The sequence below is a fragment of the Pseudomonas sp. R84 genome, from assembly GCF_009834515.1.
GTDB lineage: Bacteria > Pseudomonadota > Gammaproteobacteria > Pseudomonadales > Pseudomonadaceae > Aquipseudomonas.
The window spans coordinates 5,907,501-6,362,395 of the sequence record NZ_CP019426.1 but is presented as its reverse complement, the minus strand read 5'-3'; the positions used below and the strand labels follow the sequence as shown (position 1 = coordinate 6,362,395).

The window sequence follows — 454,895 nt, the reverse complement described above, 5'->3', positions numbered from 1 at the left end:
GATCACCCAGGTATTGGATTTCCAATCCGTGCTCGCGATCAATGTTGAATCCGGGCAACCGAAGGTGATTCAAATTGGCGAGTTCAAGCCCTTTCTCGGAGACAAGATCAAGGGGCCGTATGCCGATTATGACTTGGAAGATATCGGTGCCGAGGAATGGGCCATTGCACAGAAACGCTATGCCGTCATAGTACCTCTTCTGGGCATCGACGGTCAGTCGCGTAGCGTGGTCGAGCAACGTGCGAAAGATGCAGGTGTTGATGCTGTTACGGTTTACCGATGGCTGCGCCGTTACAAAGAGCAAGGCGAAGTGACTGCACTCATCCCGCTCAAGCGTGGGTGGGGCAAAGGTCGCTCCAGGATCTCTGAAGGCGTCGAGAAGGTTATTGCCGAGACGATCGACGATTTTTACCTGACCGAGCAACGCCCGGATGTTGCCTCGACGGTTTATGAGGTCCGAAAGCGTTGCAAGGCGTTGAAGCTGTCTCCTCCGACGGTGTCAACGGTGCAGGCGCGCATCAAGAACATTCCTGATCGAACGCGTTTGCGAAGACGCGGCGATAAAGAGCTCGCGGGCAATAAATATGACCCGCGTCCGGGCGGACTCAATACTGAGTACCCGCTCCAGATCGTACAGATCGACCACACGCCGGCGGACATGATCATTGTCGACGACGTTCACCGGCGTCCCATCGGTCGTCCTTGGTTGACGCTGGCAATCTGTGTGTACTCGCGGATGGTGACCGGCTACTACTTGTCGATGGATGCCCCCTCTGCGGTCTCGGTGGCAATGTGTGTTGTCCATTCCATCTTACCCAAGGAAAAGTGGCTGGCGCTTCATGGGGTGGACGCTGAATGGCCGGTATGGGGAAAAATGGGCACCCTGCACAGTGATAACGGTGCTGACTTTAAAACCAACAGCCTTGTGCAGTCCTGTGTGAACCACAATATCCGTCGTGACTTCAGGCCAAAGAAAAACCCGCAATGGGGCGGACACATTGAGCGCTGGATGGGCACGTTCGCCGGCATCAACAAAAAAGACCGGGGTGCCACCTTCAGCAATCCTGCTGAGCGTCGTGAATACGACTCTGAGAAGCAGTCGATCTACACGTTTGCAGAGTATGAGCGGCGGTTGGTCAAAAACCTCATCAAGTACAACAACCAGTTCCATGAAGAGATCGACATGGCGCCGATCAGAAAATGGAATCTGGCGTTCTTCGGAGACAAAGAGCACGACCCTATTATGCCATTACCGCCCAGGGTCGCGGATCCTTGGGGTTTCCAACTCGACTTTCTGCCTTCGACGCTGCGAACCATCCATCCCTACGGTGTAGAAATGGACGCGCTGTATTTCGCTGAAGCACTTCGGCCCTGGATAGGCGAAACCGATCCAAAAACAGGCAAGGCTCGAAAATTCCTATTTCGGCGTGACCCTCGGGATATCAACCGAATCTGGTTCTACGATCCAGCTTTGAAAGAACACTTCGAGGTGCCGATCGTTCGCGGTCGATATGCCGGCGTTACGGTCGGTGAGTACGTCAACGCCAAGAAAAAAGCGAGGAAAGCAGGACGCGACGCGGTCAACCACGACGTCATCGAACGGATGTTGGATGAGAACAAGCAGCAAGAGATTGAGGCGGCCTTGCGCACCAAGCAGGCCCGCAAAAGTGCTCAGAAGCGTACGAACAACACCAAGCAAACTACACCAGCACGGCCCACGCCACACGTCGAGCCGAAGTTTCCACCTACTGGTTTACCTGATTCGCCGCAGCTGTTGTCGGTTGATGAAGTGGACACCTTCGGAGAAGTCTGGTGACTGATTACGCTCATATCACGCCCCAGTTCAGAGACGTGATGCAAAAGTCCGATCTTGATCGGCTCGCATTTCTGGATGAGCCGCGCTGGGTTGATTACCAGGCCGCTAAGAAGCTTATGGATATCCTCAACGGCCTGTTACGAAAGCCCGAGCGTCCTCGCATGCCAAACCTCATGCTCGTCGGTGAATCCAACACGGGCAAAACCACGGTGGTTACGCGGTTCAAGGAACTATCAGGCCAGCCCTACATCAGCGACGATGCGGTGAGCGTGCGGCCTGTGATCTGCGCGGAAGTCCACAAACCCGATGAGCGAGAGTTATATAACGCCATCCTTAGAGAGTTCTGGGCACCACACAACCCTGTCGCGCCGCTGGAAAAGCTTCGACACCAGGCCATCCATCTCTTACGTGATGCGCGCACCCGCATGCTCATCCTTGATGAAGTGCATACGATCAATAACGGATCGGCTGCCAAGCGTATGGATGTCATGAACGAGTTGAAGATGCTCTCGAACATTCTCCACATTCCATTGGTGTTGGTAGGGACACGAACGGCACTTCAGCTACTGGTGCTGGATTCGCAATACTCAAGTCGGTTCGAGGTCGTTTCGCTGCCCAACTGGTCAGTCAATGTGGATTTCCAGCGCTTCCTTAAAAGCTTTGAGTCAGTTCTCCCGCTCAAATTCGCTTCAAAACTTTACTCGCCGGAGCTCACCCCGCTCATTCACGCGATCTCCAATGGCAACACGGGCAACATCGAATACCTTTTACGTGAGTGCGCACGAGAGGCGATCCGAAACGGTTCGGAAGTGATTGACCGTCGATTGCTTGAGAAAAACCAATGGATGCGTCCTACCAGTGCAGATGGGGTGCGGGAGCGAGTCCTGTAAATCCCGTATGGCCGTTGGTGCCATCTCTTCTGCCAGACGAGGTCATCTCGTCCTGGTTGATGCGATGTGCTTTGGCACAGGGATGCGATGCAACGACGCTCACCGGTGAGGTCTGGCCAAGGCTGAGGTTCTGGTGCGGCGATCCGGACAGGGAGTTATCGATTGAACAGACGCTGCATTTAAATCGACTTTCGGGTATTCCAGCGGCTGCGCTTCATGCGGCCACTCTGCAACCGCTGCATCAGATGATGACGGGGAGTACGAATTTTCCAAGGGGGATAGCCCCTTGGTTTCTCTGTTTAGGATGTCGAAATCGACGCCGATGCGGCGGCCTACAATACTGCCCCACATGCTTCAGAGAACACCTCCCTCATTACTTGATACAGGATCGCCTGTCTTGGCACAGCGCGTGTCCGATTCACCAGGCGATCCTGCTGGATCGCTGTCAAAGCTGCCAGGCACCGCTGTGTCCCCAACTGCTTACACCTCCTGTAGAAACGTTAGGCCGGTGTCATCGGTGCGGATATGAGCTGTGCTTCGCCGCAACTGTGCCGGCACCGGACAAAGTTCTGCGTTTTCAGCATGCAACCGATGGGCTGTTTTCCCGGCCAGCGGTGAGCTATGGGGGGCACCATTTGCCGCTGGCTGAATGGCTTGCTCTATCGCGCTGGATGATTGGTATATTGCGCACCGCAGCGCGTGCACCTAGCCCCTGCACGGAGACGTTTTTTCGTGAGCTCGGTGTCAACCTGGGCGAGCTTAGGCCACCGCCTATAGGATTGCCGTTCGAGTACTTATCTCCTTTAGACCGCGCAAGCCTTCTTGCTAACGTTTGGAGCATGCTGGAAATCAATCCCGAGCGATTGATGGAAGTGGCTGAACGTGAACAAATTCGGCCATCGCTGCTGCTCCCGCGTTCGGGAAAGTTACCGTCTTCACTTGTCGGGCTTGCCGCAGTGCTGAAAAGCAGGCGATGCCGCAAAAACAGCCTGTCTCCAATCGACAATCCGCGCTCTGTGAAAAGCGTGTTGATGAGATGGCAACGATTGCTCAGGAAGTTTCAACGATGACGCCCCCAGAATTGCCGCTGCAATGCGATGAGTGCCAGTGCATCGCTACGAAGATTCACCGTCTCCACAAAGGGCGGCGATTCTGCAACACCTGCTATGCCCGACTGTTCAAACGCAGGTTGTGTTCGGGCTGCGGAAATTTTGGCCGGCTGCCTATATTTGAAAAGGATGCCAGGTGCATCCGCTGCGAGTCGAAAGCCCCCTGTGTGCGGTGCAATAAGACCGGGAAGCCGGTTGGACTGATGACGCTTTACGGCCCGGCATGTACCAGTTGTGCTCATCACTTTTCCGAGCCTGAACCGTGCGAGCGGTGCGGCAAACTGTCGACGAAACTAACCCGCGTTCTGGCGATCGATCCGGATGTGCGCTGCTGTCCTCAATGCGCAAGAGAAGGCGCGGCAACATGCCCGGATTGTCGCCATCACCGTTTCTTGGTCGAGGGCGATGATGGTCGGAAGCGGTGTAAGTTGTGCGCTGCGAAGGGCAAGGTTCGGTGTGCAACTTGCGCTCAGATGATGCCGGCGGGACGTAGGAACGAATGTGAAAATTGTGCTTGGGGAAAGAGCTTTGATCGGCGCGCGCGCATCCATGTTGAGACTTTCGACAATGCCAGCACGCGTCAGCGTTTCGATGAGTTCTGTCAGTGGCTAAAAAACGAGATGGGCGCTCACAAAGCTGCGCTGAAGCTCAAACACTACGTGCCTTTTTTCAGCTTTCTGGACGGACATCCCGTTGGGCTGCCTTCGTACGCTTGCTTGCTGGAGCACTTCAGCGCCGAAGGACTTCGCCGGATGCAGACCCCGATGCTATGGCTCAATACTCGGTATGGCGTCGCGGCCGATGAACAACTGCGCAAAGAACATTCTGAAAAGCGCAGGATTCGAGAAATGTTCGACTCGACGCCCGCGGGTGTCGGCCTTGATGCGTTACTGGGGTACTGGGCATACCTGCGGACTAAGCACGCTGATGGGGACACGTCGATAGGTTCTATTCGGCTCTCCCTGCGCGCCGCAAAAAATTTGTTGGTATCGGCTTCCCAGCTGTTCGATACGCTGCCCACGCAGAAGACGGTCACGGCCTACCTCACTCAGACGCCGGGACAGCGTGCGGCTGCTCAGGGCTTTATTGGTTACCTGAACCGCACCCATAACCTTAGTTTGAGGACAGAGCTGAGCGCGCGCGCGGTAGCGCGGGCGAAAAACCAGAAGTTGGAAGCGAAACTTTACGGCCTGTACTTCGCTGGTGGCGAAGGGGAGGCCTTCGAACGTACCTGGATCAAGACCGCCCTAATGCTTTTGCACAAAGTTAAAAACGTGAACAAGAAGACGCTGAATTACGAGGCGATGACCATGCAGGACGTGGCTGGCTTCAACGTGGTGCTCAACGCAAAAGTCTATTGGGTACCAGGCCCAACGTCGGCTCCCGCCTTTGCGTGCGAGACCGTACAGCGGTCAGCTGACGATGCTCATACGTAATGATGTCGTGGATCATCGGAAAATAACGCCCAAGTGGTAGAAGGCGTAAAATAACGTTGTACCGACGTCCGGGTGGTGGCGGAAGATATTACTCCGATGCTTAGAGCGTGTTTTCAAGGCTCGAAAGTTACCGTTGGTAAATCGGATTTCGGAGCAGATTCTTGAGATCTCGACCAAGGCTTCGGCCTCATCATTGATTTCTACCAGTAGCCCTGAAATCTTTTCCTCTCCGTACACGGTTCCTTTTCGAACCTTCTTGCGCTGCAATTCAAATAGATAGAAGGAGCGGCGACCAACCACGGCGCGTACGACCAATATGCCACGTCGGCGGATGACATTTTCTCTGTACGCCAGCCAAGTTCGATTTATATCTTTAGGGGCTTCGGATTGGGCAAAGGGCGCGAGTGCCAGCAATCTAAAATCCGCACTCTCTACGAAGCCTTGGCGCTCTGACAGCCAAGCCACGCTTGATAAACTGTTTCGCTCTTTCAAGCCTTGAAGCTCGTCCCATACCTCTTGGACTGCACCTCCATCCCCCAGCACGCGCTTCGCGACCGCAGTGATTTTGCTGACGTCTTTGTTGTAACCCTGTGGGTCTCCAGTGGAGAGCATTTTGGCTGCTTGCGACGGGATCAGGGTGACGTTTTTCTTAACTAGCGAACGCTCTTCAAATGATACGGTGTTGGGGCATTCTTGACCTAGGATTTGAAACACCGGGTCTGGCTTTGACCAGCGAGCAGATCCTTGATCCGGCTCAAGAAGGTCGGTGATCGCAAAAGGATCTATTGGCTTTGATGCGTCAACCTTGACCCTGATCGTGTCGATCAGGTTTTCATCCTGCTCGGTGTCTTCCTTGGAGTATTTGACCCGTCTTATCTCGTAGGGATGATCCTGCGGCTGACTCATGCCGGTGATTTCGTAGCAAAGAAATGTATTGCCGTTGTTGATCCAGCGACCACGCACTTTCAGTTTCGCGGGGCCTTGGAACCAGGGTTTGACTCGCAGGCTCGTCTCTTTCATGCGCTTGCCGTGTGCATGGTCCAGCTCTGCGTAAATTCGTTTTGCAGCATTTGCTGCGTATTCGTCGTACAGAACGTATGCCAGAAATAACCCATCGTCGTTGGGAACATCGGGCTTTGGCTGCACAAGCCAAGTGTGGGGATCTTTCGTGGTGTCGGCGTAGAGAAGATCAAGCACCTTTGGCCATGGGTACGTTGTCAGTATCCTGGCCATGTCGGAGGTGCTGCCATAACAGCGGTACAAAAATTCGATGCAGGGAACCAGCAGGTTTTTGTCGTTCGATAAGGGGAAGCTGAGAAACTCGGTCAGAACCTTGTCCGTCGGCTGGCTTCGAAGCGTATAGTCGATCTTGAAATATGGGACGGGTTGGTGATTGCCCTGGATACTGATGTAAGACCAGGTGCCGGCGGTGAAATCTACGGAAAACACAAGGTCTTCGCCCAGGTCGGTTTCAGCAATGCATTTTCCTCCTTGCCAAATCGTCCCCAAACGAAAGCTTCCCAGACGACTAACGCCGATTCGTGCCTCTGTAACGCCTGCGGGCTCACCATTGCGATCTAGAAACCGAAAGATGACGTCTACGTACGGAATGCTTTCGGCATTGAAGTTTTTTCTGATGCGCTCGTAAGACCAAACCACCACCGTGCCGTTGTGGATGTGCTTGATAGCTTCGCCGTCATTAGTCGTGCATAGATTGTTGCGGGGCGGGACTCGCTTAATTCGTTGAAACAATTCGCAACTCCGAATATGCAGGGGCTCAACCTCGTCGCTGGTTGACCCCTTCATCGCGATCAATAGGGGTATTTAGCACCTGTGGAGCACTGAGTTTTTAATGCGGCATGACCTGGTCTTTTCGCCAGATGGTTCCGGCTACTGCGTTGGGTTTGAAGTTAGTAATTCCCGCTGAGCCCAGCGGTGAGGTGGCTTGCAGAGGTGGGTCGAGAGTGATCGTCTGTCCGGTACTGCTGAGCTGCAGCTGGGTGAAGTACACGTCGTGCGAGTCATTGACCTTATTGATTTGACGCCCGAACAGCCGGCTGCCTCTGGGAATGGCCACGTTCTCGTAGTCGTCATAGACATTCTCGTAAAGCATCGCCGATACATAGTCCGGATCGACACGCTCCAAAGTGAGGTTGAGAAAGGTGCCTTGGGCCACTTCATAAGGCTCACTTTGGGATCTTTGAGTCATTACCGCCGGCTGTTGGGCCTGCGCAACGCCCGAAAATATCATGACTTGGACGAACGCGATGGCCCAAATTAGTTTTTTATTTTCCATCAATCTTTCCTGTCTCACACCAATGTAATGTCGCAGCGCGCACAACGAGGAATCGGCGACATATGACTTCCTTGTTCATGCACTTGGCCGCTGAAGAAGATGGTCGACCAAAACGCAAATCTGGATGGTGGCGTTATGGTATCTCCGCCAGTTTAGGAAGGCTACGACGTTGCTATCGCCACAGGAGCCATGAGCTCAAAGAGTCATACCCTCCGTGCCCTGAGCGAGCAACTCTTCTACTCGACGCGTTCCGGGAGTGGTTGAAAGCATTTCAAAAGGGGGGGTGCCTGAAAACTGCGATTTTGGTTTGGATAGCCAGCGCTTGGCTTTCTCCAGATCCCCAAAAAAAACTTCAGCGAGCGAGATCACGTGAGCAACCTTAAAGAGATAGTCGTTCTCGCTGATGCTCAAGCCTTGGCCACAGGACAGCCTGGTTTGCACATCCACGTTGAGAATGCGGAGCTCTAGGAGAGCTTCAGCATCGTTTGCTGTGAATCCCGATTCGATGGTTTCGTGAATCTGTTGATCCGTGGCATCTACAGGAATGTGGAGCAGGTATTCCAGGCAACTGCGGTAGGAGAGAAAGCCGACTTCGCGAGCACCTCGTGGGCTAATCACTTGGCTAGGAGCTGAATCACCAATACTTGTCAGTACGATTGAGCCTTCTACGACCTCAATTTTCAACCGGTCTCCGATCTCCAAAGCCATCTGCTGCAACAACTTATTTGGCAGATTGATGATCAGATCGCCGCTGCCATCCTGGGGATCCAGGCAGCTTGCTGTCCATTTCTCAGTGTTATCCATCATCGGCAACCTCCAATGTGCAAGTGCGATGCCTACATGTGTTGATGGTCACTTCCCTATGAGCGCGTGGAGATCTTCAACGGTGATCAGCTGTCGCTTTCCATCGCCGAGCAGCACGTACACGGTGTTCTTGGTCAGGAAGAAACCTGGTGCTTCATAGCGGGTTTGAAAGGAGGTGCGTACCCAATCTCCTCGCTGGTAACGTCCACGGCTATCCAGAACAACGCACAGAGCATAGACAACCACCGGCTCTAGGCCGCGTAAGTGCAGCGCATTGAGCTGCTCAATATCCACCTCAAGATCTAGAATCGTCCATTGGCTCACCAGACAAAATGGTTGCGATGAAAACTTTTCTTGTGCGGTGATTGCAGCCTCGTGGGCAGACAAATGACAGCCGCCTTGTGGCGTGTGTTGCCCATCAATGAGCGCAGCCAGTTGAGTAAGGTTCATCAGCAACCTCTTGCGAGTCGACAGTGCTATGAACGCATTCTGCGCCTTCTCTCAAAGCGTAACGTAACCGTTGGTCAAAGCCTGACTGCCCAGCATAAGAGAAGTCGGAGCGCGATCGACTTGAGGACTCGCAGAGCCAAGTCGCCAGCTTCCAAGGATTGCCAGAGGCGTGCCAAGACCTTCCTTAGCGAGTCCGAGAACTCAGGGTATGCATAGCTGTGTTTCCAGAACTCGCTTGGGATCGATCAGAATTGACCGACTGAGCGAGCAATGCAAACTTTGGCAGAGATCTGTCCAGCCAGATGATTCTTATTTCTCTCACTTCCACCCAGTGTCCATTTTCTGGCATTAAAAGATTCATTTCAGCGGCATATGGGATGGCGCGGTTCACAGAGCTGAAGGGTAAAAAATGACTGAAGCGGAAAAACGCGGTTCGATTTTCATCTCGTATGCATGGGGTGGCGGTTTAGAAAATAAAGAATGGGTGCGCCAGCGCATCGTCGATAGGATCAACTGGAATAACGACGTTTTTTGGGATCGGGACAGCATTCACTACGGGGAATCGATAGATGGGGTGATAGCCCAGGAGTTGTCGAAACGCCCAATCTTGATTCTGTGCTTGTGTGATCACGATTACGTGAAGTCTGCCCAGAAAAAGGGATTGGGCCTTTACCGTGAGCTGGAAATGTTGAAGGAAATTTCCTCCGAACCAGGCGTTCGCATCGTCCCGCTCATTCTTGAATCTGGTTGTGTTGATGAGCTGCCCGAACCTCTCGTTGGACGCCTTTACCTAAACCTGCAGCCTTTGCAAGAGCTCAATCTCGATATTGGAATGGCGGTGCTGGGTGTTGCAGAGGGAGTAAAACCGGCGCAGATACAAAGAGAAATCAACGCTAGGTTGGCCGCGCACAAACTGCAGCAGCGCGCACTCAAATACCTTCAGAACAGTGAAGTGGTCGTTTGGGGGAACGGTCGCAATCATGAAGTTACGGTTTATCGCGAGCGTTCTGGCCCTGATCTGCTGCTACCGCCCCAGTGGATGTGGGAGAGCAGCTATTGGAACTACATGCTTGACGACGATAGCCCTACGTTCTGTCCCTCCAAAGGGCGCTGGCATTGGGAATCGTCCTATTCATCCATCGACATGAGGCCGCTAGCGACGGCTGTACTGTCGACTTTCTTCGATAAGCTGAATGGGGAGGAAGTAGAGCAAGCGCTAAATCAAGGCGGAATAGTCTTGGCGAATACGTTCTTCAGAACTGTCTTGATTACCGAGCCATTTCGGTTCGATGCAAAAGACATTGTGGGATTCCTCATGCGCCGGGACGAGGGCTGCGAAGCGCTGGAGCAGCTCCTTGACGCTGTTGATCAAATGGCCGAACAGCTCTAAAAGCCAGCTCGGTGGGAGAGTCAGGCACATCATCGGAGCAACGCAATGAGTCGCTTGTGAATGGAGTTTTTGGTGAAAAAGCGCGCGGATATCACGATTGCTTGCTTTGCTCGCCGTAGCACTTCGGTGGCCATTCCGGTGAATGGTGCTTCGGCAAAAAAAGTACCGTGAAGCTGCTTATCTGTTCGTCCTGGTGCAACTGATGCCGACAGGCCGCGAGCCCGTCCGAAGCTGTAGGCGGCCGTTGGGCTAGTGGCATTAGCGCCCGTCTGCGTCTGGTGTAATTCCATGCGAAGATGATGAGTGCGCAGTTGCATCGTGCGCGCCATATATGCAAACCTCGCTGAGGTAGCTGTCAAATGGCCAGTGCGTTCGTCGTCATCATTGATGATGGAGCTGCGCTCCTGCGGGCAATAGCAAGGACTGCTTCATGAGCTTTCATGTTCCCGAAAAAAACTCCTCGCTATTCTCGGAGGTGCAGCAGCGGTTTCGGATGCTTCTCAAAAAGAGAATCATCACAGGAATCGATGAGGAAACTCTGGACTGCTGGCTGGCAAACTTCAAAACCGAGGAAGAGCGCTATTTTGCCGCCTGCGTGCTGGGCAGGCTCATTTTCAGATCCAAAAACATGATCGATAGCTCTATCGACCAGCTGCTCAACTGCATGCTGCCAACGTACTTGCGTCAGAAAGGGCTATATCCCTACGACGATATCGACAGCTTTTTGAGTTCCATTCGCCAAGATGATCCTTCGCACTTCATTCGGTTCGTTGGTGTAGACGGCAGCAAGCAGAACGACACGGGCAAAAGCGGTGTTGTGGTGATCCGCCATTACAAGCGCCGGGCGAAGATTCCCAAGAGTGTCACGATAAGACCAGATGCACTGAATGAACTCCCCGAGCATGTGAAGTGCATTGTTTTCCTTGACGACATGCTGGGCACTGGTAAGCAATTCGAAACCTTTGCCAAGACGCATGCGCTGGCCGAGAAGTCGGGCTTGCAGATCGTTTACTGCCCTTTGGTCGCATTTCAGGATGGCTTGGACAAGCTTGGCAAAAGTTGCCCCTGGCTCACCGTTCTTCCCATCGAAACCCTCAACGAGCGGCACCAGTTCTTCTGTGAGTCCGCGCAGACGCCAGGTGTCTGGGCCGTCGACGGAGTCAATACGGTTTTGGATACGCGGGGATTTTATGACCGACTCGCCACCAAGCGCGGTATTCCTAAAACCACCAGGCACGGATTGGATTTGCTGCTGGGGTTTGAAGACTCAACACCCAACAACTCACTTTCGGTTCTCTGGGCCAGCTCAGATGACTGGGCCAACCTGCTGATGAGATAACGTCGATGCCAGCTATTGCAGACGCTTTTCTGAAAAACCGCGCGGACAATTTGCCGCCGGACGTTTCCCAGGAATTCATTGTTCCGCCATTTTTTCAGCAAATCAGCATCTTCAAGGACAGCAAGTCTGTGCGCGTATTGGGTGGTCGTGGATGTGGTAAGACCATGTTCCTACGATATTTTTGCCATGGTTCGACCTTCAGCTCTCACAGGCCACAGATCGCCGATGATGAGTTTTCCCACATTGGCCTCTACTTTCGACCCGATACGGGCTTTTGCTCATTGATCACGCCGGAATGGTTGGGAAATCAACAGGATGGCGTGGCGTTTTCTCACTACCTGACGCTGTGTTTGCTTGCAGAGGTTTCCCAGGCGCTTGTAAACATCAACAACGCCGATAATTTGGCTGGCGGCCCTCTGTCTCTGAGCGACATCAAGCTTGGCCCCAAGTTGGTGAAGTTGTTGCAGCTAACAGAGCCAACCGTCGAGTCATTGGCTGCAGTGGTGGATGAACGGCTGGCGGAGCTCGATTTGTGGGTACGCAACCCGGGGCGTTGTGATACCCCAATGTTCGTGCACTTCACGACCATCATTACTGCACTGGCCGATGATCTGGCGAAACACGCTCCTCGGCTAAAGTCGGTTGCCTTCAGGGTGTTCATTGACGAATTCGAAAACTTGCTCCCGAGGCATCGCGAGATCGTTTGCGATGCAATCAAGCATCCAAGCCCTAGGCTGGCGGTGCATATCGCGCACAAGCGTGAGGCGGTCACCGATTTCAAGACCAGCGGGGAGGAGCGAATTGTTGAGGTGCACGACATTCGCACCATCGATATCGAAGGGTTGTTGGTGAACGACAATGACTTTGAGGTAATGGCGGCCGAGCTGTTTCTGTTCCGCCTGCGCCAAGCTGACGTCACTGTTCCTTGTCCTGCTTTCAAGCCAGAACTGCTACATGACGTCGCTCATTTACCATACCGAAGTACGCCGTCATATCGGCAGGATGTTGTTGCGTGCACGAAACAGATCTTTCCGGAAATGCGAGCGCCGGAAATCGCCCGAGTTGCGCTGGAGGATCCTGCGCTACGTCGGCGCGTAGTGGAAATGATTAAGAAGGGCCTGGAGTTTCAGGGGCTGGACGGTGTTTTCAATGCTGAAGAGTTGATAAGTGAAAGCGTTCCGGAGGCGAGCGTTGTGCTGGGTGCAATCCTTAATCGAAAAAGCCAGTCGGGCAAGGAAGCTGTGAGGCTTTTTCAGGAAGTGGTCGATAAGGGCAGATCCAAGAATGATGCATTCTACAAAACCGGTGGTTGGGTTGATAACAACCTTTATGGGTGTCTGTTTCACCTTTATGCAGGACTGACTAGGCGTCCCAACATCCTCTACGCCGGCTTTTCTCGATTCTGCAAGATCGCAGCTCCCAATTTGCGGTTCTTTCAAGAGCTCTGTCACAACGCTCTGTTGCAAGCGTACCAGCGCCGTTCGGCTGACGAGATCGATGGGGCGCTGTGTATCGACCTGAATACTCAAGCAGCCGCAGCAGTCCATGTTTCAGATGCCATGTTTGAAGACGTTGTTCAATTAGGCCCGCATGGCGACCGGTTGCTCGACTTCGCAAGGCGCTTGGGCGGGCTCTTCGAAAAATACAACAAGCGTCGTAGTCAGAGCGAGCCAGAGATCAACCATTTTTCAATCAACCGTGCGGACACGGCTCAGTTGTCTGATGCCGCCCAAGTGATCCTACGAGAAGCCAAAATCTGGTCGGTATTGGCGGAATCGAAAGGCACGAAGGACAAGGCGGAATATGACGTAACCCAATACGAGTTGGTGCTCAACCCGATCTACGCACCGCATTTCAGAATCAGCTACCGGAAGCGGCGGAAGATTACGCTCACCGCCTCTCAGTTGGACATCATGCTTACCCACACCGATAGCCAGTTCGATTCGCTTGTGCGACAGCTAGTGGATTCGCAAGATGATGAAGAAACCGCTAAAAAAACCGGCTCTTTGTTCTGAGGTCATCGTGCGATTTATTAGACAAGACTTGATCACCGAACAAGAGCTAACGCAGCTCCCGCTGATGGATATAGCGTTCACCGGTGCTGATGACCTGGACGACAGGAGTGCCTATTCGGTCGAGCGTACAACTCGTTTGGGTGAGAAAAGCTTTCGTGTGTGCTACCACCCTGAGTCATTCTGTCTGGAGGTGGGCGACAAGAAGTACCGGGCGAACGGCGGTGAGCTTGAGGATCTATCCCGAGATTTTGCCGCCGGCTCCATCGTGATTGATGCAACCACGCTCGATTTCTCAGAAATCGCGCTGTTGATCTACGCCTACTCCTTTTGTCAGAAAAACCCAAGAATCGGCTTTCTTTATGTTGAGCCTGTAGAGTACGTGCGACGTAGCCATGAAGACTCTGCAGTGAATGGAATGGCATTCGATCTGAGCAGCGGTTTTGTGCAGCATTCCATCCCGCCGTTCGTGGGCATGCTTGGCAATAAAGACAGTGTTCACTTAGTCGCCTTCCTTGGCTTCGAGGGTGGGCGACTCACCCGCGTGCTAAATGCGGACGACGGCCAGTTCATTCGCAAGGTTACGATCGTTTTTGGAATTCCGCCTTTCCAGGCTTCCTGGGACTTGGAGGCGCTGATGGCCAATAGTCGTTTGCTAGAAACGTCTGAAGTCGGCGTTAAATTCTGCGGGGCGAACAACCCCAAAGCAGCCTACGAGTTACTCGAAAAGGCTCATGCCGCGCTGTCCGGCAGTAGTGAATGTAACCGGCTGACCGTTTCCCCATTTGGCACCAAGCCTATGGCAATCGGCGCTGCGCTTTTCTGCGCGATGCAGAAGCGGCCTCGCGTCGTGTTTGATCATCCTCGGCGAAAGAAAGGACGTACAACTGGAGTTCACTGCGTCCACTGGTATGAGGTGGACATCAACTAAGTGGTGTCCGCGTTCTTCACTGCGGAGATGATTTTCCGGGTTTCGGGAATCTGATTTTGCGCTGTCTTGCAATGGTGTCTGGCGGAGGTCTGTGTGAGTCCCTCAGCGCTTGTGATTTGAAACTCTCTCGTTCCGGGATGGGGAAATGGGTTGGATAGCTCGCTATTCGCTTCTCGATTTCTTCTGCCGTCCGCAGATAGCACGCTGTCCATGTAGATTCGGTAATCGGGACGATTTCGACATTGAGTGAGCGAAGCAGTGAGGTCACAGGTGTCTCGGATGGGTGGTTGCCTGCGGACAGGTGGTAGAAAAACACCCTGCCTGTTTGATGGCGCCGGCGCCTCTTGTGCAATAACAGCCACCACAGATCAATCTCGGTAAAGTCCATGCCGAGGCCGACAATGTGGATGTGGTCTCTAAGGAAGTAATCCACCCACGAGTAGATAGTGCGGTGAGTGGTGAAATCCAGAATTCCATTTTTCACCGGTGAGGACACTTTGAAACGAGCTTTTTTGACGTCTATCCCATCGGTTACGTAGTTACGGATCTTTTGAAGTGTGCCGGCGTAGTGGTCGAACCCAAGTACCATGGAACTCGGCCTGGCCACGTCACCATGGACATGCCAGATGTCTACACCTGCCGCTGTATGGCGGCGAAACAAGCTGTACTTGGATTCGGGAGCCAGGAAAGTTGATTGATACAGTGGACCCGCCAGCGCCTCCTCAATCGTGAAGTCGTAGTTGGTCGTCATGATGACGTTGAAAAGGCTGCATATTCGCTCGTGAGCCGGGATTGGAGATATCTGTTCCAGTAATCCGGCGAACGCGACTTTGACGGAATGCTCGGTGCTGGCAAATACCCCTTCCGATCGCGCGCACAGCTCCTCGATAAACATGGATAGCGGTTTTTTATCAAGGTGGAGTGTCAGGTCTTCTGCGTTGAATTGCCGAGAAAGTTCGCGAAGGATTTGCGTCCAATCCTTTTGCAGTGCCGCGCGATTAATGCCATTTCCGAGCAGTAGGCAATGCATGATTCCCTTTCATCCTAAAAAGGTGACCGGCTCAGGAGGTTCTGGTGCTGCACATGGGAGCAGCCGCGGCGGTCAGAGTGGAACAGGCATGCTCAGCAGTGTTGATACAGTCAGGTGCTTCGCACATGCCCCTCGTGCCGCCGCGCGACGCCAAGCCGAGCACTCCGAGCTGGTGATCCAGCGTACGACTCTCTCTTGGTGTTTCGCCGGCATGCGGACACGGAATACTGATTCGGAATAGGGTGCCTGCCCACTCACGACTACCGCCTTGTGCTCCAGGCAACGCGTGCCCACCCTTGGCAACAAGATATCGCCGACTGTCGCCTGCTGGAAGTCGGGAGAAGGGGCTGTTTCAAACGAAACCTCCATTCCGGATCGAGGGAAGTCGGAGGTGTGGAAGTGCGCGACGCCAAGCTGGGAGAACTGTGAGCGCGTACGACTGCCTCGAATGATCGACACTTCCAGATCCTTCATGGTTAGCCCTTGGCTGGACTGGCGTAATGCAGCATCGATTTCGGCGAACTCATGGCTGCTCAGATCCATGCTCGAAATAGCTTGAGCGGGGCTCACGCGGCGCAATGCCGTTATCTGGAATTGGTCGTTTAAGCGCCCGAGTGAAACGTGGCGAGCTCGGCTCTTCCCGTAGCGGGCGATCAGAGCATACGCCTGAACCTCTACATAGCCACCAAATGCACTCTGCGGAAGTTCGTAGCACTCAATCTCAGATGCTTTATCCAGAAGCATTTTGCGGAACCGTTGGCTTTGCGTGCCGCAAGGAATATCCGCACCCACGATGAAGGCTGCAGAGCCTGAGGGTTTGAGCCTGGCGAGAGATTCGAGTACGAAGTAAAGGTCGATCGGCGCCCAGTTGCCCTGAACTTCCAGATCAGGGCATAGCTTTTGAAGTCGAGCAGCTGCCTCGGCGGAGAACCCGTGAATACCGTAGGGGGGATTGCCAATCACGTGATCGAACTGTTTCAGCTCCAGAGTGCGTGCGAGCTCATCAACCGCTAACACGTCCTGCTGTACAAAGCTGAATCCGGGTAGCGAAGGGCTCAACGCAATAATGGAAGGCTCAACTTCGACTCCCAGATAACTCGCAGGAGTTGCGCCGGAGCTGACGGCTTCAGCCAGGCGCCCGGATCCAGAGCCGAGCTCAAGCCAATTTCCACCCTGCGCTCCCATCAAGCACACCACTGCGCTCGCCAAGGGCGGAGGCGTCATGACCTGGCCTAAGCGGGCACGTGTGTTTTCCACTAGCCGATAGCGCTTGCCCGCATCATTTTTCTTCATCTCTCTTCCACCTCCCAGTGAGTGAGAGCTTGTTGGGATTTCGCATAGTTGCTATCGTACCAACCTATGCCAAGAATCGCAACGAAACAGTCAGTCGAACTCATTGCTGCACGCCATGAGCTACGGCGCCATATCTCCGGGCTTGGAATCTCTGTAAATGAGTATTCCAGGCGTTCTGGTGTGCCTCAGTATACACTGTCGAAATTCCTAAACGGCCACATAAAAACCATTACGCCTGCGGTGGAACAAGCTTTGACTTATGCCAATATTGGCATAATTAGAGATATTGTTGAGCTCACGGAAAATCCGGCGATTCGTCGTGCGCTTGGCCATGCGTGGGATGGGACCGAGCAAGGCGCTCAAGCACTCGCCTTGATGATCGATGCAATGGCCCCGGTCATTCGCTCGGCCCAGCTTGGGGCGATGCAGTAATCGGGGGGCCTGAATAAGCTGCCGGAGTACGCGGCCCTTTTTCGTCACATCTACCATCGACCAGTGCCGGCCCTGAGGCCGAACTGGGTGCCTTCTGGTTCGTGATGACACGGTGCGCGGAAGCTGCGCCGACAATGGCGCACGTTTGGGCAATTGCCGTGGCTCGGCCTGTGACGAAGCGGGAAGAGGCTGTTTCAGCTCGGCTTCGATCGCTTTAAGGTCTGTATTGACCAGGTCATCCAGCAAGCTGCCTTGCGCCGGGCTGATTTGCTCGCTGCGCTTGGCGAACTTGTGGCGTTTGAGCAGGATGATTTCGGATTTGAACTGCTCGATGAGGATTTGATCGTTCAGGATCTTCCTGCTCGTCGACTCGGTCTGGGACTGCAGCTACAACGCCTGTGCCGCCAAGGCACGAGGCTGTTCCGGGGTCATCTGGTCGAGGTTGGGCGATAAAGTCATGTCGCCGATTGTGCCAGAGCAGGCGCGGAACGATGACAAGCAGACCGGTCAAAAGGCCGGCGTTTACAGCATGTTGATCACACCGCCTGCGCCGACTCGTTGCCACGGCAGGCCCAGTACCAACGCCTGGAGTTGTTCGTTGTCGAGTTCGACCTCGTCGCCGTGCCGAATACCGGGCCAATGGAGTTTGCCTTGGTTCAGTCGTCTAGTTGCGAGCCAGACGCTCACGCCGTCGTGCACCAGCACGTCCACCAGCTGTCTCCAGCCTCAGAGAACCAGCCATCGCCATTCACCAGGCATCGCCCTCGGTCAAAGGCGCACTGAAGCCCGAGCTTGTCGCTCATGGCGGCAACCTAGCGTGCCCGGTGCAGTGCTGTGACAGTTTGCGAGGGTGGTGTTATTAGAGTGACGTGTTAAAAATTTCATCAAAGCGAGCGTTTACAGCTTGATAGCAAAACGCTAGCTTACGCATCATTGTGATTGCATTCGCATTTCGTACGTCTATCAGTTGGCCCAGTGAGGCGTTTATTTAAACTGTTATCATCGTGTTCTGAGTTGATGCCGTTGCATTGCGTCACACATGACCTAACCTGCTCGAATGAGCCTAAGCAGGCGAACCAACACGCAACAGGAAGCGTCATACGGGTTGGCGATTATCGCCAGGTGGTGAGAAGCACCACCCACATGGTCCACCGCAGCACATGCGCGGTTGAACGGAATCGGGACAAGAAGGTACGTAGAGGCTAAATGTCTAAATTGGAATCGAGGCTTGCCAAGCACATCCATCTCTCCGGAGGTCGGAACGCTATTGATCGCCTGCTTTTCGGATTTGAGTGGGAAGCAGGGTTGGATCAGAGCGTCATGGCCAACCTGTCAACCATAGTTCGCGATATCGCCGAGCTCCCCCGGTGCATCGAAATTAGATCCGCTGAGAAAGAGATTGATAATCCTCAGTCTGATTTTGCTGCATTCAAAAAGTCTACAGATTTGACTCAAATCATTGCGGACGATGGGGAAGGTGCTGATGCAGTCGATACGGCAAAAACCGTCGAGCTCAATGTTCGTGAAAACGGATTCATGTTTCTGCTAAACGACGTAGCGCATTCCGACTGGGAAATTAGTCGTAATCGTGCGCTTGATACTTCTAAGGCAGCAGTTACTGAACTATTGAATACGGTTGCGCCGGAGTCAATAGGGCTTAAGGTTGTAACAAGTTTTAAATTCGATCGCGAGCTTCGCTTTGATGAGATATTGAATAATCAGAGTGATTGGATACCGATGTCGATATTTAAGGGTGCTTCATATTGGCGGTTTGAGCATTCATTTTATGAGCCGTTTGCTAATGGTACGGCGATTAAAACAACCTTTAACTTGTTACACTCTCCAGTGAATAACGATAAAGATAAGCTTGTGATTAGCTGTTTGCATCGTTTGATTTTTGGTGATCCTTCACCGATAGCTGCTGAGCTACTTCGCAAGTCATATGATGATTTGCATGAGAAGAATAAAATGATAGTTGCCTCTCTCCTGAGCGAAGATGCTAGGGAGTTTTTCGGCTTAGTGCCAGAAGGTGACAATTATGCATCCTAGCACTCAGGATTTTGTTGTTAATCAAGCTCTCCTTGTCCGATTGGCCAAAGAGGACAACATTGAGCGTGATTGTTTTTACAACCATTCGGAATTGGAGCTGGTTTCAGCTTTTAAAGGACGAGCTCCCAACACTCGATTTTTTCCATCTTTTCCGTGCGCTGGAGGTAGCGGTTTTTTTGGCGCAGTCCCGTCGGAAGCCGTGGCATTTTTGACTAAGGCAAGAAGTTTTTTGGACGACTGGCCATCTTTTCCGACAGAAGAGCCAAGTGTTCAAGTAATGTTGAAGATGGCTCGATACAGCCATGAATCTGTAGTATCCAAAATTTCGGCTTTGCTTATTGATGCTCAGATAGTTGGGGCTCGCAACTATCCTGACTATGATAATGCTTTCGTACGTCTGGATGATTTTGAAAATGAAGAGTCTGATTGGGACGGAATGGGTGGTCAGCCTGCTGATGCCTGTACTGTACAAGCTGTTAGACTTTTATTGAATCAGGTTCGTGGGCTTTCTATTTCAAGGCCAAGTTTGACTTTGAGTAATAACGGCGCGGTTTCTGTGATATGGAAAGATGAATCGCGATTTGCTACTTTGAAATTCAAAGGGAGCGATCAATACTCAGCTATTATCTTGGTGAATCGTAAACCGATTCTCACCATGAACTGCTTTGTAAGGCAGTTACCCCAAGAACTACAAAATTTTCTGACTGAGAGTTTCAGGGAAGATGTCACAGCTCATTTGTCCGAATTGCCAAGCGGTCTTCGCTAGTTCACTGGGAAGCCAAGCGGCAGCCGCTAAGCTTTCTAAGGTACTGACATGCACAGAGTGCAATGCAGAGACACATTCGACTACCACTCATTCGCCAGGCGTAGTCCTTAACGATGAGATGGTAGCATCCTGCGCTTGTCATCCTTATCACTTGCTTGAAGACGGTACCCTCTCTCCCGACACCGTCGCTCATGCATACGCACAAGGGATGTCAGTTACTCGGTTGAGTAAGGTTGAGTCCGGGGAAGCTCACGTCATGAAGTTTTGTGCGGCCAGCTTTACTGGTCGGGGCAAAGGTGCGCGCGGCAAGAAAAAAGCGGCGGGCATTGCGATTGTCAGGACTGGCGATGCGCGAGAAGTATTCTATGACTGTGGTAGTCAAGCCTTTAAGGTGTATGACACAGCGAGCGAAGCCATGGATTTTCATGCCGATATCTTCGCGACAGACTTCTTTGGTAATTCAGAAGAACTCTCGCTTGAAGATCAGGCAGCACGGTTGGCTGCTCAAATGGCTTTGATCGATAGGATGGAGCTGAAGCTCCTGCCTACCTAAAAGGGACGTTCCAAGCGTTTGGCACTTGCTACCTACCGCGCTAACCAGCAAGCACCCCGCCTCGGCAATACTGCTTACACCACTTCATCGGTGTGCGCCTTGGCATCCATCGAGCGATAGCTCAAACGATCAGAAAAAATGCGATGATCAGTTGATGGCGAATGGTCAGCAGCGGCCAGTAAGTCATGTGCCGCCCCAGGTTTTCAGCTAAGGTTACGGCAGCAAGTTGAGTATGACTTCGATCCAGCCAACAGGATGTTCATAATATGATGCAAACAAATATTGAGTGGCTTGAATCTCTTGAAACTGAGGAGCTAAAAGAAATCATTGAGAAACTGAATTATAATGGTCGAGTTACAGACCAGTGTGGTGTGGGTATCAGTTCCACCATCATAGAAGAGTGGAGCTGTGACGATACGAACTTTTTAAGGAAGCATGGCTACACTGGCGGGAGCTTAACAAAAACGACAGAAGTATCAGACGGTGTCAGGGTCTACGTTCTCCAATAGCAGCCTTAGCGAGTAGGCTACCTCGTATAAATCAAGATGTTTTGCAACCCAAAACGACGCCACGGCATCAACAATCAGCTATTACCAGTAGAATTTGAAAAGGGCTAAGCAGCGAGCCTGGAGAGTGTCGAGAAAATCCGGCGCGATTCATGCCTCGTAAACGGCGTATCTATTCGTTTCATTCCTCACCACCCTAGCGTAAGCGGGATGGTTTCCTATTTGTGCCACGTAGCTGATCTGTTTCGGCCGAAACCTTTCCGCCGCTGCCGTCAGCTCTTCTCCAATGTCGCCTGCTGTGCCGCATGCGGTCGTGTCATCGGTAGGCCTACCTGGAAACTCTCGCCGCCATACTGTATCGACGTCGCTAAACTTTTCCCACCCAAGCTCTAGAAGGTGTTTGTAGAAATCATTGCGCTCTGGCTCAGCTTGAGACAAATCGAGAGTCAGCATTACGTGCAGCATAAGTCGCTCCTTTTGATCATTGGATGTTGAAAATTGGTAACGGAAGGCTCGTGCGTAGAGATTGAATCCTTTGTCAGTCCCCTTGACCTTCTTCATATCAAAAATGCATGCAAGCATCAACGCTGACAAGTAGAAACTTGCTCAAAGCTCACAAATTTTTAAGCCATTGCGCGCTCTTCCGAACAGCTAGATTGCCTCTGTTATTTGGACACCCGCTTCCCTAAGTAAGTTATACAGGGTTGCAATTTTTGTACGATCTCCGCGAGTGGCGCAGTATGTGAAAACCACACGCTGCTTAGCACGGGTGAACGCGACGAAAAAACCAGCGGTAGCTTCGATTTCATCGTTAGAAAAGCTCCACCAGGCACCATCATCAAGGCCAATGAAGATGACAGTGTGATACTCGAGTCCTTTGCTTTTGTGAATGGTCATCAGAGGAATAGCATTGACGCCTTCGTAAGTATCAAGTGTTGAGATCCAATCTCCGCATTGAATGGATGAGGTGTATAAATGGGTCGCCGCTGAATCAATGACTTTTTCGAGCCATTCTCCCTGCGCGTAAGTTTGGTGGCGACTCTTGAGGTGTTCAAGCCCAATGAAGTTCAGAATCTCATCAAGGAGCGCTCGCGCAGCTTGCGTTGTTGTTGGAGGTATTGATCGGTTTTCGCCAAGCCATATCGCATACGCGTCCAATTCGCGTGAGAGTTTGGCGTGTCCGATTTCGTCGTCGGATGCGACACCTCTAAGCGCTGCCATCTCGCTTTGGCATTCGCTCCAATAGCGTCCTGCCCGAGGTGTCATGGCCAAGCGCAGTAACGAAACCATAAGTATCGAAACGTCTTCGACAAGTAACTCCTGCAGCATTATTGTACCGATCACCCCAGCCTCGTTTCGTAAGCTCAGTCCTTGGGCACCAAAAGCTGGCTGTAAAAGCTCGGCATAATCTCCTGCTTTTTGGCGAACAAGGAGAACGAAATCTCGTGGTGTAAGCTTGCCCGCAGCGATATTTGATGCGATAGATGCAGCTAGACCGCGTGCTTCTTTTTGCGGGCTCGGAAAGTCGAAGATAGAGCAGCTTTCTCCGATTATCGTGCCCACTGTCTGAGAAATGGGTGCGACAGCTTTCGCATCCAATGCCTGAGCTAACACGTGCTGAATTCTTACCAGATCGGGAGAGGAACGGTAGTTGTTATAGAGAGATGTCCGCTCGGCGTCGAAATCTGCGTCGAATTCGGAGAATGGGTCATCCATTGCCATCGCCCAGCGCATGATTTGCTGTTTGTTGTCGCCGACAGCGGTAATTACAGTGCTCGTCCCGCGGAAAATTGTGCTCACAAGATCGTATTGAACCTGTGTTGTGTCTTGAAACTCGTCCATGAACAAGTGCGAATAGGTAAGTCGGAGCGCTTCCTGCGCCATGGGATTCAGGCGCAACAGAAACTCCGCGAGCCTGCCTATCATCGGGAAGGACAGAACGCTTTTGGCCCCTCCGTGCAATGATGACTGCCAGAACCGATCCGCAGCCCACTGGCCTACGGAAGGGCATGACCATGTGTTTATTGGCAGCAGTTGACCGAGCAGGTACACGCGCTCAAAAGTTTTTGGCCCAATTGCACGTAGGTCAGCTCTTGTGCCAATTCCCGCAGGTGGTAAGCCCACCTCCTGGTAAAGAAAGTCCTTATAGTCACGCTCGTAGTAGCTAGTCATTTCGTAATCGGGGCGCGGTCGCCAATATTCGGGCAGTGACTGGCCAAAACGGTCGACCAAACTCTTAGCAAACGCGTCAAACGTCATTGAGTCCAGGCGGCTCGCATGGTCAGGATGGCAGCGTTTTCGCACGCGAGTCGCGAGATTAGAGGCTGCATCGCGTTTGAAACTTATCGCGAGAATACGTCTTGGCGAAGATGACGCCCCGGTTTGCAATAAGTAGGCGGCGCGCTGTGCGAGCAACTCCGTTTTACCCGCGCCAGGACCTGCAATCACGGAACGGTTTTCGTGTGAGCGCACGACCTCCAATGCGTTTGCCTCGAGTGACCTTACTCCTACAGGTTGCCAATCCTCCGGACGGATTCTGCGCGATGATAAGGTCATGTTCAGTCTCGTCTCAAAGATGCTGAAATATGCTTAAGCACTGAGCTGAGTACTGCTGGCATCTTCTCCACAAGTTGTGATTTTTCGAGTTTCGTCAGAGCTGCAAGATGAGTAGCCGGCTTGCTGTTGGTCAGAAAGTGATAGCGGTAGCTTGGGAACAGCGGGAGATAGTTTTCAAAAGGGCTGATATACGATTTCACGCCGGAGCCTGCAGTGCCCAGTACTACCTCGGCCGCTTTGTCGGGTGCCATGCGTGGGCCGCCACCTGCAGGAATGATGGCTGAATAAGCGGCGGGAAATGCCTCTAACATCGCTAAATCTAAGTCCAGAGGTGAGGAAAAATACACTCCCTGAGGCCTCAAGTTACCGTTGATCCATGCCAAAAGGTTGCCGTGATTTTGCGTGTCTGACCACGTGTGCATCTCGGCTAGCTCTGCATCGGACAAAATGCCTTGTCCTATTTTCAGCACCTGAGCTTTCGGTGCGCCAAACTGGAGTAGTTTTTCGATCGCTGTCTTGACTCGACCAAACCCACCACCTTCGCGCCCCAAATCAAGGTCGAGCAACGTGGCATGAGGGATATCCAAGTGCTTAAGCAAACGCCAAAAATGCTGAACGTGACGTCCGCCCAATGGGACAATGGCGACGAAAGCAGGGTCAATCAGCAAATCCATAGCCTCGGCAAGCTGGGGCAGAACGATTCTTTCCGAGTCTCCCTCAACGAGCAAAACAAATCGGGCAAAATAAAGTTCTGGATAGGCCAACATCGCACCCCGAACGAATTTACTAGCCTCAGCATCATTGATCGGAAGCTCTATCCGCTTGACTGAAGATACGCGCGTATGTGGGTCGCAGCGGCAGTATCGAACTTCCATCGGGTCGACGCGGCTTAGCACGGCCGGAGAGTGGCTGGTAACGATAGCTTGCGCACTGCCATCGTTTGTTAGTGATCGAACCTGACGAATGATACGTGCGAGGAAGTAAGGTGATAGGTGATTCTCTGGTTCCTCCAATGCGAATATCGTGAGCGCCGGTATTCGCAGAGCGTCGCACCTAAAGCCTTCAATCGATCCCTTTACGGCTTCTCTTTCCAAATCGAAGACCGCTGCAGCCAGGGCGAAGTAGAACAGCGATTGCTGACCATCGCTGAGCGCCTCGATGCCACGCTCTTGGCCGTCCGGCCCCTGTTCGAACATAACCGCGATCTTGTTGACGACCTCTTCAAACCTGCGACTTACCAGGCTGAGTCGTGGATTGGTATCTACAACTTCATCATGAAGTGCCGACCATCGCGTTTGCAGTGCTCCGGTGATTGCTGCAATTGCCGACTCTCCTTCGAAAGCGGATGCGAGATTTTGCGTGGCATCTTGAACAGCGTTTTCGGTAGACGGCGACCACTCGATCGCTCGTAACAGGCGAGCTGCTAACGCTCCCGCAGTAGCACGTGTCTGAGCTGCGGCGTCACGACTAGCTGGCGTGTAATAGAGTTGGATTAACCCTCTATCTGCAACAGAGACGGGATGGCATTTGTCGTCTTTCGGTTCTGCGTCAAGTGAGTCAATCCATTGCAGGGTCTGAGAGACCTCGCCTTCGACAGTGCCATCGTCCTCCCACTGGGCATCAAGTCGCAGACGGCAGACGGGGGCACCAGCGGTACGCTCGATCAGCATATGCCGGAAAGACGGCGCGATGGTTTCTGGCGTGGCCGAGCCATCCGTTAGTTCGGGTAGGGCGATCAGTACCTCGATATAGAGGTTCTTAATTTCAAGGTCGGTAGGGTCGTCGTCCGGCCCTAGATGAAAGTCCGAGCGACGCACCGTGCGTTGTGCCCGCGTCACACCGAACATTTTTGACAGAGCGTGCAATAGAGCGGTTTTTCCCGCCGCGTTGGGCCCGACAATAGTCGTTATTTTTGGAGAGATCGTTACGCAGATGGGGTCGCGACCAAAGCAACGGAAGCCAGACACGACTACAGATTCGATTAGCACAGGATTCCTTCCTCTATGCCGCAACATACACGTGTTCGTCGCGCGCCCACTCAGCGTAGGCAGGGGGATGGATTCTTGCCATGACCGCAGGCACTTCTTATGTAACCGCATAAGAAAACTATAATTAGCAATTGCCCCCGCTCTTGACGTGGCGTCACATGCACAAAGTTCATCTCTGCCTTCATGCCATCACGCTCGGGATCAACGACTTCGTCCGTTCTGCTATGACGATCTGACTCAATCATCTGAATTTATTGAGCCTGTTCACATCAGGACTGCTTTTTCTGCAGTTTTTGAAGCTCTTGCAACAACTGGAGACTGATCTTTTGTGAGGCGTCCAATTGTTTTTGGTACTGCTCAAATAGTGGTGCCATCAGGTTGTAAGCATCAAGGGCTCCCGCATTTCTTACTGCTTGCGCGCCAACTTGTTGAGCCAAGAGCATGTTGCTGTTTCCCAGCATCCAGAATCCGTCCCAAACATGGTTCGTGAGCGAACAATACTTCTGTACCTCATAAAGCTTGGTCGAGGAGATGATCGCTAGCGGGTTCTCCTGGCCTTCGACGAGACGCGTTTGGAGTGCTGAATAAACTTCGGTGAAATTAATACTCGTCGGTGCCGCCTCGAACGAGCGAAAGATCGACATGATGATGGGGGGGGGCGGAACCCGCAATTTCATGGAGAGCAGATCGTCTGGACTGGTGATCTGTTTGGTACTGGTTGTGATGACTCGATAGCCGCTATCCCAGATGTGATCGAACGTGAACAGCGTTTGGCTTTTCTCGATTTCCCTTCACACATGAGCGCCTAAATCGCCATCCCAGTGGTTGCCGCCTCGAACCCTCTGCGCAGCCTCAAAGGCGATGCGCAGGCTCTTACGGATCTACTTTACGGGTTGAAGAGCCCGGCAGTGTTTGTAGGTCACTCTTATGGTGGCGCTGTTATCAGCCAAGCCTCATACAATCAGGTCAACGTAAAAGCATTGTTTTACGTCGCCGCCTTTGCCCCGGATGTGGGTGAAAGTGCCGTCGCGCTGAGTGGTAAGTTTCCCGGCAGCACGTTAGGCTCAACTTTGGCGGCACCTGTCGCGCTCAAAAGCGGCGGAAACGATCTTTATATTCAGCAAGACAAATTTCATGACCAGTTTGCTGCCGATGTATCCAGCGCCAACGCTAAATTGATGGCGGCTGCTCAGCGGCCAGTCACTGATATCGCACTCAACGAGGTCGCTAGCCAAGCGGCCTGGAAATCCATTCCATCCTGGTGGGTCTATGGCGACGCTGACAAGAACATCCCACCACACGCGATGGCGTTCATGGCCGAGCGTGCAAAGGCCCGAGAGACGGTAGTTCTCAAGGGCGGTTCGCACGTGGTGATGATCTCCAACCCTAAAGCCGTTGCTCGGCTCATTGAAACGGCAGCAAAGTCGCAGTGACATCGGACTAAACGTCCAGCGTTTCAAGCGTGATAGATGTACCTGTCGCCACCGGGTTTAAGCACCATACCCTGCACTGCTACGAACACATCGGTCTGTCGGTTCGTTTTGCCCGCGCAGCAGGACCGTGGACTCAATGCTTGCGAGGATGTTTAGAGCTTGCGGGAGATGCGGCAGGGTTGTTTCTACTGTTCCAAACGTCTGCTTCTGACCGATTGCTGCCTGCAAAGGCTTAATTAGGATTGCCGTATCCGCATAATCGCATCTGTGATCGCTTTTGCATTTGTGTCTAAGGTCTCCATGGCCATCACAGCGTTTTCTGCAACCACTGCCACGCTATTCGCTGAAAGCCAAACGGCGACCTCCTCGATTGCCGCCGCCAGTGCATGCTGGTTGTGCAGGAGCAATGTCAGGGCGTCAGCAGTGGCGATATTAGAAGCTGAGTTATTTGGCATGCGATCCATCCTGGCAACGAGGGGTCCGCAAAGCCTAGCTCATGCGGCCGCAGCAGAGTTGCTTAGATATCGCATGCTTAAAAATTGCCACGCCGCGCAGATGATTTGAGACTTTAGCCAAACATTTGGGGGGGAGGCGGGCTACTACATCCAATCCATCATCGGAGCCAGCCTGTGGCCGCTTTCGGCCAGTAGCGGCCGTTCGCTTATCCGACTCACGAGGGGCTGAACAACCGTGTAGTAGGCTCAGTTCAATTCCCTATGGCTATAAACCAAGCCTACGCCGACACCCCGTTGGGTCGCTGAGCAGGACAAGGAGATCGGCGTCGATGGCACTTTGTGGGGACTGGCGCGAAATTCAGTCGCCACTCCAGACGTCGTTCCAGTTGCATCTATTTTCGTGTAGTTGCATTTATTTTCAATTGTCACAACTGCCACCGACCAGTGCCGGCCCGGATGCGGAGTGGTGCGGTTGACGGAATGGGCGCTGCGGCCAATGGGTCAGCGGTGCGCCACTGGCGACTGACTGGATCGCCGCCACCTCCAGTGCTTCACTCTCGGCCAGCGGCGGCAACAGCCCCGGCAGGCGACTCGCCAACAATGTCTTACCCGTCCCAGGCGGCCCGCTGAACAGCAAGTTATGGGCGCCCGCAGCAGCAATCAGCAACGCCCGTTTCGCCGCCACTTGCCCCTGCACTTCATTCAAGTCGGGATAAGGCTTGCTGGCATGCATCAGCCCGTCGGAGACATAAGGTTCAACCGGCGTATGCCCATTGAAATGCGCCACCGCCTCCAGCAAATGATCCACCGCAAACACCTTCAACCCCGAGGCCAGACACGCCTCCTCGGCATTCGCCCGCGGCACCACCAACGCACGACCCGCCTTGCGCGCCGCCAACGCTGCCGGCAACACGCCACGCACCGCTCGTACTGCGCCGGACAACGCCAACTCACCCAGACATTCCACATCATCCAGCGTCAGACACGGCACCTGCACACTCGCCGACAGAATCCCCAGGGCAATCGCCAGATCAAACCGCCCGCCATCCTTGGGCAAATCTGCCGGCGCCAGATTCAAGGTGATCCGCCGCGCCGGAAACTGCAGCCCGGAGTTGATGATCGCACTGCGCACCCGATCCTTGCTCTCCTTCACCGCCGCCTCGGGCAGGCCGACCATGGTCAGCGACGGCAGACCGTTGGCCAGATGGACTTCGACGGTGACAGCGGGGGCTTCCACGCCTATCTGGGCGCGACTGTGGACGATGGAGAGGGACATGGTCGTTCCTTGAGCTGAATCGGGGAGCCGCTTCCTGCGGGTTTTTGAAGGGTAGTTGGGAGAGCGAATCCAGGCGACACGGATGCGAGGGCAAACCTTCACTGGATGTTGCCAAGGTGCCCTTCCACGTTCAGTAGAGGCGCCACATTAGTTTTCTTCTTCGAGATTTCTTACTTGGCTTCCTCCCCCGGCCAGCCAACCATTCGGTTCGAGTTCTTTACCGTACTTGGCCGCTACCTCAATAAAATGACGCTGATTGGCTGAAATACCTCCGGCTAACCGAAGTGCTTCAGCGTGATATCCAACAATCTCTTCTAGCTTTGCCCTTCTCTTTTTGTCTTTCATTGAGGCCTCGTTTTTTGGGTGACAGATGCTTTGTTGGCCACCGTAGTACAAGGAGGAAAAGTCGCGTAATCAGGCGCAGACGCTGATGTTTGTAGGGCCATGCCCTAATAGGTGTAGGACGCCGGCGAAAGGGGTATGAAGGTCTTGTATCCAGGAGTCGGATGTTCCAGTTTGGCCACTCAATGCAGCCTCTGGAGGCGAAAAATGCACCGCAATGGTATGCGCCCGATTCATCCGGGCGAGGTTCTGAATAAGGAATTCATGGAGCCGTTGGGCATGACTGTCATGGAGCTGGCCATGCCCACGAAATGGCGCGAGAGTGAGTTCGAAAAGCTTGTGAATTGCCAGCTCAGGATCTGCGCCGATCTGGCAATCAGCCTTGCCACTCATCTCGACACTACGCCTGAGTTCTGGATGAATCTCCAATCGACTTACGATTTGCGCAGGGCCCAGCTCCGGCATGCGGGTTTATAGCGATTGCAGCATCCGCGAAGCTCTTTTCCACCATGGCCCCGTCATTGGGCGTTTGGTCTGTTCCCGTTCCACCACCATCAACGGCACATCCTGCAGCCGTATCCACGGCTGATTATTCCAGTGCAACAAACTCAACGTCATGTCCGGCCAACTGAGCAGGCTCAGGTGTGGGCGTTCGCTTGTGCTGGGATGTTGGGCGTCGCGCAGGGTAGGGATGACCTGGTGGGTGATCCATTCGCGTAGCGCTCGGTATTCGGGGCAGTAGTGGTAGACGAGGAGGGCGTAGATGCCGGATTCGCTGATCAGCAGGGTGTTTTCGATCTGGTTGTGGATCAGGGTTTTGCGGGTTTGGTATTGGTCGGGGTCGAGTTTTCGCAGCATGCGTTCGTTGAGGTAGATGTGCAGCAGGCGGCTCAGGTCTCGGGCGCAGAACCAGGGTTGGTTCTGGATGAGAAGGGCGTGGAGGGGGAGTTTGTGGCGGGTGAAGATGTGCGGGCTTAGATAAGTCTCTTCTTGATTCATGGAGCAGTTCCTCTTGCTTAAGGGGCTGCCCTCAATCGTCGCCAAACGATTGGGTGGCAGTTGTACGCGGGTTGGCGAACCGGAGCAAAAGGAACCCGGCAGACCCGAAGGTCTCCCACGCACAACCGCCATGAAACGATGTGGCGGTAAATGTAGCCGCCATCATGGTTGTCGTGCGCCTTAAGCTGTTCGGGTCGCCAAACCCGGTGCTGAACATTCAGCATCGGGTGAGCTTAGAAACCTGGGCTTTTCGGCGCAATCGGACGGCGGTGGTGCAGGTTGTAGGACGTTGCCGGGATGGTTGAAGGGCTGGAGATCAAAAGATCGCAGCCTTCGGCAGCTCCTACAGGGGGCGCGGATTATTCAGCGGGCGGCGTCAGCTTCGCTTCCATCTCGGCGACTTTGGCTTCGAGGCTTTCAAGTCGAGCGCGAGTACGCGCCAACACAACCATCTGGCTATCAAACTCTTCACGGCTGACCAGGTCGAGTTTGCTGAACGCACTCTGCAGCAGCATCTTGAACTGGCTTTCGATTTCGGCTTTCGGCAGCGGGGTGTCGCCGCTGAAGAGGCGGGAGGCGGTGCCGCTCAGGGCGTCGAGGAAGTCTTTGGGCGCGAGCATGGTGGATGTCCTGGAAACAATGGCCGGCAGTGTATCACGCAGTGTCTATAGTCAATCTCGTGGTCAGGGATGCACGCTTTTCGCGCAGGCGGACGGATGGCGACGCACCGTTGTTGTGCGTATCCGGATGGGGTTTTGCACGGGATGGCGTGCGACAGAGGCCAAGGGATTGAAATCAGAGGTTTTTGGCGAGATGGCAAGGTTTCTGCTTAGTCACCTTCGACCCATGCACTGATGCAGTCGCTGTGACGAATGCAGTGCGGCAGACGGAGCGGGGAGTTTCGTCGGCAGCGGTTAGCTGGCGTCAGTCGGGCAGGTACGGCCGACGATGCGTTACAAAGCCAGGCACTGCGCTTAGACTTGAGTCGGGTTTGTTTTCCTGGGGCAAGTCCACCAATTCGGGAGAGAGTTTTCATGAAGCTAGTCACTGCCATCATCAAGCCGTTCAAGTTGGACGACGTGCGCGAGTCGCTGTCCGAAATCGGCGTGCAGGGCATTACCGTTACTGAAGTCAAAGGCTTCGGCCGGCAGAAGGGTCACACCGAGCTGTATCGCGGCGCGGAATATGTGGTCGATTTTCTGCCCAAGGTGAAAATCGACGTGGCCATCGACGACAAGGATCTGGATCGGGTTATCGAAGCGATAACCAAAGCGGCCAACACCGGCAAGATCGGTGACGGCAAGATCTTCGTGGTCAATCTGGAACAGGCGATTCGCATCCGTACCGGCGAAACCGATACCGACGCGATCTAAGCGCCGCCACAAACCCCAACGCCCCAGGAGAAAACAATATGACTCTGCGTAAATTCGCAGGGCTAGGAGCCCTGTTGTCTATCGTAATGCCCGGCCTTGCTATGGCGGCAGACGAAGTGGCGGCCCCGGTCCTCAATTCCGGCGATACCGCCTGGATGCTCACCTCAACAGCCCTCGTGCTGTTCATGACCATCCCCGGCCTGGCGCTGTTTTACGGCGGCATGGTTCGCTCGAAAAACATTCTTTCCGTGATGATGCAGTGCTTCGCCATTACCGGTCTGATCAGCATCCTGTGGGTCATTTATGGCTACAGCATTGCGTTCGACACCACCGGTATGGAGCAGGGCGTCGTCAATTTCAACTCGTTCTTCGGCGGCATGGGCAAGGCGTTCCTCGCCGGTGTCACGCCTTCGAGCCTGACCGGCCCTGCGGCGCTGTTCCCTGAGGCGGTGTTCATCACCTTTCAGATGACCTTCGCGATCATCACCCCGGCGCTGATCGTCGGTGCGTTCGCCGAGCGGATGAAGTTCTCCGCGATGCTGATCTTCATGGGCATCTGGTTCACCCTGGTTTATGCACCGATCGCGCACATGGTCTGGTCCGGCAACGGCGGCCTGATGTGGGACTGGGGCGTACTCGACTTCGCCGGCGGCACCGTGGTGCACATCAACGCCGGTGTGGCCGGTCTGATTGCCTGCCTGGTATTGGGCAAGCGCAAAGGCTTCCCGACCACCCCGATGGCTCCGCACAATCTGGGTTACACCCTGATGGGCGCGGCGATGCTGTGGGTCGGCTGGTTCGGCTTCAACGCCGGTTCCGCTGCGGCGGCCAACGGCACCGCCGGCATGGCGATGCTGGTCACTCAGATCGCTACCGCTGCCGCCGCACTGGGCTGGATGTTTGCCGAGTGGGTCACCCACGGCAAGCCAAGTGCACTGGGTATCGCATCGGGTGTAGTTGCCGGTCTGGTAGCGATCACTCCAGCAGCTGGCACCGTGGGCCCGATGGGCGCACTGGTCATCGGTCTGGCCGCAGGTGTGGTGTGCTTCTTCTGCGCCACCACCCTGAAACGCAAGCTCGGTTATGACGACTCCCTGGACGCCTTCGGCGTACACGGTATCGGCGGTATTCTCGGCGCGATCCTCACCGGTGTATTCGCAGCTCCTGCTCTGGGTGGCTTCGGCACCGTCACCGACATCGGTGCGCAAGTGTGGATTCAGGTCAAAGGCGTGGGCTTCACGGTGATCTACACCGCGATCGTCACCTTCATCATCCTCAAGGTCCTCGACGCCGTCATGGGTCTGCGTGTGACCGAGGAAGAAGAGTCGGTTGGCCTCGATCTGGCACAACACAACGAACGCGGCTACAACCTGTAAGTACGCGCACTGAAAAAATTGCCCGGTTCGCCGGGCATTTTTTTGTCCGGGATTTGTCATTAAGCGACAGGCTGAAAGGATTTTTCGTACGCCTTTAGTCGTGTTTACGACGGCGGTTTTTCACCGGCCAATGGCTTACATCATTGAGCGAATATTAGGGCCTTTGTTTTTTCCCAGAGCGCGCTAGAATGCGCCCCGAACGTGCGGAGAACTGTATGTGGCAACAGACTCTGATAACCCTGCGGGCACGGCCCCGGGGCTTTCATCTGGTAACGGACGAGTTACTCGCTGGCCTGCCTGAACTCAGGCAGTGCCGGGTCGGTCTGTTGCATTTGTGGCTGCAGCATACCTCGGCGTCGTTGACCATCAACGAGAACGCCGATCCGGCGGTACGTCGCGACTTCGAACGATTTTTCAATCGTCTGATCCCACAAGGAACAGACGGCTATGAGCATAACGACGAAGGCCTGGACGACCTCCCGGCGCACTTCAAGGCCAGCGTGCTTGGCTGCCAGATCAGTCTGCCGGTTTCGGCAGGTCGTCTGGCACTGGGAACCTGGCAAGGCGTTTATCTGGGCGAGCACCGTGATCATGGCGGTGCCCGAAAAGTCCTCGCCACCTTGCACGGTGAAGGGGCATAAACCGTTGGTCACCAATGGTTACTGATTTTTTAACGGCGACTTTCGACAGTTGCCAAAGCTGGTCTATAACTAATCTGCTTTTCGCAAGTCATGAGGTAGAACATGAGCGACGATGATCTGGAAAACGACGACCTCGAAGTAGGCGACGAAGACGAGGCCGAGGAAGGTCTGGAAGCAGCAGCGGAAGACGTTGCTGACGACGATGGTGGCGACGATACGCCGGCCCCGGCTGCCAAAGGCAAAGCCAAGGCTGCGGTGTCGGTAGACGAGTTGCCGAGCATTGAAGCCAAGAACAAGGAACGCGACGCCCTGGCCAAGGCCATGGAAGAGTTCCTGTCGCGTGGCGGCAAGGTTCAGGAAGTGGAGGCCAACGTGGTCGCCGATCCGCCGAAGAAGCCAGACAACAAGTACGGCAGCCGCCCTATCTGAGGCGTGCCGCTTGCTTGCTGAAAGAGCCCGCCGTCGCTGCGGGCTTTTTCATGCCTGGAATTCCGCAATTGAAGTGAACGCAATTCCCTTGTGGGAGCGAACCTGCTCGCGAAAGCGGCGGGTCAGTCAACATCAATATTGGATGACAGATTGCCTTCGCGAGCAGGCTCGCTCCCACAGGGGGGTGGTAGATCAGTTCGAGGAGGCATTCCAGCGCGCGAGTACGGCTGGCAAATCGCTCAGGCTGCGAATCTCGGCATCCGGCAGGCGATCCGCTTCCCAGACCTTACCCGCCGGGTTAAACCAGATCGCCCGCAACCCCGCCTGCTGCGCGCCGGCAATGTCATCGCCCGGATGATCGCCGATATGTACGGCGGTTTCGGCCGTGGCGCCACCGCGCTGCAAGGCTTCGTGGAACAACCGGGCATCCGGTTTGGCGATGCCGATATCTTCCGCACACAACGCAAACTTGAAGTAGTCCGCCAGCCCCAACCGGCGCACATCGGCATTGCCATTGGTGACTACGCCAAGCGCGTAGTGATTGGCGAGGATCTCCAGCACCGGCTCGACTTCAGGGAACACTTCGATCTGATGCCGCGCATGCAGAAACACTTCAAAACCCTTGTCTGCCAGGTCGGTAGCTTCGCCATGGGCATATCCAGCGTCTTCCATCGCATGAAACAACACCCGCCGACGTAGCGCGCTGATCCGATGCTTGAGCCCCGGTTCGTTAGCCAATACACGCTCACGAATCGCCCACAAATGCTCGACCGGCACCGCGCCCAGGTTCGGCGCATGTTCGCTCAGCCATTCGCGCAATATCGCTTCGGCGCTGACGATCACTGGCGCGGTGTCCCACAGGGTGTCGTCGAGGTCGAAGGTGATCAACTGGATGCTCATGAATCATCGCCTTTCATGCGTTTGGCCCGTGGGTGGGCACTGTCGTAGACCGTTGCAAGGTGCTGGAAGTCCAAGTGGGTGTAGATCTGGGTGGTCGTGATATTCGAATGGCCTAGCAGTTCCTGCACCCCTCGCAGATCTTGGGAAGACTCCAGCAAATGGCTTGCGAAGGAGTGTCGCAACATGTGCGGGTGTAGGTTTTGTCCCAGTTCCCGCGCTCCTGCCGCTTTGACTCTTAGCTGGATCGAACGAGGACCTAGGCGCCGACCTTGCTGGCTGATAAATACCGCATCGTCTACCGGGTTGGCCATGGCGCGGAAGGGCAGCCATAGCTCTAGGGCTTCACGCGCCTTTCTCCCCACTGGAAGCAGGCGAGTCTTGCTGCCTTTGCCGAGCACCTGAACCATCCCATCGGCGAGGTCGAGTTGTTCAAGGTTAAGCCCTGTCAGCTCTGATAAGCGCAAACCCGAGGAGTAGAAAAGCTCAAGAATCGCCTGATCCCGTCGGGCTAGGAAATCGTCCTCCACTGCACCTTCAAACAATTGCAGGGCGCGGTCAGTGTCGATGACTTTCGGCAACCGACGTTTGTCCTTGGGTGTCGACAAGCCGTTCGCAGGATCGTGTTCGCACAAACCTTCGCGGTTCAGGTACCGATAGAGCCCACGCACCGCCGACAATAGCCGGGCCAGGCTGCTGGAGGATTGGCCTTTGCCATGCAGTTGAATGATCAAGCCCCGCATCCGCTGTGTGTCCAGCGCGGCCCAACTACCAATGTTCTGTTTGACGCACCAGCCCAACACTTTGTCGAGGTCGCGTCGGTAATGGTAGATCGTGTGCGGCGACACCTGCCGCTCACTGCGCAGGTGTTCGCAGTAAGCGTCCAGTTGTCGTTCCATGTTCAGCGTACCGAGCGCAGGGAGCTGTTGACCCGTGGCAGCACGCGGCCCATGACTTCGGCGATGTAGCTCAAGAACAGCGTGCCGACCGAACTCTTGTAGTGCTGCGGATCACGGCTGGCGATCGCGAGAATGCCGTGGATGCCTTGATGACTGACCGCGACCACGGCGGTGGAGCCGATCTGCTTGCGCTGTTCTTCGCCGAAGAGGAAGTCCAGTTCATGCTCACGCAGGCTGCCGCTGACGCTTTTGCCTTCGGTAAGCAAGCCGCCGATGGCGACTTGGGCGTCAGCGTGAGTGACCCAGCGACCGACCGGTGCCGGGTTGTCACCGAGCAGGATCAGGCTGACAAAAGGCACCTGGAAATCCTGGCGCAGACTGTCTTCGACGCTGATCACCACGTCTTCCAGGCTGGCGGCGTCCATTAGAGAAAGAATCAGGCGGCGGGTCTTGTCGAACAGGCGATCGTTGTCGCGGGCGACGTCCATCAAATGCGAGAGGCGGTGACGCATCTCGATGTTGCGGTCGCGCAGAATGGTCATCTGCCGCTCGACCAGCGAAACGGTATCACCGCGCTGGTGAGGAATGCGCAGGGCGGGCAGCAGTTCTTCGTGCTCGACGAAGAAGTCCGGATGCGCCTCAAGGTACGCAGCAACCGCTGCCGCCTCCAGGCTTTCGGACGCTGATTCGTCGGACTGTCGGGCGGGTACCTGAGGCTTATCGGTCATGGTTTCTGCTCACTCAAAGACGTACTTGTCCTTCGTATACACGCACTGCCGGACCGGTCATCAGCACCGGTTGGCCAGGGCCCGCCCATTCAATGGACAGACGCCCGCCGGGCAGGTCGATCAATAGCGGCGAATCCATCCACCCCTGGCTGATCGCAGCGACAGCTGCTGCACACGCGCCGGTACCGCAGGCTTGGGTTTCCCCGGCGCCGCGTTCCCACACGCGCAACTGCGCACGGTTACGGTCGATGACTTGGAGGAAACCGACATTCACTCGCGCCGGGAAGCGCGGATGGTGTTCGATTTTTGCCCCCAGTTCATGCACCGGTGCGCTGTTGATGTCCTGCACGCGCAATACCGCATGCGGGTTGCCCATCGACACGGCAGCCAGTTCGACCGTGGTGCCGTCGACTTCCAGCTGATAGCTGATGGCCTGCGCCGGCGCTTCGAACGGAATGTCCGCCGGCACCAGACGCGGGGCGCCCATGTTCACACCGATCTGGCCGTCGTTACGCACGTCCAGTTCGATGATGCCGCCCTTGGTCTCGACGCGAATCTGTCGTTTCGCGGTCAGACGCTTGTCGAGCACGAAGCGCGCAAAGCAGCGCGCACCGTTGCCGCACTGCTCGACTTCCGAGCCATCGGAATTGAAGATCCGGTAACGGAAATCCACGTCCGGGTTGCTCGGTGCCTCGACGATCAGCAGCTGGTCGAAACCGATGCCGGTATGGCGGTCGCCCCATTGCTTGGCGTGCTTCGGCTGAATATGCGCGTGCTGGCTGACCAGGTCGAGAACCATGAAGTCATTGCCCAAGCCGTGCATTTTAGTAAAACGCAGCAGCATGGCTTACTCCGGCAGCAGGCTTTCGCCGGCAAACAGCTCGGCCACGGTCTCGCGGCGACGCACTTCAAAAACCTGATCACCGTCTACCAACACTTCAGCGGCACGGCCACGGGTGTTGTAGTTGGAGCTCATCACAAAACCGTAGGCGCCGGCCGAATGCACGGCCAGCAGATCGCCTTCGGCCAGGGCCAATTCGCGATCCTTGGCGAGGAAGTCACCGGTTTCGCAGATCGGGCCGACGATGTCGTATTTGCGCGCAGCGGTGTCACGCGGTTTGACCGCCGTGACGTCCATCCACGCCTGATACAGCGCCGGGCGAATCAGGTCGTTCATCGCCGCGTCGACGATGGCGAAATCCTTGTGTTCGGTGTGCTTGAGGTACTCGACCTGAGTCAGCAGCACGCCGGCGTTGGCAACGATGAAACGGCCCGGCTCGAACACCAGCGCCAGATCACGACCGTTCAGACGCTCGCGTACGGCTTTGATGTAGTCGGCAGCCAATGGCGGCTCTTCATCGCGATAACGCACGCCCAAACCACCACCGAGATCGATGTGGCGCAGGTGAATGCCGCAATCGCCGAGACGATCGACCAGATCCAGAAGGCGGTCGAGGGCATCAAGGAACGGTGGCAGCGTGGTCAGTTGCGAACCGATGTGGCAGTCGACGCCAACCACTTCCAGGTTCGGCAGATGCGCGGCGCGTACGTACACGTCTTCGGCGTCGGCAATGGCGATACCGAACTTGTTCTCTTTGAGACCGGTGGAAATGTACGGGTGGGTGCCGGCATCGACGTCCGGGTTCACCCGCAGCGATACCGGGGCGCGAACGCCCAGCTCGGCGGCGACCACTTGCAGGCGTTCCAACTCGTCGGTGGATTCGACGTTGAAGCAGTGCACGCCGACTTCCAGTGCGCGACGCATGTCGTCACGGGTCTTGCCGACACCGGAGAAGACGATCTTGTCAGCACTGCCGCCAGCGGCGAGTACACGCTCCAGTTCACCACGGGAAACGATGTCGAAACCGGCACCGAGACGGGCCAGGACATTCAGTACGCCGAGGTTGGAGTTGGCCTTGACCGCAAAGCAGACGAGGTGCGGCATGCCGGCCAAGGCATCGGCGTAAGCCAGATACTGAGCTTCGATATGCGCGCGCGAGTACACATAAGTAGGCGTACCGAAACGATCGGCGATGGCGGACAGCGCCACACCTTCCGCGAACAGTTCCCCGCCACGGTAGTTAAAAGCGTCCATGGCGATCCCTTATTGGTAAACGTCGTGCTTGTGTGCTTTGGACGGTTGCTTCTGCGAAGACTGGGCTTGCTCGGCCGGGTCCTGATCGTCATCCGGCAGGTACAGCGGGCCTTTTTGACCACAGGCCGAAACGAGGCAGGCAACCGCGACGAGCGCAGCAAGGGAAGAGATCAGGCGCTTCATGGCGAAATCCTTGAAAATGCGTTAATTGCGCCGGAGTATACCGGCCACCCGGCAGCTTGCCTATGCGAGGGGGTTCCCGTCCGGCGGGGCTCGCCCAAAGCTGCCCGAACCGCCGCAATCTCCTGTAGGAGTGAGCCTGCTCGCGATAGCGGAGTGTCAGCTAGCGATAATGTTGGATGTGCCGGCCATTCGCGAGCAGGCTCGCTCCCACAGGGTTCGGTGTTACTGGGCCGGCAGGTGCTTGGTCGTTAATCTTTGCAATCGGCCGGCAGCGTCCGTATCTTTCGGCGCTTGAGCCTGATCAGACATTTTTTGAGGTTGCCGCAATGAGTTTGTCCGAAGCCCGTTTTCACGATCTGGTCGATGAAACCCAGGAAAAACTGGAAGACATCTTTGACGAAAGTGATCTGGATATCGACATGGAGAACTCGGCCGGTGTGCTCACCGTCAAGTTCGAAAACGGCTCGCAGCTGATCTTCAGCCGCCAGGAGCCGCTGCGTCAGCTGTGGCTGGCGGCGGTGTCCGGTGGTTTCCACTTCGACTACGACGAAGAAAGCGAGCGCTGGATGTGCGACAAGAGCGAAGAGCAATTGGGCGAAATGCTCGAGCGCATCGTCCAGCAGCAGGCTGGCGCTGAATTCGACTTCGAAGGTCTGTGATTCCGTGACCGACACCGCTCCTGTTCGTCCACCGAAGCCGCTTTACAGCAACATCAGCCCGGCCGTGCCTTCGCCATGCAGCGGCGTGTGCCGGCTGGACGAACAAAAGGTCTGCCTCGGCTGCTTCCGTCATGTCGAGGACATTCGCGAATGGCGTTCGGCGGACGACGAGCGGCGACGGGTAATTTGCGCGCAGGCGTCGCAGCGCAAGCAGTGCGGCGGGGCGTGACTTGTATATTTTTTGAGCTGTGATAGTGTCCGAACACGCCTCAACCCATCGAGGCCTGGTGAAAACCCCGTCTTTTTTGGCGGGGTTTTGCTTTTTTTGTGTGCAGAAGAAAGGAGTCTGCCCGGATCATGACCGCACCTTCCATCACCCTTACCCGTCTGGACGTGCAACGTCTGGAGCGCTTGATCGACAACCTGAACGAGAAAGACCAGGCTGCGCCGGGCGTGATTGCGCTGCAAACCGAGCTGGACCGCGCCGATACCGTGGTCGGCCACGATGAAGTGCCCGCCGATGTCGTGACGATGAATTCCCGTGTGCATTGCCGCGAAGAAGGCAGTGGCAAGGACTATCACCTGACGCTGGTCTATCCAAAGGATGCCAACGCCGATGAAGGCAAGATCTCGATTCTGGCCCCGGTCGGCAGCGCGTTGCTGGGCCTGAAGGTCGGTCAGCACATTGACTGGCCGGCACCCGGTGGCAAGACCCTCAAACTGACTTTGCTGGAAGTCGAATCGCAACCGGCCAACGGTGGCGCGTTTCCCGAGTAATCCGCCTCAGACCTGTTCGAGTGCCTCGTTCAGAGCGCGCTCCAGGTCAGCCTTGTAGCGCAGATACAGATTGCTTGAACTCTGCCCGTCACCGAGCAGGCCCGAGAGGTCCAGGTCGGTGATGTAGCAGCGATAGCGTTCGCTGTCGCGGCGCTGCTCGACGATCTCCCGGGCGACCACGCTGAACAGCTGGTCGCCATGTTCCAGCTCGCTGAATTCCCGTTGATTGCAGTACAGAGTGACCTGCACTTCGCCCGGTGCGGCTTTGCCGACGATCGCCTGCACGTCGTAGAACGGCTTGTTCACCGGCGTCTGCGGTGCCGGCCGCGCTTCGACCCGTCGTGCGCGTCCCGGCCCCGAAGGCAATAACTGGTAATACAACGTTTCGAGACGGGCACCCGGGCCGGCATCCATCGGCAACACGGCTTCGCGACGGAACAGGATCGATTGCAGGAAGCGCTGCAGCGGCACCAGCAGACTCTGCTCGTCGTGGTACGGCAAATGCTGCTGCCACAGCGCATTGAATTCATCCAATACGTACAGCTCGGCTTGCTGTTCGGTAATGCGGTAGAACACCTGAATGCACTCCGGCTGGCCCATTGGCAGGATCAGCGCGAGGTCGTGTTCCTCCAGCGCCATCGGGTCCAGGTGCAGCGGGCTGTAGCGCGGCTGTTCCTCGCCGAGGTAATCGACCAGCGCCGGCAGGGTGGCGAGGGCGACGTGGTTGACCTGGCCCGGCACTAATTCCAGTACGTGATAATGCTGCTGCACCTGAATCAGATAGCGGTGATTCAACTCGCTGAGCAGCAGGTTCTGCGCGGTGTCGATGATTTCTTCAACCCGGCGGGCAATGAACTGCGCGCGGTTGTGGCAGAAGCAGCGCACCTTCAGCGACGGCTGCGATGGCCCGCGTGGCAAATTGTTGAGGTAATCGCGCAGGCAGTCGAGCAGGGCATGCGGGCCGTCGAAGCGGTTGACCAGTACTTCGTTCCAGCTGTTGAGCGTGACCTGATCCAGCGTCAGCACGAGGTTTTCGCGCACGCCGGCGTAACTCAATGAGTCGGTGCGCTCGGTGGTCATCAGGATATTGAGGTCGCGGTGATGTTTGAGCGGATCAATCCCGACGTTTACCAGAATCAACACTTCGCTCGGCACCGCGGCGCGCAGCAGCGGTTCTTCCGCGACGGTGGCCAAGGGCAGGGCGATGCACTGCTGCAGGCTGCCGAGCAGGTTGAACAGCTCGAACTCGCTCAGGTCGCTGGTGCCGGGATGCAAAGCGAGGCGCGTGCTGCTGTCGATCACACCGTTGCGGTGGCACCAGGTCAACAGCTCCAGTAACTCGCGGCTGCGCTTGATTGGCGCGAAGTGTTCCCACTCCAATGCGGTCAGGCTGCCGTTGTACAGGCCCCACTGGGTTTGTCCCGGCTCCTTCTTGTTGCGCGACTGCACCAGGGTCAGGGTGTCTTCGGCCAGATCCGGGGCGATGCCGGGGTTGATGAACTCGACCTTGTCGGCCTTGCGCTCGAAGGCGGCATAGAGCCTGCGACCGAGCACATTGAGGTCGCGCTTGTTGATCAGGCTGACGGTCTGCTCGGTGCGAGCGAACTGGGTCAGGAAGCGATAGCTGTAGTTCAGCTCATTGACCAGCGCGCGGCGTTCGGCGCTGACCTGGCGGACTTTCCACTGACTGCGGCTGTCGAGCAGGGTCAGTTGTCGCTGATCCCAATGCCACTCGCTGGCCAGCCGTTCCAGCAACGTGCGTTGCCAGCTCTGGGTGCGGCTGTTGCCGGTGAGCTTGCGGTTGACCTTCAGGTACAGCGCGCGGCGCACCAGTTCCAGCCGCTCCGGCTCGTTACGCGCGGTGAGGTATTCCTCGATACGCCGGTACACGACCATGTACGGGTCCAGTTCATCCAGATCCAGTTGGTTGGCGAACACGGCTTTTTTGAAGCGCAGGCTCAGGCACTGCACCTGCGGGTGTTCGCTGGCGTAGACCTCGGTCAGCAGCAGTTTGAGCACCGATTTGTACGGTGACTCGATGCCTTTGAACAACTGCCACAACCCGGCGCCGATGAACTCGCCTGGCGGGATTCTCGCCAGGTGGCCAAGGTCGAGGGTTTCGTCGGCGCGGATGAAACGCTTGGACAGCAGGGTGTGGGTGTAGAGGTCGTAGGCGGTTTCTTCGTAAACCGGCACCAGCCACCAGATCGGCGTGCGCCCGGCCAGCCAGATTGCGGTGCGGTAAAACTCGTCCAGCAACAGATAGTGCTGAGTGCTGCCGCAGTTTTCCGAGCTGAGCTGGGTGTCGCGTTCGCCTTTGACGAAGCGCTCCGGGTCGATCAGGAAAAAATGCGCTTCGGCGCCCTGGCTCGCAGCCCAGGTTTCGAGCAACTGACATTTCTTGCTCAGCTCACTGAGTTCACTTTCGCTCAAGTCAGGCGCGTGGCAGACCCACACGTCCATGTCGCTCTGATCGGCCTGTGCCAGCGTGCCAAGGCTGCCCATCAGGAACAGGCCGTGGATCGGTCGTGGCGGGTTGCTGCCGTGACGCGGCTTGTAGGAGAACGAACGGGTCAGGCGTTGCGCTTCGGCGAGCGTATTGGTGTCCGGCTCGTAATTCGACAGACCGGCCGGCGTACTGCCCGAGACATAACCCGGCAGCAGCGGATGGTTGACGTGGAAGAACAGCGGCAACAGCGTCAACACGCTCTGTTGGCGCGTCGACAAACCTTCCAGGGCGCGGCCGAGGCGGCCTTCATTGAGTTTGAGAAAACGCGCGCGCAGCTGGCTGAGGACCTTGCGGTCAATGCCTTCGTCCAGGTCGGGGCGGATTTCGTGGGTGCGCGTCATGTCAGCTCAAACCGGCTCGCAGGCTCGGACGTAGAGGGTCTCGGAATGTCAGGCAGTTTAGCCTTAGCGCAGCGGGACTTTTAAGCTGAATTTGTTTTTTGACGTCAGATTTATATCGCGGGAGGCCGGGCAGGCCCGCGGAAATCCCGTGGCAGGAGTTCCCGTGGGCAAAGTCGGGAAGGATCAGGCGGTTTCCTGCTCTCTCAGAATGGTCAGCACGGTTTGCACATTTTGTGCGGCATCGCGACCGAGGCTGGTCAGATACCCGCCATCGGGCTGATCCGTCAGGTCTTTTTCAAAGAGGCGTTTGGCGGCAGAAATATGTTTCGGGGCAGCGGTCTGATGAATTTTCAAACCTTCCTGGGAACTGTCCAGGGGAAAGAGTGCGAGGACTTCCAGTTCGGCAACCAACTCAGGGGTAAGCGACATAAGGACTCCAGACTTTCTAGGAATTGGACGACAGCGTCCCTAAGGTGAACCCGCTTTTGCGGCATGTCCAGTGCTCAGATCAGGGATTTTGTCTTGAGGCGGATTCCAGTGTAGTCGGGGCCGGAGAGTTGGCTGGATGGATGGGTGACAAATTGTGTGGGAGCGAGCCTGCTCGCGAAAGCGGTGTGTCATTCAGCAAATAAGTTGACTGATAAAACGCCTTCGCGAGCAAGTCGAATCGTCGCACCGTCGCTCCCACAGGGGGGAATGTGTTGTTACTGCTTTTCGGGTGGCAACTCTGGCAGTGCGCGCAGCGCCGCTTCGTACCATTCGGTATTGAACGCACGGTCTTCATCGAGCATCGCGTCAATCTCGCAGGCCAGCACGTGCGCCATCAGGTTGAGGATCTCTTCGCGCTCCACACCCACCAAGGTCAGCTTGTTGAACGTCGCTTTGGCCGCTGGCGGGTTGTCGCTTTCGATCTGGTTCTCGATGGCTTCGATCAACGTAGCCTCGGTGAACTCTTCGTCGTCGTTGTCGATGTCTGTCGGCTCGCTCATGGCAGGCTCCTCATGGAAAGGCGCCAGTTTACCCGCATTCCGCGGGGTGATGCTGCTGGCGCGATTCGCCTGTGCGATCTATAAACAGGCCCTGCCCACCCCGCACGGCCTGGAGGCTATGTGATGTTCAAGCTCTACGGATTCTCAGTCAGCAACTACTACAACATGGTCAAGCTGGCGCTGCTGGAAAAAGGCCTGCCGTTCGAAGAGGTCACGTTCTACCCGACGTCGACCCCTGAATCACTGGCCATCAGCCCGCGCGGCAAAGTGCCGGTGCTCGGTGTAGACGCCGGTTTTATCAACGAAACCGCGATCATCCTTGAATACCTCGAGCAGACCCAGAAAGGCACACCGCTGCTGCCAAGCGATCCATTCGAGCGCGCGCAGGTGTTGGCGATTGCCAAGGAAATCGAGCTGTACATCGAGTTGCCTGGGCGTGCCTGCTATGGCGAGGCGTTCTTCGGCATGACCTTGCCGGACGCGATCAAGGAAAAGACCAAGACTGAATTGCTACTGGGTTTTGCTGCGCTGGGCCGTCACGGCAAATTCGCCCCGTACGTGGCGGGCGACAGTCTGAGCATTGCCGATTTGTATTTCTTCTACAGCGTGCCGCTGGCCTGTGCGGTCGGGCAGAAGCTGTTCGGGATCGATTTGCTGGCGGAGATGCCGCAGGCGAAGGCGTTGCTGGAACGGCTGGAGCAGAATCCGCATGTGCAGAAGATTGCGGCGGACAAGGAAGCGGCGATGCCGGCGTTTTTGGCGATGATCGCTGCCAAGAAGTGATTTTTTTGCTGTTCTGAAGATCGCATTCGCGAGCAGGCTCGCTCCCACAGAGTTATGTGCTGAAACACGATTACGTGTTCGACGCAGAATCTGTGGGAGCGAGCCTGCTCGCGAAGCTTTTGGCTTTTAGCGGCTGGCGATCAGCGCCTGACCGCGAACCACAGCAGCCTTGACCTGCGCCGGCGCAGTGCCGCCGATATGGTCACGGGCATTCACCGAGCCTTCCAGGGTCAGCACGGCGAACACGTCCTGCTCGATCTGATCGCTGAACTGGCGCAGTTCTTCCAGGCTCATCTCGGCCAGATCCTTGCCAGTGTCCACGCCGTATTTCACGGCGTGACCAACGATCTCGTGGCAATCACGGAACGGCAGACCACGACGCACCAGATAATCCGCCAGATCGGTCGCGGTGGAGAAGCCACGCAGCGCCGCTTCACGCATGATCGCGTGCTTGGGTTTGATCGCCGGGATCATGTCGGCAAAGGCCCGCAGCGAGTCACGCAGGGTGTCGGCGGCGTCGAACAGCGGCTCTTTGTCTTCCTGGTTGTCTTTGTTGTAAGCCAGCGGTTGGCCCTTCATCAAGGTCAGCAGGCCCATCAGTGCGCCGAACACGCGGCCGGTCTTGCCCCGCACCAGCTCTGGCACATCGGGGTTTTTCTTTTGCGGCATGATCGAGCTGCCGGTGCAGAAACGGTCCGGCAGATCGATGAACTGGAATTGCGCGCTGGTCCACAGCACCAGCTCTTCGGAGAAACGCGACAAGTGCATCATCGCGATGCTCGCGGCCGAGCAGAATTCGATGGCGAAGTCGCGATCGGAGACGTTGTCCAGCGAGTTGCCGCCGACGGCGTCGAAGCCCAGCAGTTGCGCGGTGTATTCACGGTCGATCGGGTAGGTGGTGCCAGCCAGCGCGGCGCTGCCCAGTGGCATGCGGTTGGTGCGCTTGCGGCAGTCGACCAGACGCTCGTAGTCGCGGCTGAGCATTTCGAACCAGGCCAGCATGTGGTGCCCGAAAGTCACCGGCTGCGCCGTCTGCAGGTGGGTGAAGCCCGGCATGATGCTCGCGGCTTCGCGCTCGGCTTGCTCCAGCAGGCCTTTTTGCAGGCGGGTAATTTCGGCGAGGATCAGATCAATCTCGTCACGCAGCCACAGGCGGATGTCGGTGGCGACCTGGTCGTTGCGGCTACGCCCGGTGTGCAGCTTTTTACCGGTGACGCCGATGCGGTCGGTCAGGCGTGCTTCGATGTTCATGTGCACGTCTTCGAGATCGATGCGCCAGTCGAACTGGCCGGCCTCGATTTCGCCCTGAATGGTCTTCAGGCCATCGATGATGCTGTCGCGCTCGGCATCGGTCAGCACGCCGACCTTGGCCAGCATGGTGGCGTGGGCGATCGAGCCCATGATGTCGTGGCGATACAGGCGCTGGTCGAAAGTGACGGAGGCGGTGAAGCGGGCGACGAAGGCGTCGACGGGTTCACTGAAGCGGCCGCCCCAGGACTGATTGGTCTTGTCAGTGCTCATGAATTCGCTCGTATCGGCTTGAAGAAAGAAGGCGTGGAACGCTGGCGCGGATAATAACAGGGTTGCCAATCCTGTCGCTGACACTGGTCGATACGTTTTTTTCTCATTGTGTGCGCCATAGTCGCCGCTGGCCCCGGAGGTTTTGCGCAAGGATATTTTTCGATTGAGCAATATCGGCCCGGCGAGCGTCTACAGTTGGACATAAGGGTCGACGCGGCTCTGGATCGCGCAAAGGTCTGGCCGCCGACTATAAGAAGAGGGGGTGGGTGTTTTGTCCTTCGGCAAACCCCGTGAGAAACGCAGGAAACAGCGGGCTTTGAGCAGTACGACCCGGACACTGGCAAATATTGCTGGCCGACGTACGGCACTTTTTGGCGCTCGGGCTAGTCTTAGCGTGGATCGCGGTGACGGACGTCACTTCACCTGTCTACGCTATCCTTGTGCGAGACTCACGCAGGAATCCAGCGCAATATGAATGTCCTGATCGTTGATGACGAACCACTGGCTCGCGAGCGCCTCAGCCGAATGGTGAGCGAGCTCGAGGGTTATACAGTTCTGGAGCCCAGCGCCACGAATGGCGAAGAGGCGTTGGCACTGATCGACAGCCACAAGCCGGATATCGTGCTGCTCGATATCCGTATGCCAGGCCTTGATGGCCTGCAGGTCGCTGCCCGTCTGTGCGAACGCGAAACGCCGCCGGCCGTGGTGTTTTGCACCAGCCCCGATGAATTTGCCGTGGAAGCCCTGCAGGCCAGCGCCGTGGGCTATGTGGTGAAACCCGTGCGAACTGAACATCTGCATGACGCCCTGAAACGGGCTGAACGTCCCAACCGGGCGCAACTCTCGGCCCTGACCCGTCCCGCTGCCGAAAGTGGCACCGGCCCGCGCAGCCACATCAGTGCGCGCACCCGCAAAGGCATCGAACTGATCCCTCTGGATCAGGTGGTCTATTTCATTGCCGATCATAAATACGTGACTTTGCGCCACGAGGCCGGCGAAGTGCTGCTCGACGAGCCACTCAAGGCTCTCGAAGACGAATTCGGCGAGCGCTTCGTGCGTATCCACCGCAACGCCTTGGTTGCCCGCGACCGTATCGAACGTCTGCAACGTACGCCGCTGGGGCATTTCCAGCTGTTCCTCAAAGGTCTCAATGGTGATGCGCTGATTGTCAGCCGTCGGCATGTGGCCGGTGTGCGCAAAATGATGCAGGGCCTGTAACCCGGTCATTCCGGACGGCTCCAGCTCCTTTTAACCGGGCATTGCAGGCCAGGGAGGCCGCGCCGACTCTGATTCAGGTCAAAGTGGATTTGGCTGAGCTGTTATTATCCGCCGTATCTATTCAGTACGGATTGATCCATGTCCTCTCGCGAAATCCGCATCGCCACCCGTAAAAGTGCGCTGGCCCTCTGGCAGGCCGAATACGTCAAAGCCCGTCTGGAAGCGGCCCATCCGGGTCTGCTGGTGACGCTGGTGCCCATGGTCAGTCGCGGCGACAAGCTGCTCGATTCGCCCCTGTCGAAAATCGGCGGCAAGGGTCTGTTCGTCAAAGAACTGGAAACCGCGTTGCTGGAAAACGAAGCCGACATCGCCGTCCACTCGATGAAAGACGTGCCGATGGACTTCCCGGAAGGCCTCGGTCTGTTCTGCATCTGCGAGCGCGAAGACCCGCGTGATGCCTTCGTTTCCAATACCTACGCCAGCCTCGATGCGTTGCCTGCCGGCGCCATTGTCGGCACCTCCAGCCTGCGTCGTCAGGCGCAATTGCTGACCCGTCGCCCGGATCTGCAAATTCGCTTCCTGCGCGGCAACGTCAACACCCGCCTGGCCAAGCTTGACGCCGGCGAGTACGACGCAATTATTCTCGCGGCAGCCGGTTTGATCCGCCTCGGTTTTGAAGACCGCATCACTTCGGCGATCAGTGTCGATGACAGCCTGCCGGCCGGTGGCCAGGGTGCAGTCGGTATCGAATGCCGCAGCGCTGACACTGCAATCCACGCCTTGCTCGCACCGCTGCATCACGCCGACACCTCGTCGCGCGTCACTGCCGAACGTGCCCTCAACAAACATCTGAATGGCGGCTGCCAAGTGCCGATCGCCTGCTACGCCGTGCTGGAAGGCGAGCAGTTGTGGTTGCGCGGTCTGGTCGGTGAACCGAGCGGTGGCAAGCTGCTTAGCGCCGAAGCTCGTGCGCCACGTGCCGATGCCGAAGGATTGGGCGTGAAGGTGGCCGAAGATCTGCTCAGCCAGGGCGCCGACGATATTCTCAAAGCGGTCTATGGCGAGGCGGGTCACGAGTGACTGGCTGGCGCCTGCTGCTGACCCGCCCTGCGGATGACTGCACGGCGCTGGCGCAGACGTTGGCAGTGCAGGGTTTTTTCAGTAGTTGTTTGCCGCTTCTGGACATTGTTGCGCTGCCGGTCTCTGACAATATTCGTCAGGCGATTGCGCGGTTACCGCGTTGCGACGCGGTGATCGTGGTCAGCAAGCCGGCGGCACGCATTGCGCTGGATCTGCTCGGCAACTCGTCTTCGCTGACAATGCCGTGGTTCAGCGTCGGCGCGGCGACCGCACAGATTCTGCGCGAGCATGGCCTCGACGTCAGCTTCCCGGCCGATGGCGATGACAGTGAAGCCTTGCTGCAATTGCCGCGTCTGCGTGCAGCGGTCGGTCAGCCCGGGGCGCAGGTATTGATCCTGCGTGGAGAGGGTGGGCGTGAACTGCTCGCCGAGCGTTTGCGTGAGCTAGGTGCTAGTGTCGAGTATCTGGAATTGTATCGACGCGACCTGCCAGCCTATGCCCCGGATGAACTGCCACGGCGGATCGAAGCGGAACGCTTGAACGGGCTGGTGGTCAGCAGTGGACAGGGTTTCGAGCACCTGCGTCAGATGGCCGGCGATGCCTGGCCAACAATTGCGCAATTGCCGTTGTTTGTTCCAAGCCCAAGAGTCGCCGAGCTGGCACTTGCCGCCGGGGCTCAAACAGTTGTGGATTGCCGCGGCGCGAGTGCCGCGGCTTTGCTGACGGCGTTACGGGAGCATCCCGTACCCGTTTTCTAATGCAAAGGATGGATACGTGAGCGAAACAGCCTTGCCAAAAGATGACGTCCAGCCTGTGATTGAACCCCAGGTTGAAGCTCCACCGCCGGCCACAGAGCCGCGCCGAGGCAATGGATTGGCCATCGTCGCCTTGTTGCTCGGCGCCGCCGGTGTCGCGATCGGCGGCTGGGGTGTCTGGCAGGTCCGTCACCTGCAGACCAACACTCAGCAGCAGTCCGGTGAAGTGCAGGCGTTGAACGATCAGGCGCAGAGCCTGAAGCTCAATGAACAGCGCCTGACCGAGCGCCTCGCGCAGTTGCCAGGGGCCGACGAACTTGCCGAGCGCCAGCGTCTGGTGACGCAACTCCAGGGCGACCAACAGCGCCTCAATCAACGTCTTGAAACGGTGCTGGGCGCCAGCCGCAAGGACTGGCGCCTGGCCGAGGCCGAGCATCTGCTGCGTCTGGCCAGCCTGCGTCTTTCGGCGCTGCAGGACATCAGCAGCGCTCAAGCGCTGGTGCAGGGCGCTGACGAAATCCTCCGTGAGCAAAACGATCCCGGTTCCTTCGCCGCTCGCGAGCAAGTGGCGAAAACCCTCGTGGCGCTGCGCAGCACTGCACAACCGGATCGTACCGGTTTGTTCCTGCGTCTCGGCGCGCTGCGTGATCAAGTCATCGACCTCACCGAGCTGGCGCCGGAGTACAAGGATCGCGGTGAATCGCTGCTGGGCCTGACTGCCGACGGTGATGGCGCCAGTCGTTGGGCGCAGTGGTGGGATAAGGTCTCGCGCTACATCCGTATCGATTTCAATGCCGACAAGAATGTGCGGCCGCTGCTGGCCGGGCAGAGCCTGAGTCAAGTGCGTCTGGCCCTGAGCCTGGCGCTGGAGCAGGCGCAGTGGGCCGCGCTCAACGGTCAGGCGCCGGTCTACACCCAGGCGCTGGCTGAGGCGCGTGATGTCCTCAAGGGCAATTTCAACCCGGACAATCCGCAAAGCAAAGTGATGCTCGAACAGGTTGCCGAGCTAAGCAAGGAACCGGTCACGGTCACGACGCCGGACTTGGCCGGCACGCTGAGTGCGGTGCAAGCCTATCTTGAGCGGCGCAACGTCAATGCCGAAGAATCGGTGAAACCTTTCGCCAAACCTGCCGCCAGCACCGCGCAGGAGGCTACGCCATGAAACGCCTGTATGTGATTGTGTTTCTGGTGATAGCGGCGACGGCGGCACTGGGTCTGGCTATTGCCGAGCATTCCGGTTACGTGCTGGTGGCCTACAAGAGCTTCCGCTACGAGTCGAGCCTGTGGGCGACACTGGCGGTGATCGCAGTGTTGTGGCTGCTGATCTGGGGCATCAAGGCGTTGGTCGAGCTGGTCATGACCTCCACGGGCGTGGTCAATCCCTGGTCGCGCCGTAACCGCAGTCGGCGCGTGCAGGTAGCGATCGAGCACGGTCAACTGGATCTGGCCGAAGGTCGCTGGGCCAGTGCTCAGCGTCATCTTTATCGAGCAGCTGAAGCCGAGCGTCAGCCATTGCTGTACTACCTCGGCGCTGCCCGCGCAGCCAATGAGCAAGGCAATTACGAAGAGTGCGATCGTTTGCTGGAGCGCGCACTGGAGCGTCAGCCTCAAGCAGAACTGGCTATTGCTCTGAGTCATGCGCAGTTGCAGACCGACCGTGGCGATACCGACGGTGCCTTGGTCACCCTGCAAGCGATGCACGATCGCCATCCGCGCAATGCACAGACGCTGCGTCAGTTGCAGCGCTTGTATCAGCAGCGCGGCGAATGGTCGGCGGTGATTCGTTTGCTGCCGGAGTTGCGCAAGGACAAAGTCCTGCCACCCGCCGAACTGGCTGAACTGGAACGCCGCGCCTGGGGTGAAAACCTGTCGCTGGCAGCGCAGCGTGAAGAGGACGGGACCGTTGGCTTGCAGTCGCTCACGCGCGCTTGGGAGCAACTCACCTCAGCTCAACGTCAGGAGCCACCCTTGGTGTTGGCGTACGCCGAACAACTGCGTCAGTTGGGCGCTCAGGTCGAAGCGGAAGAAGTGCTGCGCAATGCCCTCAAGCGCAAGTACGACAGCCATCTGACCCGTCTCTACGGTCTGGTGCGCGGTAGCGATCCAGCGCGTCAGTTGCAAACCGCCGAAGGCTGGCTGAAGGATCATCCGAACGATCCGAGCTTGCTGTTGACCCTCGGCCGACTGTGCCTGCAAACCAGTCTGTGGGGCAAGGCACGGGATTACCTGGAAAGCAGTCTGCGTGTGCAGCGCAATCCCGAGGCCTGTGCGGAGCTGGCGCGCCTGCTCGCCCAGTTGGGCGATACCGAGCGCAGCAATCAGTTGTTCCAGGAAGGCCTTGGTCTGCTGGACGAGCGCCTGCTGGCCGCGCCGTTGCCGGTTCCGGCCCATGTCTGAAGTGGCGAGGGAGTTCGCTCCCTCGCTTACCTTTTGTGGCTGAATTTTCCACTTCGTTGAGCGCCTGAGGCAAATTCCTACAACGGGCTACACCGATTCCTATCGAACCTGTCGGGTTTTCCCTACACCTCTGGTGAACTGTCGGCAGGGCCTTGCCTTGAAAGGCTGACACGCTTTCCTCTACCGTAACCGTCTGTCTCTACTGTTACGGAAAAGCCATGTCGTTGGCCTGCTCACGCTCCTTGTTCTTCATGGCTTTCACTGCGGGGGCCTTTGCTCTGGGAGCTTCCTATTATCTTGAATATGCTGTCGGCCTGACGCCGTGCAGCCTGTGCCTGGTGCAGCGTCTGTTCCTTACGCTACTGTGCGTGTCCAGTGGTGTGGCAGCGGTGCACGGCCCCAGGCGTGTTGGTCTGTGGTTGTACTGGCTGTTGACCTTGGGCGCGAGCATGGGAGGCACCACGGCGGCCTGGCGGCAGGTATTGATACAGAGCGATCCGCTGCTGCACCTGCTCAATTGCTCGCCAGCTCCCGAGGCCTTATTCAGCGGTCTGCCATGGATTTGTGCCTTGCAAACATTGTTTAGCGGCGGTGCCGATTGTGCGGAAATTTCCTGGACCCTGTTCGACCTGAGCATCCCGGAGTGGAGCCTGTTGTTCTTTGTCGCCGTCTCGATTCTGGCGGTGTATCAATTGTTGCGGCTGGTCTGGAGTGCTCTGCAACGCCCGCTCAGCGGCGAAGCGTCGCACTCGGTGCTGCTGCGGGATTAAACACTTGTATGAACTTTATCTCCTGCGTACCTTGAAGCCATAGGCGCGCGGGCATAATCTGGCCCGCACGTGTCATTGGATTTATGTTGCTCGATGACGCTCTGCCCGGCCGTTCCCCAAGGCAAAATCAAAAGAGGGGCGCGGGTGTAGAGCAGCATGACCCACAAGGGAAGAGAGATCGCCATGCTCGAAAGTTGTCAGAATGCTCAGGAACGTTGGGGTGGAGTTCATCTGCTGATCGACCGCTGGTTGCAAGAGCGTGAAGATCTGATCGGTGCCTACGACAAACTCGGTGCACAGCCTGAGTCGCTGTCCGAGAGCCGCAAGCCTCTGCAGGAATTCTGCGGTGTGCTGGTCGATTACGTCTCGGCCGGGCACTTCGAAATCTACGAACAGCTGACTGGCGAAGCCAAGGCGTTCAACGACAAGCGTGGTCTGGAACTCGCCGAGACGATCTATCCGCGCATCGACGTCATCACCGAGAAGCTGCTCGCCTTCAACGATCTGTGCGATGAAGGCAAATGCGTAGCCGAGAAGTTCAAGGAACTCGGCGGCCTGCTGCACGAGCGCTTCGAGCTGGAAGACTGCCTGATTGAAGTGCTGCACACAGCACACAAGGAAGAAGATCCGGTTCAGGCCTGATCCCGAATCCTGATCAAAAAAAACGGTGCGCCCGAAAGCGCACCGTTTTTTATTGCCCGATCAACTCGTCGCGCCACGCAATTCCACTTCAAATACCAGCGGTGTGAACGGTGCAATCAGGTCGCCGGCACCGTCGGCGCCATAGGCCTGATCCGACGGAATCACCAGTCGCCATTTTGCTCCCACCGGCATGTTCTGCAGCGCGGTGCGCCAACCCGCGATCACGCTGTCGAGGTTGAACCATTGCGGCTGAGTGTTTTGATCGAACACCGTGCCATCCGGCAGTCGACCGACATACAGCACCTGCACTTTTCCGTCAGGCCCGGCCTTGGTGCCATTGCCAGGTGTCAGCTCGGTGAGCAGGATGCCGTCGGCCAGTTCTTTTACGCCCGGTCTGGCTTTTTCAGCGGTCAGAAAACGTTGCTCGTTTTCCATCGCCGCGTCGCTCGAAGGCTGCGCAGAATGTTCGGCATGTTGCGCTTCATGATCGGCCAGAATCTGTTCGATGCGTGCTTCGCTCAGTGCCAGCGGCTTGCCTTGATAGGCTTGCTGCAAGCCATCGATCAGCGCCTGAATCTGCAATTGCGGGACTTCCTGGCGCAGCCGTTCACCGAGGCTGGCACCGAGGCTGTAGGCCAGATCGTGAGCATCGTTCGCGGTGGTTTTTTCGTCCGCGTGAGCGGCCGAAAAAATCATCCAGAGGGATAAAAAAAAGTAGCGCGACATGGGCACTCTCCGTCCTGAGATGCGGTGGATTATGCCAGCGCGAACGTCTGCAACGGTGAACTGCTTTTGACTTCGCGCAGAACATTTTCGATTCGGTGCAACGCAACGCAATCGATACTGTCAAGATGCCCTAGCGGCGGTAACTGCAGAGGTCTAGTATGAGCCGCACCCACGTCAGCCAGGAGGTAAACCATGTCGGCCACCAAGAAGCCTGTAAATACTCCGTTGCACTTACTCCAACAACTCTCGGGCAGCTTGCTCGAGCATCTGGAAAACGCTTGCTCCCAAGCCTTGGCTGATGCTGAAAAACTGCTCGCCAAACTGGAAAAGCAACGCGGCAAGGCGCAGGAAAAACTTCATAAATCCCGCACCAAATTGCAGGACGCAGCTGCCGCCGGCAAAGCCAAGGCACAGACCAAAGCCAAGGGCGCAGTGAAAGAACTGGAAGACCTTCTCGATGCCTTGAAGGATCGTCAGTCCGACACCCGCAGCTACATTCTGCAACTCAAGCGCGATGCCCAGGAAAGCCTGAAACTGGCCCAAGGTGTTGGTCGCGTTCAAGAAGCCGTGGGCAAAGTGTTGTCCTCGCGTGCAGCCAAACCGGCAGCGGCACCGGCGAAGAAAGCAGCTGCCAAACCTGCTGCTGCAAAAGCTCCAGCGAAAACCGCGGCGGCCAAGCCTGCTGCAAAAGCTGCTGCTAAAACCGCTGCCAAGCCAGCTGCAAAAACACCGGTGAAAGCCGCTGCAAAACCAGCTGCCAAAGCGGCCGCAAAACCTGCAGCGAAGAAACCTGCTGCGGCGAGCGCTGCAAAACCAGCGGCTAAAAGCACGGCGGCAAAACCTGCTGCGCGTACTGCCGCTGCCAAGCCGGCTACCCGTGCCGCCGCTGCTAAACCAGCCGCCAAACCAGCTGCAGCAAAAGCTGCTCCAGCGAAAACCGCCGCAGCTAAACCTGCTGCTGCAAAACCAGCTGCCAAGACTGCCGCTAAACCAGCTGCCGCCAAACCTGCTGCAAAAGCGCCAGCAAAAGCTGCTGCCAAACCAGCCGTGAATGCCGCCGCCAAACCGGCAGCCAAGCCAGCCGCTAAACCGGCCGCTGCTGCCAAGCCTGTTGCTGCAAAACCAGCCGCCAAGCCAGCTGCAAAACCTGCCGCAAAACCAGCCGTTAAAAAGCCAGCCGCTGCCAAACCAGCTGCTGCTAAACCGGCTACCGCGCCTGCTGCTAAGCCAGCCGCACCGGCAGCGTCGGCTGCGCCATCGGCACCTGCTCCAGCCGCTACTACCTCGACGCCATCGACTACGCCATCGCCAGCCGCTGCGTCGAGCGTCAGCAACAACCCGACCAGCGCTTCCTAAGTGCCGGTTGCCGCGACGCGCAGCACTTGCAGCGCGTCGCGGTTCGGGCTGGCCGCTGTGCCGGCCAATTCTTCCAGCCAGGTTGCCGAGCCTGCGTCGTTTTGCATCCACTCCTGCGCCACACCCTCAAGCCGTGACAGCAACGCTCGCTCAGCTTCCAGCTCGAGTGATTTGATCTGCTCGCGCATGCCTTTCAAAACCGCGTCATCCACCGCCCGCGCTTTCCATTGCATGCGCAGGGTTCGCAGCGGCTGCACCACCTCGATATCCCACGGTCCGGTCAACGCATGAAGCTGCCTTACGCGTTGTTCGTCGCAGGTTGCGCCACGTTGTTCCAGCCATAAACCGCACAGCAGAAGGCACACATTGGCCCCCGCCGTTTGCAGTTGCAGGCAGGCGTCTTCCACGCCCGGTCGGGCGTAGGTGGCAAGGGAAAAGCTCCACAGGTCAGAGGACATCGTGCTACTCGCGCCAGTTGTGAGCGAAGCTGGTAGACTCCGCCGCCATTATGATCCGACTTCAGAACCTGACTTTACAGCGTGGCCCGCAACGTCTGCTAGAAGACGCCGAGCTGACCCTGCACGCCGGCCACAAAGCCGGCCTCATCGGTGCCAACGGCGCCGGCAAATCGAGCCTTTTCGCTTTGATCCGGGGTGAACTGCACCCGGATTCGGGTGACTGCTTCTTGCCGGCCGACTGGCGCATCGCCCACATGCGCCAGGAAATCGAGACGCTCGAGCGGCTTGCCGTCGACTATGTGCTCGATGGCGACCTGCGTCTACGCGAGGTGCAACGTGACCTCGCCGCCGCCGAAGCCGCGCACGACGGTGCCGCTCAGGCCCGCCTGCACTCGGAACTCGACAGCGCCGACGGTTACACCGCCGACGCACGAGCGCGCAAGTTGCTCGCCGGTCTGGGTTTCACCAACGAGCAGATGGATCGTCAGGTCGGTGATTTCTCCGGTGGCTGGCGGATGCGTCTGAATCTGGCGCAGGCCTTGATGTGCCCGTCGGACTTGTTGCTGCTCGACGAACCGACCAACCACTTGGATCTCGACGCGATCATCTGGCTCGAAGAGTGGCTGAAAAGCTACCCGGGCACCTTGCTGCTGATTTCCCACGACCGCGATTTCCTCGACGAAGTCGTCGACCACGTGGCGCATGTCGATCAGCGCAAGATCACTTTGTATCGCGGCGGCTATACCGCATTCGAACGCGCCCGTGCCGAGCGTCTGGCCCAGCAGCAACAGGCCTACGAGAAGCAGCAGGCGCAACGTGCGCACATGGAAAGCTACATCGCCCGCTTCAAGGCGCAAGCGACCAAGGCCCGTCAGGCGCAGAGCCGGATCAAAGCCCTGGAGCGGATGGAAGAGCTGTCGGCGGCCCACGTCGATTCGCCGTTCGATTTCGTTTTCCGCGAGTCGAGCAAGATCTCCAGCCCGCTGATCGATCTGTCTGATGCGAGCCTCGGTTACGGCGACAAAACCATCCTCGAGAAGGTCAAGCTGCAACTGACCCCGGGTGCGCGGATCGGCCTGCTCGGGCCGAACGGCGCGGGTAAATCGACCCTGATCAAGAACCTTGCCGGCGAGCTGTCTCCGATCGCCGGGCGCCTGACCCGTGGCGAGAACACCGTGGTCGGCTACTTCGCTCAGCATCAGCTCGACTCGCTGGATTCCAAGGCCAGTCCGTTGCTGCACATGCAGCGTCTGGCGCCGAGCGAACGCGAGCAGACTCTGCGCGACTTCCTCGGCGGCTTCGATTTCCGTGGCGCACGCATCGATGAGCCAGTGCTGAATTTCTCCGGTGGTGAAAAGGCGCGTCTGGCCTTGGCGCTGATCGCCTGGGAACGACCAAACCTGCTGCTGCTCGACGAACCGACCAACCACCTCGACCTGGAAATGCGCCTGGCGCTGACCATGGCGCTGCAGGAATTCAGCGGTGCGGTGTTGGTGGTGTCTCACGATCGGCACTTGCTCAAGAGCACCACCGATAACTTCTACCTGGTCGCAGACGGCAAGGTCGAAGAGTTCGATGGCGACCTCGAAGACTATGCGCGCTGGCTGGTGGAATACCGCCAGCGCAACGCGCCAGTCAGCAATACGCCGGTGAACCCGGACAAGACCGACAAGAAGGCTCAGCGTCAGGCCGCAGCTGCGTTGCGTCAGCAATTGGCCCCGCACAAGCGTGAAGCCGACAAGCTCGAAGCCGAGTTGGGCAAGCTTCACGAGAAGCTCGCCAAGGTCGACGCCAGCCTCGGCGACAGCGACATCTACGAGCCGGCACGCAAGAACGAATTGCGTGATCTGCTCGCCGAACAGGCCAAGCTGAAGGTTCGTGAAGGCGAGCTGGAAGAGGCGTGGATGGAAGCCCTCGAGGTATTGGAAAGCATGCAAGCGGAGCTGGAGGCGCTGTCCTGATGGATGCGTTCAAGCTGCCGCTGCCGGCGGAGTGGGTCGAGCCGATCTGGTTTGTCGTGCAGATTCTGCTGATCCTGCTGGCCGGTTACCTCACCCAGCGCTTCGTCGCCAAAGGCCTGACCCGGTTGGGTGAGCGCTATCCGTTCCCGCCGCAGTTGCTGATGCCGCTGCGTGGTGTGCTGCGCTGGCTGATCATGGGCAGTGCGCTGATCTTCGTGTTGGAACGCCTTGGCGTTTCTGCCACGGTGTTGTGGACGGCTCTGTCGGGTTTCGTCGCGGTGGCGGCGGTCGCGTTCTTTGCGATGTGGAGTGTGCTGTCGAACCTGCTTTGCGCGATTTTGATCTTCACTGTCGGACCGTTTCGGTTGGGCGATATCGTTGAGCTGGTGGACACCACCGACAAGCCTGGCGTCAAAGGCCGGGTGGTGGCGATCAATCTGCTTTACACCACGTTGATCGAGGCGGAGGAGCTGGGGACCGGCAGCGCCATGGTGCAGGTGCCGAACAGCTTGTTTTTCCAGCGCTCGGTGCGACGTTGGCGCGGGACGGATGTGTTTCCGTCGAGTGGTTTCGAAAAGTGATTTCTGCGGCGTCTGATCTGGCACCTTCGCGAGCAGGCTCGCTCCCACAGTAGACCGCGATCAAATGTGGGGGCGAGCTTGCTCGCGAAGGGGCCCTCAGCAGCACCTGCAACATTCAGCAAAAATTGGTAGTCATCCATTCAAACCCGCATTAGCTTAGGCATTTGTCACGAGCATGAGTCGAGGTGTGCGATGGAGCTTCAAACATGGCTGGCGTTTTTTGCCGCCTGCTGGGTGATCAGTCTGTCCCCGGGTGCTGGCGCCATTGCGTCGATGTCCAGCGGTCTGCAATACGGTTTCTGGCGTGGTTACTGGAACGCCCTTGGCCTGCAAATCGGTCTGGCGGTGCAGATTGCGATTGTCGGCGCCGGTGTTGGCGCGATCCTGACCGCTTCGGCCACGGCCTTCCACGCGATCAAATGGTTTGGTGTGGCTTACCTCGTGTATCTGGCCATCAAGCAATGGCGCGCGCTGCCCATGGACATGAGTGATGACGCGGCTGTACGGCCGATCGGCAAACCGCTGGCGCTAATATTCCGTGGCTTTCTGGTGAACATCAGCAACCCCAAGGCTTTGGTCTTCATGCTGGCGGTGCTGCCGCAGTTCATCAACCCGCATGCGCCGTTGCTGATTCAGTATCTGGTGATTGGCGTGACCATGGTCTGCGTCGACCTGATCGTGATGGCGGGCTACACCGGTCTGGCGTCGAAGGTGCTGCGTCTGTTGCGCACCCCGCAGCAGCAGAAGCGCATGAACCGCACGTTTGCCGGGCTGTTCATCGGTGCAGCGGCGTTTATGGCGACGTTGCGTAAAGCGGCGGCGTAAACATCGCGGGCACAAAAAAGGCGACCTTTGCGGGTCGCCTTTTTTTTGGCTGGGACGCAGAGCGTCCCGGGATGCATTCCCACGCGGAGCATGGGAATGATCAGGGGCCAGTCATCAGCGCAGAATCACTGGCGCAGTATCGCGCGGCAGATTGTTGCGCTGCGGCGCTTCGCGCGGCTGCTCGTAACCACCGCCACCGAGCTGCATGCTCAGTTGCCCGGCCACGTCTTCACCCAGCGCCTTCGACACGTCACGCACCACTCGTGGGCGGTTCAGCGAGATCTTGATGTCGCGATGGTTCACCAGTTTGGTGTCCTGCGCTTCACCCATCGCCGTGAAGGCCGAAGTGATTTCGAAGGTCTTGGTGTTGATCAGGCTGAAATCCGCCACCAACGTCAGGCCCAGTACCGCCGAATAGCTGTCGGTGTGCGCCAGCTCGTTGACGTCCTGAGTGAAGTCGATGTCCGACACCGTACCAAACAGCACATAGTCGGCGCCTTTGAAGTTGCCGGCCTTGATCCGCTTGATCACGTCGTAGACGTCACCCTTGGACGACGCGGTGTACGGCGTGCCTTGCACCAGTTGGAACATGCCGGTACGCAGGATTTCACCCTTGATGTCGCCAGTGAATTTGCGCAGCTCGCCTTGCTCGATGTAGCTGGTGCTCGCTTCGATCTCGTTGTAGCTCGACGAGCCGCTGGAGCTGTAGTAACCCTCGCGATGATTGCTCTGAGCGGAAACGATGTGGATGTATTGCTCCACACGTTCCTGATACGCCAGATCCGTCACCGCGACTTTCGGGGCCGCTTGCACGCTGAACGCGCAAGCCAGGGCCATCATGCCAATCCATGCGCGCATCAATTAACGCTCCGTGGTTTTGCGGATCTCTTTTTCGTCCATCCACTCGGCCAGACCGCTTTCAACGTCGATCAGTTGCAGGCTGAATTTATAGAAGACGTCCTTGTAGTCGCTGCTGCGCTTGACGATCGAGCTGATCGAGCCTTCGATGCGGTACTTGGCGGCAACCATGTTGCCGGTCTTGGCCACGGTGCTCTTCTTGTACAGGCCGCTCTGGTTTTGCAGCTTGAGCTGGTCAACCTGGCTTTGCATGGCGTTGTTGTCGCTGGCGAAACGCGCAACACCGGTTTTCATCAGCTGAGTCTTGATGCTGGTGGTGATTTCGCGGGTATCGATGTACTCGCTGGTCTTGTTCTTCACGTCGTAGACCTGAACGACCGGACGACCCTGCAGAATGCCGGACTGGGCCAGCGAGCGGGTCATCGACTCGGCGATCATTTGCAGGTCGGTCGAACCGAATTCGTTGGTCACGGTTTCAACCGCTTTGGTGTCGCCGTAGCTGATGTTCTTGCTGCCCAGGGTCGGCGAAGTGTTGGCGCAACCGGAGGCCAGCAGGGCGATAACGGCGATGCAGGAAAAGCGTGCAAACATGGGAGTGCTCTCTAAAACAGGAATAGGGTGGCAGGCTTACGGCGTCTTGATTTCCAGACGGAAGTCCACGGCTTTCGGGGTCGGGGCGATGCCTTGAATGAAGCTGGTCTGGGCGCCGTACATCATTTGGCTTTTCCAGACTTCTTCTTCGGCAATCGGGAAGCCTTCCGCGCCGAGCCAGGCGAAGCGGTAGTAGAAAATCTTGTTGCTGTTGAGGGTGTTGCTCAACTGCACATTGACCGTCATGAAGCCGTTTTCGCGGGCGACGCGCATGGCGCCGACGACGATGTGTTTCTGCGGACCCATGGCCACGACTTTGCTCGCGGCGCTGCCCGGCTCTGGCGGTGGCGGGGTGGCGCAGCCGCTCGCCAGCAAGGCGAGGGCGGCGACGGCGATGAGTTTGAAACGCATGCAAAGACTCCGTTCTTAAGGTTGTTTGAGGCTGGCGACGTTGGTCGCGCCGGCGCTCGGGATGACGTGTGCGGCGAGGCCGCCGGCGAACACCTGGTTGCCCACGGCGCGCAAAGTGATCACTTGATAACGCTGATCGACAGTGACCTTGACCACCGAACCGCCCACGGCGCTTGGCAGGGTAACCTGATGCTCACCCTTTTTCAGACGCAGACGCACCACTTGGGTGTAGTCCGGCAGGGTGCGCCACGTACGGGTATCGGCACCTTCGAGCACAGCTGAAGAGATACCGACGGCCAGACCGGCCAGCGGGTTGGTTTCGTTGATCTGCTTCTGCGCCACGCCTTTGGTGATCGCCCGCACGGTGGTGCGCAGGATGATCCCCGGCATGTCGTCACGCAGGGCGCGGCGGGACATGGCGGTGGTGCTGTTGAGCGCGGTCAGATCGACCTGCTGACCGTCGACGCCGATTTGCGCGAACGTCGCCGTAGAGGTGTCAGGTTTGATGATCGGGAACGACAGCGGTGTGATCACCACGTTGTTGGAGATCGGCAATGGCAGTGGCACACGGATCGAATCACGGGCCGGCGCCAGACCGCTTTGCACCACGATCAGAATGTCGCTGTCGTCGGACTTGCTCGGCTTGTCGAGATTGACCAGCGCCTGCTCCAGCAGCGGCGTGTTCGGGCGCAGTTCGGCAGCCTTGCGGTAGCCCGGTGCAGCCAGGCCTTTTTCGCCCAGCGCTTCATAGACGAAGCCGGACAGATAATGGCTGAAGGCACTCTGGTAGCTGTTCTTCAGACCCACCACTTCCGGTGCGTCGAGGCTGGCGACCGGATAACCCTGCAAGTCCTTGTACTGCGTCTTGATGCCTTCTTTTTCGGCCTCTTCTTCGCTCTTGAGGTATTCCTTGTCGCGCAGGTCGGCGATCACTGCTTCACGTTCGTGAGTTTTCTTGATCGCAGTACGTGCGCCGTCGAAGTCATTGACCGCCAGCAGGTTCAGGGCCATCTGCGTGGTCAGCATGACTTTTTCGTAGTCGTAGCCTTCGTAGCGACGCACTTTGTCGTTGACGATGAAGCTGCCGAACTGAGCCAGGTACTTACCGGTGTCGAGCTTGACCGAGTCCTCCCACTGACCCACCACCCCATCGGCGCTGGTCCAGGCATTCTGGCTGCCCGAAAGGTCGCCCTTGGCGCGCAGCAACTCACCTTTCTCGAAGTAATAGAGCAGGTCTTTGTCGGGGCCGGTGTTGTTCTTTTCCAGCAAAGTCAGCGCGGCGTCGACGTTGCCGGTGGCCAGTTGCTGGTTGGTCTGTGCCAGTTCCGAGTCGTAGTTGCGAAACGCCGAACAGCCGGACAGCAACGTGACGGCGCTGAGCGCGATCAGAGTGGGGGCGCGGAATGCCATGGGGGTACTTCTTCCCTGGAGTAATACAGCCGCGGATGCTGGTCGGGCTGGTGTGACCCATCGGCAGTGGCGCTGGCCTCCTGCCAATTCCTCATAACCTGAGGAGCTTTAATGCCCGAGCGCAATAACGCGGGCGCGGCATTATAAGCAGGCGGTGATGGCTATGTAATAGCTTTTTAATCTCACTTGTTAGTTTGGTGCCATTGCTTATTTCAGGTTGGATACCACGCTCCTTGCCGACGCCCCGTCCGACTGGAATGCGCTGCCATTGGCAAACACCCGATCACCCAAGGCACGCAAGTTGATGACCTGGCGGTTCTGGTCGATGCGGATTTTCAGTGGCGCAGCCCCGGGCGCGTTGGGCAGGCTGATCAGGTGCTCACCTTTTTTCAGGCGCAGGCGCACAACTTGGGTGAGGTTGGGCAGGGTTCGCCAGGTACGGGTGTCGGCTTGCTCGAAGCCATCCCAGTGAGTGACGTAGGAGGCTTTGCTCGGATCGCGTCGATTGTCCGTTGCCTGAACATCGGCCGCCAGAAATGCCCGATAGGTTGTGCGCTGGATAATGCCCGGCATGTCGTCACGCAGCGTACGCAAGGACATGTCGGTAATGCTGTTGACGGCGATCAGCTTTTTCTGACGACCGTCGATGCTCACTTGATTGAACGCCGGGGTCGAAGTGTCAGGGACCATCACGGGAAACGATACATTGGCAACGATGACTTGCCCGTCCGCCAACTTCACCGGGTAGGGCACGCGCACGGAACTGCGAGCCGGCGCCAGGCCGCTCTGCACGATGATCAGCACATCGCTTTCGTCTACCTTCAGTCCAGGGCTGTCGAGGTCGCGCAATGCCTGCTGGAAAAACGCCATGTCCGGACGCAGTTCTATTGCCTGACGATAGCCGGGCGCTGCCAGATCTTTCTCGCCCAGCGCTTCATAGGTGAAGCCGGCAAGATAGTGACTGAACGCGCTCTGATAGCCGTTCTTCAAGGCGATGACGGCGGAAGATTCCAGCATGACCACCGGGTAGCCTTGCAGATCCTTGTAATGGACGCGGGCGCCGCTGGCCTTGGCCGCTTCTTCGACACGCTCGTATTCCAGCTCCCGCTGGCGGGCGATCAGCGCTTCGCGCTCGTGGGTTTTCTTGATGTCGGCACGGGCGCCGTCAAAATCATTCATGGCCAGTTGGTTGAGGGCCATTTGTGTGGTCAGCATGACTTTTTCGTAGTCGTAACCATCGTAGCGGCGCAGCTTGTCATTGATGATGCTGCCCCAGTGATCGCCCATGGCGGCGAGCAACTTGTCGCCGGTGGTTTCAATGGTGTCCTGGCGCTCGATGATCATCTGCTCGGCGCTGCGCCAGGTGGTCTGGCTCTGCGCAAACTCGCCGCCGGCACTCAGTACGGCGCCCTTTTCGAAATAGTAGAGCAGGTCTTTTTCCGGGGCCGGATTGTTCGCTTCGATCACGGACAGGGCGCTGTCGATGTTGCCGGCCTTGAACTGGTCGGTGGTCTGTTGCAGTTCCATATCGTAATTGCGATACGCACCGCAGCCGCTCAGTTGCACAACGGCGGCGATCAACAGGGGCAAGTGCAAGCGATGGCGCATGAAAGGGGTTCATCCTTGAGCGGGAAATGCGACAGTTAGCTCAGTATAGGGTGCAATAGTGGCTAAGTGATGTGTCGTTTTTTTCTCCGATAGCTCGCGTCATGTCTGACGCGGCATCGACAAAGCTTGAGGGAAATGCGTTCGAAGTGAACAATATGTAACTTCGCATTTCCATTTGAGAATTCTTCATGACTGCCTCGTCCCGTTTCCTGGCCTGGCTGGTGTTCCCGCTGTTTGCCCTGAGCAGCTTCAATCTGCTGGCCGATACCGCGGAAGGCGCACCGCAAGCGCTGCACCTGCTCGACTACATCAGCGCCGACTACCCGCCGACGGTAGCCGCAGGCAAGGTGGTCGATGACTCCGAATATCGCGAGCAACTGGAGTTCACCCAAGCGCTGCAAGGCTTGATCGCCGGCATGCCGGCCAAGCCTGAAAAAGCTGCGTTGGAGCAAGGTGTCAGCGCATTGAAGGCAGCGATCACCGCGAAGCAGGACGGCGCCGAAGTGGCTCGTCAGGCGCGGCAACTGGGCGCGCAACTGGCGGTAGCCTATGAAGTCAGCCAGGCACCGATCATCACTCCGGATCCGACTCGCGGCGCACCGCTCTATGCGCAGAATTGCTCGGTGTGCCACGGTGACAGCGGCGCCGGTGACGGCCCGGCGGGACTCGGCATGACCCCGGCACCCGCCAATCTGCGTGATGCGGCGCGGTTGGATCACCTGAGCCTGTACGCGATCTACAACACCCTCGGCCAAGGCGTCGAAGGCACCGACATGCCGGCGTTTGCCGATCAGCTTGACGATCGTCAGCGCTGGGATCTGGCGACTTACATCGCCGGCTTCAGCGCCGATCCGGCGGCGGCCAAGTCGGAGAAGAGCTACAACATCGCCGATCTGGCCCGCCAGACCCCGGCCGAAGTGCAGGCTGCCGAAGGCCCGCAAGCGGCGGCGACATTTCGTGCGCAACGCGCGCAGCCGCCGCAGGTCAAGCGTGGTCCGGCGCAGTTGCTCGACTACACCGCCGCAACGCTGGACAAGAGCTTGGCGGCGTATCGCTCCGGTGATCACGATCAGGCTTATGACCTGTCGGTCGCGGCCTATCTGGAAGGCTTCGAGCTGGTCGAGAGCTCGCTGGATAACGTCGACGCCAACGTGCGCAAGGACACCGAAAAATCGCTGATGGCGTACCGGCAATCGTTGCAGGACGGCTTGCCGGTCGAGCAGGCCGAGCAGCGCCTGAACGTGGCCAAGGCCAAGCTAAAAGAGTCTGCCGGCCTGCTTGGCAGCGATGGTCTGAGCTGGTCGCTGAGCTACATCTCCGGTTTACTGATTCTGCTGCGCGAAGGTCTGGAAGCGATTCTGGTGCTGGCGGCGATCCTCGCCTTCCTGCGTAACACCGGCCAGCAATCGGCGGTGCGCAGCGTCAACGTCGGTTGGGGGCTGGCGCTGCTGGCCGGCCTCGGCACCTGGGCGCTGGCAGCGTATGTGATCGATGTCAGTGGCTCGCAGCGTGAACTGCTCGAAGGCGCAACAGCGCTGTTCGCCAGTGTCATGGTCTTGTGGCTCGGCGTGTGGATGCATGACCGTCGCCACGCAGCGGCCTGGCAGGATTACATCAAGAGCAGCCTGGTTGGTGGCGGCGGACGTTTCGGTTTCGCGATCCTCGCGTTCTTCTCGGTGTACCGCGAGTTGTTCGAAGTGATCCTGTTCTACGAAACCCTGTGGTTGCAGGCCGGTCCTGCCGGGCATGACGCGGTGCTTGCGGGCGGGGCGACGGCGCTGGTGCTGCTGGTGGGTCTGGCGTGGGTGATTCTGCGCGGTTCGGCGAAACTGCCGCTGACGCTGTTCTTCAGCATCAACGCGGCGCTGCTGTGTGCGCTGTCGGTGGTGTTTGCCGGGCACGGTGTGAAGGCCTTGCAGGAAGCCGGGATCTTCGGCACGCGGCCGGTGGCGTTCTTTGAATTCGATTGGCTGGGCATTCATGCCGATGCGTATTCGTTAACGGCGCAGGCGGTGGCGATTCTGGCGATTGGTGTGTTGTATGGGCGTAGTTGGGTGGCGGAGAAGCGGCGGGTTTCGGCTGCTTGATTGAGTGCTCCCTTAAAAGATCGCAGCCTTCGGCAGCTCCTACAGGGGCGTAGCATGTCGCAATATTGCGGCACGACGCGCACTCTGTGAGCTGCCGCAGGCTGCGATCTTTTGCTTTTAGAGGTAAAGAAAATGCGTGTATGGATCGATGCCGACGCCTGCCCACGGGCGGCGAAGGATCTGGTGGTGAAGTTCGCCCTCAAGCGTCAGTTTGAAGTGGTGCTGGTGGCCGGGCAGCCGCAGATCAAACCGGGGCTGGCCATCGTCAAACTGATCGTGGTGCCGAGCGGCCCGGATGCGGCAGACGATTATCTGGTCGAGCACGCGGTGCCTGGTGAACTGGTGATCTGCAGCGATATCCCGCTGGCCGACCGGCTGGTGAAGAAGGGCGTCGCGGCGCTGGATCCGCGCGGTAAGGAGTTCGATGCGCAGAACATGGGCGAGCGCCTGGCCGTGCGCAACCTGTTCACCGATCTGCGCGAGCAGGGCCAGATGAGCGGCGGGCCGGCGCCGTTTGGCGATCGCGAGAAGCAGGCGTTCGCCAATGCACTGGACCGGATTCTCACCCGACTGACGCGAAAACCTTAAGCCCTACACAAATCCCCTGTGGGAGCGAGCCTGCTCGCGAAGGCGTTGTATCAGACAACATCGAGTTGAATGACACACCGCATTCGCGAGCAGGCTCGCTCCCACAGTTGTCGTGTGTGCTGCGGGGGATCAGGCGTCGTTTTCGTGGGTCAGTTCGAGCACACGGTCGACCAGCTTGTTGATCCCCGAAGCCGCCTCACTGATGTTCTGCGCCAGCATGTAAGCCGGGGTCGTCACCAGTTTACGCGCCTTGTCTTCGATGATTTCCGTTACCGCACAATCCTCATGGGTGGCGCCCATCTTGTTCATCGCCGTGGCGGTGTCGGTGTCGTTACCGATGGTGCAGGTCACGCCCGGGCCGTAGATCTTCGCCGCGAGTGCCGGCGAGATGCACATCAGGCCGACGGGTTTGCCCGCTTCGGCAAATGCCTCGGCCAGCGCCAGCACTTCCGGCTGCACGCTGCAGCCAGCGCCTTCGACGGCGAAGTTCGAAAGATTCTTCGCCGCACCAAAACCGCCCGGCACGATCAGCGCATCGAAATCATCGACGTCAGCATCGCGGATGTCCTTGATGTTGCCGCGGGCAATGCGCGCGGATTCCACCAGGACGTTGCGCGACTCGGGCATTTCTTCGCCGGTCAGGTGGTTGATCACGTGCAATTGCGCGATGTTCGGGGCGAAGCACTGTACCTGCGCGCCACGTTGGTCGAGGCGCAGCAGGGTGATCACGCTTTCATGGATTTCGGCGCCGTCGTACACGCCACTGCCGGACAGGATCACTGCAACTTTTTTGCTCATGGGTTTCTCTCCAGATTCATGGCGCTAAATGTCCACTAAATTATCGCGCGTTGCCATAGGCTCAAGTGGTGGCTGCACCTGCATGGAACGCTTTCTACATGGATCGCAACAACGCCGGGGTGTTCATTATTTGCGGTTGCCTGCTACGTAACGAGCGAGAGATTTTTGGCGTGAGAACGCCGCTGGCGAACGTGAATGCGCCAGAGCAGCGAGGTTAAAAGTGACGTATCTGACTGAGAGGGGCGGCCAGCCCGCTCAGTGCCGGCGGGCTTGCAGCAAGTCGCCAACGAGTTACTCGGCTGGCGTCTTCGGTTCGGCGGGCTTGGACTCTTCGGCTTGATTCAGCAGTGCAGCTTTCGCGGCTTGCTCGTCGGCGTAGACCTGTTTGGCCAGCCGCGCATTCTTGAAGCGGCGGCGCAGCCACAGGCCAACGCCAAGAATCAGCAGCGCGCCGAGTACCCACAGCTCGTACTTCTTGATGCTGCCGAGCATGCCTTCAAGCACCGCGCCGAAGTGGTAAGCCGCCGCCGCCAGCGCGGTCGCCCAGATCGCCGCACCGATGCCGTTGAGCAGCAGATAACGGCCCGGCGGATAACCCGACAGACCGATCGCCACCGGCATCACCGTGCGCAGACCGTAAACGAAACGGAAACTCAGCACCCATATGTCCGGATGCTTGCGAATGTGCTCCAGCGCGCGGTCGCCCATCAGCTGCCAGCGCGGTTTGCGCGCGAGTAATTTGCGCCCGTGCTTGCGCCCCAGGAAGTACCACAGCTGATCGCCGGCATAGCTGCCGCAGAACGCCACAACCACCACCAGGTTGATGTCCATGTATCCACGGAACGCGAGGAAGCCCGCGAGCACCAGAATGGTTTCGCCTTCGAAAAACGTGCCGAGGAACAAGGCAAAGTAGCCAAAGTCATGCAGAAATTGTTGGAGCATTGTCTGGGTGCTGGCGAAATGAACGCGCAGCCTAACCCTTCGGACACATTCATGAAAGTGTCCAAATGTGTCTCGACGTGAACAATTCCTACACTGAGAATGGAATGCGGCTACGTGACACAGGTCTCACACAACTGTCATCTGTTGGTCATAATGGCCGTCTATAACTGTCACGCTCGCCCGTTTGCGCGGGCTCAGGAGTCCGCCGTGAGCTTTACCCCCGCCAACCGTCTGTTCCCTGCCACGCGCCTGCGCCGCAATCGTCGTGATGATTTTTCGCGTCGGCTGGTGCGGGAAAATGTGCTGACGGTCGATGACCTGATCCTGCCGGTGTTCGTGCTAGACGGTGAAAACCGTCGCGAAGCCGTGGCCTCGATGCCCGGGGTAGAGCGGTTGACTATCGATTTGCTGCTAGAAGAAGCGGCGAAGTGGGTCGAGCTGGGTATCCCGGCGCTGGCGCTATTCCCGGTTACCCCTCCTGAACTGAAATCCCTCGACGCCGGCGAAGCCTGGAACCCGGAAGGCATTGCCCAGCGCGCCACCCGCGCCCTGCGTGAGCGTTTCCCGGAGCTGGGGGTGATCACCGACGTTGCGCTTGATCCGTTCACCACCCACGGCCAGGACGGCATTCTCGACGAAGAAGGCTACGTGCAGAACGACATCACCGTCGACGCACTGGTTCGTCAGGCGCTGTCCCATGCCGAAGCCGGCGCGCAGGTTGTCGCACCGTCGGACATGATGGACGGTCGCATTCAGGCGATTCGCGAAGCGCTGGAGATTGCCGGTCACGTCAATGTGCGAATCATGGCTTATTCCGCCAAGTACGCCAGCGCCTATTACGGCCCGTTCCGCGATGCGGTCGGTTCGGCGTCGAACCTCGGCAAGGCCAACAAGGCCTCCTATCAGATGGACCCGGCCAACAGCGACGAAGCGCTGCACGAAGTCGGTGCGGACTTGTCTGAAGGCGCGGACATGGTCATGGTCAAACCGGGCATGCCCTACCTGGACATTCTTTTCCGGGTAAAAGATGCCTTCAAAGTGCCGACCTTCGTCTATCAGGTTAGCGGCGAATACGCCATGCACATGGCGGCGATCCAGAATGGCTGGTTGAGCGAGGCGGTGATTGTCGAATCACTGACCGCCTTTAAACGTGCCGGCGCTGATGGCATCCTGACTTACTTTGCTGTCCGCGCCGCTCAATTGTTACGAGAGCAGAAATAGCCCTCCCAGGAACATTCAATGAATACCGAAGGACTCACGGAAGTTGCAGTAAAAGAAGCTCAGCCGGTGGTCGAGCAAATCACCGAGACCCCGCCGGAACTGGAGCCTGCGCCACCCGCGCCAGTCACCGAACCTGTCGCGGCGGCGCCAGTGATTGCGATACCGGGCCTGGATGACAGCAGCCTGTACATCCACCGCGAGCTCTCGCAACTGCAATTCAACATCCGCGTGCTGGAGCAGGCGCTGGACGAGTCCTATCCGTTACTGGAACGCTTGAAGTTCCTGCTGATCTTTTCCAGCAACCTCGACGAATTCTTTGAAATCCGCGTCGCCGGCCTGAAGAAGCAGATCACCTTCGCTCGTGAACAGGCCGGTGCCGACGGCCTGCAACCGCATCAAGCGCTGGCGCGGATCAGCGAGCTGGTGCACGGTCACGTTGATCGTCAGTACGCGATCCTCAACGACATCCTGTTGCCGGAGCTGGAAAAGCACCAAGTGCGCTTCATCCGGCGCCGCAACTGGACGGTCAAGCTGAAGACCTGGGTGCGCCGCTACTTCCGCGACGAGATCGCGCCGATCATCACCCCGATCGGCCTCGACCCGACGCACCCGTTCCCGTTGCTGGTGAACAAGAGCCTGAACTTTATCGTCGAGCTCGAAGGTATCGACGCCTTTGGTCGCGACTCCGGTCTGGCGATCATCCCGGCGCCGCGCTTGCTGCCACGGATCATCAAGGTGCCGGAAGAAGTCGGTGGCCCGGGCGACAACTATGTGTTCCTGTCGTCGATGATCCACGCTCACGCCGATGACCTGTTCCAAGGCATGAAGGTAAAAGGCTGCTACCAGTTCCGTCTGACCCGAAACGCCGACCTGGCGCTCGACTCCGAAGACGTCGAAGACCTGGCCCGCGCCCTGCGTGGCGAGTTGTTCTCACGTCGTTACGGCGATGCGGTGCGTCTGGAAGTCGCTGATACCTGCCCAAAACACCTCTCGGATTACCTGCTCAAGCAGTTCAACCTGAGCGAGAGCGAGTTGTATCAGGTCAACGGCCCGGTCAACCTGACACGCCTGTTCAGCATCACCGGCCTGGACAGTCATCCGGAGCTGCAATACACGCCGTTCACCCCGCAGATCCCGAAACTGCTGCAGAACAGCGAAAACATCTTCAGCGTGGTCAGCAAGCAGGACATTCTCTTGCTGCACCCGTTCGAGTCGTTCACCCCGGTGGTCGACCTGCTGCGTCAGGCCGCCAAAGACCCGCACGTTCTCGCTGTGCGTCAGACCCTGTACCGCTCCGGCGCCAACTCCGAGATCGTCGATGCGCTGGTGGATGCCGCGCGTAACGGCAAGGAAGTGACAGCGGTCATCGAGCTGCGTGCGCGGTTTGACGAAGAATCCAACCTGCAACTGGCCAGCCGTCTGCAAGCGGCCGGTGCGGTGGTGATCTACGGCGTGGTCGGCTTCAAGACTCACGCCAAGATGATGCTGATCCTGCGTCGCGAGGCGGGCGAGATCGTCCGTTACGCGCACCTCGGCACCGGTAACTACCACGCCGGCAACGCCAAGCTGTACACCGACTACAGCTTGCTGACTTCCGACGACGCTTTGTGCGAAGACGTCGGCAAACTGTTCAGCCAGTTGATCGGCATGGGTAAAACCCTGCGCATGAAGAAGCTGCTGCATGCGCCGTTCACCCTGAAGAAGGGCATGCTCGACATGATCACCCGCGAGACGCAATTTGCGCTCGACGGCAAACCCGCGCACATCATCGCCAAGTTCAACTCGCTGACCGATCCGAAGATCATCCGCGCGTTGTACAAGGCCAGCCAGTCCGGTGTGCGCATCGATCTGGTGGTGCGCGGTATGTGCTGCCTGCGTCCGGGGATTGCCGGGGTTTCGCACAATATCCATGTGCGCTCGATCATCGGCCGCTTCCTCGAACATACCCGCGTGTTCTACTTCCTCAATGGCGGCGACGAGCAGATGTTCCTCTCCAGCGCCGACTGGATGGAGCGCAACCTCGACAAGCGCGTTGAGACTTGCTTCCCGGTCGAAGGCAAAAAACTGCTGACCCGGGTGAAGAAAGAGCTGGAACTGTATCTGACCGACAACACCCACAGCTGGAGCTTGCAGTCGGATGGTCGTTACATTCGCAACACGCCTACCGGCAACCAGAACCCGCGCAGTGCGCAGGCGACGTTGCTGGAGCGGTTGGGTAGCCCGATTTTGCCGGTGAGCAGCTAAAGCCAAGAGCCAGAGCCCCTCACCCTAACCCTCTCCCGGAGGGAGAGGGGACTGACCGGGGTGATCAGGGTTACGTCGACTTGCAATACCGAGTCGAACTCAGGCTTCGAAGCCAACGGAGATCGGCTCCCTCTCCCTCGGGAGAGGGCTGGGGTGAGGGGCATCGATCTCACGCACACCACTAAATCCCAGCCGAACACCCAATAAAAAAGGCGATCCAGAAGGATCGCCTTTTTTATGCCCAATCGAGGCTCAGTGGACCGTGAGCACAATCCCCACCCGCGTCAGCCAATCTGCCTCAAGGCCGAAATCCGCCTGAGTCAGCTGATTTTCATCCAGCCAGTTCTCCGGGAACTCCACATCCAGGGTGTTGCCCTTCGCGTGCAACACCACCTGCGGCATCGTCTGCGTGCCACGAATGTGGTGGAACAGGATCGCAAAGCGCAGCAGCACACACAGGCGAATCAGCTTGTCACCGTCGTCACCGAAGTCGGCAAACTTGTCTTTCGGAATATTGCGGCGATGGCCACGCACCAGCAACGCGAGCATCTGCTGGTCTTCGCGGGAAAAGCCGGCGAGGTCCGAATGCTCGATCAAGTAGGCGCCGTGCTTGTGGTAGTGATAGTGCGCAATATCGAGGCCGACTTCGTGCACTTTCGCCGCCCAGCCGAGGAGTTCGCGCCATATACCGTCATCCAGCTCCCAGTCCACAGCCACTTGATCGAACGCGTGCAAGGCTTTGCGCTCAACTCGCGCCGCTTGTTCGAGGTCGACGTGATAACGCTCCATCAGCGAGGTCAGGGTGCGCTCGCGCACGTCCTCATGGTGATGACGGCCGAGCAGGTCGTAGAGCACGCCTTCACGCAGCGCACCGTCACAGTGATCCATGCGTTGCAGTTCGAGGGCGTCGAAAATCGCTTCGAGAATCGCCAGACCTGCCGGGAAAATAGTCCGGCGATCCGGCTTGATGCCTTCAAAATCGATCTTGTCGACGTCACCGAGCTTGAACAGGCGACGCTTGAGCCAGGCCAGACCTTCGGCATTCACCTCGCCGGTGCCATGGCCGCCGGCTTTCAGCGCCAGACCGATGGCGCGGATGGTGCCCGAGGAGCCAATGGCTTCATCCCAGGTCAGGCGGTGCAGAGCGTGTTCGATGCTCATGATCTCCAGCCGCGCCGCCGTGTACGCCTGGGCGTAGCGGGCCGGGGTGATCTTGCCGTCCTTGAAGTAGCGCTGGGTGAAGCTGACGCAGCCCATTTGCAGGCTTTCGCGCAACAATGGCTCGAAGCGTTGCCCAATGATGAATTCGGTACTGCCGCCGCCGATGTCGGCGACCAAGCGTTTGCCGGGGGTGTCGGCAAGGGTGTGCGACACGCCGAGGTAGATCAGACGCGCCTCTTCACGGCCAGAGATGACTTCCACCGGGTGGCCGAGGATTTCTTCGGCGCGGTGGATGAATTCGAGGCGGTTGCGCGCTTCACGCAGGGCGTTGGTGCCGACGATGCGTACGGCGCCCAGCGGCATACCGTTGATCAGTTGGGCAAAGCGTTTGAGGCAATCGAGGCCGCGCTGCATCGATTCTTCGTTGAGCTTGCGCTCATCGTCGATGCCGGCGGCGAGCTGAACCTTTTCGCCTAGACGTTCGAGAATGCGGATTTCGCCGTTCTGGGCCTTGGCCACGACCATGTGAAAGCTGTTGGAGCCCAGGTCGATTGCGGCGATCAGGGACAGATTCTTGGCTTGGGATTGCGGCATGATCAGGGGGTCTCGGTCGATAACCCCGACATCGTGCCACGATCAAAGGCTGGCGCCAACGCGCATGGTTCAAACCGTTGATTCAGCGCAGAAAGTCTGGAGATCGCGGCGCGGCCATTCGCGAGCAGGCTCGCTCCCATAGGTGACCGCATTCCAATGTGGGAGCGAGCTTGCTCGCGAAGAGGGCATCACTGCTTCAGAAGATCTTCAGGCTGTCGCTTCCACCGTACCAATAAAGTTCGCCAGTTCCGCCGTCTGCGGATTGGCAAACAACACCTTCGGATCCCCCACCTCATGCACCTTGCCATGGTGCATGAACACCAGTTTGTCGCCGACCTCGCGGGCGAAGCGCATTTCGTGGGTGACCATGATCAGCGTCATGCCGTCCTTGGCCAGCTGCCGCACGACGCTGAGCACTTCATTGACCAGTTCCGGGTCGAGCGCCGAGGTGATCTCGTCGCACAGCAAAACCTTCGGCGACATCGCTAATGCCCGGGCAATCGCCACACGCTGCTGCTGACCGCCGGACAACCGATCGGGGAAGGCATCGAATTTTTCCCCAAGACCCACGCGCTCAAGCATCTCCCGCGCCAACTCCGCCGCTTTGGCCTTTGGCACTTTCTGCACCACTTGCGGCGCGAGCATGACGTTTTCGCCCACGGTCAGGTGCGGGAACAGATTGAACTGCTGAAAGACCATGCCGACCTTCTGCCGCAGGCTGCGCAGATCGGCGCGGGCGGCGTCGAGGTATTCGCCGTCGACTTCGATCACGCCGTCGTTGATCGACTCCAGACCATTGAGCGTACGCAGCAAGGTGGATTTGCCCGAGCCGCTGCGGCCGATGATCGCGACCACCTGACCTTCCTCGACGCTGAGGTCGATGCCTTTGAGCACGTGGTGATCGCCGTAGTATTTATGCAGGGCGGAAATTCTAAGCAGAGGCATGCAGTCTCCTTTCCAGGTAGCGCGCACTGAGGGACAAGGGGTAGCAGAGCAGGAAGTAGCCGAGGGCGACGAGGCCGTAGACCATGAACGGTTCAAACGTGGCGTTGGCAAGCATGCCGCCAGTCTTGGTCAGCTCGGTGAAACCGATAATCGAGGTCACCGCGGTGCCCTTGACCACTTGCACAGAGAAGCCCACGGTCGGCGCCACAGCAATGCGCAGCGCCTGCGGCAGGATCACGTAGCGCAGCTGTTCCAGTGGATTGAGCGCCAGACTCGCCGAGGCTTCCCACTGACCGTTGGCGATCGACTCGACGCAGCCACGCCAGATCTCTGCCAGATAGGCGCTGGTGAACAAGGTCAGAGCAATCGCTGCGGCCATCCACGGCGAGATTTCGATCCCGGCCAGCGCCACGCCGAAGAACACCAGAAACAGCTGCATCAACAGTGGCGTGCCCTGGAACAGCTCAATCCAGGTGCGGGCGATGCTGCTCGACACAGGGTTTTTCGAAATGCGCATGATCAATATCAGCAGGCCGACGATCCCGCCGCCAATGAACGCCACCAGCGACAGCGCCAGCGTCCATTGCAGGCCGACGAGCAGGTTGCGCAGGATGTCCCAGAAAGTGAAATCGCTCATGCGCGGCTCCTGCTGATGTAGCGGCGACCGATCCAATTGAGCAACTGGCGAATCAGCAGCGCCATGCACAGGTAGATCAGCGTGGTCAGCGCGTAGGTTTCAAAGGCGCGGAAGTTGCGCGATTGAATGAAGTTGGCGACGAAGCTCAGCTCTTCCGTGGCGATCTGCGAACACACCGCCGAGCCGAGCATGACGATGATGATCTGGCTGCTCAGCGCCGGCCAGACTTTGCCCAGCGCTGGCAGCAAAACTACATGACGGAACGCCTCGAAACGCGTCATCGCCAGCGCCGCTGCGGCTTCCAGTTGCCCGCGAGGAATCGCCTGAATGCCGGCGCGAATGATCTCGGTCGAATAGGCGCCGAGGTTGATCACCATCGCCAGCACCGCCGCTTGCCATTCGGAAATCTGCACGCCAAGCGACGGCAAACCGAAGAAGATGAAGAACAACTGCACCAGAAACGGCGTGTTGCGGATCAACTCGACGTAGACGCCGAAGATTGCCGAGAACGGGCGGATGTTCCACGCCCGCACCAACGCCCCGACAATTCCGACGCCGACCCCGAGCAACGCACCGATGGCGGTCAGCTCAAGGGTGAACAGCGCCCCGCGCAGCAACAGGTCGGTGTTTTCCACCACCGGCATGAAATCGAACTGATAAGCCATGAAGGTCTCCCGCGCAGTCGATCAGAGATCGGCCGGCAGTGGCTCTTTCAGCCAGGTCTGCGAATTCTTTTCCAGTGCGCCGTCAGCCTTGGCGGTGGTCAGGATGTCGTTGACCTTGGCCAGCAGCGCCGCTTCGTTCTTGTTCACGCCGACGTAGACCGGCGAATCCTTGAGCTTCACTTTCAGGGCTGGAACGCGTTTCGGGTTCTTTTCGCTGATTGCGACCATCACCACGTTGCCGCTGGCGATTAGGTCAACTTGCCCTGCGAGGTAAGCGGCGATGGTCGAGTTGTTGTCTTCGAAGCGCTTGATGGTCACGCCTTCGGGGGCGACCTTGGTCAGTTCGATGTCTTCGATGGCGCCGCGGGTGACGCTGATGGTCTTGCCCTTGAGGTCGTCGAGGCTGGCGATCGCAGAGTCTGGCGGGCCGAACACGGCGAGATAGAACGGAGCATAGGCGCGGGAGAAGTCGATGACTTTCTCGCGCTCGGGGTTTTTGCCGAGGCTGGAAATCACCAGATCGACTTTGCCAGTGGTGAGGAACGGGATGCGGTTGGTGCTGTTGACCGGGGTCAGTTCGAGTTTGACCTTGAGTTGATCGGCCAGCAGTTTCGCCGTGTCGATGTCCAGACCGCGCGGCTTCATGTCCGGGCCGACCGAGCCGAACGGCGGGAAGTCCTGAGGCACGGCGACTTTCAGCGTGCCGCGCTTGACCACGTCGTCGAGACCATCGGCGTGAGCGGGAGCCTGGCTGAGCAACAGAGAGGAAAACAGAGCGGCGAGGAGGGCGCTGTAACGCTTGGTCATGAACAATCTCCGGATCGGCGGGAAGTGATTTCTGCGTTCGGACAGAGCATGGGCCGTGCCAATACGTGGCTTTCGTCGTGGCAGGCCGCGGTTTCAGCGGGTTTGTTCGGTCTTACTGGTCTGAACAGTCAGGTTGTTTTTCGCACCGCTATCGCGCATCGCTCCGCAGTATCGAACCCCGCTGGGGCACGACTTGCCGGACTCGGCGAATAGCTTTACAACTAGCCGCACATTGGCCTGGCGCGTCTGAAAAACCATGAATTCGATTTCCCGTGCAGTACCCGAAGTGGCGCTGCAAGCGATCCGCAAACTGATCACCGAGCAGGGTTTCGGCGCGGGCGATGCCTTGCCGTCGCAACGGGATCTGGCGCTGCAACTGGGCGTCAGCCGGGCGTCGTTGCGCGAGGCACTGTCATCGTTAAGTGCGCTGGGCGTGGTCAGTATTCAGCCGGGCAAAGGCGTGTTCGTGCAGTCGCCGGTGGAGCTGTCGCGCGGCGAAAATGCACCGGGTTGGTCGTTTGCAGCGCAGGCGTCGCCGCTGGATATCTTTCAGTTGCGCTATGCGCTGGAAGGTTTTGCGGCGGGACTGGCGGCGGTGACCTTGAGCACGTTCGATCTGGATGCGCTGGAAGACAATGTTGCGGCCATGCGTGACCAGTTGAAGGCCGGCGACTTCGACGCCGCCGCGAAACTCGACTTCGAATTCCACCGGCGCATACTGTTGGCCAGCGGCAATCAGGCGATGCTGAACATCCTCACGGCCAGCGCCGAGATGTTCCTGGAAAGCCAGAAACTACCGTTCATCCGCGCCGAGCGCGCCATGGAGACCTGGCAGGAACACCGCAAGATTCTGCGGGCCCTCGCACGCCGGGCGTCCGCTGCGGCGCAAAAAGCCATGCAGGAACACGTGCGCAACGCCGCACTGCGCACCGGAATTTCCTTCATCGCCCCCGCCACGGCGTGACTTGAGCTATACCCAAACTCATCGAGTGCCATAGCAAGACTCAATCAACTGCGGCTTCCTGAACAGGGGAAGGGCGGCTATGATGGGCCACGTTTTTTTGCTTACAACCTGGAGAATTCCATGAGCAGCGATCTTATCAAACACGTTAGCGACGCTAGCTTCGAAGCCGACGTACTCAAGGCCGAAGGCGCTGTCCTGGTCGATTACTGGGCTGAATGGTGCGGTCCTTGCAAAATGATCGCTCCGGTTCTGGACGAGATTGCCGAGACTTACAAAGGCAAGCTGACCGTTGCCAAACTGAACATCGACGAAAACCAGGAAACCCCGGCCAAGCACGGCGTGCGTGGTATCCCGACGCTGATGCTGTTCAAGAACGGCAACGTTGAAGCGACCAAAGTCGGCGCCCTGTCGAAGTCGCAACTGGCGGCTTTCCTCGACGCCAACATCTAAGCGTCGCTGTAAAGTGCCTGAAAAAAAGCCCCGCAATTAGCGGGGCTTTTTGCGTATTCAGGGCTAGACGCTCCGAAACTCAGGTGGTACATTCGGCCCCGCACTGGTTTCTCCATTGCCCCCTGCTAGCCGTCGCCGACGCACTCCTTTTCGAATTAGTTCGCGATCCTGTCGCCTTCTCTGCGGCGCGGCCTCATTAAGCCAAAAGCTTAATTTCCCCCCCTCCATAAATGATTACGTCATTCCTATATGAATCTGACTGAACTCAAGCAAAAGCCGATTACCGAACTGCTCGAATTGGCCGAACAGATGGGCATAGAAAATATGGCCCGTTCGCGCAAGCAGGACGTGATTTTCTCCCTGCTGAAAAAGCACGCGAAAAGCGGCGAGGAAATCTCCGGTGATGGCGTGCTGGAGATTCTCCAGGACGGCTTCGGCTTCCTGCGCTCCGCTGACGCTTCCTATCTGGCCGGCCCGGACGATATCTACGTCTCGCCAAGCCAGATCCGCCGCTTCAACTTGCGCACCGGTGACACCATCGTTGGCAAGATCCGCCCTCCGAAGGAAGGCGAGCGGTATTTCGCTCTGCTCAAGGTCGACACGATCAACTTCGATCGCCCGGAGAACGCGAAAAACAAGATTCTCTTCGAGAACCTGACCCCGCTGTTCCCGACCGTGCGCATGAAGATGGAAGCCGGTAACGGTTCCACTGAAGACTTGACCGGTCGTGTGATCGACCTGTGCGCTCCGATCGGCAAAGGCCAGCGTGGTCTGATCGTCGCACCGCCGAAAGCCGGTAAAACGATCATGCTGCAAAACATCGCAGCGAACATCGCTCGTAACAACCCTGAAGTTCACCTGATCGTGCTGCTGATCGACGAGCGTCCGGAAGAAGTAACCGAAATGCAGCGCACCGTGCGCGGTGAAGTGGTTGCGTCGACCTTCGACGAGCCGCCGACCCGTCACGTACAGGTAGCTGAAATGGTGATCGAGAAGGCCAAGCGCCTGGTCGAACACAAGAAAGACGTGGTGATCCTGCTCGACTCCATCACCCGTCTGGCCCGTGCCTACAACACCGTGATCCCGAGCTCCGGCAAGGTATTGACCGGTGGTGTCGATGCCCACGCCCTCGAGAAGCCAAAGCGTTTCTTCGGTGCTGCGCGTAACATCGAAGAAGGCGGCTCGCTGACCATTATCGCCACCGCGCTGGTTGAAACCGGCTCGAAGATGGACGAAGTGATCTACGAAGAGTTCAAGGGTACCGGCAACATGGAACTGCCTCTGGATCGCAAGATCGCCGAGAAGCGTGTGTTCCCTGCGATCAACATCAACCGTTCCGGCACCCGCCGCGAAGAGTTGCTGACCGCCGACGACGAACTGCAGCGTATGTGGATCCTGCGCAAGCTGCTGCACCCGATGGACGAAGTGGCTGCCATCGAGTTCCTGGTCGACAAGCTGAAGACGACCAAGACCAACGACGAGTTCTTCTTGTCGATGAAGCGCAAGTAATACGAAACACGTTTGAAAAGGAGCGCCCGAAAGGGCGCTTTTTTTTGCCTTGGATTATTTGTATCTGGATTGAAGTTTGCGCGGCTGATAACTTCGCGCCTTCAAGGGATTTTGTATCCAGAACAGGTAAGGTTTTTTCATGCACACGTTTGGCAATCGCCGTGATATCGACGGATTACGGGCACTGGCGGTTATTCCCGTCGTACTGTTTCATTTCGGATTCACTACATTCAGCGGCGGTTTTGTCGGCGTTGATGTGTTCTTCGTCATTTCCGGCTTTCTGATCACCTCGATTCTGTTCCGCGAAATCAGCGCACAGCGTTTCAGTTTTCTGGATTTCTGGGGCCGTCGTGCCCGGCGTATCCTGCCGGCATTGACCGTCGTGGTTATCGTGACGCTGGCATTGGGCTGGCTGCTGCTGACGGCCAAGGACCTTGCCGAACTGGGGCGAACGATTCGTTACCAGTCGCTGTTCATTTCCAACATCCTGTTCATGCGTGAAGACGGCTACTTTGCGCCGGCGTCGGAGCTCAAACCACTGCTGCATACCTGGTCGCTGGCGGTGGAAGAGCAGTACTACATCTTCTTCCCGTTGATGATGGTGTTGCTGATGCGCTATGTCCGCCATTGGCGCTGGATGTTGTTTGCCGTGCTGCTGGTGTCGTTCGGCTTGAACATCATCTACATCGAGCGCCGTCCGGAGTTTGCCTTTTTCTCGTTGCCGACCCGCGCGTGGGAGCTGCTGTGCGGGGCCATGCTGGCGGTGATGCCCGTGCCCAAGCATGTCGCGCGGCCGTGGCTGCGTCAGTGTGTTGGCCTGGCCGGCCTGGCGGCGGTGCTGGTGGCGGTGTTCACATTCGACAAGTCCACGGTGTTCCCGGGCTGGGCAGCATTGCTGCCGGTATTGGGCACGACGGCGCTGATCTGGTCTGGCGCACAGGGCCCAACGTGGGCGGGCCGGTTGTTGAGTGTCCGCGTTCTGGTTTGGATCGGCCTGCTGTCCTACTCGCTGTACCTGTGGCACTGGCCGGTTTACGTGTACGCCAATGCGATCTCCATCGATGGCATCCAACCGCTGGAGGCGCTCGGCTGGATGGCACTTGCGTTGGCGCTGGCCTGGCTGAGCCTGCGTTACATCGAGCTGCCGTTTCGTGAGAAACGTGTATTCGCCAGTCGTAACTCGGTGTTGGTCGGCGGTCTGGTGTCGATCACCGTGCTGGCGATCACCGGCTCGGCGATTCGCTCGGCAGACGGCGTTCCGCAGCGTCTGACCGGCAAGGCGCTGGAATATGCGCAATCGCGCGAGTGGAACGCCGGGCAGTCGAAGTGCATGCACTTGAGCACGGACAAGGCACTGACCAAGACCTGCCTTGTGGGCGGTGATCAACATATTACGGCGACCAAAATGTTCTGGGGCGACAGTCACGCCGCAGCGTTGTTGCCAGCCATCGAAGGCAATGCCGGACGCAACGTGCAGCCGGTGTGGCTGTACAGTTTGACCGGGTGCCCGCCGATCATCGATGACCACTTGCGCCCGCAGTGCAAGGACTTCAACCAGCGCAACATGGACCGCGTCACGAGTCTGGGGATCAAGGACGTGGTGCTGGCGGCGAACTGGAGCCTGTACGTTTATGGTCGTGAAGACGGCGATGGCGATCTACAGTTCCTGCTTGATCGCAAGGACAACCCACGCCAGGCAGAGCAGCGCATGGCCGCCGCCCTCAAGGCGCAAGTGGCCGAGCTGCGTGAAGCGGGAGTGCAAGTCTGGCTGTTCAAGGAAGTGCCGCTGCAACACAAGAGCTTCATCGACCGTCTGACCAGTCTGGCGCGCATCGGCCGTTCGGCAGAAGGTCTCGGTCGCCCGCTCAACGAACACTTGGCTCGCCAGCAGTTTTTCACGTCGTTGTTCGGCTCGATGAGCGCCGCTGATTCCGGCATTCATGTCATCGATCCGACGCCGTTGATGTGCAAGGACGGCTTGTGCGCTATCGATGTCGACGGCCACTCGCAGTACAAGGATGCCGATCATCTTTCGGACGTTGGCAGCGCCAGACTGAGCCCGTTGTTTGCGCCATTGATGCTGGGCACCAGCGACAATTGAATGATGCCAGGCTCTGACGGGCTGCTGTTTGCCCGTCAGAGCAGGTAGGATGTACGCCTATTTTGAGGGTGCCATCGTCAATGAAATTCAAGGATCTTCGGGATTTCGTGCAGCAGCTTGAGCAGCGCGGAGAGTTGAAACGCATCCAGATTCCCGTCTCGCCGGTGCTGGAAATGACCGAGGTGTGCGACCGCACGCTGCGGGCCAAGGGCCCGGCGTTGCTGTTCGAAAAGCCCACCGGCTACGACATCCCGGTACTCGGCAACCTGTTCGGCACCCCAGAGCGGGTGGCCATGGGCATGGGCGCCGAGTCGGTCAGCGAGCTGCGCGAAATCGGCAAACTGCTGGCCTTCCTCAAGGAACCCGAGCCGCCGAAGGGCTTGAAGGACGCGTGGTCGAAGCTGCCGATCTTCCGCAAGATCATCTCGATGGCGCCGAAAGTCGTCAAAGACGCGGTGTGCCAGGAAGTGGTCATCGAAGGCGACGATGTCGATCTGGCGATGCTGCCGGTGCAGACCTGCTGGCCCGGCGACGTCGGCCCGCTGATCACCTGGGGCCTGACCGTCACCAAAGGCCCGAACAAGGAACGCCAGAACCTCGGTATCTACCGTCAGCAAGTGATCGGCCGCAACAAGGTGATCATGCGCTGGCTCAGCCATCGTGGCGGCGCTCTCGACTTCCGCGAGTGGTGCGAGAAGCATCCGGGCCAGCCGTTCCCGGTGTCCGTTGCATTGGGCGCGGACCCGGCGACCATCCTCGGCGCGGTGACGCCAGTACCGGACAGCCTGTCCGAATACGCTTTCGCAGGGCTCTTGCGCGGCAATCGCACCGAGCTGGTCAAGTGCCGTGGTAACGACCTGCAAGTGCCGGCCACTGCCGAGATCATCCTCGAAGGCGTGATCCATCCGGGCGAAATGGCCGATGAAGGCCCGTACGGCGATCACACCGGTTACTACAACGAAGTCGACAGCTTCCCTGTGTTCACCGTCGAGCGCATCACCCACCGGATCAAACCGATCTACCACAGCACCTACACCGGCCGTCCGCCTGATGAGCCGGCGATCCTTGGCGTGGCGCTGAACGAAGTGTTTGTGCCGATCCTGCAGAAGCAGTTCCCGGAAATCACCGACTTCTACCTGCCGCCCGAAGGCTGCTCTTATCGCATGGCCATCGTGACCATGAAGAAGTCGTATCCGGGGCATGCCAAGCGCGTGATGCTCGGTGTATGGTCGTTTTTGCGACAGTTCATGTACACCAAGTTCGTTATCGTTACCGACGACGATATCAACGCCCGCGACTGGAACGACGTGATCTGGGCCATCACCACGCGCATGGACCCCAAGCGCGACACGGTGATGATCGATAACACGCCGATCGACTACCTCGACTTCGCCTCGCCGATCTCCGGCCTGGGTTCGAAAATGGGCCTCGATGCCACCCACAAGTGGCCGGGCGAAACCACTCGCGAGTGGGGCCGCGTGATCGTCAAGGACGACGCCGTCACCCAACGGATCGATGCCATCTGGAATCAGTTAGGAATAGATTGATGCGTGTAACCCTGCAGCCCTCCGGAGCAGTGCTTGAGATACAGCCCGGTGAGCGGATTCTCGACGGCGCGCGGCGTCTGGGCTACGAATGCCCGCAAAGCTGCCGCAACGGTAATTGTCATGTGTGTGCGGCGTTGCTGGTTGAAGGCCGCGTCGCCCAGGAGGGCAAGGTCCACGACCACGGCGAGTTCTACACTTGCATAGCCGAGCCGCTGGAAGACTGCATCCTGCTGTGGGATGGCGTGCTCGCGCCGGGAGAACTGCCGGTGCGCAGCCTGTCGTGTCAGGTCATCGAGTGCCGCGACGTGGGTGGTGACACCTGGCGTGTGCGTTTGCGCGCGCCGGCCGGCAAGCCGCCGCGCTATCACGCCGGGCAGTATTTGATGATCGAGCGCGAGAACGGTGAGAAATCAGCATTCTCCATGGCCTCGGCGCCGCACGGCGGACGTGATCTGGAAATCCATGTGCTGGCGCGCGAAGCCAGTGCATTGAGCCTGATCGAACAGCTGCAACGCAACGCTATGGTGCGCGTCGAGCTGCCGTTCGGTGATACGCATCTGGCTGAATTGCCCGACGGGCCGCTGGTGCTGGTCGCCGCCGGTACCGGCATGGGCCAGATTCACGCGCTGATCGAGCATTGCCGCGCCAACGGCTTCAAACATCCGGTGCATCTGTACTGGGGCGTGCGCCGTCCGGAAGATTTCTATCAGATCGAACATTGGGACGAATGGCTGAAATTGCCCAACCTGTTCCTGCACAAAGTCGTCAGCGATCAATGCGGTTGGGAAGGGCGCTGCGGCATGCTGCATGAGGCGGTCTGTGAAGACTTTCCCGACCTGAAACCTTTGCACGTCTACGCCAGTGGCTCGCCAGCCATGGTCTACGGCACGCTGGACGCGTTGGTTGAAGCGGGGATGGACGCTCATCAAATGCGCGCAGACGTGTTCGCTTACGCCCCTCGCTCCTGAATCCGTTATAACTCTCTATATAGCCGATCGGTATTTATCTAATTGCATAAATACCGCTAGGTTATATATCAATCAGGCAATCAATTAAGAACTGTGCCATGGCACTCAAATTGCCTTAAAACATATGTGCCTTATTGTTACAGCGGTGCGTTCTATTAAGTAATTCTTCACCCGCGGGGAGCTGAACGCTATTCGCCATGAGCGCCATTGAAAACGCTTTTCTGAATCTGAATTACCCTCCGCGGCTCGATCTTGGGCCGCAGCTGACGCACGAACAACTTCTCGCTTCCATGCAATCGACCATGGCGCGCCACAAGGGCGGGCCGGTGTGGCTGTTCGCTTACGGTTCGCTGATCTGGCGGCCGGAATGCTCGGCGGTGGAGCGGGTTCGCGGGCGCGTACATGGCTACCATCGCGGTTTGTATCTGTGGTCGCACGAGCACCGCGGTACGCCGGAAATGCCCGGTCTGGTATTTGGTCTGGATCGCGGCGGTTCGTGCAGCGGCTTTGCCTATCGCTTGCCGGAAGACAATCTGGATGCGGCGCTGTATGCGCTATGGAAACGCGAGATGCCGGTGCCATCCTATCGGCCACACTGGCTCAACTGCCGTCTTGCCGACGGTAGCCAGGTGCAGGCCTTGGGATTTGTATTGGAGCGACACCTGCCCAGCTATGCCGGCAACTTGCCGGATCACGTGCTGAGCCAGGTGTTCGAAAGCGCCAGCGGGCGTTACGGCACCACTCGCGATTATGTCGAGCAGACCGCCCACGCCCTGCGCAGCCACGCCATGCCAGACCGCAATCTGGAGGCGCGGCTCAAGCGCTGTCAATCACAGTCCGATCAGGCGACGGCTTCGCGACTCTGACTGGCGACTTGCTTGTGCCATAGCGTCGGGGCCAGGAAGGCCATCGCCAGCAGGCAAGCACCCACCAGCAGCACGAAACCACCGTCCCAGCCGAAATGGTCAACGGTGTAGCCCATCGCGGCACTGGCCGCGACCGAACCGCCCAGATAACCGAACAGACCAGTGAAGCCCGCCGCAGTGCCAGCGGCTTTCTTCGGTGCCAGCTCCAGCGCCTGCAGGCCGATCAGCATCACCGGGCCGTAGATCAGGAAGCCGATCGAGAACAGCGCGATCATGTCGACGGTCGGGTTGCCGGCCGGGTTCAGCCAGTAAACCAGCGTTGCGACAGTCACCAGTGCCATGAACACCATGCCGGTCAGGCCACGGTTGCCACGGAAGATCTTGTCCGACATCCAGCCGCACAGCAGCGTGCCCGGGATACCCGCCCACTCGTAGAAGAAATAGGCCCACGAGGTTTTATCCACGGTGAAACCCTTGGCTTCCTTCAGGTAGGTCGGTGCCCAGTCCAGCACGCCATAACGCAGCAAGTAGACGAAGACGTTGGCCATGGCGATGTACCAGAGCATTTTGTTGCGCAGCACGTATTTGACGAAGATCTCTTTCGCGCTGAATTCGTCTTCGTGGCTGGCGTCGTAGCCTTCCGGGTAATCGTTCTTGTACTTCTCGATCGGCGGCAGGCCGACCGATTGCGGGGTGTCGCGCATGGTGATGAACGCGAACACGGCCACGCCCAGCGCCACGGCTGCCGGTACGTAGAACGCCGCGTGCCAGTCGTTGAACAGGCCCATGCCGAGCAGGAACAACGGGCCGATCAGGCCGCCGCCAACGTTATGCGCCACGTTCCACACGGAAACCACGCCGCCGCGTTCCTTTTGCGACCACCAATGCACCATGGTCCGGCCACTTGGCGGCCAACCCATGCCCTGGGCCCAACCATTGATGAACAGCAGAATGAACATCATGGTCACGCTGGACGTTGCCCACGGCGCGAAACCGAAAATGAACATCACCCCAGCCGACACCAGCAGGCCGAACGGCAGGAAGTAACGCGGGTTGGAACGGTCGGACACCAGGCCCATGAGGAATTTCGACAAGCCATAAGCAATGGCGATCGCCGACATCGCCAGACCCAGGTCGCCGCGGCTGTAGCCTTCGTCGATCAGGTACGGCATGGCCAGCGAGAAGTTTTTGCGCAGCAGGTAATAACCCGCGTAGCCGAAGAAAATACCGGCGAAGATCTGCCAGCGCAGGCGTCGGTACGTGCTGTCTATTTTTTCTTCAGGCAATGGAGCCTGATGTGCGGCAGGACGAAAGAAAGCAAACATTCAAGAGCTCCAGATTTCTTGTTTTGACTGCGGATGCGAATGTTACAGTTTCGTTACCGAAAATAGCACCGGTTCGCATCGAGCAAATAGCGGAAAATGTTGGAAGTCGCATGTTCTTTTACGAACCTGTCGCTCAGCTGTAAGAACAGGGCGTTTTTGTGGCGGTCGAGACGTTGTGACTTAGACTCGCGATCAATCGACCGACTGATCGCAGAGAAAAATGATGGCCGTGAAAGTTCGCATGTTGCTGCCCAGATTGCTGGTTGCGGTAGCGCTCACTGTTGCAGTGCTGGCGCTGAGTTATGCGCAGGATTCTGCGGCGCCAGGTTTACGCAATGTCACTGTGCTGATCATTCGCCATGCGGAAAAGCCTGAGGTGGGTCGTGAACTCAATGCCCGGGGCGAACAGCGCGCCGCTGCCTACGCCGACTATTTCACCTCGCTGCAGCTGGACGACCAGATACTCACGCCCCACCGTCTGATCGCGACCGCTGACAGCGCGCAAAGCATCCGCCCCCGGCAGACCCTGATTCCGCTGTCGCAGCGCCTGCAACTGCCGATTGAACAGCCGTTTGCCAATAACGACGTCGACAAACTGGTCAGCTCTCTGCGCAAGAGCAATCAGGCGAAAACCGTGCTGATTGCCTGGCACCACAGCCATATCAACAAACTGATTGCCGCCTTAGGCGGTGATGGCCCGATGCTGATCGGCCAACCGAAATGGCCGGTGGATGTTTACGACTGGCTGATTGTTCTGCGCTTCGATGACAAGGGGCATTTGATCCAGTCGCGAAGCGAGAAGGTTCAGGAACAACTGATGCCCGGCGATGTTGCAGGCTGAAGCGGTAAGAGGATCCGTCAGAAAAGTTACCTTTGAGCATTCGCGTGGCGTGATCGCCCGATTTACCGTCGTGCGTTGGGAAATGTCCTGCACCCAACGCAGAAGTTGTGCCATTCAGTTAAGCGTCATTGCTCCGTAACCTTTGTGCTGTTGCCGGGATTGGCATTCGAGCGCTAGGGGGCGGAACATGCGGTGGATTGTGGCGTTGCTTTTGTTGTCGGTCAGCGGTGTGGTGCAAGCGGCGGGAGCGCTGTTGATTCCCGAAGACAACCCACGACCCATTTATCCATTGGCATTGTTCCGGGCGGGGGTTACGGGAGAGGTGAAAGCCCGTTTCGTCGTCAGGGCGGACGGCTCTGTCAGCGAAATCAGCATTCTGAAAAGTGACCACCCCGATCTGGCTGAAGCGGTCAGAGTTGCGCTGGCGCAGTGGCGTTTCAAGCCTTGGGCCGTTGAGGAGGACAAACCCGAAAAGCAGGAAGTCGTCGCGCCGATGGTCTTTCGGCTCGATCTGGATCAGCCCATTCATGTCAATCAGCAACTGAAAGTTTTGCGATGCCGTTCGGTTAACGAGAATCTGGCGAATATTGCTGAGTATTCATGGATCGATTCGGCGGCGTTCGTACAAACCCGAGCCTATCTTACGAACGTCTTCCACAAGACTCAGCTGCCGGATGAACAGCGTCTGGCGATGATTGCGAAGATGAACAAGCGAGTTTCGATGATTGTGAGGAGTTGTCGAGAGAGTCCAACGCGCAAATTTGTGAGTCTGCTGCCTGTGGAAATTCGTGAGTTGCTTTGATTCTTAGCTAGACAGCGCCACAGAGTGTGGCGCTATTTTTTATTACTCTGGTTTAAAGCCAGGTTTGCCGTTTGCTAGGCGCCATTCTTTGATTTCTTCGAGCGCTCCTTCTGGGCTATCTTCGCGTCCTATTGGACGAGTTAAAACCAGCCGTTTCCTTGGATGTTCTGTTACTTTTTCAAAATGCCGCATCCGCCTGGAGGAATACTCACTATAGGCATCGCCCGAAAGACCACTGTCATTCTCGAAGAAGCCTCTTAAAAAAGTTAAGAATTCTACCTCTGTGTAATCCTCTAACTTATCTTTGAAATTCATTGTGGAGTACCTTTTTTATGCAATTCTACGTGCGCTTTTGGAGTTAGGATGCTTAGGTTTTCCAGACCGTATACTTCTCCGCCATCAGCAATTCGGTGCTTGTGGTGTATTTCAATTTTTTCTCTGCCGCCGACGGTGTCCAAAGGCTCCGCATAAGGTGCTGCGCCGTTGGCCATTTGCTCCAAATCAACTTTACCGAACTGTCGCCTTAGTGACCCATCCGTTGCAACCGCTTTCCAGAAGCTTTCCCTGAATCTATCAAAATTCCTGAACTCCTGACCACGCAACTGATCGGCAATCTGTGCAGGAACCGGCGAGCCACTTGCTTGTGCCGCGCTACCCAACCAATTGTTGCCAACCACCTGCATTTGCTCTTGCCTGGTTACTGTTTTGCTCAAGGGTTTTTTATGTATCAAGTAGGTTAATGCTGTTTGTTGGTGGGTAAGTGCTTCGACAGGCGTAATGCCGTGCACACCACCCAAGTTAGCAGTGATTGTAATGATCTCGGATTGAAGAGTGGCAGCAAGCTGACTGGATTTTATCTGGTGATCATTAGCGATAGTTGCCTTGCTGGCTTCGATTTTTTGAATCGTTTGCGAAATGATGATGGCTTCATTGATGTCGGCGATGTCTTGGTGAGATAACTGGCTGAATAAGTCTGAGCCGGTTCGGCTTCTATTTCTCGTTCGCCCAGTGCGGTCGTATCCCCCGCCCGCATTCGGTGAGTAAGTTGGCGTTTTGTAAGGGTTGATTTCTGTTAGGCCTAAAGGTAAGGGCTGGCCCGGTTGCCAGTTTTGATCACTCATACAGTTACTCCTTGTGTCTGTATGTGATCAAACTACTGTGATCTGCTGTAACGACTGCGGTATATAGTTACTACCGGTTATTAGTTATTAGTGGTAACGAAAGTTTTAAAAAAAACGGCCGGATAAACCCGGCCTTACTGGTGAGAGTCCTTCAGCGCACCTGCACCACCACCTTGCCCACCGCCTTGCGCTGGCCAAGGTCATTGATCGCCTGCGCCGCATTGCTCAACGGGTACACCTGCGACACCAGCGGTTTCAACTTGCCCTCGGCGAACCAGCCGAACAACTGCTGAAAGTTCGCCGCGTTATCCTGCGGCTGGCGCTGGGCGAAGGAGCCCCAGAACACGCCGAGCACTGCCGCGCCTTTGAGCAGGGCGAGGTTTACCGGCAGTTCCGGAATGCGCCCGCTGGCGAAGCCCACCACCAGCAGGCGACCATTCCAGGCGATGGCGCGGATAGCTTGATCGAACAGATCGCCGCCGACTGGGTCGTAGATCACATCGGCGCCTTGGCCGTCGGTAAGGCGTTTGATTTCATCCTTGAGGCTGGTTTCGCTGTAATTGATCAGCTCATCAGCGCCGGCAGCTTTGGCCACCGCGAGTTTCTCGGCACTGCTGGCGGCAGCAATCACCCGGGCGCCCATGGCTTTGCCGATTTCCACGGCAGCCAGGCCGACACCGCCGGAGGCACCGAGCACCAGCAGGGTTTCGCCCGGTTGCAGGTTGGCGCGCTGCTTGAGCGCGTGCATCGAAGTGCCGTAGGTCATGCTGAAGGCCGCGGCGATGTTGAAATCCATCGATGGCGGAATCGGCAGCACGTTATAGCCCGGCACCGCGACCTGTTCGGCGAAACTGCCCCAACCGGTCAGGGCCATGACCCGGTCACCGACCTTGAGGTGGCTGACTTTTTCGCCGACTTCGCGAACCACGCCTGCCGCTTCGCCACCCGGCGAGAACGGGAAGGGTGGCTTGAACTGGTACTTGCCCTCGATGATCAGCGTGTCCGGGAAGTTGACCCCGGCGGCGTGCACGTCCAGCAGGATTTCATTCTTCTTCGGGGCGGGGCTGGCGACCTCTTCCAGCGCCAGCGATTCGGCAGGGCCGAAGGCTTTGCACAGCACGGCTTTCATCAGGGCTATTCCTTTGGGAGTGATGGCCGATAAGTGTAGGTGTGTCAGTCAACGGGTCAACGAGCATACCCGGCCCTGATAGTCAGCCATAAGCTTGTGCTTGCGCGGCGGGTCGTTATGCTAGGCCGCAAACCGGATAAGGAGCGAATTGTGAAAGCGTGGATCATGTTGTTGCTGGCCCTGTCTCTGCCTGTGGCAGCGCTGGCCGAAGAAGCCAAAGAAGGCGAGGCGCCGAAGGTAAGCTACATCACCCTGAGCCCGCCGTTTGTGGGTAACTACGGGCTGGATGGCACACCGAAGCTCAAGGTCTACAAGGCTGACGTGGCGCTGCGTGTGACGGGCGAAGAGTCGGCGAAACTGGTCAAGGCCAACGAACCGTTGATCCGCAATCAACTGGTGGCGCTGTTTACGCAGCAGACCACCGAGGCGATGGGCAGCATCGAAGGTAAAGAGAAGCTGCGTCAGGAAGCGTTGAAGCAGACTCAGCAAGTGATGAATGACGAGACCGGCAAGCCGGTGGTTGAGGACCTGTTGTTCAACAACCTGATCATTCAGTAAGACTTCTGCTGTCCGGGCGAGCCTCTTCGCGAGCAGGCTCGCTCCCACAGGTTCTTCGGTGGATGCAAAAATGTGCATCATCACAAATCCACTGTGGGAGCGAGCTTGCTCGCGAAGGCAATCTCTAAGGCGAAGGATGATTCAAGGTTTCAACGCCATCACTGCAGCCCATTGCTCCGCCGTCACCGGCATCACCGACAATCGTGAGCCCTTCTGCACCAACGGCATCTCCGCCAGTGCCGTCTGCTGCTTCAGATAATCCAGCTTCAACACCCGCGCAAACGTCTCGACGTGTTCAACGTCAATCGCACTCCAGGCATTCTTCTCCGGCGTCGCCTTCGGGTCGAAGTAATGACTCTCCGGCTCCAGTGCGGTGGGGTCCGGGTACGCCGCCTTGATTATCTTGCCAATCCCGGCAATCCCCGGCTCCGGGCAGCTGGAATGGTAGAAAAAGAACTCGTCGCCCACCGCCATCGCGCGCAGAAAGTTACGCGCCTGATAGTTTCGAACCCCGTCCCAGCGTGCCTTGCCGAGTTTTTCCAGACCTTTGATCGAGAGTTCGTCGGGCTCGGACTTCATCAGCCAATAGGCCATGGTTTTTTGCTCCTGAAACGGTCATTGGGCAGGTTGTCGGGCAATTTTATGACAAACCGACAGTCGGTTGACGTCAGCGTTTGCGCGCAGGTTCACGTTGTCGCAAAATGCCGGCCTTTAAAGCTTGACGCTGCTGCACGGCCTACAAACGGAAACCGCTGCTGTCATCGTGATGATGTGCCTTGAGGGGGGCAATCGATGAAACGCAAACCGGATTTACTATGGACTTTGGTAATTTTGTTTGGCCTGGGTGTCGTGACCACCGGTTACGCGCAGAGCCTGTGGTCGAACAAGGCCGATGCGCCGATAGAAGTTGCACAGCAAGTACAACAGTCGACAGCCTTCAAACGCTGAAACTGCTTTCCCGACGCCGCTGATCTGCGCGGCGTCCTATCCTGCGAAATACCACGCCTTGTCGCTGACCGTGCCTTGTAACGGTACATCCCAGCTCGCCTGCGCCAATCGCTCGACCTTCTGACACTCATGGGCCAGCCCCAGCAACGTCGGCTTGCGCCAGTTTTTACGGCGGGCCAGATAGGCCAGACTGCGATCATAGAAACCGCCGCCCATCCCCAGGCGTCCGCCGACATCGTCAAACCCGACCAACGGCAATAACACCAGATCCAGCGCCCAGACCTTGCGTTGCCGAGCCAGATTGGCTTGCGGTTCGAGAATGCGGAAGCGATTGGGTTTTAGTTTTTCTCCCGGGCGAATGCGCTGGAAAACCATTTTGGTCCGCGGCCAGGCGCTGAGTACCGGCAGATAGGTAGCTTTGCCCCGACGTTGAGCCTCACGCAGCAGCAGGCGCGGATCGATTTCACCGTCGGTGGGCAGATACAGAGAGATGTGTTTGGCCCGGCGAAAGTGCGGGTCTTGCGCCAATTGCCGGTACAGGCCTTTGGCGGCCTCGCGTTGTTCGCTTTTGCTCAGCGAACGGCGCGCCTTGCGCAGCAGGCGGCGGAGTTGCGGGCGGGGCAGCAGCGCGGGTTCGGTCATGGTTCGGCTTCGGCAGGTTGGACGAAAACGTACGCATAAAAAATCCGATGGCGGTTTTCACCGACATCGGATTCGAATCAGGCTCCCCGGATGAACCGCTGTCAACTTAGCCCTTGAACCCGAAAGTTCAAGGTGGAAGATGCAGTAGACTTTAAGGCTTTCCGTCTAGCGGACATGCACACCAGCCCAACGTGCAACTTCCAGGGTAGTGCGAATCGGCTCAGGGACATCGTCAACTGGCAAGCACCCCAGGGAGTGCCGCGAGTATACCGCAAGCAGCCAGTCGAATCAGCCCTTGGTGGTGTTCTGATCGTCGGCCAGCACCAGATCGACACGATCGAGCAAGTCACGCACCTGTTCACGGGTCGAACCGCTGGCCTGGATATCCGGGCGCTCTTCTTTGTGCAAGAGGTCATGGGTGATGTTCAGCGCGGCCATCACAGCAATGCGATCGGCACCGATGACTTTGCCGCTGCTGCGGATTTCGCGCATCTTGCCATCCAGGTAGCGCGCGGCGCTGACCAGATTGCTGCGTTCTTCCTGCGGGCAGATGATCGAATACTCTTTGTCGAGGATCTGCACGGTAACGCTATTGCTTGAACTCATGAGTCTTGCTCCAAGGCCTTGAGGCGCGAAATCATCGATTCGACTTTACGCCGGGCGATTTCGTTTTTTTCAATGAGGTGAGCGCGTTCCTCGCGCCAGGTCTTTTCCTGAGCTAGTAAGAGTGCATTTTGACTCTTTAGTTGCTCGACTCGGCCAATCAGCAGTTCGAGTCTGGCCATCAGCGCTTGCAGGTCGGTGTCTTCCATTGTGTCCACGTGTTCGTCTGATGGGTGGTAGCTGGCGGACAGCCTTTAATAGTCTTGGCGAGTCTGTCGATGTAGGATACAAGGCCTTCATTCTAGACATAGCGCCGTCTGGCGCCTAGCTGCCCATGACCATTGCGAATTCCCCGTACCAAGCCTTTGCCACCCTGCTGACTGCCAGCGGCCATAACGTCTCGCCTGCCGAACTGCACGGCGTGCTGCTCGGGCGCAGTTGCGCCGGTGCCGGCTTCGATAACGAAGGCTGGCTGATCGACGCCGCCGAACTGCTCGAAGGCGACATCCAGGACAACGTCCGCAACGCCCTGATCGGCCTGCAAGAGATGGTCAAAGGCGAGCTGACCGGCGACGACGTCACTGTCGTTCTGCTGCTGCCGACCGATGACGCACCGCTGGCCGACCGCGCCGCTGCACTGGGCGAGTGGTGCCAGGGCTTCCTCAGCGGGTTTGGCCTGAACTGCCGCGACAGCAGCATGCTCAGCACTGAGGCCACCGAGGTGCTGCAGGATCTGGCTGCCATTTCCCAAGTGCAAGACGCCCTGGAAGAATCCGAAGACGGCGAAACCGACTACATGGAAGTCATGGAATACCTGCGCGTTGCGCCGCTGCTGCTGTTCTCGGAAACCAAGAAAGCCGACGTGACGCCAGCCGCCAAGCCGTCGCTGCATTAATCGCGTGCCAGGGAACGCCATCTGCCCATGACCCATATCCCGAAAGCGGAATACAGCCGTCGCCGCAAGGCCCTGATGGCGCAGATGGAGCCCAACAGCATTGCGATTTTGCCCGCCGCCGCGGTGGCGATTCGCAACCGCGACGTCGAGCACGTCTACCGCCAGGACAGCGACTTCCAGTACCTCAGTGGCTTTCCCGAGCCGCAAGCCGTCATCGTCTTGATGCCCGGCCGCGAGCATGGCGAGTACGTGCTGTTCTGCCGTGAACGCAACGCCGAACGCGAACTGTGGGACGGCTTGCGCGCCGGGCAAGAGGGCGCGATCCGCGACTTCGGTGCCGACGACGCTTTCCCGATCACCGACATCGACGACATCCTCCCCGGCCTGATCGAAGGCCGTGACCGGGTGTATTCAGCGATGGGCAGCAACCCTGAATTCGATCGCCACCTGATGGACTGGATCAACGTCATCCGCTCCAAGGCGCACCTCGGCGCCCAGCCACCGAACGAATTCGTTGCCCTGGATCATCTGCTGCACGACATGCGCCTGTATAAATCGGCGGCAGAAGTGAAGGTGATGCGCGAAGCCGCACGGATCTCGGCGCAGGCGCATATCCGCGCGATGCAGGCCAGTCGGGCCGGGCTCTACGAGTACAGCCTCGAAGCCGAGCTCGATTACGAATTCCGCAAGGGCGGAGCGAAAATGCCGGCTTACGGTTCGATCGTCGCCGCCGGGCGCAACAGCTGCATCCTGCATTACCAGCAGAATGATGCGCTGCTCAAGGACGGTGATCTGGTGCTGATCGACGCTGGCTGCGAGATCGATTGCTACGCCAGTGACATCACCCGCACCTGGCCGGTCAACGGCAAGTTTTCGCCGGAGCAGAAAGCGATCTACGAATTGGTATTGGCCTCGCAGGAAGCCGCATTCGCCGAAATCGCCCCGAACAAGCACTGGAATCAGGCGCATGAAGCCACAGTGCGAGTGATTACCACAGGGCTGGTGAAACTCGGTTTGCTGCAAGGCGAGGTCGACGAATTGATCGCCAGCGAAGCCTATAAAGCCTTTTACATGCACCGCGCCGGCCACTGGCTGGGTATGGATGTGCATGACGTCGGCGAGTACAAGGTCGGCGGCGAATGGCGCGTGCTGGAAGTCGGCATGGCGCTGACCGTGGAGCCGGGCATCTACATCGCTCCGGACAATCAGAACGTTGCGAAGAAATGGCGCGGCATTGGCGTGCGCATCGAGGACGACGTGGTGGTGACCAAAACGGGCTGTGAAATCCTCACCAGCGGCGTACCGAAAACCGTCGCAGAAATCGAAGCGCTGATGGCACAAGCAAGGACACACGCGGCATGAGTCGAGTCAATCTGGCAATCATCGGTGGCGGTCTGGTCGGCGCCAGTCTGGCGTTGGCCTTGCAGGCCGGGGCCAAGGCGCGTGGCTGGAAGATCGTGCTGATCGAACCGTTCGCTCCCGGCGACAGCTGGCAGCCGAGCTACGACGCACGCTCGTCGGCGTTGTCCTTCGGTTCGCGGCAGATTTATCAACGCTTGGGCGTGTGGCAGGAAATCTCCCGCCGCGCCGAGCCGATCAAACAGATTCACGTCTCCGACCGTGGTCGTTTCTCCACCGCGCGCTTGTCGGCGATGGAAGAGGGTGTGCCGGCGCTGGGTTACGTGGTGGAAAACGCCTGGCTCGGCCAATGCCTGTGGCAGCACGTCGACAAAGACGTGATCAGCTGGCGTTGCCCGGCGGAAGTCACACGCATGGAGCCGCTGCCCGATGGCTATCGCCTGACCCTCAATGATGAAACCACCCTTGAGTGCGACCTCGCGGTGCTCGCCGATGGCGGTCGCTCCGGTCTGCGCGAGCAGTTGGGCATCAACGTGCGCCAGCGTCCGTACAACCAGAGCGCGCTGATCGCCAACATCACCCCGAGCGAAGCGCACAACGGCATGGCCTTCGAGCGCTTTACTGACGAAGGGCCGATGGCGCTGCTGCCACTGCCGGAAAACCGCTGCGCTCTGGTCTGGACCCGTTTGGGCATGGACGCGCAGCGCTTGGCCGATCTGAGCGAGCGCGATTTCCTCAGCGAATTGCAGGGCGTGTTCGGTTACCGCCTCGGCACGTTGAAACAGGTTGGCGCACGACATCTTTATCCGCTGACGTTGGTCGAAGCCGAAGAACAAGTGCGCTCGCATCTGGCTGTACTCGGCAACGCGGCGCACAGCCTGCACCCGATTGCCGGGCAGGGTTTCAACCTGTCGCTGCGCGATGCCGATGCCTTGGCCGCTGCATTGCTGGCGAGTGACAAACCTTTGGGCGACTTCGCCACATTGCAGGCTTATCGCGAGCGTCAGCGTCTCGATCAGGATCTCACCGTCGGTTTCTCCGATCAGGTCACGCGCCTGTTCGGCAGTACGCAGCCGCTGGTTTCGCTGGGCCGTAATATCGGCCTGCTCGGCCTCGATCTGCTGCCACCGGCCAAGCGCTGGTTTGCGCGTCAGGCCATGGGCTTGGGAACGCGTCCGGATGCTTAAGTGGCTGACCGCTAAATTCGGCAAAGCGCGATTGATGCGCTGGGTGATGACGTTCTACCCGCCGTACCTCGGCGCCGGTGTGCGGGTTCGGCACATCAGCGATGACTTTCGCGATGTGCAGGTGTCGATGGGCCTCGGCTGGTACAACCGCAATTACGTCGGTACCCAGTTCGGCGGCAGCCTGTATTCGATGGTCGATCCGTTTTTCATGCTGATGCTCATGGAGAACCTTGGCTCGCGCTACATCGTTTGGGACAAGGCAGCCGACATCGATTTCATCGCGCCGGGCAAAGGCCCGGTGTTCGCCCGGTTCAGCATCGACGAGACACTGCTCGCCGAGATTCGCCGGCAAACCGCCAATGGCGAGAAATACCTGCCACAGTTGCAGGTCGACATTCATGACGGCGCCGGCAATCTGGTGGCGCGGGTCGGTAAAACCCTTTACGTGCGGCTCAAGCCGCAAGCGAGACAGGCTTAAAGCATGGAAATGCGCGCAGATCTGCTGATTGTCGGAGCCGGAATGGTCGGCAGCGCTTTGGCGTTGGCGTTGCAGGACAGCGGACTCGAAGTCCTGCTGCTCGACGGCAGCCCGCTGAGCGTCAAACCCTTCGACGCCGAAGCCGCGTTTGAACCGCGAGTGAGTGCCTTGTCGGCAGCCAGCCAGCGCATTCTTGAACGCCTCGGCGTCTGGGAAGGCATCGCCAAACGCCGCAGCAGCCCGTACACCGACATGCATGTCTGGGACGGCAGCGGCACCGGGCAGATCCATTTCTCGGCGAGCAGTGTGCACGCCGAGGTGCTTGGCCATATCGTCGAAAACCGTGTGGTGCAGGATGCCTTGCTCGATCGCTTGCACGATTGTGATCTGGGCATGCTGGCCAATGCGCGGCTGGAACAGATGCGTCGCTCGGGTGATGACTGGCTGCTGACGCTGGCTGACGGTCGTCAGTTACGTGCGCCGTTGGTGATTGCCGCTGACGGTGCCAACTCGGCAGTGCGACGTCTGACCGGTGTGGCGACGCGTGAGTGGGATTATCTGCATCACGCCATCGTTACCAGCGTGCGCAGCAGCAAACCGCACCAGATGACCGCGTGGCAGCGCTTTACCGATCACGGGCCGTTGGCGTTTCTGCCGCTGGAACGTGACGGGCAGCAGGATTGGTGTTCGATCGTCTGGTCGACCACGCCGAGTGAGGCCGAGCGATTGATGGCGCTGGATGAAGCGGATTTCTGTCGTGAGTTGGAGCGCGCCTTTGAGGGGCGACTCGGCGAAGTGATCAGTGCCGATCCGCGACTGTGCGTGCCGCTGCGTCAGCGCCATGCCAAGCGTTATGTGGCTGAAGGCCTGGCGTTGATCGGCGACGCGGCGCACACCATTCACCCGTTGGCGGGGCAGGGTGTGAACCTGGGCTTCCTTGATGCGGCGGTGCTGGCGGAAGTGCTGTTGCAGGCGGCGGAGCGCGGTGAGCGTTTGGCCGATGTGAAAGTGCTGAGTCGTTACGAGCGTCGGCGCATGCCACACAACCTCGCGCTGATGGCGGCGATGGAAGGGTTTGAGCGGTTGTTTCAGGCCGATCCGTTGCCGGTGCGTTGGTTAAGGAATGCCGGGTTGAAGCTGGTGGAGCAGATGCCGGAGGCGAAAGCGCTGTTTGTGCGTGAAGCCCTCGGGTTGACCGGGGATCTTCCGGCCCTCGCCAAACCCTGACATCTCCATTGAGGCTGATGGCCTCTTCGCGAGCAGGCTCGCTCCCACAGTTGAAATGCATTCCAGTGTAGGCGCGAGCCTGCTCGCGAAGCGTCAGTCCAGTCACCGCAACATTCAGCCTGTGCAACATCTGGTAACTCCTTCAAAAAGAGTTCGATTGAGGTGGTAAATGTGAGTCCTTATCATTTGGCCCACATTTCCCGACCGAGAGACCGCTCCCATGTTGGCACCCAAGCGTCTTCTGACCGCACTGGCCCTGACCCTGATCGGTAGCACCACGGCCCAGGCCGCTGATGAGGTGGTGGTTTACTCGTCGCGCATCGATGAACTGATCAAACCGGTCTTCGATGCCTACACCGCCAAGACCGGGGTGAGGATCAAGTTCATCACCGACAAGGAAGCGCCGCTGATGCAGCGCATCAAGGCCGAGGGTGAAAATGCTACCGCCGACCTGCTGCTGACCGTCGATGCCGGCAACCTCTGGCAAGCCGAGCAGATGGGCATCCTGCAGCCGTTCACTTCGAAAACCATCGACGCCAACATCCCGCTGCAATATCGCTCGTCCAGCCATGCCTGGACTGGCCTGAGCCTGCGTGCGCGGACCATCGCCTACTCCACCGAACGGGTGAAACCGGGCGAACTGACCACCTACGAAGCACTGGCTGACAAGAATTGGGAAGGGCGCCTGTGTCTGCGTACGGCGAAGAAGGTCTACAACCAGTCGCTGACCGCGACCATGATCGAAGTCCATGGTGCCGAGAAGACCGAGAAGATCCTCAAGGGCTGGGTGAACAACCTGTCCACTGACGTATTCTCTGACGACGTTGCGGTGCTCGAAGCGATCAACGCCGGTCAGTGCGACGTCGGCATCGTCAACACTTACTACTACGGTCGCCTGCACAAGCAGAAGCCGGAGCTGCCGGTGAAATTGTTCTGGCCGAACCAGGCCGATCGTGGCGTGCACGTGAACCTGTCGGGCATTGGCCTGACCAAGCATGCGCCGCACCCGGAAGCGGCCAAGGCTTTGGTCGAGTGGATGACCACGCCTGAGGCGCAGAAGATCTTTGCTGACGTGAACCAAGAGTTCCCGGCCAACCCGGCGGTGGCACCTTCGGAAGAAGTGGCGGCGTGGGGCAAGTTCATTGCCGATACTTTGCCGGTGGAAGTGGCGGGCAAGCGTCAGGCTGAGGCGATCCGGATGATGGATCGGGCGGGTTGGAATTGAGGCTTTTTCGATAAATTTGTCTGCTTCAAGATCCAGCCCCTCACCCCAGCCCTCTCCCGGAGGGAGAGGGAGCCGATCTGAGTTGGATTCAAATCCTGAGTTCGACTCGATGTTTCAGGTCGATGTAGCTTGCATAAGCACCTCGGTCAGTCCCCTCTCCCTCTGGGAGAGGGCTAGGGTGAGGGCAACAATCTCAACCTGAAACACCCAAACCAAGAACACCCCAATCCCCCAGAGACCCAAAAGTGGCCCACCCCGCCCAACGCCGCTGGTACCCCATCGTCTTCGCTATCGCCGCGCTGGTGCTGTTGCCCCTGAGCGTTCTGCTGCTCTCCTGGCAGACCATCGATCAGCAAATCTGGTCGCACCTGTGGGAAACCCAGATGCCACGCCTGCTCGGTAACACTCTGACGCTGGTCGTCGGCGTTGGTGTCGGCGTGACCCTGCTCGGTGTCAGCCTGGCTTGGCTCACCAGCCTCTGCGAATTCCCCGGTCGACGCTGGCTCGACTGGGCGCTGATGCTGCCGTTCGCCATCCCCGCGTACGTACTGGCCTTCGTCTTCGTCGGCCTGCTCGACTTCGCCGGTCCTGTGCAAACACTGCTGCGTGAATGGTTCGGCACAGGCCTGCGCCTGCCACGCGTGCGCTCCACCGGCGGGGTGATCATCGTGCTGGTGCTGGTCTTCTATCCCTACGTTTACCTGCTGGCGCGCACCGCGTTTCTCGCGCAGGGCAAAGGCCTGATGGAAGCCGCGCGAGTACTCGGTCAGTCGCCGTGGCAAGCTTTCTGGCGAGTGGCGCTGCCAATGGCGCGTCCTGCGATTGGCGCCGGCGTAGCGCTGGCGCTGATGGAAACCCTCGCTGATTTCGGCGCAGTGTCGGTGTTCAACTTCGACACCTTCACCACGGCCATCTACAAGACCTGGTACGGCTTTTTCAGCCTGCCGAGCGCGGCACAACTGGCGAGTCTGTTGCTGCTGGTGGTGATGCTGGTGCTGTATGGCGAGCGTCGTGCGCGTGGCGCCAATCGGGCGAGCAACGAGCGGCCACGGGTGAAGGCGCTGTATCACTTGCGAGGGTTAAAGGCCTTCGCGGCGATGAGCTGGTGTGGCCTGGTGTTCGCCTGCGCCTTCGTCATTCCGATGCTGCAACTGATCGTCTGGTTCTGGCAGCGCGGGCGTTTCGATCTTGATGAACGCTACGCCGGGTTGATTCTGCACACCCTCTATTTAGGTGGCATGGCGGCGCTGATCACCGTCAGCGTTGCGTTGTTACTGGCCTTCGCCCGCCGGTTAGCACCGACACCGGCGATCAACTCCGGGGTCGGTCTGGCTAATCTCGGTTACGCCTTGCCGGGTTCGGTGCTGGCGGTGTCGATCATGCTCGCGTTCAGTTATCTGGATCGCGAACTGGTCATTCCGCTCTCCGGTTGGCTCGGCGGCGCGGGCAAACCGTTGCTGCTCGGCAGTCTCGCAGCATTGTTGACGGCGTATCTGGTGCGCTTTATCGCGGTCGCCTACGGCCCGCTGGAAAACAGTCTGGCGCGTATACGGCCGTCTTTGCCCGAAGCGGCACGTAGCCTCGGTGTCAGTGGGCCGCGACTGTTTTTCAAAGTGTATCTGCCGCTGTTGCTGCCCGGCACGCTGAGCGCGGCGTTGCTGGTGTTCGTCGATGTGCTCAAGGAAATGCCCGCGACCCTGCTGATGCGCCCGTTTGGCTGGGACACGCTGGCTGTACGCATCTTTGAAATGACCAGCGAAGGCGAATGGGCGCGGGCTTCTTTGCCGGCGCTGACCCTGGTTCTGGTTGGATTGTTACCGGTCATCGGCCTGATTCGCCGCTCCGCCCATCGAAACACTTAGTAGTGAGTCCTGAATCATGCGGCTACAATGCGCGGCATTCGGTGCGGTTCGTCTGACAGATCTTTTCGCTGAAATTGGCTGAAAGCCTTCTATTACAAGGCTTTCACGCTGTGCAGCGACTGTCCGCACCTTCGCCACGCCCGGAAGGAGAAACCCATGGGACAGCGTACGCCTCTGTATGACCTGCATCTCGCCCTCGGCGCGAAGATGGTCGATTTTGGCGGTTGGGACATGCCACTGCATTACGGCTCGCAGGTCGAGGAGCACCACGAAGTGCGCCGCGATTGCGGGGTGTTCGATGTATCCCACATGACCGTGATCGATGTCACCGGCCCCCAGGCCAAGGCCTGGCTGCAGCATTTGCTGGCCAATGACGTCGATCGCCTGCACCGCCCCGGCCGTGCCTTGTACAGCACCATGCTCAACGAGCGTGGCGGCATCGTCGATGACATGATTGTCTATCGTCTCGATGACTGTTATCGCCTGGTGTTCAACGCCTCTACCCGCGATCAGGATCTGGCCTGGATGAACGCGCAGCTCGGCAAGTACGACGTGCAACTGCACGAGCGCTCCGAACTGGCGATGCTCGCCATTCAAGGCCCGCAGGCCCGGCACAAGATTGCCGAACTCGTCACCCAGTCCCGCGCCACGCTGATCCAGCACCTCAAACCCTTTGAAGGCTATACCGACGGTGACTGGTTCATCGCCCGTACCGGTTATACCGGTGAGGATGGCCTGGAAATCTGCCTGCCGGCCAGTCAGGCGCCGGGTTTTTTCAACGATCTGGTTGGTGCCGGCATTTCCCCGATCGGCCTCGGTGCCCGCGACACCCTGCGTGTCGAAGCCGGTATGAACCTCTACGGTCAGGACATTCATCAGGACGTTTCGCCATTGGCTTCGAACATGGCCTGGAGCATTGCCTGGGAACCCGCCACGCGCCAGTTCATTGGCCGCGCCGCTCTGGAGGCGGAAAAAGCCGCTGGTGTTGCGCACAAACTGGTCGGTCTGGTGCTGGAAGAGCGCGGTGTTTTGCGTGCCCATCAGGTGGTTCGCATCGCCGATGTTGGCGAAGGGGAGATCACCAGTGGTAGTTTCTCTCCTACGCTGAGCAAATCGATTGCCCTGGCGCGTGTTCCGATGGCAACCGCCGACCGCGCCGAAGTGGAAATCCGCGGCAAGTGGTACCCGGTACGGGTGGTCAAACCGACCTTCGTACGCCATGGCAAAACTTTGATCTAACCTTTTCCGGCGGGCAGACCGCTGACAATTTCTCGAGGACACCGAAGATGAGCGATATCCCTGCCGAACTGCGTTTTGCCGAAAGTCACGAATGGGCACGTCTGGAAGCCGATGGAACCGTCACCGTGGGCATCAGCGATCACGCGCAGGAAGCGCTGGGCGATGTGGTGTTCGTCGAGCTGACCGAATTGGGCAAGGTGTTCGCTGCGCAAGATCAGGCCGGTGTGGTCGAGTCGGTGAAAGCCGCTTCCGACATCTATTCGCCGGTCAGCGGTGAAGTCATCGCGATCAATGAAGAGCTGGGCGGTTCGCCAGAGCTGTTGAACTCCGACCCGTACGGTGCGTGGATCTTCAAGCTCAAGCCAAGCGACAAGGCCGAGCTGGACAAGCTGCTGGATGCTGCCGCTTATAGGGCTGCCATTGGCGAGTAAGCGCTAAGCAATACCCAAAGCCCCGACCCGTCGGGGCTTTTTTGTGGGCGATGATTTCCCCTTGTGGGAGCGAGCCTGCTCGCGAATGCGGTTTGTCAGAAACATTTGAATTGACTGACACACCGCCTTCGCGAGCAGGCTCGCTCCCACAAGGGGAAAGGGGGGGCTCTGAAAATTGGTGGCGATGTGGGCTGCTATGCTGGTTTGACCGTGTTGCATTGACGCCGAGCGCCAGCCAAGAGAGAGCCCGTCATGTCCCAGTTGCCGTCCCTGAGCCAGTTACGCGACCCCGATGCCTTCCTGCGCCGCCACCTCGGTCCCGACGCCGCCGAACAGCAGGCGATGCTCGACAGCCTCGGCCTCGGTAGTCGAATCGAACTGATCGAGCAAACGGTGCCGCCAGGCATTCGCTTCAATCGCGCGCTCGACCTGCCAGCGGCGCTGGATGAACAAGCCGCGCTGGCCAAACTGCGCAGTTACGCCGAGCAGAATCAGGTCTGGACCAGCCTGATCGGCATGGGCTATCACGGCACGCTCACGCCGACCGTCATCCTGCGCAACGTCCTGGAAAATCCCGGCTGGTACACCGCGTACACGCCGTATCAACCGGAGATCGCTCAAGGTCGGCTCGAAGCACTGCTAAACTTCCAGCAACTGACTATCGATCTCACCGGTCTGGAGCTCGCCAACGCGTCTCTGCTCGATGAGGCTACTGCGGCTGCCGAGGCCATGGCTTTGGCCAAACGGGTCGCCAAGTCGAAGAGCAATCTGTTTTTCGTCGATGAGAATTGCCATCCACAGACTATTTCCGTTGTGGAAACCCGCGCTGAAGGCTTTGGCTTCGAGCTGATAATCGACGCTGTGGATAACTTGAATCAGCACCAGGTGTTTGGCGCGCTGCTGCAGTATCCGGACACCCATGGCGAGGTTCGCGATCTGCGTCCGCTGATCGATCACTTGCATGCGCAGCAGGCGCTGGCCTGTGTCGCTACCGATTTGTTGAGTTTGCTGTTGCTGACGCCACCGGGTGAACTGGGTGCCGATGTGGTGTTCGGCTCGTCCCAGCGCTTCGGCGTGCCGATGGGTTACGGCGGCCCGCATGCCGCATTTTTTGCCAGTCGCGAGGAATACAAACGGGCGATTCCGGGGCGGATCATCGGTGTGTCGAAAGATGCCCGGGGCAACGTCGCGCTGCGCATGGCCCTGCAAACCCGCGAACAACATATCCGCCGTGAGAAGGCCAATTCGAACATCTGCACCGCGCAGGTACTGTTGGCCAACATCGCCAGTTTCTACGCGGTGTATCACGGCCCGGAAGGTTTGAAACGCATCGCCCAGCGCACGCATCGGTTGACCTGCATTCTGGCGGCCGGGCTTGAGCGCAAAGGCATCAGTCGGGTCAATGCGCAGTTCTTCGACACGCTGACGCTGGACGTCGGCGGTGCGCAAACCGCGATTATCGAAAGCGCTCAGGCTGCGCAGATCAACCTGCGAATTCTTGGTCGCGGCCGTGTGGGACTGAGTCTTGATGAGACAACCAATGAAAGCACGGTGGCCAAGCTGTTCGATGTATTGCTGGGTGCCGATCATGGGTTGAACGTCGATGAACTTGACGCTGAAGCCCTGAGTTCGGGCATCCCCGACAACCTTCAGCGCAAAACCCCGTACCTGCGCCACCCGGTGTTCAACGCTCACCACAGCGAAACCGAGATGCTGCGTTATCTCAAACAACTGGAGAACAAGGATCTGGCGCTCAACCAATCGATGATCCCGCTGGGCTCCTGCACTATGAAACTCAACGCCACCAGCGAAATGATCCCGATCACCTGGCCGCAATTCGCCAACCTGCATCCGTTCGTGCCCCGCGAGCAGGCGGTCGGTTACACCTTGATGATCGAAGAACTGGAACGCTGGCTGTGCGCAATCACCGGGTTTGATGCGATCTGCATGCAGCCCAACTCCGGCGCCCAGGGCGAATACGCCGGGCTGCTGGCGATCCGTAAGTATCACAAGAGCCGGCAGCAGGGTGCGCGGGAAATCTGCCTGATTCCCTCCTCGGCCCATGGCACCAACCCGGCGTCGGCGCAGATGGCTGGAATGCGCGTGGTGATCGTCGAATGCGACGAGGCGGGCAACGTCGATCTGGAAGATTTGAAGTCGAAAGCCGCCGAGGCTGGGGATAAATTGTCGTGCCTGATGGCAACCTATCCGTCGACTCACGGTGTGTACGAAGAGGGCATCAGCGAGATCTGCGAAGTTATCCACAAACACGGCGGCCAGGTGTACATGGACGGCGCCAACCTCAATGCGCAGGTCGGGTTGGCGCGGCCGGCCGACATCGGCGCCGATGTGTCGCACATGAATTTGCACAAGACCTTCTGCATCCCCCACGGCGGTGGCGGCCCGGGCATGGGGCCGATCGGTATTCGCGCGCATCTGGCACCGTTTGTCGCTAATCACCCGGTAGTGCCGATTGACGGGCCGCTGGCGCAGAACGGCGCCGTCAGCGCGGCGCCATGGGGCAGCGCGAGCATTTTGCCGATCAGCTGGATGTACATCGCCATGATGGGGCCGCAGTTGGCCGATGCCAGTGAAGTGGCGATCCTGACGGCGAATTACCTGGCGCAGCATTTATCTGGCGCGTTCCCGGTGCTGTACACCGGGCGCAACGGGCGCGTAGCCCACGAATGCATTCTCGATCTGCGACCGTTGAAGGCGCAGACCGGCATCAGTGAGGAAGACGTCGCCAAGCGCCTGATGGATTACGGCTTTCACGCGCCGACCATGTCGTTCCCCGTGCCCGGCACCTTGATGGTCGAGCCGACCGAGAGTGAGTCCAAGGCTGAACTGGATCGGTTTATCGGTGCAATGTTGAGCATTCGCGCAGAAATTACCGAAGTGCAGAACGGCAACTGGCCGGCCGAGGACAACCCGCTGAAACGGGCGCCGCATACCCTGGCGGATGTCACCGGGATTTGGGAGCGGCCGTACAGCATCGAGCAAGGAATTACCCCGGATGCGCACACCAAGGCGCACAAGTATTGGCCGGCGGTGAACCGGGTCGACAATGTTTACGGCGATCGAAACCTGTTCTGCGCCTGTGTCCCGGTGGATGATTACCGCTGATTTCCCGGCAAGCACACCTTCCCCTGTGGGAGCGAGCCTGCTCGCGAAAGCGGTGAATCAGTCACCTGAGAATTTGCCTGACACACCGCTATCGCGAGCAGGCTCACTCCTACAAGGGATTGTGGTGATCCTGAAATCCAGGCAAAAAAACGCCGCTCATATGAGCGGCATTTCTGTTAGCGAACGGCTTACTCGGAAGCCACGGCGTTCTTCGCCAGAATCGCATTCGCCAGTTCCATGTCTGTCGCCTGCAGGCCCGGATTGTCGGCGCGGACTTTTTGCATCGCGGCTTCCAGATACGGACCACGAATGCCGCCGTCACTGGCAACGAAACTGCCGGCATCGTCCTGAGCGGCGATGATCAGCTTGTGATCCTTGAAGGTCAGGTAGGTCGAACCGGTGGTGGCACCGGACGAGATGACGTTACGCCAAAAGCTGTCCGCCATGGCCGAACCAACGGGAAGGGACAGCAAGGCCAGTGTGGCAACAGCAAGTTTGAGACGCATGATGAGATGACTCCTGGGGGTTAACTACGGCGTTGGATCGCCATTTCCCCGATCCGGTTCCGTGGCGGCTTATTTCTGCTCGCTCTGCGGCGTAACCCGCAGCACTTCCTCAACCGTCGTCAGTCCTGCGGCGACTTTCTGCGCTCCGGACAAACGCAAACTGCGCATGCCTTCCTTGAACGCCTGCCGCCGAATGGCGGTGAGATCGGTATCCGGGGTGATGAAGGCTTTGAGGCTGTCGCTCAGTTGCATGATTTCGTAAACCCCGGCGCGTCCGCGATAGCCGGTGTCGCGGCATTCCACGCAACCAATGGCGCGTTGCGCGTTGCTCGGCAACGGCGCCTGCCACGGGCGTGTCAGGGTTTGCCAGTCTTCTTCTTCGAGCGTCAGCGGCGCCTTGCAATGCGGACACAATGTGCGCACCAAACGCTGGGCCATGACCCCGAGCACGGTGGCTTTGATCAGGTAGTGCGGCACGCCGAGTTCGAGCAGACGACTGATCGCGCTGGGTGCGTCGTTGGTGTGCAGGGTCGATAACACCAGGTGCCCGGTGAGCGCCGCCTGAATCGCCATTTCAGCGGTTTCCAGGTCACGGATCTCGCCGATCATGATGATGTCCGGGTCTTGCCGCATCAGTGCGCGCACCCCGGCGGCGAAGCTCAGGTCGATGTTGTGCTGCACCTGCATCTGGTTGAACGCCGGCTCGACCATTTCGATCGGGTCTTCGATGGTGCAGAGGTTCACTTCCGGCGTCGCCAGTTTTTTCAGCGTGGTGTACAGCGTGGTGGTCTTGCCTGAACCGGTCGGCCCGGTGACCAGAATGATGCCGTTGGGCTGGCGGGTCATGTCCTGCCAACGGCGCAGGTCATCGGCGCTGAAACCCAACTGGTCGAAATCCTTGAGCAGCACTTCCGGGTCGAAAATCCGCATGACCATTTTTTCGCCGAACGCTGTAGGCAGGGTCGAAAGGCGCAGCTCGACTTCACCGCCGTCCGGGGTCTTGGTCTTGACCCGGCCGTCCTGGGGTTTGCGCTTTTCGGCGACGTTCATCCGCCCGAGGCTCTTCAGGCGACTGACAATCGCCATGGTCACCTGCGGTGGGAATTGATAAACATTGTGCAGCACGCCATCGATGCGAAAACGCACTGTGCCTTGTTCACGCCGTGGCTCGATGTGGATATCACTGGCGCGTTGCTGGAAGGCGTACTGGAACAGCCAGTCGACGATGTTGACGATGTGCGCGTCGTTGGCGTCCGGCTCCTGATCGCTGGCGCCGAGGTTGAGCAGTTGTTCGAAATTGCCGAGGTTGCCGCTCTGGGTGTCGGCATTGCTGGCGCCGCTGACCGATTTCGCCAAGCGGAAAAACTCGACACTGAAGCGCTGGATGTCCGCCGGGTTGGCTACTACGCGTTTGATCGGCAGCTTGAGTACGTGAGTCAGGTCAGCTTCCCAACCGGTGACGTAGGGCTGAGCGCTGGCCACGGTGACGGTATCGCGGTCGACCGCCACGGCGAGAATCTTGTGCCGTTGTGCGAAGGCGTAGGACATCAAGGGCGTGATCGCGGCGACATTGATTTTCAGCGGGTCGATGCGCAAATACGGCTGGCCGGCCTGCTGCGCCAGCCACAGGGTCAGGCTTTCCAGGTCGAGGTGTTTACCTGGACGGCTAAGGTCGTCGAGCTGCTGACTGGCGATGAACTCCAGCGGATGCATCTGGCCGTGGGCGGCGTGGCGGCGGCGGGCATTCAGTGCCTGCTCCGCCGAGTCCTGGCAAATAAAGCCTTGGGCGACCAGTTCACGCAGCACCTCGTTGAGTTCCAGCCAGCGGTCCTGAGTGGCAAGTTGAACGGACATGCGGGCTTCCTTTTGAGCGACAGTGCGCAAAAGAATAGTCGTGACCCTGCAGACCGTTGGGCCACTACCCGACGAAGCCGTTGCCGGATTTGTCAGCCGGCTGCTTGTGCCGGCGCATCCCAAACGCTATCGGCGTTTTGCAGATTCACCGAGCAGACGCTGATCAGGTTGCGAAGTTTTTCCGCGATCACTTGCGCGCGATGCCAACTGAAACCGCCCATGACGATGTCGATCGACATCAAGTCATCCATTCGCTGCACGTTGACCTGCTCGGGTGTGAGGAATTGCAGGGCGAACAGGTTGAGCACCCGCACCAGCAAATCCGGCTCGGCCTCGGCGAGGATTTGATATTGCGCCAGGCAATGGGCGTTGCTGACGTTCCAGACATCGGCGCGGGTTGGCGCGGTGGTTACTGCTTCGAGGTGCGGCATGGCGAGTCTCCAAAATTTCTGGAGGAATTTTTACATTCGTCGCGGGGTATTTCTTGGCTATGATCGGCGTTATTGGCGGTCGATCGAATTGATCAATTCGCAAGATTTTCGATTGGAGGTTTTTCTATGCACAGCGAGCTGGACAGCTACGACCGCAAGATTCTCGCCCTGCTGCAAGAGGACGCTTCACTGTCGAGCGCGCAGATCGCCGAGCAGGTCGGCCTGTCGCAATCGCCGTGCTGGCGGCGGATTCAGCGGATGAAGGAGGAGGGCATCATTCGCGGCCAAGTGACCTTGCTCGATCGCAAGAAGATCGGCCTGAACACGCAGATCTTTGCCGAGATCAAACTTAACGCCCACGGGCGTTCGAACTTCACTGAGTTTACCGAGGCGATTCGTGGCTTTCCGGAAGTGCTGGAGTGTTATGTGCTGATGGGCTCGGTGGATTTTTTGCTGCGGATTGTCGCGGCGGACATTGAGGCGTATGAGCGGTTCTTCTTCGAGAAGCTGTCGCTGGTTCCGGGGATACAGGAAGTGAATTCGATTGTGGCGTTGTCGGAGATCAAGTCCACCACCAGTTTGCCTGTCTTGCGATAAAGCAAAAGATCGCAGCCTTCGGCAGCTACTACAGGGGAAATGCATTCCAAAGGTAGGAGCTGCCGAAGGCTGCGATCTTTTAGCGGTGTTACATGCGCAGGAGCATTTTCCACGCGCGATTCTGGTAAACCGCAATCGCCTGTTGCTTGCGTGCGTCGAGCAGTTCGTCAGTGATCGTAGGTTCGTTGGCCAGTTGCGCCAGCTTGTTCAGCTCGCCGTACAGACGATCCATTTCCGCGATGTCCAGCACGTTACGGGCGTGGTGCAGCCATACCTGAATGCGCTCGATACGCGGCAGTTGCTCAGCCAGATCTTCCGGCTGCTGTTGATAACGCTGCAATTGCAGGGCCGTGGCTTCTTCGCCCAAGGTACGCGGCAGCCAGCTGTGCAACTGCGCGCCGCCCTGACGATTGCCACGCACATTGCGCTCGGCGGTCCAGGTGCGGGCCAGCAACCAACGCGAAGTGTTCAGCGAGAACAGGCCCCAGCGCGGGTCTTCGAGTTCTTCGAGGAACTGCTCCGGTGCGGCTTTGCGCACGTCTTCGTCTTCGATACCGGCCTGCACCAGCGGGCGCCAGTCTTCCAGCAAGGCATCCAGGGCAACGCGCAGATCATGGGTCGACTGACGCGGTGCGGCCTGGCCGAGGCTGCTGAGCAGGGCGCGCATTTCTGCAAGGTTTTCGACCCAATCGAGCAACAGGCGCCAGTGGCCGTTGAAGCGATATTGTTCAGCCAGACGCTGGCTGCTGCCGAGCAAATGCCAGCTCAGCGCGGCGAAGGCGTCGTCGAGTTGGGTTTCCGCGGTCAGCTCCGGTGCCGGCAGGCTTAGCGAGTAGCTGTTGGCGTCGTACAAGCGGTAGCCGCGTTCAGCCTTGCTGATGTCGCACGGCATCAGCGCCAGGGTTTCCGCCAGTTCAGCGGCCAGTTCCAGCAGCGCGGCAGGCTCGCCTTCGCGCAGTTCCAGTTCCAGCTCGCAGATTTCTTCTTTCTGCTTGCCGACTACCACGTGACCGAGGTCCAGCGCGGCTTCGATAACCACTTTGGATTTGCCACGGCCCCAGGCGATTTCGGCGCGCTCGCGGACGAAATCGGTGGTGAAGATCGGCTTGAGGGTTTTCTTGTCCAGCTCGGCCAGCGACTCGGGCCAGCATTCGCCGTCGAGTTTCTTCACGTCGAGCTTGGCTTTCGGCAACTTCCAGTCGTATTCATTACGCTCGGACAGACCGGCGACGCTCTGGCCACGGGTCTTGAGGGTCTGAATCACTTCGTCACCGTCCTTGCGCAGGCGCAGGGCGACTTTGGCCTGCGCCAGATCGCGCTCGGGGGTGTCGAAGTACTGGTTCATCAACTCACGGCGTTCCCAGCCATTTTTGTTGCGTTTTTTCAGTAGCGGATGCTCGCGCAGAGCGGCGAGGGTTTCGCGGCTGACGCGGAGTTTGATTTCGGTTTCTTTCTGCATGGCCGGAAAATCCAGGATCGGGAGCGCAGCCGGGGGAATGTGTGGCTGCCAAGGCCGTGCAGTGTACAGGACTCAAACTTCCTACGCCCTGCGACGGTTTATTCCGAGCGCCGGATGGTTCTATGATGGACCTCAATTCGGGAGTTGGAGTCAGCGATGCCTTTGCCATCCATGCAAGACCAGTTCGCGGCGCTGATCGCCGCGCCGTCGGTCAGCTGTACCCAACCGAACCTCGATCAGTCCAATCGCGCGGTGATCGATTTGCTCGCCGGGTGGCTGGGTGACCTGGGTTTCAGCTGCGATATCCAGCAGGTCAGCCCCGGCAAATTCAACCTGCTTGCCAGTTTCGGCAGCGGCCCCGGCGGGCTGGTGCTGGCCGGGCACAGCGACACGGTGCCGTACGACGATGCGTTGTGGCAGACCGATCCGCTGAAGCTCACCGAAGTCGATGGCCGCTGGGTCGGGCTGGGTAGTTGCGACATGAAGGGCTTTTTCGCGCTGATCATCGAAGCCGTGCTGCCGCTGCTCGATCAGCCGTTCAAGCAGCCGTTGCTGATCCTCGCCACCTGCGACGAAGAAAGCTCAATGTCCGGCGCCCGCGCACTGGCCGAAGCCGGGCGTCCGTTAGGCCGCGCGGCGGTGATCGGCGAGCCGACCGGCCTCAAGCCTATCCGCATGCACAAAGGCATCATGATGGAGCGCATCGACATCCTCGGGCAGAGCGGCCATTCGTCGGATCCGCGTCTGGGGCACAGCGCCCTCGAAGCCATGCACGATGCGATCGGCGAACTGCGCGGCCTGCGTCTGTTGTGGCAGCGTGAATTCAATAATCCGCAGTTCAGCGTGCCGCAGCCGACGATGAACTTCGGTTGCATCCATGGCGGCGACAATCCCAACCGTATCTGCGGCCAGTGTTCGCTGGAGTTTGACCTGCGACCGCTGCCCGGCATGGACCCGAAAGTCCTGCGCGCGGAGATTCTGCGCAAGCTCAACCCGGTCGCCGAGCGGCATCAGGTGAAGATCGATTACAAACCGTTGTTCCCGGAAGTGCCACCGTTTGAGCAGTCGGAAGACGCCGAACTGGTGCGCATCGCCGAAAAGCTCACCGGTCACAGCGCCGAAGCAGTAGCGTTCGGCACCGAAGCGCCTTATCTTCAGCGCCTTGGCTGCGAAACCATCGTGCTCGGCCCCGGCGACATCGCCTGCGCACATCAGCCCGGCGAGTACCTTGAAATGTCACGTTTGCAGCCTACCGTGCATCTATTACGGCAACTGATTGAACATTACTGCCTGAAGAATTGAACGCATCCCTTGTAGGAGCTGCCGAAGGCTGCGATCTTTTGCTTTTGTTTCAGAAGATCAAAAGATCGCAGCCTGCGGCAGCTCCTACAGGGGCAAGTCGTTAAATTAGTAGGAATCCAACCCGTATTCATGAGGAGAGCGCGCGTGTCGCCAAGCCTGTTCCGACGATAACCATCAGCCCGCTGTGCGTTTTCCGTTTCGCCCCTTTTTAGGCTGCTATTTATTACAGGCCCAGGTTCATGCCCGAATACGTTAACTGGCTTCGTCACGCGTCCCCTTACATCAATGCCCACCGCGACTGCACCTTCGTCGTCATGCTGCCCGGCGATGGCGTCGAGCATCCGAATTTTGGCAATATCGTCCACGACATCGTCTTGCTGCACAGCCTCGGCGTGCGCTTGGTGCTGGTGCACGGTTCGCGCCCGCAGATCGAAACCCGCCTCGCTGCGCGCGGCCTGACCCCGCATTACCACCACGGCATGCGTATCACCGATGCGGCAACGCTGGAATGTGTAATCGACGCGGTCGGCCAATTGCGCATTGCCATCGAAGCGCGTTTGTCGATGGACATGGCTTCGTCGCCAATGCAGGGCTCGCGTCTGCGCGTGGCCAGCGGCAACCTCGTCACCGCGCGGCCGATCGGCGTGCTCGAAGGCGTCGACTATCACCACACCGGCGAAGTGCGCCGGGTCGACCGCAAGGGCATCAATCGTCTGCTCGATGAGCGTTCGATCGTGCTGTTGTCGCCGCTGGGCTATTCGCCGACCGGTGAAATTTTCAACCTCGCCTGTGAAGACGTCGCCACCCGCGCTGCCATCGATCTGGGCGCAGATAAATTGCTATTGTTTGGCGCCGACCTCGGTCTTATCGACGAGAACGGCAAACTGGTGCGTGAGCTGCGTCCACAGCAAGTGCCGGCGCATTTGCAGCGTCTGGGCAGCAACTATCAGGCAGAACTGCTCGATGCCGCTGCCGAAGCCTGTCGTGGCGGCGTGGCGCGCAGCCATATCGTCAGTTACGCCGAAGATGGCGCGCTGCTGACAGAGCTGTTCACTCGTGACGGTGGCGGTACGCTGGTCGCTCAAGAGCAGTTCGAACTGGTCCGCGAGGCGGCGATTGAAGATGTCGGCGGCTTGCTCGACTTGATCAGTCCGCTGGAAGAGCAGGGGATTCTGGTGCGTCGCTCGCGCGAAGTGCTGGAGCGCGAGATCGAGCAGTTCAGCGTGGTCGAGCGTGAGGGCATGATCATCGCCTGTGCGGCGCTGTATCAGATTGCCGATTCCGATGCCGGTGAACTGGCGTGTCTGGCAGTGAACCCGGAGTACCGCCATGGCGGTCGCGGTGATGAATTGCTGGAGCGCATCGAAACCCGAGCACGGGCGCAGGGTTTGAAGACCTTGTTCGTCCTCACCACGCGCACCGCGCACTGGTTCCGTGAGCGTGGGTTCGAGCCGAGCAGCGTCGAGCGCCTGCCGGCGGCGCGGGCTTCGCTGTACAACTTTCAGCGTAATTCGAAAATCTTCGAAAAGACTCTGTAACTGAGGCGCTCCATTCGCGAGCAGGCTCGCTCCCACATTTGTTCAATGAACCCCTGTGGGAGCGAGCCTGCTCGCGAAGCTTTTATTGCGCCACAAACTTCGCGCTGACATACGGCGAATAATCCGGCAGCACCGTTTCAACCTTGCCCTGTTCCTTCAAAAACTTCGCCGTCTCGCCAATCGCTTTCGCCGTGCCGCCGTCCAGCAGCGCCGTGGTTTGCTGCGCCTTAGCGTCCGGGAACGCCGACCCTGCGAGCAATTCCGGCACATCAGCGGCATTGGCACCGGTCAGTTTGGCGATTTTCTGTACCGGCACCGAGTCAGCCGTCCAGCTGTCTTTATGCGCCGCGTAATCGGCAAATGAATCCAGCGTAACCTTGGCGAACTTCGCGACAACGTCAGGATGCTTCTCGGCAAAATCCTTGCGCGCGACCCAAACCTCGAAGGTTGGCGCACCCCACTGGCCGACCTGCGCAGCATCGGTCAGGGTCTTGCCGGTCTTGCGAATTTCCCCCAGCGCAGGCGACCAGACAAATGCGCCATCGATATCGCCACGCTTCCACGCCGCTGCGATCTCTGCTGGTTGCAGGTTCACCACTTTGACTTTCGAGGCGTCCAGGCCCCAGTGCTTGAGGGCGCCGAGCAGGCTGTAGTGTGAGGTCGAAACGAAAGGTGTGGCGATGGTTTTGCCGACCAGGTCCTGGGGGGTGTTGATGCCGCTGCCATTGCGCACCACCAACGCTTCGGCGGCATTGATCTGCGCCGAAACGATGAACGCCACAATCGGCAGATTACGCGAAGCGGCAGCGGCAAATGGGCTGGAACCGAGGTTGCCGATCTGCACGTCACCCGAAGCAATGGCTGTCACAACTTCCGGGCCACTGTTGAAGCGGCGCCAGTCGATTTTCTCGCCGATGGTTTTCTCGTAGACGCCGTCGGCCTGGGGGACTTTGCTCGGGTCGATACCGGTCTGATAACCCACGGTGAGGTTGGCGGCATGGGCCGAAAAAGAAATCAGCGCTGACACACAAACTGTAACAAATTGACTAGATAGTGCGCGTTTGGCCATCATGGCGTCGCCTTTTCGATAGGGTTTGACGATTCGGGGTTACGCCAAAGCTAATCGATATAAAAAAAGGCTAACAAATACCATTTAGGAATGAGCTTAGTCGCCGATACGCTGTTTCCCGGCGGAGGTGGCAAGATACTGGCCATATTCCGAAATGATATGAAAAAGAATGAATAAATTCTTTTTGGGTTTATCAGGAAATCTTTACTCTGCACGGACCAAATCACTGCGATTAGACCTTGGTCGTAGACACACAAGGTTACGATTGACTTGTCAGTCACGGTCTGGCGCTAATCGCGCATCTTAGGACCCGGGGCATCAGACCCAGGGCCAGGAACACAAGAATTAGAAACGAGAGGAGCTTTACATGAACAAGTCCACCTTGGCCCTGGCTGTGGCCGTAGGGGTTATGGCGCAGCAGGCAGGCGCCGCCGGTTTCATCGAAGACAGCAAAGCTACTTTGGGGCTGCGTAACTTCTACATCAACACCGATAACCGTGACGGCGCTGGCGCCAACAAGAACGAAGAGTGGGGCCAAGGCTTCGATCTGCGTTTCATCTCCGGTTACACCCAAGGCACCGTTGGTTTCGGTATCGATGCCATCGGCCTGCTGGGCGTACGTCTGGATTCGGGCGGCGGTACTAACGGCAACAGCGGTACCGCTTACGGCGGCACTGTGTTCCCGAGCGAGTCCAACGGCAAAGCGGTGGACAACTTCTCCAGCCTGGGCCTGACTGCCAAAGCCAAGATCTCCCAGACTGAACTGAAGCTGGGTACTCTGCAGCCGAAGAATCCGGTCATCGTGACCAACGACGGTCGTCTGCTGCCACAAACCTGGCAGGGTGGCCAGATCACTTCCGGCGAAATCAAGGACCTGACCCTGGTCGGTGGTCAGATCGAAGCCGTGAAAGGTCGTAACTCCAGCAACAACGAAAACCTGTCGATCGGTGGCGCCAACACCCGTGGTACTGCGTTCCGTGACAGCAACAAGTTCATCTACGCCGGTGGTGACTACAAGATCACCAAAGACCTGACTGCCCAGTACTACTACGGCAACCTGGAAGACTTCTACAAACAGCACTTCCTGGGTCTGGTTCACAACTGGGCAATCGGCCCGGGCGTATTGAAGTCCGACTTCCGTTACTTCAACAGCTCCGACGACGGCAAGAACGGCACTGATTCGGCTTACTACAGCAGCGGCAACTACACCGGTTTCCGTAACGGTCGTGGTGAAGTTGATAACAACCTGTACAGCGGCCTGTTCCTGTACACCGTTGAAGGTCACACCTTCGGTGGCGGCTACCAGGTTTCCAATGGCAGCAGCGACTTCCCTTGGCTGAACCAGGGCGACGGCTCGTCGAACTACACCATCACCGACATGCAGATCCAGAAGTTCGGTCGTGCCGGCGAGAAAACCTGGCAGGCTCGCTACTCGTATGACTTCGCTAAAGTTGGTGTACCTGGCCTGACCGCTGGTGTGGTTTACCTGAAAGGCGATTCGATCGACACCGTGGGTGCCAATGGTCGCGAAAGCGCGTCGAACCGTTCCGAGTGGGAACGCGATTTCACCATCGGCTACGTAGTGCCGGAAGGCCCGTTCAAAAACGTCGGCCTGATGTGGAAAAACGCTGTATGGCGCACCGACCTGCCGAACACCCGTTCGCAGGACGAAAACCGCCTGATCGTCAGCTACTCGATCCCGCTGCTGTAATAGCGAGTTCCTGCACCTGATGTAAAAAAAGCCCCGTCCGGCATCGCGCCGGACGGGGCTTTTGCGTTTTCGAGTCAGGCCCACCCCCGTAAGCCCTCCCCGAATTTCCCTCTTTACAGCAACTCAAGGCCTTCTCGAACCTTGCGACCGATGTTCGTCGGGATGCCTGTCAGCGTCCAGTGAACAGATGTTTAATATTCTCTAATGATCTAGATATCTATTTATTTATTCTTTTTAACGATGGCAAATCCCGGGCTACAGTTGAGGTCTCCAACAACTCATCAGGAGCAGCACCATGAGCCTCAGACTCGGCGACATCGCCCCCGATTTCGAACAGGATTCCAGCGCCGGCAAGATTCGTTTCCACGAATGGCTGGGCGATAGCTGGGGCGTGCTGTTCTCCCACCCGGCGGACTTCACCCCCGTGTGCACCACCGAGCTGGGCTTCACCGCCAAGCTCAAGGATGAGTTCAGCAAGCGCGGCGTCAAGGCCATCGCGCTGTCGGTCGATCCGGTGGACTCGCACCACAAGTGGATCGAAGACATCAACGAGACCCAGAACACTGTCGTCAACTTCCCGATCCTGGCTGATGCCGATCGCAAGGTCTCCGATCTCTATGATCTGATCCACCCGAATGCCAACGACACGCTGACCGTGCGTTCGCTGTTCGTGATCGACCCGAACAAGAAGATTCGTCTGACCATCACTTACCCGGCGAGCACCGGGCGCAACTTCCACGAGATTCTGCGGGTGATCGATTCGCTGCAGCTCACCGACAACTACAAGGTGGCCACCCCGGCCAACTGGCAGGACGGTGAAGAGGTGGTGATCGTGCCTTCGCTCAAGGATGAAGATGAGATCAAAAAGCGCTTTCCGAAGGGCTATCGCGCGGTGAAACCGTACATGCGCCTGACGCCACAGCCGAATAAGTGAGATTTGCGGTGTAGCCACCACCGCTTTCGTCGGAACGCCGCCCGGAGCAGGCTCGCTCCCACAGGTGATCGCATTCCAAATGTGGGAGCGAGCCTGCTCGCGAAGGCGTTAGTCCAGTTACCACGGAACTACTAAGCAGGGGATTTCAGGCCGTTTCGACGGCCTTTTTTTTCGCCTGAAACAAAGCGAATCTCATATCTCCAAAAAGCATAACCAAATGAATAAATATGATTTATGGATATATAAATCAGCTGGTAAGGTCACTCCCATCGAAGCGAAATCGCAACCCGCGAATCGCCTGTAACGCTTAAGGAATCGTCTCAATGCTGGTCGTCTCACTCGGTGGCAGTCCCAGCCTGCGCTCCCGTTCCGGGGTGCTGCTGGAACGCTCGCAACGCTGGTTGCAGGCGCAAGGGGTGGAAGTGGTGAGTTATCAGGTGCGGGACTTCCCGGCCGAGGATTTGCTCCACGCCCGCTTCGACAGCCCGAAGGTGCTCGACCTGCTGCAACAGATTGAAAACGCCGACGGTCTGCTGATCGCCACACCGGTTTACAAAGCGTCGTTTTCCGGCGCCCTGAAGACCCTGCTGGATCTGCTGCCCGAGCGCGCCCTGAACCACAAGATTGTCTTGCCGATGGCCACGGGCGGCAGCATTGCCCACATGCTGGTGGTCGACTACGCCCTCAAGCCTGTTTTGTCGGCGCTGAAAGCCCAGGAAATGCTCCAGGGGATTTTCGCCGAGGACAGCCAGATCGCTTACGGCGAAGGCAGTGCTGCGGCGCAACTGGCTCCAGCGCTGGAGCAGCGACTGCACGAAGCGCTGGATCAGTTTGTCGGCGCCATGGCCCGTCGGCCGAAACCGCTGGAACCGGGTCTGTTGAACGAACGTTTGTTGAGTGCTCGCTGGAGCATTTAAGCCTCATCGAAATTTGAAGTACTCGCCTTACTCGCCCGCTAACGGGCAAGCAGGTGCAGCCAAAACCCAACAGCAAAAAGGAGAGCGCTATGCGCACTGTATTTTTGCGTCGTGGTCTGGTCGCTCTGTTTGCTGCGGCTGTCACCTTCGGCGCCATCACTCAAGCTCAAGCCGAGACATTGCGGATCGGTTATCAGAAGTACGGCACGCTGGTGCTGCTCAAAGCCAAGGGCACTCTGGAAAAACGTCTGGCCGCCCAAGGCGTCGACGTGCAATGGACTGAATTTCCCGGTGGCCCGCAACTGCTCGAAGGCCTGAACGTCGGCTCGATCGACTTCGGTGTCACTGGCGAAACTCCACCGGTGTTCGCTCAGGCGGCCGGCGCCGATCTGCTTTACGTCGCTTATGAACCGCCAGCGCCGAACAGCGAAGCGATCCTTGTGCCGAAAGACTCGCCGATCAAATCGGTGGCCGATCTCAAGGGCAAGAAAGTCGCCCTGAACAAAGGCTCCAACGTTCACTACCTGCTGGTGCGTGCACTGGAAGACGCCGGTCTGAAATACAGCGACATCCAGACCGTATTCCTGCCGCCGGCCGATGCTCGCGCTGCGTTCGAACGTGGCAGCGTCGACGCCTGGGTCATCTGGGATCCGTACCAGGCTGCCGCCGAGAAACAACTGCAAGCGCACACCCTGCGCGACGGCAAAGGCATTGTCGATAACCACCAGTTCTATCTCGCGACCAAGCCTTACGCACAGAAAAATCCCGAGGTGATCAAGACCCTCGTGGAAGAAGTGCGCGCGGTCGGCGAGTGGTCGAAAGCCAATCCTGAAGACGTGACCCAACAAGTCGCGCCACTGCTCGGTCTGCCGGCGGATATCACCCTGACTTCGGTGCAACGCCAGGGCTACGGCGCGCTGTTCCTGACCCCGGAAGTGGTCGCCGCGCAGCAGAAAATCGCTGACACGTTCTTCCAGCTCAAGCTGATTCCCAAGCCGCTGAGCATCAAGGATGTGATCTGGACACCACCGGCCGCTGTGGCTAAAGCGCAGTAATTCGAATCCCCAAGGAGACCACTCCATGAGCCTCAATATCTTCTGGTTCCTGCCTACCCACGGCGACGGCCATTACCTTGGCACCGCCGAAGGCGCTCGCGCCGTCGACCACGGTTATCTGCAACAGGTTGCGCAAGCGGCTGATCGTCTGGGTTTCGGCGGTGTGCTGATTCCCACCGGCCGCTCCTGCGAAGACTCGTGGCTGGTGGCGGCGTCGCTGATCCCGGTGACCCAGCGTCTGAAGTTTCTCGTTGCCCTGCGCCCCGGGATCATTTCCCCGACGGTCGCGGCGCGGCAGGCAGCCACCCTTGATCGCCTGTCCGGCGGCCGTGCGCTGTTCAATCTGGTGACTGGCGGTGACCCGGAAGAATTGGCTGGCGACGGTCTGTTTCTCAGCCACGAAGAACGCTATCAAGCCTCGGTGGAATTCACCCGCATCTGGCGTCGTGTGCTCGAAGGCGAAACCGTCGATTACGACGGTCAGCACATCAGCGTGAAGGGTGCGAAGTTGCTCTATCCGCCGATCCAGCAACCGCGTCCGCCGCTGTACTTCGGCGGCTCCTCGGAAGCGGCGCAGGACCTGGCTGCTGAACAAGTGGAAATGGTCCTGACCTGGGGTGAGCCGCCAGCAGCAGTGGCCGAGAAGATTGCCCAAGTCCGAGCCAAAGCCGCCAAGCTCGGCCGCACCGTACGCTTCGGTATTCGTCTGCATGTGATCGTCCGTGAAACCAACGCTGAAGCGTGGCAAGCGGCAGATCGGCTGATCTCGCACCTGGACGACGACACCATCGCTCGCGCTCAGGCTTCGCTTGCGCGTTTCGATTCGGTTGGCCAGCAACGCATGGCCGCGCTGCACGGCGGCAGCCGCGACAACCTCGAAGTCAGCCCGAACCTCTGGGCCGGCGTTGGCCTCGTGCGCGGTGGTGCCGGTACGGCGCTGGTCGGCGATGGCCCGACCGTGGCCGCACGTGTGAAGGAATACGCGGATCTGGGCATCGACACCTTCATCTTCTCCGGTTATCCACACCTCGAAGAGTCTTATCGCGTCGCTGAACTGCTCTTCCCGCACCTCGACATCGAGCGTCCGGAACTGCCGAAAAGCGCCGGTTATGTCAGCCCGTTCGGCGAGATGGTCGCCAACGACATTCTTCCCAAAGCCGCGTCGCAGAGCTGAGGCGCGCCATGAAGAAAATCATCCACAGCCTCGCGCCCTGGGCGTTGCCGGTGTTGTTGCTGGCGGTGTGGCAGCTGTCGGTGTCGGCCGGTTGGTTGTCGACACGGATTTTGCCGGCACCGGTGGCGGTGATCGAAGCCGGCGTGAGCCTGGTGCGCAGCGGTGAAATCTGGACGCATCTGGCGATCAGCGGCTGGCGTGCGGCCCTCGGTTTCACCATCGGTGGCAGCATCGGTCTGGTCTTGGGTTTCATCACCGGCCTGTCGAAGTGGGGCGAACGCCTGCTCGACAGCTCGGTGCAGATGATCCGCAACGTGCCGCACCTGGCGCTGATTCCGCTGGTGATCCTCTGGTTCGGCATCGACGAGTCGGCGAAGATCTTTCTGGTGGCGTTGGGCACGTTGTTCCCGATCTACCTCAACACTTATCACGGCATCCGCAACGTCGATCCGGCGCTGGTGGAGATGGCGCGCAGCTATGGCTTGAGCGGTTTCAGCCTGTTCTGGCAGGTGATCCTGCCGGGCGCGCTACCTTCGATTCTGGTCGGTGTGCGTTTCGCCCTGGGCTTTATGTGGCTGACGTTGATTGTGGCGGAAACCATCTCGGCCAGCTCCGGCATCGGCTACCTGGCGATGAACGCCCGCGAGTTTTTGCAGACCGACGTGGTGGTGCTGGCGATCCTGCTTTACGCGGTGCTGGGCAAACTCGCCGACCTCGCGGCCCGAGGACTTGAGCGTGTGTGGTTGCGCTGGCACCCGGCTTATCAGGTTGCCAAAGGAGGTGCGGCATGACTGCTCAACAACCTCCACGCCTGCTGCGCGGGATTCCGCTGGCGGTGCGCAACCTGCAGAAAACCTTCGGCGCGCGGCAGGTGCTGCGTGACATCGATCTGCACATTCCGGCGGGGCAATTCGTCGCCGTGGTCGGGCGCAGTGGCTGCGGCAAAAGTACCTTGCTGCGCTTGCTCGCCGGCCTCGATAAACCGACTGGCGGCGACTTGCTCGCCGGTTCTGCGCCACTCAGCGATGCGCGGGAAGACACCCGATTGATGTTCCAGGAAGCACGCCTGCTGCCGTGGAAAAAGATCATCGACAACGTTGGCCTCGGCCTTAAGGGCAACTGGCGCCCGCAAGCGCTGGATGCACTGGAAGCGGTGGGTCTGGCGGATCGTGCCAATGAGTGGCCGGCGGCGCTGTCTGGCGGACAGAAGCAGCGCGTTGCGCTGGCGCGGGCGCTGATCCATCAACCGCGCCTGCTGTTGCTCGACGAACCGCTCGGCGCGCTGGATGCGCTGACCCGAATTGAAATGCAGCAACTGATCGAACGTCTCTGGCAGCAACACGGCTTCACCGTGCTGCTGGTGACCCACGACGTCAGTGAAGCGGTGGCGATTGCCGACCGGGTGATTCTGATCGAGGACGGCGAAGTCGGCCTCGATCTGCATGTCGAACTGCTGCGGCCGCGAGTGCGTGGTTCGCACAGACTCGCAGCGCTGGAAACCGAAGTGCTTAACCGTGTTCTCTCCCTGCCCGGCGAACCGCCGGCGCCGGAACCTGTTTCACCACTGCCTACGCAACTGCGTTGGGCTCAATAACTCAAGCAAACGACAGGAATCATTGCCATGACTATCAAAGCCATCAACGTCCGTAACCAGTTCAAAGGCTCGATCAAGGAAATCGTCCTCGGTGACGTGCTGTCGGAAATCGACGTGCAGACCGCTTCCGGCATCGTCACTTCGGTGATCACCACCCGCTCGGTCAAAGAGCTGGAACTGGTGGTCGGCAGCGAAGTGATCGCCTTTGTGAAATCCACCGAGGTGTCGATCGCCAAGTTGTAAGCCGGTGAGTAAAAAACAACCCCGGAGGGCGTGAGCCCTTCGGGGTTTTTTGTGCCTGGCTTGAAATCGGCGGCGCGGCCTTCGCGAGCAGGCTCGCTCCCACAGGGGATCGCATTCCAAATGTGGGAGCGAGCCTGCTCGCGAAGAGGCCAGTCAGACCACTAGAGATCTTTTGGGCAGATAAGGTGGCAGATACAGCCCGATATAGGCATCAAACACGCGCATCCCTTCCTCGGCCATGCGCGGGGTGATCTGCCCATGCTGCTGCACCGAGCGCGCATACACCCGGTCGCCCAACTCCATCGCCAAGGCAAACACATCGACATCTGCCGGCAACCTCGGCAATTCGAAGTGATGATCGAACAGCTTGTGCATCAGATCGCCCAGTTCTATGTCGTGCTGACGATCTGCCTGAGTCACTTCGGTCAGACCATGTTGCGCGAGGATCAACTGCCGTGCGGCGGCGTCTTCGTCGTAGATCTCCAGCATTCGCTGCTCGACCAGCCGCGACAGATCACGCCAGTCACGCAGGGCTTCGTGATCGATCGGTGCTTGCAGGCAGGCGCGGAACGCAGCGTGGACATCCGCCGTCAGCGCTTCGAGCAATGCCGGGACGCTGGCGAAAAAGTGGTACACGGAGGAGGGCGGAATCTGCGCGCGCTCGGCGACGCTGTAGATCGACAGACTCGCCACACCCTCGGCCGCCAGCAATGTGCGCGCGGCGTCGAGTATCGAATCGATGCGCGCCTGGCTGCGGGCACGGGGTTTGCGGACGGGGGCGGGTCGCGTCATGGAAGTCTCCTGCGGGGCAGCGGGCATTGTACGAGCCGGCTTGTGCGTTGTCTTGTCGGCCGCTTCGCGAGCAGGCTCGCTCCCACATTTGATCTCCAGTGAGCTTGAGTATTTGTACACACAGCCCCCTGTGGGAGCGAGCCTGCTCGCGAACCGCCGCAGGCGGCCATTCACTCCCATCCCAAGGATTTGTGTTCGGCCATAAAAAAACGCCGTTGGCTGAATCAGCCAACGGCGTTTTTCCTGAAGCTGCAATCCGCTTAAACGGTATGCAGATACCAGTTGTACTCAAGGTCAGAGATGGAGTGTTCAAACTCCTCCAGCTCGCTTTCCTTGCAGGCGACGAAGATATCGATGTACTTCGGATCGATGTACTTGGCCATCACCTCGCTGTCGTCCAGCTCACGCAGGGCATCGCGCAAGTTGTTCGGCAGGCTTTGCTCGTTCTGCTCGTAGCTGTTGCCTTCGACTGGCGCGCCCGGCTCGATCTTGTTGGTCAGACCGTGGTGCACGCCGGCCAGTACCGAAGCCATCAGCAGGTACGGGTTGGCGTCGGCACCGGCGACGCGGTGTTCGATACGCACGGCATCGGACGAGCCGGTCGGTACGCGAATCGCCACGGTGCGGTTGTCCAGACCCCAGCACGGCGAGTTCGGTACATAGAACTGCGCGCCGAAACGACGGTAGGAGTTGACGTTCGGGCAGAGGAAAGCCATCTGCGCGGGCAGGGTCTCGAGCACACCGCCGATCGCGTGACGCAGCGCGGCGTTCTGCTCGGGATCCTCGCTGGCAAAAATGTTTTTGCCTTCTTTATCCAGAATCGAAATGTGTACGTGCAGACCATTGCCTGCCTGGCCCGGATACGGTTTGGCCATGAAGGTGGTGTCCATTTCATGGTCGTAGGCGATGTTCTTGATCAGACGCTTGAGCAGTACCGCGTAGTCGCATGCCTTGATCGGGTCGGCGACGTGGTGCAGGTTCACTTCGAACTGCGCCGGGGCACTTTCCTTGACGATGGCGTCGGCCGGGATGCCTTGCTCTTTGGCACCTTCCAGAATGTCCTGGAGGCAATCGACGTATTCGTCGAGGTCGTCGATCAGATAGACCTGCGTCGAGTGCGGACGTTTGCCGGAGATCGGCGAGCGTGGTGGCTGAGGACGTCCGTTCACGTTTTCCTGGTCGATCAGGTAAAACTCGAGTTCGAATGCCGCGCAGATGGTCAGGCCCAGCTCGTCAAACTTTGCAACAACTTGACGGAGCACTTCGCGCGGATCGGCGAAGAATGGGTCGCCTTCGAGTTCGTGCATGGTCATCAACAGTTGCGCGGTCGGGCGCTTCTGCCATGGCTCATTGCACAGGGTGTCGGGGATTGGATAGCAGATACGATCGGCGTCGCCGATGTCCAGGCCCAGGCCGGTGCTTTCCACCGTCGAACCATTGATATCCAGAGCAAATAGAGAGGCCGGCAGGTTGATGCCTTTCTCGTAAACCTTGTGGAGACTGGTGCGTTCAATGCGCTTGCCGCGCACCACACCATTCATATCCGCAATCAGAAGGTCAACGTACAGAACCTCAGGATGTTCCTTAAGGAACGCGTTCGCTTCGTTAAGCTGAACGGCACGCGGGGGTACCGACATGATGCAACACCTTTGTTGTTAAAAATATCAATCATTGATCTTTTCTGGTTTCAGTCAACCCGAACGGCCTGCCGAAGTCAAGCGAGGCCTTTTTTGCCCTAAAAAAGCGCTGCGAGGGCATTTATGGGGCACTTTCGGGCGATTTTTGGCCCTTGGGACACTGCGCACCCGCAGGCTTGAGCAGGCCGTGTTGTATTTTTTACGGGGGTGTTGTGTAAAAAAATGAACAAGGCTAAGCTCCGATCAAACCCATAACAGCAATAATACCGGGGTGCTTCATGTCTCGCCTGCCGTTAATCGGCATCACCGATTGCTCGCAACAGTCCGGTCTGCATGCTCATCACATCAGTGGCGACAAATCCGTCCTTAGCGCAGCCAGCATGGCTCGCCCGTTAGCGACGATGTTCCCGTCCATGGCCGTTCAAGCGTCAGCGTCCGATATTCTGGACGTACGGGAAAGCATCCTGTTTATGGCGTCCCCTTCCAATATAGATCGCTTTCACCCTCAAAGCCTGTGCCGCTTGCCCAGCCGTGCTCATGATTCTGCACGCCTGGACTGTGCACAGGAAATGCAACGCCAGCGTAAAGGGCAGGTAAGCTCCTCTTTCATTGTCTATGCGCGGTGCCAGGCATAAGCCGGCACTGCGCGAGCAAGCCCCCTTTAACGCGACGCCCATAGCGTCAAACTTTGCCTGACATCATGTCAGGAGACTCAGCCCAGAGGCATTTATGAGTAACAACCTCGACCAGCTCACCGATTGGTTGAAAGACCACAAGATCACAGAAGTCGAATGCATGATCGCCGACTTGACCGGTATCACCCGGGGCAAGATTTCGCCGACCAACAAGTTCATTGCCGAAAAAGGCATGCGTCTGCCGGAAAGCGTGCTGTTGCAGACCGTGACCGGCGACTACGTCGAAGACGACATCTATTACGAACTGCTCGACCCAGCCGACATCGACATGATCTGCCGCCCCGACCAGAACGCCGTGTACCTGGTGCCGTGGGCCATCGAGCCCACTGCGCAGGTGATCCACGACACCTACGACAAGCAAGGCAACCCGATCGAGCTGTCGCCGCGCAACGTCCTCAAGAAGGTCCTCAAACTCTATGCCGACAAAGGCTGGCAGCCGATTGTGGCGCCGGAAATGGAGTTCTACCTGACCAAGCGCAGTGACGACCCTGACTATCCGTTGCAGCCGCCAATCGGCCGTTCGGGCCGTCCGGAAATCGGTCGCCAGTCGTTCTCCATCGAAGCGGCGAACGAATTCGACCCGCTGTTCGAAGACGTCTACGACTGGTGCGAACTGCAGGAACTGGACCTCGACACGCTGATCCACGAAGACGGCACGGCGCAGATGGAAATCAACTTCCGTCACGGCGACGCGCTGTCGCTGGCCGACCAGATTCTGGTGTTCAAGCGCACCATGCGCGAAGCCGCACTCAAGCACGACGTGGCTGCGACTTTCATGGCCAAGCCAATGACCGGTGAGCCGGGCAGTGCGATGCACTTGCACCAGAGCATCATCGACATCGAGACCGGCAAGAACGTCTTCTCCAATGAAGACGGAACCATGAGCCAGTTGTTCCTGCACCACATCGGTGGCTTGCAGAAGCTGATTCCGGAATTGCTGCCGCTGTTCGCCCCCAACGTCAACTCGTTCCGCCGCTTCCTGCCGGACACCTCGGCACCGGTGAACGTCGAGTGGGGCGAAGAGAACCGCACCGTGGGCCTGCGGGTACCGGATGCCGGCCCGCAGAACCGCCGTGTGGAAAACCGTCTGCCGGGCGCCGACGCCAACCCGTACCTGGCGATCGCCGCGAGCCTGCTCTGCGGTTACATCGGCATGGTCGAAGGCCTCAACCCGAGCGCACCAGTGGTGGGCCGTGGTTACGAGCGCCGCAACCTGCGCCTGCCGCTGACCATCGAAGACGCGCTGGAGCGTATGGAAAACAGCGCCACCATCGAGAAGTACCTGGGCAAAACCTTCATCACTGGCTACGTCGCGGTAAAACGGGCCGAGCATGAAAACTTCAAGCGCGTGATCAGTTCCTGGGAGCGTGAATACCTGCTCTTCGCCGTCTGATACGCCGGGCGCGGTCCTCAGCGGCCGCGTCTTCACCGATAACAAGGAGAATTGGCATGACCAGCAACAACCCGCAAACCCGCGAGTGGCAAGCACTTAGCAATGATCACCACCTGGCCCCGTTCAGCGACTTCAAGCAGCTGAAAGAGAAGGGTCCGCGGATCATCACCAACGCCAAGGGCGTTTACCTGTGGGACAGCGAAGGCAACAAGATTCTCGACGGCATGGCCGGTCTGTGGTGCGTGGCCATCGGTTATGGTCGCGATGAGCTGGCCGACGCAGCCGCCAAACAGATGCGCGAACTGCCGTACTACAACCTGTTCTTCCAGACCGCGCACCCGCCGGCGCTGGAACTGGCCAAGGCCATTGCCGACGTGGCACCGGAAGGCATGAACCATGTGTTCTTCACCGGTTCCGGCTCCGAAGGCAACGACACCATGCTGCGCATGGTCCGCCACTATTGGGCGATCAAGGGTCAGCCGAACAAAAAAGTCATCATCAGCCGCAAGAACGGTTATCACGGTTCGACCGTGGCCGGCGCGAGCCTCGGTGGCATGACTTATATGCACGAACAAGGCGACTTGCCGATCCCGGGCATCGTCCACATCGCCCAGCCGTACTGGTTCGCCGAGGGTGGCGAGATGTCGCCGGAAGAGTTCGGTATCTGGGCGGCCAATCAGCTGGAAGAGAAGATTCTCGAAGTCGGCGTCGACAACGTCGGTGCCTTTATTGCCGAGCCGATTCAGGGCGCCGGCGGTGTGATCATTCCGCCCGACAGCTACTGGCCGCGCATCAAGGAAATCCTCGCCAAGTACGACATCCTCTTCGTCGCGGACGAAGTGATTTGCGGTTTCGGCCGTACCGGTGAGTGGTTCGGTAGCGATTTCTACGATCTCAAGCCTGACATGATGACCATCGCCAAAGGCCTGACTTCCGGCTACATCCCGATGGGTGGCCTGATCGTCCGTGACTCCGTTGTTGCGGTGCTCAACGAAGGTGGCGATTTCAACCACGGCTTCACTTACTCCGGTCACCCGGTGGCGGCAGCGGTGGGCCTGGAAAACATCCGTATCCTGCGCGATGAGAAAATTATCGAGAACGCGCACAACGAAACGGCACCGTATTTGCAGAAACGTCTGCGGGAACTGAACGATCACCCGTTGGTGGGTGAAGTTCGCGGAGTCGGTCTGTTGGGCGCGATCGAGCTGGTGCAGGACAAGGCCACGCGCAAGCGTTACGAAGGCAAGGGCGTCGGCATGATCTGCCGCCAGTTCTGCTTCGACAACGGCCTGATCATGCGCGCTGTGGGCGACACCATGATCATCGCGCCGCCGCTGGTGATCAGCAAAGCCGAGATCGATGAACTGGTTACAAAGGCACGTAAATGCCTGGACCTGACCCTCAGTGCGTTGCAGGGCTAAGTGCTAGGCTTTGAGCGGGGGAGCTGCGGCGCGCTCGCTCAAAGCTGTCAGAAAGGCTGGTCTTTTCTTGAAAGACCGCCTCGGATCTTGCCAGACTAGCCGCGGTTCCAGTTGTCCGGGTTCGGCCGCTGAACAAAGTGGTTCAAAAAAGAAAAATTTGGAGCATTAACGCATGAAGGCATTAGGCAAAAAGCTCGCTGGCAAGACTCTGCTCGCCATGTCCCTGATGGGAGTCATGGCGACTGCGGCTCAGGCGGACGACAAGGTGTTGCACGTCTACAACTGGTCCGACTACATCGCCCCGGACACTGTGGCCAACTTCGAAAAAGCCACCGGGATCAAAGTCGTCTATGACGTCTTCGACAGCAACGAAACCCTCGAAGCCAAGCTGCTGGCCGGCAAGTCCGGTTACGACATTGTGGTGCCTTCCAATAACTTCCTCGCCAAGCAGATCAAGGCCGGTGTTTACCAGGAGCTGGACAAGTCCAAGCTGCCGAACTGGAAGAACCTCGACGAAGACCTGCTCAAGGCTGTTGGTGATGCCAGCGACCAAGGCAACAAGCACGCGTTCCCGTACATGTGGGGCTCGATCGGCATCGGCTACAACCCGGCCAAGGTCAAGGCTGCGCTGGGCATCGACAAGATCGATTCCTGGGACGTGGTGTTCAAGCCTGAAAACATCGAGAAGCTCAAAAGCTGCGGCGTAAGCTTCCTCGACGCCCCGACCGAAATGATTCCGGCGGCGTTGCACTATCTGGGCAAGCCGACCAACAGCAAGGACAAGGCTGACCTGAAGGCCGCCGAAGACCTGTTCCTGAAGATTCGTCCTTCGGTTGCCTACTTCCATTCCTCCAAGTACATCTCCGACCTGGCCAACGGCAACATCTGCGTCGCCGTCGGTTACTCGGGTGACCTGGAACAATCCAAGACCCGCGCCCAGGAAGCCGGTGACAAGGTCAAGCTGGCCTACACCATTCCAAAAGAAGGTGCTGGCACGTTCTACGACATGGTCGCCATTCCCAAGGATGCCGAAAACGTCGAAGCCGCCTACAAGTTCACGAACTACCTGCTTGAGCCGCAAGTGATGGCCGGCATCACCAATGCCGTGCGTTTCCCGAACGGCAACAAAGCTGCCACGCCACTGGTGGACAAGGACATCACCAGCGATCCGAGCATCTACCCGTCGGCTGAAGTGAAGAAGCAGCTCTACGCGATCAGCGATCTGGACGCAGCGACCCTGCGCCTGATCACTCGCAGCTGGACCAAGATCAAATCCGGTAAATAAGCCGGTTTGACGCAACAACCGCTGGCCGTCATGCCCCGCGCGGGCGGCCAGCGGATCAATTAAATGACAGGAAGTTTTGCAGGAACGGTTTTTCGAGGGTAAGTTGCGCGCCGGTTTTGTTGCCGGGCAGCCACGGCTGTCATGCAGCGCGGGGCAACTTGGGCCCAACTAATTTAGAGGACCTCCACTTGCCTATTTTTTCTTCTTTGCGCAAAGCCCTGCTGGCCACTGCCGGCCTGACGATTGCTGTCGGAGCCCAGGCCGCCGGTACGGTGCATATTTATAACTGGTCCGATTACATCGGCGAGACCACCCTGGCCGACTTCCAGAAAGCCACCGGGATAAAACCGGTCTACGACGTCTTCGACTCCAACGAAACCCTGGAAGGCAAGCTGCTCGCCGGGCGTACCGGCTACGACGTGGTCGTACCGTCGAACCACTTCCTCGGCAAGCAGATCAAGGCCGGCGCGTTCCAGAAGCTCGACAAGTCGCAGCTGCCGAATTATTCCAATCTCGACCCGGCGCTGCTCAAGCGTCTGGAGCAGAACGATCCGGGCAACCTGTACGCCGTGCCGTATCTGTGGGGAACCAACGGCATCGGCTACAACGTCGATAAAGTGAAAGCTGTGCTGGGTGTCGACAAGATCGATTCGTGGGGCGTTTTGTTCGAGCCTGAGAACATCAAGAAGCTGCAAAGCTGCGGCGTGGCGTTCCTCGATTCGGCGGATGAAATGATGCCGACTGTGCTCAACTATCTGGGCCTGAATGCCAACAGCACCAATCCCAAGGACTACGAAAAAGCCACCGACAAGTTGCTCGCGGTGCGTCCTTACGTGACCTACTTCCATTCCTCGAAATACATCGGTGATCTGGCTAACGGTGACATCTGCGTGGCCATCGGTTTCTCCGGCGATATCTTCCAAGCGAAAAACCGCGCAGCCGAAGCCAAGAAGGGCGTGAACATCGCCTACGCGGTGCCGAAAGAGGGCGGTGCCTTGTGGTTCGACATGCTGGCAATCCCCAAGGATTCGTCGAACGTGAAGCAGGCCCATGCCTTCATCAACTATCTGCTGAAACCTGAGGTGATCGCTCAGGTCAGTGATTACGTCGGTTACGCCAACCCCAACCCGGGGGCGGACAAGCTGATGGAACAATCCATCCGTACCGATGCGTCGGTGTATCCGCCGCAGGCCGTTATCGACAAGGCCTACGTATCGACCGAGTTACCACCGAACATTCAGCGCCTGATGACCCGCAGCTGGACCAAGGTCAAGTCGGGGATGTAAGGCACACACTATCCTGGGTTCGCCTTGCGGGGCGAACTGCACTGTTTTTTTCTGGGAGTTTCGTAAATGGCAGTTGCCTCCGGCGCCTATAAGAAAGCCCTCGAGGGCGACCAGACACCGAAACAGGTGCTGGTCAAAATCGACCGGGTCACGAAGAAGTTCGACGAGACGATTGCCGTGGACGATGTGTCCCTGGAAATCAAGAAAGGCGAAATCTTCGCCCTGCTCGGCGGTTCGGGATCGGGCAAATCCACTCTGCTGCGGATGCTGGCAGGGTTCGAACGGCCCACGGAGGGGCGCATTTTCCTCGACGGCGTCGACATCACCGACATGCCGCCGTACGAACGTCCGATCAACATGATGTTCCAGTCGTACGCCTTGTTCCCGCACATGACCGTGGCGCAGAACATCGCCTTCGGCCTCAAGCAGGACAAGATCCCGGCGGCTGAAGTCGACGCTCGCGTGGCCGAGATGCTCAAGCTCGTACAGATGAGCCAGTACGCCAAGCGCAAGCCGCATCAATTGTCGGGCGGTCAGCGTCAGCGCGTGGCGCTGGCCCGTTCACTGGCCAAGCGGCCGAAGCTGCTGTTGCTCGATGAGCCGATGGGCGCACTGGACAAGAAACTGCGCTCGCAGATGCAACTGGAGCTGGTGGAAATCATCGAGCGCGTCGGCGTGACTTGCGTGATGGTGACCCACGACCAGGAAGAGGCCATGACCATGGCCGAGCGCATCGCGATCATGCACCTCGGCTGGATCGCCCAGATCGGCAGCCCGATCGACATCTACGAAACCCCGACCAGCCGTCTGGTCTGCGAATTCATCGGCAACGTCAATATCTTCGAAGGCGAAGTGATCGACGACGCCGAAGGCCACGCAACCATCACCTGCAAAGATCTTGATCGGCAGATCTACGTTGGCCACGGCATCAGTACTTCGGTGCAGGACAAGTCGGTCACCTACGCGATCCGCCCGGAGAAGCTGCTGGTCACCGCCGACCAACCGACCTGCGAATACAACTGGTCGAGCGGCAAGGTCCACGACATTGCCTACCTCGGCGGGCACTCGGTGTTCTACGTCGAATTGCCAAGCGGCAAACTGGTGCAGTCGTTCGTCGCCAACGCCGAACGTCGCGGCGCGCGTCCGACCTGGGGCGATCAGGTCTACGTGTGGTGGGAAGACGACAGCGGCGTGGTACTCCGCTCATGAACATGCGCAAATTCAAACGCCGCATCAACCGAATAATCCCCAATGGCCGGCAACTGGTCATCGGGGTCCCGTTCATCTGGCTGTTTCTGTTCTTCATGTTGCCGTTCTTCATCGTCCTGAAGATCAGCTTCGCCGAAGCCGACGTGGCCATCCCGCCGTACACCGAGATCTACACGTACGCGGAGCAGAAGCTGCAACTACTGCTGAACCTGGGCAACTACGCAATGCTGGCGGGCGACGAGTTGTACATCGCCGCGTACCTCGGCTCGTTGAAGATGGCGCTGATCAGCACTGTCCTCTGTCTGGTGATCGGCTACCCGATGGCCTACGCCATCGCCACCGCCCGTAAAGAGCTGCAAACGGTGCTGGTGCTGCTGATCATGATGCCGACCTGGACGGCGATCCTGATCCGCGTTTACGCGTGGATGGGCATCCTCAGCAACAACGGTTTGCTCAACGGTTTCCTGATGAGCATGGGTTTCATCGACGAACCTTTGCAGATCCTCAACACCAATCTTGCGGTGTACATCGGCGTCGTTTACTCGTACCTGCCGTTCATGATCCTGCCGCTGTACGCCAACCTGGTGAAGCACGATCACAGTCTGCTGGAAGCGGCATCCGACCTCGGTTCGAGCACCTTCAACAGCTTCTGGAAAATCACTATTCCGCTGTCCAAGAACGGCATCATTGCCGGCTGCATGCTGGTATTCATCCCGGTGGTCGGCGAGTTCGTGATCCCGGAACTGCTTGGCGGTCCGGAAACCCTGATGATCGGCAAGGTGCTGTGGCAAGAGTTCTTCAACAACCGTGACTGGCCGGTGGCGTCCGCGCTGGCGGTGGTGATGCTGGCGATCCTGATTGTGCCGATCATCCTGTTCAACCGCAGTCAGGCCAAGGAAATGGAGGGTAAAGAATGAAGCGCTTCCGTTTCTCCAGCCTGATGCTGGTTCTGGGTTTGCTGTTTATCTACCTGCCGATGCTGATCCTGGTGATCTACTCGTTCAACGCCTCGAAGCTGGTGACGGTGTGGGGCGGCTGGTCGATCAAGTGGTACGTCGGCCTGCTCGACAACACGCAACTGATGGGCTCGGTGCTGCGCTCGCTGGAAATCGCCTGCTACACCGCAGTTGCCGCGGTGGCGCTGGGGACGCTGGCAGCGTTCGTACTGACCCGCATCACCCGCTTCAAGGGCCGCACGCTGTTCGGCGGCCTGGTGACAGCGCCGTTGGTGATGCCGGAAGTGATCACCGGTCTGTCGCTGCTGTTGTTGTTCGTAGCCATGGCGCAGATGATCGGCTGGCCGCAGGAACGTGGCATCGTCACCATCTGGATCGCCCACACCACGTTCTGTGCGGCGTATGTGGCGGTGGTGGTGTCGGCGCGCCTGCGTGAGCTGGACCTGTCGATCGAAGAAGCGGCGATGGACCTCGGTGCGCGGCCGTGGAAGGTGTTCTTCCTGATCACCATCCCGATGATCGCGCCATCGCTGGCGGCGGGCGGCATGATGTCGTTCGCGCTGTCGCTGGATGATCTGGTGCTGGCGAGCTTCGTCTCGGGGCCGGGTTCGACGACCCTGCCGATGGAAGTGTTCTCGGCGGTGCGTCTGGGTGTGAAGCCTGAGATCAACGCCGTGGCCAGTCTGATCCTGCTGGCGGTATCGATCGTGACCTTCATGGTCTGGTTCTTCAGCCGCCGTGCCGAAGAAGCGCGCAAGAAAGCCATCCAGCAAGCCATCGAAGAAAGCGCAGCCGATTCGTGGAAACAGCCGGACGTGCGTCGCGCACCAGCGCCGGAAGCGGCGTAGGCAATATCGGGTTGGTCCCTTTCTCAAGACCAACCCAAATCCCCATGTAGGAGTGAGCCTGCTCGCGATGGCGGTGTGTCAGCTGAAAACTACCTGGCTGACACACCGCCATCGCGAGCAGGCTCACTCCTACATGGGTTTTATGCAGTCCAGGGAGAGTTGCGGATGACCTCGACAAAGTTCATCGGCTTGAACCCCGGCTGCTGATCCTTCAGCACATCGGTCTTCACATTGCCAAACGTCGTCTGCGGACGATGGCGCAAACCATCGGCAAACGCGCAGATGATGCACTCCTTGAAACCTTCCCCACGCGGGTGCGCATGCACCACCGCCTCGCGCTGCACAGTGCTGAACGCCGCGTAATCCATGCCCAGCACATCCATTTCCACACCAGCCGTTACCAGCGCCACGGTCGGGCGCAGATGCTTCGGCACGCCTGGCGTGGTGTGCAGGGCAATCGACAGCCACACCTGTTCGATGTCGTCATCGCTCAACCCGTACGGTTTGAGAAACGCTGCTGCCGCGTTCGCGCCGTCGACTTCAAAACGCTCGTCATCACTGCGGTGGCCTTCGACCAGACCGAGGTCGTGGAACATCGCGCCGACGTACAACAGTTCCGGATCGTAGGCCAGTTGCTGGCGCTCACCACTCAGCGCGCCGAACAGAAATACCCGACGCGAATGGTGGTAGAGCAGGTCGGACTCGATGTCGCGGATGTACTCGGTGGTGGCCCGGGCGAGGGTGCTGTCGGGGATTTTGATGCAGGCAATGGTGGTGCTCATAACGATTTCCTCGTCGAAAACGCCGTCGTGGCGCTGATGGGGAAAGTCTGTTCCCGGCGCGGGAAGCGAACAATCGATGCATGGCTGCGATCCTTGCCATTCGACGCGCAAATCGTGCCAAGCTAAAAAGATCGCAGCCTGCGGCAGCTCCTACATGGGAAAGCGGACACCTGTAGGAGCGGCCGCAGGCTGCGATCTTTTGCTCTTAAAGGGGGAATCCACAGCCATGAGCAAAACCGTCGCCATCGTCGTGTTCGCAGGCGTGCAGTCGCTGGACGTCAGCGGCCCTATGGATGTGTTCGCCGAGGCCAATCGCTTCCTGGCGCCCGAGGATCACTATCGGCTCGATGTGATCGGCGTCGAACACGGCCCGATGGCCTGTTCCAACGGTTTGAACCTGAACGCCCATCGGCATTTCAGCGAAGCGCTGGATGCCTACGACCTGCTGCTGGTCGCCGGTGGCCCACAATTGCCGTTCATGGTTTTTGGCGCGACGTTCGATGATTGGCTGCGTGAAGCCTGCGCGCGGGCACAGCGTTTCGGCTCGATCTGCAACGGCGCGTTTATGCTGGCGCGGGCCGGATTGCTGGAAGGGCGCACCGTCACCACGCATTGGAACGATGCCGAGGCGTTGGCGCAGTTGTGTCCGACGACGCAGGTCGACGCGGATCGTTTATATGTCGAGGACGGCACGCTCTACACCTCTGCCGGGGTGACGGCGGGGATCGATCTGTCGCTGTATCTGCTGGCGCGGGATCACGGCGCTGAGGTGGCGCTGAGCGTGGCCAAGCGGCTGGTGGTGTTTACTCAGCGCTCCGGTGGGCAGTCGCAGTTCAGCCCGTTCCTCACGCCGCATGCGGAGCCGACGTCGGCGGTAGCGATGGTGCAGCTTTATGTATTGGCTAATCTGACGGGCGATCTGACGATTGCCGATCTGGCAACTGCGGCGAACATGAGTGCGCGCAATTTTTCGCGGGTGTTTGCTCGGGAGGCGAAGGTGACGCCGGCGGAGTTCGTCGAGCGGGCGCGGGTGGATGCGGCGCGGGTGATGCTGGAGAGCACGGCGGCGCCGTTGAAGACGGTGGCGTATCAGTGTGGGTTTCGTGACGCGCAACATATGCGCGGGGTGTTTAACCGGCGGTTGGGGGTTACGCCGCAGCAGTTTCGGCTGAACTTTGCGGTGATGGTTTGACCCATACCCTCACCCCAGCCCTCTCCCAGAGGGAGAGGGAGCCGACCGCAGTGTCTGGCGTGATACATCGACCTGAAAGACCTTAGCGATTATGGATTCGGTAAAGCAGTGTCAGGTCGCTGTAAGCCTTGAGCATCCCCCAATCAGTCCCCTCTCCCCCCGGGAGAGGGCTAGGGTGAGGGGCTTTTAAGGCGCTGCCCGCGCCGGCAACAACTTCAAGGTACTGCGCGTATTCGCCGTCACCTCTTCGGCATTGAAATGCGCCTGCACATAAATCCCGTCGACATACGCCTCAGCCTGATCGTCATAGTGGCTATCAAACGGCACACCACTCTGCCCAACCGGGTTGATCGTCAAGCCATGCGCCGGATCGGCAAAATCCACCAAGCGCCGTGTCGACGGCCCGTAGGTCACCGGCCACGGTGCCGGTCCGATCCTCGCCGACAGGTTGTTCGGCACTTCGTGACTGCCCGGCGCCGCAAACGGCCCGACATTGAAAATCCGATCCAGTGGCTTCTGCTGTCCCAACGGATGGCCGTGAGTCAGCGTATGCGCCGCGCCCCATTTCCACTCGGCAGAGTTATCGCCGAGGGTCAGCTTCAAGTGCTGCATGCTCGCCTGCCACGCCGCGCGCACGACATCGGCACGGGTCTCCTTGTTCGGTGTGCTGCGGTTATCCCACCACGGTGAATCGGCATTCGCCGCCAGTTTCGGCAGCGCCGCATCGATCACCCGCGTCGACAGCAATGTCTCGAAGAAGTCATTGCCCAACTCATCCCGCATTGCCGCATCGGCCAGGTCGTAGAGGAACTGGTTGAACACTGTCGCACTGACCGAGTCCAGCGGATAGTCGCCTGGCCACTGCGCCAGTTGCTCGACCAGTTTCAACTGTGCCGGATCGCTGACCACCTCGCGCAGCACCGGCAGCAATGGCGCCAGCAAGCGCGGGCCGTAGCCGGTGGCGGTGCCCAGTTGCAGTTTCTGGTTGGCCTCGTTGGTCCACTTCACGCTCTTGTCGCTGAGCTGGCGATTGAGTTGCTGGCCGCGATCGGCGAGGTTGTAGTAACCGGGAATCTCCATGCCGGTCGGCGAGAGCGGCTGGAAGTTGGCCGAGACAATGTAGCCGCGCGCCGGGTTCTCTTCCTGCGGGTTGGCGCTGAACGGGTAGAAACCGTCCTTGTCGGCCTGATTGCTGCTGCCGTCGAGCATGAATTCCGGCCGCACCCCGGCCGGGCGCTTGGGTAGCAACGCCGAGGCCCACCAGGCGATATCGCCTTTGGCGTTGGCGTAAACCAGGTTCAGCCCCGGCGCCTGGACTTTTGCGGCAGCGGCGCGGGCCTTGGCCAGAGTGTCGGCACGGTTGAGCTGGTAGAAGCCTTCGAGGATCGGGTTCGGTGTTTCGAGGAAGGCCCACCACATCGCAATCGGTGTCTTGCCGGCAGCGGTGCCGAGGGCATCGTTGACGATCGGGCCGTGGGGCGATTGCCGCAGAGTGAGGGTCACCGGCGACTGCCCCTTCACGTTGATCTGCTGCTGTGTGACGACCATGTCGGTCCACTGGCCGCGATACCAGACCTGATTCGGATTATCCGGGTTGACCTTCTCGGCGATCAGGTCCAGATCGTCGTTCTGGAACATGGTCAGGCTCCAGCCGAAATCGAGGTTGTGGCCGAGGAAGGCGAAAGGCACCAGCGCCTGATGATGACCGTACAACTCGAAGCCCGGCGCCGACAGTTGCGCCTCGTACCATACCGACGGCACCGAGAAGCGAATGTGCGGGTCACCGGCCAGCAGCGGTTTGCCGCTCTGGCTGCGGCTGCCCGCGATGACCCAGGCGTTGCTGCCTTCGAACTGCGGCAGACCATTATCGATCAGTGCCAGTTCGCTGAGGCGGGCGAGGGCATTGAGGTCTTTCCAGTCGCCGGCGGCGAGGGCCGGCGCAGGCTTGGCGTGACCGTTGACCAGCACACCTTTGGGCTGCCAGTCGAGGTCGAAGACCTTGAGGTAATCGGCACCGAGCTGATCGCGCACGTAGGTCAGCAGCGGTTCGGTGCGAAACGCCGCAGCAAAGCTGTAGGCCATGTAGCCGGCGACGCTGATGCTGTCTTCTGCCGTGAAAGGTCGTTTGGGGATGCCGAGCACGTCAAACTCGATCGGCGCGGCGTGGCTGTCCTGATATTGGTTGATGCCATCCAGATAGGCTTGCAGGCCCTTCCACGCCGGCGACTGTTTATCGAGACTGGCGACGTAACTGGCGGCGCGCTCGCGGATGCGCAGGCTGCGGAACAGTTTGTCGGTGTCGAGCAGCTTCGGCCCGAGAACTTCCGCCAGCTCACCACGGGCGAGGCGGCGCATGGCTTCCATCTGGAACAGGCGATCCTGGGCATGCACATAGCCGAGGGCGCGGTAGAGGTCGGTTTCGTTTTCGGCGCGGATGTGCGGCACGCCGCGCTCGTCATAGCGCACGGTCACCGAACCTTGCAGGTTGCGCAGTTCGACCTGGCCCTGGCGCGTCGGTTGCTTGCTGTAGACATACCAGCCGACGCCGGCGAGCAGAACAACGATGAGCAAGACAAGTACGGTGAACACGCGCTTCATGGTGACTCCTTGTGCAGGCGGGATTGCCGCCCGTCGGGCTGCAAACAATTAGCACAGTCCTTCTGTGCCGTGCAGCGCTGTCCTTGAAAAGTCCGGAATGCCTTACGGCGTTTCCACCGGCCACGGGCAGTAACAACCGACCGCCAGGGTGTGCGTGGCATTGACCGGGCGATTTTCTGTCAGGGCATTCAAAATCGGTTCGATAAAGCTGTTGCTGGAGTTGCAGGTCAGGCCTTCGCTGTACGGGCCGAAGTACGCCAGTTTGCCGCTGCGGTCCCAGATCGCCACGGCCGGGCTGGCGGGCACCTGTTCGGAACCGGGCAATATCGTGATGGTTTTCAGGCTGCTGAGGGTCGCGGGCAACTGGCCGTGGCTGCCAGCCTTCTGCACGGCGAAGAACTCAACGCCTTTGGCGCCGAACTGCTCGACCATCTCGGTCAGATGCTGTTGGTTGCCGACATTGCACGGGCAAGCCGGGTCCCAGAAATGCACCAGGCGGATCTTGCCGGGACCGGCGAGATTGTCCGGCAGGCGCAGCGGATCACCGGAAAATACCGCCGTGTGTTCGCTGAACGCACGCAGATAACGCCCCTGAAACCAGTCATACGCCGCCCACAGCACCCCGGCGCAAATCAGCGCGAGCAGGCTGGCAAACAGTGCGGTGCGGTAGGGCGAGCGCATGGTTTTCGATCCTCGAAAGGTCGGCTAGCTTGCCATGTCTGTCACTACAGATGAATATCGCAGGCCGATAAAGTCTGTTTACCGCTTTGGAATTCCTGCATGCCTGCCACTTTCGATCCCGATCAAATCCGCGCCAGCCTCAAGCCATTGGCCGAATGGCAGCCGTTGTCGGACGAAGCGAAGGCGTACCAGCAATTTTATAAAACCGATTTTCCCCATCGCGATGTCTGGCGTGGCATGGGCCGTTTCGACGTCGACGGTTATGAGCTGGTCAGCCATTGCTGGTGGCCGGAGAAGGTCAAGGCGACACTGTTTCTGCTGCACGGTTATTACGATCACGTCGGGCTCTACCGGCATGTGATCGAGTGGGCGCTGGATCAGGATTTTGCGGTGATCGCCTGCGACTTGCCGGGCCATGGCTTGTCGAGCGGGCCGCGCGCGAGCATTCGCGATTTCTCTGAATACCAGGACACCCTGCAAGCGCTGTTCGCCGAAGCGCAGTCAATTTCCTTGCCGCAGCCGTGGCATCTGTGCGGACAAAGCACCGGCGGGGCGATTGTGGTTGATCACCTGCTCAACCATGGCGAAAACAGCCCGGCGCAAGGCCAGGTGATTTTGATGGCGCCGCTGGTTCGGCCGCGAGCGTGGGGCTGGTCGCAGCTGAGTTATTACCTGCTCAGACCTTTCGTCAGAGGTGTCGCGCGACGTTTCAGCGAGAACTCCAACGATCCGGATTTCCTACCGTTTCTGCAGGCTGATCCGTTGCAGCCACGACGCCTGCCGACGAAGTGGGTTGGGGCGTTGTCGCGTTGGATCATTCGCGTCGAACACGCGAAAAAAAGTCCGCGACGGCCGCTGATCATTCAGGGGCAGGCGGACATGACCGTCGACTGGCAGCACAATTTGCAGGTATTGAAATGGAAGTTTGATCGACCGCAAATCTTGCTGCTGGCCGAGGCGCGGCATCATCTGGCGAATGAGACGGTGGAGATGCGTGAGGAGTATTTCGAATTTCTGAGCAAGCGGATCAGGGGGCGGAATCTTTAGCGTCTGTGAGGGCCTCTTCGCGAGCAGGCTCGCTCCCACATTGGATCTTCAGTGGACACAAAATTTGTGAACATCCCGAATCCCATGTGGGAGCGAGCCGGCTCCGGGCGGCGTTCCGACGAAGGCGGCCGGTCAGGCGCTGAAGATCATTGCCCGACCGCAAGTCCTGCGCGAATCGCTGCCAACGCCGCCTGGTAATACGCCTTACCCTCAGCCGACTCGGCAAACGTCGCGAACTCTTCGAGCTCTTCATCCGACAGATCGCGATACACGTAAAGCAACGTGTTGTTCATGTCCGCGCCAATCTGATCCATCAAGCGCTGGCGCTGACCATTGAGCATGCCTTGCGCCTGACCACCACCGAGCAGCCCAGGGATCATCGAACTCAAGCTGTCCGCCGCCACACCAGCAATCGCCAGGCTCACTTCGGCGCCGGCTTCACGGGCCGGCAAGGCTTGGGCGAGGTGGCCGATGATCAGCAGGCGGCTGTCGTTGACCTGCATCTTCGGCAGGCCCTTGGCGTTTTTCGCCAGTTGATCGCGGCGGGTCGCGAGCAATTCAGCCGCGACAATTTTCTTGCCCAGCGGCGATTGAAAAAAGGTCAGCGCCGGTTTCGGGTCGGCAAGCTTCTGCCGCAGTTGCGCTTCGGCGCGTTGATCGACGGCCTGCGGGGCAAAGCGCTGATTGCTGTTGTTCACCAGCGCCTGAAATACGGCGGGCGGTAGGCTGTTCTGATAGCGCTGCTGTGCGGCGCTCAGGGCGTCATTGAAATGCGCACGTTGATCTGGCCAGCCGGCGACCTTGTACAACTGATCGTGGCCGTCCGCCCAGGCGGGCAACACGCAGAACATCAACAGTGAAAAAAGCAAACGGCGCATAGGGACTCCTGTCAGCAGCGGACTATTCTCCGTGCGGTGCCGGTACTTGTCGAGAATTCGTATCAAGCCGCCGCGTGGCTCTGTCGGATTTCTTGCCGCCGACATACTATGCGCGGCATGCAAATATCCTCTGAACACCCACTGCTGTTACGCATTGTCGATGACCTGGCCGACCACGGCTGGTCGCAGCAGAACATTTTCCTGCCCGCCGGTTTGACCCGCGAGCTGGCGGCCGAGTGCCGTAAACGTGAGGCCGAAGGTGAACTGGCGCCGGCGGCGGTGGGGCGTGGGCCGTTTTCGGAGATACGCGAGGGGATTCGTGGCGACCACATTCAGTGGATCGATCCCGGTCAGGCCGAGGCCAGCGACCGCTATCTGAACCTGATGGAGAGCCTGCGCGGGGCGCTCAACCGTGGCCTGTTTCTTGGTCTTGAGGACTTTGAGTGCCATTTCGCGCTGTATCCGCCGGGTGCGTTCTATCGCAAGCACGTCGACCGTTTTCGCGACGACGACAAGCGCATGGTGTCGGTGGTGGTTTACCTCAATGATGCATGGCTGCCGGAAGATGGCGGTCAGTTGCGCATGTACCTGAACGAGGAGCGCGTGCATGACGTGCAGCCTACTGGCGGGTGTCTGGTGGTGTTTCTCTCCGGCGAAGTACCCCACGAAGTGCTGCCGGCGCACCGCGAGCGCTTGTCGCTGACCGGTTGGTTCCGCCGCCGTGGCAACGAGCCGTTCTGAGATGGACAGGATTCTGGTCAGTCGCTGCCTGCTGGGGCATCGCGTACGTTATGACGGTGGTGCGAGCGGGCCGTTTGATCTGCTTGAGCAGTGGATTGCCGAAGGGCGGGTGGTGCCGTTGTGTCCGGAGATCGCGGGCGGTTTGCCGACGCCACGGGCGGCGGCGGAGATTCCGGGCGGGCAGGGTGGTGAAGTGCTGGATGGCGTCGCGGCGGTGATCACCACTGAGGGCGAGGATGTCAGTGCGCAGTTTCTCGATGGTGCGCGGCAGGCGCTGGCGCTGGTGCAGAAGCACGGGATTCGCGTGGCGGTGCTGAAGGCCAACAGTCCTTCTTGCGGGAATCTGCTGACGTATGACGGGACGTTCAGTGGCGTGAAGGTGAGTGGCGAAGGGGTGACGGCCGCGTTGCTCAAGCGCCATGGTGTGCAGGTTTTCAGTGAACTGGAATTGCCGCAGGCCGCGCTGGCACTGGCTGCTTTGGACTGATCCGCAATCGTTACCCTCACCCCAGCCCTCCCGAAACGTCGGACCGCCCGTAGGGAGAGGGGGCCGACCGAGGTGTCTGGCGCTATTCATCGACTTGAAAGACCTTGTCGATTATGGATTCGGCAAAGTAGGTTCAGGTCGGCGTACCTCTAAAGCATCCCCAGATCAGTCCCCTCTACCTCTGGGAGAGGGCTAGGGTGAGGGGCTTTTAAGGCTTCAACCACTTCTCGGTCAACGCCGCCAAACGCCCATCCGCCTTGATCCGCTCCATCGCGCTCGCAAGACTGGCCTGAAACGCCGGATTACCCTTCTGAAACGGAATCGCCAACTCCACCGGCTCTGCCGCTTTCGGCTTCTCTTCAGTCAATGCCTGCACCAGCACCATCGGCCGTGGCTGCTCATCCTTCTTCGCTAACAACTGCGAATCGACCTTGCCGTAAGACTCGCTGAAGTCGAAACGATCCTTGAGTTCGGGTGTCAGTGCTATGTGGTTGAGGGCGACGTCGTACTTGCCGCTTTCAACGCCCTGGAGCAGATCGGCCTCATCGGTGACGATGAAGTCGGCGCGTACATCCAGCTCCTTGGCGAGCAGTTGCCCAAGCTCGACCTCGAACCCCGTGAGTGTGTCGCCTTCCTTGAAATTGAAGGGCGGTGTATTAGCCTCAAGGGCAATACGCAGCTCGCCACGGTCGTTGATGTCATCAATCAGTTCGGCGTGAGCCAAAGGGCTCAAAAGGGGTAGCAGGCAGATCAGGCCAGGCAGAAAACGCATGGTCACTCCTTTGAAATCATTATCGCGACGCTCTGATTCAGGCTCGCTTTGCTATGGTTGTCGAGTGCCTTCGACAACGAATGGTCATGAAGTTGTCATGACCGTGCGGATTTTACGGAAAAACTGGAGAAGAAAATGAAAAGCTTTATGTCACGTGCAGCGTTCGCGGGTGTGCTGATGGGCGTTTCGGTGCTGGCCAGTGCCGCCACACCGGCCCCCAAAGGCGCCGAAGTGTTCATCGTTTCTCCCGAGGACGGGGCCACGGTTTCGCAGACCTTTACCGTCAAGTTCGGTACCAAGAACGTCGCACTGGCACCGGCCGGTGACGTCACCAAGAACACCGGTCACCATCACCTGCTGATCGACGCCAAGGAAATTGTTCCTGCCGGTTCGGTCGTCCCTACCGATGCCAACCATATGCACTTCGGCAAGGCGCAGACCCAGGCTGACATCAAGCTCGCCCCGGGCAAACACACCTTGCAGCTGGAACTTGGCGACAGCGGTCACATGGCATTCGATCCGCCAATCGTTTCGAAGAAAATCACCGTCAACGTCGAATAACCTTTTCGCCGTGTATGAAAAAGGGAGCCCGAAGGCTCCCTTTTTTGTCGCTCAGCGTTTGATCAGAACAACACGCGGCTACGGATAGTGCCGTTGACGTGTTGCAGCTTCTCTTGCGCCAGCTCCGAGTACTCGGCGTCGACGTCGATCACCACGTAGCCCACCTTCTCGTTGGTCTGCAGGAACTGACCGGAGATGTTGATGCCGTTTTCGGCGAAGACCTTGTTGATCTCGCTCATCACACCCGGGATGTTCTCGTGGATGTGCAGCAGGCGGTGCTTGCCAGGGTGAGCCGGCAGGGCCACTTCCGGGAAGTTCACCGACGAAACGGAGGTGCCGTTGTCGCTGTACTTGACCAGTTTCTCTGCCACTTCCAGACCGATGTTGGCTTGCGCTTCGGCGGTCGAACCACCGATGTGCGGAGTCAGGATCACGTTGTCGAGGCCACGTAGCGGGCTTTCGAACTCTTCGTCGTTGGAGCGTGGCTCCACCGGGAATACGTCGATGGCCGCGCCGATCAGGTGCTTGTCCTTGATCGCGTCCGCCAGGGCGTCCAGTTCAACCACGGTGCCGCGCGCGGCGTTGATCAGGATGCCGCCCTTCTTGATGGCGCGGATTTCCTTCTCGCCGATCATCCACTGGGTCGCAGCGGTTTCCGGAACGTGCAGGGTGACGATGTCGGACATGCCCAGCAGTTCGGTCAGGCTGCCGATCTGCGTAGCGTTGCCCAGTGGCAGCTTGGTCACGGTGTCGTAGAAGTACACCTGCATGCCCAAGCCCTCAGCCAGAACCGACAGCTGCGTACCGATCGAGCCGTAGCCGACGATGCCGAGTTTCTTGCCACGGATCTCGAAGGAGTTGGCTGCGGACTTGATCCAGCCGCCACGGTGGCAGGAAGCGTTTTTCTCCGGGATGCCGCGCAGCAGCAGGATCGCTTCGGCCAGCACCAGCTCGGCAACGGAGCGGGTGTTGGAGTACGGCGCGTTGAACACGGCAATACCGCGCTCACGGGCAGCACTCAGGTCAACCTGGTTGGTGCCGATGCAGAAACAGCCGACCGCAACCAGCTTCTTCGCGTGATCGAAGATCTCTTCGGTCAGTTGGGTGCGCGAACGAATGCCGATGAAGTGAGCGTCAGCGATCTTTTCCTTGAGCTGGGCTTCCGGCAAGGAACCTGTCAGGTATTCGATGCTGGTGTAGCCCGCCGCCTTGAGGACGTCGACAGCCGATTGGTGGACGCCTTCGAGAAGAAGGAACTTGATCTTGCTCTTATCGAGAGAAGTCTTGCTCATCTGCGTAAACCTGTATCCCGGAGAAAAATGGCAGGAAATGGTCAACAGACGCTGACCCGGACGACAAGAAAGTCGTCTCCGCGGATCTGGCCTTGGGCACTGTCCTGCGGGGTCGATATGCTAGCATAGCCTCCCCGCTAAACACTCATTCCTGCGACGTGAAGCGTTCTCAGGATGACCATGAATTGTTCGAGAGTTCTGTCGATGACCAGTCCTGCCCTGATTGATGAACTGAAGACCCTGGTCGAGCCTGGCAAGGTCCTGACCGACGCCGACTCCCTGAATGCGTACGGCAAGGACTGGACCAAGCACTTCGCCCCGGCGCCCAGCGCCATCGTGTTTCCCAAAACCATTGAGCAGGTGCAAGCCGTTGTCCGTTGGGCCAATGAACACAAGGTCGCGCTGGTGCCGTCGGGCGGGCGCACCGGACTTTCAGCCGCCGCAGTGGCCGCCAATGGCGAAGTGGTCGTGTCGTTCGACTACATGAATCAGATTCTCGACGTGAACCTCACCGACCGCACCGCCGTTTGTCAGCCGGGCGTGGTCACCGAACATTTGCAGAACGTCGCCGAAGAAAAAGGCCTGTATTACCCGGTCGATTTCGCTTCGGCAGGTTCCAGCCAGATTGGCGGCAACATCGGCACCAATGCCGGCGGGATCAAGGTGATTCGCTACGGCATGACCCGCAACTGGGTGGCCGGCATGAAAGTCGTCACCGGCAAGGGCGACGTACTCGAACTGAACAAAGACCTGATCAAGAACGCCACGGGTTACGACCTGCGCCAGCTGTTCATCGGCGCTGAAGGCACGCTGGGTTTCGTCGTCGAAGCGACTATGCGCCTCGATCGTGCGCCGAAAAACCTCACCGCGATGGTCCTTGGCACCGCCGATTTCGACTCGATCATGCCGGTGCTGCACGCTTTCCAGGGCAAGCTCGACTTGACCGCGTTTGAATTCTTCTCCGACAAAGCCCTGGCCAAGGTCATCGGCCGTGGTGACGTGCCGGCACCTTTCGAAACCGACTGCCCGTTCTACGCGCTGCTGGAATTTGAAGCGACTACTGAAGAAGTGGCCAACAGCGCACTGGAAACCTTCGAGCATTGCGTCGAGCAGGGCTGGGTGCTGGACGGCGTGATGAGCCAGAGCGAAACCCAACTGCACAATCTGTGGAAACTGCGCGAGTACATCTCCGAAACCATCTCGCACTGGACGCCATACAAGAACGACATCTCGGTCACGGTTTCGAAAGTGCCGGCGTTCCTCAAGGAAATCGATGCGATCGTCGGTGAACACTACCCCGACTTCGAAATCGTCTGGTTCGGCCACATCGGCGACGGCAACCTGCACCTGAACATCCTCAAACCGGATAACTTGAGCAAGGACGAGTTCTTCGCCAAGTGCGCGACCGTCAACAAGTGGGTGTTCGAAACCGTCGAGAAGTACAACGGCTCGATTTCCGCCGAACACGGCGTGGGAATGACCAAGCGCGATTACTTGACCTACAGCCGTTCGCCGGTTGAGATCGAGTACATGAAAGCGGTGAAAGCGGTGTTCGACCCGAACGGCATCATGAACCCGGGCAAGATTTTTGCGGTTTGATCGGCAATCTTTGATGAATCAATGAAGGCAGGAGTCGGTAAATGAGCTATCAGCACCAGTACGTCGACGGCACGCGCATCCACTTCCCGATCGGGAAAGTCGTGTGCATTGGCCGCAATTACGCCGAACACGCCAAGGAACTGGACAACCCGGTACCTACCGAGCCGTTGCTGTTCATCAAGCCGGGCAGTTGCGTGGTTGAGCTGGAAGGCGGTTTCGCCATTCCGACCGAGCGCGGTTCGGTGCACTACGAAGCGGAAATCGCCGTGTTGATCGGCAAGCCGTTGTCGACCAAGCCGAGCCGTGAAGAAGTCCTCGACGCAATCTCCGGTTTCGCCCCGGCGCTGGACCTGACCCTGCGCGACAAGCAGGCCGAGCTGAAAGCCAAGGGGCTGCCGTGGGAAATCGCCAAGTCGTTCGACGGCGCGGCGGTGATCGCCCCGTTCGTGGTCGGCAGCACCTTCGCTGACCTGACTGACATCGGCATTCGCCTGACCATCAACGGCGAAGTGCGTCAGGACGGCAACAGCAGCGCGATGCTCAACCCGATCGTGCCGATGATCCAGCACATGGCCGGCTGCTTCTCGCTGCAGGCCGGTGACGTGATCCTCACCGGTACGCCAGTCGGCGTTGGCCCGCTGAACGTCGGCGATGACATCGTCCTCGAACTGGTCGGCGCGAGCAGCTTCAACAGCAGCGTGCGCTGATCGCCACACTGAAATCTCCTGTGGGAGCGAGCCTGCTCGCGAAGGCGCCAGGTCAGTCGACATCATCGTTGCCTGACACTCCGTCTTCGCGAGCAGGCTCGCTCCCACATTTGTTATGTGATCCACCTTGCAAACGTGCAGGGCAATCCCGCCATTTGCCGTTTTTTTCACATCCTGTACGGATAATTCCTCTCATTCTGGCGTCTGAGCCGGCCTCTTTGTGCTATTACCCTTAGCCTGAATTTTCGGAACGCGTCCCTCGATGTCATCTCAAACTCAGCTCAAACCCACTCGCCGTTCACGTTTTGCCCTGCGTTGGTATGTCTGGCTAGTGCTGGTGATTGCCGCTGCTTACGCTTTGGCGTTTGCCATGCATTGGGATGATCGCGGTGTGCTTTGGCTGCAGGAGCGCTTCGAAAGCCAGGCCGAGCAGAAAGACAGCATCTGGCTGCCGGACTATCGGGTGGTGATTGACGCCAAACCGCTGAAGGATATGGAAAAGGACGAAGCCTCGGATCTGTCGTACAACCCGCAGACCAAAACGCTGTTTTCAGTGATGGGTAAAAACCCGTTTCTCGCCGAGCTGACTCTGCAGGGCGATGTGCTGCGCAAAATGCCGCTGGTGGGCTGGAGCAATCCGGAAGGCCTGACCGTCATGGAAAACGGCTTGATGGCGATTGTCGATGAGCGCCAGCACATGCTGTCGATCGTCAAGGTCGACGCCGATACCCGCGAATTGAACATCGCCGATTTCCCGAAATACGACCTCGGCCCGTCGAAAGACCAGAATAAAGCCTTCGAAGCCATTACCTGGGATTCCCACAATCAGCAATTGCTACTCGGTGAGGAGCGTCCACCGGCGTTGTTCACCTGGAAAAGCGATGGCAGCCAGACCCTCAAGGGCGACAAGCAGAAACTCGCCAGTGATGAACTGGATATTCGCAACCTCTCGGCCTTGGCGATTGACCCGCGCACTCAGCACACACTGGTGCTGTCCGCCGATTCGCACCTGCTGCTGGAGCTGGACGAGAAGGGCGAGCAAGTCAGCTTCATGACCCTGCTGGGTGGCTTCAATGGCCTGAAAAACACCATTCCCCGCGCCGAAGGCGTGACCATGGACGAGGCCGGCACGCTGTACATGGTCAGCGAGCCGAACCTGTTCTATCGCTTCGAAAAACAGCAATAACAGCCTTTACCGATTCCAATGTAGGAGTTGCCGAAGGCTGCGATCTCTTGATCTTCTGAACCGCAACATCAAAAGATCGCAGCCTTCGGCAGCTCCTACATCGACTCTCTTGTAGTTGCGGGCAAGTGGCCATTAAGCTTCAGTTCAGACGGGCGTGATATTTCATCCGCCTGTTTTGATCCCGAGCCCGCCCGAATGCGTCGACTTGCCCGTCCCAAACCTCTGATGATTATCCTGTCGGTGATTGCCCTGATCGCATTGATCGCGCTCGGCCAATACATGCGCCTGTTTGAACGCGCCTGGTTCAACCTGCACACGCTGTGGCAACCGCAAAGTAGCGAGTCGATTGGCTTGGATCAGTATCGCGTCGAGATTGAAGCGCGAGTGATTGACGGGCTGGACGACGATGTTTCGGCGCTGACCTTCGATCCGGTGCGCAAAAGCCTGTTCACCGTGACCAACAAGAATTCCGAACTGGTCGAGCTGTCGCTCGAAGGCAAGATCCTGCGGCGCATCGCGCTGATCGGATTTGGCGATCCGGAAGCCGTCGAGTACATCAGCGCCGATACCTATGTGATCACTGATGAGCGTCAGCAGCGGTTGATCAAGATTCACCTGGAGGCAGACACCACATTCCTCGACGCGGCGGACGCCGAGCAGATGACCCTCGGCGTGCATATGGCCAGCAACAAAGGTTTTGAAGGCCTGGCGTATGACTCGGTAGGCAAGCGCTTGTTTGTTGCGAAGGAACGTAACCCGATGCTGATCTACGAAGTGCACGGTTTCCCGCATTTCAATCCGGAAAAGTCCTACGCGGTGCATGTGATCAACGATCCCAAGCGTGACGCCGGGATGTTTGTGCGCGATCTGTCGAGCCTGCAATACGACGAGCGCAGCGGTCATTTATTGGCGCTGTCGGATGAGTCACGGCTGATTCTGGAACTGGATGTCGGTGGACGACCGTTGAGCACGATGTCCATCAGTGGCGGTCGGCAGGGTTTGAAGAAGACCGTGCCGCAGGCGGAAGGCATCGCGATGGATGATGATGGGACGTTGTATCTGGTGAGTGAGCCGAACCTGTTCTACGTCTTCAAAAAACCAGCACAGCCCTGACCAACACCACAAAACACTGTGGGAGCGAGCCTGCTCGCGAAGGCGTCGTGTCAGCCAATGAAAATGTTGGCTGAACTGGCGCTTTCGCGAGCAGGCTCGCTCCCACAGGTTTATTCGTCTACCCATAAATTTCGGGCAGTCTGGGCTTACTCAGCCTTGAGGGTTTTCACACCTTCGCTAGTACCCAGCAACAACAGGTCTGCCGGACGCGCCGCGAACAAGCCATTGGTGACCACGCCGACGATCGCATTTATCTGCGCTTCCAGCTCCATCGGGTTGGTGATCTGCAGGTTGAACACATCCAGAATGATGTTGCCATTGTCGGTCAGCACGCCTTCGCGATAAACCGGGTCACCGCCCAGTTTCACCAACTGACGGGCGACGTGGCTGCGCGCCATCGGGATCACTTCGACTGGCAGCGGGAACTCGCCCAGCACCGGCACCAGTTTGCTGGCGTCGGCGATGCAGATGAAGGTCTTGGCCACGGCGGCAACGATCTTCTCGCGGGTCAGTGCGGCGCCGCCGCCCTTGATCAGGTTCAGGTGTGCGTCGCTTTCGTCGGCGCCGTCGACGTAGAACTCCAGGTCGCTGACAGTGTTCAGCTCATACACCGGAATCCCGTGGTCCTTGAGGCGCGCGGCAGTGGCTTCGGAGCTGGCGACGGCGCCATCGAACGCACCCTTGTGCTGGGCCAAAGCATCGATGAAGCAGTTGGCGGTGGAGCCGGTGCCGACCCCGACGATGCTCTTGTCGTCGAGTTTCGGAAGGATGAAGTCGACGGCGGCCTGAGCCACTGCCTGTTTGAGTTGATCCTGGGTCATGCGGGCTCCGGAAGCGGGCAAGGTGAGAACGGAAAGGCCGGCATTATAGCCGCAAGCGCGGCTAAAACCTCTGGATTCGTGTGGTCGTGCGGGCAAAAGCCGGGTTAGACTCCTCGGTCCCGCTCAACCGCTCAGTGATGCTTTCCGATGCTCGAACAGTACGTCAAAAAGATCCTCACCTCGCGCGTTTATGACGTTGCCGTAGAAACCCCGCTGCAGAACGCTCGCCAGCTCTCCGAGCGGCTGGGCAATGACATTTGGCTCAAGCGTGAAGACTTGCAGCCGGTGTTCTCGTTCAAGATTCGCGGCGCCTACAACAAGCTGACGCAACTGAGCGATGAAGAGCGCGCCCGTGGCGTAGTCACCGCGTCGGCGGGCAACCACGCGCAAGGTCTGGCCCTGGCGGCGAAAGTGCTGGGCGTCAAAGCCACCATCGTCATGCCCAAGACCACCCCCGAGATCAAAGTCGAAGGCGTGCGTTCGCGCGGCGGCAAAGTGGTGCTGCACGGTGATTCGTTCCCGGAAGCGTTGGCCTACTCGCTGAAACTGGTTGATGAAAAAGGCTACGTCTATATCCACCCGTACGACGATCCGCACACCATCGCCGGGCAGGGCACCGTGGCGATGGAAATTCTGCGCCAGCACCCGCAGCCGCTGGACGCGATCTTCGTGCCGGTCGGTGGCGGCGGCCTGATCGCCGGTATCGCCGCGTACGTCAAATACCTGCGTCCGGACATCAAAGTCATCGGCGTCGAGCCGGACGATTCCAACTGCCTGCAAGCGGCGATGGCCGCCGGTGAGCGCGTGGTGTTGCCGACCGTGGGCATCTTCGCCGATGGCGTCGCGGTGGCGCAGATTGGCCAGCACACCTTCGATATCTGCAAAGACTACGTCGACGAAGTGATCACCGTCAGCACTGACGAAATCTGTGCGGCGATCAAGGATATCTACGACGATACCCGCTCGATCACCGAACCTGCCGGCGCATTGGGCGTGGCCGGGATCAAGAAGTACGTCGAGTTGCGCGGCGTCAGTGGCCAGACTTTCGTCGCCATCGACTCCGGCGCCAACGTCAATTTTGACCGCTTGCGCCACGTCGCCGAGCGCGCCGAACTGGGTGAAGGCCGCGAAGCGATCATCGCCGTGACCATCCCCGAGAAGGCCGGCAGCTTCAAAAATTTCTGCGAGGCCATCGGCAAGCGTCAGATCACCGAATTCAATTACCGCTACAACACCGGCAGCGAAGCGCACATCTTTGTTGGCGTGCAGACTCACCCGGAAAACGACCCGCGCAGCGCACTGCTGGCGAGTCTGACCGAGCAGGGTTTCCCAGTTGTCGACCTGACCGACAACGAGCTGGCCAAGCTGCACATCCGCCACATGGTCGGCGGGCACGCCGCGCATGTGATTGATGAAGTGGTGTTCCGCTTCGAATTCCCGGAGCGTCCGGGCGCGCTGTTCAACTTCCTTAATAAGCTCGGTGGGCGCTGGAACATTTCGATGTTCCACTACCGTAACCATGGCGCCGCTGACGGTCGCGTGGTCGCGGGCCTGCAGGTGCCGCACGACGAGCGTCATCTGGTGCCGGCGGCGCTTGAGGAGATCGGTTACCCGTACTGGGATGAAAGCGAGAACCCGGCCTATCAGCTGTTTCTTGGCTGAGCGGCTACGCTGATGGGCATGGCCCAAGGAAGAGAATTACATGGAAACCCTGACCACCCTGAAAGTCCTTCACGTCGCGGCGACCGTGGTCATACTCGCGAGCGGGCTGGGGCTTGCCGCCCTGACCTGGCGTAATCGCAGCGAAGGGCCGGCCAGCACGATGCAGCGTCCCTGGCTGTTTATCTGGTGTTTGATGCTGATCGGTATGCTTAGCATGCCTTTCACCGGCTGGTGGCTGGTGCACCTGATTGGCTGGCCATTGGGGCAGTTGTGGATTCTGGGGTCCAGCGTGATTTATGCCGTGGCCACGTTGAGTGCAGTGTGGTTGTTGGTGCGGCTTAATCGGCTGTGGACAACGGGGGTTGGCAACTGGAAATTCAATCTGGCCCTGGCGATTGTCAGCGGCGTCGGGTTTCTCGCCATTGCCGGGTTGATGGGGGCCAAGCCTGTTTAAGGCTTGAGACCGTGTCGACCCCATTCGCGAGCAGGCTCGCTCCCACAGGGGATTTGTGAGCGACACAGATCCAATGTGGGAGCGAGCCTGCTCGCGAAAGCGATATCAGTCGCGCAGAGTAATGACCGGCCAGCCACGCTTTTCCGCCTCGGCACGCAGATTCGGATCCGGATCCACCGCGACCGGATTCGCCACCTGCTCCAGCAACGGCAAGTCATTCATCGAATCGCTATAGAAATAGCTGTCGTCCAGCGAATGCCCGGTCTCTTTCAGCCAGCGGTTCAGGCGCGTCACCTTGCCCTCGCGAAAGCACGGAATATCAGTGCTGCGCCCGCTGTAACGGCCATCGATCATTTCACATTCAGTGGCAATCAGGGTTTCAACGCCCAGACGCACAGCGATCGGCGCGGTCACGAAGCGATTGGTCGCGGTGATGATCACCAGTTTGTCGCCGGCATCGCGGTGTTTTTTCAGCAATTCCAGCGCCTGCGGCAGCACGATCGGCTCGATGCAGTCGCGCATGTAATCGCGGTGCCATTGATCGAGCACGGCCATTTCGGTGCGGCCGAGGATCTCCAGACAGAAGTTCAGGTACGCGGCGTTATCCAGTTTGCCGGCCAGGTAGTCCTGATAGAACTCGTCGTTGCGCGCTTTGTACGCAATCGGGTCGAGGAAGCCGCGTTCACACAGATAGTCGCCCCAAGCGTGATCGCTGTCGCCGCCCAGAAGGGTGTTGTCCAAATCGAAGAGTGCCAGGCGCATTGCAGTTACCCGCTGATAAGTCTGTAAAAAGGCGACAAGAATACGGTCTTTTCACAAGAGTGCACATAAGGTAGGAAGCTTCGTTGCCGCCTTATCAACCTTTGTGGAACAATGCGGCGACATGCGTTTGCGAGGTTGTTGCCGTGATCGACCCCGATGGTTTCCGCCCCAATGTCGGGATCATTCTGACGAATGACGCCGGCCAGGTGCTATGGGCTCGCCGTATCAATCAAGATGCCTGGCAGTTTCCGCAAGGGGGAATCAACCCTGAAGAGACGCCGGAAGACGCCTTGTACCGCGAGCTGAACGAAGAAGTTGGCCTGGAACGTGAAGATGTTGAAATACTGGCCTGTACTCGGGGCTGGTTGCGCTATCGTTTGCCGCAACGTCTGGTGCGTACCCACAGCCAACCGCTGTGCATCGGCCAGAAACAGAAATGGTTTCTCCTGCGCCTGATCTCCAACGAGCAGCGGGTGCGGATGGATTTGACCGGTAAACCGGAGTTCGATGGCTGGCGCTGGGTCAGCTATTGGTATCCGTTGGGCCAGGTGGTGACATTCAAGCGCGAGGTGTATCGCCGCGCCCTCAAAGAGCTTGCCCCGCGCCTTTTAGCGCGCGACTGACGACGGAGTTCGACCCCGAGCCATGCTCAATACGCTGCGCAAGATCGTCCAGGAAGTTAACTCCGCCAAGGATCTCAAGGCGGCGTTGGGGATTATTGTGTTGCGCGTCAAAGAGGCCATGGGCAGCCAGGTCTGCTCGGTCTACCTGCTTGATCCCGAGACCAACCGCTTCGTCCTGATGGCCACCGAGGGCTTGAACAAGCGCTCGATCGGCAAGGTCAGCATGGCACCCAACGAAGGTCTGGTCGGTCTGGTCGGCACGCGTGAAGAACCCCTGAACCTCGAAAACGCTTCGGTTCACCCGCGTTATCGCTACTTCGCCGAAACCGGTGAAGAGCGTTACGCCTCGTTCCTCGGTGCACCGATCATTCACCACCGCCGCGTCGTCGGCGTGTTGGTCATCCAGCAAAAAGAACGCCGCCAGTTCGACGAAGGTGAAGAAGCCTTCCTCGTGACCATGAGCGCGCAGCTCGCCGGGGTTATCGCCCACGCCGAGGCTACCGGTTCGATCCGGGGTCTGGGCCGTCAGGGCAAAGGCATTCAGGAAGCCAAGTTTGTCGGCGTGCCGGGTTCGCCGGGTGCGGCGGTCGGTACTGCAGTAGTCATGCTGCCACCGGCCGATCTCGACGTGGTGCCGGACAAGAACATCACCGACATCGACGCTGAGCTGGCGCTGTTCAAGACCGCCATCGAAGGCGTGCGCGCCGACATGCGCGCGTTGTCCGCCAAGCTTGCGACCCAGCTGCGCCCGGAAGAGCGTGCGCTGTTCGACGTTTATCTGATGATGCTCGACGATGCCTCGCTGGGCAGCGAAATCACCACGGTGATCAAGACCGGCCAGTGGGCCCAGGGCGCGCTGCGTCAGGTGGTCACGGAACACGTCAACCGTTTCGAACTGATGGACGACGCCTACCTGCGTGAGCGTGCGTCGGACGTCAAAGACCTCGGCCGCCGCCTGCTCGCCTATTTGCAGGAAGAGCGTCAGCAGAATCTGGTCTACCCGGAAAAAACCATTCTGGTCAGCGAAGAGCTGACGCCGGCCATGCTCGGCGAGGTGCCGGAAGGCACGCTGGTCGGTCTGGTTTCGGTACTTGGTTCGGGTAACTCCCACGTGGCGATCCTCGCCCGGGCCATGGGCATTCCGACGGTGATGGGGCTGGTCGACCTGCCGTACGCCAAGGTCGACGGCATCGAGATGATCGTCGACGGCACGCGCGGCGAGGTTTACACCAACCCGAGCGAAGTGCTGCGCAAGCAGTTCGCCGAAATCGTCGAAGAAGAGAAACAACTGGCGCTGGGCCTCGACACCCTGCGCGACCTGCCGTGCGTGACCCTCGACGGTCATCGCATGCCGCTGTGGGTCAACACCGGTTTGCTGGCGGACGTGGCGCGGGCGCAAAAGCGTGGCGCCGAAGGTGTCGGCCTGTACCGCACCGAAGTGCCGTTCATGATCAACCAGCGCTTCCCGAGCGAGAAGGAACAACTGGCGATCTACCGCGAGCAGCTCGCCGCGTTCCACCCGCAACCGGTGACCATGCGCAGCCTCGACATCGGCGGTGACAAGTCGCTGTCGTATTTCCCGATCAAGGAAGACAACCCGTTCCTCGGCTGGCGCGGCATTCGCGTCACCCTCGACCACCCGGAAATCTTCCTGGTGCAGACCCGCGCGATGCTCAAGGCCAGCGAAGGCCTGAACAATCTGCGGATTCTGCTGCCGATGATCTCTGGCACCCACGAACTCGAAGAGGCCCTGCACTTGATCCACCGGGCCTGGGGCGAAGTGCGCGACGAAGGCACCGACGTGCCGATGCCGCCGATTGGCGTGATGATCGAGATCCCGGCTGCGGTGTACCAGACCAAGGAACTGGCGCGGATGGTCGATTTTCTGTCCGTCGGTTCCAACGACTTGACCCAGTATTTGCTGGCGGTCGACCGTAACAACCCGCGTGTGGCCGATCTTTACGATTACCTGCATCCGGCGGTGCTGCAAGCTTTGCAGACCGTGGTGCGCGATGCCCATGCCGAAGGCAAACCGGTGAGCATTTGCGGCGAGATGGCTGGTGATCCGGCGGCGGCAGTGCTGTTGATGGCGATGGGTTTCGACAGCCTGTCGATGAACGCCACCAACTTGCCGAAGGTGAAGTGGATGTTGCGTCAGGTCAATCTGAGCAAAGCCAAGGAGTTGCTGGCTGAGTTGATGACCATCGACAACCCGCAAGTTATCCACAGCTCGTTGCAATTAGCGCTGAAGAACCTTGGGTTGTCGAAGATGCATCCGCCGACGGTGATCAAGGCCCTGTGAAGATCAAGAGCCCCTCACCCTAACCCTCTCCCAGAGGGAGAGGGGACTGATCCGGGGATGCTGTAAAACTCCGCCGACCTGAAAGTGCTGTGCTGAATCCATGCTCGACCCGCACCGAGTGAAGGTGCTGCTGAGTCCATAATCGACTCGGTTTTTCAGGTCGATGTACGGCTCAAGACACCTCGGTCGGCCCCCTCTCCCTCTGGGAGAGGGCTGGGGTGAGGGTTGGCTCTTAAGCTGTTATTTCCACTTCGCCCAAATGCCCGCCATACGGCCCAAAACTCCGCTCCACCATCCGCCGAGTCCCGTCCGCCTGCACAATCAACGCCGTACTCGCCCGCGTCCCATAACTTTGACTGGCAATAAACACGCTCGACAACAATGACTCCGTCGCCAAACCCACCCCGGTATCCGGCAGCTCGGCAAACGGCGCCGTCTGCGCATCACTCAACAACCCCAACAATCGCTCAGGCTGCGGATCATCCAGCACCCCACTCAACCCAGCCTTGGCCTTAAGCAACTTCGGCCACGGCGTATCCAGCCCGGCATTCGATAACCCATAGACGCCCGATTCCAGCATCACCGGCTCCGACATCCGCGCATTGAAATGCCACAGCTCATGACTATTGCCGAGCAGTAGATTGAACCCGGCATATTCCGCCGAACGCCCGACCACATCGCTCAAATAATCATCAATCGACGCATCACCGGTCAGAAATCGCGCCACCAGCTCACCCCGTGACTTGCGCGCTGGCGCCTGCAGCGGATCACGGATATTGGTCAGCGCGGCAAAGCGCCCATTCGCTCCAATCCCCAGCCAGGTGCCGCCGGCCTCAAGATCACGCCCGGCATGTACGTGCGGCGCTTCCGGCCATTGCGCCAGCGGCAGGCTTGGCCGGGCGTAGAACTCGTCACGGTTGGCCGCGACGATCAGCGGCTGGTCATGGCCCGGCCGCCAGGCGAAAACAATCAGGCACATAAGGTGGTCCTTGTGTGTTTTTTGCTCACTCTACGCATCCGGCGTCCGTGCATCCATCGCCAGTGGAGCCAAAGGGTGTGCATCCGTTACCATGCCGCTCCGGTTTTGCGGATGCGGTCTGGGGAGACGGTCATGGAATTTCTGCTCTATCTGGCGCTGGGCGCCTGTGCGGGCGTGCTGGCCGGGCTGTTTGGCGTCGGCGGCGGGATCATCATCGTGCCGGTGCTGGTGTTCAGTTTCACCTTGCAGGGCTTTGATCAGTCGATCCTCACGCATCTGGCGGTCGGCACTTCGCTAGCGACAATCATCTTCACCTCGGTCAACGCCGTGCGTGAGCATCATCGACGCGGCGCGGTGCGCTGGCCGATCTTCATGTGGATGGCCGTCGGCATTCTGCTCGGTGCAGGTTTCGGCGCGCTGACTGCGGAAGCGATTTCCGGGCCGCACCTGCAAAAGATCATCGGCGTGTTTGCCTTGATCATCTCGGTGCAACTGGCGCTGGACATCAAACCCAAGGCCAGCCGAACCGTGCCGGGTAAACTCGGTCTGACCGTGGCCGGCAGTGTGATCGGCTGGGCCTCGGCGATTTTTGGCGTCGGTGGCGGCTCGCTGACCGTGCCGTTTCTGACCTGGCGCAGTGTGCCGATGCAGCAAGCGGTGGCGACTTCGTCGGCCTGCGGGCTGCCAATCGCGCTGGTCAGTGCATTAAGTTTCATGATTCTGGGGTGGCACGATCCGTTGTTGCCACCGCATAGTCTCGGTTTTGTGTATTTGCCGGCGTTGTTGGGCATCGCCCTGACCAGCATGGTTTTCGCCCGCATCGGCGCGCGTTTGGCGCATCGGCTGTCGCCGCGCTTGCTGAAACGGCTGTTCGCCGCTTTGCTGTTCAGCGTGGGTCTGAGCTTCCTGCTTTAACCGTCGCAATCCTGGCTTAATCCTGAGGTGGCAGCGTCGCCCGGGAATTCTGGTTTCAACTCTAACGAGGAGTCGCAATGCTGCCTTACCCGCAGATCGACCCGGTGGCCCTGGCCATCGGTCCGCTGAAAATCCACTGGTACGGTCTGATGTACCTGATCGGCATCGGCGGTGCGTGGCTGCTGGCGTCGCGCCGGCTCAACCGTTTCGACCCGACCTGGAGCAAGGAGAAGCTCTCCGATCTGATCTTCTGGCTGTCGATGGGCGTGATCGTCGGCGGTCGTCTGGGCTATGTGCTGTTCTACGATCTGAGCGCGTATCTGGCCAACCCGACGCTTATTTTCGAGGTGTGGAAGGGCGGTATGTCGTTCCACGGCGGATTTATCGGCGTAATGCTGGCTGCATTGTGGTTCGGCAAGCGCAACGGCAAGTCTTTCTTCCAGTTGATGGACTTCGTCGCGCCGATGGTGCCAATCGGTCTGGGCGCCGGGCGCATCGGTAACTTCATCAACGCCGAATTGTGGGGCAAGGCAACCGACGTGCCATGGGCCATGGTCTTCCCGCCATTCAGCGATCCGGCGCAACTGCCGCGTCACCCGTCGCAGCTGTATCAGTTCGCGCTCGAAGGCGTGGCGCTGTTCCTGATCCTGTGGATTTTCTCGCGCAAGCCGCGTCCGACCATGGCTGTTTCCGGCATGTTCGCGCTGTTTTACGGCATCTTCCGGTTCATCGTCGAATTTGTTCGCGTACCGGATGCGCAACTCGGCTACTTGGCCTGGAACTGGCTGACCATGGGGCAAGTGCTCTGCGTGCCGATGATCGTCGGCGGGCTGTTCCTGATCTGGCTGGCCTATCGTCGCGCACCTGCAGCACCGCTCGCGCCGACGGCTTAAACTACGAACCCCGGCGCGCGACGCCGGGGCTCAAAGGACACAGGTAACTCATGAAGCAATATCTCGAACTGGTCTCGCACGTCATTCAGAACGGCACTAAACAAGCCAACCGCACCGGCATCAACACCATCAGCTTCCCGGGTGCGATGCTGCGTTTCGATCTGCAGGAAGGTTTTCCGGCGATCACCACGCGCAAAATGGCCTTCAAATCGGCCATCGGCGAGATGTGCGGATTTCTCCGTGGCGTCAACAACGCCGCTGAATTCCGTGCGCTGGGCTGCAAGGTCTGGGACCAGAACGCCAACGAAAACGCGCAGTGGCTGGCCAACCCGTTCCGTCAGGGCGACGACGACCTCGGCGAAATCTACGGCGTGCAATGGCGTAAATGGCCGGCGTACAAGCAGATCCCGCTGAGCAACACCGCGGCCATCGAACAAACCTTAAGCAATGGCTACAAGCAGATCGCCCAAGGCGAAGAAGACGGCCAGGCCTACGTGGTGTTGTACAAAGCCATCGATCAGGTGCGCCAGTGCGTCGACACGATCATCAAGGATCCGGGCAGCCGCCGCATCCTGTTCCACGGCTGGAACGTCGCTCAGCTGGATGAAATGGCCCTGCCGCCGTGCCATCTGCTGTACCAGTTCCATCCGAATGTCGAGACCAGGGAAATCTCCCTGACCCTCTACATCCGCTCCAACGATCTGGGTCTGGGCACACCGTTCAACCTCACCGAAGGCGCCGCGCTGCTGAGCCTGATCGGTCGCCTGACCGGTTACACGCCACGCTGGTTCACCTATTTCATCGGCGATGCGCACGTCTACGAGAACCATCTGGACATGCTCAACGAACAGCTCAAGCGCGAGCCGTTCGCCATGCCGAAGCTGAAAATTTCGGATCGTGTGCCGGAGTTTGCCAAGACTGGCGTGTACCAGCCGGAATGGCTGGAGCTGGTCGAGCCGAGCGATTTCTCGCTGGAAGGCTACGAACACCACGCGCCAATGACTGCACCAATGGCGGTCTAAGCCATTGCACAAACCCCCTGTGGGAGCGAGCCTGCTCGCGAAGAGGGCGTGTCAGTCATAGAGATGTCGACTGATACACCGCTTTCGCGAGCAGGCTCGCTCCCACATTTGGTTTTGCGTGAGTCTTAATGGCCGTGGCTGCGGCCCACGTGGGAGTGTTCGACCTCGGTTGCGACAACCCCGCCACTCACTTCCAGCCGCTGCAAAATCCCGCATTGATCGGCCATTGGCCCTTCGCCACAACGTTGGCGCAGGTCGAGCAACTGTGTCTGCAACGCCAATAACCCATCAATCCGCGCCTTCACATGCTGTATGTGCTCGTCGATCAACGCATTGACGCTTTCGCACTGATCCTGCGGACTGTCGCGCAAGGCGAGAAGGCTGCGGATTTCTTCGAGAGTCATGTCGAGGGTGCGGCAGTTGCGGATGAAAGTCAGGCGTTCGGCGTGGGCCTGGGTGTAGACGCGGTAGTTGCCGTCGCTGCGAGCCGGCTCTGGCAGCAGGTTTTCGCGCTCGTAATAGCGGATGGTTTCCACGGCGCAGTCGGTCAGTTTGGCCAGTTCTCCGATCTTCATGACGGCAATCTCCAAAAGGGTGCTTGACCCTATAGTGGCTACAGGGTCTTTACTTGGCAACAGGCACCTTCATGGACGCGACCAATGAGCGATTCCCAGCACACCCACAAGCCCGGCGATGGACACGACCACAGTCATAAATTGCAGCCTGTGCATAAACATGCCCATGGCGGCGATTCCTGCTGTGGGTCGAAAGTCGCAGCACCGGCACCGGTTCATGCGCACGAAGATTCCTGCTGCTCGTCGACGGCTGCTGCGCCTGCGTTGGTGCAATTGAGCGAAAAGACCAGCGCCGACGCGCGGCTGAGCAGTTTCCGTATCGAGGCGATGGACTGCCCGACCGAGCAGACGCTGATCCAGAACAAACTCGGCAAACTCGCCGGCGTGCAGCAACTGGAATTCAACCTGATCAACCGCGTGCTCGGCGTGACCCACAATTTGCCGGGTACCGAGCCCATCACCGAGGCGATCAAATCCCTTGGCATGCACGCCGAACCGTTGGAGGCGGGCGTCGAAGCGCCAGCCCCGGCGCCAGTGAAAAAACACTGGTGGCCGCTGGCGTTGTCCGGCGTCGGCGCGCTCGCTGCTGAAGTCATTCATTTCACCAACGCCGCGCCCACCTGGGTGGTGGCGATCATCGCGCTGGTGTCAATCCTCAGCGGTGGCCTGACCACTTACAAAAAGGGCTGGATCGCCCTGAAGAACCGCAACCTCAACATCAACGCGCTGATGAGCATCGCCGTCACCGGTGCCATCCTCATCGGCCAGTGGCCGGAAGCGGCGATGGTGATGTTCCTGTTCACTGTCGCCGAGCTGATCGAAGCGCGCTCGCTGGACCGTGCGCGCAACGCGATCAGCGGCTTGATGCAGATGACGCCGGAGCAAGCCACGGTGTTGCAGGCTGACGGTTCGTGGATTGAGCAGGACGTGAAAAGCGTCGAACTCGGCGCCCGCGTGCGCGTGAAGCCCGGCGAGCGCATCGCGCTGGACGGCGAAGTGCTCAGCGGCAGTTCGACCATCGACCAGGCGCCGATCACCGGTGAGAGCCTGCCGATAGAGAAAACCGTTGGCGATAAAGTCTTCGCCGGCACCATCAACCAGGCCGGTTCGCTGGAATACGCGGTCAGCGCAGCGGCGAACAACTCGACGCTGGCGCGAATCATCCACGCCGTCGAACAGGCCCAAGGTGCGCGCGCCCCGACCCAGCGCTTCGTCGATCAGTTCTCGAAAATCTACACGCCGGTGGTGTTCGTGTTTGCCTTGGCCGTGGCGATCATTCCGCCGCTGTTCATGGGCGCAGTGTGGTTCGACTGGATCTACCGCGCGCTGGTGTTGCTGGTGGTCGCTTGCCCATGCGCACTGGTGATTTCCACCCCGGTGACCATCGTCAGCGGCCTTGCGGCAGCGGCGCGCAAAGGCATTCTGGTCAAGGGCGGCGTGTACCTGGAGGGCGGTTTCAAACTGGATTATCTGGCGCTGGATAAAACCGGGACGATCACCCACGGCAAACCGGTGCAGACCGATTACTTGTCACTCGATCCAGCCGCCGATGCCACGGCACCGGCCATCGCTGCTGCATTGGCCGGTCGTTCCGACCATCCGGTGTCGCTGGCCATCGCCAACGCTGCTGTGGATAAAAACTTCACAGCGCTGATTGTGGATAACTTCGAAGCGCTAGGCGGGCGGGGCGTCAAAGGCGAAATCAACGGTCAGACTTATCATTTGGGCAACCATCGTCTGGTCGAAGAACTCGGCCTGTGCTCGCCAGCGCTGGAAGAAAAACTCTTCGCGCTGGAGAAACAGGGCAAATCCGTGGTGCTGCTGCTCGATAGCTCTGGCCCGCTGGCGCTGTTCGCCGTGGCCGACACCGTCAAGGAAACCAGCCGCGAAGCGATCCGTCAGTTGCATGAGCTCGGCGTGAAAACCCTGATGCTCACGGGCGACAACGTCCACACCGCTCAGGCGATTGCCGCGCAGGTCGGCATCGACGAGGCTCGCGGTGATTTGCTGCCAACCGACAAACTGCAAGCCATCGAAGACCTTTATGCACAGGGTCGGCGGGTCGGCATGGTCGGCGACGGCATCAACGATGCACCGGCACTGGCCCGCGCCGAGATCGGTTTCGCCATGGCCGCTGCCGGCACCGATACGGCGATTGAAACCGCCGATGTCGCCCTGATGGACGACGATCTGCGCAAAATCCCGGCGTTCATCAGCCTGTCGCGCAATACCGCGAGCATCCTGAAACAGAACATCGCGCTGGCTCTGGTGATCAAGGCGATCTTTCTTGCGGTAACCTTCGCCGGGCTCGCCACCATGTGGATGGCGGTGTTCGCTGACATGGGCGTGAGCCTGTTGGTGGTGTTCAACGGTTTGCGCCTGCTGCGCAAATAGATGAGGAAAGGTTGTGCTGAGTGCCGAGCTGAAAGCGTTTTACATGGTCGCTCGCCTGGGCAGCATCACGCTGGCGGCGAAAAAACTCGGCCTCAGCCAACCGACCGTGACCACGCAGATCCGCAATCTGGAAAGTCATTACTCTGTGGAGCTGTTCTACCGTGGCGGTCGGCGTCTGAGCGTCAGCGACGAAGGCGCGCGGCTGCTGCCGATGGTCAAGACGCTGTTGCAGCAGGAAGCCGACATCGAGTTTTTCCTGCGCAACAGCGGTCAGGTGCAAGGCACGTTGCGCATCGCAGCGACCGCACCGTATTACATTCTCGATCTGGTGAAGACCTTTCGCGAGCGTCTGCCGCAAGTGGAAGTGTCGGTGGAAATCGGCAATTCACAGCAGGTGCTGGAGGCGCTGGAGGATTACCGCGTGGATATCGCCGCGTCGTCGCAATTGCTTGATGACGCGCGGTTGATTCGTCGGGTATTGGGCACGGATCCTCTGGTGCTGGCGGTGCATCGCAATCATCCGCTGGCAACGCAGGAACATGTGGCGTTGAGTGCGCTGGCCGGGCATACGTTGTTGATGCGTGAGTCGGGTTCGACCACGCGGCGGTTGACGGAGGAGTTGCTCGCCAGTGCCGGGGTGAGTTTCGGGCCGCTGCTGGAGATCGGCAGCCGTGAGTCGATTCGTGAGGCGGTGTTGCGCAATATCGGCATCAGCATCATTGCCCGGCAGGAAGTGCCGCATGATCCGCAGTTGCGCGTGCTGACGATCGAGAATGCACCGCAGATTCCCGAGTACCTTTACTGCCTCAAAGAAAGGAAGGGCGCGCGGTTGCCGGCGGCGTTCCTCGGCTTGGCACAGGAAATGTCCCCGGCTTGAAGATCAAAAGATCGCAGCCTTCGGCAGCTCCTACAGGGGGACGCATTCCAATGTAGGAGCTGCCGAAGGCTGCGATCTTTTGATCTCCAACCAAAATCCCTGAATACCACTATCGGCCGTTTTTGCCTCGTTGCCATATGACGGACGCATTACAACTCTAGGATTGGCCCCATCTGCTTGATGAGGTCTGTCCATGAATCCTGCCATCGCAACTGCCCTGACCAACCCCGGTGCGCCGATGAAAGTGCGCGGCGTGCAGAAACGCTTCGGCGCGTTCACCGCACTGGATAACGTTTCTCTCGACGTCGCCGCCGGTGAACTGGTGTGTCTGCTCGGCCCCTCGGGCTGCGGCAAGACCACATTGCTGCGCTGTATCGCCGGACTCGAGAAGCAGGACAGCGGCGAGCTGTACCTTGGCGACCGCGACGTCTCGCATCTCGCCCCACAGGCTCGCGACTACGGGATTCTGTTCCAGTCCTACGCGCTGTTCCCCAATCTGACCGTCGAGGCGAATATTGCCTACGGCCTTGCTGGCAGCGGTCGCGATGAAGTGCGCCAGCGCGTCGGACAGATGCTCGAACTGGTCGGCCTCACCGGCAGCGAGAAAAAATATCCCGGCCAATTGTCCGGCGGTCAGCAACAGCGTGTCGCGCTGGCCCGCGCTCTGGCGCCGGCACCGTCGCTGCTATTGCTCGACGAACCGATGTCGGCCCTCGACGCCCGCGTCCGCGAGCATCTGTGCACCGAGCTGCGCCAACTGCAACGCAACCTCGGCATCACCACCCTGATGGTCACGCACAATCAGGACGAAGCCATGCTGATGGCCGACCGTATCGCGGTGATGAACAACGGCCGCGTCGAGCAGTACGCCACCCCGCAGGAAATCTACAACCGCCCAGCCACGCCGTTCGTGGCCGAGTTTGTCGGCCAGGGCAACTGGCTGCCGTTCCAGCGCAGCAGCGACACTCACGCGCAGGTCGGCGGGATGAATCTGCGCCTCAGCGATGGCAGCATTCAGCGCGCCTCGGGCCGTTTGTTTTGCCGCCCGGAAGCCATCAACGTCAATCCACCGGTGCACGAAGAAAACCTGTTCCCGGCCAAAGTCCGCGAGATCACCTTCCTCGGCAACCGCTGCCGCATGAGCTTCGAACTCGATCAGTTGCCCGGCCACGCGCTGCTCGCTGAACTCGCCCCGGAAGCCATGCCGCGCCTCGGCGCCCAGCAAATCATGGTCGCCTTGCCGCCGCGCAGCCTGCAGGTGTTTGCCTGATGAACAGCAACCTCGCGCTGCCGCTACCGCACAAGCAGGTGCGCCAGACTTCTAAAGCCGAGATCGGCGATCGCATTTTTGTCGTCGGCGGCAAAGTCCTACTGCTGCTGTTACTCGGCGTCGCGGTATTGCTGCCGTTGTTGGCAATCTTCTGGCGTGGTTTCAGCAGTGAAGCCGGGCAGGGCGGTGGCTGGGTCGCGGCGAAGGAGCTGGTGAGCAGCGAGAATTTCCACTGGCTGCTCGGCAACAGCCTGAAAGTTTCTCTCAGCGTCGCGGCCATCGTCGTACCGCTGGCCTACCTGTTTGCCTACGCGCTGCAACGCACAATGATTCCGGTGAAGGGCATCTGGCGCGGCATTTCGTTGCTGCCGCTGATGGCACCGTCGATGTTGCCGGGGATTGCGTTGGTCTATCTGTTCGGCAACCAAGGCATGTTGCGCGGGCTGCTCTCGGACAACATTTATGGCTTCTGGGGGATTGTGCTGGGCGAGGTGATTTACACCTTCCCGCATGCGCTGATGATTTTGCTCTCGGCGTTGTCGTTGGCCGATGCGCGGCTGTTCGATGCTGCGTCGAGCATGGGCGCCAGTCCGGCCAAGGCGTTTCGCAGCATCACTTGGCCGGCAACGCGACAGGCCGTGTTCGCCGCGTTCTGTCTGGTGTTCACCCTGACCATCACCGATTTCGGGGTGCCGGTGGTGGTCGGTGGCGACTACCAAGTGCTGGCGCTGGAAGCCTACAAAGCCGTGGTCGGCCAACAGCAGTTCGGTCGCGGCGCGTTGATCGGCATGGTGCTGTTGCTGCCGGCGCTGTTCAGCTTCGGCGTCGATGCCTGGCTGCGTCGCCGCCATGGCGACTCCATGAGCGGTCGGGCGCAGGTGTTCAAACCGGCGCCGTCGAAACTGCGCGACGGCTGTTACCTGGCGATTGTCTTGCTGATCAGCGCCGCGTTGATTCTGGTGTTCGGCATGGCGGTGTTTTCCTCACTGGTGAAGTTCTGGCCATACAACCTGTCGCTGTCGCTCAACCATTACCAGTTCAACGAAACCGCCGGCGGTGGCTGGCTGGCTTACAGCAACAGTTTGAAAATGGCCTTGGGCACGGCGTTGATCGGCAGCGTGCTGATCTTCACCGGCGCTTATCTGATGGAGAAAACCCGCAGCCAACGCGGCCTCAATCTAGCCCTGCGCATGCTCAGTTTTGTGCCGATGGCGGTGCCGGGGCTGGTGCTCGGTCTGGGTTACGTCTTCTTTTTCAACCTCACCGGTAACCCGCTGCATGTGCTCTACGGGACGATGGCGCTGCTGATCGTCTGCACCATCGCGCACTACCTGACCACCGCCCAAATGACCGCGACCACCGCGCTGCGCCAACTCGACGCCGAGTTCGAAGCCGCCGCGCTGTCGCTTAAGGCGCCGCTGTATCGCCACTACCTGCGCGTCACCGTGCCGATCTGCCTGCCGGCGCTGCTCGACATCGTGCGCTACTTGTTCGTCTCGGCGATGACCACGGTTTCCGCAGCGATCTTCCTCTACAGCCCCGACACCATCCTCGCGGCAGTCGCGGTGCTGAACATGGATGACGCCGGCAACGTTGGCGGCGCGGCGGCGATGTCGACCCTGATTCTGTTCACTTCGGCGGGCGTATCCTTGCTGCTGGCGTGGGCTTCGCGCGGCTTGCTGCGCCGTTCTCAAGCCTGGCGGCAAACCGCGCCCGGTCACTGATTCAACTCACCTACAGGAAAACGATCATGTTCAAGCCTATGGCCCTGGCCGCTGCTGTGCTCGCTACTTTCAGCCTGAATGCCTTCGCGGCAAAAACCGAGTTGACGGTGTACACCGCCCTCGAAGCCGAGCAACTGAAGTCCTACAAAGAAGCCTTCGAAAAGGCCAACCCGGACGTCGAGATCAAATGGGTACGCGATTCCACCGGGATCATCACCGCCAAACTGCTCGCCGAAAAGGCTCGTCCGCAGGCTGACGCGGTGTGGGGGCTGGCGGCTTCGAGTCTGGCGATCCTCGATCAGCAAGGCATGTTGCAAAGCTATGCACCGAAGGATCTCGGCAAGATCGGCGCGAACTACCGCGACGCCGCCAACCCGCCAGCCTGGGTCGGCATGGATGTGTGGGCCGCGACCATTTGCTTCAACACCGTCGAAGCCGAGAAGCAGGGCCTGACTAAACCCGTGAGCTGGCAGGACCTGACCAAGCCTGAGTACAAGGGCAAGATTGTCATGCCCAACCCGGCGTCGTCCGGCACCGGTTTCCTCGACGTCAGCGCCTGGCTGCAAACCTTTGGCGAGAAGCAGGGCTGGGCCTACATGGACGGTCTGCACCAGAACATCGGGCAATACGTTCACTCCGGTTCCAAGCCTTGCAAACTGGCAGCGGCGGGGGAATTCCCGATTGGTATTTCCTTTGAATATCCAGCCGTACAGCTGAAGCGTCAGGGCGCGCCACTGGACATCATCCTGCCGAAGGAAGGTCTGGGCTGGGAGATCGAAGCGACTGCGGTGATCAAAGGCACGCCGCATGAAGAGGCGGCCAAGAAACTCGCGGACTTCTCGGCGAGTGCTGAGGCGATGGATCTGTACAAGGAGAACTTCGCTGTCCTCGCGCAGCCGGGGATCGCCAAGCCGCAGACCGAACTGCCGGCGGATTATGAGCAGCGTTTGATCAAGAACGACTTTGCCTGGGCCTCGAAGAATCGTGACGAGATCCTCACCGAGTGGCGCAAGCGTTATGACGGCAAGTCCGAGAAAGTGGCGGCCAAGTAAATCTTCGCAAGCTGACAGGGCCTCATCGCGAGCAGGCTCACTCCTACAGGGGAACGCATTCCAACTGTAGGAGTGAGCCTGCTCGCGATAGCGGTCTTTCATTCAGGAAATCATCCAGATGACACAACACAAAGACCTGCTCGTCGTAGGCGCCGGCATTCTGGGCCTATCGCACGCCTACGCCGCCGCCAAACGCGGCCTCAAGGTCGCCGTCTTCGAACGCACCGCCACGCCTCTCGGCGCCTCGGTGCGCAACTTCGGCCAGGCGCTGGTCACTGGCCAACCACCTGGCCAAATGCTCGAGCTAGCCAAGGCCAGCCGCGACATCTGGGGCGACTGGGCGCAGCTCGCCGGTTTGCAGATCAAGCGTAACGGCTCGTACCTGTTCGCTCGCACTGAAGTTGAAGAACACTTGCTGGAAGTGTTCTGCAACGGTCGCGCCGTGGAGCACGGTTACAACATCCAGTTGCTGCGCGGCGCGGCCTTGCGCGATCTGTATCACGGCCAGTTCAGCCACCACCGCGCCGCGTTGCACGGTATCGACGATCAACAGCTGTACTCGCGTGAAGCAATCCCGGCGCTGATCGATTACCTGCGCCGAGACCTCGGCGTCGAGTTCCACTTCTCCACGCTGGTGCGCGATGTAGAGCCCGGTCACTTGCACAGCACCGCCGGCAGTTTTACCGCGAAGCAGATCATCGTCTGCTCCGGCCACGATTATCAGACCTTGCTGGCCGAGCCGATCGCCGCGCTCGACCCGCAAATCTGCCGCCTGCAAATGCTCCGCGCCAAACCGCAGATCGATCTGAATCTGCAACACGCCTTGCTCACCGGCCTGAGCTGCGTGCACTACGGCGCTTTCGCCGATCTGCCGGAAGCGGCGGCGGTGCAGGCGCAAATCCTGCGCGAACAACCGCACCTGCACGACAACGGCATCCACCTGTTGATCAGCCCGACGCCCTACGGCGAAGTGATCATCGGCGACTCGCACCATTACGGCAGCGAGCCTTCACCGTTCAACGCCGAGCAAGTGGACAACTGGATGCTCGAACTGGCCGAACAGACGCTGGGCTGCAAGGTGCAAGTGGTCGAGCGCTGGCAGGGCGTCTATGGTTCCCGGGGGCCGGGGCCATTTTCATTCCTGCGCCCGGCAGCAGGGTTGAGTGTGGCGCTGATGCACACGGGTGTCGGCATGAGCGTCGGCCCGGCCATGGCCGAGCGCAACATTGCGCAGTTGTTGGAGGAAGTTTGATGACAGGTCACGAGCAAGTCGTCGCGCGGGTATTCGGGTTGTATGAGCGCTTCGGCACCAGCGATTACATCGGCGAACCGGTATCGCAGATCGAGCACATGTCCCAGTCTGCCGAACTCGCGATCGCCGAAGGTTTTGATGACGAAGTGGTGCTCGCGGCGTTCTTCCATGACATCGGCCATTTGTGTGCCGAGGGCGCGGAGAACATGGGCGGCTATGGTGTGGTCAGCCATGAACGGCTGGGTGCGCATTATTTGCGTGAGGCCGGTTTCAGTGAGCGGATGGCGCGGCTGGTGGAATATCACGTGCAGGCCAAGCGGTATCTGACGTTGCGTGAGCCGGGGTATTTTGATCGATTAAGTGAGGCGAGTCGGCGGACGCTGGCGTATCAGGGTGGGGTGATGACCGAGGCTGAGGCGGATGTGTTTGAGCGCGATCCGTTGTGTGCGGTCAGTCTGCGGATGCGGCAGTGGGATGAGCTGGCCAAGGAGAGGGCGGTGCCGGTGATGGATTTGGCGGTTCTCAAGCGCAAGGCTGAGGTTTTGTTGTCGGCCGGGTGATTGCAACCCTCACCCCAGCCCTCTCCCGGAGGGAGAGGGAGCTGACCGTGTTGTTCTTGGGTCATACATCGACCTGAAATATCCAGCCGAACTCAGGTTTGGACAGCATGCAGATCTGCTCCCTTTCCCCCTCTACCCCTTGGGGGAGAGGGCTGGGGTGAGGGGGTAGCGATCTAAAGCTCAAGCACCCGAGCAACCAACCCCTCAATCTGCTCCTGCCGCTCAGCCTGATTCAACTTCGCCTGCGGATTGAGCGACGACCACTGCGGATGCGCCCGCGCCTTGTTCAGCGCTTCCGGCAACTTGCCCTCGCGCCAAGTCTTATCCTGCGGAGTCGCCACCTGAACCGCATCCATCGCCGCATGCCCACGCTGATCCAGCGCCAACACCAACTGCCGCTGGCGCAACGCCAACAGCCGCAACACCCCGTCATCCACCGTCAGCTCACGCTGCCCTTTGATCTTGCCGAGCAAGCGACTGCCATAACTACGCGCCGTCTGCAGCGCACCCCCGGCAATCGCCCCTGCCAAAGCTGCCGCGCCGAGGGTAATCCCGCCAACCAGCAAATCCACGCCAGCCCCTGCCGCCGCACCGGCAGCAATACCGCCGCCCACGCGCACGCCGAGTTGCTTCAAGGTTTCCGGGTTGAACAAGTCATCGCCCCAACGCCCGTCCAGCAACGGCAAATCACTCGCCGTCGCATCCTGCGGACGAAACGCATAGAGCTTGAGCAGCGCCTCAACACACTTCTGCTCACGCTGACGCACAGCCTTGCGCAGTTCGCTGATGGCTTGCTGTTCCTGCGCAGCTTCACTGACCACACTGCGCCGGCACGCGGCGCAGTCGATCAACAATTCAGCAATCAATCGCGCCGCACTTTGCTGGCGGGCGAGGCGCTGAGCCTGTTGATCGGCAATCAACCGTTCCAGTTGTGGCCGAGCATTTTCCAGCAGCAGCGCCAGACTTTCATACAGCCGCCGCTCGCCATCCTCGGGCGGCGCTACGCTGTCGAAACGCACCAGCGCATGCAGCCCAAGCCGCGCCAGCGCCTCGCGCCAATCTGGCTCGCGATGGTTGGCGCTGCTGACAAAATTCAGCACCGGCAGCAGCGGTTTGCCACAACTGGCGAGCACTTCCAGCTCATCACGATATTTGGCCAACACCGGTTCGCGGGCATCAATCACATACAAACCGGCGTCGGAAGCGAGCAGTTGCCGTAGCACTTTCGCCTCCTGCTCGAAACGCTGGCGCGCTTCGCTGCCGTCGAGAAAACGCGCCAGCCGCGCCGGGCCATCGAGGCGTTCGCCGGGCCGCTCCAGGCGTTCGAGAAAATCCAGCAGAGCGATCGCATCTTCCAGGCCAGGCGTGTCGTAGAGATCGAGCAACGGCTCGCCGTCCACTGACAACCGCGCGCCTTCGACATGCCGGGTGGTACTCGGGCGATGGGAGACTTCGCCAAAACCCACGTCGCGGGTCAGCGTGCGCAGTAGCGAGGTCTTGCCGACGTTGGTATGGCCGACCACTGCGAGTTTCAGCGGCGCTTTCCAGGCATCAGTCATGGCCAGTCTCCAGCCAGTTCAACGGCGCGCAATCGGCGAACTTCAGGTCAAGCTGTTGCAGGGCGACATGCCAGTCGCCGAGGCGTTCGGCATCCAGTGCTTCGCCGGGCGGCGCTTGCAGCAGCCAGACGCGCGTCTCCCCGGCACTGCGCGCCAGTTCAGCGATCAAGGCGAGGCTGCCGCGATCCGGCGAGCGTCGCGGGTCGCAGGCAATGGCCAGACGTGATGGCGGGAAGCGGCTCAATTGTTCGAGAAGTTTGTGCCGCGATTCGCGGCTGTCGAGAATGCCGGCGTTGCTGACGTTTTTCGGCAGCGCGGGCGGCCATGGGCGTTGTTCGTCGAGTTCGATGGCGACCAGCAACGCGCCTTCGCTCACCAGTTCGCCGACGCTGCTTTCGACGCGATGCAACTGCGCAGGCTCCGGATCATTGACGCCGAGGCGTTCGCTGGTCGGCATCAGACGTTCACGCAATTGCGCGTAGCCGGGCAGGTTAAGGTCCAGACGCAGCGCAGCTTTGCCGCTGTTCCAGCGCCAGAAGCACAACAGCGTCAGCAGCAGACGCGGCAGCACGCCGTACACGACCAACACGCCAACCAGCCATGTCGCCCAGGCCTGACGGGCGCTTTCGATGTCGAGCGCGCCGTCGCCGCTGGCGCGGATCATTTCCACGGTTGGCACATTGAAACCGAGCAGCGACGGCAGATAACCGAGCGCGTGGGTGACGTGGATAAACGTGTCGGCGCTGAGAATCGTGGTTTCCCAGACGAAGCCGTAGCGCCGGGTCGCCATCAGCGTCAGCAGCAGAATCAATGCGCTGAGCATCGCCAACAGCCACAAGCCGTTGACCAGCGTACCGAGTGCCCAGCGATTGAGTTTCTTGCGTTGCAGCATTAGTAACAGTGCCGGCGCCAGTTGCGCGGCTTTGGCGTCGCGGGCCATCTTTTCGCTTAGCCACAGCCACAATCGTCCAAGGGTGGCGCCGTGTTCGCCGGCGAAGATCAAGCCCAGCAACCAGCTCAGCAGCAGAATCAGGTTCAGCCCGAGCAGACTGCCCAAGGCCCAAAACACGTTGACCGGCGTTTGCCCCAGCGCAGCGAAGGCCAGACCAGCGCCGCTCAGGACCGCGAAGATCATCAGCAACACCAGCGCCAGACGCGCGCCTTGCAGCCAGTGTTTGAGTGCGTCCGTCAGCCCGTCACGCTCGGCCAGCCACAACGCTCGGCGCTGAATACGGCCCGACAGATCACCGCCGGCCGTGCGCGCCAGTCGATTGGCTTCAACATCATCCAGGGGACCGGCATGTTCTTCGCGCAGACGCACGGTCTCGGTGAGCCAGAGGTTTTGCAGTGGAGTCAGTTCAGTCACGCAGCGTCTCGTCGCTTAATTGAGCGCTGAGCATAACCGCTGTGGCGCTTATCGGGGTAAGCGTGGCTCTGGTATCCTCGCCGGCATGACTAAATCACTCCCTCTCAGCCTGATCGCAGCCCTCGGTGAAAACCGCGTGATCGGCGTCGACAACAGCATGCCCTGGCACCTGCCGGGGGACTTCAAATACTTCAAGGCCACGACCTTGGGTAAGCCGATCATCATGGGCCGCAAGACCTGGGATTCGCTTGGTCGGCCGTTGCCCGGGCGTTTGAACATCGTGGTCAGCCGTCAGGCCGATCTGGTGCTCGAAGGTGCCGAGGTTTATCCGTCGCTGGAAGCCGCGGTGGTTCGCGCCGAGGAATGGGCAAAGGAACAGGGCGTTGATGAGCTGATGCTGATTGGCGGCGCGCAGTTGTACGCGCAAGGGCTGGCGCAGGCGGATCGACTGTATCTGACTCGCGTGGCGCTGAGCCCGGAAGGGGATGCGTGGTTTCCGGAGTTTGATCTGAACCAGTGGAAGCTGGTGTCGAATGTGCCGAATCCAGCTGAGGGCGACAAACCCGCGTACAGCTTTGAGGTTTGGGAGAAAGCCTAAGAGCTTCGTCGGAACGCCGCCCGGAGCAAGCTCGCTCCCACAGGGGAAACGCATTCCTATGTGGGAGCGAGCCTGCTTGCGAAGAGGCCGGATCAGGCAAAAAAGAGCTTAAGCCTGCGCCAACTCCGCATGCTCATCAGCATCCAGCAACGCTTTATCCGTCTGCTGCATCACCTGACTGGTAATTGCGCCAGCCGTAATCGAACCACTCACGTTCAACGCCGTGCGACCCATGTCGATCAGCGGCTCAACCGAAATCAGCAACGCCACCAGTGACACCGGCAAGCCCATCGCCGGCAGCACGATCAGTGCCGCGAACGTCGCGCCGCCACCGACCCCGGCCACACCCGCCGAACTCAACGTCACAATCGCCACCAGCGTCGCGATCCACAGCGGATCCAGCGGGTTGATACCCACGGTTGGCGCAACCATCACCGCCAACATCGCCGGGTACAGGCCCGCGCAACCGTTCTGGCCAATCGTCGCACCGAACGACGCAGCAAAACTCGCCACTGACTGCGGAATCCCCAGACGCCGGGTCTGCGCTTCAATGCTCAGCGGAATGCTCGCGGCGCTGGAGCGGCTGGTGAACGCGAACGTCAGCACGGGCCAGATCTTGCGGAAGAAGCGCAACGGGTTGATACCCGCCGCCGATACCAGCAAACCGTGAACGACGAACATCAGGCCCAGACCGAGGTACGACACCACCACAAAACTGCCTAGTTTGATGATGTCTTGCAGGTTGGAACCGGCGACCACTTTGGTCATCAGCGCCAGCACGCCGTATGGGGTCAGTCTCATCACCAGACGCACCAGGCGCATCACCCAGGCTTGCAGGGTGTCGATGGCGTTGATCACTTTCTGACCTTTCTCGACGTCATCCTTGAGCAGTTGCAGCGCTGCGACCCCGAGGAACGCGGCGAAAATCACCACGCTGATGATCGAGGTTGGCTTGGCCCGCGCCAGATCGGCAAACGGGTTTTGCGGGATGAACGACAGTAGCAGTTGCGGCACATTCAGGTCGGCGACCTTGCCGGCGTAGTCGGTCTGAATGGTTTGCAGACGGGCCATTTCCTGGGTGCCGGCGACCAGACCTTCGGCGGTGAGGCCGAACAGATTGGTCAGGCCGATGCCGATCAGCGCCGCAATCGCGGTGGTGAACAGCAGGGTGCCGATGGTCAGGAAGCTGATCTTGCCCAACGACGAAGCGTTGTGCAGGCGTGCTACGGCGCTGAGGATCGAGGCGAACACCAGCGGGATGACGATCATTTGCAGCAACTGCACGTAACCGTTGCCGACCAGATCGAACCAACCGATCGAGGCTTTCAGCACCGGGTTGCCGGCACCGTAAACGGTGTGCAGCGCTACGCCGAACGCCACGCCGAGCACCAGTGCGAGCAGGACTTTTTTCGCCAGGCTCCACGTGGTGCGGCGGGTCTGTGCCAGACCGAAGAGCAGGGCGAGGAACACCAGCAGGTTGAGAATCAACGGTAGATTCATGAGAACTCCAGAAAGACTTGCCAACAGCCTTCCGGGGCTGCTGCGAACCGGTAAGCCTAACAGCTTGATTTGCAATGAATTAATACCGAAATCGCAGGTGGTCCGTCGTTTTTGGAATAAGCCTGTGTCGCTCTCGGCAATGCATCTGGCGCAATAGGGACGCGGGCGGTCGCTGACAGACGAGGACTGTCACACTTATTTGTTAGCGTCGATCTCTTTGAATCAGGGAGAAGAGGCTTATGAAGTTCGCACCGAAATTTCTGGCTGTCGCACTGACGGTGGGCATGGGCCTGGCCACTCAGGCGTTCGCCACCGACCTGAAACACTGGCCGGCCGATCAGGCCAAGGCGCTGGACGCGATGATCGCCGCCAACGCCAACAAGGGTAACTACGCGGTGTTCGACATGGACAACACCAGTTACCGCTACGACCTCGAAGAGTCGTTGTTACCGTTCATGGAAAACAAGGGCCTGATCACCCGCGACAAACTCGATCCCTCTCTGAAACTGATGCCGTTCAAGGACACCGCCGACCACAAGGAAAGCCTGTTCAGTTACTACTACCGGCTCTGCGAAGTCGACGACATGGTCTGCTACCCGTGGGTGGCGCAGGTGTTCTCCGGTTTCACCCTCAAGGAACTCAAAGGCTACATCGATGAGCTGATGGCTTCGGGCAAGCCGGTGCCGGCGACTTACTACGAAGGCGATGTGGTCAAGAAACTCGACGTCAATCCGCCGAAGATCTTCACCGGCCAGCAAGAGCTATACAACAAGCTGATGGAGAACGGCATCGAGGTCTACGTGATGACCGCCGCCTCGGAAGAACTGGTGCGTATGGTCGCGGCGGATCCGAAGTACGGCTACAACGTCAAACCGCAGAACGTCATCGGCGTGACCACCCTGCTGAAGAACCGCGAGACCAACGAACTGACCACGGCACGCAAGCAGATTACCGCCGGCAAATATGACGAGAAGGCCAACCTCGGCCTCGAACTGACCCCGTATCTGTGGACCCCGGCGACGTGGATGGCCGGCAAGCATGCGGCGATCCTCACCTACATCGATGAATGGAAAAAACCGGTATTGGTGGGTGGCGATACCCCGACCAGCGACGGCTACATGCTGTTCCACGATGTCGACGTGGCCAAGGGCGGCATTCACTTGTGGATCAACCGCAAAGACAAATACATGACCCAGCTCAACGGCATGATGGCCAAGCATGCAGCGGCGCAGGCCAAGGAAGGGTTGCCGGTGACGGCGGACAAGAACTGGGTGATCGTCAAGCCTGAGGAAATTCAGTAAGCCACACCGATCCAATGTGGGAGCGAGCCTGCTCGCGAAAGCGTAGTGTCAGTCGCCATCTGTGTTTCTGACATACCGCATTCGCGAGCAGGCTCTCTCCCACAGTTTGATCTGCAGTGACGTTGGGATTTCGGTCAGACAAAAAAATGCCCCGCACTTGGCGGGGCATTTTTGTTTCGGCGATTTGACGCTTACAGCCCGTCGAGCATCGCTTTGTTACGCACAGCACCTTTGTCGGCGCTGGTCGCCAGCAAGGCGTAAGCCTTGAGGGCGGTGGTTACTTTGCGTGGACGAATCTCGACCGGTTTCCAGCCTTTCTTGTCCTGCTCGGCGCGGCGTGCGGCCAGTTCTTCGTCGCTGACCAACAGGTTGATCGAGCGGTTCGGAATGTCGATCAGCACTTTGTCGCCGTCCTGCACCAGGCCGATCGCGCCGCCGGCTGCTGCTTCTGGTGAAGCGTGACCGATCGACAGACCGGATGTACCACCAGAGAAACGCCCGTCGGTGAGCAGCGCGCAGGCTTTGCCAAGACCTTTGGATTTCAGGTACGACGTCGGGTAGAGCATTTCCTGCATGCCCGGGCCGCCTTTCGGGCCTTCGTAGCGAATGATGACGATGTCGCCCGCCTTCACTTCGTCAGCGAGGATGCCGCGTACGGCGCTGTCCTGGCTTTCGAAGATCTTCGCGTTGCCTTCGAAAACGTGAATCGACTCGTCAACGCCGGCGGTTTTCACCACGCAGCCATCGAGGGCGATGTTGCCGTACAGTACGGCCAGGCCACCTTCTTGCGAATAGGCGTGCTCGAAGCTGCGGATGCAGCCGTTTTCACGGTCGTCATCCAAAGTTTCCCAGCGGGTCGACTGGCTGAACGCCGTCTGCGTCGGGATACCGGCAGGGCCGGCCTTGAAGAAGTGATGCACCGCTTCATCGGTGGTCTGGGTGATGTCCCACTTGGCGATGGCTTCTTCCATGCTGCGGCTGTGCACGGTCGGCAGGTCGGTGTGCAGCAGACCGCCACGGGCCAGTGAACCGAGGATGCTGAAGATACCGCCGGCGCGGTGCACGTCTTCCATGTGGTACTTCTGGATGTTCGGCGCAACCTTGCACAGCTGTGGAACGGTGCGCGAAAGACGGTCGATGTCGCGCAGGTCGAACTCGATTTCCGCCTCTTGGGCAGCAGCGAGCAAGTGCAGGATGGTGTTGGTCGAACCGCCCATGGCGATGTCGAGCATCATCGCGTTCTCGAACGCCTTGAAGTTGGCAATGTTGCGCGGCAATACCGATTCGTCGTTTTCGCCGTAGTAGCGTTTGCACAGCTCAACGATGGTACGGCCGGCCTGCAGGAACAGTTGTTCGCGATCGCTGTGGGTGGCGAGGGTCGAACCGTTGCCCGGCAGTGCCAGACCCAGTGCTTCGGTCAGGCAGTTCATCGAGTTGGCGGTGAACATGCCGGAGCACGAGCCGCAAGTCGGGCATGCGCTACGCTCGTACTCAGCGACTTTCTCGTCAGAAGCGCTTTCGTCGGCGGCGATCACCATGGCATCGACGAGGTCGAGGCCGTGGGAGGCGAGTTTGGTCTTGCCGGCTTCCATCGGGCCGCCGGAAACGAAGATCACCGGTATGTTCAGGCGCAAGGCAGCCATCAGCATGCCCGGGGTGATCTTGTCGCAGTTGGAGATGCAGACGATGGCGTCGGCGCAGTGGGCGTTGACCATGTACTCGACGGAGTCAGCGATGATCTCGCGGCTCGGCAGCGAATACAGCATGCCGTCGTGGCCCATGGCGATGCCGTCATCCACGGCAATGGTGTTGAATTCTTTCGCTACGCCACCGGCGCGTTCGATTTCACGGGCGACCAGTTGGCCCAGATCCTTCAGGTGCACGTGGCCCGGTACGAACTGGGTGAACGAGTTGGCAATGGCGATGATCGGCTTTTTGAAGTCGTCATCTTTCATCCCCGTGGCGCGCCACAATGCGCGGGCACCGGCCATGTTGCGGCCGTGGGTGGATGTTTTCGAACGGTAATCTGGCATGGAACACTCCGGGCGGCTAATCACTTACTAACAGGTGCAAAAGGGGAGTGAGCTTCTATTGACGTCTGGAACACTCAGAAATGACCGTGTGTCCGTGAAGTTGCCGATGACGTTGCGGGATCGCCGCTGGTCTCAGCCTGAGCTCATAAACCCGCCGGGGGATGAATGGCGATGAATCAGTCGATTCTACACCGCTGGCGTCTGGAGGGAATGGCGCAAAGCATTGTTCCAGTGCAGACGGCGTGTGTGGGATGACGACCGGCGGGTTTAATCACCGCCGGTCTGTGCAACGACATTGGCTTCAACGTTTCTTGCGCGGCGGCTGAGCCTGTTGTTCAGCACCAGCGCTGTCGCGCTCAGCAACACAAAGCTGTAGCCCAGCGTCGATTGCAGATTGGCTGGGCTGAGGCTGATCAATGCGCTGATAAGCCCGCCACAAATAAAGATGATCGTACTGCCCGCCGAGGCCGACGTCCCGGCGCTCTCAGGAAACAGGCCCATGGCCCGAGAGGTGGCGGCGGGGCGGGCAATGGTGGTGCCCGCCGTGCAGATCAGCATCGGGATCAACACAGTGGCCGGCGCCAGCGCATGATTGGCCGCCAGGTACAGCATCGCCAGCCCCGACAGCAGTATCAGGCTCAGCCCGGTGAGGATTTGCTGAACCGGCGTGATGCGTCGATTGAGTACGGCGGCAAGGATGCCACCGACTACATAGGCAGCGCCGTAAACCAGCAGGATCAGTGAAAAGTCATAGGGCGCCAGCTCCAATTGATCCATGAAAATCAGCGGCGAAATCACGATGAACGAGAAGTGGCAGGCGAAAGCGAACGCTGAAATCAGCCAGTAGCCGACAAACTCGAAATCCCCCAGCACGCGGCGGTAGGACTGAATGAAACCGAGCCGTGTGCCGCTGTAGGCCGGTCGGCTGTTCGGTAAAAACAGCCAGGCCTTGATCAGCACCGTTGCGGACAGCGCGGTAAACACCCAGAAGCTGCCGCGCCAACCGAGTGAGGCCTGAAGAAAGGTGCCGGCCAACGGCGACACCGAGATAAAGATCCCGGTGGCCGTGACCATCAGGATACGCAAACGGTCGCGTTCCTCACCTTCGAACAGATCCTGCACAAGCGCCTGGGACAGTACGAAACATCCACATCCCAGGGCCTGCATCACCCGGAATATGAGAAATAGCGGGTAATCGGAGGTCATCACGCAACCGAGCGCACCCAGTATCGATACGCTCATGCCGGCGAGTAACAAGCCCTTGCGTCCGATCACGTCCGAGAGGGGGCCGATCAGAACCTGAGCAAATGCGATCCCCACAGCAAACAGACTGATGGACAGCGCGATGTCTGCCGGTGATCTGAGAAAATGCGCCGCGAGAGCTGGAAATGAAGGAAGCAAAACATCCAGCGGAAATACGCCCAACAGCACCATGGCCAGCAACAGGCTGACAGCGGCGCGGCGTTGCCGGGTGGTTGCTTCGGATTTTCCTTTATCCATCGATCAGTCCTGCCTTGGCAAAGAGCTTCTGGTTATGGGGAAGTGCGAAAAAACCAGCCTTGCGTAGTGCATCCAGCGTGGCGATGGAACCTGATCGTGCACGCGCGCGATTGGCCTGCACCGTGGCCATGCCGCCGACGATTTCCATCACGTCACTGTCGGCGATGCCGGCTCCTCGCAGACTCTGTTGCAGCCAGCGTTCATCCGCCTCGAAAAAAATCCCGATGATTTCCAGCAGTGTTCTGCTCGCAAACGTGCGTTGGCGGCTGTTCATCGACAGCCAGAAGTAATGGAACGCTTCGGCGAAGTAGCGACTGTGGCGGGCTTCGTCGGCCAGATGGTCACGCAGCATGTCGTTGACGCTGGACACCAGACTGTCGCGGCAGATGTCCAGCAGCTCCCGGGCAATGATGGTTTCCGAGACGAAACCCAGCAGAAACCATGCCAGTGGGCGGTTCTTTTCCGGAGTGCGGGTAATCAGAGCGTTCATGCGGGTGATGCGCTTCGCAATCACCGGACGTCCGGTGAACCCGTAAAACGCGGCGATCTGTTCTGCGAGATGGTTGGAGAACAGCGCGTGATAACCTTCGTCGGTGTAGAGCTGCAGGGCCGCATGTTTCATCGCCAGAGGCACGTAAATGGGCAGTTCGCGGTGCACGATGACTTCCACGGCACGGTTGACGATGCGGTGTTCGAGCAGGGTGGTGTAATCGAGAAAGTGCACCAAGTGGTTGGCTGACAGTCGGTGCAACACATCACGCCCCGCCGTCTGGATAGCCGGGTGTGCCAGATAAGGCAGAAACGCCGGTGGAAACCAATGGCGGGTTTGCAGCTGCAGCGGCACATCGTCGGGCAATTGGTAGTCATGGGTACTGCTGCGCACCGAGGCACGGCTGTCCCAGTCTCCCAAGGTAAATTTGAGCGCCCAGGACACCGGCGCTTGATCCGGGTCGGCAATCGACAGGGTCATGCTTGCCCCTCACGCAACAGCTCGCGCATTTCGTGACACATCACTTGCCCGTCGCTTTGTCCGCAACCAACGAAGAACAGCGGTTGTTCAGCACTGGCCTCGAGCTTGAGGAGTGCTTCAACCTGCTGGTCGGCAAACGCACCGGTCAGCCAGGTGTTGAGGCCCAATGCCGTGGCGACCAGTTGAAAGGTCTGCGACAAGTGGCCCGCTTCAACGAATGCCATGCGATAGGCCCGCGAGTGTTCGTACTTCCACCAGAGCCGGTCGAAACGGGCGGTGATAAACAAACCCAACGGCAGGTTGTTGATGAAATGCTGACCGCCGAGCAATTGGCCTAACTCGGGCTCAGGCAATGGATTAACCCGGCTCAGGGTGTGGTCGGTCGGATGATAGGCATAGATGCCAGGCTCCAGGCCATCGACGTTCTGCACCAGAAGAAAGCCCTCGCAAGCGTTCAGGCCACCAGCGGAAGGACTGCTCCGGCGTGCGCTGAGCCCTTGGGCGATGCTGTCGTCGCGATCGTTGTCACGTTCGTGGAGATAACCGAGGGCAAGGTAGAGCAGGGTGCCAACGTCATTCAGCGTTATCGCGGCACCTGTATAGGAACGGCAGGTTTTGCGCTGGAGCAGAACATTTCCCAGGCGATCGTCATTCAAAGCGCACGGCGCTGGCAGCGCGATACGCTGCTCCGGTGCGGGCGTCGGGCGGTCTGTAGCGGGCTGTGGGGTGGCCAGTACTTCGTTGCAGTGCGCCAGATATTGTCTGGACCACTCGTGAATATTCTGTGGGGTATGTTCGCAGGGAATGTTTTGCGTGCCGATGTGATAAATCTTCGACAGTTCATCCCAACCCCATTGCGGACTGTCTATCTTTGAAATGGTTAGAATGCCCGCGCTTAATAGTTGTGTGTCTATTAAGTTGTGGGTGTCGAAAAGTTCCGGGTTGTAGATTAGCTGTGCAAGTCGATTGGCATAATTCAGATCGAGTTCATGCTGTGTATGGTTTTTATAGTTCCACACGATTTGCCCGGGTGAGCGCGGCAATATAAATAAGTAAGGGTTGATGTACATGTCTGTCAGTTCACTCTGGAAAAAGTCAAAAGGACGCCGGGTTGCCGGCACTCCCCAGCGTCCTGACTTACTTAGCGGGCTTTAGGGGCAACCAGAAAAGCCAGATTTGCGATTTTTTTACTTTCCAGAGAAATACGTTTCATGATGTGAACTCCTTGTTCATTGATAGTTGAAGTCACCTCGTGGTGATAACTTCATAATAGTTTGTAATGGATTATTGGCAAGAGGATATTAAGTAGGAAATTTCCAGTAATTTTGTCGGAGCAGTCTTTAGCCGAAAATAAACTTGTAGGGTAATATTCAATAATTAAAAGACGTAAGGAAATATCCTGCACGTCAGCGAGAAAATAATTGTAGGAAGTACTGGGGGTAGCGAGGAGAAAGGGATGCGCGCAAAAAAAAGGGGAGCCTGCTGGCTCCCCCGTTATCCGCATGGATCAGCTGTTGGGTAGCAAGCGGCAGGTGATGCTCTTGATGTAGCGCGTTTCAGCGATGGCTGGGTGCACCGGGTGATCCGGACCCTGACCGCCACGCTCGAGCAACTGGATATTGCGGTCCAGATGACGGGCACTGGTCAGCAGGATGTTCTGCAGGTCATCTTCCGGCAGGTGCATCGAGCACGATGCGCTGACCAGAATGCCGTCCTTGTTGAGCAGGCGCATGGCTTGCTCGTTCAGGCGACGGTAGGCGCCTTCGCCGTTTTTCATGTCTTTCTTGCGTTTGATGAACGCCGGCGGATCGGCAACGATCACGTCGAAGCGTTCTTCGCTGGCTTTCAGCTCCTTCAAGGCTTCGAAGACGTCGCCTTCGATGCAGGTCATCTTGTCGGCGAAACCGTTCAGCGCAGCGTTGCGCTCAACACCGTCGAGAGCGAAAGCCGAAGCATCGACGCAGAACACTTCGCTGGCGCCGAACGCAGCAGCCTGCACACCCCAGCCACCGATGTAGCTATAGAGGTCGAGAACGCGTTTGCCTTTGGCGTAAGGGGCCAGGCGGGCGCGGTTCATGCGGTGGTCGTAGAACCAGCCGGTTTTCTGACCCTGAATGACCGGGGCTTCGAACTTCACGCCGTTCTCTTCCAGTGCCACCCATTCCGGCACCAGGCCGAACACGGTTTCGACGTAGCGGTTGAGGCCTTCGGCGTCGCGCGCGGCGGAGTCGTTCTTGAACAGGATGCCGCTTGGCTTGAGCACTTGGGTCAGCGCGGCGATCACGTCATCTTTATGCGCTTCCATGGTCGCCGAGGCGATCTGTACGACTACGATGTCGCCGAAACGGTCGACCACCAGACCTGGCAACAGGTCGGAATCACCGTAAACCAGGCGATAGAACGGTTTGTCGAACAGGCGCTCGCGCAGCGACAGGGCCACGTTCAGGCGGTGCACCAGCAACGATTTGTCCAGCGCAACTTTGGTGTCGCGCGACAGCAGGCGGGCGCAGATCAGGTTGTTCGGGCTCATCGCCACGATGCCCAATGGCTTGCCACCGGCGGCTTCGAGGATGGCCTGATCGCCGGCATTGAAGCCGTGCAACGGGGTGGCGGCTACATCGATTTCGTTGCTGTAGACCCACAGGTGACCGGCGCGCAGGCGACGGTCGGCGTTGGCTTTGAGGCGCAAGCTAGGCAGGGACATGACGTCGCTCCGGAAAAAAGAGCGGGAGTATAGCGTGTTGCGACTTGTGTCGGGTTTGATGAGCGATGAACGCTATGGTCCCTTCGCGAGCAAGCTCGCTCCCACAAAGGGCTTGTGACCGACACAAGACCAAAGTGGGAGCGAGCCTGCTCGCGAATGCGGTCCCCAATGCTACGCCGACAGTGCGTTGATCAACTCCTTGCTGAACGCCGGAATATCATCCGGCTGACGGCTGCTGATCAGGTGACCGTCCTTGACCACTTCTTTATCGACCCAATTGGCCCCGGCATTGACCAGGTCGTCCTTGAGCGTCTTGTAACTGGTCATGGTTTTACCGTTGACCAGCCCTGCCGAGATGAGCAACCAGCCGCCATGGCAGATCACCGCAATCGGTTTGCCGGCAGAGGCGCCGGTCTTGACCAAGTGCTGGGCGTCCTGATCGATGCGGATGGTGTCGGAGTTCTGCACGCCGCCCGGCAAGACGATCGCGTCGTACTGCTCACTGCTGGCGCTCTGGAAGGTCTGATCGACCTTGAAATCATCCGCCGGTTTGTCGTGGTTCCAGCCTTTGACCTTGCCTTCCTCGGTGGAAAGGATATCGACCTGAGCGCCGGCTTGTTCCAATGCTTGCTTGGGACCGGTCAGTTCGACCTGCTCGAAACCGTCTGTTACCAAAAAGGCGACACGTTTGCCGTTGAGGGAAGTGGCCATCGATAAGCTCCTGAGTCTGTGGGAGTTTGCCGCCGCAAGGGGTCGGAGTGATCCGTTGGGCATTACAGATTCCGAAGCCGTGGCCTGAATGAAAGTTCCTGACAATTGCCCACTGGTGTGTCGTCTCGCGGTTTTTAGAGGTTAGAATCGCCGCCTGTCCCAGAGTGTGTACTTATGTCCCAAGAGCTGACCACCGAACAGATTCAACAATCGCTGCAAGGCATCAGTGTGCCGGCGCAACCGCAGATCATGGTGGATCTGCAAATGGAGCAGTACATGCCCGACCCCGACCTGGAGGTGATCGCCAAACTGATCGCTCAGGATCCGGGTTTGTCCGGCTCGCTGCTGAAAATCGTCAACTCGCCGTATTACGGTCTGAGCAACAAGATCACCTCGATTCAGCGCGCGGTGAACCTGTTGGGTAGCCGCTCGATCATCAACCTGATCAACGCGCAGTCGATCAAGGGCGAGATGAACGACGACACCATCGTCACCCTCAACCGTTTTTGGGACACCGCTCAGGACGTGGCGATGACGTGCCTGACGCTGGCCAAACGTATCGGTACTCAAGCCGGTGACGAGGCATACGCCTTGGGTCTGTTCCACGATTGCGGCGTGCCGTTGATGCTGCAACGGTTCCCCACTTACATGACGGTGCTGGAAAAGGCTTACGCCAATGCCAGCGCCGAATGTCGGGTGGTCGACACCGAGAACAGCGAGTTCAACACCAACCACGCCGTGGTCGGCTACTACACCGCCAAGTCTTGGCGCCTGCCGGAGCATGTCAGCGCCGCCATCGCCAACCACCACAACGCGTTGGCGATATTCAGCGATGAGTCGTCAAAGAACAGCCAACTGAAAAATCTTTTGGCGATCCTGAAAATGGCCGAGCATATCTGTGCGTCTTACCGGGTACTGGGCAACCAGACCGAAGATTTCGAATGGAACGCCGTCGGGCCGTTGGTACTCGACTATGTAGGGCTGTCGGATTACGACTTCGAAACCCTCAAACAAACGATCCGCGACCTCGGCGCGCATTGATTCGAGGACGCTATGCCTGAACTGCCGGAAGTCGAAACCACTCGTCGCGGGATTGCTCCGCATCTGGAAGGCCAACGTGTCAGTCGGGTGATTGTTCGCGACCGGAGGTTGCGCTGGCCGATCCCGGAAGACCTCGATGTGCGCCTGTCGGGGCAGCGCATCGTGCTGGTCGAGCGCCGCGCCAAGTATTTGCTGATCAACGCCGAGGTCGGCACGTTGATCAGTCATTTGGGCATGTCGGGCAATTTGCGTCTGGTCGAAGCCGGTTTGCCGGCGCTCAAGCACGAACACGTCGACATCGAGCTGGAGTCAGGTCTGGCGCTGCGTTACACCGACCCGCGACGGTTCGGCGCGATGTTGTGGAGCAATGATCCACTCAATCATGAACTGCTGATTCGCCTCGGCCCGGAGCCTCTGACTGATCTGTTCGATGGCGAGCGTTTGTTTCAGCTGTCGCGGGGACGTTCGATGGCGGTCAAACCGTTCATCATGGACAACGCGGTGGTCGTGGGCGTCGGCAATATCTATGCGACCGAAGCGCTGTTTGCTGCCGGGATCGACCCGCGCCGCGAGGCCGGTGGGATTTCCCGGGGGCGCTATCTGAAGCTGGCGATCGAGATCAAACGCATTCTGGCCGCTGCCATCGAGCGTGGCGGGACAACGTTGCGTGATTTCATTGGCGGTGACGGTCAGCCGGGGTATTTCCAGCAGGAGCTGTTTGTCTATGGCCGTGGCGGTGAACACTGCAAGGTCTGTGGCACTGGCTTGCGTGAAGTGAAGCTAGGCCAGCGTGCCAGTGTGTTCTGCCCGCGCTGCCAGAGCTGAGGTAAAAAGCTGAAAAAGTCCTACGGTCTATAGTGAGTTGTCTCACTGTTCAGCCCGAAGGATCGTGCCATGAAATCCTTGCAAGTCCTCTTTGTTACGCTGCTGCTGTGTTCCAGTCTGGCTGTTCAGGCCACGGAAAACGGCAGCGGTGACCCGCGCTACACCATCCAGAATCCCCCGGCGTACGCCATGCTCGGCGATTTGCTGATTGCCCGACCTTTATTGGTGGTGGCGACGGTGATTGGTGCGGGGGCGTTTGTCGTGTCATTGCCGTTTACCGCGCTGGGCGGCGGGATTGGCGATGCCGGGCAGGCGTTGGTGGTCGATCCGGCGAAAGCCGCTTTTGTGCGGTGCCTGGGGTGCATCGGGGAGGGGTTTGAGCAGCGCGAGTGAGCTGATCCAGTGATTTGCGGAGCTGCTGATTGCCCTTTCGCGAGCAGGCTCGCTCCCACAATTTGAAATGCATTCCAATGTGGGAGCGAGCCTGCTCGCGAAGAGGCCCGAGAAAGCGCTACAAATCCGGCGGATCAGGCCTTGCCGGTAATCTTCCGGTACTTCTCCATCAACTGTTCTTCAGTCTCCGGATGAGCCTCGTCCAGCGGAATGCAATCCACCGGGCAAACCTGCTGGCACTGTGGTTCGTCGTAGTGGCCGACGCACTGGGTGCACAGGTTCGGGTCGATCACGTAGATCTCTTCGCCTTGGGAGATGGCGGCGTTCGGGCACTCGGGTTCGCAGACGTCGCAGTTGATGCAATCGTCGGTGATGATCAGGGACATGCTAACTCCAGCCGGGGCGGCAGGCCCGGGCGCTATAAATCAATGCGCGCAATTGTGCCGCATTGGCGAGCGCAGTGCACGCAGCTGCGATCAAGGGCTGTAATCAACAGCCAGGATCGCAGCCCGAGCCTGCGGCAGCTCCTACTTTTTGAAGCGCAGGGTCAGCGCATCGGCCACAGCGGGGTGGACGAACTTGCTGATATCGCCACCCAACGCGGCAATTTCCCGTACCAGCGTCGAGGAAATGAACGAATAACGCTCGGACGGGGTGAGAAACAGACTCTCCACATCCGGGGCCAACTGGCGGTTCATATTGGCCAGCTGGAATTCGTATTCGAAGTCCGACACCGCGCGCAAACCACGCAGGAACACGTTGGCATTCTGCTCTTTGGCGAAATGCGCCAGCAGCGTCGAGAAGCCGACCACTTCCACGTTCGGCAGGTGTTTGGTGACCTCGCGAGCCAGTTCGACCCGTTGTTCCAGCGGGAACAGCGGGTTTTTCTTCGGGCTGGCAGCGACCGCAATAATCACGTGATCGAACAGGCGCGAGGCGCGTTCGACCAGATCGCCATGGCCCTTGGTAATAGGGTCGAAGGTACCTGGGTACAACACTCGGTTCATCGCGTCGTCCTGGCGGGAGTCCGTTGGGGAGTCGGATGGTATCGCAGCCGTCCCGGTCGGCCAAGTCGCCTGTTGGGTAAGAAAGCACTATAGACGATGGCAACAATCGGTTTTTCACGGGTTTCTCAGACGATCGGCGAGGGATGTCGCCAGTTGCGCGGTCAGGCCATACACCGACAATTGCGGGTTGGCACCGATGCTGGTGGGGAACAGCGAGCCGTCGTGAATCGACAGATTAGCCAGTTGATGATGCCGGCCGAGACTGTCGGTGACCGCGCTTTTCGGGTCTTCACCCATCGCGCAGCCGCCCATGACATGCGCGCTGCCCAGACGCGTGCGATGCAACTCGAGGCTCAAACCATCGATCAGCGTGCGTGCCTCGGCCAGGGTCTTCACGTAACGGGCGTCGGCGTGCATCGGCATCACCGATTTGGCGCCGCCGGCGAACTGGATTTCGGCCATGACAAGAAAGGACCGGCGCAGGCCTTCCCAGGCGTAGGGCGAAACCTGATAGTCGAGCACCGGCGAACCATCGCTCCGCAACTCGACTGCACCGCCCGTGCTGTCCGGGTGAAAACCGTCGCGCAGCAAGGCCAGCATGGCGTGGGTGTGTGGCAGGTCAGCCATGTGTTGCGCACTTTCCTCACCAAAGCCACCGAGCAGCGTGGCCGCCAGCGCCGGGTGCAGCGGCGGCACTTCAAGTTTGAAGGCCATCGGCCCGGTGGTGCCGTCCTTCCACTGGAAATGGTCGGAATAGATCGACTGCGGCGCCCCGTAGAACGGGTTGATGACCTCATCGAAGCGTGCGGCGGACATGTTCACCGGATGCAGGAAGGTGCGTTTTCCCAGGTTTTCATGCGGATCCGGGGCGTCCGATCGCAGCAACAGCGCTGGACTGTTGATGCCGCCGCCAGCCAGCACATAATGCCGCGCCTTGACCGTGATTTTGCGTCCGGTCGGCGCGACGCAACGTTCATCCATCGCCACGCATTGCAGGCCAGTGGCTTTGTCGCCGCTGATCAGCAGCCTCTCCGCGCGGGCCAGATAAAGTAGCGCGCCGCCCTTTTCCAGCGTTGCCGGAATAGTCGTCACCATCATCGATTGCTTGGCGTTGGTCGGGCAGCCCATGCCGCAGTATCCGAGGTTCCAGCAGCCACGCACGTTGCGCGGAATCACATGCCAGCTGTAACCGAGTTGTTCGCAGCCTTTACGGATCACATCGTTGTTGGCGTTAGGGGGCACCATCCACGGCGCGACGCCGAGGCGCTGTTCCATTTTCTCGAACCACGGCGCCATTTCGGCGGGGCTGTGGCCTTTGACGTTGTGTTCTTTGGCCCAATGTTCGAGGGTCGGCTCTGGAGTGCGAAAACTCGATGTCCAGTTGATCAGCGTCGTGCCGCCGACCGCGCGCCCCTGGAGGATGGTGATCGCGCCGTCCTTGCTCATGCGGCCGATGCCTTCCTGATAGAGGCTGCTGTAGGCCTGGTCTTCAAGCATTTTGAAATCGGAACTGGTTTTCAGTGGGCCTTCTTCGATCAGCAGGACTTTGTAGCCGGCAGCGCTGAGAATTTCGGCGGTGGTGCCGCCACCGGCGCCGCTGCCGATGATCGCCACGTCGGCTTCCAGGGTCAGGTCGTCGCTCAGTTGTGCGCCGTTGTAGGTTTTCCAGCCTCGGGCGAGGCCTTCGCGGAACGGGTCGGGTACGGGCATCGATCAGGTTCTCTTTATTATTTTTGGATGCGGCGATGTGGCGGCCGCCCCCTGTGGGAGCGAGCCTGCTCGCGAAGGGAGCGACACGGTTTCAGACGCTAGGCGGCCCTGGATAACCGCAATGCGCCCACGACTCCGCGCGGGTATACCAGGCCATCATCACCATCTGCTGCAACGAGCTATGCCCCATGCGCAGTAGGTTCAGCGAACTGTTTTCCCAGCGATCAAGGAAATGCCGCATGGCCTCGGCACTGGCGTTCTCCCAACTGCCCCAGATCCCGGTGAGTGGTCCGCGCGTCACGGCCATGCCGAGTACATCGAACAGTTGTCGTGTGAGCTTGAGCATTTCCGGCGACAGGTGGTCGAGGCTGTAGTCCAGCGACTTGAGCGTGCCATCAACCGCGCTCGGCATCCTCTCGGCTGCCACCGCGCCGTCGAGCATCACCGGGATCAGTGCGCGCAGAAAAAGCAGATCGCCGTCACGCAACGAGACAAAGCCGTTGGCCGCGACGCTCGACGAACAGCCACTGAGGCTGGCGCCGAGTCCGGCGGTGGCAAGCAACGCCGTGGCGCCGAGGCTGAATTTCAGCAGGCCGCGGCGGGACAGGGCAGGTGTTTCGGTCAGGCTTGGGTGCATTATTTTTATTACCCGGCGATGACGAAGGTTTAGCGAATGAACAACTTCTGGATCAGCTTCTGAATCGATTTGCCGTAGGGCGGGTAGATCAGTCGGGCTGCGTTGAAGCGTTGTTTAATCAGCACGCCCTTAGCTTTGCTGAAGGTCAGAAAGCCTTCGTGACCGTGGTAGTGACCCATGCCCGAAGCGCCGATGCCGCCGAACGGCATATCGTCCTGCGCCACATGCAGCAACGTGTCGTTCAGGCACACGCCGCCGGAATGGGTTTCGTGCAGCACACGGTTCTGTTCGCGTTTGTCGTAGCCAAAGTAGTAAAGAGCCAGAGGACGTGGCCGCTGATTGATGTAAGCAAATGCCTGCTCCAGATCCTGATACGGCACGATCGGCAGCAGCGGGCCGAAGATTTCGTCCTGCATCACCGTCATCTCGTCGCTGACATTCAGAAGCACACTGTGCGGCATGCGTCGGCCCTGGCCCTGCTCGAACAGCGGAATCAACAGCGCGCCCTTGCTGGTGGCATCGCTGACGTAGCCGTTGAGTCGCGCCAATTGACGTTCGTTGATGATCGCCGTGTAGTCCGGGTTGTCGGTGAGCGTCGGATAAAAACCCTGCACGGCCTGGCGATAGGCTTCGACGAAGCCACCGACCCGGTCTTCCGGGACCAGCACGTAATCCGGTGCGACGCAGGTCTGCCCGGCGTTGAGGGTTTTGCCGAAAGCGATGCGCTCGGCGGCATCCTTGAGCGGCACATCGCGGGAGACGATAGCTGGCGACTTGCCGCCCAGTTCCAGTGTCACCGGGGTGAGGTTTTCGGCGGCGGCGCGCATCACGTGTTTGCCGATGCTGGTGGCGCCGGTAAACAGCAAGTGATCAAAGCGCAGACGGGAGAACGCTACGCCGATGTCGGCTTCACCGAGCACCACGCAGACCAGATCTTCGGGGAAGATCCGCGCCAGCAATTCTTTGAGCAACAAGCCGGTGGCCGGGGTCGATTCGCTGAGTTTGAGCATCACTCGATTGCCCGCCGCCAAGGCGCCGACCAGCGGGCCGACGGCCAGATACAACGGGTAATTCCACGGCACGATGACGCCGACCACACCCAAGGGCTGATACACGACTTTCGCCGACGCCGGCTGGAATGCCATGCCGACCTTGCGCCGCGAGGCTTTCATCCAGCCCTTGAGATGACGGCTGGCGTAATGAATGCCGTGCAGGCTCGGCATCAGTTCGGCGAGCAGGGTTTCATCGGCGCTACGATGGCTGAAGTCGGAGCTGATCGCCGCGATCAATGCTTGCCGCTCACGGCTGAGCAAATCACTCAGCGCTTTGAGCCATTGCTGGCGCTGAGCGGCGGGCGGCATCGGATTGGCGGCATACGCGGCCCGCTGCGCCTCGAACAACCGGTCCAGCTCGGCCAGCGGTTGTTGCAGCGTTTGCAGGTAAGCAATGTCGGCAGTCATGGTCTGCTCCGGATTTATTGTAGTGACGAACTTTTTAGAGTCTATGCTCTAGAAAGTCAAATGACTTCCTTGCACAGCATTGTTTTATCCATTTCCGGTTAGGTCGTAAGATGCCCCCCAACGCACTCTGAATTAAAGCTCAAGCCATGGCCCCACGAATAAAAACCAGCGAGCGTATCGTGCTGAACAGCCTTGAGCTGTTCAATCAGCAGGGCGAGCGCAGCATCAGCACCAATCACATTGCCGCCCATATGGAGATTTCTCCGGGCAACCTGTACTACCACTTCCCCAACAAGCAGGCGATCATCGCCGTGTTGTTCAGTGAGTACGAAAGCCTCGTGGACAGCTTTCTGCGCCCGCCGCAGGGGCGTGCGGCGACGGTCGAGGACAAGCGTTTCTATCTCAAGGAATTGCTCTCGGCGATGTGGCGCTACCGCTTTCTGCACCGCGATCTCGAGCATCTGCTCGACAGCGATCCGGAGCTGGCTGCCCGCTATCGACGCTTTTCCCAGCGCTGCGTGATTCAAGGCGCGGCGATCTACGAAGGTTTTGTCGCCGCCGGGATCCTCGATATGGATCGCGTGCAGATCGAATCCCTGACCCTCAATGCCTGGATCATCCTGACGTCGTGGGTGCGTTTCCTGTGCACCACCCGCGAAAACTCCAACCACCTCAGTGAGCAGGCCATTAAACGTGGCGTGTACCAGGTGCTGGTGCTGGAAGCCGGGTTTGTCACTGAGCAGGCGCGTGACGAGGTCAATGCGTTGTTCGAGGAGTTCTACGTGCCGCTGGCCCAGGCCCTCGAAGACGTGAAATAAACCGTTCTGTTGAAATCCCCCAGGAGCCCGCTATGCCGATTGCGCAACTGATCAGCCCCGAAGCACTGGATGCCCGCAAGGCGCAGCCGCGGCTGGTGATTCTCGATTGTCGTTTTGCCCTCGAAGACCCGGACTACGGGCAGCGCAGCTATGCCGAAGGGCACATTGACGGGGCGAGCTTCGCCGACCTTGAGCGTGACCTCAGCGGCACTGTGGTCAAAGGCGTGACTGGCCGTCATCCGTTGCCCGAGCCGGCGGCGTTGATCGAGCGGCTGCAGGCGTGGGGCATCAACAACGACAGCGAGGTGGTTTTGTACGACGACGGTCCCGGTGCCTACGCGGCGCGGGCGTGGTGGTTGCTGGCGTGGCTGGGCAAGCGCGATGGCGTGTTCATTCTCGATGGCGGGCTCAAGGCGTGGCATGCGGCGGGGCTGCCGCTGAGCCTGGATGCGCCGACGGTTACCCGTGGCAATTTCAGTGGTCAGCCGGATATGAGCCTGCTCCTCAGCGCCGAGCAACTGCAACAGCGCCTCGGCCAACCGACGCTGACGTTGATCGATGCCCGGGGCTTGCCGCGTTTCAAAGGCGAGGTCGAGCCGATCGATCCGATTGCCGGGCATATTCCGGGTGCGCAATGCGCGGCGTTCACCGATAACCTCGGCAGCGATGGGCGATTCCTGTCAGCGGAACAGCTCAAACAGCGTTTTGCCGCCAAGATCGGTGAACGCTCGCCAGCGGATCTGGTTGCCTATTGCGGTTCTGGCGTGACGGCGTGTCACAACCTGTTTGCGTTGTGCCTGGCGGGTTATCCGTTGGGTTCGTTGTATGCCGGATCGTGGAGCGAGTGGATCAACGAACCGGCTCGCGGCATCGCCACCGGCGAATAAGATCAAAAGATCGCAGCCTTCGGCAGCTCCTACATTGGAATGCATTTCCCTGTAGGGGCTGCCGAAGGCTGCGATCTTTTAGCTTTCCATCCGGGCGCTGCGGTACGCGGCGGGTCCGACGCCATAAGCCTGTTTGAATTGCCGACTCAAATGGCTCTGGTCGGCAAAACCCAATTGCGTGGCGACCTCCACTGGCAGGCAACCGTGCTGCAACAGCGCCCGCGCCTGGGCGATGCGTTGCTGCATCAGCCAGGTGTGCGGCGGCATGCCGGTGGCGCGGCGGAACACCCGGGCGAAATGGAACGGCGACAGATTGACCGCCGCCGCCAGCTCTTCCAGTGACGGTGGCGCCGCCAATTGCGCGTGCAACAATTCCTTGCCCAGCAGCACCGCGCGGTGTTCCTTGCCGGCTCGACCGGGCACCGGCACTGCCGCATGGCGCTGCAACAGCAGCAACATCATCTCGCGCCACAGCGTTTGCTGTTGCAGCGCGGTGGCCGGGCTTTCGAGCAAACGATGCAACTGCGCAAAGCCGTTGACCAGATCCGCATCGCGATACAGCGTGGCGCTGAACGCCGGCAGGTTGCTGGTGGACAGCTCCAGCTCATCCAGCAGCGAAACGATTTGCGCCGTATCAGGATAAAACGCCCGGTACAGCCAGCCATCCTCGGTGCCCTTGTGCCCGGTGTGCAGTTCGTCCGGATTGATCAACACCAGCGTGCCGCTACCGGCCAGATGTTCGGCGCCGCGATAGCGATAACGCTGGGCGCCGGCCATGATCATGCCGATCACGAATCCGTCGTGCACATGCGGGGCGAAACGCTGCTCGATGTAGCGCGCCGACAACAACTCGACCCCGGCCAGCGGCGCGGTTTGCCAGAAGCGGATCGACTCGCCCTGATCGCTCATGCGGGCAGGCTGGCCAGCCATTGCGGGATGCGGCGTTCGAGGTAGTAGCCGGGTTGGCGCACTGAGCCGTCGACAAAACCGACGTGACCGCCGCGTGGCTGCAACTCAAATGCCGTTGAGGCCGACAGCTCGCTGGCCTGCGGCAAACTGTGCGGGAACACGAATGGATCGTCCGCCGCCTGAATGATCAGGGTCGGCGTGCGGATCTCGCCGAGGAAATAGCGGCTCGACGCGCGGCGATAGTAATCCTCGGCATCATTGAATCCATGCAGCGGTGCGGTCACTCGGCCATCGAAATCCCAAAACGTGCGCATGTTTTCCAGCGAGCCAAGGGCTGCCAGCGCGGCGAGTCCGTCTTCGCGCCCGTCGTGTTGAAACTGCCGCTGTTTGTTCTTGATATAGGCGACCATCTCGCGCATGAAGTGCGCTTGATAGACCTTGGAAAATCCTTGGCCGATGCGGTCGGCGCATTGATCGAGGCGAAACGGCACCGACACCGCCACCGCGCCGAGTACACCGCTGGCGCTGCCGGTTTCCCCAAGATGTTTGAGCAGCACGTTGCCGCCCAAGGAGTAGCCGACGGCATACAGCGGTGCCAGCGGTCGTTTCGCCCGCAGGTGTTTGATGGTTTCGCCGAGGTCTTCGCTGGCGCCGGAGTGATAGCTGCGTGGCAGCAGATTCGGCTCGCCCGAACATCCACGCCAATTCAGCGCGACACTGGCCCAGCCTTGCGCGGCCAAGGCCTTTTGGATACCCGCTACATAAGGCGAATTGGAAGAGCCGGTCAGCCCATGCAGCACCAGCACCAGTGGTGCATCGGCGGTGTGCGGGCCGTGCCAGTCGAGGTCGAGGAAGTCGCCATCCTCCAGCCACAGGCGTTCGCGTTCACGCTCGATATGCACGGTTTTGCGCCACAGCGGCCCCCACAGGGTTTGCAGGTGCGGATTGCCGAGGCCGAAGGCGGGGTTGAAGCGTTCTGAAGAGGCGGACACGATGGTTCTCGATGCAGAGCGGCGACCCTGTTGGAAGGGGCGCCGCATATTCAGGCCGGTCGGTTAACCGGCGATCTCTGCCGTACGTTGCCACAGCGCGTAGTAAACCCGGCCGGATTTCTGTTCGCGGTGCAGGCGCCAGTTGCCCGGCAGGCCCAGCGTCGATGGCGCCGTTTCGCTTTCAGTGTAGATCCACGAGTCGGGCGCCAGCCACTGACGCTCTTCGAGCAAGGCGCAAACGGTCGGCAGCAGGTTCTGGTTGAACGGCGGGTCGAGGAATACCAGGTCGAACGCGCTGGCGGTCTGGGTTTCCAGATAACGCAGGGCATCAGCCGTTTGTACCTGACCGTTGGTGCAGCGCAGGGTGCCGAGGTGTTCTTTCAGGCTGGACACCGCAATGTTGCTGGCATCCAGCGCCTGACCCATGGCCGCGCCACGGGACAGTGCTTCGAGAAACAGCGCGCCGCTGCCGGCGAACGGATCAAGCACCTTGGCCCCTTCAACGTACGGTGCGAGCCAGTTGAACAGGGTTTCACGCACGCGATCCGGCGTCGGGCGCAGGCCCGGCGCGTCGGGGAAACTCAGCTTGCGGCTGCGCCATTGGCCGCCAATGATGCGCAACTGATTCACACCGTTGTGGACGTTATGCGCAGGCTTTTTAGGGGTACGAGTTGCCATTAATGCTCCGGAACCCCGAGCGGTTGCTCGGCAGGTTTATCAGATGGGGCCGGTAACGGCTTTTGCGGCACGGTCGGGCCAGCGGTGACGATGACCATTTTGTCCGTGCTCAGGTGTTTGTTCAGGGCGTCGCGGACTTGTTCCACGGTCAGGCTTTGCGACTGACGCATGAAATCGTCCAGGTAGCTCAGCGGCAGATTATAGAAGCCCATCGCGCCGAGTTGGCCGACGATATCGGCATTGCTCGCGGTGGACAGCGGGAAGCTGCCGGCCAGTTCGCGTTTGGCATCGTCGAGCTCTTTCTGCGTCGGCCCGGTTTTCAGATAGTCGGCGAGCACGTCCTGCACCAGTTTCAGGGTGCCTTCGCTCATTTCCGCGCGGGTTTGCAGGTTGATCATGAACGGGCCGCGCGCCTGCATCGGGCTAAACGCGGAGTACACGCCGTAGGTCAGGCCACGTTTCTCACGCACTTCGCTCATCAGGCGCGTACCGAAACCGCCGCCACCGAGGATCTGGTTGCCCATCGACAGCGCCGCGTAATCCGGATCGTCACGGTCGATGCCCAGTTGCGCGAGCATCAGGTTGGTTTGCTTCGACGGGAATTCGATATGGCCAGTGCTGGCCTTCGGCTCCTGCGGCTGAGCGATCTTCGCCAGTGCCGGGCCTTTAGGCAGTGCGCTGGAAACCTGATTGGCAATCGACTCGGCCTCCGCACGCGACAGGTCGCCGACCAGCGCGATGACCACGTTGCCAGCGGCGTAAGCCTTGGCGTGGAACTCACGCAACTGCGCAAGGGTAATTTTCGGCACGCTCTGTGGATTGCCATCACTCGAATGCGCGTACGGGTGATCGCCATACAGACGCTTCATCAGCTCGAGGCTGGCGAGTTTGCCGGGGTTCTGTTTCTGGTATTCGAAACCGGCGAGCATCTGGTTCTTGATGCGCGCGAACGAGTCGGCCGGGAAGGTCGGTTTGCCGATGACTTCCGAGAACAGCTTCAAAGCAGGCTCACGCTTATCGGCAGCACTCAGGCTGCGCAGCGAGGCCAGCGCCATGTCCTTGAAAGCACCGTTGCCAAAATCCGCCCCCAGGCCTTCGAAGCCTTGCGCGATGGCGCCGACGTCTTTGCCGGCGACGCCTTCGTTGAGCATCGCGTTGGTCAGTACCGCCAGACCCGATGCGCTGCCGTCCTGGCTGCTGCCAGCGGCGAAGATCAGGCGCATGTCGAACATCGGCAGCTCATGGGCTTCGACGAACAGCACCTTGGCGCCTTCGGCGGTGTTCCAGGTTTGCACGTCGAGCTTGCGGCTGGCCGGGGCCTTGCCGTCGAGTTCGGTGAGCGATTGCAGCTTCTGGCTGGACTTGGCGTTGTCGAGGGCTTCGCTGGCATTGCTGTCAGCGCCCGGCGACAGGTAGAACGCGGCAGAGCCGATCACCGCCACGGCGATCAGGCCGAGCAGCAGGCGTGGGGATTTGCGCTTACTCATGAGTCGTCTCCAGTGGCAGGACGTGGGCGACGCTGAGACGTTCGCGGGTGAAATACAGCTTGGCGGCGTTCTGGATGTCTTGCGGGGTCACGCTTTCCAGATCGGCCAGTTCAGTGTCCATCAGTTTCCACGACAGGCCGACGGTTTCCAGTTGGCCGATGGCGGTGGCCTGGCTGGTGATCGAATCACGTTCGAAGACCAGACCGGCGATCACTTGTGCTCGCACGCGCTCCAGTTCTTCAGCGGACGGCGCGGTGGTTTTCAGTTGTTCGAGCAGTGTCCACAAACCGGCCTCGGCTTGCGCGATGGTCTTTTTCTTCTGCGTGTTCGGGGTTGCCGACAGGGTGAACAGGCTGTCGCCACGGGTGTAGGCGTCGTAGCTCGACGATCCGCCGGAAACCAGCTCTTCACCGCGCTCCAGTTGCGTCGGGATACGACCGCTGTAGCCGCCGTCGAGCAGCGCCGAGATCAGTCGCAGGGCGTTGACCGAGCGCTTGTCTTCAGCGGTGGCGATGCTTGGCACGTTGAAGCCGAGCATCAGGCTAGGCAACTGCGTCTGCACGTGCAGGGTGATCTGGCGTTCGCCGGGTTCGGCCAGTTCCAGTGGTTTTTTCGCCGGTGGCACGTCGCGCTTGGTGATCGGGCCGAAATAGCGCTGGGCGAGGGTTTTCACTTCGTCCGGAGTAACGTCACCGACTACGACCAGCGTGGCGTTGTTCGGCACGTACCAGGATTGGTACCAGTGGCGCAGCTCTTCGACTTTCATGCGGTCGAGGTCGGCCATCCAGCCGATGGTCGGCGTGTGGTAACCGCTGGCCGGGTAGGCCATGGCCTTGTAGCGCTCGTAGGCCTTGGACATCGGCTTGTCATCGGTGCGCAAGCGGCGCTCTTCCTTGATGACTTCGATTTCCTTGGCGAACTCGTCGGCCGGCAGGCGCAGATTGGCCATGCGGTCGGCTTCCAGTTCGAAGGCTACGCCCAGACGGTCGCGGGCCAGCACCTGGTAATAGGCGGTGAAGTCGTCGCTGGTGAAGGCGTTCTCTTCAGCGCCCAGATCACGCAGGATCAGCGAGGCTTCGCCGGGGCCGACTTTCTCGCTGCCCTTGAACATCATGTGCTCAAGCGCGTGAGACAGACCGGTCTGGCCCGGGGTTTCGTAGCTGGAACCGACCTTGTACCAGACCTGCGAGACCACCACCGGCGCGCGATGGTCTTCGCGCACGACGACCTTGAGGCCGTTGTCGAGGGTGAATTCGTGAGTCGGTTGCGGGTCGGCCGCCAGGGCCGAAAGGGGCAGGCAGACTGTGCTGAGCAGCAGGCCTGCAGCGCGGCGGGCTAGAGCATTCATTCGTTTTTTAACCTGTTGGGCTGCCCGCTTGGTCTTAGCGTCGGCGGGCGAGAGGGTGCTAGGATACTGATCCGTTTTACTGGCGGCCACGCCTATCAAGCCACTGATCGGTCGATAGGTTGTATGGGTTCCCGGCAGAAGCTTTGAGTTTGTCAGTTAAACTCTGCGTTTTCGCCGACGATGCCGTTCCAGTCCTTCGTATTAATCGACCTTTGGGGTGCCCGTGGCGCCTCGACAAAATGTTGCGCGTGAACAAGCTGGATGAAACACAGTCTGTTCTGCATCGAATATTTATTTGCCGGGGCGCCCTTATGGCGCGTCGCTACCGTGAGATAGCCGTCCTCCATGTTTGGTTCCAACGACGACAAGAAGACCCCAGCTGCGGCTGGCGAGAAGAAAAGCCTGTTCGGATGGCTGCGTAAGAAACCGCAGGAACCCGTTGTCGAACAGCCGCCTGCGATTCCTGAGCCTGCGCCGGAACCTGCTCCGGTGATAGAAGAAGAGCCGGCACCGATCGTTCTGCCGATTGCCGAGCCGGTGTTGCAACCGGTTGAGCCAGAGCCAGAGCCCGAAGCGCCTGTGGCGGCTGAACTGCCGCTGACCCTGGCGGCTGAGCCATGGCTGACCTTGCCTGTGGCGGAAGAGCCGGTGGCGTTGGTTGAAGAGGCTGCGCCGCACGTTACGCCAGTGATTCCTGCGGCTGCTGCGTTTGTGCCTGAAGTGGCGCCGGCGCCAGTGGTTGAGCCGATTATCGAGCCTGTGCCGGTTGTGGCTGAAGCTGCTCCTGAAATTATTGCGCCTGAGCCTGTTGCTCCGGTGGTTGTCGCCCCCGTTGCCCCGGTCATTCAACAACCCGAGCCTGCACCTGCACCTGCACCTGCACCTGCACCTGCACCTGCACCTGTAGCGGTTGCTGCAGTCGTGCCAGTCGAGGTGGTTGCCGAGACCCCAGTCGAAGCCCCGCGCACCGAAGAAACCAAAGCCGGTTTCTTCGCCCGCCTCAAGCAAGGCCTGTCGAAAACCAGCGCCAGCATCGGCGAGGGCATGGCCAGCCTGTTCCTCGGCCGCAAAACCATTGACGACGATCTGCTCGATGACCTCGAAACCCGTCTGCTCACCGCCGACGTCGGTGTCGAAGCTACCACGCAGATCATCCAGCGCCTGACCCAGAAGGTCGCCCGCAAAGAGCTGGCCGACGCCGACGCGCTGTACAAATCCCTGCAGGCCGAACTGGCCGCGATGCTCAAACCGGTCGAACAACCGCTGAAGATCGTCTCGCAGAACAAGCCATTTGTGATTCTGGTGGTTGGCGTCAACGGCGCCGGCAAGACCACCACCATCGGCAAATTGGCGAAGAAGCTGCAACTGGAAGGCAAGAAAGTCATGCTCGCCGCCGGTGACACCTTCCGCGCTGCTGCCGTGGAGCAATTGCAGGTCTGGGGCGAGCGCAACAAGATCCCGGTCATCGCTCAGCACACCGGCGCCGACTCGGCTTCGGTGATCTTCGACGCCGTGCAAGCCGCCAAGGCCCGTGGCATCGACGTGTTGATCGCAGACACCGCTGGTCGTCTGCACACCAAAGACAACCTGATGGAAGAACTGAAAAAGGTTCGCCGGGTCATCGGCAAGCTCGACGCCGACGCGCCGCACGAAGTGCTGCTGGTGCTCGACGCCGGTACTGGTCAGAACGCCATCAATCAGGCCAAGCAATTCAACCAGACCGTCGAACTGACCGGCCTGGCGCTGACCAAGCTCGACGGTACCGCTAAAGGCGGGGTGATCTTCGCCCTGGCCAAGCAGTTTGGTCTGCCGATCCGCTACATCGGCGTCGGTGAAGGCATCGACGACTTGCGTACCTTTGAAGCCGAACCCTTTGTCCAGGCACTGTTTGCCGAGCGGGAGCGTTCATGATTCGTTTCGAACAGGTCGGTAAACGCTACCCGAACGGTCACGTCGGCTTGCATGAGCTGAGCTTTCGAGTCCGTCGTGGCGAGTTCTTGTTTGTCACCGGCCACTCCGGTGCCGGTAAATCCACGTTGTTGCGCCTGTTGCTGGCGATGGAACGTCCGACCAGCGGCAAACTGCTGCTGGCCGGGCAAGACCTGAGCACCATCAGCAACGCGCAGATACCGTTCCTGCGCCGGCAGATCGGCGTGGTGTTCCAGAACCACCAGTTGCTGTTCGATCGTACGGTGTTCAACAACGTCGCCTTGCCGCTACAGATTCTCGGGCTGTCCAAGGCCGAAATCGCCAAGCGTGTCGATTCGGCGCTGGAGCGCGTGGCGCTGTCGGATAAAACCGATCTGTACCCGGGCGACCTGTCCACCGGTCAGCAACAGCGCGTCGGCATTGCCCGCGCCATCGTTCACCGTCCGGCCTTGCTGCTCGCGGACGAACCGACCGGTAACCTCGACCCGCGTCTGGCGGCGGAAATCATGGGCGTGTTCGAAGACATCAATCGTTTGGGCACCAGCGTGCTGATCGCCAGTCACGACCTGGCGCTGATCGCACGCATGCGGCACCGCATGCTGACCCTGCAACGCGGCCGATTGATCGGCGACGGGGAGGCCGGGGTATGAGTGCAACACGCAGTCCGAAGGTTTCCGAGCGCGTGGCCCCGAAAGCCGCCGACCCGCAGCCGCCAAAGAAGAAAAAGCACGACGAGGACGACGGTCCGGATTTCGCCACGCTGTTCCGTGCCTGGGTCGAAAGCCATCGCGCCAGCCTGCTCGACAGCCTGCGCCGTCTCGGCAAACAGCCGATCGGCAGTTTCTTCACCTGCATGGTGATGGCGGTCGCGCTGAGCCTGCCGATGGGGCTTTCGCTGTTGCTTAACAACGTCGAGCGTCTCGGTGGTTCGTGGCAGCGGGCGGCGCAGATATCCTTGTATCTGCAACTCGATGCCAGCCCGGAGCAGGGCGAGTCGTTGCGTGAACAGATCAAAGGCATGCCCGGCGTAGCTGATGCTGAATATGTCGGCCGCGATCAGGCGCTGGAAGAGTTCCAGCAACAGTCCGGACTGGGCGAAGCCCTGCGCGAGCTGCCGGAGAACCCGTTGCCGGGCGTGGTGCTGGTCACCCCGAACGAAGTCGACAAGCCGACCCTGGAAGCATTAAGACAAAAACTTTCCGAGCTGCCCAAGGTACAACAGGCGCAACTTGATCTAGTCTGGGTCGAGCGTCTGGCTGCCATCCTCAAGCTTGGGGACCGTTTTGTTTTCGGTCTGACGGTGCTTTTGGTTTCTGCATTACTTTTGGTGATAGGCAATACCATTCGTCTTCATATTGAAAACCGCCGCACCGAGATAGAAGTGATTAAACTCGTCGGCGGCACTGACAGCTATGTGCGACGCCCCTTCCTTTATATGGGTGCGTTGTATGGCTTCGGTGCGGGGCTGTTGTCCTGGGGTGTATTGGCGTTCGGCCTGAACTGGCTGAACGACGCGGTGGTTGGACTGGCCGGCTTGTACGGCAGTGATTTCGCGCTGGCCGGAGTGCCAGTTGCCGACGGTCTGTCGCTCTTGCTTGGCGCGGTGCTGTTGGGTTATATCGGTGCATGGATTGCAGTCGCACGCCATCTCAGGGAGCTGGCGCCGAAGTAGAATCTTTTTTGCGCGTGATTGGCCTTACGGTTTTTTGGGAACTTGTACTTGAGTTTCCGGTCAATTTTTCGCAGTGCCGAGAGGCACGAGTATGTAAGTGGGAGGTTTTTTCGTATGACCAATTCTTTGCAGCCTGCGTATGCGTTGGTTCCGGGTGCGAACCTGGAAGCCTACGTGCACACCGTCAACAGCATTCCATTGCTGACGCCGGAGCAGGAGCGTGAACTGGCCGAGAGTCTCTACTATGAGCAGGATTTGGGGGCGGCTCGGCAGATGGTGCTCGCCCACCTGCGTTTTGTCGTACATATCGCCCGTAGCTATTCCGGTTACGGTCTGGCTCAGGCTGACCTGATCCAGGAAGGTAACGTCGGCCTGATGAAAGCCGTAAAGCGCTTCAACCCGGAAATGGGTGTGCGTCTGGTGTCGTTCGCCGTGCACTGGATCAAGGCGGAAATTCACGAGTTCATCCTGCGCAACTGGCGCATTGTGAAAGTCGCGACCACCAAGGCCCAGCGCAAGCTGTTCTTCAACCTGCGCAGCCAGAAGAAACGTCTGGCGTGGCTGAACAACGAGGAAGTCCACCGCGTGGCGGAAAGCCTTGGCGTTGAACCGCGTGAAGTGCGCGAGATGGAAAGTCGCCTGACCGGCCATGACATGGCCTTCGACCCGGCTGCTGAAGCCGACGACGACAGCGCTTTCCAGTCGCCGGCCAACTATCTGGAAGACCACCGGTACGACCCGGCGCGTCAACTGGAAGATGCCGACTGGAGCGACAACTCCAACAGCAACCTGCACGAAGCGCTGGAAGTGCTGGACGAACGTAGCCGCGACATCCTCTACCAGCGCTGGCTGGCAGAAGAGAAGGCCACGCTGCACGATCTGGCGCAGAAGTACAACGTGTCGGCCGAGCGGATCCGTCAGCTCGAGAAGAGCGCGATGAACAAGCTCAAGTTGTCGATCGCCGCGTAACCGGCGAGCAGGCAATAAAAAACGCCCCGATCAGCGATGATCGGGGCGTTTTTCATTTCAGGCTTCACACAAAACCCATGTGGGAGCGAGCTTGTTCGCGAAGGCGGAATGCCAGTCACCGCCACCGCTGAATGATCCGCCGCATTCGCGAGCAAGCTCGCTCCCACAGGGAATCTTCAGCGTTATTCAGACCACGGTGCCCGCCGCGAATCATTCAGCCCCAGCAAATAGCTATCCCCACCCAACTGACTCATTTGCTGCCGAATCCACCCGGCCCGCCGCGACACATAAGCGGTCGGATGGCTGGCACTCCAGACGCGAGGATTCGGTAGAACGGCGGCCAGATAACTCGCCTGTTGCCGTGACAGCGACTTCGCGCTCACGCCAAAGTGATGGCGGGCTGCGGCTTCGGCGCCAAACACCCCGTCATCCCACTCGACACTGTTCAGATACACCTCAAGAATCCGCTGCTTGGGCCAGAACACCTCGATCAGCGCGGTAAACCACGCCTCCAGGCCTTTACGCAGATAGCTGCGACCCGCCCACAGAAACAGGTTTTTCGACACTTGCTGGCTCAAGGTGCTGGCCCCGCGAATCGACCCGCCGAGCTCGTTATGGGCGAGGGCTGCCTGAATCGCACTGAAATCAAAACCCCAATGCTCAGGAAACTTCTGATCCTCGCCGGCCATGACCGCGACTTTGAGATCGTCGGAGATCTCATCCCACGGCTTCCACGTGCGTTGCAGGTCAATCGGCTCGCCATCGACCCAGGATTCGACCTTGCGCTCGACCATCAACGCCGTGCCCGGCGGCGGCACGAAGCGAAACACCAGCACCAGCAAAACGCTGCCGCCGGCGAACCAGAGCAGGGCCTTCGTGAGACGACGGAAAATAGTACGCAGCATAGAGATGGCTTGGCCGAACCGGTGGAGCGGGCCATTATACAGACCCTGCCGATCGCGTCTGACTGGAGTTCCCAATGCTGCGTGGCTTTTTGATGCTGGCTGCTTTTTTCGGTTTCACCGGTGTTGCACTGGGCGCGTTTGCTGCCCATGGCCTGAAAAACCGCCTGACACCCGAGTATCTGACGATTTTCCACACGGGCGTGACCTATCAACTGGTGCACACCCTGGCGTTGTTAGGTGTTGCGCTGTTGGCCACGCAGATTCAAGGCCGACTGGTGGCGTGGGCCGGCGTTTCTTTCGCCGTCGGCATCCTGCTGTTCTCCGGCAGCCTGTATGTGTTGACCACCACCGGCATCAGCAAGCTCGGCATCATCACCCCGTTCGGTGGTGTGGCATTTCTGGCCGGATGGGTGTGCCTGGGGCTCGCCGCCTGGCGCCTGCAACCAACCGCTTGACGCTTGGTACTGACCTTTAGGTCATGATCGGGCTAGAATGCCAGCCCCTAAAAATGATGGCGGCGTTACGCATGCGCATTCAGTTGAACGGTGAATCCCTTGAACTGCCCGACGGCGAGACCGTTGCGGCCCTGATCACCCGTCTGGAACTGACCGGACGCCGGGTGGCAGTCGAACTCAATCTGGATATCGTCCCGCGCAGCCAGCATGCCGACACCACGCTCAACGACGGCGACAACGTTGAAGTGGTGCACGCCATCGGCGGCGGCTGATCGTCCGGCCCGCGAGGGCACAGAATTCTGCAAGACCCTCACTCCTAAAGAGGATTCCCCATGAGCATCGTTCGTAGCGACAAGCCTTTTGTGCTGGCCGGTCGTACTTACCAGTCGCGTTTGCTGGTTGGTACCGGCAAGTACCGTGACATGGAAGAAACCCGTCAGGCCATCGAAGCCTCGGGTGCCGAGATCGTCACCTTCGCCGTGCGCCGCACCAACCTCGGTCAGATCGAAGGCGAGCCGAACCTGCTCGACGTGCTGTCGCCGGAGCGCTACACCTTCCTGCCGAACACCGCCGGTTGCTACGACGCCATCGAAGCCGTGCGTACCTGCCGCCTGGCCCGTGAGCTTCTCGACGGCCACAACCTGGTGAAGCTGGAAGTACTGGCTGATCAGAAGACTCTGTTCCCTAACGTCATCGAAACCCTCAAAGCCGCCGAAACGCTGGTCAAGGAAGGTTTCGACGTGATGGTTTACACCAGCGATGACCCGATCATCGCCCGGCAACTGGCGGAAATCGGCTGCATTGCGGTGATGCCGCTGGCCGGTCTGATCGGTTCCGGTCTGGGGATCTGCAACCCGTACAACCTGCAGATCATCCTCGAAGAAGCGAAAATTCCTGTGTTGGTCGATGCCGGTGTCGGCACTGCGTCCGACGCAACCATCGCCATGGAACTGGGTTGCGATGCGGTGCTGATGAACTCGGCCATCGCCCACGCCCAACAGCCAGTCATGATGGCTGAAGCCATGAAACACGCCATCGTTGCAGGCCGTCTGGCCTATCTCGCTGGCCGTATGCCGAAAAAACTCTATGCCAGCGCCTCTTCGCCGCTGGATGGTCTGATCAAGTAAGAGCCATTGATGACTGAATCGAACGACACGCCTATCCAGACGGAAGAAGGCGACGAGCGCCAACACCGCCGCATCAAGAGTTTCGTGATGCGCGCCGGGCGCATGACCGAAGGCCAGCAACGCGGTCTGGACCAGGGCGCGCCGCTGTACGTGCTGCCGCTGGCCGACGCGCCGGTGGATTACGATCAAGTGTTCGGCCGTTCGGCACCGCGCTCGCTGGAGATCGGTTTCGGCATGGGCCATTCGTTGCTGGAAATGGCCGCGGCGGCGCCGGAGCAGGATTTCATCGGCGTTGAAGTGCACCGTCCGGGTGTCGGCGCTCTGCTCAATGGTGTGCTGACACAGGGCCTGACCAACCTGCGGATCTACGATTGCGACGCGATCGAGGTGCTCAACCGCTGCATCGCCGACAACAGCCTCGATCGCCTGATGCTGTTTTTCCCGGATCCGTGGCACAAGAGCCGTCACCACAAGCGTCGCATCGTTCAGGCGTCGTTCGCTGAACTGGTGCGCAGCAAGTTGAAGGTTGGCGGCATTCTGCACATGGCCACCGACTGGGAACCGTACGCCGAATACATGCTGGAAGTGATGAACGTCGCCCCGGGCTACCGCAACCTCGCCGAAGACGGCAAGTGCGTACCACGCCCGACCGAACGCCCGATCACCAAGTTCGAACGCCGCGGCGAACGACTGGGCCATGGCGTGTGGGATCTGAAGTTCGAAAAACTCGCTTAAGAGCATCACGCAACAAAACCTGTGGGAGCGAGCCTGCTCGCGAAAGCGGATGTTCATTCAACACTGATGTTGACTGACACACCGTATTCGCGAGCAGGCTCGCTCCCACAGTTGTTTTCGGGTTCGTCAGAAGTTACAGGGTGGAGATGAAGCGCACTGGCACTTGCTCTGTCAGCCAGACGCCATTTTCGGCCTGATAAAACTTGAAGCCTTGCTCCTGCATTTGCTGCGCGGCGATTTTCAGGATTGCCACGGTTCCGTAGCGTTGCCCTACGGCTGAGGCAGTGGCGGATTCTTCCGATAGATGCACGTGATGACGCGATCCCGGGATCAAGCCTTGCTGGCTGATAGAGTCCATGAAGCGCGTCGCCGTACCGTGATATAGCGTCTCTGGCGGCTGCTTTTCCTCAAGCTGCAGATCCACGCTCTGGGTCGAGTGGCCTTGTACGGCGCGAATCTGCTGGCCGTCTGCGGAAATCGAAAAGCGCTTCTTGTCACTGCTCGCCACGACGGTTTCGATCAGTGCGCGATCGAGAGTGCGACCGTCGCGCGCCGCGCCGCTGATCAGCGTTTCGATATTCGTCCAGCCTTCAGAGTCCAGCGTCAGGCCAATCGCCTGAGGCTCGTGGCGCAGTACGTAACTAAGAAATTTGCTCGTCTCATCCAGCAGTTTTTTACTCATGAGCTTCCCTGTCATTGCGATCAACTGTGGGAGCGAGCCTGCTCGCGAAAGCGATCGGTCATTCAGCAGTGATGTTGGCTGAAATGACGCCTTCGCGAGCAGGCTCGCTCCCACAGTTGTTTTGGGGTATTTGCGGAGTCAGCGGCGGTCGGCGACTACGCCGATCAGCACCAGCACCACCAACAACACCGGCGCGAGGCTGTAGTTGTTGAACTGGCTCAAACCCTTGATCACCCATGGCGTGGCGTAGATCAGCGCCGCGCCGCTGCCGATCACGCACAGCAGCGACATCAGCGGTATGCGCAGGGCGCCGGCGATGCTGCCCAGACGTTGCTCGACCCAGCCTTTGAAGTCGGCGCCGAACAGCACCAGCAGGCAGCCCACCAAGGCCAGAGCGATTTCCGATAGGTTGCTGCGGCTCCAGCGGGAGACGGTGGCGAGCAGGTCGAGTATCAAATCCATGCGGTTTCCCTTGGGACAGAAGTTGAGGGTTGGGCTCAGGTCAGAAATTGTTGCAGCAAGTCGTTGAGAAACAGCTGTCCGCGCTCGGTGGCCGCCAGACGTGACGGTTCGACCTGCAACAGACCGCTTTGTTCTGCCGCGGCCCGGCCCTCAGCGAGGCTTTCCAGCGATAGCCCGGTGCGCTCAGGATACAGTCGCGATTCGACGCCTGCGGTCAGGCGCAAAGCGTTCATCAGAAACTCGAACGGCATCTCGTCGTTGGTCAGCGCTTTTTCACCAGCCTGAAAGCTTTTCGCCGGATTGAGATAGTCCTTCGGCAGCCGCGTCTTCCACGTACGCACAATGCGCCCGTCCGGATGGCTCAACTTGCCATGCGCACCCGCGCCAATACCGATGAAGTCGCCAAAACTCCAGTAATTGAGGTTATGCCGCGCCGTGCGCCCGGCCTGGGCATAAGCCGAGACTTCGTATTGTGCGTAACCGTGCTCGGCCAGCAGCGCCTGCCCGGCCTCTTGAATGTCCCACAGCGTGTCATCTTCCGGCAGCACCGGTGGCTGGTTCCAGAACACCGTATTCGGCTCCAGCGTCAGCTGATACCAGGAGATGTGCGTCGGATTCAATGCGATGGCCTGGCGCAGATCGCTCAAGGCATCGTCCAGCGACTGATCGGGCAAGCCGTGCATCAAGTCGAGGTTGAAGTTATCGAACCCGGCCTGCCGCGCCATCCCAGCCGCGCGCACTGCTTCGTCACCGTTGTGAATCCGCCCCAGCGCCTTGAGCTTTTCCTGCTGGAAGCTCTGGATGCCAATCGACAGACGATTGATCCCCAGTTTGCGATACGCGACGAACTTCTCTTGTTCGAAGGTGCCCGGGTTGGCTTCCAGAGTGATTTCAATGTCTTCAGCAAACGGAATGCGCTGCTCGACGCCTTCGAGTAAACGCCCAAGCGCCTCGGCACTGAACAGGCTCGGCGTACCGCCACCGAAGAAAATCGACGTCAACTCACGGCCGTAAACCGCGTACAGATCCTGATCGAGATCGGCCAGCAAGGCGTCGACGTATTCCTGCTCCGGTAACACCGGGCTGGCGGTGTGCGAGTTGAAGTCGCAATACGGGCATTTGCGCACACACCACGGGATGTGGATGTACAGCGCCAAGGGCGGCAGCGTTGGCAACGGTGCCCGAGGCGAAGAGGCGGCGCCGCCGACAATCAGCGACGACGCGGAAGAGTCACGGGTCATTTCAAGCCCAGACGCTGGCGCAGCAGATCCATTGCACGGGCGCGGTGGCTGATCTGGTTCTTGTCCGCCGGGCTCAATTCGGCGCTGGAGACGTCACGTTCCGGCACCCAGAACAGCGGGTCATAACCGAAACCGTGCTCGCCGCTGGCGGCGGTGAGGATGCGCCCGTGCCACAAGCCTTCGCAGAGGATCGGCAAAGGATCATCCGCATGACGCACCAGCGCCAGCACGCACACGAACTGCGCACCGCGTTCAGCTTCCGGCACGTCCTTCAAGGCGTCGAGCAGTTTGGCGTTGTTCGCTGCATCGCCCTTGCCGTCGGCATAGCGCGCCGAATAGATGCCTGGCGCGCCGCCGAGGAAATCCACTGCCAGCCCGGAATCGTCGGCCAGCGCCGGCAGCCCGGAAATGCGTGCGGCGTTACGTGCCTTGAGAATAGCGTTCTCGACGAACGACAGACCGGTTTCTTCCGGCTCGACCTTGCTCCACTCGCCAATCGAGCGCAGTTGCACCGATTCGCCGAGCATGGCCTGAAGTTCTTTGAGTTTGCCGGCGTTATGGCTGGCCAGTACGAGCTGCTTGATGTTCATCATTCGCCGGGAAAGAGTTCTTGGTTGAAATTGATGGTGTTGATCGTGTCGCCGTTCTGCACCTTGATCTCAAAGGTGCGGGTTTCCTGCTGCTCAACCGGATACTGGGCGATGTAGTAGATCGCGCCTTGTTCGGTGATCTGGCGGAAATTCAGCGGCACGCTCTGGCTGGTCAGGTCTTTGACCGTGCCGGTGACGTTGGCGATCAGCGGTTTGCCGTCCTTGATCACCGAGACATTGATCACGCCCTGGTTCTTGCTGCGGATCAGCTCCGCGGCCTTGGCGATGTCCGGTTGCAGGAACGTCGAGTTGAAGGTGTTGTAGTGCACCGTGACGTCGCCAAAGGTTTCCTTGCGTTCACCTTTGATGACGTCCGCCGCCAGAGCACTGGCGCTCAGGCAGGCAGTCAATAACAACAACGCTAAACGACTCATGATCGTGCTCCTCGAAATGCCGGGATTCAGACCGCGACTTTGTGGTCTGCAAGCTGCGGGCTGCTGACGCGGTAGATACCGATCTCACCTAACAGATTAGGCCATAGCTTACTGGCCCACCCGTGACGGTGCTGTTGATCCACGGCAAGCCGATCAATGACCTTCGCATCACGTTCGCGGCAAAGTTCTTCAAAGTCTTCGAAGGTGCAGAAGTGGATGTTCGGCGTGTTGTACCAGGTGTACGGCAGGAACTCGGAGACCGGCATGCGGCCCTTGCTCGCCAGGTACCAGCGGCAGCGCCAATGACCGAAATTCGGGAAGGTGATGATGCACTGGCGACCGACGCGGAGCATTTCGTCGAGGATCTTGTCCGGGTAGTGCACCGCTTGCAGGGCCTGAGTCATCACGACGATGTCGAAACTGTTGCTGGCAAAATTGCCCAGCCCCTTGTCCAGATCCTGCTCAATGACGTTGACGCCTTTGGCCACGCACGCGGCGATGTTGTCGGCGTCGTTCTCCAGGCCATAACCGGTGACATTCTTGTTGTCGCGCAGCCAGGTCAGCAACTCGCCGTCACCGCAACCGAGGTCGAGGACGCGGCTGCCGGCGGGGATCCATTCCTGGATGATTTCCAGATCAGCTCTCATGGCTTTCTCACAGCGTGATGCGGTTCATGTAATTGCCGAACGCCTGCAAGTAGCGCGGGATCGGAATCAGGAAGGCGTCGTGGCCCTGCGGTGCGTCGATTTCCAGATAGCTGACGTCTTTGCGCGCCGCCATCAAGGCATCCACCAGCTCGCGCGAGCGGGCCGGGGAGAAGCGCCAGTCGGTGGTGAACGACATTACGCAGAACCTGGCCGTGGCGTTCTCAAAGGTTTTCGCCAGGTTATCGTCGAAGTTCGCTGCCGGATCGAAGTAATCCAGCGCCTTGGTCATCAACAGATAGGTGTTGGCGTCGAAGCGTCCGGAGAATTCTTCGCCCTGATAGCGCAGGTAGCTTTCGACCTGGAATTCGACGCTGTGGAAGTCGTAGTTGAGCTTTTCGCTCTTCAGGCCACGGCCGAATTTCTCGCCCATCGAATCGTCGGACAGGTAAGTAATGTGCCCGACCATCCGCGCCAGCATCAGGCCGCGCTTGGGGATTACGCCGGCTTCCTGGAACGAACCGCCGTGGAATTCCGGGTCGGTCAGGATCGCCTGACGCGCGACTTCGTTGAAGGCAATGTTCTGCGCCGACAGCTTCGGTGCCGAGGCGATGGCCAGGCAGTGACGCACGCGATCTGGATAGGTGATCGTCCATTGCAGCGCCTGCATGCCGCCGAGGCTGCCGCCAATCACCGCCGCCCACTGGCCGATGCCGAGCAGGTCGGCGAGACGCGCCTGGCTGTGCACCCAGTCTTCCACGGTGAGCACCGGGAAGTCGGCGCCGAACGGTTTACCGGTTTCCGGGTTGATGCTGCTCGGGCCGGTAGAGCCATTGCAGCCGCCGAGGTTGTTCAGGCTGACCACGAAGAACTTGTTGGTGTCGATCGGTTTGCCCGGGCCGATGCAGCTGTCCCACCAACCGGGTTTGCGGTCGTCGACGCTGTGATAACCGGCAGCGTGATGATGGCCGGACAAGGCGTGGCAAATCAGCACGGCGTTGCTCGCTTGCGCGTTCAGCGTGCCGTAGGTTTCGTAGATCAGGTCATAGGCGGCCAGCGAGCGGCCACAGGCCAGCGCCAGCGGTTCGCTGAAATGCGCGGTTTGCGGCGTCACCAGACCAACAGAATCGGGGGGAAAGGCAGTTGGCATCGACCCTGCTCTCGTTGAAATGAGGCGTAAGTCTAAAGACCGGGGGGGTTAGCGGCAAGCGGCCCTCACCCTAGCCCTCTCCCAGAGGTAGAGGGGACCGACCGAGATGTTCTTTTGAGCTACGCCGACCTGATCTATCGAGTTGAACTCAGGTTTTGCAAACCACCCAAATCGGCTCCCTCTCCCGGAGGAAGAGGGGACTGACTGGGGTGGATGTTCGAGATACGCCGACGAGGGATAACGAGTTGAACTCAGGTTTCGAAAACACCATGGATCAGCTCCCTCTCCAGGGGGAGAGGGCTGGGGTGAGGGGCGCAGGCGCCGCAAAACTCAAGACAAGCGCCCAACCAACCCCGGCAAATCCGGCAACTTCTTCGGCGAGCAAATCCTCACCCGCTTCTGCCGATTCAACTCACCGCTGAGCAAACTGACCTGGCTCTTGGAAACCCCAAACGCCTTGGCCAGAAAGCCCATCAGACAAGCATTGGCCTTGCCCTCGACCGGCGGCGCGGTCAGGCGAATTTTCAAACGATCACCGTGCAGCCCGGCGAAGTCATCGCTGCGGGCTGCCGGTTGCAGGTGACACTCGAGGATCAAGTCGTCACCGTCCCATCGAAACCAGCTCACATCAGCAGACGGAGGATTTCCGGCATCATCGTCATTGCCGCCAGATTGTTGATCACCAGCATGTCGATCAGCTTCAACGCGAGGAAGGCGAAGATCGGCGACAGGTCCAGGCCGCCGAGATTCGGCAGAAATCGGCGGAACGGCGCCAGCGCCGGCTCGCAGATCTGGTTGACCAGCTCAGCGCCCGGATTGTGGCTGCCCGGTGCAACCCACGACAGAATCACGCTGATGATCAGGGCGAAGAAGAAGATCTTCAGGAACAGCGCGGTCACGCCGATCAGCGACCAGATCACCAGTTGCAGCGGGTTACCGGTGGTGCCGTAAGTCAGCAGCAGGGTCAGCGCCATCAGTGCCAGTTGCACCAGAATCGCCAAAACCAGCGACGACATGTCGAGGCCGAACAGGCTCGGAATGATCCGACGCAGTGGCTTGAGCAGTGGCTGGGTGGCTTTGACGATGAACTGGCACAGCGGATTGTAGAAATTCGCCCGTACCAGTTGCAGCACGAAGCGCAGCAGCACGATCAGCAGGTACAGACTGCCGAGGGTTTGCAGCACGTAAACCGCTGCGGTGTTCAATCCAATCATGTAAGGCTCCTTATTTGCCCAGTTGTTCGGCCATTTCGGCCGAGCGGTGCGCGGCGGCGCCGAGTGCGGTTTCGACCAAGGCTTCGAAGCCATTGGCCTGGAATGATTTGATTGCAGCTTCCGTGGTGCCGTTTGGCGAGGTCACACGGCGGCGCAGTTCGGCGGCGTCAACATCGCTGGACACAGCCATGTGCGCGGCGCCCAGCGCGGTCTGCAGGGTTAGCTGTTCAGCGATGTCCTTCGGCAGACCGAGTTTGACGCCAGCAGCGGTCATGGCTTCGATCAGCAGGAAGAAGTACGCCGGGCCGGAACCGGACACAGCGGTCACGGCGTCCAGTTGTTGTTCTTCTTTCAGCCACAGGGCGATACCGACGGCGGACAGCAGCTCTTCAGCATGCTGACGTTGCTCGGCGGTCACTTCACTGGTCGCGTACAAACCGCTGACGCCTTGGCGCAGCAGCGCCGGGGTGTTTGGCATGCAGCGCACGATCGGCTGCTCGCCAAGCCACGCAGTCATGCTCGCGCAAGTGATGCCAGCGGCAATCGACACCACCAGTTGATTGGGTTTCAGGCTCGGGCGAATCGCCTCGCACACAGCCTTCATGGCTTGCGGCTTGACCGCCAGCACGATCACGTCGACGCCATCGATGGCTTGAGCGTTGTCGGCAAACGTTTCGATGCCGTGCTCAGCGCTGACCTTGGCGCGGGTTTCTTCGCCTGGATCGCTAGCACGGATGTGTGCAGCTTCCAGACCTTTGGCGCGCAGGCCGCCGATCAAACTGGCCGCCATGTTGCCCGCACCGATAAACGCAATACGTGTGTTGCTCATGTGTGGTCCTTATCTGGAAACGTTCAAGATTGGGAATAGTCGCGGGCGCCAAACAGGGCCGTACCGATACGAACCCAAGTGGCGCCTTGGGCGATGGCCGACTCAAGGTCGTGGCTCATGCCCATGGAAAGTGTGTCGAGCGGCAGATCAAGGCTCGCCTGCAATTTCTGCACGGCGGCGAAGGCCGCGTCTTGCTCGGCGCGGTCGTCGGTTGGCTCGGGAATCGCCATCAGTCCGCGCAGTTTCAGGCGCGGCAGTGCGCTGATCGCGGCGGCCAATGCCGGCAGGTCAGCCGGAGTGCAGCCGGATTTACTGGCTTCGCCGCTGACATTGACCTGAATGCAGATGTTCAGCGACGGCAGCTCGGCCGGGCGCTGTTCGGACAGACGTTGAGCGATTTTCAGGCGATCCACGGAGTGCACCCAGTCGAAATGCTCGGCAATCGCGCGAGTCTTGTTCGATTGAATGGGGCCGATGAAGTGCCAGATCAAGGGCAGGTCGGCCAGTTCGAGCTGTTTACCCAAGGCTTCCTGCAGGTAGTTCTCGCCAAAGTCACGCAGGCCGGCGGCATATGCCTCGCGCAGGGCCTGGGCGGGTTTGGTCTTGCTCACGGCGAGCAACTGGACGCTGTTTTCAGGACGGTGTGCGGCCTGGGTCGCGGTCTGGATGCGCGAACCAACGTGGAAAATGTTGTCTGCTATCGTGGACATCAAGAGGCGCCGGCGGTCTGAAGGTTCGCGGCATTCTACTGGAATTGAGGAGCGCTATGGATATCACTGAACTGCTGGCCTTCAGCGCCAAACAAGGCGCTTCCGACCTGCACCTGTCGGCCGGTCTGCCGCCGATGATCCGTGTCGATGGCGATGTGCGGCGGATCAATCTGCCGGCGCTGGATCACAAGCAAGTGCACGAATTGATCTACGACATCATGAACGACACCCAGCGGGTCGACTTCGAGAAACACCTGGAAACCGACTTTTCCTTCGAAGTCCCCGGTGTCGCGCGCTTTCGGGTCAATGCCTTCAACCAGAACCGTGGCGCCGGCGCTGTATTCCGTACGATTCCGTCGAAAGTGCTGAGCATGGAAGACCTCGCCATGGGCGACGTCTTCCGAAAGATCACCGATGCCCCGCGCGGGCTGGTGCTGGTCACCGGGCCGACCGGTTCGGGAAAATCGACCACACTGGCGGCGATGATCGATTACCTCAACACCCATCGCCATCATCACATCCTGACCATTGAAGACCCGATCGAATTCGTTCACGAATCGCGTAAATGCCTGATCAATCAGCGTGAAGTTCACCGCGATACCCGCAGTTTCGCCACCGCACTGCGCTCGGCGCTGCGCGAGGACCCGGACGTGATACTGGTCGGCGAGATGCGCGATCTGGAAACCATTCGCCTGGCGCTGACCGCCGCCGAAACCGGGCATCTGGTGTTCGGCACGCTGCACACCACGTCAGCGGCGAAAACCATCGACCGTGTGGTCGACGTATTCCCGGGTGACGAGAAGTCGATGGTGCGCTCGATGCTGTCGGAGTCGTTGCTGGCGGTGGTCTCGCAGACGCTGATCAAGAAGATCGGCGGCGGGCGGGTGGCGGCGCACGAGATCATGCTGGGAACGTCGGCGATCCGTAACCTGATCCGCGAGGACAAGGTCGCGCAGATGTATTCGGCGATTCAAACGGGTGGGTCGTTGGGGATGCAGACACTGGACATGTGCCTGAAAGATCTGGTGGCCAAGGGCTTGATCAGCCGCGAGCATGCGCGGGAGAAGGCGCGTACGCCGGATAATTTCTGAGGTCAGAAGCAAAAGATCGCAGCCTTCGGCAGCTCCTACAGGGAAACGCTGATCCCGATGTAGGAGCTGCCGAAGGCTGCGATCTTTTGATCTTGCTTCGAAGACTTAGCGCTGAACCACGCGCATCTGGCTTTGTTCTTTCGGCAACACACGCTTGGCAACCACGTAATGCTGCTGCCAGTACGGCTTGTTCAGCGTATCGATGCTCACCGCTTTGCCACGACGAGGCGCGTGGATGAAGCGGTCGTTGCCCAGGTAGATGGCAACGTGGTTGACCCGACGGCTCTTAATGTTGAAGAAAATCAGGTCTCCCGGCTTCAGATCCTTGCGCTCGACTTTCTCGCCGTGACCGCTGGCCATGGCATTCGAGGTGCGTGGCAGGTCGAACGTAGCGTCGTTGAACGCGTATTTCACCAGACCGCTGCAATCGAAACCTTTACTTGGGCTGCTGCCGCCCCAACGATAAGGTGTACCGAGGACGTTTACCGCACGGCTCAGCACATTGCTGCTTTCCTTGCTCGCCATCGGTGGCACCAGCTTGCTGTGGCTCTTGCTGCTCAGCGTGGTGGTTTTGCTTTTGCTGCTTTTGCTCGAGGGAGCCGAAGCATGGGATTTAGGGGTAAAGCCGTTAACGTTAGGAAGACGTTGCTCACGATTGGTGGCGTGGGCGGCCAGTGGCATTAATAGGCAGATGGTTAGCCATGTCTTGAAAAATGGTCGCATTAGGCGTGGCTCTTCAGTGATAGCGCGCAACTTTATAACAGAGTTTTTTTTCATTCTGAGTCCGTTGGTCGATTCAGTTGGCAGCCAACGGAACCAAATAAGCGGCAAATGGACGCAATTGTCGGACAGAAGTCAGGTGCTATAAGGCTTTGACGGTAGCAACGGTAACACTTGCCGTACGTCGGCTACCTGTAAAAAAGTCACAAAGAATTCAAGAATATTTATCTATCGTGTGAATCGAGGTCTTCATGAACCCCTATCAACAAGTTGTTCAGCAGCAAGATACACACAGCAAAATCATCGGTTATCTGCTGTGGATTTTCGGATTTACTGGCGCCCACCGCTTCTATTACGGCAAGCCGGTGACCGGGACGATCTGGTTCTTCACCTTCGGTTTGCTCGGCATTGGCTGGCTGATCGACGTGTTTCTGATCCCGGCAATGGATCGCGAAGCGGATCTGCGTTTTACCGCCGGGCCGATCGAGTACAACGTGGCGTGGATTCTGCTGACGTTCCTCGGAGCATTGGGTGTGCACCGGATGTATCAGGGCAAGTGGATCAGTGGCCTGATCTATCTGCTGACGGGCGGGTTGTTCTTTCTGGGGGTGTTGTATGACTTCTGGACGCTGAATGATCAGGTTTCTGTACGCAACGCCGAGGGCAGGGGCGCCTTCCAGTAAATCATCGCGAGCAGGCTCGCTCCCACAGGGGATTTGTGTCGTTCACAGATCCAATGTGGGAGCGAGCCTGCTCGCGAAAGGGGCGACGCGGTATCAAGCCTGGTGGCTGATCCGCCCATCCACCAGCGTATAGCGAACCACACCCGGCAAAGTGTGCCCAATGAACGGGCAGTTCTCACCCTTCGACAACCAGTTCTCACCAGCCACCGTCGAAGCCTGCGGATCGAACAGCACGATATCCGCCGCCCCACCCACCGCCAGTTTGCCGGCCGGCAGACGCAGCGCTTCAGCCGGGCCTGCACTCAAACGCGCCAGCAAGGTCGGCAGATCGAGCAAACCATCCTCCACCAGCGTCATCGCCAGCGGCAGCAGCAGTTCAACACTGCTGATGCCCGGCTCTGTCGCGCCGAACGGCGCCAGTTTGGCATCGCGTTCGTGCGGTTGGTGATGGCTGGAAATCGCCGACACTACACCGGACTTCAGCGCTTCACGCAGACCATCACGGTCAGCACGCGTACGCAGCGGCGGTTGCACGTGGTACAGGCTGCTGAAGTCGATCAGCGCTTCGTCAGTCAGAATCAGCTGATACAGCGCGACATCCGCCGTCACTTTCAAACCACGCGCCTGCGCCTGAGCAATCAGGGCAACACCGCGAGCACTGGTCAACTGGCTGAAATGCGCACGCACGCCGGTCTGCTCGACCAGCAACAGGTCGCGGGCAAGGGCCACGGTTTCAGCGGTTTCCGGAATACCTGGCAAGCCGAGGAAACTGGCGACGGCGCCTTCGTGGGCCAAGCCGCCTTCAGCCAAATCATGATCCTGCGAGTTGAAAATCACCGTCAGGTCGAAGGTTGCTGCGTATTCCAGCGCCCGGCACAGGGTGCGGGTGTTGCGGAAGCTCTCGAGACCGTTGCCGAACGCCACACAACCGGCGTCGCGCAGCGCAACCAGCTCAGCCAGTTGCTCGCCATCCAGACCTTTGCTCAGCGCGCCAATCGGGAAGACTTTGGTGTTGCCGGCCTCACGAGCGCGATCAAGGATCAGCTCAGCCACAGCGGAGGTGTCGAGCACCGGTTTGGTTTTCGGCGGGCAGCACAGGCTGGTCACACCACCGGCGGCAGCAGCGCGGGTTTCGCTGATGATCGAGCCTTTGCGGCTGTAACCCGGCTCGCGTAGGGCCACGTTCAGATCGACGAGGCCTGGAGCGGCGATAAGGCCTTGGGCATCGATGGTTTCTACTGCCGTGAAGCCCGCTGGGGCCGCGCCGAGGGCGACGATCTTGCAGGCTTCAACGTGAATGTCGGTGATTTGATCCAGGCCGCTGCTTGGATCGATGACGCGTGCGCCGAGAATGCTGAGCTTCACTGGGCGTTCTCCTGCTCGAATTGACGCTGCGCGGTTTGCCCGCTCATGGCCATGGACAGCACAGCCATACGAATCGCGATGCCGTAAGTGACCTGGTTGAGAATTACCGAGTGCGGACCGTCGGCCACTGCCGACTCAATCTCCACCCCGCGGTTGATCGGCCCCGGGTGCATGACGATGCAATCCGGTTTGGCCCCGGCCAGACGCGCGGTGGTCAGGCCGAACAGGCGGTAGAACTCGCCTTCGCTCGGCAGCAGGCCGCCGGTCATGCGTTCACGCTGCAGGCGCAGCATGATCACCACGTCGACGTCCTTCAGGCCTTCGGTCATGTCGGTGTAAACCTTCACGCCGTATTGCTCGATGCCGATCGGCAGCAGGGTTTTCGGCGCGATCACGCGGATGTCCGGGCAACCGAGGGTTTTCAGCGCGAGCATGTTAGAGCGCGCAACCCGCGAGTGCAGGATGTCGCCAACGATGGCCACCGAGAGGTTTTCGAAACCGCCCTTGTGCCGACGGATGGTGAGCATGTCGAGCATGCCCTGCGTCGGGTGGGCGTGACGGCCGTCGCCGCCGTTGATGATCGCCACTTGCGGGCAGACATGTTCGGCGATGAAGTGCGCGGCGCCGGAATCACCGTGGCGTACGACGAACATGTCGGCGGCCATGGCTTCGAGGTTGCGCAAGGTGTCGAGCAGCGTTTCGCCCTTGCTCGCCGACGAGGTCGACACATTCAGGGTGATCACGTCCGCCGACAGCCGCTGGGCCGCCAGTTCAAAGGTGGTGCGGGTGCGCGTGGAGTTTTCGAAGAACACGTTGCACACGGTCTTGCCGCGCAGCAACGGGACTTTCTTCACCGCCCGGGCTCCGACTTCGAGAAACGAGTCGGCAGTGTCGAGGATTTCCGTCAGCAACTCGCGGCGCAGGCCGTCGAGCGAGAGGAAGTGGCGCAGCTGGCCCTGATCATTGAGCTGCAGCGGGCGCTTGGTATCTAGAGGCGTCATCGCGAAGGGGACTCTCAATAGGGCGGATTAAAGGGACATGTCTTGCAGTTCGAGCGTCAACGGCTCGGGGCCGGACAGCTTTACCCGTTCGTGAGCCGCCAGCGACAAGGTCGCGCCGACCACGTTGGGGCGGATCGGCAGCTCGCCGGCATCCAGGTGCAGCAGGCAGACCAGGGTCACGCTGGCCGGGCGGCCGTAGTCGAACAATTCGTTCATGGCGGCGCGGATGGTACGGCCGCTCATCAATACGTCGTCGATCAGCACCAGATGCTGGCCTTCGATCTCGAAGGGCAGGGCGGACGGGCGCACTTGCGGGTGCAGGCCGTTCTGGCTGAAGTCGTCGCGGTAGAAGGAAACATCCAGCGTGCCCAGTGGCGCGTCGCTGCCCAATTCCTTGAGCAAGGCCTGCGCGACCCAGATGCCGCCAGTGCGGATGCCGATGTAACGCGGTTCAGTGATGTCACGCTGGGCAAGGTGCGCCTTGAGGCGGGTCGCCATCTGGCTGATCAGATCGGCGGGATTTGGCAGGCTCATGGTTGCTCCTTGTTGGGGGCGAGTCAGTCCTTGGACGCGACTCGGTTTTTCACTCAAAAGAAAAGCGCCGAAGCGCTTGTCAGGATTCAAACAATGCGGTGTTTTCATCGAGCCAGCCCTGCAACAGCAGAGCGGCGGCGATGGCGTCCACCGGGTTGTCGCGGTAACTGCCTTTTTGGCCGCCGCGAACCAGCCGCTCGCCTTTGGCCTCGAAGGTGGTCAGGCGCTCGTCGTGGGTATAGAAAGGCACGTTGAAGCGGCCATTGAGGCGGCGGGCGAATTTCTCCGCGCGCAGGCACATTTCGCTGGGTGTGCCGTCCATGTTCAGCGGCAGGCCGACGACCACGGCGTCGGGTTTCCATTCCTTGAACAGCGCTTCAACCTGATTCCAGTCGGGAATGCCGTTTTGCGCTTTCAGGGTGCACAGCTCGCGGGCCTGGCCGGTAATCACCTGGCCGACTGCGACGCCGATCTGTTTGGTGCCGTAGTCGAAGCCGAGAATCAGACGCAGCGCCATCAGGCGTGACCTGCCTGGCTGGTCAGCAGGCTGAGGTTGATCCCCAAGTGCCTGGCTGCCGCTTCGAGGCGCAGTTCGCTGCTGGTGTTGAACAGGATGTCGGCGTCGTACGGGCAGTTCAGCCAGGCGTTGTCGGCAAGTTCTGCTTCCAGCTGCCCGGCTTCCCAACCGGCGTAACCGAGGGCAATCAGGCTTTTTGCCGGGCCGACGCCGTCAGCGATGGCGAACAGCACGTCCTGCGAGGTCGAGAGGGCCAGATCGCCGTCCAGCTGCGCGGTGGCCTGGAAGGTCTTGCCCGCCGGGTGAAGGACGAAACCGCGATCGGTCTGCACCGGGCCGCCGATAAAGATCGGTACGTGCTGGCAGAGTGCTGGCGGGTCGATGTCCGGGCGCAGTTGCTCAAGAATGTCGGCCAGATTCAGCTCTTGCGGCCGGTTGACCACAATCCCCATAGCGCCATTGGCCGTGTGCTCGACGATGTAGGTCAAGGTGTGGGCAAAGTTCGGGTCGGCCATGTGTGGCATGGCGATCAGGAATTGATGCTTGAGGTAGCTGGGGCTGACGTTTTTCATGTGCGCTAGTGTGGCGTTCGGGGGGCAAACTGACAAGCTGGAGATGTATGCAACACACCGATCAACTGTAGGAGTGAGCCTGCTCGCGATAGCGGTGTGTCAGTCAAATGTTCAGGTTCTGACATACCGCTATCGCGAGCAGGCTCACTCCTACAGGGGGGCTGTGCTGTGTCAGTTGCTCGAGAGCTTGTCGCCCCGGGCGAATTTCCAGGTACGAATGATTTCCAGACGGTCGATATCCGACAAGTCCCCGGTAAACGGGGCAAACGGTGCCGCCAGTCGAACAATGCGCTGCGCCGCCTGATCCAGCAGCGGCTGGCCGGAAGACTCCAGCACCAGCACTTCATACAGCGAGCCGTCGCGGTTGATCGAAACCATCAGGCGCAAATTGCCGTAGATCTGCTTGCGCCGTGCTTCTTCGGGGTAATTGAGGTTGCCGATGCGTTCGACCTTCTTGCGCCAGTCGTCCTTGTACCAGGCACCCTTGTCGCGCATGGTCGATGCCGCACTCAAGCGGTGAATGCGCGGGCGCTTGGCGTACAGCTGTTGTTCCTTGGCCAGTTCCGCTTCGAGGCTGGCGATGTCGCTGGACAGCTGCGAGCTGTCGAATTCCGGTGCGTCGACCGTCGGTTTAACCTCGGTCTTGGTTTCTTCTTTCTTGGTCGGTGCCTTTTTCGGCTTCGGCGCGACGGTGGTCACCGCAGCCTTGGGCGCGGCCTCCTGCACTTCCGGCTTGGCGGCCGGGGGCGGGGTGACTTTTTTGACCTGATTGTCCTGGAACGGCGCGACCTCAGTGGTCTTCGGGATCGCCTTCTTGTCCAGCGTGCCGCTGCCTTCCTGATTCTCCTGTGCGAGAAAGTCAGCCTTCTGCGGCTTCTTTTCGCTCTTGAAGGTAGCGAGGGTGATTTCCAGGGTTTTGCTGATTTGCTTGGGCTCGACCATCGTGAAGCCGACGCCGAGCAGCAGCGCCAAATGGATCAGCGCCGCGAGGAATAGGGTAAATCCGAGGCGATCGGCTGGGCGCACGCCACGGTGGGCGAGTTCTGCGGGCAGATCGGACGGGAGGGTCATAACAGAAAAACCAACATCGCGTTTTTACGGGCTCGGCATGATAACGCAATGTTGGTTTTTAGCTGCAAGCGACTAGCTTCAAGCGACAAGCTGCACACCACTGGCTTCAAGCTTGCTGCTTGCGGCTCGAGGCTTGCAGCTTCTTCTCGATCGCGTCCATCAGCAGGCCGCCAATGTCGGTGCCGAAGGCGTTGTCGATCTCACGGATGCAAGTCGGGCTGGTGACGTTGATTTCGGTCAGGCTTTCACCGATGACATCGAGACCAACGAACAGCAGACCTTTCTCACGCAGGGTCGGACCGACCTGTGCAGCAATCCAGCGATCCTTGTCGGTCAGCGGACGCGCTTCGCCACGGCCACCGGCCGCCAGGTTGCCACGGGTTTCGCCCTGCGCCGGAATCCGCGCCAGGCAGTAATCCACCGGCTCGCCGTCGATCATCAGAATGCGTTTGTCACCGTCCTTGATCGCTGGCAGGTAGGCCTGGCCCATGATCTGCTGGCCACCGAGGGCGGTCAGGGTTTCCAGAATCACCGACAGGTTCGGGTCGCCTGCGCGGTGGCGGAAGATCGAAGTACCGCCCATGCCGTCCAGCGGCTTGAGGATCACGTCGCCGTGCTTGGCGGCGAATTCACGCAGCACGTCGGCGCGGCGGCTGACGATGGTTGGCGGCGTGCACTGCGGGAACAGCGTGGCGAACAGCTTTTCATTGCAGTCGCGCAGGCTCTGCGGCTTGTTCACCACCAGCACGCCAGCGGTTTCGGCCTGTTCGAGCAGGTAAGTGGAGTAAACGAACTCCATGTCGAACGGCGGATCCTTGCGCATCAGGATCACGTCCAGATCGCTCAGCAGGTTGTCCTGCTCGGCGTCCAGTTCGAACCATTTTTCCGGGTTGGCGAAGACTTTCAGCGGCTTCATGCGCGCCCGGGCCTGACCTTCACCCTGATACAGGTCACGCTGTTCCATATAGAACAGTTCCCAGCCACGCTTCTGCGCGGCCAGCAGCATGGCCAGCGAGCTATCCTTTTTATAGGAGATGCTGGCGATAGGGTCCATGACAATCCCGACGCGAACGCTCATTGGGTTTTCCTCGAAAATTGGCTACCGGATCGGTATTGAAAAAGTGCCGCCAGAGTGGCGCCGGGCGGGTTTTCGGTCAAGGGAAAACCCGTCGATAGATTGCATCTGGAGACTGTGCTAAAAAGGCTGCCAAGCAGTGCTGGCCCTTGAACATCAAGGGTTTCCAGCCATTACTCATCGCAAAACGGACAATTTGATTCGCAAAGGCGACGGTAGAGCCCTCTTATGGAACAGCAGTCCAGCGCCTTGAAGGTCATGGTCATCGACGACTCGAAAACGATTCGTCGCACCGCCGAAACCTTATTGAAGAATGTCGGCTGCGAAGTGATCACGGCGATCGACGGTTTCGACGCGTTGGCGAAGATCGCCGACAACCATCCCGGGATCATTTTTGTCGACATCATGATGCCGCGTCTGGATGGTTATCAGACCTGCGCTTTAATCAAGAACAACAGTGCGTTCAAGGCGACGCCGGTGATCATGCTGTCATCGCGTGACGGGCTGTTCGACAAGGCCAAGGGGCGGATTGTCGGTTCTGATCAATTTTTGACCAAGCCTTTCAGCAAGGAAGAACTGCTCAACGCGATCCAGGCCCATGTTCCGGGCTTCGCCGCCGTTTTGCCGCAGTAAGACACGTACAGTGACGCTCGGCCAGCGGGCCGGGGGTCGACAAGAAAAATGGGGAAAACCATGGCACGTATCCTGATCGTCGATGATTCGCCGACTGAAATGTACAAACTCACCGGCATGCTCGAAAAGCACGGCCATGAAGTGCTCAAAGCCGAAAACGGCGCCGACGGCGTGGCCCTGGCCCGTCAGGAAAAACCCGACGCGGTATTGATGGACATCGTCATGCCCGGCCTCAATGGTTTTCAGGCGACTCGTCAACTGACCAAAGATCCGGAAACCGGACACATCCCGGTGATCATCATCACCACCAAGGATCAGGAAACCGACAAGGTCTGGGGCACCCGCCAGGGCGCCAAGGACTACCTGACCAAACCGGTCGACGAAGACACCCTGATCAAGACCCTGAACAACGTGCTCGAAGGCTGATCGCGCGACCATGAGCGAATCGCTGACCGCGTTCGAACTGCTCTGGCAAATCGACCAGCGTTGCCGCTTGCTGGCGGCGGACCTGCCGTCGCAACCGGCGCGCCAGGATCGCTGGAGCGGCATCGGCTTTCGCCTTGGCGAGCATTGGTATGTGGCGCCGATGGGCGAAGTCAGCGAAGTGCTGCACGAGCCGCGTTTCACTCAGTTGCCCGGCGTCAAGCCGTGGGTCAAGGGTGTGGCTAACCTGCGCGGGCGGCTGCTGCCGATCATGGATCTGTGCGGCTTCTTCGGGCATGAACTGTCGCCGTTGCGTAAACAGCGGCGGGTCTTGGTGGTAGAGCATGGCGATGTGTTTGCCGGGTTGATGGTCGATGAGGTTATTGGTCTGCAGCATTTCGAGCAGGACAGTTTCGAACCGATCTCGATCAGCAAGCGCCAGGGCTCGAAGGCCGAGTTCGTCAAAGGCTATTTCCGCCGCGAGCAGAACTGGCGGGTGTTCAGCTTGTTCGCGTTGGCGAAATCCCCGGTGTTCATGAGCATTGCGATATAGCCGTTACAACAAAGATCCCTTGTAGGAGTGAGCCTGCTCGCGATTCAGGCACCGCGGTGTATCAAGTACACCGCGTTATCGTTCAATCGCGAGTAGGCTCACTCCTACAGGTTCTACCGGTGAGCTTCAAACAGGCGAGGACCGATGACAAAAGCAAAAACAGGCAAGCCGGCGGAAGGATCGCGTAGTCGCTCGCAGATCATCGTGCTGTTCATCGCACTGATCGTGTTCATCATGCTGCTGTTCGCCAACTTCGCTTACCTAAACACCCAGGCGAACTACGACAAACAGTACATCGGCCACGCCGGTGAATTGCGCGTGCTCTCGCAACGCATCGCCAAGAACGCGACCGAAGCCGCCGCTGGCAAGGCGGCCGCGTTCAAGCTGCTCAGCGATGCGCGCAACGATTTCGCCCAGCGCTGGGGTTACCTGAAGAAGGGCGACCCGGCCACCGGCCTGCCTCCCGCCCCGGCCACCGTGCGCCCGGAAATGCGCGCGGTGCAGCTCGACTGGGAGCGCCTGCTGAAAAACACCGACGCGATTCTTTCCAGCGAGCAGACTGTGCTGTCGCTGCATCAGGTCGCCGCGACTTTGGCCGAAACCGTGCCGCAGTTGCAGATCGAATACGAAAAAGTCGTCGAAATCCTCCTCCAGCGCGGTGCTCCGGCGGCGCAAGTGGCGATGGCCCAGCGCCAATCGCTGCTGGCCGAACGTATCCTCGGCGCGGTCAACACCGTGCTCGCCGGCGACGAAAACTCCCAGCAAGCCGCCGATGCCTTCGGCCGTGATGCCACCCGTTTCGGCCAAGTGCTCAACGGCATGCTGCAAGGCAATCCGACGCTGAAAATCAGCCAGGTCGAAGACCGTGACGCCCGTGCGCGTTTGAGCGAGATTTCCGAGCTATTCCAGTTCGTTTCCGGCTCGGTGGATGAAATCCTCGAAACCTCGCCGGAGCTGTTCAAAGTCCGTGAATCGGCGAGCAACATCTTCAGCCTCTCGCAAACCCTGCTCGACGAGGCCTCGCACCTCGCCACCGGTTTCGAAAATCTTGCCGGCGGACGCAATACCGACACCATCGGCGGCTACGTTCTTGGCTTGCTGGCGCTGGCCTCGATCATCCTCATCGGTCTGGTCATGGTCCGCGAGACCAATCGCCAGTTGCGTGAAACCGCCGAGAAGAACGAGCGCAACCAGAACGCGATCATGCGTCTGCTCGACGAGATCGAAGACCTCGCCGACGGCGATCTTACCGTGACCGCTTCGGTGACCGAAGACTTCACCGGCACTATCGCCGACTCGATCAACTATTCCGTCGACCAACTGCGCGATCTCGTCGCGACGATCAACCTCACTGCCGGTCAGGTCGCCGCAGCGGTGCAGGAAACCCAGGCCACCGCCATGCACCTGGCCCAAGCCTCGGAGCATCAGGCTCAACAGATTTCCGAAGCGTCGACGGCGATCAGTGACATGGCCGAATCCATCGATCAGGTCTCGGCCAACGCCGCCGAGTCTTCAGCGGTGGCGGAGCGTTCCGTGGAGATCGCCAACAAGGGCAACGAGGTGGTGCACAACACCATCCACGGCATGGACAATATTCGCGAACAGATTCAGGACACCGCCAAACGCATCAAGCGTCTCGGCGAGTCGTCGCAGGAAATCGGCGACATCGTCAGCCTGATCGACGACATTGCCGACCAGACCAACATCCTCGCCCTTAACGCGGCGATTCAGGCGTCGATGGCCGGTGACGCCGGGCGCGGTTTTGCTGTGGTCGCTGACGAAGTGCAGCGCCTCGCCGAACGTTCGTCCGCTGCTACCCGGCAGATCGAAACCCTGGTGCGGGCGATTCAGACCGACACCAATGAAGCCGTGATTTCCATGGAGCAAACCACCACTGAAGTGGTGCGCGGCGCGCGACTGGCGCAGGATGCCGGTGTGGCCCTGGAAGAAATCGAAGGCGTATCGAAGACCCTTGCGGCGCTGATTCAAAGCATCTCCAACGCAGCGCAGCAGCAGACGACTTCGGCGGGGCAGATCTCGCTGACGATGAACGTGATCCAGCAGATCACCTCGCAGACCTCGTCCGGCTCCACGGCCACCGCCGAGAGCATCGGCAACCTGACGAAAATGGCCAGTCAGCTACGGCGTTCGGTGTCCGGCTTCACCTTGCCGGCGGCGACAGATAAAGCGTGAGTGGAGTGGTTATGGGTGATCGGCACGACTATGTGGCCCTCGAATGGGTCAAAGGCGAAATTGCCGAAACGCTGAAGCAGGCGCATCAGGCGATTGAAGCCGTGCTCGATGATCCGCAGGTTTTTCCCGGGCTGGACGAGTGCCTGGATTACATCCATCAGGTCCATGGCAGCCTGCAGATGGTCGAGTTCTACGGCGCAGCCTTGCTCGCCGAAGAAATGGAACATCTGGTCGAAGCCCTGCAGCACGAACGCGTCAGCTATCGCGACGAAGCGCTGCATCTGTTGCTGCAAGCCCTTGGGCAATTGCCGATCTACCTCGACCGTGTGCAGAGCGCCCGCCGAGATTTGCCGCTGGTGGTGTTGCCGTTGATCAACGATCTGCGCAGCGCCCGGGGCGAAAGCCTGCTCTCGGAAACCAGCCTGTTCAGCCCGCAATTACCCGAATTACCGCCGCTCAGCGTAGAGACGTTGGCACTGCTGGAACCGGCGGAACTGCGGAATGTGCTGCGCAAACTGCGCCAGATGCTGCAAATGGCTTTGGTCGGTTTGCTGCGCGAGCAGGATGACCAGACCCACCTCGGTTATCTGGCCAAAGTCTTCACCCGCCTCGAAGCGCTGAGCGGTGATTCGCCGCTGAGCCCGCTGTGGCAAGTCGCCTCGGCGCTGGTCGAAGGCATGCGCGAAGGCGTGATCGCCAACAGCCCGGCGCTGCGCAGCCTGTTCAAGGACGCCGACAAAGAACTCAAACGCCTGCTCGAGCAGGGCATGACCGGGCTCAATCAGCCGGCGCCTGCGGAGCTGCTGAAAAGCCTGTTGTTCTATATTGCCAAAGCCGAACATCCCACCGGGCAGATGCTGACCATGAAAGATCGCTACTCGCTGGACGACGCGTTGCCCGACAGCGCGATGGTCGACGAAGAACGCGCGCGCCTGGCCGGCCCCGACCGCGATGCGATGCGCTCGGTGCTGGCTGCCTTGTGTGAAGAACTGGTGCGGGTCAAGGAGCGCCTCGATCTGTTCGTGCGCAGCGACCGCCAGCACACCTCGGATCTGGAAAGCCTGCTCGCACCGCTGCGACAGATTGCCGACACCCTCGCCGTGCTCGGTTTTGGCCAGCCGCGCAAAGTGATCATCGATCAATTGGCCGTGGTGCTCAGCCTTGCCCAAGGCCAGCGCGAACCGAATGACGCGATCCTGATGGACGTTGCCGGTGCGCTGCTTTATGTCGAAGCAACGCTGGCCGGAATGGTCGGCACCGTCGAGCCGGAAAGCCCGGAAGATTCGCGCCTGCCGACCACCGACCTGACGCAGATCCATCAGATCGTCATCAAGGAAGCACGCATCTGCCTGCAACAGGCCAAGGACATGATCGTCGACTACATCGACGCCGATTGGGATCGCCAGCACCTGCAACCGTTGCCGGCGTTGCTGACTCAGGTGCGTGGGGCACTGGCGATGATTCCGCTGAGCCGGGCGGCGAGTCTGGTCGAGGCGTGCACCGGGTTTATCCGCGAACATTTGCTGCTCGATCCGCATGAGCCGGGTTGGGAACAACTCGATCGTCTGGCGGATGTCATCAGCAGCCTTGAGTACTACCTCGAACGCTTGAGCGATGACCCACAGGCAGCGGGCGAACAACTGCTGGATGTGGCGCAGAAATCCCTCGCTAGTCTGGGCTTTTTTCCCGATGAGCAGCCCGGCGCACAGCATGTGCCGGTACTCGACGACGTGCTCAGCCCCAGCGAAGCGCTGGTGATGCAGGACATGCAGGCGCTTGATGACCCGGAAATCGTGCAGTCGCTGGCCGATGTTCTGGCCAGCCCGGTGTCAGCGGTCAATCCGCCTGCACTGATTACACCCGGCAACCTGATGCCGCCGCCGGCCGATGAAGAACCGGTCGACGATGAGCTGCGCGAGGTGTTCCTTGAGGAGACCGACGAGGTCCTCGAAGTCCTCCACGAATACCTGCCGCGCTGGACCGCCAATCCGCAGGATCGTGACGCGCTGACTGAACTGCGCCGCGCCTTCCACACCCTCAAGGGCAGCGGGCGCATGGTCCGCGCGCTGATCCTCGGTGAGCTGGCGTGGGCAGTGGAAAACCTGCTCAACCGCGTGCTCGAACAAAGCGTCGAACCCGGCTCGGTGGTGCAGCAACTGCTTACCGACACCGTGCTGTTGCTGCCCGAGTTGATCAGCGAATTCGCCACTAACAGCCAACGGCAGCGCAGCGATGTCGACCAACTCGCTGCCCGTGCTCACGCCTTGGCCAAGGGTGATGAACCGCTGGCTGCCGAAGACGTCGACGATGTCGCGGCGCTCGATCCGCTGTTGCTGGAAATCTTCCGCAAAGAAGCCGAGACCCACCTAGCCAGTCTCAATCGTTTTCTTGATCAGGCCGCCGAACACGTGCCGTTGCAAGCCAGCGACGAGTTGCAGCGCGCCTTGCATACGCTCAAGGGCAGCGCCTCGATGGCTGGCGTATTGCCGATTGCCGAACTCGCTGCACCGCTCGATCAACTGGCCCGCGAGTTCAAGGCGCACCAGTTGCCGCTGGACCTCGACGAAGTGGAATTGCTCCTCGAGGCCGAGGGCCTGTTCCGCGTCGGCCTGCGTCAGCTCAAGCATGATCCGCTGGCACCGATTGTCGGTGCGCAGTCGCTGATCAAACGCTCGGAAACCCTGCTCGCCGAGCGTCTGGCGTCGATCCTCGATGCGCCCAATACCGGCCTGCGGATCAAGCGCGATCCGCAACTGATCAATAACTTCCTCGCTAAAGGCATGGATATCCTGCTGGATGCTGAGAGCCTGCTACAACGCTGGCAGCAACACCCCGGCGAGCGTCAGGAACTCAGCGCCTTGCTGGATGAACTGACCACCCTCGGCGAAGGCGCGCACATGGCCGATCTGCTGCCGGTCGACGTGCTGTGTGAAGCCTTGCTCGACCTGTATGGCGCGGTCGAAGAAAGCAGCCTGGCGGTCAGTGAACGGTTTTTCCAGGAAGCGCAAAACGCTCACGAAGCGCTGATCAACATGCTCGACGAACTGGCTGCCGGCCAGGAAGTCACGCCGCAGCCCGAACGTATTCGGGCGCTGCATGATCTGCTTGATGAGAGCCTCGATCCTTCGTCGATGGGCCTGATTCGCAGCGATGGCAGCCGCACCCTGAGCATCCGTGAACTGGGCAGCGCCACCGCTGAGTTGCAGCAAAAGGCAACGGCGCTTGAACCCGATGACGAGATTGTCGAGATCTTCCTCGAAGAGGCGGTCGACATTCTCGACAGCTCAGGCCAGGCCTTGCAGCGCTGGTTGAGCGACCCGGACAATGCCGCGCCGCTGTCCTCGTTGCAGCGCGATTTGCACACCCTCAAGGGCGGCGCGCGGATGGCCGAAGTCGAGGCCATTGGCGATCTGGCCCAGGAGCTGGAAAGCCTTTACGAAGGTCTGGTCGATCGTCGATTCAACTACAGCGAAACCTTGAGGCGTCTGCTGCTCAAGAGTCATGAGCGTTTGGCGCTGCTGCTTGAACAACTGCAACAACATCAGCCACTGACCCCGGCGCAGGATTTGATCGAAACCCTGCGTCAGGTGCGTCAAGGCCAGGCCGTCAGCGAAACGCCCCAGCCAGCGGCCGATCATGACAGCGCTGGCCACGACCCGGAGCTGCTGGAGATCTTCCTCGAAGAAGGTTTCGACATCATCGAAAACTCCGGCGCCGCGCTGCTGCGCTGGCAGGCCGAGCCGGGTAATCGTCAGGAAGTGGAAACCCTGCTGCGCGATCTGCACACCCTCAAGGGCGGCGCGCGGATGGTCGAGATCGGCCCGATCGGCGACCTCGCGCATGAGTTGGAATACCTTTATGAAAGTCTTTCCAGCGGCGTTTTGCAGCCGTCTGCAGAGCTGTTTGCACTGGTGCAACGCGGGCATGATCGTCTGGCGCAAATGCTCGATGGCGTGCGCGCCGGGCAACCGTGTCCGCCGGCCGATCGGTTGATCAATGCGATTCAGAATTTCAGCCATCCGGTGACCGTTGAAACGCCGCCAGCGTTACCGTTGCCAGCCAAGACCGAGCCCGCGCCACCGACTGCCGAAGCGGGCGCGGACATGGTCAAGGTCTCCGCCGAACTGCTCGATGAGCTGGTCAATCTGGCCGGGGAAACCTCGATCTTCCGTGGCCGTATCGAACAGCAGGTCAACGACGCACAGATCGCTCTGAACGAGATGGAAACCACCATCGAACGGATGCGCGATCAGTTACGCCGGCTCGACACCGAAACCCAGGGGCGAATTCTCAGCCGCCAGCAAGTCGACGCCGAACACCTCGGCTACGAGGAATTCGATCCGCTGGAAATGGATCGCCATTCGCAGTTGCAGCAACTGTCACGGGCGCTGTTCGAATCCGCCTCCGACTTGCTCGACCTCAAGGAAACCCTCGATCGGCGCAATCACGACGCCGAGAACCTGTTGCAGCAACAGGGCCGCATCAACACCGAATTGCAGGAGGGCCTGATGCGTACGCGCATGGTGCCGTTCGAGCGCATGTTGCCGCGCCTGAAACGCATCGTCCGCCAGGTCGCCGAAGAGCTGAACAAAGACGTCGCGTTTGTCGTCGGCAACGCTGAAGGCGAGATGGATCGCAACGTGCTGGAGCGTATGGCGGCACCGCTGGAGCACATGCTGCGCAACGCCGTCGATCATGGTCTGGAGTCCGCCGAGGTGCGGCTGGCAGCGGGTAAGCCGGCGCAAGGGCAGATCAGCCTCGACCTGTCCCGCGAGGGCGGCGACATCGTTTTCGACATTCGCGATGACGGCGCCGGGGTGCCATTGGAAGCGGTGCGCAAGAAGGCAATCAAGCGCGGCATGCTCGCGCCGGAAGCCGAGATCAGCGACCGCGACGTGTTGCAGTTCATCCTTCAGCCGGGGTTTTCCACAGCGGAAAAGATCACGCAGATTTCCGGGCGTGGCGTCGGCATGGACGTGGTGCATGAAGAGGTGCGGCAACTGGGCGGCAGCATGAGCATCGATTCGGTGCCGGGGCAGGGCGTGCATTTCCGCATTCGGCTGCCGTTCACCGTGTCGGTCAACCGTGCGCTGATGGTGCAGTGTGGCGAGGATCAATACGCGATTCCGCTGAACACCATCGAAGGTATTGTTCGCGTGTTGCCGAATGATCTGGAAGCTCACTTCCGGGTTGATCCGCCGCGCTACCAGTACGGCGGCCAGACCTATGAACTGTGCTACCTCGGCGAACTACTGAAAACCGCGCCACGGCCGAAACTGCTCGGCCAGAATCTGCCATTGCCGGTGCTGCTGGTGCACTACAACGACCGGCGCATCGCGGTGCTGGTGGATACCATGGCCGGCACCCGCGAGATCGTGGTCAAGAGCCTCGGCGCCCAATTTGCGGCGGTGCAGGGCGTGTCCGGGGCGACGATTCTTGGCGATGGCCGGGTGGTGCTGATTCTCGATTTGCTCGCGCCGATCCGCGCCATGCAGGCGCGGATTGTGCAGCCGCCGACGCTGCCGGAGGTCGACAGCGAACCGCACAAACCGCTGCTGGTGATGGTGGTCGACGACTCGGTCACCGTGCGCAAGGTCACCAGCCGTTTGCTCGAACGCCACGGCATGAACGTGCTGACCGCCAAGGACGGGGTCGACGCCATGCTGCTGCTCGAAGAGCACATGCCCGACCTGATGCTGCTCGACATCGAAATGCCGCGCATGGACGGCTTCGAAGTCGCCACCCAGGTGCGCAACGACGAACGTCTGCAACACCTGCCAATCATCATGATCACCTCACGCACCGGGCAGAAACACCGCGACCGAGCGATGGCCATCGGCGTCAACGACTACCTCGGCAAACCGTATCAAGAGTCGGTATTGCTTGAAAGCATTGCCCAGTGGAGCAAGAAACATGCATGAGCGCCGGCATAATCAGCGCAGCAGCCAGCTCACCGGGCTGTTGCTGCCGTTGGCGGATCGCAATTTGATTCTGCCTAACGTCGCCGTGGCCGAGCTGATCGACTATCAGGCCAGCGCCTTCGATCTGGACACGCCGCCGTGGTATCTCGGCAAGGTTACGTGGCGTGAGCGGCAGATTCCGTTGCTCAGTTTTGAATCGGCGTGCGGGCAGAAAATCGTCATTGGCGAGCGCGCGCGGATTGTCATCCTCAATGCCCTCGGCGGGTTGCCGGAGCTGAAGTTCATTGCGCTCCTGGTGCAGGGGATTCCGCGTTCGTACAAGCTTGATAGCCAGTTGAGTTATGTCGATGTGCCGTTGTGTGCGCTGGAGCAGGCGGCGGTGCAAGTGGGTGAACAGGTGGCGAAGGTGCCTGACTTGCTTGGGCTGGAGAAGTTGTTGGTGGAGGCGGGGCTGGTCTTCTGATCCGGAGTTTGCATTGGCCTGACTGGCCTCATCGCGAGCAGGCTCACTCCTACAGTTGGAATGCATTCCCCTGTAGGAGTGAGCCTGCTCGCGATAGCGCCTGCGGCATCCACCAAAATCCGACAGACAAATCCTCAATCCCCGCAGCGCAATAAACGCATCCAGGCACATCTGTTTAAAGACACCCGGTGTTACGGCTCCATGGCCTACAAATCCTTGCGCCGCTGCCTACGCATGCACCAGAATCCGCCGGCTTGTGCGCCTTCGGCATGCTGCGTAACTTGATTCCGTCACTGATTTCCAGTGATCGGGTTTAGTAGCCCGTCATATTTGGGGCGTATAGCTCATCAGACAGTCAGGTACTCCATACCTGCACTTTATGGTGGTTGTGCGCAGGGCGCTTCGGCGCGCCGGTTTCCCAGATCCCCGGTCTACTAACCTGCGCACAGCTGCCTCCACTTCTTTTAGTAGAGAAGCGGTGGCTAGCCCGAATGAGGATCTGGTAAATGTTCAAAGTAACGCCTAACCCGCCGGTCACCGACCCGGCATCCCCCTACGAATCCCCCGACTCCAAGAAATTCCACGAAGCCGCCGAACGCGCCCTCGACCATTATCTCGGCCCGACCAACGCCGATCTGATGGCCACGCCCTACACCCCCAACACGCTGTACATGGCCAACCCCAATGCCGACACCGAGTCCCTGCTGGCCGACGCCAGCGAAACCCTCGGTTCGGCTACGGTGATGCTCAACAACCATGCGGCAATGGTGGAGGGTACGCACCGCAAGACTGTGCAGGGTATTGCTCAGGTGGTGATGGTGGCGGAGATGGCCGTCAATCGTTTGTTGGATAGGTTGGTGCCGACGGAGTAGCGAAAAAGCTGACCCTCACCCCAGCCCTCTCCCGGAGGGAGAGGGGGCCGACCGAGGTGTCTGGCGTCATACATCGACCTGAAAAACCGAGTCGATTATGGATCTGGTGAACCTGGTAAATTCTGGATTCAGTACAACATTCCCAGGTCGGCGCAATTCCCGAATATCCCCCAATCGGTCCCCTCTCCCTCCGGGAGAGGGCTAGGGTGAGGGCGGTTCTTGATCATTACCCTGAGCGTAATGATTCACCACCGCGCTTGATTGATGCCCCCACCCCACACGCCTACCTTAGCTCCACGACAGCGAACCCCGTGGAGTGAGCATGACAACAACAATTTCCCCCGACTCGCGCTGGACGCGGCGGCGCGATGAGAAGCAGCGCCGCCTCGACAAGGTGCGTGGGCTGGCCGACGGTGTGGTGTTGCCCACCGACAAGATCGTCGCCGCGCTCGAAGCGCTGATTCATCCCGGCGACCGTGTGGTACTGGAGGGCAACAACCAGAAGCAAGCGGATTTCCTCTCCCGTTCGCTGGCCAAAGCCGACCCGGAAAAGCTCCACGACCTGCACATGATCATGCCCAGCGTCGGCCGCTCCGAGCACCTCGACCTGTTCGAACGCGGCATCGCCCGCAAGCTCGATTTCTCCTTCGCCGGCACCCAGAGCCTGCGCATCAGCCAGTTGCTGGAAGACGGCCTGCTGGAAGTCGGCGCGATTCACACCTACATCGAACTCTACGCCCGACTGGTGGTGGACCTGATCCCCAACGTCGTGCTCTCGGCCGGGTTCATGGCCGACCGCGCCGGCAACATCTACACCGGCCCGAGCACCGAAGACACCCCGGCACTGATCGAACCGGCGGCGTTCAGCGACGGCATCGTCATCGTCCAGGTCAACCAATTGGTCGACGACGTCAGCGAACTGCCTCGCGTTGATATTCCAGCGTCGTGGGTCGATTTCGTCGTGGTCGCCGACAAGCCGTTCTACATCGAACCGCTGTTCACCCGCGACCCACGGCACATCAAGCCTGTGCACGTGTTGATGGCGATGATGGCGATTCGCGGGATCTACGAAAAACACAACGTGCAGTCGCTCAACCACGGCATCGGTTTCAACACCGCCGCCATCGAATTGATCCTGCCGACCTACGGCGAATCCCTCGGCCTCAAAGGCAAAATCTGCCGCAACTGGACGCTGAATCCGCACCCGACATTGATCCCGGCAATCGAGAGCGGTTGGGTCGAAAGCGTGCATTGCTTCGGCACTGAGCTGGGCATGGAAAACTACATCGCCGCGCGCCCCGACGTGTTCTTCACCGGCCGCGACGGCTCGCTGCGTTCCAACCGGATGTTCTGCCAACTCGCCGGGCAGTACGCGGTGGATCTGTTTATCGGCGCGACGTTGCAGGTCGATGGCGATGGCCATTCCTCGACCGTCACCCGTGGCCGTCTCGCCGGTTTCGGTGGTGCGCCGAACATGGGCCATGACCCGCGCGGTCGCCGTCACGGCACCCCGGCGTGGCTCGATATGCGTCATGACGATTCGCAGCAACCGATGCTCGAACGCGGCAAGAAACTCGTGGTGCAAATGGTCGAGACCTTCCAGGAGGGCGGCAAACCGACCTTCGTCGAAACCCTCGACGCGGTCGAAGTGGCGAAGAAAAGCGGCATGCCGCTGGCGCCGATCATGATCTACGGCGACGACGTCACCCACCTGCTCACCGAAGAAGGCATCGCCTACCTGTACAAGGCGCGCTCGCTGGAAGAACGTCAGGCGATGATCGCCGCGGTTGCCGGCGTCACCGCCATCGGCCTGCGCCACAACCCGAAAGACACCGAACGCATGCGCCGCGAAGGCCTGATCGCTTTGCCCGAAGATCTCGGCATCCGCCGCACCGACGCCACTCGCGAACTGCTCGCAGCGAAGAGCGTGGCCGATCTGGTCGAGTGGTCCGGCGGCCTGTACAACCCGCCCGCGAAATTCAGGAGCTGGTAATGCACGCACTTAACCTGCAAGCGAAACCGCTGTCCCTGGCTGATCGATTGGCTGATCTGGCGGTGGACGCGCTGATCGACGAAGCGGATCTGTCGCCGAAACCGGCGCTGGTCGACCGTCGCGGCAATGGCGCGCACACCGATTTGCACCTGGGCCTGATGCACGCTTCGGCGCTGTCGTTGTGGCCGGCGTTCAAGGAAATGGCGGAAGCGGCGGTTGCAATCGGCGAAGTCGATTCAACGTTGCGCGAAGCGATTGGCCGGATTGGTCGTGAAGGTGAGCAATCGATGCTCGCGACCACCAACGGTGTGAACACCCATCGCGGGGCGATCTGGGCCTTGGGTCTGTTGGTGACGGCCGCTGCACTGGAACCGCAATCTTCCAGCGCCAACGCGGTATCTCTGCGCGCCGCGCGCCTAGCCTTACTAGATGACCGCCACGCACCCAAACCGTTGAGCCACGGCGCCCAAGTCGCCCTGCGTTACGGCGCCCGTGGCGCTCGCGAAGAAGCGCAACTCGGCTTCCCTTCGGTGCTGCAACGCGGCCTGCCACAACTCAAACGCAGCCGCGCCAAGAGCCACGGCGAACAGAACGCCCGGCTCGACGCCTTGCTCGCAATCATGACCAACCTCGCCGACACCTGCGTGCTTTACCGCGCCGGCGAAGAGGGTCTGCACGCCATGCAGTCCGGCGCGCAAGCGGTGCTCAACGCCGGTGGCAGCGCCAGCCTCAGCGGACGCCGTCGCTTGCACGAACTGGATCAACAACTCATCGCATTGAATGCCTCGCCCGGTGGCGCCGCCGACTTGCTCGCCGCCACGCTGCTGCTCGACCGTATCGAGCGCGACGGCAACTCTCAGGGAGCGTTTTGATGGAAACCCTATCGTTTGAATTCCCCGCCGGGCAGCCGCCACGCGGTCGCGCGCTGGTCGGTTGTGTCGGCTCGGGTGATCTAGAAGTGCTGATCGAACCGGGTCTGGCCGGCAAGCTGACGATCAATGTGCAGACCTCGGTCAACGGCGCGCAGCTGCGCTGGCAGCACCTGTTTGCACGGATGTTCGACGGCACCACGCCGCCGGCGATGGCCATCGATATCCACGATTTCGGCGCGACGCCGGGGGTGGTGCGCTTGCGTCTGGAACAAGGTTTCGAGGAGATCGGCCATGACTGACAGCGCAGCGTTGCTCAACAAACACAGCTTCGTCGAACTCGGCGCGCGGCAACGGGCGAAAGCCTTGCTCGATGCCGGCAGCTTTCGCGAATTGCTCGATCCGTTTCAACGGGTGATGTCGCCGTGGCTGGAACGTCAGGGCGTGGTGCCGCAGGCCGATGACGGCGTGGTAATCGCAAAGGGCAGCCTCGATGGTTTGCCGGTGGTCATTGCCGCGATTGAAGGTGCATTTCAGGGCGGCAGCCTTGGCGAAGTCGGCGGGGCGAAGATTGCCGGAGCGCTGGAGCTGGCGGCTGAAGACAACCGTAAAGGCATTCCGACGCGCGCGGTGTTGCTGCTGGAAACCGGCGGCGTGCGCTTGCAGGAGGCCAATCTTGGGTTGGCGGCGATTGCTGATATTCATGCGGCGATTGTCGATTTGCAGCAGTACCAACCGGTGGTTGGCGTGGTAGCGGGTAGCGTTGGTTGCTTTGGCGGCATGTCGATTGCGGCGGCGCTGTGCAGCTATTTGCTGGTGACTCAGGAAGCACGACTCGGTTTGAACGGTCCGCAAGTGATTGAGCAGGAAGCCGGGATCGAAGAATACGACTCGCGCGACCGTCCGTTCATCTGGAGCCTGACCGGTGGCGAACAGCGTTTCGCCAGTGGTCTGGTCGATCGTTATGTCGCCGATGACGTGGCGAAGATTCGTCAGCAGGTCGGCGAATTGCTCCAACAAGGTTTGCCGGCGCAGCCACGCAGCCAACGCGCTGAGTGGTTCCTGCAACGCCTTGGCAGTCTGAACACTGACCCGCAAATCGAACCGTCGGTGGTTCGCGATCTGTATCAAGGAGAGCGCTCATGAGCGGTTATTCATTGCGCGGTTTGAACTGGTTCAACGCCTTGAGCGCGGGCGCTGTCGCGGTCGAAGGGCTGCCGGCCTCGTTGAAGGTTGCTGACGGTGAGCTGGGGCGTTTCATCGCTGTGGTGGCTGACCCGGACAATCGTTTTCCTCGCGCTCGCAACGGCGAGGTCGGCTTGCTTGAAGGCTGGGGTCTGGCCAAGGCTGTGGATGACGCGATCACTGCTGATCGTGATAAAGCGCAGAAACGCCCGATCATCGCCATCGTCGATGTGCCGAGCCAGGCTTATGGTCGGCGTGAAGAAGCCCTCGGTATTCATCAGGCACTGGCCGGTGCGGCGGACAGTTATGCCCGCGCGCGTCTGGCTGGGCATCCGGTGATTGCGTTGCTGGTCGGTAAGGCGATGTCCGGGGCGTTTCTGGCGCACGGTTATCAGGCCAATCGTTTGATCGCGCTGCGCGATCCCGGCGTGATGGTGCATGCGATGGGCAAGGCGTCGGCGGCGCGGGTGACGTTGCGCAGTGTTGAAGAGCTGGAAGCGCTGGCCGCCAGTGTGCCGCCGATGGCTTATGACATTGACAGTTACGCGAGCCTCGGATTGCTTTGGGAAACCCTGTCGGTTGAGCAGATTGAACAGCCGACGGCGGAGGATCTGGCACGGGTGAAGGAATGCCTCAAGCAAGCCATCGGCGATATTTCCAGCACTGACTTGAGCAATCGTCTCGGCGCGAAGAATCGTGCTGCTTCCAGCCGTGTACGCGAACTGCTGAGGGCGCAGTGGTGAACACGCCTCTGGCCCACGATCTGCTCTGGGGTATGACCCCGGCGCAGTTGCCGGCGGATGCGCCGCTGTGGGCAGTCGCGTCATTGGCCACCGGGCAACCGGTGGTGGTGCGGCGGGCGTTGAGCGCTGAAGGTTTTGTCGCGGTCGGCGTTCGCGGTGTGTCGCGCGAACAGCGGCTGGCGGCGTTTATGGCGGTCGATTCGATTGCCTGTCGCGTCAGTCCGGAAGCGCTTTGTCATGTCGACAGCGAGCGCGATTTGCCAGTGATTCAGGCACTCAAACAACTGCGGCCGAGGCTCGACGATTGCGGTTGGGTCTGGGGTGTCAGCGGCAGTGTCGGGTTTGAATTGGCCAGTGGTTTTACCGCAATGCACACGGCCAGTGACCTCGATTTGATTCTGCGTACACCGCAACTGATCACTCGTAATCAGGCATGCAAACTCGTGGAGCTTTTCGATCAAGCTGTGTGCCGGGTCGACCTGCAATTGCAGACGCCGTTTGGTGCTGTGGCTTTGCGTGAATGGGCCAGCGGTTCGGCACGCGTGCTGCTGAAAAATGCCCATCAGGCTTGCCTGGTGATCGATCCGTGGAATCCGCAGGAGCAGGCAGCGTGAGCAGTTTGCTGGTGTTCCCCGGCCAGGGCGCGCAGCAGGCGGGAATGCTTCAGCGTTTGCCCCGCGAGACCTTGGTCGAGGCCAGCGATGTGCTTGGTGAGGATGTTTTGCTGCTCGATTCCAGCGAAGCATTGCGCACGACAAGGGCGGTTCAGCTCTGCCTGCTGATCGCCGGAGTCGCTGCTTCGCGGCAGTTGTTGCAGGACGGACTGACGGCGGACTACGTCGCCGGCCTGTCCATCGGCGCTTACCCGGCAGCAGTGGTTGCCGGCGCTTTGAGCTTCAGCGATACGTTGCATCTGGTCAGCCTGCGCGGTGAGTTGATGCAGCAGGCTTATCCACAAGGCTACGGCATGACCGCGATTATCGGCCTGCAGTTATCTACAGTCGAAACGCTGCTGGCGCAGGTGCACAGCGAGGATACGCCGGTGTATCTGGCCAACATCAACGCCGACAACCAAGTGGTGATTGCCGGCAGTGATGAGGCGATGCAAACCGTAGCCGAACTGGCGCGCAGTCGTGGCGCTGGTCTGGCGAAACGTCTGGCGGTGAGCGTGCCGTCGCACTGTCCGCTGCTGGAGGCACCTGCACAAACCCTCGCCGAGGCCTTCGCCAAAGTTGAATTGAGGACTCCGAAAATCGCTTACCTGAGCGGCAGCCGCGCGCGTCCGGTGATCAACGTCGAAGCGCTGCGCGACGACCTCGCTTTCAACATGTGCCGCGTGGTGGATTGGCGCGGCACCGTGCAAAGCGCCTACGAGCGCGGCGTGCGTTTACAGATCGAAATGCCGCCCGGTGCGGTGCTGACCGGGCTGGCGCGCCGGGTGTTCGAGCAGGGCACCGTGACTGCCTTTGACAGTGCGCGCCTCGACACCTTGCAGGCGCTGTTACGAGAGGAGGGTGGCCGCCAACTCTAAAACCGCCGACTCAAGCTTCGAACAACAAAAACAACATTCGACGATGCACTTTGAGGACTACAACAATGATTATTTACGGTGTGGCGCTGCTCGCGATCTGTACGCTGGCAGGGGTGATCATGGGTGACATGCTCGGCGTGTTGTTGGGCGTCAAATCCAATGTCGGCGGGGTCGGCATCGCCATGATCCTGTTGATCTGCGCGCGGTTGTGGATGCAGAAACGCGGTGGGATGACCAAGGAATGCGAGATGGGCGTCGGCTTCTGGGGCGCGATGTACATTCCTGTGGTGGTGGCGATGGCTGCGCAACAAAACGTTGTCACTGCGCTGCACGGTGGGCCGGTGGCGGTGTTGGCGGCGATTGGTTCGGTGGTGGTCTGTGGCTGCACGATTGCCTTGATCAGCCGCACGCATAAAGGCGAGCCATTGCCTGACGAGCCGGCGGAAATCTCCCCGGTCGGCACGCCAGTAGGAGGTCGCTGATATGTGGGATCTCATCGAGAAAGGTCTGGAACACAACGGGCTGGTTACTGCATTCGCCTTTGTCGGCGTGATCATGTGGGTGTCGGTGGTGCTCTCTAAGCGCCTGACGTTCGGGCGTATTCACGGCTCGGCGATTGCCATCGTTATTGGTCTGGTACTGGCCTGGGTCGGCGGCACCATGACCGGCGGGCAGAAGGGCCTGGCGGACCTGACGTTATTCTCCGGCATCGGCCTGATGGGCGGGGCGATGCTGCGTGACTTTGCGATTGTGGCCACGGCGTTTGAAGTGCAGGCGACCGAGGCGAAGAAGGCCGGAATGATTGGTGTAGTTGCGCTGCTGCTGGGCACGATTCTGCCGTTCATTGTCGGCGCGTGCATGGCCTGGGCGTTTGGTTATCGTGATGCGGTGAGCATGACCACCATTGGCGCCGGGGCGGTGACTTACATCGTTGGGCCAGTGACCGGCGCGGCGATTGGTGCGACCTCGGATGTGATGGCGCTGTCGATTGCCACCGGGTTGATCAAGGCGATTCTGGTGATGGTCGGCACGCCGGTCGCGGCGCGCTGGATGGGCCTGGATAACCCGCGTTCGGCGATGGTGTTTGGTGGATTGGCCGGGACGGTGAGTGGGGTGACGGCGGGGCTGGCGGCGACGGATCGGCGGTTGGTGCCTTATGGGGCGTTGACGGCTACGTTTCATACCGGACTTGGCTGCTTGCTGGGGCCATCGTTGTTGTTCTTCATTGTTCGCGGGATTGTGGGCTGAAAATCAAAAGCCCCTCACCCTAGCCCTCTCCCGGGGGGAGAGGGGACTGACCGAGGTGTTTTGGCGTTATACATCGACCTGAAAGTCCTGAGTCGAACTCAGGCTTTGAGACCCATGGAGATCTGCTCCCTCTACCCCTTGAGGGAGAGGGGACTGACCGAGGTGGATGTTGGAGGTACGCCGACCTGAAATTCCTGAGTCGAACTCAGGTTTTGAAAAGCCCCCGATCTGCTCCCTTTCCCCCTCGCCCCCTTGGGGGAGAGGGCTGGGGTGAGGGGGTAGCTGTTGATCTTGATCTTGATCTAAACCCCAGCCTGCCGATTGGCATACATCCGACACTCCGCCAGCAACGCCAGCAAATTCGGATCCCTTTCCTTGGCCTTCAAAAACACCACACCAATGTGCTGCTGCAACCGGTACTTCTCCTGCAACGGAATCAGCTTCACCCGGTTCTCATAGACCGCAGCAATCCTCCCCGGCAGCAACGCATAACCCACCCCCGAGCTGACCATGCTCAGCAGCGTGAAGATGTCATTCACCTGCATCGCCACCTTCGGCTCGAACCCCGCCTGCTTGAACACCCGGTTACCGTCCTGATGCGTAGCAAAGCCCTGGGTCAGGGTGATGAACGTTTCATCGCGCACCTCAGCCAGATCCACTTCACTGCGCTGGGCGAACTTTGAATCTGCCGGTGTGGCGAGGAAGATGTCGTCGGAAAACAGCGCAATCTGCTCGCAATCCGGGTCGTTGATGCTGTCATCCAGCGACACCAGAATCGCGTCGACTTCCATGTTTTTCAGCTTGTACAGCAGATCGATGTTCGAGCCGAGGATCAGGTCGATGTTGAGTTCGCTGCGGCGGATCTTCAGGCCCATGATCAGTTGCGGCACGGTTTTCACGGTCAGTGAGTACAGCGAGCCGAGTTTGAAGCGTTCAGCCGAGAACCCGGCGGCTTCGCGGGTCAGGCGCACGCTTTCGACCACGTCATTGATCAGCTTCTGCGCGCGTTCTTCCAGCACGTAAGCACTTTCCAGCGGCGTCAGGTTGCGGCCTTCATGTTTGAACAGTGGGCAGCGCAGGGCACTTTCCAGCGAATGAATGGCGCGGTGCACGCTGACGTTGCTGGTCTGCAACTCGGCAGCGGCGCGGGCGAGGTTGCCGGTGCGCATGAAAGCGAGGAACACCTCGAGTTTTTTCAGGGTCAATTCTTCGTCGATCAGCACGGCGCGGACTCTTTTTGGTATCGGCCGATTGTGCACGGAAGATCAAGAGATCGCAGCCTTCGGCAGCTCCTCCAGGGGATCGTGTTCAACAGAAACATTGCGCTTTTACGCTCAAGGCCCGAGCCTTGCGCGCTGCGGTAACGAATGTGAGGTGAGCAATACATGTATCACGGAGAAAAACTCAACGCCTGGACCCATCTGGTCGGGGCAGTGGCAGCGTTTATCGGCGGCGTCTGGATGCTGGTGATTGCCAGCCTCGATGGCAGCCCGTGGAAGATTGTCAGTGTGGCGATTTACGCGTTTACCTTGCTGGTGCTCTACAGCGCCTCGACCGTGTACCACAGCGTGCGCGGGCGCAAGAAAGCGATCATGAAGAAGGTTGATCACTTTTCGATCTACCTGTTGATTGCCGGCAGTTACACGCCGTTCTGCCTGGTGACCCTGCGCGGGCCGTGGGGCTGGACGTTGTTCGGGATTGTCTGGGGGCTGGCGTTGATCGGCATCCTGCAAGAGATCAAACCGCGTTCGGAAGCGCGGATTCTGTCGATCGTGATTTATGCGGTGATGGGCTGGATTGTATTGGTGGCGGTGAAGCCGTTGATTGCGGCGCTGGGCACGACAGGTTTTGCCTGGCTGGCGTCGGGCGGGGTTTTGTACACGGTGGGGATTATCTTTTTTGCTTTGGATCACCGGTTGCGGCATGCGCACGGGATCTGGCATTTGTTCGTGATCGCGGGGAGTTTGCTGCACTTTGTCGCGATTCTGTTTTATGTCCTCTAGAGACGCCACCATCCCCCTGTAGGAGTGAGCCTGCTCGCGATTGCGTCCGGCCAGTCAACAGTGTTTTTGACTGATAGACCGCTATCGCGAGCAGGCTCACTCCTACAGGGGAACGTATTCCAATTGTGGATTTAGAAATCACCCCAGAGTTGTTGGGCCACTGCCAGTGCAACCACTGGCGCCGTCTCGGTGCGCAACACCCGCGGGCCGAGGCGGGCGGCGTGGAAACCGTTGCCTTTGGCCTGCTCGACTTCGGCATCCGTCAAACCGCCCTCAGGCCCGATCAGGAACGCTAGCGTCGCCGGTTTGGCATGACTCACCAACGGCTCGGCCACCGGGTGCAGCACCAGTTTCAACTCCGCTTCGGTCTGCTTGATCCAGTCCGCCAGCAACACCGGCGGATGAATCACCGGCACTCGCGAACGACCACATTGCTCACACGCACTGATCGCCACTTGGCGCCAGTGCAGCAGGCGTTTGTCGGCGCGTTCGTCCTTGAGGCGGACTTCGCAGCGGTCACTGAAGATCGGCGTAATTTCATTTACGCCCAGTTCGGTGGCTTTCTGAATTGCCCAATCCATGCGCTCGCCTCGGGACAAGCCCTGGCCGAGGTGGATGTGCAGCGGCGATTCGACCTGACCGGCGAATTGCTCGTCGATCTGCACGGTCACGCGCTTCTTGCCGACTTCCAGCAGGGCGCCGCGAAACTCATGGCCAGAACCGTCGAACAATTGCACCGCATCGCCCTCGGCCATGCGCAGCACGCGGCTGATGTAATGCGCCTGGGCCTCCGGCAATTCGTGTTCGCCGGTGCTCAGGGGGGCGTCGATAAAGAAGCGGGACAGTCTCATTTCGGGTCTCTGGAAAGATGTGAATCAGTTGGATCGGTGTCGACTTCATTCGCGAGCAGGCTCGCTCCCACATTTGAAATGCATTCCCCTGTGGGAGCGAGCCTGCTCGCGAAAGCGGTAGCTCAGGCGCCAAAAATTTTGAATCAGCCCGGATCGCGGAACCCCGGGTGGAAATCTTTTGGCACGGCCACACTGACGCTGTCACGGGTGGCAATGTCGATGCCTTCGCTAGCCACTTCAGCGAGGAAGTCGATTTGCTCCGGGGTGATCACGTACGGCGGCAGGAAATACACCACGCTACCGAGCGGGCGCAGCAACGCGCCACGCTCCAGCGCATGCTGGAACACCTTCAAACCACGACGCTCCTGCCAAGGGTAGGCCTCTTTCGTGGCTTTATCCTTGACCATTTCGATGGCCAGGACCATGCCGGTCTGGCGCACTTCGGAGACGTTCGGGTGATCGACCAGGTGTGCCGTCGCCGAGGCCATGCGCTGGGCCAGGGCCTTGTTGTTCTCGATGACGTTGTCCTGCTCGAAGATATCCAGCGTCGCCAGTGCCGCCGCGCACGCCAGCGGATTGCCGGTGTAGCTGTGCGAATGCAGAAAGGCGCGCAGGGTTGGATAGTCGTCGTAGAAAGCGCTGTAGACCTCGTCGGTGGTCAGGCACGCGGCCAGCGGCAGATAGCCGCCGGTCAGGGCTTTCGACAGGCAGAGGAAGTCCGGGCGAATGCCAGCCTGTTCACAAGCAAACATCGTCCCGGTGCGACCAAAGCCAACGGCGATTTCGTCGAGGATCAAATGCACGCCATAACGGTCGCATGCCTCGCGCAGCAGCTTCAGATAAACCGGGTGATACATGCGCATGCCGCCAGCGCCCTGAATCAGCGGCTCGACGATCACTGCCGCGACGCTGTCATGATTCTCAGCCAAAGTCTGTTCCATGGCGGCGAACATGCTGCGCGAATGCTCTTCCCAGCTCATGCCTTGCGGGCGTCCGTAGCAATCCGGGCTCGGCACCTTGATGGTGTCCATCAGCAGCGCTTTGTAGGTCTCGGTGAACAGCGGCACGTCACCGACCGCCATCGCCGCCATGGTTTCGCCGTGGTAGCTGTTGGTCAGGGTGACAAAGCGTTTCTTGTTTGGCTGGCCGCGATTGAGCCAATAGTGAAAGCTCATTTTCAGCGCGACTTCGATGCAGGACGAACCGTTATCGGCGTAGAACACCCGGTTCAGGCCTTGCGGCGTCATCTTCACCAAACGCTCGGACAGCTCGATCACCGGCTGATGGCTAAAGCCGGCCAGAATCACGTGTTCCAACTGATCGACCTGATCCTTGATGCGCTGGTTGATGCGCGGGTTGGCGTGGCCGAACACGTTGACCCACCACGAGCTGACGGCGTCGAGGTAGCGCTTTCCTTCGAAGTCTTCGAGCCAGACGCCTTCGCCGCGCTTGATCGGGATCAGCGGCAGCTGTTCGTGGTCTTTCATCTGGGTGCAGGGATGCCACAACACCGCGAGGTCGCGTTGCATCCACTGGTTATTCAGGCCCATTTACAGTCTCCTCGAGGCGGCTCGCGTCAGGCGCGGGCAAACAATCGCGCAAGCCTATGCAATGCGTCGCGCGGGGACAACCCATTGTGTCGATTGAGCTACTTTGTATGAGCCGATAGACGTCGCTGGCGGCGTTTTGATGGCTAACGTATTCTTCGCGGTTCTTTGGGGCGTCTGACCCGCAAAAGTGCTTTTTCCTACGTGTATTTCCGGAGTTCGCTGAATGTCTGTCGGTTGGCTGCGCGCCTGTGCGCTAGTGATGTTGGGGCTATTCAGCGTTACAGCGCTGGCCAAGGATAAAACTGCAATCGTGATCGGCGGTGGCCTGTCGGGCCTGACTGCCGCTTATGAACTGCAAAACAAGGGCTGGCAGGTCACGCTGCTGGAAGCCAAGCCGAGCCTGGGCGGTCGTTCGGGCATGGCCACCAGCGAGTGGATCGGCAACGACAAGACCCAGCCGGTGCTGAACAAGTACGTCTCGACGTTCAAGCTCGGCACCACGCCGGCACCTGAGTTCGTGCGTACCCCGGGCTACCTGATCGACGGCGAGTATTTCTCCGCCGCTGATCTGGCGACCAAGCAACCGGCCACCGCCGATGCCCTGAAGCGCTACCAGAAAACCCTCGACGATCTGGCACGTTCGATCGACGATCCGCAGAACCCGGCGGCGACCAGCACCCTGCACGCACTGGACCAGATCACCGTATCGAGCTGGCTCGACAAGCAGAATCTGCCGGCCACTGCGCGCCAGTTGATCAACCAGGACATCCGCACCCACTACGACGAACCTTCGCGTCTGTCGCTGCTGTATTTCGCCCAGCAGAACCGCGTCTATCGCGGCATCTCCGACCGTGACCTGCGTGCTTCGCGTCTAGTCGGCGGCAGCCAGGTGCTGGCGCAGGCGTTCGTCAAACAGATCAAAACCATCAAGACCAACTCGCCAGTTTCCGCGATCGTTCAGGACAAGGATGGCGTGACCGTCAAGGTCGGCAGCGTTGGCTATCAGGCTGACTACGTTGTGCTGGCTGTGCCATTGCGTGCGCTGAACAAGATTGCCCTGACCCCAGCGCTGGATGCTCAGCATCTGGCGGCGATCAAGGGCACCAACTACGGCTGGCGCGACCAGATCATGCTGAAGTTCAAGACGCCGGTGTGGGAAAGCAAGGCGCGCATGTCCGGCGAGATTTATAGCAACACCGGTCTTGGCATGCTCTGGATTGAACCTGCGCTGAAGGGCGGCGCCAACGTGGTGATCAACCTGTCCGGCGACAATGCCCGCGTGATGCAGGCGTTCGGCGACAAGCAGATGGTCGATCAGGTGCTGATTCGTCTGCACGCGTTTTATCCACAGGCCCGTGGCTCGTTCACCGGTTATGAAATCCGTCGCTACAGCACCGACCCGTCGATGGGCGGCGCTTACCTGGCTTACGGCCCGGGCCAGATCAGCAAGTTCTGGCGCCTGTGGGAACGTCCGCTGCAACGCGTGACGTTCGCCGGCGAACACACCGACACCTTGTACCCGGGCACGCTGGAGGGCGCACTGCGCACCGGTCAGCGTGCAGCCAGTCAGGTTGAAGATTTGGCGGCGGGCAAATCGTTTGAACCGGCGAAAGTGGTTCCGGCTGCAGCAGCGGCAGGCGCGGCGGGTGCCGTGGCGGCGAAGAAGGGCAACTTCTTCAGCAACCTGTTCGGCGGTTCGGATGAAGAGAAGAAGCCTGAGCCAGTGAAGGCTCCAGAGCCGACTCCAGCGCCGGTTGCTCCAGCACCTGCGCCGACCCCGGCACCTGCGCCAGCTCCGGTGGAAGCACCGAAGCCTGCTGCGCCGGTTAAAGCTGAACCGGCGAAGAAAGCAGCGGCCAAGCCAGCGGTGAAGAAGCCTGCGGCTAAAACCGAGGCGAAAAAGTCTGCAGCGAAACCGGCAGCGAAGAAGGCTGAGCCGGCGAAGAAGCCAGCTGCCAAGCCTGCTGCAACGACCGAGACCAAGGCGCAATAAGCCTTTGTTCCAATAAAACGCGGCCATGAGGGCCGCGTTTTTTTTGCCATGAAGCATGCACTTAAGTCCTTCTCTAAGCAGTCTCAGGGCTTACCGCTGCGCAGGACAGTTCCCACAAAATAATCAGAACGAAATGATAGCGGCTGCCTGATCTCCAAATTTATGCTTGAAAAAATTGGAGGCGCTCGATGAAAAGACTTACGGCAATACTTCTGTTAATGACACTTTCCGGCTGTGCTAATGGGCATTTCTTTCCTGGTGGATATAGCGCTGAACTTGCCCATCAATGCAAGATAGATCCATATAGCGCGGACTGCTTGCAGCCGCCGCCGGTTTTCACGAACTGATCAATCAAAAAACTCGGGCCTGTTAAAACTCCCATTTGAAAAACTCGGTGCCGCTCGGTAACTTTCTGAGCCAGCGTTGCTTGGGTTTTCGAATCCGCCCGGGGACAAAACCGAAGCGAGCCCAACGCAGGTTGCCGTTACGCTGGTCGTAGATGACCAGATTACCGTCGTCCTGGATGGACATGTACGTGTTGTACCACAGGGACTTTTCGAGGCTATGAGTGCTTTCCGCAATCCATAGCCGCCGTCGGGAAGGGTCGAAGAGGAAACCGTTATTACTGACAACAAATTGCAGTGGCTCACGCATCTTCTTTGGATGCAAAGTTGCACTGTAAGGCTGCTTGTTATCGGCGATCCAGACTACGGCTTCACCTTCTTTCATCACCAGGTTGCCATCGCTCTGCAATAACAAACGGTATCGACCGTTTTCGGACTGCAAGTATTGGCCCGGAGACATTGTCTGGTTTGGTGGTAGCTCGGAAGTGCCACTTGCTTGAAAGGCGGTGTAACGAAGCGCCATGTTGTTCACCTATTCAATGAATGATTGAGTTTTCATTTGATCAGGTGCAGGGGAGCAATTAGCGATACATAGTTATTGAGTGGAAACTATCGGTCTGCGGCATTTTCCTGAGCGGCGTCTTCTCCGGGGAGCGGTGAGCGAGCAGCGAGAATCGGCCGCCCTGAGCTGCGTATTGCGCGACAAAATCGCCTTTAATCTTTCCTTAACACGCCACTTCCAGACTCTTGATCGTATTTCTCGATATTTCAAAGCGAAATTTTCCGCTTTAATTCGATAGATATCTCGCTAGTCTTGGTTCGCAGTTCTCACAGGATTTGGGCAATGCAGCTACGTAACTCTTCTTCGCGCTATGGTTGGGTCAGCATCTTCATGCACTGGGGCGTGGCGCTGGTGGTCTTCGGGCTGTTTGCGCTGGGCCTGTGGATGGTCGGGCTGGATTACTACAGCAGCTGGCGCAAAGACGCGCCGGATCTGCACAAGAGCATCGGCCTGGTGCTGTTGGGTGTGATGGTGTTGCGGGTGTTGTGGCGTTTTATCAGCCCACCGCCGCCGACGCTGCAAAGCTACAGCCGCATGACCCGTATCGGCGCCAAGTTCGGCCACGGGTTCCTGTATCTGGCGCTGTTCGCTGTAATGCTTGCCGGTTACCTGATTTCCACCGCAGACGGTGTCGGGATCCCGGTGTTTGGCCTGTTTGAAGTTCCTGCACTGGTTTCCGGGCTACCGGATCAGGCAGATACCGCTGGGGTGATTCATCTCTGGCTGGCGTGGGCGCTGGTAATTTTTTCCGGTCTCCATGCGTTGGCAGCATTGAAGCACCACTTTATTGATCGTGATGCGACCCTGACGCGAATGCTCGGTCGCAAAGCCTGAAATTCAACCTCGACTCAAAGGAAAAGAAAGCATGTTGAAAAAGACTCTGGCCGCTCTGGCAATCGGTTCTGCACTGCTCTCGGCCCAGGCCATGGCAGCGGACTACAAAATCGACAAGGAAGGTCAGCACGCCTTCGTTGACTGGAAAATCAGCCACCTGGGTTACAGCTTCATCCACGGTACTTTCAAAGATTTCGACGGTACTTTCTCGTGGGATTCGGCCAAGCCTGAAGCCAGCAAGATCTCGGTTGATGTTAAAACCGCCAGCCTGTGGTCGAACCACGCTGAACGTGACAAGCACATCGCCAGCAAAGACTTCCTGGACGTGGGCAAGTTTGCTGATGCCAAGTTCGTCTCCACCGCCGTTAAATCGACCGGTGAAAAGACGGCTGACGTGACCGGCGACCTGACCCTGCACGGCGTGACCAAGCCGGTGACCTTCAAGGCTACGTTCAACGGCGAAGGCAAGGATCCATGGGGCGGCGAGCGTGCTGGCTTCAACGCCAAGACCACCCTCAACCTGAACGATTTCGGGATCAAGGGCCCAGGTCCTACCTCGCAAACTGCGGATCTGGACATCTCGCTGGAAGGCGTGAAAGTTAAATAACTTTCCCCCGCCACAGAAAAACGCCCCCGGTCGAAAGGCCGGGGGCGTTTTTTATTGCCTGCGACACACACACACACATCCCTTGAGGGAGCGAGCCTGCTCGCGAAGGCGGCGGGTCAGTCAGCAATGATGTTGGCTGAATGACCGCTTTCGCGAGCAGGCTCGCTCCCACAGGGGATATGCGGTGATTCAGGGGTATCTTTGGCGCGATAAAAAATGCCCCGGCTCTTGCGAGTCGGGGCATTTTTCATTGCAGCGTCAAATCAGCGATTGCGGGTCAGCAGCGCTGGTTTTTCGCCACGCGGGCGGCTTGGCAGTTGATCGAGCTGCTCAGGCGTCGGGAAGCGGTCTGCCTTCGACTCCTTGTGCATGATCTTCGGGCCGTTGCTGCGCGGGTTCTGCACGGCTGGCTCGCTGCGTGGCTGATCGTCACGGGCCGGACGACGGTTGCGCGAGGACGAGGCGGAGTCGTCGCGACGACCCGACTGACCATCACGCGGTGCGCCGTTGCGCGGGCCGCCGCTGCGTTTGGCTGGCGGGGTGCCGGTGCTCGAGCCGTTGCTGTTGCGCGGACCGTTCTGACGCCCCTGCGACTGACCGCCGCGTGGTGCGCCCGAACCTGCGCCAGCACCTTGAGCCGGTGCGCCTGGACGACGGCCGCGACCGCCAGCCGGGGCAGGCTTGGGCACGTAGTCAACGCGGTTACCGAAGTTATCCACATCGTCGTCGAGGAACTCGTCCGGTGCACGATCAGCCGCCGCACGTGGCGGTTGGCTCGGGCGCTGTTCGCGGGCTGGGGTGCCTTCGCGTGGTTTCTGCTGACGGGCAGGGCGCTCGCCACGTTCACCGGCCGGCTTCTCTTTGCCCTTGTCCTTGCCTTTGTCTTTACGACCGCCACCACCGCCGCCGCCATTCGGCCCGTCGCCGCGTGGGCCACGTGGATTGCGCGGGTTGCGCACGTCCGGACGCTCGCGCACTTCCGGCTTCTCGGCTTCAATGGTGCTCGAATCGAAGCCCATCAGGTCGCCGTCGGCGATTTTCTGTTTGGTCATGCGTTCGATGCTTTTCAGCAGTTTTTCTTCGTCCGGCGCGACCAGCGAGATCGCCTCGCCCGAACGACCGGCACGGCCAGTACGGCCGATACGGTGCACGTAGTCTTCATCGACGTTCGGCAGTTCGAAGTTGACCACGTGTGGCAACTGATCGATGTCGAGACCGCGTGCGGCGATGTCGGTGGCAACCAGGATGCGCACCTGGTTGGCCTTGAAGTCGGCCAGCGCTTTGGTGCGCGCGTTCTGGCTCTTGTTACCGTGGATCGCCACAGCCGGCAGGCCGTGCTTGTCCAGGTACTCGGCCAGACGGTTGGCGCCGTGCTTGGTGCGGGTGAACACCAGCACCTGTTCCCACGCGCCGGCGGTGATCAGGTGCGCCAGCAGCGCACGCTTGTGGCTGGCCGGCAGACGGAACACGCGTTGTTCGATGCGCTCGACCGTGGTGTTCGGCGGCGTCACTTCGATGCGTTCCGGGTTGTGCAGCAGCTTGCCGGCGAGGTCGGTGATGTCTTTGGAGAAGGTCGCCGAGAACAGCAGGTTCTGACGCTTGGACGGCAGGCGCGCGAGGACTTTCTTCACGTCGTGCACGAAACCCATGTCGAGCATGCGGTCGGCTTCGTCGAGGACGAGGATTTCCACGTGGGACAGATCAACGCTGCCCTGGCCACAGAGGTCGAGCAAGCGACCCGGGCAGGCAACTAGTACATCGACGCCACGGGACATGGCCTGAACCTGCGGGTTCATGCCGACGCCGCCGAAGATGCAGGCGCTGACGAATTTCAGGTCACGGGCGTAGATCTTGAAGCTCTCGTGTACCTGGGCCGCGAGTTCGCGGGTCGGGGTCAGGACCAGTACGCGCGGTTGGCGCGGGCCATGACGCTGGGATTTGTCCGGGTGACCGTTGGGGAACAACCGCTCCAGGATCGGAAGGGCGAAACCGCCGGTTTTACCGGTACCTGTCTGTGCCGCAACCATCAGGTCGCGACCTTGCAACACGGCGGGAATGGCCCGCTGTTGCACCGGAGTAGGCTCGGTATAGCCCGCATCTTCGATGGCGCGGACTAAAGCCTCGGAGAGACCGAGGGAAGCAAAGGACATGAGTAATCCTGTTTTAGTTAGGGCTTGGCCCAATGGGAGTCTTGCCTGGCGCGAATCACGTTTAAGAGGACGCAATCCCGTCCGGTCCTGCTGCGGTTCCGAAGGCACGTCTGGAGCGCTCGCGCGGGCTGCAAAGCTGCGCTGTAGCGGGTCGAGAGGCCTGTTACGGTTCCGGGCGTCCGGGCGTGAGCCTGGCGGGAACGCCGGAGTATAACAGAGCAATCACTGCGCGCCGCTTTCCTGCTGCTCAACGGTTTTGCTGTTGGCGGTGGCTGAATTCATTGAAGGGCTGCTGGTGGGGGCGGCGCCGTAGCGTGCGCTCAGCTCCGCATAGGCCGGTTCGCGCTTGAAGCGCTTGAGCTCGGCGCCAAACCGCTGCACCAATAAATCCATGCCGGCATTGCGCCGAACTGCGAGAAACTGGCTCTGACGGCTAATAACTGTGGGGTTCTCAGTGATCTGATCGCGAATGTTCAGCTCATCGAGCAAATGCTGGCCAACGCGGCGATCTGTGATCAGCAAGTCGATTCGACCGCGCACCAATTTACCGAAGTTGGCTTCGTGGGTCGGTGCGGGTTCGCGTGTAAATAAAGTCGATTCGCGGAAGTCGGGGCTATAAAGATAGCCGGGCGAAGTGCCGATGGTCAGGCCTTTGAGTTCTTCGAGTTTGCTGAACGGGTGCGGCCGGTCGTTGGCGTAGAACATCACGAACTCGACGTCCGACAGCGGTTCACTTGGGTAGAGCAGGGTGGCGTCGCGCTCTTCGCTGTGAAAGATATCCAGCGCGCCGTCGGCCTGACCGGTCTCAAGCATCGACAGGCAACGCTTCCACGGCAGGAATTGCCATTCGACTTCAATGCCCAGACGTTTGAAGACGATAGCCGTGGTTTCGTAGTCCAGCCCGAGGTTCTTGCCGCCCTCTTCGTAGACGTAAGGCGCCCATGGCTCGGTGACAATACGCAGCTTCTCGCCTCGAGCGGCGAAGCTCAGGCAAGCAAAAACCAGCACGGCGAATAACTGCGTGATCAAAGGCATGGCTTGAGATTACGACGAGAAACGCGAAAGAGCCAGAAAGTGCCTGCACAAGCTCTGTTTCGGGCCTTTAAACGCAAAAAATCGCGACCTCAACAACTCTTGTAGGAGCTGCCGAAGGCTGCGATCTCTTGATCTTGCTTGTCACTTTCAGCTTGAAGCTTGCCGCTGCTTCAACGCGGCAACTTCAGATTATTCCAGATCGCCAGACTAGGCTCAGCCTGGTTCATGGAATAGAAATGCAGCCCCGGTGCGCCGCCCTGCAACAGGCGTTCGCACATCTCGCTGACGACTTGTTCACCAAAGCGCTGAATGCTCTGAGTGTCATCGCCGTAGGCTTCCAGTTGCTTGCGGATCCAGCGCGGGATTTCCGCACCGCAGGCATCGGAGAAACGCGCGAGTTTGCTGTAGTTGGTGATCGGCATGATCCCCGGCACGATCGGCAAATCCACACCCTGCGCCTGCAAACGCTCGACAAAGTAGAAGTAGCTGTCGGCGTTGAAGAAGTACTGGGTGATCGCGCTGTCGGCGCCAGCGCGAGCCTTGCGCACGAAGTTGGCCAGATCGTCTTCGTAGTTGCGTGCTTGCGGATGCATCTCCGGGTAAGCAGCCACTTCGATGTGAAAATGGTCACCGGTTTCTTCACGAATGAATTCCACCAGTTCATTGGCGTGACGCAGCTCACCGCTGGTCATGCCCATGCCGGACGGCAGGTCGCCACGCAGGGCGACGATGCGCTTGATGCCGGCAGCCTTGTACTCGTTCAGCAGGCCGCGCAGGTCGTCCTTGCTGTCGCCGACGCACGACAGGTGCGGTGCGGCCGGGATTTTGACTTCGCTTTCCAGTTGCAGAACGGTGTTGAGGGTGCGATCACGGGTCGAACCACCAGCGCCATAGGTGCAGGAAAAGAAATCAGGGTTGTAAGTGGCCAGCTGACGGGCAGTGGCGAGCAGTTTTTCATGCCCAGCATCGGTCTTGGTCGGGAAGAACTCGAAGCTGTAGCGACGGTCTTGGGACATGGTCATACCCTTGGAAACAAGAACCTTCGAGGCGCTGCAATCCCGTGTGGGAGCAAGCCTGCTCGCGAAAGCGCCGGGTCAGACAACACGGATGTCGAATGTTGAGACGCCTTCGCGAGCAGGCTCGCTCCCACAGGGAGAGCGAGCAAGCGCCTGTTAGTAGCGGTAAGCGTGCGGCTTGAACGGGCCTTCGACGGTCACGCCGATGTAGTCAGCCTGTTGCTTGGTCAGTTGCGTGACCACGCCGCCGAAGCCGCGAACCATTTCCAGGGCCACTTCTTCGTCGAGTTTCTTCGGCAGTACTTCAACGGTCAGACGCTCGGCTTTCTGGGCTGGCGACAGGTCGGCGTACTTCTGACCGAACAGGAAGATCTGCGCCAGCACCTGGTTGGCGAACGAACCGTCCATGATGCGGCTTGGGTGACCAGTGGCGTTACCCAGGTTGACCAGACGGCCTTCGGCCAGCAGGATCAGGTAGTCGTCGTTCTGCGCGTCGAAAGCGCCCGGGCCGGTACGGTGGATCTTGTGTACCTGTGGCTTCACTTCTTCCCATGCCCAGTTCTTGCGCATGAAAGCGGTGTCGATTTCGTTGTCGAAGTGACCGATGTTGCAGACCACAGCGCGCTTCTTCAGGGCTTTGAGCATGTTCGCGTCGCAAACATTGACGTTACCGGTGGTGGTCACGATCAGGTCGATCTTGCCCAGCAGCGCTTTGTCGATGCTCGCTTCGGAACCGTCGTTGATACCGTCGATGAACGGCGAAACCAGTTCGAAACCGTCCATGCACGCTTGCATGGCGCAGATCGGGTCAACTTCGGAAACCTTAACGATCATGCCTTCCTGACGCAGGGACTGAGCCGAGCCCTTGCCCACGTCACCGTAACCGATGACCAGCGCTTGCTTGCCGGACAGCAGGTGGTCGGTACCGCGCTTGATCGCATCGTTCAGGCTGTGACGGCAGCCGTACTTGTTGTCGTTCTTGGACTTGGTCACCGAGTCGTTGACGTTGATGGCCGGGATTTTCAGCTCGCCCTTGGCCAGCATGTCCAGCAGACGGTGTACGCCGGTGGTGGTTTCTTCGGTCACGCCGTGAACGCGATCCAGTACTTGTGGGTACTTGTCGTGCAGCAGCTGAGTCAGGTCGCCGCCGTCGTCGAGGATCATGTTGGCGTCCCATGGCGCGCCATCCTTCAGGATGGTTTGTTCCAGGCACCACTCATACTCTTCTTCAGTTTCGCCTTTCCAGGCGAAAACCGGGATGCCGGCAGCAGCGATAGCGGCAGCAGCCTGATCCTGAGTCGAGAAAATGTTGCACGACGACCAGCGCACTTCGGCACCCAGGGCAACCAGGGTTTCGATCAGCACGGCAGTCTGAATGGTCATGTGGATGCAGCCGAGGATCTTGGCGCCTTTCAACGGCTGTTCGCCGGAGTACTTGCGACGCAGACCCATCAGAGCCGGCATTTCCGATTCGGCGATGATGGTTTCGCGACGGCCCCAGGCAGCCAGGGACATGTCGGCAACTTTGTAATCGTTAAAATCTGCAGGCGTGATAACAGCGCTCATGAAGAGCCTCCATTCGTAATGTATGCGAATGGGCGCCGTTGTGCGTTTAGTGTCCAGCCTGAGGCCGGTCAACGCCCCATCCGAGCCTGACAGGTTGAACCTGCTGCAGCGCCCCTCGGACAGGTGGCGGGAAAACGGTAGCAAGTGAACGTTACCGTTTTGAAACGGTGGCGATTATAGCCGTCTAGACTGATCTTCCAAAGGGTTTCTGTCGGCCAGATGAAGATCGTTAATGACGACCATAGTCGAAGCCGCATGGAGCCTGACCGCTCAGTCTGCCAAGATACCGTCCATCGTTCGGCAAGACACTCAGGAGTGAAGATGAATTTCCACACCCGCAAATGGGTAAAACCCGAAGACCTCAACCCCAACGGCACCCTGTTCGGTGGCAGCCTGTTGCGCTGGATCGACGAAGAAGCGGCGATTTACGCCATCGTGCAGTTGGGCAATCAGCGCGTGGTGACCAAGTACATTTCCGAAATCAACTTCGTCAGCGCCTCGCGCCAGGGCGACATCATCGAACTGGGCATCACCGCCACCGAGTTCGGCCGCACCTCGATCACACTTACTTGTGAAGTGCGCAACAAGATCACCCGCAAGAGCATTCTGACCGTCGAGAAGATGGTGTTTGTGAACCTCGGTGAAGACGGCTTGCCGGCACCGCATGGCCGCACTGAAATCAAATATGTGAAAGATCAGTTTCAGGAAGATGAATTAGTTACCAAGTGACATCAGCGTCGGCTTCATCGCGAGCAGGCTCACTCCTACAGGTACAGCGCAGTCCATGTAGGAGTGAGCCTGCTCGCGATGACGGTTTCAAAGTCAGCGAAGAATCATCTGGCCACTGAACAGCCATGAACCGCCGGGGTCGTAGGTAAACACCACCCCCACGGTTCCCACGCCATGACCACTCCCACCGACGGCAAAACCCCCGACCTCTCGGCCAAAGAACAGCACGAAGTCGAGAAAAACCAGCCGCCCCGCGCGGCCGTTCTGCATGAAATTATTCGCTCTCAGGGCGATCAGGAACTGGAGCGCAGCATCGCCGCACTCTGGTGGTCGGCGCTGGCGGCCGGGCTGACCATGGGCCTGTCGCTGATGGGTATGGGCCTGCTCAACTCGCGCCTGCCCGAGGGCGATGAATTCAAAGTGATCGCCAGCTTCGGCTACTGCGCCGGTTTCCTCGCGGTGATCCTTGCCCGTCAGCAACTTTTCACCGAAAACACCCTGACTGCAGTGCTACCGGTCATGACCAAGCCGACCCTGCAAAACTTCGGCCGGCTGATCCGCCTGTGGACGGTGGTGTTGGTCGGCAACCTGTGCGGCACGATTCTGGTCGCGTACGTGATGCTCGAACTGCCGATCTTCGACAGCAAGACCGACGTTGCCTTCCTTGAAATCGGCCGCAAGGTCATGGAAAACCACGCCAGCCAGATGTTCGCCAAAGGCATCGTGTCTGGCTGGATGATCGCCACCATGGTCTGGATGATTCCGTCCATGGAGAGCGCGAAGATGTGGATCATCATCCTCATCACCTATTTGATGGCGCTCGGCGATTTCACCCACATCGTGGTGGGTTCGGCGGAGGTGTCGTATCTGGTGTTTGCCGGCGAGTTGCCGTGGAGTGATTTCTGGATGGTCTTCGCGGGGCCGACGCTGGCGGGCAACATCATTGGTGGCAGCTTTATCTTTGCGCTGATCAGCCATGCGCAGATTCGCAGTGAGAGCGGGGCGCCGAAGGAGTCTGCGGATCAGGCCGAGAAACCGGATCCGCAGGAGATCAAAAAATGATCAGTGGTGAGCAGGTTCGCTGGTGGTCGCGGGTTCGTTGCGAGTCGCGTGCTTGACGAGTTTGCCGATGGTCAGCCCCTGCAACAGGATCGACGACAGCACCACGATGTAAGTGATGCTCAGCAGCAGATCGCGCTCCGGGCCCAGCGGCAGGGCCAGCGCCAGTGCCACCGAGACACCGCCGCGTAAACCGCCCCAGGTCAAAATGCGGATGGTGCCGGCGGGCACTGTCCGCCAGCGGCGCAGCAGCAGAATCGCCGGGGCCACCGTGAGCAGGCGCGAGAGCAGAATGGCCACCGCCAACACACACGCCGCCGCCACGTGCAGCCAGTTGAACGGCAGCAGCAACAGCTCCATGCCGATCAGCGCGAACAGCAGCGCGTTAAGCATGTCATCGAGTAACTCCCAAAAACCGTCCAGATAACGGCGGGTCATGTCGTTCATCGCCAGATTGCGCCCGAGGTTGCCGATGATCAGACCGGCCACCACCATCGCGATCGGTGCGGAAACGTGAATCTCGGTGCTCATCGCCGAACCGCCGATGACCAGCGCCAAGGTCAGCATCACAGTGATCTGATGCTGCTCGACGCTCTTGATCATTCGATAGACCAGATAACCGATCAGCCCGCCGAACAGCACACCGCCAATCGCTTCGTGAACAAACAGCATCGCGGTGGCGTTGATGGTCGGGGTTTCGCCGAGTTGGGCGATGCCCAGCAGTACGGTGAACACCACTACAGCCGTGCCATCGTTGAACAGTGACTCGCCGACGATGGTGGTTTTCAGCGGTTTCGAGGCGTTGGCGGTACGCAGCACGCCGAGCACCGCGATCGGGTCGGTCGGCGAAATCAGCGCGCCGAACAGCAGGCAATACAAGAAGCTCACGTGCCAGCCGAACAGGGCAAAGATGTAATAGGCGAGGCTGCCGATCACCGCAGTGGCAATCAACACGCCGAAGGTCGCCAACAGGCCGATGGGCCAGCGGTAGCTGCGCAGATCGTTGAGGTTGACGTGCAGGGCGCCGGCGAACAGCAGGAACGACAGCATCCAGTTCATCAGCAGATCGGCGAAGTCGATCTGACCGATCAGCTGCTGCACACGTTCTTCGAGGCCGGGGTAGCCGAGCACGCTCAGGCCTTGCAGGATCAGCGAGAACAGCAGTGCGGTAACCATCACGCCGATGGTCGGCGGCAGGCCGATGAAGCGGAAGTTGACGAAGGTGAGGAGGGTGGTGAGGCAGATGAAAGCGGCGACAAGTTCAAGCATCCGGGGTCCTTTGGATGAGGGGTGAAAGATAGCGCACCGAATCTTTGGTGCAGGGGTTGGATGGGTTGAGTCAGGATCGGGACACAGTTGATGGTGTGATGAGATCAAGAGTCCCCTCACCCCAGCCCTCTCCCTTAGGGAGAGGGGGAAAGGGAGCAGATCTTCAAGTCTTTCAGGGCCTGAGTTCGGCTCGAAATTTCAGGTCGATGCAACTCGAACATTCAACACGGTCAGTCCCCTCTCCCTCTGGGAGAGGGCTAGGGTGAGGGCTCTGTCTGGCACATCACGATTAGCCGGACACATTGACCGCAGCCGCCTCACGACGTTGCAGATAAATAAACAAAAGCGCCGTCAGCACCGTCAACACGCCAACAAGCGCACCGGTCCACGGCAAGTCCGCCAGATCCGCGCCACTGGCCACCACCAGCCCGCCGATCCACGCACCCGCCGCGTTGCCAAGGTTGAATGCACTCTGGTTCAACGTCGAGCCCAGATTCGGCGCTTCATGCGCCTGATCGATGATCAGCAGTTGCAAGATCGGACACAGCGCAAAAGCAAAAATCCCCCACAGCACCAGCGTGATCGCCGCCGGCACCACCGAACGGCTGGTCTGACTGAACGCCGCCAGAATCACCACAACGGCCAGCGCCACGCCGACCAGCGACGGCAGCAAACGGCTATCAGCCAGACGCCCGCCGAGCATACTGCCACCGGTCAGACCAACACCGAACAACAGCAGCATCACCGTTACGCCATGCGGGCTGACGCCGGTGATGTCCTGCAGGATTGGTGCGATGTAGGTGAACACGCTGAACAGGCTGGTCGACGCCAACACGCTCATGCCCAGTGCCAGCAACACGTTGACCTTGCCCAGCACCTTGAATTCGCTGGCGAGGTTGGCCTTGTCCATCGGGATGTGTTTCGGCAACCAGAACCACTGCGCGAGGGCCGCAATCACTCCTATCACCGAGACCGCCCAGAAGGTAGAACGCCAACCGGCGTATTGCCCGAGCGCTGTGCCCAGCGGCACGCCTAGGACGTTGGCCAAGGTCAGGCCGGTGAACATCATCGCAATCGCCTGTGCGCGTTTGTTCGGCGCGACCAGTCCGGCGGCGACCACCGAGCCGATACCGAAAAACGCGCCGTGGCACAGTGCAGTGACCACGCGAGCGGCCATCAGCGTCGCATAGTTCGGCGCCAGGGCGCAGAGCACGTTGCCGAGGATAAACATCAGCGTCATGCCCAGCAGCGTCGCTTTGCGCGGCATGTTTGCGGTGCCGATCGCCAGGATCGGCGCGCCGAACACCACGCCCAGCGCGTAACCGGTGATCAGCAGACCCGCGTGGGGAATGCTCACGGCAAGATCGCGGGCAACATCGGGCAGCAGGCCCATGATGACGAATTCAGTGGTGCCGATGCCGAACGCGGCAACAGCGAGGGCAAGCAAGGCGAGTGGCATGCGCAAGGTCTCTGTCGGTAGTCTTGACGCTTTGATCAGGCATACGCAGGCCGACGACCGATCTCGAAGGAGGGCGGTGCAGGCGGGAATTATTGGTATTTTTCTGTGCGCAACTGAGTGCGGCGTGGTCGCTTGCAGTATAAACAGCTGCTGACACATCGCGAATCAATAATCTGACTAATTGGCTCGCTAACAACAATAAGGAGTGGAACGTGCTGGCGACAGGGTTGGTACTGATGGCGGCGCTGTTGCATGCGACGTGGAATACGTTAATCAAGTTCAGCGCCGAGCGACTGCTGGTGGTGGCGTGCATGGACACCGTGGCGCTGCTGGTCGTTGCCATCGCGTTTCCATTCGTGAGCTTGCCGCCCATGGAAATCTGGCCGTGGATTCTGGCGTCGGCAGCGTTTGAATTGCTGTATCGCTATCTGCTGATTCAGGCGTATCGGGTCGGCGATCTCGGGTTGGTCTATCCACTGATGCGCGGTTTGTCGCCGCTGATAGTGCTGGCGCTGACGCTGATCTTCGCCGGTGAAGTGCTCACCACGCAGCAAATCTTCGGCATCATGCTGATCCCGTTCGGTATGGTTTGTCTGCTGTGGCAGGGCGGCGGTGGCAAGCATTTGCCATGGTCGATGTTGCCGGTAGTGGCGCTGATCGGCCTGTGCATCGGTTGCTACACCTACATCGACGGCCAGGCACTGCGTCGCTGGTCGCATCCACTGGATTACCTGGTCTGGGTCACGCTGCTCAGCGCCTGGCCGTTTCCCTTGCTGGCGTGGGTCGCCAAGCGTCCGGCGTTCATGCTGTTCTGGCGTGAGCAATGGAAGCTGGGGTTGGCGGTGGGTTTCTGCGTACTGGCCAGCTACGCTCTGGTGCTGTGGGCGATGCAGTTGGGCTCGATTGCGGAGGCGGCGGCATTGCGTGAGATCAGCGTGATTCTGGTGGTGCTGTTCGGCATGCGCTACTTGAAAGAACCTTTTGGCCGCCCGCGGCTCTTAGCCTGTGGGCTGGTGCTGATCGGCATGCTGGTGATGAAGTTCTAACGGCCCGCGAATTCTATAACTCGAAAAAAGGACGGCGTTATGACGGTGGCTCTGTGGTGTGTGTTGATTGCGATTTTTCTGCCGTATGTCTGCACTGGCGTGGCGAAAGCCGTGGGTGGCTACCGGCTGAGTGACAACCACGATCCGCGTGATTTTCTCGAAAGTCTCAACGGTGTGGCCCGTCGGGCGCACGCGGCGCAACTGAACAGCTTTGAAGTGATGCCGGCGTTTGCAGCGGCGGTGATCGTTGCGCACTTGGTGGGAACCGCGCAGTTGGTGACGGTCAATGTGCTGGCGGTGATGTTTATTACCATTCGCCTGCTGTACATCATTTGCTACCTCGCGGACTGGGCGATCCTGCGTTCGCTGGTGTGGTTTGTGGGGATGGGGTTGATTGCTTCGTTCTTCTTTGTGTCGGTGTAAAAAGAGCAAGATCAAAAGATCGCAGCCTGCGGCAGCTCCTACAGAGGAATACGTACTCCTGTAGGAGCTGCCGCAGGCTGCGATCTTTTGCTTTTTAAGGTTTGTCGGCCACCTGCGGCACTTGCGGCAACGCCGCGCCTTTAGGCCAAAGCATCCAGATCTGCCCCTGCTGCTTCATGTCCCCGGCCAGTTGCCCGGCCGCATCACCGGTGCCCCAGAACAGATCTGCACGAACCTCACCGGCAATCGCGCCGCCGGTATCCTGCGCTGCCACCGGGCGCACCAGTGCAGTGCCATCCGGTTTAGTGGTTGATAGCCACAACAGACTGCCCAACGGAATCACTTTGCGATCCACCGCTGCGCTGTAACCAGCCGTCAGCGGCACGTTCAGCGAACCGCGTGGGCCTTCATTGCTGTCCGGGTTGCGGGTGAAAAACACATAGCTCGGGTTGCTACCCAACAGTTCGGGGATGCGCGACGGATTGGCCTTGGCCCAGTTGCTGATCGCGCTCATGGTCACGTCTTCTTTCTTCAGCTCGCCTTGCTCGACCAGCCAGCGGCCAATTGGGCGGTACGGATGGCCGTTCTGGTCGGCGTAGGCGATGCGCAGCTGTTTGCCGTCTTCTGTCTGAATGCGTCCGGAGCCCTGGATCTGTAGAAATTGCAGATTCATCGGGTCGGTCAGGTAGGCAACCACCGGGGCTTTCACACCTTTGGATTCGATGGTGGCTGCGTCGTCGTAAGGTTTGAGTACTCGACCCTCAAGGCGACCGCGCAGGCGCTTGCCCTTTAGCTCTGGGTAAATGCTTTCCAGCGAGACGATGATCATGTCTTCGGGCACACCATACACCGGCACATTGGCCGTGTCGGTGGGCGTGAGGCTGCCGGGGTAGACCGGTTCGTAGTAGCCGGTGATCAACCCGTTGGGGTTGTCGTTTTCAGCGCGCAGGCCGTAGACATCGAGATTCTGTTTGAGGAACGCACGAATCTCTGTGGCGCTCTGCGGAACATTGGCCGCTGCTGCACAGATTGTGCCCCAGACCGCATCAGCTTTGAGTCGGGTGCAGGCGCTACGCCACGAACCGAAACCGGCGACCAGATCGCTATCGGATACCGCCGGCAAGGCTTCCCAGGTGGCGCTGGAATAAGTGGCCAGCGCGTGGGTTTTTGGCTTGGCGGTTTCGCCACCGGTGCAGCCGGCGAGGATCGCCAGCAGTGGAAGGGTGGCGATGAGCGGTTGACGCCAGGCCTGGAAGCGGCTGTTCATGGAGTGATTCCTGTGCCGGTTGGCCGAGTGCTCCATGCGCTCGAGCAACCCGTATTTTTAATAGGGCTATTGGTGTTTGGCGGTGACGCGAGGATACTGGCCGCCGAATTCCGTGACCTGAAGCCACCATGACTCTTAAAAGCATTTCTGTTGTATTGCTGGCCTGTCTGACCCTTTCCGCCTGTGGCGGCGTCGATCCGAATTCCCCGCTGGGCCAACGCAAGGCGATCTTCAAGCAGATGCTTAAGACCGGCGAAGATCTGGGCGGCATGTTGCGTGGACGCATTCCGTTCGACGGACCGAAGTTCGCCGAAGGCGCGGTCAAGCTCGATGCGTTGTCCCATGAACCGTGGAAGCATTTTCCGCAGGTTCGTGAAGAAGATCACACCAGCGCCAAGGATGATGTCTGGCAGAAACAGGCGCAGTTTCAGGAAATGGCCCGCACCCTGGAAGCCGCCACCGGTGAATTGGTGATCGCCAGTCAGGTTCAGCCGTACAAGGCCAGCAATCTCGGGCCTGCGGTGCAGAAAGTTGAAGATGCCTGCAGCGCTTGCCATAAACAGTTTCGCGATCATTGATCTTTAAAAGATCGCAGCCTGCGGCAGCTCCTGCATTGATCAGGGTAGGAGCTGCCGCAGGCTGCGATCTGTTGATTTTTACTTGTCGATTTCGTCCAGCGCGTCCTGCAGTTCTTTGCGCGACTCGGCTAGCTTGTCTTTGCGTTTGTTGATCTTCTCCGGATCGCCTTTTTTCATGGCCTTGTCGAGATCAGCCTGACGCTTGCTCACTTCGTGCTTGGCTTCGAGCACCTTGTTTTCGCGTTCTTTCTTCAGACCCGCGTCGGTGCAGTTTTTTGTAACCTCATCCAGCGCCGTTTGCAGGCCGGCCTGTTGATCGGTGTTGCCGCGCGACTTGGCTTGTTCGATCTGATTCATGATGCCCTGCTTCTTGGCGGCGCAACCGGTCAGGCCCGGGGCGTCTTCTTCGGCCATGACGGGGGCGGCCATTACGCCGCAAAGGGTCAGCATGGCGAGCGGTGCGAGAAATTTCATAAAAGCTCCATGTGCATAGGCAATCGGGTCGGTCGGGCACTGCGCTGTTGGAGCGCCTCAGTGGCCGATGGGTTCCCGGCGCGCCGGGATTGCGTGGTCAGAAACCGTCGATTCCGGCGGCATGTAAGGTTTCGCTCAAAGCCAGTACCTGCGGATCGCGAAAGAATGCGCTCAGTTGAGCCGCACGTCCCGGGCCGATACCGGCTTCGGCCTGCCATTGTTCGGTGTCACGTTGTGCCAGCGCCTGCCATGAGTCAGGCAGTTGTGCCTGACCGGTTGGCGGCAAGCCCAAGGCCTTGAGCCACTGGGCGAACGGCTGCAGGCGAGCGCTGTGAAAGCTGTTCATCAGGCGTTCGCTGCTGCGCTCGCCGAAGCCGGCAATGTTAGCAAGCTCTGGCGCGTCGAGGGTCAACCAATCCAGCAGGTTGTTCACGCGGCGTGTTTCCAGAAGTTTCTCCCAAGTGCCGCGTCCGACATGCTGCATCGCCAGCCCCTGCTTGCCACTGAGCCAGGTCAAGCGGGCGAGAAACTGGCTTTCGCAGCCGGTGGTGGGTTGCCAGCAGCTCAAGCTGTGGAAGTCGTCGGCGTTGGGGATGTTGAGGTCTGTGCGTTCGGCGGCTTGCAGCACAACACTGTCAAGTCGTGGAATGGTCAGGCCGGCGAGGCTGATTGCCACTTGATCACCGGGGCGGATATCCAGGTCTTGCCAGCGTTTGAAGGAACTGGCGCTAACCCGTTTGATCTCCCGGTCATCGAGCATGACGGGTTTGAGTTCGAGTACTGGCGTGATACGCCCGGTGCGCCCGATCTTGAAGTTGACCTTGCGCACTTCGGCCAGCGCTTGAGCAAAGGGATACTTCCAAGCAACTGCCCAAAATGGAGCGCGCGCCTGCCAACGTTCTGCGGGTGGGCGCTGACTCTGGCGCAATACCACGCCATCAGTGGCAAACGGCAGGGGCGAGCGATACCAGTGATCGCGCCATTTCTGTGCGGCAGTAAAGTCGGGGACAAGATGACTGTACGGTTCAATCGTGGCGAAACCCAGCGTCGCCAACGTGGCGACTCGCTCGGGCAATTGCGCTGGGCCTTGTGGCCAGTCCCAGACGAACAGTCCGATGCCGGAGGCTTGCTCGGCATCCAGGGTTTTCCGTCCCATCAGGCCCGCGACGGTGGAACGGGCGTTAACGCTGCCGGATCGCGCTTGCACGTGCTCGTTCAAGCGCCAGTAGAGTTCGCCCTGCACCAGCAGATCCAGCGGTTGTGTCAGGCGTTGAGGAATGGCGCCGATCTTCTGCGCTGATGGCGTCCAGTCCTGGCCACGAACCCCATCACCGCGACTGATGGCCTGATGCAGAACGCCTGCGCGATAAATCAGCGTCACCGCAACGCCGTCGACTTTGGGTTGTACCCAGACATCCTTGCGATCGCGTAGCCACGTTTCCACCGCCTCGGCTTTATGCAGTTTATCCAGGCCGGTATGGGCGATGGGGTGGGCGATCGAACCTGAGGCTGTGCGTAAGGGGGCGGGTGGAGAGGGGAGTTTGAAGCACGCTCGCCACTCGTTCAGTTGCGCAAGGGATTGGTCGTAGAGCTCATCGGCAATCAGTGAACGACCTTCGCGGTGATAGGCGTCGTCCCATTGGTTGATCTTTTTTTGCAGGGTGGCGATTTCGTTTTGCGCGGTGCGGACAGGCCAGTCAGGGCAAGCAGCGTAAGCGATCAGGTGGGTGAAGCTCAGCAGAAGAATTGAAAAAAGGCGCAGCGTGGCAAGCATGTTGAGCGTCCTTGCTCAGGGGAATGCTTGAAGATTAGTCAGGATTCAGAGCAGCAACGGCTGGGTGTTTTGCATCGTGTTTCAGTTATGAAGATCAAAAGATCGCGGCCTTCGGCAGCTCCTACAGGAGGCGTGCGTTTCACTTGTAGGAGCTGCCGAAGGCTGCGATCTTTTGCTCTTTTCGAGGCATGAAAAAGCCCCGCAGGGCGTGAGCCGTGCGGGGCTTTTTGTACCGCCGGGGAGGCTTACAGGCCAGCAGCAGAACGCAGGGCGTCGGCGCGGTCGGTTTTTTCCCAGGTGAAGGTGGTGAAAGTGTCTTCGCCAACAGTCTTGGTCTCTGGCGTGCGACCGAAGTGGCCGTACGCTGCAGTTTCCTGGTACATCGGGTGCAGCAGATCGAGCATGGTGGTGATTGCGTATGGACGCAGGTCGAACACTTCACGGACCAGTTTGACGATCTTGTCATCGCTGATCTTGCCGGTGCCGAAGGTGTTCAGCGAGATCGAAGTTGGCTGAGCCACGCCGATCGCGTAGGAAACCTGAATCTCGCAACGCTCGGCCAGGCCGGCCGCGACGATGTTCTTGGCAACGTAACGGCCAGCGTAGGCAGCCGAACGGTCAACCTTCGATGGATCCTTACCGGAGAACGCGCCGCCGCCGTGACGGGCCATGCCGCCGTAGCTGTCGACGATGATCTTGCGACCGGTCAGGCCGCAGTCACCTACCGGGCCGCCAATGATGAACTGGCCGGTCGGGTTGATGTGGAACTGGGTGTCTTTGCTCAGCAGTTCGGCAGGCAGCACGTGCTTGACGATCAGCTCCATCACGCCTTCGCGCAGGTCTTTGTACGACACTTCAGGGTTGTGCTGGGTCGACAGAACAACAGCGTCGATACCGACAACCTTGCCGCCTTCGTAACGGCAAGTCACTTGCGACTTGGCGTCCGGACGCAGCCAAGGCAGCAGACCCGATTTACGGGCTTCGGCCTGGCGCTGTACCAACTGGTGCGAGAAGGTAATCGGGGCTGGCATCAAAACGTCGGTTTCGTTGCTGGCGTAGCCGAACATCAGGCCCTGGTCGCCGGCGCCCTGATCTTCAGGCTTGGCACGGTCAACACCCTGGTTGATGTCTGGGGACTGCTTGCCGATGATGTTCATCACGCCGCAGGTCGCGCCGTCGAAGCCGACGTCGGAGCTGTTATAGCCGATGTCGAGAATCACGTTACGCACGATCTCTTCCAGATCGACCCAGGCGCTGGTGGTCACTTCACCGGCAACGATTGCCACGCCAGTCTTGACCAGGGTTTCCACGGCAACGCGTGCGTGTTTGTCCTGGGTAATGATGGCGTCCAGCACCGCATCGGAAATCTGGTCGGCGATTTTGTCCGGATGTCCTTCGGACACGGACTCGGAGGTGAAGAGGGAGTATTCGCTCATCTCGATGTTTTCCTGAATTTACCGATGGTGAGTGTCGCCAGCCGGTCGCTGAAAGTGGCGGACCTGGATCTGGAAACCATTACGTAAGCCTACATAGAGGCTTTCCCCGGGAACGAGTCCCGCAGCGGTGGCCCAACGGGCCAAATCGTCCTGTTCAAACCCCAACCACAGATCACCGCAGGCCTCCCTGGCCCAACTCTGGTTGTGGCTACATAACTCTGTCACGAGCAGACTACCGCCCGGTTGCAGCAGGTCGGCCATGTGCTTGAGCGCATCGGCCGGCGCGGCGAAATGGTGCAACACCATGTTCAACACCACACAATCGGCCTGAAGGCTTGTACCGTTCAATGCATCGGCCAATTGCAGGCTGACGTTAGCCAGCTGTTCACGTTCACATACCTGACGCGCCAGTTCGAGCATCGCCGGGCTGTTGTCCAGCGCGGTTACGGTGCCGAAGCGACGGGCCAGCTCCGGCAGAAAAGCACCATCGCCGGGGCCGACTTCAATGGCCGTGGCTGCACCATTGAAGTTCAGTTTGTCGAGCAGGGCCAGCACACTGTCACGGTACTGCGGCAGGCCTGCGATCAAGTCTTGCTGGGCACGGAATTTCTCCGCCACCCGGGCGAAAAAGTCCTGGCTGGCGGCGGCACGTTGGCCGTGAACCTGCTCGATGCGCGCTTGCACATCGTCGGGCAGATCCAGATTGTCGACTTCTTCTAACAATGCCGCGTGCAACTTGCCGCCGAGCAGTTCGCTGTGGGGCAGGGCGCGGCGATAGAAAATAGCGTTGCCTTCACGGCGGGTCGCCACCAGGTCGGCTTGTGCCAGTACCTTGAGGTGATGACTCATGCCGGACTGGCCAATGCCGAAAATCTGCGCCAACTCCAGAACACCGAACGAATCGTTGGCCAGCGCGCGCAATACATTCAGCCGCAACGGATCGCCGCCGGCCTTGCACAGGGCCGCCAGCTCGTCGCAATCGTCATGGCGAATGGAAGGCACGCGTAAATTCATAGGGCCGCAGTCTAGAGACGGGGGGAATTCATCGCAAGGCCAATATCAAAAAGTTTTGATATTGCTCGATAAATGGCACTTCTCTCCAACCGGTTAACTCTACAAACGAGTAGCGGAAAGGTTTCACCAACAGAAAGCGCCGCTATCCATTGGAAAAACGCCCCCCGATGACTATCTGTCATTGCCCCGAGGCGCCCCGGTGAGGGAAAATGCCCTCCTTTTTTCCGTTTCGACTTACCAGAACCCAGGAGATCAGCGATGCCTAGCCGTCGTGAGCGTGCCAACGCCATTCGTGCCCTCAGCATGGATGCCGTGCAAAAAGCCAACAGCGGCCATCCCGGTGCCCCTATGGGTATGGCAGATATCGCCGAAGTGCTTTGGCGCGACTACCTCAAGCACAACCCGAGCAATCCATCGTTCGCCGACCGTGACCGCTTCGTGCTGTCCAACGGCCACGGCTCGATGTTGATCTACTCGCTGTTGCACCTGACCGGTTATGACCTGTCGATCGACGACCTCAAGCAATTCCGTCAACTGCACAGCCGCACCCCGGGCCACCCGGAATTCGGTTACACCCCGGGTGTTGAAACCACCACCGGCCCGCTGGGTCAGGGTCTGGCCAACGCCGTCGGTTTCGCCTTGGCTGAAAAAGTACTGGGCGCGCAGTTCAACCGTCCAGGCCACGATATCGTCGACCACCACACCTACGTGTTCCTGGGTGATGGCTGCATGATGGAAGGCATTTCCCACGAAGTCGCTTCGCTGGCCGGCACTTTGGGCCTGGGCAAGCTGATCGCGTTCTACGATGACAATGGCATCTCCATCGACGGCGAAGTCGAAGGCTGGTTCACCGATGACACCCCGAAGCGTTTCGAAGCCTACAACTGGCAGGTGATCCGCAACGTTGACGGTCACGATCCGGAAGAGATCAAGACTGCCATCGAAACCGCGCGCAAGAGCCCGCTGCCGACCCTGATCTGCTGCAAGACCACCATCGGTTTCGGCTCGCCGAACAAGCAGGGCAAAGAAGACTGCCACGGCGCTCCACTGGGCGACGCGGAAATCGCGCTGACCCGTCAGGCGCTGAACTGGAACCACGGCCCGTTCGAAATCCCGGCCGATATCTATGCCGAGTGGGATGCCAAGGAAAAAGGTCGCGCGGCCGAAGCCGAGTGGGATCAGCGTTTCGCTGCCTACTCCGCTGCATTCCCGACCGAAGCCAACGAACTGGTGCGTCGTCTGAGCGGTGAGCTGCCAGCTGACTTCTCGGAAAAAGCTTCGGCTTACATCGCTGAAGTTGCGGCCAAAGGCGAAACCATTGCCAGCCGTAAAGCCAGCCAGAACACCCTGAACGCATTCGGCCCGCTGCTGCCGGAACTGCTTGGCGGTTCGGCTGACCTGGCCGGTTCCAACCTGACCCTGTGGAAAGGTTGCAAAGGCGTCAGCGCTGAAGATGCCAGCGGCAACTACATGTACTACGGCGTGCGCGAATTCGGCATGACCGCGATCATGAACGGCGTGACCCTGCACGGCGGCCTGGTGCCTTACGGCGCGACCTTCCTGATGTTCATGGAATATGCGCGCAACGCCGTACGCATGTCGGCGCTGATGAAGAAGCAAGTGATCCACGTCTACACCCACGACTCCATCGGTCTGGGCGAAGACGGCCCGACTCACCAGCCGATCGAACAGCTGACCAGCCTGCGTACCACACCGAACCTCGACACCTGGCGTCCAGCCGATGCCGTTGAATCGGCCGTGGCCTGGAAGAACGCTCTAGAGCGCAAGGACGGCCCATCGGCGCTGATCTTCTCGCGTCAGAACCTGCAGCACCAGGAACGTGATGCCGGCCAGATTGCCGACATCAGCCGTGGCGGTTACGTGCTGAAGGACTGCGCAGGCGAGCCTGAGCTGATCCTGATTTCGACCGGTTCGGAAGTCGGTCTGGCGGTTCAGGCTTACGACAAACTGACCGAGCAGGGCCGCAAGGTGCGTGTGGTTTCCATGCCTTGCACCAGCGTGTTCGATGCTCAGGACGCGGGCTACAAGCAGGCGGTGCTACCGTTGCAGGTCAGCGCGCGTATCGCGATCGAAGCGGCTCACGCCGACTTCTGGTTCAAGTACGTGGGTCTGGAAGGTCGCGTGATCGGCATGACCACTTACGGCGAATCGGCTCCGGCTTCGGCACTGTTCGAAGAGTTCGGCTTCACCCTGGAAAACATCCTGGGTCAGGCGGAAGAGCTGCTGGAAGACTAAGTCAGACAGTTGTGTTGTCCGGGCTGACGCCATCGCGAGCAGGCTCACTCCTACAGGGTTTTACGTTGCCCGTGTAGGAGTGAGCCTGCTCGCGATAGCGTCGGTTCAGACAATAAAGAGCTTTCTGATTCACCACGGTAATCGAGAACCCCATGCCTCAACCGCGTCCCTACAAAGTTGCACTCAACGGCTACGGCCGGATTGGTCGTTGCGTCTTGCGTGCGTTGTTTGAGCGAGGCGAGAAAGCCGGGTTTGAAATTGTCGCGATCAACGATCTGGCGGACATGGCCAGCATCGAATACCTGACACGCTTTGACTCCACCCACGGCCGTTTTCCGGGCGAAGTGCGAGTAGAAGGCGATTGTCTGCATATTAATGGCGACTGCGTGAAGGTCCTGCGCAGTGCTACTCCCGAAGGCATCGATTGGGCGTCGCTGGGCGTCGATCTGGTGCTGGAATGCTCCGGTGCCTACAACACCCGTGAAGACGGCCAGCGCTTTCTCGACGCCGGCGCGCCACGCGTGTTGTTCTCGCAGCCGATGGCCAGCGAGGCGGATGTCGACGCCACCATCGTTTATGGCGTCAATCAGGATTGCCTGACCGGCGACGAACTGTTGGTGTCCAACGCCTCCTGTACGACCAATTGCGGCGTGCCGCTGTTGCGCTTGCTCGACAAGGCGATCGGCCTCGATTACGTTTCGATCACCACCATTCACTCGGCGATGAATGATCAGCCGGTGATCGACGCCTATCACCACGAAGACCTGCGCCGTACCCGTTCGGCGTTCCAGTCGGTGATCCCGGTGTCCACTGGTCTGGCGCGGGGTATCGAGCGTCTGCTGCCGGAACTTGCCGGGCGAATTCAGGCCAAAGCCGTACGCGTGCCGACGGTCAACGTGTCCTGCCTCGACATCACGATGCAGACCGCCACGGCGACCGACGCCAATGAGGTCAACCGGATCCTGCGCGAAGCCGCCACCAATGGCCCGCTCAAAGGTCTGCTCGCCTATACCGAGCTGCCGCACGCCAGTTGTGATTTCAACCATGACCCACATTCGGCCATCGTCGATGCCAGTCAGACCCGTGTTTCCGGCCCAAAACTGGTGAACATCCTGGCCTGGTTCGACAACGAATGGGGTTTTGCCAACCGAATGCTGGACGTTGCAGAACACTATCTGCAAACAGCAACTTCAAAAAAACCGTAGGAAGTGCGACCCATGACCGTGTTGAAGATGTCCGACCTCGATCTGCAAGGTAAGCGCGTATTGATCCGCGAAGACCTCAACGTCCCAGTCAAGGACGGTGTTGTCACCAGCGATGCGCGTATCCTGGCTTCGCTGCCGACCATCAAGCTGGCCCTGGAAAAAGGCGCGGCCGTGATGGTCTGCTCGCACCTTGGCCGGCCGACCGAAGGCGAGTTCTCCGCCGAGAACAGCCTCAAGCCTGTTGCTGACTACCTGAGCAAGGCGCTGGGCCGTGAAGTGCCACTGGTGGCTGATTACCTGGGCGGCGTGGACGTCAAGGCTGGCGACATCGTGCTGTTCGAAAACGTGCGCTTCAACAAGGGCGAGAAAAAGAACGCTGACGAACTGGCCCAGCAATACGCGGCCCTGTGCGACGTGTTCGTGATGGACGCTTTCGGCACCGCTCACCGCGCCGAAGGTTCGACCCACGGCGTGGCCAAGTTCGCCAAAGTCGCCGCCGCTGGCCCACTGCTGGCCGCTGAACTGGACGCACTGGGCAAAGCCCTTGGCGCACCGGCTCAGCCAATGGCGGCCATTGTTGCCGGCTCCAAGGTCTCGACCAAACTCGACGTGCTGAACAGCCTGAGCCAGATCTGCAACCAATTGATCGTCGGCGGCGGCATCGCCAACACCTTCCTCGCTGCTGCTGGTCACCCGGTCGGCAAGTCGCTGTACGAGCCGGACCTGCTCGATACCGCACGCGCCATCGCTGCGAAAGTCAGCGTGCCGCTGCCGGTTGACGTAGTGGTTGCCAAAGAATTCGCCGAAAGCGCAGAAGCCACCGTCAAGCTGATCGCTGACGTTGCGGCGGACGACATGATTCTGGACATCGGCCCGCAAACCGCGGCCAACTTCGCCGAACTGCTGAAGTCGTCGAAAACCATTCTGTGGAACGGCCCGGTCGGCGTGTTCGAATTCGACCAATTCGGCAACGGCACCAAAGTGCTGGCTCAGGCCATCGCTGAAAGCTCGGCGTTCTCCATCGCTGGCGGTGGCGACACTCTGGCTGCGATCGATAAATATGGCGTGGCTGAGCAAATCTCCTACATTTCCACCGGTGGCGGCGCGTTCCTCGAATTCGTCGAAGGCAAAGTGCTGCCAGCCGTTGAAGTCCTGGAAAGCCGGGCCAAGGCCTGAGGCCGCCCGTTTGGCCAGGCAAAGGAGTGTTTACATGGTCAAGTCGTTAGCGCTGTTGTTGCTGACCGGTACGCTGGTGGCCTGCGGGAGTAACCCGAAGGCCGAAGCCACGCCGGCGCCGAGCGAGTCGCAGAAGGGCTGTTATCAGGCCGACTGGCAGGCCGAAACCAACCCGGTGCTGAACAAGCGCTCGGGGCCGGATGGCCTGGACAAATACGAGACGCAAACCCCGGCCAAGGAACATGGTTGTCCTTGACGGGTCTGACTCTTTAACTCAGGGCTGGCGGCGTGCGCCGTCAGTCGAGGAACACGGATGAAAGGCTTGATCGCCATTGCGGCGTTGGCATTGTTGGGCGGTTGCGCGCAGTTGAACCTGTTTCAGTCGTCTGCTCCGGCGGACAAATGGACCACCTGGACCTGCGACAGCCAGGCCAAAGTGCTGTGGCGCTACGCCGATGCCGGCCAGAAAGAAGTCGACGTTCGACTGGGTGGCGGTGATCAGGTCTATCGCCTGAAAGAAGAGCCAGGCGCCTCGGGCACGCTGTACAGCGACGGCATGCTGGCGTTTCACGTCAAGGGAGAGGAAGGCCTGGTGTACTGGGTCGCCACCAATGACCTGATCGGCCGCGGCTGCAAGGCTGAATAATTGCAACACCGCAGGCCCATTGTAGGAGTGAGCCTGCTCGCGATAGCAATTCTGCAGTCAACACTGCAGCGACTGTCAGGCCGCTATCGCGAGCAGGCTCACTCCTACAGGGGTTCTGTGTAGTTCTCAGGATTTTGCTTTATCGAATCACCAGGCCGGGCCTCAACCCCCGATCTGCAATCACTTGAATAGCCGCCGCCGCTCCGGCAGGCTGGCACGATTAACGACCCTCAACCGGGAGAGACACACACAATGGCACTTATCAGCATGCGCCAGATGTTGGACCACGCAGCCGAATTCGGCTACGGCGTTCCAGCTTTCAACGTCAACAACCTTGAGCAGATGCGCGCCATCATGGAAGCCGCTGACAAGACTGACTCCCCGGTGATCGTTCAGGCTTCGGCCGGCGCTCGCAAATACGCCGGCGCGCCATTCCTGCGTCACCTGATCCTGGCCGCGATCGAGGAATTCCCGCACATCCCGGTGTGCATGCACCAGGACCACGGCACCAGCCCTGACGTCTGCCAGCGTTCGATTCAACTGGGCTTCAGCTCGGTGATGATGGACGGCTCGCTGGGCGAAGACGGCAAGACCCCGACCGACTACGACTACAACGTCCGTGTTACCCAACAAACCGTGGCCATGGCGCACGCCTGCGGCGTTTCGGTAGAAGGCGAGCTGGGCTGCCTGGGTTCGCTGGAAACCGGCATGGCCGGTGAAGAAGACGGCATCGGCGCCGAAGGCGTTCTGGATCACAGCCAAATGCTGACCGACCCGGAAGAAGCCGCTGACTTCGTCAAACGCACTCAGGTCGATGCCCTGGCCATCGCCATCGGCACCAGCCACGGCGCCTACAAGTTCACCAAGCCACCTACCGGCGACGTGCTGGCGATCGACCGCATCAAGGAAATCCACAAGCGCATCCCGAACACCCACCTGGTGATGCACGGTTCGTCCTCGGTGCCACAAGAGTGGCTGGCGATCATCAACCAGTACGGCGGCGACATCAAAGAAACCTACGGCGTACCGGTTGAAGAAATCGTCGAAGGCATCAAGCACGGCGTGCGCAAGGTCAACATCGACACCGACCTGCGCCTGGCATCCACCGGTGCGATGCGTCGCCTGATGGCCACCAACCCGAGCGAATTCGACCCGCGTAAATTCTTCGGCGCGACTGTGACGGCGATGCGTGATGTGTGTATCGCTCGTTATGAAGCGTTTGGTACTGCCGGTAATGCTTCGAAGATCAAACCGATCTCGCTGGAAGCGATGTACCAGCGTTATCTGAAGGGTGAGTTGAACGCCAAGGTTAACTAAGCCTGAGCGTTAAACTGCTTCGATAAGAAACCCGCCGGTGAGGCGGGTTTTTTTGTGGGTGAAATTTTTGGTAGCGATACTTGGAAATCCGCACTTGAAATGTCACCTATAGTGAACTTTAATGATTTTTATCAGCTTAAAGTCCCATATAGGTGACATTTTGATCCTGAATAATCCTGCGATTTTCGCCGAACGCATTCGTCAGCTGCGAAAAGCCAAGGGCTACAGTCAGCTAATACTAGCGCACAAGGCTAAATGCAGTCGCAAGACCATCATCGATCTTGAGGCCGGTGAAAACGTCGCTTTTTATACTGTGTTCCGGGTGATTGCCGCGTTGGGCATGGCGCTCGAAATTGTCGACAACCGAATCGATCTCAAGTCGCTTGCCGATCTGGTAGAGCATGATGAGTAAGGTCAAACGACTCAACGTCATGACGCCGCAAGGCTGCGCGGGTGAGCTGTCCAAAGGTTCGCAGTTCTCGTTTGCATACCAGGCGGCAGAAGCGTCTCGAGAAGTCTCGTTGGTCATGCCCTATGACCCGACGCCCGCGGTGAGCAATGTGCTGCACCCGATCTTCGATATGAATGTGCCGGAGGGTTTTCTGGCCGATCAGATCAAGCGCCGGATGGCCAAGCATATGCAGGTCGATGAAATGCGGCTGCTTTCGGTCATTGGCGGCAATCAGATTGGTCGCCTCACCTATGAGAATCCGACTGAGCCACCTAGCGCCGTGCGTGCCCAAGTCGGTTTACAAGACATTCTGTCTGCCGACGCCTCTCAGGGTGTTTTCAACTTTCTGGTTGAAACCTACTTTGAGTCGGGTATTTCCGGAGTGCAGCCCAAGGTACTGGTGCCTGACCTGGACAAGCTCACTGGCGGCCGAAAAACCATGCTCAGTTCCGATCTCATCGTTAAATCAGGAGCCGAGGAGTATGAGCACTTGGCCCAGAACGAGTTTCTGTGTCTGGAGGCGGCGCGGCTGGCAGGATTGGAAACGCCACCGTTCTGGCTTTCCGAGAGCGGCGAGCTGTTTGTCATGGAGCGGTTTGACCTGACGGCGTCTGGCCGGCTCGGCTTCGAAGACATGGCGGTACTGTTGGGTCTGAACAAAGATCCTCACGACAATTACAAGTATTCGCAGAGCTATGAAACCCTCGCGGCTGTCATCCGCCAGGTATGTCGCCATGCCGAACCGATACGAGAGCTGGAGCGATACTTTTCGTCAGTCTGCCTTTCGGTGATGGTGCGCAATGGCGATGCACATTTGAAGAACTTCGGCGTGATATACACGCAGCCCGCGGCTCCAGAAACCGTGCAGTTAGCCCCGATTTACGATGTTACGACCACCACGGTCTATGAAAACTACAACCCGAAGTCCAGGCGGTCACTGGTTGACCGGACCCTGGCAATCAAAATGAATAAAACCAAAGACTATCCCGATCGCCAGCAACTGATCGAGTTCGGTCGCAAACACTGCGCGGTGGATAGGCCGGCATTGATCATCGACCGGATAGCTGAGGCAATGAGTCAGGCACTGGCTGCTCATCGGTCCCGAGTGGATGCTGAATTGTTTGTGGGGATGCAACGTGAATGGGATGTCGGACGTACAGTTGCCTTGAATGACTCGATTGGGTCGGGATTGAAGCGTAAGCCTGTATTGGGAGATAGCAACGTTTAGCTACGCTTTTGCGCTTATTGCTATTCAGGAGCCCGCCGCGAGGCTGAAATACAGGGTGCAACTCACGCCGACGAAACTCGTCATGCCGTACAGGCATCAAGAGGCTGATCGCCATTTGTGGCGATGCATCTTCGTGATAACGGAAAGTGAAATCCTCGGTATCGCTGAACAGTCTCCCGCTATTACCTTCAGGGGTACTGACTTGAAGAGAGGACATTTTCATTCGAATAAATCTCCAAGTTCTTCAAGGGTTGGCATCGTTGCTGGAACCGCCGAGAGTTCGCAGTCCAGCGCAGCTAAAAGCCGCGCGTAAGCGATCATGCCGACAGAAAGGGTGCCTTTCTCCACCGCGATGACTTTGTATCGCGTCAGTCCCGCCAGATCGGCAAGCTGAGCCTGCGTCAGGCCACGATTTATACGTTTTTCACGTAATTGAATGCCGAGACGGGTGATTAAAAGAGAGTAATCCATGTTGCGCTACCGTCACATTTTGATGTCGATGTTGCGTATGCGGAACATTTAATCCATTTGGCTTAAGAAACCCGCCATGAGGCGGGTTTTTTTGTGGGCGGGTTATTCCTTTAGTTCGACATGATCCAATGCCTGATTTACCGCCAATTCACCGAGCATGACGACTTGCGCAATGCCTAGCGCGGTCTTGCGGTGTGAGGTGTCGAGCATGGCGGCGAAGTTGTTGAGCATTTCACTGGCTGAACCCAGGGTTTCGCTGGCGTTGGCCAGCAGGGATTCGGTGTTGTACTTCGGGTTGGCGAGGTACATGGGCTCGGGTTTATGCGTGCTGGCCATGATGAAGGCGGACGGTTTGAGGTAATGGTCGAGGGCGCGCTCGGCGGCGTCGTTGAGTTTTTTGGAATTGAGGGATTCGTACGGGGAGGCCGGGTCAGTGACCGGCGGGTGTGGCGTTGATTTAATCATTTGCTCGAAACCTGATTTGAGTGCCCCCGCTCTGGCTACTAATCAAAGTGGAGGCAACTGTACGCAGGTTAGTAGACCGGGGTTTCGAGCAAGCCGGCGCACCCGAAGGTGCCCTGCGCACAGCTACCATCAAGCGCAGGAATCGAAATACCTGACTGACAGATGCTTGTGCACCAAGCTTGAAACCACGGGCTACTAAACCCGATCACTGGAAATCAGTGACGCGAATCAAGTTACCGATGGCCCGCCAGGCGCACAAGCCGGCGGATTCTGGCGTACCCGTAGGCAACGACGCAAGCTGTTGTAGGCATCCGGAAGTAACTGCTGACAGATCTAAACAGCGCTGTTTAAAGGCTGGATGTAAAAGCGGCTCAACCGAGCATCCAGCGCTTCAATTGAACGAATAACCCACCGTAAAGCGGTGCCTCCGCGCTTGATTGAGCGCAGTGAATTGACTGGGGAAGAGGCTTCTCTTTCCAGTGATAACCGGTCAAGGCATGGCGCCCGCCCGCCCGCCATCGCGTGAGCGCGGATGGCACTGAGTGTCGGATGACTTCTCAAGCAGTCTATTTCTCCTTGCCAGCTGCCTTTTGCGTCGGCGTTGTCGGTCATCAATCAACCGTCGGTGTAGGTACTCTCGGTGGTAATAAGAGCGAATATTCAGCGCTTATAGCTTTTTTGATTGTTTCTACCTGTTATTCGTTATTGAAATGGTTTTTGATTTCCAAATGATCTAACAACCTGTCAGAAGTTACAGTTGGAAAGGGGGGAGTGTTTTCTTACTGTGGCGCTTCAATTGATTTTTGGAGTGAATAATGTATGGGCTCTATCAAAACGGAAGATTTGGACAAATATCCAAAGATGGATGATTTTGGAATGGTAGACGTTACACTGGACGTTGGAAACGGCCCGATTACCTATGACAGCCGACCATACAGACAAACTTATGATGACTGGTTTTATTTTAAAGCGCACGGGCAAGTATCTGGTCGACACTACTTCGTGATGTTGCGATTTGATCGGATGATGGCTGTGGGTGAGTACGACATCGTATTCAATCAAGACAAAATTTTCGCTCGCACGGATTTTCCGGATCAGGGACAGGTCGATTATCGTGATGGAAAATTGATTTTGAAAAAAACCGGCGAATATCCAGAGGGGAGCTTTCTTTTCACGAAGCCGGGAGTAAAGGTTGAAGGGAAATTTAACTTCAAAGGAGAAAAGCACTAACTGTTTTGGCTTGCGTAATGGGATAGGTTGTTATTTTTATAGTTTTGTTATGGGTAAATAATAAATCAGGTGGCGAAGAGGTTGTCTGTTTCGTCACCTGCATTTATCTAATGATTTCAAAAACTAAACATATTTTTCGCGCGGTCGTTACTTGTCATGATCAATATCCAGCTTGCTGAAGGTCACTTGCCCGCCCTCACTCGTATACCCGGTATTGTCCTGCACATAAACCCCAGCCTTGAAGTACAACGGCTTGTTGCGCCAAGTCGCGCTGATCTGTGAATCCCACTGATAACCCGCCGCACTGACACCCAACGCACCGCCAGGGCTCAAGTGGATGAGGTAATTGAATTCGCGATCCAGCTTGATCCCGGTAGCCAGGGTGATGACGCGGCTTTCGTCGTCATCCGGGTGCATGCGCACCTTGATCACCAGGTTGCCGGTTTCGGTTTTTGTCTTGTACTGATACTCAAGTTTGACCATCGGCTTCTGGCTTTCATAGGCGTGGATCTGGCCAATGACGATCTTGCCGGAACTCGGCACTTTGTTCACCGTGAGGGTCGCGCGCAGCAGGTTGTCGGCGTCCGGGTAATACCAGTTGCGCAGGGTGCCGTTGCTGTAGGTTTCACGCAGTTCGGTGCGCGGGTAGATGGCGTTTTCGGTTTTTGACCCGGTAACCGGTGACCAGAAGAACAAGGTGCCGGTGTCGGAATGGAAGTACTGATCTTTGAAGCCGTTCACCAGTTTGGAGGTTTCGACGGTGTATGGCGGGCTGCCAACGGGAACGCTGAGGTTCCAGGTTGCGAGATCGATCATGTCGGTTCTTCCACTCAAGTTTCACTGCACGTACGTGCCAGAAGCTCTAGCCCGCACGTTTTGGGGCGGCCTTTATAAGCGTAGAGGGATTTTTTGTTAATGCCCGTTTGGCAGATGATTGACGTCAACATCCTGTCGAAATGCCATCTCTGCCGGTTTCCGGGGGCTTCAGCGGTGACCGTTAGTCGGCAAACTCACGCTTTGGTTAAATGATGGCCTGATGACAGCTTCTGCTTTTTCGGATCCACGACTAGAGTGAAGGCTCGATGTATGTACGGTTTTACCGGAATCGCCCTGAAGTCCCGACAAGAGAAGCAGCATGGAATGCGCGCAACCCCCGCCAGGTGAAGGCAGCTCTGTCCTTTTGATCGTTGATGATTACCCTGAAAATCTGATCAGCATGCGCGCGTTGCTGCAGCGTCAGGATTGGCACGTCCTCACCGCAGCCTCCGGTTTCGAAGCGCTCAATATTCTGCTCTCCCACGACGTCGACCTGGTGCTGCTGGACGTGCAGATGCCGGGCATGGACGGCTTTGAAGTCGCGCGGCTGATGCGCGGCAGCCAGCGCACGCGCCTGACGCCGATTATCTTTCTGACTGCCAACGAGCAATCCCAGGACGCCGTGATCAAGGGCTACGCGAGTGGCGCGGTGGATTACCTGTTCAAACCGTTCGACCCACAGATTCTCAAGCCCAAGGTGCAGGCGTTGCTGGAGCACCAGCGTAATCGCCGCGCGTTGCAGCGCCTGAGTCATGACCTGGAAGTGGCGCGCGCCTTCAATGCCTCGGTGCTGGATAACGCTGCCGAGGGGATATTGGTGGTGGGCGAGGACGGCTTGATCCGCTTTGCCAATCCGGCGATTTCGCGTTTGCTGAATGCGCCGGTGAAGGAGCTGGAAGGTAAGGAGTTTCTCGATTTTCTTCAGAAACCGCACATTCCGCTGTGGGCCGATTCTGAGTTTTATGCCAGCTACAAGCGTGGCGAAACATTAAGACTGCACGACGCGTTGCTGCGCACCGCGCCCGGCCAGCAGGTGCCGGTGGCGCTGTCCTGCGCGGCGTTGCCCGCCGAGCAGCACGCAATGGTGGTGACTGTGCTGGACATGTCGGTGGTGCGTCACTTGCACCAGCAGCTCGAATTTCAAGCGGTCACCGATCCACTGACCGGTTTGCTCAACCGTCGCGGCTTTTACCAGACCGTTGAAAACTTGCTGTTGCGTGGTGATCGCAGTGATAGCAGTTGGGTGTTGCTGTATCTGGATCTTGATGGCTTCAAACGGGTCAACGATTCACTCGGTCATGATGCCGGCGATCGGGTGTTGCGTTGGGTTTCCGAGCAATTGAAAGCCTGTCTGCGGCCGTTCGACATTCTCGCGCGCATGGGCGGCGACGAATTCACCGCGTTGCTCGATCTGGAATTCCCCGAGCAAGCGGCGAAGATTGCCGAGAAACTCATTGAGCGGGTGTCGATCTGTCAGCAGATCGAAGGGCTGGACATCGCCCTCGGCGCCAGCATCGGCATCGCCACTTATCCGGATTGCGGCTCCAACCTCGACGGACTGCTGCGCGCATCGGACATCGCCATGTACGAAGCCAAGCGCGCCGGGCGTCAGCAATATCGTTTCTATGATCATGAAATGAACGGCCGGGCCCGTTCGCGGTTGATGCTCGAGGAGAGCGTGCGTGCCGCCATCGAGAATCGCGATTTCAACTTGGTGTATCAGCCGCAAGTGGCCATCGACACTGGCCAGATTCGTGGTTTTGAGGCTTTGCTGCGCTGGCAACATCCAAGTGTCGGTGATGTTCCGCCGGGATTGTTCCTGCCGCTGCTGGAAGAGGCGCGGCTGATCAGTCGTCTCGGCAGCTGGATTTATCATCGCGGCGCCGGCCAGCGCAAAGCCTGGGAAACCCTGTTTGCCGAAGATCTGGTGCTCGGTGTGAGTTTGAGCAACACCCAGTTCAGTCTGCCGAATCTGGTCACCGAGTTGCGGCAAGTCATGGAGCGACATGCCTTGCAGCCTCGGCAACTGGAGGTCGAAGTCACTGAAGAAGCGTTGATGCAAAACCCCGACGAGACTCGCAAACAGTTGCGTTTGCTGCGCAATCTCGGTGTGCGCGTGGCGCTGGACGATTTTGGCTCCGGGCCGTGTTCGCTGGCACATTTGCGCGATCTGGAGCTCGATACGCTCAAGCTTGATCGCCATCTCATTGCGCGATTGCCGGACTCGAAACGCGACGCCTCACTGGTCAGCACGGTGATCAGTCTGTGCAAGCAATACGGTTTGCTGGTGATTGCCGAAGGGGTGGAAACCATCGAGCAATACCAGTGGCTGCAAGCTCACGGCTGTGAATATGTGCAGGGCTTCCTCGTCGCGCGGCCATTGATCGCCGAGGATGCGGCCAGCTTCGCCGAACCGTTTGACTGGAGCGCGCTGCCCGGTTGAATTCGCTACACTGGCGCACCTTTTTCGAACCGTGTCGCCCGTCCATGACTGTGTTGAAGTACCTCCAGGCCTATCCCGCGCAATTGCAGGACCAGGTGCGCCAACTGATCGCCGAAGAGCGTCTGGGTGAATACCTGAATCAACGCTATTCGGGGCCGCACGATGTGCAGAGCGACAAAGCGCTGTACAGCTACGCGCTGGACCTGAAACAGGAATACCTGCGCAACGCCCCGGCCATCGACAAGGTGCTGTTCGACAACCGCCTCGACCTGACCCACCGTGCACTGGGTCTGCACACCACGGTTTCACGGGTGCAGGGCGGCAAGCTCAAGGCCAAGAAAGAGATTCGTATCGCCTCGTTGTTCAAGGACGCCGCGCCGGACTTTCTGAAAATGATCGTGGTGCATGAACTGGCGCACTTCAAGGAATCGGATCACAACAAGGCGTTCTATAAATTGTGCGAGCACATGCTGCCGGGGTATCACCAGGTCGAGTTTGATCTGCGCGTGTACCTGACGTGGCGGGATATGCAGGCTTAACCGTACGCAACCGGGAAGGTGTGGATGGACGTCAGCAAGACCAAAAGCAGTTTCTACCGCCGCTTGTATGTGGCGTACCTGATCGACAGCGGTCTGGCGCCGAGCGTGCCGACGCTGACCGAAGTGACCGGCATGCCCCGGCGCACGGCGCAGGACACGATTGCGGCGTTGGCGGATCTGGATATCGTTTGTGAGTTCGAGCAGGAAGAGGGCGCTCGTAATCATGCCGGGCGCTATCGGATTCGTGAGTGGGGGGCGATTGATCGTGGGTGGATCGAGAGGAATTTGCGGCAGATCAAGGCAGTGCTCGAGTATCCCTAAATGCCCTCACCCCAGCCCTCTCCCGGAGGGAGAGGGGGCCGATTGGGGGATATTTGAGAGTTACGCCGACGTGAGCGAGCGCATTTGAATCCATAATCGACTCGGTTTTTCAGGTCGATGTCTGCCGCAAGACAATAAGGTCAGTCCCCTCTCCCCCTGGGAGAGGGCTAGGGTGAGGGGCTCTTCAGGCACGACGCATCCCGATGTGTGGAATGTCATCCTCCAGATACTCTTCACCCGCCACAACAAACCCGTACTTGCCGTAATACCCCTGCAAATGCGCCTGCGCTGACAGATAGATCGGCACTTGCGGCCAATGCTTCTCGGCCTGTTTCAACGCCTGTTCCATCATTTCGTGCCCCAGCCCTTTGCCGCGGCCCTGCGGTGCAGTAATCACCCGGCCGATCACCACATCACCGCCCTGGGATTCCGGGTCCAGCAGGCGCAGGTACGCCATCAACTGGTCATCCTCCCACCCCATCAAATGGTAGGTGTCGCCTTCCAGATCCTGACCGTCGAGGTCCGGATAAGCGCATTTCTGTTCAACCACGAACACGTCCGAGCGCAGCTTCAACAGCGCGTACAGCTGTTCCTTGCCCAGATCACTGTGATGTTTGCAGACCCATTCGATTGTCATTTGCCGATTCCTTGAACGTGTCGCCCGATACTAAGCGCCTGCGGCAAAGATGTCTTTATGGCGTAAGAGTCTGTGACAAAGGTCAAAATGCCATCATTCCTTTCTCGCAGCCTCGGCGACTTTGTGTAATCTGCTGGAGAGCCCTGTGCACTGGCTGCAATGAGCTAATGTTAGGGCCTGGGTTTTGCCGGTAAGGGGCCTTGGGGTTTTGACTGAAAACATGCTGGGCAACTCGCCCGCTAAGGATTTTCAAGCATGCCGCGTTTGCATCGAGCCTTTGCTTTGACCGGACTGCTCTTGCTGGCTCAGACCGCTGCAGCGGACAAGCTGCGGCTGGTGTTTGATATCTGGCCACCCTTTACCGACGACACGCTGGTCAACGGCGGACTGGCCACCGACATCGTCACAACTGCGCTGGCCCGGTCCGGTTATGCCAGCGGTTACGAGCAGGTACCTTGGGCACGGGCACTGCTTGGCGTTGGCGAGGGCCGCTACGATGTATTGGTCAACGCTTGGTACAACGACGAACGGACCAAGCTCGGCCAGTTTTCCGGTGAATACCTGCTCAACCGCATCCGCTTTCTCAAGCGCAAAGACACGCCACTTGATTATTCCAATCTGCAGCAACTGCACACTTATCCGATTGCGGTGGTGCGCGGCTACGCCTATTCGGCGCCGTTCGATGCCGACACGGCGTTGCAGAAAGTCCCTGTGCATAACTTCGCCATGGCCGTGCGCATGCTCGCGGCGGATCGGGTCAAGCTGACGCTGGAAGATGAGTATGTGGCGAAGTATTACCTGGCACGGGAATCCGCCAAGGTGCGCAATTCAGTGGAGTTTTTGCCCAAGCCGTTGAGTGAGAACAGCCTGCACATTCTGGTGAGCCTGAAGAATCCGCAGCATGAGCAGATTGTCGCGGGGTTTGATAAGGCGATTGCGGCGATGAAGGCGGATGGGAGTTATGACAAGTTGTTGAGGCAGCATGGGATGTGAAGGCTGATCCAGAATCCTCTGTGTGGCTGATGTCCCTATCGCGAGCAGGCGAAGGCCTACAATTTGAAATGCGTTCCCCTGTAGGAGTGAGCCTGCTCGCGATGACGCCCTGTCAGCCGCCGCTGATTTCTGAGCTGTCCTTGATCAAGTGCGCCGCCAACGTGCGCAACGGTCCGAGTTGCCGGCAAATCAACGCGAGTTGCGTCTGCACCAACCGCTGCCCTTCATCGATCTCATCAGCCATCTGCTCCAGCTCATTGGCCAGCGCTTCTTCTTCATCACTCTGAATCGCCACCGGCTGCTTGTTGGCTAGCCCCTGGGCAATTTCGTCGATGCTCGTCGCCAGTTTCACTCCGGCGCCATCGATCAAATGCTCGCGCACATCAGCGGGTAACTGAGTTTCCCGATGCGCGCCCAACCCCGACAGATAACTCAACAACGTGTGCGACAACACCAGAAAGCGAAAACCGACATCCGCTTCCTTACGGAAATGCCCCGGCTCCATGAGCATGTTCGCCAACGTCGTCGACAGCGCCGCATCGGCGTTGTGCGCGTTGCGTCGGGCCAGCCGATAGGCGAGGTCGTCACTTTTGCCGGCGGCGTACTGCTGCATGATCTGGCGCAGGTAGATGCTGTTGCAGGTCAGGGTGTTGGCCAGCACTTTGTTCAGGCGTCGACCCTGCCAGTCCGGCAGGAACAGGAACACCGTCAGGCCGGCAATCAGGCTGCCCAGCAGCGTATCGAACAACCGTGGCAGGAACAGCCCGTAGCCGTCGCCGACCTGGTTGAAGCAGAACAGCACCATGATGGTTATCGCTGCCGTCGCCAAGGTGTAGCGGGTGGTGCGGTTGGTAAAGAACACCACGCCGGCAGCGATGGCGAAACAGGACTGCACCAACGGGCTCGGGAACAGATCGAACAGCGCCCACGCCACGGTCAGGCCGATGGCGGTGCCGAGGATCCGTTGACCGAGCTTGCGCCGGGTCGCGCCGTAGTTCGGCTGGCAGACGAAAAGAGTGGTGAGGATGATCCAGTAACCCTGGGACGGGTGAATCAGATGCACCATGCCATAGCCGATACTCAGCGCCAAGGGCAGTCGCAGAGCGTGGCGGAACAACAAAGAGGTCGGCGTCAGCTGCGTGCGCAGGCGGATCCACACATCCTTGAGGTTGCGCGGTGAGCGGTCGAGCAGGCTGCTATCGGTCGCATCGGCCAAGGCATCGGGATTACTCGCGTCGCTGAGCAAACGATCGAGGGTGCCGAGGTTGGCGGCCAGTGCGCGCAGTGAACGCAGCAGTCCGCGCCAGGCCGGATTGCTCTGAATACGCAAGTGTTCGAGGGACGCATCGAGGTCGCTCAGGGCTTCGGCGAAACTCGCGTCATAAATAAATGGCTGACGCATCTGGATCGATTCGGCCAAGGCGCGGCAGGCCTTGCCTTGCTGGCGCAACAGGCGTTGGCAGCGGAACAGCACGTCACTGTGGAAGAACGCTTCGGCCAGCGCGTTGTACGGATAGTGCGAGGAGCTGGCGCGTTCGTGGATGTCTTGAGCGAGGAAGTACAGCTTCAGGTAGCGGCTGACTTTCGAACCGGGACGGCCGTTGCCGACGCGGTGCAGGATGATTTCCTTGGCACTGTTCAGCGCTGCCACCACGCGACCGTTTTGTTGGGCCAGTTCCAGGCGCCGCGCTTCGACGTCCATCTGCCGGATCGGCTCGAACAGCGATGACTTCAGCTTCAGGTAAAAACCCAGTTCACGGAACAAGCGCGCCAGACTCTGCTGCACCGGCTGGTTGGAAAACAGCGCCTGCCACACCACCGAGAGCAAGCCGTACCACGCCGCACCGGCGACCAGCAGCATCGGTTCGTGCCAGAAATCGGTGACCGCACCGCCGCGCTGATCAACGCCGATCATCGTGTACACCGACAGAATCAACGTCGCCGAGGCAATCGCCCCATAACGCTCGCCGAGCGCACCGAGCATGGTCAGGCCGAAACTCGCCAGCGCCAAAGCAATGGCAAACACGATGGGGTAGGGGAAGAGCAATTCCACCGACAGCGCGGCGATGCTGAAACACACCAGCGTTACGGCAAGGGCGTTGAGGCGGCCTTGCCAACTGTCGTCGGTCTCGGCCAGGGCGCTGGCGATAATCCCCAGGAACAACGGGATCAGCAGGCCCATTTCATCCTGATACCAACACAGCGCCATGCTGCCGGTCAGGGCGATGAACACCCGCACGCTGTAGCTGAATTTATCCAGCGCCCACAGGCGCCGCAAAGACTGACGAAACGAGGTCGAGGACATGAAGTGCGAAGGCCTTCCGAGGCGATGCCGCTAAATTGAGCCAGTAATGACGCCGACGCAATGGCGCCGATCACATCTGACAGCAAAAAGTGTTCCTTACTGCATCACACATAACAACTGTAGGAGTGAGCCTGCTCGCGATAGCGGTGTGTCAGCCAATGCATTCATCGACTGATTCACCGCTATCGCGAGCAGGCTCACTCCTACAGGGTTTTGTATTTGGCCTTCAGTTAAGCGTACTGCGCGGCAGCGTAACCGGAGGCCCAGGCCCACTGGAAGTTGAAGCCGCCCAGGTGGCCGGTGACGTCGAGCACTTCGCCGATAAAGTACAGGCCCGGGCTTTTCAGCGATTCCATGGTTTTCGACGACACTTCGCGGGTGTCGACGCCGCCGAGGGTCACTTCGGCCGTGCGATAACCTTCAGTCCCCGCCGGCACGACTTTCCAGCTGCCCAGCTTCTCGGCGATCTCCGCCAGTTCGGCGTGGGTGTACTGCTTCATCGGCTTAGACACAAACCAGTTGTCCGCCAGCAGATTGGCCATCTTCTTGGTGAAAATCTCACCCAGCAGAGTTTTCAATTCACTGTTCGGACGCTCGGCCACTTGCTGTTGCAGCCAGCTCGCCGCGTCATGATCCGGCAGCAGGTTGATCTCCACCGTGTCGCCGGATTCCCAGAACGAGGAAATCTGCAAAATCGCCGGGCCACTGAGGCCACGGTGAGTGAACAGGATGTTCTCGCGAAAGCTCTGTTCGTTGCAGCTGACCAGACAATCCACCGACGTTCCGGACAGCTCGGTGCAGAGTTCCTTGAGCTGATCGGTGATGGTAAACGGTACCAGCCCGGCGCGGGTCGGCAGCAATTCGTGGCCGAACTGCTTGGCGACCTGATAACCGAAACCGGTGGCGCCCAGCGTCGGGATCGACAGACCGCCGGTGGCGATTACCAGCGACTGGCACTGAATCTGGCCGAGGGTGGTGTCGAGCAGGTAACCGCTCTCGACCTTCTCGATGGTCTGAATCGACGTGTCCAGATGCAGCTCGACGCCGGCCTGATCGCACTCGTTGAGGAGCATTTCGAGAATGTCGCTGGATTTGTTATCGCAGAACAGCTGGCCGAGTTTTTTTTCGTGGTACGGCACCGCGTGTTTGCCGACCATGCCGATGAAATCCCACTGTGTGTAGCGCGCCAGAGCGGATTTGCAGAAATGTGGGTTCTGCGAGAGGAAATTGCTCGGCTCGGTGTACATATTGGTGAAATTGCAGCGGCCACCGCCCGACATCAGGATTTTCTTGCCGGCCTTGTTCGCGTGGTCGAGCAGCAACACCTGACGCCCACGCCCGGCGGCGGTCAGTGCACACATCAACCCAGCGGCGCCAGCGCCAATGATCACGACTTCGGTAGAGCGCAAAACGGTGTCCTCAGAAATGTCACCACAAAACGAACTGTAGGAGCTGCCGCAGGCTGCGATCTTTTGATCTTGCTCTTAAAAAACAAAGTCAAAAGATCGCAGCCTGCGGCAGCTCCTACAGGGGAGTTACGTTGTTCTTAAAGGATGCGAACGCGCAGCGAACGGCCTTTGATCTTGCCGTCGTTCAGACGCTGCAAGGCCTGCATGGCCACGGTGCGGTCCACGGCTACATAAGCCTGGAAATCGAAGATGGCGATCTTGCCCACCTGTGCACCGGGAATGCCGGCGTCGCCAGTCAATGCACCGAGAATGTCGCCCGGGCGAACCTTGTCTTTACGACCAGCACCGATGCACAGCGTGGTCATCGGCGGCTGCAGCGGGGCGAGGCCCTGGGACTTGAGGTTATCGACCTGATCCCAGTTGAGCGGCGATTTCTGCAGCTGTTCGATGGCTTGCGCGCGGTGCGCTTCACCCGGAGCAACCAGGCTGATCGCGATGCCTTTCTCGCCAGCACGACCGGTACGGCCAACGCGGTGAATGTGGATTTCCGAATCGCGCGCCAGTTCGACGTTGATCACCATGTCCAGCGCATCAATGTCCAGACCGCGTGCGGCGACGTCGGTGGCAACCAGTACCGAAGTACTGCGGTTGGCGAACATTGCCAGCACCTGATCGCGATCACGCTGTTCCAGATCGCCGTGCAGGCCGACAGCGGAAATGCCTTTGGCAGTCAGGTGATCTACGGTTTCCTGAACCTGCTGCTTGGTAAAGCAGAACGCCACGCATGAAGCCGGGCGGAAGTGGTGCAGGACTTTGGTCACCACGCTCATGCGGTCTTCCGGGGAGATCTCGTAGAACCGCTGCTCGATCTGCGTGTCATCGTGGAACGCTTCGGCTTTCACCGTTTGCGGATCACGCATGAATTTCGACGCCAGTTGCTTGATGCCCACCGGGTAAGTCGCGGAGAACAGCAGGGTCTGACGACGCTCCGGGGTCTTGATGATGATGTCTTCAATGGCGTCGTAGAAACCCATGTCGAGCATGCGATCGGCTTCGTCGAGGATCAGCGTGTTCAGGCCATCGAGGACCAGTGAACCCTTGCGCAGGTGCTGCTGGATACGGCCAGGGGTGCCGACGATGATGTGCGCGCCGTGTTCCAGCGAAGCGATCTGCGGGCCGAACGACACGCCGCCGCACAGGGTCAGCACTTTGATGTTGTCTTCGGCACGGGCCAGACGACGGATTTCCTTGGCGACCTGGTCGGCCAGCTCACGGGTCGGGCAGATCACCAGTGCCTGGCAACCGAAGTAGCGCGGGTTGATCGGGTTCAGCAGGCCGATACCGAACGCGGCGGTCTTGCCGCTGCCGGTCTTGGCCTGGGCGATCAGGTCCATCCCCTTGAGGATCACCGGCAAGCTCTGCGCCTGGATCGGCGTCATCTGGGCATAACCGAGGGATTCGAGGTTAGCCAGCATGGCGGCGGACAGCGGCAGAGTATTAAAAGCGGTGGCGATGGTGGTCACGGGACTGGCCTGCAAAACAAAATGTCGCGCAGTGTAGCAGCCCCGTGCCACTTTCTTCGAAAGTTCTGGACGAACAGTGGTTAATGTTCGATGTGTTCTTGCGGGCGTTTGGCACGCCGACCGTCTTGTTTCGACAGTTGCGAGAAGATCGTCGCAGCGAGCATCGCCATGATGCCGACGGTGACGAAGGTCAGCTGGAACGCACCGAGCACGGTCTCCACGCCATCGTTACCGATCTCTGCGGTAAACCCGCCGAGCAACGCACCGGCGCACGCCACCCCCAGGCTCAACGATAATTGCGCCACCACCGAGAGCAAGCTGTTGCCGCTACTGGCGCTCGCATCGTCGAGGTCGATCAGGGTCACGGTGTTCATCGCGGTGAATTGCAGCGAGTTGATCGCGCCGAGAATCGCCAGCAGACACAACAGCAGCCAGTACGGCGTCTGCTCGCTGACCAGGCCCATGCTCGCCAGCATGATCCCCAGTGCCAAGGTGTTGCCGGTGAGGACGATGCGATAACCGAGCCGTTCGATCAGCGGCCGTGCGACCCACTTGGCGATCATCGCCGCCGCGGCCAGCGGCAGCATGCTCATCCCCGCCTGCGACGGTGAATAACCGAGCGCCACTTGCAACAGCAACGGCACCAGAAACGGCAGAGCACCGCTGCCCAAACGCGCGAAGAGGTTGCCGAGAATGCCGACGGCAAACGTCCGGGTCTTGAACAGCGACGGTGCGAACAGCGGGTTTTCGATGTGCCCGGCGCGCAACCAGTACGCGGCCAGACAGGCCATGCCGCCGAACAGCAGCAACATCACCCGCAGGTGCGGCAGGTGCAACTCGCCGAGGCCTTCCATGGCGATGGTGATCAGAATCATCGCCGCGCCGAACAGCAGGAAGCCGAGACTATCGAAGCGGGTGCGCTCGGTGCCGCGCAGGTCGGGAATGAACTTCCACACCGCGTAGCAACCGATCACGCCGACCGGCAGGTTGATCAGGAAGATCCAGTGCCACGTCAGGTATTCGACCATCCAGCCGCCCATGGTCGGGCCGATCAGCGGGCCGAGCAGGCCGGGGATGGTGATGAAGCCCATGATCCGCACCAGTTCGGATCGCGGATAGGCGCGCAGGACGACCAAACGCCCGACCGGCAGCATCAGTGCGCCGCCCAGGCCCTGAATGACACGGGCGCCTATCAGCATGCTCAGGCTGCTCGACAAGGCGCAGAGCAGTGAGCCGAAGCTGAACAGCAGGATCGCGCCGAAGAAGATCTTCTTGGTGCCGAAGCGATCGGCGATCCAGCCAGAGGCCGGGATCAGCAACGCCACGGTGAGCATGTAGGAGATCACTACACCTTGCATGCGCAACGGATCTTCGGCCAGATCGCGAGCCATGGCCGGCAGCGCGGTGTTAAGGATGGTCCCGTCGAGGGACTGCATGAAGAAAGCGATAGCGACGACCCACGGCAACCAGCGGGCGGTGATGGCGTCGAGAGGCGGGCGGTTGGGCATGGAACCTCTTGTCGTTGGAGTTAATACAAATCCAAGGTCGAGCACGGTCAGTGTGGGAGCGAGCCTGCTCGCGAAGAGGCCATTTCATTCAACACATTGATGTCGACTGAGCTACCGCTTTCGCGAGCAGGCTCGCTCCCACAGGTCTTGCGTTTATAGGGTCAGGGTCAAACGGCTGACCAGCGCCCCCGGCAGCAACGCCGAGGAAGTATTGCGCTGGCTGTAGGTGCTCGCGGACAGCAGCAACTCGCGCTCGGCGGTCAGCGCTTCGAGCTGCGAACCGAGCAGGCTGTAGGCGCTGTCATCGAAACGCATGGTGCTGACCGGTGCCTGGATCTCGCCGTTTTCGACCCAGAAAGTCGCGAAGCGGGTCATGCCAGTCATGCGCGCCGCCGGTTGATCCGAGTAGTTCAGGTACCACAGGTTGCTGATGTACAGCCCGGTACCCAACTGCTTGAGGATCTCTGCTTGCGACAGCTCCCCCGCCGCCATGTTCAACGCACTGGGCATTTCACCGCCGCCGGCACCGTTGGCGGCCAGACCGTATTCAGCGGCACTGCGTGAGCCGACCAGTTGATCGCCAGCCTTGCCTTCGACGATCAAACGCAAATCACTGCGTGGATAACCTTCGCCGGAAAACGCCGGACTCAACGATTCGCTGACTTTCTCATCCAGCGACACCAGCGGACTGAATGCCTGATCGCCGACATACAACTTCTGCAATGGGCTGCTTTTGCTGGCAATCGACTGCGCCGAGAAACCGCCCCAGCTCAACATGCCCATGATTTCTTCCAGCGCTGCCGGTGCCAGATACGCGCGGTACTGCCCCGGCGCCAAGGTGCGCAGCGGACGGCCGAGAAACTCCAGTTGCTCACGTGCCTGAGCAAAGCGCTTGGCGAAACCTTCGCTGCTCCAGTCATGCCCGGCGTAGCTGGCCTTAACCGCTTCACCGTTGTCGTGGAACAGGCTGAAATCGAAGTTGAAGCTGTTGGCCTGATGCCAACCGAACGCCCCTGAAGAACTGGCGAAACCACGGCTGATCGGGCCAGCGGCATAGAAGCCCACCAAGTCCAGACCTTCAGCAGCGGCGCAGATTTCATCGACAACCTGTTCGGTGTCCGGCAGCGGATGCTCCTGCACGTTCTGGCTCTGCCAGCCGGTGTGGTTGAGCAACAGATACGGATCCTGCGGCAGCAGCGGCAGGGTTTCGCGCAGTTGCTGCAGGCCTTCGGCGAGGCGTCGCAGATCGCCTTCCTGATCGCCGGACAGGGTGACTTGCAGGTCGGCGTGACGCCCGTCGTTGATCAGCTTCAGAACGATGTTGGCTTGCTGTACTTGCCCGGCCTGACGCACTTTGGCGTGGTTGAAACGCACGAACGCCGAGGATTCGGCGGCGTAGCTGAGGGTGAACTGCTCCGGCTCGCGCACGCTGTCGCGCAGCCAATTGACCATGACCTTGAAGGCGTCGGACTGACACTTCGAAATGCTCATCAGGCGTCTCCCCCAAATACATCAACGTTGCTGAATACGCAGGCCGGCGAAGCGTGGCCGACGCGGATCACCTGGTTTGGTTCGCCCTTGCCGCAGTTCGGCGTGCCCAGCACCTTGACGGTGTTGGCGTCGCCGACGGCGCGCAGGCTTTTCCAGAAGTGCGCGGAAATTGCCCGGTAGTTCGGGTTTTTCACCACACCTTTGAGTTCACCGTTCTCGATCAACTGGCCCCATTCACAGCCGAACTGGAATTTGTTGCGCGCATCGTCGATCGACCATGAGCGGTTGGTGCTCATCAGGATGCCGTGCTCGATGCCTTCGATCAGTTTGTTCAGCGGCTGATCGCCCGGCTCGATGTTGAGGTTGGCCATGCGGTCGATCGGCGGCCGGTTCCAGCCGCAAGCGCGGCTGTTGGCAACGCCATCAAGACCGGCGCGGAATTGCGACAGCGCACCGCCCAGCGGGCGCAACAACAGGCCATCGCGGATCAGGAATTGTTTGCTGGCCTTGCTGCCATCGTCATCGTGGCCATAGCTGGCGAGTTCTTCGGGAATGCCCGGATCGAACGTCACGTTGAGCAGTTTCGAGCCGTATTGCAGGCTGCCGAAGTCGCTGGCTTTGACGAAACTGGTGCCGGCGTAATTGCGTTCATCACCGAGGATGCGGTCGAGTTCCAGCGGGTGGCCGATGGATTCGTGGATTTGCAGCATCATTTGATCGGGCATCAACAGCAGGTCGCGCGGGCCTTGCGGGGTATTCGGTGCAAGCAGCAGTTGCAGCGCCTGATCGGCAACCTGTGGGCCGGCACCGATCAAACCGCAGCGGCTGATAACGTCTGCGCCGCCCTGTTGGCCGAAGTTCTCGCGGCCGAGGCTGCGGGTCTGGCTGTCGTTGCCGTCGTAAGCGGTGACGTCAAGGCCCGGGTAGACGAAGCGCTGGGCCTGACGCAATTCAGCCCCGGCGCTGCTCAGATAGATCTGTTCGACGTGAGTAATGCCGATGCTCACTTGCCAATTCACCAGGCGCTCATCCTTTGGCACCGAGGCGGATTCCGCGCCGAGCAGCTCGAAGCATTCGCTCAGGGACGGGAAGGGTTGTTCAAGATTGGGCGAAAAGTAATCAGCGCGATCGCTGGACACTGGCTGATCGCGCAGGTCGAGCAAGGCGTGCGGCTTCAGGCGGCGGGCCTGAATCTCAGCGCGTTCAAGCGCGGCTTGCAGGCCTTGTTGCGAGAGATCGTTGGTCGCCGCGTAGGCCTCAACGCCATTGACGCGCACGGTGAGCATTGCGCCTTCGTCGCGGCTCAGGCTCGGCGGTTCGGCGACGTTCTTGCGCACTGACAGGTACTGCCCGGACTCGCGTACATACCGCAGGGAAAAGAACTCAGCGCCCGTGCGCAAGGCAGCGAAGCGCTGCTTGAGCTGGGGGTGGAAATCGAACATTCGGGAACCTCCTTGTCAGGGGGAAGCGGTAAAGCGGCGGCGGGGAGGGGGTGAAACGGTTGCGCGAGGTCTAGAGTAGGCCTGCGTGGGGGTAGGATCAAGTGAAGAGGGGGTGTAGGAGGATTTACTTGAAGCAGAGGGATTTGTGCTGAATTGTAGGGCCTCATCGCGAGCAGGCTCACTCCTACAGTTAATCTCCAGTGTCCACAGAGTTTGTGTTCACTGGAGATCCTTGTAGGAGTGAGCCTGCTCGCGATCAGCCTTGATGCGGTACCAAGTCTTACTGAGCAACCGGGGTGATATCACGCATCGGCTTGCCCTTTACCGGCGCATCGCCCGCTACATAGTAAGCAGCGGTGCTACGCGGCAGCGGCTGGCGGCCACGGATCTTGTCGGCGATTTTCTCGGCGATCATGATCGTCGGCGCGTTGAGGTTGCCGGTGGTGATGATCGGCATGATCGAGGCATCGACCACACGCAGGCTCTGCATGCCGTGCACGCGACCTTCGCCATCCACCACAGCCATCTCGTCGGTGCCCATCTTGCACGAGCAGGACGGGTGGAACGCGGTTTCGGCGTGCTCGCGGATGAACTTGTCGAGTTGCTCATCGGTTTGCACTTCGATGCCCGGGCTGATTTCGCGGCCACGGAAGGCGTCGAGCGCAGGCTGTTGCATGATTTCGCGGGTCAGGCGGATGCCGTCGCGGAATTCCTGCCAGTCCTGCTCGGTGGCCATGTAGTTGAACAGGATGCTCGGGTGCTGGCGCGGGTCTTTCGACTTGGCCTGGATGCGACCACGGCTTGGCGAACGCATGGAACCCATGTGCGCCTGGAAACCGTGCTCTTTCACACCGTTGCTGCCGTTGTAGTTAATCGCTACCGGCAGGAAGTGGTACTGGATGTTCGGCCATTCGAATTCCGGACGCGAACGGATGAAACCGCCGGCTTCGAACTGGTTGCTGGCGCCGATGCCGGTGCCGTTGAACAGCCACTCGGCACCGATGGCTGGCTGGTTGTACCAGAGCAGCGACGGGTACAGCGAAACCGGCTGGGTGCACGCATATTGCAAGTACAGCTCAAGGTGATCCTGCAGGTTTTCACCGACGCCTGGCAGATCGTGAACCACCGGGATGTCGAGCGACTTCAGCAGTTCGGCAGGGCCGACACCGGAGCGCTGCAGAATCTGCGGCGAAGCGATGGCGCCGGAGCACAGCAGCACTTCTTTGCGCGCTTTGACTTCAACGCGCTCTTCGGCGTCGCCGACCAGGTAACGCACGCCAACGGCACGCTTGCCTTCGAACAGGATCTTGTCGGTCAGGGCGTGGGTGACGATGGTCAGGGTCGAACGCTTTTTCGCGGTGTCGAGGTAACCACGGGCGGTGGATGCACGACGGCCGTTCGGCGTCACGGTGCGGTCCATCGGGCCGAAGCCTTCCTGCTGGTAACCGTTCAGGTCTTCGGTGCGCGGGTAACCGGCTTGCACGCCGGCTTCAACCATGGCGTGGAACAGCGGGTTGTTGCCCGCCTTCGGCGTGGTCACGCTGACCGGGCCTTCACCACCGTGGTAGTCGTTCGGGCCGATGTCGCGGGTTTCGGCTTTGCGGAAGTACGGCAGGCAGTCGAGGTACGACCAGTTTTCCAGGCCTGGCAGTTTCGCCCAGCCGTCGTAGTCCATCGCGTTACCGCGGATGTAGCACATGCCGTTGATCAGCGAGGAACCGCCGAGGCCTTTGCCGCGACCGCATTCCATCCGACGACCGTCCATGTGTGGCTCTGGATCGGTTTCGTACGCCCAGTTGTAACGACGACCTTGCAGCGGGAATGCCAGTGCCGCCGGCATTTGCGTGCGGAAGTCGAAACGGTAGTCCGGGCCGCCTGCTTCAAGCAGCAGAACGGTGACGCCGGCGTCTTCAGTCAGACGGGTCGCAAGTGTGTTACCTGCAGAGCCGGCCCCTATGATGATGTAGTCGTATTCTTGAGTCATAAGTTCTCCTGAGGGAGCTACAAGTCACAAGCTTCTAGCTGCAAGTAAAAGCGGCGAGCTGTGGCTTCGAAATCGGGGAGGGCGGCAAACCCAAACTGCTTTTACTTGCAGCTTGAAACTTGCCGCTTGGAGCTGATCAGCTCATCAGAAAACTGAAACGTACTCACCCAGTTCGACTTGCACGGACTTGATGCGCGTGAAGTTATTGAGAGAGCTGATGCCATTTTCACGGCCAACACCCGACTGCTTGTAACCGCCGACCGGCATTTTTGCGTCGGACTCGCCCCAGGCGTTGATCCAGCAGATACCGGCTTCCAGTTGATGAATCACGCGGTGGGCGCGGTTCAGGTCTTTGGTGACGATACCGGCGGCCAGGCCGAAGTCGGTGTCGTTGGCGCGGCGGATCACTTCTTCTTCGGTCTCGTAGGAGAGGATCGCCATCACTGGGCCAAAGATTTCTTCACGAACGATGGTCATGTCGTCGGTGCAATCGGTGAACACGGTCGGAGCAACGAATGCGCCTTTGGCGAATTCGCCGTCGGTCAGACGGTCGCCGCCGCACAGCACGCGGGCGCCTTGCTCTTTACCCTTGGCGATGTAGCCCAGCACGCTTTCCATGTGCGCGAAGCTGACCAGCGGGCCGAAGTTGGTGTTCTCGTCTTCCGGGTTGCCGATGCGGATGCGTGCAACGCGTTCAACGATCTTGGCTTCGAAAGCGGCTTTCAGGTGCGCCGGAACAAACACGCGAGTGCCGTTGGTGCAGACCTGACCGGAGCTGTAGAAGTTGGCCATCATCGCGGTGTCGGCAGCGCGATCGAGATCGGCGTCGTCGCAGATGATCAGCGGGGACTTGCCGCCCAGTTCCATGGTCACGTCTTTCAGCGACGAAGCCGAAGCGCTGGCCATAACCTTCTTGCCAGTGTCGGTGCCGCCGGTGAAGGAGATTTTTTCGATGCGCGGGTGCTCGGTCAGCCAGGTGCCGACTTCACGGCCGCTGCCGGTCAGTACGTTGAACACGCCATTTGGAACGCCGGCTTCGGTGTAGATCTCGGCCAGTTTCAGGGTGGTCAGCGAGGTGACTTCGCTTGGTTTGAAGATCATCGCGTTACCGGCAGCCAGGGCTGGAGCGGATTTCCACAGGGCGATCTGGATCGGGTAGTTCCACGCGCCGATGCCGGCAACCACGCCCAGCGGCTCGCGACGGGTGTAGACGAAAGAAGTGTCACGCAGCGGGATCTGCTCGCCTTCGATGGCCGGCACCAGGCCTGCGTAATATTCCAGCACGTCAGCACCGGTAACGATGTCGACGTATTTGGTTTCGGAGAAGGATTTACCGGTGTCCAGGGTTTCCAGCGCGGCCAGTTCATCGTTGCGCTCGCGCAGGATGTCGACGGCGCGACGCAGGATGCGCGAGCGCTCCATGGCGGTCATCGCGGCCCAGATTTTCTGGCCCTTTTCAGCGCTGACCACGGCGCGCTCGACGTCTTCCTTGGTCGCACGTTGCACCAGTGCGAGGACTTCACCGTTAGCCGGGTTGATGGCTTCGAAGGTGGCATCGCTGCCGGCGTCAGAGTACGCGCCATCGATGTAAAGTTTTTGCAGTTCGAAACGGGCCATAGTGTCCTCGCAAGTGCATTGGTGGTTGGCGTTGACCACCGCGGTGAGGCTGCGGTGGCGTTCAGGGGCCGAGCGTTTTCTGTGTGCTCTAGCTCACCTTCTTGGCCAATTGGAAATCCATGTATTCGTAAGCGATCTGTTGCGCCTGCGCCGTGTCGAAAGCGTCTCCCGACAAAGCGCCGCGCAACCACAAGCCGTCAATCAACGCTGCCAGCCCCCGCGCTGCGCTGCGCGCATCTTCGAGCGACAACACACGGCGGAACTGACAGCACAGGTTGGAATACAGACGGTGATCGTTGATCCGCTGCAACCTGTGCAAAGACGGCTGGTGCATGCTGGTGGCCCAGAAGGCCAGCCAGGTTTTCATTGCCGGGCCATTGACCTGGCTGGCGTCGAAGTTGCCTTCGATGATCACCTGCAGATGCGCCCGTGGGCTGTCATCTGCCAGCGCCTGCCGGCGCGCGGTGACGCTCTCGCTGAGGGCGGTCATCAGATACCGCATCGTGGCGGCAATCAGGCCGTTCTTGTCCTGAAAGTAATGACTGATGATGCCATTCGAGACACCGGCCAAACGGGCGATCAGCGCAATGCTGGCGTCCCCCATTCCGACCTGATCGACCGCCTGCAAAGTGGCTTCGATCAGTTGTTGGCGGCGGATGGGTTGCATACCGACCTTGGGCATCTTGCACATCTCCTTAGGCCTTCCGAGCGACGAATGACGCCTATCGGATTGACGGCCAGTCTATTTTGTTTTGATTGAACGTTCAATCAACAAAGAATAAGATCTGCGACAAATCGTCGCTGCCTACAGATTTTTCCTACGTGTAAGTGGCGATAAAACCGACATCCGAAAATGCTCGAAACCTTTATGGGGCATGGCGCGGTTCGCGATTCGATGGACGTGTTGAAAGGGCAAGACGCTCAGGGCCAGGTTTCGGATGAACGTCCGTCCACCTTCGGCCACGAAAGCGATTCGCAGCGCCATTTCGGCAGGTTCGGGCATTTTTCGGGGTGTCTTTATATCACCCGCCGGTCGGCTGCCAACTAACCGATTGGTCGGGTTCCGTGTTGCCTTGTGTTCTTCTCTCGCACTGCCTGGAGCATTTGTGCCATGAGTTCTGCCTCGCTTATAAAGACCCCGCCCGAGAAGGTGACGGTCAACGGTTGGGTGTTTTACACCTCTACCGCGCTGATTCTGTTGTTGACCGCCATTCTGATTATCGCCCCGCAAGAGGCCGGCAGACTGTTGGGTATCGCTCAGGCCTGGTTGTCGCGCAGCTTCGGCTGGTACTACATGGTGGTCATCGCCGCCTATCTGGTGTTTGTGGTGGGCCTGGCGTTTTCCTCTTACGGCAAACTCAAACTGGGCAGCAAGGACGACACCCCGGATTTCAGTTACGGCGCCTGGGCGGGGATGCTGTTCTCGTCGGGTATCGGTATTTCGCTGCTGTACTTCGGCGCGTCCGAGCCACTGGATCACTACTTCAATCCGCCGGAAGGCGCCTCGGCCAGCAACCTGGCCGCGCGTCAGGCGGTACAGCTGACCTTCCTGCATTGGGGCCTGCATGGCTGGGCGATCTATGCACTGGTCGGTCTGGCCGTGGCGTATTTTGCTTACCGTCATAACCAGCCGCTGGCGTTGCGCTCGGCGCTGTATCCGCTGGTGGGCGAGCGTTGGGTCAAGGGCGCGGCCGGTCACGCGGTGGACGGCTTCGGCATGTTCGTGACCCTGCTGGGTCTGGTGACGAACCTGGGGATTGGTTCGCTGCAAGTGTCGTCGGGTCTGGAAAACCTGTTCGGCATGGAACACAGCAACACCAATCTGCTGATCGTGATCATCGTGATGAGTACCGTGGCGACCATCGCTGCCGTGTCCGGCGTGGAAAACGGCATCCGTCGTCTGTCCAACCTGAACATCGTGCTGTTCAGCGGCCTGCTGATTTTCGTCCTGCTGTTCGGCCCGACCTTGCACCTGCTCAACGGCTTCGTGCAAAACATCGGTGACTACCTCAATGGCATCGTGCTGAAAACCTTCGACCTTTATGTGTACGAAGGCGACAACGCCAAGTCCGAGCGCTGGATGGGCCTGTGGACTCTGTTCTACTGGGCGTGGTGGATTTCCTGGGCGCCATTCGTCGGCATGTTCATCGCGCGTATTTCCCGTGGTCGTACCGTCCGTGAGCTGGTGGCTGGCGTGCTGCTGATTCCGCTGGGCTTCACACTGGCCTGGCTGTCGATCTTCGGTAACTCGGCACTGGATCTGGTGATGAACCATGGCGCGGTGGAGCTCGGCAAGACGGCGCTGGAACAGCCGTCGATGGCGATCTATCAATTGCTTGAACACTACCCGGCGTCGAAAGTCGTCATCGGTGTGTCGATCTTTGTTGGCTTCGTGCTGTTCCTGACCCCGGCCGACTCCGGCGCGGTGATGATGGCGAATCTGTCCTGCAAGGGCGGCAACGTCGACGAAGATGCGCCGCACTGGCTGCGGATCTTCTGGTCGGTGGTGATCACCCTGGTGACCATCGGTCTGCTGTTTGCCGGTAACTTCGAAGCCATGCAAACCATGGTGGTGCTGGCCGGTCTGCCGTTCTCGGTGGTGCTGGTGTTCTTCATGTTCGGCCTGCACAAGGCGATGCGCCAGGACGTGCAGATCGAACAGGAGCAGGCGCAACTGGCGGAGCGCGGTCGTCGTGGTTTCAGCGAGCGTCTGACGCAACTGGACCTGCAACCGAGCCAATCGGTAGTGCAGCGCTTCATGGACAAGCAAGTCAGCCCGGCGCTGGAAGATGCCACCGCGCAGATGCGTGCGCAGGGTCTGCAAGTGCAGACGCTGTTGGGTAAATCCAAACGCTGCATGGGCGTGCGCGTCGAGATGGAAGAGGGCAACCCTTTCGTTTACGAAGTGAGCCTTGACGGCTATCTGGCGACCCCGACCGAATCGGCGCAGTCCGATGAAGCGCGCCAGCGTTACTACCGCGCTGAAGTTTATCTGCACAACGGCAGCCAGGATTACGACCTGATGGGCTTCACGCAGGATCAGATCACACGCGATGTGCTCGATCAGTTTGAAAGCCATCGGCAGCTCCTTGGCCGGGTGTACAGCTAAAGTCAAAAGCCCCCTCACCCCAACCCTCTCCCCAAGGGAGAGGGGGAAAGGGAGCAGATCGGGGGCTTTTCAAGACCTGAGTTCGATTCGATTTCTCAGGTCGGTGTAGCTCGAAAGTACAACTCGGTCAGTCCCCTCTCCCTCCGGGAGAGGGCTAGGCGGGCGGCGTTCCGATGAGGGGCTTTTCCCTGACCCAATAAAAAAGGGATCGCTCACCGCGATCCCTTTTTTTATCCCGCCTTAACCGAGGTTCTTGCCCAACAGCGCGTGATACAGCTCGCTGTCGCCCAGGATCCCCACCACATGATTGTCATCGTGCAGCACCAGCTTGTTGCCGGTCTGATAACGAATCTGCAGCGCATCGCGCATACCGATGTTCGAGTCCACCAGTGTCGGCTTGCGCTCTAGCCCTTCCACCGCTTGTCCCGGTGCCCAGTTCTGCAGGTTCAGCACCGAACCATTCTGCCGCGCGCCCTTGATGGTGTTGCCTTCGGCCAGGTCCAGCCACGAATCGCCGCCCGGATCGAGACACACCGAACCGTTGATACGTTTGCACTTGTCCAGTGTGCGCATCAGGCTGCGGCCGCAGAGCACGTTGAGCGGATTGGTGTGTGCGACGAAGGTGCGCACATAGTCGTCCGCCGGGTTCAGCACGATCTCTTCCGGCACGCTGTACTGGATGATCCGGCCGTCTTTCATGATCGCGATGCGGCTACCCAATTTGAGCGCCTCATCAAGGTCGTGACTCACAAACACGATGGTCTTGTTGAGCTTGCGTTGCAGCTCCAGCAGTTCATCCTGCAGACCCTGACGGATCAGCGGGTCGAGCGCCGAGAACGGTTCGTCCATCAGCAGAATGTCGGCGTCCATCGCCAGCGCCCGCGCCAGACCGACACGCTGCTGCATGCCGCCGGAGAGTTCGTCAGGCTTCTTGTTGCGCCATTGGGTCAGGCCAACCAGTTCGAGTTTTTCGTCGACCAGTTTCTTGCGCTCCTTCTCCGGGCGACCCTGCATTTCCAGACCGAAACTGATGTTCTCGCGCACCGTCAACCACGGCATCAGGGCGAACTTCTGGAACACCATGGCGATGCGTTTGGTGCGCATCATTTTCAGCTCGGCCGGGGTGCAGGAGGCGATGTCGATCTGGCGGTTTTCATGCTCGACGAACAACTTGCCGCGGCTCACGGTGTTGAGTCCGTTGATGCAGCGCAGCAGGCTCGACTTGCCGGAACCGGACAGGCCCATCAGCACGCAGATCTCGCCTTTGTTGATGTCCAGCGTGGCTTTTTCCACACCGACGATCTGTCCGGTCTTCTTCAGGATCTCGTTGCGGGTCATGCCCTGATCGAGCAGCTTGAGTGCCTCGCGCGGATCTTTGGAGAAGATTACGTCAACGTCTTCGAAGCGAATTATGCTCATGCGTCACCCCCTACTTTGGCGTCGGGTTGTTTGCAGATACGGTCGAGCATGATCGCCAGCAGTACGATCGCCAGGCCCGCTTCGAAGCCCAGAGCGATATCAGCAGTGTTCAGTGCGTTGACCACCGGTTTGCCGAGTCCGTCGGCGCCCACCAGTGCGGCGATCACCACCATCGACAGCGACAGCATGATGCACTGGGTGATGCCGGCTGCGATGCTCGGCATGGCGTGAGGCAGTTCGATCCGTGAGAGCAATTGGCGACGCGAGCAGCCGAAGGCTTTGCCGGCGTCCATCAGTTCTTGCGGGACATCGCGGATGCCCAGGTAGGTCAGGCGGATCGGCGCAGCGATGGCGAACACCACCGTAGAGATCAGGCCCGGGACCACACCCAGCCCGAAGAGGGTCAGGGTAGGAATGAGGTAAACGAAGGTCGGTACGGTCTGCATCAGATCGAGTACCGGACGCATGACAGTGTAGAACATCGGTTTGTGCGCAGCGACGATGCCCAGCGGCACGCCGATGACCACGCAGACCAGGGTCGCGAACATGACCTGGGCGAGGGTTTCCATGGTTTCCTGCCAGTACCCCAGATTGAGGATCAGCAGGAAGGAGGCGATCACGAAAGCGGTCAATCCCCATTTGCGCTGGATCAGGTGCGCGAGCAGGGCGATCAGGCCAATCAAGACCAGTGGGTTGAACCAGGTCAGCGCAAACGTCACGCCGTGGATCATCGTTTCCAGGGTCACGGCGATTGCGTCGAAGGTGTTGGCGCCGTGTTGCGTCAACCATTCAACGAAGCCCGCGATGTACTGGCCTAAAGGTATTTTCTGATCAATCAGCATGGTAGTGAACGTCCGCATGCAAGGAAATAAACAGCCCGGGTGGGCGAGCCCACCCGGCATAAGCGATTACTGAAGCTTGGCTTTCACGGCCTCCAGGCCAGGTTTACCGTCAATGGTGGTCACGCCAGCGAGCCAGGTATCGAGCACTTGTGGATTCTTTTTCAGCCAGGCCTTGGCGGCCGCGTCAGGCTTCATCTTGTCGTCGAGGATGTTGCCCATCAGTTCGCTTTCCATGTCGACGGTGAACTCCAGGTTCTTCAGCAACTGACCGACGTTGCTGCATTCCGCGGCGTAACCCTTGCGGGTGTTGGTTGCCACGGTCGCCGCACCGAAATCGGGGCCGAAGAAATCATCGCCACCGGTCAGGTATTGAATCTTGAAGCGCTTGTTCATCGGGTGCGGCGCCCAGCCGAGGAAGACCACGGCGGTGTCGCGTTTTTGCGCGCGGTCAACCTGCGAGAGCATGCCCGCTTCGGAGGATTCGACGACTTTGAAACCCGCGGTCTTCAGGCCGAAGGCGTCTTTGTCGATCATGCTCTGGATCAGACGGTTACCGTCGTTGCCAGGCTCGATGCCGTAGATTTTGCCGTCGAGTTCTTTCTTGAATTTGGCGATGTCGGCGAAGTCATGCAGACCTTTGTCATACAGGGCTTGCGGCACGGCGAGGGTGTACTTGGCGCCCTTGAGATTGGTGCGCACGGTTTCCACAGTGCCGGCATCGCGGTAAGCCTTGATGTCGTTTTCCATGGTCGGCATCCAGTTGCCGAGGAACACATCCATGTTCTTGCCGTCGGCCAGCGACTTGTAGGTCACGGGCACGGAGATCATGGTGGTCTTGGTCTTGTAGCCGAGGGCGTTGAGGACTACGGAGGTGGTGGCGGTGGTGGCGGTGATGTCGGTCCAGCCGACATCAGAGAAGTTAACGGTACTGCACTGCGCCGGTTCTGCAGCTTGCGCCAGTAACGGCAGACTCAGCATGGCGGCCAACAACAACGATGGGGAACCTTTCATGGATGGACTCCTTGGTGTTTTTTTTGGCAGTGTTCCGACTGTGGACCACCGCACTTATAGGTTGCGGTTGGATGGCGTTCTGGAGACAGCTCTGTCACGGCGCCTTGCAATCGAGTCATAACGATCATGTACCAGTGAAAATCTGACGCCTACAGGGGGGGTCGTATCCAGTACAGGGATGGTCGCATCCAGTGTCAGTGACGTCGTTTACAGCTTTTTTCTGCCCCGAATGGCCATCTGAACCGCACAAAAACGTCGAAAAACCGGGGCGAAAACGGCGCGGCGCTGGTGGACATGAGTGCGTCGGTGTCAGACGCCGTGCGTCCCGACAAAAGCCTGATGATGCGGGCATTCCGGCGGAACGCAGCTTGAGCGTAGCAGCTCCGCCAGCGGGCGCTTTTGCGTCCCGGACCGGTATCCTCAGGAGCTCTGCAGCAATGGCTATCAGCGTTTTCGACCTGTTCAAAATCGGCATCGGCCCGTCCAGTTCCCACACCGTCGGGCCGATGCGCGCCGCGGCGTTGTTCGTCGAGTCGCTGCGCGACAAGCACCAGTTGGAACAGGTGCGCCGTATAGAAGTGCAACTGTTCGGATCGCTGTCAGCCACGGGCATTGGTCACGGCAGCGACAACGCGGTGATCATGGGGCTGATGGGCGAGTGGCCGGACGCAATCGACCCGTCGCAAATCGGCCCGCGCATTCAGGCGCTGCGCGAAACCCACACGCTTTTCCTGGATGGTCGTTTATCGGTGCCGTTTGTCTGGGCTCGGGACATGCGTCTGATCGATGAGAACCTGCCGTTCCATCCCAATGCCATGACCCTTGTTGCCGAGGGCGATCACGGCGAACTGCACCGCGACACTTACTACTCGGTGGGGGGCGGCTTTGTCGTCGATCAAGCGCAGGCGTCCAGCGGCGTGGTCGATCTGGATCGCACTGAATTGCCTTATGACTTTTCCAGTGCGGTCGAGCTGCTGGAGCTGTGCAAGAACAATAACCTGCGCGTTGCCGAACTGATGATGGCCAACGAAAAGGTCTGGCGCAGTGAAGAAGAGATTCGCACCGGTCTGATGAAGCTGTGGCGGGCGATGCAGGATTGCGTCGAGCAGGGGCTCAAGCACGAAGGCATCCTGCCCGGCGGTTTGAATGTGCGCCGGCGTGCGGCGAAGTTGCATCGCAGCCTGCAGGAACTGGGTAAGCCCAATGTGATCGGCTCGACGCTCAGCGCCATGGAGTGGGTCAACCTGTTCGCCCTCGCGGTTAATGAAGAAAACGCGGCTGGCGGGCGCATGGTCACGGCGCCGACCAATGGCGCGGCGGGAATTATTCCGGCGGTGCTGCACTATTTTATGAAGTTCAGCGAAGCGGTGACGGACGCCAATGTGGTCGACTACTTCCTGGGTGCGGCGGCGGTGGGGATTCTGTGCAAGAAGAATGCTTCGATCTCTGGCGCTGAGGTTGGCTGTCAGGGTGAGGTCGGTTCAGCGTGCGCAATGGCGGCGGCGGGGCTGGCGGAGATTCTTGGCGCTACACCGGAGCAGTTGTGCAACGCGGCGGAGATTGGCCTGGAACATAACCTCGGGCTGACCTGCGATCCGGTCGGTGGCCTCGTGCAAGTGCCGTGCATCGAGCGCAATGCAATTGCCGCGGTAAAGGCGATCAACGCGGCGCAGATGGCGTTGCGCGGCGATGGTCAGCACTTTATCTCGCTGGACCGGGTGATCCGCACCATGCGTGATACCGGCGCTGACATGCATGACAAATATAAGGAGACCTCGCGGGGTGGCCTGGCGGTCAGTGCGGTTGAGTGCTGAGACCGAGTCGCCTCAATCGCGAGCAGGCTCACTCCTACATTTGGAACGCGTTCCCCTGTAGGAGTGAGCCTGCTCGCGATAGCGTCAGACCAGTCAAAATTGCTCATCAAGTGAACACAGACAATAAATCACGCCACCTTTTAGCGCGTCGCAAACAGATAAGAGTCTTTCCCACCTGTTACATATGATCTGCATCCCTACCGTCCGTCACCCGTGCCTGCGGTGACACTCCCCACAAACTGCACGCAGGCCAGTTCCCACAAGTGCTACCGATTTGCTCACACGCTGCGGGGCAGGGCTTTCACCGACGCTGATGGCACTTCGAAATACCTTTCGTCGGACGTCTCGAATAGACACGTCGCGACGTCGTTTTCAGGAGTTATTGAACGGCCATCCAATTTTAGGCATGGCAATTGCTCTGTCATAACAAAGCCCGTCTCCCACGCGAGAACGCTGGCAATAACAAGAGCCTCCGCCTGAGGCCATCACCCGCTTTGTGTGAGGAGATACCGCGATGACGTCGTTCAACTCCGGGGCCCAACCCCAGAACCGTGCGCCTCAATCCATCGGCTTTCTGCTGCTGGACAATTTCACGCTGATTTCTCTGGCCTCCGCAGTAGAACCTCTGCGCATGGCCAACCAATTGTCCGGTCGCGAGCTGTATCGCTGGAGCACCCTCACCGTCGATGGCGGCCAGGTGTGGGCCAGTGACGGTCTGCAAATCACTCCCGACGCTTCCATGCACAAAGCCCCGCCACTGGACACCGTGATTGTCTGCGGCGGTATCGGCATTCAACGCACCGTTACCCGTGAGCACGTTTCCTGGCTGCAAAGCCAGGCGCGTCAGTCCAAGCGCCTCGGCGCCGTGTGCACCGGCAGTTGGGCACTGGCTTGCGCCGGCCTGCTCGACGGTTTCGATTGCAGCGTGCACTGGGAATGTCTGGCGGCGATGCAGGAAGCTTTCCCGCGCGTGGCGATGAGTACGCGTCTGTTTACCCTCGACCGTAACCGTTTCACCAGCTCCGGCGGCACCGCGCCGCTGGACATGATGCTGCACCTGATCAGCCGCGATCACGGCCGTGAACTGTCCGCCGCGATCTCGGAGATGTTCGTCTACGAACGCATCCGCAACGAACAGGATCACCAGCGCGTGCCGCTCAAGCACATGCTCGGCACCAACCAGCCGAAGCTGCAGGAAATCGTCGCGCTGATGGAAGCCAACCTCGAAGAGCCGATCGACCTCGACGAACTGGCGGTGTACGTCGCCGTGTCGCGTCGACAGCTGGAGCGGTTGTTCCAGAAATACCTTCACTGCTCGCCGTCGCGTTACTACTTGAAGCTGCGTCTGATCCGCGCCCGGCAGTTGCTCAAGCAGACGCCGATGTCGATCATCGAAGTGGCGTCGGTGTGTGGTTTTGTCTCGACGCCGCACTTCTCCAAGTGCTACCGCGAATACTTCGGCATTCCGCCGCGGGACGAGCGAGTAGGCTCCAACACCACCCAGCAAGTGGCGATGCTGCCGCTGCCGCAGGCCATCGTGATGTCGCCGCTGTCGGGGCCGATGTCGGCGTTGAGTCAGGCGCGTAATGAATCGACGTTTGCCAGCGTAAGGCTGTAAGGCAAAAGATCGCAGCCTGCGGCAGTTCCTACAGGGATATGCGTTCCAATGTAGGAGCTGCCGAAGGCTGCGATCTTTTGATCTGCTGTCAGGCGCTATGGCTTTGCTGGTAGTCCGCCAATGCCGGCAGTAATTGTTTGTCGATCGCCTGACGTACCGCCGGCTGAATGCTGGCGCCGCTGGTGTACATATCCTTGACCATTTTGCGCAGTTCAAACGCGCGAACATTATCCAGACCGCGCACCGCGCACTGGCAGGCCTGATCGGCGGTCGTGCCACTGGGCACTTGAATACCCAACGCTTTGAGCTGGCCCAGCAAATCTTCCTGATCGATCAAATCGGCATACATCATGACGCGCATCCTTCTTCGGTAACGGAGGTCGTGGCTCGATTCTGGTAGCCACGTCGGGGCACGGCAAGGGCGTTTTGTCGCAGTGGCTGCGACGGCTATGAACAGGTCGTTTTCGGCTAACTCGCCGCTCAAGGGAGTGGGCACACTGAACTCAGCTTGCAACACGAAGGTTTGGTCACCCTCGCACGGCAGCTCCTCAACAGTAGCTTGAGCCCCGAACCAGTCACGGCTGGTATCGGGGCTTTTTTTGCCTGCTTATAAAAGCAAAGATCGCAGCCTTCGGCAGCTCCTACAGGGAACGCATTCCAATGTAGGAGCTGCCGAAGGCTGCGATCTTTTTATGGTTTAGCGTTGCAGCACCAGAATCCGCGATAACAACTCATCCCGATCGATATAGCAGCCTTGGAAGTGCCGCGCTCCGGTGGCCGGGTCAAAGGCATTGCGCGCGTGCAGCGTGCGGCGATTATCAAAGCACCACAACTCTCCAGGATTGAGCCGCTGTAGCAGCCGGAATCGTGGCTCGCGCGTCATCGCGATAAACCGCCGATACGCCCGATACAACACCGACATCTGCTCCACCGAGGTATCAAATGCGCCACGCAAAAAGTTCGCCATGCGAATTTCCGCCACTCGTCCCAAGGCATCCAAAGCAATGATCGGCGCCAGGCAGCGATAGTCGCTATGGCGATCCTTGTTGCGAAACTCCACGGGGATTTCACACAGCGCCTGAAACGCTGCCGGGTCCTCACTGCGCAACGCATCGGCAATCGAAAATCCGTCGACAAAAATACTCTCGCCACCCTCGGCGTCATTTACCAGGCAATGCAGAAATTGCAGCCCCGGTTGCAGCTCACGGGTCGGCAGATCAGTGTGCAACGGCAAATTGAAAGCGGTGTAGGCATTGCTGTCGGCATCGGCCTTGGATTGCACGTTGAACAGCACGCCGAAGTTGCTTTCGCGGATAAAGGAAATGCGCTGCGCGATAAGTGTCAGTGAACCGGGTTCGCTGGGTACGCCGCGCACTTGCGTCAGGCCGATGTCGCGCACGGCGAGCAGCCATTGCAGCAGCGCGGCGTTATCGTTCATCAGTGCCACGTATTCGAACACCGGCAACTGCAAATCGCTACGCCAAAGATAAGGCTTGGGCTTGGCGGCCAAGCGTTCGGCGCGGGATTCATCGTCGTAGGCGTGCGCGCGTAACCAGCCCGGATCGAAACGGCTGAGGTGACCGTCCTGCCAGTCGATGCGTAGGCAGCCGTGGGTATCGATATGCGCGGCAGCAGGTTTGAGGTCTTCAGTGGCATCGACAATCTCGAAGACCTGTTCGCGGGTGATGTTGTAGACGCACTGTGGACACGGGCAGTTGTCCCGCAACCAGACATGGTGGAACGGGCTGATGCGCCCGTCAGCCCATTCAATGGCAACACGATCCGCCAGGCTCTGCACGCCACCGAGCGCGCTGATCAACGGATAAGTACGGAAATCGGCAACAGCGGCAGCGGTGTTCATGGCGGCTCCTTGCGATCGATGGATTTACCTTGCAGGCGGCAGCGCGATGACGCGGCCGATGTAAGCGGGAGCAGGCAAGTCTTTCTGCTCGGCGACGATGCTTTGCAGGCGGCTCAGGGTGTCCGCGCTGAACGGCGCCGAGCGCGGGCCGGCGAGGTCGACGTGCAAGAGCATTTGTTCATTGCCGGCCAGTTCCTGATCCTCACCGACCTTGTGCAGGCTGTGATAGAGGTGCAGGCGTTTGCTGTCGTGGCCAATGATTTGCGTGCGTACTTCGACTTCGGTGTCGAGCTTCACTTCGTGCAGGTAATTGAGGTGCAATTCGAGGGTGAACAGTGAATGGCCGCTGGCTTCGCGGTTGTTGCTGTCCATGCCGAGGCGATCCATCAGGGCGTCGGTGGCGTAGCTGAAAATCAGCAGGTAAAAGGCGTCGCGCAGGTGACTGTTGTAGTCGACCCAGTCGGGGATGATTCTGGTTTGGTAGGTGGTGAGGTTGGGCATGGTTTGGGTTCCGGCAGTGGGCGGGTCGTTAAGATCAAGAGCTACCCCCTCACCCCAGCCCTCTCCCCCAAGGGGGCGAGGGGGAAAGGGAGCAAATTTTCGAGCTTTTCGAGTCCTGAGTTCGGCTCGATGGTGCAAGTCGGCGTAACTCGAACAATCAGCGCGGTCAGTCCCCTCTACCTCTGGGAGAGGGCTAGGGTGAGGGCTGCAATGTCACGGCAGACATATCACTCGCTGAACGCCATCCCATGCTTCTCCTTGGTGGTCTTCACCGCCTCCAGCACAGCCAGCAAACAATCATCACGATAGCGCTCCAGCGCCGAAATACTGTGACGGCCGAGCTGATCGCTGGTGCCATCGACCACGTCATCGATCAACTTGTCAGTCAGCTCCGGCGCCGGCAGATAGGTCCACGGCAACTGCAACGCCGGGCCGAATTGCGACATGAAGTGGCGCATTCCCGCATCACCACCGGCCAGGGTGTAGGTCAGGAATGTGCCCATGAACGACCAGCGTAGACCGGCGCCAAAGCGGATCGCATCGTCGATTTCGCCAGTGGTGGCGACACCGTCGTTGACCAGGTGCAGCGCTTCACGCCATAGCGCTTCGAGCAAGCGGTCGGCAATAAACCCCGGCACCTCCTTGCGCACATGCAACGGGCGCATGCCGAGGGATTCGTAGACTTTCATTGCTGCCTGAATGGCTTGCGGCGCGGTGTTCTTGCCGCCGACTACCTCTACCAAAGGCAGCAGATAAACCGGGTTGAACGGGTGGCCGACCACGCAGCGTTCCGGGTGCGTTGAACTCTCGTAAAACTCGCTCGGCAACAGGCCCGACGTACTCGAACCGATCAACGCATTGGGCTTGGCTGCGGCGCTGATTTTGCTGTGCAGATCAAGTTTCAGCTCCAGACGTTCCGGGGCGCTTTCTTGAATGAAATCGGCATCGCGCACGCACTCTTCGATAGTCGCGACAAAGCGCAGGCGATCCTGCGAAGCGCCCGGCGCCAGACCGTTTTTCTCCAGCGCCCCCCAGGCATTGGCCACGCGTTTGCGCAGTGCTGCTTCGGCGCCGGGCGCCGGATCCCAGGCCACCACGTCGAGGCCATAGGCGAGGGCACGGGCCACCCAGCCACTACCGATGACACCGCTGCCCAGCGCGGCGAAGGTTTTGATTTCGGTGATAAAGCTCATTGGATTTTTCCCGAGTAAGGTGATCCCTGTAGGAGCTGCCGAAGGCTGCGATCTTTTGATCTTGCTTCTAAAAATCAAAGTCAAAAGATCGCAGCCTTCGGCAGCTCCTACAGGTTAAAAGTGGGGCCAGTCAGGCTCGTTTTTGGGATAGGTCAGCCGCGCTGGGTCAGGCCCATTTTCTTGCGGCCCTCAGCCGGGGTCAGCACGCGGGCGCCGAGGCGGCTGAGGATCTCGCTGGCGCGCTCGACCAATTGGCCGTTGGTCGCCAGCACGCCTTTGTCCAACCACAGGTTGTCCTCCAGCCCGACCCGTACGTTGCCGCCCAGCAACACCGCTTGCGCAGCCATCGGCATCTGCATCCGGCCAATGCCAAAGCCGGCCCATACCGCGTCGGCTGGCAGGTTATCGACCATGGCTTTCATGGTGGTGGTATCCGCCGGCGCGCCCCACGGGATGCCCAGGCACAGCTGGAACAACGGGTTATCGAGCAGACCTTCCTTGATCATCTGCTTGGCGAACCAGAGGTGACCGGTGTCGAAAATCTCCAGCTCGGCCTTCACGCCCAACTCGGTGATGCGCTTGGCGCCGGCACGCAGTTGCGCCGGTGTGGAGACGTAAATGGTGTCGCCATCGCCGAAGTTCAGCGTGCCGCAATCGAGGGTGCAGATTTCCGGCAACAGCTCTTCAACGTGCGCCAGACGAGTCAACGGGCCGACCAGATCGGTGTTCGGGCCGAACTCCATCGGTTTCTCGCCGGCGCCGATTTCCAGGTCGCCGCCCATGCCGGCAGTCAGGTTGACGATGATGTCGACGTCGGCCTCGCGGATGCGCTCCATCACTTCGCGGTACAGCGCCACGTCACGGCTGAACTTGCCGGTCTGCGGATCGCGCACATGGCAATGCACAACGGTGGCGCCGGCCTTGGCTGCTTCAACGGCGGCGGCAGCGATTTGTTTCGGGGTGACCGGCACGTGCGGGCTCTTGGCGGTCGTGTCGCCAGCACCGGTGAGTGCGCAGGTGATGATGACGTCGTGGTTCATGGTGCGGTTTCCTTCAGGCGTGATGGGTCTGTCCGCAGCCCTTTGCCGGGCTGCGAAGCGTCGTTCAGTTCCCTCTCCCAACGGGAAAGGGCTAGGGTGAGGGTGGCGGTTATTTGCTGGTCAGCTGAAGATTTTCAGCCGCCGGTTTGCCATCGAACGTGGTCACACCTTCCAGCCAGCGCTGCTTGTCTTCGGGGTGATCCTTGAGCCATTGCTTGGCCGATTCGAAGGCGTCCTTGTGGTCGAGCAGCGGTTGCATCATCCGGCTCTCGTCTTCGGCGGTGAACGTCAGGTTGGTCAGCAGACGGCCAACGTTCGGGCACTGCTCAGCGTATTTCGGCGCGGTCACCGTCCACACGGTGGCCATGCCTTCGTTCGGACCAAGGGCATCGTCGCTGCCGGTCAGGTAAGTCATCTGCACGTTGACGTTCATCGGGTGCGGCGCCCAACCGAAGAACACCACGGCTTCCTTGCGGCGCACGGCGCGGTCGACGGCGGCGAGCATGCCGGCTTCGCTGGACTCGACCAGCTGGAACTTGCCGAGGCCGAACTGGTTCTTGGTGATCATTGCCTTGATCTGCGTGTTGGCGCCCGAGCCCGGTTCGATGCCGTAGATCTTGCCGCCCAGTTCTTTTTCAAACCTGGCGATGTCGGCGAAGGTTTTCAGGCCCTTGTCGGCCAGATAAGTCGGCACGGCGAGGGTCGCACGGGCATCTTTCAGGCTTGGCGCTTCGAGGACTTTGACCTGATTGGCGTCGACGAACGGGGTGATGGTCTGGGTCATCAGCGGGTTCCAGTAACCGAGGAACAGGTCCAGGCGCTGATCGCGGATCCCGGCGAAGATGATTTGCTGGGACGCACTGGTTTGTTTGGTGTTGTAGCCGAGGCCGTCGAGCAGGACCTGGGTCATGGCACTGGTGGCGATCACGTCGGTCCAGTTGACCACGCCCATGCGCACGTTCTGGCACGAGGCGGGTTCGGCCGCCATGACGCTGGCGCTCAAGAAAGCGGTACCGCTGAGTGCAAGAACACAGCTGCTGATCAGTCGTTTCATGTCGGGTTCCTCGGCAGGTGGTTTATTGTGGTTCCCGGCGTCTGATGCGCCGGTGATGCCAAGTTACGCAGCTATGCGCCTGTGAAAACGCACTGCGGCGACTGGCATTTGCACTGTAGCGACCTGTGCGCTTGAACGCTGACGACAATCGGCGTATCAACATCCCACGCTACCCGCCGACCGAGGGCGCCCATGTCCCAGGATTTCTACTTTTTGCTGATGCCCGGCTTCTCCGCCATTGGCTTTATCTCCGCGATCGAACCGCTGCGCGTGGCCAACCGCTTTCGTGGCGAGTTGTATCGCTGGCACGTGTTGAGCGCTGATGGCGGGGCGGTGCTGGCGAGCAATGGCATGTCGGTCAACGCCGATGCAGCGCTGGAGCCGCTGAAAAAAGGCGCGACGTTATTGGTGGTGGCCGGGTTTGAGCCGCTGAAATTTGCCACGCCGGTGCTGGAACATTGGCTGCGGCGGCTGGATAACGATGGCGTGACGCTGGGCGCCATTGACACGGGCAGCTTTGTCCTTGCCGAAGCCGGGTTGCTTGAGGGCCATCGCCTGACCCTGCACTGGGAAGCGATCGATGCCTTCAAGGAATCTTATCCACAGCTCAGCGTGACCCAGGAATTGTTCGAGATCGACCGTCGACGGATCACCTCGGCGGGTGGCACCGCTTCCATTGATTTAATGCTCGATTTGATCGCTCAGGCCCATGGGCCGCAGCTGGCGATTCAGGTCAGTGAGCAGTTTGTGCTGGGGAGGATTCGCCCGCGCAAAGACCACCAGCGTATGGAAGTTGCTACGCGTTACGGGATCAACAACAAGAAACTGGTGCAGGTGATCGGCGAGATGGAGCAGCACAGCGAACCGCCGCTGACCACGCTGCAATTGGCGGAATCGATCAAGGTCACGCGACGGCAACTGGAGCGCTTGTTTCGGCTGCATCTGAACGACACACCGAGCAATTTCTATCTGCGGCTAAGGCTGGAAAAGGCCCGACAGCTGCTGCGCCAGACTGACATGAGCGTGCTCGAAGTCAGCATCGCCTGCGGCTTCGAATCACCGTCGTATTTCACCCGCAGCTACCGCGCACGCTTCGCCCGCTGCCCGCGCGAAGACCGCCGTACCGCACAGGCCTGAATTGGATGCACCCAAAACCCCTGTAGGAGTGAGCCTGCTCGCGATAGCGGTAAGTCAGACAACACTGATGTCGACTGACACTTCGTCATCGCGAGCAGGCTCACTCCTACAGTTTGATCGGGTTACTTCTTCAGCAGCGCCGAACACGCCGCCTTATAAGCCTCATGCTGATACTTGTTCAACGTCCCCGGCAGTTCAAAATTATGCTTCTTCGCCTGCGCATTGATCGTCTGCGGCGACAACAATGTCACCTCACACCCATCCAGCAGCTGCAAAATCCCTTCAATCTTGAACGTCGTCGGCCCACCGGCAAACTCACCCTTCTTGCTGCGTTTCTTGATCGCAATCCGGTCAACCGAATTCTCCCGCACAAACGACGCCACCTGCGCCGCAAAGAGCTTAACGTTTGCCGCTTCGTCATCGTCTTCGAGGGCGATCTTCTTGGTGGCAAGGGGAATGTGGCTCAGGGTCGAACCGTCGAGAGCGGCCACGGCGATGATCGCTTCGCTGCCTTTGATTTCGATGCCGCAGATGTTCATGGGGAATTCCTTGAAGTGAAGAGGGCAGCTTACAGCTCAAGCTGATTGGTGGTGATGCCGAACGCCGACGCAATTTTCTCGCGAGTGGCCTTGCGTGGCTTGGCGACTGTTTCCTGCTGGGCAAACGCCGGTTGCGAAATACCCATGCGTTTAGCGACTTCTTCCTGAGTCAGGTTGAGGTATTCGCGCCAGGCACGGATCGGTGTCGCTCCGTCGACCATCCGACTGACCACTTCATGGGGAATCAGATCGGGCTGCATTTTCTGCGCGACATATTGCGCATAGGGAATGACCACGAAGGCCGGTTTGCCCTCGGCGTCGTTGATGATTTGGATATCTGTGGGTAACTTCATATTCGGAGAAATATAAGTCTTTTATAAGATTTCAGGATCTTTGCTTATATTTCTCCCAATGCCAATCAACAAGTTTGACGGCATGTTACGAGTGGTCAGGATCACTCCTGCCCAATCGACTCCAAAAACTCCGACCGCTCATCACTCATCCGCGCCACGCAATCATTCTGCGCAATCGTGAACGCCTTGCTCCCCGCCGTCGCCGGGAACGCCTCCACCGCGCAATCAGCGTCCCGCGTTTTCAGCCACTGCTGCTGAGCCGTCTTGATCTTGGCGGTGATGTCCGCCAGTTGCGTGGCGTTTTTGCCGTACGCAGTCTGCATGCGTTCTGTCAGGCTGGCGTAGTTGTCCTTGAGCAGGTCTTCAGCGGTGGTGCGGCTGTAGGTCGAGCATTCCAGGGTCTGGACGTCGTTTTCGACGGCGTCGCACGGGTTGTTGTCGGATTCTTCGGCGGCGTGTACGCCGGTCGCAAGCAAAGCCAAAGCCAGGAAGATCGATTTCATTGTTGTCGCCGCTCTAATCCAGTGGTGTTTCCAAGATGCCGGAGATTCTGGCTCAAGCTTGCGGGCTTGAACAGGTAGCTGATCGGAGCGTCTGGCGACCCTTTGTCGCGGATTGACGCTTTCGGCAATTCCCCTGTCGTTTTTGCACCCGGTCGCCCGGGCACCGAGGCATATGCTGGCCCCAAAGCGCCGGCAGACGATTCGGCGCATGAATCGCCAATAAGGGGACGCCTGATGAGCCCAGCCGAATTACACGCCGACAGCATCGTTATCGACGGTCTGATCATTGCCAAATGGAACCGTGAGCTGTTCGAAGACATGCGCAAGGGCGGTCTGACGGCGGCCAACTGCACTGTGTCGGTGTGGGAAGGCTTTCAGGCGACCGTGAACAATATTGCTGCCAGCCAGAAGCTGATCCGCGAAAACAGCGACCTGGTGATGCCGGTGCGCACCACCGCCGACATTCGTCGTGCCAAGGAACAAGGCAAGACCGGCATCCTCTTCGGCTTCCAGAATGCCCACGCGTTTGAAGACCAGATCGGCTATGTCGAGGTGTTCAAGCAGCTCGGCGTCGGCATCGTGCAGATGTGCTACAACACCCAGAACCTGGTCGGCACCGGTTGCTACGAGCGTGACGGCGGCCTGTCGGGTTTCGGTCGCGAAATCGTCGCCGAGATGAACCGCGTTGGCGTCATGTGCGACCTGTCCCACGTCGGTTCCAAGACTTCCGAAGAAGTCATCCTCGAATCGAAAAAACCGGTCTGCTATTCCCACTGCCTGCCGTCGGGTCTCAAAGAGCACCCGCGCAACAAGTCCGATGAAGAGCTGAAGTTCATTGCCGACCACGGCGGTTTCGTCGGCGTGACCATGTTCGCGCCGTTCCTCGCCAAGGGCATCGATTCGACCATCGACGATTACGCCGAGGCGATCGAATACACCATGAACATCGTCGGCGAAGACGCCATCGGCATCGGCACCGACTTCACCCAAGGCCATGGCCAGGACTTCTTCGAATACCTGACCCACGACAAGGGCTACGCCCGCCGTCTGACCAGCTTCGGCAAGATCATCAACCCGCTGGGCATCCGCACCGTCGGCGAGTTCCCGAACCTGACCGAAACCCTGCTCAAACGCGGCCATCCCGAGCGCGTGGTGCGCAAGATCATGGGCGAGAACTGGGTCAACGTCCTCAAAGACGTCTGGGGCGAATAACGCTGACTCAAGACCGCCGCCGAACTGCCCCCTCTCCTGTGGGAGAGGGCCGGGGTGAGGGCAGCGGTCACCACTGAATCCACTATTTTTTCTGGAGTTAAGTTTCCATGGCCAAGATCGCCCCGCAATTGCCAATCGAAGTCGACAGCGAGACCGGTGTCTGGACCTCTGACGCCCTGCCAATGCTCTACGTGCCGCGTCACTTCTTCGTCAACAATCATATGGGTATCGAGGAGGTTTTGGGCGCTGACGCCTACGCCGAGATCCTCTACAAGGCCGGCTACAAATCCGCCTGGCACTGGTGCGAAAAAGAAGCCGAATGCCACGGCCTGGAAGGCGTCGCGGTGTTCGAGCACTACATGAAGCGCCTGTCGCAACGCGGCTGGGGCCTGTTCAAGATTCAGGACATCGACCTCGACAAAGGCACCGCCAGCGTCAAGCTCGAACACTCGGCATTCGTCTACGTTTACGGCAAGGTTGGGCGCAAGGTCGATTACATGTTCACCGGTTGGTTTGCCGGTGCCATGGATCAGATTCTTGAGGCGCGCGGCAGCAAGATTCGCACCGTCGCCGAGCAAGTCTACGGTGGCTCCGAAGAAGGCCACGACGACGGCCTGTTCACCGTCAAGCCGTTGTAAGTCGAGGAACCCGCCATGGCTTTCGAAGCAATGTTCCAGCCGATCCAGATCGGCAAACTGACCATCCGTAACCGCGTGCTCAGCACCGCACACGCCGAGGTCTACGCGACTGACGGTGGCATGACCACCGACCGCTACGTCAAGTATTACGAAGAGAAAGCCAAGGGCGGCATCGGCCTGGCGATCTGTGGTGGCTCCTCAGTAGTCGCCATCGACAGCCCGCAGGAATGGTGGAGCTCGGTCAACCTGTCGACCGACCGGATCATTCCGCACTTCCAGAATCTGGCCGACGCCATGCACAAGCACGGCGCCAAGATCATGATCCAGATTACCCACATGGGCCGGCGCTCGCGTTGGGACGGCTTCAACTGGCCGACCCTGATGTCGCCGTCGGGCATCCGTGAGCCGGTGCACCGCGCGACCTGCAAAACCATCGAGCCGGAAGAAATCTGGCGGGTGATCGGCAATTACGCCCAGGCTGCGCGCCGAGCCAAGGCCGGTGGCCTCGACGGCGTTGAATTGTCGGCGGTGCACCAGCACATGATCGACCAGTTCTGGAGTCCACGTGTCAACAAGCGTACCGACGAATGGGGCGGCACCTTCGAAGGCCGGATGAAGTTCGGTCTGGAAGTGCTGAAAGCGGTGCGCGCCGAGGTCGGTGATGATTTCTGCGTCGGCATGCGTCTGTGCGGTGACGAATTCCACCCGGACGGCTTGTCCCACGAGGACATGAAGCAGATTGCCAAGTATTACGACGACACCGGCATGCTCGACTTTATCGGTGTGGTCGGCTCGGGTTGTGACACTCACAACACCCTGGCCAACGTGATTCCGAACATGAGTTATCCACCGGAGCCGTTTCTGCATCTGGCCGCCGGGATCAAGGAAGTGGTCAAAGTGCCGGTGCTGCACGCCCAGAACATCAAGGATCCGAACCAGGCCACGCGGATCCTTGAAGGAGGTTACGTCGACATGGTCGGCATGACCCGCGCGCACATCGCCGACCCGCATCTGATCGCCAAGATCAAGATGGGCCAGATCGACCAGATCAAGCAGTGCGTCGGCGCCAACTATTGCATCGACCGTCAGTATCAAGGCCTCGACGTGCTGTGCATTCAGAACGCCGCGACGTCCCGTGAGTACATGGGCGTGCCGCACATCATCGAGAAATCCACCGGGCCGAAACGCAAAGTGGTGATCGTCGGTGCCGGCCCTGCCGGGATGGAAGCGGCCCGCGTTGCCGCCGAACGTGGCCACGACGTGACCCTGTTCGAGAAGAAGGAATTCATCGGCGGGCAGATCACCACCGCATCGAAAGCGCCGCAGCGTGACCAGATCGCTGGCATCACCCGCTGGTTCCAACTGGAACTGGCGCGACTGAAAGTCGATCTGCGTCTGGGCACGGCGGCCGATGCCGACACCATCATGGACTTGCGTCCGGACGTAGTGGTGCTGGCGGTCGGCGGGCATCCGTATCTGGAACAGAACGAACACTGGGGCGCCGCCGAAGGGCTGGTGGTCAGCAGTTGGGACGTGCTCGACGGCAAGGTTGCGCCGGGCAAGAACGTGCTGGTCTACGACACCATTTGTGAGTTCACCGGGATGTCGGTTGCCGACTTCCTCGCCGACAAGGGCAGCCAGGTCGAGATCGTCACTGACGACATCAAGCCGGGCGTGGCCATCGGCGGTACATCGTTCCCGACCTACTACCGCAGCATGTACCCGAAAGAAGTGATCATGACCGGCGACATGATGCTGGAGAAGGTCTACCGCGAAGGCGACAAACTGGTCGCGGTGCTGGAGAACGAATACACCGGCGCCAAAGAGGAGCGGGTGGTCGATCAGGTGGTGGTGGAAAACGGCGTGCGTCCGGATGAAGAAATCTATTACGCGCTCAAAGAGGGTTCGCGCAACAAGGGCCAGATCGACGTCGAAGCGTTGTTTGCGATCCAGCCGCAACCTTCGCTGAGCGAGGCGGGCGACGGCTACTTGCTGTTCCGCATCGGCGACTGCGTGGCGCAGCGCAACACGCACGCCGCCATTTATGACGCACTCCGGCTCTGTAAGGATTTTTGACGGCTCAGCTGCGAGCCATAAGCTTCAAGCCGCAAGTAAAAGCCCGGCAGATTTTGCTGCTCTTTCTTGCAGCTTGTAGCTTGTAGCTTGCACCTCGCCAGAGGTGACTCTGATGTTGAACACCCTTCTTCCAATCCTGTTGTTCGCAGCTATCGGCCTTGGTGTCCTCGGCGCGTTGCGGCGGGTAGCGATGTGGCGCCGGGGCCGGGCCTCGAAGGTCGACCTGATCGGCGGCCTGTTCGCCATGCCCAAGCGCTACATGGTCGATTTGCACCATGTCGTGGCGCGGGACAAATACATCGCCAACACCCACGTGGCCACGGCCGGCGGTGCGGTGGCGTCGATTGTACTGGCGCTGCTGGTGCACGGTTTTGGCCTGCATAACCGCATTCTTGGCTACGCGTTGCTGCTGATGACGGCGGTGATGTTCGTCGGCGCGATCTTCGTTTATCTGCGACGGCGCAACCCGCCGGCGCGGCTGTCGAAAGGCCCGTGGATGCGCCTGCCGAAAAGCCTGCTGGCGTTCTCGGCGTCGTTCTTTCTGCTGACCCTCCCGGTGGCCGGAATCCTCCCGGAGAACTTCGGCGGCTGGGTGCTCGCAGTCATTCTCGGGATTGGCGTGCTGTGGGGCGTGTCGGAGCTGTTCTTCGGCATGACCTGGGGCGGGCCGATGAAACACGCCTTCGCCGGTGCGTTGCATTTGGCTTGGCACCGCCGCGCCGAGCGTTTTGGCGGCGGTCGTTCCACGGGCTTGAAACCTTTGGATCTGAACGATCCGAGTGCTCCGCTGGGTGTTGAGAAACCCAAGGATTTCACCTGGAACCAACTGCTCGGTTTCGACGCCTGCGTGCAGTGCGGCAAGTGCGAAGCGGCGTGCCCGGCCTTCGCCGCTGGCCAGCCGCTGAACCCGAAAAAACTGATTCAGGACATGGTCGTCGGCCTCGCTGGCGGCACCGATGCCAAGTTCGCCGGCAGCCCGTATCCGGGCAAACCTGTAGGCGAGCATAGCGGTAATCCACATCAACCGATCGTCAACGGCTTGGTCGACGCCGAAACCCTGTGGTCGTGCACTACCTGCCGTGCCTGCGTCGAGGAATGTCCGATGATGATCGAGCACGTCGACGCCATCGTCGACATGCGCCGTCACCTGACCCTGGAAAAAGGCGCGACGCCGAACAAGGGCGCCGAAGTCCTTGAAAACCTCATCGCCACCGACAACCCCGGCGGTTTCGCCCCGGGCGGGCGGATGAACTGGGCGGCGGACTTGAACCTCAATCTGCTCAGCGAGAAGAAATCCACCGACGTGCTGTTCTGGGTCGGCGACGGTGCGTTCGACATGCGCAACCAGCGCACCCTGCGCGCCTTCGTCAAAGTGCTGAAAGCGGCGAAAATCGACTTTGCCGTACTCGGTCTCGAAGAGCGTGACAGCGGCGATGTTGCCCGGCGTCTCGGCGATGAAGCGACCTTCCAGTTGCTTGCCAAACGCAACATCCAGACCCTGGCCAAATACAGCTTCAACCGCATCGTTACTTGTGATCCGCACAGCTTCCACGTGCTGAAAAACGAGTACGGCGCGTTCGATGGCAACTACCTGGTGCAGCACCACAGCACCTACATGGCAGAAATCATTCAGGCCGGCGCGCTGAACCTCGGTCAGCACAAAGGCAACAGCGTGACCTATCACGATCCGTGCTACCTCGGTCGTTACAACGGCGAGTACGAAGCGCCGCGTGAAGTGCTGCGTGCCCTCGGTATCGAAGTGAAAGAGATGCAACGTTCCGGCTTCCGTTCGCGCTGCTGCGGCGGTGGTGGCGGCGCGCCGATCACTGACATTCCGGGCAAGCAACGGATTCCCGACATGCGCATGGAAGACATCCGCGAGACCGGCGCCGAACTGGTGGCCGTGGGTTGTCCACAGTGCACGGCGATGCTCGAAGGCGTGGTCGAACCGCGGCCGCTGATCAAGGACATCGCAGAACTGGTGGCCGACGCGCTGCTCGAAGACGCCGCGCCGAACAAGCCTGCCACGCCGGCCAAACGTGAACCTGCGGAGGCCCACTGATGAGCGACATTATCCGCCGCGACCCGCGCGCCGAATGGATTGCCCGTAACCGCCTGCATCCGCTGCACGCGGCGATGCAACCGGCGCAACACAGCTGGATGGGCCCCAACGGCGTCATTCGCAAGAACCTGCACGGCATCGGTTTTATCGGCCCCAACGGCATCAAACGGATCGATCGCAGTGGCGCGCAACAGGGCGGGGCGGTCAAACGTTCGGCGACTGTGGAAGTGCAATTGCCGCTGCATCAGGTGCCCGCGCCGGCGTTCTACATCAGCGTGGTACCGGACATGGTCGGTGGCCGCTTGAGCAGTCACGACCGTGATTTGTTTGGCCTCGCCCATCAGCTCGCCGGTAATGACGGCGCAGTGTTGGCGGTGGTCTTTGGCGAGCATAAGGAAAACGCTTTCGCGACCGCTGGCGTCGATCGCTTGCTGGTACTCGAAGGCGAGGAATTCAGCGGTTATGCACCGGAGCAACGAGTGCAAGGTTTGCGCGCTGTGGATAACCAGTTCAACCCGCGTCATTGGTTGCTGCCGGACAGCCGCAGCGGTGGCGGTGAACTCGGTCGACGCTTTGCCGCTGCACTGGGCGAACGCCCGGCGACACGGGTCTGGCAGGTCAAGGATCAGGAGTGCATCGGCCGCGCTGGCGCTGGGCTGCAAGACCTTGCCCGTCCAGTTGCGCGGTTGATTTTGGCCGCTGCCGAATGCGCCGAACCAGTCAGCGACACTCGCCACGAAGCGTTGCCGGTGGAGTTATCCACAAGCGTGGCGCGCAGTCTCTCGCGGATCGAAGATCTCGGCGCCGTGGCGGTCGACCCGGCGGCGATTCCAATGGCTGAAGCCGAATTCATTTTCTCCGGCGGCAATGGAGTCAAAGACTGGGCACTATTCCACGAAACGGCGGCAGCACTCGGCGCTACCGAAGGTGCTTCCCGCGTTGCAGTGGACGATGGCTTCATGGCGCGTGATCGTCAGGTCGGCGCGTCCGGCACCTGGGTCACCGCGCGGGTCTATGTGGCTGTGGGTATCTCTGGCGCGATTCAGCACCTGCAAGGTATTGGTGCCTGCGACAAGGTCGTGGCGATCAACCTTGATCCGGGTTGCGACATGATCAAGCGTGCCGATTTGTCGGTGATCGGCGAAAGCGCAGAGATTCTGCAGGCGTTGATCGAAGCGGTCGCGGCTTACCGCAACGAAGCCAAGCGCGATGCGGCTTAAGGAAACTTTATGAACACGAAAGTAATCAGTCTGGTTTCAATCGGCGCCCACCCGACCTCCGGGCGGCCACGCCGCGCTGATCAGGACGCGCGCGCCGTGGAACTGGGTTTGCAACTGGCTGGGGATAACCTGCAAGTGCTGCATGCCGGTGACGTTGCAGAACCGGCGTTGCGCGCCTATCTGGGCATGGGGCTTGAGCAGATGCATGTGCTGGAGCAACCGGCAGGCGCCGATGCGCTGCCGGCGCTGACCGCTTATCTGCGCGATGCCGGTGCGCAAGTTGTCCTGACCGGCAGCCAGGCGGAAACCGGTGAAGGTTCGGGGATGTTGCCGTTTTTGCTCGCCGAAGGACTGGGCTGGCCGTTGGTGGTCGGGCTGGCTCAGGTCGAGTCGATCAATGATGGTTCGGCGCTGGTGCTGCAAGCCTTGCCGCGCGGACAGCGGCGCCGGTTGAAGGTGAAACTGCCGTTTCTGGCGACTGTGGATAACGCTGCGCCGAAGCCTCGGCAGAGTGCGTATGGTCCCGCGCGACGCGGGGTCTTGCAGGCTGAAGACGTCGAAGTGGTGGACGATGAGTTGCTCGCGGTTGCCACTTTGCAAGCGGCCAAGCCACGGCCGAAACGCTTGAAGGTGATCAAGGCCAAAAGCGGGGCGGACCGGATGAAGGCCGCGACGGCCAAGGCCAGTGGTGGCGGGGGGCAGGTGCTCAAGGGCGTTACCGCACAGGCCGGGGCTGAAGCGATTCTCAAATTGCTGATTGAAGAAGGCGTCGTCCGCTGAAAAGGCCCTCACCCTAGCCCTCTCCCTCCGGGAGAGGGCTGGGCGGGCGGCGTTCCGATGAGGGCAAGCACTTTTACCCACAATCCCTGTTGGCGGATCTGTGGATAACGTGTTCGCCCCTCTCTACACCCCACGCCATTCAAGCCCTACAGCCCTCCGATCAAAAAACAACCAGCCTAAGTCACGGATTTTCAGGGCTTTTTCGCCAGGATAACTTGGAAAGTTGCCCCCAATCTCTGTTGGCGCTTCTGTGGATAAGATGTTCGCTATCCGCTGAAGCCCATACAAACCGTGGCTTTCGAAGGGGTGATCAAAAAACAGTCAATTCGTAAGTTTCCGGACTTAATTCCCGCGCAAAACCCCGATTTCACACAGCCTCCAACGCTTTTCCACAGACAAGGCAAAGTTACCCCCGAACTCTGTTGGCGCTTCTGTGGATAACGTGTTCGCCATCCTCTACAGGCCATGCAGTACGTGGCCTCCATGAATATGATCAAAAATTAACCAGTGCGTCTTGCAAACCGTGCTTCTGGATAAGTCACGATTTTTCTTCACAAATCAGTCAGTTATTTTTTCGTTCATCCACAGTTACCCCCATTTGCTGTGGGTGGGTGTGTGGATAACTTGTTTGCGGAAGGCTGGGGGGCTTGGTGGGTATAGGGTGTGGGGTGGTTGGTCAAAAATTGTGCAATCTGGTTTCAGAGATGTAATGACTTTCATGACGCCTTCGCGAGCAGGCTCGCTCCCACATTTGGAATGCATTCCACCTGTGGGAGCGAGCCTGCTCGCGAAGCTTTTGCTTTTAGCCCTGAACCGGGACACCTTTGAGGTATGGCGCAGGCTCGGCGCCGAGGTTGCTCAGTAGGCGCTCGCTGTACCAGTCGACGAAGTTGACCACGCCAAACTCATAGGTCTTCGAATACGGCCCAGGCTGATAAGCCGTCGAATTGATCCCGCGCTGGTTCTCTTCCGCCAGACGCCGGTCCTGATCGTTGGTCGCATCCCACACCTGACGCATACGCTCGACGTCGTAATCAACACCTTCAACCGCATCCTTGTGCACGATCCACTTGGTGGTGACCATGGTTTCCTGCGCGCTGATCGGCCACACGGTGAAGACGATGATGTGGTCGCCCATGCAGTGGTTCCACGAGTGCGGCAGGTGCAGGATGCGCATCGAACCCAGATCCGGGTTCTTGATCCGGCCCATCAGTTTCGCGCAGCCCTGTTTGCCGTCGAGGGTCATCGACACGGTGCCCTTGAGCAGCGGCATGCGCACTATGCGGTTGCGCAGGCCGAAGCTGGCGTGGGCGTAAGGGATCTTCTCGGCTTCCCAGGCCGCGGCGGAGGCAGCGACGTGATCCTTGAACGCCTGATCGGCGCGCGGGTCGGTGACGTCGTCCCATTCCAGCAGGGTTTTCAGCAGTTCCGGGTGCGACGCGTTGCAGTGGTAGCACTCGCGGTTGTTTTCCAGCACCAGTTTCCAGTTGGCCTTTTCGAACAAGGTGGTTTGAATCGCCACCTTGGTGTTCTCCATGTCGTACGGTTCCATGTAATGGTTCAGCGTCGACAGGAAGTCATCGATGGCCGGCGGGTTCTCGGCCAGGCTGATGAAGATGTAACCGCCGGCCGTCTTCACGTTCACCGGTTTGAGGCCGTACTGCTTCATGTCGAAGTCGGCGCCCATTTCGGTGCCGGCGAACAGCAGACGCCCGTCCAGCTCATAGGTCCACTGGTGGTAGTGGCAGACCAATTTGGCGACCTTGCCTTTTTCACTGGTGCACAGACGCGAGCCACGGTGGCGGCAGACGTTGTGGAAGGCATGCACCACGCCTTCGGCGCCACGGATGACGATGATCGGATTCTTGCCGATCTGCAGGGTCAGGTAGTTGCCCTTGGCCGGGATCTCGCAGGTCATGCCGGCGATCAACCACTCTTTCTGGAAGATCTCCTGCATGTCGATATCGAACAGCCGTTCATCGCTGTAGAACGGTTGCGGCAGCGAAAAGGTGCGCTCGCGCTCTTGCAGCATTTGTGCGGTGGCCTTGCGTGCGGGTTCCAGCGGATCGCCCAGGCTGATTTTTGCGGTGACGTCCATCGATGTGATCCTCATGGCCATCTGCGTGGCCGGCGAAAGTGGCTTATCAGGTCTGCTGTTAGAAGGTGCTACGCAAGGTGTAAAGAATCTGTTTTGGTGTTGGGGCGAGTGTGGGGCCGGCGCGGGGCGGAACCTTATCCATGGGCGACATGGTGCAATCTGTTCCCGACGCGCAACCCCCGGTGGTTGGGGGCTGGTCGCGATAAGTATGCCGATGTCGCGGATAGGTAAACGGGCGGTTCGCGCTATACGCAGAATCGCCGACATGAGGCCGACAGTCGGCCGTGGAGAACAGCATGTCCAACAGCTTCCTGAATCCGGTCACCACCCAGACCTGGGCCAATGGCCGACACATCGTCCGTTGCGTCAAAGTCATCCAGGAAACCTGGGACGTGCGCACCTTCTGCTTCATGGCTGACCAGCCGATCCTGTTCTTCTTCAAGCCCGGGCAGTTCGTGACCCTGGAGCTGGAAATCGAAGGCCAGCCGATCATGCGTTCGTACACCATCTCCAGCTCGCCGTCGGTGCCGTACAGCTTTTCGGTGACGATCAAGCGCGTGCCGGGCGGCAGGGTTTCCAACTGGCTGCACGACACACTTCATGAGGGGCAGGAGCTGGCGGTGCACGGGCCGGTCGGGCTGTTCAATGCCATCGACTTCCCGAGCCCGAAAGTGCTGTATCTCAGTGGCGGCGTCGGTATCACGCCGTGCATGTCGATGGCGCGCTGGTTCTACGACACCAACGCCAACGTCGACATGACCTTTATCCACAGCGCGCGCTCACCGAAAGACATCATTTACCACCGCGAGCTGGAGCACATGGCGTCGCGGATCGACAACTTCAGCCTGCACCTGATTTGTGAGAAGCATGGCTTGGGTGAACCGTGGGCCGGTTATCGCGGTTACCTGAACCACAAGATGTTGGAATTGATGGTGCCGGACTTCCTTGAGCGCGAAGTGTTCTGCTGCGGGCCGACGCCTTACATGAATGCGGTTAAGCGGTTGCTGGAAGTGGCCGGTTACGACATGTCGCGTTATCACGAGGAATCCTTCGGCGCCACGCCACCGGAAGCCCGTGCTGATGCGGTGGAGCAAGCCGAGCAGGCTGCGGATGCACCGGAAATCGATGCGGCGGATCTGCATCAGGTCGAATTCACCTCGTCCGGCAAGAGCATTCGTGTGGCACCGGGCGAGACGGTGCATGCGGCGGCGGCCAAGCTGGGCTTGATGATTCCGAAGGCGTGCGGGATGGGGATTTGCGGGACGTGCAAGGTGCTCAAGCTGGGCGGCGAGGTGGAGATGGAGCACAACGGCGGGATTACCGAGGACGATGAGGCTGAAGGGTTTATCTTGTCGTGCTGCAGTGTGCCTAAAGGCGACGTCCGAATCGATTTCTGACTGGGCGATTTTATGCGTTCGGCTTACCCCTCACCCCAGCCCTCTCCCAGTGGGAGAGGGAGCCGACCGAGGTGTCTGGCGTCCTGCATCGACCTGAACGACCTTATCGATTATGGATTCGGTAGAGCAGTTGCACGTCGGCGTAATTCTCAAATATCCCCCAATCAGTCCCCTCTCCCTCTGGGAGAGGGCTAGGGTGAGGGGCTTTTCAGTCGATAAACAAATCCGTCATCAACGCCGCATTACTCTCCGGTTCAAACCGGTAATGCTCGAACTCGCTTACACCGCTCTCCTGCAAAATCTCCTCATCAATCAACAACCGCCCGGTAATCTGCCGTCCACTACTTTCCAGAATCACATGCGCCGCATCCGCCATGATCGAAGGCAGGCGCGCCTGTTTGAACGACTCCCGATTCCCCAACTGAAACTCGATCGCCGCTGTAGCAATCATCGTCTGCGGCCATAGCGAATTGACGCTGATGCCGTAACCGGCAAACTCCTCACTCATCCCCAGCGTCAGCATGCTCATGCCGTACTTGGTCACGGTGTAAGGGCTGAACTGTGCAAACCACTTGCTCGCCAGATTCAGCGGTGGCGACAGGTTGAGAATGTGCCCGGCGGACTTCTTCAGATAGGGCAGGGCGGCCTGGCTGCACAGCAACACCGCCCGGGTGTTGATCTGGTGCATCAGGTCGAACCGCTTGAGTTCGATGTGTTGCACACCGGTGAGCTTGATCGCCCCGGCGTTGTTCACCAGTGCATCGATGCCGCCGAAGTGCTCATTGGCCTGCGCAAGCGCTTTGCGCACAGCCTCTTCATCACGCACATCCACTTGCAGGGCCAGAGCCTTGCCGCCCGCCGCCTCGACTTCCGCCGCGACGCTGTGAATGGTCCCGGGCAACTTGGCGTGAGGTTCGGCGCTCTTCGCCGCAATCACGATATTGGCCCCGTCTCTGGCGGCCCGCAGCGCAATCTCACGACCAATGCCACGGCTGGCGCCGGTGATGAACAGGGTTTTGCCTTGTAACGACATGCCGATGCTCCTGCTTATTGTTATCTGAGCGGAGGGCTCGACAGACAATGTAGACCAAGCAGAAGCACAACCTGTGTAGGAGCTGCCGAAGGCTGCGATCTTTTGATTTTGTTTTTTAAGATCAAAAGATCGCAGCCTTCGGCAGCGCCTACAGGGGGAGGGTGTAGCGTCAGGTCAGGCGGACATGACTTTGCGGATGTCGCGGGCCAGTTCGCGGACGCGTTCTTCTTCGGTGTCCCACGAGCACATGAAGCGTGCGCCGCCCTTGCCGATGAAGGTGTAGAAGCGCCAGTTCTTCGCGGTCAGGGCGGCGATGGCCGGTTCCGAGAGTTGCAGGAACACGCCGTTGGCCTGCACCGGGAACATCAGTTCGACGCCGGGAATGTCGCTGACCAGTTCTGCCAGCAGTTGCGCGCAGTGGTTGGCGTGGCGGGCGTATTTGAGCCAGGCGTCGTTTTCGAGGATGCCGACCCACGGTGCCGAGAGGAAGCGCATTTTCGACGCCAACTGACCGGCCTGCTTGCAGCGATAGTCGAAGTCTTCCGCCAGTTTGTGGTTGAAGAACAGGATCGCCTCACCCACGGCCATGCCGTTCTTGGTGCCGCCGAAGCACAGCACGTCGACGCCGGCCTTCCAGGTCAGATCCGCTGGCGAGCAACCGAGGAATGCGCAGGCGTTGGAGAAGCGCGCGCCGTCCATGTGCAGGTGCAGGCCCAGCTCTTTGCAGGTGGCGCTGATGGCGCGGACTTCTTCCGGGGTGTAGACGCTGCCGACTTCGGTGGCCTGGGTCAGGGTGACCACGCGCGGTTTCGGGTAGTGAATGTCCTGACGCTTGAGCGCGACTTCGCGGATCGATTGCGGGGTGATCTTGCCGTTTTCAGTGCCGGCGATCAGCAGTTTCGAACCGTTGGAGAAGAATTCCGGGGCGCCGCATTCGTCGGTTTCGACGTGGGCGGTTTCCGAGCAGATCACGCTGTGGTAACTCTGGCACAGCGACGACAGGGCCAGCGAGTTGGCGGCGGTGCCGTTGAAGGCGAAGAACACTTCGCAGTCGGTTTCGAACAGTTTGCGGAAATGATCGGCCGCGCGCGCGGTCCATTCATCGTCGCCATACGCGCGCTGATGGCCGTGGTTGGCCTGCTCCATCGCGGCCCAGGCTTCAGGGCAGATTCCGGAATAGTTGTCGCTGGCGAATTGTTGGCTCTTGTCGGTCATGGCCGGCTTCCGTGGTCGAGACTCTTGTGAAGGCTCGTGGTCAATGATGGTGCGCACTTTACCGAAGATCTTCCGGGGAGCACACGGGATGTCGCTGGCAGAACAGTACATGGACGCAGGCCGATTATGCACCTGAGAAAACGTGACGGCGCGCTGGATCTGCTCAAGTGGCTGGCGCTGTTGAGCATGTTGTTCGATCACCTGCGATATGTCGGGTTCTCCGCCGATTGGCTGTATGTGCCGGGGCGGTTGGCGTTTCCGTGGTTTTGTCTGGCGATGGCGGCGAACCTGTCGCGCGATGGTTCGCGGAGGATGGAATGGCGCTATCTGGGCTGGTTGTTGCTGTTCAGTGCGGTGAGCGAAATACCGTATCGGTTGTACATTCCAGAGCCGGATACGTTGAATGTGATGCCAACGCTGGCGCTGGGGTTGCTGGTGGCGCGGGGGTGGCAGGATCCATCGATCATGTCGCGATTGCTGGGCGTTGCTGCGCTGGTGCTGGCGATAGTTTTCCCGGAACGACTGATGTTCGGCTTCTTCGGGGTTCTGCTCCCGTTGGCGATGCTGTTGATGTTTCGCCGCCCTTGGTACTTCAGCTTGCTGCCGGGTTTGATATGCCTCGCAGCGAATCAGTGGCAAGTGCTTTACGACTCGGCAAGGTTCGGTAGCAGCGTCGCCATTCTCGGTATTGCGACGTGCCTATTTGCGCCAATGCTCGGAATGTTCCTGTTGCGACATGCGCGACATCTCCAGCCGCCACCAATGCGGCGCTGGGCCTACGCCCTGTATCCCGCGCATTTTCTCCTGCTGCTCACGGTTCGCCAGTTGATCGCATAATCCCCTGTAGGAGTGAGCCTGCTCGCGATGGCGGCGTATCAGCCAACATTTGCTCAGCTGACCCACCGCCATCGCGAGCAGGCTCACTCCTACAGGGATCTGCGCAGATTCAACAAGGCATTTCAGGCCATGTCGTAAACGCACCTTTGCGTGGCGCGCGCAGGCATTTGAGCTGTCTGCGCCGGTCATACCATCGGCATCAAAGGGCACTGCCTTCATTGCCAGTGCCTTACCGAGACGAATGGCGCACAGATGCCGCTGGGAGAGACGCGATGTTCAGCAAGCAAGACCAGATCCAGGGTTACGACGATGCACTGCTGGCGGCGATGAATGCCGAGGAGCAACGTCAGGAAGATCACATCGAGCTGATCGCGTCAGAAAACTACACCAGCAAACGCGTGATGCAAGCGCAAGGCAGTGGCCTGACCAACAAATACGCCGAAGGCTATCCGGGCAAGCGCTACTACGGTGGCTGCGAGCACGTCGATAAAGTCGAAGCGCTGGCCATCGAGCGGGCCAAGCAACTGTTCGGCGCCGATTACGCCAACGTCCAGCCACACTCCGGTTCATCGGCCAACAGTGCTGTTTACCTGGCGCTGATCCAGCCGGGCGACACCATCCTCGGCATGAGCCTGGCCCACGGTGGTCACTTGACCCACGGCGCCAAAGTGTCGTCTTCGGGCAAGCTCTATAACGCTGTGCAGTACGGCATCAACACCGACACCGGGCTGATCGATTACGACGAAGTCGAGCGTCTCGCCGTCGAATCCAAGCCGAAAATGATCGTCGCCGGTTTCTCCGCTTACTCGAAGACTCTGGACTTCCCGCGCTTCCGTCAGATCGCTGACAAGGTCGGCGCGCTGCTGTTTGTCGACATGGCCCACGTTGCCGGTCTGGTTGCCGCCGGTCTGTACCCGAACCCGCTGCCGTACGCCGACGTGGTTACCACCACTACGCACAAAACCCTGCGCGGTCCACGTGGCGGGCTGATCCTGGCCAAGTCCAACGAAGAGATCGAGAAGAAGCTCAACGCGGCGGTATTCCCCGGCGCTCAGGGCGGCCCGCTGATGCACGTCATCGCCGGTAAAGCCGTGTGCTTCAAAGAAGCACTGGAGCCGGGCTTCAAGGCGTATCAGCAACAAGTGATCGACAACGCTCAGGCGATGGCCAGCGTGTTTATCAAACGTGGCTACGATGTAGTGTCCGGTGGCACCGACAACCACTTGTTCCTGGTCAGCCTGATCCGTCAGGGCCTGACCGGCAAAGATGCCGACGCCGCCCTTGGCCGTGCCCACATCACCGTCAACAAGAATGCCGTGCCGAACGACCCGCAATCGCCGTTCGTGACCTCGGGCCTGCGCATCGGCACCCCGGCCGTCACTACTCGCGGCTTCAAGGTGACCCAGTGCGAAGTGTTGGCTGGCTGGATCTGCGACATCCTCGACAACCTCGGCGATGCCGATGTCGAGGCCAATGTTGCCCAGCAAGTGTCGGCCCTGTGCGCAGACTTCCCGGTTTATCGCTGAGTGTTCTGGAGTAACTGACTATGCAACGCTATTCGGGCTTCGGCCTCTTCAAACACTCCCTCAGCCACCACGAAAACTGGCAGCGCATGTGGCGCACGCCAACGCCGAAAAAAGTCTACGACGTGGTCATCGTCGGCGGCGGCGGGCACGGTCTGGCGACCGCCTACTATCTGGCGAAAGAACACGGCATCACCAACGTCGCCGTGGTCGAGAAGGGCTGGCTGGGCGGCGGTAACACCGCGCGCAACACCACCATCGTGCGTTCCAACTACCTGTGGGACGAGTCGGCGCACCTCTACGAACACGCGATGAAATTGTGGGAAGGCCTGTCGCAGGACCTCAACTACAACGTGATGTTCTCCCAGCGTGGCGTCTACAACCTGTGCCACACCCTGCAGGACATCCGTGATTCCGAGCGTCGGGTCAGCGCCAACCGCCTCAACGGCGTCGATGGCGAGCTGCTCAACGCCAAGCAAGTCGCTGACGAGATTCCGTACCTCGACTGCTCGAAAAACACTCGCTACCCGGTGATGGGCGCCACCGTTCAGCGTCGCGGCGGCGTCGCCCGTCACGATGCCGTGGCCTGGGGCTTTGCCCGTGCCGCCGACGCCTTGGGCGTGGACTTGATCCAGCAGACCGAAGTCATTGGTTTCCGCAAGGAAAACGGCGTGTGCATCGGTGTTGAAACCAACAAGGGTTTCATCGGCGCCAAACGCGTCGGTGTGGTCACTGCCGGTAACTCCGGGCACATGGCCAAACTCGCCGGTTTCCGTCTGCCGATCGAATCCCACCCGCTGCAAGCGCTGGTGTCCGAGCCGATCAAGCCGATTATCGACAGCGTGATCATGTCCAACGCCGTGCACGGTTACATCAGCCAGTCCGACAAGGGCGACCTGGTGATCGGTGCCGGCATCGACGGCTACAACGGCTACGGCCAGCGCGGTTCGTACCCGGTGATCGAGCACACCATTCAGGCCATCGTCGAGATGTTCCCGGTACTGTCGCGCGTACGCATGAACCGTCAGTGGGGCGGCATCGTCGACACCACCCCGGACGCTTGCCCGATCATTTCGAAAACCCCGGTACCGAACATGTTCTTCAACTGCGGTTGGGGCACCGGTGGTTTCAAAGCGACACCTGGCTCGGGCAACGTGTTTGCCGCGAGTCTGGCCAAGGGTGAAATGCACCCGTTGGCCGCACCGTTTTCCATCGACCGTTTCCACAACGGCGCACTCATCGACGAACACGGCGCTGCTGCCGTCGCCCACTAACAGGAGAAATCCCCATGTTGCATATCTTCTGTCCTCACTGCGGCGAACTGCGCTCCGAAGAGGAATTCCACGCATCCGGTCAGGCGCACATTCCGCGCCCGCTCGACCCTGGCGCCTGCACCGACGAGGAGTGGGGCGACTACATGTTCTTCCGCGACAACCCGCGCGGTCTGCACCACGAACTGTGGGATCACGTCGCCGGTTGCCGCCAGTATTTCAACGTCACCCGCGACACCGTGACCTACGAGATTCTCGAAACCTACAAGATCGGCACCAAGCCGCAATTCACCGACAAGGCTGATTCGGCGAAAACAGCCACGACGGCGCTGGGAGAGAAGGTATGAGCCAGACCAATCGCCTGTCCAACGGTGGACGGATCGACCGCAACAAAGTGCTGAGCTTCACCTTCAACGGTCAGAGCTACAAAGGCTTCGAGGGTGACTCGCTGGCCGCCGCGCTGATCGCCAACGGCGTCGACATCATCGGGCGCAGCTTCAAGTACTCGCGTCCTCGCGGGATCTTCGCTGCCGGTGCCGAAGAGCCGAACGCGGTGCTGCAGATCGGCGCTACCGAAGCCACGCAGATTCCCAACGTGCGCGCCACGCAACAGGCGTTGTATCAAGGGCTGGTTGCGACCAGCACCAACGGCTGGCCGAGCGTCAACAACGACATGATGGGCATTCTCGGCAAGGTCGGCGGCAAGCTGATGCCGCCGGGTTTCTACTACAAAACCTTCATGTACCCGCAATCGTTCTGGATGACTTACGAGAAGTACATCCGTAAGGCAGCAGGTCTTGGCCGCTCGCCGACCGAGAACGATCCGGACACCTACGACTACATGAACCAGCACTGCGACGTGCTGATTGTTGGCGGTGGCCCGGCCGGTCTTTCTGCTGCACTGGCCGCTGCGCGCAGCGGTGCTCGCGTCATTCTGGCCGACGAGCAGGAAGAGTTCGGCGGCAGCCTGCTCGATTCGCGCGAAAGCCTCGACGGCAAACCTGCGATGGAGTGGGTTGCCAGCGTCATCACCGAACTGAAAAACACCCCGGACGTGCTGATCCTGCCGCGCGCCACGGTCAACGGTTACCACGACCATAACTTCCTGACCATTCACGAACGCCTCACCGATCACCTCGGCGACCGTGCGCCAATCGGTCAGGTGCGTCAGCGCATCCACCGCGTTCGCGCCAAGCGAGTGGTGCTGGCGACCGGTGCTTGCGAGCGTCCGCTGGTTTACGGCAACAACGACGTGCCGGGCAACATGCTCGCTGGTGCGGTGTCGACTTACGTGCGCCGTTACGGCGTAGCGCCGGGCAAGAAACTCGTGCTGTCGACCAACAACGACCACGCTTATCGCGTTGCTCTGGATTGGCTCGATGCCAGTCTGCAAGTGGTCGCCATCGCCGATGCGCGCAGCAATCCGCGTGGTGCGTTGGTAGAAGAGGCCCGCGCCAAAGGCATCCGCATCCTCACCGGTAGCGCCGTGATCGAGACCCGAGGCAGCAAGCGTGTCACCGCTGCCCGCGTCGCCGCGATTGATGTCAAAGCGCACGCCGTGACCAGTCCGGGCGAATGGCTGGACTGCGACGTGGTAGCCAGCTCCGGCGGCTATAGCCCGGTGGTTCACCTGGCCTCGCACTTGGGCGGCAAGCCGACCTGGCGCGAAGACATCCTCGGTTTCGTGCCGGGCGAAGCACCGCAGAAACGCGTGTGTGTCGGTGGCATCAACGGTGTTTATGGTCTCGGCGATTCGCTGGCCGATGGTTTTGAAGGTGGCGTGCGCGCCGCTGCCGAAGCCGGTTTCCAGACCGTCGAAGGCGTGTTGCCAAAAGCCTTGAGCCGTCACGAAGAACCGACGTTGGCGCTGTTCCAGGTGCCGCATGAAAAGAACACCGCACGGGCGCCGAAGCAATTCGTCGACCTGCAAAACGACGTGACCGCCGCCGCCATCGAACTGGCGACCCGTGAGGGTTTCGAATCGGTCGAGCACGTCAAACGCTACACCGCGCTGGGCTTCGGCACCGATCAGGGCAAGCTTGGCAACGTCAACGGTCTGGCCATTGCCGCCCGTTCGCTGAACGTGACCATTCCGCAGATGGGCACCACCATGTTCCGTCCGAACTACACGCCGGTGACTTTCGGTGCTGTGGCTGGCCGTCACTGTGGGCACATCTTCGAGCCGGTGCGTCACACCGCGCTGCATGCCTGGCATGTGAAGAATGGCGCCGAGTTTGAAGACGTCGGTCAGTGGAAGCGCCCATGGTACTTCCCGAAAAACGGTGAAGACCTGCATGCCGCCGTCAAGCGTGAATGCAAAGCCGTGCGCGACAGCGTCGGCCTGCTCGACGCTTCGACCCTCGGCAAGATCGACATCCAGGGCCCGGATGCCCGCGAGTTCCTCAACCGCGTTTACACCAACGCCTGGACCAAGCTCGACGTGGGCAAGGCTCGTTACGGTTTGATGTGCAAAGAAGACGGCATGGTCTTCGACGACGGTGTCACGGCGTGTCTGGCCGACAACCATTTCGTCATGACCACCACCACCGGCGGCGCGGCTCGCGTGCTGCAGTGGCTGGAGCTGTACCACCAGACCGAATGGCCGGACATGAAGGTCTACTTCACTTCCGTCACCGATCACTGGGCGACCATGACCCTGTCCGGGCCGAACAGCCGCAAGCTGCTCAGCGCCGTGACCGACATTGATCTGAGCAACGAAGCGTTCCCGTTCATGACCTGGAAAGAAGGTCTGGTCGGCGGCGTGCCGGCGCGGGTGTTCCGCATCTCGTTCACCGGTGAGTTGTCGTACGAAGTCAACGTGCAGGCCGACTATGCGATGGGCGTGCTGGAGAAAATCGTCGAGGCCGGCAAGCAGTACAACCTGACCCCGTACGGCACCGAGACCATGCACGTCCTGCGTGCCGAGAAGGGCTTCATCATTGTCGGCCAAGACACTGACGGCTCGATGACCCCGGACGACTTGAACATGGGCTGGTGCGTGGGTCGCACCAAACCGTTCTCGTGGATCGGCCAGCGTGGGATGAACCGTGAAGACTGCGTGAAGGATCAGCGTAAGCAATTGGTCGGTCTGAAGCCGATCGATCCGAATGTCTGGCTGCCGGAAGGTGCGCAGTTGGTGTTCAACACCAAGCAGGCGATTCCGATGACCATGGTCGGCCACGTGACCTCCAGCTACGCGCACAACTCCCTCGGTTATTCGTTTGCCATGGGTGTGGTCAAGGGCGGTCTGAAGCGTCTCGGTGAGCGGGTGTTTGCACCGCTGGCGGATGGCAGCGTGATCGAGGCGGAGATTGTTTCTTCGGTGTTCTTCGATCCGAAGGGTGATCGCCAGAATATTTGATGGTTCGGCGCCTGGGGAGTGCAGTTGCGCTGCGGTGACTTCATCGCGAGCAGGCTCACTCCTACAGGTGATCGCGTACCCCTTGTAGGAGTGAGCCTGCTCGCGATAGCGGTAGATCTGCCTACACAGGGCTCAAGTCAGAATTCAGCAAAGGTGCTTTATGACCACAGCCAATGTTTACCAACAACGCCCGACCACCGGCGCCAAGGCCGAGTCGTCGCTGCACCATGCCGACCTCGCCAGCCTGGTCGGCAAGGGCCGCAAGAACGCCGGCGTGATCGTGCGTGAAAAGAAACTCCTCGGTCACCTGACCATCCGTGGCGATGGCCACGATGCCGCGTTCGCCGCCGGTGTGCACAAAGCCCTGGGCATTGAATTGCCCGGCGCTCTGAGCGTCATCGTCAAAGGCGAAACCAGCCTGCAATGGATGGGCCCGGATGAGTGGCTGCTGATTGTGCCAAGCGGTGAAGAGTACGCCGCCGAACAGAAACTGCGTGAAGCGCTCGGCGATCTGCACATCGCGATCGTCAACGTCAGCGGCGGCCAGCAAGTGCTCGAACTGAGCGGGCCGAATGTACGTCAGGTGCTGATGAAGTCGACCAGCTATGACGTGCACCCGAACAACTTCCCGGTCGGGAAAGCGGTCGGCACGGTGTTCGCCAAGTCGCAGCTGATGATTCGACATACCGCTGAAGACACCTGGGAATTGCTGATTCGTCGCAGCTTTTCGGATTACTGGTGGTTGTGGTTGCAGGATGCATCGGCTGAGTACGGGTTGAGCGTTCAGGCCTGAAAGATCAAGAGCTACCCCCTCACCCCAGCCCTCTCCCCCAGGGGGGAGAGGGGGAAAGGGAGCAGATTTGTGGAGTTTTCGAGCCTGAGTTCGCCGCGATATTTCAGGTCGGCGTAGCTCGAAACAACACCTCGGTCAGTCCCCTCTCCCTCTGGGAGAGGGCTAGGGTGAGGGAAAACCTGACACCCCGCACAAAAGAACAGGAGTCACCGCACCATGAGCCGCGCCCCAGACACATGGATTCTGACCGCCGACTGCCCCAGCGTCCTCGGCACCGTGGACGCGGTGACGCGTTTCCTGTTCGAGCAGGGCTGCTACGTCACCGAGCACCATTCGTTCGATGACCGCCTCTCCGGGCGTTTCTTCATTCGCGTGGAATTTCGTCAGCCCGACGGCTTCGACGAACAGTCCTTCCGTGCCGGCCTCGCCGAACGCGGCCAGGCCTTCGGCATGATCTTCGAGCTGACCGCGCCGAACTACCGGCCAAAAGTGGTGATCATGGTCTCCAAGGCCGATCACTGCCTCAACGATTTGCTCTACCGCCAGCGCATTGGCCAGTTGTCGATGGACGTGGCGGCGGTAGTCTCCAACCATCCGGATTTGAAGCCGCTGGCCGACTGGCACCAGATTCCCTACTACCATTTCCCCCTCGACCCCAACGACAAGCCGTCGCAGGAGCGTCAGGTGTGGCAAGTGATCGAAGAGTCCGGCGCCGAACTGGTGATTCTCGCCCGCTACATGCAGGTGTTGTCGCCGGAACTGTGCCGCAAGCTCGATGGCAAGGCGATCAACATTCATCACTCGTTGCTGCCGGGCTTCAAGGGCGCCAAGCCGTATCACCAGGCTTACAACAAAGGCGTGAAACTGGTGGGCGCGACGGCGCATTACATCAATAACGATTTGGATGAAGGGCCGATCATTGCCCAGGGCGTCGAGGCGGTGGATCACAGTCATTACCCTGAGGATCTGATTGCCAAGGGGCGTGATATTGAAGGCCTGACACTTGCGCGGGCGGTTGGGTATCACATTGAGCGAAGGGTTTTCCTCAACGCCAATCGCACGGTCGTTCTTTAGATAGCTATCGCGAGCAGGCTCACTCCTACAAGGGGTACGCATTCCAATGTAGGAGTGAGCCTGCTCGCGATAGGGCCATAACAAGCAACGCAAAACCAACAAGCAATACCCGAGCATTCAACGCGCTGCCTGCCTGGGCAACGCGGTTCCATAAAAACAACAGCGAGGTGAAAGCATGTCTGGCAATCGTGGTGTGGTGTATCTCGGCGCTGGCAAGGTCGAAGTACAGAAAATCGACTATCCGAAAATGCAGGACCCGCGCGGTCGCAAGATCGAGCACGGGGTCATTCTCAAAGTGGTTTCCACCAATATCTGCGGCTCCGACCAGCACATGGTGCGCGGCCGTACCACGGCGCAGACCGGTCTGGTGCTGGGCCACGAGATCACCGGCGAGGTGATCGAAAAAGGCTCCGACGTCGAAAACCTGAAAATCGGTGACCTGGTTTCCGTACCGTTCAACGTGGCTTGCGGGCGCTGCCGTTCCTGCAAAGAGCAACACACCGGCGTCTGCCTGACCGTCAACCCGGCCCGTGCCGGCGGCGCATACGGCTACGTCGACATGGGCGACTGGACCGGTGGCCAAGCCGAATACGTGCTGGTGCCGTACGCCGACTTCAACTTGCTGAAACTGCCGGACCGCGACAAGGCCATGGAGAAAATCCGCGACCTGACCTGCCTCTCCGACATCCTCCCAACCGGTTACCACGGCGCCGTCACTGCCGGCGTTGGTCCGGGCAGCACCGTTTACATCGCGGGCGCCGGCCCGGTCGGTCTGGCCGCTGCCGCTTCCGCACGTTTGCTCGGTGCTGCGGTGGTGATCGTCGGCGACGTCAACACCATCCGCTTGGCTCACGCCAAATCCCAGGGTTTTGAAATCGTCGACCTGTCCAAGGACACGCCGCTGCACGAACAGATCGCCGCACTGCTCGGCGAGCCGGAAGTGGATTGCGCGGTGGACTGCGTCGGCTTCGAAGCACGCGGCCACGGCCACGACGGCGTGAAAGCCGAGGCTCCCGCCACCGTGCTCAACTCACTGATGGGCGTGGTGCGTGTCGCCGGCAAGATCGGTATCCCGGGCCTGTACGTCACCGAAGATCCGGGCGCCGTCGACGCCGCTGCGAAAATGGGCAGCCTGAGCATTCGCTTCGGTCTGGGCTGGGCGAAATCCCACAGCTTCCACACCGGCCAGACCCCGGTGATGAAGTACAACCGTCAACTGATGCAGGCGATCATGTGGGATCGCATCAACATCGCCGAAGTGGTGGGCGTGCAGGTGATCAGTCTGGATCAGGCGCCTGAAGGTTACGGCGAGTTCGATGCGGGCGTGCCGAAGAAGTTTGTGATTGATCCGCATAAGTTGTTTAGTGCGGCGTAGGCTTAAGCGCAATACAAAGCGGCGACCTCAGGGTCGCCGTTTTTGTTGCAAGCCAAGGTCAAGAGCTACCCTCATCGGAACGCCGCCCGCCCAGCCCTCTCCCGGAGGGAGATGGGGCCAACCGAGGTGTCTTGCGTCGTACATCGACCTGAAAGATCGAGTCGACTATGGATTCAACGCAAGTCTTTCACGTCGGCGTATTACGTCAATATCCCACGGTCAGTCCCCTCTCCCTTTGGGAGAGGGCTAGGGTGAGGGACTTTGCTTTACAGCGCCGCCAGCGCCCCTTGATACAGAACCGGTCCGGTCGGTTGCCCAGTCGGCGAGCCACCTTTAGGTTCCAGACTGACCGCCAAAGCAATCGGTTTGCCGATCAACATCTTCTGCGCTTCGTTCAACTCAACCTTGCCTTTGCCACCCGCCGGAATGACCCCAAGCGAGATCGGTTTGCCGTCAGCCGGAATCGCCCACAGTTCCAGGCTGCGATCCGCATCAACCGCCGCCAGCGTCAGCGGCTCGACCTGCAGATAATCCGCATGCGCCTCGACCTTCAGCGCCGGTTGCGCATCGGCGGTCAACAGGGTGGCGTGGTAGCGGGCGTCGTCGCGGTTGTACAGCGAGCCGAGGAGCACCAGCACGGCAATGGAGCAGATCGCAGCGGTGAGTCGCAGCCAGTTCCAGAATGGCCGTTTCTCAGGCACATGCAGCACCTGCGGTTCGATGCGCGCGGTGATGCCTTGCCACACGCGGTCGGGCACCGGATGTTCCGGCAGCGCTTCGGTGAGAGAGACGAGGCTTTCCTGCCATTGCGCCAGTTCAGCCCTTAATGTCGCGTCATCCAGCAGCAACTGTTCAAAGCGCCGCCGCGCAGGTGCAGACATCAGGCCAATCGCGTAATCGGCGGCGAGGGCGCGGCGCAGGGCAGGGGTCTGGTAATTCATGATTCAAGGCACCGACGCAGACGTTCCATGCCACGGCGGATCCACGATTTCACCGTCCCCAGTGGCGTCGCCAGGTGTTCGGCGAGTTCCGTGCACGACAATCCTTGAAAGTAGGCCACGGTGATTGACTGGCGCTGCATGCTTTCGAGGGTTTCGAGGCATCGGTTCAGCGCGTTGGCCTCACGGGCGCTGTTCAGTTGGTCGTGAACCGAGGGGCTATCGTCCGGCAGTGTGTCCTGTTCCAGATCGGTCAGTGGCCTTTCGCGATGTTTGCGCAACTGGTCGATGGCTTGATTGCGGGTGATGTTGATCATCCAGGTCAGCGGCGCCGACAGGTGCGCTTCGTAGCGCGAGGCGTTGTTCCAGATGCGCACGAAGGCTTCCTGCAGCACTTCTTCGGCCAGATCCGCGCGGCCCATGAAGCGCAGAGCGACGCCATGCAGACGCGGGCCGACGCTGCGATAGAGCGTTTCGAAGGCGCGACGATCACCCAGTGAACACTGGGCCAACAACTGTCGCAGCTGATCGGTGTCGGCGATGGAAATGACGACTCTCCAGGCAAAGGTCGGGCGACGAGGGCTGGGCTCGGACTGTTCACAGGCTAGTTCAGCGACAGCGGTTGTGCCATTCATCACGAGGGTGTCCGGGATTTCACGTTTTATATACGTGAGCCGGATGAAAATGGATGCGCCGCGCCGGAACATGCCGGCGGATACCCGGTCAAACCGGCAGTTTCACTGCCCGTTCACCGGGTGGTTTTTACAGCGCAAGAGGATGTCTGATGAAGATTTCACGCGGCTTTACCTTGGCATCGCTCCTGACCCTGGCCGCCGGGCCGGTGTTTGCCGGTTTCAGTCTGAACGACGTCGCTGGTGCGGTTTCGGGGATGCAGGGCGGTGACAAGGCGGCCGCTGCGGCGCCGACCTCGGAAACCGCCGGTTTGCTCAGTGCCCTCAGTGCGCTGGATGTCACGCCGGAGCAAGCCGTTGGCGGCACCAGTGCGATGCTTGGTCTGGCGAAGAATCAATTGAGCAGTACCGATTATTCGCAGTTGGCCAAGGAAGTGCCGGGCATCGACAAACTGTCGGGTGGCAGCGGCAATCTGGCGGCGTTGGGGGCTTTGCTCGGTTCGTCCGGCAAATCCGCCGGTCTGGAAAACGCGCTGGGCAACGTCAAGGACACCAATGACCTGAACAATGCCTTCAGCGCATTGGGCATGGACAGCGGCATGATCGGCCAGTTTGCCCCTGTGCTGTTGCAATACCTCGGTCAGCAGGGCGTCGGCGGTTCGCTGCTGAGCAGCCTGGGCAGCATCTGGGGCGCCGGCACCGGTAGCTGATTCAGCCGCGCTCGCTGCGCAGTTCGGCGATGCGCTGATCCTTCTCGTTCCAGAGCCGGTTGACCCAGCTCTGGACCGTCTGGCGAAACGCCGGATCATTCTCGTAATCGCCCTGCCACAGCGCCGGGTCGAGTTCGCGGGTCTTGATGTCGATGATCACGCGCGGCACGTTGCCGCTGATCAAGTCCCAGAAACCCGGGATCTTCGCCTGTGGATACACCACGGTGACGTCGAGAATCGCATCCAGTTGTTCACCCATCGCCGCCAGGACAAACGCCACGCCGCCGGCCTTGGGCTTGAGCAAGTGGTTGAAGGGTGATTGCTGCTGCGCGCTTTTCGCGGCGGTGTAGCGCGTGCCTTCCAGATAATTGACCACAGTCACCGGCTGACGCTTGAACAGCTCGCAGGCCTGTTTGGTGATTTCCAGATCCTTGCCGGCCAGCTCCGGGTGCTTCGCCAGGAATGCCTTGGTGTAGCGCTTCATGAACGGGTAATCCAGCGCCCACCACGCCAGCCCCAGAAACGGTACCCAGATCAGTTCTTTCTTGAGGAAGAATTTGAAGAACGGCGTGCGCCGGTTGAGGGTCTGGATCAGCGCCGGAATATCGACCCACGACTGGTGGTTGCTGACCACCAGATAGGAAGTGTCGCCGCGCAAGTCTTCACCGCCGCGAATGTCCCACTGGGTGGGGATGCACAGGCGGAAAATCAGCTTGTCGATCTCGGCCCAGGTCTCGGCGATCCACATCACCGCGCCCGACGCGTAATCGCGCCAGCGGCCTGGTGCGATCAGTTTGAGCAGGGCGAAAACCAACAACGGCCCGATCAGGATCAGGGTGTTGAGCAACAGCAGCAGGGTGACGAAACAGCCGGTGAGCAGGCGGCGCATAAGCAACTCTTTGCAAACGGATGGGCGCGCCATGATAAGCAGCTTCGCGCGGCAGGCCAAATCGGTGGTGACGAATGTTTCACTTTTGGGCCGGTATGCTTTGCTTCAAGCGTTGTGTTGAATGTGCTGTCCTCTTCGCGAGCAGGCTCGCTCCCACACTGGATTCAGGTGCATTAAAAATGTCTGCTCAGCACAAAACCCTGTGGGAGCGAGCCTGCTCGCGAAAGCGATTCAAGGCGAACGAATGACTCAATGGGTGTCTAAAATCCCAGTCTGCCGCCCTCATTTTCCAAGGAAACCCTTTACGTGAAATCCCTCCTTGCACTGTTTGCCCTCGTCGCCCTGCCGGTCATGGCCGCCGAGCCGACCCTGTACGGGCGCTACGAATACATCGCGCTGCCGGAAATCGGCGGTGAAGTGCTCAAGGCCAAGATGGACACCGGCGCACTGACCGCCTCGCTGTCGGCCAAGGACATCGAAACTTTCACCCGTGACGGCGACGACTGGGTGCGTTTCCGCCTCGGCACCAAAGACGCCAGCAACAAGGTCTACGAACACAAGGTCGCGCGGATCAGCAAGATCAAGAGCCGCTCGGATGAAGAGGATGAGGGCGAAAGCACCGAAGTCGCCAAACGTCCGGTGGTCGATCTGGAGCTGTGCCTGGGCAACGTCAAGCGTACCGTTGAGGTCAACCTGACCGACCGCAGCAACTTCAACTATCCGCTGCTGATCGGTGCCAAGGCCTTGCGCGAATTCGGCGCGGCAGTGAACCCGGCACGGCGCTTCACGGCCGACAAGCCGGACTGCTGAGCCAAGTGGTCTCATTGACGTAACGTCAGGCTTGGGGCACCGTTCGCGCACTTAACCCACGGGCTCGGACGCCATGCCTCATATCCTGATTGTCGAAGACGAAGCGGCGATTGCCGACACGCTGATTTTTGCCTTGCAGGGCGAGGGCTTCGCCACCACGTGGCTGAGCCTCGGCGCGGCGGCGCTGGAGCATCAGCGGCAGACTCCGGCCGATTTGATCATCCTCGACATCGGCCTGCCGGACATCAGCGGTTTCGAAACCTGCAAACAACTGCGGCGCTTCAGCGAAGTGCCGGTGCTGTTCCTCAGCGCCCGCGATGCCGAGATTGATCGCGTGGTGGGCCTGGAGATCGGCGCCGACGACTACGTGGTCAAGCCGTTCAGTCCTCGAGAGGTGGCGGCGCGGGTCAAGGCCATCCTCAAGCGCATGGCGCCGCGTCCAGCGATTGAGACCAGTTCAGCGCTGTTTCGTATCGATCCGGAGCGGATTCAAATCATTTATCGCGGTCAGACCCTAAGCCTGACCCGCCACGAATTCCGCCTGCTGCAATGCCTGCTGGAACAACCCGAGCGGGTGTTCAGCCGCGAACAATTACTTGATGCGCTAGGCGTCGCCGCCGACGCCGGCTACGAGCGCAGCATCGACAGCCACATCAAAAGCGTACGCGCCAAATTGCGTCTGGTGCGCGCCGACGCCGAGCCGATCCAGACTCATCGTGGCCTCGGTTACAGCTACAGCCCGGGGCACAGCTGATGTCACTGGGGCTGCGGATCTTTCTGGTGTACGTGCTGTTTGTCGGCCTCACCGGTTATTTCGTGCTCAACACGGTGATGGAAGAAATCCGCCCCGGCGTGCGTCAGTCCACCGAAGAAACCCTGGTCGATACCGCCAACCTGATGGCGGAAATCCTGCGGGATGATTTCAAGGCCGGCACCCTCAGCGAGAACCGCTGGCCCGAGTTGCTGCGCGCCTATGGTGAGCGCCAGCCGCAAGCGACCATTTGGGGTTTGCCGAAAAATCAGGTCAACCACCGGATCTACGTGACTGACGCCAAGGGCATCGTGGTGCTTGATTCCAGTGGCGTGGCCGTGGGGCAGGACTACTCGCGCTGGAACGATGTCTACCTGACCTTGCGTGGCGAGTACGGTGCGCGTTCCAGTCGCAGCGATCCGGACGACGCGAGCTCGTCGGTGATGCACATCGGCGCGCCGATCCGTGACAATGGCCAGATCATCGGCGTGGTCACCGTGGCCAAGCCCAACAGCTCCTTGCAGCCCTATGTCGATCGCACCGAACGGCGATTGCTGTTTTACGGTGCCGGATTGATCGGCCTCGGTCTGTTGTTCGGTGCGTTGCTGTCGTGGTGGCTGAGCCGCGCGCTGCACCGTTTGACCGGTTATGCCCAAGCGGTGAGCGAAGGCCGGCGGGTGGAAGTGCCGCACTATCGCGGTGGCGAGCTGGAACAACTGGCTAACGCTGTGGAGCAGATGCGCACGCAACTGGAAGGCAAGGCCTACGTTGAACGTTATGTGCACACGCTGACCCATGAATTGAAAAGCCCGCTGGCGGCGATTCGTGGCGCCGCGGAGTTGCTGCAAGGGGACATGTCGCCGGTTCAGCGATTGCGCTTTATCGGCAACATCGACAGCGAAAGTGCGCGGATGCAGCAGTTGATCGAGCGGCTGCTGAATCTGGCGCAGGTGGAGCAACGTCAGGGCCTGGAAGAGCGGGTCGCGGTTCCGTTGACGGTGTTGGTCGATGAGCTGTTGCAAGGGCAGGCGGCGCGGATCGAGGGCAAGCAATTGCGGATCGAGCAGACGATTGCGGCGGATCTGCTGCTGATCGGCGAGCCGTTTCTGTTGCGCCAGGCGTTGGGTAACTTGCTGGAAAATGCGCTGGATTTCACTTCGGTTCGGGGGCTGCTGCGTTTCAGTGCCGAGCGCGAAGAGGAGCAGATTGTTTACCGGCTCTTCAATGAAACCGCGCCGATTCCCGATTACGCCTTGCCGCGTTTGACCGAGCGCTTCTACTCGTTGCCGCGTCCGGACAGTGGGCGTAAAAGCACCGGGTTGGGGCTTAACTTCGTTGAAGAGGTGGTCAAGTTGCATGGTGGGTCGATGCAGATTCGTAATGTCGAAAGTGGTGTTGAGGTGACATTGCGCTTGCCTTGATTCCGTCAAAAGATCGCAGCCTTCGGCAGCTCCTACATAGGGTTGCGTACACCTGTAGGAGCTGCCGAAGGCTGCGATCTTTTGATCTTTCCACACAATCTCCACATTCCCCCCACATTCCCCTCATACAGCACCACCAGACTCTGCCCATCCAAACAGGGAGAGTCCCATGAACAAGAATCTGACGATAAAGCTCGGCGCCATCGCCGTGCTCATCCTGCTGTTGCTGATCCCGTTATTGATGATCGACGGCGTCATCGACGAGCGCCAACAGTTGCGTGATGGCGTGCTCGAAGACATCGCCCGCAGCTCCAGCTACAGCCAGCAACTGAGCGGCCCGGTGATGGTGGTGCCGTATCGCAAAGTGATTCACAACTGGAAAACCAACGATAAAACCAACCAGCGCTACGACGAACCGAGCGAAGAGCGCGGTCGTTTGTACTTCCTGCCGGAGCGTTTCGAACTCGACGGCCAGGTGCAAACCGAACTGCGTGCGCGGGGTATTTATGAAGCGCGGTTGTTCCACGCCGACAACCGCATCAGTGGCCATTTCTCGTTGCCTGCACAATTGGGCATCAGAGAAGACTTCAGCGATTATCAGTTCGATGCACCGTTTCTTGCGGTCGGTATCAGCGACATTCGCGGTATTGAAAATGCGCTGAAGCTGGAACTCGATGGTCAGCGTCTGGACTTCGTTCCCGGTACTCAAGTCGGCTGGCTTGGTGAAGGCGTGCGAGTGACATTGCCGCCGCTCGACACCAGCAAAACCACCGAGTTGAGCTTTGGGTTTGACCTGCGCCTGCAAGGCACCGGTTCGTTGCAAGTGTTGCCAGTGGGCAAGAGCAGCAGTGTCAGCCTCACCGCCAACTGGCCGCATCCGAGTTTCATCGGCAACTTCCTGCCGGGCAAACGTGAGATCAATGATCAGGGTTTCAGCGCCGATTGGCAGACCACTTTCTTCTCGACCAACCTGCAAGATGCGATGAGCCGTTGCGTGAGCGGCAATGATTGCGAGGCGTTCAATGGTCGCAGCTTCGGCGTGAGCTTCATCGATCCGGTGGATCAGTACCTGAAGAGCGACCGGGCGATCAAATATGCCCTGCTGTTCATCGTCCTGACGTTCGCCGGTTTCTTCCTGTTCGAAGTGCTCAAGAGTCTGGCCGTGCACCCGGTGCAATACGCGCTGGTCGGTGTGGCGCTGGCGTTCTTTTATCTGTTGCTGCTGTCGCTGTCGGAGCACATTGGTTTTGCCCCGGCGTATCTGTTGTCGGCCAGTGCTTGTGTGCTGTTGATCGGGTTCTATGTCTGCCACGTGTTGCGCAGTGTGCGTCACGGTTTGAGTTTTTCGGCGGGGCTGGCGGCGTTGTATGGCCTGCTCTATGGCTTGCTGAGCGCTGAGGATTACGCGCTGTTGATGGGCTCATTGTTGCTGTTCGGTCTGCTCGGTGTGTTCATGGTGCTGACGCGCAAACTGGACTGGTACGGGATTGGGCAGAAACCGGCGAAGCCATTGGAGTTTGATGTGGGGGCGATGCAATGAGCGGGTTGCGTGAAGATCAGCGAGAGGTGGAGGTTTTGGTGACACTGATTTTTGCAGCGCTGCCGCCGGAACCGAGGTGGTGCATTCGCGAGCAGGCTCGCTCCCACAGGATTGGTGCTGAAACAGAGTTCTCTGCCACACCCAAAACCAATGTGGGAGCGAGCCTGCTCGCGAAGAGGTCGGAACAGGCGCCGCCGATTTAAGGTTTGGGCATGGTCGCGATCATGGACGGTCGCTGACTCACTTCAAAGAACCAGTTGGCCAATTGCGGATTGGCATCACGCCAGCCCAGATCCGGGAAACGCAAATCGAGGTAACCCAACGCACACGCGACGCTGATCGCCGCCACATCGAAATGGCTGGTCAGCTCGGCAATCGCATCCTTTTCCAGTACAGCGAGAGCGCGGCGGATCTTGTCGCGCTGAGCCTCGAGCCATTCGTCCCAATGTTTTTCCGGCGCACGCAGGACCATTTCATAACGCACCATCACTGACGCATCCATGATCCCGTCGGCCATCGAGGCCAGGGTCAGACGCCGCCAGCGCGCCGCGCCTTCGCGCGGGATCAGCGGATTGCCGACGTGCTGCTGGTCGAGGTATTCGAGGATTACACGGCTGTCATGGATGACATTGCCGTCAGCCAGACGCAGTGCGGGAATCTTGCCCAGCGGGTTGTCGAGATTGAGCTCGGGGCTCGGGCTGACCGGGCTGAGCACGCAGTCTTGCAGGGCGACGCGATCCTGCTGGCCGGTTTCGTGCAACAACACCATCACTTTGCGCACGAACGGGGAGAGCGTGTTGTGGTACAGGGTCATGCTGGGGGCGGACATTGGTAAACCTCGGTGATCGTCGAAGAGCAGGAGGTTAGCCTAGCCAGATGCGGCGAGGCTGGCGAGGAATTGATGGTGTAATTACTGCCGCCTTCGTCGGAACGCCGCCCGGAGCAAGCTCGCTCCCACAGGGGAACGCATTTCAAATGTGGGAGCGAGCTTGCTCGCGAAGGGGCCATCCCAGGCAACACAGATTTCACCCGCGCAGCAACAATCCCCTGATCGCCAGAAAGGCCGGAACACCCAGACCAACCCAGCTCAACGCATCCCAGATCCCGTCCCCAAGCAACGCCGCAAACAACCCTGCCGCACTGAGCAACGCAATCACGATCGGCGTGCTGAACACCTTCCAGAAATTCGACTGACGCGGCTTCATGCAGAGGCCTCCGCCGTTTCCAGCACAGGCTTCGCCGCTTTGCGCCGCACCACCCACAAGTACACGCCGCTGCCGAGCACAATGATGGTCAGTACATCGAGTGTGGCCCAGAGAATTTTCATCGGCATGCCGCCGTAGTCACCAAAGTGCAGCGGCTGCGACATGCCCATGGCGTCCATGTACCACGGCCGTTCAGCCACGGCGGTGACCTGCAGCGTGGTGGCGTCGATCAGCACTGGCGTCAACAGATGCGAGGTCAGGTGCGTGCCGCCCTTCATGAACACCGAGTAATGGTGTTCACTGGAAAAGCGTGTGCCGGGGAAGGCAATGAAATCCGGTTTCATCTCCGGCGCAACTTCAGCAGCGATATCGAGCAAACGCGTGGCCGGTGCCAGGTGGGTCAGCGGTGGCGCATCGCGATAAGGCGCGATCAACGTGTTCAGCGCATCGTTGCGCCAAGCCGCGATCAACAAATCGGCGCAGGCGCTGATCACACCGGTCACGCCGACCACCAACGCCCATGTCAGGGTGACAACGCCGATCAGGTTATGCAGGTCAAGCCAGCGCAGCCTTGTGGATTTGTCCTGGCGCACCGTACCGAACTTCAAGCGGCGCATGAACGGCAAATACAGCACCGTTCCAGACACGATGGCCACGACAAACAGCAGCCCCATGAACGCCAGCAGCAACTTGCCCGGCAATCCGGCAAACATGTCGACGTGCAGGCGCAGGATAAACAGCATCAAACCACCGTTGGCTGACGGCGTTTCCAGTGCTTCACCGGTACGCGCGTCGAGCATAAAAGTGTGCGACGAATTCGGCTCTGTGCCGGCGGTTTTCGCCATGATCGTCAGCACGGCATTCGGCTCATCGTCGTCGAAACCGAAGTACTGCACGACTTCATCGGGACGATGTTTTTCTGCGGCCTCGACCAACTGCGCCAGATTCAGGCGCGGCGTATCGGCCGGCATCTCGCGCACTTCGGGTGCATCGCCGAGCAGGTGCTCGATCTCGTGATGGAAGATCAACGGCAAACCGGTCAGTGCCAGCATCAGCAAAAACACGGTGCAGACCAGGCTGGTCCAAGTGTGGATGAACGACCAGCGGCGGATTGTTTTACTTTTCATTTCATGACCTTCAAAAACACCAAAGCCGTCCACGAGGGACGGCCTGGTCACAGGGCCTGTTTCAGCTCAATCGCTTACCACTTGTAGGTGGCGCTGGCGACGACACTGCGCGTGTCGCCGTAGTAGCAGTAGAAGCTGTCGCAGGTGGAAATGTATTCCTTGTCGAACAGGTTGGTCGCGTTGAGTGCCAGCGACGCGCCTTTGAGGCTGTTGTCCAGACGGCCGAGGTCGTAATGCACCGAAGCGTCGAACACGGTGTAGGCATCCGCCTTGCCCAGCCAGGTGTTGGCCTTGTCGCCATAGGTGTTGCCGGTGTAACGCACGCCACCGCCAATGCCGAAGCCGTCGAGTACGCCGGCGTGCCAGGTGTAATCGGTCCACAGCGAGGCTTGCTGGTTCGGCATCAGTTGCAGGCGATTGCCCTTGTCGACGCCATTCTGCACTTCCGATTTGGCCAGGGTGTAGGCAGCGATTACTTTCAGGTTGTCGGTGACGTCGGAAACCGCTTCCAGTTCCAGGCCTTTGACTTTCACTTCGCCGGTCTGGCTGGTGATCGAGACGTTGTTGACGAAGGTGTTGACCGAGACGTTCTTCTGAGTGAGGTCATACACGGCAGCGGTCAGCAGGGTTTTGCTGCCCGGTGGCTGGTACTTGATGCCCAGTTCCCACTGCTTGCCTTCGGTCGGCTTCAGCGACTCGGTGGACGAGGCGTCGGCACCGGTGGTCGGCTGGAAAGACTCGGCGTACGACAGATACGGCACGAAACCGTTGTCGAACACGTAGCTGAGCGCGGCGTTGCCACTGAAGGCCTTGTCGCGCTGGGTGTTGGTGGCATCGCCCTTGTTGATGAACTTTGTGCTGGTGTGCACCCAGTCTTCACGGCCGCCGAGGGTCAGGCGCCACTGGTCGAGGGCCATCTGGTCCTGGATGTACAGGCCGGTCTGGTAGGTCTTCTGGTCATAATCGTAAAACGCCGTGGAGCGCGCCGGGCGCACGATCGGCTGACCGTAGATCGGCGTGATGACGTTGGTGGGCAGGCCGTCACCGAAAATCGAGGTGTAGTTGGTGTTGCTGCGCTGGTGATCCAGGCCCAACAGCAGGGTGTGGCGGATGTCACCGGTGGCGAAGTCGGCCTGGAAGTTGTTGTCCACGGCGAACTGGCTGATGTCTTCTTCGACGCTGGTACTGGTGCGCCCGACGTTGCCTTGATCATCCACTTCGGTGAATGGGTACGACCCCGGTGTCAGCGACTGGAACGACAGATCCGACTTGGTGTAGCGCAGGTTCTGCTTGAACTGCCAGACATCGTTCAGGCGATGTTCGAAGGCATAGCCCAGCGCGTAGTAGGTGCGATCGTAATATTCCCAGTCCGGATCACCCAGATTCTTGTGATGGGAGATATCGCCGAACGGTGACTTGATCTTGGTGCCCTGCACCGGCAGGAACTGGCTGGTGATGCCGGTATCGTCGCGGGTGAACTGGCTCAGCAGGGTGAGCTTGGTGTCATCGTCAATGTTCCAGGTCAGGCTCGGCGCGATGTTGTAGCGCTTGTTGTCGACGTGATCGACCTGGGTGCCGCTGTCGCGCACCACGCCGCTGAGGCCGTAGAGAAACTGCCCGGCATCGTCGATCTTGCCGGTGCTGGCGAAGTTGATCTGACGATGGTTGTCGCTACCGTACTGCAGCTGGATTTCGTTGCTGGCTTCTGCACTTGGACGACGGCTGACCATGTCCAGCAGGCCGCCCGGTGGGGTCTGGCCGTAAACCGAAGAGGCTGGACCGCGCAGCAGGGCGAGGCGGTCGAGGTTCCAGGTTTCCTGTTTCGGGTTGGCGTACACGCCTTTTGGCAGCGGCAGACCGTCGAGGAACTGGGTCGGTTCGAAACCACGGACACGCAACCAGTCGGCGCGGGTGTCGCTGCCGTAGCTGCTGGCGGTGATGCCCGGCATGTAGCGCACCGCATCATCGAGGCTGTGCACGCTGCGGTCGTCCATTTGCTGACGTGTAGCCACCGAGATCGAACGCGGTGCTTCGACCAGCGCGGTGTCGGTCTTGCTGCCAGCAGCGGTGCGAGTGGCGGTGTAGCCTTCGACCGGGCCCCAGGCGCTTTCGAAGTTTTCCACGCCGATGACCGAAGTTTCCGGCAGGGCCAGCGTTCCTTCAGGCACGGCGACCAGGGTGTAAGTGCCGGTGCTGCTTTGCTCCAGTTGCAGACCCGTGCCACGCAGGGCCGCACGCAGAGCGCCAGTCGCATCGTACTGGCCGTTCACCGGTGCCGAAGTCTTGCCCGCTGCCAGCGACGGATTCAGCGACAAGGCAATGCCGCCCTGGCTGGCGATCTGGTTCAAGGTGGTCGACAGGGGCGCCGCCGGCAGGTTGTAGGCGCGCACGCTGGACGCTTGTTCAGCGGCGAGCAACGGACTGCTGATCAGCGGTGCGCTGAGCGCGATGGCGACGGCCAGCAGACTGGGGCGCAACAAGGTGTCTAGCGAACGGGACATACGGCGGCTCCTGAATGGAAATATTTCTCAATTGCCTGTGTGCCGGATGAAAAGCGAAAAGTGATAGGGCTGGATGAAAATAATTTTTATTAGCTGGAAATAGTGTTGCCGCGGATGACGCCTTCGCGAGCAGGCTCGCTCCCACATTTGGAATACATTCTCCTGTGGGAGCGAGCCTGCTCGCGAAAGCGATAGTTCTACCAGCCCACTACTCAGGCTTGATATCAGCCTTCGCGACTGTGACCCAATACGGCGTATGCCGCTCGATCTGCACCGGCAGGGTCGGCAGCAATGCGCTCAAGGCCTTATCGGTGTCATGCAGCGGAAAGCTGCCGGTTATCCGTAGATCCGCCACTTCCGGCGCCACGCCCAGATGCCCGCGACGATAACGCCCCAGCTCATGCACCAGATCGCCGAGTCGCGCGTTATCCACCACCAACATGCCGCGCGTCCAGGCATCGGCGCCGGGATTGAGCGCGACAATCGAGCCCAACCCGTCACTGCGCAGCAGTACTTGCTGGCCTTCATGGAGGATTTGCTCTTCAGGGTTGGATTGCGGGTGCGCCGCGACCGCCGACTGCAACACGCTCAGACGCGTGCCTTGGTCTTCACGCTTGACCAGAAACCGCGTACCCAGGGCACGCATGCTGCCTTCGCGGGTTTCGACGATAAAGGGCCGCGCATCGCCATGACCGGTCTCGACGAGAATTTCGCCTTCCTGCAACACGATCAATCGGCGCTTGTCATCGAACCGCACATCTACTGCACTGTGGGTGTTGAGATTCAGCACGGTGCCGTCAGCCAGACGCACAGTGCGCTGCTCACCGGTCGCGGTGCGTTGATCGGCAAGCCAGTAATCCAGCGGCAGAAAGCGTTCACTGGCAAACAGCCCCGCACCGACCAGCACCACAACGCTGGCCAGCCCACTGCCGAGCTTGCGTACCCGTCGGCGAATGCCTTCGCGCGATTGCAACAAGGCGCTGCGAGCCGGGCCTTTGGCCACGCTGAAACGCTGATCGAGCATGCCCAGTTGGCGCCAGGCGCGGGCGTGCTCTTCATTGGCCGCATGCCATTTGGCGAACTCTTCACGTTCCAGCGGACTGCTCGAGTCGAGGGTCAACTGCCAGGCAATCGCCGCGTCCAGCACATGCGCCGGTACTGGTCTGGAACTGGCCGGACTCACGTCGGCTCACCGTACAGGGCGATGTAGCACTGGCGAATGCCTTGCGCCAGATACTGGCGCACTCGCGGCACCGAAACGCCGAGCTTGTCGGCAATCTCGGCATGGGTGAGACCATCGAGGCGGTTATAAAGGAAAGCGGCGCGGGCTTTGGTCGACAGTTTGCCGAGCAAGCGGTCGATGGCTTTGAGGTCGTCGAGGATCATTTGCTGTTCTTCCACCGAAGGTTGTTCGCCTTCGGGGATCAGCATCAGTTCGGTGAGGTAGGCCTGTTCCAGCGCCGCGCGACGGAAGTAGTCGAACAGCAAGCCTTTGGCGATTGCCACCAGAAAGGCGCGTGGCTCGCGCGGTGTCAGCATTTCGTCGCGACCGAGCAGACGGACAAAGGTGTCCTGGCTCAGGTCTTCGGCGCGCTCTGGGCACGCCACATTGCGCCGCAGCCATGCCAGCAGCCAACCGCGATGGTCGCGATACATCGCACCGACGAGCTCACTGTTAGGGCTTTGGACTGACGACACCGGACATCACCGATTGGGAAGTGTTAACTAACGCGAATTGTTCGCGATTGTGGCAGAGGTGGGAATGGTTAGCAATTGGCCACTGGTCAGGTTGGGCGGTTAAAGGCAGACCCTCACCCTAGCCCTCTCCCAGAGGGATAGGGGACTGATCGGGGGATATTGACGCAATACGCCGACGTGAAAGATTTCTGCTGAATCCATAATCGACGCGGTTTCTCAGGTCGATGGAAAACCCGAGACACCTCGGTCGGCTCCCTCTCCCTCTGGGAGAGGGCTGGGGTGAGGGAGATGGATCTTGGACTTGACTCAATTTCAGAACGAAGGCGCCTGCTGCCGCCGCTTCCACTGACTCAACCGCTGCTGCAAATTCAACGGACTATGAATCTGCTGCCCCCGCGCCCGGTTGAACAGAATCAACGCCAGTTCCGCCGTGGCCAGCGCATCGGCGCTCGCGTTGTGCCGCTCGAACACTTCAAGCTTGAACCAGTCGATCCACTCATCCAGCCCGGCCTCACGAATCTGCGCCTGCGGACACACCAACGGTGCAATGTCGGCGACATCGAGAAACACCTGCTGCAACTTGTGCCCCAGATGCTCCTTTAGCGCACGTCCAAGCATGTGTTGGTCGAACGGCGCATGAAACGCCAATACCGGGCTGTCACCGACAAACTCCAGCAACTCCAACAATGCCTCGGCCGGTTCACTGCCGGCTGCAATCGCGTTCGGTCCCAAGCCGTGAATCAACACGCTTGGGCTGAGCTTCAATTCACGACACCGCAACGTGCGTTCGAATTGCTGACTGAAATCGATCGCGCCCTCCTCGATCACCACCGCGCCAATCGACACCACGCGATCCTTGTTCAGGTTCAGTCCGGTGGTTTCCAGATCCAGCACCACCCAGCGCTGTTCGCGCAACGTGCATTCGCTCAACTCGTTGATCGCCGGCAACTTCGCCAGACGTTGCTGCAAATCCACCGGCACCACCGCACTCGCCGGGCGCAGCCACGAGAACAGGCTCATAGCTGATACCGCAAGGTCAGGCTGCTTTGCAGGCGCTGGGCCTGGCGCAGGGATTCTCGCAGGATGCGCCGGTCGAGATGATTGAGGCTGTCCGGGTCGACGCGGTTGGAATAGGGCAGGTTCTCCCGTGTCTGCAATTGATGCTGTTGCATACGCGTTTGCTGAATGAAGTGATACGCCTCTTCATACGCCGCGCCATCCAGTCGCTCGATGACTTCTTTCTCGACCAACTGACGGAAGCGTTCGAGGGTGTTGTTGGCGTCGATGCCGTTGGCCAGTGCGAGCAGTCGCGCGCCATCCACGAACGGCGTCAGCCCCTGCACCTTGAGGTCCAGCGTGGCTTTTTCGCCATTCTTGCGCGCCAGCACAAACTCGCGGAAACGCCCCACTGGTGGGCGGTTGCGCAGGGCGTTTTCGGCCATCATGCGCTGGAACAAACGGTTGTCGCCGACCTGATCGAGAATGCCCCGGCGCAGTTGTTCACAGCCTTGTTCATCACCCCAGACCACGCGCAAGTCGAAATAAATGCTCGACCCGAGCAGATTCTCCGGCGTCGCCTCGCGAATAAACGCCGCAAAACGCCGTGCCCATTCCGCTCGCGACAGACACAGCTCGGGGTTGCCGGCCATGATGTTGCCCTTGCACAGGGTGAAGCCGCACAGCGCCAGACTCTGGTTGATCTGCTGGGCGATCGGCAGCAGCTTGCCGCGAATTTCCGCCGCATGTGCTGCGTCCCGGGCGTCGAACAGAATGCCGTTGTCCTGATCGGTGTGCAGCGTCTGCTCGCGGCGGCCTTCGCTGCCGAAGCACAGCCAACTGAACGGCACGCCGGGGTCGCCTTTTTCCGCGAGGGTCAGTTCGATCACCCGGCACACGGTGTGATCGTTGAGCAGGGTGATGATGTGGGTGATCTGCGTCGAAGAAGCACCGTGAGCGAGCATGCGCTCGACCAGTTGGCCGATCTCGCCACGCAGGCTGACCAGTTGTTCGACACGCTGGGCGCTGCGGATCGTCCGGGCCAGATGCACCAGGTCGACCCGTTGCAGCGAAAACAGATCGCGCTCGGAAACCACGCCGCACAGGCGTTGATCCTTGACCAGACAGACGTGCGCGATGTGCCGTTCGGTCATCGCAATCGCTGCATCGAAGGCACTGTGATCCGGCGAAAGATAAAAGGGCGAAGGCGTCATGTGGCGCTCGATGGCTTCACTGAAATCGCCGATGCCTTCGGCCACGACATGGCGCAAATCGCGCAGGGTGAAAATCCCCAGCGGTGCCTTGTGTTCATCCACGGCGACGATGCTGCCGACCTGCTGCTCGTGCATCAGCTTCACCGCTTCACGCAACGGTGTGTCGGGGCTGCAGGTTACCGGGTGACGCATCGCCAGTTCGCCGAGTCGGGTGTTCAGCGAGTACTGCGTGCCGAGGGTTTCCACGGCTTTCTGCTGCACTTGCTGATTGACCTGATCGAGCAGGCTGCTGACCCCGCGCAAGGCGAAGTCGCGAAAGGCGTTGGAAAGGGCAAACAGTTTGATGAACGCCAGTTTGTTCAGTTGCAGGCAGAAGGTGTCTTCGCCGGCCAGATGTTCGGTGCGGGTCGCGCGTTCGCCGAGCAACGCGGCCAGCGGAAAACATTCGCCGGTGGTGATTTCAAACGTGGTTTCGGTGCCGGGCTTGGTGATGTGCTGACGTTCACCGACCACCCGACCCTGTTTGACGATATGGAAGTGTTCGACCGGGCCGTCGGCGGGTTTGATGATGCTTTCGCCCTGGCCATAGAAACGCAGCTGACATTGCTCCACCAGATACGCGAGGTGGGCGTGTTCCATCTGATTGAAGGGCGGGAAGCGCTGGAGGAATTGCAGGGTGCCCTGAATGTTCTGCAATACCGCGGTTTTCCCTGCCTGGGTGAAGGCGTCCGCTTTACTCATAACCATTACCGCAGTCTTTTTCGAATTGTTGTTGTCGGATCGTTACGGCCATGGTCGACCCCTACGGACAGGGTGCCCATTGGACGTAAGTCTAGGTTTTGCCACCATTGGCGCAGTTTCGGAGATGCCCTACGCAAACAGTCGGAAATTCCCTTGTTTGCCCCCTTGGAAAAAAATCCGACGAAGTGCACATTGAAGCTCTGCCCCGCGATGTCTGACCACTTGCCAAGGGACTGTTTTGAATACTTAGAGAACGCCATGTCCGACCACGATATTTTGAGCGATGCCGAGCGAGAAGCGCTCAGTGCAGTCATGCTCGAACCTGATCTTCCACCTCAGCGTGTATTGATCGTTGATGACGACAAGGACGCCCGGGAGCTGTTGTCGGAGATTCTCGCGTTGGACGGCATTCGTTGCATGACCGCTGCCAGTGGTGAAACGGCGCTGAAGATGCTCGCTGAAAAACCCTCGATTGGGCTGGTGATCACGGATCTGCGCATGGGCAATGTCGATGGCCTCGAGCTGATCCGCCAAGTGCGTGAGTCGGTGCGGGCGGCGATGCCGATCATCATTGTTTCCGGCGATGCCGATGTGAAAGACGCGATTGCGGCAATGCATTTGAGCGTGGTGGATTTTTTGCTCAAGCCGATTGATACGGGCAAGTTGCTCGGTCTGGTCAAACACGAGTTGGGTATCGATCCCTAAGAGCCCCTCACCCTAGCCCTCTCCCAGAGGGAGAGGGGACTGACCGCGGTGAATGTGCAAGGTACACCGACTTGAAATTACCGAGTCGAACTCAGAACTTGAAGCTTCCCCAATCTGCTCCCTTTCCCCCTCGCCCCTTGGGGGAGAGGGCTGGGGTGAGGGGGATGGATCTCAAGCCCACCACCAAAATCCAATCCAACACAAACAAAAAAGCCCTGATCACTCGATCAGGGCTTTTTCATGTCCGGCATTCAGCGCAAGTTACAGGCCGTTGGCCTTCTTGAACTCGCGACGACGACGGTGCAGCACCGGCTCGGTGTAACCGTTCGGCTGTTTGGTGCCTTCGATCACCAGTTCGACCGCCGCCTGGAAGGCGATGTTGCTGTCGAAGTTCGGTGCCAGCGGACGGTACAACGGGTCGTTGGCGTTCTGACGATCAACCACCGGCGCCATGCGCTTGAGGCTTTCCATCACTTGCGCTTCGGTGACTACGCCGTGGCGCAGCCAGTTGGCGATGTGCTGGCTGGAGATACGCAGCGTGGCACGGTCTTCCATCAGGCCGACGTCGTTGATGTCCGGCACTTTCGAGCAGCCAACACCCTGGTCGATCCAGCGCACCACGTAACCGAGAATGCCCTGGGCATTGTTGTCCAGTTCGTTCTTGATCTGCTCTGGCGTCCAGTTCGGGTTGACCGCCAGCGGGATGGTCAGGATGTCGTCGACGGACGCGCGAGCACGTTTGGCCAGTTCGGCCTGACGGGCGAACACGTCGACCTTGTGGTAGTGCAGCGCGTGCAGTGCAGCGGCAGTCGGCGATGGAACCCAAGCGGTGTTGGCGCCAGCCAATGGGTGCGCGATTTTCTGCTCGAGCATCGCGGCCATCAGATCCGGCATCGCCCACATGCCTTTACCGATTTGCGCACGACCTTGCAGGCCGGTGCTCAGACCGATATCGACGTTCCAGTTTTCGTACGCGCCAATCCACTTCTCAGCCTTCATGTCAGCCTTGCGCACAACCGGGCCGGCTTCCATGGAGGTGTGGATTTCGTCGCCGGTGCGGTCGAGGAAACCGGTGTTGATGAACACCACGCGCTCACTGGCAGCCTTGATGCAAGCCTTGAGGTTGACCGTGGTGCGGCGTTCCTCGTCCATGATCCCGACTTTCAGGGTGTTGCGCGTAAGGCCCAACACGTCTTCGATGCGACCGAACAGCTCGTTGGTGAACGCCGCTTCTTCCGGACCGTGCATCTTCGGCTTAACGATGTAGACCGAACCGGTGCGGGTGTTGCGGCGCGAGGTGTTGCCGTTGAGGTTGTGCATCGCCGCGAGGCAAGTGACCAGACCGTCGAGGATGCCTTCCGGCACTTCGTTACCGTCTTTGTCGAGGATCGCGTCGATGGTCATCAGATGGCCAACGTTACGCACGAACAACAGCGAACGGCCATGCAGTGTCACTTCACCGCCATTCGGCGCGGCGTAGGTGCGGTCCGGGTTCATGGTGCGGGTGAAGGTCTGGCCGCCCTTGGAAACGGATTCCGAAAGGTCGCCCTTCATCAGGCCGAGCCAGTTGCGGTAGATCACCACTTTGTCGTCGGCATCGACGGCGGCCACGGAGTCTTCGCAGTCCATGATGGTGGTCAGCGCGGCTTCCATCAGGATGTCTTTGACGCCGGCGGCGTCGGTCTGGCCAACCGGGGTGCTGGCGTCGACCTGGATTTCGAAATGCAGACCATTGTGTTTCAGCAGGATCGCGATTGGCGCGTTGGCGTCGCCCTGGAAACCGATCAGTTGTGCATCGTCGCGCAGGCCAGTGTTGCTGCCGCCCTTGAGGGTGACCAGCAGTTTGCCGTCAGCGATTTTGTAGCCGGTCGAGTCAACGTGAGAGCCAGCAGCCAATGGCGCAGCTTCGTCGAGGAAGGCACGAGCGAAGGCGATGACTTTGTCGCCCCGCACCTTGTTGTAGCCTTTGCCTTTTTCCGCGCCACCGTCTTCGCTGATCGCGTCGGTGCCGTAGAGGGCGTCGTACAGCGAACCCCAGCGGGCGTTCGAAGCATTGAGAGCGAAGCGGGCGTTCATCACCGGCACAACGAGTTGCGGACCGGCGGTGCGGGCGATTTCATCATCGACATTTTGCGTCGTTGCCTGGAAATCAGCCGCTTCTGGCAGCAGATAACCGATTTCTTGCAGGAAGGCTTTATAGGCCACGGCGTCGTGCGCCTGACCGTTGCGTTCCTGATGCCAGGCGTCAATACGAGCCTGGAAGTCATCGCGTTTGGCGAGTAGGGCTTTGTTCTTCGGCGCCAGGTCATGAATGACCTTGTCGGCACCTTCCCAGAATTTGTCGGCGGTGAGGCCGGTACCGGGAATGGCTTCGTTGTTCACGAAGTCGAACAGGACTTTGGCGACCTGCAGGCCACCGACTTGAACGTGTTCAGTCATTGCTTGCCTCACTCTGCTCAGCTATTTCGCTTTTCAGCTCTTCAATTTTGACAATGAAGCCTCTGGCCATTTAAACCACAAACCTGCCGACCAGTACATGCCATTGCTGGCGGCTGGGCTGGGACCAATCAACGGCTTGGGGCCTTGCTGACGGGGCTTTCAGGGTTGCGAACAGGCCTTGGGCAGACATCGATCCGGCGTTATGTAGTGCGCGCTGCGGCATACTACATGATGAGTTGCGCTTGTGAAAATCAGACTAATTACGTCGTTCTGCGACCTCATGTCGCATTGCGGTCACATCGCGGAACGGGATGTTCTCAAAAAACCATTGGATTGTTCCAGCTAAATATAAAAAGTTGTACACATAAATAGTATTTGGCTGCTATGGCAGCGGTTTATGTGAGAGCGAGCCTGCTCGCGAAAGCATCGGTCGCCTCAACGCAAAATCGACCCTTGCCTATACTTCCCTTTCTATAACAAAAGTCATGAAAAGAGGGCTGCGCCATGGACCATCTCGTACTCACCGTGTTTGCCCCGGACAAGCCCGGACAGGTCGAGCGCATCGCCCAATGCATCGCCGAACACGGCGGTAACTGGTTGGAAAGCCGCATGTCGCGGATGGCCGGGCAGTTCGCCGGGATTCTTCGGGTGGGCGTACCGGCGGAGGCTTACGACGAATTAGTCGATTCCCTACAAGCACTGTCTACGCATGGCATCCGCGTATTGATTGCCGAGAGTGGTATCGAGCAGTCCTGCACCTGGAAACCGATCGCCATGGAGTTGGTGGGCAATGATCGGCCGGGGATTGTGCGCGACATCACCCGCTTGCTGAGCGAGCAGGGCGTCAACCTTGAGCGGCTGGTAACCGAAGTGCGCCCGGCACCGATGAGCAGCGAGCCGCTGTTCCATGCCGAGGCGATTCTCGCGGTACCGCTGACCTTGTCGCTCGATGTCTTGCAGTCGCGTCTGGAAACCCTGGCCGACGATCTGATGGTCGACCTGGTGTTACGCACAGACGTTTAACTGCGACTGCGGTTATCCAGTTTAAACGTGCACCTGCCTGTGGATAACCTGTAGAGACACCCCGCAACGCGAGGCCCGCCGTGGCTTTGCTGCAGCTGATCAAAAAACCGCCAACATTCAGTGAGTTGCGCACAAACGGCGGGGATCACGCTGTGGATAACCTTGGGAAGGAACGATGCAGGCCACGAGAACCGTGGCCTGTGAGGGTTTGTGCGTTTTTTGATCAGCTGCGCCGGCGCAAACTGATCACGGCGTCGACGCTATAAACGGCCAGACCGGCCCAAATGAAGATGAACGCGATCAGTGTGCTGGACGAGAGATGCTCACCGAACAACAGCACGGCTTGCAGCAGGACCAGGGTCGGGGCGAGGTATTGCAGGAAACCGATCGTGGTGTACGGCAAGTGGCGCGTGGCGGCGTTGAAGCACACCAGCGGCACCAATGTCACCGGACCGGCCGCCACCAGCCACCAGGCTTGGGACGTGGTCCAGAACTCCGGTTGAGCGCTGGTCGCGGTCTGGTTGAAGAGCAGCCAGGCAATCGCGATCGGCACCAACATCCAGGTTTCCACCACCAACCCCGGCAACGCCTTGACTGGCGCCTGTTTGCGGATCAGACCGTAGAAGCCGAACGTCAACGCGAGCACCAGCGACACCCACGGCAGACTGCCCACCTGCCACACCTGTTGCGCCACACCAACCGCCGCCAGACCGACCGCAATCCACTGCATCCGCCGCAAGCGTTCGCCGAGAATCAACATGCCCAACAGCACGTTTACCAAGGGGTTGATGTAGTAACCGAGACTCGCTTCGAGCATGCGCCCGTTGTTCACTGACCACACGTAGGTCAGCCAGTTGGCCGCGATCAGCGTACCGCTCAAGGCCAGAATCGCCAGACGTTTGGGGTTGTCGAGCAACTCGCGCAACCAGCCCGGGTGTTTCCACACCATCAGCAACAGCGCACCAAACAGCGCCGACCACAACACCCGATGGATGATGATCTCGGCCGCCGGCACTTCGGCAATGGCTTTGAAGTAGATCGGGAACAGGCCCCAGATGATGTAGGCACTCAGGCCCAGAATGTACCCGCGACGCGGGTTGGCGGCTTGCATGCAGAATCCTTGCTCAGGCAGCTGACAAAGGAGGGATTGTAAGGAGATTCGTCGGCGAGTGCCGTAGTGCAAAGGTCGGGAAATTGTGAACAGCGGGCAATTGTGGGAGCGAGCCTGCTCGCGAAGGCGTCGTTTCCGTCGACATCACTGTTGAATGTCAGTCCGTATTCGCGAGCAGGCTCGCTCCCACAAGGATATTGGTGAATCAGAAGAGTTTCAGCGGTTCTTCATTCAGTGCCGACAGTTGCTCACGCAACGCCAACACCTGATCGCCCCAATACCGCTCGGTGCCGAACCACGGGAAACTGTGCGGAAACGCCGGGTCATCCCAGCGCCGCGCGAGCCAGGCGCTGTAGTGCATCAGGCGCAGCGCGCGCAGCGGTTCGATCAGCGCCAGCTCACGCGGGTCGAAATCGTGAAACTCGTTGTAGCCGTCCATCAATTCCGACAACTGCCCGAGGCATTCCTGACGATCCCCGGCGAGCATCATCCAGATGTCCTGCACCGCCGGGCCCATCCGGCAGTCGTCGAGGTCGACGATGTGGAACATCTCGTCGCGGCACATCATGTTGCCGGGGTGGCAGTCGCCGTGCATGCGGATGTTCTGGTGCGGCGTGTTGGCGTAGGCATCTTCCACGCGCTTGAGCAGGTCGCGGGCGACGGACTCGTAGGCCGGCAGCAGGCTTTTCGGAATGAAGTTGCCTTCGAGCAAGGTGTTCAGCGAGGCGTGGCCGAAGTTCTGCACGGCGAGGGCTTCACGGTGTTCGAACGGCTTGGTCGCGCCGACCGCGTGAATCCGCCCGAGCAACTGGCCGAGGCGATACAACTGATCGAGATTACCCGGCTCCGGCGCCCGGCCGCCGCGACGCGGGAACAGGGTGAAGCGGAAACCGGCATGCTCGTGCAGGGTTTCGCCGTTGTGGATCAGCGGCGCCACGACCGGGATTTCGACGTCGGCCAGCTCGAAGGTGAACTTGTGTTCTTCGAGGATGGCTTCGTTGGTCCAGCGCTGCGGGCGGTAGAACTTGGCGATCAGCGGCTCGGAGTCTTCGATGCCGACTTGATAAACGCGGTTTTCATAGCTGTTGAGCGCCAGAATGCGCGCATCACTGAGGAAACCGATGCTTTCAACGGCATCGAGGACGAGGTCGGGTGTGAGGGTTTCAAACGGGTGGGCCATGCTGACTCCTGCGCGCAGCAGGCTGCCGCGTCCGGCCCAGCATGGTAGCGCAGATGGCTGCGGGGGAGTTGGTTGGTGTCTGTGCTGGCGCCATCGCTGGCAAGCCAGCTCCCACATTTGGAGTGCAATTCCCCTGTGGGAGCGAGCCTGCTCGCGAAGGCGATGGATCAGGCGCCGACGATCCCACCATCCTCACGGGTAATCGCCATCACCGAAGACCTTGGCTTACCATTCGGCAAATGCTCAGGGAAGGTCGAACCACCGTTCTCCCCCGGATGCTGAATCCCGACAAACAGGGTTTTCTGATCCGGCGAGAAACTGATCCCGGTGACCTCACAACCAATCGGCCCAACCATGAACCGACGAATTTCACCGGTCTTGGGGTCGGCGCACAGCATCTGGTTATTGCCCATCCCGGCAAAGTCCCCAGCGTTACTGGAGTCGCCATCGGTGAGAATCCACAAACGCCCGGCCTTGTCGAAGCCCAAGCCATCCGGGCTGTTGAACATGTTCTGCGGGGTGATGTTCTTCGAGCCGCCCTTCGGCGTCCCGGCATGCACGCCCGGATTACCGGCGACCACAAACAGATCCCAGGCAAACGTCTTCGCCGCATGATCGTCGCGGTCGGTGCGCCAGCGCAGAATCTGTCCGTAGACGTTTTTCTCACGCGGGTTCGGTCCGCCCACCGGCTGGCCGTCCTCGCCACGCTTGGCGTTGTTGGTCAGTGTGCAATAGACCTGGCCATCCTTCGGGCTGACGACGATCCATTCCGGGCGGTCCATGCGCGTCGCGCCGACGACACTGGCGGCGAGGCGTGCATGGATCAGCACTTCGGCCTGGTCGGCGAAACCGCTGCTGGCGTCGATGCCGTTTTTGCCGTGGGTCAGCTCGATCCACTGGCCCTGGCCTTTCGGGTGATCGGGGTTGCTGTCGCCATTATCGAATTTCGCCACATACAGGGTGCCGTGGTCGAGGATGTCGCGGTTGGCCTTGGCGTTGCGGTGGTTGATGCGGTCGCGGCTGACGAATTTGTAGATGAATTCGCCACGCTCGTCGTCGCCCATGTACACCACGGCGCGACCGTCGTCGGTCTCGGCCAGTGCGGCGTTTTCATGCTTGAAGCGGCCCAGCGCCGTGCGTTTGACCGGGGTCGATTGCGGGTCGAACGGATCGATCTCGACCACCCAGCCGTGACGGTTGAGTTCGTTGGGGTTTTTCGCCATGTCGAAGCGTGGGTCGTACGGGTGCCAGTTGATCTCGCGGCTGGCGACCGAGACGCCGTAGCGCTTTTGCGCCGGGTCGAACTGTTGCTGGGCATTGCTGCTGCCGAAACAGTCGGTGAAGTTTTCTTCACAGGTCAGGTAAGTGCCCCACGGGGTTTTACCGTTGGCGCAGTTCTGGAAGGTGCCGAGAACTTTCTTGCCGTGTTTGTCGGCAGCGGTTTTCATCAGGTCATGACCGGCCGCCGGGCCGCTGATACGTAGCGGCGAGTTGCCGTGGATGCGCCGGTTGTAGCGCGAGCCCTGAACGAACTGCCATTGACCGTTCTTGCGCTGCACTTCAATCACCGAAACGCCTTCGCAGGCCAGCGCCTTGCGCACGTCTTCGGCCGATTGCGGCATGCCGCCGTGCGGGTAGAGGTAGCGGTAGTTGGTGTATTCGTTGTTGATCGCCATCAACGCGCGGTTGCGGTCGTCGGGGAAGGCGAACAGGCTCATGCCGTCGTTGTTGTCGCCGAACTGCACTTCCTGTGCGGCCGCGGTGCCGTTGCCGCTCGGGTCGAACGCCGGGCCGTTTTTTTGCAATGGCTGGCCCCAACTGATCAGCACCGAAGATTTGTAGCCCTTGGGCAGCGTGATGACGTCAGTGGTCGCGGCGGGAATGCTCTCGAAACCGAGCAAGCGGCTGTTGCCAGCACTGACACCGGTGGCCAGTGCGCTACGGCTCAACAGACTGCCGCCGAGGAACATTGCCGCGCCGCACAGTGCACCGGCACCGATGAAACCGCGACGGCTGAGGCCGACCATTTTTTCCAGGTCAGTGGATTGGTTTTCTTCTAATAGGCTCACATCAGGCTCCCTGCTTGGTTTTGGCAGCTACCTTAATGAGCGTCGATGACGCTTTCGTTGCAGCGCCGGATTACAGCGGCGTGCCGATCAGCACATTGGACGGCGAAAACTGCACCTGCACCGGTTGCTCTACTGTCAGCCCGCGAGTGCGCAAGTCCAGCGGGTCCGCCAACGCGCAGAGGGTATGGCCGTTGGGCAGGGTGATCCGCACTTCGCTCGGGCCGTCTTCGGCGTCGAGAATCGCTTCGATGGTGCCGTTGAGAAGATTGTGACCAGACGTTGCAGATTGCTCGCTGCTCAGCAATTCCAGCCAGCCGGCCTTGATCAGGGCCACCACTTCGGTGCCGGCCTGCAGCTCCAGATGCAGGGTGCTGTCGTGGGTGATCTGCGCGTCAAGGTGCAGCCCTTCAGCCAGTTCGAGGCGGATCAGATCGTTGCGGCCCTGCGCTTCAATCGCCACGACTTTGCCGTGCAACTGATTGCGTGCACTGGTTCTGAGCATCAAGCGACCGAGCAGATCCAGATCGCTGGCATCCTCAGCGGCTTCCAAAACCTGGGCCTGCAAGGCTTGCAGCTTTTGATAAAGACGCAGGACGCGTTCGCCCTCGCTGGACAGTTTTGCACCGCCGCCGCCCTTGCCACCGACGGCGCGTTCGACCAGAGGTTTCTGCGCGAGGTTGTTCAATTCATCGATGGCATCCCACGCCGCTTTGTAGCTCAGGCCTGCGGTCTTTGCGGCGCGGGTGATCGAGCCTTGTTCGGCGATGTGTTGCAGCAAAGCGATGCGCTGCGGACGGCGGACGATGTGCTGGGACAACAGGGAAGGCATGGACATGAATGGGGGCTTTTTAGCTGTGGCGGTGGGAAGTGAAGTTCGCCGCTTGCAACGCCAGAGTCAAGCCAAACCCAATCCCCTATAGGAGCTGCGGCACGCTGCAATCTTTTGATCTTTAAAAACAAGATCAAAAGATTGCAGCGTGCCGCAGCTCCTACAGGGGGGATGTGTTGGCTTCAGGTTCCGGGTTTTGGCGTGCGGGCCAGGCAGTAAACGTCAACTCTTGCTGCGCCGGCATTCATTAACAATCTAGCTAACGCTTGGGCCGTGGCGCCGGTCGTCAGCACATCATCGATCAACGCCAGATGTCGGCCCTTCACCTGTGCATCGGGATTGAGGCTGAAGGCTTGCAGCAGATTGCGTTTACGCGCCTTGGCGTCGAGATCCTGCTGTGCGTCGGTCTCCTTGACTCGCCGCAGAACCTGTTCTTCGCACGGCAGATCCAGCGACTGACTCAACCACCGCGCCAGCATCGCAGCCTGATTGAATCCGCGTTGACGCAGGCGCTTACTCGCCAGCGGCACCGGCAACAATGCATCCGGCCTTGGCAAACCCTCATCGAAGCGATGTAGCAGGTATTCTCCGAGAACGTCGGCGAGCAGGTGGCCAAACGGCCATTTCGCGTTGTGTTTAAAGCGCGTAATCAAACTGTCAACAGGGAAGCCATACAGCCATGGCACGACCACCTGTTCGAACGCCGGCGGCTCTAGCAGGCACTCGCCGCAGGTCAGGTCCGCTGTGGATAACGGCAAAGCGCAGGTGATGCACTGCTCGCCGAGCCATGGCAGATCGGTTTCGCAGGCCACGCAGATTGGCATTTCTGCTTCTGCCGGCTCATCGCAAAGCAAGCAGATCTGTACATTATTTAAACAGATGTAAACCGGTCCTTCGTATCGTGGTTGACAGCGCATGACTCTTCCTTAAATATGCCGAACATCCGTGTCGCGCCTGTGGGTATTCCGTTCCCGCAGCCGCTAGCCAAGCATAACCAAGGAACTACCCATGAGCGCGAGCACCACCGCCACCCTGCGTCACGACTGGTCCCTGGCCGAAGTCAAAGCGCTCTTCGTACAGCCATTCAACGACTTGCTGTTCCAGGCGCAAACGGTGCACCGCGCACATTTCAACGCCAACCGCGTGCAGGTCTCGACCCTGCTGTCGATCAAGACCGGCGCCTGTCCGGAAGACTGCAAGTACTGCCCGCAGTCCGGTCACTACAACACCGGTCTGGAAAAAGAAAAGCTGATGGAAGTGCAGAAAGTCCTCGAAGAGGCTGCCCGCGCCAAGGCCATCGGCTCGACGCGTTTCTGCATGGGCGCGGCGTGGAAACACCCGTCGGCCAAAGACATGCCGTACGTACTGAAAATGGTTGAAGGCGTGAAAGCCATGGGTCTGGAAACCTGCATGACCCTGGGGCGTCTCGATCAGGATCAGACCGAAGCGCTGGCCAAGGCCGGCCTCGATTACTACAACCACAATCTCGACACCTCGCCTGAGTTCTACGGCAGCATCATCACTACCCGCACCTACAGCGAGCGCCTGCAAACACTGGCCTATGTACGTGAATCGGGAATGAAGATCTGCTCCGGCGGCATCCTCGGCATGGGCGAGTCGCTGGATGACCGCGCCAATCTGCTGATCCAGTTGGCCAACCTGCCGGAGCATCCGGAATCGGTGCCGATCAACATGCTGGTGAAAGTCGCCGGTACGCCGCTGGAAAACGCCGAAGACATCGACCCGTTCGACTTCATCCGCATGCTCGCCGTAGCGCGCATCCTCATGCCGCAATCCCACGTGCGCCTGTCTGCCGGCCGCGAAGCGATGAACGAGCAGATGCAGGCCCTCGCATTCTTCGCCGGCGCCAACTCGATTTTCTACGGCGACAAGTTGCTGACCACCGCCAACCCGCAGGCGGACAAGGACATGCAACTGTTTGCGCGCCTGGGCATCCAGCCGGAAGCCCGAGAAGAACATTCCGATGAGGTTCACCAGGCCGCGATCGAGCAGGCACTGGTTGAGCAGAAGAGCAGCGAGCAGTTCTACAACGCCGCCGTCTAACCGCAACTTGAAATGCAAAACCCCTGTAGGAGTGAGCCTGCTCGCGATAGCGGTCTGACATTCACCATTGATGTCGGCTGATACACCGCCATCGCGAGCAGGCTCACTCCTACATAAGATGTGTGTCATTAAAAAAGTCGAGGCCTGCATGTCTTTCGATCTCGCCGCACGCCTTGCTGCTCGTCGTGCCGAAAACCTCTATCGCCAGCGCCCGCTGCTTGAGTCCCCGCAGGGACCTGAAGTGGTGGTCGACGGCAAACCGTTGCTCGCCTTTTGTAACAACGATTACCTCGGTCTGGCCAATCACCCGCAAGTCATCGAAGCCTGGCGCGCCGGTGCTGAACGCTGGGGCGTCGGTGGCGGTGCATCGCATCTGGTTATCGGCCACAGCGGCCCGCATCACGCACTGGAAGAAGCATTGGCTGACCTCACCGGTCGCCCGCGTGCGTTGCTGTTCACCACTGGCTACATGGCCAACCTTGGTGCCGTTACGGCTCTGGTCGGGCAGGGCGACACGGTGCTGGAAGACCGCCTCAATCACGCTTCGTTATTGGATGCGGGTCTGTTATCCGGGGCGCGTTTCAATCGCTATCTGCACAACGACGCGGTGAGTCTGGCCAAACGTCTGGAGAAAGCCACCGGCAATACGTTGGTGGTCACCGACGGTGTGTTCAGCATGGACGGCGACCTCGCGGATCTGCCGGCGCTGGCCCGTGAAGCCAAGGCCAAAGGCGCGTGGTTGATGGTCGATGACGCTCACGGTTTCGGGCCGCTGGGTGCGAATGGCGGCGGGATTGTCGAGCATTTCGGTTTGAGTCAGGAGGATGTGCCGGTACTGGTTGGCACCCTCGGCAAAGCGTTCGGCACAGCAGGCGCCTTCGTCGCGGGCAGTGAAGAGCTGATCGAAAGCCTGATCCAGTTCGCCCGTCCGTACATCTACACCACCAGCCAGCCACCGGCGCTGGCCTGCGCGACGCTGAAAAGTCTGGAGCTGCTGCGCACTGAACACTGGCGTCGTGAGCATCTGCAAACGTTGATTCGCCAGTTCCGCCAGGGCGCCGAGCAGATCGGCTTGGAACTGATGGACAGCTTCACGCCGATTCAGCCGATCATGATTGGCGATGCCGGGCGCGCGGTGCGCCTGTCGCAGATGTTGCGCGAGCGCGGATTGATGGTCACCGCAATTCGTCCGCCGACCGTGCCTGCCGGCAGCGCTCGCTTGCGCGTAACCCTGACCGCCGCGCACAGCGAGGCGCAGGTGCAGCTATTGTTAGAGGGACTGGCCGATTGCTTTGCCCAACTGTCGTCGGAGCCAAGCCATGCGTGATCGCCTGATTCTGCTGCCCGGTTGGGGTCTCGGTGTGTCGCCGATGGAGCCTCTGGCCGCAGCATTGCAAGGGCTCGACGAGCATCTGAACGTGGAAATCGAGCCGCTGCCGGAGCTGGATTCCAGCGACCTGCAAGACTGGCTCGATGAACTCGATGAACGTATTCCTCAAGACGTTTGGCTCGGTGGCTGGTCGCTGGGCGGCATGCTCGCGTCCGAACTGGCGGCGCGCCGTGGCGAGCGTTGCTGCGGTTTGCTGACGCTGGCGAGCAATCCTTCCTTCGTTGCCCATGAACAGTGGCCGAACGCGATGCCCGGCGAGACCTTCGATGCGTTTCTCGCCGGTTGCCAGGCCGATCCGCGCACAACTCTCAAACGGTTCTCGCTGCTCTGTGCTCAAGGCGCGCAAGATCCGCGCGGCTTGTCGCGATTACTGTTGGGCGGCGCGCCGAACACCGCGCCGGCGGCGCTGATGGCGGGCCTGGAATTGCTCGCGCAACTGGACACCCGCGAAGCACTGCAAGCATTTCGCGGTCCGCAATTTCATCTGTTCGCCGGACAGGACGCTCTGGTCCCGGCGGAAGCGGCGGGGGCGTTGTTCGCCCTGTTGCCGGATATCGAAATAGGTCTGATCGAACAGGCCTGTCATGCGTTTCTTCTGGAAGACCCCCACGGACTGGCGGGTGCTATCCAGGCTTTTCTACATGAGTGCGGTGATGACTGATTTGTCTCTTGTGCTGCCTGGCGGCTTGCCTGACAAACGCCAGGTCGCGGCCTCTTTTTCCCGCGCGGCGGCCAGTTACGACAGCGTCGCCGAGTTGCAACGTGATGTCGGTACACAGTTGATTGAGCGTTTGCCGCAGGAATTCGTGCCGGCGCGTTGGCTGGATCTGGGTTGTGGCACGGGTTATTTCACCCGCGCGTTGGCTTCGCGGTTTGCCGAGGGCCACGGTCTGGCGCTGGACATTGCCGAGGGCATGCTCAATCACGCGCGGCCATTGGGCGGCGCCGACCATTTCATTGCTGGCGATGCGGAGCGGCTGCCGTTGCAGGATTCAACCTGCGATCTGATTTTCTCCAGCCTCGCCGTGCAGTGGTGCGCGGACTTCGATGCGGTGCTCAGCGAAGCCTTTCGCGTGCTGAAACCGGGCGGGATTTTTGCGTTTGCTAGTCTTTGTGTAGGGACGCTGTTTGAGTTGCGCGACAGCTGGCGGCAGGTCGACGGGCTGGTGCACGTCAACCGCTTCCGCGAGTTCGCCCGCTATGAGCAGTTATGTGCCTCCAGCGGTTTACGGGCGTTGAGCCTGAAGCAACAACCGCACGTATTGCATTACCCGGATGTCCGCAGTCTGACCCATGAATTGAAAGCCTTGGGTGCACACAATTTGAATCCCGGAAGGCCGGGTGGTTTGACCGGGCGGGCGCGGATTCTCGGGCTGGTGGAAGCTTACGAGCAGTTCCGTGAGGCGTCGGGGTTGCCGGCGACTTATCAGGTGGTCTACGCCGTGTTGGAGAAACCCGTATGAGCGCAGCCTATTTCATCACCGGAACCGACACTGACGTCGGCAAGACCACCGTTGCCGCCGGGTTGCTGCATGCGGCACGTTCTGCGGGGCTGAGTACGGCGGCGGGCAAACCGGTGGCGTCAGGGTGTGAAGTGACGCCCAAGGGGCTGCGCAATTCCGATGCGTTGGCGCTGTTGGCCGAATGTTCGCTGCCGCTGACTTATCAACAGGTCAATCCCGTGGCGTTCGAGCCTGCGATTGCTCCGCACCTGGCAGCGCGCGAGGCCGGAGTAGCGTTGACCGTGCAATCGCTGCTGGCGCCGATGCGCGAGATTCTGGCGATGAATGCCGATTTCACTCTGATCGAAGGCGCGGGCGGCTGGCGGGTGCCGTTGGCTGATCAGGACAATCTATCGGATCTGGCGATTGCGCTGAAGCTGCCGGTGATTCTGGTGGTGGGCGTACGGCTGGGGTGCATCAGTCATGCGTTACTGACGGCCGAGGCGATTGCCCGTGATGGGCTGCAGTTGGCCGGGTGGGTGGCGAATATCATTGATCCGAAGACTTCGCGGCTGGAAGAAAACCTCGCGACGCTGGCCGAGCGGATTCCGGCGCCGTGTCTGGGGCGCGTGCCTAAACTCAAGACCTTGAGCGCGGAAGCGGTGGCGGATCATTTGCAATTGGATCTGCTCGACTAAGCTTTTCTCTATGGGCAGGCACTGTGCTATTAGTGTTTTTGACGGGTGTTTTTCTGGCGCCTCTGCTTCAATGGCGTCATTGATCCTTCCCAAGGATGAGAAATGTTATGGAAATCTCCGGTAACACAGCTTTTTATGCAGGTCTGAGCTCGATTCAGAACGGGCAGAACCGCGTCGATCAGGCTGCCAGCCAGATTGCCAACAATACTATCGAGCGCTCGGTGACCAGCCAGTCGTCCGAAGTGCAGGTTGACCGTCTACGCGGTGTGGATCGTGCCCAGCAATCGGATCTGGCCAGCAATATGGTCGAGATGTCCCAGGGCAAGATCCAGGCAGAGCTGGGCGTGAAGGTCGCCAAGGCGTCCGACGAAGTGCTCGGTACAATCATCGATACGTTTGCCTGATCTTTTTCCAATCTGCATTTTGAACGCCGCGCCTTGTCGCGGCGTTTTTCGTTGTAAGTCCTTCTCCCTCAACTAATCTTTTTTCAGCGCCCGTGGCTCGTTCAAGTCTATGGCGGTTTGCTGCGTCCGCTGTTTGAAAGATGCGGGGACGAACGGCAAAAGATCGATGCTTGACAAGATTTCGGCGTAAACGTATGTTTCAAACAACTGTTTGACCGTCACAACAAATCAACACGGTCGTTCATTCCCGGTTACATCAGCAGAGGTTTATCGCTATGCCTGACTACAAGGCCCCCTTGCGTGATATTCGCTTCGTTCGTGACGAACTGCTCGGCTACGAAGCGCACTATCAGAGCCTTCCGGCTTGCGCAGACGCAACTCCGGACATGGTTGACGCCATTCTCGAAGAAGGCGCCAAGTTTTGTGAGCAGGTACTGGCACCGCTGAACCGCGTGGGCGATCTCGAAGGTTGCACCTGGAGCGAGTCCGGCGTGAAAACCCCGACCGGCTTCAAAGAGGCTTACAAGCAATTCGTTGAAGGCGGCTGGCCAAGCCTGGCGCACGACGTTGAGCACGGCGGCCAAGGCCTGCCGGAGTCGCTGGGTCTGGCAGTGAGCGAAATGGTTGGCGAAGCCAACTGGTCGTGGGGCATGTACCCAGGCCTGTCGCACGGTGCGATGAACACCATCTCCGAGCACGGCACTCCAGAGCAGCAAGAAGCCTATCTGACCAAACTGGTCTCCGGCGAATGGACCGGCACCATGTGCTTGACCGAACCGCACTGCGGCACCGACCTGGGCATGCTGCGCACCAAGGCCGAACCTCAGGCCGACGGTTCCTACAAGGTTTCCGGCACCAAGATCTTCATCTCGGCCGGCGAACACGACATGGCCGACAACATCGTCCACATCGTGCTGGCCCGCCTGCCGGACGCACCGGCTGGCACCAAAGGCATCTCGCTGTTCATCGTTCCAAAGTTCATGCCGAATGCCGATGGCACCGTCGGTGCACGCAACGCTGTGACTTGCGGTTCGCTGGAACACAAGATGGGCATTCACGGCAACGCCACCTGCGTGATGAACTTCGACGGCGCTACTGGTTACCTGATCGGCCCGGCGAACAAAGGTCTGAACTGCATGTTCACCTTTATGAACACCGCTCGTCTGGGGACTGCACTGCAAGGTCTGGCCCATGCCGAAATCGGTTTCCAGGGTGGCCTGAAATACGCTCGCGACCGTCTGCAAATGCGCTCGCTGACTGGCCCGAAAGCGCCGGACAAAGCCGCTGACCCAATCATCGTGCATCCAGATGTACGCCGCATGCTGTTGACCATGAAGGCTTTCGCCGAAGGCAACCGCGCGATGGTGTACTTCACCGCCAAACAGGTCGACATCGTCAAATACGGCGTCGATGAAGAAGAGAAAAAGAAAGCCGACGCACTGCTGGCCTTCATGACTCCGATCGCTAAAGCGTTCATGACCGAAGTCGGTTTCGAATCCGCCAACCACGGCGTACAGATCTACGGCGGCCACGGCTTCATCGCCGAGTGGGGCATGGAGCAGAACGTTCGCGACAGCCGCATTTCGATGCTGTACGAAGGCACCACCGGTATCCAGGCACTCGACCTGCTCGGCCGTAAAGTGCTGATGACGCAAGGCGAGGCCCTGAAAGGCTTCACCAAGATCGTTCACAAGTTCTGCCAGAACAACGAAGGCAACGAAGCCGTTGCAGAGTTCGTTGCACCGCTGGCAGCCATCAACAAAGAGTGGGGCGAGTTGACCATGAAGGTCGGTATGGCCGCCATGAAAGATCGCGAAGAAGTTGGCGCGGCCTCCGTGGACTATCTGATGTACTCCGGTTATGCCTGCCTGGCTTACTTCTGGGCCGACATGGCGCGTCTGGCCGCTGAAAAGCTGGCAGAAGGCACGGGCGACGCAGCGTTCTACACCGCCAAGCTGCAAACCGCGCGCTTCTACTTCCAGCGCATCCTGCCGCGTACCCGTACGCACGTGGCGACCATGCTGTCGGGCGCCAACAACCTGATGGACATGAAAGAGGAAGACTTCGCACTGGGCTACTAAGCCTTAACGCGGTCTATTGAAAAACCGCTGCTCCCTTGGGGCAGCGGTTTTTTTATGCGCGGATTTCCTCCGGTCGTGGGTATTCCTGAAAGAAATTCCCGACGTGGCCATCAAGCATGATGGCCATGAAGGAGATTTCATCTCCAAGGGGGCAAAAAACCTTGGCCGAAGGCTCAGAAATCAGCGTTTCCGGCCGTTAAAGAGACTGCGTGTGATCTGGATCACATTGTGTGTGCTTAACTGGTCACATTGCAGGCACAATGCCATCTCTTTGATATGACGGGTCGGAGCTTTACCCTTGCCGCGTTCTTCCGCTGTACGTTTCAGCCATTTCCTACCATCACTGCTGTTGTTACTTGCGGGGTTGGCGGCTGCGTACGTCAAAGACCTCAGTGTGTTCTTCACTTCGCTGTTCAATGTGTTGCCGACCTTGGTGTTGCTGTTGGGTGGCGCTTATTGCGCGGTTTACCGACGTCAGCGCGAACTGTTTCTGATGCTCACGGTGTACATCGCCTACTTCCTGCTCGATACCCAGACCGATTATTACCGCGACAACGGCAAGGTCCGCGAAGACGCTGCCGTGGTGTTCCACCTCGTCTGTTTGCTGCTGCCGCTGCTGTTCGGCCTGTTCGCGGCGTGGCAGGAGCGCACGCATCTGTTTCAGGACATGGTTGCGCGCTTCGCCGTGTTGCTGGCCTTTGGCAGTGTCGCGTTGGGCCTTGAGCAAAGTTATCCCCAGGCACTGCTGATGTGGCTCTCGGAAATCCGCTGGCCGGCGCTGCACGGCGCGTGGATGAGCCTGATCCAGCTGTCCTACCCGGTGTTTATCTCGGCATTCCTGTTGCTCGCCTGGCAATACTGGCGCAATCCGCGCCCGCTGCACGCGGCGCAACTGGTCGGCCTGCTCGGCGTGTTCTGGATGTTGCCGAAAACCTTCATCCTGCCGTTCACCCTGAACATCATGTGCAGTCAGGTCATGTTGATGATTGCCGCTGCAGTTGCGCACGAGGCTTATCAAATGGCCTTCCGCGACGAACTCACCGGTCTGCCGGGTCGTCGCGCCCTCAACGAACGCATGCAGCGTCTCGGGCGCAATTACGTACTGGCGATGAGCGATGTCGATCACTTCAAGAAATTCAACGACACCCACGGCCACGATGTCGGTGACCAGGTGCTGCGTCTGGTCGCGAGCAAGCTGTCGAAAATCAGCGGTGGCGGTAGGGCGTATCGCTATGGTGGTGAGGAATTCGCCCTGGTGTTTGCAGGCAAAACCCTTGAAGAGTGCATGCCGCATCTTGAAGTGATCCGCGAGTCGATTGCTTCCTACAGCATTCAGCTGCGTAATCAGGAGAACCGCCCGCAGGATGACCAACAGGGTCGTCAGCGTCGTGCCGGCTCGGGTGCCTCCAGCGTATCGGTGACGGTGAGCATCGGCGTCGCTGAACGAGTGGAGCAGCGCAATCCGGAACAAGTGCTGAAATCTGCCGACGAAGCGCTTTACGCGGCTAAAGGCGCAGGACGTAACTGCGTGGTCGCATTCGGCCAGAACCGCCGCGGCGCGGTGCGCATGGACACGGCCGCAGGTTGAGTGATGACGGCGCATTCAGCGTCTGCACAATGATTGTGGGGCGTGGTGGCCGGCAGTAGGTTGGAGAAATCTGCTGACGGAGAAGCCACCATGCCTGAGTACAAAGCTCCCCTGCGCGACATGCGCTTTCTGATCGACCACGTCTTCGACTTCCACGCCAATTACGCCGCCCTCGGTGCGCACGACGCCAGCCCGGACATGATCAACGCGATCCTTGAAGAGGGCGCGAAGTTCTGCGAGAACATTCTGGCGCCGCTCAATCGCAGCGGTGACGAAGAGGGCTGCCATTTCGACAATGGCGTGGTGACAACGCCTACAGGCTTCAAGCAGGCTTTCGCACAATACGTCGAGGGCGGCTGGCACGGTCTGGCCGCAGACCCGACCTACGGCGGCCAGGGCCTGCCGAGTTCGCTGGGGCTGGTGATCAGCGAAATGGTCGGCTCCAGCAACACGTCCTGGGGCATGTACCCGGGGCTGACTCACGGCGCGATGTCAGCGATTCACGCCCATGGCAGCGCCGAGCAAAAAGAAACCTACCTGAACAAACTCACCGCCGGCCAGTGGACCGGCACCATGTGCCTGACCGAAGCCCATTGCGGCACCGACCTAGGCATCATCAAGACCCGCGCCGTGCCTCAAGCTGACGGCAGTTATGCAGTCACCGGCAGCAAGATTTTCATATCTGCCGGCGAGCACGACATGAGCGACAACATCATCCATCTGGTGTTGGCCAAACTGCCGGACGCACCGGCCGGGACTAAAGGGATTTCGCTGTTTATCGTGCCGAAGTTCTTGCCGGATGCGGCGGGCGAAGCAGGCGAGCGCAATGGCGTTTCCTGCGGTTCGATCGAACACAAGATGGGCATCAAGGCGTCAGCCACTTGCGTGCTTAACTTCGACGGCGCCAAGGGCTATCTGATTGGCGAGGCGAACAAAGGCCTGAACTGCATGTTCACCATGATGAACCACGCGCGCCTCGGCACCGGTATGCAGGGTTTGTGTCTGGGCGAGGCAAGTTTCCAGGGCGCGATCAAATACGCCAACGATCGGTTGCAGATGCGCTCGCTGACCGGCGCCAAAGCTCCGGACAAGGCCGCCGACCCGATCATCGTCCACCCGGATGTGCGGCGCATGTTGCTGACCATGAAGGCCTTCAACGAAGGCAACCGCGCGCTGACCTATTTCACCGCGCAGATGCTCGACGTCGCGCACCTGAGCAACGATGCCGAGGCGCGTCAGGAAGCCGAAGACCTGTTGGCGTTCCTCACGCCGATCTGCAAGGCGTTCATGACCGACACCGGGCTGGAAGTCACCAACCACGGCATGCAGGTGTTTGGTGGCCACGGCTTCATTCGCGAATGGGGCATGGAACAGTTGGTGCGCGATTGCCGGATTGCACCGATCTACGAAGGCACCAACGGCATTCAGGCGCTGGATCTGCTTGGGCGCAAGGTGTTGGGCAGTCAGGGCAAGTTGCTGCGTGGCTTCACCAAAATCGTCCACAAATTCTGTGTAGCCAACGCCGAGCATCCGCAACTGGGCAGTTTCCTTGCGCAACTCAATGAGTTGAACCAGCAGTGGGGCGACCTGACCATGAAGGTCGGCATGGCGGCGATGAAGAATCCGGATGAAGTGGGCGCGGCGTCGGTGGATTACCTGATGTACAGCGGGTACATCATTCTCGGTTATCTGTGGTTGCGCATGGCGTTGGTGGCGCAGGCGCAGCTGGAGGCGGGCGAGGGCGAGGCGGATTACCTGCGCGGGAAATTGGCGACGTGCGAGTTTTACTTCAAGCGTTTGTTGCCGCGTACGGCGGCGCATCGGATGGCGATCGAGGCGGGGAGTGATTGTTTGATGAAGCTGCCTGCTGAACTGTTTGCGCTTTAAGGAAGATCAAAAGATCGCAGCCTTCGGCAGCTCCTACATAGGATCGCGTTTTACCTGTAGGCGCTGGCGTAGGCTGTGATCTTTTTTGGTGACTAAAAATAACAAAGCAGTCACCGGTTGACCCTATGTGTCGCAAAAGTTGTTGAGGTACACTCCGGCTCAACGAAAACACCCTTCCACGAATCACCGTTTAGATCTTGCGAGGTTTGCCATGGCTGACTACAAAGCGCCGCTGCGCGATATGCGCTTCGTCCTCAATGAAGTGTTCGAGGTCGCCAAACTCTGGGCCGAACTGCCGGCGCTGGCCGAGACTGTCGACGCCGAAACCGTTGAAGCCATTCTCGAAGAGGCCGGCAAGGTCACCAGCAAAAGCATCGCGCCGCTGAGCCGTGCGGCTGACGAAGAAGGTTGCCATTGGGCCGACGGCGCCGTCACCACTCCGGCCGGTTTCCCACAGGCTTATCAGACTTATGCCGAAGGCGGTTGGGTCGGCGTGGGCGGTGATCCCGAGTTCGGCGGCATGGGCATGCCCAAAGCCGTGTCGGCGCAGGTCGAAGAAATGGTCAACTCTGCCAGCCTGTCCTTCGGTCTGTACCCGATGTTGACTGCCGGCGCCTGCCTGTCGATCAACGCCCACGCCAGCGAAGAGCTGAAAGCCGCGTACCTGCCGAACATGTACGCTGGCGTCTGGGCCGGCTCGATGTGCCTGACCGAGCCGCACGCCGGCACCGACCTGGGGATTATTCGCACCAAGGCCGAGCCTCAGGCCGACGGGTCGTACAAAGTCAGCGGCACTAAGATCTTCATCACCGGTGGCGAACACGACCTCACCGAAAACATCATTCACCTGGTGCTGGCCAAGCTGCCGGACGCCCCGGCGGGCCCGAAGGGCATCTCGCTGTTCCTGGTGCCGAAGTTCATGGTCAACGCCGACGGCAGCCTGGGCGCGCGCAACCCGGCGAACTGCGGTTCGATCGAACACAAAATGGGCATCCAGGCGTCCGCGACCTGTGTGATGAACTTCGATGAAGCCGTGGGCTATCTGGTCGGTGAGCCGAATAAAGGTCTGGCCGCGATGTTCACCATGATGAACTACGAGCGTTTGGGCGTGGGCATCCAAGGTCTGGCCACCGGCGAGCGCTCCTATCAGAACGCCGTCGAATACGCCCGCGACCGTCTGCAAAGCCGTTCGCCGACTGGCGCGCAGAACAAAGACAAAGTCGCTGACCCGATCATCGTCCACCCGGACGTGCGGCGCATGCTGCTGACCATGAAAGCCTCGAACGAGGGCGGCCGTGCGTTTTCCACCTACGTGGCAATGCAACTCGACACCGCCAAGTTCAGCGAAGACGCCACCACGCGCAAACGTGCGGAAGATCTGGTCGCGTTGCTGACGCCTGTGGCCAAGGCATTCCTCACCGACCTGGGTCTGGAAACCACCGTGCACGGCCAGCAGATTTTCGGCGGCCACGGCTACATCCGCGAGTGGGGTCAGGAGCAACTGGTACGTGACGTGCGCATCACCCAGATCTATGAAGGCACAAACGGCATTCAGGCACTGGACCTGGTCGGGCGCAAGATCGTCGGCAGCGGTGGCGCTTTCTACAAGCTGTTCGCTGACGAGATCCGCCATTTCACCGCGACGGCCAGCGCCGATCTGGGCGAATTCACCAAACCGCTGAACGATGCCGTCGACACCCTCGACGAGCTGACCTCGTGGCTGCTGGATCGGGCGAAAAACAACCCGAACGAAATCGGCGCGGCTTCGGTCGAATATTTGCAAGCATTCGGATACACAGCGTACGCCTACATGTGGGCATTGATGGCCAAAGCTTCGCTGGGCAAAGAAGCGCAAGACGATTTCTATGCCAGCAAACTGGGCACCGCGCGCTTCTACTTCGCCCGTTTGCTGCCGCGTATTCACTCGTTGAGTACGTCGGTGAAGGCCGGTAGCGAGTCGCTGTTCCTGCTGGATGCGGCGCAATTCTGATGCGATGACGTCATGTAAGCATTCTCTTACATGACGTGCTGCTGTTCTCCCATATGCGCGGATTGGATCCACGGCTAATCTACATTTCATGGACGTCGCGCAGGAAGCGCAAAGCAACAACACGGACACGTAGGATTCTGCCAGGGTGGCGGAGTGAAATGGATGTCAGGGAAACAGTCTGCAAAGCCCCGCTTCGGCGGGGTTTTCTTTTGCCTGTAGAAAAGTAGTCAGGCCAACGGATCCAGCGCTGGCTTTACTTCGCGCTCCATCACTTCTTCCAGCAATGTCTGCAACAGCGCCAAAGGTGCCTGCTGGCGCTGCACATCGCGACAGACCAGCCCAACCTTCAGCGGCACCCGTGGCTCGCTCAGCGGTTTCCACAGCAGATCCTGATCGTCGTATTCCTTCTGCGAACGGCCCGGCAGCACCGTTGCCAGTTTGGTGTGCGGCAGACTGTCGAGAATCCCCACCATATTATTCAACTCGGCCTGCACCTGCGGACGTCGCCCGAGGGCAGTGAGTTGCGCCTGCCAGATCTGGCGAATCTGAAACTCTTCGCCCAATAGCAACATCGGCAATTCAGCAGCCTGGCGCATCGAGACTTTCTTGAATTCGCGCAACGGATGATCCGCCGGGATCACCAGTGTCAGTTCATCTTCGTACAACATCACCCCATGCAGCCCCGGTTGGCGCGGCGGCAGATAACTGATGCCGATGTCCAGCGACCCGTTGAGCAGACGCCGCTCGATCTCAAGTCCGGTCAATTCATAAATCTGCACCACTAGATGCGGCTGCGCCTTGCGCACCCGCTCGAGCATTTGCGGCACCAGACTCGTGTGCACCGTTTGCAGCACGCCGATCGCCAGCGTGCGCAAGGCCTGGCCCTTGAAGTTGCCCAATGCTTCGCGCGCCCGTTGCAAGCCGTCGAGCAATGGCAAAGCGTGGTTGTACAGCGTGTGCGCGGCGAGGGTAGGCAGCAGGCGTTTGCTGCTGCGCTCGAACAGGGTGACGTCGAGGTTCTGTTCGAGCTGGCGGATCTGCTGCGACAGCGCCGGTTGCGAGATCGACAGGCGTTCAGCGGCACGGCCGACATGGCCTTCTTCGTAGACCGCGACGAAATAACGCAGTTGTTTGAAATCCATAAGTAACGCTTATCGAAAATGCTGATAAATCGAAATGGCCCGCAAGCCTGGGTGAGCCTAGTCTAACCGCATTCACAAGGCTTACAGGGCCAGAAAGCGCGATGAATAGCGTTCGCTTCGATAGTGTTTGCATAGGCAGTTCAAAAAACCTCGAAAGAGGCTTTTTCCAATGAATCTGTTCAGTTTGCGGCGCCAGATGCCGAGTCTTGATGACCTCGCCTTCGAGGCCGATCCCGCTGAAAGCAGCGAAAATCCTAGCGCTGAAAGGCTGATGCCCAGCGTCGAAAGGCCGCAACAGGTGTTCGTCCGGGGGCAGGGTTCATGGTTGTGGGACAGTAACGACCGCGCTTACCTCGATTTTTCCCAGGCCGGCGGTGCCAATAGCCTTGGCCACAGCCCTTCGGCATTGGTCAAAGCCATCAGCAGTCAGGCGCAAGCGCTGATCAATCCCGGTTTCAATCTGCATAATCGCGGCATGCTCAGCCTTGCCGAGCGTCTGTGCGCCGCCACTTTCAGCGATCAGGCCTACTTGCTCAACAGCGGCAGCGAAGCCTGTGAAGCAGCGATCAAACTCGCGCGCAAGTGGGGGCAGCTGCATCGCGGCGGCGCCTCGCGGATCATTGTCGCGAAGCAGGGTTGTCACGGTCGCAGTCTGGCGACAATTTCCGCCTCGGACAGCTGCAACCTGCACAACCGGTTTGCGCCGTTGCTGCCGGGTTTCGATCTGGTACCGTTCAACGACTTGCCGGCGTTGCACGCGGCGGTCGATGCGCAGACTGTAGCGATCATGCTGGAGCCGATCCAAAGTGATGCCGGCGTTGTTCCGGCAACCGGGCATTACCTTAAAGGTGTCGAACGACTGTGCCGCGAATTGGGCATTCTGCTGATTCTCGACGAAGTGCAAACTGGCTTAGGTCGCTGCGGCACCTTGCTCGCAGAACAATCCTACGGCGTGCGCGCCGATATCGTCGTGCTCGGCAAAGGGCTTGGCGGCGGTGTGCCGTTGGCGGCACTGCTGGCACGGGGCAATGCATGCTGTTTTGAGGCGGGCGAACTCGGTGGTACGCATCACGGCAATGCGCTGATGACAGCGGCCGGTTTAGTGGTACTCGACAGCGTGCACGACCGCAGCTTTCTCCAGCAGGTCAACGACAACGGCCAGCATCTGCGTGAAGGCCTTACCCGATTGGCGCACCGCTACGACCACGGCGAACTGCGCGGCCAAGGCCTTTTCTACGGGCTGACCCTGTCAGACGATTGCGCCGAAGCTGTGGTCCACGCCGCCCTCCACGAAGGCCTGCTGCTCAACGCCCCGCAAGCCAACTGCCTGCGCTTCACCCCGGCACTCACGGTCAGCAAAGCCAACATCGACGAAATGCTCCTGCGCCTGGGCCGCGCCTTCTCGCGAGTGCGCACCGCACAACTGCAATGCCGCAAGGGGATTGCAGTTTGAACTGAAGTTTCCTACCCGATTCCAAGAACCGTCTCGCGGTATAACGCACGCCCCACGCCTGACTCTTTTGGCGTGGGGCGTTTTTTTGTGAGGTGATGGCGATCAAATGGCAGTTGCACTGAACCCTGACGAACGGCGCAGGTCGATTAGCTTGTATGGCTCAAGTGAGCCAACCCCCATACAGGAGCTGCCCCATGGATTTCATTCGCATCATCATCGCTATTCTGTTGCCACCACTGGGCGTGTTTCTGCAGGTCGGGTTTGGCGGGGCGTTCTGGCTGAACATTCTGCTGACGTTGTGCGGGTATATTCCGGGGATCGTGCATGCGGTGTACATCATCGCCAAGCGCTGAGTCAGCGGCATAAACCTGTAGGAGCTGCGGCACGCTGCGATCTTTTGATTTTAATTCGAGGATCAGGATCAAAAGATCGCAGCGTGCCGCAGCTCCTACAGGGAGAGGGTTTCAGTCTGTAAATCCCATCACCCGTCGATAGAATTTCCACTCCTGTTCCAGCGCATGCGCCTGATTGGTGGCGCGGCGGAAGCCGTGGCGTTCGTCGGGGTAGTAATGGGCTTCGACCGGGATGCCGTTCTGCTCCAGGGCCGTGACCATGTCGCGAGTCTGTTGCGGGACAACCACTGCGTCCAGTTCGCCCTGAAAGAAAATCACCGGCACGCGGATGTCGTCGGCATGCAGTAATGGCGTGCGGGCGGCGTAGCGTTCGGCGTCTTGCTCGGGATCGCCGATCAGCCAGTCCAGATAATCACCCTCGAATTTGTGCGTTGCCCGAGCCAATGCAATCGGGTCGCTAACGCCGTACAAACTCGCTCCGGCGCGGAAGACGTGTTTGAACGCCAGCGCACATAACGTGGTGTAGCCGCCTGCGCTGCCACCTCGAATGAATGCCCGTTCCCCGTCGATCAAGCCCTGTTCGGCAAGATACGCAACGACGCCACAAGCATCCTCGACATCCACCTCACCCCAGCTCAGATGCAACGCCTGACGATACTCCCGGCCATAACCGCTGCTGCCGCGATAGTTGAGATCGGCGACGGCGAAGCCGCGTTGCGTCCAGTATTGAATGCGTGGGTCGAGCGTCGGGTAGCAGGCCGATGTCGGGCCACCGTGGATGAACACCACCAGCGGCGGTTTTGTCTCGCCGCTCATGGCTGGATAGAAGAAGCCGTGCGCTTCGCCCGAACCGCTTGGGTAGCGCAGGGTTTGCGGACGGCTGATGCGCTCAGCGGGCAGGGGCGCAACACCACCGGCCAGCACTTTCACTTCGCGGCTCGTTCGATCAATAGCGATGACCGCCGAAGGGCTGATCGGCGACGCGGCGATGCAGTAGATGTTCTGTGCATCCAGCGCCAAGTGGCGGAAGCGGCAGTAATCCCCCGTGTAATCTTCATCGCCAAGCGTAAGGCGCCCAAAACCACCTTCGCTCCAACTGGCGAGAACGCAATCCCCAACAGGAAACCAGGTGCAGCCGCCGAGTTGCCAAGGCGCCGGTGCATGATCGGCCTGAGCAGCGGGCAATGGTTTCAAGCCGTCGGAAGTCTCAACCCACGGCTGCCAGAAACCACCGCGATCAGTCAGGCAATACAACTGACCTTGAGCATCAAATCGTGGTTGTTGAATGGATTCTTCAATCTCACCGCCGGCAACGCATCGCGGCGAACTGAATGCGCCGTCGGTCCTGCGTTCAGCGACCATCAACCGAGTCGAGGTCCACGGCTGATGCGGGCGACTCCACTCGACCCAAGCCAAACGCTGGCCATCCGGGCTGAGGGTTGGCGCAGCATAAAAATCCACACCTTCAGCCAGCAAGTGTCGACTGCCGTCAGCCAGATCAATCGCTACCAGTCGATGCTGATCGTGCTGTTCTTCTACCGCCAGCACTTGACCGAAAGCGAAATGCAGATCGCCATAACGACACTCACCCGAGGTCAGCGCCTCAGGTTTTCCATCCATCCTCTGCCGATACAACTGCTGATCCGCCTCAGCAACGAAAACCACCCCATCCGGCGTCAGACAAAACGCGCCACCGCCATATTCGTACACGCGACTGCGCACACTGAAGCCATCCGGCGTCAGACATTTCGCCACGCCATCGCGCCAATGCCAGATCCGGCACGCGGCATCTTCCGGACGATATTCATTCCAGAACAGCCCATTAGCGCCGAGCTGCAGCTCGGCGAAGTCCATGCCGGCAGCGACGGCTTGCGAGGCGCTGAAAGGCTCAGCCCTTGGCGATGAGGCGTGAGTTTCGTTCATTGCGAAAGGCCAACTGTTCGATGGTTTGAGTGGCGGTCTCGGCTTCTTCGCGAGCCTTGAGAATCACGCCGTGATGTTCGGACTTGCTGCACACCGGGTCGGCATTGCTCGCATCGCCGGTGAGCATGAATGCCTGGCAGCGGCAGCCGCCGAAGTCTTTTTCTTTCTCGTCGCAGGAGCGGCACGGCTCGGGCATCCAGTCGTAACCGCGGAAGCGGTTGAAGCCAAACGAGTCGTACCAGATATGCTGCATGCTGTGATCGCGCACATTGGGAAATTGCACCGGCATCTGCCGGGCACCGTGGCAGGGCAGGGCGGTGCCGTCCGGCGTGACCGTCAGAAAGATGCTTCCCCAGCCGTTCATGCAGGCTTTCGGGCGTTCTTCGTAGTAGTCGGGGGTGACGAAAATCAGCTTGCACGGATGCCCTTCGGCTTCCAGTTTTGCGCGGTATTCGTTGGTGATGCGTTCGGCACGCGCCAGTTGTTCCTTGGTCGGCAACAGGCCGACACGATTGAGCTGCGCCCAACCGTAGAACTGGCAGGTGGCGAGTTCGACGAAGTCGGCTTCCAGCGCGATGCACAGCTCGATGATGCGGTCGATCTTGTCGATATTGTGCCGATGGGTGACGAAGTTCAGCACCATCGGATAGCCATGGGCCTTAACCGCGCGGGCCATTTCCAGCTTCTGCGCGAAGGCTTTTTTCGAGCCGGCGAGCAGGTTGTTCACTTGCTCGTCGCTGGCCTGAAAACTGATCTGGATGTGATCGAGGCCGGCCTTCTTGAAGTCGCTGATTTTCTGCTCGGTCAGACCGATGCCTGAGGTGATCAGGTTGGTGTAGAAACCCAACTGTCGCGCTTCATGGATCAGCTCGGCGAGATCCTGCCGCACCAGCGGTTCACCACCGGAAAAGCCCAGTTGCGCCGCGCCCATCTCCCGCGCTTCGCGAAAGACTTTGATCCACTGCTCGGTGCTCAGCTCTTTGCCCTGCTCGGCGAAATCCAGTGGATTGGAGCAGTACGGGCATTGCAGCGGGCAGCGGTAGGTCAGCTCGGCGAGCAGCCACAGCGGCAGGCCGACTTCAGGTTTGGGCGGCAGATCAGGCAAGTTCGATCCAGTGCTGCGCACGGGCAACCTCCATGAATTGCTCGATGTCGTCACCGAGCTCAGGCACGCCGGGGAACTGTTCATCGAGTTTGGCGATGATCGCCGCCACATCGCGCTCACCGTCGATCAAACCACCGATCAATGCGGCGCTGTCGTTGAGCTTGATCATGCCTTCCGGGTACAGCAGCACGTGGCCTTTTTGCGCCGGTTCGTACTGGAAGCGGTAGCCGGGACGCCAGGTCGGGACTTTGCTGCGGTCGAAACTCATAAGGTGATTCCTTTATGCCAGACGCGTTGTTCGGTCACGCTGTGATACGGCGGACGGTTCAGTTCGTAGGCCATGCTCATGGCATCGAGCATGCTCCAAAGAATGTCCAGTTTGAACTGGAGAATTTCCAGCATGCGCTCCTGACCTTCGCGCGTCTTGTAGTGCTCCAGCGTGATCGCCAGACCGTGCTCGACATCGCGCCGCGCCTGACCAAGGCGGGTGCGAAAGTATTCGTAGCCGGCCGGGTCGATCCACGGGTAATGCTGCGGCCAGCTGTCGAGGCGCGATTGGTGGATCTGCGGCGCGAACAGTTCGGTGAGCGAACTGCTGGCGGCTTCCTGCCAGCTGGCGCGGCGGGCGAAGTTGACGTAGGCGTCGACGGCGAAACGTACGCCGGGCAGTACCAGTTCCTGGGAACGCAGTTGATCCGGGTCGAGACCCACCGCTTGGCCGAGACGCAGCCAGGCTTCGATGCCGCCGTCTTCGCCGGGGGCGCCGTCGTGGTCGAGCAGGCGCTGGATCCACTCGCGACGGATTTCGCGGTCCGGGCAGTTGGCAAGGATCGCCGCGTCTTTCAGGGGGATGTTCACCTGATAGTAGAAGCGGTTGGCGACCCAGCCCTGAATCTGCTCGCGAGTGGCGCGGCCTTGGTACATCGCCACGTGGTACGGGTGGTGGATGTGGTAGTAGGCGCCTTTGGCGCGCAGGGCCGTTTCGAATTCGGCGGGGGACAGCGGGGTGTCGGTCATTGCGGTTCTCCGGGGAACAACCCTAGAAATATCTGGTGTCTGTGCCGGCCTTATCGCGAGCAGGCTCACTCCTACAGGTGATCGCATTCCAATGTAGGAGTGAGCCTGCTCGCGATAGACCGCGCAGCGGTCTCAAATGCTTACAGCACAATACTCATGCCATCGAACGCCACTTCAACATTACGCCGCGCCAGCTCGGCACGCTCCGGCGAATCTTCATCGAGAATCGGGTTGGTGTTGTTGATGTGGATAAGTACCTTGCGCTGCTCAGGCAACTGCTCCAGCACTTCGAGCATGCCGCCAGGCCCGTTTTGCGCCAGGTGGCCCATCTCGCGACCGGTGCGAGTGCCAACGCCACGGCGCTGCATCTCATCGTCATCCCACATCGTGCCGTCGACCAACAGGCAATCGCTGCCCGCCATGATCTCCAGCAACGGCGCGTCGACCTTGCCCAAACCCGGCGCATAGAACAATTTACCGCCAGTGTTCAGGTCTTCAACGATCAGACCGATGTTGTCGCCCGGATGCGGATCGAAGCGGTGCGGCGAGTACGGCGGCGCGGCGCTGCGCAATGGCAGCGGGGTGAAACGCAGGTTCGGGCATGCGGTCACGGTGAAGCTCTGGTCGAGTTCGATGCGGTTCCAGTCCAGCCCGCCATTCCAGTGGGTGAGCATCTTGAACAACGGGAAACCGGTGCTGAGGTCTTCGTGAACCATGTCCGTACACCAGACCTGATGCGGGCAGCCTTCGCGCAGGCTGAGCAGGCCGGTGGTGTGGTCGATCTGGCTGTCCATCAGGATGATCGCGCTGATGCCGGTGTCACGCAGGGCGCGTCCCGGTTGCATCGGGGCGAAGCTTTGCAGCTGCGCGCGGATATCCGGCGAGGCGTTGCACAACACCCAGTTCACGCCGTCATCGGAGATCGCGATGGACGATTGGGTGCGGGCCTTGGCATTCAGGCTGCCGTCGCGAAAGCCTGCGCAGTTGACGCAGTTGCAGTTCCACTGCGGAAAACCGCCGCCAGCGGCCGAACCCAGAATCTGGACGAACATGAACACTCCATCATTTCAACGCGGAAAATAAAACGCCCCGGCGAGCCGAGGCGTTGCACTGCAATTCTACGTAAGCAGAACTCAGCGGCTGGCGAAGTACATGGTGACTTCGAAGCCGATACGCAGGTCGGTGTAAGCAGGTTTTGTCCAGGACATGGGTGTCTCCTTCAGGGTGGGTGGGATAGCGCTGTCCATAGTTATAGTCCACGGCAGCGCATAGATGTTCCAAATAGTTAGGCTGCTATGTTACTCAAAATTTCCGGGTAAATGCCCATGAATCTTTGAGAAAGCTCCTTGCAGCCTCGGTAATGATCAATTTGTCGCTTGCCACGGGGTTTCGGGCGCTGGATCGCTGGCAAGGCAGAGCCAGCCGCCTTCGGCGTTGACTAAACGCTGAGCAGCGCTGAGTAATGTCTGGCTATCCAGTTGGCCGATGGCGGCGATCAATTGCTCAAGATAATCCGACGAGTGACCTGCAAGCCTGGCCTGCCAAAGCAGTTCGGCGGCGTCTTTGCTGGACAGGTTAGCGTCGTCGAATTGATCGGCGAGGCTCTTGCGCTGCTGTTCAAAACTCGCCTCATCCAATTGTTCGATTCGCATTGGAAGGGTTTCGAGGAATTGCTGAATGTGGCCTAGCAGTTCCCCTGGTGCGCTGCTTGGGGATTGCACGCCGAACAGCATGGCCGTTTGCCCGTGAATCTGGCGCAGTGCGCTGAATACTGCATAGCCCAATTGCAATTCGACCCGCAGGCGCTGGTAGAAAGGTGTCTGGCACAACTGCGCCAATAGTCGCCGCGCGGCTTCGTCGGTGATGTCGCGGCTGGGGGGCAGGCAGCACAGCAACAAGGCGTGTTCGCTGGAGACGGTATCGATATGTCGCCAGAGTTTTTGCGCGGGAATCGTCGTCGGCGCAGCCAACTGATTGTCAGGGATCCCGGGAATACGGCTCAAGGCCAGGCCCATGGCGGATTGCGTCTGCTGGTTAAGTCCCAGAGCTAGGCCGTCCCAGCGCGAAGTTGTCCACAGGTGTTTAGCGTCGTCGCCGGTTTCGGCTGATTGCAGAACATGTTCCGGCAGCGCTTTAAGCAGCTGGCGGATGGCGACAAGCGGCGTTTCCGGCTCGCTGCGCAGGGAATCCGCATCAACTTGCGTCAGACATTTCAGCGCGTGTTCGAGGACACTGGGCATCGGTTCTTGCAGGCCGGTGAGCTTCAGCAGCCATTGATTGCCAGAGACGCTGAAAGACAGACCGACACCGGCCTCCCGCGCGTCTTGCTGAGTTTGCTGCAGACTGCGCTGCAACCGCGATTGCAGATCAGCACCGGCTGCGGCTTCTACTTGCCAACGCAGATAGATCGCACCTTCATCGCCAGTGTCTGGCAGCGCCTGGCTGAATTGCATCGGCGAGCGCTCACGACGACCGCGTGAGCGATCCTGAGCGAACGTGCGCAGCCCCCGGTGGGCGCTGGTCTGGCCGCGAATCAGTCCGGCGTTGGCCAAGGGTTCGCTGGCTCGCAGAAAAGGATTGGCAGCAGGCAGGCTCCAGTGATCGCTGAAGTTATCCACAGTGCCGATTTCACCGAGGATGTGAACAAGGGCCTCAACGCCTGCCTCAGACAGGCCATTTTCCAACTGTTCACTGTCGAGTCGCGCCAACTGCAGCGCGCCGCTGACTTGCTGCTGGCGCTGAAGCAGAGTTGCGTATTCTTTGCGCAGTGGCGCCCAATCTTGTTGAGCAAAGAAACTCAGCCAATCCAGCACCTGCGCGCCAATGGCGTTTAACGATTCGGAAGCTGCGATGAACTCCAGATGCAGCAACGCCTGGCTGTCAAAGTGATAGACCGGCGCAGCTTTTAAACCATCAGCCAGATTCTGCTGCTGCAAATGCGCCAGTAACCCGCCGGGTTTGGTGCTGTTCATCCAATGGCAAAGAAACGCCAAAGCCTCGACAGACGACTCAGGCAAGGCATCGAACGCAAACATCAGGTTGCCGCGTCGCTCACCGAGCTGTTGATAACTTTTTACCGCCAGCGGTAGGGATGCCGCCTGCGCAACTTTATCCCCAACGGGCAAAACCGCCGCAAATTGTTCAGCCAGTGCTTTTAGTTCTGCGAGGCTCTGCGGTCCGACCAGGCTCAGGGTCATCTGCCCAGTCTGATAAAACTGCTGGTGGAAGTCCTTCAAGGCCTGTTGAAACGCGGGCTGTTCGACTTGCAGGCTGTCACGATTCCCTGCATGAAATCCGCGCAACGGATGCTCTGCCGGTAAACCTTCGTACACGGCAAACTGCTGCTGCGCCGCAGTATCCTGCGACCAAGCGACAAATTCTGCTTGCAGCACTTCGCGTTCGCGCAACTGATCGTCCAGATTCTTACGCGGCCTGGCGAGCATGTCTGACAGACGCTCCAGCCCAGCGCTGAACGATTGTGTCGGCAACTCAAAGAAAAAATCAGTGGTGCGTTCGCGGGTGCTGGCATTCACCTGGCCACCGTGACCTTGCACGTAAGCCATCAGCCCTTCATTCGCCGGGAAACGCTCGGTGCCGAGAAACAGCAAATGCTCAAGAAAATGCGCCAGTCCCGGCCACGCCAACGGCACGTCATGACTACCGGCAGCCACGCGCAGAGCGGCGGCGCTACGCTTCAGGCCGGGCGCATGACGCAGGGTCACGCGCAAGCCGTTGGCCAGGGTTTCAGTGTGAGGGCGGGGGTGAGTCGGCGCAGGCATGGGCACTTCCAGAACAGTGAAGTGCCAATGCTAGCGGATTAGCGCTGATTCAGCGCGGCGTAAAGCTCCGGACGGCGGTCGCTGAGATAGCGATTGGCAGCGCGCGAATCGATCATTAGCTGGCGATCCAGTTCTCCGATGATCAATGCTTCGTCGAGTCCGGCCTGAGCGGTGCGGCTGCCATCAGGCGCGGCGAGGCTGCTTTGCCCGCAATAATGGATGTCACCTTCGTGACCGCAGTAGTTGGCGTAGGCCACATAGCACTGGTTTTCGAAGGCGCGCGAACGCACGGTGACATCGGCGACGAAGTCGAACGGAATCATGTTCGCCGTCGGCACCAGAATCAGTTCGGCGCCGGCGAGTGCCAGACGGCGAGTGTTTTCCGGAAACTCCAGGTCGTAACAGATCAGGAAGCCGAGTTTCCAGCCGTTGAGTTCGACGATGGGGAAATGATCATCGCCGGGGCTGAACATCGAACGATCCAGATCGCCGAAAAGATGCGTCTTGCGATAATTGCACAGGCGCTCGCCGTGCGAATCGATCAACTGCACGGCGTTGTAGATCTGCCCGTCGGCAGTGCGCTCCGGATAGCCGTAAACAATCGCCAAACCTGCGGCTTTGGCGATTCGTCCGATCTGCTGCGCCCATTCACCGTTGTAGACCTCGGCCAATGTGCTGACCGCTTCGGCGCCGATGTTGTAACCAGTCATGAACATCTCCGGCAGCACCAGCAGGTCAGCGCCCTTGGCCTCCATCGCCAGTTGATGCAAGCGTTGCAGGTTGGTGGCGGGGTCCAGTGGCAGCGGTGGACATTGGTAAAGGGCTACACGCATCAGGGATTCCTCTTACTCGGGCAGGGCGATAGGGCCGATGTCTTTGAACACATCACCCGGGCCGGGGTTCGCTTTATGTGTCGAGCCACCGAAATGCTTCATGATCCCCCACACCGCGTTGAGCGACGTCTGCACTGCGCCTTCGACCCATGCTGGAGTCCACGAAACGTCGTCGCCGGCGATGAAAATCCCGCGCTGCTCGGCCGGCATCTCGTCCTGCATGAAGTGCGCGTACATGCGCTGGTTGTAGCGATAGTGGCCGGGCAGGGCACCTTTGAAGGCGCCAAGGAAGTACGGGTCGGCTTCCCACGACACGGTGATCGGATCGCCGATGATCCGTGCAGCGATGTCGACTTTCGGGTAGATCTTTTTCAACGCGTTCAGCGCCAGTTCGACGCGTTTTTCCACCGGATGCGGGAGCATCTTCAGCGCGTCACTCATCCACGAGTACGATAGGCAGATCACGCCCGGCTTGTCGTCGCCGTTGTCGAACAGATACGTGCCACGGGTCAGGCGATCGGTGAGGGTCATGCTCATCAGGTCGCGGCCGGTTTCCGGGTCTTTGTCCTTCCAGAATGGCCGGTCGACCATCACGAATGTTTTCGACGACTGCATGTAGCGCGTACGGTCCAGGGCCATCCACATCTTCTGCGAAAACAGGCTTTCGTCGCATTCGATCTGCGTGGTCAGCAGCCAGCTCTGGCAAGTGGTCAGCACGGCGGCGTATTCGCGGGTGTCGCCGTTGTTGTCGGTGACCGCGAAACGGCCATCTGGCGCGTGGGCGATTTTCTTCACGCCGGAGCGCGGCGCGCCACGGTGCAGGGATTTCAGGCTGGTGCCTTCGGGCCAGTGCACGCAGCGTTCCGGCACATGCCGCCAGATGCCCTGCGGCACTTGCTCGACGCCGCCGACCACGAGGTGTTGGTGATCGTCGCAGTTGGTCATCACCACGCGAAAGATTTCCAGCATCGAGTTGGGGAAGTCCGAGTCCCAACCGCCGGTGCCGAAACCAACCTGACCGAACACTTCGCGGTGATGGAACGACAGTTTGGCGAAGGCTTCCGAGGTGGCGACAAAGTCATAAAACGTGCGGTCATCCCACAGCGGCACCAGCGTGTTCCACAGCTCTTTCAGACGGGGTACATCGCGATCGCGAATAGCCTGCTGGATATCGGCGAATTGCGAACCGGCCTCCAGCGCATCCGCCCAGGCGTCAGCCACTTCCTGAAACAGTGCAGGCAGATCCGCCAGCTTCTGTGCGTAATGGGTTTTGCCTTCCAGGTCGATCACGGTGCTGCCGGAGGCTGGCGTCAACGGGTTCGGGAACGGTTTGGTTTCCAGACCGAGCTTGTCGACGTAGTGATAGAACGCGGTGGAGGACACCGGGAAGCGCATGCCACCGAGTTCAGCGACGATGCCGTCGGTGCCGTTGAAAGCCTGCGAGCGCAGACGGCCACCCAGTTTCGAGGCTTCGTAAACCACCGGTTTCAAGCCGAGTTTCATCAACTCGTATGCGGCTACCAACCCGGCGATTCCAGCGCCGACGATCGCCACTTCAGCGCCGTGATTGTGCTCAGGAATGCTGCCGAGACCGGCCGGGTGTTCGATCCAGTCGTCGAACGCGAACGGAAAGTCCGGGCCGAAAATGGTGACTGGCTTCTTACCGTCTGCAGGATGGCGATTGTTCTTGTTCATGGCTGACCTTGCTGGCGACCCGACGCGGATGCGCGTCTGAGTATAGGAAAAGATGCCAGCCATTCTAGGGAGCGTAGAACACGTTAATAAGACGCAAATTGTCGTCGTTTTGCCAGATTAACGATCAATATGACGATTTTAGACTGCACACCGACCAAAATGTGGGAGCGAGCCTGCTCGCGAAGAGGCACTGGAATTCACCGGAGAAGCCCGATCAAAATCTTAGACCGGCTGCCCTCGATCAATCTTGCTACTCAAAATGATCGACGTCGTGGTCTTCTCCACCCCGTCCACTCCGCCAATCTGATCCAGCAACTGATCCAGTTGCTCCGGCGAATCCGTACGCAACCAGGCGACATAGTCAAACTCCCCACTCACCGCACACAACTGCTGCACCTGCGCCATTGCACTCAACCGGCGTAGCACCTCTTTGCCAGAGCGTGGCTGTACCTTGATCCCGACATACGCTTGCAAGCCGCCGTCGACCACTCGCTGGCCGAGGCGTACGCCATAACCGGTGATCACTTTAGCCCTTTCCAGCCGCGCCAGACGCGACGTCACGGTGGTGCGCGCAATGCCCAATTGCCGGGCGAGCATGGCCACGCTCTCACGGGCATTGATCTGCAGGGCGGCGATCAACTGACGATCGATTTCATCGAGCACGGGCGGGCGGATGTCTGGCAAGGGCGGCTCCATTGGCGCGGATAGTTGGCCTGCGCATGTTACAGGCTCAGTCTGCGGACCGCTTGCAGGTGATGAAGCTGAACTCAGACCTGAAAAAAACGCGCAAAAGCGCGGTTTTTTTACGCGCGTACAGGCAGTCGAAAGTGGTGCGAGAGATTCAACAATTTGCGCTCTATCAACTGATAACTGAAGTAAGCCACCACAAGCACTGCAGTGTAGGACACCGCCCAGAACAATAGCGCATGCCAGACGCTGTTACCGTTAAGTCCCGTCATGACCCAGAGGCGCCCGCACACGCTGAGTGTCAGAACATGCGACAGGTATAGCGAGTAGGACATATCTCCGACCGATCTGAGCAGACCGGATGCCATCCATTTAGCTTTTGCTTCCAGCAGTGCAAACGCCAACAGTAAAAGCGTGTAACCGCCACCGATCGCAAATGCACGCTCCAGGGTTATCGATTGAATGACATCGGCGTCGCCGACTACGTCTGAAGCAAGTGCGTAGACGAGGCCGGCCAGTCCAGCCAGTACCATCAGGAGAATGCTGAAAAGGGGCGGTGAGGTAACCAGCGAAAGCCGCAGATATGCGATTCCGGCCAAGGCGCCGAAGATGAATTCAATGGAGAACTCATGGAACATCACTCGAAGATAGGGGTTGTCTGACGTATGGGTGAAGATCGAAACGCCGATGATCGTGATTAGCCAGAACGCAAATGCATGGGTCATCCACTTGGCCGGCAGTATAAGAATCAAGGCAAACACCAGATAAAACCAGACTTCGTGGATAAGCGACCAGGCAACCATTAATAGCGGTAACGCTGAATCCGGGAGCAGGAAAAATGATGACGTCATGTCGACAGTCCCATTTTGGGAGCCACCGACCAGTTCAGGTTTGATCTGAGCGACAAAGAAGAGGGCGAGAAAATAAACCCAGTAGGTCGGATAAATTCGCAGGAGTCGCCCTTTGAGAAAGCCAGCGACTTGGCCTTTAAGACCAAACTTGTTGCGAAAAGCCAGAACCATCACAAAACCACTGATGACAAAAAACAGATCCACGCCGGTTTGGCCAAAAACAAATAGCTCCGGTAACAGGCTTTCGCCTTGCACATATTTGGCATTGATGAAGAGTGAGTGAAACGCTACGACAAAAAGCGCCGCCAGTCCTCTGGCAGCTTGTAGCGAGGAGAGTTTGTACACGGTTATTTATCCCTAATCCGAAAGACATCCTGTGCTGGCATTCTGGAAGTTACACTTCACGGGCGCAAGTATGACAGCGTGGAGTGGGCTGGCTACTTTCAAACGCCAGAAACGCGAAAGCCGCGCATTTAGCACGGCTTTCGTATTTGGTGGGCCCACACGGACTTGAACCGTGGACCAAAGGATTATGAGTCCTCTGCTCTAACCAACTGAGCTATAGGCCCTCAGTAGGCCGCGGATTATAGCGACGGTTTCTCGGCTGTGCTATCCGAAAAATCCGATACGGTTACACGAAGAAACGTTGCCGCGAATTCTTCCGGCGGTAACGGCAGGCTGACGATGTAGCCCTGGATCTGTTCGCAGCCTTCGGCAGCGAGAAATTGTTGTTGGGCCTGGGTTTCCACGCCCTCGGCGATGACGGTGAATTGCATGCTCCGTCCCAGCGCGATGATGGCCCGGACAATGGCCGCGTCATGGGGGTCGTCGGGCAGTCCGCGGACGAATGACTGGTCGATCTTGAGGATGTCCAGCGGCAGGCGTTTGAGGTAACTGAGCGAAGAATAACCGGTACCAAAGTCGTCAATCGCTAGTTGTACACCGAGGTGTTTGAGCTGGTGCAGCACGGCCAGCGCCTCTTCGGCCTGACTCATGATGAAATTCTCGGTAATTTCCAGTTGCAGTAAATCCGGCTGCAGGCGGTTGTCGTTGAGCAGCTGTTCGATGCGCCCGAGCAGATTCGGTTGACGCAGTTGCGCGCCGGCGAGGTTCACCGAGAGTGGGCCGAGGCTGTCGTAGACCTGATTCCATTCGAACATCTGCCGGCACGCGGTCTCGAGCACCCAGTCACCAATCTGCAGAATCATGCCGTTCTCTTCGGCCAGCGGAATGAAGTGCTCTGGCGGCACGTCGCCGAAGGTTGGGTGACGCCAGCGGATCAGCGCTTCAGCACCGACCAGGCGGTGGTCGTCGAGGCTGATTTTCGGCTGGTAGTAGAGGAACAACTCATCCCGTTCAATGGCCCGGCGCAGTTCGTGCTCAAGTGCAATGCGCTCGCTGGCCTGGGCAGTGAGGTCGCGGGTGTAGCTCTCGACGCGGTTGCGGCCCTTGGCCTTGGAGCGGTACATCGCCGCGTCGGCGTTTTTCACCAGCGTGGCGACGTCGCAGCCGTCCCGAGGATAGAGACTTGTGCCAATGCTGGCGCTGATGAAGAACTCATGTTCGCCAGCCTGGAACGGCGCACCGAAACAATTGAGCAGTTTGGTGGCGATGTTGTCGGCATCACTGGCCTGTTGCAGGCCGGGCAGCAGAATGATGAATTCGTCACCGCCCAGACGCGCCACGGTATCGATGTCGCGCAGTTGCTCTTTCAGGCGCACGGCGATGCCCTTGAGCAGCAGGTCGCCAACCGGGTGACCGAGGCTGTCATTGATGTGTTTGAAGCGGTCGAGATCGAGAAACAGCACCGCGCCCTGACCGCCGTTTTCCTGCTGACTGTTCAACGCCATCAACAAACGGTTTTCGAACAGCGTGCGGTTCGGCAGGCCGGTAAGTGGGTCGTGGTGCGCCTGATAGTCGAGCTTGGCCTGTGCGTGCTTGAGGCTGGAGATATCGGCAAACACCGCGACAAAGTGGGTGATGAACTTGTCGCGGTTGCGCACAGCACTGATGGTCAGCCAGCTCGGGTACAACTCGCCGTTCTTGCGCCGGTTGGAGATCTCGCCCTGCCAGTGACCTTCGTCGGTCAACTGGTGCCACATTGCCGCGTAGAACGCGCTGTCATGCAGGCCGGAGGCGAGCAAGCGTGGTGTATGGCCGAGCGCTTCGCTTTCGCTGTAACCGGTAATCTCGGTAAAGGCTCGGTTGACCGCGCTGATGTGCTGTTGGGTGTCAGTGATCAATACGCCTTCAGCGGTGCTTTCGAACACGGTGGCGGCCTGTTGCAGTTTTTCCTGCATCAAATGGCGCTCGGTTATGTCCCGGGCGATGGTCAGCATGCAGTCTTCTTCGCCGATCGGCAGCGGACGACTGGAGACTTCGCAGAGGCGAATCTGCCCGTCACTGCGGCGGATATGGCAGGTGAAGTCACGGACGAAGCCGTCGCGATGCAACAGATCGAGCATCTGTTTGCGCTCGTTGAGGTTGACCCAGATCCCCAGATCCAGCGCTGAACGATCCACCGACATGGCGCTATTGAAACCGGTAATGCGACTGAAACCTTCGTTGACCTCCAGCAGCAAACCATCGCTCTGGCGCGACAACAACAAACCGTCCGGTGAGGCATGGAAGGCTTTGGCGAACTTCTCCTCGGAGGTTTGCAGTTGCTGTTGGGTTTCCTTGAGCTGGGTGATGTCACGCACAACGACCACCAGGGCTGGCGTGGTGTCCAGATCGAAGGGTTCGGCGGAGATCAGGCCGGTGAACAACTGGCCGTTGTTGCGGCGAAAGGGCATCTCCAGATTGCGAATACTGCCCGCCTGCAAACGCTGCAGCAGCCCCGGACCGACGCCGGGAATGCCCCAGATATTCAGGTCGGTCGCCGTTTGCCCCAGCACTTCTTCAGCTTTCAGTCCGATCTGTTCTTCAAACGCTTCGTTGACCTCGAGCAGGCAACCGTCGGACAGCCGTGCAATCACCAGAATGTCCGGGCACTGCTGGAAGACCGAGGCGAACTTTTGCTCCGAGAGCTGCAGTGCTTCTTCAGTGCGCTTGATTTCGCTGATGTCGATCATCAAACCGCGCATCACAGGCTCATGGCCATGTTCGATCAGGCTGACGATGTCGCGCACCCACAAGCAGCGACCGTCGGCGGTGATCACTCGATAGTCGACGATGTGATCACGGCCCTCGCTGAGGGCTTCTTTGCAGTAACTCTGCGTACGGGTCAGATCCGCCGGGTGAATGATGTTGTGCCAGAAGCCGGGGATCAACCAGTGCGATTGTGGATAGCCGAGCAAGTCTTCGGCGTGGGGCGAGACATAGCTGTAGGTGAAGTCGCTCATCCGCGCTTCCCAGGCGATGGCTGACAGGCTCTCGACCAGTCCGCGATAGTGATATTCGCTGCTGCGCAGCTCCTGTTCGAGGTCGATGCGTCGGGCGATTTCCGAGCTCAGGCGGCGGTTGATACGGATCACCACGGCGAGGATCGTCACCAGTAGCAACAGCCCCGGCAAACCGTAGATCAACAGATCCGACCAGAATGTCCGATGATCAAGGACGTTACCGACCCAGTGCTCCTGAATGCTGCTGATTTCATCAGGACTCATGTCCGCGAGCACTTTGTCGAGAATCCCCACCAGTACCTTGTTATCGCGGGGCACGGCCATTGCCAGTTGGTAGCGATACGGGGTTTCGCCACTGACGTACAGGCCGTCGAGCTTGAGCTGGCGCAGGCTCCAGACACTCGAAGCGAGGTCGCCGACCACAGCGTCCACTTCGTCGGTCGCCAGTGCCTGCAACGCCGAACTGACATTGGGCATGGCCACCAGATTCAGATCAGGGTGGTGGGTGCGCAGCAGTTCGTGGGGTGCATAGTTTTCCACCACGGCGATTTTCAAACCGTACAAGTCGTCGAGCTTGCGCGGTTGCGCGCCGCCGATGTGGGCAAGTATGACAATCGGGAAATCAAGATAAGGGCGGGTGAACGACAGGTAGGTCTGGCGCTCAGGGGTGGACATGATGCCGGGGAGAAGATCGATTTTGCCCGATTTGACCTGCTCCAGCACCACCGTCCAGCTCACTGGCTCAATGGGGGTCAACTTGATCGCCAGGCGTTGGCGAATCACATCGATATAGTCGGCCGCCAAGCCCTGATAGCGATTCTGGTCGTCGCGAAATTCAAAGGGCGGCCACGAAGCATCTACACCCAGGCGCAAGTCCGGGTGAGCCGCCAGCCAGCTACGTTCTTCATCAGTCAGAGTCAGCGCGTCAGCCGTTGCGGTCCAGATCATCAGTGACAGCAAAAAAAGCACGGACGCCAATCTGGGCATAACGCTCTCGTTATGGCTCGGGGATGATTGTTTCGAGTGTAGACGGGGTATGCGGGGGAGGGGTGTTGCGAAGGATTTAATCTGCCATATAAACAAAACCCCCGGCCTGGGCCGGGGGTTCTGGTATCACTCGTCGAGGAAGGAGCGCAGATGCTCGCTTCGCGTCGGGTGGCGCAGCTTGCGCAGCGCCTTGGCTTCGATCTGACGGATCCGCTCACGCGTTACGTCAAACTGTTTGCCCACTTCTTCGAGCGTGTGGTCGGTGTTCATGTCGATACCGAAACGCATGCGCAGTACTTTGGCTTCACGGGCAGTGAGGCCAGACAGCACTTCGCGAGTCGCTTCTTTCAGGCTCTCAACAGTGGCGACATCGATTGGCGACTGCATGGTCGAGTCTTCGATGAAGTCACCCAAGTGGGAGTCTTCGTCATCACCGATCGGGGTTTCCATGGAGATCGGCTCTTTAGCGATCTTCAATACCTTGCGGATCTTGTCCTCAGGCATTTCCATGCGTTCGCCCAGCTCTTCCGGGGTCGGTTCGCGACCCATTTCCTGCAACATCTGCCGGGAAATACGGTTGAGCTTGTTGATCGTCTCGATCATGTGCACCGGAATACGGATGGTGCGGGCCTGGTCGGCGATCGAGCGAGTGATCGCCTGACGGATCCACCAGGTGGCATAAGTCGAGAACTTGTAACCACGACGGTATTCGAACTTGTCCACCGCTTTCATCAGGCCGATGTTGCCTTCCTGGATCAGATCGAGGAATTGCAGGCCGCGGTTGGTGTACTTCTTGGCGATCGAGATAACCAGACGCAGGTTGGCTTCAACCATCTCTTTCTTCGCGCGGCGGGCCTTGGCCTCACCGATCGACATGCGACGGTTGATGTCCTTGATTTCTGCGATGGTCAGACCGGTCTCGGTTTCCAGCGCGATCAGTTTCTGCTGGCAACGAATGATATCCGGCTGCACGCGGCCAATGGCTTCGGCGTACTTGCTCTTGCCTTTGGCCAGGGCGTCGGACCAGCTTTCGTCGACTTCGTTGCTCGGGAACTGACGCAGGAAATCGGCGCGTGGCATACGTGCATCACGTACACACAGTTGCATGATCGCGCGCTCTTGCTGACGCAGACGATCCAGGGCACCGCGAACACGCTCGACCAGGCCTTCGAATTGCTTCGGTACCAGTTTGATCGGCATGAACAGCTCGGCCAGTGCCAGCAACTCGGCAATCGCTGCCTTGTTGTTGCGACCGTGCTTTTTCAGGGCCTTGCGGGTGATTTCCATCTGATCAGCCACGGCGCCAAAGCGCTGGGCAGCAATGACCGGATCCGGACCGCTTTCGGCTTCTTCTTCGTCATCGGAAGATTCGGCTTCATCGTCGTCGGTCTCGTCGTCGGCTTTCGCCACTTTCGCTTCGACAGGCGGCGGCACTTCGGCTGGCGGCGCAATGCCGTCGTCCGGGTCGATATAACCGCTCAGGACGTCGGACAGGCGACCACCTTCGGTGGTGACGCGGGTGTACTCGGAGAGAATGTGGTCAACCGTGCCAGGGAAGTGCGCGATTGCGCTCATCACTTCACGGATGCCCTCTTCGATACGCTTGGCGATTTCGATTTCGCCTTCACGAGTCAGAAGCTCGACCGTACCCATTTCACGCATGTACATGCGCACTGGGTCAGTGGTGCGACCGATATCGGTCTCCACCGCTGCCAACGCGGCTGCTGCTTCTTCCGCAGCGGCCTCGTCGGTATCGGCGTCGGCCAACATAAGGGCGTCCGCATCCGGAGCACTCTCGTGTACGGGGATCCCCATGTCGTTAATCATGCGGATGATGTCTTCCACCTGCTCAGGATCTGAAATATCCTCGGGCAGGTGGTCGTTGACCTCGGCGTAAGTCAGATACTTCTGCTCACGACCCAGTTTGATCAACTCAATAATACGAGACTGCTGTTGCGCTTTTCCGGACATAACACCCTATCCACTGAAGGTCTTGGCGGGCAAAAAACAAGCCGAGGATTATACCTGAGCTATGACCTCACGCGCCAGTTGAGGTCGGGTTTGATGCGGAAAATAGGTCGCGCATCTGGATTGCTATCTGCATTTTTTGTTCCGCGGTCATTGCTGGGTCGCTCGCCTTTTTGATGAGCTCGTCCAGAGTTTGTATGTTTTGGCCAGCGGATATCTTAGTAATGGTGTCTAAAAACTGTTGTTCAAGGTTATCCCCCTGAATTAACCATTCCTTTTCCGTGAGCTGCTTGAGTAGGCGGCCCTGATCAGTACCGTGCCATCTGGACATCAACTGAAATGAGTTTAGCTGAGGATTTTTCTGCAAGGACTCAATGAGGGCTACCAGTAGTTGCGCATACTTGTTTGCCTCATTAGCAAAATGGTCGGCGCTTTCAACCTTGGCAGCCATATCGGGGTGGTGGATAAGGGTGCGAATTGCGGTAAATATTGGAGGTTCGACCGCGATTTCGGTGCGGGGTGGTACATATGGGCCGCGCTCACCACGTTTGCCGTTCTTGTCCCAGGGTTTCTTGTCCCATTTCTTGCCGCCAGCGCCGGGTTTCTTTGGCGTCCACTCCTGCTGCGGCACATACATGTCTTGTGCCTGCGGCTGATGGTAGTCGCTGTAATCCGGCATCGCGTCGTAATCGATACCCGGATCGTAGGCGGGCGGTGCTTCCTGCGGCGCACTTTGTGCTAGCTGACTGACGGTCTCGCTGCTCAGGCCAGTAATTTCGGTCAGGCGCTGACGCATCAGAATGCGCAGGTTTGCCCCGGGTACTTTGTCGATCAGCGGTGCGGCAAGGGTGGCCATGTGCGCCTTGCCCTCAAGCGAGCGCGGGTCGGCTTCTTCGGTCAGTTGCTGGAAGAAATAATCCGCCAACGGCTGAGCGTGCTGATTGATCCGGGCCTTGAATGCGTCAGTGCCTTCGGCACGAACCAAGGTGTCCGGGTCTTCGCCTTCGGGTAGAAACAGAAAGCGTGCACGACGCCCGTCCTGCAGGCTTGAAAGCGTTGCTTCCAGTGCGCGCCATGCGGCGTTGCGGCCGGCCTGGTCGCCGTCGAAGCAAAACAGCACGTTCGGCACTACGCGGAACAGACGCTTCAAATGTTCTTCGCTGGTCGCGGTGCCGAGCGTCGCGACGGCATTCTTCAGCCCTTGCTGAGCGAGGGCGATGACGTCCATATAGCCTTCGACGACGATGATTTCGTCGAGGTTACGGTTGTTCTTGCGTGCTTCATAAAGGCCGTAGAGTTCCTGACCTTTATGGAATACCGGGGTTTCCGGTGAGTTCAGGTACTTGGGCTTGTCGTCGCCGAGTACGCGGCCGCCGAAGGCGATGATGCGCCCACGGGTGTCGCGGATCGGGAACATCACGCGATCGCGGAAGCGGTCATAGCGTTTGCCGGTTTCGGCGTTCTCGATCAGCAGGCCGGCGTCGATCATGGCTTTCTGTTGAAGCGTGTCGCTGCTCAAATGTTTGAACAGGTTGTCCCAGCCGGGCGGCGCGAAGCCGAGCCCGAAATCCCGGGCGATCTCGCCAGTCAGGCCGCGGCCCTTGAGGTAATCCACCGCAGCTTTGCGCGATGGATGGCTCTTGAGGGCTTGCCGGTAAAAATCGGCGGCAGCGGTGAGTAGCGGATACAGCGGCGAATCGGTTGGCTGGCGCGGTTTGTGCGGGCGGCCGCTTTCTTCGCGAGGGATTTCCATGCCGGCGGCTTTCGCCAGATCTTCGACGGCCTGGGGGAAATCCAGGTTGTCGTGATCCATGAGAAAGCCGAGGGCATTGCCGCCGGCGCCGCAGCCGAAGCAGTAATAGAACTGCTTATCGGGGCTGACGCTGAAAGACGGGGTTTTCTCTTTGTGAAACGGGCAACAAGCGGTGTAGTTCTTGCCGGCCTTCTTCAATTGCACGCGCGAACTGACCACATCGACGATGTCGGTGCGGTTCAGCAGGTCGTCAATGAAGCTCTGGGGAATCAGCCCGGCCATGGCGTACTCGTCGTCTGCGCTGTAATAAGTCCGATGCGTAAGGCTGCCGGACGCGGGTCATTGTTTGAAGCGCGCAAAATATGCGGCTCGACCGGTGTCGTCTGCGTAATCGCTGTCGGGAAGTGTATCTGCCGAAAATCCCCTGACGTTAGTACTCATCAGTCTTCGACTATTTGAAAGTGTTGCGCTGAATCCGCTGACGGCCGGTTAGGGGCCTCGGATAGCTCAATAAAGCGGGCACGCATGCAGGTGCCTTGGGCTGATCGTCGTAAGAGGAATCAGTGGGTGTGCTCGTCAGTAGCCTTGAAAGGCTCGTCAGAAAAGACGTGCACCGCTGGCAAAAGAGCCAGGTCTGACGTGTGAAGCAGATTCGTCTAGGTCGCGTGTGCGGCTTCGACGTTGAAGCATCAAGCGTTTTACGCAAATGCCATTAGCCCGGCTGAGAGCCGGGCTTAGGCAAAGAAGCTTGCAACGAACGTCTGTGTATTAGTACAGACGAACGGCGCGGCGCTGTTCGCGCTGAACTTTCTTGGCGTGACGCTTAACAGCGGCTGCTGCTTTGCGCTTACGCTCAGAAGTTGGCTTCTCGTAAAATTCGCGGCTACGAACTTCAGCCAGTACACCGGCTTTTTCGCAGGAGCGCTTGAAACGACGCAGAGCTACGTCGAAGGGTTCGTTCTCTTTAACTTTGACGGCTGGCATCCAGAGCTACCTTCATTCATTACCGGGGTCAACATCCTCGCGGCAAAAGAGCACTTGAAGACGTCGGTTTTTAAGGGTTGCGGATGTTAACCCCTCATCGCTCGGAATGCAAAGCCTCTGATCGAAAACCGCTGGTCGGGGCATCACGCGGGGACTATTATGCGCGCCTTCGAATTCAGCCTAAACAAGGCGCAAACCCATGCTAGTACTGGGATTAGAAACCTCCTGCGACGAAACCGGCGTCGCATTATACGACAGTGAGCGTGGCCTGTTGGCTGACGCGCTGTTCAGCCAGATCGACCTGCACCGCGCCTATGGCGGCGTGGTGCCGGAACTGGCCTCGCGTGACCACGTCAAGCGCATGCTGCCCTTGATTCGTCAGGTGTTGGCCGAGGCGGACTGCGTGCCGACCGAGATCGATGCGATCGCCTATACCGCGGGTCCTGGGCTTGTTGGCGCGCTGCTGGTCGGTGCTTCCTGTGCTCAGGCGCTGGCCTTTGCCTGGGGCATTCCGGCGCTCGGTGTGCACCATATGGAAGGGCATTTGCTGGCGCCGATGCTGGAGCCGAAACCGCCAGAATTCCCGTTCGTCGCTTTGTTGGTTTCCGGCGGTCATACGCAGCTGGTTCAGGTCGATGGCATCGGTCAATACAGTCTGCTTGGCGAAACGCTCGACGATGCCGCCGGCGAAGCGTTCGACAAAACCGCGAAAATGATGGGCCTCAATTATCCGGGTGGCCCGGAAATCGCCAAACTGGCCGAGAAGGGGGGCGCAGGACGTTTTACCTTCCCGCGTCCGATGTGTGATCGTCCGGGTCTGCAATTCAGCTTCAGTGGTCTGAAAACCTCTGCTCTCAACGCCTGGCAGCAGTGCGTCAGCGCCGGGGACGACAACGAGCAAGCCCGTTGCGACATCGCGCTGGCGTTCCAGCAGGCCGTGGTGGAGACTTTGACCATCAAGTGCAAACGGGCCCTTAAGCAGGCCGGCATGAAGCGTCTGGTGATCGCTGGTGGCGTCAGCGCCAACAAGGCCCTGCGCGTTTCGCTGGAAAAGATGCTCGGCGACATGAAAGGTGATGTGTTCTACGCCCGTCCCGAGTTCTGCACCGACAATGGCGCGATGATCGCGTTTGCCGGTTGCCAGCGCTTGCAGGCCGGTCAGCAGGAAAGTCTGGCAATCAGCGTGCAGGCGCGCTGGCCGATGGAGCAGTTGTCGGCGCTGTGATGAGTGGCGCTCATGGACGGTATTCAGAAATGCCGTTCGCGCCCGGCAAACAGGTCGCGTAGATTGCCGCGGTGGCGCCAGACGATCAGCAGTGTCAGCGCGCTCATCGGCAACAGCGCCTCCGGTTCCTGCCAGGCCAGCAACGGTAGGGTCAGTGGCGTGGCGATCAGCGCTGCAAGCGAGCTGGTGCGGGTCAGGTAAAACGTCAGCAACCAAGCGCATACTGCCAGCAGCGCGGCGGGCGGATACAGGCCCAGCAGCATGCCGGCAGCGGTGGCGACACCCTTGCCGCCACGAAAGCGAAAGTACAGCGGGAACAGGTGACCGATCACGGCGCACACGCCGATCCACGCCTGATCCTGCAGCGAAAGGCCGACAGCCGAGGCGATCAGCACCGGCACCAGGCCTTTGCACAGGTCACCCAGCAGGGTCAGGATCGCCAGTTTGCGACCGGCCAGGCGCAGCATGTTGGTGGCGCCGGCATTGCCCGAGCCACTCATTCGCGGGTCCGGATTTCCGGTCAGGCGGCTGAGCAAAATGGCGAAGGACAGCGAGCCGAGCAGGTAGGCGAAAGTCGCCAGTAACCAAAACATGCTAACTATTCCGGGCGAGGACGCCCTGATTCTAACGGCGCATTGCGCCCTTGTCGTGCAGTGGAGAGAAGTGCTTGGACAGAGTGTTTATCGAGGGCCTGGAAGTCGACACCGTGATCGGTGCCTACGACTGGGAGCGCGGCATCCGACAGTGCCTGCGACTTGATCTGAGCTTCGCCTGGGACAATCGCCCGGCCGCCGCCGGTGACGACCTGACCCTGGCGCTCGACTATGCCAGCGTGTCCACGCGCATTCAGGCTTTTGCCGAACAGGCTCAGTTCCAACTGGTCGAGACATTCGCCGAGCGTCTGGTCGAAGTACTGATGAGCGAATTCGACATCACCTGGGTGCGGCTGAAGCTGACCAAGCCTGGTGCGGTGCCAGCGGCTAAGGGCGGCGTGGGTGTGGAGATCGAGCGCGGATGTCGCTGACTCAGGTGTACCTCGGGCTCGGTAGCAATATCGAGCGCGAAATCCATTTGTGCGCTGGTCTCGACGCTTTGGCGACGTTTCTGGTGGATATCCGCTGTTCCGCGGTGTTCGAGAGCCAGCCAGTGGGGATCAAGAGCGGGCCGTTCTTCAATTTTGTGGTGTCGGCGTATACCGACCTGCCGTTGATGGAACTGGATCGCCGCTTGAAATTCATTGAGGCGGATAACGGCCGCTACGCGCCTGATCGCAAAGGCTTGCCGCTGGATATCGACGTGCTGCTGTATGGCGAACTGGCGGGGAATTTCGACGGGTTGGTTTTGCCGCGTGCCGAGATTCTGAAAAATGCCTTTGTGTTGTGGCCGTTGTCGCTGATTGCGCCGGATCGCATGCATCCGGGTGTGGGAAAAAGCTTCGCGACGTTGTGGGCTGAGGCGCAGATTGATCAGGTGCTGGCGCCGGTTGCGTTCGAGTGGCGCGGGCAGCGGCTCACGCCTTCAGATTTGCTTTAGATCGACTGACGTCTTCGCGAGCAGGCTCGCTCCCACAGGGAAATGCATTCCAAAATGTGGGAGCGAGCCTGCTCGCGAAGCTTTTCAAGCGGACGCCGCGTCTTTGTAGGCTTTCAGCGCCTTCAGTCGCTCACGCTTCAGCGCTTCGCCTAGCTCCGGGCCTTTGAATCCCTTCTCTAGCAATGGCTGCACCGCGACTTCCCGTGCTGCCTTCGCCGCACCACGTAAATAATCGGCCTGTGGATAACTTCTCTGCTCGAGCCCTTTGCGTCCGCGAGCATCCATTTCGCATGCCGCAATAAACTCTTCAAAGCGCTGTGGTCGGCGATACACATCAAAACTTTGCAGTAACTCCAGTAGTGTCGAGGCTTTCAGCTCCAGCGCCCGATGACCGTGGGTGTGGAACTGGCCTACCAGCAAAGCCAATTCCTGGCAGTCCTTCGGAGCCTTGAAACGTTCATTGACCGCTTTGATCAGCTTCAGCCCTTTGTGCTCATGGGCGATGTGTCGTGGCCACTCTTCTTCCGGGGTCAGGCCTTTGCCGAGGTCGTGCAGCAGACACGCCCAGCGCACGGTCAGCGGTTGTTTGTGCAGCGCCGACTGCTCCAGCACGCTGAGCGTGTGCAGGCCGGTGTCGATTTCCGGATGATGCGCTTCCGGTTGCGGCACTCCAAAAAGCGCGTCGACTTCTGGCATCAGCACTTTCAGCGCGCCGCAGTCGCGCAACACCTGAACGAACACCTGCGGTTGATCTTCCATCAGTGCGCGGGAAATTTCTTTCCAACTGCGCTCAGCGGTCAGTGCCTCCAGTTCACCGGATTCGCTGAGTTGACGCATCAGCTCTAGCGTCTCCGGCGCAACGCTAAAACCGAGCCCGGCATAACGCGCCGCGAAGCGGGCTACACGCAGGACACGCAGGGGATCTTCGGCGAACGCCGGGGATACGTGACGCAGGATTCTCGCTTCAAGATCGCGCTGACCCTGGTATGGATCAGTCAGATTCTGCTGATTGTCCTCGGCCATGGCGTTGATGGTCAGGTCGCGGCGGATCAGGTCTTCTTCAAGTGTCACCTCGGGGCTGGCGTGAAAAGTGAAGCCGCCATAACCGCGCCCGCTTTTGCGCTCGGTGCGGGCGAGGGCGTATTCCTCGCCGCTTTTTGGATGAAGAAAAACCGGGAAATCCGCACCGACCGGGCGATAACCCTGGGCGAGCATTTCTTCGGTGGTGGCACCGACCACCACCCAATCGATGTCCGTGACCGGTTTGCCCAGCAAGCGATCACGTACGGCACCGCCAACCTTGAAAATCTGCATAAAAAACCTCCGTTAGCCCGACAGGATAACCCTTGCGTCGAACTTTCGGAGGCTGGAAGCGGATCAAAGATGAATCACGGCGAGGTCGAGTCGACCGTAATCCCCTTCGCTGTGTTCGCTGCGTGGCGGAACGTGATGGGTTTTCATGATCTGGTCGCCTTGCAGGGTTTCCAGATGGATATCGAAGCCCCACAGGCGATGCAGATGTTTAAGCACTTCGTCAGTGGAGTCTCCCAGCGGTTTGCGATCGTGCTGCTGGTGACGCAAGGTCAGCGAGCGATCGCCGCGCCGATCGATGCTGTAGATCTGCACATTCGGCTCACGATTGCCGAGGTTGTACTGCGCAGCGAGGGTTTCGCGAATGATCCGGTAACCGGGTTCGTCATGAATTGCAGGCACCAACAAGTCGTCCTTCTGATCGTCATCCATGATGCTGAATAGCTTCAGATCACGGATCACTTTCGGTGACAGGTATTGCAGGATGAAACTCTCATCCTTGAAGCTGCTCATGGCGAACTTGATGGTCGATAGCCAGTCCGTACCGGCAATTTCCGGGAACCAGTGACGATCTTCTTCGGTAGGTTCTTCACACATGCGCCGAATGTCGCGGTACATGGCGAAGCCCAGTGCATAAGGATTGATGCCACTGTAGTAAGGGCTATCGAAACCTGGCTGGAACACCACACTGGTGTGCGACGTCAGGAACTCCATCATGAAGCCGTCGGTGACCAGCCCCTCGTCGTACAGGTCGTTCATCAGCGTGTAGTGCCAGAACGTCGCCCAGCCTTCGTTCATCACCTGGGTCTGGCGTTGTGGATAAAAATACTGGGCGATCTTGCGCACGATACGCACGATTTCGCGCTGCCACGGCTCCAACAGCGGCGCATGTTTCTCGATGAAGTAGAGGATGTTTTCCTGCGGCTCGGCCGGGAAGCGCGCGTTGTCCCTGTCGCTGTATTTGTCCGCGCCTTTAGGAATGGTGCGCCACAGATCGTTGATCTGCTTCTGCAGGTGCTCTTCGCGATCTTTCTGCCGGCGCCGCTCCTCTTCGGCAGAAATCGGATACGGACGCTTGTAACGATCGACGCCGTAGTTCATCAGCGCATGGCAGGAGTCGAGCAGGTCTTCCACCGCGTCGATGCCGTGGCGCTCCTCGCACTGCATGATGTACTGCTTGGCGAACACCAGGTAATCGATGATCGAGCTGGCATCGGTCCAGGTGCGGAACAGGTAGTTGCCCTTGAAGAAACTGTTGTGGCCATAGCATGCGTGCGCCACGACCAGCGCCTGCATGCAGATGGTGTTCTCCTCCATCAGATAGGCAATGCACGGATCGGAGTTGATCACGATTTCGTAGGCCAGGCCCATCTGCCCACGGCTGTAGGATTTTTCGGTGCTGAGGAAGTGTTTGCCGTAGGACCAGTGGTGATAACCCAGTGGCATGCCCACCGAGGCGTACGCATCCATCATTTGCTCGGCGGTGATCACTTCGATCTGGTTGGGATAGGTATCCAGGGCATAGCGGGCCGCGATCCGGGCGATTTCGCGGTCGTAGGTCTGGATCAGCTCGAACGTCCATTCGGAGCCGGTGGAAATGGGTTGGCGCTTCTGCTCTTTGGCGGTCATGTCACTAACCTGCGCTGGAAGAGTTCACGGAAGACCGGATAGATATCCCCGGCCGAGACCAGTTGCTGCTGGGCAAAAGTGTCAGAAAAGGCTTCGGCGATACGTTCGTACTCGTACCACAAGGCCTGATGTTCGCGCGGGGTGATCTCCACGTAAGTGTAGTACTGCACAAAAGGCATGATCTGGTTGATCAGGATGTCACGGCAGATCGGCGAGTCATCGTTCCAGTTGTCGCCGTCGGAAGCCTGGGCCGCGTAGATGTTCCACTCGTTGCTTGGATAACGCTCGGCCATGATCTCCTGCATCAGTTTCAAGGCGCTGGAGACGATGGTGCCGCCGGTTTCCCGCGAATAGAAAAACTCCTCTTCGTCGACTTCCCGAGCGCTGGTGTGGTGGCGGATGAATACCACGTCAATCTTGTCGTAGTTTCGTTTCAGGAACAGATACAACAGGATGAAAAAGCGTTTGGCGATGTCCTTGGTCGCCTGGGTCATGGAGCCGGAGACGTCCATCAGGCAGAACATCACGGCTTTCGAACTGGGGTTGGGCTGTTTGATCAGCAGGTTGTATTTCAAGTCGAAGGTGTCGAGGAACGGCACACGATGGATGCGCGCGCTGAGTTTTTCGATTTCGGCCTCGAGTTCCTGAATATCGCCAAAGTTGTCCGGCTCTTCACGTTTCAGACGCTCAAGTTCTTCTTTGGCTTCGCGCAGTTTCGCCCGACTGCTGCCAGACAGGGCAATACGCCGTGCATGCGCCGAACGCAACGTGCGGATGATGTTGATGCGTGATGGGTTGCCTTCGTTGCTGATCCCGGCCCGCACGGTTTTGAAGGTGTCGGTACCGCTGAGGTTGCGCTTGACCAGATTCGGCAGCTCGAGGTCTTCGAACATGAACTCGAGGAATTCTTCCTGGGTGATCTGGAAGACAAACTCGTCCATGCCCTCGCCGGAATTACCGGCCTTGCCCGGACCGCGTCCGCCGCCACCGCCGGGTGGCCGAGCAATGTGTTCGCCGGCAGTGAATTCCTTGTTGCCGGGGTGAACCACGGTCTGCTTGCCGCCGCGGCCGTGATGAAGCACCGGTTCGTCGATGTCGCGACCGGGAATGCTGATCTGTTCGCCGTGCTCCATATCGGTAATGGAGCGCCGGCTGACCGCCTCTTCGACGGCCTTCTTGATGTGGTCACGGTAACGCCGCAGAAAACGCTGGCGGTTCACCGTGCTCTTGTTCTTGCCATTCAGACGTCGGTCGATCACATAACTCATAGGAAGCCCTCCGGGCAGCTTCAAGTTGTGAGCTCCAAGCCGCAAGTAAAAGCAGGTTCCCGGGGATCACTGGGTTACGCGCTTTGTTCTTGCAGCTTGTAGCTAGAAGCTTGCAGCTGCTTCACTGCGACTTCCGTACCCGCAGGTACCATTCGGAAAGAAGCCGTACCTGTTTGTCGGTGTAGCCGCGTTCGACCATTCGAGTGACGAAGTCGTTGTGCTTTTGCTGATCCTCCTTGCTGGCCTTGGCGTTGAAGCTGATGACTGGCAGCAGATCTTCGGTGTTCGAGAACATTTTCTTCTCGATGACCACGCGCAGCTTTTCGTAGCTGAGCCAAGTCGGGTTTTTGCCGTTATTGTTGGCCCGGGCGCGCAGGACGAAGTTGACGATCTCGTTGCGGAAATCCTTCGGATTGCTGATGCCGGCCGGTTTCTCGATTTTTTCCAGTTCTTCGTTCAGCGCCACGCGGTTGAGGATCTCGCCGGTTTCCGGATCGCGGTACTCCTGATCCTGAATCCAGAAGTCTGCGTACAGCACGTAACGGTCGAAAATGTTCTGGCCATACTCGCTGTAAGACTCGAGGTACGCGGTCTGAATTTCCTTGCCGATGAATTCGATATAACGCGGCGCCAGGTATTCCTTCAGGTAGCGCAGGTAGCGCTCGCGGGTTTCAGCCTGGAACTGTTCCTGTTCGATCTGCTGTTCCAGCACATAAAGCAGGTGCACCGGGTTGGCGGCGATTTCATGCGGGTCGAAGTTGAAGACCTTGGACAGGATCTTGAACGCAAAGCGGGTCGACAGACCGTTCATGCCTTCGTCAACACCTGCCGAGTCGCGATATTCCTGAATCGACTTGGCCTTCGGATCGGTGTCCTTGAGGTTTTCGCCGTCGTAGACGCGCATTTTCGAATAGATATTGGAGTTTTCCGGCTCCTTGAGGCGCGATAACACAGTGAACTGCGCCAGCATCTTCAAGGTGTCCGGGGCGCAATGCGCCTTGGCCAGGGAACTGTTGAACAGCAGTTTGTCGTAGATCTTCACTTCATCGCTGACGCGCAGGCAGTAAGGCACTTTGACGATGTAGATCCGGTCGATGAACGCTTCGTTGTTCTTGTTGTTGCGGAAGGTGTGCCACTCCGACTCGTTGGAGTGGGCGAGCAGGATCCCGGTGAACGGAATCGCGCCGAGGCCTTCGGTACTGTTGTAGTTGCCTTCCTGAGTCGCGGTCAGCAGTGGGTGCAGCACCTTGATCGGTGCTTTGAACATTTCGACAAATTCCATCAGGCCCTGGTTGGCCCGGCACAGCGCACCGGAGTAGCTGTAAGCGTCGGCGTCGTTCTGTGGGTATTCCTCAAGTTTACGGATGTCGACCTTACCGACCAGCGCGGAAATGTCCTGGTTGTTCTCGTCGCCCGGTTCGGTCTTGGCCACGGCGATCTGATTGAGAATCGACGGATACAGTTTGACCACGCGGAACTGGCTGATGTCGCCGCCAAATTCGGCCAGGCGTTTGGTCGCCCATGGCGACATGATGGTGTTCAGGTAGCGCCGTGGTATACCGAAGTCTTCTTCGAGGATCGCGCCATCTTCGGTGGCGTTGAACAGACCCAGTGGCGACTCGAATACCGGCGAGCCCTTGATTGCGTAGAAGGGCACTTTTTCGATCAGTTGTTTCAGTTTCTCGGCCAGAGACGATTTACCGCCGCCGACGGGGCCGAGCAGATAGAGGATTTGTTTCTTCTCTTCCAAGCCTTGGGCGGCATGGCGGAAATACGAGACGATCTGGTCGATGCATTCTTCCATCCCGTGGAAGTCTTCAAAGGCCGGATAGCGACGGATCACCTTGTTGGAGAAGATGCGTGACAGCCTCGAGTTGGTCGAGGTGTCGAGCAGTTCCGGTTCGCCGATGGCCAGCAATAGACGCTCGGCGGCGGAAACGTAAGCGCTACGGTCTTTCTTGCACAGCTCCAGGTACTCTTGCAGCGAGAGTTCTTCCTGGCGTGTGGACTCGAAGCGTTGTTGGAAGTGGCTAAAGATACTCATGACGTCACCTCGCTCGATACGTGGAGCCGACGCCGGATCACTCAGTCGATGCTGGCAAGCAGCTGCAGTAGCAGCCGATTGTTTACCCCCCAGAACACTTTCACGATCGACAATCGTGAAAGTCACTCCCGATGACCCGTGCGCCGGTGTACCGGCTCTCCCCTGTTTTGGATGGCCTGGGCTTAAGGATAGTTGGGAATTCAGGAGGTAAAGGCGAGATACGTAATTAGTTGTGGCAAGACCGTTCGTCTGCCCGCGCAGGCCCACGGCAGCCGGGGCCTGCGCGTGACAAAAAAATTATTCGGCGGTGCCTTGGGCGGTTTCCGCAGGATAAGTCGTACGCCACAACTCGAAGCCGCCGTCCATGCTGTAGACGTCGGAGAAGCCTTGGCTGATCAGGTAAGCCGCGGCGCCCTGGCTGGAGTTTCCGTGATAGCAGACCACGACGGTCGGTGCATCAAGGTCGGCGCCTTGAATGAAAGCGTGCAGGGAATGATTGTCCAGATGCTTCGAGCCGCTGATGTGCAGGGCGGCAAAAGTTGCCGGATCGCGGACATCGACGACAACGGCGCCTTGTTCACGCAGGGCCTGGGCCTGTTCCGGGGGGATTCGTTTGAATTCGCTCATGGCGGGTTCCTGTTGCTCGGCTGAAAGCGCAGTCTAACGCGGTGCGCTGACTGGCGAAGTTTGGGGGATAAGTGGTGCGACGGTCGGGGCGAGACCACCGTGTTCATCGCATTTGCACGACAGGCGTTCGCCGCTGTCGACGTTCATCAGGGTCAGGCTGCCGCCCCAGACACACCCGGTGTCCAGCGCCGAGATGCCTGGCTCATGGATATTACCTTCGAGTGCCGCCCAGTGGCCGAAGATGATCCGCAAGCCTTTGGTCTTGCGCTCCTTGTGCTGGAACCACGGTTTGTAGCCGGGTGGGGCAGTATCAAGGCCTTCTTTGCTCTTGAGGTCGAGCTTGCCCTCGGCGGTACAGAACCGCATGCGCGTGAAGTAGTTGGTGATGACGCGCAGGCGGGCTACGCCCTTGAGGTCGTTGTCCCATTTCGCTGGCTCATTGCCATACATGCCGTCGAGGTAGGCCGGAAACAGATTGTCGTCACGCAGCGCGGTTTCGACTTCGTCAGCACACTTCAAGGCGCGGCGCAGTGACCATTGTGGTGGAATGCCGGCGTGAACCATGGCGACGTCACGCAGCTCGTCGTAGTGCATCAGCTTTTGCTGGCGCACCCATTCAAGCAATTCGGCGCAGTCCGGCGCTTCGAGAATCTCGCGCAGGGTGTCGGACTTCTTTAAGCGCTCGATATTTTTAGCCGCAGCCAGCAGATGCAGGTCGTGGTTACCGAGCACGCAGACCAGCGATTCACGCATGCCATACAAAAAGCGCAGGGTTTCCAGTGATTGCGGGCCACGGTTGACCAGATCACCCACCAGCCATAGCCGATCGAGTTTTGTGTCGAACGCTACTTGCTTGAGCAGGCACTTGAGCGGTTCGAGGCAGCCTTGCAGGTCGCCGACGGCATACGTCGCCATCAGTGCAGGGCTCCGGGCACCGCCAGGCGGAAAGGCTTGATGATGGCGTCGAAATGTTTGCCGTCAGTGGCGACCATTTCATAGGTGCCCTGCATGGTGCCAACCTTGGTGGTCATCACTGTGCCGCTGCTGTAGGTGTGGCTCTGGCCGGCATCGATCAACGGTTGCTGGCCAACGACGCCGGCGCCACGGACTTGCTCTTCATGCCCGTCACCGTCAGTGATCACCCAGTGTCGCGACATCAGTCGAGCCGGTAGGTCGCCATTGTTCTGCACGGTGATGGTGTAGGCGAAGGCGAAGCGGTCGTGCTCGGGTTGCGATTGGTCTGCCAGATAGTGGGTAACGACGCTGACATCGACCTGGTAACGGGAATCGGACATGCAAGAGGCCTTAAACGAAGCGGAACGCGGGGCGTAGCTGATGGGGAATCAGTCTAGGCAAGTATCGGGCAGTAAACCAGAGTGGCGTCCTGCCCGATAGCGTTCATCGTTTGTCAGTCGGCGGCGGGGGAGGCCGGGACTTGTATGGCGAGCTGGTCGGCCAGACGTACGAACGCGGCCAGATCCAGTTGCTCCGGACGCAAGCTGCCATCGACGCCGGCGGCTTCGATCTCGGCATTGCTGAGCAATTGCTTGAGGGTGTTGCGCAAGGTCTTGCGGCGTTGGTTGAACGCTTCGCGCACCACGCGCTCCAGCAGCTTGTGATCCTTGGCCGGGTGCGGCAGTACGGCGTGCGGCACCAAGCGGACGATGGCCGAGTCGACCTTCGGCGGCGGGTTGAACGCGCCGGGACCCACGTTGAACAGATGTTCTACGCGGCAGTGGTACTGAACCATGATCGACAGACGACCCCAGTCACCACCACCCGGGCCTGCAGCCAGACGCTCGACCACTTCTTTCTGCAGCATGAAGTGCATGTCGCGAATGATGCCGGCATTGTTCAGCAGGTGAAAAATCAGCGGCGTGGAGATGTTGTACGGCAGGTTGCCAACCACACGCAGGCTGTTTGGCGCAGCGTTGAGCGTGTTGAAGTCGAACTTCAGTGCATCGCCCTGATGCAGGTTGAAGTTGCTCTTGCCGGCAAACTGCTGGTTGAGGATCGGGATCAGATCCTTGTCCAGTTCCACTACGTCGAGTTGTGCGCCGGAGTTGAGCAGGCCGGCGGTCAGTGCGCCCTGGCCCGGGCCGATTTCCAGCAGGCGATCTTCGGACTTGGCGCTGATGGAGCGCAGGATGCGGTCGATGACGCCGGCATCGTGCAGGAAGTTCTGGCCAAAGCGTTTGCGCGCCTTGTGTTGGTATTGCTCGGTCATAAACGGGTCTCGGCCATCTGGTAGGCGGTTTCCAGGGCGACTTGCAGGCTGCCGGTATCGATCTTGCCGCTGCCGGCCAGATCCAGGGCGGTGCCGTGATCGACCGACGTGCGGATGATCGGCAGACCAAGGGTCACGTTGACGGCAGCGCCGAAGCCTTTGTACTTAAGCACAGGCAAACCCTGGTCGTGGTACATCGCCAGCACTGCGTCGCAGTGCTCCAGATATTTGGGGGTAAACAGAGTGTCGGCAGGCAGCGGGCCACGAAGGTCCATGCCCTCGCCGCGCAGGCGCTCTAATGTCGGTTCAATGATGTCGATTTCTTCATGGCCCAGGTGTCCGCCTTCACCGGCGTGCGGGTTGAGTCCGCAAACCAGGATGCGCGGGCGGGCGATGCCGAATTTATTTTGCAGGTCGCTGTGCAGGATCCGTGTCACGCGCTCCAGCCGTTCGGGTGTGATTGCGTCGGCAATCTCGCGCAGGGGCAGGTGAGTGGTGACCAGTGCCACGCGCAAACCGCGGGTGGCGAGCATCATCACCACTTGGGCGGTGTGGGTCAGGTCAGCGAGAAATTCCGTGTGCCCGGAAAAGGCGATGCCGGACTCGTTGATCACGCCTTTGTGCACAGGTGCGGTGATCATTCCGGCGAAATCACCCTTCAGGCAGCCATTGCCGGCGCGGGTCAAGGTCTCGAGGACGAATGCGGCGTTGGCTTTGTCCAGTTGCCCGGCAACCACGGGAGCGCTGAGTGGTGTGTCCCAGACATACAGGCTGCCTGCGGGTGCAGGAGCATCCGGCCAGATGCCAGGCGCAACATCCAGCAAAGTGACGGCCAGCCCCAACTGCGCGGCCCGCTCTTTGAGCAGGTCGCGGCTGGTGATGGCAATCAGGGGATGTGGCTGGGCTTGCGAGGCGAGCAGCAGGCACAGGTCGGGACCGATGCCGGCTGGTTCGCCGGGTGTCAGCGCGAAACGCTGGGGTTTCACTGCGCTGCCTGGTCTGCACCAGGGAGTTTGATCTCTACGTACGCTTCGTCACGGATCTGACGCAGCCAGGTTTGCAGCTCTTCGTCGTATTTGCGGTTACGCAGTACGGTCATGGCTTGCTGCTCGCGGGCTTGTTCGGTGCTGTCGGTAGCGCGGCGGCCAAGGACTTCCAGAACGTGCCAGCCGTATTGGGTCTGGAACGGCTTGGACAGCTGACCTTGTGGGGTCTTGGCCATCACTTCGCGGAATTCCGGTACCAATGCGTTCGGGTCGATCCAGTTCAGGTCGCCGCCGTTAAGCGCCGAGCCCGGGTCTTCGGAGTAGCTTTTCGCCAGAGTGGCGAAGTCTTCACCGGCGACGATGCGTTCATACAAAGATTGAACCAGCGCCTTGGTCTTCGCTTCATCACGAATCGGGCTTGGCTTCACCAGAATGTGACGAACATGCACTTCGTCGCGCATCTGCGCTTCGCCACCACGTTTTGCCAGCAGCTTGAGGATGATGAAACCACCCGGCGTGCGGGCAGGTTGCGTGATGTCGCCGACGGCCATGCTGCTCAACTCGCGGTCGAACGGCGGTGGCAGTTGCGCGGCTTTACGCCAGCCCATGTCGCCGCCTTCCAGAGCGTTGTCGCTGCCGGACTTGGCAACGGCCATCTGACCGAAGTCGGCGCCTTGCTTGAGTTGCTGGTAAACCTCCATGGCCTGACGGGCAGCACTCTGAATTGCATCAGAGTTGGCGCTTTCCGGCGTCGGGATCAGGATGTTGGCCAAATGCAGTTCTTCGGACAGTTGCATTTTGCCCAGGTCGGAGGCGAGGAAGTTCTTCACTTCCTGCTCGGAGACCTGAATGCGTTCTGCCACACGACGCTGACGTACACGGCTGATGATCATTTCGCGCTTGATCTGATCACGGGCGTCGTCATAGTTCAGACCGTCGCGAGCCAGGGCGGCACGGAATTGCTCAACCGTCATGTTGTTGCGCTGGGCAATGGTGCCGACTGCCTGGTTCAGCTCTTCGTCGGTGATGCGGATGCCGGAGCGTTCGCCGATCTGCAGTTGCAGGTTTTCGACGATCAGGCGCTCAAGCACCTGTTGATCCAGTACACCAGGAGGCGGCAAGCCGCCACCACGCTTGGCGATGGTCTGCTGCACTTCGTGGACGCGCTGGTCCAGTTGGCTCTGCATGACCACGTCGTTGTCGACAATCGCTACCACTTTATCGATGGATTGGACTGCGGCGTTAGCCGCAGTACCCAGGAACAGCGCGCCCAGCATCAGCGGGCGCAGACAATCAGAAAGCTTGGTCTTCACGTTCACGATAACCTTGAATGCCTTTGTCGAGGAAGCTCTCTACCTTGGCGCCGGTGAGGCCGCCGAGTCCCTTCAGAACAATTTGGAGGAAGATGCCATGGTCGCCTTTTTCGTTTTCCGGGGCGTTCTGACTGAACTCGTCATAGGAAACCCAGTAACGGTTGATCAGGCGCAGTTTCCAGCAGCAGTTGTCGTACTCGAAACCACCGAACGCTTCCAGGGTACGGTTACGGTTGTAGTCGTACTGCCAGCGGCTGATCGCGTTCCACTGCGGAACGATCGGCCAGATGACCGAGAAGTCATGCTGCTCGATCTTGTAGTAGTCCTTCACGTAACCAGGCTGGCCAGGAGTGCCGTAGTCACCACCACCCACCGACCACTTACCGGTGTTCTGGTCGTAGCGGACCTGGTCATTGCGATAGCGATAGCCGGCGTTGATGACCTTGTTCGGGTTGTCTTCAGGCTGGTAGTGGAACATCGCACTGCCGGAACGCGGGCTGCGGCTGTCTGGATCCCAGTTGTAGTCGGCCGTGGTACGCCAATCGCGGTTCCAGCGGTATTCGTATTCCAGTGCATAAGGCGAGACGTTGGATTTCGCGTCATCACGATCCTTGAATGCGATGCCAGGCAGTTGAACTTCACGGTCCTTGAAGTACAGAGCCTGACCAACACTGATGCGTTGGCGTTCGAAGCCATCATCTTCGATCCAGCGGCTGGTTACGCCCAGCGACAGTTTGTTCTCGTCGCCGACACGGTCGGAGCCAGAGAAGCGGTTGTCGCGGAACAGCGAGGCGTAGTTGAAGGTGTATTCGCTGGTGTCAAATACTGGAATGTCTTCTTGATCCACCTCGGGAACATAAAGGTAGAACAGGCGTGGTTCTAGGGTTTGACGATAGTTTTTGCCGAAGAACTGTGTGTTGCGGTCGAAGTACAAACCGCTGTCGATGCTGGCAATCGGTACACCACGGTTCTGGTTGCTGTCGAACTTGCCGCCGACGTAATCAGTGCCGGCTGCAGCTGCTGCGTTTTGCTGCGTGACAATCTGCGATTTACCAGTACCGTCCAGGTCCAACTGATACTGAGTGTACTGATACTTCAGCGATGGCTTCAGGAAGCCATAAGTCCAGTTCATCGGCAGGCTGACACCCGGCTTAAGGTTCAACCGATCGCCGTTCGCGCGGTCGAGTCCTTGGACATTGTTGTCGAGACGGCGATCAACAGTGCCATCTTCGTTAACAAAGTTGCCGGTTTTCAAATCACGATCAAACCGAACAAGCTCGGTCTCGTAATCGAAGTTCAAACCTTCCGGGTGGTACGGCAGCTGACCATTGAAGGTGATCTGCGGCAGGCGACCATACGGGGTGATGTTGGAAACAGTCGCCAGCTGGTACTGCTGAGCATTCAGGCGCGCGGTATAGCTGTCACCACGGTAGGTGATCGCGCCCTGCTGGTTCACGTAGTCGCTGCTTTTCACACCAATCTGATCGGTTTGCAGATCCTGGAAGTAATACGGATCGCTGATCTTGGTGTAATCAACCTCGGTGAACACGCGAGAGTCGAGACCGCCCTTGTGCTGCCAGTTATACATGTAGCGGGTTTTATCGTAGTCGGTTTGGCCTTTGCGATCATCGTCCTCGTCATTGAGGTACGCCGCACCAAACTGACCTTCACTCGACTTGGTCAGGTAACGGAACTCACCCTCCACCAACATGCCACGCTTGCTCATGTAACGCGGGTACAACGTGGCGTCGTAGTTCGGTGCCAGGTTGAAGTAGTACGGTGTAACCAGCATGAAGCCGGTGTCGCTGCCGCTGCCAATGGTCGGCGGCAGGAAACCCGACTGACGACGGTCGTCGATCGGGAAGTAGATGTACGGCGTGTACAGAATCGGAATGTCTTTTACGCGCAGCGTCACGTTGGTCGCGGTACCGAAACCGGTGGCCGGGTTCAAGGTGATGTTGTTGCCCTTGAGCTGCCAGGCGTTGCTGTTCGGTTCGCACGTGGTGTACGTGCCGTCCTTCAGACGGATGATCGCGTTCTCGGCACGCTTGGCGTACAGAGCGTTGCCGCGGATACGCGATTTGTGCATCACGTATTCGGCGTTGTCGACTTTGGCTTCACCGGTGTCGAGCTGCACGTCGGCATGGTCGCCAACGATCAGCGCGCCGTTGTCGCGGATACGCACATCGCCATTGAGTTCGGCGCGGCTCTCGGCCTGATACAGGCTGGCCTCGTCGGACTCGACCTGCATGCTGCCCTGACGCAGGACGACATCGCCGGCCAGCGTACCGACTTGGTCATCGGTGTTATAGCGCGAGGCTTTTGCGCCGATAAAGGTCGGAGCATCGCTTTTATTCGTCTTGTCATTCATGCCAGGACGAATCGGTTCGATATAGGCACCAGAGCAGTAAGGTCCGGTCTCGGCCAATTGGGCGGCGGTGAGCTTCTCGCGCGGAACCCAGTCGAGGTGACTGAAGTCTTCGCTACGGGATTTCAGACCGCGGCCCTTGGCTTCGGTGACCAGCGCCGTTTTAGGCGCTGTGTCGGCAGCCGAACCGTTCTCGGTCGCCGCTTCGCCGGTAGCGCTGACGGCACTGCCGTCATGCACCGGGCGCGGCGGCAACGCAGCAGCGGTTGATTTGGGCGCACAGGCCCAACCACCCGAAGCCGAGACGGAGCAGTCATACTGCTCGGCGGCAACAACGAATTGACTGGCCAGAGGTTGCATAGCCAGCAGACTGCCGGTTACCAACAACGGAAATTTTTTACGAAACGCGGGGGATTTCAATGCCATCTTATTAGTCCGGGCTTCCTGCGTGCCATCTGCCCGCGGTGTGGGCCGCACGCCTCTCGATGGTCTGAAAAAGATGCTGGATAATAAAGCATGACCCGCTTGACGGCTAGCGCCGTCGGAGACCCTTGCAATGCCTGACCAAGATGTACGCTTGCAACACCTGAAAGTTTGGCTCGATGAGCAGTTGGCAATCCTGTTTGCAGATCAGGGCTGGGGCTCCGTGCCCCCGGCCACGTTGACTGCGGCCAGCAGCGACGCGAGTTTCCGCCGTTACTTCCGCTGGGAAGGCGAGGGGCGCAGCTTCGTCGTGATGGACGCGCCGCCACCCCAGGAAAACTGCAAACCGTTCGTGGATATCGCTTTTTTGCTGGCGAAATCCGGAATAAATGTGCCGAAAATTTATGCCGAGGACCTCGAGCGCGGATTTCTTTTGCTCAATGACCTGGGCAACAAGACCTATCTCGACGTGATCGACGGCGAAAATGCCGACGCATTATTCAGTGATGCCCTGCAAGCGCTTTTGGCTTTTCAGCAATTGCCGATGGTCGCGCCGTTGCCAAGTTACGACGTTGCCTTGCTGCGTCGGGAGCTGGAACTGTTCCCTGAGTGGTACGTCAAGCATGAGCTCGGCGTCGAATTCGATTCGACCCAGCAACAACAATGGCAACAGGTCAGCGATCTGCTGATCGACAGCGCACTCGCGCAGCCCAAAGTACTGGTGCACCGCGACTACATGCCACGCAACCTGATGCTCAGCGAGCCGAACCCCGGCGTACTGGATTTCCAGGATGCGGTCTACGGCCCGGTGACCTACGACGTGACTTGCCTGTTCAAGGATGCCTTCCTCAGTTGGCCTGAAGAGCGTGTGCGCGGCTGGCTGCAAAGCTACTGGCAACAAGCCTCGGCGCTGAACATCCCGGTGCAGCCGGACTTCGAAGACTTCCTGCGTGCCAGCGACCTGATGGGCGTGCAACGCCACCTGAAAGTCATCGGCATCTTCGCGCGTATTTGTCATCGTGATGGCAAACCGCGTTATCTGGCCGACGTACCGCGTTTCTTCTCTTATATAGAGGCGGTGATTGCGCGTCGTCCTGAATTGGCGGAGCTGCAAGCGCTGTTCACCAGCCTGCGGGGTGGAGCATCAGCATGAAGGCAATGATTCTGGCTGCAGGCAAAGGCGAGCGTATGCGCCCGCTGACCCTGACCACGCCGAAACCACTGGTGCGTGCCGGCGGTGTTCCCCTGATCGAATATCACCTGCGCGCGCTCGCGGCTGCTGGGTTCAACGAGATTGTGATCAATCACGCCTGGCTCGGTCAGCAGATCGAAGATTACCTGGGCGACGGTTCGCAATTTGGCGTGAGCATTCAGTATTCGCCGGAAGGCGAGCCGCTGGAAACCGGCGGCGGGATTTTCCGTGCACTGCCGTTGCTCGGCGATGACGCCTTCCTGGTGGTGAACGGTGATATCTGGACCGATTACGACTTCAGCGTGTTGCATCAGCCGATCAACGGACTCGCACATCTGGTGCTGGCGGACAATCCGGCGCATCACCCGACTGGCGACTTTTCCCTGGTCGATGGTCGGGTAATCGATGGCCAAGCCGACGCCGCGACCCGGACTTACAGCGGCATCGCCGTACTCCATCCGCAGCTGTTCGACGGCTGTGCGGACGGCGCTTTCAAACTGGCGCCGTTGTTGCGCAAAGCCATGGCGAAAGGCGAAGTCACCGGCGAACGCCTGAAAGGTCACTGGGTGGATGTCGGCACGCACGAGCGTCTGGCCGAAGCTGAAGCATTGATAGAAGCGAGTCGCTGACATGTTGTGGCCAGGGACTCTGATTGGAGCCGGAGCGGGTTTTGCAATTGCCAGCATTCCGGGGGCCATGCTTGGGGCATTGTTGGGGCAAGCGCTGGATCGGCGCTTGCACTTGCAGAGCTGGGGACACTTGCGGGAAAAGCTCGGCGGTCGGCCGATGCTGCGCAACGACGAACTGTTGTTTGTGTTGCTCGGGCGTCTGGCCAAGAGTGACGGTCGGGTCACGGACGGGCATATCCAGCAGGCGCGCAATGAAATGCGTGCGCTGGAAATGAGCGAGCCGGCGACGCGTCGGGCGATTGCTGCGTTCAACCGTGGCAAGTCGGAAAATGACAATCTGCGCGGCTATTTGCGGCGCCTGAGCGGACAACCCCACGCGGCCGAAGGTGTGTTGCGGGCGTGTTGGCGGATGGTCTGGGCCGATGGTCGCGCGGGCGTCAGCGAGCGTGAATTGTTGGCGCAGTGGGGCAAATGGCTGGGCTGGACGACGCATCAGGTTCAGGCGCTGGCCAATGATTACGAGCCGGGCAAACGACCGATCGTCAGCGCTGCGGTAAGTTATCAGGAGGCGATGCGTTTATTGGGCGTGTCGGCGTCCAGCGAGCCGGCGCAGATCAAGCGAGCCTATCGGCGTCTGCTCAGTCGTCATCATCCGGACAAGATTGCCGGGACGGGGGCGACCCCAGCGCAGGTGCGTGAAGCGACCGATAAAACCCGCGAGCTGCACAATGCCTACACGTTGATTCGTGAGCGGCGGGATTTTCGCTAACCGTTAAAGCTGTGTTGCCTGTGATGGCTCCTTCGCGAGCAAGCTCGCTCCCACATTCGATCGCATTCCAACTCAGGGAACTCGATCAAGTGTGGGAGCGAGCTTGCTCGCGAATGAAGGCGACTCGGTCTTATTCGGTCAGTCTGTGTTCTGTGGACTCAGCCAGCCACGCACTCGGCGGAACAACTGTTCCTGTTCGGCCTTGTTATCCGGCAGCGCCTTGAGCGCGACCTGGCTGAACGCCGAGGTCTTCAAGCGCTTGCTCGCCTGCATACGCTCCAGCGCCGCATTGCGCTCCAGCGGCTTGTCCATGTAGAAAATATCCACCGTCGGCAATTTCAGCGTCGGCGTCAGCTCTACCAGCACCGGTTTGGCTTTGGTTGGTGTCTGCACATCAACCATGATGAACTTTTCGACCTGCGAAGTTTGTTTTTCGCTCAAGTAGCGCGCGGCCCAATAGGCACCGGTGCCGTGCCCGAGCACGACAATGCTGCGCGCACTCTGCTGTTCGGCATAGGCAATCGCGGCGTCGATGCGCGCGAAGATGCGTTCGGCGTCAGCCTTGGATTGCTCTTCTGTGGTTTCGGCGACCACTTGATCCGCCACTTCGGCTTCACCGCCAGCGGCTTGTTCAATTGGCTGCGCGGTGGTGGAGTCCTTGCTACCCGACTCCGGTGCTTTCGGCGCAACCGGCGCTTCAACCACGCGCGGTGCGATGGCGTCGCTTTGCAGGTCGGGCAGAGTGATACTCAGGCTGCTCCATTTTGCATCCGGCAGTTTGCGCCGCAACGGGCCGATTGCCTGCGGCCAGTCGGCGGTTTCGCCGGCGCCAGGGATGATGATCACCGCGCCTTTGGGCTCGGCGGTGTTGGCCGGTTTCCACAGGGCGAGAAAGGTGTCGCTGCCAGCCTGCAACTGTTGTTGTTCTTGCGCCGGGACTTTACGTTCCAGTGCGGCGGCCTCTTCCTGACTACGCTCAAGCAGTGGCTGGCGTTCGGCCGGTTTTTCTTCTGCCGGTTTTTCCGCCGCAGGGGCAGGGTCGGCGGCGTTGACGGAAAACGCACAAGGCAGGATCAGCGACAGGCACAATGCTGGCATTGCCAGGCGGTAGACAGAGGGCATCGGTTATTCCAGGCCAGAAAGTATCCCGGCAGCCTAATGGGTTGGTCAGAATTTGTCAGTGTATGAGACTTCAATGAAGCGATTTTGCTGCCTGTGGGTTATCGGCTGTTTGTGCTTTCCCTTGATGGGCTGGGCGGCGCCTGCGCCCCCGGCCCACGTTGCGCAATTGTCGGCGGGCCAGCAGCAGTGGCTGGCACAGCACAATGAATTGCGCGTCGGTCTGGTGTTGCAAGCCCCTTATGCGCAATATGACCGGCGCTTGCAGCGACTGTCCGGGGCCAACGTCGAACTGATGAAGCTGTTGGCCAAGGCGCTCAATGTCGAACTGAGCTGGCGCAATTTTCAGGATCTCGCGCAACTGGAAACCGCCGTGCGCGAGGGCGAGATCGATATCGCTCCGGGCCTGAGCCAAACTCCGAGTGCCCTGCGTCTGTGGCAATTTTCCGATCCCTATATGCGCGTGCCGCAATTGGTGGTCAGCGATCAGAAGTCCAGTGGCGTAGTCGATCTGGAGAAACTCGATAGCCACGTCCGTGTCGCTGTGCGCATGCCCAGTACCACCGCCGACTATCTGCGCGGCAACTATCCGCATCTGAACCTGCAAGGCGTGCCGCTAGAGCGTCAGGCCTTGCAGTTGCTGTTGAGTCAGCAGGCCGCCTACGCCGTGGTCGATGAGGCGCAACTCGGACGCTTGTCGGTAGAGCCGGAGTTCTCGGACCTGTTGGTAGTTGGCGATATAGGCCTGCCGCAACTGCTGCGAATCGGCTCGCGACGCGATTGGCCAGAGTTGGCCGGCATCGTGCAAAGTGCGCTGCGCGCGATCCCGGCCAAGGATCTCGAGCAACTGCACAATCAATGGCTGCAACCGAAATATCCACGACTGTCGGAGTCGCCGGGGTTCTGGCAGAACCTCAGCCTGTTGTTCGCGGTGATGCTGCTCAGTTGTGTCGCGATCGTGTTCTGGCAGCGCCGCCAACAGCACAGCCTCGAACAGCGACTGCTGGCCGCCCGGGAAGATATTGCCTTGCGCGCGGCCAGTGAAGAGGCGCTGCGGTTGACGCAGTTCTCCATCGATCAAAGCACCGTCGGCATACTCTGGGTCAACTGGGACAGCCATGTGCGCTACGCCAATCGCGCGGCGGAAGTCATGCTCGGTTATCCCTCAGGCGGATTGATCGAGCGACCGCTGATCGACTTCGAGCCGGGACTGCACATGGATCGCTGGCTCAACCTGTGGAAGCGCGCGCGGGCCAGCGAAGAAGGGCCGCTGAGTTTCGAAACCAGTTGCGTGCGCGCCGACGGCAGTGTTTTGCCTGCGGACGTGTCGCTGAGTTTCCTGCGTTTTCGCGACAGTGAATATCTGGTGGTGTACCTCACCGACGTCACCGACCGCCGTCGCGCTTTGGCGGCTTTGCAGGAAAGCGAGGCGCGTCTGCAAGGTATCGCCGCCAACGTGCCGGGGCTGGTGTTCCGTCTGGAGCGGGCGCCAGTGACTGGGCAGATCGACTTTGCCTACATCAGTGAGGGCAGTGAAAGTCTGGTCGGCTACGCACCGGCCGTTATCGCTCATCGCAACATGGGCCTGCGCAGTCTGGTGCATCCGGATGACAAAGCCAGTTACCACCGCACTCAGGATCAGGCGCTGGACACCGACAGCGACTGGTCATGGCAGGGCCGAATCCTCACGCGTCAGGGCGAGCAGCGCTGGGCCGAGATCAAGGCGATCACCCGGCAACTGGAGGATGGCGCCTACGTGTGGGACGGCATCGTCTGGGACATCACCGAGAGCAAGCGTATCGAACTGGAGCTGGCGGCATCGCGCGAGCAACTGCGCGAACTGTCGGCGCACCTTGAGAGCGTGCGCGAAGAAGAGAAGGCGCGCATTGCTCGTGAGGTTCACGATGAACTGGGGCAGATGTTGACGGTGCTGAAACTGGAAACATCGATGTGCGAACTGGCCTACGCGCAACTTGATCCCGGTCTGAACGAACGGCTGAACAGTATGAAACGCCTGATCGCTCAGTTGTTTCAGCTGGTTCGCGATGTGGCGACGGCGCTGCGACCGCCAATTCTCGATGCCGGGATTGCCTCGGCGATCGAATGGCAGGCACGGCGATTTGAAGCGCGTACGCAGATTCCGTGTCTGGTGCAGGTGCCGGACAATCTGCCGGCGCTGAGCGATGCCAAGGCGATAGGGTTGTTTCGGATTTTGCAGGAGGCGCTGACCAATGTGATGCGTCATGCCCAGGCGCATACTGTGGAACTGACGCTGGTGCTGGAAGGCGACGAGTTATGTCTGACTGTCAGTGATGATGGCGTAGGATTTGTCGCCGCTGCCGGTCGGCCGACTTCGTTTGGGCTGGTGGGCATGCGTGAGCGGGTGCTGATCATGGGCGGGCGGCTGGTGCTGGAGAGTGAACCGGGGGAGGGCACCAGTCTTAAAGTGTGGGTGCCGCTGGATCGCTAAAAGATCGCAGCCTTCGGCAGTTCCTACAGGGGAATGCGTTCAATGTAGGAGCTGCCGCAGGCTGCGATCTTTTAGCGTCAATCCAAATATCGAGGAGAGGCAAGTGATCCGTGTACTGGTAGCTGAAGACCACACCATCGTCCGTGAAGGCATCAAACAATTGATCGGCCTGGCCAAGGATCTGCAAGTGGTGGGCGAGGCGAGCAATGGCGAGCAACTGCTCGAAACCCTGCGCAGCGTACCGTGCGAGGTGGTGCTGCTCGATATCTCTATGCCCGGCGTCAACGGACTTGAAGCGATCCCGCGGATTCGCGCGTTGAACAATCCGCCGGCGATTCTGGTGCTGTCGATGCACGACGAAGCGCAGATGGCTGCGCGAGCATTAAAAGTCGGCGCGGCCGGGTATGCGACCAAGGACAGTGATCCGGCGCTGTTGCTCACCGCCATTCGCAAAGTCGCGGCGGGTGGGCGCTATATCGATCCGGATCTGGCCGATCGTATGGTCTTCGAAGTCGGCCTGACCGATGCGCGGCCGCTGCACTCGCTGCTGTCCGAACGCGAATTCTCGGTGTTCGAGCGCCTGGCTCAAGGCGCCAACGTCAACGACATCGCCCAGCAACTGGCGCTGAGCAGCAAAACCATCAGCACCCACAAGGCGCGGCTGATGCAGAAGCTCAACATCACCTCGCTGGCCGAACTGGTCAAATACGCGATGGAACACAAACTCCTCTAAACCCGCCCCCTGTAGGAGTTTCCGAAGGCTGCGATCTTTTGATCCTGCTGTTTATAAAGTCAAAAGATCGCAGCCTTCGGCAGCTCCTACAGTAGACCGTGTGGGCATATCTGTGAGCGACAGGGGCTTTTGCTTGTTCTTGCGGCTTGCAGCTCGGCGTCGCAGTTGCCGTATCCATTAGCGCCATCCTTGTAGGGCAATCCCTACCCCCAACCTTCCATCCGGCTGAGGCGATTCTCTCCTGCGCCCCGATTTGCGTGCCTGTCAGCAACCACTAGGCTTAATCCACAAGCAGTCATCAACAACAAAGGTGTGGGTATGAGCCAGGTCGATACAAACGCAGGGGCCAGTGATGTGCTGGTCAGCTTTCGTGGAGTGCAAAAGAGCTACGACGGCGAGAACCTGATCGTCAAAGACCTCAACCTGGACATCCGCAAAGGCGAATTCCTCACCCTGCTCGGGCCGTCCGGTTCCGGCAAGACCACCAGCCTGATGATGCTCGCCGGTTTCGAAACACCGACCGCCGGCGAGATTTTGCTGGCCGGGCGCTCGATCAACAATGTGCCGCCGCACAAGCGCGACATCGGCATGGTGTTCCAGAACTACGCACTGTTTCCGCACATGACCGTGGCGGAAAACCTGGCGTTCCCGCTGACCGTGCGTGGCCTGAACAAAAGCGATGTGAGTGACCGGGTGAAGAAAGTCCTCAGCATGGTTCAGCTCGATGCGTTCGCTTCGCGCTATCCGGCGCAACTGTCCGGCGGTCAACAGCAACGCGTGGCCTTGGCCCGTGCGCTGGTGTTCGAACCGCAACTGGTGCTGATGGATGAACCGCTCGGCGCCCTCGACAAACAACTGCGTGAACACATGCAGATGGAAATCAAACACCTGCACCAGCGCCTCGGCGTGACCGTGGTCTACGTGACCCACGATCAGGGTGAAGCGCTGACCATGTCCGACCGCGTCGCGGTGTTCCATCAAGGCGAAATCCAGCAGATCGCCCCACCGCGAACCCTTTATGAAGAACCGAAAAACACCTTTGTCGCCAACTTCATCGGCGAGAACAACCGCCTCAACGGTCGCCTGCTCAGCCAGAGCGGCGAGCGTTGCGTGGTCGAGTTGGGTCGTGGCGAAAAGGTCGAGGCGCTGGCGGTTAATGTCGGCCAGACCGGCGAACCGGTGACTTTGTCGATCCGTCCGGAGCGCGTCAGCCTCAACGGTTCGAGCGATCAATGCGTTAACCGCTTCTCAGGGAGGGTGGCGGAATTCATCTATCTGGGCGACCACGTCCGGGTGCGCCTGGAAGTCTGCGGCAAGACCGACTTCTTCGTGAAACAGCCGATTGCCGAGCTCGATCCTGCGCTCGCCGTCGGTGACGTGGTTCCGCTTGGCTGGCAGGTCGAGCACGTACGCGCGCTCGATCCTCTTCTAGAGGCGAACTGATCGCCCCGGCAATACCAACACCAACCCTGCACGTGGAGAGAACAATAAATGTTGAGATCCCTGAAGTTCACCGCCCTGACCCTGGGCCTGATGGGTGCGGCAAGCGCAATGGCCGCTGGCCCGGATTTGACCGTGGTGTCGTTTGGCGGGGCGAACAAGGCGGCGCAAGTCAAAGCCTTCTATGCACCGTGGGAAGCGGCGGGCAACGGCAAGATCGTCGCCGGCGAATACAACGGCGAAATGGCCAAGGTCAAAGCCATGGTCGACACCAAGAGCGTGTCGTGGGATCTGGTCGAAGTTGAATCGCCAGAGCTGTCCCGTGGTTGCGACGAAGACATGTTCGAACAGCTCGACCCGGCACTGTTCGGCAAGACTGAAGATTACGTCAAAGGCGCAATTCAGCCGTGCGGCGTGGGCTTCTTCGTTTGGTCGACCGTACTCGCTTACAACGCCGACAAGCTGAAAACCGCACCGACCAGTTGGGCGGATTTCTGGGACACCAAGAAATTCCCGGGCAAACGTGGCCTGCGTAAAGGTGCCAAGTACACCCTCGAATTCGCTCTGATGGCCGATGGTGTGGCGCCGAAAGACGTCTACAAAGAGCTGGCGAGCAAGGGTGGCCAGGATCGCGCTTTCAAGAAACTTGATGAGCTGAAGCCGAGCATCCAGTGGTGGGAAGCCGGCGCGCAACCGCCGCAATACCTCGCTTCCGGTGACGTGGTGATGAGCTCGGCCTACAACGGTCGCATCGCTGCCGTGCAGAAAGAATCCAACCTGAAAGTGGTGTGGAACGGCGGTATCTACGACTTCGACGCCTGGGCCATCCCGAAAGGTCTGGACGCCAAGCGTGCGGAAGCGGCGAAAAAATTCATCGCTTACTCGGTGCAGCCGCAACAGCAGAAGACCTACTCGGAAAACATCGCCTACGGCCCGGCCAACACCCAGGCCGTACCGCTGCTGGCCAAGGATGTCCTGAAAGACATGCCGACCACCCCGGAAAACATCGCCAACCAGGTGCAGATCGACGTCAGCTTCTGGGCTGACAACGGCGAGCAACTGGAGCAGCGCTTCAACTCCTGGGCGGCGAAATAAGCAGAACCTGGTGAGGGTGGGCTTGCCCACCCCTGTGGGAGCGAGCCTGCTCGCGAAAGCGATAGATCAGCCAGCATGGATGTTGAATGTGCTGGCTTCTTCGCGAGCAGGCTCGCTCCCACAGGTAGCTGTGTTTCAACACAACAGCGGTGGTTCGCCACCTCTGTAACGATCAAAGATTTGCGGAGTACGTCATGGCCATCGCCGTTCCTCTGACCGAGGGCAACAGCCCCACCTTGAAGCAGAAGCTCAAGCGCGCCGAGCGGGTCAACCGCTGGAAGGCTCAAGCGCTGATTGCGCCGCTGGTGCTGTTTCTGTTGCTGGTGTTTCTGGTGCCGATCGTGGCGCTGCTCTACAAAAGCGTCGGCAACCCCGAAGTGGTCGGCGGCATGCCGCGCACCGTGGCGGCCATCGCCAGTTGGGACGGCCGTGGCCTGCCCGCTGAACCGGTCTACAAAGCTGCCGGCGAAGACCTCGCCGAAGCGCGCAAAAACCAGACGCTGGGCGATCTGTCCAAGCGCTTGAACATGGAGTTGGCCGGCTATCGCAGCCTGTTGACCAAAACCGCCCGGGCGCTGCCGTTCGCCAGCGAACCGGCCTCTTATAAAGAAGCCCTCGAAGCACTCGACGAACGCTGGGGCGACCCGGCCTACTGGCAGGCGGTGAAACGCAACACCAGCAGCATCACGCCTTATTACCTGCTGGCGTCCGTCGACCACCGCATCGACGATCTTGGCGAAATCGCCCCGGCCACCCCGGACCAGGCGATCTACCTCGACATCTTCGCCCGCACCTTCTGGATGGGCCTGGTCATCACCGTGATCTGCCTGCTGCTGGCTTATCCACTGGCTTATTTGTTGGCAAACCTGCCATCGCGGCAAAGCAACCTGCTGATGATTCTGGTGCTGCTGCCGTTCTGGACCTCGATCCTGGTGCGCGTCGCCGCGTGGATCGTGCTGCTGCAATCGGGCGGCCTGATCAACAGCGGTCTGATGGCCATGGGCATTATCGATAAACCGCTGGAACTGGTGTTCAACCGCACCGGTGTGTACATCTCGATGGTGCACATCCTGCTGCCGTTCATGATTCTGCCGATCTACAGCGTGATGAAAGGCATCTCGCCGACCTACATGCGCGCCGCAATTTCCCTCGGCTGCCACCCGTTCGCCAGTTTCTGGCGGGTGTACTTCCCGCAGACCTATGCCGGTGTCGGCGCTGGCTGCCTGTTGGTGTTCATACTCGCGATTGGCTACTACATCACCCCGGCGCTGCTCGGCAGCCCGAACGATCAAATGGTCAGCTACTTCGTCGCCTTCTACACCAACACCAGCATCAACTGGGGCATGGCCACCGCACTGGGCGGGTTGTTGCTGCTGGCGACCGTGGTGCTTTATCTGATTTACAGCTGGCTGGTGGGCGCCAGTCGCCTGCGCCTGAGCTAAGGGGAGTTCGAGATGCTGAGTCCTTACATGTCGCCCATTGAACGGGCGTGGTTCTACAGCCTGCGGATTCTCTGCGGCCTGATTCTGTTGTTCCTGATTCTGCCGGTGCTGGTGATCATTCCGCTGTCGTTCAACTCGGGAAGCTTTCTGGTGTATCCGCTGCAGGGCTTTTCGCTGCAGTGGTATCACGACTTCTTCGCTTCAGCTGAATGGATGCGCGCACTGAAGAACAGCATCATCGTCGCCCCGGCGGCGACGGTACTGGCGATGGTCTTTGGCACGCTGGCGGCGATTGGCCTGACTCGCGGTGACTTTCCCGGTAAGTCTTTGGTGATGGCGCTGGTGATTTCGCCGATGGTGGTGCCGGTGGTGATCATTGGTGTGGCGAGTTATCTGTTCTTCGCCCCGTTGGGGCTGGGCAACAGTTTCTTCTCGCTGATCGTCGTGCATGCGGTGCTGGGTGTGCCGTTTGTGATCATCACGGTGTCGGCGACGTTGCAGGGGTTTAATCACAATCTGGTGCGTGCGGCGGCGAGTCTGGGGGCATCGCCGCTGACCGCGTTCCGCCGGGTGACCTTGCCGCTGATTGCGCCGGGGGTGATTTCCGGGGCGCTGTTTGCGTTTGCGACTTCGTTTGATGAGGTGGTGGTGACGTTGTTTCTGGCAGGGCCCGAGCAGGCGACGTTGCCTCGGCAAATGTTTAGCGGGATTCGTGAGAACCTCAGCCCGACGATTGCCGCTGCCGCTACTTTGCTGATTGCCTTCTCCGTCATCCTGTTGCTGACGCTGGAATGGCTACGTGGTCGCAGCGAAAAACTGCGGACTGCTCAGGTTTAAGGGCCAGATCAAAAGCTTACCCCCTCACCCCAGCCCTCTCCCCCAAAGGGGCGAGGGGGAAGGGAGCAGATCTTCATGGTTATCAAAACCTTAGTTCGACTCGGTATTTCAGGTCGGTGTACTTCGAAAGTACAGCGCGGTCAGTCCCCTCTCCCTCCGGGAGAGGGGCTCTTGCTCTTGCCCTCGATGGGGCATTCACCACCTGAATAGCAGACAACCCCAAATCCCCAGCTAATCTTGTGCCCAGCTCCCACATCTATAAGAGGCTGCGCACTATGAGTCTGTCCCAGTTCAAAATCGCTCACAAACTGATCACCGGCGCCGCCGCCATCGAACAACTGGCCGCCGAACTCACACGCCTCGACATCGACAACCCCCTGATCGTCACCGACGCCGCGCTGGTCAAATCCGGCACTGTCGAGCTGGCGCTGTGCCAATTGGGCGGACGCGACTACGAGATTTTCGACCGCGTGCTGCCCGACCCGGAAATCGCCATCGTCGAAGACTGCATGCGCGTTTACCGCGAGGGCGGGCATGACGGCTTGATCGGCCTCGGTGGCGGCAGTGCCATCGACATCGCCAAGAGTGTTGCCGCCTACGCGGGCTACCACGGCGCGCTGGAAGATCTGTTCGGCGTCGATCAAGTGCCGCGCAAGGGCCCGCCGCTGATCGCCATCCCGACCACCGCCGGCACCGGTTCAGAAGTCACTAACGTCGCAATCCTTTCGGACAAAGTCGCGCAGCTAAAGAAAGGCATCGTCAGCGACTATCTATTACCGGACGTGGCGTTGGTCAGCCCGCAGATGACCCTGACCTGCCCACGCAGCGTCACCGCCGCCAGTGGCGTCGACGCACTGGTGCACGCCATCGAATCCTACCTGTCGGTGAATGCCTCGCCGATCACCGACTCGCTGGCCATCGGTGCCATCAAGCTGATTGCCAGGTCCCTGCCCAAGGCTTATGCCAACGGCGGCAACCTGCAAGCCCGCGAAGACATGGCCACCGCCAGCCTGATGGCCGGCATGGCATTCGGTAATGCCGGGGTCGGCGCGGTGCATGCGTTGGCGTATCCGCTGGGCGGGCGTTTCAATATTGCCCATGGCGTCAGCAATGCCTTGCTGCTGCCGTATGTCATGACCTGGAACAAGATGGCCTGCGTCGAACGCATGCAGGATATTGCCGAAGCCATGGGGGTGAAGACCGCTCATCTGAGCGCAGCCGAAGCGGCGGACAAAGCCGTGCAGGCGATGACCGATTTATGCGCGGCCGTGGAAATCCCGGCCGGCCTGCGCAGTTTCGGTGTCCCGGAAGAGGCGATCCCGGCGATGGCCGTGGAAGCCGCGGGCATTGAGCGGCTGATGCGCAACAACCCGCGCAAACTCAGCGCTGTCGACATCGAGAAGATCTACCGCGCGGCGTATTGAGTCAGCGCCGCTCATCCGTCATGGCACAACCCAATCATCGCGGTCACGGTGCGCGCTTGGAAACTTGAGGTATACAATGCGCGCCATCGTGATTTAGCTCAGAAAAGGTGCGTCATGCAGCCCTTCGTAATTGCTCCGTCGATTCTCTCCGCCGACTTCGCCCGCCTCGGCGAGGAAGTCGACAACGTTCTCGCCGCTGGCGCCGACTTTGTCCACTTCGACGTCATGGACAACCACTATGTGCCGAACCTGACCATCGGTCCGATGGTCTGCGCGGCATTGCGCAAATACGGCGTCACCGCGCCAATCGACGCACACTTGATGGTCAGTCCGGTGGACCGCATCGTCGGCGACTTCATCGAAGCCGGCGCGACCTACATCACCTTCCACCCGGAAGCCACTCTGCACGTTGATCGCTCGCTGCAACTGATCCGTGAAGGCGGCTGCAAATCCGGTCTGGTGTTCAACCCGGCGACTCCGCTGGACGTACTCAAGTACGTGATCGACAAGGTCGACATGGTCTTGCTGATGAGCGTCAATCCAGGCTTCGGCGGGCAGAAATTCATTCCCGGCACCCTCGACAAACTGCGCGAAGCGCGGGCGATCATCGATGCTTCGGGCCGTGACATCCGTCTGGAAATCGACGGCGGCGTCAACGTCAACAATATCCGCGAAATCGCTGCCGCTGGTGCTGACACTTTTGTTGCCGGCTCGGCGATCTTCAATGCGCCGAACTATCAGGAAGTCATCGACAAGATGCGTTCCGAACTGGCACTGGCGCGGCCATGAGCGGTTTTGAGCAGCTGTTTCCGGGCAAACTGCCACGGCTGGTGATGTTCGATCTGGATGGCACGCTGATCGACTCGGTTCCAGACCTGGCAGCGGCGGTGGACACCATGCTGCTCTCCCTCGGCCGCCAGCCTGCGGGCATCGACTCGGTGCGCGAGTGGGTGGGCAACGGCGCGCCTGTCTTGGTGCGTCGGGCGTTGGCCGGTGGCATTGATCATGCAGTGGTGGATGACATCGAGGCCGAGCATGCGCTGGAAGTGTTCATGGAGGCTTATGGTGCCAGCCATGAGCTGACCGTGGTCTATCCCGGCGTGCGCGACACTCTCAAATGGCTGCAAAAGCAGGGCGTGGCCATGGCGCTGATCACCAACAAGCCGGAGCGTTTCGTCGCGCCGTTGCTGGATCAGATGAAGATCGGCCGCTACTTCAAGTGGATCATCGGCGGCGATACCTTGCCGCAGAAAAAACCGGATCCGGCGGCGCTGTTCTTCGTGATGAAAATGGCCAACATCCCGGCCTCGCAATCGTTGTTCGTCGGCGACTCGCGCAGCGACGTACTGGCGGCGAAAGCAGCTGGGGTGAAGTGCGTGGCGCTGAGTTATGGCTACAACCACGGCCGGCCGATTGCCGAGGAATCCCCGGCGCTGGTCATCGACGATCTGCGCAAGCTAATTCCCGGTTGCCTCGGTACGGCCGCTGGGATAACGTTGCCCGACGCATCTCAATCCCATTCTGGAAACGCCATCGTGGTGGTCACTCGCAAACTCTGGATGAAAGTCATCAAGGCCCTGGCCCGCTGGCGTTGGCGCGCCTGACTTGTTCCTGGCCGGCCTGCCGGCGCGTTTGCATACCTGACTGATTTGCCCCTCACACCACGAGGCACCTTATGATCCGCGAAGAATTCCTGCGCTTGGCCGCTGACGGCTACAACCGCATTCCGTTGGCCTGCGAAACCCTGGCCGACTTCGACACGCCGCTGTCGATCTACCTGAAACTGGCCGACCAGCCCAACTCCTACCTGCTCGAATCGGTGCAGGGCGGCGAGAAGTGGGGCCGTTACTCGATCATCGGCCTGCCGTGCCGCACGGTCATGCGCGTTCACGACCATCACGTCAGCATCACCGTTGATGGCGTCGAGACCGAAAGCCACGACGTTGAAGATCCGCTGGCCTTCGTCGAAACCTTCAAGGCGCGCTACAACGTGCCAACCATCGCCGGTCTGCCGCGCTTCAACGGTGGCCTGGTCGGTTACTTCGGTTACGACTGCGTGCGCTATGTCGAGAAGCGCTTGGGCAAATGCCCGAACCCGGATCCGCTGGGCGTGCCGGATATTCTGCTGATGGTCTCCGACGCTGTTGTGGTGTTCGATAACCTCGCCGGCAAGATGCACGCGATCGTGCTCGCCGATCCTTCCGAGGCCGATGCCTTCGAACAAGGTCAGGCACGTTTGCAGGAACTGCTGGAGCAACTGCGCCAGCCGATCACCCCGCGTCGTGGCCTGGATTTCAGCAAGCAGCAATCCGCTGATCCAGTGTTCCGTTCCAGTTTCACCCAAAACGATTACGAAAAAGCCGTCGACACTATCAAGGAATACATCCTCGCCGGTGACTGCATGCAGGTTGTGCCGTCGCAGCGCATGTCGATTGACTTCAAGGCTGCACCGATCGATCTGTATCGGGCGCTGCGTTGCTTCAACCCGACGCCGTACATGTACTTCTTCAACTTCGGCGACTTCCATGTTGTTGGCAGTTCGCCGGAAGTGCTGGTGCGCGTTGAAGACAACCTGATCACCGTGCGCCCGATCGCTGGTACTCGCCCACGTGGCGCGACCGAAGAAGCGGACGTAGCGCTGGAAGAAGATCTGCTGTCGGATGACAAAGAGATCGCCGAGCACTTGATGCTGATCGACCTCGGTCGTAACGACACCGGTCGCGTGTCGGAAATCGGCTCGGTGAAGCTCACCGAGAAAATGGTCATCGAGCGTTATTCCAACGTGATGCACATCGTCTCCAACGTCACCGGCCAGTTGAAACAAGGGCTGACGGCGATGGATGCACTGCGGGCGATTCTGCCGGCGGGCACCTTGTCGGGCGCGCCGAAGATTCGTGCGATGGAAATCATCGACGAACTGGAGCCGGTCAAGCGTGGTGTTTACGGCGGCGCGGTCGGTTATTTCGCCTGGAACGGCAACATGGACACCGCGATTGCCATTCGCACGGCAGTGATCAAGAACGGCGAGTTGCACGTGCAGGCCGGCGGCGGCATCGTTGCCGACTCGGTGCCGGCGCTGGAATGGGAAGAAACCCTGAACAAACGCCGCGCGATGTTCCGTGCCGTGGCCCTGGCCGAACAAACCCCGGAAGCCTGAGCAGCTTGCGCAAAAAACCTGTGGGAGCGAGCAGGCTCGCTCCCACAGGGGGTCATATGTTCAGCCATAAAAAAGCGGCGCCTGTGAGGGCGCCGCTTTTTTGTGCCTGCGGTTTAGAAGTCCAGAACGACCCCAACATTCACACCCTGTTGGGTAAAATCATCATCCTTGCGCAACGAGTAACCACCACGTAGCGCCAGATCCGCCGTGAGCTTGTGACTCACGCCCAGACTCAAGCGATTCAAATGACTCTGCGGCGTATAGCCTTCAAGTTTGAAGTCGTTGGCCGGCAAGGTATTGAGCGCGATGCGGACCTTTTGCACATCATCTTCGTACTCACGCTCGTGAGCGTATTCGCCAAATACCTGAGTTTGCGGGGTGATGTTGTACTTGCCCTGCAAGCCCAGCCCCAGGCGTTTCGAGTCGCGGGTTTGATCATCGAAGGTCAGCGCCGTGGCGCGGTTGCTCTTTTCGGAGTAGCCATCAACATCGACGCTGGCGTAGTCAGCGCTGACGAAGGGCGAAAGGTGCCACTCGCTGCCCGGTTGGGCAATGTCATAACCGACACGGGCACTGAAAGCCCAGAGGCTGCCATCGGTGTCGCCTTTTTCAGCCCCTTCGCTGACGCCCAGATCGAACTTGCGCTTGAGGTTGTCATAGTCGAGTTTGCCGCCAGTCAAAGCAGCGTCAGCCCACCAGCGGTTTTGCTGGTACTGGGCAAATGCCGTAGCCATGTAGCTGTTGAGTTTGTAGTCCGAATCGTTATGACCGGCCTCCAGATTCTGCCGATAGAAACCGCCCGCCACACCGACGCGCCAGGCTTCATTCAAGCGATAGCTGCCACCGATGTTGAGGTTGTAACCGCTGCCATCGGCACTGACGCCGCTGCTTTGGCTGTCGACATCCAGATGCTGGCCACCGGCGGAAACAATCGCGCGCCATTGGCCGACCGCTTGCCAGTTTTCCCAGTCCGCTTGCCATTGGTTGCGCAGTTCATCCTGATGCGCACGCACGGTGGCGTGGGCCATTTCCGGCAACAGCGTCAGTTCCCACGGCGCGGCGAGCAGGGAATAGGCGTAGTCGGAGATCAGTTTTTGCCCGGCTTCGGTCGGGTGCACGCCGTCGTTGTAGATCAGCTTGCTCGGGTCGGGTGTCGCGCTGTTGATGCCGTAACGTGCATTCTCGGTGCAGCTATTGCCACTGAAACAGGTCGCCGTGAGGTTCTGATCGGTTGCGAGGCCAAAACGTCCTGGATCGGCAAACACTTCCGACAACAGTACCGGAATGTTCAGCGGAATGACCTCGGCGTTGATGCCTTGCAGGCGTGTAACCAACTGGCTGTTGAACTGCGTGGCGAGTTGGCTGCTGAAGGCTTGCAGCGGCGTACCGTTGATGGCCGGGGTCAGGCCAACGTCAGGCAACAGCCAGACCATTACGTACTTGGCGCCGGCGGTTTGCAGGGTTTGCACGCTGTCGGCCAGTCGATCCGCAGCGGCGTTGGCTTGCGGTAGGCTGAGAATGCGACCTTGCAGGAAGTCGTTGCCGCCGCCGGAAATGTAATACAGCGCATTCGGGTCGGCGCGGAAGCCGTTGGAGGGCAGGTAACCGGCGCGGGTGCGTTCGCCGGTAGCGGATTGCGTGGTGATCGAGTCGAGGATCTGGTCGGTGCGATACCCCCCCACCGCCCAGTTGTTGCCGTCCGGCTGGCCGTTTTCGGCGCGCACGGCGGAGTTGGAAGAGGCTGTCTGGTCTGGCGAAAAGCCAAGGCGTCCGCCGAGCAACTGCGTGGAATTCAATGAATACAGCTCACCGCTGCCGTCCTGATACACCGGCCCGGTGCGGTTAGTGTAACGCTCGGTGGAGCCGGCCGGTCCGCCAGTGTCGGTGAAGGTCCCGGCATCATTGAGGCTGTCGCCAAACACAATGAAACTGGAATAAGGATTGGGCGCTGCATTGGCCTGGGCGCAGGCCAGTGCGAGCAGGCAGCCAGCCAGCGGTACAAACAACGTCTGTTTGATCATGAGCAAGTCCGTTTATTTATTGTTGTAGGTGAACGAAACGACAGTACCAAAAACTCCCGGCGTTTTGCCATCGGTCGCGAATCCTCCCCCGGTTTTATCACCCGCAGCCCCGGCCATATTGCACGCTCCGCCCAGCTAAGTTACTGTGCCGGAACGTATGAACGAGACCTTCCCCGTGTTGATCACCAGCAAACTTCTGGATCAAGTCATCAAGGCACACGCCCGCTGGCGTTGGCGCGCCTGAATCTTTTCTGCCGGCCCCGCCGGATCTGTATCGCTTTGCCTTCCTTGCCCGTTTGAAATGCCGCTGTGCCGACGCGTCTTCCTGCGTCCGACATCGTGCAGCGCCCTGCGGGCAAGTGATCTGAAGGCTGTTTTCAAATCAGAATTCAAGAGGTTCGACACGCCATGTTGCTGATGATCGACAACTACGACTCCTTTACTTACAACGTTGTGCAATACCTCGGCGAGCTGGGTGCCGACGTCAAAGTCGTGCGCAACGACGAATTGACCGTCGCCGAGATCGAAGCACTGAAACCTGAGCGCATCGTGGTATCGCCAGGCCCGTGCACGCCGACCGAAGCCGGCATCTCCATCGAAGCCATCAAGCACTTCGCCGGCAAACTGCCGATTTTGGGTGTCTGCCTCGGCCACCAGTCCATCGGTCAGGCTTTTGGCGGCGACGTAGTGCGTGCGCGGCAGGTGATGCACGGTAAGACTAGTCCGGTATTCCACGAGGACAAGGGCGTCTTCCAGGGGCTGAATCTTCCGTTGACGGTTACCCGCTACCACTCGCTGATCGTCAAGCACGATACGTTGCCCGATTGCCTCGAACTGACCGCGTGGACCCAACACGATGATGGCTCGGTCGACGAAATCATGGGCCTGCGTCACAAGACCCTGAACATTGAGGGCGTACAGTTTCACCCCGAGTCGATCCTGACCGAACAGGGCCATGAACTGTTTGCCAACTTCCTCAAACAAACCGGCGGCACGCGCTAAGGACTTCCCATGAATATCAAGACAGCCCTGAGCCGTATCGTCGAGCACCTCGATCTCAGCACCGAAGAAATGCGCGATGTGATGCGCGAAATCATGACCGGCCAATGCACCGAGGCGCAGGTCGGCGCGTTCATGATGGCCATGCGCATGAAGAGTGAGAGCATCGACGAGATCGTCGGCGCCGTGTCGGTAATGCGTGAACTGGCCGATCAGGTCGAACTGAAAACCCTCGACGGCGTGGTCGATGTGGTCGGCACTGGCGGTGACGGCGCGAACATCTTCAACGTATCCACGGCTTCTTCGTTCGTCGTCGCGGCAGCCGGTTGCACCGTGGCCAAACACGGCAACCGTGCGGTCTCGGGCAAAAGCGGCAGCGCCGATTTGCTCGAAGCCGCCGGCATTTATCTGAACCTGACACCGGTTCAGGTTGCGCGTTGCATCGACAACGTCGGCATCGGTTTCATGTTCGCCCAGACCCACCACAAAGCCATGAAGTACGCCGCCGGCCCGCGCCGCGATCTCGGCCTGCGTACGCTGTTCAACATGCTCGGCCCGCTTACGAATCCGGCCGGTGTGAAGCATCAGGTAGTGGGCGTATTCAACAAGGCGCTGTGCCGTCCATTGGCCGAAGTGTTGCAGCGTCTGGGCAGCAAGCACGTGTTGGTGGTGCATTCGAAGGACGGTCTGGACGAGTTCAGCCTCGCCGCGCCGACCTTTGTGGCGGAACTGAAGAACAACGAGATCACCGAGTATTGGGTCGAGCCAGAAGATCTCGGCATGAGGAGCCAGAGCCTGCACGGTCTGTCGGTCGAAGGCCCGGAGGCGTCGCTGGCACTGATCCGCGATGCCCTCGGCAAGCGCAAAACCGAGAACGGCCAGAAAGCCGCCGAAATGATTGTCCTCAACGCCGGTGCCGCGCTGTACGCCGCCGACGTGGCGAGTAGTTTGAAACAGGGCGTGGAGCTTGCGCACGACGCTTTGCACACCGGTCTTGCTCGGGAAAAACTCGAGGAGCTGGGTGCCTTTACCGCGGTATTCAGAGTGGAGAATGAGGGATGAGTGTACCGACGGTTCTGGAAAACATTCTGGCCCGCAAGGTTCAGGAAGTCGCCGAGCGTAGTGCTCGCGTCAGCCTGAGCGAGCTGGAAAGTCTGGCCAAGGCGGCCGATGCACCCCGTGGTTTTGCCCAGGCATTGCTGGCGCAAGCCAAGAAGAAGCAGCCTGCTGTGATCGCCGAAATCAAAAAGGCCTCGCCGAGCAAAGGCGTGATCCGCGAGAACTTCGTTCCCGCCGACATCGCCAAAAGCTACGAGAAGGGCGGGGCGACCTGTCTGTCCGTGCTGACCGATATCGATTACTTCCAGGGCGCCGACGCCTACCTGCAACAGGCGCGCGCCGCGTGCAAGCTGCCGGTGATCCGCAAGGATTTCATGATCGATCCGTACCAGATCGTCGAAGCCCGTGCGCTGGGCGCCGACTGCGTGCTGTTGATCGTCTCCGCACTGGATGACGTGAAAATGGCCGAGCTGGCCGCTGTCGCCAAAGGCGTCGGTCTCGATGTGTTGGTCGAAGTACACGACGGCGATGAGCTGGAGCGCGCATTGAAAACCCTCGACACGCCGCTGGTGGGGGTCAACAACCGTAACCTGCATACCTTTGATGTCAGTCTGGAAACCACCCTCGACCTGCTGCCGCGTATTCCGCGCGATCGTCTGGTGATTACCGAGAGCGGCATCCTCAACCGTGCCGATGTCGAGTTGATGGAAATCAGCGACGTGTACTCGTTCCTGGTCGGTGAAGCGTTCATGCGCGCCGAGAATCCGGGCACTGAACTGCAGCGACTGTTCTTCCCGGAGCGTGGCACTTCGATCAGTGGTTCGACTCTCGACTGATTCGCTTCAGACCGAGTCGACGCCATCGCGAGCAGGCTCACTCCTACAGGGGAACGCGTTCCAATTGTAGGAGTGAGCCTGCTCGCGATGAGGTACTAGAAATCCCCAAAGATTCCAGATCTGCCGGAGCCCTCCATGTCGCTGCCAACCCCCCTGACCATCGAAGCCGGCCTCCAGGCCGAGCAAGACTTGCTGGCCTCGGTCTGCGCCGGCGACTCCGAATTCGGCCTGCTGTTCTGGCAACCCAGCGATCGCGCTTTGGTCATGCCTCGTCGCCTCAATCGCCTCCCCGGTTTCGACCACGCCTGTGAAGTCTCCGCCGCCGCCGGCTGGCCCGTCCTGCTGCGCGAAACCGGCGGCGAACCCGTGCCGCAATCTGCCGCCACTATCAATATCGCTCTGGTCTACGCACCACCGCGCAGCGAAGGCGATCTGAACCGTATCGAAACCGGCTACCGCCGTCTGTGCGATCCGATCTGCCAGTTGCTCAACGAGTTGGGCGGCACATCATCGTTGGGCGAAATCGACGGCGCGTTCTGCGACGGACGTTTCAACGTCAACCTCGACGGCCGCAAAATGGTTGGCACCGCGCAGCGCTGGCGCCAGAGTCAGGGCGGACAGCGTCCGGTCGGTCTGGTGCACGGGGCGATGCTGATGGATAACGAGCGCGAATCGATGGTCGCTGCGGTCAATCGCTTCAACGAAGCGTGCGGCCTGGAGCAGCGGGTACGGGCTGAAAGCCATATTGCCCTGCATGAGAAATTCAACGCGCCACAGGCCTTGGCGCGTCTCGATGAGCTGTTTCGTCTGATGCTGGCGCAGATGTACAGCGCCTGAGTTTCGGCTTTAACGGGTACCGAAGACCACCATGGTCTTGCCTTTCACATCGACCAGGTTGCGCTCCTCAAGATCCTTGAGCACGCGACCGACCATCTCCCGCGAACAACCGACAATCCGGCCGATTTCCTGACGGGTTACCTTGATCTGCATGCCGTCCGGATGCGTCATCGCGTCTGGCTGCTTGCACAGTTCCAGCAGGCAGCGGGCAACACGACCGGTCACATCGAAGAACGCCAGATCGCCGACCTTGCGCGTGGTGTTACGCAGGCGTTGTGCGATTTGTCCGCTGAGCACGTAAAGAATGTCTGGATCTTGCTGCGACAATTCGCGGAACTTGGCGTAGCTGATTTCTGCTGTTTCGCATTCAACCTTGGCCCGCACCCAGGCGCTGCGTTCCTGTTCTTGACCCGCTTGTTCGAACAGGCCCAGTTCGCCAAAGAAATCCCCGGCGTTGAGGTAAGCGATGATCATCTCGCGGCCGTCGTCATCCTCGATCAGGATCGTTACCGAACCCTTGATGATGAAATACAGCGTGTCCGAGCGATCGCCCGCACAGATGATGTTGCTCTTGGCCGCATGGCGACGGCGCTGGCAATGCATCAACAGCTTGTCGAGATTCTTGATTTTGGGTGTGGGGGTAATAGCAACCATGGTTGTATCCCGAAAAGACTGCACGGTGATGTTTGGTTTTTTTATGAGGCGCTGAAGGCGGTCGCTACACAGCTGACATGGGCGCCAGCGAATTGGCGCCAGCTTAACAGACACTTCGTCGCAAATTCGAGAAATTACCTACAGCGCAGAGGCATCTGGTCCTAGGAACGTTGCTCGCTGTCCGGGCAAAGCCCTGTGCTAAGCTGGCGACCCTTTTTTTACAGTGGAGTCTGGGCGATGAAGGCACGCATCCAATGGGCTGGCGAAGCCATGTTCCTCGGCGAATCCGGCAGCGGTCATGTCGTGGTCATGGACGGTCCACCGGACGCCGGTGGTCGTAATCTGGGTGTTCGCCCGATGGAAATGCTCCTGCTCGGTGTGGGCGGTTGCAGCAATTTCGACGTGGTCAGCATCCTGAAGAAGTCCCGCCAGGCTGTTGAAAGCTGCGAAGCGTTCCTCGAAGCCGAGCGCGCGACCGAAGATCCGAAGGTGTTCACCAAGATTCATATGCACTTTGTGGTCAAGGGCCGTGGCTTGAAAGAAGCCCAGGTCAAACGTGCGATCGAGTTGTCTGCAGAGAAGTATTGCTCGGCCTCGATCATGCTTGGCGCGGCTGGCGTGGCGATCACTCACGATTACGAAATCGTCGAACTCGGTTGAAGCGACATTCAACTATCATAAAAGCAGTGCAGACTCTGGCGATCCCCCGCTGACGTCTGCATAATGCGCCACTTTTTTCAGGGCAGTGATCGGTCAATCGATGGTCAGCCGCCTGAACAGATAACCAAAATCGCCATCGCGAAGAGGTGTTAACCGTCCTACGCAGGTGCGTTGTTCGCACTTGACGGGCATGCTTGATCACGCGGCCGGGCCGCATACATAGAGAGTTTTTAACGGTGAAAAGCAAACTCAAGCTCCACGGGTTCAATAACCTGACAAAGACCTTGAGCTTCAACATCTATGACATCTGCTACGCGGAAACCCCGCAAGACCAGCAGGCTTACGTTGAGTACATCAATCAAGAGTACAACGCGAAACGCCTGACGCAGATTCTCACAGAGGTTGTTGAGATCATTGGTGCCAACATCCTGAACATTGCCAGTCAGGACTATGAACCTCAGGGCGCCAGCGTCACGATTCTGATTTCTGAAGAGCCGGTAACCCCGACTGAAAGCCAGATTGAAGAGTCGCCGGGCCCATTGCCCGAAATTATCCTGGCCCACCTCGACAAGAGCCACATCACGGTGCACACCTACCCGGAAATCCATCCGGACGACGGTATTGCAACGTTCCGTGTGGACATCGACGTGTCGACTTGTGGTGTCATCTCACCGCTGAAAGCGCTCAATTTCCTCATTCACCAGTTCGATTCGGACATCGTGACTGTGGACTATCGTGTGCGCGGCTTCACCCGTGACGTTGAAGGCAACAAGCACTTCATCGACCACGAGATCAACTCGATCCAGAACTACCTTTCCGAAGACACTCGCGACGCGTACCAGATGACCGACGTGAACGTGTACCAGGAAAACCTGTTCCACACCAAAATGCTGCTGAAGAACTTCGAACTGGATAACTACCTGTTTGGCGACGCCACCAGCAACCTGTCCCCCGAGCAACGCGCTCAGGTGACCGATCGGGTGAAACACGAAATGCTCGAAATCTTCTACGCGCGCAACATGCCGACCTAAGATTCCCGGGCACAAAAAAAGGCGACCTTTCGGTCGCCTTTTTCATTTCTGCCAATTCCTCCCTGTGGGAGCGAGCCTGCTCGCGAGGGGCCCTTTGCAGCAATACCGTTCTCAGATCCGATAAGTACTTTTGGTCATCACCTTGGCCAGAATACTCATCCCGAACTTCACCGGCGCCGGAAAACGGAAACCTCCAGCCTCCAAAGCACTTTCGGCATGATGTTCTTCATCAATGCGCATCTGCTCCAGAATCGCCCGGGACTTTTCGTCCTCGGCCGGTAATTGTTCCAGATGCTCGTTCAGATGCTTGCACACCTGATGCTCGGTCGCCGCAACAAACCCGAGGCTGACCTTGTCGCTGATCAACCCAGCCACCGCGCCAATCCCGAACGACATCCCGTAAAACAGCGGGTTGAGCACACTGGTGTGGCTGCCCAACTGATGAATACGCTGTTCGCACCAGACCAGATGATCAATCTCTTCTTCGGCAGCGTGCTCCATGGCCTCGCGTACCTGCGGGAGCTTGGCAGTCAACGCCTGCCCCTGATACAGCGCCTGGGCGCAGACTTCACCGGTATGGTTGATGCGCATCAGGCCGGCGACGTGGCGGGTGTCTTCGTCGCTCATTTGCGTATCCGGTTGCAAAATCGCCGGCGATGGACGGTACGGCTGGCCACTGAACGGCAGCAGGGTACGCATCGCGGCATCGGCTTGCAGCAGAAGACGGTCAATTGGCGAGTAGTGACGTTGGGTAGTCATGCTGACCTCCGGGAAGAATCTCGACGGCCAGTTTAACCGAATCGGCCGGGGAAGGTTTGCGCTGGGTCATTTGCTGCGCGGTCATGCTTTTTTGTGGGAGCGAGCCTGCTCGCGAAGGCGGAGTATCAGGCACTAATACATTGAATGTGCCGAAGTCTTCGTGAGCAGGCTCGCTCCCACAGGGAGATGGGGTGTGGATCAGCCCGGTGGCCAGTTCATCTGGCGCTGCCCGAGTACGTGCATATGAATGTGGTAGACAGTTTGCCCACCCTTCTCCTTGCAGTTCATCACCACGCGGAAACCGTCTTCGCAGCCCAGCTCCAGCGCCAGGCGCTGTGCAGTGAAGAGGATATGCCCGGCCAGTGCCTTGTCGTCTTCGGTCAGGTCATTGAGGGTGCGCACTGGTTTTTTCGGGATCACCAGGAAATGCACCGGTGCCTGAGGGGCGATGTCGTGGAACGCCAGAACCTGGTCGTCCTCGTAAATGATCTTGGCCGGGATTTCCCGGTTGATGATCTTGGTGAACAGAGTATCCACTGCTGTTTTCTCCGTTGTTTGGGCTGGTCTGAGTGTACGCAGAGCGGCTTATCCCGCCCAGTGTTTTACCTGTAGGGCATTTCAGCGCGGGCAGTAAGCCTTGTTGACCATGCCGACAATGGTGCGGTTGAGCCAGCGCGAACCCAATCTCGGCAGGAAGGCGAAGCATCGATTGCGTCGTCCCGGAATGATGATCGCCCGGTTCTTGTCGAGGGCGCGCACGGTGTACAGCGCGACTTCCTCAGGGCTCATCAGCAATTTGCTGTCTTTGAGTTTGTCGCTGTCGAGTTGTGCCGTACGGAAAAATGCCGTGCGCGTCGGGCCTGGACAGAGCACCGAAACCTTCACAGCACTCTGTTTTAGCTCAACTCGCAAGGCTTCGGAGAAGTGCAGCACATAGGCCTTGCTGGCGTAGTAAGTACTCATCCATGGGCCGGGATTGAACGCGGCCACCGAGGCGACATTGAGAATCTGCCCGCCACCCTGCAACGCCATGCTATTGCCGATGGCGTGGCAAAGGCGGGTGAGGGCGAGAATGTTTACTTCGATCAGATCCTGCTCGGTCATCCAGTCTTGCGCAAGGAACGGGCCGCAGGTGCCGATACCGGCGCAATTGACCAGCAAGTCGATCTGCCGATCACCTTCTTCGAGCTCCAGCAGGAAGCCGGACAGACGCAATGGCTCGCCCAGATCGCAGGCGCGGAACAGTACCTCGACGCCAAAACGCTGGGTCAATTCGATCGCAATGCTTTCCAGCTGATCACGCTGTCTTGCCACCAGAATCAGGCTGCGGCCACGCCGGGCCAGTGCTTCGGCCATCGCCAGGCCGATGCCGCTGGAGGCGCCGGTGATCAGTGCGTAACGGGTCATGCAATTCTCCATCGCAACAGCTCCGCGCCGGCGACGCGGGTGTCACGGCGGGGAGCGCTGTTCATTCTTTCGCAGAGTCTACAGGGGCCTGCGCCGCTTCGGCTGCCTCGTCGGCGGAATCCGCAGGCGTTTCGACCTCTACTTCGACTTCATCAGTGGTCACCGAGCCACTTTCGTAGCTGCTCTCCAGGTTGCTTTCGTACTCCTGCTGGATGGCCGAGATCCCGCCAAGCATGCCGCCGGCGAACACCAGCACGAAGAACACGATCCACAGGGAACACAGCACTTTCACGGCGGTGCTGTTGGGCGGCGGGGGAGGGCCGTAACGGTTGGCGCCGGTGTTGCCCGGCACGACCATGATCACCAGCGGAAAGAAACTGCCCACGAATGGCACCAGATTCAGTAGCCAGAGCCAGCCCGACCAACCGATGTCGTGCAGACGCTGAATGCTGAACAGGATGCTGACAATCAGGAAAGCGATAAACAGTAAGAACGCGAAGATCCCGCCAATGATCAGGCCAGTGGTGGAGTCCCCCGCGACCAGCCCCAGAGCCAGCAGGGCGAACACGCCAACAATGGGTAAGGTCACCAGACTCAGGACCATTGTCCACGCCAGAAAGCGCAGGCGTCCGATTCGGCCTTCGACGCTGAACGGCTTAGGCGTGGCGAACTCCGCCTGGCTTTCGCCAACGCTTGCGCGAGGCGGTGCATACGGCGAGTCCGGTTCGGCCACAGCGGCGGTGTGCTCATGGACATCCGCCAGGTTCAGCTCGATTGCCGTTTCAGCTTCAATGCGTGCGTCGATCCCGGTTTTGCTCAGCGCTTGCAGATAGGTTTGCGCATCGCTGTGGGACAAATCACGCTTGAGCGCGATGCTGCGGCCACTGAACAGGCGTTCGATCGCGGTCACATCGCTTTTGAACAGATCCGCCAAATTGAGTTTGGCAGTGGTGATATCGACACCGGGCTGTAGAGCACCGTCGAACACGATCTTGTAACGGGGTTCGCTCATGGCCGAGGCATCCTTGTCGCGAATAAATTGAAAGGTCAGCAGTGTAAGGCCAGCCCAGCGGGGCTGACCCGATTTTTCTTAGCGCGGCCAGCGTTGCGGTAGCTGGGCTGCGCGTTCCTGTGCCTGGCGATACTCGGCGTCCAGCCGTGCGATCAATTGATCCACACTCGGCAGGTCATCGATCTGCCCTACGCCTTGACCGGCCGACCACACGGTTTTCCAGGCTTTGGCCTCATCGCTGATCGGCTTCAACTTGTCACCGAAATTCACTTCGCCTTTGCCTTGCAGAGCAGCCATATCGAAACCGGCCGCCTCCAGGCTCTGACGCATAAAACTCGCCGGCACGCCCGACACCGCTGGAGTATGGATGATGTCGGATGCCTTGGCTGTCAGCAGCATCTCCTTGTAGGCGTCGGGCGCGTGACTTTCTGTGGTACCGATAAATCGCGTACCGAAGTAGGCCAAATCCGCGCCGAGCAGCTGTGCGGCAAGAATCTCATGACCGTGGTTAAGACATCCTGCAAGCAGCAGGGTTTTATCGAAGAACTGGCGGATCTCGGCGATCAATGCAAACGGACTCCAGGTCCCGGCATGTCCCCCGGCGCCGGCCGCCACGGCGATCAAACCGTCGACACCCGCCTCGGCCGCTTTCTCGGCATGTCGGCGAGTGGTGACGTCATGGAACACCAGGCCGCCATAGCTGTGCACCGCGTCGACCAGTTCCTTCACCGCGCCGAGACTGGTGATGACGATCGGCACTTTGTGTTCGACGCAGATGTTCAGGTCGGCCTGCAGGCGCGGGTTGCTGTTATGCACGATCAGGTTCACCGCATACGGCGCCGGGTTGTCCAGTGTCGCCAAGCCCGCTTCGATCTGTTCCAGCCAGGCTTTGAATCCGCTGCTTTCGCGCTGGTTCAAGGCTGGAAAACTGCCGACCACGCCATTGCGGCAGCAGGCGAACACCAGCTCAGGGTTGGAAATCAGAAACATCGGTGCCGCTACTACAGGCAGGCGCAGACGTTGTTCGAGCAAAGCGGGCAGCGACATTATGGAAACCCCAAAGATCGGTAGTTGTTGAAGTTAGAACGGCTTGACCACGACCAGAATTACGATAGCCAGCAATATCAGAACCGGCACTTCATTGAACCAGCGATAAAAGACATGGCTGCGGGTGTTTTCGCCACGGGCAAAACGTTTTACCTGCGCGCCGCACATGTGGTGGTAGCCGATCAGCAAGACGACGAGGGTCAGTTTGGCGTGAATCCAGCCACCCATGCTGAAGATGCTCGGATTGAGATAGATCAGCCAGCCGCCAAAGATCAGCGTGGCGATCATCGCCGGGCCCATGATGCCGCGATACAGCTTGCGCTCCATGAGGCTGAAGCGTTCTTTGCTGAGCGTGTCTTCGCTTTGCGCGTGATACACGAACAGACGCGGCAAGTAGAACAGCCCGGCAAACCAGCAAACGATGCTGACAATGTGAAAAGCTTTGATCCATAGATAGAGCATTTTTAGTTATTCCAGGTTCACGGTAAGCCGGATAGTAGAGGCTTGAGCATCCGCACGTCACCTTGACGGTTGTCGCAGGCGCGCGCGGCCCCTATTATCGACGGCTTTCCAGTGGGTTCTTTGAGGGCAGGTTATGGTCAAGGTCGGTATCGTCGGCGGCACGGGTTACACCGGTGTCGAACTGCTGCGTCTGTTGGCGCAGCATCCGCAGGCAGAAGTGGTTGTCATCACTTCCCGATCCGAGGCCGGTCTGGCCGTGGCTGACATGTACCCGAACCTGCGCGGCCACTACGATGGCCTCGCCTTCAGCGTGCCGGACATCAAGACCCTCGGCGCTTGTGACGTAGTGTTCTTCGCCACACCGCACGGTGTTGCGCACGCGCTGGCGGGCGAATTGCTGGCAGCGGGCACCAAGGTCATCGACCTGTCGGCCGATTTCCGTCTGCAAGACGCTGAAGAGTGGGCCAAGTGGTACGGTCAGCCGCACGGCGCGCCTGAGTTGCTGGACGAAGCGGTTTACGGTCTGCCGGAAGTCAATCGCGAGCAGATCAAGAACGCCCGTCTGATCGCGGTGCCAGGTTGCTATCCGACCGCAACGCAGCTGGGTTTCCTGCCATTGCTGGAGGCGGGTCTGGCTGATACTTCGCGTCTGATCGCCGACTGCAAGTCCGGCGTCAGCGGTGCCGGTCGTGGTGCGGCTGTAGGCTCCTTGTACTCCGAAACGTCGGAAAGCATGAAGGCGTACGCGGTAAAAGGTCACCGTCACCTGCCGGAAATTCGCCAGGGTCTGCGTCGTGCAGCGGGTAAGGATGTCGGTCTGACCTTCGTTCCGCACCTGACCCCGATGATCCGTGGTATTCACTCCACGCTCTACGCGACCGTGGTTGATCGTTCGGTGGATCTGCATGCGCTGTTTGAAAAGCGTTATGCCAATGAACCGTTCGTCGACGTGATGCCTGCTGGTAGCCACCCGGAAACCCGTAGCGTGCGCGGCGCCAACGTTTGCCGCATTGCCGTTCACCGTCCTCAGGATGGCGATCTGGTGGTGGTGTTGTCGGTGATCGACAATCTGGTCAAAGGCGCGTCGGGCCAAGCGGTGCAGAACATGAACATCCTGTTCGGTCTGGACGAGCGCTTCGGATTGTCCCACGCCGGTATGCTGCCGTAACACTTTAAGCCGCACAGCAAAAAGGCCCGTCAAACGGGCCTTTTTGCATTCTGAACAGTTGATCGGGTTTATTGATATACCGTAACAATAGTTGACCGATTTTCTCGGACAAGCGGATAATGCGCGTCATCACGCATTATGGCGGCGTAACGCCGGGAGATAGTCAGCATGAGCGTCGAATCCTTCACCCCCACGGCTTTGCAATTCACCCACGGTGCCGCGCACAAGGTGAAGAGCCTGGTCGATGAAGAGGGGAATGATCGCTTGAAGCTGCGCGTATTCGTTACGGGCGGCGGTTGTTCAGGGTTTCAGTACGGTTTCACCTTCGATGAAGATGTGGCCGAGGACGACACTATCGTCGAGCGCGAAGGCGTGAGTCTGGTAGTGGATCCGATGAGCTTCCAGTACCTGGCCGGTGCTGAAGTGGATTACCAGGAAGGTCTGGAAGGCTCGCGCTTCGTGATCAAGAACCCGAACGCCACCACGACGTGTGGTTGCGGGTCTTCGTTCTCGATCTGATCGCGCCGCGCTTCAGATAACAAAACGCCGCAGAGCCTTACGGTTCTGCGGCGTTTTGCTGTGTGCGATGTAATCAGGCCGGGTAGATGGCGCCGAGTACCCGAAGGCCGCGTGCGCCGGTGACGCTTGGGCGGTTGGCGGCGATACCTTCAAGACAGCAATGGGCCAGCCAGGCGAAGGCCATGGCTTCAACCCAGTCCGGATCAACGCCATGTGTCGCGGTGCTGGCGACCGTTGCGTTTGGCAGCAGGTCTGCCAGACGCTCCATCAGTGTGGCGTTGTGCGCGCCGCCGCCGCAGACCAGCAGCTCTTCAGTGTCGGGCTGAGCGCTTTGCAGCGAATCAATAATGGTCAGTGCGGTCAGTTCAAGCAGTGTGGCTTGCACGTTCTCGGCAGCAAAGGCTGGCAGGTGCGAGAGATGTTGCTCCAGCCAAGGCAGGTTGAACACTTCACGGCCGGTACTTTTCGGGCCTTTGGTGATGAAGAATGGATCGCTGAGCAGTGCTTTCAACAGGGTCGGCTCAACAGAGCCCGATTTTGCCCAGTCGCCATTGCGATCATAGTTTTCGCCGCGCTGCTGCTGAATCCAGGCGTCCATCAGCACATTCCCAGGGCCACAGTCGAAACCGGCTACAGGCTTGGTCGGCTCAATCAGACTGAGATTGCTGAAACCGCCGACATTCAAGACAGCCTGGTTGCCGGTACGCTCTTCGAACAAAGCTTCATGGAATGCGGGAACCAGCGGAGCACCTTGGCCTCCGGCTGCGACATCGCGGCTGCGGAAGTCGCTGACTACGGTAATACCTGTGAGTTCGGTCAGCAGGGCAGGATTGCCGATCTGCACGGTGAAACCGCGCGCCGGTTCATGGCGGATAGTCTGGCCGTGGCTGCCGATCGCACGAATCTCTTGGGGTTTGAGTTGCTGCTCACCGAGGAGGGTATGAATGCCCTGCGCAGCGACCTTCACCCAGTTCTGCTGGGCAATCGCCGAGCGGGCGATTTCGTCAGGACCGCTGGCGCACAAGCCAAGCAGCTCGGTGCGCAGGGTTTCAGGCATGGGAATGTAGTGCGTGGCGATCAGTTTGATCGCCGAGGTCTGTTCGATCAGGGCAATGTCCAGACCGTCGAGGCTGGTTCCGGACATTACGCCGATATACAGGGCCATGACTTAGCGCTTGCTCGAGGCCAGCATGGTGGCCTTTTCTTGATCCATGCGCGCCATCAGCGGTTGGCTCTGTGCGAGGAAGCGAGCACGTTCTGCTTTGGCAATCGGATCAGCCATTGGCAGCTTCTGTCCCAGCGGATCGACGTGAACACCGTTGACCTGGAACTCATAGTGCAAGTGCGGGCCGGTCGAGAGGCCAGTGGTGCCGATGTAGCCGATAACTTGACCCTGCTTCACGGAGCCGCCAGTCTTCACGCCTTTGGCGAAGCCTTGCATGTGGCCGTACAGCGTGCGGTAAGTGTTGCCGTGCTGGATGATCACCGTGTTGCCGTAGCCACCGCGGCGCCCGGCCAGCAGTACTTTGCCATCGCCGGCAGCCTTGATCGGCGTACCGCGTGGCGCAGCGTAATCGACGCCTTTGTGGGCGCGGATCTTGTTGAGGATAGGGTGCTTGCGGCCCATGGAGAACTTGGAGCTGATGCGGGCGAAGTCCACCGGTGTACGGATGAACGCCTTGCGCATGCTATTGCCATCAGCCGTGTAGTAGCTGCTGTTGCCTTGCTTGTTGGTGTATCGCACGGCGGTGTAGGTTTTGCCGCGGTTGGTGAAGCGTGCTGACAGGATCGGGCCATTGCCCACGGACTTGCCGTTGACCACTTTCTGCTCGTAGATCACATCGAATTCGTCGCCCTGGCGGATGTCCTGAGCAAAGTCGACGTCGTAGCCAAAGACGCTGGCCATATCCATGGTCAGGCTGTGCGAAAGGCCGGCACGGGCCGCGGATTGTGAAAGCGAGCTGTTGATCACACCGTGTACGTAAGCGGTGCGAACGGTGGGTTTTGCGGTAACCCGGTTGAAGGCATAACCCTTGTCATTCTTGGTCAGGGTAATGGTTTCGACATCGCTGACCTTGCTGTGCAGGCTGGTCAGTTGGCCTTCAGGATCCAATTCGAATTCGAGTTTCTGGCCGTGCTTTAACTGGCTGAACTGTTTGGCCTGTTTGTCGCTGGCCAGAACTTCATGAACGGAAGCGGCAGGCAGGCCGACCTTTTCGAACAAAGTCGACAGTGTATCGCCCTTGGCAACGATGACTTCACGATGACCAGGTGCTTTTGGTTTTTCAGCGGCTGGTGCTGGTGCTGGTGCTGCTTCTGCGGTTTGTGGGGAGTTTTCGTCGCTGTTTTCGATTTGAGCAAATGGCGAAGCTACTGGCTCGTTTGTGGCTTGAGTCGCGTCAGCAGCGTCTTGATCTTGTGTCAGTTGTTCAGCAGGACTTTCCAGTTCAAGGCTCAGGGTCGTCTTTTTGGCTTCAACATCACTGGAAGGGAATACCAGGAGAGCCAGGCTAAGAAGGGCGGCGATTCCACTTGCGGCGAGCAGGTGGGTCTTCGGGTAAAGCGGCGGCGCTTTAGACGGTTCTGTGGTCATAGGTAATTTTGACTTTGAAAAATGATGAATTGGAAAAGATGAATGACATGATGAAGATGAAATAACTGTATAAAATATAACCAAATCATCTCTGAAGCAAGTCTACAGACAGCGTGTCTGTGGATTGGTGTCCGTGCGCCGGGCAAAACTTGTAATTGGTGCGCGATCTTGTATGGTTGGTTCCCTTTGAATCTGAGCCTTGCGGGTCTGTTATGAAGTCGGTTGAAGAGCAGCTAGCGCTGATTAAACGTGGTGCGGAAGAACTATTGGTCGAGTCCGAGCTGATCGAGAAGCTCAAGCGCGGCCAGCCGCTGCGTATCAAGGCTGGTTTTGATCCAACCGCTCCGGATCTGCACTTGGGTCACACGGTGCTTATTAATAAGCTGCGTCAGTTCCAGGAACTGGGGCATCAAGTGATCTTCCTTATAGGTGATTTCACCGGGATGATCGGTGATCCGAGCGGCAAGAGCGCCACGCGTCCGCCGCTGACTCGCGAGCAGGTTCTGGAAAACGCCGAGACCTACAAGACTCAGGTGTTCAAGATTCTCGATCCGGCGAAAACCGAAGTCGCGTTCAATTCCACCTGGATGGATCAGATGGGGCCGGCGGACTTCATTCGCCTGACTTCGCAATACACCGTCGCGCGCATGCTTGAGCGTGATGACTTCGACAAGCGTTACACCACCAATCAGCCGATCGCTATTCACGAGTTCCTCTATCCGCTGGTTCAGGGTTACGACTCGGTGGCTTTGCGTGCAGACGTTGAATTGGGCGGTACCGATCAGAAGTTCAACTTGCTGATGGGGCGTGAGCTGCAGCGTGGTTATGGTCAAGAGGCTCAGTGCATTCTGACCATGCCGCTGCTTGAAGGTCTGGATGGCGTGAAGAAGATGTCCAAGTCGTTGGGCAACTATGTCGGTATTCAGGAAGCGCCGGGCGTTATGT

General features: G+C 59.3%; 420 protein-coding genes, 1 tRNA gene, 1 other RNA gene, 5 pseudogenes and 1 riboswitch (2 of these 428 cut by a window edge). Of the genes and pseudogenes, 219 read left to right on the top strand and 208 right to left on the bottom strand.

Going from position 1 to position 454,895, the window contains the following annotated elements:
• The 4 genes from PspR84_RS28335 to PspR84_RS28320 all read left to right on the top strand — a co-directional run.
• Positions 1-1,816: the 3' portion of a Mu transposase C-terminal domain-containing protein gene (locus PspR84_RS28335; RefSeq protein ID WP_160059899.1), read on the top strand. Its footprint begins 104 nt before the window's first position; the window shows 1,816 of its 1,920 coding nt (coding positions 105-1,920); the start codon falls outside the window, past its left edge; the stop codon is at positions 1,814-1,816.
• Positions 1,813-2,706 (top strand): TniB family NTP-binding protein, encoded by an 894-nt coding sequence (locus PspR84_RS28330; protein WP_160059898.1) that lies wholly within the window; start codon positions 1,813-1,815, stop codon positions 2,704-2,706. The genes PspR84_RS28335 and PspR84_RS28330 overlap by 4 nt, the downstream gene beginning before the upstream one ends.
• A gap of 839 nt (positions 2,707-3,545) precedes the next feature.
• Entirely contained in the window at positions 3,546-3,776 is a 231-nt protein-coding gene (locus tag PspR84_RS29750; RefSeq protein WP_238785179.1) for a hypothetical protein, read from the top strand.
• Between the two features lie 242 nt (positions 3,777-4,018).
• Positions 4,019-5,251, top strand: a complete 1,233-nt coding sequence (locus PspR84_RS28320; RefSeq protein ID WP_238785178.1) for a hypothetical protein — start codon at positions 4,019-4,021, stop codon at positions 5,249-5,251.
• A gap of 12 nt (positions 5,252-5,263) precedes the next feature.
• Here the strand turns inward: PspR84_RS28320 and PspR84_RS28315 are convergent, their stop codons facing one another.
• The 4 genes from PspR84_RS28315 to PspR84_RS28300 all read right to left on the bottom strand — a co-directional run bounded on the left by PspR84_RS28315 (position 5,264) and on the right by PspR84_RS28300 (position 8,801).
• A complete protein-coding gene (locus PspR84_RS28315) occupies positions 5,264-7,003 on the bottom strand; it encodes a hypothetical protein (RefSeq protein WP_160059895.1) in 1,740 nt (579 codons plus the stop codon).
• A 97-nt stretch (positions 7,004-7,100) separates the two neighbouring features.
• Positions 7,101-7,547, bottom strand: coding sequence for a hypothetical protein (locus tag PspR84_RS28310; protein WP_160059894.1), 447 nt, complete (start codon positions 7,545-7,547; stop codon positions 7,101-7,103).
• Positions 7,548-7,742: 195 nt separating this feature from the next.
• Positions 7,743-8,354 carry an antitoxin Xre/MbcA/ParS toxin-binding domain-containing protein gene (locus tag PspR84_RS28305; protein ID WP_238785177.1) on the bottom strand — a complete coding sequence of 204 codons (612 nt, stop codon included), beginning with the start codon at positions 8,352-8,354 and terminating at the stop codon, positions 7,743-7,745.
• Positions 8,355-8,399: 45 nt separating this feature from the next.
• The gene (locus PspR84_RS28300; protein WP_160059893.1) at positions 8,400-8,801 is read right to left on the bottom strand and encodes a hypothetical protein; all 402 of its coding nucleotides are present in this window, start codon (positions 8,799-8,801) and stop codon (positions 8,400-8,402) included.
• A gap of 409 nt (positions 8,802-9,210) precedes the next feature.
• Between PspR84_RS28300 and PspR84_RS28295 the strand changes: the two genes are divergently transcribed.
• Entirely contained in the window at positions 9,211-10,191 is a 981-nt protein-coding gene (locus PspR84_RS28295) for a toll/interleukin-1 receptor domain-containing protein (protein ID WP_160059892.1), read from the top strand.
• A gap of 29 nt (positions 10,192-10,220) precedes the next feature.
• Here PspR84_RS28295 and PspR84_RS28290 read toward each other — a convergent pair whose 3' ends face one another.
• Positions 10,221-10,508, bottom strand: coding sequence for a hypothetical protein (locus PspR84_RS28290; RefSeq protein WP_160059891.1), 288 nt, complete (start codon positions 10,506-10,508; stop codon positions 10,221-10,223).
• A 113-nt stretch (positions 10,509-10,621) separates the two neighbouring features.
• On the opposite strand from PspR84_RS28290, the gene PspR84_RS28285 reads away from it, so the two are divergent.
• From PspR84_RS28285 to PspR84_RS28275, 3 genes are read left to right on the top strand one after another with little or no spacing between them, the layout of a single operon-like run.
• Complete coding sequence (locus PspR84_RS28285; protein WP_160059890.1) at positions 10,622-11,530, top strand: hypothetical protein; 909 nt, start codon at positions 10,622-10,624, stop codon at positions 11,528-11,530.
• A 5-nt stretch (positions 11,531-11,535) separates the two neighbouring features.
• On the top strand, positions 11,536-13,545 hold the full coding sequence (locus PspR84_RS28280; RefSeq protein WP_160059889.1) for a hypothetical protein: 2,010 nt from the start codon (positions 11,536-11,538) through the stop codon (positions 13,543-13,545).
• Positions 13,505-14,473: a hypothetical protein gene (locus PspR84_RS28275; RefSeq protein WP_160059888.1), complete on the top strand. Its 969-nt coding sequence runs from the start codon at positions 13,505-13,507 to the stop codon at positions 14,471-14,473. The genes PspR84_RS28280 and PspR84_RS28275 overlap by 41 nt, the downstream gene beginning before the upstream one ends.
• 16 nt (positions 14,474-14,489) lie before the next feature.
• Here the strand turns inward: PspR84_RS28275 and PspR84_RS28270 are convergent, their stop codons facing one another.
• Together PspR84_RS28270 and PspR84_RS28265 are read right to left on the bottom strand one after the other, a co-directional pair.
• Complete coding sequence (locus tag PspR84_RS28270) at positions 14,490-15,503, bottom strand: SIR2 family protein (RefSeq protein ID WP_160059887.1); 1,014 nt, start codon at positions 15,501-15,503, stop codon at positions 14,490-14,492.
• A gap of 72 nt (positions 15,504-15,575) precedes the next feature.
• Positions 15,576-16,796, bottom strand: a complete 1,221-nt coding sequence (locus tag PspR84_RS28265) for an N-6 DNA methylase (RefSeq protein WP_160059886.1) — start codon at positions 16,794-16,796, stop codon at positions 15,576-15,578.
• A gap of 66 nt (positions 16,797-16,862) precedes the next feature.
• On the opposite strand from PspR84_RS28265, the gene PspR84_RS28260 reads away from it, so the two are divergent.
• Positions 16,863-17,228 carry a hypothetical protein gene (locus PspR84_RS28260; protein ID WP_160059885.1) on the top strand — a complete coding sequence of 122 codons (366 nt, stop codon included), beginning with the start codon at positions 16,863-16,865 and terminating at the stop codon, positions 17,226-17,228.
• Positions 17,229-17,311: 83 nt separating this feature from the next.
• Here PspR84_RS28260 and PspR84_RS28255 read toward each other — a convergent pair.
• Both PspR84_RS28255 and tnpB read right to left on the bottom strand, forming a co-directional pair.
• A pseudogene (locus PspR84_RS28255) lies at positions 17,312-17,687 on the bottom strand (transposase); the annotation flags it as partial.
• 63 nt (positions 17,688-17,750) lie between these two features.
• On the bottom strand, positions 17,751-17,939 hold the full coding sequence (gene tnpB, locus PspR84_RS28250) for an IS66 family insertion sequence element accessory protein TnpB (protein WP_160059884.1): 189 nt from the start codon (positions 17,937-17,939) through the stop codon (positions 17,751-17,753).
• Between the two features lie 495 nt (positions 17,940-18,434).
• On the opposite strand from tnpB, the gene PspR84_RS28245 reads away from it, so the two are divergent.
• From PspR84_RS28245 to PspR84_RS28235, 3 genes are all read left to right on the top strand, one after another.
• Complete coding sequence (locus PspR84_RS28245; RefSeq protein WP_160059883.1) at positions 18,435-19,277, top strand: hypothetical protein; 843 nt, start codon at positions 18,435-18,437, stop codon at positions 19,275-19,277.
• Positions 19,267-20,043 (top strand): hypothetical protein, encoded by a 777-nt coding sequence (locus tag PspR84_RS28240; protein ID WP_160059882.1) that lies wholly within the window; start codon positions 19,267-19,269, stop codon positions 20,041-20,043. The genes PspR84_RS28245 and PspR84_RS28240 overlap by 11 nt, the downstream gene beginning before the upstream one ends.
• A 256-nt stretch (positions 20,044-20,299) precedes the next feature.
• Entirely contained in the window at positions 20,300-20,596 is a 297-nt protein-coding gene (locus tag PspR84_RS28235) for a hypothetical protein (protein ID WP_160059881.1), read from the top strand.
• A gap of 656 nt (positions 20,597-21,252) precedes the next feature.
• Here the strand turns inward: PspR84_RS28235 and PspR84_RS28230 are convergent.
• From PspR84_RS28230 to dctP, 4 genes are all read right to left on the bottom strand, one after another.
• Positions 21,253-21,696: a hypothetical protein gene (locus tag PspR84_RS28230; protein ID WP_160059880.1), complete on the bottom strand. Its 444-nt coding sequence runs from the start codon at positions 21,694-21,696 to the stop codon at positions 21,253-21,255.
• 57 nt (positions 21,697-21,753) lie between these two features.
• Entirely contained in the window at positions 21,754-23,658 is a 1,905-nt protein-coding gene (locus PspR84_RS28225; protein WP_160059879.1) for an ATP-dependent helicase, read from the bottom strand.
• Between the two features lie 2 nt (positions 23,659-23,660).
• Entirely contained in the window at positions 23,661-25,646 is a 1,986-nt protein-coding gene (locus PspR84_RS28220) for an AAA family ATPase (RefSeq protein WP_160059878.1), read from the bottom strand.
• Between the two features lie 269 nt (positions 25,647-25,915).
• Positions 25,916-26,395 carry a TRAP transporter substrate-binding protein DctP gene (dctP, locus tag PspR84_RS28215; RefSeq protein ID WP_275113776.1) on the bottom strand — a complete coding sequence of 160 codons (480 nt, stop codon included), beginning with the start codon at positions 26,393-26,395 and terminating at the stop codon, positions 25,916-25,918.
• Between the two features lie 69 nt (positions 26,396-26,464).
• Between dctP and PspR84_RS28210 the strand changes: the two are divergent.
• Positions 26,465-27,079 (top strand): annotated as a pseudogene (locus PspR84_RS28210) (alpha/beta hydrolase); the annotation flags it as partial.
• Between the two features lie 236 nt (positions 27,080-27,315).
• Here the strand turns inward: PspR84_RS28210 and PspR84_RS28205 are convergent.
• From PspR84_RS28205 to PspR84_RS28195, 3 genes and pseudogenes are all read right to left on the bottom strand, one after another.
• Positions 27,316-27,534: a hypothetical protein gene (locus PspR84_RS28205; protein WP_160059877.1), complete on the bottom strand. Its 219-nt coding sequence runs from the start codon at positions 27,532-27,534 to the stop codon at positions 27,316-27,318.
• 433 nt (positions 27,535-27,967) lie between these two features.
• A pseudogene (locus PspR84_RS28200) lies at positions 27,968-28,810 on the bottom strand (magnesium chelatase domain-containing protein); the annotation flags it as partial.
• A 147-nt stretch (positions 28,811-28,957) separates the two neighbouring features.
• Positions 28,958-29,155: a hypothetical protein gene (locus tag PspR84_RS28195; protein ID WP_160059876.1), complete on the bottom strand. Its 198-nt coding sequence runs from the start codon at positions 29,153-29,155 to the stop codon at positions 28,958-28,960.
• Between the two features lie 204 nt (positions 29,156-29,359).
• Here PspR84_RS28195 and PspR84_RS28190 point away from each other — a divergent pair, with 204 nt between their 5' ends.
• A complete protein-coding gene (locus PspR84_RS28190) occupies positions 29,360-29,629 on the top strand; it encodes a HigA family addiction module antitoxin (protein ID WP_160059875.1) in 270 nt (89 codons plus the stop codon).
• Here PspR84_RS28190 and PspR84_RS28185 read toward each other — a convergent pair.
• Entirely contained in the window at positions 29,624-30,151 is a 528-nt protein-coding gene (locus PspR84_RS28185; RefSeq protein WP_160059874.1) for a Bro-N domain-containing protein, read from the bottom strand. The genes PspR84_RS28190 and PspR84_RS28185 overlap by 6 nt on opposite strands.
• 359 nt (positions 30,152-30,510) lie before the next feature.
• Positions 30,511-30,771 (bottom strand): accessory factor UbiK family protein, encoded by a 261-nt coding sequence (locus PspR84_RS28180; RefSeq protein ID WP_007920416.1) that lies wholly within the window; start codon positions 30,769-30,771, stop codon positions 30,511-30,513.
• Between the two features lie 414 nt (positions 30,772-31,185).
• Between PspR84_RS28180 and glnK the strand changes: the two genes are divergently transcribed.
• The 4 genes from glnK (at position 31,186) to sutA (ending at position 33,970) form a co-directional block, all read left to right on the top strand.
• Entirely contained in the window at positions 31,186-31,524 is a 339-nt protein-coding gene (gene glnK / locus PspR84_RS28175; RefSeq protein ID WP_002555808.1) for a P-II family nitrogen regulator, read from the top strand.
• A gap of 38 nt (positions 31,525-31,562) precedes the next feature.
• The gene (locus tag PspR84_RS28170; protein ID WP_034152035.1) at positions 31,563-32,900 is read left to right on the top strand and encodes an ammonium transporter; all 1,338 of its coding nucleotides are present in this window, start codon (positions 31,563-31,565) and stop codon (positions 32,898-32,900) included.
• A gap of 215 nt (positions 32,901-33,115) precedes the next feature.
• Positions 33,116-33,541: a secondary thiamine-phosphate synthase enzyme YjbQ gene (locus PspR84_RS28165; protein ID WP_095049349.1), complete on the top strand. Its 426-nt coding sequence runs from the start codon at positions 33,116-33,118 to the stop codon at positions 33,539-33,541.
• A 102-nt stretch (positions 33,542-33,643) separates the two neighbouring features.
• A complete protein-coding gene (sutA, locus tag PspR84_RS28160; RefSeq protein WP_007920420.1) occupies positions 33,644-33,970 on the top strand; it encodes a transcriptional regulator SutA in 327 nt (108 codons plus the stop codon).
• Positions 33,971-34,162: 192 nt separating this feature from the next.
• Here sutA and PspR84_RS28155 read toward each other — a convergent pair whose 3' ends face one another.
• Genes PspR84_RS28155 through PspR84_RS28130 form a run of 6 tightly spaced genes read right to left on the bottom strand, consistent with a single transcriptional unit; the run spans position 34,163 to position 38,772 of the window.
• Positions 34,163-34,870: an HAD-IA family hydrolase gene (locus PspR84_RS28155; protein ID WP_160059873.1), complete on the bottom strand. Its 708-nt coding sequence runs from the start codon at positions 34,868-34,870 to the stop codon at positions 34,163-34,165.
• Positions 34,867-35,766, bottom strand: a complete 900-nt coding sequence (gene xerC, locus PspR84_RS28150) for a tyrosine recombinase XerC (protein ID WP_160059872.1) — start codon at positions 35,764-35,766, stop codon at positions 34,867-34,869. Before xerC ends, PspR84_RS28155 begins: the two co-directional genes overlap by 4 nt.
• 2 nt (positions 35,767-35,768) lie before the next feature.
• Positions 35,769-36,494, bottom strand: a complete 726-nt coding sequence (locus PspR84_RS28145) for a DUF484 family protein (protein WP_008084574.1) — start codon at positions 36,492-36,494, stop codon at positions 35,769-35,771.
• A 13-nt stretch (positions 36,495-36,507) separates the two neighbouring features.
• Positions 36,508-37,338, bottom strand: a complete 831-nt coding sequence (dapF, locus tag PspR84_RS28140) for a diaminopimelate epimerase (protein ID WP_160059871.1) — start codon at positions 37,336-37,338, stop codon at positions 36,508-36,510.
• A gap of 3 nt (positions 37,339-37,341) precedes the next feature.
• Positions 37,342-38,589, bottom strand: a complete 1,248-nt coding sequence (gene lysA / locus PspR84_RS28135) for a diaminopimelate decarboxylase (protein ID WP_064389521.1) — start codon at positions 38,587-38,589, stop codon at positions 37,342-37,344.
• Positions 38,590-38,598: 9 nt separating this feature from the next.
• On the bottom strand, positions 38,599-38,772 hold the full coding sequence (locus PspR84_RS28130) for a lipoprotein (protein ID WP_007911098.1): 174 nt from the start codon (positions 38,770-38,772) through the stop codon (positions 38,599-38,601).
• 326 nt (positions 38,773-39,098) lie between these two features.
• On the opposite strand from PspR84_RS28130, the gene cyaY reads away from it, so the two are divergent.
• From cyaY to rnk, 3 genes are all read left to right on the top strand, one after another.
• Positions 39,099-39,431, top strand: coding sequence for an iron donor protein CyaY (cyaY, locus tag PspR84_RS28125; protein WP_160059870.1), 333 nt, complete (start codon positions 39,099-39,101; stop codon positions 39,429-39,431).
• A gap of 4 nt (positions 39,432-39,435) precedes the next feature.
• Positions 39,436-39,660, top strand: a complete 225-nt coding sequence (locus PspR84_RS28120; RefSeq protein WP_080750722.1) for a DUF1289 domain-containing protein — start codon at positions 39,436-39,438, stop codon at positions 39,658-39,660.
• A gap of 128 nt (positions 39,661-39,788) precedes the next feature.
• Positions 39,789-40,208, top strand: coding sequence for a nucleoside diphosphate kinase regulator (gene rnk / locus PspR84_RS28115; RefSeq protein WP_053124969.1), 420 nt, complete (start codon positions 39,789-39,791; stop codon positions 40,206-40,208).
• A gap of 6 nt (positions 40,209-40,214) precedes the next feature.
• Here rnk and PspR84_RS28110 read toward each other — a convergent pair whose 3' ends face one another.
• The 3 genes from PspR84_RS28110 to PspR84_RS28100 form a co-directional block, all read right to left on the bottom strand.
• Positions 40,215-43,058: a class I adenylate cyclase gene (locus PspR84_RS28110; protein WP_160059869.1), complete on the bottom strand. Its 2,844-nt coding sequence runs from the start codon at positions 43,056-43,058 to the stop codon at positions 40,215-40,217.
• A gap of 183 nt (positions 43,059-43,241) precedes the next feature.
• On the bottom strand, positions 43,242-43,487 hold the full coding sequence (locus PspR84_RS28105) for a TIGR02647 family protein (protein ID WP_008084565.1): 246 nt from the start codon (positions 43,485-43,487) through the stop codon (positions 43,242-43,244).
• Between the two features lie 275 nt (positions 43,488-43,762).
• Positions 43,763-44,047 carry a hypothetical protein gene (locus PspR84_RS28100; RefSeq protein WP_160059868.1) on the bottom strand — a complete coding sequence of 95 codons (285 nt, stop codon included), beginning with the start codon at positions 44,045-44,047 and terminating at the stop codon, positions 43,763-43,765.
• 123 nt (positions 44,048-44,170) lie between these two features.
• Here PspR84_RS28100 and PspR84_RS28095 point away from each other — a divergent pair, with 123 nt between their 5' ends.
• On the top strand, positions 44,171-44,830 hold the full coding sequence (locus PspR84_RS28095; RefSeq protein WP_160059867.1) for a glutathione S-transferase: 660 nt from the start codon (positions 44,171-44,173) through the stop codon (positions 44,828-44,830).
• A 126-nt stretch (positions 44,831-44,956) separates the two neighbouring features.
• Here the strand turns inward: PspR84_RS28095 and argH are convergent, their stop codons facing one another.
• Positions 44,957-46,351 carry an argininosuccinate lyase gene (gene argH / locus PspR84_RS28090; RefSeq protein WP_007911110.1) on the bottom strand — a complete coding sequence of 465 codons (1,395 nt, stop codon included), beginning with the start codon at positions 46,349-46,351 and terminating at the stop codon, positions 44,957-44,959.
• 471 nt (positions 46,352-46,822) lie between these two features.
• Here argH and PspR84_RS28085 point away from each other — a divergent pair, with 471 nt between their 5' ends.
• From PspR84_RS28085 to PspR84_RS28055, 7 genes are all read left to right on the top strand, one after another.
• Entirely contained in the window at positions 46,823-47,569 is a 747-nt protein-coding gene (locus tag PspR84_RS28085) for a LytTR family DNA-binding domain-containing protein (protein ID WP_007911111.1), read from the top strand.
• A gap of 138 nt (positions 47,570-47,707) precedes the next feature.
• The gene (gene hemC, locus PspR84_RS28080; RefSeq protein WP_160059866.1) at positions 47,708-48,649 is read left to right on the top strand and encodes a hydroxymethylbilane synthase; all 942 of its coding nucleotides are present in this window, start codon (positions 47,708-47,710) and stop codon (positions 48,647-48,649) included.
• A complete protein-coding gene (locus PspR84_RS28075) occupies positions 48,646-49,407 on the top strand; it encodes a uroporphyrinogen-III synthase (RefSeq protein WP_160059865.1) in 762 nt (253 codons plus the stop codon). Before hemC ends, PspR84_RS28075 begins: the two co-directional genes overlap by 4 nt.
• Positions 49,408-49,423: 16 nt before the next feature.
• A complete protein-coding gene (locus PspR84_RS28070; RefSeq protein WP_160059864.1) occupies positions 49,424-50,566 on the top strand; it encodes a uroporphyrinogen-III C-methyltransferase in 1,143 nt (380 codons plus the stop codon).
• On the top strand, positions 50,563-51,801 hold the full coding sequence (locus PspR84_RS28065; RefSeq protein WP_160059863.1) for a heme biosynthesis protein HemY: 1,239 nt from the start codon (positions 50,563-50,565) through the stop codon (positions 51,799-51,801). Before PspR84_RS28070 ends, PspR84_RS28065 begins: the two co-directional genes overlap by 4 nt.
• 218 nt (positions 51,802-52,019) lie before the next feature.
• Entirely contained in the window at positions 52,020-52,571 is a 552-nt protein-coding gene (locus tag PspR84_RS28060) for a disulfide bond formation protein B (RefSeq protein WP_160059862.1), read from the top strand.
• Positions 52,572-52,754: 183 nt separating this feature from the next.
• Positions 52,755-53,213: an Rsd/AlgQ family anti-sigma factor gene (locus tag PspR84_RS28055; protein WP_064116385.1), complete on the top strand. Its 459-nt coding sequence runs from the start codon at positions 52,755-52,757 to the stop codon at positions 53,211-53,213.
• A gap of 60 nt (positions 53,214-53,273) precedes the next feature.
• On the opposite strand, the gene PspR84_RS28050 is transcribed toward PspR84_RS28055, so the two are convergent.
• Positions 53,274-53,939, bottom strand: coding sequence for an FKBP-type peptidyl-prolyl cis-trans isomerase (locus tag PspR84_RS28050; RefSeq protein ID WP_160059861.1), 666 nt, complete (start codon positions 53,937-53,939; stop codon positions 53,274-53,276).
• Between the two features lie 192 nt (positions 53,940-54,131).
• On the opposite strand from PspR84_RS28050, the gene PspR84_RS28045 reads away from it, so the two are divergent.
• Positions 54,132-55,295 carry an AlgP family protein gene (locus PspR84_RS28045; protein WP_160059860.1) on the top strand — a complete coding sequence of 388 codons (1,164 nt, stop codon included), beginning with the start codon at positions 54,132-54,134 and terminating at the stop codon, positions 55,293-55,295.
• Here the strand turns inward: PspR84_RS28045 and PspR84_RS28040 are convergent.
• A complete protein-coding gene (locus PspR84_RS28040) occupies positions 55,292-55,753 on the bottom strand; it encodes a TIGR02444 family protein (protein ID WP_160059859.1) in 462 nt (153 codons plus the stop codon). The genes PspR84_RS28045 and PspR84_RS28040 overlap by 4 nt on opposite strands.
• Before the next feature lie 50 nt (positions 55,754-55,803).
• Here PspR84_RS28040 and PspR84_RS28035 point away from each other — a divergent pair, with 50 nt between their 5' ends.
• The 3 genes from PspR84_RS28035 to rhtB all read left to right on the top strand — a co-directional run bounded on the left by PspR84_RS28035 (position 55,804) and on the right by rhtB (position 59,120).
• Positions 55,804-57,714 carry an ATP-binding cassette domain-containing protein gene (locus tag PspR84_RS28035; RefSeq protein ID WP_160059858.1) on the top strand — a complete coding sequence of 637 codons (1,911 nt, stop codon included), beginning with the start codon at positions 55,804-55,806 and terminating at the stop codon, positions 57,712-57,714.
• Positions 57,714-58,295, top strand: a complete 582-nt coding sequence (locus PspR84_RS28030) for a mechanosensitive ion channel family protein (protein WP_160059857.1) — start codon at positions 57,714-57,716, stop codon at positions 58,293-58,295. Before PspR84_RS28035 ends, PspR84_RS28030 begins: the two co-directional genes overlap by 1 nt.
• A 192-nt stretch (positions 58,296-58,487) precedes the next feature.
• Positions 58,488-59,120 (top strand): homoserine/homoserine lactone efflux protein, encoded by a 633-nt coding sequence (gene rhtB, locus PspR84_RS28025; protein ID WP_160059856.1) that lies wholly within the window; start codon positions 58,488-58,490, stop codon positions 59,118-59,120.
• 114 nt (positions 59,121-59,234) lie between these two features.
• On the opposite strand, the gene PspR84_RS28020 is transcribed toward rhtB, so the two are convergent.
• The 5 genes from PspR84_RS28020 to PspR84_RS28000 all read right to left on the bottom strand — a co-directional run bounded on the left by PspR84_RS28020 (position 59,235) and on the right by PspR84_RS28000 (position 63,998).
• A complete protein-coding gene (locus PspR84_RS28020; RefSeq protein WP_160059855.1) occupies positions 59,235-59,978 on the bottom strand; it encodes a penicillin-binding protein activator LpoB in 744 nt (247 codons plus the stop codon).
• A gap of 3 nt (positions 59,979-59,981) precedes the next feature.
• A complete protein-coding gene (gene lpoB / locus PspR84_RS28015) occupies positions 59,982-60,569 on the bottom strand; it encodes a penicillin-binding protein activator LpoB (protein ID WP_016772610.1) in 588 nt (195 codons plus the stop codon).
• 36 nt (positions 60,570-60,605) lie between these two features.
• Complete coding sequence (locus tag PspR84_RS28010; RefSeq protein WP_007911131.1) at positions 60,606-60,980, bottom strand: YcfL family protein; 375 nt, start codon at positions 60,978-60,980, stop codon at positions 60,606-60,608.
• A 15-nt stretch (positions 60,981-60,995) separates the two neighbouring features.
• A complete protein-coding gene (locus PspR84_RS28005) occupies positions 60,996-62,390 on the bottom strand; it encodes a hypothetical protein (RefSeq protein ID WP_160059854.1) in 1,395 nt (464 codons plus the stop codon).
• A gap of 207 nt (positions 62,391-62,597) precedes the next feature.
• Positions 62,598-63,998 (bottom strand): hypothetical protein, encoded by a 1,401-nt coding sequence (locus PspR84_RS28000; RefSeq protein ID WP_160059853.1) that lies wholly within the window; start codon positions 63,996-63,998, stop codon positions 62,598-62,600.
• A 188-nt stretch (positions 63,999-64,186) separates the two neighbouring features.
• Between PspR84_RS28000 and PspR84_RS27995 the strand changes: the two genes are divergently transcribed.
• Positions 64,187-66,085: an FTR1 family protein gene (locus tag PspR84_RS27995; RefSeq protein ID WP_160059852.1), complete on the top strand. Its 1,899-nt coding sequence runs from the start codon at positions 64,187-64,189 to the stop codon at positions 66,083-66,085.
• A gap of 132 nt (positions 66,086-66,217) precedes the next feature.
• Positions 66,218-66,673: a YaiI/YqxD family protein gene (locus PspR84_RS27990; protein WP_007911138.1), complete on the top strand. Its 456-nt coding sequence runs from the start codon at positions 66,218-66,220 to the stop codon at positions 66,671-66,673.
• Between the two features lie 129 nt (positions 66,674-66,802).
• Here the strand turns inward: PspR84_RS27990 and elbB are convergent, their stop codons facing one another.
• Positions 66,803-67,471, bottom strand: a complete 669-nt coding sequence (gene elbB / locus PspR84_RS27985) for an isoprenoid biosynthesis glyoxalase ElbB (protein WP_160059851.1) — start codon at positions 67,469-67,471, stop codon at positions 66,803-66,805.
• Between the two features lie 291 nt (positions 67,472-67,762).
• The gene (locus PspR84_RS27980) at positions 67,763-68,413 is read right to left on the bottom strand and encodes a DedA family protein (protein ID WP_116028473.1); all 651 of its coding nucleotides are present in this window, start codon (positions 68,411-68,413) and stop codon (positions 67,763-67,765) included.
• 207 nt (positions 68,414-68,620) lie between these two features.
• Between PspR84_RS27980 and hemB the strand changes: the two genes are divergently transcribed.
• Together hemB and ppk1 are read left to right on the top strand one after the other, a co-directional pair.
• The gene (gene hemB / locus PspR84_RS27975; RefSeq protein WP_160059850.1) at positions 68,621-69,634 is read left to right on the top strand and encodes a porphobilinogen synthase; all 1,014 of its coding nucleotides are present in this window, start codon (positions 68,621-68,623) and stop codon (positions 69,632-69,634) included.
• 18 nt (positions 69,635-69,652) lie between these two features.
• Positions 69,653-71,878: a polyphosphate kinase 1 gene (gene ppk1, locus PspR84_RS27970; protein ID WP_160059849.1), complete on the top strand. Its 2,226-nt coding sequence runs from the start codon at positions 69,653-69,655 to the stop codon at positions 71,876-71,878.
• A gap of 252 nt (positions 71,879-72,130) precedes the next feature.
• Here ppk1 and ppx read toward each other — a convergent pair whose 3' ends face one another.
• The 5 genes from ppx to PspR84_RS27945 form a co-directional block, all read right to left on the bottom strand.
• Positions 72,131-73,633 carry an exopolyphosphatase gene (gene ppx / locus PspR84_RS27965; protein WP_008081406.1) on the bottom strand — a complete coding sequence of 501 codons (1,503 nt, stop codon included), beginning with the start codon at positions 73,631-73,633 and terminating at the stop codon, positions 72,131-72,133.
• A 207-nt stretch (positions 73,634-73,840) separates the two neighbouring features.
• A complete protein-coding gene (locus PspR84_RS27960) occupies positions 73,841-74,578 on the bottom strand; it encodes an amino acid ABC transporter ATP-binding protein (RefSeq protein WP_160059848.1) in 738 nt (245 codons plus the stop codon).
• The gene (locus PspR84_RS27955) at positions 74,565-75,215 is read right to left on the bottom strand and encodes an amino acid ABC transporter permease (RefSeq protein WP_160059847.1); all 651 of its coding nucleotides are present in this window, start codon (positions 75,213-75,215) and stop codon (positions 74,565-74,567) included. The genes PspR84_RS27960 and PspR84_RS27955 overlap by 14 nt, the downstream gene beginning before the upstream one ends.
• Positions 75,212-75,880, bottom strand: coding sequence for an amino acid ABC transporter permease (locus tag PspR84_RS27950; RefSeq protein WP_160059846.1), 669 nt, complete (start codon positions 75,878-75,880; stop codon positions 75,212-75,214). The genes PspR84_RS27955 and PspR84_RS27950 overlap by 4 nt, the downstream gene beginning before the upstream one ends.
• A gap of 21 nt (positions 75,881-75,901) precedes the next feature.
• Positions 75,902-76,687 (bottom strand): transporter substrate-binding domain-containing protein, encoded by a 786-nt coding sequence (locus PspR84_RS27945; protein WP_160059845.1) that lies wholly within the window; start codon positions 76,685-76,687, stop codon positions 75,902-75,904.
• 256 nt (positions 76,688-76,943) lie between these two features.
• Between PspR84_RS27945 and PspR84_RS27940 the strand changes: the two genes are divergently transcribed.
• From PspR84_RS27940 to PspR84_RS27910, 7 genes are all read left to right on the top strand, one after another.
• Complete coding sequence (locus PspR84_RS27940) at positions 76,944-77,651, top strand: FCD domain-containing protein (RefSeq protein ID WP_160059844.1); 708 nt, start codon at positions 76,944-76,946, stop codon at positions 77,649-77,651.
• A 120-nt stretch (positions 77,652-77,771) separates the two neighbouring features.
• The gene (trxA, locus tag PspR84_RS27935) at positions 77,772-78,101 is read left to right on the top strand and encodes a thioredoxin TrxA (protein ID WP_003206727.1); all 330 of its coding nucleotides are present in this window, start codon (positions 77,772-77,774) and stop codon (positions 78,099-78,101) included.
• A gap of 249 nt (positions 78,102-78,350) precedes the next feature.
• Positions 78,351-79,610: a transcription termination factor Rho gene (rho, locus tag PspR84_RS27930; RefSeq protein ID WP_003229334.1), complete on the top strand. Its 1,260-nt coding sequence runs from the start codon at positions 78,351-78,353 to the stop codon at positions 79,608-79,610.
• 139 nt (positions 79,611-79,749) lie between these two features.
• The gene (locus PspR84_RS27925; RefSeq protein WP_160059843.1) at positions 79,750-81,711 is read left to right on the top strand and encodes an acyltransferase family protein; all 1,962 of its coding nucleotides are present in this window, start codon (positions 79,750-79,752) and stop codon (positions 81,709-81,711) included.
• Between the two features lie 80 nt (positions 81,712-81,791).
• Positions 81,792-83,258, top strand: coding sequence for a 4-hydroxy-3-polyprenylbenzoate decarboxylase (gene ubiD, locus PspR84_RS27920; RefSeq protein WP_008081413.1), 1,467 nt, complete (start codon positions 81,792-81,794; stop codon positions 83,256-83,258).
• Positions 83,258-84,226: a CDP-6-deoxy-delta-3,4-glucoseen reductase gene (locus tag PspR84_RS27915; RefSeq protein ID WP_160059842.1), complete on the top strand. Its 969-nt coding sequence runs from the start codon at positions 83,258-83,260 to the stop codon at positions 84,224-84,226. Before ubiD ends, PspR84_RS27915 begins: the two co-directional genes overlap by 1 nt.
• Positions 84,227-84,423: 197 nt before the next feature.
• Positions 84,424-85,092, top strand: coding sequence for a gamma-glutamylcyclotransferase (locus tag PspR84_RS27910; protein ID WP_160059841.1), 669 nt, complete (start codon positions 84,424-84,426; stop codon positions 85,090-85,092).
• Here PspR84_RS27910 and glpT read toward each other — a convergent pair.
• Positions 85,068-86,417: a glycerol-3-phosphate transporter gene (gene glpT, locus PspR84_RS27905; RefSeq protein WP_016985912.1), complete on the bottom strand. Its 1,350-nt coding sequence runs from the start codon at positions 86,415-86,417 to the stop codon at positions 85,068-85,070. The genes PspR84_RS27910 and glpT overlap by 25 nt on opposite strands.
• 223 nt (positions 86,418-86,640) lie before the next feature.
• On the opposite strand from glpT, the gene PspR84_RS27900 reads away from it, so the two are divergent.
• A complete protein-coding gene (locus tag PspR84_RS27900) occupies positions 86,641-87,258 on the top strand; it encodes a flagellar basal body-associated protein FliL (RefSeq protein WP_160059840.1) in 618 nt (205 codons plus the stop codon).
• A 187-nt stretch (positions 87,259-87,445) separates the two neighbouring features.
• Positions 87,446-88,060 carry an energy transducer TonB gene (locus PspR84_RS27895; RefSeq protein ID WP_160059839.1) on the top strand — a complete coding sequence of 205 codons (615 nt, stop codon included), beginning with the start codon at positions 87,446-87,448 and terminating at the stop codon, positions 88,058-88,060.
• 42 nt (positions 88,061-88,102) lie between these two features.
• Here the strand turns inward: PspR84_RS27895 and PspR84_RS27890 are convergent, their stop codons facing one another.
• The 3 genes from PspR84_RS27890 to PspR84_RS27880 all read right to left on the bottom strand — a co-directional run bounded on the left by PspR84_RS27890 (position 88,103) and on the right by PspR84_RS27880 (position 90,310).
• Positions 88,103-88,375: a bacteriocin immunity protein gene (locus tag PspR84_RS27890; protein ID WP_160059838.1), complete on the bottom strand. Its 273-nt coding sequence runs from the start codon at positions 88,373-88,375 to the stop codon at positions 88,103-88,105.
• Positions 88,372-89,181 carry an HNH endonuclease signature motif containing protein gene (locus tag PspR84_RS27885; RefSeq protein ID WP_160059837.1) on the bottom strand — a complete coding sequence of 270 codons (810 nt, stop codon included), beginning with the start codon at positions 89,179-89,181 and terminating at the stop codon, positions 88,372-88,374. Before PspR84_RS27885 ends, PspR84_RS27890 begins: the two co-directional genes overlap by 4 nt.
• A 151-nt stretch (positions 89,182-89,332) precedes the next feature.
• Positions 89,333-90,310 (bottom strand): NADPH:quinone oxidoreductase family protein, encoded by a 978-nt coding sequence (locus PspR84_RS27880; RefSeq protein ID WP_160059836.1) that lies wholly within the window; start codon positions 90,308-90,310, stop codon positions 89,333-89,335.
• 150 nt (positions 90,311-90,460) lie between these two features.
• Here PspR84_RS27880 and PspR84_RS27875 point away from each other — a divergent pair, with 150 nt between their 5' ends.
• Positions 90,461-90,868, top strand: a complete 408-nt coding sequence (locus PspR84_RS27875) for a flagellar basal body-associated protein FliL (protein WP_034151993.1) — start codon at positions 90,461-90,463, stop codon at positions 90,866-90,868.
• Between the two features lie 141 nt (positions 90,869-91,009).
• Here the strand turns inward: PspR84_RS27875 and PspR84_RS27870 are convergent, their stop codons facing one another.
• The gene (locus tag PspR84_RS27870) at positions 91,010-91,462 is read right to left on the bottom strand and encodes an EVE domain-containing protein (protein ID WP_160059835.1); all 453 of its coding nucleotides are present in this window, start codon (positions 91,460-91,462) and stop codon (positions 91,010-91,012) included.
• A gap of 198 nt (positions 91,463-91,660) precedes the next feature.
• Here PspR84_RS27870 and PspR84_RS29530 point away from each other — a divergent pair, with 198 nt between their 5' ends.
• The gene (locus PspR84_RS29530) at positions 91,661-91,816 is read left to right on the top strand and encodes a hypothetical protein (RefSeq protein ID WP_016985917.1); all 156 of its coding nucleotides are present in this window, start codon (positions 91,661-91,663) and stop codon (positions 91,814-91,816) included.
• Positions 91,817-91,852: 36 nt separating this feature from the next.
• Here PspR84_RS29530 and PspR84_RS27865 read toward each other — a convergent pair whose 3' ends face one another.
• The 4 genes from PspR84_RS27865 to PspR84_RS27850 form a co-directional block, all read right to left on the bottom strand.
• The gene (locus tag PspR84_RS27865; RefSeq protein WP_160059834.1) at positions 91,853-92,458 is read right to left on the bottom strand and encodes a 5-formyltetrahydrofolate cyclo-ligase; all 606 of its coding nucleotides are present in this window, start codon (positions 92,456-92,458) and stop codon (positions 91,853-91,855) included.
• A gap of 79 nt (positions 92,459-92,537) precedes the next feature.
• Positions 92,538-92,716: non-coding RNA, 6S RNA (ssrS, locus tag PspR84_RS27860), on the bottom strand.
• 30 nt (positions 92,717-92,746) lie between these two features.
• Entirely contained in the window at positions 92,747-93,064 is a 318-nt protein-coding gene (locus PspR84_RS27855) for a cell division protein ZapA (protein ID WP_034151990.1), read from the bottom strand.
• A complete protein-coding gene (locus tag PspR84_RS27850; protein WP_007911197.1) occupies positions 93,061-93,270 on the bottom strand; it encodes a TIGR02449 family protein in 210 nt (69 codons plus the stop codon). Before PspR84_RS27850 ends, PspR84_RS27855 begins: the two co-directional genes overlap by 4 nt.
• 125 nt (positions 93,271-93,395) lie before the next feature.
• Between PspR84_RS27850 and PspR84_RS27845 the strand changes: the two genes are divergently transcribed.
• The 10 genes from PspR84_RS27845 (at position 93,396) to gcvP (ending at position 106,090) form a co-directional block, all read left to right on the top strand.
• Positions 93,396-93,956 carry a YecA family protein gene (locus PspR84_RS27845; protein WP_160059833.1) on the top strand — a complete coding sequence of 187 codons (561 nt, stop codon included), beginning with the start codon at positions 93,396-93,398 and terminating at the stop codon, positions 93,954-93,956.
• A 27-nt stretch (positions 93,957-93,983) separates the two neighbouring features.
• Positions 93,984-95,318 carry a Xaa-Pro aminopeptidase gene (gene pepP, locus PspR84_RS27840; RefSeq protein ID WP_116028461.1) on the top strand — a complete coding sequence of 445 codons (1,335 nt, stop codon included), beginning with the start codon at positions 93,984-93,986 and terminating at the stop codon, positions 95,316-95,318.
• A complete protein-coding gene (gene ubiH, locus PspR84_RS27835; RefSeq protein WP_160059832.1) occupies positions 95,315-96,502 on the top strand; it encodes a 2-octaprenyl-6-methoxyphenyl hydroxylase in 1,188 nt (395 codons plus the stop codon). The genes pepP and ubiH overlap by 4 nt, the downstream gene beginning before the upstream one ends.
• Positions 96,495-96,980, top strand: coding sequence for a DUF4442 domain-containing protein (locus PspR84_RS27830; RefSeq protein ID WP_160059831.1), 486 nt, complete (start codon positions 96,495-96,497; stop codon positions 96,978-96,980). Before ubiH ends, PspR84_RS27830 begins: the two co-directional genes overlap by 8 nt.
• A gap of 9 nt (positions 96,981-96,989) precedes the next feature.
• Entirely contained in the window at positions 96,990-98,207 is a 1,218-nt protein-coding gene (locus PspR84_RS27825) for a 2-octaprenyl-3-methyl-6-methoxy-1,4-benzoquinol hydroxylase (protein ID WP_174244539.1), read from the top strand.
• A gap of 220 nt (positions 98,208-98,427) precedes the next feature.
• Positions 98,428-99,432 carry an extracellular solute-binding protein gene (locus PspR84_RS27820; RefSeq protein WP_160059830.1) on the top strand — a complete coding sequence of 335 codons (1,005 nt, stop codon included), beginning with the start codon at positions 98,428-98,430 and terminating at the stop codon, positions 99,430-99,432.
• A 245-nt stretch (positions 99,433-99,677) separates the two neighbouring features.
• A complete protein-coding gene (locus PspR84_RS27815) occupies positions 99,678-101,294 on the top strand; it encodes an iron ABC transporter permease (protein WP_160059829.1) in 1,617 nt (538 codons plus the stop codon).
• 156 nt (positions 101,295-101,450) lie between these two features.
• Complete coding sequence (gcvT, locus tag PspR84_RS27810; RefSeq protein ID WP_038359018.1) at positions 101,451-102,533, top strand: glycine cleavage system aminomethyltransferase GcvT; 1,083 nt, start codon at positions 101,451-101,453, stop codon at positions 102,531-102,533.
• A 47-nt stretch (positions 102,534-102,580) separates the two neighbouring features.
• Positions 102,581-102,964 carry a glycine cleavage system protein GcvH gene (gcvH, locus tag PspR84_RS27805; protein WP_160059828.1) on the top strand — a complete coding sequence of 128 codons (384 nt, stop codon included), beginning with the start codon at positions 102,581-102,583 and terminating at the stop codon, positions 102,962-102,964.
• A 252-nt stretch (positions 102,965-103,216) separates the two neighbouring features.
• Positions 103,217-106,090, top strand: coding sequence for an aminomethyl-transferring glycine dehydrogenase (gene gcvP, locus PspR84_RS27800; protein ID WP_160059827.1), 2,874 nt, complete (start codon positions 103,217-103,219; stop codon positions 106,088-106,090).
• Between the two features lie 188 nt (positions 106,091-106,278).
• Here gcvP and PspR84_RS27795 read toward each other — a convergent pair whose 3' ends face one another.
• The 3 genes from PspR84_RS27795 to PspR84_RS27785 form a co-directional block, all read right to left on the bottom strand.
• Positions 106,279-106,599 (bottom strand): DUF2388 domain-containing protein, encoded by a 321-nt coding sequence (locus PspR84_RS27795; RefSeq protein WP_171057234.1) that lies wholly within the window; start codon positions 106,597-106,599, stop codon positions 106,279-106,281.
• A gap of 66 nt (positions 106,600-106,665) precedes the next feature.
• Positions 106,666-108,450 (bottom strand): GspE/PulE family protein, encoded by a 1,785-nt coding sequence (locus tag PspR84_RS27790; RefSeq protein ID WP_160059826.1) that lies wholly within the window; start codon positions 108,448-108,450, stop codon positions 106,666-106,668.
• 92 nt (positions 108,451-108,542) lie between these two features.
• Positions 108,543-108,881 (bottom strand): hypothetical protein, encoded by a 339-nt coding sequence (locus PspR84_RS27785; protein ID WP_160059825.1) that lies wholly within the window; start codon positions 108,879-108,881, stop codon positions 108,543-108,545.
• A 126-nt stretch (positions 108,882-109,007) separates the two neighbouring features.
• Here PspR84_RS27785 and PspR84_RS27780 point away from each other — a divergent pair, with 126 nt between their 5' ends.
• On the top strand, positions 109,008-109,478 hold the full coding sequence (locus tag PspR84_RS27780; protein WP_160059824.1) for an Lrp/AsnC family transcriptional regulator: 471 nt from the start codon (positions 109,008-109,010) through the stop codon (positions 109,476-109,478).
• 88 nt (positions 109,479-109,566) lie between these two features.
• Here PspR84_RS27780 and PspR84_RS27775 read toward each other — a convergent pair whose 3' ends face one another.
• Positions 109,567-110,937, bottom strand: coding sequence for a CYTH domain-containing protein (locus PspR84_RS27775; RefSeq protein ID WP_160059823.1), 1,371 nt, complete (start codon positions 110,935-110,937; stop codon positions 109,567-109,569).
• 156 nt (positions 110,938-111,093) lie between these two features.
• On the opposite strand from PspR84_RS27775, the gene argE reads away from it, so the two are divergent.
• Positions 111,094-112,239, top strand: a complete 1,146-nt coding sequence (gene argE / locus PspR84_RS27770; RefSeq protein ID WP_160059822.1) for an acetylornithine deacetylase — start codon at positions 111,094-111,096, stop codon at positions 112,237-112,239.
• Positions 112,240-112,478: 239 nt separating this feature from the next.
• Positions 112,479-113,777 (top strand): amino-acid N-acetyltransferase, encoded by a 1,299-nt coding sequence (gene argA, locus PspR84_RS27765; RefSeq protein ID WP_007913824.1) that lies wholly within the window; start codon positions 112,479-112,481, stop codon positions 113,775-113,777.
• 82 nt (positions 113,778-113,859) lie between these two features.
• On the opposite strand, the gene tauA is transcribed toward argA, so the two are convergent.
• Positions 113,860-114,846: a taurine ABC transporter substrate-binding protein gene (tauA, locus tag PspR84_RS27760; RefSeq protein ID WP_174244538.1), complete on the bottom strand. Its 987-nt coding sequence runs from the start codon at positions 114,844-114,846 to the stop codon at positions 113,860-113,862.
• 367 nt (positions 114,847-115,213) lie between these two features.
• Between tauA and PspR84_RS27755 the strand changes: the two genes are divergently transcribed.
• The 8 genes from PspR84_RS27755 (at position 115,214) to PspR84_RS27720 (ending at position 122,474) form a co-directional block, all read left to right on the top strand.
• Entirely contained in the window at positions 115,214-116,557 is a 1,344-nt protein-coding gene (locus tag PspR84_RS27755; RefSeq protein ID WP_160059820.1) for an OprD family porin, read from the top strand.
• A gap of 295 nt (positions 116,558-116,852) precedes the next feature.
• The gene (locus PspR84_RS27750) at positions 116,853-117,491 is read left to right on the top strand and encodes a peroxiredoxin (protein WP_160059819.1); all 639 of its coding nucleotides are present in this window, start codon (positions 116,853-116,855) and stop codon (positions 117,489-117,491) included.
• Positions 117,492-117,814: 323 nt separating this feature from the next.
• Positions 117,815-118,408, top strand: coding sequence for an NADPH-dependent FMN reductase (gene ssuE / locus PspR84_RS27745; protein ID WP_007913832.1), 594 nt, complete (start codon positions 117,815-117,817; stop codon positions 118,406-118,408).
• Between the two features lie 89 nt (positions 118,409-118,497).
• Positions 118,498-119,463 carry a sulfonate ABC transporter substrate-binding protein gene (locus PspR84_RS27740; protein ID WP_160059818.1) on the top strand — a complete coding sequence of 322 codons (966 nt, stop codon included), beginning with the start codon at positions 118,498-118,500 and terminating at the stop codon, positions 119,461-119,463.
• Positions 119,464-119,488: 25 nt separating this feature from the next.
• The gene (gene ssuD, locus PspR84_RS27735) at positions 119,489-120,637 is read left to right on the top strand and encodes an FMNH2-dependent alkanesulfonate monooxygenase (RefSeq protein ID WP_018928626.1); all 1,149 of its coding nucleotides are present in this window, start codon (positions 119,489-119,491) and stop codon (positions 120,635-120,637) included.
• Between the two features lie 8 nt (positions 120,638-120,645).
• Positions 120,646-121,428, top strand: coding sequence for an aliphatic sulfonate ABC transporter permease SsuC (gene ssuC / locus PspR84_RS27730; protein ID WP_003229260.1), 783 nt, complete (start codon positions 120,646-120,648; stop codon positions 121,426-121,428).
• Positions 121,425-122,231, top strand: a complete 807-nt coding sequence (gene ssuB, locus PspR84_RS27725) for an aliphatic sulfonates ABC transporter ATP-binding protein (RefSeq protein WP_160059817.1) — start codon at positions 121,425-121,427, stop codon at positions 122,229-122,231. The genes ssuC and ssuB overlap by 4 nt, the downstream gene beginning before the upstream one ends.
• 27 nt (positions 122,232-122,258) lie before the next feature.
• Positions 122,259-122,474, top strand: coding sequence for a TOBE domain-containing protein (locus tag PspR84_RS27720; protein ID WP_003229256.1), 216 nt, complete (start codon positions 122,259-122,261; stop codon positions 122,472-122,474).
• Positions 122,475-122,627: 153 nt separating this feature from the next.
• Here the strand turns inward: PspR84_RS27720 and PspR84_RS27715 are convergent, their stop codons facing one another.
• Both PspR84_RS27715 and PspR84_RS27710 read right to left on the bottom strand, forming a co-directional pair.
• Positions 122,628-123,266 carry a TetR/AcrR family transcriptional regulator gene (locus tag PspR84_RS27715; protein WP_160059816.1) on the bottom strand — a complete coding sequence of 213 codons (639 nt, stop codon included), beginning with the start codon at positions 123,264-123,266 and terminating at the stop codon, positions 122,628-122,630.
• 260 nt (positions 123,267-123,526) lie between these two features.
• Positions 123,527-124,903 carry a glutamine synthetase family protein gene (locus tag PspR84_RS27710; RefSeq protein WP_007913842.1) on the bottom strand — a complete coding sequence of 459 codons (1,377 nt, stop codon included), beginning with the start codon at positions 124,901-124,903 and terminating at the stop codon, positions 123,527-123,529.
• A 729-nt stretch (positions 124,904-125,632) separates the two neighbouring features.
• On the opposite strand from PspR84_RS27710, the gene PspR84_RS27705 reads away from it, so the two are divergent.
• The 7 genes from PspR84_RS27705 (at position 125,633) to PspR84_RS27675 (ending at position 133,996) form a co-directional block, all read left to right on the top strand.
• Positions 125,633-126,991, top strand: coding sequence for a glutamine synthetase family protein (locus PspR84_RS27705; protein WP_034151968.1), 1,359 nt, complete (start codon positions 125,633-125,635; stop codon positions 126,989-126,991).
• Between the two features lie 56 nt (positions 126,992-127,047).
• On the top strand, positions 127,048-128,412 hold the full coding sequence (locus PspR84_RS27700; protein ID WP_077574959.1) for an aspartate aminotransferase family protein: 1,365 nt from the start codon (positions 127,048-127,050) through the stop codon (positions 128,410-128,412).
• A gap of 172 nt (positions 128,413-128,584) precedes the next feature.
• Positions 128,585-129,697 (top strand): polyamine ABC transporter substrate-binding protein, encoded by a 1,113-nt coding sequence (locus PspR84_RS27695; protein WP_160059815.1) that lies wholly within the window; start codon positions 128,585-128,587, stop codon positions 129,695-129,697.
• A gap of 188 nt (positions 129,698-129,885) precedes the next feature.
• A complete protein-coding gene (locus tag PspR84_RS27690) occupies positions 129,886-130,983 on the top strand; it encodes a polyamine ABC transporter substrate-binding protein (RefSeq protein WP_160059814.1) in 1,098 nt (365 codons plus the stop codon).
• Positions 130,984-131,049: 66 nt separating this feature from the next.
• Positions 131,050-132,192 carry a polyamine ABC transporter ATP-binding protein gene (potA, locus tag PspR84_RS27685; RefSeq protein ID WP_007913856.1) on the top strand — a complete coding sequence of 381 codons (1,143 nt, stop codon included), beginning with the start codon at positions 131,050-131,052 and terminating at the stop codon, positions 132,190-132,192.
• A gap of 35 nt (positions 132,193-132,227) precedes the next feature.
• Positions 132,228-133,109, top strand: a complete 882-nt coding sequence (locus PspR84_RS27680; RefSeq protein WP_174244537.1) for an ABC transporter permease subunit — start codon at positions 132,228-132,230, stop codon at positions 133,107-133,109.
• Positions 133,106-133,996, top strand: a complete 891-nt coding sequence (locus PspR84_RS27675; protein WP_093429780.1) for an ABC transporter permease subunit — start codon at positions 133,106-133,108, stop codon at positions 133,994-133,996. Before PspR84_RS27680 ends, PspR84_RS27675 begins: the two co-directional genes overlap by 4 nt.
• 140 nt (positions 133,997-134,136) lie before the next feature.
• Here PspR84_RS27675 and PspR84_RS27670 read toward each other — a convergent pair whose 3' ends face one another.
• On the bottom strand, positions 134,137-134,778 hold the full coding sequence (locus PspR84_RS27670; RefSeq protein WP_160059812.1) for an HD domain-containing protein: 642 nt from the start codon (positions 134,776-134,778) through the stop codon (positions 134,137-134,139).
• Positions 134,779-135,004: 226 nt separating this feature from the next.
• Here PspR84_RS27670 and PspR84_RS27665 point away from each other — a divergent pair, with 226 nt between their 5' ends.
• Positions 135,005-135,970, top strand: a complete 966-nt coding sequence (locus PspR84_RS27665) for a GlxA family transcriptional regulator (protein ID WP_160059811.1) — start codon at positions 135,005-135,007, stop codon at positions 135,968-135,970.
• 186 nt (positions 135,971-136,156) lie between these two features.
• On the opposite strand, the gene PspR84_RS27660 is transcribed toward PspR84_RS27665, so the two are convergent.
• Together PspR84_RS27660 and PspR84_RS27655 are read right to left on the bottom strand one after the other, a co-directional pair.
• Positions 136,157-138,568, bottom strand: a complete 2,412-nt coding sequence (locus PspR84_RS27660; protein ID WP_160059810.1) for a penicillin acylase family protein — start codon at positions 138,566-138,568, stop codon at positions 136,157-136,159.
• Positions 138,569-138,670: 102 nt separating this feature from the next.
• Positions 138,671-139,249: a DUF6436 domain-containing protein gene (locus tag PspR84_RS27655; protein WP_160059809.1), complete on the bottom strand. Its 579-nt coding sequence runs from the start codon at positions 139,247-139,249 to the stop codon at positions 138,671-138,673.
• A gap of 99 nt (positions 139,250-139,348) precedes the next feature.
• Here PspR84_RS27655 and PspR84_RS27650 point away from each other — a divergent pair, with 99 nt between their 5' ends.
• Positions 139,349-140,296 (top strand): alpha/beta hydrolase, encoded by a 948-nt coding sequence (locus tag PspR84_RS27650; protein WP_160059808.1) that lies wholly within the window; start codon positions 139,349-139,351, stop codon positions 140,294-140,296.
• 146 nt (positions 140,297-140,442) lie between these two features.
• Here the strand turns inward: PspR84_RS27650 and PspR84_RS27645 are convergent, their stop codons facing one another.
• Positions 140,443-141,174 (bottom strand): DUF2059 domain-containing protein, encoded by a 732-nt coding sequence (locus PspR84_RS27645; protein ID WP_160059807.1) that lies wholly within the window; start codon positions 141,172-141,174, stop codon positions 140,443-140,445.
• A 108-nt stretch (positions 141,175-141,282) separates the two neighbouring features.
• Here PspR84_RS27645 and PspR84_RS27640 point away from each other — a divergent pair, with 108 nt between their 5' ends.
• Positions 141,283-141,915 (top strand): 2OG-Fe(II) oxygenase, encoded by a 633-nt coding sequence (locus PspR84_RS27640; RefSeq protein ID WP_160059806.1) that lies wholly within the window; start codon positions 141,283-141,285, stop codon positions 141,913-141,915.
• A gap of 1 nt (position 141,916) precedes the next feature.
• Positions 141,917-142,402: a DUF523 domain-containing protein gene (locus PspR84_RS27635; protein WP_160059805.1), complete on the top strand. Its 486-nt coding sequence runs from the start codon at positions 141,917-141,919 to the stop codon at positions 142,400-142,402.
• A 208-nt stretch (positions 142,403-142,610) separates the two neighbouring features.
• Here PspR84_RS27635 and PspR84_RS27630 read toward each other — a convergent pair whose 3' ends face one another.
• The gene (locus tag PspR84_RS27630; RefSeq protein ID WP_160059804.1) at positions 142,611-143,174 is read right to left on the bottom strand and encodes a transporter substrate-binding domain-containing protein; all 564 of its coding nucleotides are present in this window, start codon (positions 143,172-143,174) and stop codon (positions 142,611-142,613) included.
• Between the two features lie 135 nt (positions 143,175-143,309).
• Between PspR84_RS27630 and PspR84_RS27625 the strand changes: the two genes are divergently transcribed.
• Positions 143,310-143,735: a DUF4399 domain-containing protein gene (locus PspR84_RS27625; protein ID WP_160059803.1), complete on the top strand. Its 426-nt coding sequence runs from the start codon at positions 143,310-143,312 to the stop codon at positions 143,733-143,735.
• Between the two features lie 62 nt (positions 143,736-143,797).
• On the opposite strand, the gene serA is transcribed toward PspR84_RS27625, so the two are convergent.
• Positions 143,798-145,027 (bottom strand): phosphoglycerate dehydrogenase, encoded by a 1,230-nt coding sequence (gene serA / locus PspR84_RS27620; protein WP_095121592.1) that lies wholly within the window; start codon positions 145,025-145,027, stop codon positions 143,798-143,800.
• A 204-nt stretch (positions 145,028-145,231) separates the two neighbouring features.
• On the opposite strand from serA, the gene PspR84_RS27615 reads away from it, so the two are divergent.
• The 5 genes and pseudogenes from PspR84_RS27615 (at position 145,232) to PspR84_RS27600 (ending at position 149,632) form a co-directional block, all read left to right on the top strand.
• Complete coding sequence (locus PspR84_RS27615; RefSeq protein ID WP_160059802.1) at positions 145,232-146,626, top strand: FAD-binding oxidoreductase; 1,395 nt, start codon at positions 145,232-145,234, stop codon at positions 146,624-146,626.
• 41 nt (positions 146,627-146,667) lie between these two features.
• On the top strand, positions 146,668-147,333 hold the full coding sequence (locus PspR84_RS27610) for a fumarylacetoacetate hydrolase family protein (RefSeq protein WP_053124802.1): 666 nt from the start codon (positions 146,668-146,670) through the stop codon (positions 147,331-147,333).
• Positions 147,330-147,440: pseudogene (locus PspR84_RS29745) on the top strand (metal ABC transporter ATP-binding protein); the annotation flags it as partial. The gene PspR84_RS27610 and the pseudogene PspR84_RS29745, both read left to right, overlap by 4 nt.
• 155 nt (positions 147,441-147,595) lie before the next feature.
• Entirely contained in the window at positions 147,596-148,519 is a 924-nt protein-coding gene (locus PspR84_RS27605) for an SdiA-regulated domain-containing protein (RefSeq protein ID WP_160059801.1), read from the top strand.
• Between the two features lie 195 nt (positions 148,520-148,714).
• On the top strand, positions 148,715-149,632 hold the full coding sequence (locus tag PspR84_RS27600) for an SdiA-regulated domain-containing protein (protein WP_160059800.1): 918 nt from the start codon (positions 148,715-148,717) through the stop codon (positions 149,630-149,632).
• Positions 149,633-149,778: 146 nt separating this feature from the next.
• Here the strand turns inward: PspR84_RS27600 and rpiA are convergent, their stop codons facing one another.
• Positions 149,779-150,453 (bottom strand): ribose-5-phosphate isomerase RpiA, encoded by a 675-nt coding sequence (rpiA, locus tag PspR84_RS27595; protein WP_160059799.1) that lies wholly within the window; start codon positions 150,451-150,453, stop codon positions 149,779-149,781.
• A gap of 147 nt (positions 150,454-150,600) precedes the next feature.
• Here rpiA and ilvA point away from each other — a divergent pair, with 147 nt between their 5' ends.
• The gene (ilvA, locus tag PspR84_RS27590; protein WP_160059798.1) at positions 150,601-152,115 is read left to right on the top strand and encodes a threonine ammonia-lyase, biosynthetic; all 1,515 of its coding nucleotides are present in this window, start codon (positions 150,601-150,603) and stop codon (positions 152,113-152,115) included.
• Positions 152,116-152,155: 40 nt separating this feature from the next.
• On the top strand, positions 152,156-152,569 hold the full coding sequence (locus tag PspR84_RS27585) for a DUF2269 family protein (RefSeq protein WP_093429794.1): 414 nt from the start codon (positions 152,156-152,158) through the stop codon (positions 152,567-152,569).
• 105 nt (positions 152,570-152,674) lie between these two features.
• Here PspR84_RS27585 and PspR84_RS27580 read toward each other — a convergent pair whose 3' ends face one another.
• Positions 152,675-153,331: an HAD family hydrolase gene (locus PspR84_RS27580; protein WP_160059797.1), complete on the bottom strand. Its 657-nt coding sequence runs from the start codon at positions 153,329-153,331 to the stop codon at positions 152,675-152,677.
• Between the two features lie 143 nt (positions 153,332-153,474).
• Between PspR84_RS27580 and PspR84_RS27575 the strand changes: the two genes are divergently transcribed.
• Together PspR84_RS27575 and ptsP are read left to right on the top strand one after the other, a co-directional pair.
• Entirely contained in the window at positions 153,475-153,954 is a 480-nt protein-coding gene (locus PspR84_RS27575) for an RNA pyrophosphohydrolase (protein WP_003229203.1), read from the top strand.
• Positions 153,955-153,976: 22 nt separating this feature from the next.
• A complete protein-coding gene (gene ptsP, locus PspR84_RS27570) occupies positions 153,977-156,256 on the top strand; it encodes a phosphoenolpyruvate--protein phosphotransferase (protein ID WP_160059796.1) in 2,280 nt (759 codons plus the stop codon).
• Between the two features lie 232 nt (positions 156,257-156,488).
• Here the strand turns inward: ptsP and PspR84_RS27565 are convergent, their stop codons facing one another.
• A complete protein-coding gene (locus PspR84_RS27565; protein WP_160059795.1) occupies positions 156,489-157,235 on the bottom strand; it encodes an NRDE family protein in 747 nt (248 codons plus the stop codon).
• Positions 157,236-157,367: 132 nt separating this feature from the next.
• Between PspR84_RS27565 and PspR84_RS27560 the strand changes: the two genes are divergently transcribed.
• The 3 genes from PspR84_RS27560 (at position 157,368) to PspR84_RS27550 (ending at position 160,065) form a co-directional block, all read left to right on the top strand.
• Complete coding sequence (locus tag PspR84_RS27560) at positions 157,368-158,150, top strand: sulfite exporter TauE/SafE family protein (protein WP_016983201.1); 783 nt, start codon at positions 157,368-157,370, stop codon at positions 158,148-158,150.
• Between the two features lie 77 nt (positions 158,151-158,227).
• Positions 158,228-159,043 carry a prolipoprotein diacylglyceryl transferase gene (gene lgt, locus PspR84_RS27555; protein WP_150706345.1) on the top strand — a complete coding sequence of 272 codons (816 nt, stop codon included), beginning with the start codon at positions 158,228-158,230 and terminating at the stop codon, positions 159,041-159,043.
• A gap of 50 nt (positions 159,044-159,093) precedes the next feature.
• Complete coding sequence (locus PspR84_RS27550) at positions 159,094-160,065, top strand: thymidylate synthase (RefSeq protein ID WP_160059794.1); 972 nt, start codon at positions 159,094-159,096, stop codon at positions 160,063-160,065.
• 125 nt (positions 160,066-160,190) lie between these two features.
• Here PspR84_RS27550 and cadR read toward each other — a convergent pair whose 3' ends face one another.
• A complete protein-coding gene (cadR, locus tag PspR84_RS27545; protein WP_007912999.1) occupies positions 160,191-160,640 on the bottom strand; it encodes a Cd(II)/Pb(II)-responsive transcriptional regulator in 450 nt (149 codons plus the stop codon).
• An 84-nt stretch (positions 160,641-160,724) separates the two neighbouring features.
• Here cadR and PspR84_RS27540 point away from each other — a divergent pair, with 84 nt between their 5' ends.
• From PspR84_RS27540 to PspR84_RS27510, 7 genes are all read left to right on the top strand, one after another.
• The gene (locus PspR84_RS27540; RefSeq protein WP_160059793.1) at positions 160,725-163,034 is read left to right on the top strand and encodes a heavy metal translocating P-type ATPase; all 2,310 of its coding nucleotides are present in this window, start codon (positions 160,725-160,727) and stop codon (positions 163,032-163,034) included.
• Positions 163,035-163,047: 13 nt separating this feature from the next.
• Entirely contained in the window at positions 163,048-163,911 is an 864-nt protein-coding gene (locus PspR84_RS27535; protein WP_160059792.1) for a LysR family transcriptional regulator, read from the top strand.
• Between the two features lie 193 nt (positions 163,912-164,104).
• On the top strand, positions 164,105-165,181 hold the full coding sequence (locus PspR84_RS27530) for a putative 2-aminoethylphosphonate ABC transporter ATP-binding protein (protein WP_122842270.1): 1,077 nt from the start codon (positions 164,105-164,107) through the stop codon (positions 165,179-165,181).
• Entirely contained in the window at positions 165,181-166,905 is a 1,725-nt protein-coding gene (locus tag PspR84_RS27525; protein ID WP_160059791.1) for a putative 2-aminoethylphosphonate ABC transporter permease subunit, read from the top strand. The genes PspR84_RS27530 and PspR84_RS27525 overlap by 1 nt, the downstream gene beginning before the upstream one ends.
• Positions 166,906-166,931: 26 nt before the next feature.
• Positions 166,932-167,957, top strand: coding sequence for a putative 2-aminoethylphosphonate ABC transporter substrate-binding protein (locus PspR84_RS27520; protein WP_007912988.1), 1,026 nt, complete (start codon positions 166,932-166,934; stop codon positions 167,955-167,957).
• 118 nt (positions 167,958-168,075) lie between these two features.
• Positions 168,076-169,209: a TIGR03364 family FAD-dependent oxidoreductase gene (locus tag PspR84_RS27515; RefSeq protein ID WP_160059790.1), complete on the top strand. Its 1,134-nt coding sequence runs from the start codon at positions 168,076-168,078 to the stop codon at positions 169,207-169,209.
• A complete protein-coding gene (locus PspR84_RS27510) occupies positions 169,209-169,769 on the top strand; it encodes a phosphonate degradation HD-domain oxygenase (RefSeq protein ID WP_160059789.1) in 561 nt (186 codons plus the stop codon). Before PspR84_RS27515 ends, PspR84_RS27510 begins: the two co-directional genes overlap by 1 nt.
• A 173-nt stretch (positions 169,770-169,942) precedes the next feature.
• Here the strand turns inward: PspR84_RS27510 and PspR84_RS27505 are convergent, their stop codons facing one another.
• The gene (locus tag PspR84_RS27505) at positions 169,943-171,328 is read right to left on the bottom strand and encodes a GTPase/DUF3482 domain-containing protein (RefSeq protein WP_160059788.1); all 1,386 of its coding nucleotides are present in this window, start codon (positions 171,326-171,328) and stop codon (positions 169,943-169,945) included.
• On the bottom strand, positions 171,321-172,694 hold the full coding sequence (locus PspR84_RS27500) for a DUF2868 domain-containing protein (protein WP_160059787.1): 1,374 nt from the start codon (positions 172,692-172,694) through the stop codon (positions 171,321-171,323). Before PspR84_RS27500 ends, PspR84_RS27505 begins: the two co-directional genes overlap by 8 nt.
• An 85-nt stretch (positions 172,695-172,779) precedes the next feature.
• Between PspR84_RS27500 and PspR84_RS27495 the strand changes: the two genes are divergently transcribed.
• Positions 172,780-173,292, top strand: coding sequence for a dihydrofolate reductase (locus PspR84_RS27495; protein WP_160059786.1), 513 nt, complete (start codon positions 172,780-172,782; stop codon positions 173,290-173,292).
• A 108-nt stretch (positions 173,293-173,400) separates the two neighbouring features.
• Here the strand turns inward: PspR84_RS27495 and PspR84_RS27490 are convergent, their stop codons facing one another.
• Complete coding sequence (locus PspR84_RS27490; protein WP_160059785.1) at positions 173,401-174,792, bottom strand: L-cystine transporter; 1,392 nt, start codon at positions 174,790-174,792, stop codon at positions 173,401-173,403.
• A gap of 239 nt (positions 174,793-175,031) precedes the next feature.
• On the opposite strand from PspR84_RS27490, the gene PspR84_RS27485 reads away from it, so the two are divergent.
• Positions 175,032-176,093: a haloacid dehalogenase-like hydrolase gene (locus PspR84_RS27485; RefSeq protein WP_160059784.1), complete on the top strand. Its 1,062-nt coding sequence runs from the start codon at positions 175,032-175,034 to the stop codon at positions 176,091-176,093.
• 191 nt (positions 176,094-176,284) lie between these two features.
• Here PspR84_RS27485 and ilvD read toward each other — a convergent pair whose 3' ends face one another.
• The 6 genes from ilvD to PspR84_RS27455 all read right to left on the bottom strand — a co-directional run bounded on the left by ilvD (position 176,285) and on the right by PspR84_RS27455 (position 184,011).
• Complete coding sequence (gene ilvD / locus PspR84_RS27480; RefSeq protein WP_160059783.1) at positions 176,285-178,126, bottom strand: dihydroxy-acid dehydratase; 1,842 nt, start codon at positions 178,124-178,126, stop codon at positions 176,285-176,287.
• Positions 178,127-178,393: 267 nt separating this feature from the next.
• Positions 178,394-179,626 carry an MFS transporter gene (locus PspR84_RS27475; protein WP_160059782.1) on the bottom strand — a complete coding sequence of 411 codons (1,233 nt, stop codon included), beginning with the start codon at positions 179,624-179,626 and terminating at the stop codon, positions 178,394-178,396.
• Positions 179,619-180,596, bottom strand: a complete 978-nt coding sequence (locus tag PspR84_RS27470; protein WP_160059781.1) for a diiron oxygenase — start codon at positions 180,594-180,596, stop codon at positions 179,619-179,621. The genes PspR84_RS27475 and PspR84_RS27470 overlap by 8 nt, the downstream gene beginning before the upstream one ends.
• Positions 180,593-181,666, bottom strand: a complete 1,074-nt coding sequence (locus PspR84_RS27465; RefSeq protein ID WP_160059780.1) for a SagB family peptide dehydrogenase — start codon at positions 181,664-181,666, stop codon at positions 180,593-180,595. The genes PspR84_RS27470 and PspR84_RS27465 overlap by 4 nt, the downstream gene beginning before the upstream one ends.
• A gap of 437 nt (positions 181,667-182,103) precedes the next feature.
• Positions 182,104-183,300, bottom strand: a complete 1,197-nt coding sequence (locus PspR84_RS27460; RefSeq protein WP_160059779.1) for a class I SAM-dependent rRNA methyltransferase — start codon at positions 183,298-183,300, stop codon at positions 182,104-182,106.
• Positions 183,301-183,471: 171 nt separating this feature from the next.
• The gene (locus PspR84_RS27455) at positions 183,472-184,011 is read right to left on the bottom strand and encodes a type 1 glutamine amidotransferase domain-containing protein (RefSeq protein ID WP_160059778.1); all 540 of its coding nucleotides are present in this window, start codon (positions 184,009-184,011) and stop codon (positions 183,472-183,474) included.
• Between the two features lie 228 nt (positions 184,012-184,239).
• On the opposite strand from PspR84_RS27455, the gene PspR84_RS27450 reads away from it, so the two are divergent.
• The 3 genes from PspR84_RS27450 to PspR84_RS27440 all read left to right on the top strand — a co-directional run bounded on the left by PspR84_RS27450 (position 184,240) and on the right by PspR84_RS27440 (position 186,270).
• Positions 184,240-185,052: an HDOD domain-containing protein gene (locus PspR84_RS27450; protein ID WP_174244536.1), complete on the top strand. Its 813-nt coding sequence runs from the start codon at positions 184,240-184,242 to the stop codon at positions 185,050-185,052.
• 12 nt (positions 185,053-185,064) lie between these two features.
• The gene (mutM, locus tag PspR84_RS27445; RefSeq protein ID WP_102901348.1) at positions 185,065-185,877 is read left to right on the top strand and encodes a bifunctional DNA-formamidopyrimidine glycosylase/DNA-(apurinic or apyrimidinic site) lyase; all 813 of its coding nucleotides are present in this window, start codon (positions 185,065-185,067) and stop codon (positions 185,875-185,877) included.
• A 69-nt stretch (positions 185,878-185,946) separates the two neighbouring features.
• The gene (locus PspR84_RS27440) at positions 185,947-186,270 is read left to right on the top strand and encodes a multidrug transporter (RefSeq protein WP_160059776.1); all 324 of its coding nucleotides are present in this window, start codon (positions 185,947-185,949) and stop codon (positions 186,268-186,270) included.
• 134 nt (positions 186,271-186,404) lie between these two features.
• Here the strand turns inward: PspR84_RS27440 and PspR84_RS27435 are convergent, their stop codons facing one another.
• The 5 genes from PspR84_RS27435 to PspR84_RS27415 all read right to left on the bottom strand — a co-directional run bounded on the left by PspR84_RS27435 (position 186,405) and on the right by PspR84_RS27415 (position 191,084).
• Entirely contained in the window at positions 186,405-186,656 is a 252-nt protein-coding gene (locus PspR84_RS27435; protein ID WP_003195146.1) for a YfhL family 4Fe-4S dicluster ferredoxin, read from the bottom strand.
• Between the two features lie 141 nt (positions 186,657-186,797).
• Positions 186,798-187,277, bottom strand: coding sequence for a pantetheine-phosphate adenylyltransferase (gene coaD, locus PspR84_RS27430; RefSeq protein WP_003229157.1), 480 nt, complete (start codon positions 187,275-187,277; stop codon positions 186,798-186,800).
• A gap of 114 nt (positions 187,278-187,391) precedes the next feature.
• Complete coding sequence (locus PspR84_RS27425) at positions 187,392-188,987, bottom strand: GMC family oxidoreductase (protein WP_160059775.1); 1,596 nt, start codon at positions 188,985-188,987, stop codon at positions 187,392-187,394.
• Between the two features lie 91 nt (positions 188,988-189,078).
• Positions 189,079-189,624: a twin-arginine translocation pathway signal protein gene (locus PspR84_RS27420; RefSeq protein WP_160059774.1), complete on the bottom strand. Its 546-nt coding sequence runs from the start codon at positions 189,622-189,624 to the stop codon at positions 189,079-189,081.
• Between the two features lie 29 nt (positions 189,625-189,653).
• The gene (locus PspR84_RS27415; RefSeq protein WP_160059773.1) at positions 189,654-191,084 is read right to left on the bottom strand and encodes a coniferyl aldehyde dehydrogenase; all 1,431 of its coding nucleotides are present in this window, start codon (positions 191,082-191,084) and stop codon (positions 189,654-189,656) included.
• 146 nt (positions 191,085-191,230) lie between these two features.
• Between PspR84_RS27415 and PspR84_RS27410 the strand changes: the two genes are divergently transcribed.
• Both PspR84_RS27410 and PspR84_RS27405 read left to right on the top strand, forming a co-directional pair.
• Entirely contained in the window at positions 191,231-191,902 is a 672-nt protein-coding gene (locus tag PspR84_RS27410) for a TetR/AcrR family transcriptional regulator (protein WP_007913599.1), read from the top strand.
• 32 nt (positions 191,903-191,934) lie between these two features.
• Positions 191,935-192,789: a sulfurtransferase gene (locus PspR84_RS27405; RefSeq protein WP_160059772.1), complete on the top strand. Its 855-nt coding sequence runs from the start codon at positions 191,935-191,937 to the stop codon at positions 192,787-192,789.
• A gap of 78 nt (positions 192,790-192,867) precedes the next feature.
• Here the strand turns inward: PspR84_RS27405 and PspR84_RS27400 are convergent, their stop codons facing one another.
• The 5 genes from PspR84_RS27400 to PspR84_RS27380 all read right to left on the bottom strand — a co-directional run bounded on the left by PspR84_RS27400 (position 192,868) and on the right by PspR84_RS27380 (position 198,203).
• Positions 192,868-193,698 (bottom strand): AraC family transcriptional regulator, encoded by an 831-nt coding sequence (locus PspR84_RS27400; protein WP_160060145.1) that lies wholly within the window; start codon positions 193,696-193,698, stop codon positions 192,868-192,870.
• Positions 193,695-194,690, bottom strand: coding sequence for a hydrolase (locus PspR84_RS27395; RefSeq protein ID WP_160059771.1), 996 nt, complete (start codon positions 194,688-194,690; stop codon positions 193,695-193,697). The genes PspR84_RS27400 and PspR84_RS27395 overlap by 4 nt, the downstream gene beginning before the upstream one ends.
• A gap of 63 nt (positions 194,691-194,753) precedes the next feature.
• Positions 194,754-195,368, bottom strand: a complete 615-nt coding sequence (gene rsmD / locus PspR84_RS27390) for a 16S rRNA (guanine(966)-N(2))-methyltransferase RsmD (RefSeq protein ID WP_160059770.1) — start codon at positions 195,366-195,368, stop codon at positions 194,754-194,756.
• Positions 195,368-196,855, bottom strand: coding sequence for a pitrilysin family protein (locus tag PspR84_RS27385; protein WP_160059769.1), 1,488 nt, complete (start codon positions 196,853-196,855; stop codon positions 195,368-195,370). The genes rsmD and PspR84_RS27385 overlap by 1 nt, the downstream gene beginning before the upstream one ends.
• A complete protein-coding gene (locus PspR84_RS27380) occupies positions 196,848-198,203 on the bottom strand; it encodes a pitrilysin family protein (protein ID WP_160059768.1) in 1,356 nt (451 codons plus the stop codon). The genes PspR84_RS27385 and PspR84_RS27380 overlap by 8 nt, the downstream gene beginning before the upstream one ends.
• Before the next feature lie 345 nt (positions 198,204-198,548).
• On the opposite strand from PspR84_RS27380, the gene ftsY reads away from it, so the two are divergent.
• The 4 genes from ftsY (at position 198,549) to rpoH (ending at position 202,773) form a co-directional block, all read left to right on the top strand.
• A complete protein-coding gene (gene ftsY / locus PspR84_RS27375) occupies positions 198,549-200,114 on the top strand; it encodes a signal recognition particle-docking protein FtsY (protein ID WP_160059767.1) in 1,566 nt (521 codons plus the stop codon).
• Positions 200,111-200,782, top strand: coding sequence for a cell division ATP-binding protein FtsE (gene ftsE, locus PspR84_RS27370; RefSeq protein ID WP_003229148.1), 672 nt, complete (start codon positions 200,111-200,113; stop codon positions 200,780-200,782). Before ftsY ends, ftsE begins: the two co-directional genes overlap by 4 nt.
• Entirely contained in the window at positions 200,779-201,804 is a 1,026-nt protein-coding gene (gene ftsX / locus PspR84_RS27365; RefSeq protein WP_077574909.1) for a permease-like cell division protein FtsX, read from the top strand. Before ftsE ends, ftsX begins: the two co-directional genes overlap by 4 nt.
• Before the next feature lie 114 nt (positions 201,805-201,918).
• On the top strand, positions 201,919-202,773 hold the full coding sequence (gene rpoH, locus PspR84_RS27360) for an RNA polymerase sigma factor RpoH (RefSeq protein ID WP_007913617.1): 855 nt from the start codon (positions 201,919-201,921) through the stop codon (positions 202,771-202,773).
• Positions 202,774-202,955: 182 nt separating this feature from the next.
• Here the strand turns inward: rpoH and mtgA are convergent, their stop codons facing one another.
• Positions 202,956-203,678, bottom strand: coding sequence for a monofunctional biosynthetic peptidoglycan transglycosylase (gene mtgA / locus PspR84_RS27355; protein WP_093429826.1), 723 nt, complete (start codon positions 203,676-203,678; stop codon positions 202,956-202,958).
• 74 nt (positions 203,679-203,752) lie between these two features.
• On the opposite strand from mtgA, the gene PspR84_RS27350 reads away from it, so the two are divergent.
• The 4 genes from PspR84_RS27350 (at position 203,753) to trmB (ending at position 205,995) form a co-directional block, all read left to right on the top strand.
• The gene (locus PspR84_RS27350; protein WP_160059766.1) at positions 203,753-204,133 is read left to right on the top strand and encodes a DUF423 domain-containing protein; all 381 of its coding nucleotides are present in this window, start codon (positions 203,753-203,755) and stop codon (positions 204,131-204,133) included.
• A 71-nt stretch (positions 204,134-204,204) separates the two neighbouring features.
• Positions 204,205-204,405 (top strand): sulfur carrier protein ThiS, encoded by a 201-nt coding sequence (gene thiS / locus PspR84_RS27345; protein ID WP_122604433.1) that lies wholly within the window; start codon positions 204,205-204,207, stop codon positions 204,403-204,405.
• Positions 204,406-204,465: 60 nt separating this feature from the next.
• Positions 204,466-205,260 (top strand): thiazole synthase, encoded by a 795-nt coding sequence (locus PspR84_RS27340; RefSeq protein ID WP_007913621.1) that lies wholly within the window; start codon positions 204,466-204,468, stop codon positions 205,258-205,260.
• 9 nt (positions 205,261-205,269) lie between these two features.
• Positions 205,270-205,995 (top strand): tRNA (guanosine(46)-N7)-methyltransferase TrmB, encoded by a 726-nt coding sequence (gene trmB, locus PspR84_RS27335; RefSeq protein ID WP_160059765.1) that lies wholly within the window; start codon positions 205,270-205,272, stop codon positions 205,993-205,995.
• A gap of 133 nt (positions 205,996-206,128) precedes the next feature.
• Here trmB and PspR84_RS27330 read toward each other — a convergent pair whose 3' ends face one another.
• From PspR84_RS27330 to PspR84_RS27280, 11 genes are all read right to left on the bottom strand, one after another.
• Complete coding sequence (locus tag PspR84_RS27330) at positions 206,129-206,677, bottom strand: RNA 2'-phosphotransferase (RefSeq protein WP_160059764.1); 549 nt, start codon at positions 206,675-206,677, stop codon at positions 206,129-206,131.
• Positions 206,678-206,815: 138 nt separating this feature from the next.
• Positions 206,816-207,139 (bottom strand): DUF3392 domain-containing protein, encoded by a 324-nt coding sequence (locus PspR84_RS27325; RefSeq protein WP_034153666.1) that lies wholly within the window; start codon positions 207,137-207,139, stop codon positions 206,816-206,818.
• 35 nt (positions 207,140-207,174) lie between these two features.
• On the bottom strand, positions 207,175-208,380 hold the full coding sequence (gene hemW / locus PspR84_RS27320) for a radical SAM family heme chaperone HemW (RefSeq protein WP_160059763.1): 1,206 nt from the start codon (positions 208,378-208,380) through the stop codon (positions 207,175-207,177).
• Positions 208,377-208,973 carry an RdgB/HAM1 family non-canonical purine NTP pyrophosphatase gene (gene rdgB, locus PspR84_RS27315; RefSeq protein ID WP_008083802.1) on the bottom strand — a complete coding sequence of 199 codons (597 nt, stop codon included), beginning with the start codon at positions 208,971-208,973 and terminating at the stop codon, positions 208,377-208,379. Before rdgB ends, hemW begins: the two co-directional genes overlap by 4 nt.
• Positions 208,970-209,404: a DUF4426 domain-containing protein gene (locus PspR84_RS27310; protein WP_160059762.1), complete on the bottom strand. Its 435-nt coding sequence runs from the start codon at positions 209,402-209,404 to the stop codon at positions 208,970-208,972. Before PspR84_RS27310 ends, rdgB begins: the two co-directional genes overlap by 4 nt.
• Positions 209,405-209,430: 26 nt before the next feature.
• Entirely contained in the window at positions 209,431-210,051 is a 621-nt protein-coding gene (gene metW / locus PspR84_RS27305) for a methionine biosynthesis protein MetW (protein ID WP_160059761.1), read from the bottom strand.
• A gap of 7 nt (positions 210,052-210,058) precedes the next feature.
• Complete coding sequence (locus PspR84_RS27300) at positions 210,059-211,198, bottom strand: homoserine O-acetyltransferase (RefSeq protein WP_123593598.1); 1,140 nt, start codon at positions 211,196-211,198, stop codon at positions 210,059-210,061.
• A gap of 330 nt (positions 211,199-211,528) precedes the next feature.
• Positions 211,529-211,825, bottom strand: a complete 297-nt coding sequence (locus PspR84_RS27295) for a DUF167 domain-containing protein (RefSeq protein WP_160059760.1) — start codon at positions 211,823-211,825, stop codon at positions 211,529-211,531.
• Positions 211,822-212,412, bottom strand: a complete 591-nt coding sequence (locus PspR84_RS27290; RefSeq protein ID WP_038358826.1) for a YggT family protein — start codon at positions 212,410-212,412, stop codon at positions 211,822-211,824. Before PspR84_RS27290 ends, PspR84_RS27295 begins: the two co-directional genes overlap by 4 nt.
• Before the next feature lie 10 nt (positions 212,413-212,422).
• Positions 212,423-213,241 (bottom strand): pyrroline-5-carboxylate reductase, encoded by an 819-nt coding sequence (gene proC / locus PspR84_RS27285; protein WP_160059759.1) that lies wholly within the window; start codon positions 213,239-213,241, stop codon positions 212,423-212,425.
• Between the two features lie 23 nt (positions 213,242-213,264).
• Complete coding sequence (locus tag PspR84_RS27280; protein ID WP_160059758.1) at positions 213,265-213,951, bottom strand: YggS family pyridoxal phosphate-dependent enzyme; 687 nt, start codon at positions 213,949-213,951, stop codon at positions 213,265-213,267.
• Positions 213,952-214,007: 56 nt separating this feature from the next.
• On the opposite strand from PspR84_RS27280, the gene PspR84_RS27275 reads away from it, so the two are divergent.
• Positions 214,008-215,042: a type IV pilus twitching motility protein PilT gene (locus tag PspR84_RS27275; RefSeq protein ID WP_007913646.1), complete on the top strand. Its 1,035-nt coding sequence runs from the start codon at positions 214,008-214,010 to the stop codon at positions 215,040-215,042.
• 105 nt (positions 215,043-215,147) lie between these two features.
• Here PspR84_RS27275 and PspR84_RS27270 read toward each other — a convergent pair whose 3' ends face one another.
• Entirely contained in the window at positions 215,148-215,765 is a 618-nt protein-coding gene (locus PspR84_RS27270; RefSeq protein ID WP_016985978.1) for a C40 family peptidase, read from the bottom strand.
• Between the two features lie 248 nt (positions 215,766-216,013).
• On the opposite strand from PspR84_RS27270, the gene PspR84_RS27265 reads away from it, so the two are divergent.
• On the top strand, positions 216,014-216,445 hold the full coding sequence (locus PspR84_RS27265) for a TM2 domain-containing protein (protein ID WP_160059757.1): 432 nt from the start codon (positions 216,014-216,016) through the stop codon (positions 216,443-216,445).
• A 93-nt stretch (positions 216,446-216,538) separates the two neighbouring features.
• Here PspR84_RS27265 and PspR84_RS27260 read toward each other — a convergent pair whose 3' ends face one another.
• From PspR84_RS27260 to gshB, 7 genes are all read right to left on the bottom strand, one after another.
• Positions 216,539-217,810, bottom strand: coding sequence for a dihydroorotase (locus PspR84_RS27260; RefSeq protein ID WP_160059756.1), 1,272 nt, complete (start codon positions 217,808-217,810; stop codon positions 216,539-216,541).
• Complete coding sequence (locus tag PspR84_RS27255) at positions 217,807-218,811, bottom strand: aspartate carbamoyltransferase catalytic subunit (protein WP_007913665.1); 1,005 nt, start codon at positions 218,809-218,811, stop codon at positions 217,807-217,809. The genes PspR84_RS27260 and PspR84_RS27255 overlap by 4 nt, the downstream gene beginning before the upstream one ends.
• Before the next feature lie 27 nt (positions 218,812-218,838).
• Complete coding sequence (gene pyrR / locus PspR84_RS27250; RefSeq protein ID WP_160059755.1) at positions 218,839-219,345, bottom strand: bifunctional pyr operon transcriptional regulator/uracil phosphoribosyltransferase PyrR; 507 nt, start codon at positions 219,343-219,345, stop codon at positions 218,839-218,841.
• A gap of 79 nt (positions 219,346-219,424) precedes the next feature.
• Positions 219,425-219,862, bottom strand: coding sequence for a Holliday junction resolvase RuvX (gene ruvX / locus PspR84_RS27245; RefSeq protein WP_007913667.1), 438 nt, complete (start codon positions 219,860-219,862; stop codon positions 219,425-219,427).
• Complete coding sequence (locus PspR84_RS27240; RefSeq protein ID WP_016985971.1) at positions 219,862-220,434, bottom strand: YqgE/AlgH family protein; 573 nt, start codon at positions 220,432-220,434, stop codon at positions 219,862-219,864. The genes ruvX and PspR84_RS27240 overlap by 1 nt, the downstream gene beginning before the upstream one ends.
• A 171-nt stretch (positions 220,435-220,605) precedes the next feature.
• The gene (locus PspR84_RS27235) at positions 220,606-221,505 is read right to left on the bottom strand and encodes an energy transducer TonB (protein WP_141126241.1); all 900 of its coding nucleotides are present in this window, start codon (positions 221,503-221,505) and stop codon (positions 220,606-220,608) included.
• Between the two features lie 106 nt (positions 221,506-221,611).
• The gene (gene gshB / locus PspR84_RS27230) at positions 221,612-222,583 is read right to left on the bottom strand and encodes a glutathione synthase (RefSeq protein WP_160059754.1); all 972 of its coding nucleotides are present in this window, start codon (positions 222,581-222,583) and stop codon (positions 221,612-221,614) included.
• A 225-nt stretch (positions 222,584-222,808) separates the two neighbouring features.
• Here gshB and pilG point away from each other — a divergent pair, with 225 nt between their 5' ends.
• The 16 genes from pilG (at position 222,809) to madM (ending at position 241,207) form a co-directional block, all read left to right on the top strand.
• Positions 222,809-223,213 (top strand): twitching motility response regulator PilG, encoded by a 405-nt coding sequence (pilG, locus tag PspR84_RS27225; RefSeq protein ID WP_007913673.1) that lies wholly within the window; start codon positions 222,809-222,811, stop codon positions 223,211-223,213.
• Between the two features lie 60 nt (positions 223,214-223,273).
• Positions 223,274-223,639 carry a twitching motility response regulator PilH gene (pilH, locus tag PspR84_RS27220; RefSeq protein WP_095125845.1) on the top strand — a complete coding sequence of 122 codons (366 nt, stop codon included), beginning with the start codon at positions 223,274-223,276 and terminating at the stop codon, positions 223,637-223,639.
• Between the two features lie 10 nt (positions 223,640-223,649).
• Positions 223,650-224,189 (top strand): chemotaxis protein CheW, encoded by a 540-nt coding sequence (locus PspR84_RS27215; RefSeq protein WP_160059753.1) that lies wholly within the window; start codon positions 223,650-223,652, stop codon positions 224,187-224,189.
• Positions 224,190-224,333: 144 nt separating this feature from the next.
• A complete protein-coding gene (locus PspR84_RS27210) occupies positions 224,334-226,382 on the top strand; it encodes a methyl-accepting chemotaxis protein (protein WP_160059752.1) in 2,049 nt (682 codons plus the stop codon).
• A gap of 11 nt (positions 226,383-226,393) precedes the next feature.
• The gene (locus PspR84_RS27205) at positions 226,394-232,303 is read left to right on the top strand and encodes an Hpt domain-containing protein (protein ID WP_160059751.1); all 5,910 of its coding nucleotides are present in this window, start codon (positions 226,394-226,396) and stop codon (positions 232,301-232,303) included.
• Positions 232,296-232,766: a chemotaxis protein CheW gene (locus PspR84_RS27200; protein WP_123593604.1), complete on the top strand. Its 471-nt coding sequence runs from the start codon at positions 232,296-232,298 to the stop codon at positions 232,764-232,766. The genes PspR84_RS27205 and PspR84_RS27200 overlap by 8 nt, the downstream gene beginning before the upstream one ends.
• Positions 232,767-233,272: 506 nt before the next feature.
• The gene (locus PspR84_RS27195; protein WP_093429845.1) at positions 233,273-233,638 is read left to right on the top strand and encodes a DUF6124 family protein; all 366 of its coding nucleotides are present in this window, start codon (positions 233,273-233,275) and stop codon (positions 233,636-233,638) included.
• Positions 233,639-233,960: 322 nt separating this feature from the next.
• Positions 233,961-235,631: a malonate decarboxylase subunit alpha gene (mdcA, locus tag PspR84_RS27190; protein WP_007913685.1), complete on the top strand. Its 1,671-nt coding sequence runs from the start codon at positions 233,961-233,963 to the stop codon at positions 235,629-235,631.
• Positions 235,631-236,503, top strand: a complete 873-nt coding sequence (locus tag PspR84_RS27185) for a triphosphoribosyl-dephospho-CoA synthase (protein WP_160059750.1) — start codon at positions 235,631-235,633, stop codon at positions 236,501-236,503. Before mdcA ends, PspR84_RS27185 begins: the two co-directional genes overlap by 1 nt.
• Positions 236,503-236,802: a malonate decarboxylase subunit delta gene (locus PspR84_RS27180; RefSeq protein WP_007913697.1), complete on the top strand. Its 300-nt coding sequence runs from the start codon at positions 236,503-236,505 to the stop codon at positions 236,800-236,802. Before PspR84_RS27185 ends, PspR84_RS27180 begins: the two co-directional genes overlap by 1 nt.
• A complete protein-coding gene (locus PspR84_RS27175) occupies positions 236,795-237,646 on the top strand; it encodes a biotin-independent malonate decarboxylase subunit beta (RefSeq protein ID WP_160059749.1) in 852 nt (283 codons plus the stop codon). The genes PspR84_RS27180 and PspR84_RS27175 overlap by 8 nt, the downstream gene beginning before the upstream one ends.
• Positions 237,643-238,428, top strand: coding sequence for a biotin-independent malonate decarboxylase subunit gamma (gene mdcE, locus PspR84_RS27170; protein WP_160059748.1), 786 nt, complete (start codon positions 237,643-237,645; stop codon positions 238,426-238,428). The genes PspR84_RS27175 and mdcE overlap by 4 nt, the downstream gene beginning before the upstream one ends.
• Positions 238,422-239,042, top strand: a complete 621-nt coding sequence (locus tag PspR84_RS27165; protein ID WP_160059747.1) for a malonate decarboxylase holo-ACP synthase — start codon at positions 238,422-238,424, stop codon at positions 239,040-239,042. The genes mdcE and PspR84_RS27165 overlap by 7 nt, the downstream gene beginning before the upstream one ends.
• Positions 239,039-239,959 carry a malonate decarboxylase subunit epsilon gene (gene mdcH / locus PspR84_RS27160; protein ID WP_160059746.1) on the top strand — a complete coding sequence of 307 codons (921 nt, stop codon included), beginning with the start codon at positions 239,039-239,041 and terminating at the stop codon, positions 239,957-239,959. The genes PspR84_RS27165 and mdcH overlap by 4 nt, the downstream gene beginning before the upstream one ends.
• Positions 239,960-240,024: 65 nt before the next feature.
• Entirely contained in the window at positions 240,025-240,441 is a 417-nt protein-coding gene (gene madL, locus PspR84_RS27155) for a malonate transporter subunit MadL (RefSeq protein ID WP_038358777.1), read from the top strand.
• 1 nt (position 240,442) lies between these two features.
• A complete protein-coding gene (gene madM / locus PspR84_RS27150; protein ID WP_077574887.1) occupies positions 240,443-241,207 on the top strand; it encodes a malonate transporter subunit MadM in 765 nt (254 codons plus the stop codon).
• 302 nt (positions 241,208-241,509) lie between these two features.
• On the opposite strand, the gene PspR84_RS27145 is transcribed toward madM, so the two are convergent.
• Positions 241,510-242,430, bottom strand: a complete 921-nt coding sequence (locus PspR84_RS27145; RefSeq protein ID WP_034153639.1) for a LysR substrate-binding domain-containing protein — start codon at positions 242,428-242,430, stop codon at positions 241,510-241,512.
• A 162-nt stretch (positions 242,431-242,592) separates the two neighbouring features.
• On the opposite strand from PspR84_RS27145, the gene PspR84_RS27140 reads away from it, so the two are divergent.
• Positions 242,593-243,210, top strand: coding sequence for a hemolysin III family protein (locus PspR84_RS27140; protein ID WP_047596560.1), 618 nt, complete (start codon positions 242,593-242,595; stop codon positions 243,208-243,210).
• 131 nt (positions 243,211-243,341) lie between these two features.
• Here the strand turns inward: PspR84_RS27140 and PspR84_RS27135 are convergent, their stop codons facing one another.
• Together PspR84_RS27135 and PspR84_RS27130 are read right to left on the bottom strand one after the other, a co-directional pair.
• Positions 243,342-244,061: a 16S rRNA (uracil(1498)-N(3))-methyltransferase gene (locus PspR84_RS27135; protein WP_007913710.1), complete on the bottom strand. Its 720-nt coding sequence runs from the start codon at positions 244,059-244,061 to the stop codon at positions 243,342-243,344.
• Between the two features lie 143 nt (positions 244,062-244,204).
• A complete protein-coding gene (locus PspR84_RS27130; RefSeq protein ID WP_160059745.1) occupies positions 244,205-245,611 on the bottom strand; it encodes an adenosylmethionine--8-amino-7-oxononanoate transaminase in 1,407 nt (468 codons plus the stop codon).
• A 223-nt stretch (positions 245,612-245,834) separates the two neighbouring features.
• On the opposite strand from PspR84_RS27130, the gene PspR84_RS27125 reads away from it, so the two are divergent.
• Complete coding sequence (locus tag PspR84_RS27125; protein ID WP_160059744.1) at positions 245,835-247,604, top strand: flavin monoamine oxidase family protein; 1,770 nt, start codon at positions 245,835-245,837, stop codon at positions 247,602-247,604.
• 369 nt (positions 247,605-247,973) lie between these two features.
• On the opposite strand, the gene PspR84_RS27120 is transcribed toward PspR84_RS27125, so the two are convergent.
• On the bottom strand, positions 247,974-248,471 hold the full coding sequence (locus PspR84_RS27120; RefSeq protein ID WP_160059743.1) for a hypothetical protein: 498 nt from the start codon (positions 248,469-248,471) through the stop codon (positions 247,974-247,976).
• A 321-nt stretch (positions 248,472-248,792) separates the two neighbouring features.
• Between PspR84_RS27120 and PspR84_RS27115 the strand changes: the two genes are divergently transcribed.
• Positions 248,793-249,344, top strand: coding sequence for a cytochrome b (locus tag PspR84_RS27115; protein WP_160059742.1), 552 nt, complete (start codon positions 248,793-248,795; stop codon positions 249,342-249,344).
• Positions 249,345-249,375: 31 nt separating this feature from the next.
• A complete protein-coding gene (locus PspR84_RS27110) occupies positions 249,376-249,951 on the top strand; it encodes a YceI family protein (protein WP_007913714.1) in 576 nt (191 codons plus the stop codon).
• A gap of 263 nt (positions 249,952-250,214) precedes the next feature.
• Here PspR84_RS27110 and PspR84_RS27105 read toward each other — a convergent pair whose 3' ends face one another.
• The 4 genes from PspR84_RS27105 to ahcY form a co-directional block, all read right to left on the bottom strand.
• Complete coding sequence (locus tag PspR84_RS27105; protein WP_034153634.1) at positions 250,215-252,101, bottom strand: DEAD/DEAH box helicase; 1,887 nt, start codon at positions 252,099-252,101, stop codon at positions 250,215-250,217.
• A gap of 222 nt (positions 252,102-252,323) precedes the next feature.
• Positions 252,324-253,136, bottom strand: a complete 813-nt coding sequence (locus PspR84_RS27100; protein ID WP_160059741.1) for a transporter substrate-binding domain-containing protein — start codon at positions 253,134-253,136, stop codon at positions 252,324-252,326.
• Positions 253,137-253,306: 170 nt separating this feature from the next.
• Positions 253,307-254,152: a methylenetetrahydrofolate reductase [NAD(P)H] gene (metF, locus tag PspR84_RS27095; RefSeq protein WP_160059740.1), complete on the bottom strand. Its 846-nt coding sequence runs from the start codon at positions 254,150-254,152 to the stop codon at positions 253,307-253,309.
• A 156-nt stretch (positions 254,153-254,308) separates the two neighbouring features.
• A complete protein-coding gene (gene ahcY / locus PspR84_RS27090; RefSeq protein WP_116028382.1) occupies positions 254,309-255,718 on the bottom strand; it encodes an adenosylhomocysteinase in 1,410 nt (469 codons plus the stop codon).
• Positions 255,719-255,741: 23 nt separating this feature from the next.
• Positions 255,742-255,841, bottom strand: a riboswitch (S-adenosyl-L-homocysteine riboswitch).
• A 198-nt stretch (positions 255,842-256,039) separates the two neighbouring features.
• On the opposite strand from ahcY, the gene PspR84_RS27085 reads away from it, so the two are divergent.
• Together PspR84_RS27085 and PspR84_RS27080 are read left to right on the top strand one after the other, a co-directional pair.
• Positions 256,040-256,447 (top strand): hotdog domain-containing protein, encoded by a 408-nt coding sequence (locus PspR84_RS27085; protein WP_016984776.1) that lies wholly within the window; start codon positions 256,040-256,042, stop codon positions 256,445-256,447.
• 174 nt (positions 256,448-256,621) lie between these two features.
• Positions 256,622-257,509 carry a formate/nitrite transporter family protein gene (locus tag PspR84_RS27080; RefSeq protein WP_160059739.1) on the top strand — a complete coding sequence of 296 codons (888 nt, stop codon included), beginning with the start codon at positions 256,622-256,624 and terminating at the stop codon, positions 257,507-257,509.
• Here PspR84_RS27080 and PspR84_RS27075 read toward each other — a convergent pair whose 3' ends face one another.
• Both PspR84_RS27075 and PspR84_RS27070 read right to left on the bottom strand, forming a co-directional pair.
• On the bottom strand, positions 257,510-258,775 hold the full coding sequence (locus tag PspR84_RS27075; protein ID WP_160059738.1) for a sodium:proton antiporter: 1,266 nt from the start codon (positions 258,773-258,775) through the stop codon (positions 257,510-257,512).
• Between the two features lie 289 nt (positions 258,776-259,064).
• Positions 259,065-260,234 carry an MFS transporter gene (locus PspR84_RS27070; RefSeq protein ID WP_160059737.1) on the bottom strand — a complete coding sequence of 390 codons (1,170 nt, stop codon included), beginning with the start codon at positions 260,232-260,234 and terminating at the stop codon, positions 259,065-259,067.
• A 212-nt stretch (positions 260,235-260,446) separates the two neighbouring features.
• Between PspR84_RS27070 and PspR84_RS27065 the strand changes: the two genes are divergently transcribed.
• Positions 260,447-261,280, top strand: coding sequence for an EamA family transporter (locus tag PspR84_RS27065; protein WP_160059736.1), 834 nt, complete (start codon positions 260,447-260,449; stop codon positions 261,278-261,280).
• A gap of 39 nt (positions 261,281-261,319) precedes the next feature.
• Positions 261,320-261,703: an MAPEG family protein gene (locus tag PspR84_RS27060; protein ID WP_160059735.1), complete on the top strand. Its 384-nt coding sequence runs from the start codon at positions 261,320-261,322 to the stop codon at positions 261,701-261,703.
• A gap of 94 nt (positions 261,704-261,797) precedes the next feature.
• Here the strand turns inward: PspR84_RS27060 and PspR84_RS27055 are convergent, their stop codons facing one another.
• Positions 261,798-262,970, bottom strand: coding sequence for a murein transglycosylase A (locus PspR84_RS27055; protein ID WP_160059734.1), 1,173 nt, complete (start codon positions 262,968-262,970; stop codon positions 261,798-261,800).
• 128 nt (positions 262,971-263,098) lie between these two features.
• On the opposite strand from PspR84_RS27055, the gene PspR84_RS27050 reads away from it, so the two are divergent.
• Complete coding sequence (locus tag PspR84_RS27050; RefSeq protein WP_016987228.1) at positions 263,099-263,548, top strand: cytochrome c; 450 nt, start codon at positions 263,099-263,101, stop codon at positions 263,546-263,548.
• Between the two features lie 78 nt (positions 263,549-263,626).
• Here PspR84_RS27050 and PspR84_RS27045 read toward each other — a convergent pair whose 3' ends face one another.
• From PspR84_RS27045 to PspR84_RS27030, 4 genes are all read right to left on the bottom strand, one after another.
• Positions 263,627-264,022, bottom strand: coding sequence for a DUF1090 domain-containing protein (locus PspR84_RS27045; RefSeq protein ID WP_160059733.1), 396 nt, complete (start codon positions 264,020-264,022; stop codon positions 263,627-263,629).
• 97 nt (positions 264,023-264,119) lie between these two features.
• Positions 264,120-265,796 (bottom strand): NAD-dependent DNA ligase LigB, encoded by a 1,677-nt coding sequence (gene ligB, locus PspR84_RS27040; protein WP_160059732.1) that lies wholly within the window; start codon positions 265,794-265,796, stop codon positions 264,120-264,122.
• A 245-nt stretch (positions 265,797-266,041) separates the two neighbouring features.
• Positions 266,042-267,232, bottom strand: a complete 1,191-nt coding sequence (gene metK, locus PspR84_RS27035) for a methionine adenosyltransferase (protein ID WP_016987231.1) — start codon at positions 267,230-267,232, stop codon at positions 266,042-266,044.
• Between the two features lie 18 nt (positions 267,233-267,250).
• Positions 267,251-268,246 (bottom strand): metalloregulator ArsR/SmtB family transcription factor, encoded by a 996-nt coding sequence (locus tag PspR84_RS27030; protein WP_150648866.1) that lies wholly within the window; start codon positions 268,244-268,246, stop codon positions 267,251-267,253.
• Between the two features lie 258 nt (positions 268,247-268,504).
• Between PspR84_RS27030 and tkt the strand changes: the two genes are divergently transcribed.
• From tkt to PspR84_RS26990, 8 genes are all read left to right on the top strand, one after another.
• Positions 268,505-270,502 (top strand): transketolase, encoded by a 1,998-nt coding sequence (gene tkt / locus PspR84_RS27025; protein WP_160059731.1) that lies wholly within the window; start codon positions 268,505-268,507, stop codon positions 270,500-270,502.
• Between the two features lie 152 nt (positions 270,503-270,654).
• Positions 270,655-271,707, top strand: coding sequence for an erythrose-4-phosphate dehydrogenase (gene epd, locus PspR84_RS27020; protein WP_095121452.1), 1,053 nt, complete (start codon positions 270,655-270,657; stop codon positions 271,705-271,707).
• Positions 271,708-271,719: 12 nt separating this feature from the next.
• On the top strand, positions 271,720-272,883 hold the full coding sequence (locus PspR84_RS27015) for a phosphoglycerate kinase (RefSeq protein ID WP_160059730.1): 1,164 nt from the start codon (positions 271,720-271,722) through the stop codon (positions 272,881-272,883).
• Positions 272,884-272,917: 34 nt separating this feature from the next.
• Complete coding sequence (locus PspR84_RS27010) at positions 272,918-273,139, top strand: hypothetical protein (RefSeq protein WP_150749724.1); 222 nt, start codon at positions 272,918-272,920, stop codon at positions 273,137-273,139.
• Positions 273,140-273,196: 57 nt separating this feature from the next.
• Positions 273,197-273,529, top strand: a complete 333-nt coding sequence (locus PspR84_RS27005) for an MliC family protein (protein WP_160059729.1) — start codon at positions 273,197-273,199, stop codon at positions 273,527-273,529.
• A 252-nt stretch (positions 273,530-273,781) separates the two neighbouring features.
• Entirely contained in the window at positions 273,782-274,846 is a 1,065-nt protein-coding gene (fba, locus tag PspR84_RS27000) for a class II fructose-bisphosphate aldolase (RefSeq protein ID WP_008081027.1), read from the top strand.
• 121 nt (positions 274,847-274,967) lie between these two features.
• Positions 274,968-275,258, top strand: coding sequence for a helix-turn-helix domain-containing protein (locus tag PspR84_RS26995; RefSeq protein WP_238785176.1), 291 nt, complete (start codon positions 274,968-274,970; stop codon positions 275,256-275,258).
• Positions 275,251-276,525, top strand: coding sequence for a type II toxin-antitoxin system HipA family toxin (locus PspR84_RS26990; RefSeq protein WP_160059728.1), 1,275 nt, complete (start codon positions 275,251-275,253; stop codon positions 276,523-276,525). Before PspR84_RS26995 ends, PspR84_RS26990 begins: the two co-directional genes overlap by 8 nt.
• 43 nt (positions 276,526-276,568) lie before the next feature.
• Here PspR84_RS26990 and PspR84_RS26985 read toward each other — a convergent pair.
• The 3 genes and pseudogenes from PspR84_RS26985 to PspR84_RS26975 all read right to left on the bottom strand — a co-directional run.
• Positions 276,569-276,748: pseudogene (locus tag PspR84_RS26985) on the bottom strand (HipA N-terminal domain-containing protein); the annotation flags it as partial.
• Positions 276,745-276,996 carry a helix-turn-helix domain-containing protein gene (locus PspR84_RS26980; protein ID WP_150708255.1) on the bottom strand — a complete coding sequence of 84 codons (252 nt, stop codon included), beginning with the start codon at positions 276,994-276,996 and terminating at the stop codon, positions 276,745-276,747. The pseudogene PspR84_RS26985 and the gene PspR84_RS26980, both read right to left, overlap by 4 nt.
• Positions 276,997-277,098: 102 nt before the next feature.
• The gene (locus PspR84_RS26975; RefSeq protein WP_095121447.1) at positions 277,099-277,461 is read right to left on the bottom strand and encodes a DUF6124 family protein; all 363 of its coding nucleotides are present in this window, start codon (positions 277,459-277,461) and stop codon (positions 277,099-277,101) included.
• An 819-nt stretch (positions 277,462-278,280) separates the two neighbouring features.
• Here PspR84_RS26975 and PspR84_RS26970 point away from each other — a divergent pair.
• A complete protein-coding gene (locus PspR84_RS26970) occupies positions 278,281-278,691 on the top strand; it encodes a hypothetical protein (RefSeq protein WP_160059727.1) in 411 nt (136 codons plus the stop codon).
• A gap of 147 nt (positions 278,692-278,838) precedes the next feature.
• Here the strand turns inward: PspR84_RS26970 and PspR84_RS26965 are convergent, their stop codons facing one another.
• Positions 278,839-279,507 (bottom strand): polysaccharide lyase family 7 protein, encoded by a 669-nt coding sequence (locus tag PspR84_RS26965; protein ID WP_034153613.1) that lies wholly within the window; start codon positions 279,505-279,507, stop codon positions 278,839-278,841.
• A 319-nt stretch (positions 279,508-279,826) separates the two neighbouring features.
• Here PspR84_RS26965 and PspR84_RS26960 point away from each other — a divergent pair, with 319 nt between their 5' ends.
• Genes PspR84_RS26960 through PspR84_RS26950 form a run of 3 tightly spaced genes read left to right on the top strand, consistent with a single transcriptional unit; the run spans position 279,827 to position 282,810 of the window.
• On the top strand, positions 279,827-281,950 hold the full coding sequence (locus PspR84_RS26960) for an EAL domain-containing protein (RefSeq protein ID WP_160059726.1): 2,124 nt from the start codon (positions 279,827-279,829) through the stop codon (positions 281,948-281,950).
• Positions 281,951-281,994: 44 nt separating this feature from the next.
• A complete protein-coding gene (locus tag PspR84_RS26955) occupies positions 281,995-282,489 on the top strand; it encodes a M48 family metallopeptidase (protein ID WP_160059725.1) in 495 nt (164 codons plus the stop codon).
• 24 nt (positions 282,490-282,513) lie between these two features.
• Positions 282,514-282,810, top strand: a complete 297-nt coding sequence (locus PspR84_RS26950) for a winged helix-turn-helix domain-containing protein (RefSeq protein ID WP_007913779.1) — start codon at positions 282,514-282,516, stop codon at positions 282,808-282,810.
• 184 nt (positions 282,811-282,994) lie between these two features.
• Here PspR84_RS26950 and PspR84_RS26945 read toward each other — a convergent pair whose 3' ends face one another.
• On the bottom strand, positions 282,995-283,447 hold the full coding sequence (locus PspR84_RS26945) for a GNAT family N-acetyltransferase (protein WP_038358715.1): 453 nt from the start codon (positions 283,445-283,447) through the stop codon (positions 282,995-282,997).
• A 255-nt stretch (positions 283,448-283,702) separates the two neighbouring features.
• Here PspR84_RS26945 and PspR84_RS26940 point away from each other — a divergent pair, with 255 nt between their 5' ends.
• Positions 283,703-284,440 carry a transporter substrate-binding domain-containing protein gene (locus tag PspR84_RS26940; RefSeq protein WP_160059724.1) on the top strand — a complete coding sequence of 246 codons (738 nt, stop codon included), beginning with the start codon at positions 283,703-283,705 and terminating at the stop codon, positions 284,438-284,440.
• Between the two features lie 112 nt (positions 284,441-284,552).
• On the opposite strand, the gene yccS is transcribed toward PspR84_RS26940, so the two are convergent.
• The 9 genes from yccS to betI form a co-directional block, all read right to left on the bottom strand.
• Positions 284,553-286,745 (bottom strand): YccS family putative transporter, encoded by a 2,193-nt coding sequence (gene yccS / locus PspR84_RS26935; RefSeq protein WP_160059723.1) that lies wholly within the window; start codon positions 286,743-286,745, stop codon positions 284,553-284,555.
• 230 nt (positions 286,746-286,975) lie between these two features.
• Positions 286,976-288,154 (bottom strand): NAD(P)/FAD-dependent oxidoreductase, encoded by a 1,179-nt coding sequence (locus tag PspR84_RS26930; protein ID WP_160059722.1) that lies wholly within the window; start codon positions 288,152-288,154, stop codon positions 286,976-286,978.
• A gap of 137 nt (positions 288,155-288,291) precedes the next feature.
• Positions 288,292-289,677: an ATP-dependent RNA helicase DbpA gene (dbpA, locus tag PspR84_RS26925; RefSeq protein ID WP_077574844.1), complete on the bottom strand. Its 1,386-nt coding sequence runs from the start codon at positions 289,675-289,677 to the stop codon at positions 288,292-288,294.
• A gap of 80 nt (positions 289,678-289,757) precedes the next feature.
• Positions 289,758-291,185, bottom strand: a complete 1,428-nt coding sequence (mdtD, locus tag PspR84_RS26920; protein WP_160059721.1) for a multidrug transporter subunit MdtD — start codon at positions 291,183-291,185, stop codon at positions 289,758-289,760.
• A gap of 153 nt (positions 291,186-291,338) precedes the next feature.
• Entirely contained in the window at positions 291,339-292,676 is a 1,338-nt protein-coding gene (locus PspR84_RS26915) for a metallopeptidase TldD-related protein (protein WP_160059720.1), read from the bottom strand.
• A complete protein-coding gene (locus tag PspR84_RS26910; protein ID WP_160059719.1) occupies positions 292,676-294,118 on the bottom strand; it encodes a TldD/PmbA family protein in 1,443 nt (480 codons plus the stop codon). The genes PspR84_RS26915 and PspR84_RS26910 overlap by 1 nt, the downstream gene beginning before the upstream one ends.
• 280 nt (positions 294,119-294,398) lie before the next feature.
• The gene (gene betA / locus PspR84_RS26905; RefSeq protein WP_160059718.1) at positions 294,399-296,102 is read right to left on the bottom strand and encodes a choline dehydrogenase; all 1,704 of its coding nucleotides are present in this window, start codon (positions 296,100-296,102) and stop codon (positions 294,399-294,401) included.
• Positions 296,103-296,246: 144 nt separating this feature from the next.
• A complete protein-coding gene (gene betB, locus PspR84_RS26900; protein WP_160059717.1) occupies positions 296,247-297,719 on the bottom strand; it encodes a betaine-aldehyde dehydrogenase in 1,473 nt (490 codons plus the stop codon).
• 88 nt (positions 297,720-297,807) lie between these two features.
• Positions 297,808-298,401, bottom strand: coding sequence for a transcriptional regulator BetI (betI, locus tag PspR84_RS26895; protein ID WP_007918292.1), 594 nt, complete (start codon positions 298,399-298,401; stop codon positions 297,808-297,810).
• A 171-nt stretch (positions 298,402-298,572) separates the two neighbouring features.
• Between betI and PspR84_RS26890 the strand changes: the two genes are divergently transcribed.
• Positions 298,573-298,767 carry a hypothetical protein gene (locus PspR84_RS26890; RefSeq protein WP_160059716.1) on the top strand — a complete coding sequence of 65 codons (195 nt, stop codon included), beginning with the start codon at positions 298,573-298,575 and terminating at the stop codon, positions 298,765-298,767.
• 63 nt (positions 298,768-298,830) lie between these two features.
• Complete coding sequence (gene betT / locus PspR84_RS26885) at positions 298,831-300,828, top strand: choline BCCT transporter BetT (RefSeq protein WP_160059715.1); 1,998 nt, start codon at positions 298,831-298,833, stop codon at positions 300,826-300,828.
• Positions 300,829-301,068: 240 nt separating this feature from the next.
• Here betT and choV read toward each other — a convergent pair whose 3' ends face one another.
• From choV to PspR84_RS26870, 3 genes are all read right to left on the bottom strand, one after another.
• Positions 301,069-302,247 carry a choline ABC transporter ATP-binding protein gene (gene choV, locus PspR84_RS26880; protein ID WP_064119193.1) on the bottom strand — a complete coding sequence of 393 codons (1,179 nt, stop codon included), beginning with the start codon at positions 302,245-302,247 and terminating at the stop codon, positions 301,069-301,071.
• On the bottom strand, positions 302,244-303,089 hold the full coding sequence (choW, locus tag PspR84_RS26875) for a choline ABC transporter permease subunit (protein WP_016983941.1): 846 nt from the start codon (positions 303,087-303,089) through the stop codon (positions 302,244-302,246). The genes choV and choW overlap by 4 nt, the downstream gene beginning before the upstream one ends.
• A gap of 66 nt (positions 303,090-303,155) precedes the next feature.
• The gene (locus PspR84_RS26870; protein WP_064119194.1) at positions 303,156-304,100 is read right to left on the bottom strand and encodes a choline ABC transporter substrate-binding protein; all 945 of its coding nucleotides are present in this window, start codon (positions 304,098-304,100) and stop codon (positions 303,156-303,158) included.
• 437 nt (positions 304,101-304,537) lie between these two features.
• Between PspR84_RS26870 and PspR84_RS26865 the strand changes: the two genes are divergently transcribed.
• Both PspR84_RS26865 and PspR84_RS26860 read left to right on the top strand, forming a co-directional pair.
• Entirely contained in the window at positions 304,538-305,914 is a 1,377-nt protein-coding gene (locus PspR84_RS26865; protein ID WP_160059714.1) for an L-serine ammonia-lyase, read from the top strand.
• Between the two features lie 514 nt (positions 305,915-306,428).
• On the top strand, positions 306,429-307,532 hold the full coding sequence (locus PspR84_RS26860; RefSeq protein ID WP_007949927.1) for a GlxA family transcriptional regulator: 1,104 nt from the start codon (positions 306,429-306,431) through the stop codon (positions 307,530-307,532).
• 88 nt (positions 307,533-307,620) lie between these two features.
• Here PspR84_RS26860 and PspR84_RS26855 read toward each other — a convergent pair whose 3' ends face one another.
• The 6 genes from PspR84_RS26855 to PspR84_RS26830 form a co-directional block, all read right to left on the bottom strand.
• Positions 307,621-307,884, bottom strand: a complete 264-nt coding sequence (locus tag PspR84_RS26855) for a hypothetical protein (RefSeq protein WP_160059713.1) — start codon at positions 307,882-307,884, stop codon at positions 307,621-307,623.
• A 345-nt stretch (positions 307,885-308,229) separates the two neighbouring features.
• Entirely contained in the window at positions 308,230-309,393 is a 1,164-nt protein-coding gene (locus PspR84_RS26850) for a gamma-butyrobetaine dioxygenase (protein WP_160059712.1), read from the bottom strand.
• A gap of 24 nt (positions 309,394-309,417) precedes the next feature.
• Entirely contained in the window at positions 309,418-309,894 is a 477-nt protein-coding gene (locus PspR84_RS26845; RefSeq protein WP_160059711.1) for a thioesterase family protein, read from the bottom strand.
• Positions 309,895-310,121: 227 nt separating this feature from the next.
• Positions 310,122-311,087, bottom strand: a complete 966-nt coding sequence (locus PspR84_RS26840) for an L-carnitine dehydrogenase (protein ID WP_160059710.1) — start codon at positions 311,085-311,087, stop codon at positions 310,122-310,124.
• Positions 311,088-311,239: 152 nt separating this feature from the next.
• On the bottom strand, positions 311,240-312,127 hold the full coding sequence (locus tag PspR84_RS26835; RefSeq protein ID WP_122612398.1) for a 3-keto-5-aminohexanoate cleavage protein: 888 nt from the start codon (positions 312,125-312,127) through the stop codon (positions 311,240-311,242).
• A 109-nt stretch (positions 312,128-312,236) separates the two neighbouring features.
• Positions 312,237-313,181, bottom strand: a complete 945-nt coding sequence (locus PspR84_RS26830) for a choline ABC transporter substrate-binding protein (protein WP_160059709.1) — start codon at positions 313,179-313,181, stop codon at positions 312,237-312,239.
• A 192-nt stretch (positions 313,182-313,373) separates the two neighbouring features.
• On the opposite strand from PspR84_RS26830, the gene PspR84_RS26825 reads away from it, so the two are divergent.
• Positions 313,374-314,318, top strand: a complete 945-nt coding sequence (locus PspR84_RS26825) for a GlxA family transcriptional regulator (RefSeq protein ID WP_160059708.1) — start codon at positions 313,374-313,376, stop codon at positions 314,316-314,318.
• 122 nt (positions 314,319-314,440) lie between these two features.
• On the opposite strand, the gene PspR84_RS26820 is transcribed toward PspR84_RS26825, so the two are convergent.
• The 3 genes from PspR84_RS26820 to PspR84_RS26810 all read right to left on the bottom strand — a co-directional run bounded on the left by PspR84_RS26820 (position 314,441) and on the right by PspR84_RS26810 (position 315,713).
• Entirely contained in the window at positions 314,441-314,857 is a 417-nt protein-coding gene (locus PspR84_RS26820; protein ID WP_116028358.1) for a DUF3010 family protein, read from the bottom strand.
• Positions 314,858-314,886: 29 nt separating this feature from the next.
• Positions 314,887-315,210: a helix-turn-helix transcriptional regulator gene (locus tag PspR84_RS26815; RefSeq protein ID WP_160059707.1), complete on the bottom strand. Its 324-nt coding sequence runs from the start codon at positions 315,208-315,210 to the stop codon at positions 314,887-314,889.
• Between the two features lie 101 nt (positions 315,211-315,311).
• The gene (locus tag PspR84_RS26810) at positions 315,312-315,713 is read right to left on the bottom strand and encodes a lysozyme inhibitor LprI family protein (protein ID WP_160059706.1); all 402 of its coding nucleotides are present in this window, start codon (positions 315,711-315,713) and stop codon (positions 315,312-315,314) included.
• A 234-nt stretch (positions 315,714-315,947) separates the two neighbouring features.
• Between PspR84_RS26810 and PspR84_RS26805 the strand changes: the two genes are divergently transcribed.
• From PspR84_RS26805 to PspR84_RS26780, 6 genes are all read left to right on the top strand, one after another.
• Entirely contained in the window at positions 315,948-316,925 is a 978-nt protein-coding gene (locus tag PspR84_RS26805; protein WP_160059705.1) for a dipeptidase, read from the top strand.
• A 107-nt stretch (positions 316,926-317,032) separates the two neighbouring features.
• Positions 317,033-317,563, top strand: coding sequence for a DUF5943 domain-containing protein (locus tag PspR84_RS26800; protein ID WP_005792152.1), 531 nt, complete (start codon positions 317,033-317,035; stop codon positions 317,561-317,563).
• A gap of 15 nt (positions 317,564-317,578) precedes the next feature.
• On the top strand, positions 317,579-319,639 hold the full coding sequence (dgcA, locus tag PspR84_RS26795) for a dimethylglycine demethylation protein DgcA (protein ID WP_016983627.1): 2,061 nt from the start codon (positions 317,579-317,581) through the stop codon (positions 319,637-319,639).
• 112 nt (positions 319,640-319,751) lie between these two features.
• Positions 319,752-321,701, top strand: a complete 1,950-nt coding sequence (dgcB, locus tag PspR84_RS26790) for a dimethylglycine demethylation protein DgcB (protein ID WP_160059704.1) — start codon at positions 319,752-319,754, stop codon at positions 321,699-321,701.
• Positions 321,701-322,921 carry an electron transfer flavoprotein subunit alpha/FixB family protein gene (locus PspR84_RS26785; RefSeq protein ID WP_160059703.1) on the top strand — a complete coding sequence of 407 codons (1,221 nt, stop codon included), beginning with the start codon at positions 321,701-321,703 and terminating at the stop codon, positions 322,919-322,921. The genes dgcB and PspR84_RS26785 overlap by 1 nt, the downstream gene beginning before the upstream one ends.
• A 9-nt stretch (positions 322,922-322,930) precedes the next feature.
• A complete protein-coding gene (locus PspR84_RS26780; protein ID WP_077574827.1) occupies positions 322,931-323,701 on the top strand; it encodes an electron transfer flavoprotein subunit beta in 771 nt (256 codons plus the stop codon).
• A gap of 802 nt (positions 323,702-324,503) precedes the next feature.
• On the opposite strand, the gene gbcA is transcribed toward PspR84_RS26780, so the two are convergent.
• Positions 324,504-325,799, bottom strand: a complete 1,296-nt coding sequence (gene gbcA, locus PspR84_RS26775) for a glycine-betaine demethylase subunit GbcA (protein ID WP_150617784.1) — start codon at positions 325,797-325,799, stop codon at positions 324,504-324,506.
• A 296-nt stretch (positions 325,800-326,095) separates the two neighbouring features.
• Here gbcA and gbcB point away from each other — a divergent pair, with 296 nt between their 5' ends.
• Positions 326,096-327,196, top strand: coding sequence for a glycine-betaine demethylase subunit GbcB (gbcB, locus tag PspR84_RS26770; protein ID WP_160059702.1), 1,101 nt, complete (start codon positions 326,096-326,098; stop codon positions 327,194-327,196).
• A 208-nt stretch (positions 327,197-327,404) separates the two neighbouring features.
• Here the strand turns inward: gbcB and PspR84_RS26765 are convergent, their stop codons facing one another.
• Together PspR84_RS26765 and PspR84_RS26760 are read right to left on the bottom strand one after the other, a co-directional pair.
• Positions 327,405-328,229: an NAD(P)-dependent oxidoreductase gene (locus tag PspR84_RS26765; RefSeq protein ID WP_160059701.1), complete on the bottom strand. Its 825-nt coding sequence runs from the start codon at positions 328,227-328,229 to the stop codon at positions 327,405-327,407.
• Positions 328,230-328,403: 174 nt separating this feature from the next.
• Positions 328,404-329,444 carry a low specificity L-threonine aldolase gene (locus PspR84_RS26760; protein ID WP_160059700.1) on the bottom strand — a complete coding sequence of 347 codons (1,041 nt, stop codon included), beginning with the start codon at positions 329,442-329,444 and terminating at the stop codon, positions 328,404-328,406.
• Positions 329,445-329,570: 126 nt separating this feature from the next.
• Between PspR84_RS26760 and PspR84_RS26755 the strand changes: the two genes are divergently transcribed.
• The 8 genes from PspR84_RS26755 to fdhA all read left to right on the top strand — a co-directional run bounded on the left by PspR84_RS26755 (position 329,571) and on the right by fdhA (position 339,678).
• Complete coding sequence (locus PspR84_RS26755) at positions 329,571-330,281, top strand: TraX family protein (RefSeq protein ID WP_160059699.1); 711 nt, start codon at positions 329,571-329,573, stop codon at positions 330,279-330,281.
• A gap of 272 nt (positions 330,282-330,553) precedes the next feature.
• Entirely contained in the window at positions 330,554-331,807 is a 1,254-nt protein-coding gene (locus PspR84_RS26750) for a serine hydroxymethyltransferase (protein ID WP_007913117.1), read from the top strand.
• A 20-nt stretch (positions 331,808-331,827) separates the two neighbouring features.
• Positions 331,828-333,078, top strand: coding sequence for a sarcosine oxidase subunit beta (locus tag PspR84_RS26745; RefSeq protein WP_003206307.1), 1,251 nt, complete (start codon positions 331,828-331,830; stop codon positions 333,076-333,078).
• A gap of 14 nt (positions 333,079-333,092) precedes the next feature.
• Positions 333,093-333,422 carry a sarcosine oxidase subunit delta gene (locus tag PspR84_RS26740; protein ID WP_007913119.1) on the top strand — a complete coding sequence of 110 codons (330 nt, stop codon included), beginning with the start codon at positions 333,093-333,095 and terminating at the stop codon, positions 333,420-333,422.
• Positions 333,419-336,436, top strand: coding sequence for a sarcosine oxidase subunit alpha (locus tag PspR84_RS26735; protein WP_160059698.1), 3,018 nt, complete (start codon positions 333,419-333,421; stop codon positions 336,434-336,436). Before PspR84_RS26740 ends, PspR84_RS26735 begins: the two co-directional genes overlap by 4 nt.
• A 160-nt stretch (positions 336,437-336,596) precedes the next feature.
• Positions 336,597-337,229 (top strand): sarcosine oxidase subunit gamma family protein, encoded by a 633-nt coding sequence (soxG, locus tag PspR84_RS26730; RefSeq protein ID WP_160059697.1) that lies wholly within the window; start codon positions 336,597-336,599, stop codon positions 337,227-337,229.
• A gap of 216 nt (positions 337,230-337,445) precedes the next feature.
• Positions 337,446-338,303: a formyltetrahydrofolate deformylase gene (purU, locus tag PspR84_RS26725; RefSeq protein ID WP_008086918.1), complete on the top strand. Its 858-nt coding sequence runs from the start codon at positions 337,446-337,448 to the stop codon at positions 338,301-338,303.
• 175 nt (positions 338,304-338,478) lie between these two features.
• On the top strand, positions 338,479-339,678 hold the full coding sequence (fdhA, locus tag PspR84_RS26720; RefSeq protein WP_034155015.1) for a formaldehyde dehydrogenase, glutathione-independent: 1,200 nt from the start codon (positions 338,479-338,481) through the stop codon (positions 339,676-339,678).
• Between the two features lie 266 nt (positions 339,679-339,944).
• Here fdhA and PspR84_RS26715 read toward each other — a convergent pair whose 3' ends face one another.
• Positions 339,945-340,619, bottom strand: a complete 675-nt coding sequence (locus tag PspR84_RS26715; RefSeq protein WP_160059696.1) for an anti-sigma factor — start codon at positions 340,617-340,619, stop codon at positions 339,945-339,947.
• Entirely contained in the window at positions 340,616-341,251 is a 636-nt protein-coding gene (locus tag PspR84_RS26710; RefSeq protein WP_160059695.1) for a sigma-70 family RNA polymerase sigma factor, read from the bottom strand. Before PspR84_RS26710 ends, PspR84_RS26715 begins: the two co-directional genes overlap by 4 nt.
• A gap of 149 nt (positions 341,252-341,400) precedes the next feature.
• Between PspR84_RS26710 and PspR84_RS26705 the strand changes: the two genes are divergently transcribed.
• Positions 341,401-341,958: a DUF2780 domain-containing protein gene (locus tag PspR84_RS26705; RefSeq protein WP_160059694.1), complete on the top strand. Its 558-nt coding sequence runs from the start codon at positions 341,401-341,403 to the stop codon at positions 341,956-341,958.
• A gap of 1 nt (position 341,959) precedes the next feature.
• Here PspR84_RS26705 and PspR84_RS26700 read toward each other — a convergent pair whose 3' ends face one another.
• Entirely contained in the window at positions 341,960-342,847 is an 888-nt protein-coding gene (locus PspR84_RS26700; RefSeq protein ID WP_160059693.1) for an acyltransferase, read from the bottom strand.
• Positions 342,848-343,153: 306 nt separating this feature from the next.
• Here PspR84_RS26700 and PspR84_RS26695 point away from each other — a divergent pair, with 306 nt between their 5' ends.
• From PspR84_RS26695 to creD, 4 genes are all read left to right on the top strand, one after another.
• Positions 343,154-343,657 carry an ATP-dependent zinc protease gene (locus PspR84_RS26695; RefSeq protein ID WP_008078089.1) on the top strand — a complete coding sequence of 168 codons (504 nt, stop codon included), beginning with the start codon at positions 343,154-343,156 and terminating at the stop codon, positions 343,655-343,657.
• A 73-nt stretch (positions 343,658-343,730) separates the two neighbouring features.
• On the top strand, positions 343,731-344,411 hold the full coding sequence (creB, locus tag PspR84_RS26690) for a two-component system response regulator CreB (protein WP_160059692.1): 681 nt from the start codon (positions 343,731-343,733) through the stop codon (positions 344,409-344,411).
• Positions 344,411-345,829 carry a two-component system sensor histidine kinase CreC gene (gene creC, locus PspR84_RS26685; protein WP_160059691.1) on the top strand — a complete coding sequence of 473 codons (1,419 nt, stop codon included), beginning with the start codon at positions 344,411-344,413 and terminating at the stop codon, positions 345,827-345,829. Before creB ends, creC begins: the two co-directional genes overlap by 1 nt.
• A 169-nt stretch (positions 345,830-345,998) precedes the next feature.
• Positions 345,999-347,369: a cell envelope integrity protein CreD gene (gene creD, locus PspR84_RS26680; RefSeq protein ID WP_160059690.1), complete on the top strand. Its 1,371-nt coding sequence runs from the start codon at positions 345,999-346,001 to the stop codon at positions 347,367-347,369.
• Positions 347,370-347,568: 199 nt separating this feature from the next.
• On the opposite strand, the gene PspR84_RS26675 is transcribed toward creD, so the two are convergent.
• From PspR84_RS26675 to PspR84_RS26640, 8 genes are all read right to left on the bottom strand, one after another.
• Positions 347,569-348,198 (bottom strand): glutathione S-transferase, encoded by a 630-nt coding sequence (locus tag PspR84_RS26675; protein WP_160059689.1) that lies wholly within the window; start codon positions 348,196-348,198, stop codon positions 347,569-347,571.
• Between the two features lie 196 nt (positions 348,199-348,394).
• On the bottom strand, positions 348,395-348,574 hold the full coding sequence (locus PspR84_RS26670) for a hypothetical protein (protein ID WP_160059688.1): 180 nt from the start codon (positions 348,572-348,574) through the stop codon (positions 348,395-348,397).
• Positions 348,571-349,701 carry a PepSY-associated TM helix domain-containing protein gene (locus PspR84_RS26665; protein ID WP_160059687.1) on the bottom strand — a complete coding sequence of 377 codons (1,131 nt, stop codon included), beginning with the start codon at positions 349,699-349,701 and terminating at the stop codon, positions 348,571-348,573. Before PspR84_RS26665 ends, PspR84_RS26670 begins: the two co-directional genes overlap by 4 nt.
• A 74-nt stretch (positions 349,702-349,775) precedes the next feature.
• A complete protein-coding gene (locus tag PspR84_RS26660) occupies positions 349,776-352,202 on the bottom strand; it encodes a TonB-dependent siderophore receptor (RefSeq protein ID WP_160059686.1) in 2,427 nt (808 codons plus the stop codon).
• A 208-nt stretch (positions 352,203-352,410) separates the two neighbouring features.
• Entirely contained in the window at positions 352,411-353,385 is a 975-nt protein-coding gene (locus PspR84_RS26655) for a FecR family protein (RefSeq protein WP_160059685.1), read from the bottom strand.
• Complete coding sequence (locus PspR84_RS26650) at positions 353,382-353,858, bottom strand: RNA polymerase sigma factor (protein WP_238785354.1); 477 nt, start codon at positions 353,856-353,858, stop codon at positions 353,382-353,384. Before PspR84_RS26650 ends, PspR84_RS26655 begins: the two co-directional genes overlap by 4 nt.
• 354 nt (positions 353,859-354,212) lie before the next feature.
• Entirely contained in the window at positions 354,213-354,920 is a 708-nt protein-coding gene (locus PspR84_RS26645) for a 3'-5' exonuclease (RefSeq protein ID WP_160059683.1), read from the bottom strand.
• Positions 354,917-356,851, bottom strand: coding sequence for a putative nucleotidyltransferase substrate binding domain-containing protein (locus PspR84_RS26640; RefSeq protein WP_342794316.1), 1,935 nt, complete (start codon positions 356,849-356,851; stop codon positions 354,917-354,919). Before PspR84_RS26640 ends, PspR84_RS26645 begins: the two co-directional genes overlap by 4 nt.
• 258 nt (positions 356,852-357,109) lie before the next feature.
• Between PspR84_RS26640 and PspR84_RS26635 the strand changes: the two genes are divergently transcribed.
• Positions 357,110-357,556 (top strand): response regulator, encoded by a 447-nt coding sequence (locus PspR84_RS26635; protein ID WP_160059681.1) that lies wholly within the window; start codon positions 357,110-357,112, stop codon positions 357,554-357,556.
• A 261-nt stretch (positions 357,557-357,817) separates the two neighbouring features.
• Here the strand turns inward: PspR84_RS26635 and PspR84_RS26630 are convergent, their stop codons facing one another.
• A complete protein-coding gene (locus PspR84_RS26630; RefSeq protein ID WP_160059680.1) occupies positions 357,818-359,995 on the bottom strand; it encodes a malate synthase G in 2,178 nt (725 codons plus the stop codon).
• Between the two features lie 504 nt (positions 359,996-360,499).
• Between PspR84_RS26630 and PspR84_RS26625 the strand changes: the two genes are divergently transcribed.
• On the top strand, positions 360,500-361,018 hold the full coding sequence (locus tag PspR84_RS26625) for a glycine cleavage system protein R (protein WP_160059679.1): 519 nt from the start codon (positions 360,500-360,502) through the stop codon (positions 361,016-361,018).
• A 223-nt stretch (positions 361,019-361,241) separates the two neighbouring features.
• Here the strand turns inward: PspR84_RS26625 and rarD are convergent, their stop codons facing one another.
• From rarD to PspR84_RS26600, 5 genes are all read right to left on the bottom strand, one after another.
• Positions 361,242-362,129, bottom strand: a complete 888-nt coding sequence (rarD, locus tag PspR84_RS26620; protein WP_160059678.1) for an EamA family transporter RarD — start codon at positions 362,127-362,129, stop codon at positions 361,242-361,244.
• 205 nt (positions 362,130-362,334) lie between these two features.
• Complete coding sequence (locus PspR84_RS26615) at positions 362,335-363,309, bottom strand: serine/threonine protein kinase (protein WP_016983182.1); 975 nt, start codon at positions 363,307-363,309, stop codon at positions 362,335-362,337.
• 167 nt (positions 363,310-363,476) lie between these two features.
• Positions 363,477-365,378: a PhoX family phosphatase gene (locus tag PspR84_RS26610; RefSeq protein WP_160059677.1), complete on the bottom strand. Its 1,902-nt coding sequence runs from the start codon at positions 365,376-365,378 to the stop codon at positions 363,477-363,479.
• Positions 365,379-365,448: 70 nt separating this feature from the next.
• Complete coding sequence (locus PspR84_RS26605) at positions 365,449-366,213, bottom strand: TOBE domain-containing protein (RefSeq protein ID WP_160059676.1); 765 nt, start codon at positions 366,211-366,213, stop codon at positions 365,449-365,451.
• 176 nt (positions 366,214-366,389) lie between these two features.
• Positions 366,390-367,124, bottom strand: a complete 735-nt coding sequence (locus tag PspR84_RS26600; protein WP_160059675.1) for a ComF family protein — start codon at positions 367,122-367,124, stop codon at positions 366,390-366,392.
• Between the two features lie 91 nt (positions 367,125-367,215).
• On the opposite strand from PspR84_RS26600, the gene bioB reads away from it, so the two are divergent.
• The 10 genes from bioB to PspR84_RS26550 all read left to right on the top strand — a co-directional run bounded on the left by bioB (position 367,216) and on the right by PspR84_RS26550 (position 379,751).
• Positions 367,216-368,271 carry a biotin synthase BioB gene (bioB, locus tag PspR84_RS26595; RefSeq protein WP_160059674.1) on the top strand — a complete coding sequence of 352 codons (1,056 nt, stop codon included), beginning with the start codon at positions 367,216-367,218 and terminating at the stop codon, positions 368,269-368,271.
• A 148-nt stretch (positions 368,272-368,419) separates the two neighbouring features.
• A complete protein-coding gene (gene bioF, locus PspR84_RS26590; RefSeq protein WP_137217376.1) occupies positions 368,420-369,598 on the top strand; it encodes an 8-amino-7-oxononanoate synthase in 1,179 nt (392 codons plus the stop codon).
• Positions 369,591-370,322: an alpha/beta fold hydrolase gene (locus PspR84_RS26585; protein ID WP_160059673.1), complete on the top strand. Its 732-nt coding sequence runs from the start codon at positions 369,591-369,593 to the stop codon at positions 370,320-370,322. Before bioF ends, PspR84_RS26585 begins: the two co-directional genes overlap by 8 nt.
• Positions 370,315-371,124 (top strand): malonyl-ACP O-methyltransferase BioC, encoded by an 810-nt coding sequence (gene bioC, locus PspR84_RS26580; RefSeq protein WP_160059672.1) that lies wholly within the window; start codon positions 370,315-370,317, stop codon positions 371,122-371,124. The genes PspR84_RS26585 and bioC overlap by 8 nt, the downstream gene beginning before the upstream one ends.
• Positions 371,121-371,801 (top strand): dethiobiotin synthase, encoded by a 681-nt coding sequence (bioD, locus tag PspR84_RS26575; protein ID WP_134178024.1) that lies wholly within the window; start codon positions 371,121-371,123, stop codon positions 371,799-371,801. Before bioC ends, bioD begins: the two co-directional genes overlap by 4 nt.
• Positions 371,802-371,908: 107 nt before the next feature.
• Positions 371,909-372,205 (top strand): pyrroloquinoline quinone biosynthesis protein PqqE, encoded by a 297-nt coding sequence (locus PspR84_RS26570; RefSeq protein WP_160059671.1) that lies wholly within the window; start codon positions 371,909-371,911, stop codon positions 372,203-372,205.
• A 275-nt stretch (positions 372,206-372,480) separates the two neighbouring features.
• Entirely contained in the window at positions 372,481-374,286 is a 1,806-nt protein-coding gene (locus tag PspR84_RS26565; protein ID WP_077574793.1) for a phenylacyl-CoA dehydrogenase, read from the top strand.
• A gap of 298 nt (positions 374,287-374,584) precedes the next feature.
• Positions 374,585-375,874 (top strand): GGDEF domain-containing protein, encoded by a 1,290-nt coding sequence (locus tag PspR84_RS26560; RefSeq protein ID WP_095050296.1) that lies wholly within the window; start codon positions 374,585-374,587, stop codon positions 375,872-375,874.
• A 90-nt stretch (positions 375,875-375,964) separates the two neighbouring features.
• The gene (locus PspR84_RS26555; protein ID WP_160059670.1) at positions 375,965-377,761 is read left to right on the top strand and encodes an acyl-CoA dehydrogenase C-terminal domain-containing protein; all 1,797 of its coding nucleotides are present in this window, start codon (positions 375,965-375,967) and stop codon (positions 377,759-377,761) included.
• Positions 377,762-377,972: 211 nt separating this feature from the next.
• Positions 377,973-379,751, top strand: a complete 1,779-nt coding sequence (locus PspR84_RS26550; RefSeq protein ID WP_160059669.1) for an acyl-CoA dehydrogenase C-terminal domain-containing protein — start codon at positions 377,973-377,975, stop codon at positions 379,749-379,751.
• 227 nt (positions 379,752-379,978) lie between these two features.
• On the opposite strand, the gene PspR84_RS26545 is transcribed toward PspR84_RS26550, so the two are convergent.
• Positions 379,979-380,893, bottom strand: a complete 915-nt coding sequence (locus PspR84_RS26545) for a LysR family transcriptional regulator (RefSeq protein ID WP_077574788.1) — start codon at positions 380,891-380,893, stop codon at positions 379,979-379,981.
• A 169-nt stretch (positions 380,894-381,062) separates the two neighbouring features.
• On the opposite strand from PspR84_RS26545, the gene PspR84_RS26540 reads away from it, so the two are divergent.
• The gene (locus tag PspR84_RS26540; RefSeq protein WP_160059668.1) at positions 381,063-382,346 is read left to right on the top strand and encodes an aminotransferase class III-fold pyridoxal phosphate-dependent enzyme; all 1,284 of its coding nucleotides are present in this window, start codon (positions 381,063-381,065) and stop codon (positions 382,344-382,346) included.
• A 194-nt stretch (positions 382,347-382,540) separates the two neighbouring features.
• Complete coding sequence (locus PspR84_RS26535; protein ID WP_003228885.1) at positions 382,541-382,699, top strand: YqaE/Pmp3 family membrane protein; 159 nt, start codon at positions 382,541-382,543, stop codon at positions 382,697-382,699.
• A gap of 111 nt (positions 382,700-382,810) precedes the next feature.
• Here PspR84_RS26535 and PspR84_RS26530 read toward each other — a convergent pair whose 3' ends face one another.
• The 16 genes from PspR84_RS26530 to rpsU form a co-directional block, all read right to left on the bottom strand.
• On the bottom strand, positions 382,811-384,622 hold the full coding sequence (locus PspR84_RS26530) for a S9 family peptidase (RefSeq protein WP_160059667.1): 1,812 nt from the start codon (positions 384,620-384,622) through the stop codon (positions 382,811-382,813).
• Entirely contained in the window at positions 384,588-385,748 is a 1,161-nt protein-coding gene (gene pqqE, locus PspR84_RS26525) for a pyrroloquinoline quinone biosynthesis protein PqqE (RefSeq protein ID WP_160059666.1), read from the bottom strand. The genes PspR84_RS26530 and pqqE overlap by 35 nt, the downstream gene beginning before the upstream one ends.
• Positions 385,720-385,995 carry a pyrroloquinoline quinone biosynthesis peptide chaperone PqqD gene (pqqD, locus tag PspR84_RS26520; RefSeq protein ID WP_007910068.1) on the bottom strand — a complete coding sequence of 92 codons (276 nt, stop codon included), beginning with the start codon at positions 385,993-385,995 and terminating at the stop codon, positions 385,720-385,722. Before pqqD ends, pqqE begins: the two co-directional genes overlap by 29 nt.
• Entirely contained in the window at positions 385,992-386,744 is a 753-nt protein-coding gene (pqqC, locus tag PspR84_RS26515; protein ID WP_160059665.1) for a pyrroloquinoline-quinone synthase PqqC, read from the bottom strand. Before pqqC ends, pqqD begins: the two co-directional genes overlap by 4 nt.
• A gap of 140 nt (positions 386,745-386,884) precedes the next feature.
• Positions 386,885-387,796: a pyrroloquinoline quinone biosynthesis protein PqqB gene (gene pqqB / locus PspR84_RS26510; RefSeq protein ID WP_160059664.1), complete on the bottom strand. Its 912-nt coding sequence runs from the start codon at positions 387,794-387,796 to the stop codon at positions 386,885-386,887.
• An 81-nt stretch (positions 387,797-387,877) separates the two neighbouring features.
• On the bottom strand, positions 387,878-387,952 hold the full coding sequence (pqqA, locus tag PspR84_RS26505) for a pyrroloquinoline quinone precursor peptide PqqA (protein WP_003422658.1): 75 nt from the start codon (positions 387,950-387,952) through the stop codon (positions 387,878-387,880).
• A 156-nt stretch (positions 387,953-388,108) separates the two neighbouring features.
• Positions 388,109-390,523: a pyrroloquinoline quinone biosynthesis protein PqqF gene (gene pqqF / locus PspR84_RS26500; protein ID WP_160059663.1), complete on the bottom strand. Its 2,415-nt coding sequence runs from the start codon at positions 390,521-390,523 to the stop codon at positions 388,109-388,111.
• A 38-nt stretch (positions 390,524-390,561) separates the two neighbouring features.
• Positions 390,562-391,356, bottom strand: coding sequence for a carbon-nitrogen hydrolase family protein (locus PspR84_RS26495; RefSeq protein WP_160059662.1), 795 nt, complete (start codon positions 391,354-391,356; stop codon positions 390,562-390,564).
• Positions 391,357-391,368: 12 nt separating this feature from the next.
• On the bottom strand, positions 391,369-393,051 hold the full coding sequence (locus PspR84_RS26490) for an NAD(P)/FAD-dependent oxidoreductase (protein ID WP_064388224.1): 1,683 nt from the start codon (positions 393,049-393,051) through the stop codon (positions 391,369-391,371).
• 222 nt (positions 393,052-393,273) lie between these two features.
• Positions 393,274-393,735 carry an Lrp/AsnC family transcriptional regulator gene (locus tag PspR84_RS26485; protein ID WP_160059661.1) on the bottom strand — a complete coding sequence of 154 codons (462 nt, stop codon included), beginning with the start codon at positions 393,733-393,735 and terminating at the stop codon, positions 393,274-393,276.
• A 119-nt stretch (positions 393,736-393,854) separates the two neighbouring features.
• Complete coding sequence (locus PspR84_RS26480) at positions 393,855-394,934, bottom strand: acyltransferase (protein WP_160059660.1); 1,080 nt, start codon at positions 394,932-394,934, stop codon at positions 393,855-393,857.
• Between the two features lie 147 nt (positions 394,935-395,081).
• Positions 395,082-395,158 (bottom strand) — tRNA-Ile (locus PspR84_RS26475).
• A gap of 15 nt (positions 395,159-395,173) precedes the next feature.
• Positions 395,174-398,920 (bottom strand): EAL domain-containing protein, encoded by a 3,747-nt coding sequence (locus tag PspR84_RS26470; RefSeq protein WP_160059659.1) that lies wholly within the window; start codon positions 398,918-398,920, stop codon positions 395,174-395,176.
• A gap of 126 nt (positions 398,921-399,046) precedes the next feature.
• Positions 399,047-400,891 (bottom strand): RNA polymerase sigma factor RpoD, encoded by a 1,845-nt coding sequence (rpoD, locus tag PspR84_RS26465; RefSeq protein WP_077574775.1) that lies wholly within the window; start codon positions 400,889-400,891, stop codon positions 399,047-399,049.
• Between the two features lie 67 nt (positions 400,892-400,958).
• Positions 400,959-402,923, bottom strand: a complete 1,965-nt coding sequence (gene dnaG, locus PspR84_RS26460; RefSeq protein WP_160059658.1) for a DNA primase — start codon at positions 402,921-402,923, stop codon at positions 400,959-400,961.
• A 486-nt stretch (positions 402,924-403,409) separates the two neighbouring features.
• Positions 403,410-403,625, bottom strand: a complete 216-nt coding sequence (rpsU, locus tag PspR84_RS26455; RefSeq protein WP_002551877.1) for a 30S ribosomal protein S21 — start codon at positions 403,623-403,625, stop codon at positions 403,410-403,412.
• A 199-nt stretch (positions 403,626-403,824) separates the two neighbouring features.
• Here rpsU and tsaD point away from each other — a divergent pair, with 199 nt between their 5' ends.
• Positions 403,825-404,850 carry a tRNA (adenosine(37)-N6)-threonylcarbamoyltransferase complex transferase subunit TsaD gene (gene tsaD / locus PspR84_RS26450; RefSeq protein WP_160059657.1) on the top strand — a complete coding sequence of 342 codons (1,026 nt, stop codon included), beginning with the start codon at positions 403,825-403,827 and terminating at the stop codon, positions 404,848-404,850.
• 23 nt (positions 404,851-404,873) lie between these two features.
• Here the strand turns inward: tsaD and plsY are convergent, their stop codons facing one another.
• A complete protein-coding gene (plsY, locus tag PspR84_RS26445; RefSeq protein WP_038363312.1) occupies positions 404,874-405,443 on the bottom strand; it encodes a glycerol-3-phosphate 1-O-acyltransferase PlsY in 570 nt (189 codons plus the stop codon).
• A gap of 74 nt (positions 405,444-405,517) precedes the next feature.
• Here plsY and folB point away from each other — a divergent pair, with 74 nt between their 5' ends.
• Positions 405,518-405,874, top strand: a complete 357-nt coding sequence (gene folB / locus PspR84_RS26440) for a dihydroneopterin aldolase (RefSeq protein ID WP_160059656.1) — start codon at positions 405,518-405,520, stop codon at positions 405,872-405,874.
• On the top strand, positions 405,865-406,383 hold the full coding sequence (gene folK, locus PspR84_RS26435) for a 2-amino-4-hydroxy-6-hydroxymethyldihydropteridine diphosphokinase (protein WP_160059655.1): 519 nt from the start codon (positions 405,865-405,867) through the stop codon (positions 406,381-406,383). Before folB ends, folK begins: the two co-directional genes overlap by 10 nt.
• 84 nt (positions 406,384-406,467) lie before the next feature.
• On the opposite strand, the gene PspR84_RS26430 is transcribed toward folK, so the two are convergent.
• The 11 genes from PspR84_RS26430 to PspR84_RS26380 all read right to left on the bottom strand — a co-directional run bounded on the left by PspR84_RS26430 (position 406,468) and on the right by PspR84_RS26380 (position 420,582).
• On the bottom strand, positions 406,468-407,697 hold the full coding sequence (locus PspR84_RS26430) for a multifunctional CCA addition/repair protein (RefSeq protein ID WP_160059654.1): 1,230 nt from the start codon (positions 407,695-407,697) through the stop codon (positions 406,468-406,470).
• A 63-nt stretch (positions 407,698-407,760) separates the two neighbouring features.
• Positions 407,761-409,323 carry a SpoVR family protein gene (locus PspR84_RS26425; protein WP_160059653.1) on the bottom strand — a complete coding sequence of 521 codons (1,563 nt, stop codon included), beginning with the start codon at positions 409,321-409,323 and terminating at the stop codon, positions 407,761-407,763.
• Positions 409,320-410,591, bottom strand: a complete 1,272-nt coding sequence (locus tag PspR84_RS26420) for a YeaH/YhbH family protein (RefSeq protein ID WP_160059652.1) — start codon at positions 410,589-410,591, stop codon at positions 409,320-409,322. The genes PspR84_RS26425 and PspR84_RS26420 overlap by 4 nt, the downstream gene beginning before the upstream one ends.
• A 121-nt stretch (positions 410,592-410,712) precedes the next feature.
• Positions 410,713-412,635: a PrkA family serine protein kinase gene (locus PspR84_RS26415; protein ID WP_007910115.1), complete on the bottom strand. Its 1,923-nt coding sequence runs from the start codon at positions 412,633-412,635 to the stop codon at positions 410,713-410,715.
• Between the two features lie 297 nt (positions 412,636-412,932).
• Complete coding sequence (gene glpE, locus PspR84_RS26410; protein ID WP_016983139.1) at positions 412,933-413,262, bottom strand: thiosulfate sulfurtransferase GlpE; 330 nt, start codon at positions 413,260-413,262, stop codon at positions 412,933-412,935.
• Positions 413,263-413,295: 33 nt separating this feature from the next.
• Positions 413,296-414,177 (bottom strand): symmetrical bis(5'-nucleosyl)-tetraphosphatase, encoded by an 882-nt coding sequence (locus PspR84_RS26405; RefSeq protein ID WP_160059651.1) that lies wholly within the window; start codon positions 414,175-414,177, stop codon positions 413,296-413,298.
• The gene (apaG, locus tag PspR84_RS26400; RefSeq protein WP_160059650.1) at positions 414,177-414,557 is read right to left on the bottom strand and encodes a Co2+/Mg2+ efflux protein ApaG; all 381 of its coding nucleotides are present in this window, start codon (positions 414,555-414,557) and stop codon (positions 414,177-414,179) included. Before apaG ends, PspR84_RS26405 begins: the two co-directional genes overlap by 1 nt.
• Positions 414,558-414,670: 113 nt before the next feature.
• A complete protein-coding gene (rsmA, locus tag PspR84_RS26395; protein WP_102900136.1) occupies positions 414,671-415,489 on the bottom strand; it encodes a 16S rRNA (adenine(1518)-N(6)/adenine(1519)-N(6))-dimethyltransferase RsmA in 819 nt (272 codons plus the stop codon).
• The gene (gene pdxA / locus PspR84_RS26390) at positions 415,486-416,475 is read right to left on the bottom strand and encodes a 4-hydroxythreonine-4-phosphate dehydrogenase PdxA (RefSeq protein ID WP_160059649.1); all 990 of its coding nucleotides are present in this window, start codon (positions 416,473-416,475) and stop codon (positions 415,486-415,488) included. The genes rsmA and pdxA overlap by 4 nt, the downstream gene beginning before the upstream one ends.
• Positions 416,472-417,794 (bottom strand): peptidylprolyl isomerase SurA, encoded by a 1,323-nt coding sequence (surA, locus tag PspR84_RS26385; protein ID WP_174244485.1) that lies wholly within the window; start codon positions 417,792-417,794, stop codon positions 416,472-416,474. Before surA ends, pdxA begins: the two co-directional genes overlap by 4 nt.
• Positions 417,769-420,582, bottom strand: coding sequence for an LPS-assembly protein LptD (locus PspR84_RS26380; protein ID WP_160059647.1), 2,814 nt, complete (start codon positions 420,580-420,582; stop codon positions 417,769-417,771). Before PspR84_RS26380 ends, surA begins: the two co-directional genes overlap by 26 nt.
• 130 nt (positions 420,583-420,712) lie before the next feature.
• Between PspR84_RS26380 and PspR84_RS26375 the strand changes: the two genes are divergently transcribed.
• Genes PspR84_RS26375 through PspR84_RS26365 form a run of 3 tightly spaced genes read left to right on the top strand, consistent with a single transcriptional unit; the run spans position 420,713 to position 423,169 of the window.
• Positions 420,713-421,732: a phosphotransferase gene (locus PspR84_RS26375; protein ID WP_160059646.1), complete on the top strand. Its 1,020-nt coding sequence runs from the start codon at positions 420,713-420,715 to the stop codon at positions 421,730-421,732.
• Positions 421,729-422,400, top strand: coding sequence for an N-acetylmuramate alpha-1-phosphate uridylyltransferase MurU (gene murU / locus PspR84_RS26370; RefSeq protein WP_160059645.1), 672 nt, complete (start codon positions 421,729-421,731; stop codon positions 422,398-422,400). Before PspR84_RS26375 ends, murU begins: the two co-directional genes overlap by 4 nt.
• A gap of 1 nt (position 422,401) precedes the next feature.
• Complete coding sequence (locus PspR84_RS26365; protein ID WP_160059644.1) at positions 422,402-423,169, top strand: TerB family tellurite resistance protein; 768 nt, start codon at positions 422,402-422,404, stop codon at positions 423,167-423,169.
• Positions 423,170-423,307: 138 nt separating this feature from the next.
• Here the strand turns inward: PspR84_RS26365 and PspR84_RS26360 are convergent, their stop codons facing one another.
• On the bottom strand, positions 423,308-424,291 hold the full coding sequence (locus PspR84_RS26360; protein ID WP_160059643.1) for an alpha/beta hydrolase family protein: 984 nt from the start codon (positions 424,289-424,291) through the stop codon (positions 423,308-423,310).
• A 73-nt stretch (positions 424,292-424,364) separates the two neighbouring features.
• Here PspR84_RS26360 and PspR84_RS26355 point away from each other — a divergent pair, with 73 nt between their 5' ends.
• The 10 genes from PspR84_RS26355 to trpE all read left to right on the top strand — a co-directional run bounded on the left by PspR84_RS26355 (position 424,365) and on the right by trpE (position 436,886).
• On the top strand, positions 424,365-426,758 hold the full coding sequence (locus PspR84_RS26355) for a transporter substrate-binding domain-containing protein (RefSeq protein WP_160059642.1): 2,394 nt from the start codon (positions 424,365-424,367) through the stop codon (positions 426,756-426,758).
• A 103-nt stretch (positions 426,759-426,861) separates the two neighbouring features.
• Complete coding sequence (locus tag PspR84_RS26350) at positions 426,862-427,491, top strand: response regulator transcription factor (RefSeq protein ID WP_116028308.1); 630 nt, start codon at positions 426,862-426,864, stop codon at positions 427,489-427,491.
• A gap of 318 nt (positions 427,492-427,809) precedes the next feature.
• The gene (locus PspR84_RS26345) at positions 427,810-428,934 is read left to right on the top strand and encodes an ABC transporter ATP-binding protein (RefSeq protein ID WP_038363353.1); all 1,125 of its coding nucleotides are present in this window, start codon (positions 427,810-427,812) and stop codon (positions 428,932-428,934) included.
• 48 nt (positions 428,935-428,982) lie between these two features.
• Entirely contained in the window at positions 428,983-430,026 is a 1,044-nt protein-coding gene (locus PspR84_RS26340) for an ABC transporter substrate-binding protein (RefSeq protein ID WP_008085222.1), read from the top strand.
• Between the two features lie 194 nt (positions 430,027-430,220).
• The gene (locus PspR84_RS26335; protein WP_160059641.1) at positions 430,221-431,468 is read left to right on the top strand and encodes an ABC transporter permease; all 1,248 of its coding nucleotides are present in this window, start codon (positions 430,221-430,223) and stop codon (positions 431,466-431,468) included.
• 12 nt (positions 431,469-431,480) lie between these two features.
• The gene (locus tag PspR84_RS26330; RefSeq protein WP_160059640.1) at positions 431,481-432,305 is read left to right on the top strand and encodes an ABC transporter permease; all 825 of its coding nucleotides are present in this window, start codon (positions 431,481-431,483) and stop codon (positions 432,303-432,305) included.
• Between the two features lie 275 nt (positions 432,306-432,580).
• Positions 432,581-433,729: an iron-containing alcohol dehydrogenase gene (locus PspR84_RS26325; protein ID WP_160059639.1), complete on the top strand. Its 1,149-nt coding sequence runs from the start codon at positions 432,581-432,583 to the stop codon at positions 433,727-433,729.
• A gap of 114 nt (positions 433,730-433,843) precedes the next feature.
• Positions 433,844-434,518, top strand: coding sequence for a ribulose-phosphate 3-epimerase (rpe, locus tag PspR84_RS26320; RefSeq protein WP_007918813.1), 675 nt, complete (start codon positions 433,844-433,846; stop codon positions 434,516-434,518).
• A complete protein-coding gene (locus tag PspR84_RS26315; protein WP_160059638.1) occupies positions 434,515-435,333 on the top strand; it encodes a phosphoglycolate phosphatase in 819 nt (272 codons plus the stop codon). The genes rpe and PspR84_RS26315 overlap by 4 nt, the downstream gene beginning before the upstream one ends.
• Positions 435,334-435,404: 71 nt before the next feature.
• Entirely contained in the window at positions 435,405-436,886 is a 1,482-nt protein-coding gene (trpE, locus tag PspR84_RS26310; RefSeq protein WP_160059637.1) for an anthranilate synthase component I, read from the top strand.
• A 113-nt stretch (positions 436,887-436,999) separates the two neighbouring features.
• On the opposite strand, the gene estP is transcribed toward trpE, so the two are convergent.
• The gene (estP, locus tag PspR84_RS26305) at positions 437,000-438,907 is read right to left on the bottom strand and encodes an esterase EstP (RefSeq protein ID WP_160059636.1); all 1,908 of its coding nucleotides are present in this window, start codon (positions 438,905-438,907) and stop codon (positions 437,000-437,002) included.
• 408 nt (positions 438,908-439,315) lie between these two features.
• Here estP and PspR84_RS26300 point away from each other — a divergent pair, with 408 nt between their 5' ends.
• The 4 genes from PspR84_RS26300 (at position 439,316) to PspR84_RS26285 (ending at position 442,638) form a co-directional block, all read left to right on the top strand.
• Positions 439,316-439,909, top strand: coding sequence for an aminodeoxychorismate/anthranilate synthase component II (locus PspR84_RS26300; protein WP_160059635.1), 594 nt, complete (start codon positions 439,316-439,318; stop codon positions 439,907-439,909).
• Between the two features lie 9 nt (positions 439,910-439,918).
• Positions 439,919-440,968: an anthranilate phosphoribosyltransferase gene (trpD, locus tag PspR84_RS26295; protein WP_160059634.1), complete on the top strand. Its 1,050-nt coding sequence runs from the start codon at positions 439,919-439,921 to the stop codon at positions 440,966-440,968.
• A complete protein-coding gene (trpC, locus tag PspR84_RS26290) occupies positions 440,965-441,801 on the top strand; it encodes an indole-3-glycerol phosphate synthase TrpC (RefSeq protein WP_160059633.1) in 837 nt (278 codons plus the stop codon). The genes trpD and trpC overlap by 4 nt, the downstream gene beginning before the upstream one ends.
• Positions 441,802-441,936: 135 nt before the next feature.
• Positions 441,937-442,638 (top strand): lipoate--protein ligase family protein, encoded by a 702-nt coding sequence (locus PspR84_RS26285; protein WP_160059632.1) that lies wholly within the window; start codon positions 441,937-441,939, stop codon positions 442,636-442,638.
• A gap of 9 nt (positions 442,639-442,647) precedes the next feature.
• Here the strand turns inward: PspR84_RS26285 and crp are convergent, their stop codons facing one another.
• Entirely contained in the window at positions 442,648-443,292 is a 645-nt protein-coding gene (gene crp / locus PspR84_RS26280; protein WP_008088598.1) for a cAMP-activated global transcriptional regulator CRP, read from the bottom strand.
• Between the two features lie 237 nt (positions 443,293-443,529).
• Here crp and PspR84_RS26275 point away from each other — a divergent pair, with 237 nt between their 5' ends.
• Both PspR84_RS26275 and speD read left to right on the top strand, forming a co-directional pair.
• Positions 443,530-443,952 carry an OsmC family protein gene (locus tag PspR84_RS26275; RefSeq protein WP_003228794.1) on the top strand — a complete coding sequence of 141 codons (423 nt, stop codon included), beginning with the start codon at positions 443,530-443,532 and terminating at the stop codon, positions 443,950-443,952.
• A gap of 236 nt (positions 443,953-444,188) precedes the next feature.
• Positions 444,189-444,983, top strand: coding sequence for an adenosylmethionine decarboxylase (gene speD / locus PspR84_RS26270; RefSeq protein WP_016983471.1), 795 nt, complete (start codon positions 444,189-444,191; stop codon positions 444,981-444,983).
• A 111-nt stretch (positions 444,984-445,094) separates the two neighbouring features.
• On the opposite strand, the gene coq7 is transcribed toward speD, so the two are convergent.
• From coq7 to hemJ, 6 genes are all read right to left on the bottom strand, one after another.
• On the bottom strand, positions 445,095-445,742 hold the full coding sequence (gene coq7 / locus PspR84_RS26265; RefSeq protein ID WP_008077993.1) for a 2-polyprenyl-3-methyl-6-methoxy-1,4-benzoquinone monooxygenase: 648 nt from the start codon (positions 445,740-445,742) through the stop codon (positions 445,095-445,097).
• A gap of 198 nt (positions 445,743-445,940) precedes the next feature.
• A complete protein-coding gene (locus PspR84_RS26260) occupies positions 445,941-446,279 on the bottom strand; it encodes a histidine triad nucleotide-binding protein (RefSeq protein WP_160059631.1) in 339 nt (112 codons plus the stop codon).
• Positions 446,280-446,360: 81 nt separating this feature from the next.
• Positions 446,361-447,149, bottom strand: a complete 789-nt coding sequence (locus tag PspR84_RS26255) for an SDR family oxidoreductase (RefSeq protein ID WP_160059630.1) — start codon at positions 447,147-447,149, stop codon at positions 446,361-446,363.
• Positions 447,150-447,210: 61 nt separating this feature from the next.
• A complete protein-coding gene (locus PspR84_RS26250; RefSeq protein ID WP_160059629.1) occupies positions 447,211-448,161 on the bottom strand; it encodes a DUF805 domain-containing protein in 951 nt (316 codons plus the stop codon).
• Positions 448,162-448,239: 78 nt separating this feature from the next.
• Entirely contained in the window at positions 448,240-449,208 is a 969-nt protein-coding gene (locus tag PspR84_RS26245) for a nitronate monooxygenase family protein (protein ID WP_160059628.1), read from the bottom strand.
• Between the two features lie 33 nt (positions 449,209-449,241).
• Positions 449,242-449,670: a protoporphyrinogen oxidase HemJ gene (hemJ, locus tag PspR84_RS26240; protein WP_160059627.1), complete on the bottom strand. Its 429-nt coding sequence runs from the start codon at positions 449,668-449,670 to the stop codon at positions 449,242-449,244.
• Between the two features lie 133 nt (positions 449,671-449,803).
• Here hemJ and argC point away from each other — a divergent pair, with 133 nt between their 5' ends.
• Entirely contained in the window at positions 449,804-450,838 is a 1,035-nt protein-coding gene (argC, locus tag PspR84_RS26235; RefSeq protein ID WP_160059626.1) for an N-acetyl-gamma-glutamyl-phosphate reductase, read from the top strand.
• A 168-nt stretch (positions 450,839-451,006) separates the two neighbouring features.
• The gene (gene erpA / locus PspR84_RS26230; protein ID WP_008077999.1) at positions 451,007-451,357 is read left to right on the top strand and encodes an iron-sulfur cluster insertion protein ErpA; all 351 of its coding nucleotides are present in this window, start codon (positions 451,007-451,009) and stop codon (positions 451,355-451,357) included.
• A 73-nt stretch (positions 451,358-451,430) separates the two neighbouring features.
• Here erpA and PspR84_RS26225 read toward each other — a convergent pair whose 3' ends face one another.
• Both PspR84_RS26225 and PspR84_RS26220 read right to left on the bottom strand, forming a co-directional pair.
• Entirely contained in the window at positions 451,431-452,522 is a 1,092-nt protein-coding gene (locus PspR84_RS26225; RefSeq protein ID WP_160059625.1) for an anhydro-N-acetylmuramic acid kinase, read from the bottom strand.
• 3 nt (positions 452,523-452,525) lie between these two features.
• Positions 452,526-453,950 carry a peptidoglycan DD-metalloendopeptidase family protein gene (locus PspR84_RS26220; RefSeq protein ID WP_160059624.1) on the bottom strand — a complete coding sequence of 475 codons (1,425 nt, stop codon included), beginning with the start codon at positions 453,948-453,950 and terminating at the stop codon, positions 452,526-452,528.
• A gap of 212 nt (positions 453,951-454,162) precedes the next feature.
• Between PspR84_RS26220 and tyrS the strand changes: the two genes are divergently transcribed.
• Positions 454,163-454,895, top strand: the 5' portion of a protein-coding gene (tyrS, locus tag PspR84_RS26210; RefSeq protein WP_129395737.1) for a tyrosine--tRNA ligase. The gene runs 467 nt beyond the window's last position; only the first 733 of its 1,200 coding nucleotides appear in the window; the start codon lies at positions 454,163-454,165; its stop codon lies beyond the right edge, outside the window.

Excerpts from the sequence above, each read along its gene's own strand:
- PspR84_RS29750 (WP_238785179.1), top strand. The coding sequence starts at position 3,546 with ATGCTGGAAATCAATCCCGAGCGATTGATGGAAGTGGCTGAACGTGAA.
- PspR84_RS28320 (WP_238785178.1), top strand. The coding sequence starts at position 4,019 with ATGACGCTTTACGGCCCGGCATGTACCAGTTGTGCTCATCACTTTTCC.
- PspR84_RS28310 (WP_160059894.1), bottom strand. The coding sequence starts at position 7,547 with ATGGAAAATAAAAAACTAATTTGGGCCATCGCGTTCGTCCAAGTCATG.
- PspR84_RS28305 (WP_238785177.1), bottom strand. The coding sequence starts at position 8,354 with ATGATGGATAACACTGAGAAATGGACAGCAAGCTGCCTGGATCCCCAG.
- PspR84_RS28300 (WP_160059893.1), bottom strand. The coding sequence starts at position 8,801 with ATGAACCTTACTCAACTGGCTGCGCTCATTGATGGGCAACACACGCCA.
- PspR84_RS28295 (WP_160059892.1), top strand. The coding sequence starts at position 9,211 with ATGACTGAAGCGGAAAAACGCGGTTCGATTTTCATCTCGTATGCATGG.
- PspR84_RS28290 (WP_160059891.1), bottom strand. The coding sequence starts at position 10,508 with ATGCAACTGCGCACTCATCATCTTCGCATGGAATTACACCAGACGCAG.
- PspR84_RS28285 (WP_160059890.1), top strand. The coding sequence starts at position 10,622 with ATGAGCTTTCATGTTCCCGAAAAAAACTCCTCGCTATTCTCGGAGGTG.
- PspR84_RS28280 (WP_160059889.1), top strand. The coding sequence starts at position 11,536 with ATGCCAGCTATTGCAGACGCTTTTCTGAAAAACCGCGCGGACAATTTG.
- PspR84_RS28275 (WP_160059888.1), top strand. The coding sequence starts at position 13,505 with ATGATGAAGAAACCGCTAAAAAAACCGGCTCTTTGTTCTGAGGTCATC.
- PspR84_RS28270 (WP_160059887.1), bottom strand. The coding sequence starts at position 15,503 with ATGCATTGCCTACTGCTCGGAAATGGCATTAATCGCGCGGCACTGCAA.
- PspR84_RS28265 (WP_160059886.1), bottom strand. The coding sequence starts at position 16,796 with ATGAAGAAAAATGATGCGGGCAAGCGCTATCGGCTAGTGGAAAACACA.
- PspR84_RS28260 (WP_160059885.1), top strand. The coding sequence starts at position 16,863 with ATGCCAAGAATCGCAACGAAACAGTCAGTCGAACTCATTGCTGCACGC.
- PspR84_RS28245 (WP_160059883.1), top strand. The coding sequence starts at position 18,435 with ATGTCTAAATTGGAATCGAGGCTTGCCAAGCACATCCATCTCTCCGGA.
- PspR84_RS28240 (WP_160059882.1), top strand. The coding sequence starts at position 19,267 with ATGCATCCTAGCACTCAGGATTTTGTTGTTAATCAAGCTCTCCTTGTC.
- PspR84_RS28235 (WP_160059881.1), top strand. The coding sequence starts at position 20,300 with ATGAAGTTTTGTGCGGCCAGCTTTACTGGTCGGGGCAAAGGTGCGCGC.
- PspR84_RS28225 (WP_160059879.1), bottom strand. The coding sequence starts at position 23,658 with ATGACCTTATCATCGCGCAGAATCCGTCCGGAGGATTGGCAACCTGTA.
- PspR84_RS28205 (WP_160059877.1), bottom strand. The coding sequence starts at position 27,534 with ATGCCAAATAACTCAGCTTCTAATATCGCCACTGCTGACGCCCTGACA.
- PspR84_RS28195 (WP_160059876.1), bottom strand. The coding sequence starts at position 29,155 with ATGAAAGACAAAAAGAGAAGGGCAAAGCTAGAAGAGATTGTTGGATAT.
- PspR84_RS28190 (WP_160059875.1), top strand. The coding sequence starts at position 29,360 with ATGCACCGCAATGGTATGCGCCCGATTCATCCGGGCGAGGTTCTGAAT.
- PspR84_RS28185 (WP_160059874.1), bottom strand. The coding sequence starts at position 30,151 with ATGAATCAAGAAGAGACTTATCTAAGCCCGCACATCTTCACCCGCCAC.
- PspR84_RS28180 (WP_007920416.1), bottom strand. The coding sequence starts at position 30,771 with ATGCTCGCGCCCAAAGACTTCCTCGACGCCCTGAGCGGCACCGCCTCC.
- glnK (WP_002555808.1), top strand. The coding sequence starts at position 31,186 with ATGAAGCTAGTCACTGCCATCATCAAGCCGTTCAAGTTGGACGACGTG.
- PspR84_RS28170 (WP_034152035.1), top strand. The coding sequence starts at position 31,563 with ATGACTCTGCGTAAATTCGCAGGGCTAGGAGCCCTGTTGTCTATCGTA.
- PspR84_RS28165 (WP_095049349.1), top strand. The coding sequence starts at position 33,116 with ATGTGGCAACAGACTCTGATAACCCTGCGGGCACGGCCCCGGGGCTTT.
- sutA (WP_007920420.1), top strand. The coding sequence starts at position 33,644 with ATGAGCGACGATGATCTGGAAAACGACGACCTCGAAGTAGGCGACGAA.
- PspR84_RS28155 (WP_160059873.1), bottom strand. The coding sequence starts at position 34,870 with ATGAGCATCCAGTTGATCACCTTCGACCTCGACGACACCCTGTGGGAC.
- xerC (WP_160059872.1), bottom strand. The coding sequence starts at position 35,766 with ATGGAACGACAACTGGACGCTTACTGCGAACACCTGCGCAGTGAGCGG.
- PspR84_RS28145 (WP_008084574.1), bottom strand. The coding sequence starts at position 36,494 with ATGACCGATAAGCCTCAGGTACCCGCCCGACAGTCCGACGAATCAGCG.
- dapF (WP_160059871.1), bottom strand. The coding sequence starts at position 37,338 with ATGCTGCTGCGTTTTACTAAAATGCACGGCTTGGGCAATGACTTCATG.
- lysA (WP_064389521.1), bottom strand. The coding sequence starts at position 38,589 with ATGGACGCTTTTAACTACCGTGGCGGGGAACTGTTCGCGGAAGGTGTG.
- PspR84_RS28130 (WP_007911098.1), bottom strand. The coding sequence starts at position 38,772 with ATGAAGCGCCTGATCTCTTCCCTTGCTGCGCTCGTCGCGGTTGCCTGC.
- cyaY (WP_160059870.1), top strand. The coding sequence starts at position 39,099 with ATGAGTTTGTCCGAAGCCCGTTTTCACGATCTGGTCGATGAAACCCAG.
- rnk (WP_053124969.1), top strand. The coding sequence starts at position 39,789 with ATGACCGCACCTTCCATCACCCTTACCCGTCTGGACGTGCAACGTCTG.
- PspR84_RS28110 (WP_160059869.1), bottom strand. The coding sequence starts at position 43,058 with ATGACGCGCACCCACGAAATCCGCCCCGACCTGGACGAAGGCATTGAC.
- PspR84_RS28105 (WP_008084565.1), bottom strand. The coding sequence starts at position 43,487 with ATGTCGCTTACCCCTGAGTTGGTTGCCGAACTGGAAGTCCTCGCACTC.
- PspR84_RS28100 (WP_160059868.1), bottom strand. The coding sequence starts at position 44,047 with ATGAGCGAGCCGACAGACATCGACAACGACGACGAAGAGTTCACCGAG.
- PspR84_RS28095 (WP_160059867.1), top strand. The coding sequence starts at position 44,171 with ATGTTCAAGCTCTACGGATTCTCAGTCAGCAACTACTACAACATGGTC.
- argH (WP_007911110.1), bottom strand. The coding sequence starts at position 46,351 with ATGAGCACTGACAAGACCAATCAGTCCTGGGGCGGCCGCTTCAGTGAA.
- PspR84_RS28085 (WP_007911111.1), top strand. The coding sequence starts at position 46,823 with ATGAATGTCCTGATCGTTGATGACGAACCACTGGCTCGCGAGCGCCTC.
- hemC (WP_160059866.1), top strand. The coding sequence starts at position 47,708 with ATGTCCTCTCGCGAAATCCGCATCGCCACCCGTAAAAGTGCGCTGGCC.
- PspR84_RS28065 (WP_160059863.1), top strand. The coding sequence starts at position 50,563 with ATGAAACGCCTGTATGTGATTGTGTTTCTGGTGATAGCGGCGACGGCG.
- PspR84_RS28060 (WP_160059862.1), top strand. The coding sequence starts at position 52,020 with ATGTCGTTGGCCTGCTCACGCTCCTTGTTCTTCATGGCTTTCACTGCG.
- PspR84_RS28055 (WP_064116385.1), top strand. The coding sequence starts at position 52,755 with ATGCTCGAAAGTTGTCAGAATGCTCAGGAACGTTGGGGTGGAGTTCAT.
- PspR84_RS28050 (WP_160059861.1), bottom strand. The coding sequence starts at position 53,939 with ATGTCGCGCTACTTTTTTTTATCCCTCTGGATGATTTTTTCGGCCGCT.
- PspR84_RS28045 (WP_160059860.1), top strand. The coding sequence starts at position 54,132 with ATGTCGGCCACCAAGAAGCCTGTAAATACTCCGTTGCACTTACTCCAA.
- PspR84_RS28040 (WP_160059859.1), bottom strand. The coding sequence starts at position 55,753 with ATGTCCTCTGACCTGTGGAGCTTTTCCCTTGCCACCTACGCCCGACCG.
- PspR84_RS28035 (WP_160059858.1), top strand. The coding sequence starts at position 55,804 with ATGATCCGACTTCAGAACCTGACTTTACAGCGTGGCCCGCAACGTCTG.
- PspR84_RS28030 (WP_160059857.1), top strand. The coding sequence starts at position 57,714 with ATGGATGCGTTCAAGCTGCCGCTGCCGGCGGAGTGGGTCGAGCCGATC.
- rhtB (WP_160059856.1), top strand. The coding sequence starts at position 58,488 with ATGGAGCTTCAAACATGGCTGGCGTTTTTTGCCGCCTGCTGGGTGATC.
- PspR84_RS28020 (WP_160059855.1), bottom strand. The coding sequence starts at position 59,978 with ATGCGCGCATGGATTGGCATGATGGCCCTGGCTTGCGCGTTCAGCGTG.
- lpoB (WP_016772610.1), bottom strand. The coding sequence starts at position 60,569 with ATGTTTGCACGCTTTTCCTGCATCGCCGTTATCGCCCTGCTGGCCTCC.
- PspR84_RS28010 (WP_007911131.1), bottom strand. The coding sequence starts at position 60,980 with ATGCGTTTCAAACTCATCGCCGTCGCCGCCCTCGCCTTGCTGGCGAGC.
- PspR84_RS28005 (WP_160059854.1), bottom strand. The coding sequence starts at position 62,390 with ATGGCATTCCGCGCCCCCACTCTGATCGCGCTCAGCGCCGTCACGTTG.
- PspR84_RS28000 (WP_160059853.1), bottom strand. The coding sequence starts at position 63,998 with ATGCGCCATCGCTTGCACTTGCCCCTGTTGATCGCCGCCGTTGTGCAA.
- PspR84_RS27995 (WP_160059852.1), top strand. The coding sequence starts at position 64,187 with ATGACTGCCTCGTCCCGTTTCCTGGCCTGGCTGGTGTTCCCGCTGTTT.
- PspR84_RS27990 (WP_007911138.1), top strand. The coding sequence starts at position 66,218 with ATGCGTGTATGGATCGATGCCGACGCCTGCCCACGGGCGGCGAAGGAT.
- elbB (WP_160059851.1), bottom strand. The coding sequence starts at position 67,471 with ATGAGCAAAAAAGTTGCAGTGATCCTGTCCGGCAGTGGCGTGTACGAC.
- PspR84_RS27980 (WP_116028473.1), bottom strand. The coding sequence starts at position 68,413 with ATGCTCCAACAATTTCTGCATGACTTTGGCTACTTTGCCTTGTTCCTC.
- ppk1 (WP_160059849.1), top strand. The coding sequence starts at position 69,653 with ATGAATACCGAAGGACTCACGGAAGTTGCAGTAAAAGAAGCTCAGCCG.
- ppx (WP_008081406.1), bottom strand. The coding sequence starts at position 73,633 with ATGCCGCAATCCCAAGCCAAGAATCTGTCCCTGATCGCCGCAATCGAC.
- PspR84_RS27960 (WP_160059848.1), bottom strand. The coding sequence starts at position 74,578 with ATGCCTCTGCTTAGAATTTCCGCCCTGCATAAATACTACGGCGATCAC.
- PspR84_RS27955 (WP_160059847.1), bottom strand. The coding sequence starts at position 75,215 with ATGAGCGATTTCACTTTCTGGGACATCCTGCGCAACCTGCTCGTCGGC.
- PspR84_RS27950 (WP_160059846.1), bottom strand. The coding sequence starts at position 75,880 with ATGGCTTATCAGTTCGATTTCATGCCGGTGGTGGAAAACACCGACCTG.
- PspR84_RS27945 (WP_160059845.1), bottom strand. The coding sequence starts at position 76,687 with ATGACCAAGCGTTACAGCGCCCTCCTCGCCGCTCTGTTTTCCTCTCTG.
- PspR84_RS27940 (WP_160059844.1), top strand. The coding sequence starts at position 76,944 with ATGAATTCGATTTCCCGTGCAGTACCCGAAGTGGCGCTGCAAGCGATC.
- trxA (WP_003206727.1), top strand. The coding sequence starts at position 77,772 with ATGAGCAGCGATCTTATCAAACACGTTAGCGACGCTAGCTTCGAAGCC.
- rho (WP_003229334.1), top strand. The coding sequence starts at position 78,351 with ATGAATCTGACTGAACTCAAGCAAAAGCCGATTACCGAACTGCTCGAA.
- PspR84_RS27925 (WP_160059843.1), top strand. The coding sequence starts at position 79,750 with ATGCACACGTTTGGCAATCGCCGTGATATCGACGGATTACGGGCACTG.
- ubiD (WP_008081413.1), top strand. The coding sequence starts at position 81,792 with ATGAAATTCAAGGATCTTCGGGATTTCGTGCAGCAGCTTGAGCAGCGC.
- PspR84_RS27915 (WP_160059842.1), top strand. The coding sequence starts at position 83,258 with ATGCGTGTAACCCTGCAGCCCTCCGGAGCAGTGCTTGAGATACAGCCC.
- PspR84_RS27910 (WP_160059841.1), top strand. The coding sequence starts at position 84,424 with ATGAGCGCCATTGAAAACGCTTTTCTGAATCTGAATTACCCTCCGCGG.
- glpT (WP_016985912.1), bottom strand. The coding sequence starts at position 86,417 with ATGTTTGCTTTCTTTCGTCCTGCCGCACATCAGGCTCCATTGCCTGAA.
- PspR84_RS27900 (WP_160059840.1), top strand. The coding sequence starts at position 86,641 with ATGGCCGTGAAAGTTCGCATGTTGCTGCCCAGATTGCTGGTTGCGGTA.
- PspR84_RS27895 (WP_160059839.1), top strand. The coding sequence starts at position 87,446 with ATGCGGTGGATTGTGGCGTTGCTTTTGTTGTCGGTCAGCGGTGTGGTG.
- PspR84_RS27890 (WP_160059838.1), bottom strand. The coding sequence starts at position 88,375 with ATGAATTTCAAAGATAAGTTAGAGGATTACACAGAGGTAGAATTCTTA.
- PspR84_RS27885 (WP_160059837.1), bottom strand. The coding sequence starts at position 89,181 with ATGAGTGATCAAAACTGGCAACCGGGCCAGCCCTTACCTTTAGGCCTA.
- PspR84_RS27880 (WP_160059836.1), bottom strand. The coding sequence starts at position 90,310 with ATGAAAGCCGTGCTGTGCAAAGCCTTCGGCCCTGCCGAATCGCTGGCG.
- PspR84_RS27870 (WP_160059835.1), bottom strand. The coding sequence starts at position 91,462 with ATGGCCTATTGGCTGATGAAGTCCGAGCCCGACGAACTCTCGATCAAA.
- PspR84_RS29530 (WP_016985917.1), top strand. The coding sequence starts at position 91,661 with ATGAAACGCAAACCGGATTTACTATGGACTTTGGTAATTTTGTTTGGC.
- PspR84_RS27865 (WP_160059834.1), bottom strand. The coding sequence starts at position 92,458 with ATGACCGAACCCGCGCTGCTGCCCCGCCCGCAACTCCGCCGCCTGCTG.
- PspR84_RS27855 (WP_034151990.1), bottom strand. The coding sequence starts at position 93,064 with ATGAGTTCAAGCAATAGCGTTACCGTGCAGATCCTCGACAAAGAGTAT.
- PspR84_RS27850 (WP_007911197.1), bottom strand. The coding sequence starts at position 93,270 with ATGGAAGACACCGACCTGCAAGCGCTGATGGCCAGACTCGAACTGCTG.
- PspR84_RS27845 (WP_160059833.1), top strand. The coding sequence starts at position 93,396 with ATGACCATTGCGAATTCCCCGTACCAAGCCTTTGCCACCCTGCTGACT.
- pepP (WP_116028461.1), top strand. The coding sequence starts at position 93,984 with ATGACCCATATCCCGAAAGCGGAATACAGCCGTCGCCGCAAGGCCCTG.
- ubiH (WP_160059832.1), top strand. The coding sequence starts at position 95,315 with ATGAGTCGAGTCAATCTGGCAATCATCGGTGGCGGTCTGGTCGGCGCC.
- PspR84_RS27830 (WP_160059831.1), top strand. The coding sequence starts at position 96,495 with ATGCTTAAGTGGCTGACCGCTAAATTCGGCAAAGCGCGATTGATGCGC.
- PspR84_RS27825 (WP_174244539.1), top strand. The coding sequence starts at position 96,990 with ATGCGCGCAGATCTGCTGATTGTCGGAGCCGGAATGGTCGGCAGCGCT.
- PspR84_RS27820 (WP_160059830.1), top strand. The coding sequence starts at position 98,428 with ATGTTGGCACCCAAGCGTCTTCTGACCGCACTGGCCCTGACCCTGATC.
- gcvT (WP_038359018.1), top strand. The coding sequence starts at position 101,451 with ATGGGACAGCGTACGCCTCTGTATGACCTGCATCTCGCCCTCGGCGCG.
- gcvH (WP_160059828.1), top strand. The coding sequence starts at position 102,581 with ATGAGCGATATCCCTGCCGAACTGCGTTTTGCCGAAAGTCACGAATGG.
- gcvP (WP_160059827.1), top strand. The coding sequence starts at position 103,217 with ATGTCCCAGTTGCCGTCCCTGAGCCAGTTACGCGACCCCGATGCCTTC.
- PspR84_RS27790 (WP_160059826.1), bottom strand. The coding sequence starts at position 108,450 with ATGTCCGTTCAACTTGCCACTCAGGACCGCTGGCTGGAACTCAACGAG.
- PspR84_RS27785 (WP_160059825.1), bottom strand. The coding sequence starts at position 108,881 with ATGCCGCACCTCGAAGCAGTAACCACCGCGCCAACCCGCGCCGATGTC.
- PspR84_RS27780 (WP_160059824.1), top strand. The coding sequence starts at position 109,008 with ATGCACAGCGAGCTGGACAGCTACGACCGCAAGATTCTCGCCCTGCTG.
- PspR84_RS27775 (WP_160059823.1), bottom strand. The coding sequence starts at position 110,937 with ATGCAGAAAGAAACCGAAATCAAACTCCGCGTCAGCCGCGAAACCCTC.
- argE (WP_160059822.1), top strand. The coding sequence starts at position 111,094 with ATGCCTTTGCCATCCATGCAAGACCAGTTCGCGGCGCTGATCGCCGCG.
- argA (WP_007913824.1), top strand. The coding sequence starts at position 112,479 with ATGCCCGAATACGTTAACTGGCTTCGTCACGCGTCCCCTTACATCAAT.
- tauA (WP_174244538.1), bottom strand. The coding sequence starts at position 114,846 with ATGGCCAAACGCGCACTATCTAGTCAATTTGTTACAGTTTGTGTGTCA.
- PspR84_RS27755 (WP_160059820.1), top strand. The coding sequence starts at position 115,214 with ATGAACAAGTCCACCTTGGCCCTGGCTGTGGCCGTAGGGGTTATGGCG.
- PspR84_RS27750 (WP_160059819.1), top strand. The coding sequence starts at position 116,853 with ATGAGCCTCAGACTCGGCGACATCGCCCCCGATTTCGAACAGGATTCC.
- ssuE (WP_007913832.1), top strand. The coding sequence starts at position 117,815 with ATGCTGGTCGTCTCACTCGGTGGCAGTCCCAGCCTGCGCTCCCGTTCC.
- PspR84_RS27740 (WP_160059818.1), top strand. The coding sequence starts at position 118,498 with ATGCGCACTGTATTTTTGCGTCGTGGTCTGGTCGCTCTGTTTGCTGCG.
- ssuD (WP_018928626.1), top strand. The coding sequence starts at position 119,489 with ATGAGCCTCAATATCTTCTGGTTCCTGCCTACCCACGGCGACGGCCAT.
- ssuC (WP_003229260.1), top strand. The coding sequence starts at position 120,646 with ATGAAGAAAATCATCCACAGCCTCGCGCCCTGGGCGTTGCCGGTGTTG.
- ssuB (WP_160059817.1), top strand. The coding sequence starts at position 121,425 with ATGACTGCTCAACAACCTCCACGCCTGCTGCGCGGGATTCCGCTGGCG.
- PspR84_RS27720 (WP_003229256.1), top strand. The coding sequence starts at position 122,259 with ATGACTATCAAAGCCATCAACGTCCGTAACCAGTTCAAAGGCTCGATC.
- PspR84_RS27715 (WP_160059816.1), bottom strand. The coding sequence starts at position 123,266 with ATGACGCGACCCGCCCCCGTCCGCAAACCCCGTGCCCGCAGCCAGGCG.
- PspR84_RS27710 (WP_007913842.1), bottom strand. The coding sequence starts at position 124,903 with ATGTCGGTACCCCCGCGTGCCGTTCAGCTTAACGAAGCGAACGCGTTC.
- PspR84_RS27705 (WP_034151968.1), top strand. The coding sequence starts at position 125,633 with ATGAGTAACAACCTCGACCAGCTCACCGATTGGTTGAAAGACCACAAG.
- PspR84_RS27700 (WP_077574959.1), top strand. The coding sequence starts at position 127,048 with ATGACCAGCAACAACCCGCAAACCCGCGAGTGGCAAGCACTTAGCAAT.
- PspR84_RS27695 (WP_160059815.1), top strand. The coding sequence starts at position 128,585 with ATGAAGGCATTAGGCAAAAAGCTCGCTGGCAAGACTCTGCTCGCCATG.
- potA (WP_007913856.1), top strand. The coding sequence starts at position 131,050 with ATGGCAGTTGCCTCCGGCGCCTATAAGAAAGCCCTCGAGGGCGACCAG.
- PspR84_RS27675 (WP_093429780.1), top strand. The coding sequence starts at position 133,106 with ATGAAGCGCTTCCGTTTCTCCAGCCTGATGCTGGTTCTGGGTTTGCTG.
- PspR84_RS27670 (WP_160059812.1), bottom strand. The coding sequence starts at position 134,778 with ATGAGCACCACCATTGCCTGCATCAAAATCCCCGACAGCACCCTCGCC.
- PspR84_RS27665 (WP_160059811.1), top strand. The coding sequence starts at position 135,005 with ATGAGCAAAACCGTCGCCATCGTCGTGTTCGCAGGCGTGCAGTCGCTG.
- PspR84_RS27660 (WP_160059810.1), bottom strand. The coding sequence starts at position 138,568 with ATGAAGCGCGTGTTCACCGTACTTGTCTTGCTCATCGTTGTTCTGCTC.
- PspR84_RS27655 (WP_160059809.1), bottom strand. The coding sequence starts at position 139,249 with ATGCGCTCGCCCTACCGCACCGCACTGTTTGCCAGCCTGCTCGCGCTG.
- PspR84_RS27650 (WP_160059808.1), top strand. The coding sequence starts at position 139,349 with ATGCCTGCCACTTTCGATCCCGATCAAATCCGCGCCAGCCTCAAGCCA.
- PspR84_RS27645 (WP_160059807.1), bottom strand. The coding sequence starts at position 141,174 with ATGCGCCGTTTGCTTTTTTCACTGTTGATGTTCTGCGTGTTGCCCGCC.
- PspR84_RS27640 (WP_160059806.1), top strand. The coding sequence starts at position 141,283 with ATGCGCGGCATGCAAATATCCTCTGAACACCCACTGCTGTTACGCATT.
- PspR84_RS27635 (WP_160059805.1), top strand. The coding sequence starts at position 141,917 with ATGGACAGGATTCTGGTCAGTCGCTGCCTGCTGGGGCATCGCGTACGT.
- PspR84_RS27630 (WP_160059804.1), bottom strand. The coding sequence starts at position 143,174 with ATGCGTTTTCTGCCTGGCCTGATCTGCCTGCTACCCCTTTTGAGCCCT.
- PspR84_RS27625 (WP_160059803.1), top strand. The coding sequence starts at position 143,310 with ATGAAAAGCTTTATGTCACGTGCAGCGTTCGCGGGTGTGCTGATGGGC.
- serA (WP_095121592.1), bottom strand. The coding sequence starts at position 145,027 with ATGAGCAAGACTTCTCTCGATAAGAGCAAGATCAAGTTCCTTCTTCTC.
- PspR84_RS27615 (WP_160059802.1), top strand. The coding sequence starts at position 145,232 with ATGACCAGTCCTGCCCTGATTGATGAACTGAAGACCCTGGTCGAGCCT.
- PspR84_RS27610 (WP_053124802.1), top strand. The coding sequence starts at position 146,668 with ATGAGCTATCAGCACCAGTACGTCGACGGCACGCGCATCCACTTCCCG.
- PspR84_RS27605 (WP_160059801.1), top strand. The coding sequence starts at position 147,596 with ATGTCATCTCAAACTCAGCTCAAACCCACTCGCCGTTCACGTTTTGCC.
- PspR84_RS27600 (WP_160059800.1), top strand. The coding sequence starts at position 148,715 with ATGCGTCGACTTGCCCGTCCCAAACCTCTGATGATTATCCTGTCGGTG.
- rpiA (WP_160059799.1), bottom strand. The coding sequence starts at position 150,453 with ATGACCCAGGATCAACTCAAACAGGCAGTGGCTCAGGCCGCCGTCGAC.
- ilvA (WP_160059798.1), top strand. The coding sequence starts at position 150,601 with ATGCTCGAACAGTACGTCAAAAAGATCCTCACCTCGCGCGTTTATGAC.
- PspR84_RS27585 (WP_093429794.1), top strand. The coding sequence starts at position 152,156 with ATGGAAACCCTGACCACCCTGAAAGTCCTTCACGTCGCGGCGACCGTG.
- PspR84_RS27580 (WP_160059797.1), bottom strand. The coding sequence starts at position 153,331 with ATGCGCCTGGCACTCTTCGATTTGGACAACACCCTTCTGGGCGGCGAC.
- ptsP (WP_160059796.1), top strand. The coding sequence starts at position 153,977 with ATGCTCAATACGCTGCGCAAGATCGTCCAGGAAGTTAACTCCGCCAAG.
- PspR84_RS27565 (WP_160059795.1), bottom strand. The coding sequence starts at position 157,235 with ATGTGCCTGATTGTTTTCGCCTGGCGGCCGGGCCATGACCAGCCGCTG.
- PspR84_RS27560 (WP_016983201.1), top strand. The coding sequence starts at position 157,368 with ATGGAATTTCTGCTCTATCTGGCGCTGGGCGCCTGTGCGGGCGTGCTG.
- lgt (WP_150706345.1), top strand. The coding sequence starts at position 158,228 with ATGCTGCCTTACCCGCAGATCGACCCGGTGGCCCTGGCCATCGGTCCG.
- PspR84_RS27550 (WP_160059794.1), top strand. The coding sequence starts at position 159,094 with ATGAAGCAATATCTCGAACTGGTCTCGCACGTCATTCAGAACGGCACT.
- cadR (WP_007912999.1), bottom strand. The coding sequence starts at position 160,640 with ATGAAGATCGGAGAACTGGCCAAACTGACCGACTGCGCCGTGGAAACC.
- PspR84_RS27540 (WP_160059793.1), top strand. The coding sequence starts at position 160,725 with ATGAGCGATTCCCAGCACACCCACAAGCCCGGCGATGGACACGACCAC.
- PspR84_RS27530 (WP_122842270.1), top strand. The coding sequence starts at position 164,105 with ATGAATCCTGCCATCGCAACTGCCCTGACCAACCCCGGTGCGCCGATG.
- PspR84_RS27525 (WP_160059791.1), top strand. The coding sequence starts at position 165,181 with ATGAACAGCAACCTCGCGCTGCCGCTACCGCACAAGCAGGTGCGCCAG.
- PspR84_RS27520 (WP_007912988.1), top strand. The coding sequence starts at position 166,932 with ATGTTCAAGCCTATGGCCCTGGCCGCTGCTGTGCTCGCTACTTTCAGC.
- PspR84_RS27515 (WP_160059790.1), top strand. The coding sequence starts at position 168,076 with ATGACACAACACAAAGACCTGCTCGTCGTAGGCGCCGGCATTCTGGGC.
- PspR84_RS27510 (WP_160059789.1), top strand. The coding sequence starts at position 169,209 with ATGACAGGTCACGAGCAAGTCGTCGCGCGGGTATTCGGGTTGTATGAG.
- PspR84_RS27505 (WP_160059788.1), bottom strand. The coding sequence starts at position 171,328 with ATGACTGATGCCTGGAAAGCGCCGCTGAAACTCGCAGTGGTCGGCCAT.
- PspR84_RS27495 (WP_160059786.1), top strand. The coding sequence starts at position 172,780 with ATGACTAAATCACTCCCTCTCAGCCTGATCGCAGCCCTCGGTGAAAAC.
- PspR84_RS27490 (WP_160059785.1), bottom strand. The coding sequence starts at position 174,792 with ATGAATCTACCGTTGATTCTCAACCTGCTGGTGTTCCTCGCCCTGCTC.
- PspR84_RS27485 (WP_160059784.1), top strand. The coding sequence starts at position 175,032 with ATGAAGTTCGCACCGAAATTTCTGGCTGTCGCACTGACGGTGGGCATG.
- ilvD (WP_160059783.1), bottom strand. The coding sequence starts at position 178,126 with ATGCCAGATTACCGTTCGAAAACATCCACCCACGGCCGCAACATGGCC.
- PspR84_RS27475 (WP_160059782.1), bottom strand. The coding sequence starts at position 179,626 with ATGGATAAAGGAAAATCCGAAGCAACCACCCGGCAACGCCGCGCCGCT.
- PspR84_RS27470 (WP_160059781.1), bottom strand. The coding sequence starts at position 180,596 with ATGACCCTGTCGATTGCCGACCCGGATCAAGCGCCGGTGTCCTGGGCG.
- PspR84_RS27465 (WP_160059780.1), bottom strand. The coding sequence starts at position 181,666 with ATGTACATCAACCCTTACTTATTTATATTGCCGCGCTCACCCGGGCAA.
- PspR84_RS27460 (WP_160059779.1), bottom strand. The coding sequence starts at position 183,300 with ATGTCCCTGCCTAGCTTGCGCCTCAAAGCCAACGCCGACCGTCGCCTG.
- PspR84_RS27455 (WP_160059778.1), bottom strand. The coding sequence starts at position 184,011 with ATGGCCACTTCCCTCAACGGCAAACGTGTCGCCTTTTTGGTAACAGAC.
- mutM (WP_102901348.1), top strand. The coding sequence starts at position 185,065 with ATGCCTGAACTGCCGGAAGTCGAAACCACTCGTCGCGGGATTGCTCCG.
- PspR84_RS27440 (WP_160059776.1), top strand. The coding sequence starts at position 185,947 with ATGAAATCCTTGCAAGTCCTCTTTGTTACGCTGCTGCTGTGTTCCAGT.
- PspR84_RS27435 (WP_003195146.1), bottom strand. The coding sequence starts at position 186,656 with ATGTCCCTGATCATCACCGACGATTGCATCAACTGCGACGTCTGCGAA.
- coaD (WP_003229157.1), bottom strand. The coding sequence starts at position 187,277 with ATGAACCGAGTGTTGTACCCAGGTACCTTCGACCCTATTACCAAGGGC.
- PspR84_RS27425 (WP_160059775.1), bottom strand. The coding sequence starts at position 188,987 with ATGCCCGTACCCGACCCGTTCCGCGAAGGCCTCGCCCGAGGCTGGAAA.
- PspR84_RS27420 (WP_160059774.1), bottom strand. The coding sequence starts at position 189,624 with ATGCACCCAAGCCTGACCGAAACACCTGCCCTGTCCCGCCGCGGCCTG.
- PspR84_RS27415 (WP_160059773.1), bottom strand. The coding sequence starts at position 191,084 with ATGACTGCCGACATTGCTTACCTGCAAACGCTGCAACAACCGCTGGCC.
- PspR84_RS27410 (WP_007913599.1), top strand. The coding sequence starts at position 191,231 with ATGGCCCCACGAATAAAAACCAGCGAGCGTATCGTGCTGAACAGCCTT.
- PspR84_RS27405 (WP_160059772.1), top strand. The coding sequence starts at position 191,935 with ATGCCGATTGCGCAACTGATCAGCCCCGAAGCACTGGATGCCCGCAAG.
- PspR84_RS27400 (WP_160060145.1), bottom strand. The coding sequence starts at position 193,698 with ATGAGCGATCAGGGCGAGTCGATCCGCTTCTGGCAAACCGCGCCGCTG.
- rsmD (WP_160059770.1), bottom strand. The coding sequence starts at position 195,368 with ATGGCAACTCGTACCCCTAAAAAGCCTGCGCATAACGTCCACAACGGT.
- PspR84_RS27385 (WP_160059769.1), bottom strand. The coding sequence starts at position 196,855 with ATGAGTAAGCGCAAATCCCCACGCCTGCTGCTCGGCCTGATCGCCGTG.
- PspR84_RS27380 (WP_160059768.1), bottom strand. The coding sequence starts at position 198,203 with ATGAATGCTCTAGCCCGCCGCGCTGCAGGCCTGCTGCTCAGCACAGTC.
- ftsY (WP_160059767.1), top strand. The coding sequence starts at position 198,549 with ATGTTTGGTTCCAACGACGACAAGAAGACCCCAGCTGCGGCTGGCGAG.
- ftsE (WP_003229148.1), top strand. The coding sequence starts at position 200,111 with ATGATTCGTTTCGAACAGGTCGGTAAACGCTACCCGAACGGTCACGTC.
- ftsX (WP_077574909.1), top strand. The coding sequence starts at position 200,779 with ATGAGTGCAACACGCAGTCCGAAGGTTTCCGAGCGCGTGGCCCCGAAA.
- rpoH (WP_007913617.1), top strand. The coding sequence starts at position 201,919 with ATGACCAATTCTTTGCAGCCTGCGTATGCGTTGGTTCCGGGTGCGAAC.
- mtgA (WP_093429826.1), bottom strand. The coding sequence starts at position 203,678 with ATGCTGCGTACTATTTTCCGTCGTCTCACGAAGGCCCTGCTCTGGTTC.
- PspR84_RS27350 (WP_160059766.1), top strand. The coding sequence starts at position 203,753 with ATGCTGCGTGGCTTTTTGATGCTGGCTGCTTTTTTCGGTTTCACCGGT.
- thiS (WP_122604433.1), top strand. The coding sequence starts at position 204,205 with ATGCGCATTCAGTTGAACGGTGAATCCCTTGAACTGCCCGACGGCGAG.
- PspR84_RS27340 (WP_007913621.1), top strand. The coding sequence starts at position 204,466 with ATGAGCATCGTTCGTAGCGACAAGCCTTTTGTGCTGGCCGGTCGTACT.
- trmB (WP_160059765.1), top strand. The coding sequence starts at position 205,270 with ATGACTGAATCGAACGACACGCCTATCCAGACGGAAGAAGGCGACGAG.
- PspR84_RS27330 (WP_160059764.1), bottom strand. The coding sequence starts at position 206,677 with ATGAGTAAAAAACTGCTGGATGAGACGAGCAAATTTCTTAGTTACGTA.
- PspR84_RS27325 (WP_034153666.1), bottom strand. The coding sequence starts at position 207,139 with ATGGATTTGATACTCGACCTGCTCGCCACCGTCTCCCGCTGGAGCCGC.
- hemW (WP_160059763.1), bottom strand. The coding sequence starts at position 208,380 with ATGACCCGTGACTCTTCCGCGTCGTCGCTGATTGTCGGCGGCGCCGCC.
- rdgB (WP_008083802.1), bottom strand. The coding sequence starts at position 208,973 with ATGATGAACATCAAGCAGCTCGTACTGGCCAGCCATAACGCCGGCAAA.
- PspR84_RS27310 (WP_160059762.1), bottom strand. The coding sequence starts at position 209,404 with ATGAGTCGTTTAGCGTTGTTGTTATTGACTGCCTGCCTGAGCGCCAGT.
- metW (WP_160059761.1), bottom strand. The coding sequence starts at position 210,051 with ATGAGAGCTGATCTGGAAATCATCCAGGAATGGATCCCCGCCGGCAGC.
- PspR84_RS27300 (WP_123593598.1), bottom strand. The coding sequence starts at position 211,198 with ATGCCAACTGCCTTTCCCCCCGATTCTGTTGGTCTGGTGACGCCGCAA.
- PspR84_RS27290 (WP_038358826.1), bottom strand. The coding sequence starts at position 212,412 with ATGATTGGATTGAACACCGCAGCGGTTTACGTGCTGCAAACCCTCGGC.
- proC (WP_160059759.1), bottom strand. The coding sequence starts at position 213,241 with ATGAGCAACACACGTATTGCGTTTATCGGTGCGGGCAACATGGCGGCC.
- PspR84_RS27280 (WP_160059758.1), bottom strand. The coding sequence starts at position 213,951 with ATGTCCACGATAGCAGACAACATTTTCCACGTTGGTTCGCGCATCCAG.
- PspR84_RS27275 (WP_007913646.1), top strand. The coding sequence starts at position 214,008 with ATGGATATCACTGAACTGCTGGCCTTCAGCGCCAAACAAGGCGCTTCC.
- PspR84_RS27270 (WP_016985978.1), bottom strand. The coding sequence starts at position 215,765 with ATGCGACCATTTTTCAAGACATGGCTAACCATCTGCCTATTAATGCCA.
- PspR84_RS27265 (WP_160059757.1), top strand. The coding sequence starts at position 216,014 with ATGAACCCCTATCAACAAGTTGTTCAGCAGCAAGATACACACAGCAAA.
- PspR84_RS27255 (WP_007913665.1), bottom strand. The coding sequence starts at position 218,811 with ATGACGCCTCTAGATACCAAGCGCCCGCTGCAGCTCAATGATCAGGGC.
- pyrR (WP_160059755.1), bottom strand. The coding sequence starts at position 219,345 with ATGAGCCTGCCAAATCCCGCCGATCTGATCAGCCAGATGGCGACCCGC.
- ruvX (WP_007913667.1), bottom strand. The coding sequence starts at position 219,862 with ATGGCGCTGCGTCTGATTCTCGGCTTCGACTACGGCACCAAACAGATC.
- PspR84_RS27240 (WP_016985971.1), bottom strand. The coding sequence starts at position 220,434 with ATGAAAAACGTCAGCCCCAGCTACCTCAAGCATCAATTCCTGATCGCC.
- PspR84_RS27235 (WP_141126241.1), bottom strand. The coding sequence starts at position 221,505 with ATGACCCTCCCGTCCGATCTGCCCGCAGAACTCGCCCACCGTGGCGTG.
- gshB (WP_160059754.1), bottom strand. The coding sequence starts at position 222,583 with ATGAGCGTTCGCGTCGGGATTGTCATGGACCCTATCGCCAGCATCTCC.
- pilG (WP_007913673.1), top strand. The coding sequence starts at position 222,809 with ATGGAACAGCAGTCCAGCGCCTTGAAGGTCATGGTCATCGACGACTCG.
- pilH (WP_095125845.1), top strand. The coding sequence starts at position 223,274 with ATGGCACGTATCCTGATCGTCGATGATTCGCCGACTGAAATGTACAAA.
- PspR84_RS27215 (WP_160059753.1), top strand. The coding sequence starts at position 223,650 with ATGAGCGAATCGCTGACCGCGTTCGAACTGCTCTGGCAAATCGACCAG.
- PspR84_RS27210 (WP_160059752.1), top strand. The coding sequence starts at position 224,334 with ATGACAAAAGCAAAAACAGGCAAGCCGGCGGAAGGATCGCGTAGTCGC.
- PspR84_RS27205 (WP_160059751.1), top strand. The coding sequence starts at position 226,394 with ATGGGTGATCGGCACGACTATGTGGCCCTCGAATGGGTCAAAGGCGAA.
- PspR84_RS27200 (WP_123593604.1), top strand. The coding sequence starts at position 232,296 with ATGCATGAGCGCCGGCATAATCAGCGCAGCAGCCAGCTCACCGGGCTG.
- PspR84_RS27195 (WP_093429845.1), top strand. The coding sequence starts at position 233,273 with ATGTTCAAAGTAACGCCTAACCCGCCGGTCACCGACCCGGCATCCCCC.
- mdcA (WP_007913685.1), top strand. The coding sequence starts at position 233,961 with ATGACAACAACAATTTCCCCCGACTCGCGCTGGACGCGGCGGCGCGAT.
- PspR84_RS27185 (WP_160059750.1), top strand. The coding sequence starts at position 235,631 with ATGCACGCACTTAACCTGCAAGCGAAACCGCTGTCCCTGGCTGATCGA.
- PspR84_RS27180 (WP_007913697.1), top strand. The coding sequence starts at position 236,503 with ATGGAAACCCTATCGTTTGAATTCCCCGCCGGGCAGCCGCCACGCGGT.
- PspR84_RS27175 (WP_160059749.1), top strand. The coding sequence starts at position 236,795 with ATGACTGACAGCGCAGCGTTGCTCAACAAACACAGCTTCGTCGAACTC.
- mdcE (WP_160059748.1), top strand. The coding sequence starts at position 237,643 with ATGAGCGGTTATTCATTGCGCGGTTTGAACTGGTTCAACGCCTTGAGC.
- madL (WP_038358777.1), top strand. The coding sequence starts at position 240,025 with ATGATTATTTACGGTGTGGCGCTGCTCGCGATCTGTACGCTGGCAGGG.
- madM (WP_077574887.1), top strand. The coding sequence starts at position 240,443 with ATGTGGGATCTCATCGAGAAAGGTCTGGAACACAACGGGCTGGTTACT.
- PspR84_RS27140 (WP_047596560.1), top strand. The coding sequence starts at position 242,593 with ATGTATCACGGAGAAAAACTCAACGCCTGGACCCATCTGGTCGGGGCA.
- PspR84_RS27135 (WP_007913710.1), bottom strand. The coding sequence starts at position 244,061 with ATGAGACTGTCCCGCTTCTTTATCGACGCCCCCCTGAGCACCGGCGAA.
- PspR84_RS27130 (WP_160059745.1), bottom strand. The coding sequence starts at position 245,611 with ATGGGCCTGAATAACCAGTGGATGCAACGCGACCTCGCGGTGTTGTGG.
- PspR84_RS27125 (WP_160059744.1), top strand. The coding sequence starts at position 245,835 with ATGTCTGTCGGTTGGCTGCGCGCCTGTGCGCTAGTGATGTTGGGGCTA.
- PspR84_RS27120 (WP_160059743.1), bottom strand. The coding sequence starts at position 248,471 with ATGGCGCTTCGTTACACCGCCTTTCAAGCAAGTGGCACTTCCGAGCTA.
- PspR84_RS27115 (WP_160059742.1), top strand. The coding sequence starts at position 248,793 with ATGCAGCTACGTAACTCTTCTTCGCGCTATGGTTGGGTCAGCATCTTC.
- PspR84_RS27110 (WP_007913714.1), top strand. The coding sequence starts at position 249,376 with ATGTTGAAAAAGACTCTGGCCGCTCTGGCAATCGGTTCTGCACTGCTC.
- PspR84_RS27105 (WP_034153634.1), bottom strand. The coding sequence starts at position 252,101 with ATGTCCTTTGCTTCCCTCGGTCTCTCCGAGGCTTTAGTCCGCGCCATC.
- PspR84_RS27100 (WP_160059741.1), bottom strand. The coding sequence starts at position 253,136 with ATGCCTTTGATCACGCAGTTATTCGCCGTGCTGGTTTTTGCTTGCCTG.
- metF (WP_160059740.1), bottom strand. The coding sequence starts at position 254,152 with ATGTCCCAAGACCGTCGCTACAGCTTCGAGTTCTTCCCGACCAAGACC.
- ahcY (WP_116028382.1), bottom strand. The coding sequence starts at position 255,718 with ATGAGCGCTGTTATCACGCCTGCAGATTTTAACGATTACAAAGTTGCC.
- PspR84_RS27085 (WP_016984776.1), top strand. The coding sequence starts at position 256,040 with ATGAATTTCCACACCCGCAAATGGGTAAAACCCGAAGACCTCAACCCC.
- PspR84_RS27080 (WP_160059739.1), top strand. The coding sequence starts at position 256,622 with ATGACCACTCCCACCGACGGCAAAACCCCCGACCTCTCGGCCAAAGAA.
- PspR84_RS27075 (WP_160059738.1), bottom strand. The coding sequence starts at position 258,775 with ATGCTTGAACTTGTCGCCGCTTTCATCTGCCTCACCACCCTCCTCACC.
- PspR84_RS27070 (WP_160059737.1), bottom strand. The coding sequence starts at position 260,234 with ATGCCACTCGCCTTGCTTGCCCTCGCTGTTGCCGCGTTCGGCATCGGC.
- PspR84_RS27060 (WP_160059735.1), top strand. The coding sequence starts at position 261,320 with ATGACGGTGGCTCTGTGGTGTGTGTTGATTGCGATTTTTCTGCCGTAT.
- PspR84_RS27055 (WP_160059734.1), bottom strand. The coding sequence starts at position 262,970 with ATGAACAGCCGCTTCCAGGCCTGGCGTCAACCGCTCATCGCCACCCTT.
- PspR84_RS27050 (WP_016987228.1), top strand. The coding sequence starts at position 263,099 with ATGACTCTTAAAAGCATTTCTGTTGTATTGCTGGCCTGTCTGACCCTT.
- PspR84_RS27045 (WP_160059733.1), bottom strand. The coding sequence starts at position 264,022 with ATGAAATTTCTCGCACCGCTCGCCATGCTGACCCTTTGCGGCGTAATG.
- ligB (WP_160059732.1), bottom strand. The coding sequence starts at position 265,796 with ATGCTTGCCACGCTGCGCCTTTTTTCAATTCTTCTGCTGAGCTTCACC.
- metK (WP_016987231.1), bottom strand. The coding sequence starts at position 267,232 with ATGAGCGAATACTCCCTCTTCACCTCCGAGTCCGTGTCCGAAGGACAT.
- PspR84_RS27030 (WP_150648866.1), bottom strand. The coding sequence starts at position 268,246 with ATGAATTTACGCGTGCCTTCCATTCGCCATGACGATTGCGACGAGCTG.
- tkt (WP_160059731.1), top strand. The coding sequence starts at position 268,505 with ATGCCTAGCCGTCGTGAGCGTGCCAACGCCATTCGTGCCCTCAGCATG.
- epd (WP_095121452.1), top strand. The coding sequence starts at position 270,655 with ATGCCTCAACCGCGTCCCTACAAAGTTGCACTCAACGGCTACGGCCGG.
- PspR84_RS27015 (WP_160059730.1), top strand. The coding sequence starts at position 271,720 with ATGACCGTGTTGAAGATGTCCGACCTCGATCTGCAAGGTAAGCGCGTA.
- PspR84_RS27010 (WP_150749724.1), top strand. The coding sequence starts at position 272,918 with ATGGTCAAGTCGTTAGCGCTGTTGTTGCTGACCGGTACGCTGGTGGCC.
- PspR84_RS27005 (WP_160059729.1), top strand. The coding sequence starts at position 273,197 with ATGAAAGGCTTGATCGCCATTGCGGCGTTGGCATTGTTGGGCGGTTGC.
- fba (WP_008081027.1), top strand. The coding sequence starts at position 273,782 with ATGGCACTTATCAGCATGCGCCAGATGTTGGACCACGCAGCCGAATTC.
- PspR84_RS26995 (WP_238785176.1), top strand. The coding sequence starts at position 274,968 with ATGATTTTTATCAGCTTAAAGTCCCATATAGGTGACATTTTGATCCTG.
- PspR84_RS26990 (WP_160059728.1), top strand. The coding sequence starts at position 275,251 with ATGAGTAAGGTCAAACGACTCAACGTCATGACGCCGCAAGGCTGCGCG.
- PspR84_RS26980 (WP_150708255.1), bottom strand. The coding sequence starts at position 276,996 with ATGGATTACTCTCTTTTAATCACCCGTCTCGGCATTCAATTACGTGAA.
- PspR84_RS26975 (WP_095121447.1), bottom strand. The coding sequence starts at position 277,461 with ATGATTAAATCAACGCCACACCCGCCGGTCACTGACCCGGCCTCCCCG.
- PspR84_RS26970 (WP_160059727.1), top strand. The coding sequence starts at position 278,281 with ATGGGCTCTATCAAAACGGAAGATTTGGACAAATATCCAAAGATGGAT.
- PspR84_RS26965 (WP_034153613.1), bottom strand. The coding sequence starts at position 279,507 with ATGATCGATCTCGCAACCTGGAACCTCAGCGTTCCCGTTGGCAGCCCG.
- PspR84_RS26960 (WP_160059726.1), top strand. The coding sequence starts at position 279,827 with ATGGAATGCGCGCAACCCCCGCCAGGTGAAGGCAGCTCTGTCCTTTTG.
- PspR84_RS26955 (WP_160059725.1), top strand. The coding sequence starts at position 281,995 with ATGACTGTGTTGAAGTACCTCCAGGCCTATCCCGCGCAATTGCAGGAC.
- PspR84_RS26950 (WP_007913779.1), top strand. The coding sequence starts at position 282,514 with ATGGACGTCAGCAAGACCAAAAGCAGTTTCTACCGCCGCTTGTATGTG.
- PspR84_RS26945 (WP_038358715.1), bottom strand. The coding sequence starts at position 283,447 with ATGACAATCGAATGGGTCTGCAAACATCACAGTGATCTGGGCAAGGAA.
- PspR84_RS26940 (WP_160059724.1), top strand. The coding sequence starts at position 283,703 with ATGCCGCGTTTGCATCGAGCCTTTGCTTTGACCGGACTGCTCTTGCTG.
- yccS (WP_160059723.1), bottom strand. The coding sequence starts at position 286,745 with ATGTCCTCGACCTCGTTTCGTCAGTCTTTGCGGCGCCTGTGGGCGCTG.
- mdtD (WP_160059721.1), bottom strand. The coding sequence starts at position 291,185 with ATGCCCAACCGCCCGCCTCTCGACGCCATCACCGCCCGCTGGTTGCCG.
- PspR84_RS26915 (WP_160059720.1), bottom strand. The coding sequence starts at position 292,676 with ATGAGCATTTCGAAGTGTCAGTCCGACGCCTTCAAGGTCATGGTCAAT.
- PspR84_RS26910 (WP_160059719.1), bottom strand. The coding sequence starts at position 294,118 with ATGTTCGATTTCCACCCCCAGCTCAAGCAGCGCTTCGCTGCCTTGCGC.
- betA (WP_160059718.1), bottom strand. The coding sequence starts at position 296,102 with ATGACTCAAGAATACGACTACATCATCATAGGGGCCGGCTCTGCAGGT.
- betB (WP_160059717.1), bottom strand. The coding sequence starts at position 297,719 with ATGGCCCGTTTCGAACTGCAAAAACTTTACATCGATGGCGCGTACTCT.
- betI (WP_007918292.1), bottom strand. The coding sequence starts at position 298,401 with ATGCCCAAGGTCGGTATGCAACCCATCCGCCGCCAACAACTGATCGAA.
- PspR84_RS26890 (WP_160059716.1), top strand. The coding sequence starts at position 298,573 with ATGCTCGAAACCTTTATGGGGCATGGCGCGGTTCGCGATTCGATGGAC.
- betT (WP_160059715.1), top strand. The coding sequence starts at position 298,831 with ATGAGTTCTGCCTCGCTTATAAAGACCCCGCCCGAGAAGGTGACGGTC.
- choV (WP_064119193.1), bottom strand. The coding sequence starts at position 302,247 with ATGAGCATAATTCGCTTCGAAGACGTTGACGTAATCTTCTCCAAAGAT.
- choW (WP_016983941.1), bottom strand. The coding sequence starts at position 303,089 with ATGCTGATTGATCAGAAAATACCTTTAGGCCAGTACATCGCGGGCTTC.
- PspR84_RS26870 (WP_064119194.1), bottom strand. The coding sequence starts at position 304,100 with ATGAAAGGTTCCCCATCGTTGTTGTTGGCCGCCATGCTGAGTCTGCCG.
- PspR84_RS26865 (WP_160059714.1), top strand. The coding sequence starts at position 304,538 with ATGGCTATCAGCGTTTTCGACCTGTTCAAAATCGGCATCGGCCCGTCC.
- PspR84_RS26860 (WP_007949927.1), top strand. The coding sequence starts at position 306,429 with ATGACGTCGTTCAACTCCGGGGCCCAACCCCAGAACCGTGCGCCTCAA.
- PspR84_RS26855 (WP_160059713.1), bottom strand. The coding sequence starts at position 307,884 with ATGATGTATGCCGATTTGATCGATCAGGAAGATTTGCTGGGCCAGCTC.
- PspR84_RS26850 (WP_160059712.1), bottom strand. The coding sequence starts at position 309,393 with ATGAACACCGCTGCCGCTGTTGCCGATTTCCGTACTTATCCGTTGATC.
- PspR84_RS26845 (WP_160059711.1), bottom strand. The coding sequence starts at position 309,894 with ATGCCCAACCTCACCACCTACCAAACCAGAATCATCCCCGACTGGGTC.
- PspR84_RS26840 (WP_160059710.1), bottom strand. The coding sequence starts at position 311,087 with ATGAGCTTTATCACCGAAATCAAAACCTTCGCCGCGCTGGGCAGCGGT.
- PspR84_RS26835 (WP_122612398.1), bottom strand. The coding sequence starts at position 312,127 with ATGAACCACGACGTCATCATCACCTGCGCACTCACCGGTGCTGGCGAC.
- PspR84_RS26830 (WP_160059709.1), bottom strand. The coding sequence starts at position 313,181 with ATGAAACGACTGATCAGCAGCTGTGTTCTTGCACTCAGCGGTACCGCT.
- PspR84_RS26825 (WP_160059708.1), top strand. The coding sequence starts at position 313,374 with ATGTCCCAGGATTTCTACTTTTTGCTGATGCCCGGCTTCTCCGCCATT.
- PspR84_RS26820 (WP_116028358.1), bottom strand. The coding sequence starts at position 314,857 with ATGAACATCTGCGGCATCGAAATCAAAGGCAGCGAAGCGATCATCGCC.
- PspR84_RS26815 (WP_160059707.1), bottom strand. The coding sequence starts at position 315,210 with ATGAAGTTACCCACAGATATCCAAATCATCAACGACGCCGAGGGCAAA.
- PspR84_RS26810 (WP_160059706.1), bottom strand. The coding sequence starts at position 315,713 with ATGAAATCGATCTTCCTGGCTTTGGCTTTGCTTGCGACCGGCGTACAC.
- PspR84_RS26805 (WP_160059705.1), top strand. The coding sequence starts at position 315,948 with ATGAGCCCAGCCGAATTACACGCCGACAGCATCGTTATCGACGGTCTG.
- PspR84_RS26800 (WP_005792152.1), top strand. The coding sequence starts at position 317,033 with ATGGCCAAGATCGCCCCGCAATTGCCAATCGAAGTCGACAGCGAGACC.
- dgcA (WP_016983627.1), top strand. The coding sequence starts at position 317,579 with ATGGCTTTCGAAGCAATGTTCCAGCCGATCCAGATCGGCAAACTGACC.
- dgcB (WP_160059704.1), top strand. The coding sequence starts at position 319,752 with ATGTTGAACACCCTTCTTCCAATCCTGTTGTTCGCAGCTATCGGCCTT.
- PspR84_RS26785 (WP_160059703.1), top strand. The coding sequence starts at position 321,701 with ATGAGCGACATTATCCGCCGCGACCCGCGCGCCGAATGGATTGCCCGT.
- PspR84_RS26780 (WP_077574827.1), top strand. The coding sequence starts at position 322,931 with ATGAACACGAAAGTAATCAGTCTGGTTTCAATCGGCGCCCACCCGACC.
- gbcA (WP_150617784.1), bottom strand. The coding sequence starts at position 325,799 with ATGGACGTCACCGCAAAAATCAGCCTGGGCGATCCGCTGGAACCCGCA.
- gbcB (WP_160059702.1), top strand. The coding sequence starts at position 326,096 with ATGTCCAACAGCTTCCTGAATCCGGTCACCACCCAGACCTGGGCCAAT.
- PspR84_RS26765 (WP_160059701.1), bottom strand. The coding sequence starts at position 328,229 with ATGTCGTTACAAGGCAAAACCCTGTTCATCACCGGCGCCAGCCGTGGC.
- PspR84_RS26760 (WP_160059700.1), bottom strand. The coding sequence starts at position 329,444 with ATGACCGACAAGAGCCAACAATTCGCCAGCGACAACTATTCCGGAATC.
- PspR84_RS26755 (WP_160059699.1), top strand. The coding sequence starts at position 329,571 with ATGCACCTGAGAAAACGTGACGGCGCGCTGGATCTGCTCAAGTGGCTG.
- PspR84_RS26750 (WP_007913117.1), top strand. The coding sequence starts at position 330,554 with ATGTTCAGCAAGCAAGACCAGATCCAGGGTTACGACGATGCACTGCTG.
- PspR84_RS26745 (WP_003206307.1), top strand. The coding sequence starts at position 331,828 with ATGCAACGCTATTCGGGCTTCGGCCTCTTCAAACACTCCCTCAGCCAC.
- PspR84_RS26740 (WP_007913119.1), top strand. The coding sequence starts at position 333,093 with ATGTTGCATATCTTCTGTCCTCACTGCGGCGAACTGCGCTCCGAAGAG.
- PspR84_RS26735 (WP_160059698.1), top strand. The coding sequence starts at position 333,419 with ATGAGCCAGACCAATCGCCTGTCCAACGGTGGACGGATCGACCGCAAC.
- soxG (WP_160059697.1), top strand. The coding sequence starts at position 336,597 with ATGACCACAGCCAATGTTTACCAACAACGCCCGACCACCGGCGCCAAG.
- purU (WP_008086918.1), top strand. The coding sequence starts at position 337,446 with ATGAGCCGCGCCCCAGACACATGGATTCTGACCGCCGACTGCCCCAGC.
- fdhA (WP_034155015.1), top strand. The coding sequence starts at position 338,479 with ATGTCTGGCAATCGTGGTGTGGTGTATCTCGGCGCTGGCAAGGTCGAA.
- PspR84_RS26715 (WP_160059696.1), bottom strand. The coding sequence starts at position 340,619 with ATGAATTACCAGACCCCTGCCCTGCGCCGCGCCCTCGCCGCCGATTAC.
- PspR84_RS26710 (WP_160059695.1), bottom strand. The coding sequence starts at position 341,251 with ATGAATGGCACAACCGCTGTCGCTGAACTAGCCTGTGAACAGTCCGAG.
- PspR84_RS26705 (WP_160059694.1), top strand. The coding sequence starts at position 341,401 with ATGAAGATTTCACGCGGCTTTACCTTGGCATCGCTCCTGACCCTGGCC.
- PspR84_RS26700 (WP_160059693.1), bottom strand. The coding sequence starts at position 342,847 with ATGCGCCGCCTGCTCACCGGCTGTTTCGTCACCCTGCTGCTGTTGCTC.
- creB (WP_160059692.1), top strand. The coding sequence starts at position 343,731 with ATGCCTCATATCCTGATTGTCGAAGACGAAGCGGCGATTGCCGACACG.
- creC (WP_160059691.1), top strand. The coding sequence starts at position 344,411 with ATGTCACTGGGGCTGCGGATCTTTCTGGTGTACGTGCTGTTTGTCGGC.
- creD (WP_160059690.1), top strand. The coding sequence starts at position 345,999 with ATGAACAAGAATCTGACGATAAAGCTCGGCGCCATCGCCGTGCTCATC.
- PspR84_RS26675 (WP_160059689.1), bottom strand. The coding sequence starts at position 348,198 with ATGTCCGCCCCCAGCATGACCCTGTACCACAACACGCTCTCCCCGTTC.
- PspR84_RS26670 (WP_160059688.1), bottom strand. The coding sequence starts at position 348,574 with ATGAAGCCGCGTCAGTCGAATTTCTGGAAGGTGTTCAGCACGCCGATC.
- PspR84_RS26665 (WP_160059687.1), bottom strand. The coding sequence starts at position 349,701 with ATGAAAAGTAAAACAATCCGCCGCTGGTCGTTCATCCACACTTGGACC.
- PspR84_RS26660 (WP_160059686.1), bottom strand. The coding sequence starts at position 352,202 with ATGTCCCGTTCGCTAGACACCTTGTTGCGCCCCAGTCTGCTGGCCGTC.
- PspR84_RS26650 (WP_238785354.1), bottom strand. The coding sequence starts at position 353,858 with ATGTATCGCGACCATCGCGGTTGGCTGCTGGCATGGCTGCGGCGCAAT.
- PspR84_RS26645 (WP_160059683.1), bottom strand. The coding sequence starts at position 354,920 with ATGAGCCTGTTCTCGTGGCTGCGCCCGGCGAGTGCGGTGGTGCCGGTG.
- PspR84_RS26640 (WP_342794316.1), bottom strand. The coding sequence starts at position 356,851 with ATGAGTAAAGCGGACGCCTTCACCCAGGCAGGGAAAACCGCGGTATTG.
- PspR84_RS26635 (WP_160059681.1), top strand. The coding sequence starts at position 357,110 with ATGTCCGACCACGATATTTTGAGCGATGCCGAGCGAGAAGCGCTCAGT.
- PspR84_RS26630 (WP_160059680.1), bottom strand. The coding sequence starts at position 359,995 with ATGACTGAACACGTTCAAGTCGGTGGCCTGCAGGTCGCCAAAGTCCTG.
- PspR84_RS26625 (WP_160059679.1), top strand. The coding sequence starts at position 360,500 with ATGGACCATCTCGTACTCACCGTGTTTGCCCCGGACAAGCCCGGACAG.
- rarD (WP_160059678.1), bottom strand. The coding sequence starts at position 362,129 with ATGCAAGCCGCCAACCCGCGTCGCGGGTACATTCTGGGCCTGAGTGCC.
- PspR84_RS26615 (WP_016983182.1), bottom strand. The coding sequence starts at position 363,309 with ATGGCCCACCCGTTTGAAACCCTCACACCCGACCTCGTCCTCGATGCC.
- PspR84_RS26605 (WP_160059676.1), bottom strand. The coding sequence starts at position 366,213 with ATGTCCATGCCTTCCCTGTTGTCCCAGCACATCGTCCGCCGTCCGCAG.
- PspR84_RS26600 (WP_160059675.1), bottom strand. The coding sequence starts at position 367,124 with ATGCGCTGTCAACCACGATACGAAGGACCGGTTTACATCTGTTTAAAT.
- bioB (WP_160059674.1), top strand. The coding sequence starts at position 367,216 with ATGAGCGCGAGCACCACCGCCACCCTGCGTCACGACTGGTCCCTGGCC.
- bioF (WP_137217376.1), top strand. The coding sequence starts at position 368,420 with ATGTCTTTCGATCTCGCCGCACGCCTTGCTGCTCGTCGTGCCGAAAAC.
- PspR84_RS26585 (WP_160059673.1), top strand. The coding sequence starts at position 369,591 with ATGCGTGATCGCCTGATTCTGCTGCCCGGTTGGGGTCTCGGTGTGTCG.
- bioC (WP_160059672.1), top strand. The coding sequence starts at position 370,315 with ATGACTGATTTGTCTCTTGTGCTGCCTGGCGGCTTGCCTGACAAACGC.
- bioD (WP_134178024.1), top strand. The coding sequence starts at position 371,121 with ATGAGCGCAGCCTATTTCATCACCGGAACCGACACTGACGTCGGCAAG.
- PspR84_RS26570 (WP_160059671.1), top strand. The coding sequence starts at position 371,909 with ATGGAAATCTCCGGTAACACAGCTTTTTATGCAGGTCTGAGCTCGATT.
- PspR84_RS26565 (WP_077574793.1), top strand. The coding sequence starts at position 372,481 with ATGCCTGACTACAAGGCCCCCTTGCGTGATATTCGCTTCGTTCGTGAC.
- PspR84_RS26555 (WP_160059670.1), top strand. The coding sequence starts at position 375,965 with ATGCCTGAGTACAAAGCTCCCCTGCGCGACATGCGCTTTCTGATCGAC.
- PspR84_RS26550 (WP_160059669.1), top strand. The coding sequence starts at position 377,973 with ATGGCTGACTACAAAGCGCCGCTGCGCGATATGCGCTTCGTCCTCAAT.
- PspR84_RS26545 (WP_077574788.1), bottom strand. The coding sequence starts at position 380,893 with ATGGATTTCAAACAACTGCGTTATTTCGTCGCGGTCTACGAAGAAGGC.
- PspR84_RS26540 (WP_160059668.1), top strand. The coding sequence starts at position 381,063 with ATGAATCTGTTCAGTTTGCGGCGCCAGATGCCGAGTCTTGATGACCTC.
- PspR84_RS26535 (WP_003228885.1), top strand. The coding sequence starts at position 382,541 with ATGGATTTCATTCGCATCATCATCGCTATTCTGTTGCCACCACTGGGC.
- PspR84_RS26530 (WP_160059667.1), bottom strand. The coding sequence starts at position 384,622 with ATGAACGAAACTCACGCCTCATCGCCAAGGGCTGAGCCTTTCAGCGCC.
- pqqD (WP_007910068.1), bottom strand. The coding sequence starts at position 385,995 with ATGAGTTTCGACCGCAGCAAAGTCCCGACCTGGCGTCCCGGCTACCGC.
- pqqC (WP_160059665.1), bottom strand. The coding sequence starts at position 386,744 with ATGACCGACACCCCGCTGTCCCCCGCCGAATTCGAAACGGCCCTGCGC.
- pqqB (WP_160059664.1), bottom strand. The coding sequence starts at position 387,796 with ATGTTCGTCCAGATTCTGGGTTCGGCCGCTGGCGGCGGTTTTCCGCAG.
- pqqF (WP_160059663.1), bottom strand. The coding sequence starts at position 390,523 with ATGCCTGCGCCGACTCACCCCCGCCCTCACACTGAAACCCTGGCCAAC.
- PspR84_RS26495 (WP_160059662.1), bottom strand. The coding sequence starts at position 391,356 with ATGCGTGTAGCCCTTTACCAATGTCCACCGCTGCCACTGGACCCCGCC.
- PspR84_RS26490 (WP_064388224.1), bottom strand. The coding sequence starts at position 393,051 with ATGAACAAGAACAATCGCCATCCTGCAGACGGTAAGAAGCCAGTCACC.
- PspR84_RS26470 (WP_160059659.1), bottom strand. The coding sequence starts at position 398,920 with ATGCCCAGATTGGCGTCCGTGCTTTTTTTGCTGTCACTGATGATCTGG.
- rpoD (WP_077574775.1), bottom strand. The coding sequence starts at position 400,891 with ATGTCCGGAAAAGCGCAACAGCAGTCTCGTATTATTGAGTTGATCAAA.
- dnaG (WP_160059658.1), bottom strand. The coding sequence starts at position 402,923 with ATGGCCGGGCTGATTCCCCAGAGCTTCATTGACGACCTGCTGAACCGC.
- rpsU (WP_002551877.1), bottom strand. The coding sequence starts at position 403,625 with ATGCCAGCCGTCAAAGTTAAAGAGAACGAACCCTTCGACGTAGCTCTG.
- tsaD (WP_160059657.1), top strand. The coding sequence starts at position 403,825 with ATGCTAGTACTGGGATTAGAAACCTCCTGCGACGAAACCGGCGTCGCA.
- plsY (WP_038363312.1), bottom strand. The coding sequence starts at position 405,443 with ATGTTTTGGTTACTGGCGACTTTCGCCTACCTGCTCGGCTCGCTGTCC.
- folK (WP_160059655.1), top strand. The coding sequence starts at position 405,865 with ATGTCGCTGACTCAGGTGTACCTCGGGCTCGGTAGCAATATCGAGCGC.
- PspR84_RS26430 (WP_160059654.1), bottom strand. The coding sequence starts at position 407,697 with ATGCAGATTTTCAAGGTTGGCGGTGCCGTACGTGATCGCTTGCTGGGC.
- PspR84_RS26425 (WP_160059653.1), bottom strand. The coding sequence starts at position 409,323 with ATGACCGCCAAAGAGCAGAAGCGCCAACCCATTTCCACCGGCTCCGAA.
- PspR84_RS26420 (WP_160059652.1), bottom strand. The coding sequence starts at position 410,591 with ATGAGTTATGTGATCGACCGACGTCTGAATGGCAAGAACAAGAGCACG.
- PspR84_RS26415 (WP_007910115.1), bottom strand. The coding sequence starts at position 412,635 with ATGAGTATCTTTAGCCACTTCCAACAACGCTTCGAGTCCACACGCCAG.
- glpE (WP_016983139.1), bottom strand. The coding sequence starts at position 413,262 with ATGAGCGAATTCAAACGAATCCCCCCGGAACAGGCCCAGGCCCTGCGT.
- PspR84_RS26405 (WP_160059651.1), bottom strand. The coding sequence starts at position 414,177 with ATGGCGACGTATGCCGTCGGCGACCTGCAAGGCTGCCTCGAACCGCTC.
- apaG (WP_160059650.1), bottom strand. The coding sequence starts at position 414,557 with ATGTCCGATTCCCGTTACCAGGTCGATGTCAGCGTCGTTACCCACTAT.
- rsmA (WP_102900136.1), bottom strand. The coding sequence starts at position 415,489 with ATGACCGAGCAATACCAACACAAGGCGCGCAAACGCTTTGGCCAGAAC.
- PspR84_RS26380 (WP_160059647.1), bottom strand. The coding sequence starts at position 420,582 with ATGGCATTGAAATCCCCCGCGTTTCGTAAAAAATTTCCGTTGTTGGTA.
- PspR84_RS26375 (WP_160059646.1), top strand. The coding sequence starts at position 420,713 with ATGCCTGACCAAGATGTACGCTTGCAACACCTGAAAGTTTGGCTCGAT.
- murU (WP_160059645.1), top strand. The coding sequence starts at position 421,729 with ATGAAGGCAATGATTCTGGCTGCAGGCAAAGGCGAGCGTATGCGCCCG.
- PspR84_RS26365 (WP_160059644.1), top strand. The coding sequence starts at position 422,402 with ATGTTGTGGCCAGGGACTCTGATTGGAGCCGGAGCGGGTTTTGCAATT.
- PspR84_RS26360 (WP_160059643.1), bottom strand. The coding sequence starts at position 424,291 with ATGCCCTCTGTCTACCGCCTGGCAATGCCAGCATTGTGCCTGTCGCTG.
- PspR84_RS26355 (WP_160059642.1), top strand. The coding sequence starts at position 424,365 with ATGAAGCGATTTTGCTGCCTGTGGGTTATCGGCTGTTTGTGCTTTCCC.
- PspR84_RS26345 (WP_038363353.1), top strand. The coding sequence starts at position 427,810 with ATGAGCCAGGTCGATACAAACGCAGGGGCCAGTGATGTGCTGGTCAGC.
- PspR84_RS26340 (WP_008085222.1), top strand. The coding sequence starts at position 428,983 with ATGTTGAGATCCCTGAAGTTCACCGCCCTGACCCTGGGCCTGATGGGT.
- PspR84_RS26335 (WP_160059641.1), top strand. The coding sequence starts at position 430,221 with ATGGCCATCGCCGTTCCTCTGACCGAGGGCAACAGCCCCACCTTGAAG.
- PspR84_RS26330 (WP_160059640.1), top strand. The coding sequence starts at position 431,481 with ATGCTGAGTCCTTACATGTCGCCCATTGAACGGGCGTGGTTCTACAGC.
- PspR84_RS26325 (WP_160059639.1), top strand. The coding sequence starts at position 432,581 with ATGAGTCTGTCCCAGTTCAAAATCGCTCACAAACTGATCACCGGCGCC.
- rpe (WP_007918813.1), top strand. The coding sequence starts at position 433,844 with ATGCAGCCCTTCGTAATTGCTCCGTCGATTCTCTCCGCCGACTTCGCC.
- PspR84_RS26315 (WP_160059638.1), top strand. The coding sequence starts at position 434,515 with ATGAGCGGTTTTGAGCAGCTGTTTCCGGGCAAACTGCCACGGCTGGTG.
- trpE (WP_160059637.1), top strand. The coding sequence starts at position 435,405 with ATGATCCGCGAAGAATTCCTGCGCTTGGCCGCTGACGGCTACAACCGC.
- estP (WP_160059636.1), bottom strand. The coding sequence starts at position 438,907 with ATGATCAAACAGACGTTGTTTGTACCGCTGGCTGGCTGCCTGCTCGCA.
- PspR84_RS26300 (WP_160059635.1), top strand. The coding sequence starts at position 439,316 with ATGTTGCTGATGATCGACAACTACGACTCCTTTACTTACAACGTTGTG.
- trpD (WP_160059634.1), top strand. The coding sequence starts at position 439,919 with ATGAATATCAAGACAGCCCTGAGCCGTATCGTCGAGCACCTCGATCTC.
- trpC (WP_160059633.1), top strand. The coding sequence starts at position 440,965 with ATGAGTGTACCGACGGTTCTGGAAAACATTCTGGCCCGCAAGGTTCAG.
- PspR84_RS26285 (WP_160059632.1), top strand. The coding sequence starts at position 441,937 with ATGTCGCTGCCAACCCCCCTGACCATCGAAGCCGGCCTCCAGGCCGAG.
- crp (WP_008088598.1), bottom strand. The coding sequence starts at position 443,292 with ATGGTTGCTATTACCCCCACACCCAAAATCAAGAATCTCGACAAGCTG.
- PspR84_RS26275 (WP_003228794.1), top strand. The coding sequence starts at position 443,530 with ATGAAGGCACGCATCCAATGGGCTGGCGAAGCCATGTTCCTCGGCGAA.
- coq7 (WP_008077993.1), bottom strand. The coding sequence starts at position 445,742 with ATGACTACCCAACGTCACTACTCGCCAATTGACCGTCTTCTGCTGCAA.
- PspR84_RS26255 (WP_160059630.1), bottom strand. The coding sequence starts at position 447,149 with ATGACCCGTTACGCACTGATCACCGGCGCCTCCAGCGGCATCGGCCTG.
- PspR84_RS26250 (WP_160059629.1), bottom strand. The coding sequence starts at position 448,161 with ATGAGCGAACCCCGTTACAAGATCGTGTTCGACGGTGCTCTACAGCCC.
- PspR84_RS26245 (WP_160059628.1), bottom strand. The coding sequence starts at position 449,208 with ATGTCGCTGCCCGCTTTGCTCGAACAACGTCTGCGCCTGCCTGTAGTA.
- hemJ (WP_160059627.1), bottom strand. The coding sequence starts at position 449,670 with ATGCTCTATCTATGGATCAAAGCTTTTCACATTGTCAGCATCGTTTGC.
- argC (WP_160059626.1), top strand. The coding sequence starts at position 449,804 with ATGGTCAAGGTCGGTATCGTCGGCGGCACGGGTTACACCGGTGTCGAA.
- erpA (WP_008077999.1), top strand. The coding sequence starts at position 451,007 with ATGAGCGTCGAATCCTTCACCCCCACGGCTTTGCAATTCACCCACGGT.
- PspR84_RS26225 (WP_160059625.1), bottom strand. The coding sequence starts at position 452,522 with ATGGCCCTGTATATCGGCGTAATGTCCGGAACCAGCCTCGACGGTCTG.
- PspR84_RS26220 (WP_160059624.1), bottom strand. The coding sequence starts at position 453,950 with ATGACCACAGAACCGTCTAAAGCGCCGCCGCTTTACCCGAAGACCCAC.